General features: G+C 71.6%; 385 protein-coding genes, 1 tRNA gene, 3 rRNA genes, 1 other RNA gene and 2 pseudogenes (2 of these 392 cut by a window edge). 161 read left to right on the top strand and 231 right to left on the bottom strand.

What is annotated here, in order from left to right:
- Positions 1–3022, bottom strand: the 5' portion of a protein-coding gene (locus tag AC0VYL_RS11395) for a phosphodiester glycosidase family protein (RefSeq protein ID WP_475483093.1). Its footprint begins 404 nt before the window's first position; the window shows 3022 of its 3426 coding nt (coding positions 1–3022); the start codon lies at positions 3020–3022; its stop codon lies beyond the left edge, outside the window.
- 461 nt (positions 3023–3483) lie between these two features.
- On the opposite strand from AC0VYL_RS11395, the gene AC0VYL_RS11390 reads away from it, so the two are divergent.
- Positions 3484–4350: a metallophosphoesterase family protein gene (locus AC0VYL_RS11390; protein WP_475483092.1), complete on the top strand. Its 867-nt coding sequence runs from the start codon at positions 3484–3486 to the stop codon at positions 4348–4350.
- Between the two features lie 207 nt (positions 4351–4557).
- Here AC0VYL_RS11390 and AC0VYL_RS11385 read toward each other — a convergent pair whose 3' ends face one another.
- Positions 4558–4953, bottom strand: coding sequence for a Fur family transcriptional regulator (locus AC0VYL_RS11385; protein ID WP_475462607.1), 396 nt, complete (start codon positions 4951–4953; stop codon positions 4558–4560).
- Between the two features lie 251 nt (positions 4954–5204).
- Here AC0VYL_RS11385 and AC0VYL_RS11380 point away from each other — a divergent pair, with 251 nt between their 5' ends.
- The 8 genes from AC0VYL_RS11380 to rpmF all read left to right on the top strand — a co-directional run bounded on the left by AC0VYL_RS11380 (position 5205) and on the right by rpmF (position 9400).
- Positions 5205–6308: a CobW family GTP-binding protein gene (locus tag AC0VYL_RS11380; RefSeq protein ID WP_475483091.1), complete on the top strand. Its 1104-nt coding sequence runs from the start codon at positions 5205–5207 to the stop codon at positions 6306–6308.
- A gap of 2 nt (positions 6309–6310) precedes the next feature.
- On the top strand, positions 6311–6562 hold the full coding sequence (gene rpsR / locus AC0VYL_RS11375) for a 30S ribosomal protein S18 (protein WP_475462605.1): 252 nt from the start codon (positions 6311–6313) through the stop codon (positions 6560–6562).
- 96 nt (positions 6563–6658) lie between these two features.
- Positions 6659–6895 (top strand): 50S ribosomal protein L28, encoded by a 237-nt coding sequence (gene rpmB / locus AC0VYL_RS11370; RefSeq protein WP_475462604.1) that lies wholly within the window; start codon positions 6659–6661, stop codon positions 6893–6895.
- On the top strand, positions 6895–7200 hold the full coding sequence (rpsN, locus tag AC0VYL_RS11365; RefSeq protein WP_475462603.1) for a 30S ribosomal protein S14: 306 nt from the start codon (positions 6895–6897) through the stop codon (positions 7198–7200). The genes rpmB and rpsN overlap by 1 nt, the downstream gene beginning before the upstream one ends.
- 169 nt (positions 7201–7369) lie before the next feature.
- Positions 7370–8617, top strand: coding sequence for a GTP-binding protein (locus tag AC0VYL_RS11360; protein ID WP_475483090.1), 1248 nt, complete (start codon positions 7370–7372; stop codon positions 8615–8617).
- A gap of 127 nt (positions 8618–8744) precedes the next feature.
- Positions 8745–8909, top strand: coding sequence for a 50S ribosomal protein L33 (gene rpmG / locus AC0VYL_RS11355; RefSeq protein ID WP_014908751.1), 165 nt, complete (start codon positions 8745–8747; stop codon positions 8907–8909).
- A 28-nt stretch (positions 8910–8937) separates the two neighbouring features.
- The gene (locus AC0VYL_RS11350) at positions 8938–9180 is read left to right on the top strand and encodes a type B 50S ribosomal protein L31 (protein ID WP_475483089.1); all 243 of its coding nucleotides are present in this window, start codon (positions 8938–8940) and stop codon (positions 9178–9180) included.
- A gap of 49 nt (positions 9181–9229) precedes the next feature.
- Entirely contained in the window at positions 9230–9400 is a 171-nt protein-coding gene (gene rpmF / locus AC0VYL_RS11345; RefSeq protein ID WP_475483088.1) for a 50S ribosomal protein L32, read from the top strand.
- A 280-nt stretch (positions 9401–9680) separates the two neighbouring features.
- Here rpmF and AC0VYL_RS11340 read toward each other — a convergent pair whose 3' ends face one another.
- From AC0VYL_RS11340 to AC0VYL_RS11315, 6 genes are all read right to left on the bottom strand, one after another.
- Positions 9681–9833 (bottom strand): hypothetical protein, encoded by a 153-nt coding sequence (locus AC0VYL_RS11340; protein ID WP_475483087.1) that lies wholly within the window; start codon positions 9831–9833, stop codon positions 9681–9683.
- Complete coding sequence (locus AC0VYL_RS11335) at positions 9758–10231, bottom strand: pentapeptide repeat-containing protein (RefSeq protein WP_475483595.1); 474 nt, start codon at positions 10229–10231, stop codon at positions 9758–9760. The genes AC0VYL_RS11340 and AC0VYL_RS11335 overlap by 76 nt, the downstream gene beginning before the upstream one ends.
- 8 nt (positions 10232–10239) lie before the next feature.
- Positions 10240–10542: a multiple cyclophane-containing RiPP AmcA gene (gene amcA, locus AC0VYL_RS11330; protein WP_475483086.1), complete on the bottom strand. Its 303-nt coding sequence runs from the start codon at positions 10540–10542 to the stop codon at positions 10240–10242.
- Positions 10543–10667: 125 nt separating this feature from the next.
- Entirely contained in the window at positions 10668–12284 is a 1617-nt protein-coding gene (locus AC0VYL_RS11325) for a GMC family oxidoreductase (protein ID WP_475462597.1), read from the bottom strand.
- 21 nt (positions 12285–12305) lie between these two features.
- Positions 12306–12740 (bottom strand): HIT family protein, encoded by a 435-nt coding sequence (locus AC0VYL_RS11320; RefSeq protein ID WP_475483085.1) that lies wholly within the window; start codon positions 12738–12740, stop codon positions 12306–12308.
- 59 nt (positions 12741–12799) lie between these two features.
- Positions 12800–13537 carry a hypothetical protein gene (locus AC0VYL_RS11315; protein WP_475462595.1) on the bottom strand — a complete coding sequence of 246 codons (738 nt, stop codon included), beginning with the start codon at positions 13535–13537 and terminating at the stop codon, positions 12800–12802.
- Between the two features lie 258 nt (positions 13538–13795).
- Between AC0VYL_RS11315 and AC0VYL_RS11310 the strand changes: the two genes are divergently transcribed.
- Complete coding sequence (locus tag AC0VYL_RS11310; protein WP_475462594.1) at positions 13796–14674, top strand: MBL fold metallo-hydrolase; 879 nt, start codon at positions 13796–13798, stop codon at positions 14672–14674.
- 426 nt (positions 14675–15100) lie between these two features.
- Here AC0VYL_RS11310 and AC0VYL_RS11305 read toward each other — a convergent pair whose 3' ends face one another.
- Positions 15101–16066: a helix-turn-helix domain-containing protein gene (locus tag AC0VYL_RS11305; protein ID WP_475483084.1), complete on the bottom strand. Its 966-nt coding sequence runs from the start codon at positions 16064–16066 to the stop codon at positions 15101–15103.
- Between the two features lie 27 nt (positions 16067–16093).
- Here AC0VYL_RS11305 and budC point away from each other — a divergent pair, with 27 nt between their 5' ends.
- Positions 16094–16993, top strand: a complete 900-nt coding sequence (gene budC, locus AC0VYL_RS11300; protein WP_475483083.1) for a meso-2,3-butanediol dehydrogenase — start codon at positions 16094–16096, stop codon at positions 16991–16993.
- 622 nt (positions 16994–17615) lie between these two features.
- Positions 17616–17936 (top strand): hypothetical protein, encoded by a 321-nt coding sequence (locus tag AC0VYL_RS11295; protein ID WP_475483082.1) that lies wholly within the window; start codon positions 17616–17618, stop codon positions 17934–17936.
- A 357-nt stretch (positions 17937–18293) separates the two neighbouring features.
- On the opposite strand, the gene AC0VYL_RS11290 is transcribed toward AC0VYL_RS11295, so the two are convergent.
- Entirely contained in the window at positions 18294–19070 is a 777-nt protein-coding gene (locus AC0VYL_RS11290) for a sulfite exporter TauE/SafE family protein (RefSeq protein ID WP_475483081.1), read from the bottom strand.
- A 452-nt stretch (positions 19071–19522) separates the two neighbouring features.
- Here AC0VYL_RS11290 and AC0VYL_RS11285 point away from each other — a divergent pair, with 452 nt between their 5' ends.
- The gene (locus tag AC0VYL_RS11285) at positions 19523–20464 is read left to right on the top strand and encodes a LysR family transcriptional regulator (protein ID WP_475483080.1); all 942 of its coding nucleotides are present in this window, start codon (positions 19523–19525) and stop codon (positions 20462–20464) included.
- A gap of 397 nt (positions 20465–20861) precedes the next feature.
- On the opposite strand, the gene AC0VYL_RS11280 is transcribed toward AC0VYL_RS11285, so the two are convergent.
- The 5 genes from AC0VYL_RS11280 to AC0VYL_RS11260 all read right to left on the bottom strand — a co-directional run bounded on the left by AC0VYL_RS11280 (position 20862) and on the right by AC0VYL_RS11260 (position 25357).
- Complete coding sequence (locus tag AC0VYL_RS11280; protein ID WP_475462587.1) at positions 20862–21620, bottom strand: SDR family NAD(P)-dependent oxidoreductase; 759 nt, start codon at positions 21618–21620, stop codon at positions 20862–20864.
- A 104-nt stretch (positions 21621–21724) separates the two neighbouring features.
- Positions 21725–22489, bottom strand: coding sequence for an enoyl-ACP reductase FabI (fabI, locus tag AC0VYL_RS11275; RefSeq protein ID WP_378739683.1), 765 nt, complete (start codon positions 22487–22489; stop codon positions 21725–21727).
- Positions 22490–22514: 25 nt separating this feature from the next.
- On the bottom strand, positions 22515–23219 hold the full coding sequence (gene fabG / locus AC0VYL_RS11270; RefSeq protein ID WP_475462585.1) for a 3-oxoacyl-ACP reductase FabG: 705 nt from the start codon (positions 23217–23219) through the stop codon (positions 22515–22517).
- Positions 23220–23418: 199 nt separating this feature from the next.
- On the bottom strand, positions 23419–24078 hold the full coding sequence (locus AC0VYL_RS11265; protein WP_475462584.1) for a response regulator: 660 nt from the start codon (positions 24076–24078) through the stop codon (positions 23419–23421).
- The gene (locus AC0VYL_RS11260; RefSeq protein ID WP_475483079.1) at positions 24053–25357 is read right to left on the bottom strand and encodes a sensor histidine kinase; all 1305 of its coding nucleotides are present in this window, start codon (positions 25355–25357) and stop codon (positions 24053–24055) included. Before AC0VYL_RS11260 ends, AC0VYL_RS11265 begins: the two co-directional genes overlap by 26 nt.
- A 347-nt stretch (positions 25358–25704) precedes the next feature.
- Between AC0VYL_RS11260 and AC0VYL_RS11255 the strand changes: the two genes are divergently transcribed.
- From AC0VYL_RS11255 to AC0VYL_RS11245, 3 genes are all read left to right on the top strand, one after another.
- On the top strand, positions 25705–26469 hold the full coding sequence (locus AC0VYL_RS11255; protein WP_475462582.1) for an ABC transporter ATP-binding protein: 765 nt from the start codon (positions 25705–25707) through the stop codon (positions 26467–26469).
- A gap of 5 nt (positions 26470–26474) precedes the next feature.
- A complete protein-coding gene (locus AC0VYL_RS11250) occupies positions 26475–29270 on the top strand; it encodes an ABC transporter permease (RefSeq protein ID WP_475483078.1) in 2796 nt (931 codons plus the stop codon).
- Between the two features lie 104 nt (positions 29271–29374).
- The gene (locus AC0VYL_RS11245) at positions 29375–30967 is read left to right on the top strand and encodes an MFS transporter (protein ID WP_475483077.1); all 1593 of its coding nucleotides are present in this window, start codon (positions 29375–29377) and stop codon (positions 30965–30967) included.
- Between the two features lie 5 nt (positions 30968–30972).
- Here the strand turns inward: AC0VYL_RS11245 and AC0VYL_RS11240 are convergent, their stop codons facing one another.
- The 5 genes from AC0VYL_RS11240 to AC0VYL_RS11220 all read right to left on the bottom strand — a co-directional run bounded on the left by AC0VYL_RS11240 (position 30973) and on the right by AC0VYL_RS11220 (position 33747).
- Positions 30973–31269, bottom strand: a complete 297-nt coding sequence (locus AC0VYL_RS11240) for a hypothetical protein (protein ID WP_475462579.1) — start codon at positions 31267–31269, stop codon at positions 30973–30975.
- Positions 31270–31452: 183 nt separating this feature from the next.
- Positions 31453–31719 carry a hypothetical protein gene (locus AC0VYL_RS11235; protein ID WP_475462578.1) on the bottom strand — a complete coding sequence of 89 codons (267 nt, stop codon included), beginning with the start codon at positions 31717–31719 and terminating at the stop codon, positions 31453–31455.
- A gap of 77 nt (positions 31720–31796) precedes the next feature.
- The gene (locus AC0VYL_RS11230; RefSeq protein ID WP_475462577.1) at positions 31797–32615 is read right to left on the bottom strand and encodes a polyprenol monophosphomannose synthase; all 819 of its coding nucleotides are present in this window, start codon (positions 32613–32615) and stop codon (positions 31797–31799) included.
- Between the two features lie 133 nt (positions 32616–32748).
- On the bottom strand, positions 32749–33555 hold the full coding sequence (locus tag AC0VYL_RS11225; RefSeq protein WP_475462576.1) for a DeoR/GlpR family DNA-binding transcription regulator: 807 nt from the start codon (positions 33553–33555) through the stop codon (positions 32749–32751).
- A gap of 57 nt (positions 33556–33612) precedes the next feature.
- Positions 33613–33747, bottom strand: a complete 135-nt coding sequence (locus AC0VYL_RS11220) for a hypothetical protein (RefSeq protein ID WP_431872379.1) — start codon at positions 33745–33747, stop codon at positions 33613–33615.
- Positions 33748–33849: 102 nt separating this feature from the next.
- Here AC0VYL_RS11220 and AC0VYL_RS11215 point away from each other — a divergent pair, with 102 nt between their 5' ends.
- Complete coding sequence (locus tag AC0VYL_RS11215) at positions 33850–34629, top strand: 4'-phosphopantetheinyl transferase family protein (protein WP_475462575.1); 780 nt, start codon at positions 33850–33852, stop codon at positions 34627–34629.
- Positions 34630–34861: 232 nt separating this feature from the next.
- Entirely contained in the window at positions 34862–35080 is a 219-nt protein-coding gene (locus AC0VYL_RS11210) for a hypothetical protein (RefSeq protein ID WP_475483076.1), read from the top strand.
- A 131-nt stretch (positions 35081–35211) separates the two neighbouring features.
- Here the strand turns inward: AC0VYL_RS11210 and AC0VYL_RS11205 are convergent, their stop codons facing one another.
- Positions 35212–36366, bottom strand: a complete 1155-nt coding sequence (locus AC0VYL_RS11205) for an acyl-CoA dehydrogenase family protein (protein ID WP_475462574.1) — start codon at positions 36364–36366, stop codon at positions 35212–35214.
- Between the two features lie 268 nt (positions 36367–36634).
- On the opposite strand from AC0VYL_RS11205, the gene AC0VYL_RS11200 reads away from it, so the two are divergent.
- On the top strand, positions 36635–37567 hold the full coding sequence (locus AC0VYL_RS11200) for a LysR family transcriptional regulator (RefSeq protein WP_475483075.1): 933 nt from the start codon (positions 36635–36637) through the stop codon (positions 37565–37567).
- A gap of 21 nt (positions 37568–37588) precedes the next feature.
- Here the strand turns inward: AC0VYL_RS11200 and AC0VYL_RS11195 are convergent, their stop codons facing one another.
- From AC0VYL_RS11195 to AC0VYL_RS11180, 4 genes are read right to left on the bottom strand one after another with little or no spacing between them, the layout of a single operon-like run.
- Positions 37589–38059 carry a hypothetical protein gene (locus AC0VYL_RS11195; RefSeq protein WP_475483074.1) on the bottom strand — a complete coding sequence of 157 codons (471 nt, stop codon included), beginning with the start codon at positions 38057–38059 and terminating at the stop codon, positions 37589–37591.
- Positions 38056–38646, bottom strand: a complete 591-nt coding sequence (locus tag AC0VYL_RS11190) for a hypothetical protein (protein ID WP_475462571.1) — start codon at positions 38644–38646, stop codon at positions 38056–38058. The genes AC0VYL_RS11195 and AC0VYL_RS11190 overlap by 4 nt, the downstream gene beginning before the upstream one ends.
- Positions 38643–39683: an enediyne biosynthesis protein UnbU gene (locus tag AC0VYL_RS11185; protein ID WP_475483073.1), complete on the bottom strand. Its 1041-nt coding sequence runs from the start codon at positions 39681–39683 to the stop codon at positions 38643–38645. The genes AC0VYL_RS11190 and AC0VYL_RS11185 overlap by 4 nt, the downstream gene beginning before the upstream one ends.
- On the bottom strand, positions 39680–41584 hold the full coding sequence (locus tag AC0VYL_RS11180; protein WP_475483072.1) for an FG-GAP repeat domain-containing protein: 1905 nt from the start codon (positions 41582–41584) through the stop codon (positions 39680–39682). Before AC0VYL_RS11180 ends, AC0VYL_RS11185 begins: the two co-directional genes overlap by 4 nt.
- Before the next feature lie 222 nt (positions 41585–41806).
- Between AC0VYL_RS11180 and AC0VYL_RS11175 the strand changes: the two genes are divergently transcribed.
- Positions 41807–44248 carry an excinuclease ABC subunit UvrA gene (locus tag AC0VYL_RS11175; RefSeq protein ID WP_475483071.1) on the top strand — a complete coding sequence of 814 codons (2442 nt, stop codon included), beginning with the start codon at positions 41807–41809 and terminating at the stop codon, positions 44246–44248.
- A gap of 96 nt (positions 44249–44344) precedes the next feature.
- On the opposite strand, the gene AC0VYL_RS11170 is transcribed toward AC0VYL_RS11175, so the two are convergent.
- From AC0VYL_RS11170 to AC0VYL_RS11160, 3 genes are all read right to left on the bottom strand, one after another.
- Complete coding sequence (locus AC0VYL_RS11170) at positions 44345–45112, bottom strand: ABC transporter permease (RefSeq protein ID WP_475462567.1); 768 nt, start codon at positions 45110–45112, stop codon at positions 44345–44347.
- Between the two features lie 72 nt (positions 45113–45184).
- Positions 45185–46168: an ATP-binding cassette domain-containing protein gene (locus AC0VYL_RS11165; protein WP_475462566.1), complete on the bottom strand. Its 984-nt coding sequence runs from the start codon at positions 46166–46168 to the stop codon at positions 45185–45187.
- Positions 46169–46221: 53 nt separating this feature from the next.
- The gene (locus AC0VYL_RS11160) at positions 46222–46599 is read right to left on the bottom strand and encodes a DUF3052 family protein (RefSeq protein ID WP_475462565.1); all 378 of its coding nucleotides are present in this window, start codon (positions 46597–46599) and stop codon (positions 46222–46224) included.
- Between the two features lie 281 nt (positions 46600–46880).
- Between AC0VYL_RS11160 and AC0VYL_RS11155 the strand changes: the two genes are divergently transcribed.
- From AC0VYL_RS11155 to AC0VYL_RS11125, 7 genes are read left to right on the top strand one after another with little or no spacing between them, the layout of a single operon-like run.
- Positions 46881–48146, top strand: coding sequence for an ester cyclase (locus tag AC0VYL_RS11155; RefSeq protein WP_475483070.1), 1266 nt, complete (start codon positions 46881–46883; stop codon positions 48144–48146).
- Between the two features lie 13 nt (positions 48147–48159).
- Positions 48160–49668: a Dyp-type peroxidase gene (locus AC0VYL_RS11150; protein ID WP_475483069.1), complete on the top strand. Its 1509-nt coding sequence runs from the start codon at positions 48160–48162 to the stop codon at positions 49666–49668.
- Positions 49665–50108 carry an SRPBCC family protein gene (locus AC0VYL_RS11145; RefSeq protein ID WP_475483068.1) on the top strand — a complete coding sequence of 148 codons (444 nt, stop codon included), beginning with the start codon at positions 49665–49667 and terminating at the stop codon, positions 50106–50108. The genes AC0VYL_RS11150 and AC0VYL_RS11145 overlap by 4 nt, the downstream gene beginning before the upstream one ends.
- Entirely contained in the window at positions 50105–51325 is a 1221-nt protein-coding gene (locus AC0VYL_RS11140) for an AarF/UbiB family protein (RefSeq protein ID WP_475483067.1), read from the top strand. The genes AC0VYL_RS11145 and AC0VYL_RS11140 overlap by 4 nt, the downstream gene beginning before the upstream one ends.
- A 31-nt stretch (positions 51326–51356) precedes the next feature.
- Positions 51357–52748: a KR domain-containing protein gene (locus AC0VYL_RS11135; RefSeq protein ID WP_475483066.1), complete on the top strand. Its 1392-nt coding sequence runs from the start codon at positions 51357–51359 to the stop codon at positions 52746–52748.
- A 34-nt stretch (positions 52749–52782) separates the two neighbouring features.
- Positions 52783–53610 (top strand): SRPBCC domain-containing protein, encoded by an 828-nt coding sequence (locus AC0VYL_RS11130; RefSeq protein WP_475483065.1) that lies wholly within the window; start codon positions 52783–52785, stop codon positions 53608–53610.
- Entirely contained in the window at positions 53600–54430 is an 831-nt protein-coding gene (locus AC0VYL_RS11125) for a helix-turn-helix domain-containing protein (RefSeq protein WP_475483064.1), read from the top strand. The genes AC0VYL_RS11130 and AC0VYL_RS11125 overlap by 11 nt, the downstream gene beginning before the upstream one ends.
- Before the next feature lie 58 nt (positions 54431–54488).
- On the opposite strand, the gene AC0VYL_RS11120 is transcribed toward AC0VYL_RS11125, so the two are convergent.
- From AC0VYL_RS11120 to AC0VYL_RS11105, 4 genes are all read right to left on the bottom strand, one after another.
- Complete coding sequence (locus AC0VYL_RS11120; protein ID WP_475483063.1) at positions 54489–55793, bottom strand: AarF/UbiB family protein; 1305 nt, start codon at positions 55791–55793, stop codon at positions 54489–54491.
- The gene (locus AC0VYL_RS11115; RefSeq protein WP_475483062.1) at positions 55790–56914 is read right to left on the bottom strand and encodes an SRPBCC domain-containing protein; all 1125 of its coding nucleotides are present in this window, start codon (positions 56912–56914) and stop codon (positions 55790–55792) included. Before AC0VYL_RS11115 ends, AC0VYL_RS11120 begins: the two co-directional genes overlap by 4 nt.
- A gap of 84 nt (positions 56915–56998) precedes the next feature.
- Positions 56999–57634 (bottom strand): DUF6073 family protein, encoded by a 636-nt coding sequence (locus tag AC0VYL_RS11110; RefSeq protein ID WP_387518557.1) that lies wholly within the window; start codon positions 57632–57634, stop codon positions 56999–57001.
- A 56-nt stretch (positions 57635–57690) separates the two neighbouring features.
- Positions 57691–58998: a HEAT repeat domain-containing protein gene (locus AC0VYL_RS11105; protein ID WP_475462555.1), complete on the bottom strand. Its 1308-nt coding sequence runs from the start codon at positions 58996–58998 to the stop codon at positions 57691–57693.
- A gap of 586 nt (positions 58999–59584) precedes the next feature.
- On the opposite strand from AC0VYL_RS11105, the gene AC0VYL_RS11100 reads away from it, so the two are divergent.
- From AC0VYL_RS11100 to AC0VYL_RS11090, 3 genes are read left to right on the top strand one after another with little or no spacing between them, the layout of a single operon-like run.
- The gene (locus AC0VYL_RS11100; RefSeq protein WP_475462554.1) at positions 59585–60406 is read left to right on the top strand and encodes a helix-turn-helix domain-containing protein; all 822 of its coding nucleotides are present in this window, start codon (positions 59585–59587) and stop codon (positions 60404–60406) included.
- Positions 60403–61359 (top strand): DUF1702 family protein, encoded by a 957-nt coding sequence (locus AC0VYL_RS11095; protein WP_475483061.1) that lies wholly within the window; start codon positions 60403–60405, stop codon positions 61357–61359. Before AC0VYL_RS11100 ends, AC0VYL_RS11095 begins: the two co-directional genes overlap by 4 nt.
- Complete coding sequence (locus tag AC0VYL_RS11090; RefSeq protein WP_475483060.1) at positions 61356–62057, top strand: TetR/AcrR family transcriptional regulator; 702 nt, start codon at positions 61356–61358, stop codon at positions 62055–62057. Before AC0VYL_RS11095 ends, AC0VYL_RS11090 begins: the two co-directional genes overlap by 4 nt.
- A 41-nt stretch (positions 62058–62098) precedes the next feature.
- Here the strand turns inward: AC0VYL_RS11090 and AC0VYL_RS11085 are convergent.
- From AC0VYL_RS11085 to AC0VYL_RS11075, 3 genes and pseudogenes are all read right to left on the bottom strand, one after another.
- Positions 62099–62422 (bottom strand): annotated as a pseudogene (locus AC0VYL_RS11085) (flavin reductase family protein); the annotation flags it as partial.
- A gap of 80 nt (positions 62423–62502) precedes the next feature.
- Positions 62503–62961, bottom strand: coding sequence for an acyl-CoA thioesterase (locus tag AC0VYL_RS11080; RefSeq protein WP_475462551.1), 459 nt, complete (start codon positions 62959–62961; stop codon positions 62503–62505).
- The gene (locus tag AC0VYL_RS11075; protein WP_475483059.1) at positions 62958–68828 is read right to left on the bottom strand and encodes an SDR family NAD(P)-dependent oxidoreductase; all 5871 of its coding nucleotides are present in this window, start codon (positions 68826–68828) and stop codon (positions 62958–62960) included. The genes AC0VYL_RS11080 and AC0VYL_RS11075 overlap by 4 nt, the downstream gene beginning before the upstream one ends.
- A gap of 372 nt (positions 68829–69200) precedes the next feature.
- On the opposite strand from AC0VYL_RS11075, the gene AC0VYL_RS11070 reads away from it, so the two are divergent.
- Positions 69201–70508 (top strand): ABC transporter substrate-binding protein, encoded by a 1308-nt coding sequence (locus AC0VYL_RS11070; protein WP_475483058.1) that lies wholly within the window; start codon positions 69201–69203, stop codon positions 70506–70508.
- Between the two features lie 31 nt (positions 70509–70539).
- Here AC0VYL_RS11070 and AC0VYL_RS11065 read toward each other — a convergent pair whose 3' ends face one another.
- The 5 genes from AC0VYL_RS11065 to AC0VYL_RS11045 form a co-directional block, all read right to left on the bottom strand.
- Positions 70540–71202, bottom strand: coding sequence for a TVP38/TMEM64 family protein (locus AC0VYL_RS11065; protein ID WP_475483057.1), 663 nt, complete (start codon positions 71200–71202; stop codon positions 70540–70542).
- Between the two features lie 32 nt (positions 71203–71234).
- Complete coding sequence (locus AC0VYL_RS11060) at positions 71235–72272, bottom strand: AI-2E family transporter (protein WP_475483499.1); 1038 nt, start codon at positions 72270–72272, stop codon at positions 71235–71237.
- A 47-nt stretch (positions 72273–72319) separates the two neighbouring features.
- On the bottom strand, positions 72320–73738 hold the full coding sequence (locus AC0VYL_RS11055) for a sensor histidine kinase (protein WP_475462547.1): 1419 nt from the start codon (positions 73736–73738) through the stop codon (positions 72320–72322).
- Between the two features lie 153 nt (positions 73739–73891).
- Positions 73892–74707, bottom strand: coding sequence for a TIGR03943 family putative permease subunit (locus AC0VYL_RS11050; RefSeq protein ID WP_475462546.1), 816 nt, complete (start codon positions 74705–74707; stop codon positions 73892–73894).
- Entirely contained in the window at positions 74704–75780 is a 1077-nt protein-coding gene (locus AC0VYL_RS11045) for a permease (RefSeq protein ID WP_475462545.1), read from the bottom strand. The genes AC0VYL_RS11050 and AC0VYL_RS11045 overlap by 4 nt, the downstream gene beginning before the upstream one ends.
- 157 nt (positions 75781–75937) lie before the next feature.
- Between AC0VYL_RS11045 and AC0VYL_RS11040 the strand changes: the two genes are divergently transcribed.
- Positions 75938–77299: an MFS transporter gene (locus AC0VYL_RS11040; RefSeq protein WP_475483056.1), complete on the top strand. Its 1362-nt coding sequence runs from the start codon at positions 75938–75940 to the stop codon at positions 77297–77299.
- A 79-nt stretch (positions 77300–77378) separates the two neighbouring features.
- On the opposite strand, the gene AC0VYL_RS11035 is transcribed toward AC0VYL_RS11040, so the two are convergent.
- The 8 genes from AC0VYL_RS11035 to AC0VYL_RS11000 form a co-directional block, all read right to left on the bottom strand.
- Complete coding sequence (locus AC0VYL_RS11035) at positions 77379–77711, bottom strand: hypothetical protein (protein ID WP_475483055.1); 333 nt, start codon at positions 77709–77711, stop codon at positions 77379–77381.
- Between the two features lie 78 nt (positions 77712–77789).
- A complete protein-coding gene (locus AC0VYL_RS11030; RefSeq protein ID WP_475462542.1) occupies positions 77790–79397 on the bottom strand; it encodes an alanine/glycine:cation symporter family protein in 1608 nt (535 codons plus the stop codon).
- Between the two features lie 184 nt (positions 79398–79581).
- Positions 79582–81180, bottom strand: a complete 1599-nt coding sequence (locus AC0VYL_RS11025; RefSeq protein WP_475483054.1) for a DEAD/DEAH box helicase — start codon at positions 81178–81180, stop codon at positions 79582–79584.
- A gap of 346 nt (positions 81181–81526) precedes the next feature.
- Positions 81527–82369, bottom strand: a complete 843-nt coding sequence (locus AC0VYL_RS11020; protein ID WP_475462540.1) for an enoyl-CoA hydratase/isomerase family protein — start codon at positions 82367–82369, stop codon at positions 81527–81529.
- Positions 82370–82440: 71 nt separating this feature from the next.
- Positions 82441–82647, bottom strand: a complete 207-nt coding sequence (locus AC0VYL_RS11015) for a helix-turn-helix domain-containing protein (protein ID WP_475462539.1) — start codon at positions 82645–82647, stop codon at positions 82441–82443.
- A 278-nt stretch (positions 82648–82925) separates the two neighbouring features.
- Positions 82926–84524, bottom strand: a complete 1599-nt coding sequence (locus AC0VYL_RS11010; RefSeq protein WP_475462538.1) for an ABC-F family ATP-binding cassette domain-containing protein — start codon at positions 84522–84524, stop codon at positions 82926–82928.
- Between the two features lie 272 nt (positions 84525–84796).
- Positions 84797–86116, bottom strand: a complete 1320-nt coding sequence (locus AC0VYL_RS11005) for an AI-2E family transporter (protein ID WP_475483498.1) — start codon at positions 86114–86116, stop codon at positions 84797–84799.
- A gap of 228 nt (positions 86117–86344) precedes the next feature.
- Complete coding sequence (locus AC0VYL_RS11000) at positions 86345–86752, bottom strand: YccF domain-containing protein (RefSeq protein ID WP_475462537.1); 408 nt, start codon at positions 86750–86752, stop codon at positions 86345–86347.
- Between the two features lie 850 nt (positions 86753–87602).
- On the opposite strand from AC0VYL_RS11000, the gene AC0VYL_RS10995 reads away from it, so the two are divergent.
- Positions 87603–87902 carry a WhiB family transcriptional regulator gene (locus AC0VYL_RS10995; protein ID WP_017588640.1) on the top strand — a complete coding sequence of 100 codons (300 nt, stop codon included), beginning with the start codon at positions 87603–87605 and terminating at the stop codon, positions 87900–87902.
- 153 nt (positions 87903–88055) lie between these two features.
- Here AC0VYL_RS10995 and AC0VYL_RS10990 read toward each other — a convergent pair whose 3' ends face one another.
- The gene (locus AC0VYL_RS10990) at positions 88056–89375 is read right to left on the bottom strand and encodes a phosphoribosyltransferase family protein (protein WP_475462536.1); all 1320 of its coding nucleotides are present in this window, start codon (positions 89373–89375) and stop codon (positions 88056–88058) included.
- 155 nt (positions 89376–89530) lie between these two features.
- Entirely contained in the window at positions 89531–90091 is a 561-nt protein-coding gene (locus tag AC0VYL_RS10985; RefSeq protein ID WP_475462535.1) for a GNAT family N-acetyltransferase, read from the bottom strand.
- A gap of 310 nt (positions 90092–90401) precedes the next feature.
- Here AC0VYL_RS10985 and AC0VYL_RS10980 point away from each other — a divergent pair, with 310 nt between their 5' ends.
- The gene (locus AC0VYL_RS10980; protein ID WP_475462534.1) at positions 90402–91604 is read left to right on the top strand and encodes an MFS transporter; all 1203 of its coding nucleotides are present in this window, start codon (positions 90402–90404) and stop codon (positions 91602–91604) included.
- An 87-nt stretch (positions 91605–91691) separates the two neighbouring features.
- Here AC0VYL_RS10980 and AC0VYL_RS10975 read toward each other — a convergent pair whose 3' ends face one another.
- The 5 genes from AC0VYL_RS10975 to AC0VYL_RS10955 form a co-directional block, all read right to left on the bottom strand.
- Positions 91692–92456: a hypothetical protein gene (locus AC0VYL_RS10975; protein WP_475483053.1), complete on the bottom strand. Its 765-nt coding sequence runs from the start codon at positions 92454–92456 to the stop codon at positions 91692–91694.
- A gap of 30 nt (positions 92457–92486) precedes the next feature.
- A complete protein-coding gene (locus tag AC0VYL_RS10970) occupies positions 92487–93965 on the bottom strand; it encodes a hypothetical protein (RefSeq protein WP_475462532.1) in 1479 nt (492 codons plus the stop codon).
- A 373-nt stretch (positions 93966–94338) separates the two neighbouring features.
- On the bottom strand, positions 94339–95121 hold the full coding sequence (locus tag AC0VYL_RS10965; protein ID WP_475483052.1) for a hypothetical protein: 783 nt from the start codon (positions 95119–95121) through the stop codon (positions 94339–94341).
- Positions 95108–95932, bottom strand: a complete 825-nt coding sequence (locus AC0VYL_RS10960; protein WP_475483051.1) for a hypothetical protein — start codon at positions 95930–95932, stop codon at positions 95108–95110. The genes AC0VYL_RS10965 and AC0VYL_RS10960 overlap by 14 nt, the downstream gene beginning before the upstream one ends.
- Positions 95933–96048: 116 nt before the next feature.
- Positions 96049–97050, bottom strand: a complete 1002-nt coding sequence (locus AC0VYL_RS10955) for a YihY/virulence factor BrkB family protein (RefSeq protein WP_475483497.1) — start codon at positions 97048–97050, stop codon at positions 96049–96051.
- Positions 97051–97168: 118 nt separating this feature from the next.
- On the opposite strand from AC0VYL_RS10955, the gene AC0VYL_RS10950 reads away from it, so the two are divergent.
- The 5 genes from AC0VYL_RS10950 to AC0VYL_RS10930 all read left to right on the top strand — a co-directional run bounded on the left by AC0VYL_RS10950 (position 97169) and on the right by AC0VYL_RS10930 (position 100901).
- Positions 97169–97258, top strand: coding sequence for a putative leader peptide (locus AC0VYL_RS10950; protein WP_338042027.1), 90 nt, complete (start codon positions 97169–97171; stop codon positions 97256–97258).
- 183 nt (positions 97259–97441) lie between these two features.
- Positions 97442–99139 (top strand): nitrite/sulfite reductase, encoded by a 1698-nt coding sequence (locus tag AC0VYL_RS10945; RefSeq protein ID WP_475462529.1) that lies wholly within the window; start codon positions 97442–97444, stop codon positions 99137–99139.
- Positions 99140–99229: 90 nt separating this feature from the next.
- Complete coding sequence (locus tag AC0VYL_RS10940) at positions 99230–99436, top strand: hypothetical protein (protein WP_017545529.1); 207 nt, start codon at positions 99230–99232, stop codon at positions 99434–99436.
- Positions 99433–100134: a phosphoadenylyl-sulfate reductase gene (locus AC0VYL_RS10935; protein WP_475483050.1), complete on the top strand. Its 702-nt coding sequence runs from the start codon at positions 99433–99435 to the stop codon at positions 100132–100134. The genes AC0VYL_RS10940 and AC0VYL_RS10935 overlap by 4 nt, the downstream gene beginning before the upstream one ends.
- Positions 100131–100901 carry a sirohydrochlorin chelatase gene (locus AC0VYL_RS10930; RefSeq protein WP_475483049.1) on the top strand — a complete coding sequence of 257 codons (771 nt, stop codon included), beginning with the start codon at positions 100131–100133 and terminating at the stop codon, positions 100899–100901. Before AC0VYL_RS10935 ends, AC0VYL_RS10930 begins: the two co-directional genes overlap by 4 nt.
- 91 nt (positions 100902–100992) lie before the next feature.
- Here AC0VYL_RS10930 and AC0VYL_RS10925 read toward each other — a convergent pair whose 3' ends face one another.
- A complete protein-coding gene (locus AC0VYL_RS10925; protein WP_475462526.1) occupies positions 100993–102174 on the bottom strand; it encodes an MFS transporter in 1182 nt (393 codons plus the stop codon).
- Between the two features lie 346 nt (positions 102175–102520).
- On the opposite strand from AC0VYL_RS10925, the gene AC0VYL_RS10920 reads away from it, so the two are divergent.
- The 5 genes from AC0VYL_RS10920 (at position 102521) to AC0VYL_RS10900 (ending at position 109262) form a co-directional block, all read left to right on the top strand.
- The gene (locus tag AC0VYL_RS10920) at positions 102521–103189 is read left to right on the top strand and encodes a pyridoxine/pyridoxamine 5'-phosphate oxidase (protein ID WP_475483048.1); all 669 of its coding nucleotides are present in this window, start codon (positions 102521–102523) and stop codon (positions 103187–103189) included.
- A 113-nt stretch (positions 103190–103302) separates the two neighbouring features.
- On the top strand, positions 103303–104934 hold the full coding sequence (locus AC0VYL_RS10915; RefSeq protein ID WP_475483047.1) for an acyl-CoA dehydrogenase family protein: 1632 nt from the start codon (positions 103303–103305) through the stop codon (positions 104932–104934).
- A gap of 295 nt (positions 104935–105229) precedes the next feature.
- The gene (gene glgX / locus AC0VYL_RS10910; protein WP_475462523.1) at positions 105230–107374 is read left to right on the top strand and encodes a glycogen debranching protein GlgX; all 2145 of its coding nucleotides are present in this window, start codon (positions 105230–105232) and stop codon (positions 107372–107374) included.
- 130 nt (positions 107375–107504) lie between these two features.
- On the top strand, positions 107505–108308 hold the full coding sequence (locus AC0VYL_RS10905) for a pyrimidine reductase family protein (RefSeq protein ID WP_475483046.1): 804 nt from the start codon (positions 107505–107507) through the stop codon (positions 108306–108308).
- A 165-nt stretch (positions 108309–108473) separates the two neighbouring features.
- Complete coding sequence (locus AC0VYL_RS10900) at positions 108474–109262, top strand: GntR family transcriptional regulator (RefSeq protein WP_475463021.1); 789 nt, start codon at positions 108474–108476, stop codon at positions 109260–109262.
- A 313-nt stretch (positions 109263–109575) separates the two neighbouring features.
- Here AC0VYL_RS10900 and AC0VYL_RS10895 read toward each other — a convergent pair.
- Positions 109576–109950: pseudogene (locus AC0VYL_RS10895) on the bottom strand (hypothetical protein); the annotation flags it as partial.
- Positions 109951–110203: 253 nt separating this feature from the next.
- Between AC0VYL_RS10895 and msrB the strand changes: the two are divergent.
- From msrB to AC0VYL_RS10880, 3 genes are all read left to right on the top strand, one after another.
- On the top strand, positions 110204–110650 hold the full coding sequence (gene msrB, locus AC0VYL_RS10890) for a peptide-methionine (R)-S-oxide reductase MsrB (RefSeq protein WP_475462521.1): 447 nt from the start codon (positions 110204–110206) through the stop codon (positions 110648–110650).
- A gap of 256 nt (positions 110651–110906) precedes the next feature.
- Positions 110907–111575: a phosphatidylserine decarboxylase gene (locus tag AC0VYL_RS10885; protein ID WP_475462520.1), complete on the top strand. Its 669-nt coding sequence runs from the start codon at positions 110907–110909 to the stop codon at positions 111573–111575.
- Positions 111562–112371 carry a CDP-alcohol phosphatidyltransferase family protein gene (locus AC0VYL_RS10880; RefSeq protein WP_475483045.1) on the top strand — a complete coding sequence of 270 codons (810 nt, stop codon included), beginning with the start codon at positions 111562–111564 and terminating at the stop codon, positions 112369–112371. The genes AC0VYL_RS10885 and AC0VYL_RS10880 overlap by 14 nt, the downstream gene beginning before the upstream one ends.
- 76 nt (positions 112372–112447) lie before the next feature.
- Here the strand turns inward: AC0VYL_RS10880 and hemQ are convergent, their stop codons facing one another.
- A complete protein-coding gene (gene hemQ / locus AC0VYL_RS10875; protein WP_475483044.1) occupies positions 112448–113158 on the bottom strand; it encodes a hydrogen peroxide-dependent heme synthase in 711 nt (236 codons plus the stop codon).
- Positions 113155–114630 carry a protoporphyrinogen oxidase gene (hemG, locus tag AC0VYL_RS10870; protein ID WP_475483043.1) on the bottom strand — a complete coding sequence of 492 codons (1476 nt, stop codon included), beginning with the start codon at positions 114628–114630 and terminating at the stop codon, positions 113155–113157. Before hemG ends, hemQ begins: the two co-directional genes overlap by 4 nt.
- A gap of 116 nt (positions 114631–114746) precedes the next feature.
- Here hemG and AC0VYL_RS10865 point away from each other — a divergent pair, with 116 nt between their 5' ends.
- The gene (locus AC0VYL_RS10865; protein WP_475462515.1) at positions 114747–115805 is read left to right on the top strand and encodes a DUF4349 domain-containing protein; all 1059 of its coding nucleotides are present in this window, start codon (positions 114747–114749) and stop codon (positions 115803–115805) included.
- A 78-nt stretch (positions 115806–115883) separates the two neighbouring features.
- Here AC0VYL_RS10865 and hemE read toward each other — a convergent pair whose 3' ends face one another.
- Positions 115884–116852 carry a uroporphyrinogen decarboxylase gene (gene hemE / locus AC0VYL_RS10860; protein WP_475463020.1) on the bottom strand — a complete coding sequence of 323 codons (969 nt, stop codon included), beginning with the start codon at positions 116850–116852 and terminating at the stop codon, positions 115884–115886.
- A gap of 353 nt (positions 116853–117205) precedes the next feature.
- On the opposite strand from hemE, the gene AC0VYL_RS10855 reads away from it, so the two are divergent.
- From AC0VYL_RS10855 to AC0VYL_RS10840, 4 genes are all read left to right on the top strand, one after another.
- Positions 117206–117781 carry a DUF3000 domain-containing protein gene (locus tag AC0VYL_RS10855; protein ID WP_475462514.1) on the top strand — a complete coding sequence of 192 codons (576 nt, stop codon included), beginning with the start codon at positions 117206–117208 and terminating at the stop codon, positions 117779–117781.
- Positions 117782–117908: 127 nt separating this feature from the next.
- Positions 117909–119156 (top strand): HRDC domain-containing protein, encoded by a 1248-nt coding sequence (locus tag AC0VYL_RS10850; protein WP_475463019.1) that lies wholly within the window; start codon positions 117909–117911, stop codon positions 119154–119156.
- 208 nt (positions 119157–119364) lie between these two features.
- Positions 119365–120357, top strand: coding sequence for a tetratricopeptide repeat protein (locus AC0VYL_RS10845; protein ID WP_475462511.1), 993 nt, complete (start codon positions 119365–119367; stop codon positions 120355–120357).
- Between the two features lie 217 nt (positions 120358–120574).
- A complete protein-coding gene (locus AC0VYL_RS10840; RefSeq protein ID WP_475483042.1) occupies positions 120575–121081 on the top strand; it encodes an FBP domain-containing protein in 507 nt (168 codons plus the stop codon).
- Here the strand turns inward: AC0VYL_RS10840 and AC0VYL_RS10835 are convergent.
- Positions 121065–122894: an ABC transporter ATP-binding protein gene (locus tag AC0VYL_RS10835; RefSeq protein ID WP_475483041.1), complete on the bottom strand. Its 1830-nt coding sequence runs from the start codon at positions 122892–122894 to the stop codon at positions 121065–121067. The two genes, AC0VYL_RS10840 and AC0VYL_RS10835, sit on opposite strands and share 17 nt — an antisense overlap.
- Before the next feature lie 216 nt (positions 122895–123110).
- On the opposite strand from AC0VYL_RS10835, the gene AC0VYL_RS10830 reads away from it, so the two are divergent.
- The 3 genes from AC0VYL_RS10830 to AC0VYL_RS10820 all read left to right on the top strand — a co-directional run bounded on the left by AC0VYL_RS10830 (position 123111) and on the right by AC0VYL_RS10820 (position 127063).
- Positions 123111–124286: a thiolase family protein gene (locus AC0VYL_RS10830; protein WP_475483496.1), complete on the top strand. Its 1176-nt coding sequence runs from the start codon at positions 123111–123113 to the stop codon at positions 124284–124286.
- The gene (locus tag AC0VYL_RS10825; RefSeq protein ID WP_475483040.1) at positions 124283–126376 is read left to right on the top strand and encodes a 3-hydroxyacyl-CoA dehydrogenase NAD-binding domain-containing protein; all 2094 of its coding nucleotides are present in this window, start codon (positions 124283–124285) and stop codon (positions 126374–126376) included. Before AC0VYL_RS10830 ends, AC0VYL_RS10825 begins: the two co-directional genes overlap by 4 nt.
- Positions 126377–126601: 225 nt before the next feature.
- Entirely contained in the window at positions 126602–127063 is a 462-nt protein-coding gene (locus tag AC0VYL_RS10820; RefSeq protein ID WP_475462500.1) for a MarR family winged helix-turn-helix transcriptional regulator, read from the top strand.
- Here the strand turns inward: AC0VYL_RS10820 and AC0VYL_RS10815 are convergent, their stop codons facing one another.
- Together AC0VYL_RS10815 and AC0VYL_RS10810 are read right to left on the bottom strand one after the other, a co-directional pair.
- Entirely contained in the window at positions 127064–129247 is a 2184-nt protein-coding gene (locus AC0VYL_RS10815; RefSeq protein ID WP_475483039.1) for an MMPL family transporter, read from the bottom strand.
- Positions 129248–129413: 166 nt separating this feature from the next.
- Positions 129414–131624, bottom strand: a complete 2211-nt coding sequence (locus AC0VYL_RS10810) for an MMPL family transporter (RefSeq protein WP_475483038.1) — start codon at positions 131622–131624, stop codon at positions 129414–129416.
- 150 nt (positions 131625–131774) lie between these two features.
- On the opposite strand from AC0VYL_RS10810, the gene AC0VYL_RS10805 reads away from it, so the two are divergent.
- Positions 131775–132548 (top strand): TetR/AcrR family transcriptional regulator, encoded by a 774-nt coding sequence (locus tag AC0VYL_RS10805; protein ID WP_475462493.1) that lies wholly within the window; start codon positions 131775–131777, stop codon positions 132546–132548.
- Positions 132549–132563: 15 nt separating this feature from the next.
- Here AC0VYL_RS10805 and AC0VYL_RS10800 read toward each other — a convergent pair whose 3' ends face one another.
- Entirely contained in the window at positions 132564–133271 is a 708-nt protein-coding gene (locus AC0VYL_RS10800) for a hypothetical protein (protein ID WP_475483037.1), read from the bottom strand.
- Positions 133272–133715: 444 nt separating this feature from the next.
- Between AC0VYL_RS10800 and AC0VYL_RS10795 the strand changes: the two genes are divergently transcribed.
- Positions 133716–134561 carry a neutral zinc metallopeptidase gene (locus AC0VYL_RS10795; RefSeq protein WP_475483036.1) on the top strand — a complete coding sequence of 282 codons (846 nt, stop codon included), beginning with the start codon at positions 133716–133718 and terminating at the stop codon, positions 134559–134561.
- A 2-nt stretch (positions 134562–134563) separates the two neighbouring features.
- Here the strand turns inward: AC0VYL_RS10795 and AC0VYL_RS10790 are convergent, their stop codons facing one another.
- From AC0VYL_RS10790 to AC0VYL_RS10755, 8 genes are all read right to left on the bottom strand, one after another.
- The gene (locus tag AC0VYL_RS10790; protein ID WP_475483035.1) at positions 134564–135955 is read right to left on the bottom strand and encodes an FAD-dependent oxidoreductase; all 1392 of its coding nucleotides are present in this window, start codon (positions 135953–135955) and stop codon (positions 134564–134566) included.
- 54 nt (positions 135956–136009) lie between these two features.
- Positions 136010–137938, bottom strand: coding sequence for a 1-deoxy-D-xylulose-5-phosphate synthase (gene dxs, locus AC0VYL_RS10785; RefSeq protein WP_475462484.1), 1929 nt, complete (start codon positions 137936–137938; stop codon positions 136010–136012).
- A gap of 287 nt (positions 137939–138225) precedes the next feature.
- Positions 138226–138996, bottom strand: a complete 771-nt coding sequence (locus AC0VYL_RS10780; protein ID WP_475462481.1) for a sulfite exporter TauE/SafE family protein — start codon at positions 138994–138996, stop codon at positions 138226–138228.
- A gap of 39 nt (positions 138997–139035) precedes the next feature.
- Entirely contained in the window at positions 139036–140301 is a 1266-nt protein-coding gene (locus AC0VYL_RS10775; protein ID WP_475483034.1) for a styrene monooxygenase/indole monooxygenase family protein, read from the bottom strand.
- Between the two features lie 473 nt (positions 140302–140774).
- Positions 140775–142052: a sugar ABC transporter permease gene (locus AC0VYL_RS10770; RefSeq protein WP_475483033.1), complete on the bottom strand. Its 1278-nt coding sequence runs from the start codon at positions 142050–142052 to the stop codon at positions 140775–140777.
- Complete coding sequence (locus AC0VYL_RS10765) at positions 142049–142849, bottom strand: ATP-binding cassette domain-containing protein (RefSeq protein ID WP_475462472.1); 801 nt, start codon at positions 142847–142849, stop codon at positions 142049–142051. The genes AC0VYL_RS10770 and AC0VYL_RS10765 overlap by 4 nt, the downstream gene beginning before the upstream one ends.
- A 118-nt stretch (positions 142850–142967) precedes the next feature.
- Positions 142968–144113 (bottom strand): ABC transporter substrate-binding protein, encoded by a 1146-nt coding sequence (locus AC0VYL_RS10760; RefSeq protein WP_475483032.1) that lies wholly within the window; start codon positions 144111–144113, stop codon positions 142968–142970.
- Between the two features lie 259 nt (positions 144114–144372).
- Positions 144373–145548, bottom strand: coding sequence for an ROK family transcriptional regulator (locus AC0VYL_RS10755; protein ID WP_475463014.1), 1176 nt, complete (start codon positions 145546–145548; stop codon positions 144373–144375).
- A 128-nt stretch (positions 145549–145676) separates the two neighbouring features.
- On the opposite strand from AC0VYL_RS10755, the gene AC0VYL_RS10750 reads away from it, so the two are divergent.
- Entirely contained in the window at positions 145677–146282 is a 606-nt protein-coding gene (locus AC0VYL_RS10750; RefSeq protein ID WP_475483031.1) for a uridine kinase family protein, read from the top strand.
- Here the strand turns inward: AC0VYL_RS10750 and AC0VYL_RS10745 are convergent.
- From AC0VYL_RS10745 to AC0VYL_RS10720, 6 genes are all read right to left on the bottom strand, one after another.
- Complete coding sequence (locus AC0VYL_RS10745) at positions 146276–148399, bottom strand: serine/threonine protein kinase (protein ID WP_475462463.1); 2124 nt, start codon at positions 148397–148399, stop codon at positions 146276–146278. The genes AC0VYL_RS10750 and AC0VYL_RS10745 overlap by 7 nt on opposite strands.
- A 66-nt stretch (positions 148400–148465) precedes the next feature.
- The gene (locus AC0VYL_RS10740; protein WP_475483030.1) at positions 148466–150778 is read right to left on the bottom strand and encodes a serine/threonine protein kinase; all 2313 of its coding nucleotides are present in this window, start codon (positions 150776–150778) and stop codon (positions 148466–148468) included.
- 125 nt (positions 150779–150903) lie between these two features.
- Positions 150904–152199, bottom strand: a complete 1296-nt coding sequence (locus AC0VYL_RS10735; protein WP_475483029.1) for a hypothetical protein — start codon at positions 152197–152199, stop codon at positions 150904–150906.
- On the bottom strand, positions 152192–154222 hold the full coding sequence (locus tag AC0VYL_RS10730) for a hypothetical protein (RefSeq protein WP_475483028.1): 2031 nt from the start codon (positions 154220–154222) through the stop codon (positions 152192–152194). The genes AC0VYL_RS10735 and AC0VYL_RS10730 overlap by 8 nt, the downstream gene beginning before the upstream one ends.
- Before the next feature lie 165 nt (positions 154223–154387).
- On the bottom strand, positions 154388–157150 hold the full coding sequence (gene acnA / locus AC0VYL_RS10725) for an aconitate hydratase AcnA (protein WP_475462451.1): 2763 nt from the start codon (positions 157148–157150) through the stop codon (positions 154388–154390).
- Between the two features lie 339 nt (positions 157151–157489).
- Complete coding sequence (locus AC0VYL_RS10720; protein ID WP_475483027.1) at positions 157490–158425, bottom strand: LLM class F420-dependent oxidoreductase; 936 nt, start codon at positions 158423–158425, stop codon at positions 157490–157492.
- Positions 158426–158563: 138 nt separating this feature from the next.
- On the opposite strand from AC0VYL_RS10720, the gene AC0VYL_RS10715 reads away from it, so the two are divergent.
- The 7 genes from AC0VYL_RS10715 (at position 158564) to AC0VYL_RS10685 (ending at position 167359) form a co-directional block, all read left to right on the top strand.
- Positions 158564–159154 carry an RNA polymerase sigma factor gene (locus tag AC0VYL_RS10715; RefSeq protein ID WP_475462446.1) on the top strand — a complete coding sequence of 197 codons (591 nt, stop codon included), beginning with the start codon at positions 158564–158566 and terminating at the stop codon, positions 159152–159154.
- Entirely contained in the window at positions 159151–159951 is an 801-nt protein-coding gene (locus AC0VYL_RS10710; protein WP_475483026.1) for a zf-HC2 domain-containing protein, read from the top strand. The genes AC0VYL_RS10715 and AC0VYL_RS10710 overlap by 4 nt, the downstream gene beginning before the upstream one ends.
- Positions 159948–160838: an ATP-binding cassette domain-containing protein gene (locus AC0VYL_RS10705; RefSeq protein ID WP_475462440.1), complete on the top strand. Its 891-nt coding sequence runs from the start codon at positions 159948–159950 to the stop codon at positions 160836–160838. The genes AC0VYL_RS10710 and AC0VYL_RS10705 overlap by 4 nt, the downstream gene beginning before the upstream one ends.
- A complete protein-coding gene (locus tag AC0VYL_RS10700) occupies positions 160835–162367 on the top strand; it encodes a hypothetical protein (protein WP_475483025.1) in 1533 nt (510 codons plus the stop codon). The genes AC0VYL_RS10705 and AC0VYL_RS10700 overlap by 4 nt, the downstream gene beginning before the upstream one ends.
- Positions 162368–162556: 189 nt before the next feature.
- A complete protein-coding gene (locus AC0VYL_RS10695; protein WP_475483024.1) occupies positions 162557–163489 on the top strand; it encodes a DMT family transporter in 933 nt (310 codons plus the stop codon).
- A gap of 191 nt (positions 163490–163680) precedes the next feature.
- A complete protein-coding gene (locus AC0VYL_RS10690) occupies positions 163681–164844 on the top strand; it encodes a hypothetical protein (protein WP_475483023.1) in 1164 nt (387 codons plus the stop codon).
- A gap of 154 nt (positions 164845–164998) precedes the next feature.
- Complete coding sequence (locus AC0VYL_RS10685) at positions 164999–167359, top strand: M64 family metallopeptidase (RefSeq protein ID WP_475483022.1); 2361 nt, start codon at positions 164999–165001, stop codon at positions 167357–167359.
- 349 nt (positions 167360–167708) lie between these two features.
- Here AC0VYL_RS10685 and AC0VYL_RS10680 read toward each other — a convergent pair whose 3' ends face one another.
- The gene (locus AC0VYL_RS10680) at positions 167709–169004 is read right to left on the bottom strand and encodes a class I SAM-dependent RNA methyltransferase (RefSeq protein ID WP_475483021.1); all 1296 of its coding nucleotides are present in this window, start codon (positions 169002–169004) and stop codon (positions 167709–167711) included.
- 228 nt (positions 169005–169232) lie between these two features.
- Here AC0VYL_RS10680 and AC0VYL_RS10675 point away from each other — a divergent pair, with 228 nt between their 5' ends.
- The gene (locus AC0VYL_RS10675; RefSeq protein ID WP_475483020.1) at positions 169233–169919 is read left to right on the top strand and encodes a potassium channel family protein; all 687 of its coding nucleotides are present in this window, start codon (positions 169233–169235) and stop codon (positions 169917–169919) included.
- On the top strand, positions 169912–170619 hold the full coding sequence (locus AC0VYL_RS10670) for a potassium channel family protein (RefSeq protein ID WP_475462423.1): 708 nt from the start codon (positions 169912–169914) through the stop codon (positions 170617–170619). The genes AC0VYL_RS10675 and AC0VYL_RS10670 overlap by 8 nt, the downstream gene beginning before the upstream one ends.
- Positions 170620–170644: 25 nt before the next feature.
- On the opposite strand, the gene AC0VYL_RS10665 is transcribed toward AC0VYL_RS10670, so the two are convergent.
- Positions 170645–171391: a DUF3159 domain-containing protein gene (locus tag AC0VYL_RS10665; protein ID WP_475462421.1), complete on the bottom strand. Its 747-nt coding sequence runs from the start codon at positions 171389–171391 to the stop codon at positions 170645–170647.
- Positions 171392–171628: 237 nt separating this feature from the next.
- On the opposite strand from AC0VYL_RS10665, the gene AC0VYL_RS10660 reads away from it, so the two are divergent.
- Complete coding sequence (locus tag AC0VYL_RS10660; RefSeq protein ID WP_475483019.1) at positions 171629–172759, top strand: serpin family protein; 1131 nt, start codon at positions 171629–171631, stop codon at positions 172757–172759.
- 12 nt (positions 172760–172771) lie between these two features.
- Here AC0VYL_RS10660 and AC0VYL_RS10655 read toward each other — a convergent pair whose 3' ends face one another.
- The 5 genes from AC0VYL_RS10655 to valS all read right to left on the bottom strand — a co-directional run bounded on the left by AC0VYL_RS10655 (position 172772) and on the right by valS (position 178659).
- Positions 172772–173569 carry an alpha/beta hydrolase gene (locus tag AC0VYL_RS10655; protein WP_475483018.1) on the bottom strand — a complete coding sequence of 266 codons (798 nt, stop codon included), beginning with the start codon at positions 173567–173569 and terminating at the stop codon, positions 172772–172774.
- Positions 173570–173802: 233 nt separating this feature from the next.
- On the bottom strand, positions 173803–174543 hold the full coding sequence (locus tag AC0VYL_RS10650; RefSeq protein WP_475483017.1) for a PIG-L deacetylase family protein: 741 nt from the start codon (positions 174541–174543) through the stop codon (positions 173803–173805).
- 65 nt (positions 174544–174608) lie between these two features.
- Positions 174609–175433, bottom strand: a complete 825-nt coding sequence (locus AC0VYL_RS10645) for a DUF3710 domain-containing protein (protein WP_475483016.1) — start codon at positions 175431–175433, stop codon at positions 174609–174611.
- A 59-nt stretch (positions 175434–175492) separates the two neighbouring features.
- Positions 175493–175969: a dUTP diphosphatase gene (dut, locus tag AC0VYL_RS10640; RefSeq protein ID WP_475483015.1), complete on the bottom strand. Its 477-nt coding sequence runs from the start codon at positions 175967–175969 to the stop codon at positions 175493–175495.
- 116 nt (positions 175970–176085) lie between these two features.
- Positions 176086–178659: a valine--tRNA ligase gene (gene valS / locus AC0VYL_RS10635; protein WP_475483014.1), complete on the bottom strand. Its 2574-nt coding sequence runs from the start codon at positions 178657–178659 to the stop codon at positions 176086–176088.
- A gap of 186 nt (positions 178660–178845) precedes the next feature.
- Here valS and AC0VYL_RS10630 point away from each other — a divergent pair, with 186 nt between their 5' ends.
- The gene (locus AC0VYL_RS10630) at positions 178846–179121 is read left to right on the top strand and encodes a DUF4235 domain-containing protein (protein WP_475462406.1); all 276 of its coding nucleotides are present in this window, start codon (positions 178846–178848) and stop codon (positions 179119–179121) included.
- 187 nt (positions 179122–179308) lie between these two features.
- Here the strand turns inward: AC0VYL_RS10630 and AC0VYL_RS10625 are convergent, their stop codons facing one another.
- From AC0VYL_RS10625 to AC0VYL_RS10615, 3 genes are all read right to left on the bottom strand, one after another.
- Positions 179309–179605 carry a DUF4193 domain-containing protein gene (locus AC0VYL_RS10625; protein WP_013153901.1) on the bottom strand — a complete coding sequence of 99 codons (297 nt, stop codon included), beginning with the start codon at positions 179603–179605 and terminating at the stop codon, positions 179309–179311.
- Positions 179606–180063: 458 nt separating this feature from the next.
- Entirely contained in the window at positions 180064–181335 is a 1272-nt protein-coding gene (locus AC0VYL_RS10620) for a sensor histidine kinase (protein ID WP_475462404.1), read from the bottom strand.
- Positions 181332–181985 (bottom strand): response regulator transcription factor, encoded by a 654-nt coding sequence (locus AC0VYL_RS10615; protein WP_475462402.1) that lies wholly within the window; start codon positions 181983–181985, stop codon positions 181332–181334. The genes AC0VYL_RS10620 and AC0VYL_RS10615 overlap by 4 nt, the downstream gene beginning before the upstream one ends.
- Before the next feature lie 690 nt (positions 181986–182675).
- Between AC0VYL_RS10615 and AC0VYL_RS10610 the strand changes: the two genes are divergently transcribed.
- Positions 182676–182840, top strand: a complete 165-nt coding sequence (locus AC0VYL_RS10610; protein WP_378739480.1) for a hypothetical protein — start codon at positions 182676–182678, stop codon at positions 182838–182840.
- Positions 182841–182990: 150 nt separating this feature from the next.
- On the opposite strand, the gene AC0VYL_RS10605 is transcribed toward AC0VYL_RS10610, so the two are convergent.
- The 3 genes from AC0VYL_RS10605 to AC0VYL_RS10595 form a co-directional block, all read right to left on the bottom strand.
- Positions 182991–183803 carry an inositol monophosphatase family protein gene (locus AC0VYL_RS10605; protein ID WP_475462400.1) on the bottom strand — a complete coding sequence of 271 codons (813 nt, stop codon included), beginning with the start codon at positions 183801–183803 and terminating at the stop codon, positions 182991–182993.
- Positions 183804–184009: 206 nt separating this feature from the next.
- Positions 184010–186052 carry a S9 family peptidase gene (locus AC0VYL_RS10600; RefSeq protein ID WP_475483013.1) on the bottom strand — a complete coding sequence of 681 codons (2043 nt, stop codon included), beginning with the start codon at positions 186050–186052 and terminating at the stop codon, positions 184010–184012.
- Positions 186053–186177: 125 nt separating this feature from the next.
- Positions 186178–186837 (bottom strand): GntR family transcriptional regulator, encoded by a 660-nt coding sequence (locus tag AC0VYL_RS10595; RefSeq protein WP_475462396.1) that lies wholly within the window; start codon positions 186835–186837, stop codon positions 186178–186180.
- Positions 186838–187001: 164 nt separating this feature from the next.
- On the opposite strand from AC0VYL_RS10595, the gene AC0VYL_RS10590 reads away from it, so the two are divergent.
- Positions 187002–187850 (top strand): isocitrate lyase/PEP mutase family protein, encoded by an 849-nt coding sequence (locus AC0VYL_RS10590; protein WP_475483012.1) that lies wholly within the window; start codon positions 187002–187004, stop codon positions 187848–187850.
- 81 nt (positions 187851–187931) lie between these two features.
- Here the strand turns inward: AC0VYL_RS10590 and AC0VYL_RS10585 are convergent, their stop codons facing one another.
- Entirely contained in the window at positions 187932–188963 is a 1032-nt protein-coding gene (locus AC0VYL_RS10585) for a ferrochelatase (protein WP_475462391.1), read from the bottom strand.
- Between the two features lie 131 nt (positions 188964–189094).
- On the opposite strand from AC0VYL_RS10585, the gene AC0VYL_RS10580 reads away from it, so the two are divergent.
- Positions 189095–190393: a D-arabinono-1,4-lactone oxidase gene (locus AC0VYL_RS10580; RefSeq protein ID WP_475462389.1), complete on the top strand. Its 1299-nt coding sequence runs from the start codon at positions 189095–189097 to the stop codon at positions 190391–190393.
- A 27-nt stretch (positions 190394–190420) separates the two neighbouring features.
- Here AC0VYL_RS10580 and AC0VYL_RS10575 read toward each other — a convergent pair whose 3' ends face one another.
- On the bottom strand, positions 190421–191566 hold the full coding sequence (locus tag AC0VYL_RS10575; protein ID WP_475483010.1) for a hypothetical protein: 1146 nt from the start codon (positions 191564–191566) through the stop codon (positions 190421–190423).
- Positions 191567–192133: 567 nt separating this feature from the next.
- Between AC0VYL_RS10575 and sepH the strand changes: the two genes are divergently transcribed.
- A complete protein-coding gene (gene sepH, locus AC0VYL_RS10570; RefSeq protein ID WP_475483009.1) occupies positions 192134–193579 on the top strand; it encodes a septation protein SepH in 1446 nt (481 codons plus the stop codon).
- Positions 193580–193663: 84 nt separating this feature from the next.
- On the opposite strand, the gene AC0VYL_RS10565 is transcribed toward sepH, so the two are convergent.
- Together AC0VYL_RS10565 and AC0VYL_RS10560 are read right to left on the bottom strand one after the other, a co-directional pair.
- On the bottom strand, positions 193664–195868 hold the full coding sequence (locus tag AC0VYL_RS10565) for a PH domain-containing protein (RefSeq protein WP_475483008.1): 2205 nt from the start codon (positions 195866–195868) through the stop codon (positions 193664–193666).
- Positions 195868–196449, bottom strand: coding sequence for a PH domain-containing protein (locus tag AC0VYL_RS10560; RefSeq protein WP_475463012.1), 582 nt, complete (start codon positions 196447–196449; stop codon positions 195868–195870). The genes AC0VYL_RS10565 and AC0VYL_RS10560 overlap by 1 nt, the downstream gene beginning before the upstream one ends.
- A 135-nt stretch (positions 196450–196584) precedes the next feature.
- On the opposite strand from AC0VYL_RS10560, the gene AC0VYL_RS10555 reads away from it, so the two are divergent.
- Both AC0VYL_RS10555 and AC0VYL_RS10550 read left to right on the top strand, forming a co-directional pair.
- Complete coding sequence (locus AC0VYL_RS10555; protein WP_475462382.1) at positions 196585–197559, top strand: ATP-binding cassette domain-containing protein; 975 nt, start codon at positions 196585–196587, stop codon at positions 197557–197559.
- On the top strand, positions 197556–198383 hold the full coding sequence (locus AC0VYL_RS10550; RefSeq protein ID WP_475462380.1) for an ABC transporter permease: 828 nt from the start codon (positions 197556–197558) through the stop codon (positions 198381–198383). The genes AC0VYL_RS10555 and AC0VYL_RS10550 overlap by 4 nt, the downstream gene beginning before the upstream one ends.
- A gap of 38 nt (positions 198384–198421) precedes the next feature.
- Here the strand turns inward: AC0VYL_RS10550 and AC0VYL_RS10545 are convergent, their stop codons facing one another.
- A complete protein-coding gene (locus AC0VYL_RS10545; RefSeq protein ID WP_475483007.1) occupies positions 198422–201700 on the bottom strand; it encodes an AfsR/SARP family transcriptional regulator in 3279 nt (1092 codons plus the stop codon).
- Between the two features lie 268 nt (positions 201701–201968).
- Between AC0VYL_RS10545 and AC0VYL_RS10540 the strand changes: the two genes are divergently transcribed.
- The 3 genes from AC0VYL_RS10540 (at position 201969) to AC0VYL_RS10530 (ending at position 208013) form a co-directional block, all read left to right on the top strand.
- A complete protein-coding gene (locus tag AC0VYL_RS10540; protein WP_475483006.1) occupies positions 201969–202562 on the top strand; it encodes a YbhB/YbcL family Raf kinase inhibitor-like protein in 594 nt (197 codons plus the stop codon).
- A 360-nt stretch (positions 202563–202922) separates the two neighbouring features.
- On the top strand, positions 202923–205340 hold the full coding sequence (locus AC0VYL_RS10535; protein WP_475483005.1) for a hypothetical protein: 2418 nt from the start codon (positions 202923–202925) through the stop codon (positions 205338–205340).
- 315 nt (positions 205341–205655) lie between these two features.
- Complete coding sequence (locus AC0VYL_RS10530) at positions 205656–208013, top strand: SulP family inorganic anion transporter (RefSeq protein ID WP_475462372.1); 2358 nt, start codon at positions 205656–205658, stop codon at positions 208011–208013.
- Here the strand turns inward: AC0VYL_RS10530 and AC0VYL_RS10525 are convergent.
- On the bottom strand, positions 207962–208111 hold the full coding sequence (locus tag AC0VYL_RS10525) for a hypothetical protein (protein WP_378739439.1): 150 nt from the start codon (positions 208109–208111) through the stop codon (positions 207962–207964). The two genes, AC0VYL_RS10530 and AC0VYL_RS10525, sit on opposite strands and share 52 nt — an antisense overlap.
- A gap of 298 nt (positions 208112–208409) precedes the next feature.
- On the opposite strand from AC0VYL_RS10525, the gene AC0VYL_RS10520 reads away from it, so the two are divergent.
- Entirely contained in the window at positions 208410–209375 is a 966-nt protein-coding gene (locus AC0VYL_RS10520; protein WP_475483004.1) for a peptidoglycan-binding protein, read from the top strand.
- A 70-nt stretch (positions 209376–209445) separates the two neighbouring features.
- Here AC0VYL_RS10520 and rnpB read toward each other — a convergent pair.
- The 5 genes from rnpB to AC0VYL_RS10495 form a co-directional block, all read right to left on the bottom strand.
- An RNA gene (gene rnpB, locus AC0VYL_RS10515) (RNase P RNA component class A) lies at positions 209446–209828 on the bottom strand.
- A gap of 43 nt (positions 209829–209871) precedes the next feature.
- The gene (locus tag AC0VYL_RS10510) at positions 209872–210507 is read right to left on the bottom strand and encodes a histidine phosphatase family protein (RefSeq protein WP_475483003.1); all 636 of its coding nucleotides are present in this window, start codon (positions 210505–210507) and stop codon (positions 209872–209874) included.
- Positions 210504–211265: a zinc ribbon domain-containing protein gene (locus AC0VYL_RS10505; protein ID WP_475483002.1), complete on the bottom strand. Its 762-nt coding sequence runs from the start codon at positions 211263–211265 to the stop codon at positions 210504–210506. The genes AC0VYL_RS10510 and AC0VYL_RS10505 overlap by 4 nt, the downstream gene beginning before the upstream one ends.
- Before the next feature lie 79 nt (positions 211266–211344).
- Entirely contained in the window at positions 211345–212217 is an 873-nt protein-coding gene (locus AC0VYL_RS10500) for a Nif3-like dinuclear metal center hexameric protein (protein ID WP_475483001.1), read from the bottom strand.
- A gap of 47 nt (positions 212218–212264) precedes the next feature.
- The gene (locus tag AC0VYL_RS10495) at positions 212265–213233 is read right to left on the bottom strand and encodes a helix-turn-helix transcriptional regulator (protein WP_475483000.1); all 969 of its coding nucleotides are present in this window, start codon (positions 213231–213233) and stop codon (positions 212265–212267) included.
- 62 nt (positions 213234–213295) lie between these two features.
- Here AC0VYL_RS10495 and AC0VYL_RS10490 point away from each other — a divergent pair, with 62 nt between their 5' ends.
- The 3 genes from AC0VYL_RS10490 to AC0VYL_RS10480 all read left to right on the top strand — a co-directional run bounded on the left by AC0VYL_RS10490 (position 213296) and on the right by AC0VYL_RS10480 (position 216529).
- Positions 213296–214720 (top strand): FAD-binding oxidoreductase, encoded by a 1425-nt coding sequence (locus tag AC0VYL_RS10490; RefSeq protein WP_475482999.1) that lies wholly within the window; start codon positions 213296–213298, stop codon positions 214718–214720.
- A gap of 34 nt (positions 214721–214754) precedes the next feature.
- Complete coding sequence (locus tag AC0VYL_RS10485) at positions 214755–215576, top strand: alpha/beta fold hydrolase (RefSeq protein WP_475482998.1); 822 nt, start codon at positions 214755–214757, stop codon at positions 215574–215576.
- Between the two features lie 86 nt (positions 215577–215662).
- Positions 215663–216529: a deoxyribonuclease IV gene (locus tag AC0VYL_RS10480; RefSeq protein ID WP_475462352.1), complete on the top strand. Its 867-nt coding sequence runs from the start codon at positions 215663–215665 to the stop codon at positions 216527–216529.
- A gap of 44 nt (positions 216530–216573) precedes the next feature.
- Here AC0VYL_RS10480 and AC0VYL_RS10475 read toward each other — a convergent pair whose 3' ends face one another.
- Genes AC0VYL_RS10475 through AC0VYL_RS10465 form a run of 3 tightly spaced genes read right to left on the bottom strand, consistent with a single transcriptional unit; the run spans position 216574 to position 219890 of the window.
- A complete protein-coding gene (locus tag AC0VYL_RS10475; protein ID WP_475482997.1) occupies positions 216574–217881 on the bottom strand; it encodes an MFS transporter in 1308 nt (435 codons plus the stop codon).
- On the bottom strand, positions 217878–219176 hold the full coding sequence (locus AC0VYL_RS10470; protein WP_475482996.1) for an MFS transporter: 1299 nt from the start codon (positions 219174–219176) through the stop codon (positions 217878–217880). The genes AC0VYL_RS10475 and AC0VYL_RS10470 overlap by 4 nt, the downstream gene beginning before the upstream one ends.
- 45 nt (positions 219177–219221) lie before the next feature.
- On the bottom strand, positions 219222–219890 hold the full coding sequence (locus tag AC0VYL_RS10465; protein WP_475482995.1) for an ArsR/SmtB family transcription factor: 669 nt from the start codon (positions 219888–219890) through the stop codon (positions 219222–219224).
- A 182-nt stretch (positions 219891–220072) separates the two neighbouring features.
- On the opposite strand from AC0VYL_RS10465, the gene AC0VYL_RS10460 reads away from it, so the two are divergent.
- From AC0VYL_RS10460 to AC0VYL_RS10450, 3 genes are all read left to right on the top strand, one after another.
- Positions 220073–220420, top strand: coding sequence for a hypothetical protein (locus AC0VYL_RS10460; RefSeq protein WP_475462345.1), 348 nt, complete (start codon positions 220073–220075; stop codon positions 220418–220420).
- A gap of 232 nt (positions 220421–220652) precedes the next feature.
- The gene (locus AC0VYL_RS10455) at positions 220653–223064 is read left to right on the top strand and encodes a Tex family protein (protein ID WP_475482994.1); all 2412 of its coding nucleotides are present in this window, start codon (positions 220653–220655) and stop codon (positions 223062–223064) included.
- Between the two features lie 196 nt (positions 223065–223260).
- Positions 223261–223962: a hypothetical protein gene (locus tag AC0VYL_RS10450; RefSeq protein ID WP_475482993.1), complete on the top strand. Its 702-nt coding sequence runs from the start codon at positions 223261–223263 to the stop codon at positions 223960–223962.
- Between the two features lie 9 nt (positions 223963–223971).
- Here AC0VYL_RS10450 and AC0VYL_RS10445 read toward each other — a convergent pair whose 3' ends face one another.
- Both AC0VYL_RS10445 and AC0VYL_RS10440 read right to left on the bottom strand, forming a co-directional pair.
- On the bottom strand, positions 223972–224715 hold the full coding sequence (locus AC0VYL_RS10445; RefSeq protein ID WP_475462339.1) for a GTP pyrophosphokinase: 744 nt from the start codon (positions 224713–224715) through the stop codon (positions 223972–223974).
- 79 nt (positions 224716–224794) lie between these two features.
- Complete coding sequence (locus tag AC0VYL_RS10440) at positions 224795–226306, bottom strand: carboxylesterase/lipase family protein (RefSeq protein ID WP_475482992.1); 1512 nt, start codon at positions 226304–226306, stop codon at positions 224795–224797.
- A gap of 221 nt (positions 226307–226527) precedes the next feature.
- On the opposite strand from AC0VYL_RS10440, the gene AC0VYL_RS10435 reads away from it, so the two are divergent.
- Both AC0VYL_RS10435 and AC0VYL_RS10430 read left to right on the top strand, forming a co-directional pair.
- Positions 226528–227901 carry an LURP-one-related/scramblase family protein gene (locus AC0VYL_RS10435; protein WP_475482991.1) on the top strand — a complete coding sequence of 458 codons (1374 nt, stop codon included), beginning with the start codon at positions 226528–226530 and terminating at the stop codon, positions 227899–227901.
- A 164-nt stretch (positions 227902–228065) separates the two neighbouring features.
- Positions 228066–229025, top strand: a complete 960-nt coding sequence (locus AC0VYL_RS10430; protein WP_475462335.1) for a quinone oxidoreductase family protein — start codon at positions 228066–228068, stop codon at positions 229023–229025.
- A 106-nt stretch (positions 229026–229131) separates the two neighbouring features.
- On the opposite strand, the gene AC0VYL_RS10425 is transcribed toward AC0VYL_RS10430, so the two are convergent.
- Positions 229132–230046, bottom strand: a complete 915-nt coding sequence (locus AC0VYL_RS10425) for an LLM class flavin-dependent oxidoreductase (protein WP_475482990.1) — start codon at positions 230044–230046, stop codon at positions 229132–229134.
- 26 nt (positions 230047–230072) lie between these two features.
- Entirely contained in the window at positions 230073–230354 is a 282-nt protein-coding gene (locus AC0VYL_RS10420) for a GNAT family N-acetyltransferase (RefSeq protein ID WP_475462331.1), read from the bottom strand.
- 147 nt (positions 230355–230501) lie between these two features.
- Here AC0VYL_RS10420 and AC0VYL_RS10415 point away from each other — a divergent pair, with 147 nt between their 5' ends.
- The 4 genes from AC0VYL_RS10415 to AC0VYL_RS10400 are packed head-to-tail and all read left to right on the top strand — an operon-like array spanning position 230502 to position 234273.
- Entirely contained in the window at positions 230502–231257 is a 756-nt protein-coding gene (locus tag AC0VYL_RS10415) for an SDR family oxidoreductase (protein ID WP_475482989.1), read from the top strand.
- A gap of 5 nt (positions 231258–231262) precedes the next feature.
- Positions 231263–232045: an SDR family oxidoreductase gene (locus tag AC0VYL_RS10410; protein ID WP_475462327.1), complete on the top strand. Its 783-nt coding sequence runs from the start codon at positions 231263–231265 to the stop codon at positions 232043–232045.
- Positions 232042–233055, top strand: coding sequence for a phosphotransferase family protein (locus AC0VYL_RS10405; protein ID WP_475482988.1), 1014 nt, complete (start codon positions 232042–232044; stop codon positions 233053–233055). Before AC0VYL_RS10410 ends, AC0VYL_RS10405 begins: the two co-directional genes overlap by 4 nt.
- 6 nt (positions 233056–233061) lie before the next feature.
- Positions 233062–234273 carry an acyl-CoA dehydrogenase family protein gene (locus AC0VYL_RS10400; RefSeq protein WP_475462323.1) on the top strand — a complete coding sequence of 404 codons (1212 nt, stop codon included), beginning with the start codon at positions 233062–233064 and terminating at the stop codon, positions 234271–234273.
- Between the two features lie 106 nt (positions 234274–234379).
- On the opposite strand, the gene AC0VYL_RS10395 is transcribed toward AC0VYL_RS10400, so the two are convergent.
- Positions 234380–234994, bottom strand: a complete 615-nt coding sequence (locus AC0VYL_RS10395; RefSeq protein ID WP_475462322.1) for a TetR/AcrR family transcriptional regulator — start codon at positions 234992–234994, stop codon at positions 234380–234382.
- Between the two features lie 148 nt (positions 234995–235142).
- Complete coding sequence (locus tag AC0VYL_RS10390) at positions 235143–235559, bottom strand: VOC family protein (RefSeq protein ID WP_475482987.1); 417 nt, start codon at positions 235557–235559, stop codon at positions 235143–235145.
- A 75-nt stretch (positions 235560–235634) separates the two neighbouring features.
- Between AC0VYL_RS10390 and AC0VYL_RS10385 the strand changes: the two genes are divergently transcribed.
- Together AC0VYL_RS10385 and AC0VYL_RS10380 are read left to right on the top strand one after the other, a co-directional pair.
- A complete protein-coding gene (locus AC0VYL_RS10385) occupies positions 235635–236234 on the top strand; it encodes a TetR/AcrR family transcriptional regulator (protein ID WP_475482986.1) in 600 nt (199 codons plus the stop codon).
- 55 nt (positions 236235–236289) lie between these two features.
- Entirely contained in the window at positions 236290–236874 is a 585-nt protein-coding gene (locus tag AC0VYL_RS10380; RefSeq protein WP_475482985.1) for a GbsR/MarR family transcriptional regulator, read from the top strand.
- 2 nt (positions 236875–236876) lie between these two features.
- Here the strand turns inward: AC0VYL_RS10380 and AC0VYL_RS10375 are convergent, their stop codons facing one another.
- The 6 genes from AC0VYL_RS10375 to AC0VYL_RS10350 form a co-directional block, all read right to left on the bottom strand.
- The gene (locus AC0VYL_RS10375; protein ID WP_475482984.1) at positions 236877–237683 is read right to left on the bottom strand and encodes an ABC transporter ATP-binding protein; all 807 of its coding nucleotides are present in this window, start codon (positions 237681–237683) and stop codon (positions 236877–236879) included.
- Positions 237680–238792, bottom strand: a complete 1113-nt coding sequence (locus tag AC0VYL_RS10370; RefSeq protein ID WP_475482983.1) for a FecCD family ABC transporter permease — start codon at positions 238790–238792, stop codon at positions 237680–237682. The genes AC0VYL_RS10375 and AC0VYL_RS10370 overlap by 4 nt, the downstream gene beginning before the upstream one ends.
- Positions 238789–239811: a FecCD family ABC transporter permease gene (locus AC0VYL_RS10365; RefSeq protein WP_475462312.1), complete on the bottom strand. Its 1023-nt coding sequence runs from the start codon at positions 239809–239811 to the stop codon at positions 238789–238791. The genes AC0VYL_RS10370 and AC0VYL_RS10365 overlap by 4 nt, the downstream gene beginning before the upstream one ends.
- Before the next feature lie 14 nt (positions 239812–239825).
- A complete protein-coding gene (locus tag AC0VYL_RS10360) occupies positions 239826–240851 on the bottom strand; it encodes an iron-siderophore ABC transporter substrate-binding protein (protein ID WP_475462310.1) in 1026 nt (341 codons plus the stop codon).
- A gap of 228 nt (positions 240852–241079) precedes the next feature.
- Positions 241080–242231, bottom strand: coding sequence for an FAD-dependent oxidoreductase (locus tag AC0VYL_RS10355; RefSeq protein WP_475482982.1), 1152 nt, complete (start codon positions 242229–242231; stop codon positions 241080–241082).
- 81 nt (positions 242232–242312) lie between these two features.
- The gene (locus tag AC0VYL_RS10350; protein ID WP_475482981.1) at positions 242313–243986 is read right to left on the bottom strand and encodes a glycoside hydrolase family 13 protein; all 1674 of its coding nucleotides are present in this window, start codon (positions 243984–243986) and stop codon (positions 242313–242315) included.
- A gap of 183 nt (positions 243987–244169) precedes the next feature.
- Here AC0VYL_RS10350 and AC0VYL_RS10345 point away from each other — a divergent pair, with 183 nt between their 5' ends.
- Positions 244170–245444, top strand: coding sequence for an MFS transporter (locus AC0VYL_RS10345; protein ID WP_475482980.1), 1275 nt, complete (start codon positions 244170–244172; stop codon positions 245442–245444).
- A gap of 177 nt (positions 245445–245621) precedes the next feature.
- Entirely contained in the window at positions 245622–246422 is an 801-nt protein-coding gene (locus tag AC0VYL_RS10340) for a cyclase family protein (RefSeq protein ID WP_475462302.1), read from the top strand.
- Between the two features lie 12 nt (positions 246423–246434).
- Here the strand turns inward: AC0VYL_RS10340 and AC0VYL_RS10335 are convergent, their stop codons facing one another.
- Positions 246435–247655, bottom strand: a complete 1221-nt coding sequence (locus tag AC0VYL_RS10335) for a PP2C family protein-serine/threonine phosphatase (RefSeq protein ID WP_475462300.1) — start codon at positions 247653–247655, stop codon at positions 246435–246437.
- A 234-nt stretch (positions 247656–247889) separates the two neighbouring features.
- On the opposite strand from AC0VYL_RS10335, the gene AC0VYL_RS10330 reads away from it, so the two are divergent.
- Positions 247890–248636 carry a hypothetical protein gene (locus tag AC0VYL_RS10330; RefSeq protein WP_475482979.1) on the top strand — a complete coding sequence of 249 codons (747 nt, stop codon included), beginning with the start codon at positions 247890–247892 and terminating at the stop codon, positions 248634–248636.
- Positions 248637–248717: 81 nt separating this feature from the next.
- On the opposite strand, the gene AC0VYL_RS10325 is transcribed toward AC0VYL_RS10330, so the two are convergent.
- Entirely contained in the window at positions 248718–249818 is a 1101-nt protein-coding gene (locus AC0VYL_RS10325) for a TetR/AcrR family transcriptional regulator (protein ID WP_475462296.1), read from the bottom strand.
- Positions 249819–249930: 112 nt separating this feature from the next.
- Here AC0VYL_RS10325 and AC0VYL_RS10320 point away from each other — a divergent pair, with 112 nt between their 5' ends.
- The 15 genes from AC0VYL_RS10320 to AC0VYL_RS10250 all read left to right on the top strand — a co-directional run bounded on the left by AC0VYL_RS10320 (position 249931) and on the right by AC0VYL_RS10250 (position 265755).
- Positions 249931–250893, top strand: coding sequence for an ATP-binding cassette domain-containing protein (locus tag AC0VYL_RS10320; protein WP_475482978.1), 963 nt, complete (start codon positions 249931–249933; stop codon positions 250891–250893).
- A complete protein-coding gene (locus tag AC0VYL_RS10315; RefSeq protein ID WP_475462293.1) occupies positions 250890–251687 on the top strand; it encodes an ABC transporter permease in 798 nt (265 codons plus the stop codon). Before AC0VYL_RS10320 ends, AC0VYL_RS10315 begins: the two co-directional genes overlap by 4 nt.
- Positions 251688–251780: 93 nt before the next feature.
- The gene (locus AC0VYL_RS10310; protein WP_475482977.1) at positions 251781–252737 is read left to right on the top strand and encodes an alpha/beta fold hydrolase; all 957 of its coding nucleotides are present in this window, start codon (positions 251781–251783) and stop codon (positions 252735–252737) included.
- A 49-nt stretch (positions 252738–252786) separates the two neighbouring features.
- Positions 252787–253761 (top strand): arsenic resistance protein, encoded by a 975-nt coding sequence (locus tag AC0VYL_RS10305; protein WP_475462290.1) that lies wholly within the window; start codon positions 252787–252789, stop codon positions 253759–253761.
- 125 nt (positions 253762–253886) lie between these two features.
- Positions 253887–254732: a helix-turn-helix domain-containing protein gene (locus AC0VYL_RS10300; protein ID WP_475462288.1), complete on the top strand. Its 846-nt coding sequence runs from the start codon at positions 253887–253889 to the stop codon at positions 254730–254732.
- A 165-nt stretch (positions 254733–254897) separates the two neighbouring features.
- Positions 254898–255713 carry an ABC transporter ATP-binding protein gene (locus tag AC0VYL_RS10295; RefSeq protein ID WP_475482976.1) on the top strand — a complete coding sequence of 272 codons (816 nt, stop codon included), beginning with the start codon at positions 254898–254900 and terminating at the stop codon, positions 255711–255713.
- A 101-nt stretch (positions 255714–255814) separates the two neighbouring features.
- A complete protein-coding gene (locus AC0VYL_RS10290) occupies positions 255815–256870 on the top strand; it encodes an iron-siderophore ABC transporter substrate-binding protein (RefSeq protein ID WP_475462284.1) in 1056 nt (351 codons plus the stop codon).
- Entirely contained in the window at positions 256867–258969 is a 2103-nt protein-coding gene (locus AC0VYL_RS10285) for an iron ABC transporter permease (RefSeq protein ID WP_475462282.1), read from the top strand. The genes AC0VYL_RS10290 and AC0VYL_RS10285 overlap by 4 nt, the downstream gene beginning before the upstream one ends.
- A gap of 55 nt (positions 258970–259024) precedes the next feature.
- A complete protein-coding gene (locus AC0VYL_RS10280) occupies positions 259025–260125 on the top strand; it encodes a peptidase C39 family protein (protein ID WP_475482975.1) in 1101 nt (366 codons plus the stop codon).
- A 96-nt stretch (positions 260126–260221) separates the two neighbouring features.
- Positions 260222–261124, top strand: a complete 903-nt coding sequence (locus AC0VYL_RS10275) for an aminoglycoside phosphotransferase family protein (protein ID WP_475482974.1) — start codon at positions 260222–260224, stop codon at positions 261122–261124.
- Positions 261125–261463: 339 nt separating this feature from the next.
- Entirely contained in the window at positions 261464–262795 is a 1332-nt protein-coding gene (locus tag AC0VYL_RS10270; RefSeq protein WP_475462278.1) for a cytochrome P450 family protein, read from the top strand.
- Positions 262777–263877 carry a cytochrome P450 family protein gene (locus tag AC0VYL_RS10265; protein ID WP_475482973.1) on the top strand — a complete coding sequence of 367 codons (1101 nt, stop codon included), beginning with the start codon at positions 262777–262779 and terminating at the stop codon, positions 263875–263877. The genes AC0VYL_RS10270 and AC0VYL_RS10265 overlap by 19 nt, the downstream gene beginning before the upstream one ends.
- Before the next feature lie 113 nt (positions 263878–263990).
- The gene (locus AC0VYL_RS10260) at positions 263991–264326 is read left to right on the top strand and encodes an ArsR/SmtB family transcription factor (protein ID WP_475462275.1); all 336 of its coding nucleotides are present in this window, start codon (positions 263991–263993) and stop codon (positions 264324–264326) included.
- Between the two features lie 2 nt (positions 264327–264328).
- On the top strand, positions 264329–264991 hold the full coding sequence (locus AC0VYL_RS10255) for an SRPBCC family protein (RefSeq protein WP_475482972.1): 663 nt from the start codon (positions 264329–264331) through the stop codon (positions 264989–264991).
- Positions 264992–265191: 200 nt separating this feature from the next.
- On the top strand, positions 265192–265755 hold the full coding sequence (locus AC0VYL_RS10250; RefSeq protein WP_475462272.1) for a dihydrofolate reductase family protein: 564 nt from the start codon (positions 265192–265194) through the stop codon (positions 265753–265755).
- 57 nt (positions 265756–265812) lie between these two features.
- Here the strand turns inward: AC0VYL_RS10250 and AC0VYL_RS10245 are convergent, their stop codons facing one another.
- From AC0VYL_RS10245 to AC0VYL_RS10235, 3 genes are all read right to left on the bottom strand, one after another.
- Complete coding sequence (locus AC0VYL_RS10245; RefSeq protein ID WP_475482971.1) at positions 265813–268050, bottom strand: Atu4866 domain-containing protein; 2238 nt, start codon at positions 268048–268050, stop codon at positions 265813–265815.
- 151 nt (positions 268051–268201) lie between these two features.
- Positions 268202–269098, bottom strand: coding sequence for a helix-turn-helix domain-containing protein (locus tag AC0VYL_RS10240; protein ID WP_475482970.1), 897 nt, complete (start codon positions 269096–269098; stop codon positions 268202–268204).
- Between the two features lie 10 nt (positions 269099–269108).
- Positions 269109–270695: an aromatic amino acid lyase gene (locus tag AC0VYL_RS10235; protein ID WP_475482969.1), complete on the bottom strand. Its 1587-nt coding sequence runs from the start codon at positions 270693–270695 to the stop codon at positions 269109–269111.
- Between the two features lie 69 nt (positions 270696–270764).
- Between AC0VYL_RS10235 and AC0VYL_RS10230 the strand changes: the two genes are divergently transcribed.
- Complete coding sequence (locus tag AC0VYL_RS10230) at positions 270765–271415, top strand: IclR family transcriptional regulator (protein WP_475482968.1); 651 nt, start codon at positions 270765–270767, stop codon at positions 271413–271415.
- On the opposite strand, the gene AC0VYL_RS10225 is transcribed toward AC0VYL_RS10230, so the two are convergent.
- Both AC0VYL_RS10225 and AC0VYL_RS10220 read right to left on the bottom strand, forming a co-directional pair.
- A complete protein-coding gene (locus tag AC0VYL_RS10225; protein WP_475482967.1) occupies positions 271412–272326 on the bottom strand; it encodes an SRPBCC family protein in 915 nt (304 codons plus the stop codon). The genes AC0VYL_RS10230 and AC0VYL_RS10225 overlap by 4 nt on opposite strands.
- Positions 272323–272562, bottom strand: coding sequence for a hypothetical protein (locus AC0VYL_RS10220; protein WP_475462261.1), 240 nt, complete (start codon positions 272560–272562; stop codon positions 272323–272325). Before AC0VYL_RS10220 ends, AC0VYL_RS10225 begins: the two co-directional genes overlap by 4 nt.
- 146 nt (positions 272563–272708) lie before the next feature.
- On the opposite strand from AC0VYL_RS10220, the gene AC0VYL_RS10215 reads away from it, so the two are divergent.
- Genes AC0VYL_RS10215 through AC0VYL_RS10205 form a run of 3 tightly spaced genes read left to right on the top strand, consistent with a single transcriptional unit; the run spans position 272709 to position 275403 of the window.
- On the top strand, positions 272709–273644 hold the full coding sequence (locus AC0VYL_RS10215) for a lysostaphin resistance A-like protein (protein WP_475482966.1): 936 nt from the start codon (positions 272709–272711) through the stop codon (positions 273642–273644).
- Positions 273641–274801, top strand: a complete 1161-nt coding sequence (locus AC0VYL_RS10210) for a sensor histidine kinase (RefSeq protein WP_475482965.1) — start codon at positions 273641–273643, stop codon at positions 274799–274801. Before AC0VYL_RS10215 ends, AC0VYL_RS10210 begins: the two co-directional genes overlap by 4 nt.
- A complete protein-coding gene (locus AC0VYL_RS10205) occupies positions 274798–275403 on the top strand; it encodes a response regulator (RefSeq protein ID WP_475482964.1) in 606 nt (201 codons plus the stop codon). Before AC0VYL_RS10210 ends, AC0VYL_RS10205 begins: the two co-directional genes overlap by 4 nt.
- Positions 275404–275504: 101 nt before the next feature.
- On the opposite strand, the gene AC0VYL_RS10200 is transcribed toward AC0VYL_RS10205, so the two are convergent.
- The 5 genes from AC0VYL_RS10200 to AC0VYL_RS10180 form a co-directional block, all read right to left on the bottom strand.
- The gene (locus AC0VYL_RS10200; RefSeq protein ID WP_475482963.1) at positions 275505–275951 is read right to left on the bottom strand and encodes a Clp protease/crotonase-like domain-containing protein; all 447 of its coding nucleotides are present in this window, start codon (positions 275949–275951) and stop codon (positions 275505–275507) included.
- Positions 275952–276594: 643 nt separating this feature from the next.
- Complete coding sequence (locus AC0VYL_RS10195; protein WP_475482962.1) at positions 276595–282078, bottom strand: ATP-binding protein; 5484 nt, start codon at positions 282076–282078, stop codon at positions 276595–276597.
- Between the two features lie 523 nt (positions 282079–282601).
- Positions 282602–285961, bottom strand: coding sequence for an NACHT domain-containing protein (locus AC0VYL_RS10190; protein ID WP_475482961.1), 3360 nt, complete (start codon positions 285959–285961; stop codon positions 282602–282604).
- A 422-nt stretch (positions 285962–286383) separates the two neighbouring features.
- Entirely contained in the window at positions 286384–287757 is a 1374-nt protein-coding gene (locus tag AC0VYL_RS10185) for a sensor histidine kinase (protein ID WP_475482960.1), read from the bottom strand.
- Complete coding sequence (locus AC0VYL_RS10180; RefSeq protein ID WP_475463010.1) at positions 287754–288419, bottom strand: response regulator transcription factor; 666 nt, start codon at positions 288417–288419, stop codon at positions 287754–287756. Before AC0VYL_RS10180 ends, AC0VYL_RS10185 begins: the two co-directional genes overlap by 4 nt.
- Before the next feature lie 161 nt (positions 288420–288580).
- Here AC0VYL_RS10180 and AC0VYL_RS10175 point away from each other — a divergent pair, with 161 nt between their 5' ends.
- The 3 genes from AC0VYL_RS10175 (at position 288581) to AC0VYL_RS10165 (ending at position 291691) form a co-directional block, all read left to right on the top strand.
- Positions 288581–289279 carry a hypothetical protein gene (locus AC0VYL_RS10175; RefSeq protein ID WP_475482959.1) on the top strand — a complete coding sequence of 233 codons (699 nt, stop codon included), beginning with the start codon at positions 288581–288583 and terminating at the stop codon, positions 289277–289279.
- Positions 289280–289422: 143 nt separating this feature from the next.
- Positions 289423–290799 carry an LCP family protein gene (locus tag AC0VYL_RS10170; protein ID WP_475482958.1) on the top strand — a complete coding sequence of 459 codons (1377 nt, stop codon included), beginning with the start codon at positions 289423–289425 and terminating at the stop codon, positions 290797–290799.
- Positions 290800–290866: 67 nt separating this feature from the next.
- The gene (locus tag AC0VYL_RS10165; RefSeq protein WP_475482957.1) at positions 290867–291691 is read left to right on the top strand and encodes a universal stress protein; all 825 of its coding nucleotides are present in this window, start codon (positions 290867–290869) and stop codon (positions 291689–291691) included.
- 15 nt (positions 291692–291706) lie between these two features.
- Here the strand turns inward: AC0VYL_RS10165 and AC0VYL_RS10160 are convergent, their stop codons facing one another.
- The 5 genes from AC0VYL_RS10160 to AC0VYL_RS10140 form a co-directional block, all read right to left on the bottom strand.
- Positions 291707–292327 carry a GyrI-like domain-containing protein gene (locus tag AC0VYL_RS10160; RefSeq protein ID WP_475482956.1) on the bottom strand — a complete coding sequence of 207 codons (621 nt, stop codon included), beginning with the start codon at positions 292325–292327 and terminating at the stop codon, positions 291707–291709.
- A 62-nt stretch (positions 292328–292389) separates the two neighbouring features.
- A tRNA-Val gene (locus AC0VYL_RS10155) sits at positions 292390–292463 on the bottom strand.
- A gap of 53 nt (positions 292464–292516) precedes the next feature.
- Complete coding sequence (locus AC0VYL_RS10150) at positions 292517–292984, bottom strand: peroxiredoxin (RefSeq protein WP_475482955.1); 468 nt, start codon at positions 292982–292984, stop codon at positions 292517–292519.
- 134 nt (positions 292985–293118) lie between these two features.
- Complete coding sequence (locus AC0VYL_RS10145; protein ID WP_026129353.1) at positions 293119–293544, bottom strand: DUF3052 domain-containing protein; 426 nt, start codon at positions 293542–293544, stop codon at positions 293119–293121.
- A gap of 181 nt (positions 293545–293725) precedes the next feature.
- Positions 293726–294136, bottom strand: a complete 411-nt coding sequence (locus AC0VYL_RS10140; RefSeq protein ID WP_475462241.1) for a secondary thiamine-phosphate synthase enzyme YjbQ — start codon at positions 294134–294136, stop codon at positions 293726–293728.
- A 128-nt stretch (positions 294137–294264) separates the two neighbouring features.
- On the opposite strand from AC0VYL_RS10140, the gene AC0VYL_RS10135 reads away from it, so the two are divergent.
- A complete protein-coding gene (locus AC0VYL_RS10135) occupies positions 294265–295932 on the top strand; it encodes an alkaline phosphatase D family protein (RefSeq protein WP_475462239.1) in 1668 nt (555 codons plus the stop codon).
- 74 nt (positions 295933–296006) lie between these two features.
- Here AC0VYL_RS10135 and AC0VYL_RS10130 read toward each other — a convergent pair whose 3' ends face one another.
- Together AC0VYL_RS10130 and AC0VYL_RS10125 are read right to left on the bottom strand one after the other, a co-directional pair.
- Complete coding sequence (locus tag AC0VYL_RS10130) at positions 296007–296942, bottom strand: hypothetical protein (protein WP_475462237.1); 936 nt, start codon at positions 296940–296942, stop codon at positions 296007–296009.
- Between the two features lie 305 nt (positions 296943–297247).
- A complete protein-coding gene (locus tag AC0VYL_RS10125; RefSeq protein ID WP_475462236.1) occupies positions 297248–298486 on the bottom strand; it encodes a PucR family transcriptional regulator in 1239 nt (412 codons plus the stop codon).
- 328 nt (positions 298487–298814) lie between these two features.
- Between AC0VYL_RS10125 and AC0VYL_RS10120 the strand changes: the two genes are divergently transcribed.
- The 5 genes from AC0VYL_RS10120 (at position 298815) to AC0VYL_RS10100 (ending at position 303740) form a co-directional block, all read left to right on the top strand.
- Entirely contained in the window at positions 298815–299723 is a 909-nt protein-coding gene (locus AC0VYL_RS10120; RefSeq protein WP_475463009.1) for an ACP S-malonyltransferase, read from the top strand.
- Positions 299724–299725: 2 nt separating this feature from the next.
- Positions 299726–300682, top strand: coding sequence for a beta-ketoacyl-ACP synthase III (locus tag AC0VYL_RS10115; RefSeq protein ID WP_475462234.1), 957 nt, complete (start codon positions 299726–299728; stop codon positions 300680–300682).
- Between the two features lie 91 nt (positions 300683–300773).
- Entirely contained in the window at positions 300774–301016 is a 243-nt protein-coding gene (locus AC0VYL_RS10110) for an acyl carrier protein (RefSeq protein WP_017545094.1), read from the top strand.
- A gap of 135 nt (positions 301017–301151) precedes the next feature.
- Positions 301152–302390 (top strand): beta-ketoacyl-ACP synthase II, encoded by a 1239-nt coding sequence (fabF, locus tag AC0VYL_RS10105; protein WP_475462232.1) that lies wholly within the window; start codon positions 301152–301154, stop codon positions 302388–302390.
- A gap of 177 nt (positions 302391–302567) precedes the next feature.
- On the top strand, positions 302568–303740 hold the full coding sequence (locus AC0VYL_RS10100; protein ID WP_475462230.1) for an EAL domain-containing protein: 1173 nt from the start codon (positions 302568–302570) through the stop codon (positions 303738–303740).
- A gap of 76 nt (positions 303741–303816) precedes the next feature.
- On the opposite strand, the gene AC0VYL_RS10095 is transcribed toward AC0VYL_RS10100, so the two are convergent.
- A complete protein-coding gene (locus AC0VYL_RS10095; protein ID WP_475462228.1) occupies positions 303817–304758 on the bottom strand; it encodes an SGNH/GDSL hydrolase family protein in 942 nt (313 codons plus the stop codon).
- A 617-nt stretch (positions 304759–305375) separates the two neighbouring features.
- Here AC0VYL_RS10095 and AC0VYL_RS10090 point away from each other — a divergent pair.
- Both AC0VYL_RS10090 and AC0VYL_RS10085 read left to right on the top strand, forming a co-directional pair.
- A complete protein-coding gene (locus tag AC0VYL_RS10090; protein WP_475482954.1) occupies positions 305376–307709 on the top strand; it encodes a hypothetical protein in 2334 nt (777 codons plus the stop codon).
- A gap of 152 nt (positions 307710–307861) precedes the next feature.
- The gene (locus tag AC0VYL_RS10085; RefSeq protein ID WP_475482953.1) at positions 307862–308620 is read left to right on the top strand and encodes a DUF2470 domain-containing protein; all 759 of its coding nucleotides are present in this window, start codon (positions 307862–307864) and stop codon (positions 308618–308620) included.
- 62 nt (positions 308621–308682) lie between these two features.
- Here the strand turns inward: AC0VYL_RS10085 and AC0VYL_RS10080 are convergent, their stop codons facing one another.
- Genes AC0VYL_RS10080 through AC0VYL_RS10045 form a run of 8 tightly spaced genes read right to left on the bottom strand, consistent with a single transcriptional unit; the run spans position 308683 to position 315324 of the window.
- A complete protein-coding gene (locus tag AC0VYL_RS10080) occupies positions 308683–309060 on the bottom strand; it encodes a metal-sulfur cluster assembly factor (protein ID WP_378739282.1) in 378 nt (125 codons plus the stop codon).
- The gene (gene sufU / locus AC0VYL_RS10075) at positions 309061–309534 is read right to left on the bottom strand and encodes a Fe-S cluster assembly sulfur transfer protein SufU (protein WP_475461638.1); all 474 of its coding nucleotides are present in this window, start codon (positions 309532–309534) and stop codon (positions 309061–309063) included.
- A gap of 20 nt (positions 309535–309554) precedes the next feature.
- Positions 309555–310853, bottom strand: coding sequence for a cysteine desulfurase (locus AC0VYL_RS10070; protein WP_475482952.1), 1299 nt, complete (start codon positions 310851–310853; stop codon positions 309555–309557).
- Between the two features lie 2 nt (positions 310854–310855).
- On the bottom strand, positions 310856–311617 hold the full coding sequence (gene sufC / locus AC0VYL_RS10065; RefSeq protein ID WP_475461633.1) for a Fe-S cluster assembly ATPase SufC: 762 nt from the start codon (positions 311615–311617) through the stop codon (positions 310856–310858).
- Between the two features lie 8 nt (positions 311618–311625).
- A complete protein-coding gene (locus tag AC0VYL_RS10060) occupies positions 311626–311961 on the bottom strand; it encodes a non-heme iron oxygenase ferredoxin subunit (protein WP_475461630.1) in 336 nt (111 codons plus the stop codon).
- Positions 311954–313114, bottom strand: a complete 1161-nt coding sequence (gene sufD / locus AC0VYL_RS10055) for a Fe-S cluster assembly protein SufD (RefSeq protein WP_475461628.1) — start codon at positions 313112–313114, stop codon at positions 311954–311956. The genes AC0VYL_RS10060 and sufD overlap by 8 nt, the downstream gene beginning before the upstream one ends.
- 1 nt (position 313115) lies before the next feature.
- Positions 313116–314528 (bottom strand): Fe-S cluster assembly protein SufB, encoded by a 1413-nt coding sequence (sufB, locus tag AC0VYL_RS10050; RefSeq protein WP_475461625.1) that lies wholly within the window; start codon positions 314526–314528, stop codon positions 313116–313118.
- 19 nt (positions 314529–314547) lie between these two features.
- Positions 314548–315324: a helix-turn-helix transcriptional regulator gene (locus tag AC0VYL_RS10045; RefSeq protein ID WP_475461622.1), complete on the bottom strand. Its 777-nt coding sequence runs from the start codon at positions 315322–315324 to the stop codon at positions 314548–314550.
- A gap of 473 nt (positions 315325–315797) precedes the next feature.
- Between AC0VYL_RS10045 and AC0VYL_RS10040 the strand changes: the two genes are divergently transcribed.
- The 3 genes from AC0VYL_RS10040 to AC0VYL_RS10030 are packed head-to-tail and all read left to right on the top strand — an operon-like array spanning position 315798 to position 318427.
- A complete protein-coding gene (locus tag AC0VYL_RS10040) occupies positions 315798–316736 on the top strand; it encodes an ABC transporter ATP-binding protein (RefSeq protein WP_475461620.1) in 939 nt (312 codons plus the stop codon).
- On the top strand, positions 316736–317572 hold the full coding sequence (locus tag AC0VYL_RS10035) for an ABC transporter permease (RefSeq protein WP_475461617.1): 837 nt from the start codon (positions 316736–316738) through the stop codon (positions 317570–317572). The genes AC0VYL_RS10040 and AC0VYL_RS10035 overlap by 1 nt, the downstream gene beginning before the upstream one ends.
- Before the next feature lie 51 nt (positions 317573–317623).
- Positions 317624–318427 (top strand): inositol monophosphatase family protein, encoded by an 804-nt coding sequence (locus AC0VYL_RS10030; RefSeq protein WP_475482951.1) that lies wholly within the window; start codon positions 317624–317626, stop codon positions 318425–318427.
- Here AC0VYL_RS10030 and AC0VYL_RS10025 read toward each other — a convergent pair.
- Together AC0VYL_RS10025 and AC0VYL_RS10020 are read right to left on the bottom strand one after the other, a co-directional pair.
- Entirely contained in the window at positions 318369–319658 is a 1290-nt protein-coding gene (locus tag AC0VYL_RS10025) for an MFS transporter (protein WP_475482950.1), read from the bottom strand. The genes AC0VYL_RS10030 and AC0VYL_RS10025 overlap by 59 nt on opposite strands.
- Positions 319659–319829: 171 nt before the next feature.
- Positions 319830–320525 carry an RICIN domain-containing protein gene (locus AC0VYL_RS10020; RefSeq protein ID WP_475461608.1) on the bottom strand — a complete coding sequence of 232 codons (696 nt, stop codon included), beginning with the start codon at positions 320523–320525 and terminating at the stop codon, positions 319830–319832.
- Between the two features lie 169 nt (positions 320526–320694).
- Here AC0VYL_RS10020 and AC0VYL_RS10015 point away from each other — a divergent pair, with 169 nt between their 5' ends.
- The 3 genes from AC0VYL_RS10015 (at position 320695) to AC0VYL_RS10005 (ending at position 322369) form a co-directional block, all read left to right on the top strand.
- The gene (locus AC0VYL_RS10015) at positions 320695–321069 is read left to right on the top strand and encodes a hypothetical protein (protein ID WP_475482949.1); all 375 of its coding nucleotides are present in this window, start codon (positions 320695–320697) and stop codon (positions 321067–321069) included.
- Positions 321070–321075: 6 nt separating this feature from the next.
- A complete protein-coding gene (locus AC0VYL_RS10010; RefSeq protein ID WP_475461604.1) occupies positions 321076–322014 on the top strand; it encodes an EamA family transporter in 939 nt (312 codons plus the stop codon).
- Between the two features lie 160 nt (positions 322015–322174).
- Positions 322175–322369: a hypothetical protein gene (locus AC0VYL_RS10005; protein WP_017545115.1), complete on the top strand. Its 195-nt coding sequence runs from the start codon at positions 322175–322177 to the stop codon at positions 322367–322369.
- 243 nt (positions 322370–322612) lie between these two features.
- On the opposite strand, the gene AC0VYL_RS10000 is transcribed toward AC0VYL_RS10005, so the two are convergent.
- Positions 322613–323284, bottom strand: coding sequence for a flavin reductase family protein (locus AC0VYL_RS10000; protein ID WP_475482948.1), 672 nt, complete (start codon positions 323282–323284; stop codon positions 322613–322615).
- A gap of 65 nt (positions 323285–323349) precedes the next feature.
- Here AC0VYL_RS10000 and AC0VYL_RS09995 point away from each other — a divergent pair, with 65 nt between their 5' ends.
- Both AC0VYL_RS09995 and AC0VYL_RS09990 read left to right on the top strand, forming a co-directional pair.
- On the top strand, positions 323350–324060 hold the full coding sequence (locus AC0VYL_RS09995) for an ArsR/SmtB family transcription factor (protein ID WP_475482947.1): 711 nt from the start codon (positions 323350–323352) through the stop codon (positions 324058–324060).
- Between the two features lie 251 nt (positions 324061–324311).
- The gene (locus AC0VYL_RS09990; protein ID WP_475482946.1) at positions 324312–325418 is read left to right on the top strand and encodes a COX15/CtaA family protein; all 1107 of its coding nucleotides are present in this window, start codon (positions 324312–324314) and stop codon (positions 325416–325418) included.
- On the opposite strand, the gene AC0VYL_RS09985 is transcribed toward AC0VYL_RS09990, so the two are convergent.
- Complete coding sequence (locus tag AC0VYL_RS09985; protein ID WP_475461594.1) at positions 325363–326670, bottom strand: PrsW family intramembrane metalloprotease; 1308 nt, start codon at positions 326668–326670, stop codon at positions 325363–325365. The two genes, AC0VYL_RS09990 and AC0VYL_RS09985, sit on opposite strands and share 56 nt — an antisense overlap.
- A gap of 147 nt (positions 326671–326817) precedes the next feature.
- Here AC0VYL_RS09985 and AC0VYL_RS09980 point away from each other — a divergent pair, with 147 nt between their 5' ends.
- Complete coding sequence (locus tag AC0VYL_RS09980) at positions 326818–327234, top strand: hypothetical protein (protein ID WP_475482945.1); 417 nt, start codon at positions 326818–326820, stop codon at positions 327232–327234.
- 876 nt (positions 327235–328110) lie between these two features.
- Here the strand turns inward: AC0VYL_RS09980 and AC0VYL_RS09975 are convergent.
- Positions 328111–329085 (bottom strand): heme o synthase, encoded by a 975-nt coding sequence (locus AC0VYL_RS09975; protein WP_475461588.1) that lies wholly within the window; start codon positions 329083–329085, stop codon positions 328111–328113.
- 705 nt (positions 329086–329790) lie between these two features.
- Here AC0VYL_RS09975 and tkt point away from each other — a divergent pair.
- The 5 genes from tkt to pgl all read left to right on the top strand — a co-directional run bounded on the left by tkt (position 329791) and on the right by pgl (position 336412).
- Positions 329791–331884 carry a transketolase gene (tkt, locus tag AC0VYL_RS09970; RefSeq protein WP_475461585.1) on the top strand — a complete coding sequence of 698 codons (2094 nt, stop codon included), beginning with the start codon at positions 329791–329793 and terminating at the stop codon, positions 331882–331884.
- A gap of 72 nt (positions 331885–331956) precedes the next feature.
- Positions 331957–333063: a transaldolase gene (tal, locus tag AC0VYL_RS09965; RefSeq protein WP_475461583.1), complete on the top strand. Its 1107-nt coding sequence runs from the start codon at positions 331957–331959 to the stop codon at positions 333061–333063.
- A 112-nt stretch (positions 333064–333175) separates the two neighbouring features.
- On the top strand, positions 333176–334726 hold the full coding sequence (gene zwf, locus AC0VYL_RS09960) for a glucose-6-phosphate dehydrogenase (RefSeq protein ID WP_475462998.1): 1551 nt from the start codon (positions 333176–333178) through the stop codon (positions 334724–334726).
- A 16-nt stretch (positions 334727–334742) separates the two neighbouring features.
- Positions 334743–335663, top strand: coding sequence for a glucose-6-phosphate dehydrogenase assembly protein OpcA (locus AC0VYL_RS09955; RefSeq protein WP_475461581.1), 921 nt, complete (start codon positions 334743–334745; stop codon positions 335661–335663).
- A 2-nt stretch (positions 335664–335665) separates the two neighbouring features.
- A complete protein-coding gene (gene pgl, locus AC0VYL_RS09950; RefSeq protein WP_475462996.1) occupies positions 335666–336412 on the top strand; it encodes a 6-phosphogluconolactonase in 747 nt (248 codons plus the stop codon).
- Between the two features lie 49 nt (positions 336413–336461).
- On the opposite strand, the gene AC0VYL_RS09945 is transcribed toward pgl, so the two are convergent.
- The 6 genes from AC0VYL_RS09945 to AC0VYL_RS09920 all read right to left on the bottom strand — a co-directional run bounded on the left by AC0VYL_RS09945 (position 336462) and on the right by AC0VYL_RS09920 (position 351915).
- Positions 336462–337313: a MerR family transcriptional regulator gene (locus AC0VYL_RS09945; RefSeq protein ID WP_475482944.1), complete on the bottom strand. Its 852-nt coding sequence runs from the start codon at positions 337311–337313 to the stop codon at positions 336462–336464.
- Positions 337314–338206: 893 nt separating this feature from the next.
- Entirely contained in the window at positions 338207–345253 is a 7047-nt protein-coding gene (locus AC0VYL_RS09940) for an RHS repeat-associated core domain-containing protein (RefSeq protein ID WP_475482943.1), read from the bottom strand.
- An 80-nt stretch (positions 345254–345333) separates the two neighbouring features.
- The gene (locus tag AC0VYL_RS09935; RefSeq protein ID WP_475482942.1) at positions 345334–348813 is read right to left on the bottom strand and encodes a LamG-like jellyroll fold domain-containing protein; all 3480 of its coding nucleotides are present in this window, start codon (positions 348811–348813) and stop codon (positions 345334–345336) included.
- Positions 348814–349159: 346 nt separating this feature from the next.
- On the bottom strand, positions 349160–349870 hold the full coding sequence (locus AC0VYL_RS09930; protein ID WP_475482941.1) for a VOC family protein: 711 nt from the start codon (positions 349868–349870) through the stop codon (positions 349160–349162).
- Between the two features lie 55 nt (positions 349871–349925).
- A complete protein-coding gene (locus tag AC0VYL_RS09925) occupies positions 349926–351449 on the bottom strand; it encodes a UDP-N-acetylmuramoyl-L-alanyl-D-glutamate--2,6-diaminopimelate ligase (protein WP_475482940.1) in 1524 nt (507 codons plus the stop codon).
- Positions 351450–351483: 34 nt separating this feature from the next.
- A complete protein-coding gene (locus AC0VYL_RS09920; RefSeq protein ID WP_475482939.1) occupies positions 351484–351915 on the bottom strand; it encodes a DUF6069 family protein in 432 nt (143 codons plus the stop codon).
- Positions 351916–352032: 117 nt separating this feature from the next.
- On the opposite strand from AC0VYL_RS09920, the gene AC0VYL_RS09915 reads away from it, so the two are divergent.
- The gene (locus tag AC0VYL_RS09915) at positions 352033–353085 is read left to right on the top strand and encodes an AraC family transcriptional regulator (protein ID WP_475482938.1); all 1053 of its coding nucleotides are present in this window, start codon (positions 352033–352035) and stop codon (positions 353083–353085) included.
- On the opposite strand, the gene AC0VYL_RS09910 is transcribed toward AC0VYL_RS09915, so the two are convergent.
- The 5 genes from AC0VYL_RS09910 to AC0VYL_RS09890 form a co-directional block, all read right to left on the bottom strand.
- Positions 353045–353521, bottom strand: coding sequence for a hypothetical protein (locus AC0VYL_RS09910; protein WP_475482937.1), 477 nt, complete (start codon positions 353519–353521; stop codon positions 353045–353047). The two genes, AC0VYL_RS09915 and AC0VYL_RS09910, sit on opposite strands and share 41 nt — an antisense overlap.
- A 116-nt stretch (positions 353522–353637) precedes the next feature.
- On the bottom strand, positions 353638–355224 hold the full coding sequence (locus tag AC0VYL_RS09905; protein WP_475482936.1) for an alpha/beta hydrolase: 1587 nt from the start codon (positions 355222–355224) through the stop codon (positions 353638–353640).
- A 72-nt stretch (positions 355225–355296) separates the two neighbouring features.
- On the bottom strand, positions 355297–356898 hold the full coding sequence (locus AC0VYL_RS09900) for an alpha/beta hydrolase (RefSeq protein ID WP_475482935.1): 1602 nt from the start codon (positions 356896–356898) through the stop codon (positions 355297–355299).
- A 124-nt stretch (positions 356899–357022) separates the two neighbouring features.
- Complete coding sequence (locus AC0VYL_RS09895; RefSeq protein WP_475482934.1) at positions 357023–359197, bottom strand: PDDEXK family nuclease; 2175 nt, start codon at positions 359195–359197, stop codon at positions 357023–357025.
- Positions 359198–359280: 83 nt separating this feature from the next.
- On the bottom strand, positions 359281–359667 hold the full coding sequence (locus AC0VYL_RS09890; RefSeq protein WP_475461555.1) for a hypothetical protein: 387 nt from the start codon (positions 359665–359667) through the stop codon (positions 359281–359283).
- A gap of 360 nt (positions 359668–360027) precedes the next feature.
- Between AC0VYL_RS09890 and AC0VYL_RS09885 the strand changes: the two genes are divergently transcribed.
- Positions 360028–361299, top strand: a complete 1272-nt coding sequence (locus AC0VYL_RS09885; RefSeq protein ID WP_475461552.1) for a hypothetical protein — start codon at positions 360028–360030, stop codon at positions 361297–361299.
- A 219-nt stretch (positions 361300–361518) separates the two neighbouring features.
- Here AC0VYL_RS09885 and AC0VYL_RS09880 read toward each other — a convergent pair whose 3' ends face one another.
- From AC0VYL_RS09880 to AC0VYL_RS09855, 6 genes are read right to left on the bottom strand one after another with little or no spacing between them, the layout of a single operon-like run.
- The gene (locus tag AC0VYL_RS09880; RefSeq protein ID WP_475482933.1) at positions 361519–363657 is read right to left on the bottom strand and encodes a TIGR03986 family type III CRISPR-associated RAMP protein; all 2139 of its coding nucleotides are present in this window, start codon (positions 363655–363657) and stop codon (positions 361519–361521) included.
- Positions 363657–364397, bottom strand: a complete 741-nt coding sequence (locus AC0VYL_RS09875) for a hypothetical protein (protein WP_475482932.1) — start codon at positions 364395–364397, stop codon at positions 363657–363659. The genes AC0VYL_RS09880 and AC0VYL_RS09875 overlap by 1 nt, the downstream gene beginning before the upstream one ends.
- A complete protein-coding gene (locus AC0VYL_RS09870; protein WP_475482931.1) occupies positions 364394–366031 on the bottom strand; it encodes an RAMP superfamily CRISPR-associated protein in 1638 nt (545 codons plus the stop codon). Before AC0VYL_RS09870 ends, AC0VYL_RS09875 begins: the two co-directional genes overlap by 4 nt.
- A complete protein-coding gene (locus tag AC0VYL_RS09865) occupies positions 366028–367812 on the bottom strand; it encodes a hypothetical protein (RefSeq protein ID WP_475461542.1) in 1785 nt (594 codons plus the stop codon). The genes AC0VYL_RS09870 and AC0VYL_RS09865 overlap by 4 nt, the downstream gene beginning before the upstream one ends.
- Entirely contained in the window at positions 367809–368549 is a 741-nt protein-coding gene (locus tag AC0VYL_RS09860) for a hypothetical protein (RefSeq protein ID WP_475482930.1), read from the bottom strand. Before AC0VYL_RS09860 ends, AC0VYL_RS09865 begins: the two co-directional genes overlap by 4 nt.
- Positions 368542–370302, bottom strand: a complete 1761-nt coding sequence (locus AC0VYL_RS09855; RefSeq protein WP_475482929.1) for a hypothetical protein — start codon at positions 370300–370302, stop codon at positions 368542–368544. The genes AC0VYL_RS09860 and AC0VYL_RS09855 overlap by 8 nt, the downstream gene beginning before the upstream one ends.
- A gap of 258 nt (positions 370303–370560) precedes the next feature.
- Between AC0VYL_RS09855 and AC0VYL_RS09850 the strand changes: the two genes are divergently transcribed.
- Complete coding sequence (locus AC0VYL_RS09850) at positions 370561–370749, top strand: hypothetical protein (protein ID WP_475461534.1); 189 nt, start codon at positions 370561–370563, stop codon at positions 370747–370749.
- Between the two features lie 163 nt (positions 370750–370912).
- On the opposite strand, the gene AC0VYL_RS09845 is transcribed toward AC0VYL_RS09850, so the two are convergent.
- Complete coding sequence (locus AC0VYL_RS09845) at positions 370913–371860, bottom strand: CRISPR system precrRNA processing endoribonuclease RAMP protein Cas6 (RefSeq protein ID WP_475482928.1); 948 nt, start codon at positions 371858–371860, stop codon at positions 370913–370915.
- Positions 371861–371960: 100 nt separating this feature from the next.
- Complete coding sequence (locus AC0VYL_RS09840) at positions 371961–372503, bottom strand: DUF1697 domain-containing protein (RefSeq protein ID WP_475462994.1); 543 nt, start codon at positions 372501–372503, stop codon at positions 371961–371963.
- 98 nt (positions 372504–372601) lie between these two features.
- Here AC0VYL_RS09840 and AC0VYL_RS09835 point away from each other — a divergent pair, with 98 nt between their 5' ends.
- On the top strand, positions 372602–373663 hold the full coding sequence (locus AC0VYL_RS09835; RefSeq protein WP_475482927.1) for a hypothetical protein: 1062 nt from the start codon (positions 372602–372604) through the stop codon (positions 373661–373663).
- 23 nt (positions 373664–373686) lie between these two features.
- On the opposite strand, the gene AC0VYL_RS09830 is transcribed toward AC0VYL_RS09835, so the two are convergent.
- The gene (locus tag AC0VYL_RS09830) at positions 373687–375402 is read right to left on the bottom strand and encodes a solute symporter family protein (protein ID WP_475482926.1); all 1716 of its coding nucleotides are present in this window, start codon (positions 375400–375402) and stop codon (positions 373687–373689) included.
- Positions 375402–375839 (bottom strand): DUF485 domain-containing protein, encoded by a 438-nt coding sequence (locus tag AC0VYL_RS09825; protein WP_475462992.1) that lies wholly within the window; start codon positions 375837–375839, stop codon positions 375402–375404. Before AC0VYL_RS09825 ends, AC0VYL_RS09830 begins: the two co-directional genes overlap by 1 nt.
- A 527-nt stretch (positions 375840–376366) precedes the next feature.
- Here AC0VYL_RS09825 and AC0VYL_RS09820 point away from each other — a divergent pair.
- The gene (locus AC0VYL_RS09820; protein ID WP_475461527.1) at positions 376367–376648 is read left to right on the top strand and encodes a hypothetical protein; all 282 of its coding nucleotides are present in this window, start codon (positions 376367–376369) and stop codon (positions 376646–376648) included.
- Between the two features lie 152 nt (positions 376649–376800).
- Here the strand turns inward: AC0VYL_RS09820 and AC0VYL_RS09815 are convergent, their stop codons facing one another.
- The 6 genes from AC0VYL_RS09815 to AC0VYL_RS09790 all read right to left on the bottom strand — a co-directional run bounded on the left by AC0VYL_RS09815 (position 376801) and on the right by AC0VYL_RS09790 (position 383649).
- A complete protein-coding gene (locus AC0VYL_RS09815; protein ID WP_475461524.1) occupies positions 376801–378168 on the bottom strand; it encodes an NAD-dependent succinate-semialdehyde dehydrogenase in 1368 nt (455 codons plus the stop codon).
- Complete coding sequence (locus AC0VYL_RS09810; RefSeq protein ID WP_475482925.1) at positions 378165–379475, bottom strand: M20 family metallo-hydrolase; 1311 nt, start codon at positions 379473–379475, stop codon at positions 378165–378167. Before AC0VYL_RS09810 ends, AC0VYL_RS09815 begins: the two co-directional genes overlap by 4 nt.
- A 41-nt stretch (positions 379476–379516) precedes the next feature.
- On the bottom strand, positions 379517–381190 hold the full coding sequence (locus AC0VYL_RS09805) for a thiamine pyrophosphate-dependent enzyme (RefSeq protein ID WP_475482924.1): 1674 nt from the start codon (positions 381188–381190) through the stop codon (positions 379517–379519).
- Positions 381191–381252: 62 nt separating this feature from the next.
- Positions 381253–381885 (bottom strand): RraA family protein, encoded by a 633-nt coding sequence (locus AC0VYL_RS09800; RefSeq protein ID WP_475482923.1) that lies wholly within the window; start codon positions 381883–381885, stop codon positions 381253–381255.
- Positions 381878–382279 carry a RidA family protein gene (locus AC0VYL_RS09795; RefSeq protein ID WP_475462990.1) on the bottom strand — a complete coding sequence of 134 codons (402 nt, stop codon included), beginning with the start codon at positions 382277–382279 and terminating at the stop codon, positions 381878–381880. Before AC0VYL_RS09795 ends, AC0VYL_RS09800 begins: the two co-directional genes overlap by 8 nt.
- 2 nt (positions 382280–382281) lie before the next feature.
- Entirely contained in the window at positions 382282–383649 is a 1368-nt protein-coding gene (locus tag AC0VYL_RS09790; protein ID WP_475461515.1) for an MFS transporter, read from the bottom strand.
- A gap of 115 nt (positions 383650–383764) precedes the next feature.
- Here AC0VYL_RS09790 and AC0VYL_RS09785 point away from each other — a divergent pair, with 115 nt between their 5' ends.
- Positions 383765–385072, top strand: coding sequence for an RsbRD N-terminal domain-containing protein (locus tag AC0VYL_RS09785; RefSeq protein WP_475482922.1), 1308 nt, complete (start codon positions 383765–383767; stop codon positions 385070–385072).
- A gap of 293 nt (positions 385073–385365) precedes the next feature.
- On the opposite strand, the gene hutI is transcribed toward AC0VYL_RS09785, so the two are convergent.
- From hutI to AC0VYL_RS09750, 7 genes are all read right to left on the bottom strand, one after another.
- A complete protein-coding gene (gene hutI / locus AC0VYL_RS09780; protein WP_475482921.1) occupies positions 385366–386595 on the bottom strand; it encodes an imidazolonepropionase in 1230 nt (409 codons plus the stop codon).
- Entirely contained in the window at positions 386592–387953 is a 1362-nt protein-coding gene (locus AC0VYL_RS09775; RefSeq protein ID WP_475461508.1) for a formimidoylglutamate deiminase, read from the bottom strand. Before AC0VYL_RS09775 ends, hutI begins: the two co-directional genes overlap by 4 nt.
- Entirely contained in the window at positions 387950–389188 is a 1239-nt protein-coding gene (locus tag AC0VYL_RS09770; protein ID WP_475482920.1) for an allantoate amidohydrolase, read from the bottom strand. The genes AC0VYL_RS09775 and AC0VYL_RS09770 overlap by 4 nt, the downstream gene beginning before the upstream one ends.
- Entirely contained in the window at positions 389185–390843 is a 1659-nt protein-coding gene (gene hutU, locus AC0VYL_RS09765; RefSeq protein WP_475482919.1) for a urocanate hydratase, read from the bottom strand. Before hutU ends, AC0VYL_RS09770 begins: the two co-directional genes overlap by 4 nt.
- A gap of 17 nt (positions 390844–390860) precedes the next feature.
- Positions 390861–392408, bottom strand: coding sequence for a histidine ammonia-lyase (gene hutH, locus AC0VYL_RS09760; RefSeq protein ID WP_475482918.1), 1548 nt, complete (start codon positions 392406–392408; stop codon positions 390861–390863).
- 85 nt (positions 392409–392493) lie between these two features.
- Positions 392494–392895: a type II toxin-antitoxin system VapC family toxin gene (locus AC0VYL_RS09755; RefSeq protein ID WP_475461499.1), complete on the bottom strand. Its 402-nt coding sequence runs from the start codon at positions 392893–392895 to the stop codon at positions 392494–392496.
- Complete coding sequence (locus AC0VYL_RS09750; protein WP_475482917.1) at positions 392892–393146, bottom strand: FitA-like ribbon-helix-helix domain-containing protein; 255 nt, start codon at positions 393144–393146, stop codon at positions 392892–392894. Before AC0VYL_RS09750 ends, AC0VYL_RS09755 begins: the two co-directional genes overlap by 4 nt.
- A 112-nt stretch (positions 393147–393258) precedes the next feature.
- Here AC0VYL_RS09750 and AC0VYL_RS09745 point away from each other — a divergent pair, with 112 nt between their 5' ends.
- Positions 393259–394014: an IclR family transcriptional regulator gene (locus tag AC0VYL_RS09745; RefSeq protein WP_475461495.1), complete on the top strand. Its 756-nt coding sequence runs from the start codon at positions 393259–393261 to the stop codon at positions 394012–394014.
- Here AC0VYL_RS09745 and AC0VYL_RS09740 read toward each other — a convergent pair.
- A complete protein-coding gene (locus AC0VYL_RS09740; protein WP_475461492.1) occupies positions 394011–394703 on the bottom strand; it encodes a hypothetical protein in 693 nt (230 codons plus the stop codon). The genes AC0VYL_RS09745 and AC0VYL_RS09740 overlap by 4 nt on opposite strands.
- Before the next feature lie 115 nt (positions 394704–394818).
- Between AC0VYL_RS09740 and AC0VYL_RS09735 the strand changes: the two genes are divergently transcribed.
- A complete protein-coding gene (locus tag AC0VYL_RS09735) occupies positions 394819–395079 on the top strand; it encodes a hypothetical protein (RefSeq protein ID WP_475461489.1) in 261 nt (86 codons plus the stop codon).
- A 261-nt stretch (positions 395080–395340) separates the two neighbouring features.
- On the opposite strand, the gene AC0VYL_RS09730 is transcribed toward AC0VYL_RS09735, so the two are convergent.
- From AC0VYL_RS09730 to uvrC, 10 genes are all read right to left on the bottom strand, one after another.
- A complete protein-coding gene (locus AC0VYL_RS09730; protein WP_083926821.1) occupies positions 395341–395712 on the bottom strand; it encodes an RNA polymerase-binding protein RbpA in 372 nt (123 codons plus the stop codon).
- A gap of 78 nt (positions 395713–395790) precedes the next feature.
- Complete coding sequence (secG, locus tag AC0VYL_RS09725) at positions 395791–396027, bottom strand: preprotein translocase subunit SecG (RefSeq protein WP_352387973.1); 237 nt, start codon at positions 396025–396027, stop codon at positions 395791–395793.
- A 287-nt stretch (positions 396028–396314) separates the two neighbouring features.
- The gene (tpiA, locus tag AC0VYL_RS09720; protein ID WP_475461486.1) at positions 396315–397094 is read right to left on the bottom strand and encodes a triose-phosphate isomerase; all 780 of its coding nucleotides are present in this window, start codon (positions 397092–397094) and stop codon (positions 396315–396317) included.
- A gap of 120 nt (positions 397095–397214) precedes the next feature.
- Entirely contained in the window at positions 397215–398399 is a 1185-nt protein-coding gene (locus AC0VYL_RS09715) for a phosphoglycerate kinase (protein ID WP_475482916.1), read from the bottom strand.
- Between the two features lie 121 nt (positions 398400–398520).
- On the bottom strand, positions 398521–399525 hold the full coding sequence (gene gap, locus AC0VYL_RS09710; protein WP_475482915.1) for a type I glyceraldehyde-3-phosphate dehydrogenase: 1005 nt from the start codon (positions 399523–399525) through the stop codon (positions 398521–398523).
- Between the two features lie 328 nt (positions 399526–399853).
- Positions 399854–400834: a DNA-binding protein WhiA gene (whiA, locus tag AC0VYL_RS09705; protein WP_330094586.1), complete on the bottom strand. Its 981-nt coding sequence runs from the start codon at positions 400832–400834 to the stop codon at positions 399854–399856.
- Positions 400835–401035: 201 nt separating this feature from the next.
- A complete protein-coding gene (locus tag AC0VYL_RS09700) occupies positions 401036–401452 on the bottom strand; it encodes a DUF488 domain-containing protein (protein ID WP_475482914.1) in 417 nt (138 codons plus the stop codon).
- A 67-nt stretch (positions 401453–401519) separates the two neighbouring features.
- Positions 401520–402497 carry a gluconeogenesis factor YvcK family protein gene (locus AC0VYL_RS09695; protein ID WP_475482913.1) on the bottom strand — a complete coding sequence of 326 codons (978 nt, stop codon included), beginning with the start codon at positions 402495–402497 and terminating at the stop codon, positions 401520–401522.
- A 343-nt stretch (positions 402498–402840) separates the two neighbouring features.
- Positions 402841–403725 carry an RNase adapter RapZ gene (gene rapZ, locus AC0VYL_RS09690; protein WP_475461471.1) on the bottom strand — a complete coding sequence of 295 codons (885 nt, stop codon included), beginning with the start codon at positions 403723–403725 and terminating at the stop codon, positions 402841–402843.
- Positions 403722–405776: an excinuclease ABC subunit UvrC gene (uvrC, locus tag AC0VYL_RS09685; RefSeq protein ID WP_475461469.1), complete on the bottom strand. Its 2055-nt coding sequence runs from the start codon at positions 405774–405776 to the stop codon at positions 403722–403724. The genes rapZ and uvrC overlap by 4 nt, the downstream gene beginning before the upstream one ends.
- Positions 405777–405955: 179 nt before the next feature.
- Between uvrC and AC0VYL_RS09680 the strand changes: the two genes are divergently transcribed.
- Positions 405956–407113, top strand: coding sequence for a mechanosensitive ion channel family protein (locus AC0VYL_RS09680; protein WP_475482912.1), 1158 nt, complete (start codon positions 405956–405958; stop codon positions 407111–407113).
- A 66-nt stretch (positions 407114–407179) separates the two neighbouring features.
- On the opposite strand, the gene AC0VYL_RS09675 is transcribed toward AC0VYL_RS09680, so the two are convergent.
- The 6 genes from AC0VYL_RS09675 to AC0VYL_RS09650 all read right to left on the bottom strand — a co-directional run bounded on the left by AC0VYL_RS09675 (position 407180) and on the right by AC0VYL_RS09650 (position 411379).
- Entirely contained in the window at positions 407180–407566 is a 387-nt protein-coding gene (locus AC0VYL_RS09675) for a Rieske (2Fe-2S) protein (RefSeq protein ID WP_475482911.1), read from the bottom strand.
- A gap of 739 nt (positions 407567–408305) precedes the next feature.
- Complete coding sequence (locus AC0VYL_RS09670; RefSeq protein ID WP_475482910.1) at positions 408306–409139, bottom strand: aminoglycoside phosphotransferase; 834 nt, start codon at positions 409137–409139, stop codon at positions 408306–408308.
- Positions 409136–409876, bottom strand: a complete 741-nt coding sequence (locus AC0VYL_RS09665; protein ID WP_475482909.1) for an AAA family ATPase — start codon at positions 409874–409876, stop codon at positions 409136–409138. Before AC0VYL_RS09665 ends, AC0VYL_RS09670 begins: the two co-directional genes overlap by 4 nt.
- 10 nt (positions 409877–409886) lie before the next feature.
- A complete protein-coding gene (locus AC0VYL_RS09660) occupies positions 409887–410792 on the bottom strand; it encodes a radical SAM/SPASM domain-containing protein (RefSeq protein ID WP_475482908.1) in 906 nt (301 codons plus the stop codon).
- 238 nt (positions 410793–411030) lie between these two features.
- On the bottom strand, positions 411031–411231 hold the full coding sequence (locus tag AC0VYL_RS09655; protein ID WP_475482907.1) for a BldC family transcriptional regulator: 201 nt from the start codon (positions 411229–411231) through the stop codon (positions 411031–411033).
- Positions 411232–411241: 10 nt separating this feature from the next.
- Positions 411242–411379: a hypothetical protein gene (locus tag AC0VYL_RS09650; protein ID WP_475482906.1), complete on the bottom strand. Its 138-nt coding sequence runs from the start codon at positions 411377–411379 to the stop codon at positions 411242–411244.
- Between the two features lie 492 nt (positions 411380–411871).
- Between AC0VYL_RS09650 and AC0VYL_RS09645 the strand changes: the two genes are divergently transcribed.
- Together AC0VYL_RS09645 and AC0VYL_RS09640 are read left to right on the top strand one after the other, a co-directional pair.
- Positions 411872–413017, top strand: coding sequence for a helix-turn-helix domain-containing protein (locus AC0VYL_RS09645; protein ID WP_475482905.1), 1146 nt, complete (start codon positions 411872–411874; stop codon positions 413015–413017).
- A 13-nt stretch (positions 413018–413030) separates the two neighbouring features.
- Complete coding sequence (locus AC0VYL_RS09640) at positions 413031–413615, top strand: HD domain-containing protein (protein WP_475482904.1); 585 nt, start codon at positions 413031–413033, stop codon at positions 413613–413615.
- Between the two features lie 396 nt (positions 413616–414011).
- Here AC0VYL_RS09640 and AC0VYL_RS09635 read toward each other — a convergent pair whose 3' ends face one another.
- The 14 genes from AC0VYL_RS09635 to AC0VYL_RS09570 all read right to left on the bottom strand — a co-directional run bounded on the left by AC0VYL_RS09635 (position 414012) and on the right by AC0VYL_RS09570 (position 430464).
- Positions 414012–414380 (bottom strand): VOC family protein, encoded by a 369-nt coding sequence (locus AC0VYL_RS09635; RefSeq protein ID WP_475482903.1) that lies wholly within the window; start codon positions 414378–414380, stop codon positions 414012–414014.
- A gap of 23 nt (positions 414381–414403) precedes the next feature.
- Complete coding sequence (locus tag AC0VYL_RS09630; RefSeq protein WP_475482902.1) at positions 414404–415015, bottom strand: RDD family protein; 612 nt, start codon at positions 415013–415015, stop codon at positions 414404–414406.
- Positions 415016–415146: 131 nt separating this feature from the next.
- Entirely contained in the window at positions 415147–417981 is a 2835-nt protein-coding gene (gene uvrA / locus AC0VYL_RS09625) for an excinuclease ABC subunit UvrA (RefSeq protein WP_475461439.1), read from the bottom strand.
- A gap of 346 nt (positions 417982–418327) precedes the next feature.
- The gene (locus AC0VYL_RS09620) at positions 418328–419350 is read right to left on the bottom strand and encodes a TerC family protein (protein WP_475461437.1); all 1023 of its coding nucleotides are present in this window, start codon (positions 419348–419350) and stop codon (positions 418328–418330) included.
- Positions 419351–419742: 392 nt separating this feature from the next.
- The gene (locus AC0VYL_RS09615; RefSeq protein ID WP_475482901.1) at positions 419743–420825 is read right to left on the bottom strand and encodes a glycosyltransferase family 4 protein; all 1083 of its coding nucleotides are present in this window, start codon (positions 420823–420825) and stop codon (positions 419743–419745) included.
- A complete protein-coding gene (gene murJ / locus AC0VYL_RS09610; RefSeq protein WP_475482900.1) occupies positions 420822–422432 on the bottom strand; it encodes a murein biosynthesis integral membrane protein MurJ in 1611 nt (536 codons plus the stop codon). Before murJ ends, AC0VYL_RS09615 begins: the two co-directional genes overlap by 4 nt.
- On the bottom strand, positions 422429–423430 hold the full coding sequence (locus AC0VYL_RS09605; RefSeq protein ID WP_475482899.1) for a hypothetical protein: 1002 nt from the start codon (positions 423428–423430) through the stop codon (positions 422429–422431). Before AC0VYL_RS09605 ends, murJ begins: the two co-directional genes overlap by 4 nt.
- The gene (locus tag AC0VYL_RS09600) at positions 423427–424572 is read right to left on the bottom strand and encodes a copper transporter (RefSeq protein WP_475482898.1); all 1146 of its coding nucleotides are present in this window, start codon (positions 424570–424572) and stop codon (positions 423427–423429) included. The genes AC0VYL_RS09605 and AC0VYL_RS09600 overlap by 4 nt, the downstream gene beginning before the upstream one ends.
- Positions 424569–425741: a putative cytokinetic ring protein SteA gene (gene steA / locus AC0VYL_RS09595; protein WP_475461425.1), complete on the bottom strand. Its 1173-nt coding sequence runs from the start codon at positions 425739–425741 to the stop codon at positions 424569–424571. The genes AC0VYL_RS09600 and steA overlap by 4 nt, the downstream gene beginning before the upstream one ends.
- 177 nt (positions 425742–425918) lie before the next feature.
- Entirely contained in the window at positions 425919–427631 is a 1713-nt protein-coding gene (gene recN, locus AC0VYL_RS09590; RefSeq protein WP_475461422.1) for a DNA repair protein RecN, read from the bottom strand.
- 48 nt (positions 427632–427679) lie between these two features.
- Positions 427680–428606, bottom strand: a complete 927-nt coding sequence (locus AC0VYL_RS09585) for an NAD kinase (protein WP_475461419.1) — start codon at positions 428604–428606, stop codon at positions 427680–427682.
- Positions 428607–428715: 109 nt separating this feature from the next.
- Positions 428716–429516 carry a TlyA family RNA methyltransferase gene (locus AC0VYL_RS09580; protein WP_475482897.1) on the bottom strand — a complete coding sequence of 267 codons (801 nt, stop codon included), beginning with the start codon at positions 429514–429516 and terminating at the stop codon, positions 428716–428718.
- Between the two features lie 30 nt (positions 429517–429546).
- Positions 429547–429726 carry a hypothetical protein gene (locus AC0VYL_RS09575; protein WP_378739103.1) on the bottom strand — a complete coding sequence of 60 codons (180 nt, stop codon included), beginning with the start codon at positions 429724–429726 and terminating at the stop codon, positions 429547–429549.
- Between the two features lie 60 nt (positions 429727–429786).
- Complete coding sequence (locus tag AC0VYL_RS09570; RefSeq protein ID WP_475482896.1) at positions 429787–430464, bottom strand: coiled-coil domain-containing protein; 678 nt, start codon at positions 430462–430464, stop codon at positions 429787–429789.
- A 187-nt stretch (positions 430465–430651) separates the two neighbouring features.
- Here AC0VYL_RS09570 and AC0VYL_RS09565 point away from each other — a divergent pair, with 187 nt between their 5' ends.
- The 4 genes from AC0VYL_RS09565 to AC0VYL_RS09550 all read left to right on the top strand — a co-directional run bounded on the left by AC0VYL_RS09565 (position 430652) and on the right by AC0VYL_RS09550 (position 434512).
- The gene (locus AC0VYL_RS09565) at positions 430652–430999 is read left to right on the top strand and encodes an SCP2 sterol-binding domain-containing protein (protein WP_475461411.1); all 348 of its coding nucleotides are present in this window, start codon (positions 430652–430654) and stop codon (positions 430997–430999) included.
- A gap of 16 nt (positions 431000–431015) precedes the next feature.
- Positions 431016–432287: a DUF1015 domain-containing protein gene (locus tag AC0VYL_RS09560; RefSeq protein ID WP_475482895.1), complete on the top strand. Its 1272-nt coding sequence runs from the start codon at positions 431016–431018 to the stop codon at positions 432285–432287.
- A 362-nt stretch (positions 432288–432649) separates the two neighbouring features.
- Positions 432650–433462, top strand: coding sequence for an AAC(3) family N-acetyltransferase (locus AC0VYL_RS09555; RefSeq protein ID WP_475482894.1), 813 nt, complete (start codon positions 432650–432652; stop codon positions 433460–433462).
- A gap of 33 nt (positions 433463–433495) precedes the next feature.
- Complete coding sequence (locus tag AC0VYL_RS09550; RefSeq protein ID WP_475482893.1) at positions 433496–434512, top strand: HAD-IIA family hydrolase; 1017 nt, start codon at positions 433496–433498, stop codon at positions 434510–434512.
- A 5-nt stretch (positions 434513–434517) separates the two neighbouring features.
- Here the strand turns inward: AC0VYL_RS09550 and AC0VYL_RS09545 are convergent, their stop codons facing one another.
- Positions 434518–434910 carry a single-stranded DNA-binding protein gene (locus AC0VYL_RS09545; protein WP_475483495.1) on the bottom strand — a complete coding sequence of 131 codons (393 nt, stop codon included), beginning with the start codon at positions 434908–434910 and terminating at the stop codon, positions 434518–434520.
- 191 nt (positions 434911–435101) lie between these two features.
- Here AC0VYL_RS09545 and AC0VYL_RS09540 point away from each other — a divergent pair, with 191 nt between their 5' ends.
- Entirely contained in the window at positions 435102–436106 is a 1005-nt protein-coding gene (locus AC0VYL_RS09540) for an MBL fold metallo-hydrolase (RefSeq protein WP_475462988.1), read from the top strand.
- A gap of 84 nt (positions 436107–436190) precedes the next feature.
- Positions 436191–437126, top strand: a complete 936-nt coding sequence (locus AC0VYL_RS09535; RefSeq protein WP_475482892.1) for a GNAT family N-acetyltransferase — start codon at positions 436191–436193, stop codon at positions 437124–437126.
- 74 nt (positions 437127–437200) lie between these two features.
- On the opposite strand, the gene AC0VYL_RS09530 is transcribed toward AC0VYL_RS09535, so the two are convergent.
- Both AC0VYL_RS09530 and AC0VYL_RS09525 read right to left on the bottom strand, forming a co-directional pair.
- The gene (locus AC0VYL_RS09530) at positions 437201–437602 is read right to left on the bottom strand and encodes an NUDIX hydrolase (RefSeq protein ID WP_475461398.1); all 402 of its coding nucleotides are present in this window, start codon (positions 437600–437602) and stop codon (positions 437201–437203) included.
- A 62-nt stretch (positions 437603–437664) separates the two neighbouring features.
- Positions 437665–438399, bottom strand: a complete 735-nt coding sequence (locus AC0VYL_RS09525; RefSeq protein WP_475482891.1) for a tetratricopeptide repeat protein — start codon at positions 438397–438399, stop codon at positions 437665–437667.
- Positions 438400–438402: 3 nt separating this feature from the next.
- Between AC0VYL_RS09525 and AC0VYL_RS09520 the strand changes: the two genes are divergently transcribed.
- Positions 438403–439362 (top strand): hypothetical protein, encoded by a 960-nt coding sequence (locus AC0VYL_RS09520; protein WP_475482890.1) that lies wholly within the window; start codon positions 438403–438405, stop codon positions 439360–439362.
- Between the two features lie 243 nt (positions 439363–439605).
- On the opposite strand, the gene rrf is transcribed toward AC0VYL_RS09520, so the two are convergent.
- The 4 genes from rrf to tyrS all read right to left on the bottom strand — a co-directional run bounded on the left by rrf (position 439606) and on the right by tyrS (position 446829).
- A 5S ribosomal RNA gene (gene rrf / locus AC0VYL_RS09515) occupies positions 439606–439721 on the bottom strand.
- Between the two features lie 97 nt (positions 439722–439818).
- A 23S ribosomal RNA gene (locus AC0VYL_RS09510) occupies positions 439819–442908 on the bottom strand.
- Positions 442909–443214: 306 nt separating this feature from the next.
- Positions 443215–444747: ribosomal RNA gene (locus AC0VYL_RS09505) — 16S ribosomal RNA — on the bottom strand.
- Together the 16S, 23S and 5S rRNA genes form the textbook arrangement of a ribosomal RNA operon.
- A gap of 783 nt (positions 444748–445530) precedes the next feature.
- A complete protein-coding gene (gene tyrS / locus AC0VYL_RS09500) occupies positions 445531–446829 on the bottom strand; it encodes a tyrosine--tRNA ligase (RefSeq protein WP_475461391.1) in 1299 nt (432 codons plus the stop codon).
- Between the two features lie 267 nt (positions 446830–447096).
- Here tyrS and AC0VYL_RS09495 point away from each other — a divergent pair, with 267 nt between their 5' ends.
- The 3 genes from AC0VYL_RS09495 (at position 447097) to AC0VYL_RS09485 (ending at position 449402) form a co-directional block, all read left to right on the top strand.
- On the top strand, positions 447097–447906 hold the full coding sequence (locus tag AC0VYL_RS09495) for an alpha/beta fold hydrolase (protein WP_475461388.1): 810 nt from the start codon (positions 447097–447099) through the stop codon (positions 447904–447906).
- Positions 447899–448492: a TetR/AcrR family transcriptional regulator gene (locus tag AC0VYL_RS09490; RefSeq protein ID WP_475482889.1), complete on the top strand. Its 594-nt coding sequence runs from the start codon at positions 447899–447901 to the stop codon at positions 448490–448492. The genes AC0VYL_RS09495 and AC0VYL_RS09490 overlap by 8 nt, the downstream gene beginning before the upstream one ends.
- 184 nt (positions 448493–448676) lie before the next feature.
- Positions 448677–449402: an HNH endonuclease family protein gene (locus AC0VYL_RS09485; RefSeq protein WP_475461382.1), complete on the top strand. Its 726-nt coding sequence runs from the start codon at positions 448677–448679 to the stop codon at positions 449400–449402.
- A gap of 63 nt (positions 449403–449465) precedes the next feature.
- Here the strand turns inward: AC0VYL_RS09485 and AC0VYL_RS09480 are convergent, their stop codons facing one another.
- The 9 genes from AC0VYL_RS09480 to AC0VYL_RS09440 form a co-directional block, all read right to left on the bottom strand.
- Positions 449466–449975 (bottom strand): hypothetical protein, encoded by a 510-nt coding sequence (locus AC0VYL_RS09480; protein WP_475461379.1) that lies wholly within the window; start codon positions 449973–449975, stop codon positions 449466–449468.
- A gap of 167 nt (positions 449976–450142) precedes the next feature.
- Positions 450143–451363 (bottom strand): L-2-hydroxyglutarate oxidase, encoded by a 1221-nt coding sequence (lhgO, locus tag AC0VYL_RS09475; RefSeq protein WP_475461376.1) that lies wholly within the window; start codon positions 451361–451363, stop codon positions 450143–450145.
- A gap of 74 nt (positions 451364–451437) precedes the next feature.
- A complete protein-coding gene (locus tag AC0VYL_RS09470) occupies positions 451438–451890 on the bottom strand; it encodes a DUF742 domain-containing protein (RefSeq protein ID WP_475461373.1) in 453 nt (150 codons plus the stop codon).
- Positions 451880–454318: a sensor histidine kinase gene (locus AC0VYL_RS09465; RefSeq protein ID WP_475482888.1), complete on the bottom strand. Its 2439-nt coding sequence runs from the start codon at positions 454316–454318 to the stop codon at positions 451880–451882. The genes AC0VYL_RS09470 and AC0VYL_RS09465 overlap by 11 nt, the downstream gene beginning before the upstream one ends.
- 269 nt (positions 454319–454587) lie before the next feature.
- Entirely contained in the window at positions 454588–455505 is a 918-nt protein-coding gene (locus tag AC0VYL_RS09460; protein WP_475482887.1) for a sirohydrochlorin chelatase, read from the bottom strand.
- A gap of 147 nt (positions 455506–455652) precedes the next feature.
- The gene (locus tag AC0VYL_RS09455) at positions 455653–456273 is read right to left on the bottom strand and encodes a GTP-binding protein (protein ID WP_475461366.1); all 621 of its coding nucleotides are present in this window, start codon (positions 456271–456273) and stop codon (positions 455653–455655) included.
- Positions 456254–456766: a DUF742 domain-containing protein gene (locus AC0VYL_RS09450; protein ID WP_475482886.1), complete on the bottom strand. Its 513-nt coding sequence runs from the start codon at positions 456764–456766 to the stop codon at positions 456254–456256. The genes AC0VYL_RS09455 and AC0VYL_RS09450 overlap by 20 nt, the downstream gene beginning before the upstream one ends.
- Complete coding sequence (locus tag AC0VYL_RS09445) at positions 456763–457197, bottom strand: roadblock/LC7 domain-containing protein (RefSeq protein WP_378747117.1); 435 nt, start codon at positions 457195–457197, stop codon at positions 456763–456765. Before AC0VYL_RS09445 ends, AC0VYL_RS09450 begins: the two co-directional genes overlap by 4 nt.
- 1 nt (position 457198) lies before the next feature.
- Positions 457199–458669, bottom strand: partial view of a sensor histidine kinase gene (locus AC0VYL_RS09440; RefSeq protein WP_475482885.1) — the 3' portion only. The gene runs 1178 nt beyond the window's last position; the window shows 1471 of its 2649 coding nt (coding positions 1179–2649); its start codon lies off the right edge, out of view — the gene reads right to left on this strand; the stop codon is at positions 457199–457201.

The following is a 458669-nucleotide window of genomic DNA, read 5'->3' as shown; positions in this document are numbered from 1 at the left end:
CGACGTTGCCGTTCACGACGTAGGGCACCCCGTCCACGCGGTCCGCGTGGAACATCCCCACGTGCGCTCCGATGAAGGCCGCGCCCTTGCCGGTCTCGGCCTGGAAGCCGGACAACCAGCTCTCGACGGTGGCCGCCTCCTTGCGGTCCGCCAGCTCGCTCGCCTTGGTGGGCAGCGGGTCGCGGAGGGGTACGTGCTGGGCGACGACGACGGACGTCACCGAGGGGTCGTCGGCCGCCGCGTCCAGCTGATCCCGCAGCAGCCGCAGCTGGGACCAGTCGCTCGCCTGGTAGGAGAGCCGCGCCGTGTCCAGGAGGAGGAACCTCGTGCCGTGGTGGTCGACCACCTGGTGGGTGTCACCGAACGCCTCCCGGAAGTTGTCCAGGGTGCCCCCGGAGACCTCGTGGTTGCCCGGCACGTAGTAGTAGGGCAGCTCCCCCTCCAGCTCCTCGTCGAGGATCCTCCGGGCCAGCGCGAGGTCCTCCGGCGCGGCCTCGTCCACGAAGTCGCCGTTGATGATGAGGAACTCGGCGTCGCTGGCGCGGATCTCCCGGAGCGCCCGCCGCGTGTAGGCGACGATCTCGCTGTCCGGATCCCGGGCGACGAACTGCGCGTCCGACAGGACGGCGAACCGCCAGTCCTGCGCGGCCACCTTCGCGCCGGGGGCCACCACCGGGTCGACCACCGGGTCGGCGGGTGGCACGTCGACCGACGGCGGCACCATGGCGGTGAGTTCGTCGATGACCACGTCCCCCTCGTAGCTCGCGCCGGGTTCGGTCTCGGCGAAGTAGACGCGACGGAGCGACAGCGGGTACTGCGTGCCCGGCGGGACCTCGAAGACCAGCTGCCGCCACCCCGGTTCGTCGAGGTGGCCGGCCCGCAGCGCGGGCACCAGCTGCCCGGCTCCGTCCCAGACCTGGAGGCTGGCCCACTCCCCGTTGCCTTCGGAGTGCACCCAGGCGCGCAGCTCCTGCGGCTGACCGGGGATCTCCCGTTCCCCCGGGGGCAGGACACCGCCGGTGCGGGTTCCGGTCGAGGCCGTGAAGTCGTAGGTGAGCCGCACGCCCTTGCCCTGACGGCCCTCGGCCACGGCGACGTCGCCGTCGGCGCGCTCACCGAAGTACGACCAGTCGGCCGCGTCCTCGAAGTCCGCGACGACGACCTCCTCCAGCCCCACGGTGACCGCCATGGTCGTCTCGACGTCCCCGACCCGTACGGTGGCGAGCGTGGAACCGCTCTCGGTGGCGGCCCGGACCTCGAAGCGCCCGTCCTCGGTCACCGAGACCCGCGCGACGCTCTCGTCGATGGTCAGCTCGACGTCCTCCGGCTCGATCGGCGCCGCGAACCCGTCCGCGTCGTAGCCGGTCACCTGGAGCACGGCGGAGGCCTCCGCGTCGGCCAACCCCAGCCGTTCGGGCGTGGTCCGGATCCTCGCCAGCTCGCCCAGGACGGTCAGTTCGATCTCGCCCCGGGCGCGGAGCTTGCTGGCCGTGACGGTGGCGGTCCCGGCGGAACGGGCGGTGAACACGCCGTCGCGGTCCACCACGCCGACCCGGCCGTCGTCGGACCGCCAGTTCGGCACCGCCTCGGCGGGCCCGTAGGTCTCGTCGTGGCCCGCCGCCGTGAGCGTCCGTGTGAGTCCGGGGAACACCCGGTCCGTGCGCGCGGGTGCGACGTGGCCGGAGCCGTCGGCGCTTTCGGGGGTGGTCCTGGTCTCCACCCAGAATCCGTCGACCCGTCCGCTGCCCTCGGGGGCGAACAGGCCCAGGCCGTTGGGCACGAGGCGTTCCGCCCCGTCCGAGGGCCGGTTCTCCACCCGCACCCCGTCGGCGCCCGGGGTGCGCGCCACCATGGTGGCCGAGCCGCCGCCGTCCAGGTTGACCGCGGTGTGCGCACCGGCCTCGACCATCATCTCGCCCAGCTCGTCGAGGCCGACACCCGCCGCGAACGAGGGCTGCCGTCCGTCGACGCTGAGCAGGTACATCCGCGAGCCGTCCTCGGAGAAGCCGATCGCCATGCGCGGCGCGCCCGGGGTGTTGTCACCCTCCGAACCCCGCCGCACCTCGCCGTCGACGACGAGCATCTGGCGGCCGTTCAGGGCGGCGTGGATCTCCTGGTCACCGCTGGCGCGCGCGTCGTAGTCGACGGCGACCGGATCGCCCACCGCCAGGTCGGCCAGGGTCCGGGCACCGGCCTCACGACCGACCAGGACGAAGGCGTCCTCGGGGATGTCACCTCCGCGCGGTTCCTCCACGACCTCGGTGACCACCCCGTCGGTGACGACGACCTCCCGCGTGTCCGAGGTGTCCTCGACGACCCGGCACCGGCAGTAGGACCCCCACAGCGGGGTGAACGCGGCGATCTCGTCGGCGCCCAGCGCCGGTTTGTTGATCGCGTCCAACGACGCGGTGGTGTCGGGCAGCTCGATGGTGCCCTCGAAGAACACCTCACCGATCGAGCCGAGCCCGTCGGGGGTGAAGACGGCGGAGGACTCCCGGTAGTCGTTGGTCATGGGCGACTGGATCAGCTCACCGGACCTGACCCCCACGCCCTGCGGCGCTCCGGAGGCGTTGATGTCGAAGAAGTCGCCGTTCACCGCCGCGACCGCACCGGCCCGGTCGGCCTGGGCGCTCAGGGCCTCCCGACCGGTCACCTGGCCGGGGAAGAGGTAGTCGACGCTGACACCGCCGGTCAGGTCCGTGGTCAGCAGGTCGGCCTGGAGCCAGTTGGGCGTTCCCGTGTACCCGTCCGGCCCGTAGGCGTCGAACGAGGTCAGCGTGACCCCGGGGGCGACCGGGCGCTCGGAGTTGAACGTCTCCAACCGAGGATCCGGGTCGTCGGCCCTCGCGACCGAGCCGTCCGGCGGGATCTCGACGGTCTCGCTGAACCCGGTGTGCTTCTGGGGGTCGTCGCGGGTGTCGGCCGCACCCGCGACCGGGGTGAGGGTGAGGGTGAGGACCAGGACGGAACCCGCCGCCACGAGGGCACTCGCGCGTGAACGGATCGACCACCGGCGATTCATGGAAAGCCTCCGGGCGGCTGGGGGATCGAGGAAGCCCTGTGCGTGAACTTCCTATCAGCCAGCCGAACCGATGTGTAGGAGGTGAACCGGCGTCGTGGCCCGTTCGCCCACCTGGGAAACGGTCCCCGTTCAATGACGTGAACTGCGTGAAGGCACGTCCGCCATCGCCACCGAAGGAATCCCCGGGTGCCCAGATTTCACCTGGAAACAGCCGGTTCGTCACGAACAGGCCGACCGGTGGCGCCCTTTCCTTCGACCGATTCACCGCAGGGACCTGGGCGACGTGGACACGCGCCGGAAGCGGCCCGAGGTCGAGGGGAAATGGCGGGGACCATCATTCGCCGTCGCCCCCGGCGCGGAGCGGCCCGTCCGCACCGATCCCGGGTCCGATAGCGTTCCCCTGTTCCGCCGCCCCGGCGCGCCGTCTGACGAAAGGAAGGTGAGGATTCCCCGTGTCTTCCGTGCCAGCCCTTCCACCCCGGTCCTCCGACAGCCCCCGGTTGTTTGCCGTCAGCGACCTCCACGTGTCCCATCCCGAGAACCGGGACATCGTCGACCAGCTGACGCCGTCGACCGAGGGAGACTGGCTGATCGTGGCCGGAGACGTCGGTGAGGTCTTCGCCGACATCGAACGGACCCTCAGCACACTCGCCAGCCGTTTCGCCCGCGTGATCTGGGTACCGGGCAACCACGAGCTGTGGACCCACCCGTCCGACCCGAACCAGCTCCGAGGCGAGGCGAGGTACCGCGCCCTGGTCGACATGTGCCGCCGTCTCGGCGTGCTCACCCCGGAGGACCCCTACCCCGTCTGGACCGGTGACGGGGGCCCGGCCCAGGTGGTGCCGCTCTTCCTCCTCTACGACTACTCGTTCCTCGCGCCGGGCACCGATTCCAAGGAGAGCTCGCTGGCCCTGGCGAAGGAGAAGGGCGTGGTGTGCACGGACGAGTTCCTGCTGCACCCCGACCCGTATCCGAGCAGGGAGGCGTGGTGCGAGGCCCGCGTGCGCGAGTCCGAGCGCAGGCTCGCCCTGTGCGACACGGAGACCCCGAAGATCCTCGTCAACCACTACCCGCTGGTCGAGGACCCGACCCACGTCCTGCGCTACCCGGAGTTCGCCCAGTGGTGCGGCACCGTGCGGACCGCCAAGTGGCACCTGCGCCCCGACGTGACCGCGGTGGTCTACGGTCACCTGCACATCCCCCGGCAGACGGTCCACGACGGCGTCCCCTTCCGGGAGGTCTCCCTGGGCTATCCGAGGGAGTGGCGCCACTTCGGAGACCGCCGCAGGTGGCCCGTCCAGATCCTTCCGGTGCCGGAACAGGACTGACCGGACCGCACGCTGCCCGTGAGCTCGGCGCCCGGCCACGAGGCGCCGACGTGAGTGCGCGCGGAACCGTTCATCGCCCGAATCCGGGGGCATGCTCGGCGAGGCGTGGGCCACGGTCGAGCCCGAAGGAATCCTGGTTGACCGCCGGTTCTCCGACGGTGATGTGACCTGGTAGCACGATCTGACCGAGACGTGCCCAGCGCCGGTTCACCGGCAGCGCGGGCACACGCCGGTGAGTTCGAGGGTGTGGTTGATGTACTCGAAGCCACTCGTCCGCCCGACGCTCTTCACCGCGTCGGAGATCCCGTCGAGCCGGGTGATCTCCTCCACCACGCCGCAGAGACGGCAGAAGAGGTGGTAGTGGCGGACGGATGTGGCGCACCGTCGATAGAGGCGTTCCCCTTCCGGTGACCGGATCACGTCCAGCTCACCGTCCTGCGACATCCGGTGGACCGTGCGGTAGACGGTGGACAGGCTGGGCGGGGTGGAAGCCGGTGCCGTCTGCCGCTCGATGCCTCGGAGAATCTCACGACAGCTCAGGAACCTGCTGCCGCCGTCGAGAGCCCTGAGCACGGCCTTCCGGTACTTGGGTGTGTTGGCCATGTCAGTCGACCGCCCGGCCCGGTGCCTCCAGCGCCCGGGGAACTGCCCGGCGTTGACTTCGCACTACGTACACGAGATGGACTCCAGGGGAGCGCGAGCCGATCAGATGAAAATGATTATCAGCACCGTAGCACGCGCATGACCCCCCGATCCGACCCGCCCGCCGGGGCGGGCACCCTCCTGGTCTGTGTAGAGTATGGAAACGGTTTTCATTTTCATCACTGAGGCGACACCCAGGAGAGGAGCACCCGATGCGCATCGCACTGGTCACCGGCCTGCACGCAGAGGCGCGAACGAAGGCCGTGGACGAGTTGCTCAGGGCCGTCCCTCGATCGATCGCGGTGCACCATGACATGAGGGACATCGGTGACGGGGTGGTGCGCCGAGTGGTTCGGCACCCTGCGGGCACCAGCAGGAGCGAGCAGGTGGAACTCGACCACGCCTGTGCGTCGTGCACGGTGCGGGAGGACCTCATCCCCTTCCTCCTGCGCACCGCGGCCGACGGTCGACACGACCTGTGCGTCGTGGACTCCTGGGAGGGGCTGGAACCCCGATCGACCGCCGAGAGCATCGCCGCGCAGTCGGAACTCGCCCTGGCCACCGTCGCCACCGTGGTCGACCCCGAGCGACTCACCTCGGATGTGGGCAGCCCGGACGAACTGGGCGACCGCGAGATGGACATCGCCCAGGACGACACCCGCACGGTCGCCGAAGTCCTCAACCGGCAGGTGGAGTACCCCCACGTCCTGGTCCTCTCGGCGGAGGCGGGTCACACCCACGCCCGCGCGCTCCTCCACCAACTCAACCCCGCAGCGGCGATCGTCACCTCGGGAGCCGACCTCTCCGTTCTCCTGGACCAACGGTTCGACCCGGAGTCCGCCCACCGGCGCCTCAACCCGTCCTGGGCCCACTACATGGACCACGACGAGACCCAGGGGGTGAGCACCGTGACCTGGACGAGAAAGCGCCCGATGCACCCGGAGAGGCTCTCCGCCGCCCTGGAACAGATCGTCGCGATGTCCCTTCGTGGCCGAGGACGATTCTGGCTGGCCAGCCAGCCGGACACCCTCCTGGTGTGGGATTCCCACCAGGACCTGCTCATGGTCGAAAGTGGCGGACCGTGGCTGAGTGCCCTGCCCGAGGCAGCGATGGAACTGGTCTCCCCGGACCGGCGCGCCAGAGCCCTCATCGACTGGGACCCGATCGTGGGTGACCGTCGCCAACACCTGTCCTTCACCGGTGTCGGCATGGACACCGCGTCCCTCCTCTCACTCCTGGACTCGTGTCTGGCGACCGACACCGAAGTCGGCCAGGAGTTCCAGAACGACCCGTTCGCCGAGTTCTCAGAAGGGTGACCATGACCCCGAGCAAGCGCCGTACCGAAAGGACGCCAGGCAGGCGCTCCTTCACCAATCCGCTGGGCGAAGCGACCCACGTCGACTACAAGGACACCAACCTGCTGCGGAAGTTCATCTCGGAGAAGGGCAAGATCCGCAGCCGTCGCGTCACCCGGGTCACCGCACGACAACAGCGTCTGATCGCGGCGGCGGTCAAGAACGCCCGCGAGATGGCCCTTCTTCCCTACCCTTCCTCCGCACGTCAAAGCTGAACGTGTGAAACCCGAACCCACAGCCGTCGCGACCGTTCTCACGACAGCGGAGAAGCGAACAGAGCGCGACCCAGAGAAGGAACAGGAGAAAAGACCATGGCCCGAGTCTGCCAGGTGACCGGGAAGGCACCGAGCTTCGGTAATGCCGTCTCCCACTCGCATCGGCGCACCAAGCGTCGGTTCGACCCCAACATCCAGAACAAGCGTTACTGGCTGCCCAGCGAACAGCGCTTCGTGAGACTGCGGCTGAGCGTCAAGGGCATGCGCGTCATCGATGCCCGCGGTATCGAACGCGTGGTCGCCGACATCCGTGCCCGAGGGGAGAGGGTCTGATGGCCAAGAAGAGCAAGATCGCCCGCAACGAACAGCGTAAGGCCGTCGTCGCGCGCTACGCCGAGCGGCGGGCCGAGCTCAAGCGCCTGATCAGGAGTCCGCACACCAGCGAGGCCGAGCGCGTGGCGGCGGTCGCCGAACTGCGTCGCCAACCGCGGGACGCCAGCGCGACCCGGGTCCGCAACCGGGACGTGATCGACGGTCGTCCCCGCGCGCATCTGAGGAAGTTCGGAGTGTCGCGGATCCGGTTCCGGGAAATGGCGCACCGTGGTGAACTCCCCGGGGTCACCAAGTCCAGTTGGTAGTTCCGGACCCAGCCGGTTCAGTGCGACGCCATGGTTCCCGGAGCGGGCACTCCCTCCGGGAACCGATCCCCCTCACCGCACCAGTAAATGGAATGTCCGTCCCAACCGGAACAATGGTCTGTCCCCTTGGGTCTGGGCTCTTCACGGTCCACCGAAAGAAGAAGTAGCGATGGGCACCCCGAACGCTCCGACGACACTTCCTGTCACCGTTCTCTCCGGATTCCTGGGAGCGGGCAAAACCACTCTGCTCAACCACGTGCTGGGAAATCTGGACGGTGTGCGGGTCGCCGTGATCGTCAACGACATGAGCGAGATCAACATCGACGCCGACCTGGTCAGGGGCGAGGGTCACCTGTCCCGGACCGATGAGCGACTCGTGGAGATGACCAACGGCTGCATCTGCTGCACGCTGCGCGACGACCTGTTGGAGGAGGTCGCCGAACTCGCGGCGCGAGGTCGCTTCGACCATCTCCTCATCGAGTCGAGCGGTATCTCCGAGCCCATGCCGGTGGCGGCCACCTTCGCCGTCCCCGGGCCCGACGGCACCCCGCTCCTGGCAGGGGCGCGTCTGGACACCATGGTCTCGGTGGTCGACGCCGCACGGTTCCTTCACGAACTCGACGCCGGGGATGACCTGGTCGAGCGCGGCCTGGACGCCTACGAGGACGACGAACGAACCGTCAGCGATCTGCTGGTCGACCAGGTGGAGTTCGCCGACCTGATCCTGGTCAACAAGATCGACCTGGTGACCGAGGAACAGGTCGACCGCGTCGAAGCAGCCGTCAGACGACTCAACCCTCTGGCACGAGTCCTGCGGATCCACCATGGACAGGTGCCCCCGGCCGAGTTGGTCGGGGCTGGCCTGTTCGATCCGGAACGAGCTTCACGGGCACCGGGCTGGGTTTCCGAACTCAACGGCGACCACGTGCCCGAGACCGAGGAGTACGGCATCTCCAGCCTGGTGTTCCGGGCTGACCGGCCCTTCCACCCCGATCGCCTCTGGAGGATGATCACTTCCGGGTTCGAGGAGGCCGGGTACGGCAGGATCCTACGTACCAAGGGGTTCTTCTGGCTGGCGAGCCGCCCCCGGATGACGGGACTGTGGTCCCAGGCCGGGCCGGTCGCCCGCTTCGAGCCGACCGGAGTCTGGAACCCCGCCGACGGACCATCGTTGGGTTACTCCGCCGGGGACCTCGTGGACAGCGAACCGGTCACACCCCGCCAGGAGCTGGTCTTCATCGGTCAGGACCTGCGTCGAGACGCGCTGGACGCGGCTCTGCGCTCCTGCCTGTTGACCGAGGACGAGTTGCGTTCCTCCTGGGACCGGTTGCCCGACCCCTTCCCGGAGTGGGACGTGCGGGGCATGCACGACCACCATCAGTCTGGGCCCGTCGCCGACGGGCCCGGTTCGCAGTAGCAGGCCAGGTCGCGCTGGCACGTACACGACCCAGCGACCTCAGCGGGCGGTGCTGATCTTCGGGGGCGCAACTCGCGCTTCAAGAGAACGGTTGCCGCATGCAAGGTCTGGTCCCCGAAAGGAACCCATGGCACGCAACGACGTTCGACCCATCATCAAGCTCCGATCCACGGCGGGCACCGGAACCACCTACGTGACCCGCAAGAACCGCCGCAACACCCCGGATCGTCTGGTCCTACGCAAGTACGACCCCAAGATCCGCCGCCACGTCGAGTTCCGCGAGGAACGCTGACCGAACACCCGCACCCAACGGAGAACCCATGCAGAAGGACATCCACCCCAGGTACGAGCCCGTCGTCTTCCGTGACAAGGCGGCCGACTTCGCGATTCTCACCCGTTCCACTCGAAGCAGCGACGAGACCATCGAGTGGAACGGCGACACGTACCCGGTGATCGACGTCGAGATCTCCAGCGCCAGCCACCCCTTCTACACAGGCACCTCACGCGTGGTGGACACCGCTGGCCGGGTGGAGCGCTTCCAGCGCCGCTACCAGCGCAAGTAGTCGCGACCGATCACCCGGCCCTCATCCCGAACCGAAAGGAGCCACTCCCATGGCAGTACCCAAACGCAGGATGTCGCGGTCCAACACCCGGACGCGTCGATCCCAGTGGAAGGCCACGGCCCCCGAACTGGTGACTCTCCACATCCGAGGCCGCGAGTACCGGGTTCCCCGCAACCTCGTTCGCGCCTACCAGCGCGGTCTCGTTCCCCTCCCGGACTAGGTCGCGTTTCCTGGACCACATCTCCTGGCCTGGGGTGCAGACTCTCTCGGGTGAGGTGCCTCTGCCCCTACCCGTAGTGGTTCTGTCAGAGGCATGACCGACACCACTGAGGCCCTCTCCCGCGAAGTCCGTGCTCTCGCCCGCCTATGGGCGGGCGAGAGCACTCGCGGCCAGGTGCGTTACCTTCTCGGTGGCTTCCAGTATCAGCTTGAAGTGGTCCCTTGCTCAGGGGAAAGCCGCTGCATGTACGGAGGCCAGTCCTGGTTGAGCGCAGCCGCGCCTACAACGGGATCTCCGCGATCGTGAGGTCCAAATCGCGGATCATGACCTCGCTCAACTGCCGGAGCTGGATCTCGGTCACCTTCGCACCATGGAGCGAGGCCAGCCCGGACAGGTTCGACAGGTCGCTGCCGCGCAGGTCGGTGCCGGACATCTTGGTGTTCTTGATGTCCGCGGCGAAGGTGCAGTCGTCGAAGCATCACGAAGGTCGCTTCCGATGATCTCGGCTTCCTTGAAGGAGCAGCCGACGAACGCCACATCACCGGTGACCTTGACCTGCTCCCAGCTGGCGTAGTCGAACTGGCAGCCCTCGAAGAGCACGTCAGTCATCGAAACGCGCGCCAGTGACACCCCCATCAGCCGTGAGCCCGTGAACCGGCACCGGTTCAGGGCGGTGTCTACCAGGCGGTGTGAGGTCAGGTCGAGGGAGGTGAAGTGGGTGTTGGCGACCTTCTCCTCCTCCAGCGGGGTGGGGTAGGGCCAGGCGCGCACCGTCGGCTCGTCGTCGCTGGGCAGGAGCACTTTCGCGCCCCGGATCTCGGCGGTCTGCACAGGTTCCCCTACTTCTTCCAGTTGTCCCACGTCGAACGGTTGTCCCAGGGGCCTCCGCCGACGTTGTCCCAGGTGTCGCGGTTGTCGCGGTTGTCGAACAGCCCTACCGGGGTGGCCGGTTGGAGCCGGTCGATCAGGTCGGCGGCCCGCTCGATCGCGCGGGCGGCGTCGTAGCGCGTGTCGGTGACCGCCTCGGTTTCGGTTCCGGTCAGCTCGGTCAGTTCCAGGCGCAGGATGCGGGCCAGGCGGGCGATGACAGCTCCCGAACTTGAACATCGCGATGCTGGGTTCGCGCGCGTGGAGAACGGCACCGGAGATCGAGCGTCGGCCGGTCGACCCGCCTGCAGGACGACCTCCGGTTCGGCAGGACGAATCGCCCGCCACCGTCTACGACGGCACCGCCCGTTCGCCCTGCCCCTGAGGCCGGCCGTTCGTCTCAGCCCTGCTCGGTCGCGAGAATCTCCGCCGCCCGCTCGCCGATAACGATGGAAGGCGCCATGGTGTTGGCGACCGTCACGTGGGGCAGCACCGAGGCATCGGCGACGCGAAGGCCCTCGATGCCGTAGACCTTGAGGCTCGCGTCCACCACGGCCCCCTCATCCCGACCCATCCGGGAGGTGCCGCTCTGGTGCCAGTAGGTTTCCACGGCGTTCCGCACGAACATCTCCACCGTGTCAGCCGCAGAGGACGCCGGGGACACCTCCCGCTCGACGAACGGGCGGAGCGCCGCGGAATTGCCGATCTCCCGAGCCATGGCAACGGCGGACAGGGCCGAGCGCACGTCATCCGGATCGACGAGGAAGTTCGTCTCGATGCGCGGTCGGGCCATCGGGTCCGTGCTCACCAGACGGACCCGACCACGACTGCCACGGCGTGGGCGCATGGCGGGCATCAGGGTGAAGCACCGCTCCGGCGGCGGGTACTGCACCGCACTCTCGGGGGAGACGGACGGCGCCGGCGAGACGTACATGACGAACTCTGGTGCGCCCGGCCGTGTTTCGTCTTCCCAGAAACAGACGGCCTGGCTGCGTGTGGGCATCGGCAGCGGCACGTCCGTCGCCTCCCACATACAGGGGAGACGTATGTGGTCATCAAGGTTTCGCCCGACGCCGGGCAGGTGCTGGATCACCGGGATGCCCAGGGTCCGCAGTTCGCCCTCGTCCCCGATACCGGACCGCATGAGCACGGCCGGGGTACCGAGCGCGCCCAGCGACAGCACCACCTCTCGCGACGCGTGGGCGCGCACCACCTTGCCGTCGCGCACGAGCTCGACACCGTGGGCCCGCCCCGCGGAGAGCAGAACGCGGGAGACCGTCGTGCTCGGGAGCACCATGAGGTTCGGCCGCCCCACACGTTCGGCGACGTAGCGACGGAAGGGGGTCTCCCGCACGCCGTCGTGGATGTTCTCGTCCCGCACGGCGCATCCGGAGGCCTCCTCCATCAGGATCCCGTTGGCGCTGTCGAATCGAGGGACGCCGCCTTCCTCGGCGCCGTCGAGGAAGGCGGTGAACAGCGGATGCACGTCCTGCGACGGCCGTACCCGCATCGGCCCGCCGACCCCCCGACGCTCGGGGTCGGGCGAGCCCTGCCAATCCTCGATGTCACGGTAGTGCTCCAGCACGTGCGCGTATCCCCACGCGGAATCGCCTGCGGCATCGGCGTAGGAGTCCCAGTCGCTCCGGTGACCACGAGCCCACACACCCGCGTTGACGGCCCCTCCCCCGCCCAGCCCACGACCGGTGGCGTAAGCGAGTCGGCGCCCGTTCAGATGCCGGTTCGGCTCCGTGACGTGGCCCCAGGTCCGCTCAGTGCCGAGATTGGTCGGCCACAGGTCGGGATCGCGGACACGCTCGTCATCGTCGTCGCCGCCGCTCTCGACGAGCAGGACAGTGACGGCCGGGTCGGCCGCGAGTCTCCCAGCGAGAACGGAACCGGACGACCCGGCGCCGCACACGATGTAGTCGAACGCGGCACCGTCGTCCAGATGGTCGGCGAATACGAGCCGCGAGGTCGCGGTCGCCGCGGTATCGGCTTGTTCATGGGGGGTGCTCATGTTCGGCGTCTCCTCGAAGTATCAGCCGCGGTCGGTGTCCCGGGCCTGTTCATAACCGAGTTCGAGCAAGGCGGCGCGCAGTTTCTCCGCGGCGTCCTCCAGAGAGGACTGGTCCTCCTCCGGTTCGGCCTTGCTGAAATCGAAGTCGGACATGTCCCAGACGGGAGAGACATGTATATGCAGGTGTGGCACCTCGAAGCCCGCGATGACGAGGCCGACTCTCGGAGCGTCCCAAGCCCGCTGCACCCCTTTCCCGACGGCTTGGGCGACCTCCACGCACCGGCCCAGAAGCCCGCTGTCGGCGTCCGTCCACCGGTCGATTTCGCGCCGAGGAACGACGAGGGTGTGGCCGGGCCGCAAGGGCGCGATGGTGAGAAACGCGGTGACCTCGGGATCCCGCCAGACAAAGCGTCCGGGCAGTTCACCGGCGATGATGCGTGAGAACAGAGTGGGCACGGCCGAAGTACCTTTCACATGCGGTGAGCGGACCGTCCGCGGAGGGGCGCGAACGGGTTCTATCGGTGTCCCTGGTCCTGGGTGGGATCCGAGGGCCGGAAGGAAAGTTCCTCACGCGACCACCTGGTGTCCCGTTGAAAGGCTTCGTCGTCGAAGCCCTCGAGGGTGTCGCGGAGCTGACGGAGATTGCCTTGTGTGAAGTACAGGGCGCGCAAGGTGTACTGAGACACGGCCATGGTGTGCCTGCGGTCCTCGTGCGGGATCAACCCCATCTCGGCGGCGCGGCGGTGCCCCCACACCACATCTCGGATATCCTCGTCCACCTGTCGCAGGCGGGCGTCGACGAGGGCGAGCAGGCTCGACTGTGGTGCCCCGCGGCCGAGAAAGACCCGGAGCAGTAGGGGGTCTTTGACCGTCATGGTGTCCTCGTCGCCTTCGACGACCCAGAGTCGCAGCGCGCTCTCGCCCTCCTGGGTGATGCGGAACACCTGAGCACGGCGCGATCCGCCCAAGGACACCTCACTGTCCTGGACCAGGCCCAAGGCCAGTAGACGCCGCAATTCTCGGCGGATGTGGCTGACGGCCGGCGCCGAGTAGAAGAAGCGCAGGGCGAAGGCCGTCCGTTGCTTGATCTCGCCCGCCGAGAGCATCTCACCGTTGACGGACAGGATTCCGAGGACGGCGTACGCGGTAGCGGTCAGCTCCTCGGCCGCCTGGTGTGGCTCGTGTGACGCCTCGTACTCGGTGGCCGTGTCGCCGTCGACCCCCGTCCGGGGCGTGTCGCTGTTGTCCTTCATGCGCGAAGCATAGGCGGCAGGGGCGCCATCCATGTACGGGAAGTCACCATCACGTGCAACTATTAGTCCAACAGAAGGAGGTCGCTCCACGCGAGGCACACGCGCCCTCGACGCGAGCGATGCAGTGAAAAACAGGCCATGCAGACCACTTTGACCGACAAGTCCAGGCAAGCGATGACACACGAAGGCCACGCAACACCCCCTTCCCATGAGACTATTAGCCTCATGGAGAGTAGTCGATCGCCAAGAGGAGTAGCAATGGGGAACTCGGACACCGAGGACCGGCTGCGGCGACCGGCGCGCATCCGTTCGTTGCGGGTGGGTGAGCTGAGCGTGAGTTATGTGCCGGACGGAGCGGTCAAGATGGTTCCGCGCAGCCTCTTCCCGACGACGTCGGACGAGACCTGGGCACGGAACAGCCGGTACTTGGACCCGGCCGGTAGGTTGACGATCAGCGCGGGCGGCCTGCTGATCGAACATGGTGAACGAGCCATGCTGGTCGACGTCGGCTACGGCCCGTTCACCGAGCCGATCTCCATGATGGAACACGGCATGGCGTCGATGTACGGCGGTTCGCTTCTGGAGAGTCTCGCCGAGCTCGGACGCGACCCCCACGACATAGAGGCGGTCGCGATCACCCACCTCCACATGGAGCACCTGGGCTGGGCCGCGCACCCGGAGCCGGGCGGCACCCTCCCCGCCTTCGGACACGCGCCGTACCTCGTCTCGCGGCGGGAGTGGGAAGACCGCCACACGACGTTCGGAGTGACGGAGGAGATCGCGGACACCCTCGCTCGACGGGTGCGTGTCGTCTCGGACGGGGACGAGGTCTTTCCAGGGGTGCGCGCTGTCGCGTTGCCCGGCCACACGGCCGGGCAAATGGGATACGAACTCACGTCCGGTGACGACCGGCTGCTCGCGTTCGCCGACGTGCTGCACTCCCCAGCGCAGGTAGCGCACCCGGATTGGGTGACCGTGGGCGAACCGGCGCCCGACGCCTCGGCCGGGCTCCGGCGCCAGGTGCTCGGTCGGCTCGCCGACCAGGACATCATCGGGTTCGGTATCCACTTCGCCGACGTCCCCTTCGGCCGGGTACGCCGTACTGGAGACGTCTTCGACTGGGAGCCGCTGGCCTAGGTCGTGTTTTTTGGATCATTCCTCCCGCCCGTCGCCCGCCACCACCCTCAACGGACGCCTTCGGCGCTGTGTCCTCGCGTTACCACCAGGCTTCCTCTCGCCGCGCCGATGAAGCTCGGACAGCCAACCCCGGGCGGGCCTCCGCTGTGCGAGGCTGCAGAGCTTGCGTAGCAGCGCACAGTAGGGGCGACGGCCGCTCGCATCGATGGCGGCTCCGCCGCCACCGGCGAAAGCATCCACAAAACACTTCCTAGGCCGAAGTCGCGACTCGGCCGACGGCTCCGGGTAGCGGCCGACGCCGACCCCCGGACTCCGGCAGTACGGTGTCCGGCGGACATTCCGGTCGGGAAAGGGGCCCCGGGGAAGGATGCGCGCAGTCGCTCCAACCGTGGTTCGCCTTCGTGCCTCTGCCCGCCGACAGGCCCACTATCGGCCAGTCTGATCCTCTGACCGGTGGTTCTGCCGAGCGTGCTCGGTGGGTGTGAGTCCGTAGCGCTGTTTGAAAGCACGACTGAAGTGGCTGCTGTCGGAGAACTGCCAGTGCGCGGCGATTTCCGCGACGGTCAAGCGAGACGCCGAGAGCGCCCGCCCGGCCGACTCCAAGCGCTTCTCCCGGATATAGGCGGTCACCGATTCCCCGCAGGCCGCGAAGGCGCGCTGCAGGGTACGCACGGAGACGTTCAGTTCCCGGGCCAACATCGCCGACGAAAGGTCGGCGTCGGTGAGCCGCTGCTCCGCGAGGTCCTTGGCCGCCTGGACGAGGGTCGGAGCGAGGCGAGTGTCCACATCGTCGAAGCCGCGCTGCGCCACCGCGGTGGCCAACTCGACCAGCGTGTCCCGCGCGGCGCGGGCACCGGCCGGGCTCAGATCGGCCAGAACCTCTTCCACCATGGTGGCATGCGCGACTAGGAGGCGGACCTCGGCGGCGTCGGCGTGGCCGGTGACTCCGCGGCCGGGGAGTGACAGGGAGAAGGGGGCGGCGGGCAGCACGACGCACCGCGCTCGCGTGTGGGGCGGGAGCGCGAAGTGAGGCGTTCCCGCGGCATGCCGCAGCAGGAAACCTCCCGCCGCCACGGTATGTTCCACGCTGTTCCGCCTGCTGCCCAGAGCCCAGGCTCCGCTGTGCACCAGCCATAGGCGGACCTGATCGGTGTCCTGAACCGGTTCGTCCGCCGTCCGCGCCGCCGATGCTCCGTCCACAGTGGTGATGGCCACGTCATGCACCTTGGCGGCACGGAAGCGTACCCGGAAGTCGGCCGCTGTCGCCGCGCTGAACCTGGGGAGAGGGAACTCGTCTCCGACGTGGGCGCGCCAGTTCCGTTCGTAGTCGTCCCGACCGGTGGTGGCCGCATGACGTGAGTCGAGCGAGAAGGATGCGGTCTTGTCGTCCATGGTGCCACCAGTCTGCCGTCGGGATGTGTGTCGCCGATCTTCCAGTCGGTCGTCGCCCTGGTACAAGCCGAGGCTTCGACAATCTTCGTAGTGTGCGAAGCACCCACGTTTCAGGAGGACTCGATGAACGAACGGCACGACCACCGGCACGACAGGCGAGACCGGAACGGCCGCGTGGCCGTGATCACCGGCGCGGGAGGAGGCCTGGGTGTCCACATCGCGCACCGCTTCGCCGCCGACGGATACACCACCGTTCTGGTGGGGCGTACCGAATCGACCCTGCGCCGGGCCATCGAGAGCGGCCAGGGCGGAGGAGACATGCACGCGTGTGTCGGCGATGTCTCCGACCTGGCCGCCATCACCGCGCTCATGGACGGGGTCGCCGAGCGGTACGGGCATCTGGACGTCCTCGTCAACAATGCGGGGCTGGCTCGGCCGGGCACCGTGGAGAGCACGAGCGAGGACACCTATCGCGCCATGATGAGCGTGAACGTCGACGGTCTGTTCTTCGCTTCCCGCGCTGCCCTACCCCACCTGCGCGCGGTCGGTGGATGCATCGTCAACATCGGATCCGTCGGTGGCGTGGGTGGTGACTGGGCACAGGCCGCCTACAACGCGACCAAGGGAGCGGTGGTCAATCTGACCAACGCGATGGCTCTCGACCACGGCCGGGAGATCCGGGTCAACGCGGTCCATCCCGGCGTGACGACCAGCCACGAGGAGATCCGCGCGGCGCTCGCCGAAGGCACGTCACTACGCGACCGGTTCGACGACCGAGTGCCCATGGGCAGGCCCGGCGATCCCACCGAGGTGGCCGCTGTCGTAGCGTTCCTCTCCGGCTTCGGCGCTTCGTACGTCAACGGCGCGCACATCGCCGTCGACGGTGGCCTGACCGCGTCGAACGGCCAGACCGCTCTCTACCACTGACACACCACGACCGCGGCTGTCGACCCGGTCAGGGGAAGCTCGGTGTGGGCCGATGGCACGCCAGACCCATCAGCTGGCGGGCAGTGCGAGACACCTGCGTCGCGGGACTGCCGTGGGGTCTCTGACCAGCATCCTGGCCACGAACAAAAGTGACCGGTTTCGGTGGAATCCTGTCCGGATCGGCTGTGGACAGGGACCAATCGGTTCTATGAGACACAGCTGGATCTGGCCGGTGGTACTGGGCGTGATCGCGGCGGTGCTGGCAGGGGTCTGGATCCTGGCCCCGGGCGTTCCCCGGCCTGGGGTGGGGGTTGGATGGGCTGAACCAGACCTCAGGAATCGTCTCCCTGGAGGTGGCTGTGGCGACTCACGCGCGGCGGCTTGCACTCCCTGGCCGGCGCCCGCCACCTGGACCTGGACGTGTTGGACCCGGCGGACTCCCTGGCGCTGTTGGCCTTCGCCCTCAAGGCGGCCGACCCCCAGGACACGCGCGCTGACGACGTGGTGGAGCTGAGCAGGTTGTCCGAGTTGTGCGGGCACCTGCCGCTGGCGCTGGAGATCCGCCGGAGCCCAACTCGCCCGCAAGCCCCGCCTGTCCCCGAGCACACTCTCCGAGCGGCTGGTGAAGGCTGTCTCCCGGGTCGACAAACTCAAAGACCACGGTCCTCATGCCGAACCGACCCAGGTACTGCGGGCAGTTTTCGACACCTCCCGGGATCAGCTCACCCCCGAGGAGGTGCGGGTGTTCCTGCTCGTGACCGCCGCTCCGGGCCCGACCACCTCTACCGTCTCGGCCGCAGTACTCACCGGCTCGGTGGGCGACGAGGTTCAGGAGCTGTTGGAGGAGCTGCAGGCCGCGCACTTGCTCACCCAACCTGCCCACACCTGCCCACGACCTGCTTACCGACCACGCCACCACCTGCTTGGCTTCCAGGCGCTGTGAGAGCAGGTCAGCGACCATTGCGCCACCTGCTCTCAGCAGGGGTCGTCAGGCTGAAGGCCGCTTCGATGAATCCATCCATGCCCCCACTGTGGCCAGCCCAGAGGAGTCATCTCATGACCAGCCAGTCATGGATTCACCGATGTAGCGCACCGGCTCTGCCGTGAGTGACGGGAGGCGATCCCGGCATGCACCCACCACGTCCGGTCCGAATCCACTCACGCAAAGAACGCGCAACTCCAAAGGCCCGATTGAATCCGGCACCGCCGACCCGGCCGCCAGCCACAGCGAAGTCCAGGCCACCCGCACCACCACTCAGGCACACAGACACCACGGACAGCCGAACCCGCCACTCGCGTTTCACACCGTCAAGAAGTCCACGATGGCCACAGAACCAACGAACACGATGAGCCCGCGCAACAAAGAAGAAGGCAGCCTCCTCCCCACGTGCGCGCCCACCAGCCCTCCCCCGATCGAACCGGCAGCGAGCGACAACACCACCATCCACTCGATCGCCTCGGGCGCCACCACCACGAACGTGATCGCGGCAACAGCGTTCACCACCGCCACCAGAAGGTTTTTCAATCCGTTGAGAGACTGGAGCGACTCCTGGGCAAGCAATCCCATGGCCCCCATGATCAAAATGCCCTGCGCCGCACCGAAGTAGCCCCCGTAGGCGCCGAGCAGCAAGACCACCACACAGATCATCACGCGCCGAGGACCGCCGGTCTCGGCACCCGCCAAAGCGCGCGCGGCAACTCCTCGCTGAACCAAGGGCCCAACCACCACCATGACCAGGCCCAGAGCGATCAGGAAGGGCACCACAACCGTGAACGCCCGGGGCGGAAGGACCAGAAGCGCCAAGGCCCCGATCACACCTCCCACCAACGAAACGGGCAGGAGCAGTCGTGCGAAGGGTCCCTGCGCACGGAGTTCACGACGATAGCCATAGGTTCCGGCGAGACTGCCTCCGACAAGACCGACCGTGTTGGAGATGTTCGCGACCAACGGCGGGTACCCCAACAGGATCAGGACAGGAAACGTGATCAGCGTTCCTGAGCCGACCACGGCGTTGATCATCCCAGCGAGAAATCCAGCCCCGATGATGGCCGCCCAATGCATCCACACCAGTTCCATCTACCCTCCCCCAACGCTGGGAAGGAAAGACCCGTCTTCGCTGGTCCCTGCACTTTCTCCATGCCCGACGGTAGGAAGGTGCCCTTGTCCCGGCACGTGCCCAGGGCGCTCTCGTGTCATCGCCCTGCCTCGCGCGTCCAGGGTCCTTCGAGGGCCACACGGGTCGCCTCGTCCTTGTCACCGTCTTCCAGCAGCCACACGATGACATGGAGCTGCTGACGATAGGCACGTTCCAAAGACCGTCTCGTCCAGGGGTGCCACACTGCCCTTGGCCCGTGCCTTTCGAGCAAGCGATCCCACCTTCGCGACCACCACCGCACCCCCTCACCTATGATCACCACGATCGCACCCGCCCTTGGTTCGAAACTCTCCGTGTGGACAACTCACGGGCGATTCTCATCTGCGGGTAGTGCTCTGCGCATCGCGATCTGACGAAGGAGGCTTCCGGGAAGATGAAGGCGAGATCCACGGGGACGGTGGACCTGCGCGACCTCGCGCTGTTCGTGGACGTGGTCGACATGGGCTCCATCACAGCGGGTGCTCAGCGCCGCGATCTGTCGCTCTCCGCGGCCAGCGTCCGCATCAGCACGCTCGAACGCCACTTCGGCCTGCGATTGCTCGATCGCGGCGGAGGAGGTGTGTCACCGACACCAGCCGGAGAACTCCTGACCACCAGAGGGCGCAGCCTACTCGAGCAGGCCCGAGATCTGGAGTCGAGCATGAGTGCTCACGCCCATGGCCTGAAGAGCAAGGTCAGGCTGGCGACCAACAGTTCGGCCGCCGATGCCCTCACAGAGTTCGTCGCCTCAACCCTGAACCGGCTGCCCGGCGTCGCGGTCACCATGACCGAGCTGAGCAGCGAGGCCGCTTTCGAGCACGTCCGCGACGATCTCGCCGACATCGCCGTCATCTCCTTGTCCCCCCTGTCCGCATCGGCGTCCTACCGGACGCACCCGCTGTGGGACGACCACCTCGTGGTCATCGGTCCGCCCACGGCAGCTCCCCGTAGCCCGCTTCGATTGACCGACCTGTTGGAGGGCCCTCTCATCGGTCTCCTTGAGGGCAACCCCTTACAGGACCTCATCGACCGGCACGCGCGCGAACTAGGGATCGAACCGGCTTATCGGGTCCGTTTGCCCTCACTCGCCGCCGTGTGCGCCGTGGCCGGCACAGGTGCGGGGCGGGCAGTGGTTCCGCGCGGGGCCGTGCAACGCCACGCCGTACCGCTTGCGGCCGTGGACGTATTGGCGGAGCCCTGGGCTGAGCGACAGGCCACGCTGGTCACCAAGGACCTCGCTACCACTGACAAGAGCATAGGCGCGTTCGTCGATCTGCTGCTCGACCATCGCGTGGCCGTGAATGCCGAGGACCAGGATGAGCAGGCAGAATCATGAACCCTGGCCCACTGCTGAAAGTCCGTCCCCATGACCATCGGATGCTTCGCCCGCTTGCGTGCTCCGTTCGTGCTCCGCAGTTGTGGACCGGCACGTCAGCGAGCGGCACGACGTGGCACAGGACGGCATCCTGATTCGGATGGTGTGGGACGCAACGGCACGAAGTGACACGTGACGGCACGCAACCAGGGCACTTCTCATCCGATGGTCCTTGCGGCCAGAGGGCATGCCGCAGCGCAGGGGACGGCTGCTGTTCAGAGGCGGGCCCGACCGCTTCCCCAAAAGGCTCAGGGCATGGAGATGTGTAAGTCCCGTGGCGGTTTCTCTTCATGGCCCTCAGGTCATCGGACCACGGAGCGGGGTCGTGCTCCCGGGGCGCGGGAGCACGGCCCCCGGGTCAGACCTGGTCGAGGAAGCCGCCGTCGACGACCAGGTTCTGGCCGGTGACGTAGGTGGCGGCGGGGCTGGCCAGGAAGGCGACCGAGCGGGCCACCTCCTCCGGGCGGCCCAGGCGGCCGTAGGGGACGCGTTCGCGGACGCTCTCGTAGAAGTCCGGGTCGCTGCCTCGGCGCCGCTCCCAGCCGCCGCCGGGGAACTCGGTGGGGCCCGGCGAGACCGTGTTGACCCGTACGCCGTCGGGCGCCCACTCACGGGCGAGCGAGGACGCGTGGTGGTTCAGGGCCGCCTTGACGGCACCGTAGGAGCGGGCGCCGGCGGGAGTGGTGACGTGCAGCGCCGAGGTGGTGGAGACCAGGACGACCGAGCCGCGCTCGGAGCCGATCAGGTAGGGCCTCGCCGCCTCCGTGAGGCGCACGAACGGCATGAGGTCCGCGTTGAACCCCCGCTCCCACTGGTCCGGGGTGGGCGCGCTGCCACCGGACACGTTGGACACCAGGACGTCCAGGCCGCCGAGCTCGGAGGCGGCGTCGTTCACGAAGGACGGAAGCGCGATGTGGTCGGTGACGTCCAGGGAGCGCGTGAAGACCTTCGCCCCCGCGTCGGAGAGCTCCCTCGCGGTCTGGCCCAGCGCTTCGGCCCCGCGGGCGCAGATCGCCAGGTCGGCGCCCTCCTGGGCGAACACCTGGGCGATGGCGCGGCCGATCCCCCTGCTGGCACCGGTCACCACGACCCGCGCCCCCGACAGTCCCAGATCCATACCGTCCGCCTTCCGAAACGACACCGTGCCGCGGGGCAGATGGTACCGGTGCCGCGAACACACGTGTGGGCGGCGCCCCGGTCGGGGTGCCGCCCACACACGGATCAGGCTCCCGTGGAGTGGAACCCGCCGTCGACGTGCACGATCTCGCCGGTGGTCGCCGGGAACCAGTCCGACAGCAGGGCCACGACCGCCTTGGCGGCGGGCTCGGGGTCGCTGACGTCCCAACCCAGGGGCGCCCGCTCGGGCCAGTGCCTGGCCAGCTCCTCGAAGCCGGGGATGCTGCGGGCGGCCATGGTGCTCAGCGGACCGGCGGAGACCAGGTTGACCCGGATGTTCCGGTCGCCCACGTAGCGGGCCAGGTAGCGCGCGGTGGAGGTCAGCGCGGACTTGGCCACGCCCATCCAGTCGTAGATGGGGTAGGAGACGCTGTTGTCGAAGTCCAGGGCGACGACGGATCCGCCCCGGTCCATGAGGGGCAGGAGCGCGGTGGTGAGCGACTTCAGCGAGAACGTGGACGTGTGCATCGCCTGGGCGACGTCGTCCCACTCGGTGTTGAGGAAGTTGCCGCCCAGCGCACCCTGCGGGGTGAAGCCGATGGAGTGCACGATGCCGTCGAGGCCGTCAACGTGCTCCCCGACGCGTTCGGCCAGGCTCGCCAGGTGCTGGTCGTCGGTGACGTCCAGTTCCAGGACGGGCGGCGTCTCGGGCAGGCGCTTGGCGATGCGCTGCACCAGGCCCATCCGGCCGTAGCCGGTGAGCACGACCGTCGCGCCCTGTTCCTGGGCGAGTCGGGCGACGTGGAAGCCGATGGAGGAGTCGGTGAGCACACCGGTGACGAGGATGCGCTTGCCTTCGAGGATTCCCATGGTGGTCCGTCCTGTTCTTCGGGGATCAGTGGCCCATGCCGAGGCCGCCGTCGACGGGGATCACGGCGCCCGTGACGTAGCCGCCGCCGGGGCCGGTGAGGAATCCGACGGTCTTGGCGATGTCCTCCGAGGAGCCGAGGCGGCCCAACGGGACGTTCTTCTTGATCTCGGCCTGGCGGTCGTCGCTGAGGGCCGCGGTCATGTCGGTCTCGATGAAGCCGGGGGCGACGACGTTCACGGTGATGTTGCGCGAACCCAGTTCGCGGGCGAGGGAGCGCCCGAAGCCGACCAGCCCGGCCTTGGAGGCGGCGTAGTTGGCCTGCCCGCCGGAGCCCAGCAGGCCCACGACGGAGGAGATCAGGACGATGCGGCCGAAGCGCTTGCGCATCATGCCGCGCACCGCGCGCTTGGCCACCCGGAAGGAACCGGTGAGGTTGGTGTCCAGGACGGAGGAGAAGTCGTCCTCGCTCATGAGGGCGAGGAGCTGGTCCTTGGTGACCCCGGCGTTGGCGACGAGCACCTCGACGGGGCCCTGGGCGTCCTCGACCTCCTTGAAGGCGGCGTCGACCTGCGCGGAGTCGGTGATGTCGCAGCGCACGCCGAGCAGGCCCTCCGGGGGTTCACCGGAACGGTAGGTGACCGCCACGTTGTCCCCACCTGCCGCGAGCTCACGGGCGATGGCCAGACCGATCCCTCGGTTACCACCGGTGACCAGTACTGAGCGCGACATAGGGGCTCCTCTTCTCTGCGGCTTGTGGTGAACAGCCACGATGTGTTGTTCCGGGTGCGGATCGCCTTGCAGGTTACCGAGCTACCGGCCGGTAGACGCAACCGAGGCGGGGCAGGGGACCACTCCGGACGATCCGGACGATCCCGTACGGCGTGGAGTGCCCGGTGGCGGGGCGATGGAAGGGTCGGGGTGAACCCGGTCACGCCCATCCCGCGTCGTGCGCGAGGATGGCGGCCTGCACCCGGTTGGACATCTCCAGCTTGGCGAGGATGCGGCTCACGTGCGCCTTGACCGTGGTCTCCCGCATGTCCAGGGCACGGCCGACCTCGGCGTTGGACTTGCCCTCGGCCACCGCGACGAGTACCTGCCGCTCCCGTTCGCTGAGCACCGAGAGCCTGTCCAGGGCCTCGGTGCGGCCCGCCGCGGAGTCGGCGGGGGCGGGCGAGGCGAAGCGTTCGAGCATGCGCTTGGTGACGCTGGGCGCGAGCATCGCGTGGCCCTCGTACACGGTGCGCACGGCGTTGATCAGCTCACGGGGCGGGGTGTCCTTGAGCAGGAACCCGACCGCCCCGGCCCGGAGCGCGGCGTGCACGTACTCGTCGAGGTCGAAGGTGGTGAGCAGGACGACCCGGGGCGGCCGGGGCAGCGTGCTCAGCCGCGCGGCGGCGGCCAGACCGTCGGTGCCGGGCATACGGATGTCCAGCAGCACGACGTCCGGGCCGAGTTCCTCGGCCAGGCTGACGGCCTCCTCGCCGTCGCTTCCCTCACCGACCACCTCGATCCCGGGGTCGGCCTCCAGGATCATCCGCAGGCCGGACCTGACCAGGAGTTCGTCATCGACCAGGAGCGTGCGGATCACCGTCGGTGGCCTCTTCCTCGACTTCGGTGTTCGGATCGGGGGCCGTGTCCTCCCCCAGGGGCAAGATAGCGCGCAATCGCCATCCTCCGTCCGGGCACACCCCCGAGCTGAGCTCTCCCCCGGCCAGGACCACGCGCTCGCGGAGCCCGGTCAGGCCGAACCCGCTGCGCGGCGGGGCGTGGACGGGGGCGCCGACCGGGTCGTTGGCCACCTCCACCTCCAGCTGGCGCTCGCCGTGGTGCAGCCACACCTCGACGGGGGCACCGGTGGCGTGCTTGGCGGCGTTGGTCAGCCCCTCCTGGACGATCCGGAAGGCGGTGCGCTGGACCGCGACCGGCATCGGGCGGACCCGGCCGCTCTCCTCCCGGCTCACCCGCATCCCGGCCCCGCGCCACTCGGTGATCAGGCGGTCGAGGTCGCCCAGGACGGGTTGGGGGGCGGTGGGCGCGGTGTCGGTGTCCCCGTCACGCAGCACCCCGAGGATGCCGCGCAGCTCCGAGAGGGCCTCGCGCCCGGTGGTGCGGATGAGCCCGGCGGCCTCGACGGTGCGTTCGTCGGTGGCCGAGACCTCCAGCCCTCCCGCGTGCAGGACCATGAGGCTGACCCGGTGGGCGACGACGTCGTGCATCTCCCGGGCGATGCGGGTCCGTTCGGCGCCGATGGCCTGCTCCGCCATCATGTGCTGCTCGCGTTCGAGTCGTTCGGCCCGCTCGTGGAGGCGGTCGACCAGCTGCCGCCTCGTACCGATCCACAGCCCGGCGATGACCGGAACGACCAGGTAGAACACGGCCAGGATGACGTAGGCGACCGGGGTGGAGTAGTAGAGGACCCCGAGGGTCAGGAGGGAGAGCGCGAACCACATGGCGAGGGGCCGGCGGTCGCTGAAGTGCGCCGGGTAGGAGTACAGGCCCACCATGAGCGGGATCGGGTTCCCGTACAGGAACAGCATGAGCAGCCCGGTGACCAGCAGCCAGGAGGGCTTGCTGCGCCGCCAGAGCATCGTCACGGAGGCCAGCGTCCCGGGCAGGGCGTAGGCCAGGAGACCCACGGCGAAGACGGCCGCGGGGCTGTCGATCAGGACGATCCCCATCGCGAAGGGCGTGGTCAGCAGCCCCGGGCCGGTGGTGGTTCCGGCGAGCATCATCAGCCCGCTGAACGGCAGGGTGAAGACGGCGTAGCACCAGTCGGCCAGGCGCAGCCGTCGCTTCCACCACCAGTTCCAGTTGTGGCTCAACAGGGCACTGAAGTCCCGCAGGCGATCCCGCAACCACGTTTTCATCCGCCAGAGTCTACGGTGGCGCTCCCGGCGGGGGTCGTCCGTTCGACCGACCCGGAGCGTCGGGGGTCCCATAGTAGATTCACCGCCATATACGCAGCTCAGACCCGATTTCCGTTGAGGTGGGCCGTTCCTCCCCAGGACGGACCCCCTACGAAAGTCGGGGGTGGAACCTGACGAAGGAGTCGCGAACCCGCTCGGTGTCATGCCTTTGGCCGGTACGAGGTTCAGCCCCGAGACCGAGGTGTCGGGGGTCTTCCCGCACCTAGCGTGGAGACACACGCCGAGGAGCACGGTCCGTCCCGATCCGCCGGCATCCTCACCTTCCCGATCTCTGGAGTTGTTCTGTCGTGACCGAGTCCGCTGTGAAGCCCACGTCCCCGGTCCAAGCCCCGCCGGTGGTGGTGGCTCGGGGGCTCACCAAGATCTACGACACCGGCGGCAGCCAGGTGCACGCCCTCGCCGGTGTGGACGTGGAGTTCCACCGGGGCGCGTTCACCGCCATCATGGGCCCCTCCGGCTCGGGCAAGTCGACCCTGATGCACTGCCTGGCCGGGCTGGACGTGCCCACCTCCGGCACCGTGCACCTGGGCCGCACCCAGATCACCGGTATGCGCGACGGCGACCTCACCCTGCTGCGCCGCGACCGGATCGGCTTCATCTTCCAGTCGTTCAACCTGCTGCCGATGCTGACCGCCGAGCAGAACATCCTGCTCCCCTCGCAGATCGCCAAGCGCAAGGTCGACCAGGCCCGCTTCGACCACATCGTCGACGTCGTGGGGCTGCGCGACCGGCTGAACCACCTGCCCACCAAGCTCTCCGGCGGCCAGCAGCAGCGTGTGGCCGTGGCCCGAGCCCTGCTCAACGCCCCCGAGGTGGTCTACGCGGACGAGCCCACCGGCAACCTGGACTCCCGCTCGGGCGCCGAGGTCCTGGCGTTCCTGCGTGACTCGGCCAAGGACCTGAACCAGACCATCGTCATGGTGACCCACGACCCGGTCGCGGCCTCCTACGCCGACCGCGTGGTGTTCCTGCGAGACGGCAGCCTGGTGGACGAGGTGCACTCCCCGACCGCCGAGGTCGTCTCCGAGCGACTGCTGAAGCTGGAGGCCTGAGCTCCATGCTGCGCACCACACTCGCCGGGCTGAGACTCCACAAGTCCCGGTACGTCACCACCGTGCTGGCCATCCTGCTGGGTGTCATGTTCGTCTCGGGGACCCTGGTCTTCGCCGACACCCTCAAGGCCAGCTACGAGAAGTCCGTGATGGGGTCGGCCACCAGCGTCGACGCCATCGCCGTCCCCGAGGCGGAGGACGGCGTGGACGAGGACGGCTTCGCCCTGCAGCCGGTCCCCTTCGACGACGCGACGCTGGACGACATCCGCGCCCTCCCGCAGGTCTCCGAGGCGGACGGCCTGGTGAAGGGCGAGGCCGTACTCCTGGACGCCGAGGGCCGGGCGTTCGGCTTCGTGCCGCCCGCCGCCGTGGCGTTCGGTGAGACGACGCGGTTCTCCGCGAGCGAGGGAGAACTCCCCTCCGCCGACGACGAGATCGCCCTGGCCACGTCCACCGCGGACCAGACCGGTTTCGAGGTCGGTGACACCGTCACGGTGCTCGACCCCGAACAGGAGAAGCGCGAGTTCACCGTCACCGGCCTGGTCAACTTCGGTGTCGACCCCGGTTACAGCTTCGGCGGCGCGCTCGTCTTCCCGCCGGACACCATCCAGGAGATGACCGGTGCCACCGGTTACTCCGAGGTCAACGTGCGGGCCGCCGAGGACACGTCCCCGGGCGAGGCCGCCACGGCGGTCGCCGAGGTGACCGGTACCGACGTCCAGACCGGTGCCGAGTTCGGTGAGGAGATGGCCGAGAGCGCGGGCGCGCAGACCGAGATGCTGCGGATCGCGCTGCTGCTCTTCGGTGTCATCGCGATGTTCGTCGCCGGGATCGTCATCTACAACACCTTCGCGATCCTCATCGCGCAGCGTCAGCGCGAGCTCGCCCTGCTGCGCTGCGTGGGCGCCAAGCGCGGCCAGGTCTTCCGTTCCGTGCTGGGCGAGTCGTTCGTGGTCGGGCTCGTCGCCTCCGCGCTCGGCGTGCTCGCCGGTGTGGGCGTGGGCGCGCTCGGTGCCAGGTTCGGCGGCCAGCTGGTGGAATCCGACGTCACGGCCACCGTGGTCGTCAGCCCCACAGCGGTGATCGTGGGGCTGCTGGTCGGCACCCTGATGACCGTGTTCTCCGCGCTGGTCCCGGCCACCCGCGCCACCCGTGTGGCACCGCTGACGGCACTGCGCACCAGCGCCACCGCCTCGGGTCTGGAGAAGGGGACCGGCTGGGTGCGCGTGGTGTTCGGCCTGCTGGCCTTCGGCGCCTCCGCCGCCCTGGTGGTGCTGAGCCGGTCGATGAATCAGGACCCGAACAGCCTGTTCGTCGTGACCGGAGCGGCCCTGATCGCCTTCGTGGGCGTGGTCGTCCTCGGCCCGCTGCTGGTGCGCGGGATCGTGAAGGTGGTCGGTGTCCCGCTGCGCCGCGTGGGCGTGCCCAGCATGCTGGCGGTGGACAACTCCACCCGGAGCCCCCGCCGTGCCGCGACCGCGATGATCGCCCTCACGGTGGGCGCCACGCTCATCACCGGCTACTCGGTGATCAGCTCCTCGTTCGAGACCACCCTGACCGAGCAGCTGGACGAGCAGTTCCCGGTCGACTACCAGATCAGTGCCCAGTACGCGCCGGAGGGACCGAACACCGCCGCTCCGGAGGAGGGTGCCGAGGAGGGCGCTGCCGAGGAGGGTGAACTCTCGGAGGCCTCCCTGGAGGAGGGCGCCCCGGAGGAGGGTGCTCCCGAGGAGGGTGCTCCCGAGGAGGGTGCGCCCGAGGACGCCGCCCCGGAGGAGGGTGCGCCCGAGGACGCCGCCCCGGAGGAGGGTGCGCCCGAGGACGCCGCCGTCGAGGAGACCGTCGCGGAGGACGCGCCCGTCGACGAGGCGAGCGGTGACCCCCTCGTCCCGAGCGAGGTCCAGGAGGAGCTGGCCGCGAGCCCGCTGCTGGACAAGGTGATGTCCGAGCGCTCCACCTACCTGGAGGACGAGTCCTCTCCCGGGTCGATGGCTCTGCCGGTGACCGCGTTCTACGGCGCCGAGGTGGGCACCGACATCAAGGGCGAGGTGGTCGAGGGTGACCCGACCGACCTGGAGGCAGGCAGGGTGGTCCTGTCCCAGAACTACGCGGAGGGCGTGGATGCCGGTGACACCTTCACCGTCCCCGCGCCGAGTGGGGACCTCGACCTGGAGGTCGCCGCGGTCGTCGCGGACGACGCCTCCTTCTGGGGCGCGATCATCTCGCCCGAGGACTTCTCGGCGGCCTTCCCCGAGATCACGGAGAGCCGCTACCTGCACCTCCGTGCCGCTGACGGGGCCGACCCGGCCGAGGTGCGCGAGGCCGTCTACACGGCGGTCGACGAGTACCCGATGGTCCAGGTCATGTCGGTCGCGGAGATGAAGAACCAGTTCTCCGAGATGATGGACATCGCGTTCTACACGATCGCGGCGATGCTGGGCCTGGCGATCATCATCGCGGTGTTCGGCATCTCCAACACGATGGCGCTGTCGGTCCTGGAGCGCACCCGGGAGTCCGCGCTGCTGCGGGCGCTGGGTCTGGCCAAGGGCCAGCTGCGCCGGATGCTGAGCGTCGAGGCCGTGCTGCTGTGCCTGATCGGCGCGGGGATCGGCATCTCGCTGGGCGTGCTGTTCGGCTGGGCCGCCGGTGCCGCGGTCCTGCCGGGCCTGGTCTTCAGCATCCCGACCGTCCAGATCGCGGTCTTCATCGCGATCGCGGTCCTGGCCGGTCTGCTGGCCGCCGTGCTGCCCGCCCGCCGGGCCGCCGGGACCTCGATCACCGGAGCGCTCGCCAGCGAGTAGCCCCCGGTCAAAACCGAACAGGACGACGGAAAGTCGGCGCGGACCCCCACCCACGGGCGGGGGTCCGCTCCTATGGTGTCGGTAGTCCTCGGGAGGGGTGTCGTATGAGTGGTTCGGCCTCGGTGCCGGTCGCCGGGCAGGTCGTGTGGGGAACCCCGGCGGCGCGGTGGATGCTGACCGCCACGGTCCTGGGTTCGGGGATGGCCTTCCTGGACTCCACGGTGGTGACGGTGGCGCTGCCCGCCATCCAGGGCGACCTGGACACGGGTCTGGCCGGTCTCCAGTGGATCGTCAACGGCTACATGGTCACGCTGTCCGCGCTGATCCTGCTCAGCGGCTCCCTCTCCGACCGGTTCGGCCGGGTGCGGCTGTTCATGGTGGGCGTGGCGGTCTTCGCCCTGGCCTCGGCGCTGTGCACGTTCGCGCCGACCCTGGAGTGGCTGGTGGCCGGGCGGGTGATCCAGGGAGTGGGCGGAGCGCTGCTCACCCCGGGGAGCCTGGCCATCCTCCAGGCGGGGTTCCGCGAGCAGGACCGGGCACGGGCGATCGGCGCGTGGTCGGGGCTGACCGGTGTGGCCTCGGCGGTGGGCCCCTTCGTGGGCGGCTGGCTGGTGCAGATCGGTGACTGGCGGCTGATCTTCCTCATCAACCTGCCGATCGCGGTCGTGGTGCTGCTGATCGCCTGGTTCCGGGTGCCCGAGTCCCGGGACACCTCCGACGTGGGGCGCCTCGACTACGGCGGCGCGCTGCTGGGCGTGGTGGCGCTGGCCGGGATCACCTACGCGCTGATCCAGTGGGGCGCGGTGGGAGCCACCCCGGCGGTGTGGACCGGCGTGGCCGTGGGCGTGCTGGCGCTGGCCGCCTTCCTGTTCACGGAGGCACGCGGTACCTCCCCCATGCTGCCGTTGGGCATCTTCCGGTCGTTGCCGTTCAGCGTGACCAACGGGGCAACGGTGCTCATCTACGGGTCGCTGGGGCCACTGCTGTTCCTGATGGTGATCTATCTCCAGGAGGTGGCGGGCTACTCCCCGATCGCGGCCGGGGCCGCCTCCCTGCCGATCACCGTGCTGATGCTCCTGTTGTCCGCGCGCTCGGGGAAGCTCGCCGCCCGGATCGGCCCCCGGATCCAGCTGGTGCTCGGCCCCCTGCTGCTGGCCGCCGGGTTCGTGACACTGTCCCGGATGGACGGCGACGCCCCGTACCTGACCGGGGTGCTGCCGGGGGTCCTGCTGGTGGCGCTGGGTCTGTCGACGACCGTGGCACCGCTGACCGCGACGGTGCTCGCCTCGGTCCCGGAGCGGCACGCGGGTCTGGCCTCGGGGGTGAACAACACGTTCGCCCGGGGCGCGCAGCTGATCGGTGTGGCGGCGGTGCCGGTGCTGGCGGGGATCGGTGGTTCGGGCGGTGGGGGCTCGGCGGGCGGGCACTCGGCGTCCCTCGCTGAGGGGTTCGGTACGGCCATGCTGATCCTCGCGGGTCTGTGCGTCCTGGCTTCACTGTGCGCCCTGGTGCTGCCGCGCGGCCGGATGCCCGAGGCCTCCGAGGCCGCCGACCGGGGATCGCTCCCCGAGGAGACCAGTGCGGTCGAACCGCTCGGTGAGGAGCAGCCGATGCGGTTCTGTGGGGTGACCGGTCCCCCGCTGCGCTCCTGCCCGGGGTCGACCGCCGGGAGCGGGGCCGAACACGCGAGCGACTGAGGGGGTCAGCTCCCGTACCCCTCCGGGGGGTGGTCGTTGACGGCGTTGGGGTCCGAGACCACGCTCAGCGCCTGCTCCTCGGCGCTGGGGTCGTCGCCCCAGCGCTGTCTGGGAACGGCGCCGCCCAGCCGTTCGGCCCGCACGCCCTCGGAGATCCCGAGGCTGCCTCGGCTGTCGTCGTCCTCGAAGTCGTAGCTGAGGATGTTGTGGTCGGGGTCGAGGACCCGCTCTCGTTGGGCGACCTCGGTCGCCTGTGGGTCGTCTCCCAGGTCCAGGTCCACTTCGTAGGGCTGCTCGGTCACGGTGTCCGCCTCCTTACCTGAGTTCTTCCCCGCTTTGACCTTCGAGATCACTTCTCTCCCCCGTCCCTGTGGACGACTTCGCGTGGGCGCGCGCGAGCCCCGGGCGCACGACGGCGCCCGGGGCTCGGCGGATGTTCCACGGTCGGGCCTCGGAGAGCGCGTTCTCCGAGGACGTCGCTCCGGTCAGGTCTGGTCGGGCTCGTCCACCTCGTGGACGGCCTCGGACTCCGCTCCGGGGTCGTCGAGGTCGAAGTCCTCACGCGGGATGACGTCGTCGCGTTCCTCCCGGACCTCCTCGTCGATACCGCGTTCGGTGGCGGCGCTCTCGTCCTCGAAGGTGTAGCCGTAGACCGGTGCGTCCGGGTTCTGGCGGCTCTCGGCCTCGGCGATCTCGCTCTCCTGGGGGTCCTCCCCCATGTCGGCGTCCACGTCGTAGGGCTGTTCGGACATGTGTCCCCCTTGCTCACCGTCCAGTTACCCGCATGATCGCAGTTCGGGGGTGATCGGTGAAGGGGGACACGGCCCCGTCAGTGCCTGGCGTTCTCCGCGCGGCGCAGCCTCAGCGGACGCAGGGCCGCCTCCAGGGCGACCGCGCCGTCGAGCTTGCTCTGGCCGACCACCCGGTCCTCGAAGTGGATGGGGATCTCCATGATCTTCTGGCCGCGCCGGAAGGCCCGGTAGTGCATCTCGACCTGGAAGGCGTACCCGGTGCTCTCGATGCTGGCCAGGTCCAGGACCTCCAGCGCGGAGGCCCGCCAGACCTTGAACCCGGCGGTGACGTCCTGGACGGGGATGGACAGCACCCGCTTGACGTAGGTGTTGGCCCAGCCGCTGAGCAGGCGGCGGCGCAGGCCCCAGGCCTCGGAGAGGCTGCCGCCGGGCACGTAGCGGCTGCCGATCACCACCCCGGCGTTGGTGGAGTGCAGGGTGCCCAGGAGCTGGGGGACGTAGCCCACCGGGTGGCTGAGGTCGGCGTCCATCTGCACGACGTAGTCCGCGCCGTCCGCGAGCGCGCGGGTCATGCCCTCCACGTAGGCGCGGCCGAGGCCGTCCTTGCGGGTGCGGTGCACCACCGAGAGCCGTCCGCCGAGCTCCACCGCGAGCTTGTCCGCGACCTCCCCGGTTCCGTCCGGGGAGTTGTCGTCCACCACGACGACCCGCAGTCGGGGCAGGTCCAACGCCATGAGCTGCCTCACCAGGACGGGCAGGTTCCCGGCCTCGTCGTAGGTGGGCACGACCACGGTCAGGGCCGAACTCCGCCAGGGTTCGGGCAGCGCCACCGGTTCGGGGGTGATCCGCACCGGAGCGGTCGGTACGGGCTCCGGGTGCGACGGGTGGGTCGGCATGCTCGGCGGCTCCTGAGTGGGTGGACGTCGATACTGTCGGGGCGGGTGCGTCAAGGATCACGCATCGGGTGTTCACCACACAATAGGTGCGGGCGGTGGAGTACACGCCCCTTTCACCATCAAGCGGTCGGGCTCACTGGCCCCGCTCGTCGGCCACGACGGTGACGTGCACGAGGGCCCCGGTCTCCTCCAGTGTCATCAGCACCTCGGGGTCGGCGCTGCTGTCGGTGACCAGGTGGGCGATCTCCTCGGGGGCCACGGTGGTCACCATGGTGTCGGCGCCGACCTTGGTGTGGTCGGCCAGGACGATGGTCTCCTCCGCGCAGGCGGACAGGGCCCGGTCGACACTGGCCACGGCGGGGTTGGGGGTGCTCAGACCGCGGTCGGCGCTGACCCCGTTGCCGGACAGGAAGGCGCGGTTGACCCGCAGCCCGGCCAGCGACTCCTCGGCCGCCGCGCCGACCAGGGCCCGCATGGGCGCGTGCAGGGTGCCGCCGGTCATGACGACCTCGACCCCGGCGGCCACCGCGAGCACGTCCGCGACGCGGAGGGAGTTGGTGACCACGGTGAGGTCGCCGTGGCCCAGAAGCGCCCGGGCGAAGGCCTCGGCGGTGCTGCCGGGCCCGATGGTGATGGCGTCGCCGGGACGGACCAGGCGGGCGGCGACCGTGGCGATGGCGGCCTTCTCCGCGGCGCACTGGCCGCTCTTGCCGGTGTAGCTCTGTTCGTGTCCGATCCGGCCGGGCAGCGCGGCGCCGCCCCTGCGGCGGTCCAGCAGGCCCTCGGCCTCCATGGAGCGCACGTCACGCCGGACCGTGACCTCGGAGGCGCGCACCTTGGCGGCGATGTCGCGCAGGGACATGCTGCCGTTGGCCCGCACCAGTTCCAGGATGCGCTCCCGGCGCTCGGCGGCGAAGGCCGGTCGGCTCTCCTCGGTCATGGGTACGGTCCGCCCTTCCGTGCTGTCGGTGGCGCACGGTCGGGGAACCGCGCCTCCCTAGAGTACGGACCCGTCTCTGGTGGGCTGTGCCTCCTCCTCCGGCCTGTCGGACAGGAGGGTCACCAGGAAGAGCACGGTGAGGGCGACGAGGCCGACGAGGGCTCCGGCACCGAGCATCATGACGACAGACATCTGAGCCTCCAAGGGGGCGGGCTGACCTGCCACTTACCGGATGCCCCGTTTGGGTCGGCCTCACACCACCGATCGTCCGGAAGATCGGCGACAATGGGGGGCATGACCCTCAGCTCCGCGCCCCTCGACACCACGGTGTGGTGGGCCCACACCTCCGCCGCGAGCGAACGCCTGCTGCGACTGCTGGACCGCTCCGAACGCGAACGCCAGTCGCGGTTCCGCCTCCAGGCCGACCGTGACCGCCACCTGCTGGGCCGGGCCCTGTCCCGGCTCGTGCTGGCCGACAGGGCCGGTTGCGCTCCGGAGGAGGTGACCTTCGACCTGCACTGCCGCTCGTGCGAGGAGAAGTCGCGCACCGGCGCGGACGGGGGCCGGAGCGGCCCGGAGGGCCCGCACGGCAAGCCCGTTCCCTCGGGGACGGCGCGGGGGTGGGAGATCTCCGTCAGCCACTCCGGCGAGTGGGTGGCCCTGGCGCTGACCCGGGAGGTGCCGGTCGGCGTGGACGTGGAGCGCATCTCGGAGACCCGCGACCTGGCCGGGCTGGCCGGGTACACGCTGGCCGACGACGAGCAGCGGGCGTGGAACGCGCTGGCGGAGAAGGACCGGGCGGGGGCGTTCTTCGGTTACTGGGCGCGCAAGGAGGCGCTGCTCAAGGCGACCGGCCTGGGGCTGTCGGGCGGGTTGCGCAGGGTGGTGGTCAGTCGGCCGGACACGGGGGCGCGGTTGGTGTCCTGGGAGGGCGGCGGCGGCCCCGGGGCCGCCTGGCTGTCGGACCTGGACCGGGGCCCTGAATACCGGTCGGCGCTGGCCGTGCTGACCGATCGCGAGGTGGAGCTGACGGTGCACCCTGCCGAGCGCACCGCCGACCTCCTCCGGAGGTAGCCCCGGGGGTGCACCCCTGCCCGTGAGCGCCCACGGGTCCGGCGTCCGGACCCTGGGAGCACCCGTGACACGGCCCTGACCCGCCCCTCTCCTTCCCTCCAGGTGATCCGGTGCGACGGCTCGGCAAACCACTATGCATGAAGTACTTTAATCGAAGTACTTCAAACGCAGTGGTCAACAGGCCACGAGAGCACACCTGACGAGGAGACACACGCGCGACCCCGGCGACACCGTGCCGACCCTGGGACCGACCACACCCGGCGCACGGGGCGCCGCCGACGCGACGGCGACCGCCACCGGACCGCTGGTTCCCCCGAGCGCCTTCGGCGGGGACGCCGCCCCGAACCAGGGCCGTCGGCGGACCGGAACGGGCCCCGACCGCGCGGCCCGGCTCCGGGAGCAACCCCGCTCGGCGCGGGCCACGCAGCGGTACGTCCGCAGGCGGAGCTGATCACCCAGGAGCCGACACCCCACCCCCGGTACGACGTGATCCACGGAAGCGGGACCGACAGACTCCGGGGCGGCGCCGCGCGGACGCCGCCCCGGAGGGTTCACCCGGGTCCGCTCCGGGGGAGGGCGCGGCTACCCCTCCTTGGCGAGGTGCCGACTGATGACCAGGCGCTGCACCTGGTTGGTCCCCTCCACGATCTGGAGCACCTTGGCCTCGCGCATGTAGCGCTCGACCGGGAAGTCGCGGGTGTAGCCGTAGCCGCCGAAGACCTGGACGGCGTCGGTGGTGACCTTCATGGCGGTGTCGGTGGCCATCAGCTTGGCCATGGCGGCCCGTTGGCCGAACGGGCGCCCGGCGTCGCGCAGGCGGGCGGCGGACAGGTACAGCTCACGGGAGGCGGCTACCTGCGTGGCCATGTCGGCCAGCATGAAGCCGATCCCCTGGAAGTCACCGATGGCCCCGCCGAACTGGCGCCGCTCGCGGGAGTAGGCGACCGCGGCGTCCAGAGCGGCCTGGGCCAGGCCCACTGCGCACGCGGCGATGCCCAGGCGACCGGAGTCGAGGGCGGACAGGGCGATCCCGAAACCGCGGTCCTCCTCCCCCACCAGGGCCTCGGCCCCCAGCTCGACGTCGTCGAAGAGCACCCCCGCGGTCGGTGAGGAGCGCATGCCCATCTTGTGCTCGGGGGCGGCCGAGCCGAGACCGACGGTGTCCGCCGGGACGTGGAAGCAGCTGATCCCGCGCGCGCCGGAGTCCGGGGCCCCCGTGCGGGCGAAGAGCGCGTAGTAGTCGGCCCGTCCGCCGTGGGTGATCCACGCCTTCGCGCCGTTGACCCGGTAGCCGTCCGAGGTGCGCTCGGCGCGGGTGGCCAGGGCGGCGGCGTCGGAGCCGGAGGAGGTCTCGGACAGGCAGTAGGCGCCGAGGAGTTCCCCGCCGACCATGGCGGGCAGGTGCGCGGCCTTCTGCTCGTCGGTGCCGAAGGTGGCCAGCGGGTAGCAGGAGAGCGTGTGGACACTGACGCCGAGGCCGACCGCGAGCCAGCCGCGGGCGAGCTCCTCCACGACCTGGAGGTAGACCTCGTAGGGCTGTTCACCGCCGCCGTACTCCGCCGGGTACGGGAGTCCGAGCAGTCCCGTCCGGCCCAGGGTGGTGAAGACGTCGCGGGGGAAGACGGAGTTCTCCTCGTCCTCGGCCGCGCGCGGGGCGATCTCCTTGTCCACGAGTTCCCCGGTCAGCTCCAGGAGCTGTTCGGCCTCGGGTGTGTGCAGCGTGCGTTCGACCGCCATGAACTCTCCCACGGTTGGGCGCCCAGGTGCGCCTCGGACCGACCGGCTTCGCGGGGTTGACCACGAAGTAGTAGGCCATCCAACTATATGGTGACGCACGGCACCTTATCCCAACGAACCGCCCCGGAGGGGACCCGGGTCGGCCCGGACCGGTCGGCCTTGGACAGAAGGGGCGGAACGGGGCCGGAACACCGCACGGGATGTGCGACTCGTCCGTTCTGGCCGCGACGTCTGTACACGGAGCCCCCCGGCGGCCTAGATTCCACGCATGGACCTCGAACTCCGCCATCTGCGTACGATCTGCCTCCTGGCCGACACCGGCAGCGTCACGAAGGCGGCCGCCGCGCTGTCCACGTCGCAGCCCGCGCTGACGACCCAGTTGCAGCGGATCGAACGCGAGGTGGGCGGCCCCCTCTTCCACCGGGGGCGCGCGGGGGTACGGCCGACCGAGCTCGGTGAGTTCGTGCTGGTCCGGGCACGTGCGGTGCTGTTGTCGATGGACGACCTGCTGCACGACATCACGGCGCGCGGCGCCTCACCGAGCACGCTGCGCGTCGGCGGGGTCGGCCCCCTCACCGTGGAGCTGTCGGCACGGCTGCCGGAGGTGTTCCCCGACGTCCCGGTGCACGTGCGCACCGAGTACTCCCCCAAGCTGGTCACCGACCTGGTCCGCGCCGGGCGGCTGGACCTGGGGACCACCATCGACTACGTGGACCGCGACCTGCCGACCGACGGTCCGCTGGCCTGGGCGATGCTCGCGGTGGACCCCCTGCACGTGGCGCTGTGGGCGGAGCACCCGCTGGCCCGGGAGACCCACATCCGGTTGGAGGACCTGGCCGAGTGCCCGTGGGCGCTGACGCCCCCGGACGGCACGGGCTGGCCGGAGTGCTTCTACCTGGCCTGCCAGCGGGCGGGGTTCAGCCCCCAGGTGCCCTACCGGCTCTACGAGAGATCGGAGATCCGCGATCTCATCGCGGACCGCCGGGCGGTCGCCCCGTGCCAGGCGGACTTCGAGTCGGGCCGCGGCGTGGTGGTGCGGCAGTTGGAGGGCGCCCCCATACAGCTGCGGCACCTGCTGGTCTGGCGCCGCGACAGCCCGGTGGACCAGGCCTCGGACCGCATCGCCAGGCTCGCCCGCGAACTACTGGACCGGACGCCCGTGGACGGGGGCCGCGCGGCCGCGCGGCCCGTCCGCCCCTGACGGACGGGCCTCCGGACGTACTCAGGCTCCGGAGCGGTCCGGGGCCGGTCCGTTCCTCGCCCTTCCGGCGCGCGGCAGGTGCGTCAGCGCCCACGTTCCCATGGCGGCGCCCACCAGGATGAGCGCGGCGGTGGCGATCCACTCGTGGGAGCCGTCCGGGTGGTAGACCCGCGTGGTCGAGCCGATGTCCACGGCCGCCGACCGCGTGCCCGTCTCGCAGGCCAGGTCGCCGCCCGACATGAACACCCCGGCGAGCTCCACCGCGCCGTCGTCCGACCGGTAGTCGCCGTAGCAGGTGCAGGACTGGTGCCCCAGGTGGCTGACGCACTCCACGGCGGTGGCCGTGAAGCGGCCGGGGTCCCCGTCCGCACGGGCCGCCCGGACGGCGCGGTCGACGTTGGCCGCTCCGAGGTACACCACGAACACCGCCAGGGCGAGCACCACCAGGGGGAAGGCACGTCCCCCGGCGCCTCCGTGCCGGGAACCGCTCACCGCAGTGACCCTTCCGGGTCGTCCGCACCCGAGTCCCGGGCGCAGGAGCACACCATGCGGGCCCGTTCGGCGGGGCTGGGCCGCGTGTGCAGGTACATGGCGACGACCATCGGGGCGAAGACCACGGCGTTGTAGAACAGGTGCAGTTCCAGGCGCGGCGCCACGAGCTGGAGGAGGCTCGTGGGGGCCTCCCTGCCCGCGATGTTGGCCCCGGCCAGGGCCTGGACGAGGAGCAGGAGGTGTTCGAAGTGGTGCCACACCTGGATGCCGAGCGAGATCCCCCACCAGGTCCGGGAACGTCCGGTGAAGCCGGGCAGCAGCAGGATCAGGCCCACCAGCATCACCAGGGCGTAGCCGTAGTGCATCCACTCGGAGGTGACCAGCCAGGGGAAGGGGATGCCCAGCACCCCCCGCGCCTCCTCCAGGGGCCAGTCCAGGACGTACACCTGGACGGCCTGGACCAGGTGCTCGGCCCAGTGGGCGACGACGACCACCATGAACAGCCACAGGCAGGTCCGGTGTCGCTCCGTGTTCACGCTGTCGAGTCCTCTGCGGTAGCCCCTGGCCACACGCTCCTGAACGGTCATCGGTCACTCCTGGGCTCGGTCGGGCTGACGGGGGCGGCGCGGGTGACGAGGGGTGCGGCCAGCAGGACGACGCCGCGCAGCGCGCACACGATCACCAGGGCGAAGAAGAGGCCGAAGACGACGTGCCAGGTCACCAGCAGCCCGTAGACTGCGGCCACGGTCACCCCGAAGACGACCTGGTTGCGGGGCCTGTGCGGTGTCGTTCCGGGGTCCGTGATCATGTAGTTGGTGAACAGGATGAAGGCCAGTCCGGTCATCGGGAGCAGGGCCGCGACCAGGGCGTGGTCGAGGACCAGCCAGCGCACCACGGCCTGCGCCGCGAACCCGCCGACCCAGCCCAGGATGAGGGGCCACCGTCCGCTCAGGCGGACGTTGAGCATCGTCCCGGCCATGAGGACGCCCAACGGCAGCAGCCAGTCGAGGGTCCCGGTGATGTTGTTGGTGAAGTGGTACGGCGGGGCGATCCCGACCCAGGGGAAGAGCACCAGCGTGACCGCGATACCGAAGTTGGACGGGTTGAGGAAGTGGCGCCTGCGGCCCTTCACGGGGATGCGGATGAGGTGCTTGCCGACCACCGCGACGGTGATCGCGAACAGGTAGGGCCACAGGGACTCGTTGCCCCACAGCAGGATCGCGCAGGCCAGTCCGGCGATGTGGGTGGGCAGCAGGTAGGTGATCAGCGCGCCGATCCCGCCCGCGTAGCCGGGGGCGCGGCCCTCGGAGCGTGCGCCCAGGGTCTCCATGACCAGGTCGACCGCGTAGCCCATGAGAACGGCCGCGATCGGGGTGATCGGGGACTGCTCGAACCCCAGGAGCAGGTGGCCCAGGACCGTGAAGACGGTGATGCTGGTGGCGAACATGCGCAACGCCATGACCCGCTTGTCGGGCCCGGGGCGGCGACCCGTCCCGGGGCCCGTCGTCGGCGGTCCCGGAGGCGTGCCGGGCTCGGGGCTCCGTTCCCGCGGCGCGGAGGGGCCGCCGGACGCCGGGTCGGGAGCGGCGGTGGGGGCGGGCTCACCCGGTCGTGTCGCGGTCATGGGGCGGTCACCGTTCCGTCGTCGTCGAGGTGCAGTGTGTGGGACCCGGCTTCCAGGTCCGCGTCGGCGGTGCGCACCTCACCGCCGGTGCCCCGCCAGGAGACGCTGACGGGCAGGGTTCCGGCCTCGGGCGCGGCCAGGTGCAGGATGTCGGAGGACACCCCCGTGTGGCCGTTGGCGGGGAAGAGCTGACGCGTCTGGTCGGGCGCGCCGCCCTCGCGGACGGTCACCTTCGCGCCCAGCGCGGGACGCCACTCGCCCTCGGCCGCGCTCGCGGGTACGAGCAGGCGCAGGTTGATGCCGGGCGGGGCCTCGGGGGCGTCGTTGATCAGGACCCGGGAGTCCTCCCACTGGTTGGCGACCAGAGCGTCCAGGAGGCCGTCGCCGTTGACGTCCCCGAACGCGAAGGCCCGGGAGACGTCGGGGGTGTCCAGTCCGAGCTGGGCGGCGGCGTCCCCGTACCGGCCCCCTTCGTCACGGACCCAGAACGGGTTGTGCTCGTGGCCGGAGAGGTCGTCGCCAGGCTGGAAGTTGGGCCAGGCCCACGGGTGGCGGAGCAGTTCGTCGTTGGCCAGGGCCAGTTCCTGGAGCTGCGGCCACCGGTCGGTGTCCCCCTTGAGGAAACCGGTGGCCTGGAAGAGCTCGTCGGTTCCGTCGTTGTCGAAGTCCCCGGCCCTGACGTCCCAGGACCATCCGCTGCGCGAGAGCCCGAGTGCCTCGCTCTCCTGGCGGTAGGGGACCCGGCCCTCCAGCAGGTCGGCGCCCTCACCGGTCGGGACGAACGCGAAGTTGCTCTCGTGGAGGGCGTACTCGCTGGTGATGTTGCTGACCACCATCGTCGGCAGGTCGGCGCCCTCGTCGTAGGTGAAGGTGACGCCCATGCCCTTGAAGGAGCCGTTGCCCATGACGCTGGACTTCGGGGTGACCATGTCGCGTTCGCCCCGGACGAGCTCCAGCGACAGCTCACCCGGTTCGGACCGGTTGACCAGCAGGTGGTCGTTGCCGAAGTCGTTGGCCATGTAGACGTCGGGGAGCGAGTTGCCGCTGAGGTCCTGGAACCCGAAGGCCAGCGTCCACCCGGTGGTCGCCTCCTCGGGCAGCGCCGTGCTGGCGTCGGTCAGGGCGGGCGGGGTGTCGGGCTCCCCGGTGGGCTGGGTCAGCAGCACGCGGTTGCGCCCGGCGTTGGCGGCCAGACCCATGCTGTCCTGCATCTCCATGCGGGTCTCGTCGTCGGCGTCGGGGTCCAGCACGCGCGCGCCGTCGGGGAAGTAGTTGCCGACGATGACGTCCAGGCTGCCGGAACCGTCGAGGTCGGCGACGTTGAGGGCGGTGGTGTTCCACACCTGCATGGGCTCGACCAGTTCGTGGGACTCGAAGTCGTCCGCCGCGGGCGGGCCCTGGCCGTCACCGGTGTTGAGGAAGAGTACCGGGGAGCGCCCCCAGTAGTAGACGACCAGGTCGGTGTCGCCGTCCTCGTCGAGGTCCGCGGGGACGCAGCCCATGGGGGCCATCGTGTCGTCGTAGGGCAGGTCGGGCACCAGCTCCACCACCGGGTACTCGTCGGCGCCGCTGCCGGGCACCGACCGCAGCGTGACGCTGTCGTCGCGGGGGTCGACCAGACAGGCGTCGGCGGGCCGCCCGAGGCCGCGCAGGTCGGTCAGGGCCACCGCCGCTCCCACTGCGGAGATCCAGCCCCGGAAGTGCTCCAGGTCCGGGGCGACGTCGCGTTCGTACCGGGCGTTCTCGGGTGCGGAGTTCAGGTCGAGCGTCGTGAAGGAGAAGGGGGCGGCCAGCGCGGCGGCCTCCGCCTCGTCGTGGGTCGGGCGCACGGTCATGACGGCCAGCCCGACGACGAGCACGACGGCGAAGGCGACCCTGGCCAGGAGGAACATCAACCGCATCGGGTTCTCCTTCGGGGGTTGGGGACGACCTCGGTGGTCGGTGGGACTTCGCCCATCGTGTGTCGCGCGGGAGGTCGCGTCCTCTTCCGGATTGCTGTTCCGGGCAGTCCCGCACGGCGGAAGAAGAACGGGCCGCCGGAGCGGAGGTGAGCAACCCAGGAGAAGGGGTCGCGTTCTAGGCTGGACGATCGGTGTACACGGAGAGTGATCGGGAGGCCGCCGGTGGCGGAGACGACGGAGGACCACCGGGGCGGCGGCCCCGATCTGCTCCGGGTGCGCGGCGCGAGGGTGCACAACCTGCGCGGACTCGACGTGGACTTCCCCCATCGGGCGCTGGTGGCGGTGACGGGGGTGTCGGGTTCGGGCAAGAGCTCGCTGGCCTACGGGACCGTCTACGCGGAGGCGCAGCGACGCCACCTGCAACCGCTGTCCGCGTTCACGCGGCAGCTGGTGGGCGGTTCGCTCCGGCCCGAGGTGGACTCGGTGACGGGGGTGTGCGCGGCGGTGTCCGTGGCCCAGGCGCGGGGGGCGACCAACCCGCGCTCCACCGTCGGCACCGCGACGGACGTGCACGACTACCTGAGGTCACTGTTCGCGGCGACGGGCCGGTCCGACGGGTCGGCCGGTCCCGCCGAGATGACGGCCCGGGCGTTCTCCTTCAACTCCTCCGCGCACGCCTGCCCGGAGTGCGACGGGATGGGGACCGTGCCGCGCGGCGATCCGGGCCTGGTGGTGCACGACCCCGCCCGGTCGTTGGCCGAGGGGGTCCTGCGTCCCTGGCAGGACTCCCGGACCACGCTGGAGCACGAGCTGTCGCTGCGGTTCGCGGAGTCCCTGGGAGCCGATCCGTCCACCCCGTGGGGGCGGCTGGACCCGGACGTGCGGCACCGGCTGATGCACGAGGAGGGCGCGCCGCTGCGCGCCGAGCTGACCATTCGGGGCACGCCGACCGTGCGCGAGACCCGGTTCCTGGGGGTGGTGCCCTGGCTGTCGGCCTCGCTGCGCGACGCGTCCGGACAGGCGGCCCGGGACCGGGCGACCACGTTCATGTCCGACCTGGCCTGCGCGGCGTGCGGAGGCGGACGTCTGTCCCCCGCCCAGCTGTCGGTGCGCGTGGCCGGGCACACCATCGCGGACGTGTGCCGGATGGAGATCGCGGACGCGCTGGCGTACGTGGACTCGCTCGCCCGGGACCCGGCGGTGCCCGCCGAGGCGGCCCAGGGCGTGGCCGAGCTCCGTACCCGGGTGGACCACCTGGTGCGGGTGGGGCTGGGCTACCTGACGCTGGACCGCCCCGTCCCGACCCTGTCCGGCGGGGAGGCGCAGCGGGTCCGGCTCGCCACCCACCTGGGGATGGAGATGTTCGGGCTGATGTACGTGTTCGACGAACCCTCCGCCGGGCTGCACCCGCGCGACACCCGCCTGCTGTTGGACTCGCTGCGCCGGTTGCGGGACCAGGGGAACACGGTGCTGGTGGTCGAACACGACCTGGAGATCGTGGCCGCCGCCGACTGGGTGGTGGAGGTCGGCCCCGGCCCCGGGGCCGACGGCGGGCGCCTGGTGTACTCCGGCCCGGTGTCCGGTATCGGGACCGCTCCGGAGTCGGTGACCGCCCCGTTCCTGGCCCCGCGTCCGGCGGGGGCCTCCGTGCCCTGGCGCACGGCCGAGGATCCCGACTGGGGTTTCGCGGAGTTCACCGGGGCCGAGGCCCACAACCTGCGTTCGGTGTCGGTCCGCTTCCCCATGAACGCGCTCACCGCCGTGACCGGGGTGTCCGGGGCGGGCAAGAGCTCGCTGCTCACCCACGTGGTGGAGCCCGCGGTGGCCGCCGCCGCGGGCGAGACCACCCGCCCGGCGCCCCGGTGCGCCGAGGTCGCCGGTCTGGGCGACGTGCGCAGGCTGGTGACCGTGGACCAGTCGCCCATCGGGCGCTCGCCCCGGTCCAACGTCGCCACCTACGTGGGCGTGCTGGACCGGCTGCGGAGGATGTTCGCCGCCTCCCCCGGCGCACGCGAGGAGGGGCTGGGCGCGGGCGCGTTCTCCGCCAACAACCCCGGGGGCCGCTGCCCGGCCTGCGAGGGGGCGGGCGTGGTGCAGGTGGAGATGTTCTTCCTCCCCGACGTCCAGCTGGCCTGCGAGGTCTGCGGCGGTCGGCGGTTCGCCCCGGCCACCCTGCGGGCGACGGTGCGCGGGTACTCGATCGCGGACGTCATGGAGATGACGGTGGCGCGGGCGGTCGAGGTGTTCTCGGACGTGAAGGGTGTCGCGGGGCCGTTGCGTTCACTGGTCGACGTGGGTCTGGGCTACGTGCTGCTGGGGCAGTCCGCCACCACCTTCTCCGGGGGTGAGGCGCAGCGGGTGAAGCTGGCGAAGGAGTTCGCCGGCGGGACCGCGCCGGGGACCGTCTACCTGTTGGACGAACCGACCAACGGGCTGCACGCGGCGGACGTCGCCCGGCTGGTGTCGGTGCTTCGGGCCCTGGTGGAGGGGGGCGGGACGGTCGTGACCGTCACCCACGACGTCTCGGTGATGGCGGCCTCCGACTGGATCGTGGAGCTCGGTGACGGGGGCGGCGCGAGCGGCGGGAAGCTGCTCGCGCAGGACGTGCCGGGGGTGGTGGCCCGTCAGCGCACCCACACGGGTCTCGTGCTGGCCCGCCGCTGACCCCGGCGGCCGGGATCGCCCCGCGCCCCCTCACCGGGCGTGCCGCCGTCCTCCCCGTCGCACGACGCGTGGGGAGGACGGCGGCGCGCGGTCCGGTCAGACCGGCGAGTGGCGCATCGACCGGACCCCGACCAGGAGGCCGAGTCCGGCCACCACGAGGGCCGCCAGGGCGCCCCAGCCGACGTCGGCGGTCAGGATCTCGCCGGAGAACAGGGCGCGCTCGGCGGTGACCACGTAGGTCAGGGGGTTGAACGCGGCGACGGTCTCCAGCCACCCGGGGCCGATGTCGGTCGGCAGCAGGATGCCGGACAGGATGAGGACCGGGAAGAGCAGGGTCTGCTGGATGCCCCAGAAGGCCCAGTCCTGCCTGCGGACGGCGATCGCCAGGGCGTAGGAGAGAGCGCCGAGGCCGATGCCGAGCACCCCCAGGAGGAGCACGCCCAGGACGGTGCCGAGCAGGTGGGGCGAGAAGCCGAAGGGCGTGGCGACCAGGACGATCACCAGGGCCTGGAGCACGAGTGGCGCGAACTCCTTGAGCGCGCGGCCGACCAGCATGGAGCCGCGGGACATCGGGGTGACCATGAGGCGTTCGTGCGCGCCGGTCTGGATCTCGGTGAGCAGGTTGGACCCCATGGTGGAGGTGCCGACCAGGCTGATCATCACCATGATCCCGGGGACGAACCACTGGAGGGCGCTCTGCCCTCCGAAGACGCTCTCGTCCACCGCGCCGCCGAGCAGGGGGCCGAACAGCCCCAGGAACACCAGGGGTTGGATGAGGCTGACCACGAGGAAGAGGGGTCCGCGCAGGATCGGCCGGAGCTCGCGGCTCGTGACGGTCGCGATGTCGGTCAGTAGTTTGGGCATGGGTCGGTCCTTAATCTCCGAGGGCGACGGGGGCAGGGCGTGTGTCCGTCGAACACGCCCTGGGGCGGCGGTTCAGGCGCCGTCCTCGGACCGGTACCGCTGGTCGCCCTCCCGGAGGGAACGCCCGGTCAGTTCGAGGAACACGTCGTTGAGGGTCGGCTCCGCGAACGAGAGCCGGCGGGCCCGGATCCCGGCCTGGTCCAGGTTGCGCAGCAGGACCGGCACCGAGGTGTCGCCGCTGTCCGCGCGCAGCCGCACGTGCTGGCCGTCCGCGCGTACGTCCTTCGCGTCGGGAAGCTCCTCCGCGATCTTGGCCGCGCGCCGGGCCTCGTCGGGGCCGTCGAGCTCCACGGCGATCCGGTGGCCCACGCGGTCGCGTTTGAGCTGGGCGGAGCTGTCGTCCGCGATGACGCTGCCGTGATCGATGATCAGGACGCGTTCGGCGTGGCTGTCGGCCTCCTCCAGGTAGTGGGTGGTGAGCAGGATGGTGGTGTTGAAGGCCGAGCGCAGCCGGGCGACGTGCTCCCAGAGGTTGGCCCGGTGGTGCGGGTCCAGTCCGGTGGTGGGCTCGTCCAGGAACAGCAGCGGAGGCCGCGGGACGAGGCCGAGCGCGAGGTCGACGCGTCGGCGCTGGCCGCCGGACAGGGAGCGCACGGGGCGTTTGAGGAAGGGGCCGAGGTCGAGCATGTCGACCAGCTCCTCCGCGCGGCGGCGGATCTCGGCCCGGGGCAGGCCGTAGGCGCGGCCCTGCGCGTGGAGTTCGTCGTCCACGCGCTGTTCGTGGGCGGCACCGTTGCCCTGACCGACGAAGCCGATCCTGCGGCGTACGCCAGTGGGGTCGTCGACCACGCTCACACCGTCGATGGTGGCGGTGCCCGAGGTCGGCGGGACGAGGCCGGTCAGGACGCGCAGCGCCGTGGACTTGCCCGCGCCGTTGGGCCCCAGCAGTGCGACCATCTCCCCCTCCTCCACGGAGAAGGTGACGTCCCTGAGGGCGTCGACGTCCTTGTCCCGGCCGACGCGGAAGCTGCGGCTCAGTTTGCTGACACGAATCATGGTGCTCCTGGGTCGGGCGCACGGCACGGGTCCGCCGTGCGTGGGGTCGTCGGTCAGGCCCGCTTGATGCGGTTGGCCGACCAGCCGTCACTCAGGGAGACCCCGTAGACGGCCTTCCAGCCCGCGTTGACGGCCTCCTCCATGACGATGGTGCGGTTGAGCTCCCTCTTGCCGCCGCCCTTGGGGTAGGACAGCCAGACCACGGTGGTGTCCGGGACCCCGGGCAGGTGCTCGGTGAGGTTCTTGCGCAGTTCCTCCAGAGTTTCGGAGAACAGGTGCAGCAGGTCGGGCGCGGCACCCGGCTCCTCGGTGACCGCGGCCCCGGCGGGGAGTTCTCCGAGAAGGTCGGCGTAGTCGTCCGGCGCACCGTGCGCGACGACCAGGAACCCGGACCTGACACCCAGTTTCGCCGCTCCGCTTTTCTCTGCCATGAATTCCTCCTGGTGAATGCCCTGAACCCCTTTCGTTGCAGTCCGTGAAAGGAGCTGGCAGGGGTGGTCGGATTCTCACAGTACCGCTCTGGAACCCGCACGCACCGTGTTCGACTTCTCCTGGATTGCGCTCCTTGGAGGGGCCCTTCCGGTGCGACTTCGACCAGCTGTTATTCACTTCCCCGGCAGCCAGCAAGCCGCGAGAAGGAATGGAACTCGACCCGGTCGTAATGTCGAGAGGAATCCCATCCTGTCCCGAGTCGGACAGGGAAAGGAGAACCATGAGCGAGTCGACCAGACCGGAAGTGGTCAACGGCATCCGACGGTGGGTGCAGGAGGTCTTCAACGAGCACCGTGTGGACCAGGTCCAGACGTTGAAGGTGGCCGATTACGTCGACTGGAATCCCTATCCGGGCCAGGACGTCGCACTCCACGGATTCAAGAACGTCCTGGAGGAGTTCCTGGCGTCGTTCCCGGACTTCCGTTACGACGTGGACGAGGAACTGTTCGAGGGCGACAGCGTGGTGTGCGTCGGCAAGTGGTACGGCACCATGCGCAACGACTTCATGGGGCTGCCCGCCTCGGGTGAACGGATCACCGCGCGCCGAACGGACGCGGTGCGGTTCCACGGCGACAAGATGACCGAGCGCTGGGGGGTCGGCAACGAGCTGCGGATGCTGCGCTTCCTCGGGGTGGCCCGCACCGACGCGGAGGTGGAGGAGGCCGCGTCGTTCGAGGACGCGGTCCGGCTGTACCTGGACCGGGTCCTGGGCGGTTTCGACCTGGCCGCGCTGGACGCCCTCGTGGACGTGGACGCGGTGTCGGACGCGGCCGGGTCCCTGGTGCACCTGTGCGTGGTGGGCGCCCTGGACGACCTCGCGCTGACGGTGCACGAGACCGTCGTCGAGGAGGGTTCCGCCCGGGTCCGCGCCACGGTCACGGGCCGGTTCGCGCGCCCGCTGTGGCGGGCCGAGCCCACGGGTGACGAGGTCTCCTTCCCCCTCACGCTCGCGCTGTCGGGTGAGGGCGCGTGGATCACCTCGGTGTCCATGGACTACGACCTGGCCGAGATGGCGCGCGTCCTGGGTGTTCCGGCCGAGGCCTCCGAGGCGGAGGTGACGACGCCCACCGGGACGGCCGGAGACGGCAAGTTCGTCCTGCGGGCCTTCGTCCAGGAGGTCCTCAACGGTCGGGACGTGTCGGCGGTCGGCCGACTGGTCGCGCCGGGCGCGACCGACCTCCACCAGGAGACCGTGACGATGGCGGCGTTCCTGTACGCCTTCCCCGACTACAGGTTCAACATCGAACGCGTGATCACCGACGGTTCGCGGGTGTCGCTGCTGGCGGCCTTCGCGGGGACGCACCGGCGTCCGCTGTTGGGGCACGAGGCCACCGGGACGGGTGCGATCACCCGTTCCATCGACGTGTTCACCGTGAAGGAGGGGCGCCTGTCGGAGATCATCTACGGCTTCGACATCTACTCCCTGCTGACCCGGCTGGACATCTTCCCCGACGAGGGCCGCTACCCGGGCACCGCCGCGAACTGACCACGGGACACACGTGAACACGAACACCGTGGGTGACCGGACGGACCGGGAGCCGGTCCTGGACCTGCACCAGATCCAGGGCAACATCCTGGTTCCGTTCGGCACCCCGTTCCAGTCGTTTCTCCACCTGGCTCTGGACCGCGCCGACGCCGGGGCGTGGGTGGCGCGCGTGCTCCCCGAGATCACCTCGACCCGGTCCCTGATCGACGCGCGCCGGGCGGGCGGGCCCCGCACCGCTGTGGGCCTGTCCCTGTCCGCGCCGGGCCTGCGTGCCCTGGGCGCGCGCCCCGACACCCTGCTCGACGTCCCCTTCCAGGACGGTCTGGCGGCCCGCTCCACCCTGCTCGGGGACCCCCACGACCCCGACGACCCGGGGCACGCGCGGAACTGGCCGTCCGGCGGTCCGGGGACGACGGCGGACGCGCTCCTCGTCGTGGGCGCGGACACGGCCGAGGCCGTCGCCGCCCTGGCCGACCGGCTGCTGTCCGGGAGGGGGGCGCCACGGGTCCTGCACCACGACCGGTGCGCGGCCCTGCCCGGCCCGGACGGCGACCGCGAGCACTTCGGGTACCGGGACCCCGTCTCCCAGCCCGCCGTGCGCGGGGTGGCCGCCGACACGGGCGAGCCCCTGTGCCCGGTCACCGACCCGGGTCGGCCGGAGGAGGCGCTGCCCGGGCAGAAGCGGCTCTGGCCCGGCGAGTTCGTGTTCGGCCACCCCGGGCAGGACCCGGTGGCGTTCGCCCCGCCGGGAACCGTCGCCTCCGGCGGCCCCGCGTGGACGGACAACGGTTCGCTGCTGGTCGTACGCCGCTACCGCCAGGACGTGGCCGGGTTCCTGGGCTTCGCCGCGCGCACCAGCGCCGAGCTGGAGCGGCGGGGGCTGCCGGGATGGTCGCCGGACGCGGTGTCGGCCCGGCTCTTCGGGCGCTGGCGCGACGGCACCCCGCTCAGCCTGAGTCCGAAGGGACCGGACCCGGCGCTGAGCGGCTGCCCCCTGTCCGTGAACGACTTCGGGTTCACCGGGCTGCGCGGCCCCGTGGACGACACGGCGGGGCACCGCGTCCCGGTCGGCGCGCACATCCGCAAGGCCTACCCCCGTGACCACACGACCGACCTGGAGACGCTGGCCAGCATCGAGACCCACCGTCTGTTGCGCCGGGGCATGCCCTACACCGGCCCGGACGGGGAGACCGGCATGGTCTTCGCCTGCTACCAGACCTCCATCGAGCGCCAGTTCGAGTTCGTGGTGCGCTCCTGGCTCAACAACCCCTACCAGCAGCACGAGGGCGACAACCACGACCCGATCGTCGGCCGTCCCCACCGCCCCGTGGGCGACGCCGTCCCGCGCGAGTTCGTGTTCCGCGTCCCCTCCGACGACCCCGCCGGGGCGGAGGTCCGGGTGCCGCTCCCCCGGCACTTCACCGTTCCCCGGGGCGGCGGCTACTTCCTCACCCCCTCGCTGTCGGCCCTGGAGACCCTCGCGGGGCCGACCGCGCACCGACCCCTCGGAGGATCCCCATGACCGTGCCCTCGCCCACCGTCGAGGTGGAGGCCAGCCCGGACGCCCGCAGGATCGTTCTGACCCTCCCTCTGGAGGCCCCGAAGGCCCGCGTGTGGGCCGCCCTGACCGAGCACGCGTCCGTGAGCCGGTGGCTGACCCCGGTCGCACCCGACCCGGACTCGGCCCGGAGCCACCGGCTCACCTTCGAGTACGAGGGGACCACGCACACCAAGACCTTCGCCGTGACGACCTGCGCACGGGAGGAGTGCCTGGCGGGCACCCTGCACGACCCGGGCTTCCCCGACTCGTCCCTGGAGGCCAGGATCGACGGGACCCGGCTGGTGTTCACCCACTCCGAGGTGCCCGAGGAGCTGTTCGAGGGCTATCGGGCCGGTTGGACCCACTACCTGGGCGCCCTGCGCGGCGAGCTGGTCGGCGGCTTCGAGGGCGGGCGCCCGTGAGGCGCACGGGACTCCGCGTCGCGGTGATCACCGCGCGCACCGCGTACGCCGGGTGCCGGGCCCTGCCCCACCTGCTGCGCTGGTACCGCTCCCCCCGGGACCCCGGGCGCGCGCCCGAGCGGGTGGGCGGAGCCGTCGCCGACCTGTGCGCGGGGCTGGGCCCCGCGTTCGTGAAGCTGGGCCAGCTGGTCTCGACCCGTGAGGACCTCCTGCACCAGGACACGTGCCGGGTGATGCGCGAACGGCTCGCCCTGGGGCACGGGCTGGACCCCGACGGGGCGGGCGCCGGGGTCCACCGGCGGGCGGGCAGCATCGCGGTGGTGGAGCGGCGTTCCGGCCCCTCGGGGGACGTGGCGGTCAAGACCTGCCACCCGCGCGTGCGGGAACGGCTGGAGGCCGACCTGGCCGTCGTGGAGGCGGCGGCCCGGCTGGTCGCCCGTCTGCCCGTGTGCCGGGACGTGCCCGTGGTCGCGCTCGCGGACGACTTCTGCGCCGTGGTGCGCCGACAGACCGACCTCGCGGCCGAACGCACCGCCCTGGAACGGTTCGCCGTCCTGGAGGACCGCCACCCCGTGGTCTTCCCCCGCCCGCTGGGCGATCCCGCCGAACAGGACCGCGACACCCTGGTCATGGAGTGGCTGCCCGGTCAGGAGGACGCGCGGACCCACCATCCCGGGGCCCGGGGCGGCCGCCTGCTGCTCACCCTGGTGTTCGAGATGCTGTTCACTGCGGGCGAGGTCCACTGCGACCTGCACCCGGGCAACTGGTGGTTCCTCAGCGACGGCCGCCTGGCGGTCGTGGACGGCGGGTTCACCTACTCCCTCGACCGGGAGACGCAGGAGCACTTCACCGAGTTCTTCCTGGGGATGGCGGCGGGCAACTCCGAGGTGTGCGCCGACCACGCCCTGGCGGTGAGCATGAAACCGGTGTCGGCCGAGGACGAGAGGGGGTTCCGTCGCGAACTCGACCACCTCATCACCGAGGTGCACGGCCTGACGGCGGGTTCGTTCAGCCTCGCCGCGTTCATCGCGGACTTCTTCCTCATCCAGCGGCGCCACAACGCCTACTCCCGGACCTCCTTCGTGTTCCCGCTGGTGGCGCTCCTGGCCGTCGAGGGACAGGTCAAGCAGGTCTGCCCGGAACTGAACTTCCAGGCGGTCGCGCATCCGGTCATCCTCCGGGGGCTGCTGGCCCGCAACCGCAAGCCCACCTGGTGACACACGCCCGCACACCACGGAGTGATCCACAGTGCCCCCACCTGCCACCCCGGTGACCTCGGGAGGCGGCTCCCACCCCGCCGACCTGGTCTTCCACGACACCTGTGGGTCCCTCCCCGACACGGGTCCCCGTCCCGTGCGCACGGCCTTCGACACCGGTCCGGGCGGGGCGCGGGTGCGCACCGGCTCGCGGTGGTCTCCGGGGGACGGGGCCCGGCTGCTGGCGGCGATCGCCGCGGCGAAGCGGGACCGGCGCCCCCTGGAGGTCGTCGAGCACGGCCTCCGCCTCTCCGGGGTGCTGGCGGCGGCCGCCGCCGAGTCACCGCGTCTGCGCGTGCGCGTACGGACCGGGCGGGCCGCCCTCGGCACTTCCGCGTCCTCCCCCGCCTCCCGGGGCCCGGTGGACGCCGGTTCCTGGGTGCACGTCCCGGACCTGCGGTGGCGCCCGCTGCGGCCGGGGCCGGTGGTGGTCACCGGCGGGCTGGGCGGGATCGGCCTGCGCCTGGCGGCGGAGTTCGCGGCGCTGGGTCACCCCGTGGCCCTCGTCGACCGGACGGCCGAGCACGACCTGGGACCGGAATCCCGCCGGGCCCTGGAGCGGGTGCGGTCCACCGCGCCCACCACGGTGGTCCGCGCCGACCTGGACCGGGCCGACCCCACCGATCTCCTCCCCCTCCTGCCGGAACGTCCCGCCTACCTGGTGCACGCGGCCGGGGAGCTGTCGCTGGGGCGACTGGACCGCACCTCGGGCGCGGACCTGGACCGGGCGGCGCTGGGACGCCGGGGCCAGCTGGTGCGGCTGGTGGAGGCGCTGGGGCGGGGACCGCTGGAGGCGGTGCTGGTCCTGGGGTCGTCCGAGAGCCGCGCCAGCCACACCGGGTTCGGCGCGTACGGGCTCTCGCACACCTGTACCCGGGCCGCGGTGCGGGACCTGGCGCACCGCTTCCCCCGGACCCGGTTCACGGTGGCGGAGTGGACGCTGTGGAGCGAGGTCGGCATGGCGGCCGCGACGGCGGGTCCGGGGCTGAGGGCGGCCGGGTTCGCGACGGTGTCCCCGGCCTGGGGGGCGCGGGCCGCCGTCCGGTTGCTCGGCCAGCCCGGCACCGAGGACCGGCACGGCGCCGCCCGGGTGTTCGCGCTGGGCGGCCCCCGCCTGGACGCGAGGTTCGACGCCGTGGCGGTGGTCGGCGGTGTGGGCGGCGCGGCGATGGTGGGCGGCCGGGCCCCGGAGCGGTCCGTGTCCCGCCTGGTGCGGGGCTGCCTCCCGGGGCTGCGGGAGGTCGCGGTGGAGCCGCCCCGGCTGCGCTCCCGTACCCCGAGGGCGCTGCGCGCGCTGGTCGGCCCGCGGGGGCTGCGGCTCTGGTCCTCGGCGGTCGCGGACTGGCGGCCGGACGGGGAGTACGAGGCGCTGCTCCCGTTCTGAGGTACCGCACCCGTGAGGAGGCAGGAGGCAGAGGGTGGAACCGATCCGACGCGCGATACCGCTGCGAGCGGCGCCGGACCAGGTGTGGACGGCGCTCACGGCCCCGTCCCGGGTGGGCCGGTGGCTGGGCGGACTGGACGAGGACAGCACACCGGGCGTGCGGCACGCGTGGGTGCTGACGACCGACGCCGTGGAGTACGTGCGGCTGTGGGTGGAGCACGTGGACCCGGGGCGCGCGCTCACCCTGCGCTGGTCGGAGTTCGGGGTGGAGCCGCCCAGCCTGGTCCGCCTGTCGGTGGAGCCCGGTCCGGTCGGTGCGGTGCTGTGGGTGCGGGAGAGCTTCCCCTCGCCCCGGTCGGTGCCGCGCGTGAGCCGGGAGGTGTTCTGGGACGACTGCGCGGAGCGGCTGCGCCGCCACCTGGACCCGGAGACGCCCGACGCCGACGGGGTGCGCTCCATCGAAGTCGGTGTGCGGGTCCCGTCGGCGTCCTGGCTCCCGCTGCACCGGGGCAACGTGTTCCAGTGGCTGCCGGTGAGCGGGACGGGGTACCCGCCGACGGCCTTCTACGTGGTGGACGGGGCCGGACCGTGGCGGTTCCCGATCCGCAGGGTGGAGGACTACTTCGACGAACGCCTCACCCTCACCATCGATGTGGGCGCCGGACTGACCCGCGCGGTGGTGCGCACCCACCACGACGGCACGGGTGTGCTGCTGTCCGTGCGGCACACGGACTGGCCCACGGATCAAGGGATCCGAGGTAAAATGACCCGATTGCGCGACGTGTTCGAGATCACCTGGCGGGAGAGCTTGGCCAAGGCCGTGAGCGCGGCCGGTGGCGAGGGAGGACCGCGTGTCCGTTGACCAGACGACCGTCCCGACCACCGTGCCGGGTGTGTCGGCCCAGCGTGAGGCCGTGTTGCTCACGGTCGCCGCGATTCGTGAGGACCTGGCCTCGCCCCACCTGCTGGCCGACATGGCCGCCTCGGGTTTCTACAGCCAGTTCCACTTCCACCGCTTCTTCACGCGGCACACCGGGACGACCCCCGGCCGGTTCCTGACCGCCCTGCGCATGCAGGAGGCCAAACGGCTCCTGGCCCACACCTCCGCGACCGTCATGAGCGTCAGCGACGAGATCGGCTACCAGAGCATCGGGTCCTTCACCACCCAGTTCACCCGGCTGGTGGGCACCTCTCCGGGCCGGTTCCGCGAGCTGGTGGACTCCCTCGCCGGGCACCGGCTGACCGACCCCGACCTGGACCGCGCCCGGAACGCGGACCAGCGCCCGCTGGGCTGCTCCCTCTCCGTGGCCGACGGCGTCGGATCGGACCTGACGGACCGGATCTCCTTCGTCGGGCTCTTCGGGGCGGGTCTGCCCCAGGGCGGGCTCTCCGGGTTCGGCATCGTCCAGGGTTCCTCCGGCACGGTGGCCGCGGGGGCGCACTCCGGCCCCCGGCCGAGCCGGACCGAACTGTTCCTCATGTCGCTGCCCGGGAGCGCCGACCTCACCGACCTGGCGGTGGGCGGGGGCGACGGGCTGCTGGTGAGCCGGGGCCGCGTGGTCGGTACGAGCGACAGTGCGGACCTCGTCCTGCGTGAGACCGGTCCGCTGGACCCGCCGGTGGTCTCCGCCGCCCCCGCCCTCCACCTGCGCGCCTTCCTGGGCTCCGGTCGACGCGGCTGAGCCGCCGCCCCACCGGACGGAGGGCGACGGCTCCGAGGCGCGGGTCCCCGGTGCCGGGTCAGAACCCGTTCTGGATCTCCACCGACGGCATGAGGTCGCGCAGGGTCCCCTCCACCACCAGCAGGGCCGACAACGGGAACACGAACTCGGCCCGTGAGTGCACGCCGTGGCGCGTCTGGAGTTCGAAGACGCCGTTGCCGAACTCGGCCATCGTGAACACCCCGTCGCCCGAGGCGCGCCTGGCCACGTGGGCGGCCATCGCCGTGACGAACTCCTCCCGCCGCGCGGCTTCGACCGGTTCGAGGGCCGTGTCGGCCATGATCTCGCCGCAGGTCCGCCCGTCGCCGAGCGCCACCGCCCGGAAGAAGCGGTCCAGGTGGTCTCGGGTGGTGTCCGAGACGCGCACGGCGTACCCGGCGTCCAGCAGGACGACCGCGCCGTTGCCGTGCACGTACAGGTTGCCCGGGTGCAGGTCGCAGTGGACGAACCCGTCGTCGAAGACCATCCGCCGCACCGCCCGCAGGGCTCGGCGCGCGGCCACCGCCTGGGCCGTGGGAGAGAAGCCGCCGGGCGGTCCCTCCCCCAGTCCGGGCACGTAGTCGGTGACCAGGACGCTGGGGCCGCACAGCCGGGGGCGCAGGCCCGGGATCAGCACCCCCGGCATTCCGGACAGGTGGCGCTCCAGGGTGCGGTGGTGGTCGGCCTCGGCGGTGTAGTCGGTCTGCGCGAGGATCACCGCGCTGACGTGGTCGACCAGATCGGCCAGGGGGCGGCCGCCGGTGCCGTCGAAGCGCACGGCGAGTGCGGCGGCGGCGCGCAGCAGCCGCAGGTCCGCGGTCATCACCCGGTCGACCCCCGGGCGACGCAGCTTCACCGCCACCTCGTCCGGGCCGTGGCGTCCCAGGTAGACGCAGCCGACCGTGCCGGACCCGAGCAGGACCCCGGTGACCTCGACCTCGGCCAGGGCGGGCACCTCCGCCCTGGCCCGGGCCAGGGCCCTGGCCCGGTGCCGTTCGGACATGGGTCTGGACCGGTCGTGGAGCACGGACAGGGCGTCGGCCCACTCCGGGCCGATCATGTCGCGGCGGGCGCCGACGAGCTGCCCCGCCTTCGCCGCGGTGGGCCCGAGGGCCTGGAGGCCGCCCGTCACGGCGCGGGCAGCCCCGCGTCGCGCTCCTCGGCGGCCGCCGAGGACCAGCCCGACGGCGGCCCCGGCCAGGGCGGTGACGGCCGTACCGACCCCGACGAGGGCGATCGCGCCCAGGCGGCGGGCGAGGACCGCCCGGCCGAGGGGAGGCGCGGGAACGGCGGTCGGTCCCGGGTCGGCCACCCCGGCGGCCGACCGGCCACCCGGGGTGATCACCGGCTCCACGCGTGGGGCCCCGGGCCGTCACCGGGAGCCCCGTCGGGGCCACCGGGGCCACCGGGGCCACCGGGGCCACCGGGGCCACCGGGGCCACCGGGGCCACCGCCCAACATCATGGCCAACCGCTGGAAGGCCGAGGTCCAGAAGGTGACGAGCAGGCCCCGGTCCACGGGGGCGTGTTCGAGCTGCCCGAACTGCTCCCATCCGGAGTGGAAGACCTGGAGGACGCTGCGCCCGAGCCCGGCGGGTTCGATCCACAGGTGGCAGGAGAGCGGTCCGGGCCAGCTCGGACGGCTCAGCTCGAACTCCAGGCGCGGCTGGAAGGAGGGGAAGCTCTGGTTGGCCTCGACGTGCTCGACCACGGTGATGCGCGCGACGCCGCTGGCGTCACCGAGGGTGAAGTCCACCTGCCCGCCCGGGTCGAGGGTGCCGGAGCTGCGGCCCAGCCAGAACTGGAGGGCCGGCACGCTGGTCAGGGCGGACCACGCCTCGAAGGTGCTCACCGGCAGCTCGGTCTGCACATAGGGGCCCATACGGCGCCAGGTCCAGCGCTGACGCCGCCCGGTCCGCAGGTGTTCGGCCAGCTGGTCGAGGATGCCGGGCCAACCCATCCCGTTCCAGGACCGCCAGTCCGAGGGCGGGTTGGTGGCGCGTTCGACGACGCGCACGCGGACGACCGCGCCGGGCAGCTGGGACAGCTCCCAGCGGACGGTGGTGGCGGGTCCCACCCCGACCCAGCGCCACAGGTACTCCAGGAGCGCGGCGCCGTCGTTCGGGGGTTCGGTGACGGTGGTGCGGCACCAGAAGAACTCGCCGTCCTCGAAGTCCAGGGTGCTCTCCCGTCCCGGCGCCGCCCAGAACTCGTCGGCGTCGGCCAGCCACTGGGCGACGGTGTAGGGGTCGGTGAGGGCGCGCCACACGTCGTCGACGCTGTGACCGCGTACGTGGACGTCGCTGACCAGTTCCTCCCATCGGCGCTGGGAGACGGGGTGGGCGCCGGTGGAGCCCAGGGGTGGGAAGGGCAGGACCTCGTGGGGGAACTGCGGGCCGTCGGGGGGACCCGAGTCCAGGGGCGGCCGGGGGTCCCGGGTCTCGTCGGGGGCGGACTCCACGGACATGGGCGGTGTCTCCGTTCGGTGGGGGGCGGTGGACACGCGTCGGCGGGCGGACCGGCACGGGGCCGGTCCGCCCGCGGACGGGGATCAGGCGAAGCGCTCGGGGGGCAGGTAGCCGCCCATGTTGAACTTCAGGCTGGTCAGGTAGGCCAGCGGCTGGTCCCAGGGGGTCCTGACGTCGTAGAGCGGCAGCATCCGGTAGATCTGGCCCTTGCCGGGGGCACCCGCCGGGGGGATGGAGCGCACGTCGTCGATGGTGAGGATGACCGGTTCGCGGTTGAACAGGCGGGTGCCGAGCTTGGGGATGTCGAACATGCAGCCGACCGCCATCCGGCAGGCCTTGGCCGAGGGGCCCTCACCGGCGTAGGGGTCGAAGGGCGTCCGGATCTGACCGGCGGAGAGGTACTCCGGGTTGAGGGTCACCGTGATGGTGCCCAGCTCCTCGGAGGCACCGGTCATGTGCATCTCGATGAGGTTGGTGTAGACCTCGGCGCCGGACCACTCCTCGTCCGTGGCGGGGGAACGCACCACGCGGACCCAGCCGTCGAACTCCACGTCGAACTCTCCGACGCCGGGGATGGCGAAGGTGTCCCAGGAGTGCAGTCCCAGGTTGTCGATCCCCGGTTCGGGGGCCTTCCACTTGACGACGGGCGAGCCCTCGTACAGGTTCGGTACTCCGTCGGTGTCCACGGGGCGGCCGAGCAGGGTCTTCTTTTCGGACATGACTTTCGTGCCTTTCACGTGAGGGTGCTCGGGGAGAGGGGGACCCGTGGGGTGCCTCAGACGCGCCCGGGGCGGTGGTCGGAGCAGGTGCGCCCGGGCTCGTCGGGGATGCCGTCCTGGTCGCTGTCGAGCTCACCGTCGACGGTGCTGTACACGTCGCGGGAGTTGAGGTCGATCCGGCCGTCCCCGTCCCAGTCGTTGAGCTTGCCCTTGAAGGTGCCGAGGATGAAGACGTTGGTCTTCGGTCCCACCTCGGGGTCGTGCAGGGTCGACAGGATGCCGTTGCCGGGGGCGAGGATCTCGGTGATGTCCTTGTCCACCATGTTCGCGACGTCGGTGTAGCCCCAGCCCTGGAAGCGGCCCCGCACGTAGCGGATGGCGGACTCGCCGCGCACCTTGATGTCGGGGTCCAGGAACCACGTGCCGAAGCGCGCGAAGCCGATGTCGGTCTGCCGGGTGCCCTGGCTGGGGTCGGCGGCGCGACCGGAGTGGTAGAAGGTGCGCGGGACCTGGGACTCGAAGTAGAAGTTCCCCCGGTCCGCCCTGGTCCGGTCGGTGAAGCCCCGGAACAGGTAGTTGTCCATGTGCCGGGTGCCGTCCTCGTACAGGCCGTCGATGGTCTTGGCCATGAGGAGCTGGCGTTCGCGGGTGGCGACGTTGGGGCAGGCGTGGGCCTGGCCGTAGACGCGGGCCAGCCCGCGCGGGCCGAGGGAGAGCTTGCCCCAGTGCCGGTTGGTGTCGTCCAGGCGGACGTAGAGGTCGCAGTGGATGAGCAGGTAGATGGTCTCGTCGAAGGTACGGCCCTCGGTGAAGACCGCCTCGCGGGAGTCGAAGGCGGGGTCACCGGTCTGGAGCTCGCTGAGGAAGAGCTTGGACCACTCCGCGATCTCCGGGTCGGGGTCGTCGAGGAAGCGGGAGAGGGTGCTCATGGCGTGCGGTCCGCCGAGCTTCTCGATGGCCCACAGGGTGTCCCACCGGATCTCGCGGTCCTTCTCCGTGCGGACGACGCGCTCCAGCACCTCGAAGACGTCGGCCGGGTCGCGGTCGGCGTACTCGAACACGGCCTGTTCCCGCGCGACCGGGTCGGGGTGGTTGAGGGCGTCGCGCGCCAGTTCCTCGTCGGTCCTGGTGTCCAGGCGCACGGCGGCCTTGTTCAGCGCGTACCCGAAGTCGCTCTGCCAGGCGGCCGGGTCGCCGGCGACCAGGCGCGGGTCCATGCTGAGCGTCGTGCGATAGGAGAAGTTGAGCGCGTCGCGCTGTTCCGTGGCCAGTTCGGTCAGTGGGGGCTGACCGGCCAGGGCCGCGCGCGCCTCGGCGTCCTCGGGGTTCGGTGGCGGTTGTTTGTGCGCCAGGTCGATCGCCATCTGATCTCTCCTTAAGCGGGGTTAATCGGCACCGTGGATTATGTGTCCCAAGATAGGAGAGGAGCCTCCCGGATCCCTTCTCATGCATTGCGCCGAACCGCCGTGACACAGGAAATGTGAACTGACAACACCACCCCGCACACCACCCACCGAGCCGGGGAATATCCCACCCCGCCTCACTCTCCGCAAGAATGCATAACGCTCGGCACCCCTTGCGAAACCGAGTTCCAATGTGCGCGTTGTGTGCACACATGGACTCCAGTGAAAACAGGAGCCCCAACAGGGCGCCCCCAAACCTCGAAGACGGGTCGAACTCGCAGGGTAAGCGCGCGAACACGCGCGCCCGACCGTGGAAGCGCATTGCACTCCCCCGGCCTGGACCTCCGCAACTTCCGGAGTGTTCTTTCGCCCTTCCGAGGCCGAAGAAAGAGCAATACGGGAGATGCCGACCGCCACTTCGATAGCCAAGATTGAGCGACGGCCCCGGCCGTGAACGAACCCCCGACCGTCCTGTGCGCCCTGAACCCAGATTCCCCCGGCATCACGAGGAGTAGCATTGCGCGAATCAGTCCGTGAGGCAGTTTTGGTGATTCACAGGCGATTTTCGGAGCCCATCACTCTGAACGACGTCGCGGCGGAGGTATTCGTCAGCCCCTTCCACCTGTCGCGGGTCTTCTCCCAGGAGATCGGCGTCCCGCCGGGGCGGTACCTGTCGGCCGTTCGCATGTTCGAGGCCAAGAAGCTCCTCGTCGCCTCCCGCATGACCGTCTGTGACATCGTCTACAGCGTCGGGTACAACAGCGTCGGCACCTTCACCAGCCGGTTCAGCCGAGCCACGGGCATGACCCCCCGCCAGTACCGTCGGCCCGAGGTCGAGCGCCTGCTCGTGGCCGCCTCCGGCGGGTTCAGCCGGATGCCCCCGCTCAAGGAGTTGAACCGTCCGTCCCAGCAGCCCGGGGCGGCCCGCCCCGCCGAGCACACCGGCTCGCTCAGCGGCGTCGTCGAGCTCCCGTGGCACCGCCCCGGAACCAACCTGTTCATCGGCCTCTACCGCGATCCCATCCCCCAGCGGGCACCCGTCGCGCACCTGGCGCTGCCCGCCGACGCCAGCACCCGCTTCACCTTCCCCTCGGTCCCCGCCGGAGCGTGGACGGTGATGGCCGTCGCGATGCCGCCGGGCACCGCCGCCAACAGCGCCGACGTCCTCGTCGGCGCGCCCGCCGCCCGGGTCACCGTCCGCCCCGGCACCGGCACGCGGACGCGCTTCACGATGCGGCGGCTGACCAACACGGACGCCCCCATCGCGGTGACGCTGCGGACCCCTCCCTCGGCCGTCCCCCACCCCGAACGGCCCCTGCCCCGGCAGCGCACGTCCACCGACGCCACACTCTCCGGGAGCCCCAGATGATCACCGTCGTGCGGTCCCTGCGACGCCGCGTCCTCACCCCGAACACGGCCGAGACCCGCGTCAGCACGCGGGGGTTCCACCCGGGACGGCCGACCGAGCGCCACATGATCGAGACCGTGGGCGCGTACTTCCTCACCGGGTACGGCCACGCCGTGGAGACCGGCTCCACCGAGCGGGTCGGCCCGCTGCTGGAGGACGTGCCGGAGCGCTATCGCGGTTTCGCCCACGAGGGCGCCGCCATGGGCTTCGCCGTCATGGACGGCCTCACCCGGCGGGGCGGACGGCTGGGCGCCTTCCTCCGGGGCACCGGGGACCCCCACCTGTACATGGCCTACGTGGGTGCGGGCTGGGCCATGGCGCGCCTGCCCCGGCCGCTGTGGCCGGACCCCGCGGGTTTCGACCCCGTGCTGCGGTGGCTGGTCCTGGACGGCTACGGGTTCCACCAGGCCTACTTCCGCACGGACCGGTTCGTGCGGGCGCAGGGGTCCGATCCCCGGCCCGCCCGATGGTCCGGCGACCCGGCCTACGCGGCCCGGGCCGTGGACCAGGGGGTGGGGCGGGCGCTCTGGTTCGTGGCCTGCGCCGACCCCGGCCGCGCCGCCGACCTGGTGGAGTCCTTCCCCGACGAGCGCAGGGCCGACCTGTACGGCGGGCTCGGTCTGGCGGCCACCTACGCGGGCGGCGGCGCGGACGGGCTGGCCGAGCTGTGCGAGCGGGCGGGGGAGCACCGCCCCTGGCTGGCCCAGGGCAGCGCCTTCGCCGCCGAGGCCCGGGCCCGCGCGGGTCTGGTGGTCCCCCATGTGGGTGTCGCCACCGCGGCGCTGTGCCACAGCACGCCTGAGGAGGCGGCCGCCCTGGCCAGGGAGACCCGGCCCCGAGAGGAGCGGCCGGGCGACTCCGTGCCCGCCTACGAGACCTGGCGCGCGCGGTTGGCGGATCGGCTGACGCGGTGAGCCCCCGGCGGGTGGACCCCCGGGTGCGCCCCGCCCTCATCAGGGTGGCGGCCCGGCTTCTGTCCGCCGAGGGGCCCGGCGCCCTGACCACCCGCCGGGTGGCCCGCGAGGCGGGGTGTTCGACCATGGCCGTGTACACCCACTTCGACGGCATGCCCGGGCTGGTGCGGGCGATGGTCCATGAGGGGTTCTCCCGGCTGCACGCGCACTTCGCGCGGGTGGCTCCCAGCGCGGACCCGGTCGCCGACCTCGCCCTGTTCGGGCGCGCCTACCGCCTGAACGCGGTCTCCAACCCCCACCTGTACGCGGTGATGTTCGGCGCCGCGTCCCTGGGCGGGTTCACCCTGACCGAGGAGGACCGCCAGCACGGCCGGTACACGATGGTCGGGGTGATCGAGTGCGTGGGCCGGTGCGTCGGGTCCGGCCGGTTCCGCGACGCCGACAGCGCGATGGTCGCGCACCACATGTGGAGCGCCGTCCACGGGCTGGCCTCCCTGGAGCTGGGTGACTACCTGGTCGAGCCCTACGGGGCCGACTCCTGCTTCGAGACCCAGCTGTGCGCGCTGATGACGGGTGCGGGCGACCGCCCGGAGAGCGCGTCCCGCTCCGTCACCGCCTCGGGGGCGACCTTCCGGTCGGTCTTCGGCCCACCCGGCGCACGGGTTCCGCGCGGGGAGGCGGCGCGCAGCTCTCCGTGAACGAACAGGAGGGCCTCGGACCCCGTCCCCGGGAGGGCGGTGACCACCCGGCCCAGGAGGATCGCGTGGTCACCGCCCGGGTAGCACCGTTCCACCTCGCACTCCAGCCAGCCCAGGGAGCCGGACAGCAGGGGCGCTCCGGTCCGGGGGCCCGGCGCCCAGCCGAACCCGGAGAACTGGGCCGGTCCGTCGGGACGGGTCTTGTCCGCGAAGTGACGGGCCGCCCCCTCCTGTCCCGCCGCCAGCAGGGACACCCCGAAGGTCCCGGTTCCGGTCACGGCACCGTACAGGCGCGCGCTGAGCGAGACGCAGCACAGCACCAGCGGGGGGTCGAGCGAGACCGAGGTGAAGGCGTTCGCGGTCATGCCGTGGGGGGCGTCGCCGCCCACGGTCAGGACGGTGACGCCGGTGGCGAAGCGGGACATCACCCCGCGCAGCCCGGCCATCAGCCACCCGCCGGGTGCGGGGCCGCCGTCGAGAACGGCGCGAGCGCGCGGCGCAGTCCGTCGGGGACCCGGGCCGGAACGGTGGCGTTGTTGGGGCCGCGCATGCAGGCCACCCGCTGCCCGCCGCGGGCCACGAGGGTCTCCCCGGCGGCCTCCAGGCGGACGTAGTCGAAGGCGAACGCGATCTGGGTCTGGGTCAGCTCCTCCAGGCGCATGCGTACCGCGAGTTCGTCGAAGGCGGTCGTCTCCGTCAGGAAGTCGCAGTCCACGCGGAGCGTGAACAGCTTCAGGTCCTCGCGCAGCTCGCCGAGGATACCGGGGGCGTGCTCCCGGAGGAACATCTCGCGGCACCTCCCCTGCCAGCGCAGGTAGTGGGCGTAGTAGACGTTGCCGACGAGGTTGGTCTCCTCCAGGCCGACGACGTGGCGCATCTCGTAGTAGCCGTGGTGGACGTTCACGGTCGCGGTTCCTCTCGGGTCGGGTGGGTGGTGCCGGGCGCGCGGTCGGACACCGCGACGACCACGGGCGGGCCCTCGTTCGCCAGGCGGGTCGACCAGGTGGCGATCCTGACCTCCCCGCAGGTCAGGACGGTCCAGCCGTCGGGGTCGACCCGCTCCAGGGTGAGGGCCCTGGTGGCCGTGCCGGTCTTGCGCAGGCACTCCAGCGCTCCCCACACCCGTGTCCCGGTGACCGCGGGGTCCTCGCCGGTCTCTCGGGAGAGGAGGTCAGCGACGGCCAGGGCGGCGGGGCCGAGCAGGTCGGCCCAGACGGCCCGTGGGCGTTCGGTGGCGCTCTCGATGTCGCAGCCGAGCGGTTCCGGGCCGGTGACGGCCATCGTCACCCCGGCGCCGTGGGAGACCGAGACGTGCGCACCGGCCGCCTCGGGACGGCCGTCCGCCCGGTGCCGGAGTGCGGCGGGGCGGTCCAGGAGCCGGCTGACGGCCAGCTCGGACCGGGCGCGCCGCTCCTCGGTGGAGCGGGATCCGCCGGGAGTGGTGGCGGGCTCCGGTTCCACGGCGACCGCGATCCCTGGTCCCAGCACCCTCTCCAGCGAACGTTCGAGGTGGGGGCCGAGCAGCGCCGGGAGCCAGGGGCCCCGGCCTCCGCGTGAGCGCACCGCCCGCAGACGCAGTCCCTCCCAGCGTTCGACCACCCGGCCCGAGGGGTCGCGCACGTCCACGTCGTAGGTGAGGGAGTCGCCGTCCCGGGCGCGTTCCCGAGCGTCCACGACCAGGGGGCCGTCGTACCGGTCGCCGGGGTCGGCGGGGCGGAGGCGGTCCACGCGTTCGGGGAGCAGGACGGCGTCGGGTACGCCGGTCTGAAGCGCGTGCATGACGGTGTCCCGCGCGCCCGGGTCGGCCAGGACGAGGTCCTGGGGCAGGTAGGGGGCGAACCACGCGGCGGCGCCGGTGGCGTGCGCCTCGACCTCGGCCACCGTGTGACGCGCGCTCACCTTCCGGTAGGCCAGCAGGCGCTGGAACAGTTTGCCCTGGAAGAGCAGGCCTCCGTAGAGGTCGGTGGCGGGGTCCAGGGGTACGCGGGGCAGCGCGGGCCCGGTGCGGCGGCCGCCCCGCTCGGAGACCGTGTCCGGGGCGGGCCAGCGCAGGACGGCCCGGAAGTGGTCGGTGGCGTACCCGGTCTCCTCACTGCGCACCGCGACGTCCACCGTGCCGGGGTCCCGCAGCAGCGCGGCGACCCGGACGGTGGTGCTCCCCGTGGGCGAGACCGTGACGGGGCGCAGGAACTCGGCGTCCTCCAGCACGGGGACTCCCGTGTGGCCGCTGAGGGCGGCGGCGGTCTGGGCCATCGCCTCCATGCCCAGGACGGCGGGCAGGAGGGCGTCGCCGTCCAGCATGTGGTCGGCCAGGTAGGGGTCGCTCGCGGCCGACAGCTCCGTCTCCGTGATCAGCTCGACGCCGGGGTAGTGCACCACGGCGCGGTCCACGAACCGTCCCAGCGGAAGTTCCGCGGGCCGGTGGAGCGTGGGCGCGGGACCGGTGCGGCCGCTGACGACCACCACGGGTCCGGGGTCGGGGTGGGAGAGGAGTCGGCGCAGTTCCCGGACGCCCTCGTCCACGGAGATGGGCGTGACGCCCTCGCGGCCCAGCGCCTCGACCACGCCCATCCGCTCGCCCATGCCCGCTCCGGACCACACCGACCACTCCACCGCCAGGACGCGGGTGTGCGGGTGGCGTCGGCCGTACTCGGCGGTCAGGGCGCTCATGCGGTCGTTGGCCAGGGCGTAGTGGGCCTCGCCGCGCAGCCCCGCGCGTCCGATGACGCTGCCGAAGGTGACCAGAAGGCGGAGTCGGCCGGGGTCGACGGCGTCCAGCACCGCGCGCAGTCCGTCGGTCTTGGGGGCGAGCGTGGCGTGGACGGCGTCGGGGGTGAGTGCGCCGAGCGGCGCGGGTTCGTTGCGCCCGGCGCCGTGCAGCACCGCGGTGACCGGTCCCAGTCCGGCCGCGCGTTCGACGGCCTCCCGGACCTGGTCGGGCCGGGTGACGTCGGCGCGTTCGTAGCGGTGGCGCACCCCGGCGGCGGTGAGCCGTTCCAGGTTGGCCGCCAGCTCGGGGTCGGCGGCGGGGTCGGCGCGGCCCAGGAGGAGCAGGCTGAGGCCGTGCTCGTCGGCCAGGGCCCGGGCGCACTCCCCCGTGATGCCCTTGCCCCCGCCGGTGACCAGGAGGACGTCGTCCGGGCCGAGGACGGGGTCCCGCACGGGTTCGTCCCCCTGCGGGAGGACGGTCAGGACCGGGACGGCGCGGGACCCGTCGGCGCCGTGCCGGGACTCGGCGTAGGCGGTGGTGGCGGCGGTCTCGGCGACGACCGTCGTGATCAGGCCGCGGACCTCCTCGGAGCCGGTCGGGGCCGTGTCGGCCGCCTCCACGACGGTGACGGGTGTGTGGGGAGCCTCCAGGTGCAGGGTGCGCGCGAGCCCGGACACCAGGGGGCGGTCCTGGAGGACGACCAGCCGTACCCCGCGCCGTTCGGCCTCCTGGGCGGCGGTGAGCGCCGACGCGGTCTCCTCGCCGTCGGGGACGAGGAGGACGCCCGCACCGATCCCGGCGCCGGACAGCGCGGTACGCAGGGGTTCGGCCACGGGGTGACCCGGGGGCGCGTACACGGACCAGGGGGCGGACGCGGCCCGGACCGGGGCCGTCGGTGCCGCAGGGGGCGGGGACTGCCGGTGGCCGACCCGGAAGGAGCGTACCCAGGGCCCGATTCCGGCGGGTTCCCCAGCGGGCCCGGTCCCCGAACCGGCGGTACCGGCCAGGTCGTCGATGGTCGCGGCGAGGTCGGCCAGGCTGGAGGTGGCGTAGCCGCTGGTCGCCTCCAACGGCGGCAGGCCCTTGGCGCGCGTGGCCTCGTTGACGATCTGGCCGACGGTGATGGAGCTCAGGTGCAGTTCGTCGAGCGGCCGGGTGTGCTCGGTGACGGTGTCCACCGGCAGTTCGACCCGCGCGGCCACGAGTTCGCGCAGGAGCTGGAGGGTGTCCGTCCCCTCCGCGACGGTCGGTTCGGGTGCGGTGGCGGGTGTGTCCCCGGCGGCGGGCTCGGGCGCGGACCCGGTCGTGGCTGCGTCCCCCTCCCGGAGCGGCACCGGGGCGCTCTCACAGGGGTTCGCGAGGAAGGTGAACGTCTCCGGCAGTTCCCTGGTGAGGCGGCCCCGGAAGAGGCTTTCGGTGTCCAACGGCGCCCCCAGCGCGAAGGCGGCCCCCAGAGCGTTCAGGAGCGGTCGCAGGGAGGCGGAGTCGGTGTCGGTGGGCAGCACGCGGACGTCGGCGGCGGCGCGCGCGGTGAGGTCCGAGAGGACCCTGCCGGGCCCCACCTCCAGGAAGAGGTCGGTGTCGGTCGCCGCGCGGGTCACCGCTTCGTGGAAGAGGACCGGCCGCACCACCTGGTCGCGCAGCAGGTTCCGCAGCGGTGTGTCGTGCGCGAGGTCGGTGCCGGTGACGGTGGAGACGACCCTCCCGTTCAGGGGCGCGAAGGTGGTCTCGGAGAGGAGGCGGTCCAGCGCGGTGGCGGCCGGGGCCACCAGCGGCGAGTGGAAGGCGTGGGAGACGTTGATCCGCGCCGAGGAGACACCCCGCTCCTTCGCCAGGGACCGGAGGCGTTCGACCCCGGCGACCGGCCCGGAGACGACCGTCTGGTCCGGTCCGTTGTGGCCCGCGACGACCACCTCCTCTCCGGGTGCGGCGGCGAGCTCCCGAAGCAGGAGGGCGACCCGCTCGGGTCCGGCCGACAGTCCGGCCATGGCGCCGTTCCCCGTTCCGGTGGCCGCCATGGCGCGGCCCCGGCCGGAGGCCACCGACAGGAGGCGTTCGGCGTCCATGGCCCCGGCCCAGTGCAGCGCGGTGAGCTCACCGAGGCTGTGGCCGACGGCGGTCTCCGCCGACACCCCCAGTTCCTCCAGAACGGCCAGCGCCGCCAGGGAGCCCGCGACGATCCGGGGCTGGGCGACCTCGGTGGCCGCCGGGTCGGCTCCCTCGGGCAGGTCCGCGCGGGACAGGGCCGCCTCGGCACGGGCGAAGCGGCTGCGCACCGCGCCCCGCCGTCCGTGTCCCGACCCCTGCCCCGGGAACAGGAAGGTGATCCGGGGCGCCCGGTCGTGGCGAGCGAAGAAGGTCCCGGACGCCGCCGAGAACACCTCGGTCACACCCTTGTCCAGGCGGTCCGTCAGGGCCGTGGCCGCCCGGGCCGCCGAGCGCGGGTCGGCGGCGACCAGCGCGCAGCGCACGGGCCGACCCGCCAGGCGGCGCGCCAGGGACGCGGCCAGGTCGGTGAGTTCGGCGTAGGAGAGCCGGGGCAGCAGGTCGGCCAGACGGCCGAGCTCCCGCCGCAGGCCCTCGGCCGAGTCCGCGTCCAGGAGCAGGAGCTCGGCGTCCTGCCGCCCCGCGACCACGGCCCGGGCACGGGCGTCGGGACCGGTGGCGTGGCCGGGCGCGGCCTCCAGCGCGACGTGGGCGTTGATCCCCCCGAAGCCCATGGCCGACACCCCGGCGCGCACGGGGTGGTCCCCGGGCCAGGGCTCGGCCCGCTCGGGGACGCGGAGGACGGGCGAATCCCCCGTCAGGAGCGGGTGGGGGTCGTGGTGGGCGGTGCCCGGCGGGATGGTGCCGTGGTGGACGGCCAGGGTCGCCTTGATGAGCCCGGCCACCCCGGCGGCGGCCTTGGTGTGGCCGATGTTGGCCTTGACGGTTCCCAGTGCGGCGGGACGGGAGGGACGCGGCCCCCGGGCGTGGGACAGCGCGGCGATCTCGGTGGCGTCGCCCAGCGCGGTCCCGGTGCCGTGCCCCTCGAAGTAGCCGACGGTGTCGGCTCCGTACCCCGCCCGCTGGTAGGCGCGCCGGAGCGCGAGGCCGTGGCCGGTCTCCTCGGGCCTGGTCATACTGCCGCGTCCGTCGGAGGAGACCGCCCAGCCCGTGACCAGCGCGTAGACGCGGGCGCCGCGCGCGCGGGCGTCCTCCTCACGCATGAGGACGACGGCGCCCGAGCCCTCGCCGGGCCAGAAGCCGTTGGAGGAGCGGTCGTAGACGCGCATCTCGCCGGTGGCCAGGGCCCCGGTCCGCGCGAAGCCGACGAGTTCGAAGGGGTCGACGGACAGGTCCACTCCCCCGGCGAGCGCCACGTCCAGGTCCCCGTCGATCAACGCCCGCGCGGCGGTGGTGACCGCCAGCAAGGAGGAGGAGCAGGCGCCGTCGACGGTGTAGCCGCCGCCGTTGAGGTCGAAGTGGTTGCACAGGCGTCCGGCGATGGTGTTGGAGAGCCCACCGGCGAGCGTGTCCTCGTCCACCTCCGGGAAGGGGCGCTTGTAGGAGGTCTCCAGCTCTGCGAGGAAGGGCGCGGACTCCTCGGCGCCCCAGCCCCGCTCCCGGAGCGCGGCGGCCAGGGTGCGGCGGACGTAGGGCCAGCGCAGGCGCATCGCGTTCGCCCGGGAGAACTCGCCGGTGAGGCTGTTTCCCAGGACGACCCCGGTGGTGGCGCGGGGCAGCCCCTCGCCCCCGGGGTGGCCGGCGTCGGCCAGGGCCCGGTCCGCCGTCTCCAGGGCGAGCCAGTGCGTCATGTCCGTGGACCGGAAGGTGCTGCCGGCCACCCGGTGCTTCTTCCGGTCGAATGTGAATCCGCGGAGAAGTGCCGCCCGGTCAGAATAGAAACGGTCGGGCGCGTCCGGGTCGGGCGACCAGTAGTCGTCCAGACTGAGGCGTTCGGAGGGGAGCGCGCGGAAGGCCCTGCGGCCCGCCAACACGTTCTCCCACAGCTGTTCGGGCGTGTCGGCGTCCGGGTAGCAGAGGCCGATGCCCACGATCGCGATCCGCTCGCCGCCCATGGGGCACCTCCGGTCCGTGGGAACAACAGGAATGACTTCTGTTCGCGCGGTCCAGCATGAATCGGCGCCCCGTTGCTTTCTTCTTCGTTTTTGCGAAGGAGGGCCTTTTATGGGGTAACGCTGTTATATTCCTGAATTCGGGCCCCGGGTTCCGCGCGGCCCCCGGAGAGCGGGGCGAGGTGCCCGCGACCCCCGTGAGGGCTACCGCTGGTTGCAGGCGCGGGGCCCGTTCGTATGATGTTTACCAGCCGGTAACGTACTGGCGAGTAGGCACCGTCGCCTCACTCTCCTTCTCCCGAGCACGAAGCCGCTTTCCCCCAAAGGGCCGTCAGGCCCCCCGCAGCGAAGGCACAACGAGTTCAGGAAAACCACATGCGAACACTGGGAACAGCCGCCGCGGCACTCGCCGTCGCGGTACTCGCCGCCTCCTGCGGCGCCTCCGAGTCGTCCGACGAGGAGACCTCCCCCGGCGCCGCCACCACGGGGGTCACCGACGACAGCGTCGTCATCGGGACCCACCAACCGCTGACCGGACCGGCCTCCCCGGGGTTCGTGCACGTCTCCACCGGGGCCAGCGCCGTCTTCGACTACGTCAACGACAACGGCGGCATCCACGGCAGGCGGATCGACTACCGGGTCGAGGACGACGGTTTCGACCCCGCGCGGACCATGGACGCCACGCGCTCCCTGATCGACGACGAGATCTTCGCGCTCCTCGGCGGTCTGGGCACCCCCACCCACGAGTCGGTCATCGAGGAGCTGAACGACGAGGGCGTCCCCGACCTCTTCGTCTCCTCCGGCGCACTGGCGTGGGACCAGCCCGAGGAGTACCCCCACAGCTACGGCTTCCAGGTGGACTACTCCAAGGAGGCCAAGGTCCAGGGCGCCTACATCGCGGAGAACTTCCCCGGTGACGACGTCGGCCTCCTCTACCAGAACGACGACGTCGGCCCCGCCTCGCACGCGGGGATCGAGCAGTACCTCATGGACGACATCGTCGCCTGGGAGTCCTACGACCCCGGCGTCCCCGAGCTGGACGGCCAGGTGGCCGAGCTCAAGGCGGCCGACGCCGACGTCGCGGTCTGCTACTGCATCCCGGCCTTCCTCGGCCTGGCCATCCTCGAGGCCCGGTCGATCGGCTACGAACCGCAGTGGGTGGCGCCCAGCTTCGGCGGCGACGTGGAGATCGTCTCCCAGCTCATCGAGGAGTACGCCGAGGGCACACCGGCCGAGGACGTGCCACCGGAGGCCTTCACCGACGGACTCATCATCACCGCCTTCCTCCCGATGGCCGCCCAGAGCGACGACCCGTGGACCGCCTTCTACCGGGAGATCCACGAGGAGTACAACGAGGGCGCGCCCTTCACCGACACCACGGTGTACGGCATGGTGCAGGCGACCCTGTTCGCCCAGCTGCTCATGGAGGTCGGCCCCGACCTGGACCGCGAGCGGCTGCTGCGGACCCTCAACTCACGGGAGTGGACCGGCCCCGGCCTGGTGCCCTTCGTCGCCACCGAGAACGACCACAGCGGCTACTCCGGGGTGATGGTGGTGCGCAACCGCGCCGGTGAGGAGCCCGAGGTCCTCCAGGAACCCCGGGTCACCGACAGCGACGGCGGGGAGATCCTCCCCTTCGAGCTGGACCGGCCCGACCCGGACGAGGTTCCCCTGTTCGGCTGAGCCTGCGAACGGCGGGCCGGGCCGCACCGGATCAGGCCCGGAACCGCCGTTCCCGCTCCCGCACGCGGCGACGGCGCGAGCGCAGCCACCAGGCCAGCGCGAGGAGCGCGGCCGCCGCCCCCGTGGCCACCGCCACCGGGAACCCGAGGTCGATCCCGCCCGTACCGACCAGCACCATCGCGGCCGTGGCGGGCAGCGACCCGAGGGCGGTCCCCAGGGCGAAGGGCGCGGCCCCCAGCCCGGTCAGCCCGAAACCGTAGTTGACCATCTGGTAGGGAATCACCGGGACGAGTCGGAGCTGCACGACGGCCAGCAGTGCCCGTCGTCCCACCAGCCCCTCCAACCGGGCCCGAACCCGTTCGGGGAGACGCCGGGAGAGCGCGTCCCCGGCCACGTACCGGGCCACCGCGAACTGGACGACGGCGGCCAGCACCCCTCCGGCCAGAGCAAGGACCACCCCCGCGACCAGGCCGAACAGCAGACCTCCGGCGATGTTCAGGGCCGGGCGCGGCACCAGCGCCTGCACCGCCAGGACATAGGCCGCCAGGTAGACCACCGCGCCCCAGAACCCGGCGTCCGCCGTCCAGGCCCGCACCGCCTCCAGGTCCGGCCCGCGCAGGATCGCCCACGCCAGGACGGCGACCCACACCACGAGCAGCGCCACGCGCCACACCTGCCCCCACCTGTGCCCCATTCGTCCCAGGTTAGGGGCTGGTTCGGGGGTACTCAGCGCTGTTCCAGGCGGGGAAAGACCACCTTCTTCAGCACCAGGGTGAGCGCCGCCGCCGTCGGAATGGCCAGCAGGGCACCCACCAGGCCGAGCAGGGCGCCGCCCAGCAGCGCCGCCGTGATGTTGACCGTGGGCACCACGTCCACCGCGTGCCGCATCACCCTGGGCGCGATCACGTAGCTCTCGATCTGCTGGTAGATCAGGAAGAACACCAGGGTGACCAGGCCCATCAACGGGTCACCGACGGCCACCGCCAGCGACGCCACCACCGCGCCGATCGTGGTGCCGATCAGCGGGATCAGCGCCGTCACCGCGACCACCAGGGCCAGGGTGAGCGCGTACGCCGAGCCGGTCAGCCACAGGAAGAGGAAGGCCACCACTCCGCCGAGCCCCGCGACCAGCAGCTGACCGGCGATGAACGCCCCGATGCGCTGGACGATCTCGTCCCCGATCTCGCGGACCCCGGCCCGGCGCGAGCGGGGCACGAACCGGTAGGTGACGTCCATGATGCCCGGCAGCGAGGCCATGAAGAACAGGGTGAGGATGAGGACCGTGAAGGTGGCGAACAGGGAGTTGAACACCACCTGGCCCACGCCGACGAGTCCGCCGAAGACCTGCTGGCCGAAGTCGCCGCCCGAGACCACGCCCTCGATCCGGTCGAGCACGTCGTAGCGCCGGTCGAGGTCCCGGAAGAACGCCGAGTGCTGGAGCTGGTCCAGGGACGAGGGCAGGGACGACGCGAAGCTGCTGACCTGCTGGGTCAGGGGCGGAACGATCGCCCACACGAACACGACCAGGAAGGCCACCAGAGCGAGGCAGACCGAGAGGATCGCGGCCCAGCGGGGCAGCCGCAGCCGCCGCAGGGCCTCGATGGCGGGGTTGAGCCCGATCGCGAGGAAGAGCGCGACCAGGATGTAGACGAACACCGCCCGGGCACCCGTCAGGGCCTGCACCAACAGCCAGGCGCTGAGCACCCCCAGGGCCCCGACGAAGCCGAGCAGGAAGTAGTTGGGGCGCCGCGCCTCCTCGGTCACCGGTTGCCGTTCCGGTCGCCGCTCGGCGGGTTCGCGCTTCTTGGCTGTCACTGGCTCCGCTCCGGTGGGTCGGGGATGCGCAGGGTGAAGAGGGCACCGCCGAGCAGGTCGCTGTGCCCGGCTACCAGGGTGCCGCCGTAGGCGCCCGCGATCTCCCGGGAGATGGCCAGTCCCAGGCCGCTGCCGCCCGGGTCGCGCTCCTTGGACTCCGACAGCCGCGCGAACCGCTCGAAGACGCGTTCCCGGTCCTTGACCGGGATGCCCGACCCGTCGTCGTGCACCTCGACCACGGCCGCTCCCTCGTGGTGCTGCACGATGACGTCGATTCGGCCGTTGGCGTGGCGTGTGGCGTTGGCGACGAGGTTGGTGAGCACCCGAACGATGCGCAACCGGTTGACCAGCGCGTACACGGGTTCCGATGCGTGCAGGAACAGCTGGGGCGGACCGGGCTGGCCGGAGAACTCCTGCCGCGCGACTTCCGCGAGGTCGACCCGCTCGCGTGACACCGCCTGGTCGGTGTCCAGGCGGGCCATCTCCAGGAGGTCCCCGACGATGTTCTCCAACCGCTCGGTGTCGGAGAGCAGCCCCGTCAGCAGCCGTTCCCGGGCGCGCAGGTCGGGGTCGGGATCGGAGAGCTCGACCTCCAGCTTGGTGCGCATCCCCGCGATCGGGTTGCGCAGTTCGTGGGAGGCGTCGGAGACGAACCGGCGCTGCCGGGTGACCGCCTCCTCCAAACGGGCCAGACTGGAGTTCGCGGTGCGCGCCAGGTGGGCGATCTCGTCGTCGCTCTTGGGCAGCGGGAGTCTGCGGTGCAGGTCGCTGACGGAGATCTGCTCCATCTCGTCGCTGATCCGCCCCACCGGGCGCAGGGCCCGGCCGACGCCGTACCAGATGACGAAACCCGAGCCGAAGATCAGCAGGGCCGAGGCGCCCATCAGGACGAGCTCCAGGACCTTGTCGCCCAGGATGAGCGGGGTGCGGGTGGCGGCGAGCACCATGACGTTGTCGCCGTAGACGGAGCCGTTGACGACGTACCCCACCACCTGGAAGCAGTCCCCGGTGTCGTCCTCGGGGATGACGTCGCAGACGTAGTCGTCGACACGGAAGTCGTCGGGCGCGGGGTCCTGCTCGTTCAGGGGCGGCACCCCGCTCAGGGCCACACTGGACGCCAGGACCTCGTCGGTCTCCCAGTCCACCACCTGGAAGCGCAGGATGGGTTCGGAGGCCGGAATCGGACCGTCGTAACGCTCCGTCATGATGTGGTCGGCCACGTGCCGGGCTCCCTCGGCGGCCCGGTCCCGGAGCTCGGTCAGGGTGACTTCCCGGATCAGCAGGATGGAGGCGCTGAGGAGAACACAGATGACCAGGGCGAGGATGGCGACGGCACCGAGTGTGACCCGGGCTCGGATACTGCGCGGACGTAGTGCGCGCCAGGGTCTCCAGGATCGCTCGTACCGTTCTGCCACGCACCCATTGTTACTCAGGGCAATAAGAAACCCTTGAAGGGTCACCGGTGTGGCGACCGAAACGTACGAAGGTGTGCGAGATCCCGACACGGGTTCTTTCGCCCCCCGCGCCGCCCCGCGAGCGGGAGGACGCTCGCGGGGCGGGACTCCGGACTACTCGTAGGGGTCCGGCGGGTTGGTGACCTCCTCGACCGAGGTGGTCGCGATCTCGTGCTGGGAGACGTCGTACAGGTCCCCCTCCGGCTCCACCCAGGTGCCGCGCACCGTCCACCAGGTGTCGGCCTCCGGTGCCGGATGGTCGGTGATCAGCACCTTGTTGACCACCGCGTCGGCGGCGCAGCAGGCCATCTGCAACCTGGCCAGGTACCAGCCCTCCCCGTCCTGGGCGGGCACGGCGAACCCGGTGAGCTCGACCTCGCGACCGGAGAGTTCGCGTTCCTCGTCGATCCAGGCGCGCATCACGAACTGCTGGATGTCGAGCGGGACCACGTCTTCGGGGGCGGCCTGTGACAGTTCGTCGGTGAACCGGGAGGGCGCCCGCTCGTCACGGGGCGGCGGGCCGGAGGAGGCTCCGGTGCTCTCCACCGTGTAGGCACCGAGCGCGGGCGGCGCGATGACGAACACCGCGAACACGGGGAGCAGGAGCAGCCACGCCACCCCGGGCGCGACCGAGTGGTCGTGGCCGTGGTCCTTCCCTCCGCCTCCGTACTCGGCGGCGGCGTGGTCGAGTTCCGAACGCGCCGAGGCCTCCTCGGGGACCGCGTCCTCCTCGTCCAGGGCGTGGCTCTCACCGCGCAGCTCCGCGACGATGACCAGGACGCCGAGCAGCACCATGACCACTCCGGCGGCGATCAGGAACGGGCCGAAACCCGCCTTGACCCAGTTCAGGTACAGGTTGGTGGGGACCGTGCTGGTCAGCGCGGCGGCGCCGAGCAGGACGAGGGTGAGCCCCTGGGCGATCCGGTTCACAGGAGGACGGCTCCGATCAGGAACGTGCTGAGCAGACCGACCACAAGGCAGATCGGGACGAAGCGGGCGACGAAGCGCCAGCCGAACACCCCGGCCTGCATCGCGATCAGCTTGAGGTCCACGATGGGCCCGATGACCATGAACGCGAGCTTGGCGGTCGGAGAGAAGTCGGTGAGGCTGACCGCGACGAAGGCGTCGGCCTCCGAGCAGATCGAGAGCAGGATGGCCAGCAGGGCGAGCACCAGTACCGAGACGATGGGCCGCTCGGCCACGGCCAGCAGCCACTCACGGGGCACCATGACGTTCAGGGTCGCGGCCGCGAGCGCGCCGACCACCAGGTAACCGCCCGCGTGCATCATGTCGTGCAGCATCGACTCGCGGAAGACCTGCCACTTCGACGCCCCGGGCGCGTGGGTCCGCGAGGGCAGGCGCAGCCAGTCGGCCTTGCCGAAGCGCACCCAGATCCAGCCGATGACCACCGAGGCCAGCAGCGAGGCCACGAAGCGGGCCAGGATCATCTCCGGCTGCCCGGCGAATGCCACGGCGGTGGCGATCATGACGATGGGGTTGATGGACGGCGCCGCGAGCAGGAAGGTGAGCGCCGCCGCCGGAGCGACCCCGCGCTTGATGAGGCTCCCCGCGATGGGCACGGAGGCGCACTCGCACCCGGGCAGGAGCGCTCCGGAGGCACCGGCCACGGGCACCGCCCGTCCCGGCTTGCTCGGGATGAAACGCTGGTAGGCCGAGGTCGGCACGAAAGCGACGAGCGCCGCCGACAGGGCCACCCCGAAGACCAGGAAGGGCAGCGCCTGGAAGCTGATGGCGGTGAAGATGGTCGCCCAGGCCAGGAAGGCCTGACTGGTCAGTTCGTCGGTGAGCCAGGAGTGGGCCACCGCCATCGCGGTGATGAGGAGGGCGAACAGCCAGACCGTCCCGGTGCGGCGCGAGTCCGTGCGCCGCCCCCAGTCGGAGGGGGGCAGTTCGTCTCCCTGGTCGCCCCAGTCGCGGGCGATCGAGTCACCGAGTGAGGGATCGGGCGCGGAGTCGCGCTCCGATGTGGTCCGTTCGGACACGGGAGTACTCCGTCGGGTTCGGTTGGGGACTTCCCGAATGGTAACCGAAAATGATTTTCGTTTGTACATCCGTGGCGGCTCCACACATGGCGGAGCGGGCAAGTGTGCCGACAGCCCCCATAGTCAGGGGCTTCCCCGGTCCCTAGCGTGAGCGGGCATGGAACCGAGTACGACACCGTCCTCCGAGGTCGGAGACGCTCCGAAGACCCCCTTCCACCGCGTCGTCACGGCCAGTCTCATCGGCACCACCATCGAGTGGTACGACTTCTTCCTGTACGGGGCCGCCGCGGCCCTGGTGTTCAACCACGTCTTCTTCCCCGAGTCCGACCCCCTGGTCGGCACCATGCTGGCCTTCACCACCTACGCGGTCGGCTTCGTCGCCAGGCCCTTGGGCGGGTTGGTCTTCGGGCACTTCGGCGACCGGATCGGCCGCAAACAGCTGCTCGTCCTGAGTCTGCTCCTCATGGGCGGCGCCACCTTCGCCATCGGCCTGCTGCCCACCTACGCCGCCGTCGGCGCCGCCGCTCCCCTGCTGCTCACGCTGTTGCGCGTGATCCAGGGGTTCGCTCTGGGCGGCGAGTGGGGCGGGGCCGTCCTGCTCGTCGCGGAACACGGCGAGGCCCGCAACCGGGGCTTCTGGACCTCCTGGCCACAGGCCGGGGTGCCCTGCGGCAACCTCCTGGCCACCGCGGTACTGGCGGTCCTGGCAGTGGTGATGACCGACCAGGCCTTCCTCGACTGGGGCTGGCGCGTGCCGTTCCTGCTCTCCGGGGTCCTGGTGTTCATCGGCCTGTGGATCCGGCTGGCGGTGAGTGAGTCCCACGTCTTCAAGGAGGCCTCCCGCAAGGCCGCGAGCGACCGTGGGGCGGAGCGCGCGCCCATCCTGGACGTGCTCCGCCACCACTGGCGCGAGACCCTCGTGGCCATGGGCGTGCGCATGGCGGAGAACGTGTCGTACTACGTGGTCACCGCGTTCATCCTGGTCTACGCCACCCAACAGGCCGGGCTGGCCAACGACGCGGTGCTGAACGCCGTGCTCATCGCCTCGGCCGTCCACCTGGTGACGATCCCGATGTGGGGCGCCCTGTCCGACGTCGTCGGCCGCCGACCGGTGATCGCGGTCGGCGCGCTGGGGGTCTCCGCGTGGAGCTTCGCGTTCTTCCCCCTCATCGACGTCGGCACCTTCTGGTCGGTCACCCTGGCCGCCACCGTGGGCCTGCTGCTGCACGGCGCCATGTACGGCCCGCAGGCGGCGTTCTTCTCCGAGCTGTTCAGCACCCGCGTGCGGTACTCAGGGGCCTCCATCGGGTACCAGCTGGCGTCGATCCTGGCGGGCGGGCTGGCCCCGCTCATCGCCACGGCGCTGCTGGCGACCTTCGGGACCAGCGTGCCGATCTCCGCCTACGTGGCCGGGGTCGGGGTGGTCACCCTGGTCGCGGTGGTGTTCGCCCGGGAGACCCGGGGATCCGACCTGTCCTCCGTCCCCAAGGGCGGCGCCCCCGCCGAACCGAGCCCCTGACCTCCGGGCCCGTGTCAGCAGACGGGCCGGGGCCGAACCGGGCCGGCCCCGGCCGCGTTCACGGATGGGGGGATCTCACCTACTCGGGGCCGGGGATCGGGTTCCCCACGCGTCGGAGCGGCCCCTGGTCGATGATCGCGAGGCTCTCGGCTCGCAACCGGTCGGCCGTTCCGGCGTCCGCCGCGCGCAGTTCCCGGAGGGCCGTCGAGAGCCTGACCTGACGCTCGGAGACCGCCTCGATCCGCTTCTGATCGGGGGTGTCCTTCGACCGCTCCTCGTGCTTCGTCCTGGAGAGGACCCCGATGGCGTCCCTGACGAGCTCGGCGAGGATGTCGTGGTCGACCACCTCCTCGTCCCTGCTCTGGGACCTCAGGATGTCGGAGAGTGCGGGGGTGCTTTCGTCGGGTCGCATCCCCGCATCCCATCATCCGTCCCGGTGCGGCACCAAGCCCGCGGAGGGGGTTCCCGCATCGTCCCTGCTCCGTGGGCCCTAGTCGTCCCGGCCGGGCTCCCGGCCGTCCTCGGAAGCCCCGCCGTCGTCCGGGCGGTGGCCGTCGTGGTCCTGTTCGGGGCCGTGCGTGCCCTCGCCGCCGGGCATCGGCTCGTCCTGCGGCTCGGCGTCGCTCGGCGCGGAGCCCGCGGACCGCTCGACCTCGTCGGGCAACGGGCCGCCGGGGTCGCCCCAGCAGTGCACGTTCCGCAGGTCCGGCATCTTGGCGAGGTTGAACTGCGGGTCCAGCCCGTTGCGGAGCTGGCGGCTGTAGTCACCCAGCAGGCGGAAGGCGATCGTGGACAGCGGTGCGATGGCCAGCAGGTTGACGGTGGCCATGACCCCCATGGCGATGTCCGCGAGGTTCCACACCAGGGTCAGCGGCGCGATGCAGCCGATGAAGATGGAGGCCAGGACGGCGGCCCGGAAATAGGTCAGGTGCCTGTCGTCGGCGTCCAGGAACTGGAGGTTGGACTCACCGTAGTAGTAGTTACCCAGCAGCGAGGTCCAGGCCAGCAGGAACAGGATGACGGTGAGGGCGTGGATGGCCCAGCCGCCGAGCGAGCTCTGGAGCGCCATCTGGGCGACCACGATCGGCTCCTGACCGGGGACGAACTCGGTGCTGTACAGGAGCACGATGAACGCCGTCACCGAGCAGACCAGCCAGGTGTCGAAGTACACGCCCAGGGTCTGCACCAGGCCCTGCTTGGCCGGGTGGGAGACCGAGGCGGTGGCACCCGCGTTGGGCGCCGAGCCCAGACCCGCCTCGTTGGAGAACATGCCGCGCCGCATCCCCCACAGGATCGCGGTGCCCACGCCGCCCGCGGCCACCTCGCGCAGACCGAAGGCGTGGGCGAAGATGCTGTTGACCACCCCGGGGACGGCGTCGATGTTGACGATGACCACGGCGACGCCGAGGAGGATGTAGAGGATCGCCATCAGGGGGACCAGGCCCTGGGCGACGTTGGCGATGCGCCGCACCCCGCCGAAGATGACCGCTCCGGTCAGCGCGGCCAGCCCGAGGCCGATCACCGCGTCGAACCAGAAGCCGGTGGGGACCCCGAACTCCTCGACCGAGGTGCCGATCGCGCCGGTGATGCCGTTGGCCTGCACCGAGTTGAACACCAGGCTGAAGGTGATGGTGATGATGACCGCGAACAGGACGCCCATCCAGCGGCGCTCGAGTCCGTAGAGCATGTAGTAGGCCGGACCGCCCCGGAAGCCCGTGTCGGTCCGCACCTTGTACAGCTGGGCGAGGGTGGACTCCACGAACGACGCGGCGCCCAGGACCCCGGCCATCAGCCACATCCAGAACACCGCGCCGGGGCCGCCCAGCATGATCGCCAGCGTCACGCCGACGATGTTGCCGGTCCCCACCCGTGAGGCCGCCGAGAGGGCGAAGGCCTGGAAGGCCGAGATCTCCCTGCCGCCGTCGGGGGCCGTCCCCGGGCTGCTCCGCATGACCCGGAACATCTCGGGCAGGAGACGGATCTGGACGAACCCGGACCGCACGGTGAAGTAGATGGCCAGGATGACCAGCAGCGGGATGAGGAAGAAGGTCCAGAAGAAGTCGTTGAGGGCGACCAGAGCGTTGTTGAGGACGGTCACTCGTTCCCCTTCGAGCGGTGTGCGGCCCCGCTTTCGGTATCGGGGTTTTCCGACCAACTGTCCACTTGGGCGGGGGTTTCGGTCGCCTGGGACACGCGAAGGGGCGGTAAAGGACCGTAAACGATGACGAGGCGGGCCCGACCTGTGGTCGGACCCGCCTCGGGTGCCTCAGTGACGCTCGGCGCTAGTGCTGCGGAGCGGAGTCGTAGCGGTCGTTGCGACGCGGGCCGCCACGGTAACCCCCACGGGAGTCCCCGCCACGGGAGTCCCCGCCACGGTAGCCGCCACCGCCGCGACGGTCGCCGCCACGGTAGCCGCCGCCCTCGCCACCACGGTAGCCGCCGCCTTCGCCGCGGTAACCGCCGTCACCGCGGTAGCCGCCCTCGCCACGGGACTCGCCGCCACGGTAGCCACCGCCCTCACCGCGGTCGTTGCGGCGCTCGCCGCCACGGTAACCGCCCTCGCCACGGGACTCGCCGCCACGGTAGCCACCGCCGCCGCGGTAACCGCCGCCACCGCCACCGCGGTAGCCGCCACCGCCGCCGCCACGGTAACCACCGCGACGGGGGCCGCCACGGCCGCGACGCTCGCGGACGGGCTCCGGCGGCTCGATCCACGGCTCCCAGCTGGGCTCCTTGGCACCGGTCACCTCGGAGAGCAGTTCGTCACCGGGGTTGACCAGGTGCTGCTTGGCGTCGACGCCGGCGTCGCTGAGCAGACGTCGGGCCATGCGGCGCTGGTTGGGAGCGACCAGGGAGACCACGGCGCCCGAGGAACCGGCGCGGGCGGTCCGGCCGCCACGGTGCAGGTAGTCCTTGTGGCCGGTGGGCAGGTCGATGTTGACGACCAGGTCGATGCCGTCGACGTGGATGCCGCGGGCGGCGACGTCGGTGGCGACCAGGGCCTGGATCTTGCCCTCACGGAACTTGGCCAGGGTGCGCGTGCGCACGCTCTGGGTCTTGCCGCCGTGCAGGGAGGCGCAGGGCACACCGGCCTCGATCAGCTGCTCGCTGATGGTGTCGGCACGGTACTTGCTGCGCACGAACAGGATGGTGCGTCCGTCGCGCGCGGCGATCTGGGCGACGATCTTGTTCTTGTCGCGGGGCAGCACCTTGAGCAGGTGGTGCTCCATGGTGGTGACCTGGGAGACCGGCGGGTCCACGGAGTGGGTCTGCGGGTCCTTCATGTAGCGGCGGACCAGCTTGTCCACGTCACCGTCGAGGGTGGCGGAGAAGAGCAGGGTCTGGCCGTCGGGGCGCACCTGGTCGAGGAGCTCGCTGACCTGCGGCATGAAGCCCATGTCGCACATCTGGTCGGCCTCGTCCAGCACCGAGATCTCGACGTCGCCCAGGTCGCAGGCGCCCTGGTCGATGAGGTCGGTGAGACGGCCCGGGGTGGCGACCAGCAGGTCGACACCGCGCCGGAGCTCGTTGATCTGTCGGGTGTAGGAGCTGCCGCCGACGACGTCGCCGACCTTGACGCCCAGGACGCGGGCGTAGATGCGCAGGGCGTCGCGCACCTGGTGCGCGAGCTCGCGGGTGGGGACCAGGATCAGGGCCCGGGGGCGGTTGGCGGCGGCGCGCTGCTCGGCGCAGCGCATCAGGACCGGCAGGCCGAAGGCCAGGGTCTTGCCCGATCCGGTGCGCCCGCACCCGAGGACGTCACGGCCCTCGATGGCGTCGGGAATGGTCGCGGCCTGGATCGGGAACGGGTTGGTCACACCGTTCTTGGCCAGCTCGTCGACGATGTCCTTGGGAAGCCCCAGGCTGTCGAAAGCGGGCATTACGGCAGTGTCCGTCGTCAAGTGACGTGTACCTTCCTCATCGTTTGGCGGCGTTTCGAGGAAGGCTCCACACGGTCACAGCGGACCCAGCGAAGAAATCACACAAACGCGCCTGATCACACGCGGAAGCGGCCCTGGCTGTGTGGGCTCGTGTGCTCTTCGGGTCAAGAGTGATGTCGAACGTCGTCGACACGCTCTCCGCGTCTTGGCGGCCCGGCGCGCTCGGATGCGCGCGGCATTCATCGACCGCTTGCAGCAGCGTACTAGAGATCATTCGGAAGCGGGGACGGGATGGGGGTTTTTCACCGGTGATACCGGTCTCCCCCCACCCGTCCCCCCTGCTCCGTCAGGCTCCCGGCGCCATGGCCCCGGCCAGGGCGGTGAGGCGTCCCACCTGGGCACGGCGCTCGGCGGCGCACTGCTCTTCGAGGGTGTTGTCCCCGGCCTGCTGGAGGAGCGCCTTGGTCGCGACGGCGGCCTCGGGGTTGGTGGCCAGCAGTGCGGCGACGGCGTCGTCCACGGCGCCGTCGAGCTCGTCGACACCGACGACCAGGGTGGCCAGACCGAGCTCGCGGGCCTCCTCGGCGCCGACCTTGCGGGCGGTCAGGCAGATCTCGGTGGCGCGGTGCACGCCCACGATGTCCACCAGGGGCTTGGTGCCGGTGAGGTCCGGCACCAGCCCCAGTGCGGGCTCCTTCATGCAGAACCGCGCGTCGTCGGCGAGGATGCGCAGGTCACAGGAGAGCGCCAGCTGGAAACCGGCGCCGATGGCGTGGCCGCGCACCGCCGCGATGGTGACCAGGTCCGGTCGGCGCAGCCAGAGGAACCCCTGCTGGAGCTCGGAGATGTAGGCGTCCAGGTCGGCCTCGTCGGCGGAACCGTCCGCGAGCCCGGCGACGATCGAGCGCTCCCCGTCCACTCCCTCGGGGGTGAACATGTTGAGGTCGATCCCCGCGGAGAAGATGTCCCCCTCCCCGGCGATGACGACAATTCGGACATCGTCCGGGAGTGCCTGGCCGATGTGGGCCAGGGTGGTCCAGGTGCGTCCGGTCATCGCGTTGCGGCGCTCCGGGCGACTGATGGTGACGCGGGCGACCGCGCCCTCGACCGTGAGCCCCAGTCCGGCCCGGGTCAGCTCCTCCCCGGTGGGCAGTTCCTGTCTCCCGGACTCCCGCGGGTCCTGTGCCATGGGTTCCTCCGTCGCGTCGGTTGGCTACCCACTGACCCTACTCGCCGGTAACCCCGGGCTCACCGCCGGGATCAGGCCTTGCGTGTCGCCCCACCGCGCCCCCGGAGCTCCACTCCGGCCTCGCTCAGCAACCGGTGCACGAAACCGTAGGAGCGACCGGTCGCGGCCGCCAGACTGCGGATGCTCTCACCCTCGTCGTAGCGGCGCCTGAGCTGTGCGGCCAGCTCGGAACGGTCCGCTCCCGACACTCGGGTGCCCTTCCTCAACGCGTCACTCACAGTTCTCTTCCCTTCCACGGTGGTGGGGTCTCCCACCGTCCGGAACCACTGCCATGATCGGACATCCCTTTCACGCCCCGCCACATTCGCCCGGCGCCACGCCGATCGGGCCGGGTTTCGGAAGACCGCTAACCAGGCCCGAAATGTGGCCGAGTGAACCTCCCGGTGGTCTGGGCGTCGCCGCCGCCCAGGCACGGCCCGGCGCGCACCGTCCCCGGACACGCGGAGGACCCCGGCCCGCGAAGGGCCGGGGTCCTCCGGCGCGTGGGCCCGACGGATCAGGCCAGCGCGATGAGGTCCTCGAAGTCGGCGTTCCACACGTCCTCGACACCGTCGGGCAGCATGATGACGCGCTCGGGCTGGAGGGCCTCCACCGCGCCCTCGTCGTGTGTCACCAGGACGATCGCGCCCTTGTAGTTGCGCAGCGCCGCCAGGATCTCCTCGCGACTGGCCGGGTCCAGGTTGTTCGTGGGCTCGTCCAGCAGCAGCACGTTGGCGCTGGAGACCACCAGGGTGGCCAGGGCCAGCCGGGTCTTCTCCCCACCGGAGAGCACACCTGCGGGCTTGCTCACGTCGTCACCGGTGAACAGGAACGACCCCAGGGTCTTGCGCGCCTCGACCTCGGGCAGGTTCGGGGCCGCGCTCATCATGTTCTCCAGCACGCTCCGGTCCACGTCCAGGGTCTCGTGCTCCTGCGCGTAGTAGCCGAGCTTGAGCCCGTGCCCCGGGACGACCTCACCGGTGTCGGGTTCCTCGACACCGCCGAGCAGCCGCAGCAGGGTCGTCTTGCCCGCGCCGTTCAGGCCCAGGATGACGACGCGGCTGCCACGGTCGATGGCCAGGTCCACACCGGCGAAGATCTCCAGCGAACCGTAGGACTTGGACAACCCCTCGGCCGTCAGCGGCGTGCGACCGCTGGGCGCCGGGTCCGGGAAGCGCAGCTTGGCGACCTTGTCGGACTGGCGCACCCCCGCGACCCCGTCCAACAGCCTGTCGGCGCGGTTGAGCATCTGCTGAGCGGCGCGCGCCTTGGAGGCCTTGGCCCGGAACCGGTCCGCCTGCTTGCGCAGGGTGTCGGCCTGCTTCTCCGCGTTGGCCAGCTCCCGGCGGCGACGGCGCTCGTCGGCCTCCCGCTGGGACAGGTACAGCTTCCAGCCCATGTTGTAGATGTCGATGGTGCTGCGGTTGGCGTCCAGGTAGAACACCTTGTTGACCACGTGCTCGACCAGTTCCACGTCGTGGCTGATCACGATGAGCCCGCCCTGGTGGTGCTTGAGGAAGTCGCGCAGCCAGACGATGGAGTCGGCGTCCAGGTGGTTGGTGGGCTCGTCCAGCAGCAGCGTGTCCGCACCGCTGAACAGGATGCGGGCCAGCTCCACCCGGCGGCGCTGACCACCGGAGAGCGTGTGCAGCGGCTGGGACAGCACCTTGTCCGGCAGGCCCAGGCTGGAGGCGATGGCGGCGGCCTCGGACTCGGCGGCGTACCCGCCCAGCACGTGGAGGCGCTCCTCCCAGCGGGCGTACTGGCGCACTCCCTTGTTGCGGGTCTTCTCGTGGTCGCTGGCCATCTTCTTCTCGGCCTCGCGCAGACCGTTGAGGGCCTCGTCGATCCCGCGCGCGGACAGGACCCGGTCCTTGGCGATCACGTCGAGGTCGCCGGTGCGCGGATCCTGCGGCAGATAGCCGATACTGCCGGAGCTGGTGACCGTGCCGCCGGTGGGCAGCCCCTCCCCCGCGAGCACCTTGGTCATGGTGGTCTTGCCCGCACCGTTGCGGCCGACCAGTCCGATCCGGTCCCCCGCGGCGACGCGGAAGGTCGTCGGCTCCAGCAGGAGTCGAGGTCCGACGCGCAGTTCGAGGTCGGTGGCGATCAACATGGGTGGGGCATCCTCAAAGGTGGTGGTCCGGCGGGTTCGGGGCGGTCGGGACACGCGCGGCACCGGCCCCGGCGGGGGCTGGTTCGGCGGTGGCGCCGCGACGGGGCGACGGCGGACGTGTCCTCGGGACCGGCCGACCCAGCCTAACGGCATGGAGCGGGGACGGTGCGAGGGATTTTCCCCACGGTGCGGCCCGGACACGGGTGCGCCCCCGACCCCACAACGGGGCCGGGGGCGCGACGCATTCCCGCGGGAGGGGGTCGCGGGACGGGTCACTCCCTCCCGGGGGTGTCCTCGCGTGCCGTGGTGTCCGGTGCCGGGGCGACGACCACGACCGCCGTCTCCTTCTCCGGTGGAGCAGTCGAGGAGCCCTCCGGAACCTCCGCGCGGCCGCTGTCCTCCTGTTGCGCGGGCGGGCGGTTGCGCAGCAGGGCGGCGAGCACGGCCGCGACCGGGGTGGCCAGGAACATGCCCGGGATGTTGCCCAGGATGCCGCCCGCCGTGATGGCGATCAGCACGATGGGCGAGGGGAGCTCCAGGGCCTGGCCGTAGATCCGGGGCGCGAAGATGCTGCTCTCCGCCTGCTGGACCACGACGACCGCCGCCACGATGATCAGGGCGACCACCCAGCCCTCGGCGACCAGGGCCACCAGCGCGGCCAGGAGACCGGTGAGGAAGGCGCCGATGACCGGGAGGAACGCGCCCACGAAGGTGAGCACGATCAGCGGGATCGCGAGGTTCACGTCCAGGAAGATGAGCAGGACGATGCCGATGCCCACGGCGTCGATGAAGCCGACCATCGCCACTCCGCGCACGTAGCGGCCCATCACGCCGTAGGCCACACCGCTGGCGTGCCGCAGGCCCGGGCGGGACTTCGGCGGCAGCAGCGTGACGAACCAGTCGATCAGCTTGTCGCCCGAGTGCACGAAGTACACGGTGAGGGCGATGATCAGCACCAGGCTGATCAGGATCTGGAGGACTGCCGCACCGGCGGTCCAGGCGCCGTTGACCAGCTCCTGGGTGTTGTCGGTGATCATCCCCTGGATCTGGTCCCAGGCGTTGGTGAACGCGTTGGTGATGAAGGCCGGGTCCGCCTCCAGACCGAAGGGGAGTTCGATCTGGAGTTCCTGGAGCCCGGTGAGGGCGCTGGAGACGCTGGCGATCATCCCGTCGAAGCCCTGTATGGCCGGCTGGATGATCATCGTGATCACGCCGCCGAGGACGACCAGGGCGGTGAGGACGGAGACGGCGGTGGAGGAGCCGCGGCCCATCCCCTTGCTCCGCAGCCACTTGGCCAGCGGCATGAGCAGCGCGGTGACGAACACCGCGATGATGATCGGGAGGGTGACGACGGACAGGTAGATGACGGCGTAGACGAGCAGTCCCGCCACGACCCCGATGATGAGCATCCGCCAGGCGACGTCGCTGACCACCCTGAGCAGGTCGCCCGCGCCCACGTCCTCGGGTTCGGGGGCGGGTTCCTCGACCACCTCGGGTTCGGCTTCGGCGGCCTTCTCCTGCGCCTCGATCTGGGCGAGGCGCTCGGCTCGGGCTCGGCGGGCGACGAGCCACCTGTTCAGGAGCGCCCACACTCCCGGCCGCTGGGCTTGCACATGGACTCCGATCTATGGATTGCTGCGCGGTGACCGCTCCGGAGGCGACGGCCACGTGATGACACTGTTCCGGGGGATGTGGGAGGGGATGTCAGGGAGATGCACCGGCGGGCGTTCTGGTTCCGCCGGACGTCGTGGGAGGTCGGCCGGTCGCACGGAACCGCTCGACCCCCTCGGGGCCGAACGGTTCCGGTGGGGCCGGTCGTCTCAGAACTGCCAGGGTTCCCGGGGGTGGCCGGCGCGCACGATCTCGTTGCCGAACGGGGCCAGGGCCACCGGGATCATCTTGAGCGAGGCCCACGCCATCGGGATGCCGATGATGGTGATCGCCAGGGCGAGCGCGGTGGTGATGTGGCCGATGGTCAGCCACCAGCCGGCGACGATCAGCCAGATGACGTTCATGACGGTGGTGCCGCCGCCGGAACCGGGCCTGCGCACGAGGTCGCGCCCGAAGGGCCAGATGGCGTAGCTGGCCATACGGAAGGACGCGATACCGAAGGGGATCGTGACGATGAGGAGGCAGCAGATGAGGCCGGCGATGACGTAGCCGACTGCCAGCCAGAATCCGGCGACGAAGAGCCAGATGATGTTCAGGATGAGCCTCAAGAGGGCCACGGTGTTCGTCTCCTTGGTTCGGTCCCGTGCTTGTCCGGTCCCGTGGGCGGGTGGTGCGCGTTCCCTCGGGAAAGAACGGAGAACGAGCGCACCCTGTTTTCTATCGTCTGGGACGCGGACGCACCATGACCTGTTCCTCCCTGTTTCCCTGATCCTTCCCCTAAGGGGCGTCCTGGACCGGGGGACCCGGATCCTGGCGGGAGGGGCGACGCGGCGGCCGGGGGTCCGGGGGTGCCGCGGGCCCGCGCGCGGGTTGGGAGGGGGCTCGGGGGGACGGCGCGCCATGAGGCGCCACGCGATACACCGACCCTACTGGCAAGGCGGTTCGGCTCCCGGAGCCCGTCGCACTGTGTGAGGACATACGGTCACACCCAATCTCGCGAGCATGGGCAGACCACAATGTGATCGGCGCATCAGGAGGACCCCCTAGGCAGGAGGGACATCGCCCCATACGATGTGCTGTGTCCTTCGCAAGACGGTAGTTCTGGCGATTTGCGACAGAATCTGACAGACAACCAGAGACCGGACGCCAAGCATCAGGTTTCGGTAACGGTTGGATGAGCAATTTCTCCACCCCCCGTGCAGGATCGGGAGTGGGGATGGCATGATTACGTACCGGCACAGACGGAGACTGTCACCGCCTCCGCGGCCGTTCGCGTGAGAGCACCCCTTCATCGGTAGGCATCGCCTCCGTGATGGCGCTTCTCGTGGTCTCAGCCACACCGGGGAACAACGTCAACACCGCTCGACGTTTGCGTCGTGCGGGGTGCCTCACGCCGCATGACCAACTTTTGGTGACTGAAGCTTTTTCAGACAGCTTACTAGTGATTTCAGTAGAGGTGGTTCAAGCATGTCTCAGGTACGTCGGCAGGCCGCGCTGCGCCCCCGCCCGAGCTGGGGGTGGCAGGATGCCGCCGCGTGCCGGGGCGAGGACCTTGTGCTCTTCTTCGGCCCCGATGGCGAACGCCAGCCGGAGCGGGAGATTCGCGAGCGCAAGGCCAAGGAGATCTGTGCGGCCTGCCCGGTGCGGACCGACTGCCTGGACTATGCGATCTCGCGTCCGGAGAAGTACGGCACCTGGGGCGGACTGAACGAGGACGAGCGCGCCTCCGAGCGCCGTCGCCGCATGCGCCGCGCCAACGCCGCCTAGAGTTCCCGCCGAGCGGATCTCTCCCCGCTGGCCCCGGCCCCGATAACCCGCGGCGCCCCGACGTAGTACGTCGAGGGCGCCGCGGGTTTTCTCGTTTCCGCGTTCCTCCCGGGCGGACGCCACCGGCACCCGGCCCCGCGGCCGGAACGGGGCTCACCCCGGCCCGCGTGACAGGTACCGGTCGAACCAGTCCAGCGTCTCCACCGCCACCTGACGCCACCCGAGGTCTCCCCGCAGCAGCTGTTCGGCCCCGGACACCACCCTCAGCTCGGAGCTCCCGCCCAACCGGCCCCGGGTCCACTCACCCAGCTCGCGGACGAAGGAGTCCCCGCTCTCCAGCAGGACCAGGGTCGGCGCCCGCACCGACGACAGGTGCGGTTCCGCGCGGTCGACGCGTCCGCCGTGCACCACCACCGCGCCCACGTCCTCCGGCCGCTGCCCGGCCGTCACCAGGGCGGCCGGGGCGGCGGGCCCCGAACCCAGCAGGCCGAGGGGTTCGCTGGCCGCGTCGGTGGCGCGCCGCAGCCAGGTGACCGCCGCGCTCAGCCTCTCCCCCAGCACACCGGTGTCGGTCTCCCCGCCGCCCTCCGCGCCGTCGTCGGCCCGTTCCTCACCCGTGAGCAGATCCAGCAGCAGGGTCGCGTACCCCGCGCGGCGCAGGGACGAGGCGGTCGCCCTCCACCGGGGGTCGGCCTGGCCCTCTCCGAAGGCCATCACCACCGCGCCGCGCAGCGCCGTGGGCATCGTGAGGTCGCCGTCCAGGTAGACCTGGCCCGCGCGGATCCGCACCCCCCGCGAGACGTCGGGCCCCCGTGGGAGACGTTCGCGTTCGGAGAGGATCTGGATGACCCTGCCGTCGGACAGCTGGTCGAAGTCCCGGTACCACTCCCCCACGGCCTGGAAGTTCTCCGGCGCGGACAGCACGACCACGTCGTCGGCCTCCTCCTGGAGCGCCTCCAACGCCTCCGGCGCCGCCACCGGCACGGCCAGGACCAGACGCGACGGACCCGCCTGGCGCAGCATGCGCAGTGCCGCGCGGGCGGTGCCGCCGGTGGCGACCCCGTCGTCGACGACCACGCAGTCGCGGCCGGCGATCCTCGGCGACGGGCGGTCCCCCCGGTAGGCCTGGCGTCTGCGGTCGAGTTCGTCCCGCTCGGAGGCCACGGTGTCGGACAGCGCCTGACGGGGCACCCGCATCCGGGCCAGGGCGCGGTCGTCGTAGATGACCTGTCCGTCCTCGGCGATCGCGCCCACCCCGGTCTCGGGATGACCGGGCAGGCCGATCTTGCGGACCATGAGCACGTCGAAGTCGGCGTCCAGGCGTTCCGCGAGTTCCGCTCCGACCGGGACCCCGCCACGCGGCAGGGCCAGCACGATCGGGTCGTTGACGGCGTAGGGGCGCACCCTCTCCGCGAGGTGTCGTCCGGCCTCGGAACGGTCGGTGAAGGGCAGTGAGACGGGTACCGGGTTCATGTCCTCACCGGCGCCAGGGCCGCGGAGCCCGACGCCGCTCCTTCCGGCAGTGTGGAGTGGGCCGCGGAAAAGTGGTACCGGCATACCCCGCCTCATACGGGTCGCAACCCCGCGCAGGGGCAAAAACCACCCCGGCCCGGTGCCCCGGGGAGCGGTCAGCGCCCCCGGGACCCACCGCGCAGCACCGCCATCAGGAGGGCGTCGTGGCGGCGCCCCTCCCAGAGCAGGGCGTCGCGGAGCCGCCCCTCCACGTAGAAACCGCAGGAACGGTAGACGGCGATGGCGCGCATGTTGAAGGCGTAGACGTACAGCCAGACCCGGTGCAGCCCGATCTGCTCGAACGCGTACTCCAGGACCAGTTGGGTGGCCTCCCGTCCCAGTCCCTGGCCGGTGAACTCGATCGCGGACAGGGCGATGCGGTACCCGGCGGTCTCGTTCTCGGGTGAGACCGCGTAGATGGACAGCTCGCCCAGGTAGCGGCCGTCCCGGGGCGCGATGATGGCCAGGTCCAGCCGGTCGGTGCGGCCCGCGCGGCTCTCGCACCACTCGCGCGCCTGTTGGTAGGTGATGTGGCCGTGGGATCCGGTGAGCCGTCGGACCTCCTCGTCGAGGCCCGCCGCGAAATAGGCGTCCGTGTGCTCTGGCCCGAGGGGCACCAGTCGTACGCTCTTCCCGGTCAACGTGGGCGTCTCTCGCAGCGCGCTCGTTCTGATCATGTGATCTTCCGGTTCCGACCGGGACCGTCGGGGCACGGCGCGTCCCGGTGTGGGGGAGTCGGCGGGCAGGGGTCGCCTACGCGGGAGCGGGCCGCGGGGCGGGCCGGTGTCAGGGGCCTCTGGCGGGAGGAGGGGCGGGGGCGCGGGTGGGACCTCCGGGGTTCCACGTCGACGGGGACGGACCCCCTATGTAAATCGGCTCCGGGTCCCATGGCAAGCCCGGCCCCGCGGACACCGCGAAAATGTCTGTCCCCCGGGCCCGCGCGCCGGATAACATCCGCACGCACAGAATCGACCCTTGGAGCCCTCCTTGAGCGCGCAGACCGACAAGTCCACCGGACCCCCTCCCGAGGCCAGGCGCGCCCGGGTCGGGGTGTCCACCCTGTTCTTCGTCAACGGGTTCACCTACACGAACGCCGTTCCGTGGCTTCCGGTGATCAAGGTCCACCTGGGGTTGACCAACGCGGAGCTGGGGCTGGCGATCGCGGCGATGCCGTTCGGGGCGATCCTGACCGGGATGCTCGCGGGACCGCTGATCCACTGGTTCGGCAGCGGGCGGACCGCCGTGGGAACGAGTCTACTCTCGCTGGGAGCGCTTCCATTCATCGCGCTCGCGCAGAACTGGTGGATGCTCGCCGCCGCGCTCTTCGTCATGGGCTCCGCCGACGCCTGGACCGACTCGGCGCAGAACTCCCACGGCCTGCGCGTGCAACGCCGCTACCGGCGGAGCATCATCAACACGTTCCACGCGGTGTGGAGTCTGGCGGCGGTCTCCGGTGGTCTCCTCGGCGCGGCCATGGCCGGGTCCGGGGTGCCGATCCTCTGGCACCTGTCCGGGGTGACCGTCGTGCTCGTGGTGGTCAACCTCGCGATCAGCCGCATGCTGCTGCCCGGACCCGAGAACACCGAGCGCGGGGACGGGGTCAACGAGCACGACGGCGGCCGGTCCCGCATCCCCGCCAAGGGTCTCCTCCTGCTGGTGATGCTGGGCGTGCTGCTCATGATGGCCGGCGGCATCGAGGACTCCGCCGCCTCGTGGGGCGCGGTGTACATGAGCACCGAACTGGGTGCGCCGCTGTTCCTGGCCGCCATGCCGTTCGTGGCCTGTCAGGCGATGATGACGGTCGGCCGACTGCTGGGAGACCGGGTGACCGACCGGTTCGGTGCGGTCGCGGTGGGGCACGCCTGCGGTCTGCTGTCCGCCGGGGGGCTGGCCTTCGCCCTCCTCCTGCCGCACCCGGTGACCACCGTCATCGGCTTCGGCGTGATGGGGCTGGGCGTGTCCACCCTGTTCCCGCTGACGCTCGCCGCCGCCGGGAACATCCCCGGGGTGCGCACCGGCGACGGGGTGACGGTGGTGGGCTGGCTGGGCCGCGCCGGGTTCCTGGCCTTCCCGCCCCTTGTGGGCTTCCTCGCCGACTCGCTCACGCTCGGCAGCGCCCTCTGGGCGATCGCCGCGGCGGGGGTCGCGGCCTTCCTGCTCGCCTCCGCGCTGCGTCCTCGGTCCCAGTGACACGGGAGGGCCCCGTCCGCCGGATTCCTCCGGTGGACGGGGCCCTCCCCGCGTCAGACCCACGAGAACGCGGGAGCGGACGCGGTGTTACTCGGCCATGCCCGGACGGCGGCTGCCGACCCACAGGGCCAGAGCACCGATACCGGCCACGACGGCGCCGCCGAGCACGAAGCCCGACATGTCGACGCCCGTGGCGGCGAGCTCGCCGCCACCGGTGGTGTCACCGGCGGCCGGCGCCGGAGCGCTCGGAGCCTTGGCCCCGGGCGACTTGTCGCCGGGGGGCTGGCTGTTGTCACCCGGGTCGGTACCACCGTCCGGGTTCTCCGGCGGGTTCGTCGGGTCCGGGGGGTCCGTCGGGTCCGGGTCCGGAGGATCGGTCGGGTCCGGGTCCGGGGGGTCCGTCGGGTCCGGGGGGTCCGTCGGGTCCGGGTCCGGGGGGTCCGTCGGGTCCGGGTCCGGGTCCGGGGGGTCCGTCGGGTCCGGGTCCGGTCCCGGCGTCTCGCCGTCACCCGGGTCCGGCGGGTCGATCGGGTCCGGCGGGTCGATCGGGTCCGGGGGATCGATCGGGTCCGGTCCCGGCGTCTCGCCGTCACCCGGGTCCGGGTCAGGGCCGGGGAGGATCGGCAGGTCGATCAGCACCGGAGGTGCCGCGACCTCCTCGAACGCCTGCTCCACGACGGGGGTCGCTTCGAACAGGGGGGCAGGCTCCTGGACCGCCGCGGGGGCGGCCTCAGGGGCGACATCGGGGACGGTCTCTTCCGCGGTCTCGGCCGCGAAGGCCGGTGTCACCGAGAAGCCGGCCATGAACAGGCTGGCTGCCGTGACGGTGAATACCCGCTTCTTAAGGGACATCCCACTCCTTTCTTTCGCTTGCGTAGTGAACTATTCAGGGGGGATGGCATACAGGCGGCCCTCGTGGACCACCACCGCGCGGTCGCCGAGAAGGCCGCGCGGAGTCTGTGCGTCCTCGTGAACCTCGGAGGGCGTGCCGGTGGCGTCCAGCGCCACCCGGCTCCCGTCCAGTTCTCCGAAGACCTGTTCACCGACGGTGATCTCGGGTGTGAAGCCCGGAACCACGTTCGTCTCACCGGTGGCGGGGGAGAACAGCACCGGCCCGTAGGCGACCAGTTCGGTGCCGATCGGCCCGGAGAGGTGACTGACCCCCTCCAGGGCGTCCTCCGAGATCTCCGCCGCGCCGAGCACGGCGCCGTCCTCACGGTCGTGGAAGGCCAGGATCGAACCGTCGCCCCCCTGCGCCTCCCAGCGGACGATGACGTACTCGCGCAGGGCGGTGACGACGTTCTCCATGTCGCCGGCCCCGTGGGGGCTCTCGGCCTGGACCTCCTCGTCGTCCTCGCCGGGCTGGACCCACTGCCAGGGACCGTTGACCACGGCGGTCAGGGCGCGGCCGTTCGTCGCGAGCATCGGCTCCGAGTTCCCCGGGGCCTCGAACTCCTCCAGCTCGCCGTCGATGGGCAGGTACGAGGCGTCCTCGGTACGGACCAGGACGGAGTCGCCCGCGTACCGGGCGGAGCCGGACTCGGGGAGCGCGACGCTGACGGCTCCCTCACCCGAGGCGGGCCAGAACCACAGGGTGTCGGCGGTCTCCATCACGATGGCGTCCTCGCCGCCGTACTCGACGAAGCGGGGGGCTCCGAGCCCGGCGCCCGCCTCGAAGGGCAGGTCGACCGACCACTCACGGGTGCCCTCGGGCCCGAGGAGGTTGAGCTGCTCCCCCGGGTCGATGTAGGCCAGGTAGGCACCGTCACGGCTGATGCCGGGCTGGGTCTCCGGGGCCAGTTCCTCACTGAATTCGACCGTGCCCGCGTACCCCGGCGGGGGCGGGAACTCCAGGGGGACCCCGGAGGCGTCGGGCTCCTCGTCCTCCGCGGAGGGGGCGGAACCGCCCAGCATGACGTTGGTGACGACCACTCCGCCGCCCAGGACGAGCAGCAGGGCGAGCGCGACCGCTCCCCCGATGAGGGCCTTCCGGCCCGCACCGCCCTTCTTGTCCGCCGAGGGCGGTGACGCGTCCTGGCCCGTACCGTCGGGGGAACCCCCGGGGGCGGACTGCTGGGACCGGTCCGAGAGCGCCTGGTCCGCCGCCTGCACGACGCCCGAGGGGGTCGCGACCAGGCGCCAGTAGCCGTTGGCGTCGCGCGCGTCGACCAGCACCGGCTGCCCGATGTGGGCGGCGTAGCCGGTGGCGACGTCCAGCGCCGCGCGTCGGGTCTCCTTGGGGGCCAGGCCGGTCACGACCTGGCGCTGCCCTTCGATGACGATCTCCGCGCTGCGCTCGTCGGGCGCGATGACGATGACGGCGGTGGGCCGGGGGTGCTCCGGACGGGACGCCCGACTCATGGTGTCTCCGAAGGCATGGGGAACGTGAACCTGTTCGTGTACGGGAGCAGGGGGACGATCAGCGATGACGGTCGGTCGCGGCGTGACGGGGTCCGCCAGCGGGGGTCGAACGGCACACGAGTAGTCAATGCTGCACGTGATGATACTGACCGTCTCAGAGGATGTTCACTCCGTTTCGCCATCAAGGAACCGGACACCTGCCCCGCCCCACCTGCCCGCACTGGCCCCCTGACGCCACTGACCTGCTGTGACACGCGCAGGAGGGCGCTGGGGCCCGCTTGGGCAACCTACTCACGCTGGAGAGGACACCCAAAAAGGCAATCAGGTTCACGCCGAAATTGGCCGGATCCGGCCATGCGCGACCGCGGGGCTCTCACTGGCGCACCCGGACCACATCGGCGCCACCACCGTCATGACGCCTGAGCTGGAGGCGGTGGCCCCTGCCGAGCCCGCCGAACAACAGGTCCAGGACCGTGCCGCCGGATCCCAACACCAGATGCGCGACCTCCCCCTCGATCAGCACCAGCCGCACCGGCGGGCTGCTGAGCCCTCCGGCCCATCCCTGGACCACGTGGGAACCTGCCGCCAGGCCGATCATGAGGGCCTGTCCCCGCCCCAGGGCGCCCACCCGGGAACCGTCCACGTCGACCCGGTACTCCACCAACGCGTCGTGGTTCCGACCGGCGTCCCGGTGCACGTGGACGGGAACCCAACCGTGCGGGAGGCGGGCCCCCGGAGGCTGGCCGACCAGCTTCGGTGTGGGTTCGGGCGCCATCGGTGCGGGCCTCCCCCGCTCCCGGTACATCGCTGCCAGGGCGAGGGCGCACAACACCCCTCCGACCACGATCGGCGGGACCAGCGCCCACTCTCCGCGATACAGCACCAGTGCGAGGGTGAAGGGCAGGCCCGCCAGCGCGAAGAACAGACTGAACAGTCCGAAGCCCCGGGAGAACGCGTCCGGCAGGTCATGTGCGGGACGACCTTCCGGGCGCCCAATGAGGAGGCAGAGGACGGCGCCGGCCAGGAGCAGCACCGCCAGCCAGAGGCCGACGACCAACGGCACCCGGCCCTGGTGGACGTGAACGATCTGCACCGAGGTGAACGGCACCAGATGGGCGAGCAGGGCCCAGACAGCGACAAGGTCAACGCGTCTCACGGAGCTCCGCCCTTTCCAGGAAGTACCCGCGCGTGCTCAGGACGGCGAAGCCGAGGGCGCCCAGCGGGAACAGACCGAGGGGCCACAGCGAGGAGGGTCCGACCGGGTGGACCAGGTACGTCGCGATCGGCAGCGCCGCGACCGGAACCATGGGCCAGGCCAGCCAGACGAAGACGGCACCGTTGGCGGGGGGCTTCCCGGACCCGGCGATCCCAGGGGGCAGGGTCCGGGCGACTCCCTGGAGGATCTGCACGACCAACACGGCCACCAGGATGAACAGGGCGAAGGAGAAGGAGGGTCCGCTCTGGATCAGGGCCTCGTTGGTGAGGAGCATGTGCAACGTGAGGCTCACCAGGGCCGTGGTCAGGGCGGCGGTGCCGAACCTCTGTGCGGCGCGCGTCGGGTGTCCGCGGGGTGCGTCGGAGCCCGGGCGCCGACGGGCCCGGGCGGCGAGGAAGGCCAGGAGCAGCGCCGTCAGGGGCAGCAGCAGGAGCGGCCACAGCCACGGGAGGAATCGCGGTTCTGCGGACACCGACAGCAGGGGAAGCAGCGCGAACGGCCACGGCAACCAGGCGAAGGGCGCGGACCGTTCCGGTGTCGGGGGCACGCCGGGGCGCTGGGGCAGGGCCGCGGCGAACAGGACACCCAGGAGAAGGAGGACCAGGGCGCACAGGGAGAACGAGGAGCCCGTGAGGACGGGATGGCCCGCGGTGAGGGTGGACCACAGGACGGTGGTGAGAGCCGCGGCCGTGATCGAGCCGACCCAGAGGCGCGTGGACGCGTGGATCGGGGGCCCGGAGGGGGAGGGCACTGGGGGCCTTTCGGGGGGAGCGTCCAGGCTCGGTGCGGCGGGTTCGCGGCCTCCCGCTGGACACGGTACGAAAATACTGACAATCCCGGCTTAACGGGCACCCTGGCCGCTTGTGGTCAGCGCCCGTTGAGGGTGTCGATGACCGCCTGCTCCCGCCGCTGGGCGAGGCGGTCGGCCCTCTCGAAGTGGCGGTTGGCGAGCTCCGCGCGGGCGGCGGCGGTGCGCACCGTGGGCCACAGCGCGTCGATCTCAGAGTTGAGCGAGGACCCCACCAGCACGGCGATCGCCATGACGTACAGCCACGCCAGGATCGCGATGGGGGCGGACAGCGAACCGTAGATGCTCATCTGCCCGAAGGAGGCGTCCAGGTAGGCGCGCAGTCCCGCCGAACCGGCCAGGAGCACCAGAGTGGCCAGGAGCGCACCGGGAAGGTGTCGCCAGAGCGGGGTGCGGACGGGGACGCTCAGCGCGTAGAGCAGCGTGACCGCCGCGGTGACGAGCAGGCCCACGATCGGCCAGTAGAAGAGGTTGAGACGGCCCACGGTGAGCGGCAGCAGCTCGTGGACGATGTCGGGCCCGGCCACCATCACCGGCAGCACCAGGACCGCGAAGAGCAGCCCGCCCAGGTAGGCGAAGAAGGCGAGCACCCGCTGCCACAGCCAGCCGCGCAGCTCGTCCAGGCCGTAGGAGATCGTGATCGAGCGGATGAAGACGTTCATCGCCCGCGACCCCGACCACAGGGACACCAGGAAGGTCACCGAGAGGACGCCGCCCGGGACACCGCCGAGGAAGTCGTCGACCAGTGGCTCCACCACGCTCTCGACGGCGGCGGGGGTGAGGACGCGCGCCGCCAGGTCCAGTATCCACTCGCGGATCTCCACCACGAGGCCCTCCCCGAACACCATGGCCAGCGGGCCCAGGGCGCCCAGGAGGCAGAGCAGCAGCGCGGGGAGGGAGATCAGCGCGAAGAAGGCCGACTCGGCGGCCAGGCCGACCACCCGGTCACGGGAGAGGGCCCGGAGGGTGCGCAGCACGAGCAGCGTGCCGCTGTGGAAGACGGGATGGCGTCGCAGCCAGGCGTCGGCCATGCGCCACAGGCCCTCCCAGAATCCCACCACGGGGATCACGTTAGCGCTCCTCGGGGCGGTCGGCACCACGCGGGCATGACGTGACTCACATTCGGGCCCGTGGCGCACACCCTGGACAAGCACCGGAAGCCCGTGTCATTCTCGAAACATGAACGCTGTCCTCGACCCCATGCTCCGCGTGCGCCGCCACGTGGACTTCCTTCGGGTCAGCAGCGCCATCTGTTGCAGCGTCGGATAACTTCTCGCCGCCTTTTGACGCACCCTCAGGGGTGCGCGCGGCCCCGGCGCTCCCCCTCTTCCTCGAACTCCCACACACGGACTTCACCCGTGACACCGTCCACGACGACGTGCGGTGTCCACGGGCCAGTGGTGCGGGCGCCGGGACCGTGAGCACCCCGCGACCCCAACGGAGACACCCGCGATGCCTCCCTCTTCCGCGCAGCCCGGCAAGGCACCCACGGCAGCCCAACCCAAACGCCGCCGTGGTGAGGGCCAGTGGGCCCTCGGCTACCGCGAACCGCTGAACAAGAACGAGGAGAACAAGAAGAACGACGACGGGCTCAACGTCCGCGATCGGATCATCAACGTCTACGCGAAGGGCGGATTCGACTCGATCGACCCCGCCGACCTGCGCGGACGCTTCCGCTGGTTCGGCCTCTACACCCAGCGCGCCCCCGGCATCGACGGCGGCAAGACCGCCGTGCTGGAGCCCGAGGAGCTGGACGACCGCTACTTCATGCTGCGCGTGCGCATCGACGGCGGGCAGCTGTCGGCGGCCCAGCTGCGCGCGGTCGCGGAGATCTCCCGTGACTACGGGCGCGACACCGCCGACATCACCGACCGGCAGAACGTGCAGTACCACTGGATCCGGGTCGAGGACGTGCCCGCGATCTGGGAGAAGCTGGAGTCGGTCGGGCTGTCCACCACGGAGGCCTGCGGCGACACCCCCCGCGTGATCCTGGGCTGCCCCCTGGCCGGGGTGGCCGAGGACGAGGTCCTGGACCCCACCGAGCAGATCGAGCAGATCTACGAGGAGCACATCGGCAGTCCGCTGTACTCGAACCTCCCCCGCAAGTTCAAGTCGTCGCTGTCCGGGTGCACCGTGCACTGCGTGAACCACGAGATCAACGACGTGGCCTTCGTGGGCGTGCGCGACGCGGCGGGTGAGGCCGGGTACGACCTGTTCGTCGGCGGCGGTCTGTCCACCAACCCGATGTTCGCCCAACGGCTGGGCGCGTTCGTGCGCCCCGACCAGGTGAGCGAGGTGTGGGCCGGGGTCTGCGCGATCTTCCGCGACTACGGTTTCCGCCGCCTGCGCACCCGGGCCCGGATCAAGTTCCTCATCAAGGAGTGGGGCGCGGAGAGGTTCCGCGAGGTCCTGGAGCGGGAGTACCTCGGCTACGCGCTCCCCGACGGCCCGGCGCCCGTGCTGGACCCGGGGGTGCGCCGCGACCACGTGGGCGTGCACCGCCAGCGCGACGGCCGGTTCTACGTGGGATTCGCGCCCAAGGTGGGCCGGGTCTCGGGCACCTCGCTGCTGCGGGTCGCGGAGATCGCGGAGGAGCACGGGTCCGACCGCGTCCGCACCACCGCCGACCAGAAGCTGGTCATCCTCGACATCGAGGAGGAGCGGGTCCCGTCGATCACGGCCGCGCTGGAGTCCGAGGACTTCCAGGTCAACCCGAGCGTCTTCCGTCGGCAGACCATGGCCTGCACCGGGATCGAGTTCTGCAAGCTGGCCATCGTGGAGACCAAGGGCCGCGCCGCGACCCTCATCGACGAACTGGAGAAGCGGCTCCCGGACTTCGAGGAGCCGGTGACCATCAACGTCAACGGCTGCCCGAACTCGTGCGCGCGCATCCAGGTCGCCGACATCGGCCTCAAGGGGCAGCTCGTCATGAACGAGCGGGGCGAGCAGGTGGAGGGCTACCAGATCCACCTGGGCGGCGGCATGGGCCTGACCCAGTCCTTCGGCAAGAAGATCCGCGGGCTGAAGACCACCGCCGACGACCTCCCCGACTACGTCGAACGGGTGCTCCGGCGTTTCCAGGAGCAGCGGGAGGACGGCGAGAACTTCGCCGCATGGGCGGGCCGCGCCGACGACGCGGACCTGAAGTGACGACCTGACACCCAGGGCCCGGGCGCTGCTCGCCCGGGCCCGCCCGGCCCCCTGCCCCGGGCCGGGTCCACCGGAAGGAAGAGGTGTGCCGTGTCCGAAAGGGCCGCACCTTACTACTGCCCCTACTGCGGCGACGAGGACCTGATGCCCGAGGAGGGGGCGGCCGTCAAGGGCGAGGGCTACCCCTGGGCCTGCCTGTCCTGTGCCCGGGTGTTCCGGGTCAAGTACGTGGGCCTGCGCTCCGCCTCGTTCTCCGCGGGCGGAGCCCCCTCCAGACCGACGGAAGGCAACGAATGAACGCCACCATCGCCACGACCGGCGGACCGGAGCTGGCCGCGCGGGCCGCGCGTGAGCTGGAGGAGGCCTCGGCCCCGGAGATCATCGCCTGGGCCGCCGAGACCTTCGGCTCCGAACTCTGCATGACCTCCTCCATGGCGGACGCGCTCATGGTGGACCTGGCGTCCAGGGCCGCTCCGGGGATCGACGTGATCTTCCTGGACACCGGCTACCACTTCCCCGAGACCATCGGCACCCGTGACGCCGTGGCCTCCGTCTACGACATCACCCTGATCAACGTGGAACCGTCCCGGACCGTGACCGAGCAGGACCTGGTCCTGGGCCCCCGGTTGCACGGGCGCGACCCGGGCATCTGCTGCCACCTGCGCAAGGTGGAGCCCCTCCAGCGGGCGTTGGAGCCGTACTCGGCGTGGCTGACGGGGCTGCGCCGGGAGGACTCGGTCACCCGCCGGGACACCCCGGTGGTGCAGTGGGACCGGCGTCGGCGGATGACCAAGGTCAACCCGATCGCCCGGTGGACCCAGGAGGAGGTGGACGCCTACATGTCCGAGCACGGGGTGATGGTGAACCCGCTCCAGTACGACGGGTACCCCTCGATCGGCTGCGAGCCGTGCACCCGCCGTGTGGAGCCGGGCGAGGACCCCCGGAGCGGGCGGTGGTCCGGGACCGGCAAGACCGAGTGCGGGATCCACGTATGAGCGGCGGCGGGGGTACCGGGCCGCGCGCCCCGGTCCCGCTGCTGGCGGTGGCGCACGGGAGCCGGGACCCGAGGTCGGCGGAGGCCGTCTCGGCCGTCTTCGACCGGGTCCGGTGCCTGAGGCCGGAGCTGGACGTGCGCCTGTCGTTCCTGGACCACGTGGCGCCCGCCGCCGAGGAGGCCCTGGACGACCTGGCCTCCGGCGGCGCCGGTGAGGTCGTGGTCCTGCCCGCGCTGCTGACGGCCGCGTTCCACAGCAAGGTGGACCTGCCGTCGGTACTCGACCGGGCGCGCGAGCGCGGCCCGTGGGTGCGGATCCACTACGCCGACACGCTGGGCCCGCATCCGCTGCTGTTGGACGCGGTGGAGCGGCGTCTGGCGGAGGCGGGGGCGTACGCCGAGCCGGCGACGGCACTGGTGCTGGCCTCGGCCGGGTCGAGCGACGCGGCGGCCAACGAGGTGATCGGGGCGATGGCCCGGGAGCTGGCCGAGCGGGGCCCGTGGACGGAGGTCGTGGCGGCGTACGCCTCGGCGTCCGAACCGAGCCCCGGCCAGGCGGTGCGGGAGCTGCTGGCGCGCGGCCACGGCCGGGTGGCGGTCAGCGGCTACCTGTTGGCGCCCGGGTTCTTCTCCGACCGGGTCCGCGCGCAGTCGACGGAAGCGGGGGCCTCGGTGGTCGCCGACGCCCTCGGGGACGTGCCGGAGCTCGCGCGTGTGGTGTTGGAGCGCTACGACGCGGCGGTCGCGGCCCGGCACGCCACCGTGTGAGGACCCGGCCGGTGTGAACCGGCGTGAAGGGGGCGGGCGGCTCCGAGGGGCCGCCCGCCCCCGACGTGTGCCGGGACATGCCGGGAGCGGGTCAGACGGCGGCGACGGCCGCGCTGAGCAGGATCGCGGCGGAGAACAGCAGGGCGCCCGGGGCGCCCACCGCTCCCGCGACCCCCGCGGCCGCCGCCGGTACGGCCACCTGACCCAGGCGGTTACCCCAGATGCGCAGGGCCAGGGCCGCCCCACGGGCCCCCTCCGGTGCCAGGGTGGTGACCTGGGCCATCGTCAGGGGCTGCCCCAGGCCGAGCAGGAATCCGCCCACGACCAGCACACCCGCGAGGACGGCGAACCCGCCCAGCGGCAGCGCCACCAGGGTGAGCGCGACGGCCGCCACCGAGGTGCTGGTGACGACCAGCGCCCTGCGCGACCAGCGGCGCCGCATCCACGGCAGGGTCAGCCGGGAGAGCAGGGAGGCGCCGGCGCGCAGGCTCAGCAGGACACCGACGAGCATCGGGGACAGCCCCCGGCTCTCGGCGATGAGCGGCAGGTAGGCGGTGAGGATGTCCACGGCGGTGAGCAGCGCCAGGCTGGTGAACAGCGCCGAGGGCATCCGGCGGCGGCGCAGGAGGTCCCGTGTGGGGACCGGGGGCGCGGCCCTCTGCGCGTCGGTGCGCCGCATCGGGCTCAGCCGCGCCAGCGGGATCAGCGGAAGGAAGCCCAGGGCGGCGACGGCCCCGGCCACCAGCAGCGCGGTGGAGGTGGCGGTGAGCAGCTCCGGCCCGGTGGAGTCGGAGAGGATGACGCCGGAGATCAGCGGACCGACGAGTTGGCCGAGGGAGGCCGCGGCGGTGAACCAGCCGAAGTCGCGGTCCAGGTGTTCGGGGCGCGAGTAGCGGGCGATGAGGGCCTGGGCGGAGACCATGCACAGCAGGTGGCCCACGCCCACGACCGTGCTGGACAGGGCGAGTCCGAGCAGCCCCCCGGACCCGGCCAGGAGGAGGCTGCCGACGGCCAGGACGACCGAGCCGAGGCCCGCGAGCCACGCGATGCGGCCCGCGCGGTCGGTGAAGCGGCCGAGCGAGACCGCGATGACCAGTGGGAGCAGCGCGTAGGCGGCGGTGACCAGTCCGACCTCGACGGCGTCCCCGCCCACCGCGATGGTGCGGTAGGAGATGAGGGGTCGGACGAGGTTGAGCGCGGTGTGGGTGAGGACCACGCTGCCCAGTAGCCCCCAGAGCCATCGGGAGTGTGCCGTCTGTCCCGAGTCCGTCATGGTCCCCCTCGCGGCGTGCCCGGTGCGCGCCCCGCCGTTCCGTTCCCGTGACGGTCCGGACCGTCACGGCCCGCGCATCGTACCGGGGACGTTCGGTGCGAAACCGGGCGGGGTGCCCACCGGGTGCGCGCCGCCGCGACGACGGGCCCGTCGGACAGGATGCCGAGGTGGGGTCGGTACCGACCCCACCGTCGCCGCCGTCGCCGGACGGCGGCCCCGGGAGGCGACGGGCTCCCCGGATGGGGCCCCGGTTCCGTCCCACTGGGCGGTGACGGCGTCGCGGGGCCCCGGGCGGCCCGGGGTTGAGTAGGTTCGGGGTACTGGAGCCGAGTGGACGGGGTGTGTGATGGCGGGACGGGACGGAATCCGGGACCTCCTGCGCGGGCTGCGGGTGTTCGCGGGGCCGCTGGCGAGCTTCGACCCCTCCGAGGCACCGGACGACCCGGTGGACCTGTTCGTGGAGTGGCTGGGCGAGGCGATCGCGGCCGGGGTGCCCGAACCGCACGCCATGACCCTGGCGACGGCCGACGCCGACGGGGCTCCGTCGGCGCGCGTCCTCATCCTGAAGGACCTCACCGACGAGGGGTGGTCGTTCGCGACCACCACGACCTCGGCCAAGGGCCGGGAGCTCGCGAGCAACCCCCGGGCCGCGCTCCTCTTCTTCTGGGGACTCCAGGGCCGTCAGGTGCGGCTGCGCGGTCCCGTGGAACTGGCCGGGGCCGAGGAGCGCGCCGCCGACTTCACCGCACGCCCCCTGGAGGGGCGTGTGGCGGGGCTGCACGGACGCCAGAGCCAGCCCCTGGACAGTCTGGAGACCGTCCACGCGACCGCCGAGGAGAGCCGCGCCCGACTGGAGGCCGACCCCGGGCTGGCACCCGACGACTGGGGCCTGTACCGGCTCGCGCCCACCGAGATCGAGTTCTGGCAGGCGGACCCGGACCGGCGCCACACCCGTCTGCGGTACCGGCGCGCGGACTCCTCCGCGCCGTGGGAGCGGGGTCTCCTGTGGCCCTGAACGGGCCCGGGAAGCGCGAGGTGACGGCGTGACCGAACCAGGTTCGGTCGGGTGTTCCGGGCAGGGATAGGATTCCCGCACCCGTCCACCCCCGAACCAGGATCGGAGCCGGAATGCCCGACACACACGAAGTGTTCAACCAGGCCACTCCGCTCGGTGACTACAGCGCCGCCGACGACCCCGCCCTCCTGGAGGGCCTGCGCCGCGAGGGCGCGGGCTGGGCCGAGGCCGACGTGCGCGAGATCGGCGACGCGGCGGGATCCGAGCGGGTGCGTGCCTGGGGCGAGTCCGCCAACGCCTACCCCCCGGTCCTGCGCACCCACGACCGCTACGGCCACCGCGTGGACGAGGTCGACTACCAGCCCGCCTACCACGTGCTCATGGACCAGGCCGTGGAGCACGGCCTGCACGCCGCCCCCTGGGCGGACGCGCGCGAGGGGGCCCACGTGGCCCGCGCGGCCAAGTTCTTCCTGTGGTCGCAGGCGGAGAGCGGCCACGGCTGTCCGATCTCCATGACCTACGCGGCCGTCCCGGCGCTGCGCCACTCCCCCGAGCTGGCGGCGGCGTACGAACCGCTGCTCACCGCCCGCGCCTACGACTTCGGGCTGCGGGCGCCGCTGACCAAGCGCGGGCTCCTCGCGGGCATGTCGATGACCGAGAAGCAGGGCGGCTCGGACGTCCGCGCGAACACCACCCGTGCCGTGCCCACCCGTGAGGGCCACCACCTGCTCACCGGCCACAAGTGGTTCACCTCCGCCCCCATGAGCGACGTGTTCCTCACCCTGGCGCAGGCCCCCGAGGGGCTGACCTGCTTCCTGGTCCCGCGCGTGCTGCCCGACGGCTCCCGGAACCGGATGTTCGTCCAGCGGCTCAAGGACAAGCTGGGCAACAGGTCCAACGCCTCCGCCGAGCTGGAGTACGACGGCGCCGTGGCGTACCCGGTCGGGGAGCCGGGCCGGGGCGTGCCCACCATCATCGAGATGGTCAACAGCACCCGCCTGGACTGCGTGATCGGCTCCGCCTCGGGCATGCGCGCCGCGGTGGTGCAGGCCCTGCACCACGCCGAGACCCGGAGCGCCTTCGGTACTCCGCTCGTGGACCAGCCGCTCATGCGCAACGTCCTGGCCGACCTCGCCCTGGAGTCCGAGGCGGCCACGTCGCTCATGACGCGCCTGGCCGGATCGGTGGACCGCGCGGTGCGCGGCGACGAGGGTGAGGCCGCCTTCCGCCGCCTGGGCGTGGCCGTGGGCAAGTTCTGGGTGACCAAGCGCCAGCCGGTGCACGCGGCCGAGGCCCTGGAGTGCCTGGGCGGCAACGGGTACGTGGAGGAGTCGGGCATGCCCCGCCTGTTCCGCGACTCACCGCTCAACTCCATCTGGGAGGGCTCGGGCAACGTGGCCGCCCTGGACGTGCTGCGGGCGATGGCGAGGGCGCCGGAGTCGGTGGAGGCCTTCCTCGCGGAACTCGACACCGCGGCCGGTTCCGACGACCACTACGACGCCGCCCTCAAGCGGCTGGGGCAGGCCCTGGGCGATCTGGAGGAGGTCCAGTACCGGGCCCGTGCGGTGGTGGAGCTGATGGCGCTGACCCTCCAGGCGTCGGTACTGCTGCGCTACGCGCCCACCCCGGTGGCCGAGGCGTTCACCGCGTCCCGGCTGGGCGGCGAGTGGGGGCACGTGTTCGGGACGCTGCCCAGGGGCGTGGACACGGAGCTGATCCTGGACCGGGCCCGCCCCCGGGGCTGATCCGCCGGCCGGGCTCCGCGCCGGGACCCGCCGTGTCCCGGTGCCGACCTCCCCTCTCCCGGTGCCGACCCCCTTTCGCGGGGATCGGCGCCGGGAGCCCACGCGAGAAACCCCCGGAACTCCTTTCCTCCTCCCTTTCACCCCCGCTCACATAAGCCGCAGAAAGTGCAGAACGGGCAGCCGAGAACGAACATCGGCCCAGTTCGGCATACTTCCGCGGTCGAAGCGGAAGAAAGAAGTCGTCACCATCAAAATCGCCCTTACGGGCCCCGAAACCTAGAGACTGACGACGCCTATGGTGGAAGTCTGGCCAGGTAGTTCCTATCCGCTCGGTGCGACCTACGACGGTTCCGGCACCAATTTCTCCCTCTTCTCCGAGGCGGCCGAACAGGTGGACCTGTGCCTGTTCGACGACGACGGAGAGGAGACCCGCGTACCCCTGACCGAGTACGACGGTTTCGTCTGGCACGGGTACCTGCCCGGTGTCGGCCCGGGACAGCAGTACGGGTACCGCGTCCACGGTCCCTACGCACCCGACCAGGGGTTGCGCTGCAATCCGAACAAACTGCTCACCGACCCCTACGCGAAGGCGATCAACGGAGACCTCACCTGGCACGAATCGCTCTTCAGCTACCACTTCGCCGACCCGGCCCGCAGGAACACGGCCGACAGCGCGAGATACGTGCCCAAGTGCGTGGTGGTCAGCCCGTTCTTCGACTGGGGCAACGAGGCACGTCCCAACACCCCGTACCACCAGACGGTGATCTACGAGGCGCACGTACGCGGGCTGACCATGCGCCACCCGGCCATCCCCGAACACCAGCGGGGCACCTACTCGGGGCTGGCCCACCCCGAGGTCATCGACTACCTCACCTCCCTGGGGGTGACCGCCGTCGAACTCATGCCCGTGCACCACTTCGTGCCCGAGCACGCGATGGTGGCCCGGGGGCTGACCAACTACTGGGGCTACAACACCCTGGCCTTCCTGGCCCCGCACAGCGGATACGCCGCGCGCGGCTCGCGCGGGCAGCAGGTCCAGGAGTTCAAGGCGATGGTGAGGTCGCTGCACGAGGCGGGCATCGAGGTGCTGCTCGACGTGGTCTACAACCACACCGCCGAGGGCGACCACATGGGCCCCACGCTGTCCTGGCGGGGGATCGACAACCTCGGCTACTACCGGGTCAGCGACGAGGACCAGCGCTACTACCTCGACTACACGGGCTGCGGGAACAGCCTGAACGTGCGCCACCCGCACTCCCTGCAGCTCATCATGGACTCGCTGCGGTACTGGGTCCTGGAGATGCACGTGGACGGGTTCCGCTTCGACCTCGCCTCGGCGCTGGCCCGCGAGTTCCACGACGTGGACCGGCTGAGCACGTTCTTCGACATCGTCCAGCAGGACCCGGTGATCTCCCAGGTGAAGCTGATCGCCGAACCCTGGGACGTGGGTCCGGGCGGCTACCAGGTGGGCAACTTCCCGCCACTGTGGACGGAGTGGAACGGCAAGTACCGCGACACCGTCCGCGACTTCTGGCGCGGTGAGCCGGTCAAGGGGGAGCTCGCCTCACGGCTGGCCGGGTCCAGCGACCTGTACCAGGACGACGGGCGCCGCCCGGTGGCCTCGATCAACTTCATCACGTGCCACGACGGTTTCACGCTGGCCGACCTGGTCTCCTACAACGACAAGCACAACGAGGCCAACGGCGAGAACAACCGGGACGGCACCGACGACAACCGCTCCTGGAACCACGGCGTGGAGGGGCCCACCGAGGACCCCGCCATCCTGACCCTGCGCCGCAGGCAGGTCCGCAACCACCTCACCACCCTGTACCTGTCGCAGGGGGTGGTGATGCTCTCGCACGGGGACGAGATCGGGCGCACCCAGGGCGGCAACAACAACGCCTACTGCCAGGACAACGAGATCGCCTGGATCGACTGGGAGGGCGCGGGGCTCACCGGCGAGTACCCCGGCAACGACCTGCTCGCCTACGTCCGCGACCTGGCGCGGCTGCGGCGCGAGCACCCCGTCTTCCGGCGCCGCCGGTTCTTCCAGGGCAGCCCGGTGGAGGGTGCCAGGGCGGGGTCGGACGGGCTGCCGGACATCTCGTGGCTGCGCCCGGACGGGTCGACCATGGAAGGCGACGACTGGGACACCGGTGAGCGGGCGCTGGGGGTGTTCCTCAACGGGGACGCCATCACCGAACCGGACTCGCGCGGGCGCCCCATCCGCGACAGCTCCTTCGTACTGCTCCTCAACAGCGGTCCGGAGACGGTGGAGTTCAAGCTGCCCGGCACCGAGTACGGCATGGCCTGGGAGACCGTGCTGGACACCGCCGAGCCGGACGTGGAGGGGCGGCCGTTCGTGACGGCGGGCGGCCCGCTCCGGGTGATCGACCGCGCCCTGGTCCTGCTGCGGCGCGTCTCGCACCGCCACGGCTGACCGGGGCCGCGTCCGGTACGACTCCCCGGGGGTGGAGGGCCCCGGGGAGCGGCCGCGGAGGGGCCGGGAACCCGCGACGGGACCCGGCCCTACGCCGTCCGCGATCGCGACGCCCCTAACCTGGGTGACCATGTCGAGCACACACAGCGCGGGCCGTGCCCCGGAGCCCGCCCGCTTCCGCGAACTCCTGCCCGTCCCCGGCCAGACCGACGTGGACCTGGCCGAGGCCTACGCCTACCCGCTGGGCCTGGACCGGCCCTGGCTGCGCGCCAACATGGTGGCCAGCGCCGACGGCGGCGCGATCGGCCCCTCGGGGCGCAGCCGTGACCTGTCCTCGGACCCCGACCGCCGGGTCATGGGGGTGCTGCGCGGACTGTGCGACGTCGTCCTGGTCGGCGCCGCCACCGCACGCAAGGAGGGCTACCGGCCGGTGCGTCCGCGCGAGGTGTGGGCGCGGCTGCGTGAGGGCCGTCCCGCCACACCGCGCGTCGCGGTGGTGTCGCGCTCCCTCGAACTGGACGCCGAACTGCTCACCACGGCCCCGGACGACGCCCGCACCATCGTGTTCACCGTCGCGGACGCCCCCGCCGAGCTCCGGGCGTTCGTGGCCGAGCACGCCGACCTCGTGGTGGTCGACGGGGTCTCGGTGGGCCCCGAGCACATCGTGAACGCCCTGGCTGAACGCGGCCTGTACCGGGTCCTGACCGAGGGCGGCCCGCACCTGCTGGCGGAGTTCGTGGCGGCGGGCCTGCTGGACGAGCTCTGCCTGACAGTGAGCCCGCACCTGCTGGGCGCGGGGTCGCCCCGCATCGTCACCGGCGGCCCCGGGACTCCCGGCGCCCTGGAGCACACCTCGGCGAGGACCACCCCCTTGCGGATGGCCCGTCTGCTGGAGGCGGAGGGCCACCTGTTCACGCGTTACCTGAGGGAATAGGGGCCCGCGCGGGCCCTCCCCATAACCGCTCGGTTTCGGTCGCCCCACAATGACGCATGAACCATCCCGCAACCGGACATACCCGTGGTGTGCCTTCCACAGGAAGAGCCGCGAATGACACACCGCGCCGGCGGGGCTCACCGGTGCGGCCCCCTGGGCGAGAGGATGAACGTGGTGCCGACGTCCGAGAACGGGTCCCCTCCGGTGTACCGGGAGATAGCCGAGGAACTACGAGGACGGATCCGCTCCGGACAGTACTCCGACGGCGACCGTCTCCCCGGGGAGAACGCCCTCATGGAGCGGCACGGTGTCGCCCGGGCGACCGCCCGGCAGGCCCTGTCCGTGCTCATCAACGAGGGCCTGGCCGTGGCCGTGCGGGGATCGGGCATCTACGTGCGCGCCTTCCGGCCCCTGCGAAGACACGGCGCCCGGCGCCTGTCGAAGGACCTGTGGGGCGCCGGAAGGGCCATCTGGCAGACCGACAGCGACACACGCGGCTACGAGGTGGAGGGGCTCGTCGTCGACGAACTCGTCCCCGACGGGCACGTCCTGCGGGCACTGGACCTGGACGAGGGGGCCACGGTGGTGCGCCGCTCCCGGCGCTACCTGGTGGACGGCAGACCGGTGCAGAGCGCCGTCTCACACCTGTCGCCGCACCTGTGGTCGGGGCGGGAGGAGGTCCCCGCCGCGCGGCGGGTCCGGGCCCACGACAGCGGCCCCGGGGGCATCTACGCGCGCCTGGCGGAGCTCGGGCACGCCCCCGCCCACTTCACCGAGGAGATCCGGGTGCGCATGCCCACCCCCGAGGAGGCGGAGGAACTGACCCTGGCCGCGGGCACCCCCGTGCTGGAGGTGGCCCGCACCGCGCTGACCGCCGACCACCGGCCCGTGGAGTTCAACGAGATCACCATGGACGGCTCGGCGTACGTGCTGCAGTACGACTTCGACGCCTGACCCCGCGCCTCGGAACCACCCGGCCCCGGCCCCTCGGGCCACCGGGCCCCGCGGCACCTTTCCCGGGCCGACCCCGCCGCACGACGACGGGAGGGATGCCCCGCTCGGGGCACCCCTCCCACCCTCATGGCGGACCGGTCACGGCCGCCGTCCGTCGCTACCTCGTGACGCTCACACCCGGTCTCTCCGCGATGGGAACCCTCGCACTCGGAATCGTCGTGAGGAGGCTCTCCTCGCCCGGGTCCTGCCCGTTCGGGCCGCCCCCGTCACGCGACTCCCCCTCGCTCGGGTCCTCCGCCTCCTCGCTCCGGACCCGACCGCGTCGGGACGCGAAGACCAGGTAGGACAGCGGCAGGAGTGTGAGTCCCACCGCAACGGCCCCGGCCGCCGCGAAGAACATGGCGCTGGACGAGGTCATCGCCCACTGGGCCATGCCCATCCCCAGCACGACCGCCACCACCAGGGCGCCGACGGCGATCGCCGTCACCAACCCGAACAGCTTGCGGTCCCCCCAGGGCTCCGGCCGCGCGTACTCGATCCCGGCGACGGTCGAACGCAGGCTGAGCTCCGCGGCCCAGCGCAGCTCCCGCCCCACGGTGGCGGCGCCGTCCCCGACGACCCGCATCCGTGACCGGGCACCCGTGGTGGCCTGGTCGAGCCTCCACAGTCCGTACCGGATCCTGCCCACGCGCAGAGGCCGCCTGTTCACTCCGAGTGCCTGTTGAGCTGTAACAGCCATGCCACCTGCCTCAGTGCACCTCGATCACTGACCCCTGTCTGAGCCCGTACCCGCACCCACCGGCACCGAACGTCGCCAAAGGTGAAGTTAGGTGTATGTGGCTCTTAAGAATGATTTACCTGGAGTGCGTGGTTTGGACCCGATTTCTTCACACCGTGTCCCCTGTCGGCACCGGAGCGCGTTTGCGGGTAGCGTCGTCACCATGGCTGACGCAGCGGACCAGGCCCCGGACACCAACGGCGGGGCACCCAGGGACCTTCCCCGGACCGACCAGGAGTGGCGCGAGCGCCTCAACGAGCAGGAGTACACCGTGCTCCGCCAGGCGGGCACCGAGCGCCCCTGGACCGGGGAGTACGTGGACACCAGGACCACCGGTGTCTACCGTTGCCGGGGATGCGGGAGCGAACTCTTCCGCTCCGACGAGAAGTTCGACTCCCACTGCGGGTGGCCGAGCTTCTTCGACCCGGCCGACTCCGACGCCGTCACCCTGCACGAGGACGCCTCGCTCGGGATGGTGCGCACCGAGGTGCGATGCGCCACCTGCCACTCCCACCTGGGTCACGTCTTCCGCGGGGAGGGGTACGACACCCCCACGGACCTCCGGTACTGCATCAACTCCGTCGCCCTCGACCTGGAGCCCACCGAGTAGGCGGCATGGCATCCTGGTCCGGGGACCCGAACGCCCACCCGCACGGGCGTCTCCGGAACCAGTCCGATCCCCCTTCCCCCAGGATCAGCGATAATCTCACCAGCGCACCGACGTTCGGCCATAAGTCGACCGTGGGGCGCGCGCGGCGGGCCCCACCCGGAGACCGCGCACACGCGAACCAGGCCACAGCCGGGTTCACCCCTCACAGCGGTATCCGATGTGCGGGCGACCGACCGACCCGCGACGAAAGCGCTCGATGACCGACGACTCACCTTCCTCCTCCGCCTCCCCACGCCACCCGGCCAGACCACGCTTCGGCATGGCCCAGGGTTCCGCCCCGTGGCTGGTCCCGGCGCTCGGCGCGGCGGGTGCCGCCGCCCTGCTCGCCCGGCGTTCCCGGGTCGGCGCCGTGGCCGCCGCCCCGGTGATCGCCCTGGCGGCGGGGATGACCTGGTTCTTCCGCGACCCCAACCGGGGTCCGGCGACAGGTCGGGTGCTGTCCGCGGCCGACGGCGTCGTACAGAGCCTCGACCCCCAGCCCGACGGGCGGATCCGGGTCGCGGTGTTCATGAACCCCCTCAACGTGCACGTCAACCGTGCGCCCCTCGCCGGAGTCGTGACCGGCGTCGAGCACCGCCCCGGGGGTTTCCGCCCCGCCTTCGACAAGGACAGCGAGCGTAATGAGCGCGTCATCTGGACCCTTGAAACCGAGATCGGTGAGATCACGGTCGTTCAAATCGCCGGCGCGTTGGTCCGGCGTATCGTCCCGTATCTCGCTGCGGGGCAGAAGGTCGAGCAAGGCGAGAGGATCGGCCTCATCCGGTTCGGGTCACGCGTCGACGTCTACCTTCCGCCCGGGGTCACCCCGGCGGTGGAGGTCGGCCAGAAGGTCCGCGCCGGAGAAACCCGTCTTGACGCCGACTGAGGCCGTTCCCGCGGCGCGGGCCGCCACGGACCTCTCCGGGGAGGCGCCCCGGCTCCGCCTGGGCGTGGCCGACTACCTGACCCTGGGCAACGCCCTGTGCGGTTTCCTCGCGGTGTGGGCCCTGGCCACGGCGCAGGCCGCGCACATGGCGCTGGGAGCGGCGGGACCGTTGCCGAAGTCGGCGATGGCCACAGCCGTGGGCCTGATGATCGTCGCGGCCACCCTCGACGTGCTCGACGGCCGGGTCGCCCGCAAGCTGGGCGGCAGCGGCATGGGCGCGGAGCTGGACAACCTCGCCGACGTGATCAGCTTCGGGTTCGCGCCGGCGTTCTTCTTCGTGGTGTGGGGCACCATCACGGGCGGCGCCGGCGTGCTGCCCGTCCTGGCGGGCGGTGCCGTGCTGCTCGCGGTGATCGTCCGGCTGGCCAGGTTCTCCTGCCAGGCCCCCGACGCGAACTACTTCACCGGCCTTCCGTGCCCGTTCGGGGCGATGGCCGTGGTGACGATCGTGCTGTTGGACCCGCCGCTGCTGGCCGGGGTCGCGGCGGTGCTGCTCGTCTCCTGGCTGATGGTCAGCCGGATGGAGTACCCCAAGCCGCGCGGGAAGCGGATCTACGTGGTGTTGGGCATGCTCGCCACGGGCGTGGCCTTCATCGCCGCGTGGGGCCTGGGACTGCCCGCCGGGGAGGCGCTGATCTACCTCATGAGCGCTCTGGTGCTGCTCACGATCGTCTCGCTCCCCTTCTACGTGATCGCCACCCGCCGCGCACCGCACGTCGCACCCAGCGTCGAGTAGCGCGCCCGGACGCCGGAACGGCACGGGACGGCCCCCGCACCAACGGTGCGGGGGCCGTCCTCGTTCGCGGCGCCGGTTACGGCAGGGAGTCGACCAGCTCGGCCACGCTCTTGCGGCGCCCCGTGTAGAAGGGCAGCTCCTCACGGGTGTGCAGGCGGGCCTTGGCGCCGCGCAGGTGGCGCATGAGGTCCACGATGCGGTACAGCTCGTCGGCCTCGAAGGCCAGCAGCCACTCGTAGTCGTTCAGACCGAACGAGGAGACGGTGTTGGCCCGGACGTCCGGGTACGGGGCCGCCATGCGGCCGTGCTCCGCGAGCATGGCGCGGCGCTCGTCGTCGGGCAGCAGGTACCACTCGTAGGAGCGCACGAACGGGTACACGCAGATGTTGTCGCGCGGCTCCTCCCCGGCCAGGAAGGCGGGGACGTGGCCGCGGTTGAACTCGGCGGGGCGGTGCAGGCCCATGACCGACCACACCGGGGTGCTGGCGCGGCCGACCCGGGTGCGGCGGAACTCGGAGTAGACGCCCTGGAGCTGTTCCGGGGTGTCCGCGACCCACCAGAACATGATGTCGGCGTCGGCCCTGAAGCCCTGGACGTCGTAGCTGCCCCGCGTGGTGACGCCCTGTCCGGCGGCCTTGTCGAGGAGGCCCTGGAGCTCCTCGGCGGCCGCGGCGCGGTCCACGCCCTCCAGGCCGTCGACCCGGAAGACCGACCACATGGTGTAGCGGATGAGTTTGTTGAGGTCGGTGCCGTCCTGGGAGACGGCCTCGTTCTGCTGCCCCGTCACGGGTTGACTCCTTGCTGGTTCGGTCCGGCGGCGCTCTGGTCGCCGCCGCTGGTGCGGCTGTGGTCGGTGAGGGTGTCGGCCAGGCGTGCGGCCTCGTGTCCGGCGTCGGCGACGCAGGCGGGGACGCCCACGCCCCCGTAGGCGGCGCCGCACACCCCCAGGCCGGGGTGGCGTCGCACGCCCGACCGGATCCGCTCGACGCGGTCGGCGTGGCCGACCGTGTACTGCGGCAGTCCGTCGGTCCACCGGGTCACCCGGGTCTCCACCGGGGTCCCGCGCAGACCGGTCACGCGGGCGAGGTCGGCCAGGGCCGTCTCGGCCAGTTCCTCGTCGGAGCGGTCGAGCGAGCCGCCGTCCCCGAACCGGCCGATGGAGCAGCGCAGGAGCAGGAGGTCCTGCCCCGGGTTGACCCTATCCAGCTCCCGGGCCAGCCAGGGCCACTTGTTGCTGGAGAAGGTGGCGGCCTTGATCGTCAGCCCCTCCCCCGCCGGGACCAGGAAACCGGTGCCGGTGAGCGGGCGGGGGAAGGCGGAGGCGGGCAGGGCGAAGGTCACCAGCGCCATGCTGGCGTACTCGATCCGGCGCAGCTCGCGCGCGGCCTCGGGTTCGGTGTCGGTGAGCAGGCGGGCGGCCTCGGCGGCGGGGCAGGCGAGCAGCACCGCGTCGCAGTCCACCCGACCCCCGTCCGCGCCCTCCAGACGCACGCTCCAGCCCTCGGGGCGCCGCTCCAGGGAATGGGCCCGGGTGCCGGTACGCAGGTCCTCCTGTCGCGCCGCGAGCGCGTCCACGAGTGAGGCGACACCGCCGCGCAGGGAGGCGAAGACCGGCCCCGACCTGGTGGGTGCGGCGCCCCGGCCGCTCAGACTCGTGTGCACGGCCCTCATCAGGGAACGGTCCCGGCGGGCCATCGGCGCGATCTGCGGCAGGGTGGAGTCCAGGGAGAGCTCGTCGGCCCGTCCGGCGTAGACGCCCCCCAGGAGGGGTTCGACCAGCCGGTCCACCACCTGGCGGCCCATGCGGGTGCCGACGTAGGAGGCCACGGGCACGTCCGAACCCACCTGGGTGCGGGGCCACACCAGGTCGAGGGCGGCGCGCAGGGTTCCGGCCGGGGAGAGGACGCCGCTGCGGGCCAGGGCCCGCAGGTCCCCGGGGACGCCCATGAGCTGTCCCTTGGGCAGGGAACGGACGCGGCCCCGGCTGTAGATGGCCGCGCTCCCCGGGCCCGGGTGCACCACCCGGTCGTCCAGACCGAGCTCGGTGAAGAGGTCGAGGGCCTCGGGGCGGCGGGCGAGCACCGCCTCCGCACCGGCGTCGACCGGCACACCGGCCACGGGCGAGGCGCGGAGCTTGCCGCCCGGGACGTCGGCGGCCTCGATCACCGTGGTGGTGACCCCCCGGCCGTTGAGGCGGTGCGCGGCGGTGAGTCCGCAGACGCCGCCCCCGATCACGACGACATGCGGTGCTTCAGGCATGTCACCAGCTTCCCAGATGCCGCGGGTCACAGTGATCCGCCGTCCCCGTAGGCGGCCGTTGCGGTCCCGTTATGGTGCGGCGGAAACGGGGTCATCGCGGGGTGCGTCGAAGCGGCATGGACACTTCAGCGTTGACACCGTCCCGTGTCGGACGTGCCGTCGGACTGACCGCCGCCTCCGGCCTGGCCGTGCTGCTGCTCGCCTCGTGCGGGGCCTCCTCCGAGAGCGGCGGCGCCCCGGAACCCGCGAACCTGGCCGTCCCCGACCAGCGGGCCGACTCCGCGGCCGAGTTCTCGGCGGAGGGCGCCGTGGAGGAGGAGGCCGGAGCGGAGGCCGGTACGGGCACGGACGTGGAGGTCGCGGACCGGCGGCTGGTCCACACCGCCGACATGACCGTGCGCGTGGACGACGTGGCCGAGGCCGCGGAGCTGGCCAAGCGGCTGACCCTCGACTCCGACGGTTACGTGGAGTCCGAGAGCCTCTCCACGCCCCGGGACGGCCACCCCGAGGGCGTCCTGACCCTGCGCGTGCCGGACGGCGACTACGAGGGCGTGCTGGAGGAGCTGGCCGAACTGGGCGACCGCTCCATGTTGGAGCGGTCCGTGCAGGACGTCACCGAGGAGGTCGCGGACGTCGAGAGCAGGATCGAGTCCTCGGAGACCGCCCTGGAGACCCTGCGCGGCTACCTGGAGGAGGCCCGGGACGTCGACGACCTGCTGCGGGTGGAGGGCGAGATCCAGCGGCGCCAGGAGGACCTGGAGGCGCTCCAGGCCCGGCTGAAGGTGCTGGACGACCAGACCTCCTACTCGACGGTGCACCTGACCCTCCAGCCGCCCACGACCTACCTGGAGGAGCCGGTCCGGGACTCCGTCGGGTTCCTGGGCGGCCTCGAACGCGGTTGGCGCGCGCTCGTGGGCCTGGGCCAGGGCCTGGCCGTGGTCGCGGGCTGGCTGCTGCCCTTCGCCGTCGTGCTCGCGGCGGTCGGCGCCTGGCCGCTGTGGGTGTGGCTCGGGCGCCGCCGGGCCCGTCGCGCCCCCGCCCCCGCCCCCGACGCCGCCGTGGACGCGGGCGCGGGCGCGACCCGGGGTCGGGACGGCGACGCGCCGGACCCCGAGCCGGAGTCGGCCCGGTCCGAGGAGACCGGCCCGGCGAAGGACGACGAGGACGGGCGCTGACCCTGAGGGTCCGTGGAACGCGCCGAGGCCCGGCTCCCTCGCGGGGGCCGGGCCTCGGCGCGTGTGTCCGGGAGGAGCCTAGTTGGCGGTCTCCTCGTGCACGAAGGCGGTGAGCCGTTCGAGCATGTTCGGGTCGGTGCTGGGCAGCACGCCGTGACCGAGGTTGAAGATGTGGCCGTCGGCGGCCCGGCCCCGCGCGAGGATGTCGCGCGTCCGGTCGGCGACGACCTCCCAGGGAGCGAAAAGGGTGGCGGGGTCCAGGTTGCCCTGGAGCGCCGTACCCGGCTGGACCCGCTGGACGGCCTTGTCCAGCGGCACCCGCCAGTCCACGCCCACCACGTCGGCCCCGGCCTCGCTGAGCAGGCTCAGCAGCTCTCCGGTGCCCACACCGAAGTGGATGCGCGGCACCTCGTACTCGCTGAGCTGGCCGAAGATCCACGAGGTGTAGGGCAGCACCGAGGCGCGGTAGTCCTCGGCGCTGAGCGCCCCGACCCAGGAGTCGAAGAGCTGGACCGCGCTGGCCCCCGCCTCGATCTGGGTACGCAGGAAGCCCAGGGAGATGGTGGCCAGGCGCCGCATGAGCTCGTCCCACAGCTCGGGCTCGCCGTACATCAGCGCCTTGGTGTGCTCGTGGTTCTTCGACGGCCCGCCCTCGATGAGGTAGGAGGCCAGCGTGAACGGGGCACCCGCGAAGCCGATCAGCGGCTTGTCACCGAGCTCACCCACGAGCTGGCCGACCGCCTCGGTGACGTACGGGACGTCGTCGGGCTCGATCTCGCGCAGGCGCTTGATCCCGCCGGCGTCGCGGATCGGCTCGTCGACCACCGGGCCGACGCCCGGCTTGATGTCCAGTTCGATCCCGATGGCCTTGAGCGGCACCACGATGTCGCTGAAGAAGATCGCGGCGTCCACGTCGTAGCGGCGCACCGGCTGCATCGTGATCTCGGTGATCATGTCGGGCCGCGCACACGCCTCAAGCATAGGCACGTCGGCGCGGGCCCGTCGGTACTCGGGCAGGGAGCGCCCGGCCTGGCGCATGAACCACACCGGTGTGTGGGACACCGGGAGGCGCCGGCAGGCGCGAAGGAAGGGAGATTCTTGAAGCGTCACCCTTGAATCGTGCCATGCCCGCCCCGGTGGTCTCACTCGGATCGCCGGAGTCGGTGGTCACGCTCGGGGGAACGATCCGGTCCGGCGGGGGGACGAACCGGGGCGGACGGGTGCCCGGGCGGTCCCAAGATCATCACAAAACACCGACACGCCGGAGGAACTGCGGCCCGGCGCGGGTCTGTCGTGCCACGGTCGAGTCCGTGCCCACCATCACACCGTCGGCGGGGCACGTCCCGACTACCCCCGCCAGGACGCGTGATCACCACCTAATGAAGGCTGACGTTTCCACCATGCCCGATGTCGGTAGCGCCGAGAACGCTCAAGAGACGTTCCGGCGAGCGGTCGAGGCCCTGCGCTCTCCCCTCATCCGCCCCGAGATCACCGTTCGGGAGATCCCCTCACCCCAGAGGCTGGCGCCCCACTCCGCCGCCGTGTCCGCCGAGGTCACGGTCCAGGGCGAGGAGATCGCCTGGGGGCGGCTGATCGTCCTGTACGACCCCGAGGGCACCCGCGACTGGCCCGGCCCCTTCCGCGTGGTCTGCCAGGCCAACTCCGAGCTGGAGTCGGAGATCGCGACCGACCCCCTGCTGGGCCCGGTCGCCTGGAGCTGGCTCACCGACGCGCTGGAGGCCCACGGCGCGGCGCACCACACGCTGAGCGGCACGGTCACCCGGGCCACCACCGAGGGGTTCGGCACCAAGGCCCACGAGGGCGCCACCACCGAGGTCGAGATGCGCGCCTCGTGGACACCCGAGTCCGACGACCTGACCGGACACATGAACGCCTGGCTGGCGTTGCTGGCGTCCGCGTCGGGGCTTCCGCCGCTCGACGTCACCGACATCGCGCGCCAGCGGTCCCGACCCTGACCTGCGCCCGGACGCGCCCCCGACCCCGGCGCGCGAAGAGGGCGGCCGGTATCGCCCGACGATCCCGAATCGGCCCGTATCTGCGTTCGGTGGCGACAGCGCATACCGTAGTGGTGTGGCGAACGCGTTGAACTCCAAGACAGACCCCCGCGAACCCGACGACGACGCGGAGAGGGCGCCCCTCCTGCGGGAGCCGCGCGAGGGCCTGCCCGAGGTGACCTCCGACGCCGACTCGCTCGCCGGAGTCATAGCCGCCCTGGACTCGGGTTCGGGGCCCGTGGCGGTGGACGCCGAGCGCGCCTCGGGGTACCGGTACGGCCAGCGCGCGTACCTGGTGCAGCTGCGCCGGGAGGGCTCCGGTTCGGCGCTCATCGATCCGATCGCGTGCCCCGACCTGAGTGAGCTGAACTCCGCGATGGGCGGCGCCGAGGTGGTGCTGCACGCGGCGCACCAGGACCTGCCGTGCCTGACGGAGATCAACCTGCGCCCGGAGCGGCTGTTCGACACCGAGCTGGCCGGACGGCTGCTGGGCTACCAGCGGGTCGGGCTCGGGTTCATGGTGGAGCGCCTGCTGCACGTCCGCCTGGCCAAGGAGCACTCGGCGGTGGACTGGTCCCAGCGCCCGCTGCCCGAGGACTGGCTGCGCTACGCGGCTCTGGACGTGGAGATCCTCATCGAGCTGCGGAACGCGCTGGAGACGGAGCTGGAGGAGAGCGGCAAGCTGGGATGGGCCCGCGAGGAGTTCGACTCCGTGCTGGCCGCCCCGCCCAAGGAACCGCGCGCCGATCCCTGGCGGCGCACCTCGGGCATCCACAAGGTCCGCAACCAGCGTTCCCTGGCCGCGGTGCGCGAGCTCTGGTACGAACGCGACCGCATCGCGCAGGAGCGCGACATCTCCCCCGGGCGGGTGCTGCCGGACGCGGCGATCGTGGAGGCGGCGACGGCGATGCCTCGCGGCACGACGGACCTCACCAGGATCCGGCAGTTCGGGATCAAGCTGGCCCGCCGCTACGTGACCACGTGGATGAAGGCGGTGAACCGGGCCCGGGAGATGCCCCAGGCTGAGCTGCCGCGTCCCAACGCCCCCGGTGACGGTCCGCCGCCGGTGAACCGCTGGGCCGACCGCGCCCCCGAGGCCGCGCGTCGTCTGGAGGCCGCGCGGGCCACCGTGACGGGGATCGCGGAGGACGTCGTGATGCCGACCGAGAACCTTCTGCTGCCGGACACCGTCAGAAGGTTGGCCTGGGCGCCGCCGAAGGCCGTGGACGCGGACTCCGTGGGCGAGTTCCTGCGCACACGGGGCGCCAGGAACTGGCAGATCGGGCTCACCGCGGAACCGCTGGCCACAGCGTTGCTCGGTGCGGAAAAAGGCTGATCACTACCCTCTTCAACCACTTTGAACCCAGACGTGACTGAACTCACCCCCACACAGGGGCGGTTCACGCCTGTTCCATAGCCCGCTGTCCGATTAAGTTATAGAAACGTGCTCTGAAAACTCAGGGCGGTTCCTCAACGGGTGTGTACCGATCCGTGGGCCCACAAGGCTCCCGGTTCGTGTGATCAGGGAAATGTGGTGAGTCTGCTTGTCGTTCTGGCGTGCGCTGCTACGCGAGGCGGGGTTGACGCGTTCTGCCAAGGTCGAGTCGACCGAGGCCGCCATGCCCGCTTCTGACGATCAGTTCGAGCCCGCCGCCGTGCCTGAGCAGGTACCGGCCCCGGCGGGCAGGGTGGCCGGCGATGCCGGGCACCGGCCGCTGCCGCAACGGACGGGTTCGTCCGCCCCGGTGACCAAGGGCCCCACGGCCGGGATGCGCGCGGCCTCGCTCGAACGCACCCTCCAGTCCCTGGTGGAGCGTCTGGGCACCGAGCACCCGGACACCATCACCGCCCGGAACAACCTGGCCACCAAGTACGCCCAGATGGGTCGGCGCCAGGCCGCCGTGCAGCAGTTCGAGCTGGCCCTGGGCGAGGCCGTCGCGGTCTACGGCGAGGACCACCCCCGGACCGAGATCATCCGGGAGAACCTCGCCTGGGCGCTGGAGGACGTGGGCTGCCCCGCCGACGCCGCCGCCCAGTGGGAGATCCTGCTCGGCCAGCGGGAGAGCCAGTTCGGTCCGGCCGACGAGGACACGGTGGAGGCGCGCATGCGCCTGGCCGTGTGCTACCGGCGCAGCGGGCGGGTGGACGCCGCGGTGGCCCACTACGCGCGGGCCATCGAGGACGTGGCCTCCACCGAGCGCCGTGAGGAGCTGCGGCTGGGCATGAGCGCGGCGCAGAGCATGGCCGGCCGGTACGAGGAGGCCGTCTCCCAGCTGCGCATGGTGCTGGCCGGGCGCCGCCGCCGCCTGGGCAAGGGCCACCTGGACACCCTCACGGTGCACCACCGGTTGGGCCGCGCCTACACGCAGGCGGGCCGGGCGGACGAGGCGGTCGAGGTGCTGCGCGAGGCCTACCGGGTGGCGCTCAACTCCTCGGGCGACCCGGAGGTCAGACGGTTGATCATGCGGCTGCGCCGCGACCTGGCGGGCGCCTACAACTCCGCCGGTCGCCACCGTGAGGCCAACGCGCTCCTCTGACACGAGCGACACACCCGTGCTCACCGGGGCCGGGAACTCCCTGGGAGTTCCCGGCCCCTTCCCGTGGGCGGGTGCGTGTGCGGGGTCCGGGGAGCGCGGGGGCTTCTCTCGGGGAAGTGGCCCGTCACGTGCGAAAAGCACTCGCGTGTGCCCGGTGGCGACTGGCAGTATCCCTCCTTTGAGACCCGTGATTCCCGCCGATCAACCGGAGAGCGCCATGCGCGAACTGAGCCACGAGGAGATCCGCTCCTCGTTCGTCAACTGTCCCAAGGGGGAGGCCAAACGGATGCACTTCCCGCCGGTCATGCCGCTCCTGGCCTGGGAGGACACGGACTTCCTCGGTTGGACCGACCCCAAGGCGCCGGGCCGCGCCTACCTGGTGATCGAGTCCGGGGAGGATCCGCTCGGGATCGCCCTGCGGCTGCCGACGGGGAACCGCAAGGGCAACTTCTTCAAGTCGATGACGTGCTCGTTCTGCCTGACCGTGCACCCCGCTGGCGGCGTCCGGCTGTTCAGCGCACCCAAGCCCGGCAAGGCCGGACGCCAGGGCGACACGGTGGGCCTGTACGTGTGCGCGGACCTGGCCTGCCCGCTGTACGTGCGGGGCAAGCGGGAGTCCGCGCTGATCCAACCGGCGGAGACCATCACCCGCGAGGAGCGCGTCCAGCGGCTGAACCTCAACGTCGACCGCTTCGCCTCCTCCTTCCTCACTCCCCCGGGCTGACCCCCGCGGGCTCCTGGGAAGATGCGGGCCACTGGGGCCCGGCGGGCTCCGGCGCCAGGAGCTGCCCGGCGGCCAGGTCCCGGTAGAGGGAGTCGCGTTCGACCAGTTCGGCGTGGGTGCCCACCGCGCGGACCCGCCCCGTCTCCAGGACCACGATCCGGTCCGCGCTGGTGACCGTGGAGAGCCGGTGGGCGACGACGATCACGGTGGTGTCGCGTGCCGCCGCCAGCATGACCGCCTTGAGCGCGCCCTCGTTGGCGGCGTCCAGCTGGGAGGTGGCCTCGTCCATCAGGAGCAGGCGCGGGCGGCGGAGCAGGGCGCGGGCGATGGCCACCCGCTGGCGTTCGCCGCCGGAGATGGTCACGCCCCGGTGGCCGATCGGGTTCTCCAGCCCGTCGGGCAGGCGTTCGACCAGGTCGGTGAGGCGGGCGGTACGGATCACCTCCCGGATCTGCTCCTCGGTGGCGTGCGGCGCGGCCATGGTGAGGTTGCCGCGCAGGGTGCCGTCGAGGACCGGGGCGTCCTGTTCCACGTAGCCGATCTGGGAGCGCAGCTCCTCCAGGGGCCAGTCGCGGACGTCGGTGCCGTCCAGGCGCACGGTGCCGGTGGTGGCGTCGTAGAAGCGTTCGACCAGGGAGAAGACGGTGGTCTTCCCCGATCCCGAGGGCCCGACCAGGGCGGTCAGCCCGGGCCCCGAGGCCTCGAAGGTCACTCCGTGGTGCACCAGGGGCAGGTCGGGGTGGTACCGGAAGGTGACGTCGGTGAGGGAGACCTCGGCCGGTCGGGGTGAGGCGGGTTCGGTGCGGGCCCGTCCGGGGTCCTCCTGGTCGAGGTCGGTGACCTCGTCGATCCGGCGGACGGCGGCCAGGCCGGTCTGGAGCTCGGTGGCCGACTGCACGAGGGTGCTGATGGGTTCCATCAGGTAGAAGAGCAGCAGCAGGAAGGCGATGAGCGTGGACACGCTCATGGTCCCCGCCGCCACCATGCCGCCGCCGAGGCCCAGCACCACGAGGAAGCTGGTGTTGACCGCGAGCATGGACAGCGTGCCGGACAGCGCGGTCCATCCGGCCACGGAGACACCCCGCCGCCAGGACTCCACCGCGGACTCGTCGAGGCGGGCGATCTCGGCCCGTTCGGCGGAGGAGGCCTTGACCGTGCGGAAGGCGCCGAAGATCCGTTCCAGGAGGGAGCCCATCTCACCGAGCGAGGCCTGCGCCGCCTGGGTGGCGCGGCCGATCCTGGGCAGGACGACCCCCATGAGGACGCCGACCAGCACGATCATGCCCAGGGTGACGAGGAGCAGGAGCGGACTGAGCACCCCCATGACGACGATCCCGCCCACCAGCAGGACCGTACTGGTGAAGAGGTTGGTGATGCCGCTGGTGGCGACCGATCTGAGCAGGGTGGTGTCGGCGGTGAGCCGGGAGACGAGGTCCCCCGGTTTGAGCCGGTCGAGTTCGCCCACGCGCAGTCGGACGAGTCGGCCCACCAGGGTGCGGCGCACGCCGAGCACGACGCTCTGGCCGGTGCGTTCGAGGACGAAGGCGCCCAGGGCCCCGATGACGGCTCCGGCGAGCACCACGCCCAGCAGGACGAGGATCGGCCCGGAGATGGGAGCGCCGCCGCCCAGGGCGTCGATCACGTACTTGGCCATGAGCGGCTGGATCAGGCCGGTCATCCCGCCGAGGAAGGTGAGGACGCCTCCGGCGACCAGCGCCCGCCAGTGCGGTCGGGCGTACTCCCACAGGCGCCGCAGCGGCGCTTTGGGCGCCTGTCTGAGCAGTTCCTGGTGTTCCGTGTCCGGTCGTGGCATCGTCGTCCCCGTGTCCCCCTCGTTCGGAATCCACCCTCAGGGAACCGTGTTGGCCGGGGCGGCCACAAGCGCCGAAAGTAGGGGGTCCACCCGACTTCGGAAGTGAAGGGCCCCGCCGCTCGCACTATTTGTTACTGGCGAGTAGCATGGACCCATACAGTCCACCCAACGCTTGGAGAAGGAGGGGCCATCGTGTCGCGAACTGCCCGCGATGTCGTGTTTGTCGATGGGGTCCGCACCCCGTTCGGCAAGTCAGGCAAGGGCCTCTACGCCGAGACGCGCGCCGACGACCTGATCGTCCGCGTCATCCGCGAACTGATGCGCCGCAACCCGGGCCTGCCCCCGGAGCGCGTCGACGAGGTCGCCATCGCCGCCACCACCCAGATCGGCGACCAGGGCCTGACCCTCGGGCGCACCGCCGCGATCCTCGCCGGGCTGCCGCGCAGCGTCCCCGGTTACTCCATCGACCGCATGTGCGCCGGCGCGCTCACCGCCGCCACCACCGCGGGCGCGGGCATCTCCTTCGGTGCCTACGACGTCGTGATCGCCGGTGGCGTCGAGCACATGGGCCGCCACCCCATGGGTGAGGGCGTCGACCCCAACCCCCGCATCATCTCCGAGAAGCTGGTCGACCCGTCCGCGCTGGTCATGGGCAACACCGCCGAGAACCTGCACGACCGGTACCCGACCATCACCAAGGAGCGCGCCGACGCCTACGCGGTGCGCAGCCAGGAGAAGGTCGCCAAGGCCTACGCCGACGGCAAGATCCAGCCCGACCTGGTCGAGACCCTGGTCCGTTCGGCGGAGAAGGGCTTCGGCCTGGCCACGCAGGACGAGCCGCCGCGCCCCGGCACCACCATGGAGTCGCTCGCCGGCCTCAAGACCCCGTTCCGCGCGCACGGCAACGTGACGCCCGGCAACGCCGCCGGTCTCAACGACGGCGCCACCGGCACCCTGCTCATGGCCGAGGAGGTCGCTGAGGAGCTGGGCCTGGACGCCAGGATGCGTCTGGTCGACTTCTCGTTCACCGGTGTCGAGCCCGAGGTCATGGGTGTGGGCCCGGTCCCGGCCACCGAGAAGCTGTTCGCCCGCCAGGGCATCACGATCGACGACGTCGGTCTGATCGAGATCAACGAGGCCTTCGCCGTCCAGGTGCTCGCCTTCCTGGAGCACTTCGGCATCGCCGACGACGACGCCCGCGTCAACCCGTGGGGCGGCGCCATCGCGGTCGGCCACCCGCTGGCCTCCTCCGGCGGCCGCCTGATGATGCAGCTCGCGCGCCAGTTCGCCGAGCGCCCCGACGTCCGCTACGGCCTCACCACCATGTGCGTGGGCCTGGGCATGGGCGGGACCATCCTGTGGGAGAACACCAACTACGAGGGGGGCAAGTGAGCACCGCCATCGAAGAAGCCCGCGAGCTTTTCAAGGACGAGGTCGTCACCAACGCGATCTCCCGCGATGTCGAGCTCCCCTACGGCGCGGGCACCGCTGTCCTGATCACCCTGGACAACGGGCACGACCACACCAAGCCGAACACCTTCGGCCCCGGCGGCCTGCTGAGCCTGGACGCCGCGATCGAGGCCGCCAAGGCGCGCACCGACATCGTGGCCGTGGCCGTCACCGGCAAGCCGTTCATCTTCGCGGTCGGCGCCGACCTCACGGGCGTCCCCGCGCTCCAGAACCGCGAGCAGGCCGAGGCCATCGGCAAGCTGGGGCACGACGTGTTCCGCAAGCTCGGTGAGCTGGACGTGCCGACGTTCGCGCTGGTCAACGGCGCGGCCATGGGCGGCGGCGTCGAGGTGGCGCTGCACTGCTCGTACCGCACCGTGTCCTCGGGCGTCCCGGCGTTCGCGCTCCCCGAGGCCTTCCTCGGCCTGGTCCCCGGCTGGGGCGGCACCTACCTGCTGCCCAACCTGATCGGCGCCGAGAAGGCCCTGAAGCTGATCGTCGACAACCCGCTCGCCCAGAACAAGATGATCAAGGGCAAGCAGGTCTTCGAGATGGGGATCGCCGACGCGATCTTCGAGCCCGCCGACTTCGTCGAGGAGTCCCTGCGCTGGGCCGCGAAGGTCGTCAAGGGCGACGTCACCGTGGAGCGCCCCGAGGTCGACAGGGGCGAGGCCTGGGACAACGCGGTCAACATGGCCCGTTTCGTGGTCGAGGGCAAGCTGCACGGCGCCGCCCCGGCCCCGGCCCGTGCCGTCGAGCTGGTCGCCGCCGCCAAGACCGCCACCCGTGACGAGGGCTTCGACGCCGAGGACCAGGCGCTCGCGGACCTCATCATGAGCGACGAGCTCAAGGCCGGTCTGTACGCCTTCGACCTCGTGCAGAAGCGCGCCAAGCGCCCGGCGGGCGCGCCGGACAAGTCGCTGGCCCGCAAGGTCACCAAGGTCGGCGTCGTCGGCGCCGGTCTGATGGCCGGGCAGCTGGCCCTGCTGTTCGCGCGCCGCCTGGACGTGCCGGTCGTCATGACCGACCTGGACCAGGACCGCCTGAACAAGGGCGTGGACTACGTCCACGGTGAGGTCGACAAGCTCCTCAAGAAGGGGCGCGTCAACCAGGACAAGGCCAACCACCTCAAGGCCCTCGTCACCGGTTCGCTCACCAAGGACGCCTTCTCGGACGCCGACTTCGTCATCGAGGCCGTCTTCGAGAAGATGGAGGTCAAGCAGCAGGTGTTCGCCGAGGTGGAGGCCGTGGTCTCCCCCGAGGCGATCCTCGCCACCAACACCTCCTCGCTGTCCATCACCGAGATGGCGTCGAAGCTCCGGCACCCCGAGCGGGTCGTGGGCTTCCACTTCTTCAACCCCGTCGCCGTCCTGCCGCTGCTGGAGATCGTCCGCGGCGACCGGACCGACGACGCCTCGCTGGCCACGGCGTTCGCCACGGCCAGGAAGCTGAAGAAGACCTCGGTCCTGTGCAAGGACGCCCCGGCGTTCGTCGTCAACCGCCTGCTCACCCTGTTCATGGGTGAGGTCCTGGGCGCCGTGGGCGAGGGCACGGAGCCGGAGGTCGCCGACCGCGCGGTCGCTCCGCTGGGTCTGCCGATGTCGCCGCTCATGCTGCTCCAGCTGGTCGGCCCGGCGGTCGGTCTGCACGTCGCGGAGACCCTGAACGGGGCCTTCCCGGAGCGCTTCGCGGTCTCCCCGCAGCTGGAGGCCGTGGTCAAGGCGGGCAAGACCGCGATCTTCGCCCCGGACCTGACCATCGACCCCGAGGTGAAGGAGCTCCTCAAGGGCGGGGACTCCCCGTCGGAGGAGAAGGAGATCCTGGACCGGGCCCTGCGCGCCCTGGCCAAGGAGATCCAGATCATGCTGGACGAGGGCGTGGTGGCCGAGGCCGCCGACATCGACCTGTGCCTGATCACGGGCGCCGGCTGGCCCTTCCACACCGGTGGCATCACCCCGTACCTGGACAAGGTCGGCGTGTCCACCGAGGTGAACGGCAAGCCGTTCCACGAGGGCGCCCCGAAGGCCTTCTAGGCCCCCGGTCGCCCAGGGCCCGGTCTCCCCCCAGGGAGACCGGGCCCTTTCGCGTCTCACGGCCCTGCCACGGGCGCAGGTAACTCACCCCCGCCGTCCAGTGGCCCTCTGTAACGTGTGACGTGAGTGTTGCCCCCACACACGGCCAGCGGGCCTTTTCGAGGACTGAGGGCCGGTTCGGCCGACCGGCCGGGGTGGGCGGTCGGCCGAAAGTAGAATGCGGCCATGAACGAGGCGAGTGGGTGGGTCTCCCCCCTGTGGCGACTGACCGGGTTCCGACTGATCAAACTCGGAGAGCTCCTCCAGGCGACCACCGCGTCCGCCTTCGAGGACCTGGAGGTCAGCCCGCGCCAGTTCCACGTGCTCGCGGCGACGGCGTCCATGTCCGAACCCTCACAGCGGGAGCTGAGCCGGGCCCTGGGGATCGACCCCAACGTCATGGTCGGGATCGTGGACGAACTGGAACGGCTCGGTATGGCCGAGCGGGTACGCAACCCCCGTGACCGCAGGCGCTACATCGTGACCCCCACCGCACGGGCCCTGGAGGTCCTGGAGCGGGCCCGCGCGGAGGCCGAGCGGCTGGAGCGCGCCTTCTTCTCCGAACTGAACGAGGAGGAGCGCGCCGCCCTGCACGACCTGTCCGGTCGGTTGGTGACGGCGCACCCCCGGGTCACCAAGACCGAGTAGTCAGTGGTTCAGCCCCAGCCTGGCGTGCACACGGCGCAGGGGCGCGGGGGCCCACCAGTTGGCGCGCCCGGCCAGGCGCATGGTCACCGGGACCAGCACACCCCGGATCAGTGTGGCGTCGACCAGGATCACGGCGGCCATCCCCACCGCGAGCATGATCAGGTAGAACACGCTGGAACTCGCGTAGACCGCGAAGGAGGCCGCCAGCACCAGGGCCGCCGCCGTCACCAGCGGGCCGCTGCGCTGGAGCCCGGCCGCGACCGCCGACGCGGTGTCGCCGGTCAGGTCGTACTCCTCCTTGATCCTGGCCAGCATGAACACCTCGTAGTCCATGGACAGCCCGAAGGCCACGCAGAACATCAGGATCGGGAAGGTCACCTCCAGGGTCCCGTTGGCGGTGAAGCCCAACACCCCGGACAGGTGGCCCTCCTGGAACACCCAGACGATCACGCCGAACATCACGGCCAGGCTGAGCACGTTGAGCAGGATCGCCTTGAGCGGCAGCAGCAGGCTTCCGGTCATCAGGAACAGCAGCACGAAGGTGACCGCCAGGATCATCCCCACCACCAGGGGCACCCGTTCCAGGAGGGCGTCGCCGAAGTCGGTGAGGTCGGCCGGGTAGCCGCCGATCGCGGTGTCGGCCGGGGCGGGCACGTCGCGGACGCGGTCGATGAAGCCGGAGGCGTCCTCCAGCGCCGTCATGTCGGGAACGACCGAGAACCACGTCGCCCCCTCGGAGCCGAAGCGTTCGGTGGCCGAGCCGGGTGTGCCCGTGAGCCCCCCGTCCTGGTAGGTACCGGTACGCGCGTCGACCTGGGACACCCCGGAGACCCGGGACAGGGCGGCGGCGTAGGCGTCGACCTCCTCCGTGGTGGTGTCGGAGTCGACCCAGACGTGCACGGCGTCCATCTCCTCCTGGGCGAAGCCCGCCTCGACCTGTTCCTGGACGTCCCGGCTGGAGTGGCCCTCGGGCAGGACGCGCGCGTCGGGCAGGCCGAAGTTGATCCCGAGCACGGGCAGCGCCAGCAGCAGGACCAGACCGAGGGCGGGCAGCCCGTAGAGCAGGGGACGGCGCGTGATCCGGAGTGCGTTGGCGTGCCACCATCCGCCGTCGGCGCGCGGCTCACCACGGGGGCGGACCCGGTGCCCCACCCGGGCGAGTGCGGCGGGCAGGACCACCAGGGCGGCGACCACGGAGGTCAGGACCACGCCCACCCCGGCGTAGGCGAACGACTGGAGGAACGGGAAGGGGAAGAGGAGCAGGCAGGACAGCGCGATGGCGACGGTGAGGCCGCTGAACACCACCGTGCGCCCGGCGCGGGCCACGGCCAGTTCCACGGCCGCGGGGACGTCGTGGCCCCGGGCCAGCTCCTCGCGGAACCGGGTGATCACGAACAGGCCGTAGTCCACGCCGAGCCCGATCCCCATGACCAGCGTGAGGTTGGCGGCGAAGGTCGACACCTCGGTGAGCGCGGCCGCCCCGCGCAGCAGGGCGAGGGTGGTGACCACCGAGTACACCCCCATGGCCAGGGTGAGCCCGGCCACCGAGACCCTCCGGTAGAGCAGCAGGAGGAGGGCGAACACCAGCGGCAGGATGATGATCTCGGCGCGCACGAAGTCGCTCTGGGCCTGGGCCGCCGCCTGACGGAAGATCTCGTCCCCACCCCCGACCTCCACACGGATCACGTCGTCGGAGCGCGCGAAGTCGGGTGAGATGTCGGCGAGCGCGGTGCGGGCCTCGGTGACCGTTCCCGACATGCGCGCGGTGACCAGGGCCTGGGCGGCGTCGGTGGAGCGCATCGCCGGTGAACCGTCGCGCGACCAGTAGGAGGCGGTCTCGGCCACGCCGTCGCGGGAGGCCAGCTCCTGTTCCAGTGCGGTCGCGGCCTCCCGGACCTCGGGAGCGTCGACGGTGCCCCGCTGGGCGGTGACCAGCAGCAGGACGTGGTGTTTGCCCGTACCGAACTCCTCCTCCAGGGCCTGTTCCACCTGGTGGGACTCGGATCCGGGGCTCTCGAACCGGCTGAGTTGGAGTCGGTCGAGGGTTCCCGCGGCCAGGACGAGGGCGGCGAGGCCGACGGCCGTGGCCAGCAGGAGGACGCGGCCGGAGCGGCGGGCGACCGTCCGGCCGAGCCTGGCCAGGGGTGAGGGGCGGGGTGGGGTCGTGAGGGGTGGGGCGGCCAAGGCTTCTCCTGGAGCGTGCGTGGCGCCGGGTCAGGTGCACCGATCCCTTATTGGTAAAGCAAACATATCGTATGCACTCCATATGATTAAGGGGCTCCTCCCCCGGGACAGGCGGAACCCCGCCCGGCACACGGCCGAGCGGGGTTCCGGGGTTCCGGGGTTCGGTTCAGACGCCCGCGGGGATCCTCTCCCGCCGTTCGCCGGCCTCGGAGGCCTCCTCGTCGCCGCCCTCGGAGATGCCGATCCGGTCGTGCAGCCACCGCAGCGGGCGCGGCAGCCACCAGTTCCAGTCACCGAGCAGGCGCATGGTGGCGGGCACCATGACCGCCCGCACCAGGGTGGCGTCCACCAGCACGGCGAGCGCGAGCCCGATGCCGATGATCTTCAGGAAGAGCAGCCCCGAGGTGCCCATCGCCACGAGCACCACCCCCAGCAGCAGGGCCGCGCTCGTGATGATCCGGCCGGTGCGCTGGAGCCCCAGGGCCACCGACCGGGTGTTGTCGCCGCTGCGCAGGTACTCCTCCCGGACCCGGCTCAACAGGAACAGTTCGTAGTCCATCGCCAGGCCGAAGGAGACGATCATGATGAGCACCAGGTACGTGGGATCGATGGTGCCGACCGCGTCGAAGCCGAGCAGCCCGGCGAAGAACCCCTCCTGGAAGCCCCAGATCACCACACCGAGTGAGGCGCCCAGCGACAGCGCGCCCATGAGGACCGCCTTGACCGGCAGGACCACGGAGCCGAAGGCGAGGAAGAGCAGCACCAGCGTGGAACCGATGATGAAGGCGACCGTCTTCGGGGCCTCCTGGACGATCGCGTCCAGGTTGTCCAACTGCATGGCGGCCACACCGCCGACCAGGGTCTCCTCGGCGCCGTCGGGACCGGGCTCGGCACGCACGTCGCGCACCAACCGCTGGACCTCGGGGTCGTCCGTGGCGCCCTGGTAGGCGACCTCCACGTGCGCGACGCCCTCGTCCGTTCGGGCGACGCTCGTACGGACCGAGCCGGGCAGGGCGTCGAGGCGCTCCACGTACTCGTCGATCGCCTCCTCCCCGGTGTCACCCAGCACCGCCACGTGCAGCCTGCCGACCTGTCCGGCGGGGAAGTCCTCCGCCATGGCCTCGGTGCCGATCCGGCTGGAGGCGTCGGCGGGCAGGTAGCGCTGGTCGGTGGCGCCGAACTGGGTCGAGGCGAGACCGGAGCTGAAGGCCACCAGCACACAGCCGACGGCGACCAGGGACACGGCGGGGCCGCGCATCACGGTGCGGGCGAACCTCGCCCAGGCGCCCGCGTTCTCGTCGATCACACCGGTCACGGTCCGGCGCGGCAGCGGCAGTCTGAGCCGGTCGATCCGGCGGCCCACCACCGCCATCAGGGCGGGCAGGAAGACCAGGGCGGCGATCAGGTCGAAGGCCACCACGGCGATGCCGCCGAACCCGATGGACTTGAGGATGGGCTGGGGGAAGAACAGCAGGCCCGCGAAGGCGATACCCACCGTCACGCCGGAGAAGGCGACGGTGCGTCCGGCCGTGTCCACCGTGCGGCGGACCGCGTCGGGGACGGTGCGCCCACGGCCCAGCTCTTCACGGAAGCGGCTGACCATGAACAGTCCGTAGTCGATCGCCAGCCCCAGGCCCAGGAGGGTGGCGACGTTGATGGCGAAGACCGACACCTCGGTGACAGAGGTCAGCGCGCGCAGGACGGTGAGGGAGCCGAGGATGGCCAGACCGCCGACGGCGAGCGGCACCAGACCGGCGACCAGGCCGCCGAAGATCAGCACCAGCAGTAGGAGCAGGACCGGGAGCGTGATGAGCTCGGCGCGGATGATGTCGCTCTCCGCCGTCTCGGAGAGTTCGTGCTCGACCGCGACGGGGCCGCCCAGGTGGGTCTCCAGCGGGCCGGACTCCAGGGCCCGCGCCGCCGCCTCGAACTGGTGCAGGCGTTCCTCGTGCGTCTCGCCCGAGAGGGTGACCGGCACGTAGGTCGCGTGCATGTCCTCGGACACGAGCATGCCGCGCTCGACCTCCGAGAGGTCCTCGTCCAGGTACAGGTCATAGCCGGAGACCTCGTCGGGCAGGTCGTCGGTGATCCGCTGCACGGCCTGGGCGAAGGTCGGGTTGTCCACCCGCATCTCGTCGCTGCGGTAGATGGCGATGACGTCGATGTCGTCGTGGCCGAGCTCCTCCTGGAGCACGTCCATGGCCCGCGAGGACTCCGAGTCCGGGTCCTCGAACCCGCTCTGGCTGACGTCGGAGAAGACGCCGAGGCCCCACACCACGGAGAAGGCCGCGAAGAGTCCGGTGAGGGCCAGGATCCACCACCGGCCCCGGTGGGCGCCGAGCCCCAGTCGGCCGAAGAACCCCGTGTGTGTCGGCATGGGCCGCCCTTTCAAGCGAACGCTCGTCATGTTCGTGAACCCCGTTTGCTAACGGTGTTCACTTAAGCGTGCAGGCATTACGATGTCAACATCACCGAGACAACCAATGCGCCTCGACCCTGGCGCGTGAGACGGGGTGTACCGCAGCACATGACGAAACCGCCGGTCACAAGCGACCATCGGACCGGGGGCACGCTGAGCCGCCGCGAGCGTGTGCGCGAGGCCACACTCTCCGAGATCAAGGAGATCGCCCGCAGACACCTCGTGGAGTTCGGGGTCGTCGGGGTGTCCCTGCGCGCGATCGCCCGCGAGATGGGCATGACCGCTCCCGGCCTGTACCGCTACGTGCCCGGGATCGACGCCCTGCTCGTGATGATCACGGCGGAGATGTACGAGGAGCTGGCCGACGTGGTGGCCGACGCCGACGCGAGCATGCCCGTGGACGACACCGACGGCCGCATCCTCGTCTCGCTGCGCGCGTTCCGGAACTGGGCCATCACCCACCAGGCCGAGTTCTCGGTGATGTTCGGGCCGAGGACCCGGCTGGACCCCGAGGCCGACATCACCCGCGCCCTGGAGGCGGGCCGCCGTTTCGGTTCCACGTTCTTCACCCTCTTCGACCGACTGGTCTCGGAGGAGCGCTTTCCGTTGCCGACGGACGAGGAGATCCCGAACGCGCTCCGCCCCGAACTGCGATCCTTCGCCGACTCCGTCGGATTCACCTCACCCGACATCTCCGAGGGCGCCGTCATGGTCCTCACGGCCTGCTGGGTGCGCCTCTATGGCGTGGTCTGCATGGAAGTGTTCCAACATCTGAGTTTCGTGGTGGGGGACATGGAACCATTCTTCGAGTCCGAGCTTCAGAACATGGCGAAGGACCTCGGGGTTCGCTATTCCCCGCCCCGTATGGCGGGGGGTGCCTGACCGGGACTCGTCCGTTCAAGCCCCATACTGGAGGTCTGCGGCTATTGCCGGATTCGTGGGTACGAATCCGGCATGCCGTTCCCGTGTAGGCGCGACGACGAGGACGATCCCGTGGAGAACCGAACCGGAGCTGAACAGCCCGGGGAGAACCCTCCCCACCCGGACCGGACCGGCGCCCAGCAGCGACCGCCCGAACATCCGGGCACGTCCCGCCACGACGCCCCGAGCCCGGCCGAGGCCCAGCCCCCACGGGGCCCGGAGCCGGAACCGTCGGCTGCCCAGACCGCCCCGAGCCCAGCCGAGGACTCCGTCGATCCTGCGGAGTCCCCACAGGCTCCCGGCACGCCGCACGAATCCCAGGCCGCCCGGACGCCACCCCCCGCGCAGGTCCAGCCAGGGCAGCCGCAGAGCGCGCCAGTGTCCCCGCAGGCGAACCCTCAGTTCCAGAGACCCCAGCCGCCGCGCAGCCCGCACGGGCACCAGGGGTCCGCGCAGGGTGCACAGCAGCCCCAGGGCCGACCAGACGCCTCTCCCCCACCTCCGCACGGTCAGCAGACCGCCCACGGCCCTCAGGCGCCGCACGCCCCACAGGCACCACACATGGCACAGGGGCCGCAACCCGGACAGCCACAGGCTGGGCCCGCACACGCTCAGCAGGTGAACGCGCCGCAGGACCCGCCGCGTCAACAGGTTCCGGGGGCTCAGCCGCCGCAAGCGTCTCAAGCAACCAATCTGATCCAGGGCCCCCAGGCGCCACAGGCCGCGCAGGGGCACTCAAACGAGCAGACCCCGAGGGCCCAAGCCCCACAGGGGCCACACGACCCGCAGGCCACCTACGGGCCTCAAGCGCCGCTCGCCCCACCCCCAAAGGGCCAGCAGGGGCCGCAGGGGCACCAGTTCGGCTCTCAGGCTCCGCGTGCGGCGCACGGACAGCAGCCGGGTCACCACCAGCCCGCACCTGGGACGAACGTCGCGTGGGGGCAGCCCCGGCCGCCGTACGCCGCGCAGGCGCCGCAGGGGTACCGGCCACCCACGGGGGCTCCCCAGTGGACGCAGGGCCACCCCCCGGCACACGTACCGCCGTTCCACCCGCCGACGGGGGCCGGGTACCACCCGCACCCGCAGTGGGGGACGTACCCGCCGCCGCGCCGGAACCGGGGCAGAGCCGTGCTGGTAGCGGCGTTCTCGGCGGCCTCGGTCGCTCTGGTGGCGCTGATCGCCAGCGTGGTCATCGTGGTGAACACCCCGCAGGAGGAGGTCTCCACGGGCGGGACCGACCTGTCGGCGTTCTACGACACCTCCCTGTACGCCCGGCCGAACCCGGCGGAGGTCGACATCGTCGACCACCCGCTCTACGGCGTCGCCATGCCCGAGTCCGTCGACTGCGCCCTGCCGGAGCTGCGAACCGACTCGGACGACTCCTGGGAGGCGTTCGCCAACGAGGCCGGGACCTGCCTGAACGAGCTGTGGGCGCCGGTCATGGACGAACTCGGCCTGGACCCCGAGCTACCCGAGATCACCGTCACCGACGAGTCCCTGGAGACGGACAGCGAGGACTCCTTCACCCTGGCGTACTACGAGAGCGACCGGGGCCTGATCACCGTGGTCCTGCCGAACGTGCGCCAGGTCGGTGAGCAGATCCCCGACACCCACCAGGCGGACGTGTGGCTCGCGCTGATGGGCCACGAGTACGCCCACCACGTGCAGTACGCCACCGGCATCCTGAGCATCTCCCACGACCTGCGCCTCAGAGCGGGCAGCGAGGCCGACGAACTGGACACCCTGCGCCGCACCGAGCTCCAGGCCGAGTGCATGGCGGGTGTCGGGCTGCGCGGCCTCACCGACCCGGAGGGCGACTCCCTGGACGTGGTCAACCTGCACTTCAACGGCGGCGGCGACCTGGACACCCACGGAAGCGCGGCCAACCGCGCGTACTGGCTGGAGTCGGGGTACACCAGCCCGACCGTGGGCGGGTGCAACACCTACGACGCGGCCGCCGGGGACGTCACCTGACCTCAGCCCTGTCCGAGGATCCTCCGGTAGGCCTCCCAGTCCCGGTACTTCACGCGTTCCCCCCGGTCCAGGTCGGCGGCGTGCCCCGCCTCGGCGGTGTCGATACGCAGCCAGCCCTCGTAGTCGCTGTGCCGCAGCCCCCGGTCGTCCAGCACCCGTTCCAGGGCGACGGGCTCGGGGACCGAGTCGCGCAGGCGGGGGGCGTCCTCCAGCAGTGCGCGGACGGTCCCGGCGGCGTCGGACTTGTTCGTGCCGATCACCCCGCTGGCTCCCCGCTTGATCCACCCGGCCACGTAGTCGCCCGGCACCGGTGTCCCCTCGGAGTCCAGCACCCGGCCCTCCTCGTGCGGCACGGTCCTCGCACCCGGGTCGAAGGGCACCCCTTCGAGGGGCACCCCGGCGTACCCCACCGAGCGCATCACCATGCCGACGTCCAGGACCTCGTGCTCGCCGGTTCCCTCCAGACGCCCCTCCGGGGTGAGCCGGGTGCGCTCGACGCGTAGGCCCTTCACACGGTCCTCGCCCAGGATCTCCTCGGGCCGGGACCAGAAGTGCAGTTCGACGCGGCGCGGGCGCCCCTCGGGGACGCGCTCGGCCTGTTCACGCAACAGCCTGAGGTTGGTGCGCGCCGCCCGGGACACGTCACGCAGCTCCGGGCGGTCGTCCCCGATCTCGGTGAGGTCGATGTCCACCTGTTCGGGGCGCACCACGATGTCCGCCCCGGGGAGGTCCAGCAGGTCGCGGAGTTCGGGCGCCGTGAACTTGGCCTGGAGCGGTCCCCGGCGGGCCAGCAGGTGGATCGTGCGCACACGGCTGGCGGCGAACACGTCCAGCACGGCCTCGGGGACGTCCGTGTGCCGGAGCTCGTCGGCGGTCTTGGCCAGGACGCGGACCACGTCGAGGGCGACGTTGCCCGCCCCAACCACGGCGACCTCCTCGGCGTCGAGGGCGAAGTCGTCCCACGTGTTGTCGGGGTGCCCGCAGTACCAGTTGACGAAGTCGGTGGCGGCGACGCTGCCGGGCAGGTCCTCACCGGCCACACCCATGCGCCGGTCCACGCTGGCGCCGGTCGCGTAGACGACGGCGTGGTGGGAGCGGGCCAGGTCGGCCCGCGTGAGGTCGGTGCCGAACTCGACCCCGCCGACGAACCGCACGTGCGGGTGCTCCAGGACCCTGCGCAGGGTCTGGGCCACGCCCTTGATCTTGGTGTGGTCGGGGGCCACGCCGTAGCGGACCAGGCCGTAGGGGGTGGGCAGCCGGTCCACGATGTCCACCCGGACCGGCACGCGGCGCTGGCGGGTGAGGGCGTCGGCGGCGTAGACCCCGGCCGGGCCGGAGCCGATCACGGCCACCCTGAGCGGAGTTTCGTCCTGGGCGCTGGGCTGGTCGGTCATGACCCCATTCTGGCAGCACCGGAGGCGGTTCCGGCGCTGCCAGAGGGGTGTGGGTCAGGCCTTCTCGTCGGCCAGTTCGGGCTGCTGGCCGCCGCGCTCACTGTGCCGGGAGACGGTCTCGGTGAGCTTGCGGGACAGCTCCTGCGGGGTCAGGCCCTGCTGCTGGAGGATGCGGTCGCGCTTGGCGTGGTCGAGGAACTCCTGCTCGATACCAAAGGTCCGCACGGGCACGTCCACGTCGTGGTCGCGCAGCAGGCGGGCCACGGCGTCCCCGACGGCGCCGGTGCGGCCGTTGTCCTCCACGACCGCCACCACGGAGTGCTCGGCGGCCTCGTCCACCAGGGCCTCGTCCAGCGGCTTGACCCATCTCGGGTCGATCACCGTGACGCCGATGCCCTGGTCGGCCATGCGGTCGGCCACCTCACAGGCGACCTGGGCCATGGTGCCCACGCCGACGATGAGCAGGTCCTTGCCGTGTCCGCCGTCGGTGGCGCGGCGCAGCAGGTCCATGCCGCCGACCTTGCCGATCTCGGGGAGCTCCTCGGCGACGGCACCCTTGGGGTAGCGCACGACCGTGGGGGCGTCCTCGACGGCCACGGCCTCGCGCAGCAGGGCGCGCAGCCGCGCGGCGTCACGCGGGGCGGCCAGGCGGAGTCCGGGGACCACCTGGAGGATGGACATGTCCCACATGCCGTTGTGGCTGGCCCCGTCGTTGCCGGTGACGCCCGCGCGGTCCAGGCAGAAGGTGACGCCCTGGCGGTGCAGGGCGGCGTCCATGAGCACCTGGTCGAAACAGCGGTTGAGGAAGGTCGCGTAGACGGCGACCACCGGGTGCAGGCCGTTCATCGCCATGCCGGTGGCGGCGGTGGCGGCGTGCTGCTCGGCGATCCCGACGTCGAAGACGCGGTCGGGGTAGGCGTCCGCGAACTTGTTGAGGCCGGTCGGGTGGAGCATCGCGGCGGTGATGCCGACGATGTCCTCGCGCTCGCCGCCCAACTCCACCATGGTGTTCGCGAAGACCGACGTCCACTTCTCGACCTTGGGGCCGGGTTTGGCCTCACCGGTGTCGATGTCGAAGGGGCCGGGGGCGTGGAACTGGTCCTCGTCGTGGTTCTCGGCCGGGGCGTAGCCCTTGCCCTTCTGGGTGATGACGTGGACGATCACCGGTCCGCCGAAGTCGCGGGCCCGGCGCAGGGCCTTCTCCACGGCGGGCTCGTCGTGGCCGTCGATGGGGCCCAGGTACTTCAGCCCCAGGTCCTCGAACATCATCTGCGGCTGGATGGTGTCCTTGAGGCCCTTCTTGAGGCCGTGCAGGGCCTCGTAGAGGGGCTGTCCGACCACCGGGGTGCGGTTGAGGGTGTTCTTGGCCAGGTCCAGCGCCTGCTCGTAGCCGGGGGTCATGCGCAGCGAGGAGAGGTGGTCGGCCAGACCGCCCATGGTGGGCGAGTAGGAGCGGCCGTTGTCGTTGACGACGATGACCAGGCGCCGGTTCCGCTTCTCCGCGATGTTGTTCAGGGCCTCCCAGGCCATGCCGCCGGTGAGGGCGCCGTCACCGATGACGGCGACCACGGTCCGGTCGGTACGGCCCTGGACCTCGTTGGCCTTGGCCATGCCGTCGGCGTAGGACAGCGAGGTGGAGGCGTGGGAGTTCTCGATGAAGTCGTGCTCCGACTCCGCGCGGGACGGGTAGCCGGACAGGCCGCCCTCGGACTTCAGGTCGCTGAAGTCGTGGCGGCCGGTGAGGACCTTGTGCGCGTAGGCCTGGTGGCCGGTGTCGAAGAGGATGGGGTCCTTCGGTGAGTCGAAGACCCGGTGCAGCGCGATGCTCAGCTCGACGACGCCGAGGCTGGGACCGAGGTGCCCCCCTGTCTGGGAGCAGGAGTCGACCAGGAAGTCCCTGATCTCCCGGGCCAGCGCAGGGAGCTGGTCGGCCGGGAGCTTCTTCAGCGCTTCCGGATTGTGTATCGACTCGAACAGTGTCACTGTCTCGTCAGTCCCCTCGTCCAGCGTGTCCACGTTACGTTTGCCCGCTCCAGCCCCTGACGTGGGCCGGACATGGCTACCGACAGGTATACGTACCCGAGTTTATGGGCCTTCGCCCGCGGGTCACACCCGGCGGCCCTCCGAGGCTACGGATTCGACGGTACCCACGGCATAAGGGTCTGCCCCTTCCGGAGGACACCGCCGGGCCCGCACCCGCCTCGGAGGTTTCGGCGTAGATTACTCCCTCTTGGGAGCGGGTTTACCTGAGACGGCCCGAGTGGCCGAGGTTAGCCGAGAGCGGCCTGTGTGAGGAGGCCGATCGCGGAGACGGTCACCACACACAGCAGGGCCTTCCTCATGAGCTTCGGATCGACCCACCGGCGGACCCGGTTGCCGACGAGGAAGCCCAGGCCCACGCAGGGGATGGCGGCGATCCCGGCGGCGGCGGTGCGGCCGTCCAGCTGCCCGCCGATCCCGAGGGACAGCAGGGAGAGGGCGCCCCCGAGCAGGAAGAACGCGGCCAGGGTGGCGCGCACGCGCTCCGGCGGTTCGTGCTGGTAGAGCAGGGCCATGGGCGGTCCGCCCACCGAGGTGGCGGTCCCCGCGAACCCCGAGAGGGTGCCCGCCGCGACCAGGGAGACGGGGGTAATGCGCACCCGGAAGGACCGCACGGTCAGGGCGACGGCAACGAGCACCATGACGCCGACCACCGCCGCGAGGGCGCGGGGTTCGAGGACCGCCACGACCCACACCGCCAGCACGGTTCCCGGCACGCGGGCGGGAAGCCCCCAGGCGAGGCCGCGCCAGTCCACGTGGCGCCACTCCTGGACGAGGGTGAGCATCGGCAGGACGATCACGGCGATCAGGAGGGACCCGGGCATGAGCGTGGGGTCGAGGAAGGAGATCACCGGGGCGGCGACCAGTCCGAGGCCGAGCCCGACCATGCTCTGGACGGCGGCGCCGGCGAGGACGGCGGTGGCCGCCACCAGGAGGAAGATCCAGGCGTCGATCTGCCCGAACAGGGCGTGGGACGTGGGTGTGAGGAGATCAGCGAACATGAGGGGGCCGACGCTATATCCCCCTCTGGCCGATCGGGATTAGGAGATAGGGACATGGGACGACGGCGTCTCCGCGGATCGTCGCACCTGGTCCGCGTAGGCCGTCGCCCGCTCGGGGTGCAGGAACCAGTCGATCAGGCCGGTGGGGTCCCCGAAGGAGTTGGCGAACCGGTCGGCGGTGGGCTGGTGCCCCTCCGCCAGCCGGTACAGCTCCCACACGTGCTGCGGCCCGGCCAGCATCACTCTGCTCCACGCGGTGACCTGCCGCGCGTGGCGCCAGTAGGCCGTGAAGGCCGCGCGCATGAAGCGTTCGTCGAAGGGACGCGTCCCGTGGTCGACGATGGCGCGGCGGTAGACGTCGGCACACAGGGAGGCCATGTTGGCGCCCTGCGAGGTGACGGGGTCGTTGCTGACCACGGTGTCGGCCATGCCCAGGACGGGGGTGCCGTCGGCCAACCGGGCGACGGGCTCGCGCACCACCGGGGTGTGGGCGCCGTGGAGGGCGGCGAGGGGGTCGGCCAGCCGGGCCCCGGCGAAGCGCTCGTGTTCCCAGGGGGCGTGGCGGCGGAGGACGTCCAGCAGGCCTTCGAGCACGTCCTCGCTGGTGGCGCCGGGGCGCAACGGCCGGTCGAGTGGCCCGCCGGGCACGGCCTCGACCATCAGGGCCTGGCAGAGGCCGTTCACGGAGAGGGTGGGCAGGGTGAGCAGTTCGCCCGCTCCCGGGAAGGCCGTCCGCCCCAGGACACCGCCGTGCGGATGCGGGTCGGCCCCGGTGACGTAGGCCAGGGAGAGCACGCGCTGGGGCTCGGTGAAGGGTGAACGGCGTTCGTCGCGCGGGAAGAGCCCGGCGAGTCCGCCCCGGCCCGCCGCGACGACGACCAGGTCGTGTTCGGCGTTCAGGGCCTCCAGGTCGTCGGGGGTGACCCGGCTCCGGACAACGCGGCCGCGGCCCCGGGCGAACAGCTCCGCCCACGCGGCCAGTTTGAGCCGTTGGTCCACCGACCGGGCGGGCTCGTCCAGGTGTCCCACCCAGTCGGTCTCGGGTGCGGTTCCCCCCTCCGCGGCGGCCACGCGCATCCCCACTCCGGTGACGTCGGGCGCCCGGTCGCCCCAGAGGTCCAGTCCGTGGCGGCGTTCACGGCGCAGGGCCGGTCCGAAGAGGCACTGGGTGGACATCACCCGCCCGGCCCGGATCTCCTCCGGCCCCCGGGGGTCGATCAGGGTGACGTCGTAGTCCTCCGCGAGCAGCCCGAGGGCGAGCTGGAGCCCGGACGGTCCGGCACCGACGACGAGGATCTTGCGCATGGTTCTCCTGGCTGGGTCCCGGGAGCGGCGCGGGCGCGACGCCGGACGCCCGGGGCTGGGTCGAGGGACGCGGCGAACCTAACAGCGCTCCGAAGGACGCTGATTCCGCCCCTGACCTCGGGACCTTCGACCCCGCGCCCGTCGGGACCAACGCCCCGGAGACCGGGAGTGGCCCGGGTCACGGCGGCCGTCGGCCCCTCCGGACGGCGCTTCGGGAGCGTGTCCGTGTCAGCGCAGGTCACACCGGGTATCGGCGGTCCGACCCGGCGGGCCCGGCCACTCGACCCCCTCCCCCGCCGCCGGGGCGGTCCGCGCCCCCGTCCACGGGGAACGCGCCGTCGCGCGCGGAGGCCGGAAAGGGACACACCTCACACGCCCCGTGCACACGGGAGAGGCCCGGACCGGTGGGAGTGGAACCGGCCCGGGCCCCGCGGCGGCCCCGGGGAGGGACGACCGCCGCACTGGGGGTGGCCCTAGGCGCCGCCCCTGGCGTGGGTCTTGCGTCCACGACGGGAGAGCGCGTCGAGCACGACCGCGATCAGCAGGACCGCCGCCGTGATCATGAAGCGCACCGACGTGTCCATCTGGAGCAGCAGCAGACCCGAGGTGATGGCGCCCAGTACCAGGCCGCCCAGCAGGGCCGAGTAGGCGTTGCCGCGCCCGCCGAACAGGCTCGTGCCACCGATCACCGCGGCCGCGATGGCCATCATGAGTTCGGCGCCGCCGCCCGTGGAGACGCTGGCCGCGAAGTTGCGGGAGACCAGCATGACGCCGCCGAGCGCGGCCAGGGTGGAGGCGATCCCGAAGACGGAGATCCGGATCAGGTCCACGTTGATCCCGGCCCGGCGGGCCGCCTCGGAGCTGCCGCCCACCGCGTAGACCATGCGGCCGTAGCGGGTCTTGCGCAGCACCAGGTCCAGCACCACCACGAAGCCCACGAAGATGAGGAAGGCGAGCGGTACACCCTTGTACTGGTTGAGCACCCACACACCGCCCGCCAGCGGCAGGGCGAGCAGGAGGGTACGGAACAGCACCTCGGTCAGCGGCTTGTAGGGCAGGCCCGCCGAGCGGCGTCGGCCCTCGACCACCAGCACCGACAGCAGGTAGAGGCCGAGTGCCAGCAGGACCAGGAACCAGCCCACGACCGGGACGAAGTAGGTCTGGGTGAGCATCGCGATGGCGCCGCTGGAGCTGGTGTTGATGCTCCCGTCGCCGCCCATGAGGTAGAGGTGCACGCCCTGCCAGCCGAGCAGACCGGCGAGGGTGACCACGAAGGCCGGTACGCCCATCTTCGCGAAGACGAAACCGTGGAGCAGGCCCACGAGGAGGCCCACGCCCACGGCGGCGCCGACGGCCGCCCACTCGGACCAGCCGTGCCGGACCGCGAGGACCGCCAGGACCCCGGCTGAGAGTCCCGCCACCGAGCCGATGGACAGGTCGATCTCACCGAGCAGCAGGACCATGATGACGCCGGTGGTCATGAGGCCGATCGCGGCGATCTGCACGGTGAGGTTCGACAGGTTCTGCGGGGACAGGAACCGGTCGTTCATCGACTGGAAGACGACGGCGATCAGCAGCAGGCCGACGATGACCGGCGCCGCGCCGAGCTCCCCTCCCCTGAGGTTGCGGCGCAGGGCCCTGAGCCATCCGCCGGGTGAGGCGACGGTGGCCAGCAGTCGGGGGTCGCGCCGGGGTCCGCTCGCCGGTACGGACGTGTCGCCGTCCTGGGAGGCGTGTGTCTGCTGGCTCATTCCTTGTCCTTCGTGGCCGTGGCCGATGAGCCGGTACGGGTGGATCGACGGGTCACCGGGTTGTCGGAGGCGCCGGTGATGGCGGCCACGATCTCCTCGTAGCTGGTCGAGGCGATGGGGAAGTCGCCCGCGTTGCGGCCGAGGCGGAGCACGACGGCGCGGTCCGCGACGGCCCGGACGTCGGCCATGTTGTGGCTGATCAGGACCACCCCCAGCCCCTGGTCGCGCAGGCGCTCGATGAGGTCGAGGACCTGGGCGGTCTGGGCGACGCCCAGCGCGGCGGTGGGTTCGTCGAGCATCACCACGCGGGGCTGGCCCAGCAGGGACCGGGCGATGGCGATGATCTGCCGCTGCCCGCCGGAGAGGGCGGCGACGGGGACGCGCAGGTCGGGGATGCTCACCGACAGGGAGTCGAGGAGCTCCACGGCCCGACGCTCCATCTCGACCTCGTCGAGGGTGCCGGGGAAGTGGAGGCGTTCGTTGCCCAGGAAGAGGTTGCCGACGATGTCCAGGTTGTCGCAGAGAGCGAGATCCTGGTAGATGGTGGCGATCCCGAGGCGTTGGGCGTCCGCGGGCGCCCCGATGGTGACCGGTGTGCCGTCCCAGAGGACGGTGCCGCCGTTGTCGGCGGGGTGGGCTCCGGCGATGACCTTGACGAGGGTCGACTTGCCCGCGCCGTTGTCCCCGAGGAGGGCGACCACCTCCCCGGGGTCGACCTGGAAGTCGACCTCGGAGAGGGCCTTGACGGCCCCGAAGGTCTTGGAGATCCCGGACAGTTCCAGGACGGGTGTGCTCATGTGCCTGTTTCTCTCTCTCGCCCCGGCGGGACGGGGCCGGTCGCTCCACGCGGCCCGGCCTCGCGGGGCTTCGCGTCCGGGCCGCCTCCGGTGGGGGACGGCCCGGACGTCGGGATGGCTAGAGGGCTTCCTTGCAGAAGTCGAAGTCGGCGTAGTCGTCGGTGCAGATCTGCTCGATCGTGTAGAAGCCGTCGGAGACGACCGTGTCCGCGATGTCGTCGACGGTGACCGCGACCGGGTCGAGCAGGACCGAGCTGACCTTCTCGCCGTCGGCGTCCTCGACCTCGGTGACGGAGTGCTCACCCGCGTCGAGTTCGTCGCCGGTGGCCAGGGAGACGGCCATGGCGGCGGCGATCTCGGCCTCGGGGCGGATGGCCTTGTAGACGGTCATGTACTGCTCACCGGAGACGATCCGCTGGATGCCGTGCAGCTCGGCGTCCTGTCCGGTGACGGGCGGAAGGTCCGCCACGGAGACCCCGGCGCTGCGCAGGGCGGAGATGATGCCCGCCGCCATGCCGTCGTTGGCCGAGTAGACGCCGACGATCTCGTCCAGGCCGAGGGAGGTGATGGCGCCCTCCATCTGGCTGTTGGCCTCGTCCGGCGACCAGTCGGGGGTGTCGAACTCCTGGCCGATCTCGACCTGGCCCTCGAAGATCTCGTGGGCGCCCGCCTTGAAGTCGCCCGCGTTGGGGTCGGTCGGTGAGCCGTTGATCATGACGATCTGGCCGTCACCGGCGGTTCCCTCCTGGTCGAGGGCGCCCAGGAGGGCCTCGGCCTGGACCTGGCCGACCCGGAAGTTGTCGAAGGAGACGTACATGTCGACGCCGCCCTGGGCCAGTCGGTCGTAGGCGACGACGGGGACTCCCTGGCCGCGTGCCTCGTTCACGGTTCCGGCGGCGGCCTCGGAGTCGACGGCGCCGAGCACGAGGACGTCGACCCCGGCGGTCAGCATCGCCTGGGCCTGGGTCTGCTGTTCGTCGACGTCCTGGTCGGCGTTGGCGTACGAGAGCTCGCAGTTGGGACAGAGGTCCGTCAGCGCCTCCTCGAAGTAGGGCTTGTCGAAGGCCTCGTAACGGGCGGTCTGGAGCTCGGGGAGCAGCAGTCCGACGTGGAAGCCCTCCTCCAGGCTGTGTGTCTGGGTCTCACCGGCCGAGTCGTCCGTGGTGAGTGAGCCGCAGGCGGTGGCGAACAGGGCCAGCGCGGCACCGGCGGCGGCGATACCGAGGGGGAGGGGACGGTGGTGGTGGGGGCGTGTCGTGGTCAACGCGGGGGGCCTCTCTTGCGGAACCTGCGCGGACGAGAATGCGCGATCGATGGTGTGAAGTAGATCCCCGAGTCCACCTTGCCGTCAACTGTTGAACACATAACCGAAACATTACGAGTCTTGAGTTCACAAGCTAAATTCAGTATCCGGGCAGGCCACGACGCTTGCACACAAGGCGGACACCGCGCGGAAGGGGTGCGAACCTCAGGCGGGCGCCTCAGAGAGACCCCGCCGAGTGGCTGAGCCGAGGTGCCCGCGTTCAGCGCAGGCTGTGCGCGGCCGTGAGCAGCGCGCCACGGATCGGCGCGTCCTCGCCCAGGGCGCTGGTCTCCACTTCGAGCTGGGCGAGGGCCCCACCCAGGGTTCCGAGCTCCATCGACCTGCGCATGGGGACCAGCAGCAGATCGCCCGCCTCGGCCAGGTCGCCGCCGACCACCACGCGGTCCGGGTTGAACAGGTTGGCCATGATCGCCACCCCCTGCCCCAGGGCGCTCCCGGCCTCCGCGACGACGCGGCGGCTGCCGGGGTCCTCGTCCAGAGCGGAGGCGACCAACTCCCGCAGCAGATCCCGGTCCGTACCGGCCGCGAGATCGTGGGTCCTGGGCAGCATGTTCAACAGGTACCCGGTGCCCACGAAGGTCTCCAGGCAGCCGCGGTTGCCACAGCGGCACACCTGGCCGCGCGGGTCCAGGCCGATGTGCCCGATCTCGCCCGCCGTGCCGCCCGCGCCCCGGAAGAGCCGACCGGACATGACGATGCCCGCGCCCACGCCCTCCCCGAGGACCAGCTGGATGACGTGGTCGGCCCCCTGGGCGGCGCCCAGCTCACGTTCGGCCACCACCGCGAGGTTGGCGTCGTTCTCCGCCCGCACGGGCAGGCCGAGCCGCTCCCCCAGCACCTCGGCGGGGCGGAACCCCGCCCACCGGGGCAAACAGGAGATGGCACCGACCTCGCCGGTGTCGGGGGCGATCGGCCCCGGAACGGAGGCCACCACGGAGGCGACCGTGCCCAGGTCGATCCGGGCGCCCAGCAGGGTGGTCTCGGTCAGCCAGGCGGCCCGGCGGACCGCCCGCCCGGCGTCCGCGGCGACCTCGTAGGCGATGGACTCGCGGGCCAGCATGTTGCCTTCGCTGTCACCGACCGCCACGCGGATCCGGTCGTTGCCGAAGTCCACGGCCACGACCGTGCCCGGCGGGCGGAGGAGGGTGACGGCCCGGGCCCGGCGGCCGTTGGAGGAGGTGTCGCGCACCGACACCGTCCCGGCGGCGCGCAGGCCCCGGACGATGTTGGAGACGCTGGCCGCCGAGAGCCCTGTGGCGCGGGCCAGCTCGGCCTGGGTGCGGGTGCCGTCGCGGCGCAGCACGTCCACGACGCGCCGTTGGTTGGCCTCCCGCAGAGCGGACTGGGACCCGGGGGTCGTGCCGGTCTCGGTCACCACGTACCCCTTCTCGGTCCGCTCGCTCTGGCGTTGTTCCGTCGAATGTTACAAGCATTGAACGGGGAACCGGACCTCAGAGTCGCGGCCCGGACGGCCGACCCCGGCCATGCCCTAGGTTCGTGGGCATGGAGAGGGTGAGCACCGACCGGCCCGGGTGGGCGGAACACGTGGCCGGGGCCGTTCTGGACGCCGACCGGCGGGGCCCGCTCGTACGGGTCGTGGCGGTGGAGGGGCGTTCGGGGTCGGGCAAGAGCACGGTGGCCGCCCGGGTGTGCCGTGCCCTGGCCGACCGGGGTGAACCGGTGGCCCTCCTGACGATGGAGGACCTCTACCCCGGCTGGGAGGGTCTGGCCGAGGCCTCCGCCCTGCTCAGGTCATGGGTGCTGCTGCCGCTCGCCGAGGGGCGCGCACCCGCCTGGCACCGGTACGACTGGGAGCGCGGGGCGTTCGGCGCCGACCGGGTCACCCTCCCCGCCGACGTCGTCGAACACGGGGGCACCCTCGTCGTGGAGGGGTGCGGTTCCGGGGCCGCCGCCGTGCGCGACCTCCCGGACCTGCTGCTGTGGGTGGAGGCCGACGCGCCGACGCGGGCCCGCAGGCTCGACGCCCGGGAGGACGCGGAGGCGTACGCCCCCCACCGTGCCTCGTGGGCCCGTCAGGAGGACGCCCTGTACGCCTGCGACCCGCCTCGTGAACGCGCCGACCTGCTGGTCGGGAACGGCCCTCAGTAGTCCTTGGCGGGCGGCCGCGAGCAGAGTTCGCGGGCGCGCCGGACGTCGGCGTCCATCGTCCGCAGACCCGCCGCCAGCGCCTGACCCTGGAGGGGGATGTTGCGCAGGCGCAGGTCACGCGCCTCCCGGGCGGAGGACCCCCCGAAGCTCCCGTTCTCCCTGAACCTCATGATCAGCGCGACGCTCCCCGCCGCGAGCGACGACAGGAAAAAGAGCATCCCCAGGCCCGACCCGTTGAGCCCCGCCCCGAGGACCAGGGACAGGAACAGGAAGACGACGGCCGCCACCACGAACGCCGTCCTGATCCTGGAGATCTGCCCCGACTCCGAGACCGCCGCGGTCAGCGAACTGTGTTCACGGCGCAGGGACTCCCGCTGCTCCGCCCACACCCGGCGCTGCCGGATCAGGGTCACGACGGCGGACAGCGAACCGTAGACAGCCGCCGCGTACCCCGCCCGTCGGGCTCCCGAGGAGAGCTCGACGCGTGACCAGAGCGCGCTCGTCCAGTTCAGGGCGCCGGGCATGTCCCCCGGGTCCGGGGGCACCATGAGCTCCGGGTTGAGCAGGAAGGTGAGCGCCAGAGCCGGGTCCATCCGTCCCTCGAACCCGCGCCAGCCGTTGAGGTTCTGGGCCAGTTCCCGGTGGAAGGCCATCCCGGTCCGCTCGGCCTCCTCGACGTCCCGGGCCAGTCGGCGCAGTTCCGGGCCGTCCGCGTGCCGGTGCTCCGCCATCTGCCGCAGCAGCTGGGGGCGGGCCAGCAGCATGAGTTCGTTGGCCTCGTGCCCTCCGGTGATGAGCGGACGCGGGTCGTGGAAGAGCTCCCGCAGCCCGGCGAGGGTGAGCTCGTGCCCCCGGAAGAGGGGTGGCAGCTCCGGGCAGACCTGGGCGACGAAGGAGGCCACGGCCATGTTCGCGTCCCGGACCTCGCGGCGGAACAGGGAGCGGTCCACCTTGGTGTCGTTGATGTCGTTCATGACCCAGGACCCGAGCATGGCCCGCTCGGCCGGGTCCCCGAGGATCATGACCGCCTCCGACCAGTGCTCCTGCATGGCGGCGGCCAGCGGCTCGATCCGGGTGAAGCGCACCCCCGCGAACCGGTAGGGCGGGACCTCCCCGTCGGCGTCGGCGTCGGGTGCGGGAGGGCCGTAGGAGTTCTGGAGCCGGACCAGGGACGGCGGCGGGGTGAGGTACGCGGGTCTGCCCGAGGGCGGTGCGGCCGCGTGGTGGGGCGGGGGGTCCTGGGACGGCGTCCGGGGGGCGTCCCCTCCCGGGGCGGGGGACGGCCCCGAGGACTGACCGGCGGGACCGGGAGCGGTCCCCGCGACCAGGTGGTGCAGGAGGGCGGGCGCGTCCGGGCGCCGCCTCGGGTCCTTGTCCAGGCAGGCCAGGATGGTGTCCAGCAGGGGCCCGGACAGGTCCCCGGTGTCGGGTTCCCCGGAGAGCACCCTGGCGATGCGCGCGGCCTGGGTGGGGCCGTGGAAGGCGTCCCTGCCGGTGGCGGCGAACACCATCACCGAGGCCCAGGAGAAGACGTCCACGGCCGCGGTGAGGCGCATGCCCTCCAGCTGCTCGGGCGCCATGTACCCGACCGTGCCGACGATGCCGCTGGCGGTCACGGAGGTGGACTCCACCGCGCGGGCGATCCCGAAGTCGATCACCCGGGGCCCGTCCGACGCGAGCATGATGTTGTCCGGCTTCAGGTCCCGGTGCACCACCCCCGCCGCGTGGATGGCCGCGAGGGCGGTGGCCGTGGCGACGGCGAGGCGCTGGAGCTCGGCGCCGGTGCGGGGGCCCTCGACGGTCACGGCCCGGTGCAGGGTGGGCCCGTCGATGAACTCCGTGGCGATCCAGGGCTGCTCCGCGTCGGGGTCGGCGTCCAGGATCGTCGCGATACAGAACCCGCTCACCCGCCGGGCCTGATCCACCTCGGCGGCGAAGCGGCGCCGCATGTCGGCGTCGCCTGACCAGTTGGCGTGCAGGAGCTTGACGGCGGCCCGGGTGCCGTCCCCGGCCTCACCGAGGAACACCTCCCCGAAACCGCCCCTGCCCAGCGATCGCGTCAGGGTGTACGGACCGACCGCGCGGGGGGCGGGCGTCAAGTCCGTGGTCTCGTCCACGAGCGCGTCCTTCCTTCTTCTCTTGTCCTGTCGTCCGAACGGCGGGGCCCGGGCCCGCCGGAGGGCTCAGCCGGAGGTGATTCTGCGCGCCTGGGCCAGGTCGGTGCGGATGCGCTCCACGCCGCTGGTCAGCTGGGGCAGCTGGTGGTTGGAGTTGTGCAGGTCCATGAGCCGCTGCCGACGGCGGTCGGCGGGTCCGCACAGCACCAGACGTGTCATGAAGGCGCCGACCAGGCCGACGAGGCCGAGCAGCGCGACCCACATCATGAGGTCGGCGACCACGTCCCACACGGGCATCACGGCGAGGAAGAGGCCGAGGGGGAGGCCGATGAGGGAGATCCGGCACCAGTGGATGATCCGACCGGTCCGGGTCTGGAGCTCCACCTTGCCCACGAGCTCCTCGTGGGTGGTGGACACCTCGGCGTAGCGGCTCTCCCAGTAGCGGCGCTGCCTGGCCAGGGCCTGGAGGGTGCCCAGGGAGCCGTAGACCGCCGCCGCGTACCCGGCGCTCTCGGGAGTGCCGGTGTTCGACACGCGCTGCCACAGGATGTCCACCCACTCGGCGACACCGGAGTCACCGTTGTCGTCGGGCGGGACCATCAGGCGCGGGTTCAGGAGGAAGGCCAGGACCAGTGCCGGGTTGACGTTGGGCTGGCTCGACCGCCATCCCACGAGCTGCTGGGAGAGCTGTCCGTGCAGGAGGGTGCCGGCGTTCTCGCCGCGGTCGAGGTGTTCGGCGAGCCGCTGGTACTCGACGCTCTCGGGGCCCTGGTGGGCGCTCATGATCCGCAGGAGCTCGGGACGGGCCAGCAGGACCATCTCGTTGCTGAGCGGGGCGCCGGTCAGGAGCGGACCGGGGTCGGAGAACAGCGCCCGGAGCTCGGCCAGGGACACGCCCCGGCCACGGAAGACGGGCGGCAGGTCGGGGCGGACCTGGGCGACGAACGAGGCGACCGCGAGGTTGGCGTCCCGGACCTCGCGCCGGAACAGGGAGCGGTCGACACTGGTGTCGCCCAGGTCGTCCATGAGCCAGGCGCCCAGGGCAGCGCGCTCACCGGGTTCGCTGAAGACCTTGACCGCGGCGCCCCAGTTCTGCTGCATGGCCTCGGCCAGGTGGGCGGGGTCGTGGAACCGGAGGCTGACGAAATGGTAGGGCGGCGCCCCGAAGTGGCCGCTGTTCGAGGCGTGGTACCCGCTGGGAGAGGGGTGGGCGCCCGAGGCGCCCGAGGGGTACGCGCCGCTCGGGGGCGGGGTGTACGCCCCGCCGGGGGCCGACGGATACGGCCCGGACGGCTGGGCGCGGACCTGCCCCTCCGGCGCGTCCGAGGGAGCCATGTGTGTGTAGGTGCGGGTGGGTGCGGCATGGGCGGCCCCGCCCACCCTGGTGGGGTCGACGGGGGGCCCGCCGGAGTGCGGTGGACCGGCGACCCTGGTGCGGTCGACGCCGACGCGGGTGCGGGCTTCCGACGAGGGCGCCACCTCGGTGTGCGTGCGGTCGGAGTCCGTACCGGGGGCGACCGTCGTGGGCGCGTGGTTCCCACCGGTTCCGGCGGCGCGGACCGGACCGGGACCGGCCGGAGCGGAGATGATCCACCGCATGAGGGTCTCGGCGTCGGGCCGAGCTGAGGGCTCCTTGTCCAGGCAGACCCGGAGGATGTCGGCGAACGCGCCCTCCAGGCCCGCGAGGTCGGGTTCCCCGCCCAGGATGCGGGCGATGCGCGAGGCCTGGGTGGGACCGGAGAAGGCCTCGCGGCCGGTGGCGGCGAACACCATCACCGAGGCCCAGGCGAACACGTCCACGGCGGCGGTCAGCCGGGCGCCCTCCAGCTGCTCGGGCGCCATGTACCCGATGGTGCCGACCACCCCGCTGGCCGTCACCGAGGTCGACTCCACCGCGCGGGCGATCCCGAAGTCGATCACCCGGGGCCCGTCCGAGGCGAGCATGATGTTGTCCGGTTTCAGGTCCCGGTGCACCACCCCCGCCGCGTGGATGGCGGCCAGGGCCGTCGCGGTGCCCACGGACAGGCGTTGGAGCTCCACTCCCGTGCGCGGGCCGTCCGCCTCGACGGAGGCCTGGAGGGTGGGGCCGTCGATGAACTCGGTGGCGATCCACGGCTGGGCCGCGTCGGGGTCGGCGTCCAGGATCGTGGCGACGCAGAACCCGCTCACCCGCCGGGCCTGATCCACCTCGGCGGCGAAGCGGCGCCGCATGTCGGCGTCGCCGGACCAGCTGGCGTGCAGGAGCTTCACCGCGGCGAGGGTGCCGTCCCCGGCCTCACCGAGGAACACCTCCCCGAAACCGCCACGCCCCAGGGAACGCAGAAGCCGGAAGCCTCCGACCTCCTCCACTCGCATGGCCTGGTCCTGAGGGTCGTCCACAGCCCGCCCCGTCTCTCGTACGTCGTTCTCGGGCCCCGAGCGGGGCGCCATGTCAGGGTGCCACAGGGAACTGACCGCCCGTACACGGTCCCGGTTCCGGTCTCCTCCCATCCGATGCCCGGCCGTTACCTCCGGGCCCCGGTGTGGTCGCCGCGCAGGACCCGATCGACCAGGTCGTCGCGCAGGGCCCCGTAGCCGGTGGCCGACCAGACGCTCTCGTCGGCCGGCACCTCGTAGTAGGGCACCTCACTCCCCCGGTGGTGGTCGGGGAGCACCCGGGGACGGCGCCGCTCCCGGACCGCCTTGGCGCACTCCGCGCACAGCGGGACGCGGACGGTCCGGGTGCCGCCGAACTCGCGCCAGTCCGTCTGCTTGGTGGCGGTGCCGTGCAGCGGGTTGGCGTAGCAGTGCACCCGGGGCTTGCGGGACCGGGACCGGCTGCGCAGGATGGCGTCCTCCGCCATGTCGAGCAGGACGAGGACCCCGACCGCGTCGGGCAGCGCGGGTTCGGTGGCGAGCATGCGGTCGTGGACCTTGGCGGCGGCGGAACGGGCGTCCAGAGCGTGCTGGAGAAGCCGGGTGGCCTCCTCGCTCTGGGAGCGCGAACGCAGCTGGCCCAGCCGCTCCCCCAGTTCGACGAGGTCGGTGGCGCCCCGCTCGACCAGCCGGTCCAGAGCGGCGCGGTCGGCGTTGTCGAACCCGGCGTGCTGGGTGACGGCCAGGGCCGGCAGCGAGGGCACCCTGGCCCGGCGGGACCGCCAGACCGCGCCGACGGCCAGGACGAGCGCCAGGGCGGCGACGGACGGCCACAGCCAGCCGGGCGCCCCCGTGCCGTCGCCCCGCCAGAACCCGGACAGCGGCCCGGCGGCGTCGTCCCGCTGCTCGTCGTAGGCCTCGCTGGCGGCGGTGTAGGCGGCCTCGGGGTCCTCGGACAGGGCCGACTCCACCGAGACCTCGACCAGCTCGGCGAGGTTGCCGTCGAACTCCGTGGCATAGGCGGAGGTGAGGGCCCCGTAGTGGGCGCGCAGGTCCGATCCGCCCCCGTAGTCCCACCCGTGCATGCGGTCGTTGGCGAACACCAGGATGTGGGCCCGGCCCCCGCCCATGCGGTCGTGGACCAGGACGGCCAGGTTCTCGGGGTCGCCGTCCCAGGTGTCCCCTGCGACCATCGGCACCGCGATCACGTACAGGGGCAGGTCGGAGTCCTCGATGAGTTCGACGGTCTCCTGGCGGACCTCCTCGGGCAGGGCACCGGAGTAGGCGGGGTCGACGTGGACCGGCGACTCGGCCAGGGCGGAGGTGATCGCCTCGGAGGCGTTCTCCCGCACGGTGTCGTCCGGCGCGGCGGCGACGGGCGCCGCCCCCATGAGGGTGAGGGCCAGGACCGCGCCCAGGACGGTGGGCACCTCGAACCTACGCATCGCTCTCCTCCAGAATCCCGTCGACGAGGCCGCGCTGCGTCGATCCGTAGTTGGTGTGCACCCAGACGCGGTCCAGGCTCAGGTGCGGGACCCAGGCCCCGCCGATCCGCAGCTCCAGCACGCGTGCGGTACGGGCGTCGTTCTGGAGTTCCAGGCAGGCGTCGCACAGCGGGCGGCGCCCCTGGACGACCGCGACCCTGCCGACCCGGTCCGCCCGGCCGTGCAGGGGGTTGGCCGAGCAGACCGGCCGCCGTCCGGCCCCGGGGTCGCCGGAGATGCCCGCGCGGGCGCGCCGGGCCAGGACCGTGGCCCCGAGGAGGTCGAGGGAGTCCGTGGGGCGCCGGAGCACGACCAGTGCGGCGTCGGCGTCGCGCATGGCCGACGCGGGGACCTCGCCGTTCCCGGCCTCCTCCAGCTCCCGGACCATGGCCCGGGTCTCCGACAACGCGAGTCGGCGCAGTGTGCGTGCCCTCATCCGCGTCCGACCGCCGACCGTGCCCCCGCGCACGGCGCGCACGGTGGCCACCAGGAGGAGCAGCAGGCCGAAGGCGATCCCGGAGAGCAGGGGTCCGACCACGAGGAGGCAGGGCAGGAAGCCGTCACCGAGGAAGCGCTCGGACCTGGGCCCGGGGTCCTCGTCGTAGGAGTACGCGAAGAGGGGTTCGGTGTCGGGCTGGCCGGGGTCGGTGGACAGCGCGGTGAGGGCGGGCAGCGCGGCCTCGACGGCCTCGGCCGGAGTGTCGCCCGTCACGTCCCGGACCGCCGTGCTCAGTTCGTAGGAGTCGACACCCAGGCCCGCGGTCCCGGCGGCGATCTGGACCCGCCCCTCGAAGTCCGCGGTGGCGACCAGGTACACGGAGGGTTCCTCGGTGAGCGCGGCCAGGGAGTACGCCAGCACCTCGGGGTCGCCCTCCGACTCGTCGGTCGGGCTCATCGACATCACCAGGGCGCGGACCGGGATACCGGTGTCCTCCAGCGTGTCCTCCAACCGCTCGGCGGTGGCGGCCAGGCCGGTGCGGTCCATCGTGACCAGCGGCGCCACGTACAGCGGCGCGGATCCGGTCTCGGAGACCAGGCGTTCGACCCGCTCGGTGTTGGCGACGTAGGGCGGGACGGACTGGACGTCCGGGGTCTGCCAGGCGGTCTCCACTCCCCCTTCGGGCACGCTCATCATGTAGGCGTGGGGACCGGCGACGGCGGCACCGGCCAGGGCCAGGGTGAGCACGGCCACGACGGTCACCTCGTGGCGCCGCCGACGGCCGCGCACGGAGCGCCACCACACCCAGATCACGCCCGTGCCGAGCAGGAATCCGGCGGAGAGCCCGGAGAGGGTGCCGAGGTTCTCGGCGCCGACCGAACGGGTGGGGTCGACGTCGTCGAGGAACTCCTGCCAGAAGACCGTCAGCGCGCCGGGGTCGCTCCTCCCCTCGTGGCCGTGTGCGGGCGCGGGGGCCTCGCCCCGGAGGTGTTCCACGAGGACGGCGGCGACCTCGTCGGGGGCGGAGTCGTACTCCAGCCTGGGGTCGCCGCTCAGCGAGCGCGCGCTCTCCTCGGCAGGGAGGTCGTAGCCGCGGACCAGCACCTCCTGCATGAGGGTGTCGGGCCGCAGGTGCACGTAGACGCCGTCGCGGTCGAGCCGGTCCACCACCACGGGCAGGACCGTACCGGTGCCCCAGTCCGACCCGGTGCCGGGGAAGGGGCTGGCGATCACGTAGTAGGGGACGTCGAGGGTGGAGAAGAGGGCGTGCAGCTCCCCCTCCAGCTCGGCCGTGTCCACGAGGCCCGCCATGGCGTCGTCCACGATCACGGCGGCGCCCTCGGGGCGCTCCGCGAGCTCGTCCGCGTAGTACTCGGCGGGGGTCCTGGTGTCCTCGTGGGCCTCGACCGCCTCGGGCGGGGGTTCGGCCCGGGCGGCGGGCGCGGTGGCGAGCACCGCGAACAGTGACGCGGCGCAGAGCGCCAGGGCGCGTCGGAGCAGGTCCGCGCGCCGAGGGAGGGGACCTGGTCCGGGGGGCGAGGGCATGCACAGAGCATATCGGGAGCTTTCGGCCAGCCCGGAACTCGGAAGGGTCTGAACGCGGAAGGCCCGGAACACGAGAAGGGCCGCCACCGTCGGTCGGACGGTGACGGCCCTCGAAGCACCGTTCGCGCCTGTTGGGCGCGGGCGGCGGTCTCGGAACGCCTCTCGCTACTTGGCGATCAGCTGACGCAGCACGAACTGGAGGATGCCGCCGTTGCGGTAGTAGTCCGCCTCGCCCGGGGTGTCGATCCGCACCACGGCGTCGAACTCGACGCCGGTGTCGGTGGTGACCTTCACCGTGCTGGGGATACGGCCCTCGTTCAGCTCGGTCACGCCGGTGACGGAGAAGGTCTCCTCGCCGGTCAGCCCGAGGGAGTCCGCGGAGTGGCCCTCCGGGAACTGGAGCGGCAGGACGCCCATACCGATCAGGTTGGAGCGGTGGATGCGCTCGTAGGACTCGGTGATGACCGCGCGCACGCCCAGCAGGCTGGTGCCCTTGGCCGCCCAGTCACGCGAGGAACCGGAGCCGTACTCCTTGCCGCCCAGGACCACCAGCGGGGTGCCCTGCTCGGCGTAGTTCTGCGCGGCGTCGTAGATGAACGACACCGGCGCGTCGGCCTGGGTGAAGTCGCGGGTGTAGCCGCCCTCGGTGCCCGGCGCGATCTGGTTGCGCAGGCGGATGTTGGCGAACGTGCCGCGGATCATCACCTCGTGGTTGCCGCGACGGGAACCGTAGGAGTTGAAGTCGCGACGCTCCACACCGTGGGCCTTGAGGTACTCGGCCGCCGGGGTGCCCGGCTTGATGGCGCCGGCCGGGGAGATGTGGTCGGTGGTGACCGAGTCGCCCAGCTTGGCCAGGACGCGGGCACCGGAGATGTCGGTGACCGGAGCCGGGGTCTGGCCCATGCCCTCGAAGTACGGGGGCTTGCGGACGTAGGTCGACTCGCCCTCCCACTCGAAGGTGTTGCCGGTGGGCGTGGGCAGCTCGCGCCAGCGGTCGTCACCGGCGAACACGTCCGAGTACGCGCTGGCGTACATGTCCGACGCGATCGCGGAGTCCATGACCTCCTGGATCTCCTCGGCGGTGGGCCACACGTCGGCCAGGTAGACGGGCTGACCGTCCTTGCCGATACCCAGGGGCTCGGTGGTGATGTCGACGTCCATCGACCCGACCAGCGCGTAGGCGACCACCAGCGGCGGCGAGGCCAGGTAGTTCATCTTCACGTCCGGGTTGATCCGGCCCTCGAAGTTACGGTTGCCGGACAGGACCGCCGAGACGGCGAGGTCGTTGTCCTGGACCGCCTGCGAGATCTCCTCGGGCAGCGGGCCCGAGTTGCCGATGCAGGTGGTGCAGCCGTAGCCGACCAGGTTGAAGCCCAGCTTGTCCAGGTACGGGGTCAGGCCGGAGCGCTCGTAGTAGTCGGTGACGACCTTGGAGCCCGGGGCCATGGAGGTCTTGACCCACGGCTTGCGGGACAGACCCTTCTCGACCGCCTTCTTGGCCAGCAGGGCGGCGCCCAGCATGACCGAGGGGTTCGAGGTGTTGGTGCACGAGGTGATCGCGGCGATCACGACGGCGCCGTGGTCGACCTCGGTCTCCGTGCCGTCGGCCATGGTGACCTTGACGGCCTTGTGCGGACGCTCGCCGTTCGGGGCCTGGGCCGGGGCGTCGGAGGCCGGGAAGGACTCCTCGCCCGCCTCGTCGGCGTCGTCGGAGACGTAGTTGCGGACGTCGCGGCGCCAGGTCGGCTTGGCCTCGGACAGCGCGATGCGGTCCTGGGGACGCTTGGGACCGGCGATGGAGGGGACGACCTCGGCGAGGTCGAGCTCCAGGTACTCGGAGAACTCGGGCTCGTTGGCCGGGTCGTGCCAGAAGCCGTTGGCCTTGGCGTAGGCCTCGGTCAGGGCGACCTGCTGCTCGGAGCGGCCGGTCAGGCGCATGTACCGGATGGTCTCGTCGTCGACCGGGAAGATCGCGGCGGTGGAACCGAACTCCGGGCTCATGTTGCCGATGGTGGCGCGGTTGGCCAGCGGGACCGCGCCGACGCCCTCACCGTAGAACTCGACGAACTTGCCGACGACGCCGTGGTCGCGCAGCTTCTCGGTGATGGTGAGCACGAGGTCCGTGGCCGTGGTGCCGGGCTTGAGCTCACCGGTGAGCTTGAAGCCGACCACGCGCGGGATGAGCATGGAGATCGGCTGGCCGAGCATGGCGGCCTCGGCCTCGATGCCACCGACGCCCCAGCCCAGGATGCCCAGGCCGTTCTGCATGGTGGTGTGCGAGTCGGTGCCGACGCAGGTGTCGGGGTAGGCCTGGCCCTTGCGGTCCATGGTGACGCGCGCGAGGTGCTCGATGTTGGCCTGGTGCACGATGCCGGTGCCGGGCGGGACGACCTTGAACTCGTCGAAGGCGGTCTGGCCCCAGCGCAGGAACTTGTAGCGCTCGTAGTTGCGCTCGTACTCGATCTCGACGTTGCGCTCGAACGCGTCGGGGCGACCGAAGAGGTCGACGACGACGGAGTGGTCGATCACGAGCTCGGCGGGGGCGAGCGGGTTGATCTTGTCCGGGTCACCGCCCATGTCGCGGACGGCCTCGCGCATGGTGGCGAGGTCGACGACGCACGGGACGCCGGTGAAGTCCTGCATGATCACCCGGGCCGGGGTGAACTGGATCTCCTGGCTGGGCTGGGCCTTGGCGTCCCAGTTGCCGAGAGCCGTGATGTGCTCGGCGGTGACGTTCGCGCCGTCCTCGGTGCGGAGGAGGTTCTCCAGCAGCACCTTCAGGCTGTAGGGAAGTCGGTTGTAGCCCTTGACGGCGTCCAACCGGAAGATCTCATACGACTCGTCGCCAACGCGCAACGTGTCACGGGCGCCGAAGCTGTTCGCGGACACGGTGTCTGCCTCCTGATCTCGCCACTTTGTCCCCAGCATCCTGCCCCATGGAGCGGATGCGGGACCTACTGAGGCCGCCCTAACCGGATCACCGGGGCACGGGGGTCGCGGATGAGCACCCCCATCGCCTCCGTGATCCATCAGGGCCGCTTTGACCTGCGACGACGCCACATCGTCACCGGTCGCGGCCGACTGGCCGCACCACCTCACGGGCCCGGGACGCGCTGCCGAAAAGCGGTCGACCTCACAGGCCCGAGCCGGGAGCGGGTGGGGGGATCCCCGCTGTTATCTTGATGTCAAGGTATCCAACTTGTATCTCGATATCAAGTTATCGGGTGGGGCGCCGTCCCCCTCGGGCACCCCCGCGCACGACCCCCCTCAGTCCAACTGCGGCGCCACCGCCGAGGCGACCAGCTCCAGGTGGTCCAGGTCAGACAGGTCCAGGAGCTGCAAGTACATTCTCTCCGCCCCGGCGGCCGCGAACCGGCCGATCCGCTCCACGATCTCGTCCGGGGTCCCGGCCAGACCGTTCTGGCGCAGTTCCGACACGTCGCGACCGATCCGGGCGGCCCGCCTGGACACCTCGGCCTCGTCACGCCCCGCGCACAGCACCTGGGCCGCCGAGTACACGATCGGAGCGGTGCGCCCCGACGCCTTCACGGCGTCGGCGGTGCGCCCGAAGGCCGCCTCGGTGTCCTCCAGCGAGCAGAACGGAACGTTGTACTCGTCCGCGAACTTGGCCGCCAGCCTCGGCGTGCGCTTCGGACCGGTCCCGCCGATCAGCACCGGCGGGTGCGGGCCCTGCTGCGACTTGGGCAGGGCCGGGCCCTCCGCCAAGCGGAAGTGCCGACCCTCGTACCGGAAGGTGTCCCCCACCGGGGTGGACCACAACCCCGTGATGATGTCGAGCTGCTCCTCGTAGCGGTCGAACCGCTCCCGCGCGGAGTCGGGGAAGGGGATCCCGTAGACCGCGTGCTCCTCCTCGAACCAGCCCGCCCCGAAGCCGAACTCGACCCGGCCGCCGCTCATCCGGTCGACCTGCGCGACGGAGATGGCCAACGGACCGGGGTGGCGGAAGGTCGCCGCGGTCATCAGCGTGCCCAGGCGGATCCGGGAGGTCTCCCTGGCCAGACCGGCCAGGGTGATCCACGCGTCGGTCGGGCCGGGGAGCCCGCTGACATGGTCGCCCATGGACAGATAGTGATCAGACCGGAACAGAGCGTCAAATCCGAGATCCTCGACGGCTCGGGCGACGGCGAGTTGGTCCTCGTAGGTGGCCCCCTGCTGGGGTTCAAGGAAGATCCTCAGGCGCATACGCCCCATTTTCTCCCACCACACCGACCGTTCGGAAACCGGCGCGCGGGTACTGTGGAAAAGCCGAGGTCAGGGCCGACCGAACTCGGCCGCCCCCCGTCAGAACCGTTCCGTCCCCGACCCGCGATAGCCCTCCACGTGAAGCTTCTCCGCCGCGCACGACGACGCGCACCCGCCTACGGACCCGACAGCGGCGACCCCGTGCTGCTGTCCGCCGTCGCAGCAGGGGAGACCGACGCCCTGGAGATCCTGCACCGGAGGCACGCCCCCTGGCTGCGGGCCCGGCTGCGCTACCGCTGCTCCGACAACGACCAACTCGACGCCGCGCTCCAGGAGACCTTCCTGGCGGTGTGGCGCAACGCCGGTTCCTTCACCCCCCGCCCGGGTGACACCGACGCCGGAGCCTGGCTGTGGACCATCGCGATCCGTCAGCTCATCTCCCAGCTGCGCAAACGCGCCAACCGGTGGATCGCCGAGAACGATCCCGAACCGTACGAGACGATCGGCGACGCGTCCGCCGAGGACACCGTGCTGCTCAACATCGAGCACGGCCCCCTGGGCGCCGCCCTGCACGAGCTCTCCCCCGAACTGCGCTCGGCGATCAAGGCCACCGTGCTCGACGGCCTGACCGTGCGGGAGGCGGCGGAGATCCTCCAGATACCCGAGGGAACCGTGAAGACACGGGTCATGCGCGCCAAGGCGCGGCTACGGGAGGCACTGACCACATGAGCTGGCACCTGACCCACGACCAACTCCACCAGTACGCGGCCCACACGGCCGACGACGTCACCGCCATGTCCGCCGAGGCCCACCTGACCCACTGCGCCCACTGCCGCGCCCTGCTGCCCTCCGACCAGGACTGGCTGAACCGCAGCTGGGCCGATCTGCGCGACATCGTGGACCAGCCCCGACGCGGCCTGGTCGAGCGCCTGCTGGCCGCGGTCGGCCTGCGCGAGAACACCGCCAAACTCCTGGCCGCCACCCCGCAGCTCTACCGCGCCTGGCTGGGCGCGACCGTACTCGTCCTGGCCATGGCCCTGGTCGTCGCGCACGAGGTGCCGCGCGGCTCCCTGCTCTTCTCCTTCACCGCTCCGATCGTGCCCCTGATCGGGGTGGCCCTCGCCTACGGCCGGGGGGTGGACCCGGCGCACAGCCTCACGTCCGTCACCCCCCTGGCCGGGTACCGGCTCCTGTTCCTGCGCACGGCGGCGGTCCTGGTACCCGCCCTGGTCCTGTGCACCACGGCGGCGTTCCTGATGCCCTCGGTCTCCACCCTGGCGGAGGCGGTCTTCTGGCTGCTGCCCGCGCTGGCCATGGTGGCCGGGTGCCTGGCGCTCAGCCGGTGGGTGGCGCTGAGCCTGGCCGGAGGGATCGTCGGCGTCGCGTGGCTGCTCACCCTGGTCATGCTCGGCACGGCCGAGGGACTGGACCCGCTGCTGCTGTTCACGCCCACCGCGCAGGCCAGCTGGGCGACGGCCCTCGCCCTGCTCGTCGGCGTCGTGCTGTGGAGGGTCAGGACGGCGTGACCACGAGTACCGAGACCACGAACCGGGTCAGCGTGAGCGGGCTGGTCCGCAGCTACGGCACCCGCCGGGCCCTGGACGGGATCGACCTCGAACTGGGACCGGGGGTGACCGGGCTGCTGGGGCGCAACGGCGCGGGCAAGACCACGCTGATGCGCTGCCTGGCCACCGACCTGGAGGCCACCGGCGGCCGCATGCGGGTGCTGGGCCGCGACCCCGACCGCGCCGCCGACCGCACCGAGATCCGGCGCCGGATGGGCTACCTGCCGCAGTTCCCCTCGTTCTACCCGCACTTCACCGTCTTCGGACTGCTGGACTACGTGGCGGTCCTCAAGGAGCTGGGCGGACGCCGCGCACGGCACGACGAGGTGCGCCGCGCCATGCGCCGGGTGGACCTGTACGACCGCAGGCACAGCCGGGTGCGCCGTCTGTCCGGCGGGATGCGGCAGCGCCTGGGACTGGCGGCGGCTCTGCTCGGTGACCCCGAGCTCCTGCTGCTCGACGAACCCACCATCGGGCTCGACCCCGAGCAGCGCATCCGCTTCCGCGACCTCGTCTCCGAACTGGCGGTGCGCAGCACGGTCGTGCTGTCCACACACCAGATCGAGGACGTGTCCGCGCTGTGCCGCCGTGTACTGTGCCTGGACGAGGGCCGCGTGATCTTCGACGGCACCCCCGGCGAGCTGGTGACCCGGGCGCGCGGGCGGGTGTGGGAGCAGGGTTCGCGCCCCGAGGAGGGAGTGACCTCGTGGCGGCTGGCCGACGGCCGGTACCGGGTGCTCGTCCCCGAGGGCGTCGGCGACCCGGACCCGGCGGCGGGCGTGCCGGTGGAGCCGTCGCTGGAGGACGCCTACCTGCTGCTCACCGGAGCGCGGGGCAGTACACGGTGATCGGCGTCCCGACCTTCTGGGCCCTGACCCGGTTCAACCTGCGCCACCTGCTGGTGAGCCCGGTGTTCCTGGCCCTGGTGCCCGCGACCCTGGTCGGGCTGGCGTACTCGTCGTACCAACCCGTGTTGCCCGACTGGTCGGACCTGATCGACCAGGTGAAGCTCCAGACCCTCGGGCTCGCAGCGGTGATGTTCGCGGTCACGACCTTCCCCGCCCTCCGCGAGGCGCGCCATTCGGAGGGGTTCGCGCTGCCGTTGTCGGCCCGTGCCCGCCTGGTCTCCCTGGCCCTGGCGTCCGTGCTGGTCACATCGGTGTGCGTGGGCGTCCTGATCGTCTCCTTCCTGGTGATCGGCCCGTATCCGATCGCGGGGACGGCCAGCCCTCCCGCGGTGCTGGCCCTGTTCGTGCTGGGCTGGTGCGGGCCGCTCGGAGCCGTGGCCTGCGCCGTGTGGACCCGTTCCTACACCCCGCTCGTGGTGTTGCTGCTGCTCGTCCCGGCGTACCTGCTGTACACGGTCACCTCCATGGGGGCCCGGGCGGACGAGATCCTGCGGCGGCTGAACGGTGTGGCCCGCTGGGTGCTGGACCCCCTGCCCGTCAACGAGCCCGCGGTGACCCAGCTCGGCGTGGTGTCCCTGCTGCACGTCTCGCTCCTGGCGGCCCTGATCCTGGCGGTCGCGCTCGCGCGCCGGAGCGGGAGGCGGCTCCTGCGCCCGGTCTCCCTGGGTGCGGTGGCGCTCCTGTTGGCCGGGGTGGCGTTCGTCAACGTGTACGCGCAGAAGACCTACTCCTACTACACGCCCTTCACCGACCGGGACCTGTACGGCGCCGAGGCCGACCCCTGCCGGGTCCGGGAGGGCGTGACCTACTGTCCGCTCCCCGGCTACGAGTCGTGGGTGGACTACTGGCACGCCGCGCTCTCCCCCACGGTGGAACGGATCCCGGAGCGCGCACGGGACCGCCTGCCGATGGTGTGGCAGGGCACCTCGCTCCTGCGCCGGGACGTCCGCGAGTTCCAGACCGGCGGGCTGGTGTTCGGGCACTCCACCCGGCCGTTCCCGCCGCCGGGCACGGTCATGGTGTACGACGAGTGGGACCCCGAGATCAGCTACTACCGCGACGGCCTGACCATCGAGGCCACCATGAACGTGCTCGGCCTCCCCAGGCACCTCGACTACTCGTGCTCGGGCGCGGGACAGGCCAGGATCGTGCTGGGCGCGTGGCTGGTGTCGGCGGACGAGCACTCCACCCGGACCGAGGGCACCGAGGCGGCGGAGGAGTTCCTCTCCTACTACGGCCCCTCAGCGCTCGACGTGAGCCTGACGCACGCGATGCTCGGACTGCCGCCGCAGACCGTCTCCCAGGTGGTGGAGGAGCACTGGGAGTCCCTGCTGTCCCCCGGCACCACCACAGAGGAGCTGGCGGAGCTGCTGGAGCTCCCGGTGACCGACGACACCGTCCCCGACCCGGCCTGGGCGACGAACCGGTGGAGCGAACACCCCGAACCGGCCGACCCCGTCTGCCCCTGACTTCCGGCGCACGCTACCGTGGGGGCGTGAACTACTACTGGCACAAGGTCCTTCCGCCGCTGTGCGCCTGACCGGGCGCACCCGCTGACCTTCCCGGACCCCGAGGCCCCACCGACCCGGTGAGCGGCCCCGTCCGTCGTGCGCCCGTCAACGCACCCTTCCCAGGCGTCCAAGACGGAAAGTACGAACGTGCCAGACCACACCTCCTCCATCGCCACGCCGCGATCGACCCCGCACCGACTCACCGGTGGCGCGCTGCCCATCCTCGGCGCCGCCGTCCTGTGGGGCACCACCGGAACCGCCAGCTCCTTCGCGCCCGACGGGGCGCACCCGGCCGCGATCGGCTCCGCCGGGCTGGTCCTCGGCGGGCTCCTGCTCTTCCTCGTCGGCCGGGGCTCCACCGCCCTGGTCACCGGTTCCGACGCCCGGACCCGGTGGACGCTCCTGTTGGGAGCGGTCGCCGTCGCCGGGTACCCGCTGTCCTTCTACCCCGCCGTCGCCAACGCCGGGGTGGCGGTGGGCACCGTGATCACTCTGGGCAGCGCCCCGGTCTTCTCCGGTCTGCTGGCCTGGTGCGTGGACCGGACGAGGCCCACCGCCCGCTGGGTGGCGGCCACCGTGGCGGCGGTGATCGGCTGCGCGGTGCTCGTCCTGGGCCCCGAACTCACCGGCGCCGCCAGCTCCACCAACGCCCTGGGCGTGTTCCTCGCCCTGGTCGCGGGGTTCTCGTACGCGCTGTACGCGATCATCGCCGAGAAGATGATCCGGCGGGGGCACACCTCCGGCGCGGTCATGGGGACGATGTTCGCCGGGGGCGGCGTCCTCGTGCTGCCCGTGGTGCTGGCCACCGGAACCGCGTGGCTGGCCACGGTGAGCGGCGCGCTGGTCGCCCTGCACCTGGCCCTGTTCACGGTGTTCCTCGCCTACTGGCTGTTCGGCCACGGCCTGCGGCACACGTCGGCCTCCACCGCGACCACGCTGAGCCTGGCCGAACCCGCCGTGGCCGCGATGCTGGGCGTGGCCCTGGTGGGTGAACGCCTGCCCGTGGTCTCGTGGTCCGGCCTGGTCGTCCTCGCCCTGGGCCTGGCCGTCCTGAAGGTGCCCGCGCCCCGTCGTCGCTAGGCCCCAGGGGTGGGGCCCCGAGGCTGGGGCGCCACCCCTGTCCGCCCCCTGTGACGGCGGTGACCTGCGGGTATAGTTCGCGCCACAAATAGGAAGGTTTGTTAACTTTCACTCTTCGGGGGCGGTTAGATTCCCTCTGTCAACAATGTCCGGACCGGGCATCCGTCCCAGCCGCCACAGAGGGCTCAGCCTTGACACACACCACCACCTTCGGCCGGGCCCTCGGGGTCACCGCCGCCGCGGCCCTGGCCCTCGGCCTGGCCTCACCCGCGCACGCCGACGGCTTCCCCGTGAGCGCCAGCAGCGAACTGGTCGGGCTCACCGTGCCCGGCTCGTCCGTCCGGGGCGACTGGGGTTCCATCAGCGTCAACGAGGACATCGGGGGCCAGTACCCCTCCGCCGACCTCGGCTCCGACCCCGGCGGCGTCCGGGACCACTTCACCATCGGGGGGCCGACCGAGTCCCGCGTGAACAGCACCGCCTCGGGCAACGGCCGGGGCGAGGCCAAGTCCGCCATCAACGGCGGCTTCACCCTGAACCTGCCGGGCTTCGACGGCCCCGCGGTCGAGTTCGCCACGCTCCAGAACTCCATCAAGTGCGACTTCTCCGGCAACCTCGTCTGGGAGAACCGGATCAACGGCGGCTCCGGCCAGAACGACCGCGTGGTCACGGTCTTCGGCAACCCGATCACCGCTGACGCCCCCGAGGTGACGGCCACGGTCGACGTGCCGGGCCACGGCCCCGCCGACGTCACCATCCGCAGCGTGGAGCCGACCGACCCCACCGCCGGGCGCGGCCGGGTGTACACCTCCGTCACGGCCGTGGCGGACGGCGCGACCCTGTTCGACCTCACCCTGGGCTCGGTCGCCGTGGACTGCCTCGGTGAGGGCGAGGAGGAGGTCCCGGTCGATCCAGAGGAGCCTGTGGACCCGGAGGAACCGGTCGACCCCGAGGTCCCCGTGGACCCCGAAGAGCCCGTGGAGCCCGAAGAGCCGATCGAGCCTGAGGTCCCGGTCGACCCCGAGGAGCCCGTCGAGCCTGAGGAGCCGGTGGACCCCGAGGTCCCCGTCGACCCCGAAGAGCCCGTGGACCCGGAGGAACCGGTGGACCCCGAGACTGCCGAGGAGGAGACCCCGAAGGCAGAGCCCGAGGTCAGCCCCGGGGAGACCGAGACCCCCGCGCCCGGGACCGGGGGGACGTCCGACGCCGGATCCGGCCGCTCCGGCCAGCGTCTGCCGGTGACCGGCGGCGCCCTGGCGGGTCTCGTCGCCGCCGGAGCCCTCGCTCTGGGTGGCGGCGGGGCCGCCGTCTACTTCGGCCGCCGCAGGCACACCTCGGACGACACCGAGGTCTGACCGACCCGTGACGGGCCCGCACCCAGGGGGTGCGGGCCCGTCGGCGTGCGGGGGGTTATCGAAGTGCTTATGGTCCTTTCCCTGGTAGACGGCGTGCGAACGTCAGTACGCTTCCCGGCAAACATCCCCCTCATCCCCTGACTAAGGAATCCCCTTGCGCAGATCCGCGGCGGCCCTGGCCGCCCTGTCCCTGCTGGCCACGGCCGCCGTGCTCGACGGCACCGCCACCCCCGCCGAGGCCGCTCCCCTGGACGGAGCCTCCGTGGTACCCCTCCAGGTCACCGGAGACCCCTCGGAACGCTTCAACCTGGTCCTGCTCGGCGACGGCTACACCGAGGAGGAGATGCCCCTCTTCCGCGAACAGGTGGACCAGCACCTCAACGTGCAGTGGAGCATCGAGCCGTTCCGCTCGTACCGGAACTACTTCAACGTCTACCTCGTGGAGACCCCCTCGGCGGAGTCCGGTGTGGACTGCGACCCCGCCCACGGGTGGGAGCAGCGCGACACCGCTCTGGGCATGGGCTTCTTCAACGGCTGCGACGAGTCGGCCCTGGAGCGTCTGCTCACCGTCGACTCGTCGGCGGCCAACGCCGCCGCCGACATGGTCCCCGGGGTGTCCGCGAACAACCGGCAGATCCTGGCCCTGGCCAACAGCGGAACGTACGGAGGCGCGGGCGGACGCCTGGCCACCGCCTCGTCCGGCAACGCCCTCTCCGCGCTGATCAGCCCGCACGAGCTGGCGCACTCGCTGGGGGCGCTCCAGGACGAGTACCCGTACTACTTCCGGGACACCAGCCTGGGCCGCTACACCGGCGGCGAACCCACCTCCGCCCACCACTCCCTGATGACCTCCGAGCAGATGCTCGAGGAGGAGGCCAAGTGGTGGCGCTGGCTCGGTGAGGAGAGCGAGTCCGGCGGCACCATCGGCGCGGCCGACCCCGACGGGCACGAGGGCGGCCTCTACCACTCCGAGGGCGTCTGGCGCCCCAGCAACCACTCCATGCTCAAGACCCTGGGCTACTACTTCGACCAGGTCGGGCGAGAGGTGATGACCCACCGGATCTCGGGGCTGCGGGACCGCGCGACCCTGCCGGTCTCGTCCACCCCCGAGGGTGAGGTGGGTGCCGAGGACGCCGTGTGGGTCGAGGGTCCGCACCCCGTCCACCACGAGCTGGACTACACCTGGACGGTCGACGGCGAGGAGCTGACCAACGCCTCCGGCGCACGCGGGCTGGAGCTGGCCGGGCTCGACCTGGCCCCCGGGACCGAGGTCAGCGTCCGGGTCCAGGACCCCACCGAGTTCGTCCGCGACCCCGCCATCCGCGACTCCGCGGCCCTGACCCAGACGCGCACGTGGACCGTGGGCGAGCCCCTGGAGGACGTCGCGGCCGAGGCCGGGTTCACCCGGTACCGCGACACCGAGCGCGCCGTCGGCGCCACCGAGGTCGTCTACGCGGAGACCACCCGCCCCACCGACCGGCTCATGGAGGTCGCCTGGGAGCTCGACGGGTCCGCCGTGTCCACCTCCGCCGACGGGCGCACCCTTGACCTGGGCGCGTTCGACCTCGGCACCGGTGACCACGTGCTGACGGCGACGGTGACCGACCCCGAGGGGCCGGGTTCCCAGACCCTCACCTGGTCCGTGGACGCCACCGACCCGAACGCTCCGCGCGAGCTCTCCGAGGCCGCCGCCACGGTCGCGGGCGGCGAACACCACCTGTACCTCAACGAGTTCTCCATGCGCCTGTCCCCCGAGGACGACGGCGAGGGCCACGTCGTCGGTGAGTTCCGGGTCGACGGTGACGGCTGGCACCACTACTACGGCTGGCCGGAGGACTCCGAGGCACCGTTCCGGTTCACCCCGGACGGGACCAACGTCGACGACCTGGTCTACGGGAGCCTCGGCAGCGGCGGCCTCTCCATGGCCGTGTTCGAGGTCGACTCCCACGAGCCCGGCTGGGGCACCCACACCGTGGAGCACCGGGCGATCGACTCGGCGGGCAACATCGGCTCCCCGGAGTCCTTCACCGCGACGGTCGTCCCCGGCGCGGAGCTGGAGTGCACCGAGACCGTGAGCGGCGCGGTCAACGGCGGCCTGCGGGTCGACGAGGGCGTGGTCTGCCTCGACGGCGCCGAGGTGCGCGGCAGGGTCACCGTGGCCGACGGCGCCTCGCTGGTGGTCGAGGGCGGTTCCCTGAGGGGCGGCCTGTCCGCCTCCGGCGCCGACACCGTCCGGCTCTCCGGCACCCAGGTGAGCGGTGCGGTGTCGATCACCGGGACCACCTCCGAGGTGACGCTCCTGGGCTCCACCCTGTCGGGCGCGCTGGCGCTGAACGACAACACCCAGGTGCCCGCCGACACCTGGTCCGGTGACGCGGGCGGCTACGGACCGGTCCTGGCCGGGAACACCGTGCGCGGCTCCGTGGCCTGTTCCGGCAACAACCCGGCCGTGACCGACTTCGGTGCGGCCAACGACGTCACGGGCTCCGTCGCGGGGCAGTGCTCCGACCTGTGACACCACCGCCCGCGCGCCCCGTCCGGCGCGCGGGCGGCCTTCGCACGACGAGGGCCCGGGACCTCAGTGGTCCCGGGCCCTTCGTGCGGCTCCGGTCCGGCTCCCCGCCGGACGACGTCAGCCGGGGCGCGCCCCGGTCCGGGGTCCTAGGTCGTGTTTTTTGGATCATTCCGCGCTCGCGACCACCAGGCTGCCTCTCGCTGCGCCGATGAAGCTCGGACAGCCAACCCCGGGCGGGCCCCCGCTGTGCGACACTGCGGAGCTTGCGTAGCAGTGCACAGTAGGGGCGACGGCCGCTCGCATCGATGGCGGCTCCGCCGCCACCAGCGAAAGCATCCAAAAAAACGGCCTAGTCCTGCTCGGCCTCACGGTGGCGGCGGGCCAGCTTGACGGGCTCCAGCACGGCCAGGCACTCCACGTGGTGGGTCATGGGGAAGGCGTCGAAGGCGCGCAGCCCCACCAGGCGGTAGCCGGAGCGGTCGAACTCCGCGAGGTCGCGGGCCAGGGTCGCCGGGTCGCAGGAGACGTAGGCGATCCGGCGCGGCTTCATGCCCGCCACCTTGCGGACCACCTCGACACCGGCGCCCGCGCGCGGCGGGTCCAGCGCCACGACGTCGGCGCGCACGTCGGCCCACTCGCGCATCTGCTTGGCCACGTCGGCGCGCTCGATCCGCACCTGCGGGAGGTCCTTGAGGTTGTACTGGGCGTCGCGCACGGCGTGCTCGCCGTTCTCCACGCCCATCACACGCCCCTCGGCGCCGACCGCGTCGGCGAGGGCACCGGTGAACAGGCCCGCGCCGCAGTACAGGTCCAGGGCGGTCTCGCCCTCGCGGGGCTCCAGACCGCCCAGGACGGCGGCGCTCAGGGTCTCCGCGGCGGCGGGGTGGACCTGCCAGAAGCCGCCCGCGCCCACCCGGTACTCGCGCCCGGCCACGTCCTCGCGCACGCCCTTGCGGCCGCGCACCGACTGCACGCGACCGCCCTTGAACCGGCGGAGCACGGCGCTGGAGGCCTGGAGCTCGGGCAGCACGCCGAGCTTGGCGGTGGTCGGGGTGACCACGATGGCGCGGTCGGCGCGGGTGGCGGAGGCGACCGCCTCGACGTCCTTGACGCCCTCCCACTTGACCTCGGTCACGCCGAGCTCGCTGACGCCGGGGTGGGCGATCAGGCACTGGTCGACCGGCTCGATGTCGTGGGAGCGGTGGCGGCGCAGACCGGCCTGGCCGTCCTCGTCCACCGAGAACCGCACACGGGTGCGCCAGCCGAGGCCGTCCGGGGTGCCCGGGAGCTCCTCGACCTCCACGTCGAGGTCGATCCCGGCGATCCGGCTCAGCTGGTCGGAGACGACCTTGGCCTTCATCCGGCGCTGGGACTCCAGGGTGGCGTGCTGCCAGTCGCAGCCGCCGCACATGCCGGGGCCGGAGAACCTGCACGGCGCCTCGACCCGGTCCGGGGAGGCGGTGAGGACCTCGACGGCCTCGCCGCGCAGGAAGCGGGTGGTCTGCTCGGTGACACGCACCCGGACGCGCTCGCCCGGCAGGGCGTGGCGGACGAAGACGACCTGGTCGTCCAGGCGGCCCACACACCATCCACCGTGGGCGACGTCGTCCACTGTCAGTTCGATCTCGTTGCCCACACGGGTCATGGCTGTGTCCTTCGCTGGTCGGGTCGTGTTACGGGTGACCCTGCGCGCACAGCCACCAACCGACCCCAATCTACCGGCCCCGGGGCACCACCCGCGCTGGTACGGACACGGCGGGGGCGGGGTGGACACGCGGACGGGGCCGTCGTGTGCCAAGGTGGAACCGCCGGGGCACGTGGGTCTGTCCGTGTCCCGGGGGGTGGACGGCTATCCGACGGGAGTGCGGACGAGGTGCACATCGTGATCATGGGGTGCGGCCGCGTGGGTTCCACGCTGGCGCACACCCTGGTGGATCTGGGCCATTCGGTGGCGGTGATCGACCAGGACCCCGAGGCGTTCCGCCGACTCCGTACCTCCGTGGCCAAACACGCGGTGCGCGGTGCGGGCCACGACCGGGAGGTCCTGCTCAGCGCCGGTGTCGACCGGGCCGCGGCCTTCGCCGCCGTCAGCAACGGCGACAACTCCAACATCATCGCGGCCCGGGTGGCCCGCGAGGCCTTCGGGGTCCGCAACGTCGTGGCCCGGATCTACGACCCCCGCCGCGCGGAGGTCTACCAGCGCCTGGGCATCCCGACCGTGGCGACGGTCCGCTGGACGGCCGACGCCATCCTGCGCCGCGTGGTGCCGGGGGACGACCGGATCGGCGCCGCGCCCGAGTGGCAGGACGCCTCGGGCAGCCTGACCATGAACGAACTCACCCCGCCGGAGCACTGGGTGGGGCGGACCGTCACCGAGCTGGAGGACGACTTCCGTCTGCGCGTGGTCTACCTGGTCCGTCAGGGGCGCATCGCGCTGGCCCGTTCCGAGGAGACCATCGCGGACGGCGACGTGCTGCACGTGGTGGGGCACAGCCGGGACATGGCCGACCTGACCCGGCGGCTGGACGGTCGGCACGAGGACGAGACGGGGCGTGGGTGAGATGCGGATCGCCATCGCGGGAGCCGGGAGCGTGGGCCGCTCCATCGCCACGGAACTGGCGGGCAACGGCCACGACGTCCTGCTGATCGACCGGGACACCCGGGCGATCGGGGTGGACGACCTCCCCCAGGTCGAGTGGCTGTTGGCCGACGCCTGTGAACTGGCCACCCTGGAGGACGCCCGGCTGGGCGACTTCGACGTGGTCATCGCGGCCAGCAGCGACGACAAGGTGAACCTGGTCGTCTCCCTGTTGGCCAAGACCGAGTTCGCCGTCGACCAGGTGATCGCCCGGATCAACGACCCGGCCAACGAGTGGCTGTTCGACGACTCCTGGGGTGTGGACCTGGCGGTCTCCCCGCCGCGCCTGATCGCGGACCTGGTCGAGGGCGTGACCGACGAGGAGGACTACGCGGAGGAGGGCACCCTGCCCCCGCTGCCCGGCGCCGAGATCGCGGAGTCGGTGCTGCACGCGGCGAGCCCCTTCGCGGACCGGCCCGAGAGCGACCTCACGGCCGAGCTGCCCGAGGGTGTGGCCCTGGTCGCGGTGGTGGGTCCGGGCGGGGTGCGCCCGCCCTCACCGGAGCGGACCCTGTCCGTGGGCAACACCGTGGTGTTCCTGGCCGAGCCGGAGGCGCTGGGCTCCCTGGAGGAGCTGCTGGACCGGGTGGAGGACGGCGAGGAGGCCGCGCCCCAGGCCTGAGGCCAGGTCGCGGCCCGTGGGTCCCTCAGCGGTCCTCGGGGGTGTCGGCGGCCTCGGCCCGCGCCAGGGGGGTGCGCCCGCGTGCCAGCACCCACACCATGCCGGCGAAGGCCGCCACCTGGAGCGGCCAGCCCATGGCGACCTTGGACAGCCCCAACAGGGCGAAGGTGTTGGCCCAGTCGTTGGTCTCGGCGAGCCAGAGCGGGTACTGGACCAGCACCCGGATGACGCAGGGCAGCACGAGCAGCCAGGTCAGCCGGGAGGCGAGCGTGACCACGGCCGGGTCCCTGCGCCAAGAGGTGAAGTCCTCCCTGTTCCCGATGAACGGGCCGATCATGAGGCCGATCACCGGCCAGCGGACGAGGACCGACAGACTCAGCACCACCGCGTAGACCGCGTTGTAGATGATCCCGGGCAGGAAGGCGTCCTCGGCGTTGCCGCTGCGCATCGCGAAGACCGCCGCCAGGCCGATGCCGAAGAGGCTGGTGAACACGTACTGCAGCGAGGAGCGCCGCACGAGCCGGAGCACGCCCAGGAGCAGGGCCGCCCCGACCCCCAGCACGATCGACAGCCGCAGGTCCTCACTCACGATGTAGGAGATCGTGAAGGTCAGGGTGGGGATGGCGGTCTCGACCATGCCCCGCTTGCCGCCCAGGGCCTCGGCGAGCTTGGTCCGGACCAGCGCCTCGACCGTTCCCTCGGTGACGGCGGGCTTCTCCGTCGGCTCGTCGGTCTGGGCCGCCTCGTCGGAGGCCCGCTGCTGCTCAGTCATCCCGCTCCCGCTCCGGTGTCGCCGTGCGGCCTGTACGGCCGCCAGCCATGATGCACCACCCTATGCGACCCGTCACAGCCGGGGAGTGGCGTTCCGGTCAACCCGTGACCGCCCCGGTAGGGGCTTGCCCTCCTTTGTCAGGTGATGCGGCGTGCCCCTTCTCACCACGGTGGCTGGCCCGGGGCCGCGTCCTTCCGTACGCTGGCGGCCCACCCGCTCTCGTGAGGAGTCATCCCGATGACCACCCGGCAGGAAGCACCCGACGAGGAGCACCTCCGCTTCGCCCTCGCGCTCGACCCCGAGCTGGTCGAGGAGGGGAGCTCGCACGTGTGGTCCCCGTACTCGGTCGGCGCCGTGCTCGGTCTGCTGGCCACCGGCGCGGGCGGCGACACCCTCAAGGAACTGGTGGACCTCGTCGCCCCGGACAGCGGCGACCCCCGGGGGCACCTGGAGACGCTCAACGCCGCGGTCGAGGCCGCCGAGGGGCTGGACCTGGCCACGCTCAACGGCCTGTACGTCCCCGCCGACCTCCCGCTGCGCGCGGAGTTCGAGGAGCGGGTCGCGGGCCAGTCCGACGCCGAGGTGGACCGGGTCGACTTCCGCGGGGACGCCGAGGGGGTGCGCCGACGGGTCAACGGCCGGGTCTCGGAGGTCACGCGCGGGCTGGTGCCCGAACTGCTCGCCCCCGGCACCGTCCACCCCGACGTCCGCATGCTCCTGGTCAACGCCCTGTGGGTGAGGCTGCTGTGGGCGGAGCCCTTCGAGCCCTCCCGGACACGCGACCGCGACTTCCACGCCCCGGACCGCACCCACCGGGTTCCCACCATGCGGCGCACCGGGTCACTGGCCCACGCCGCGCACGAGGGACTGCGGATGGTCACCCTGGAGGGCGAGCACGGTCTGGCCCTGGACGTGATCGTGCCGGACTCCCCCGGGGCTGAACGCGCACCGATCCCGCCGCTCACCCCGCGGACCCTGCGCGGGCTGTACCTGGCGCGTCGGCGGGAGCAGGTGAGCCTGGCGCTGCCGCGTTTCGAGGTCCAGACGGACACCGCCCTGCTCGACCCCCTGGCCGCCACCCCCGCTCACGTGCGCACCCTGGCCACGGACGGCGCCGACTTCGGCGGGATCAGCGAAGAGCCCCTGAAGGTCGACGCCATCGTGCACCAGGCGGTGCTGCGCGTGGACGAGAAGGGAGCCGAGGGCGCCGCCGCCACCGCCGCCGTCATGCTGATGTCGGCCGCGGTCCCGCCGCCCCCCAAGGAGTTCGTCGTGGACCAGCCCTTCCTCTTCGTGCTGCGCCGTCGGGGCGCGGTCCTGTTCACCGGCCGGATCACCGACCCCGTGGACCCGGGACCGGCCGGGTGAACGCCGCCGGGCTCAGTCCCTCTGGAGGAAGGCGGCGGTGACCTCGGCCAGGGCCTCGTGCGCTTCCGCGTCGGTCAGCTCCGGTTCGGCGTCTCCGGACTGCGCCCCGTAGGCGCCGAACTGGGCGTGGTTCATGCCCTCGACCACGTTCACGTCGGCGTCGCCCGGCAGGTGGGGTCTCCGCTCCGAGACCTCCGACGGGGGCAGGACCCCGTCCCGTCCGCCGGCCACCGACAGCACGGCGAGGTCGTCGCGGTCGGCCAGCCCGGCGCTCTCGGTGGCGTAGGAGGCCCACAGGACCAGCCCCGCCCACTCGACGCCGCCGTCGTCGGAGCCCAGGTGCTGCGCGGCGAAGGCCCCGCCCATGGAGTGCCCGCCCAGGTACCACTCGGAGACCTCCGGGGCGGCGCCGACCGCGCTCTCCCCTCGGGCGGAGTCCAGCACGGCCAGGTTGAGGCGCAGGTCGGGGACGACCACCGTGACCCCGGTCCTGGCCACCACCGGCGCCCAGGAGGCCGTGTAGGCGCCGGCCTCCACCCGGGCGCCGGGGTAGAAGACGACCCCCGTCCCCGAGGGGTTCTCGGCGGGGGTGATCAGCACGCCGTCGGAGCCGCGCTCCACGACGACGGCCGGGTCCCGTTCGGCCCGGGCCAGCGGTTCCGGCTCGGCCCGGTAGGGATCGAGCGCCCAGACCACGAAGGCCGTGGCGGCCACCAGCACCAGAGCGGTGCACACGGCCAGCGTCCACACCAGGACGCGTACGGCCCTGCGTCCCCGCACGCGTTCGCCGCCGACACCGTCACTGTCCATGTCCGCCTCTTCTCGATTCCGGGCGCCGGGCCTCGGAGCTGTACGGAGCACTGGCGGTGCGCGAACCGTGGTCGGGCACACGCGGGCACGACGAACCGAACACGCGACCCACCGACTCCGTAAGCGCCCTCGGCCCGGGCGACTCCACGTCCTTTCGCACCGTATCGCCCTGTTTGCACCGTCTCGCGTCGGGTGCTCCCCGGCCGGAACCCCACCGCGCGAGAGGCGGTGGGTCAGGTCTCGAAGACCTCGAAGGAGGTGGCCAGCGGCACCCCGGCCCACTCCCCCGAGCGCACGGCGCCCTCTCTCAGGAAGGTTCGCTGGTCGAAGCCGTCCAGGTTGGCCAGGTACACCTCGTGCGCGTCCAGGGAGGCGACACCGGCGGCCAGGTCGTCCTCGCCCAGTTCGACGAAGTGGGTCGGTTCCGGGGCCGCGCCGAAGGCCACGAACCGCACGCCCCGCCAGGGCTCCAGTCCCTCCGCGAGCTGCTCGGTGAACACCCACCGGTTGTCGGCGTCGCGGACCGCGTCCAGCAGGGCGGGACCCAGCACCCGGTGGTCGGCGTGGTTGAACCCGCTTCCCCCGGCGAAGTACTCACGGAAGTTGATGGAGACGATCACGTCGGGTCGGTGTCTGCGGATCGCCCCGGCCAGGGCCGCGCGCAGCGGCAGACCGTACTCCAGGGTGCCGTCGGGGAAGTCCAGGAACTCGACGGTGGACGCGCCGACGGCCGCCGCCGAGGCGCGCTGCTCGGCCATCCGCAGGGGCGCGCAGGCCGCCGGGTCCAGGGAGTCGATCCCGGCCTCGCCCTGGGTCACCAGGAGCTCGACGACCTCCTTGCCCTGAGCGGTCCACCGGTGGATCGCGGAGGAGGCACCGAACTCCAGGTCGTCCGGGTGGGCCACCACCGCCAGCGCCCGTCCCCAGTCCTCGGGAAGCGGCCGGGGAGCGCTGTTCTTCGTTGTCTGAGCCATGTGGCCCACACTACGGAACGGCGCACCCCCGGGCACGGTTGTCCACAGGCCGGATACGCGAGGACTCAGGAACCGGTGGGCGGTCCGGCCGCCGAACCGTTGGGGGAGGCGCCCACGTTGCCGTGCTGGGCCGCCTGCTGGGCGGAGCGCTGCTGCGCGGCCGCCGCCATCTGCTCCTGGATCTTCTTGGGCACCGTGATCTGCAGCAGCTCGTTGGGCGGCACCGGCTGCTCGCCGCGCACCACCACGATGTTGGCGAAGACCTGCTCGATCTCCGACATCACCTCGGGCTTGCTGGCGCCCTCGCCGCGGATCACGCCGCGCAGCACCCAGCGGGGACCGTCCACGCCGATGAAGCGCACCCGCTGGCCCAGCTGCCTGCCGTCCTCGGTCTTCTTCCCCTTGATGGGGATGACCGCCTGGAGCTCGGGACCGAAGGTGCCGTCGTGGTCCTCGGCCTTGCCGCCCTGCTGGGTGACCTGCTCGCGCAGTTCCTCGCGCATCTCGTCCCAGAGCCCGGACGACTTCGGCGCGGCGAAGGGCTGCACCTGGAGCGCGGTCTTGCCGCGGACCAGGGTGACCCCGATGATCTTCTGCTTGTTCTGCTTGTCCTGGGCGACGTTCACCTGGATCTCGGTGCCCTGCTCCATCGGCAGGAGCATGCTGCCCAGGTCCATCCGCTCGGCCTCGGGGGCGTCCTCGGTGGAGTCCCACGGTCCGGTCCGCCGGTACTGGTCGGCGTCCTTGGCGGGCTGTTCGGAGGCGCGCTCCGGCTCGATCTCGTTGTCGAAGGAAACCGCGCCCGCGGCGCCCCGCCGCTGCGGCTGGGCCTCCGTCTCCGTGGCTCTCTCGGTCTCTTTGTCCCGCTTCTTGCGGCGGCGTCCAAACACGCCTTCACCTCTCCGCTTCTTCCGTAGGTCCCGGGATCACACCGGGGAGTGAGGGGACGTCACCGCTGCGCGGCGTGGCCCCCGGTCGAACCGAAACCACCCGCACCGCGCACCGAGTCGGGGAGCGCGTCCGCCTCGACGAACTCCGCCCGCTCCACGCGCTGGATCACCATCTGCGCGATCCGGTCGCCGCGCGCGATCGTGACCGGGGTGTCGGTGTCGGTGTTGAGCAGGGTCACCCTGATCTCCCCGCGGTACCCGGCGTCGACGGTTCCCGGGGCGTTGACGACCGTGACCCCGTGCCGGGCCGCCAGCCCGGACCGGGGGTGCACGAAGGCCGCGAAGCCGTCGGGCAGGGCGATGGCCAGACCGGTGGGGACGGTGGCGCGTTGTCCGGGGTCGAGCCGGACGTCGACGGCGGCGTACAGGTCCGCGCCCGCGTCACCCGGGTGGGCGTACGCGGGCAGCGGGAGGCCGGGGTCCAGGCGACGGACCGCGATGGTCAACCGGTCGGCTTCCAGGGATGAGGTACTCACATTCGCCGAGCCTATCGCTCCCGGGGCTCTGCCTTGGTGTCCAGCGTGCCGGAACGACGGGGGCGGGTCCGCATCGTGTTCGGACCCGCCCCCGGGGGTGTCTTCGCCCGTGTCGGCTACTCGGCGGCCTCGGCCAGGGTCACCTCGACGCTGAGATCACCGTCGTCGGTGGTCGCGAAGTCGATCCCCGCGGCGCGACCGGCGGCGGCGATGTCGCCGGAGGCCGCGCGGGCGGACTCGGCCTGCTTGCCGGAGACGCGGACGAGGTCGACCTCGGCGCGCATCGACAGCTTGGCCTCCGACTTGGCCTTGCGGACCGCGCGCAGCACCTCGGCGGTGGCGGCCAGGACGGCCGGGTCGCCACCGGCGGCCGCGGCGCGGTACTCGGCGGCGTCGGGCCAGCTCTGGGCGTGAACCGAGCCGTCCTGCCACCAGCTCCAGACCTCGTCGGTGACGAAGGGGACGAAGGGGGCGAACAGCTTGTGCAGGGCACCCAGGGCGATGAGCAGCGCGGCGCGGGCGGAGGCGCCCTCGGCGGACTCGGTGTCGTAGGCGCGGGTCTTGACGAGCTCCAGGTAGTCGTCACAGAAGTCCCAGAAGAAGCGCTCGGTGCGCTCCAGGGCCCGGGTGTGGTCGTAGGAGCGGAAGGCCGTCGTGGCCTCCTCGACCACGTCGGCGAGCGCGGCCAGCATGGCCCGGTCCAGGGGTTCGGTGACCTGGGCCGGGTCGGTGGTGGCGTTCTCACCGGCGACCGACATGACGAACTTGCTGGCGTTGAGGATCTTGATGGAGAGTCGGCGGCCGACCTTCATCTGGCCCTCGTCCAGGGCGGTGTCGGTGCCCAGGCGGCCGCTGGCGGCCCAGTACCGGACCGCGTCGGAGCTGTACTTCTCCAGCAGGGCCACCGGGGTGACGACGTTGCCCTTGGACTTGGACATCTTCTTGCGGTCCGGGTCCAGGATCCAGCCGGAGATGCCGGTGGTGTTCCAGGGCAGGCTGCCGTTCTCGAAGTGGGCGCGGACCACGGTGGAGAACAGCCAGGTGCGGATGATGTCCTGGCCCTGCGGGCGGAAGTCCATCGGGAAGACCCGCTCGAACAGGTCCTGGTCGCGTTCCCAGCCGGAGGCGATCTGCGGGGAGAGCGAGGAGGTCGCCCAGGTGTCCATGACGTCCGGGTCGCCCATGAACCCGTTGGCCCGGCCGCGCTGCTCCTCGGTGTACCCGGCGGGCACCTGGGAGCTGGGGTCGATCGGCAGCTGGTCCTCGGAGGGCAGCAGCGGAGCGTCGTAGTCCGGGTTGCCGTCCGCGTCCAGCGGATACCAGACCGGGAACGGGACGCCGAAGAAGCGCTGGCGGCTGATCAGCCAGTCGCCGTTGAGGCCCTCGACCCAGTTCTCGTAGCGCTGGCGCATGTGCTCGGGGTGCCAGGTGAGCTCACGGCCGCGCTCGATGAGCTGGGCGCGCACGTCCTCGTCCCGGCCGCCGTTGCGGATGTACCACTGGCGGGTGGTGACGATCTCGAGGGGCTTGTCGCCCTTCTCGTAGAACTTCACCGGGTGGGTGATGGGCTTGGGGTCTCCGACGAGGTCGCCGCTCTCCTTGAGGAGTTCGACGGTGCGCTCGCGCGCGGTGTGGACCGTGGCCCCGGCCAGCCTGGCGTAGGCCTCGCGGGCGGCGTCGGAGTCGACCCCCCTGGGCGGGTCCGCGATGACGCGGCCGTCCCAGCCGATGATGGGGCGGGTCTCCAGCTGGAGCTCGCGCCACCAGGTGACGTCGGTGGTGTCACCGAAGGTGCAGATCATCGCGATGCCGGACCCCTTCTCGGGGTCGGCGAGGTGGTGCGCCCGCACCGGGACCTCGACACCGAAGACCGGGGTGGTCACCGTGGTGCCGAACAGGTCCTTGTACCGCTCGTCGTCGGGGTGGGCGACCAGGGCGACGCAGGCGGCCAGCAGCTCGGGGCGGGTGGTCTCGATGTGGACCGGGGTGCCGTCCGGCTTGTGGAAGGCGACCTTGTGGTAGGCGCTGGGACGCTCGCGGTCCTCCAGCTCGGCCTGGGCGACGGCGGTGCGGAAGGTGACGTCCCACAGGGTGGGCGCCTCCGACATGTAGGCCTCGCCCCGGGCCAGGTTGCGCAGGAAGGCGCGCTGGGCGGCGGCGCGGGAGATGCCGTCGATGGTGGCGTAGGTGTGCCGCCAGTCGACGCTCAGCCCCAGACGGCGCCAGATGGACTCGAAGACCTTCTCGTCCTCGACCGTGAGGATGTCGCACAGCTCGATGAAGTTGCGGCGGGAGACGGGGATCTGCCGCTTGGGGTCGGGCTTCTGCGGCGGCTGGAAGTCCGGGTCGTAGGGGACCGAGGGGTCGCAGCGGACGCCGTAGTAGTTCTGGACGCGGCGTTCGGTGGGCAGGCCGTTGTCGTCCCAGCCCATCGGGTAGAAGACGGCCTTGCCGTTCATCCGCTGGAAGCGCGCGACGGTGTCGGTGTGCGTGTAGGAGAACACGTGACCGATGTGCAGCGAGCCCGAGACCGTGGGCGGCGGCGTGTCGATCGAGTAGACGTCCTCGCGGCTGCGGGTCCGGTCGAAGTGGTAGACGCCGGACTCATCCCATACGTCCACCCACTTCGCCTCGATACCGTCCAGCGAAGGCTTGTCGGGCATGCGGAAGGAATGAGAGCGGTTGGTCATGCGGGCAATATTAGCCCTCCGCGCACCCTGGTCGTCCCGCTTTTCCACCCCTGGCAGGGACGACGGGGCGGGCCGTGACGGCGGCCACCGCTGCGGGCGTGAGGGCCAGCGTGAAAGGATTCCCCCAGCGGACGTCGCGCGTCCGCGCGCACCATCGTACGCACTAGGGAACGGTGAACGATTCACATGGCAAAGAAGGACGGTGAGGTCGCACCGGTCATCATCGGCATGGTCGCGGGTTTCGCGGCCGAGTTCGTCACACGCAAGGCCCTGACCTTCGCGTGGACGCGCGCCACCGGTGAGGAACCGCCCACGGACCTGGAGTCCCCGGACGTCAGCCTCGGGCGTGCCCTCGGCTGGGCCGTGGTGGCGGGTGTGGGCGTCGAGGTGGCCAGAGTGCTGGCCGTCCGCGCCGCCCGCAAGCAGCTGGTCGGCTCCGGCGGGCGGGACCTGGAGGTCTGAGCCCCGCCCGGCCGGGCATCTCGCGACGACGGTGGACGGCCCACCACATGGGTCCAACCCACGTGCGGTCGGCCGTCCACCGTCGTTCTGCGAGCCACCGTCCGACGGTCGATCGGGTCCTGGGCCCGTACTCCTCAGCGTCCTCGGATACCGTGGAGTGTCGGTCTAGGAACCGTCGCCGCCAGTGTCAGGCGCACTCCTTGCAGACCAGCTGACCGGCGCGCTGCTCAGCGAGCTGACTGCGGTGGTGCACCAGGAAGCAGCGCGAGCAGGTGAACTCGTCGGCCTGGCGGGGAAGCACGCGCACGGCGAGCTCCTCACCGGACAGGTCGGCACCGGGCAGTTCCATGCCCTCCGCCACCTCGTCGGGGTCGACGTCGATGGTGCCGGTGCCCTTGTCCACGCGCCGCGCCTGCAGCTCCTGGAGGCTGTCCTCGTTGATGTCCTCGTCAGTCTTGCGCGGGCTGTCGTAGTCGGTCGCCATCTCTGCTAACTCCATCCCCCTCGTTTAGTGCCTCGTCGCGCGGGTGTAACGCTTGAGAGACCTTAGTTGTGCCCGAATCGGCCGACGAGTTTTCCGGTGTCGTCCGACCGTGCCCCCTCCCGGGTCACAGTCCACAGGTCAGCAGCACTTCGACGGGATCGTGACCGGAGGCGGCCAAGGTTGGGTGGCCCCTCACGGGTCGTTCCCTGCGGTACTACCCGACACCGGGTGTCTCGTAGACCCGAAAACACGCTTGCGCCCACATGCCGGACCAGCCTGGAGCACTCCCCCGAGTACGGGCGAAAACCCAGACATGCCCACGTCAGGAGGGATTCCCTCCGTGTCCACGCCCGGGGAAGCATACCCACCGCAGGTCGACACTCGTGACAGGGGTGGGCGTGTCTTCGGACACGTATAGATACCACGAAGCGGAGCGGTACGCAGCTCGGCCCCCACCTCTAGCGACGTTCGGCGTTCTCCGTCCCGTTACCCGAAGGCACGGGCAGGCACACCGTGACGACCAGACCGCCGCCCGCGCGCGGCCACGCGGTCACCACGCCCGCGTGGGCGCGTACCACCGAACGCACGATGGACAGGCCCAGACCGGCGCTGCGCCCCGATCCCACGCGGTCGCCGGAACCGCGCCGGAAGGGTTCGAACAGGCCCTCGATCTCGTAGGCGGGGATGACCTTGCCCGAGTTCTCCACCTGGACGGCGGGCATCCCCTCGTACATGCCGCTGCGGACGGTGATCTCGCCTTCGTCGACGTTGTACTTGAGGGCGTTCTCGACCAGGTTGGCCACGAGGCGTTCCAGCAGCACGGGGTCACCGACCACCGGGGCGGGCCGCAGGTCCTGGCGCAGGGAGAGCCCCGACTCGTCGATGGAGCCGGAGAGCTGGCTGAGGACGGTCCCGGCGACCTCGCTCAGGTCGACCCTGGCCTTGGACTCCAGCTCGCGGTCGCTCTTGGCCAGGAACAGCAGGCCGTCGATGAGGCGTTCGTGGCGGGCGTTGGTCTCCAGGAGGGTCTGACCGACGGTCTTGAGGTCCGGTGAGACGTCCGGGGCGCTCAGGGCCACCTCCAGGAGGGTGCGGTTGATCGCCAGGGGCGTACGCAGCTCGTGGGAGGCGTTGGCGACGAACCGCCGCTGCCCGTCGAAGGCCCGGTCGAGGCGTTCGAGCATGCCGTCGAAGGTGTCCGCGAGCTCGCGGATCTCGTCGTCGGGCCCGGACAGGGCGATGCGCTCGTGCAGGGAGCGTTCGGAGAGCCTTCGGGCGATGCGGGTGATCTTCTGGAGCGGCGACAGCGCGCGGCCCGCCACGGCGTATCCCAGGGCCACGGCGAGCAGGCCCACGAGGAACAGGGCGAGCAGGGAGAACCGGGTGACGTGGGTGAGGACCTGCTCGATGTAGTGGCTGTTCTCGATCAGCTCCGCCGGGCTCTCCTCGGCCAGGAGCGCGTTGAGCAGGACCGCGACGACCAGGTAGTTGACCAGGACCAGCAGGGAGCCCGCCGCGAAGAACAGCATCCCGTAGATGAGCGTCAGGCGGGCGCGCAGGCTGAGGTTGTCGGTGAAGCGGTGGACCGTGGCGTGCACGGTCGTGTGCGCGGAGGAGCGTTCGGCACCGTCCCCGCTCGGGGCGACGGAGTTCAGGCTGCGCCAGGTCCCGGTGTCGCCGGGACGCGTGGGTTCGACCTGTCCCGGTTCCGGTCGCTCCCCCGGTCTCACAAGCGGTACCCCGCCCCCGGAACGGTCTGGATGACCGGTGGGTCACCGAGTTTCTTGCGCAGGGTCATGACGGTGACCCGCACGACGTTGGTGAACGGGTCGGCATTCTCGTCCCAGGCCTTCTCCAGCAGCCCCTCCGCGCTGACCACGGTCCCCTGGGCGCGCATGAGCACCTGGAGGACGGCGAACTCCTTGGGGGTGAGCGAGACCTCGCGGCCGTCGCGGTGCACCTGGTGGTTGGCCGGGTCCAGGGTGATGCCGCCCCGCTCCAGCACCGGCGGCAGCGGGGGCGCGGAGCGCCGTCCCAGGGCGTGCACGCGGGCGATGAGCTCGGCGAAGGCGAAGGGTTTGGCCAGGTAGTCGTCGGCCCCGAGGGTGAGCCCCTCGACCTTGTCCTCGACACCGTCGGAGGCGGTGAGCATCAGGATCCGGCCGTTGTAGCTGTCGGTGACCAGGGAGCGGGCGACGTCGTCGCCGTGCGTACCGGGGAGGTCGCGGTCCAGGACGACGACGTCGTAGTCGTTGACCGAGGTGTACTCCAGGGCGGTGTCGCCGTCGTAGACGACGTCCACGGCCATGGACTCCCTCCGCAGACCGACCGCGACGGCGTCGGCCAGGACCCGTTCGTCTTCGACCACGAGTACGCGCAAGGTAGTCCTTCTGGAGCTTCGGTGTCTGGAAACAAAAAGGGGGCCGCTGCCGGCGCATCCCCCAACACACCGGCAGCGGCGTTCTTGGTCCCGGCCGCGTCAACCGTTCTTTCACAGTGGAGGTAAGGAGACGGTAAACCCTCGGGTTTCCTCTGTCCCCTCGCCCCCGTGTGCCACGGGCGCTGGGCCGGGAGCCTCGCGGCTCCCCCTACTGTGCACGGGGCGGCCGCCGCCGGCGAATCCCCCAACCGTCGGCGACGGCTCAACCCCGCACATCTCAAATCTGACACATCAAGAATAAGAAACAAGTAAGCACAAGGCCTGTTCGGAAAATGTGTCTTGCGACACTCTTTACCGTCACTTGACCGGAAGGCCACGCGGGCGCGGCCGCCTTCGGAGCGCCGACCGCCCGCGCCCCACTGAGGGGCGCTTTTTCATCTTACGGAAGCGCCCCCTCGCCCGCCGGGGAATCACGGATCCGTCACACGCGGGGGGCGGGGGTTTGACCTGGATCACAGTGCGGTAGAGGTAGGAGACGCACGCGTGGACACCGGGCACCGCCCCGGACCGCGACGGGCACGCATGTCACAGGGTCGTGACGTCTTCGATTCGTGCGCACGCGCAGGCGTGCGCATACGGATTGCGCCGGGGCGCCACCATGCCCCGGTGCCTACCCCTGGAAGAGGTGCAATGGGCGAGTTCATGGCGGAGATCAAGGTCCGTATCAACGAGACCTACCGGTCGCTCGAATCGGCGAGGGACGCCGGGGACGAGTTCCTCGCCGACACCCACGCGTCGGAGCTGGAGGATCTCTACCGCATCGCGGCCCGCAACGGCGTCGACGCCCACTCCTGAACGGAGCGGCGGACGCCGTCCCCCGCCCCCCTGAGGGGTCCGGGGCAGGCTACGTCGGGGCGGGGCGCGCCACCTCCTCGTGAGGGGTCGCGACCCCGTCTCCCCCGCGCCCCGGGTGCCACCGGCACCCGGGGCGTTCCCGTGTCCGGGTCAGCCGTCGGTGTCGGCGCCGAGCGGCGCGAGGAGGGCGTCGAGCCGCTCGTAGAGGCCGGTGCGGGCGACGATCACCAGGTCGTTGCTGGGCGGTCCCCCGTGCGGTCCCCCCACGCGCAGGCCGGCCTCGCTGGCGACCAGCCCGGGCGCGGCCCAGTCCCACAGGTGGAGTCCGCGTTCGTAGTAGGCGTTGTAGCGCCCGGTGGCCAGGCCGGTGATGTCGACCGCCGCCGAGCCGACCCGGCGGATGTCGCGGATGTGCGGGATCACCTCGGTGAGCACCCTGGCCTGCTGGAGGCGGCGTTCGGGGAAGTACCCGAAGCCGGTCGCGACCAGCGCCCTGTCGAGCGGGACCGTCTCGGGGGCGCACAGGTCCCGCCCGTCGAGCCGGGACCCGCCGCCCAGGACGGCGTCGAACATCTGCCCGTGCGCGGGGAGGTGCACGGCGGCCGCCACGACCACGCCGTCGATCTCCGCCGCGACGGCGACGCCCCAGTCGGGGCTCCCGTAGAGGTAGTTGACGGTGCCGTCGATGGGGTCGACGACCCAGCGCACCCCGCTGGTCCCCTCGACCCCTCCGCCCTCCTCACCGAGGACCGCGTCGTGCGGTCGGGCCGCGAGCAGCCGGTCCCGGACGAGGTCCTCGGTGGCGCGGTCCATCTCGGTGACGACGTCGGTGGGGCTGGACTTGGTGTCCAGGACGGTGATGCCCTCCTGCCCCTTGGCCGCGAGCTCTCCGGCCTCGGCCGCGACAGCGACGGCGAGGTCCCGCAGCTTCTCCGGATCGTGGGGGGACTGGATGGTGGTCACGGGTGCCCTTCCGCTCGTGGCCCCCGGGTCCGTCGTGCCCGGAGCGTCCGCACCCGAACTCTATGCGGCGCCCGCGCTCCCGCCGGAGGCGGCGGACGGCGGCCGCCGTGAACGGCGGAGGAGGGCCCCGGCGTGTGCCGGGACCCTCCCAGGGGCGCGTCCGCGTGTGTCGCGGGCGGGAGCCGGGGCGGGCGTCCGCCGACGGCCTAGAGCAGCTCGGGCCTGATCCACTCCTTGCCGTGGACGTGGTGGTCCAGGAAGGCGAAGATCGTCTCGTACCAGACCTGCGCGTTGCCCGGGGTGAGGATCCAGTGGTTCTCGTCCGGGAAGTACAGGAACTTGGCGTCGACCTCGTGCAGGAGGAGGTCGCGCCACAGGCGCAGCCCCTCCCCGATCGGCACCCGGTAGTCCTTGTCACCGTGGATGACCAGCATCGGCGTACGGATCCTGTCCGCGTGCAGGTGCGGCGAGTTCAGCTGGTAGCGCTCCGGCTGGGCCAGGGGCGTGCCGAACTCGCTCTCCCAGACCGGCGGGTAGTCGGTGGTGCCGCTGAACCCGTCCAGCTGCCACAGGGAGGCGTGCGAGACGATGGCCTTGAAACGGTCGGTGTGCCCGGCGATCCAGTTGGCCATGTACCCGCCGAACGAGCCGCCCATCATGGCGGTGTGCTCTGCGTCGATGTCCTCACGGGCCTCGGCGGCGTCGGTGATGGCCATGACGTCGGCGTGCGTGCGCGGGCCCCACTGGCCCCAGGCGCGGCGGAGCATGTCCTGGCCGTATCCGGTGGACAGCGCGGGGTCCGGGAGCAGGACCGCGTAGCCGCGGGCCGCGAGGATCCACGGGTTCCAGCGCCAGGACCAGCCGTTGAAGCTCATGTAGGGGCCGCCGTGCACCCACAGCATGAGCGGGGCGGGCGACTCGGCGGAGGCCTCCTCGGGCAGCACCAGCCAGGAGCGGACGCGGGTGCCGTCGTCGGCGGTGGTCTCGATCTCGGTGAGGGTGCCCGGCATGGTCAGCTCGGAGCCGGGGGTGCGCAGGTACGCGGGCTGGCCGTCGGTGGCGTCGGCGTCCAGGCGGACCGGGGTGGGCGGGGCGTCCCAGGCGTCGCGGAGGGCGAAGACGTGGCGGCCGTCCGGGGACGGGTTCAGGGCGCTGTAGGCGCCGTGGTCGCCGGTGATCCGGGTGAGTTCGCCGGTGGCCACGTCCAGGCGGAAGACCGGGCGGCGACCGTTCTGGTCCGCGATGAGGAAGACCGTGCCGGAGTCGGCCGACCACGCGTAGTCCCGGGGCCACAGCTCGTGCTCGGGCAGCAGGTCGCGGCCCTCACCGGTGGCCAGGTCGGTGATCCACAGCGTGGCGTCGCGGGGCTCGCCGTCGTAGCTGCCCTCGGTGCTGGCCTGCGTGAGGACCCTGGTGCCGTCCGGCGAGACCAGGGGGCCGCCGAACTCGTACACGGTGTCGGGGCCGCCGACGACGGTGCGGCGCTCGCCGGAGGCCGTGTCGATGGCGACGACCTCGTCCCGGCGGGCCCCGCCCGAGGTGGGCACGGACCAGCCGGTGAGCAGGGTGGAGCCGTCCGGGGTCAGTTCGGGGGCGGAGCCGAGCAGGGACAGGCCCGCGTCGGAGGTGAGGTCGCGGGGCTCACCGAGGCGGGCGTCGTCGTCCTCCGGCGGGGTGGCCGTGAAGACGCGGGGGTGGTCGGGGCCGATGTCGCTGTCCCAGGAGCGGACCGGGAGCGCCTCGTGGAGGATCGCGGTGATCCCGGCCTCCTCGCGGGCCTTCCTGGCCTCGGCGTCGGCTTCGGCGTCCTCGGAGCGGGGCAGGAGGTTGCTGGTGAAGGCGACCAGTCCGGAGTCACGGGCGACCGTGAAGGCGCCGACGCCGCCGGGCCGGGAGGCGACCTGGCGGGCCTCGCCGCCGTTGGCGGGCAGCAGCCACAGGGCGGACCTGGGCTTGTCCTCGCCCTTGGCCTCGGGGTCGACCCGGCCGGTGGTGAAGAGCACCGAGCCGTCGGGGAGGAACTCGACGTTGGACTCGCCCTTGGTGGAGCGGGTCAGGCGTCGGGGGGCGCTCCCGCCCTCGGACTCCGGGGCCACGTCGATCTCCCACAGCGCGCTGCGGAAGGACTTGGCGTCAGGGGCGATGTCGCTGACGGGCGCGACGAGGCGGGTGCCGTCCGGGGACAGGCGCAGCCCGTTCACGCGACGCAGACGGACGTATTCTGGAAGTTCATACCAGGAACGAACCAAGACAGTTACTCCCGAAAAGGTCGACTTGTGGTCTGAGCCGACCCTACCGTTCCCGGTGACCTGAATCACCCCACCTCAGAGGCGGTCAACATTGTTGACAGGGGGGCGCCCGGGAGACGGGATCCTCAGGAGGCGGCCTCCGTTCCACCGCCCATGACGCCCAGGATGTGGCGCAGGCTGTTGTTCACGTGGTCGGACGCGGCCCGCGCCGCCCTCTCCTCGGCACCCTCGCTCACGGCGGCGCAGATCAGGGCGTGCTCGCGGGCGCTCAGCGCCATGCGGGCGGGAGTGCGGCGCGCGACGCGGCGCAGCCGCCGCAGGTGCTGGCGGACGGAGGTGAGGGAGTCCGCCAGGTAGGGGTTGGCCGCGCCCTCGGAGACCTCGGCGTCCAGGCGCTCGGTCAGGGCGTAGTAGTCGGCGTCGTCGACCCCCGAACCGTCCTCGAACCGGGAGCACCACTCCAGGAACCGCCGCTCCAGCTCCGCGAACACGGCGCGCTCCTCGGCGCGGGCGCACAGCCGGACCGCGTAGGCCTCCAGGGCCTCGCGCATCTGGAACTGGTGCACGACGTCCCGGAGGGCGATCTCCGTGACGAAGGCACCCCGGCCGGGGCTGATCCGCACGAGGCCGTCCCGGGTGAGCCGGTGCAGCGCCTCGCGCAGGGGTGTCCTGGACACGCCGAGGCGTTCCGCGAGGCGGGTCTCGTTCAGGTGGGTGCCCGGGGGCAGCTCCCACTCCACGATCTCCTCGCGCAGCCGCCCGTACACCAGATCGCCCTGTCCCACCCGTGCTCCTCCCGGGTCCGCGCCGGAGGCCCGGCGCCGTCCGACCACGCCGCTTGACATCGTCCATCCTGCCGGTCCAAGCTCTGACCAGATTGTATACAAGCGGTATCCAGGGCGTGCGCCGACCGGACCACGCCCTGGAGACGAGGAGAGGGGCCCGGGAAATGAGGGCGACCACACGGCTGCGCGCACTGGTCGAGGGGGACGGCACCCACGTCGCCCCGGGGGTGTTCGACGGGCTCACCGCCCGCCTGGCCGAACGGAGCGGCGCCGAGCTGGTCTACGCCAGCGGCGGCGCGATCGCGCGGGGCCACGGGGTGCCGGACATCGGCCTGCTGGGGGTGACGGAGGTCGCTGACCGGCTGGCGCAGATCACGGCGGTGACGTCGCTCCCGGTCATCGCGGACGCCGACACCGGGTTCGGCAACGCCGTGAACGCGGTACGCACGGTGGGGCTCTTCGAGCGGGCGGGCGTGGCCGGGCTGCACCTGGAGGACCAGACCTTCCCCAAGCGCTGCGGTCACCTGGACGACAAGTCGTTGGTGCCCACCGGCGAGATGGTGGGCAAGCTCCGCGCGGTGCTGGACGCGCGGACCGACCCGGACCTGGTCGTGATCGCCCGCACGGACGCCATCGCCTCGGAGGGGGTGGACGCCGCGTTGGAGCGTGCGCGCGCCTACCGGGACGCCGGGGCCGACGTCATCTTCGTCGAGGCCCCCGAGAGCGTGGAGCAGATCGAGCTGATCGCCCGGGAGGTCCCCGGGCCCAAGCTGATCAACATGTTCCACGGCGGGAAGACCCCGGTCGTGCCCCGGGAACGCCTGGCCGAGCTGGGGTACCGCCTCGTCATCATCCCCTCCGACCTCCAGCGGGCGGTGATCAGGGCCTGCGAGGACGTGCTGGCGGCGATCGTCCGCGACGGAGACAGCTCGGCCGTCGCGGACTCGCTCGCGTCGTTCGCCGAGCGTGAGGAGATCGTCCGGACCACGGACTACCTCGCGCTCGGAACCTGAGACCGGTCCCCCGCCGGCGCGAACCGCGCCGGTGCGGGGGTGACCGGTCCGGGAGCGCGGTCCCGGGCTACCGGGTGGGGGTCAGCGCTGCGCGCAGCACTGGCCGCCGCCCTCGGCACAGGGCGGCAGGGAGGTCAGCCGCCGCTCCTCGGTGCGGCCGGTGTACTCGCGCACCAGCTCGGTCACCATCGACACGAACGCGGGGTGCGTGCCGGGGCTGAGCGCCCGCTCGTAGCCGATCCCCAGCTTCGCGGCGGTGTCGCGGGCCTCCACGTCGAGGTCGAACTTGACCTCCATGTGGTCGGAGACGAACCCGTGCGGGACGACCACCACGGCGGGGACGCCCTCGGCGGCCAGCTCCTCCATCCGGTCGTTGACGTCCGGCTCCAGCCAGGGCTGGCTGGGCGGGCCGCTGCGGCTCTGGTAGACGAGCTCGTAGGGGTAGGCGCGGTCCAGGCGCTCCACCACCAGGCGCGCCACCTCGGCCAGCTGGGCCCCGTAGGCGCCCGCCTCCCCGTAGCCCTGGCCCGGACCTCCGCTGGCCTCGGCCATCGCGGTGGGGATGGAGTGCGCGGAGAACAGCAGGCGCACCCCCTCGCGCTGCTCCTCGGGGAGTCGCTCCAGGCACTCCTGGGTGTACTGCGCCAGGGGACCGACGAAACCGGGGTGGTCGTAGAACGGGCGGATCAGGTCGACCTCGGGGGCGTCCTCACCGAGCGCGGCGAGGGCGCGCTCGATGTCCTCGTGGTAGGCGGTCCGGCTGGACCAGTTGCAGTAGGCGGAGGTGGGCAGCGCCAGCACACGGCGCACACCGTCCTTGCGCATCTGCTCCAGAGTGTCGGTGAGCATCGGCTCCCAGAACCGGTTGCCCCAGTAGATCGGCAGGTCGATGCCGTGGGATTCGAAGTCGGCGGTGACCGCGGCGAGCAGGTCCCGGCACTGCTGGTTGATCGGGCTCACTCCACCGAAGAGGAAGTAGTGCTCACCGACCTCCGCCAACCGTTCGCGGGGGATGTTGCGCCCGCGGGTGACGTTCTCCAGGAACGGGATGACCTCATCCTCGCCCTCCGGGCCACCGAAGGAGATCAGCAGAAACGCGTCGTAAGGCCTCATGCACCTCATGAAACCAGCTCCCCGCGACCTCCTCGATCCGCCCCGGCCCGAGTGACGGGACTTTCGTACCTTCCGTGACCAGCGACACTCCTGGTCTGTTCACGGAAGTGACCGATGGGTAATGTCGCCGCATGACTGATGTGTTGTGGCACACCTGGGCCGACACCCACCAGGCCCGCCCGCGCCGAACGGCGACCCCCGACAGCACCCAGGACGTCGTCTCCGCCGTCACCTCGGCGGCCGCGGAGGGCCTGCGCGTGCGCATGGTCGGCTCCGGGCACTCCTTCACGGACGTGGCCGTCACCGACGGTCTGCTCCTGGCTCCCACCTCACTGAACCGCGTACGGTCGATCGACGTCGGGGCCGGGACCGCCACCGTCGAGGCGGGAACGCCCCTGTGCGACTTCAACGACGCGCTGGCCGCCGCGGGTGTGGCCCTGTCCAACATGGGTGACATCGCGGTGCAGACCGTCGCCGGTGCCGTGCAGACCGGAACGCACGGCACGGGCCGAGACGCGGGCGGCCTCGCCAGTCAGGTCGTGGGACTGGAGATGGTCCTCGCCGACGGATCCGTGGTCGAGTGCTCGGCCGAACGCGACCCCGACCTCTTCCACGCGGCCAGGGTCGGCCTGGGCGCGTTCGGCGTGGTGACGGCGCTGACCTTCGCGGTGCGTCCGGCCTTCCTGCTGCACGCCCGGGAGGCGCCCATGCCCCTGGACGAGGTACTGGAACGGCTCCCGGAGCTGCGCGCGGAGAACGACCACTTCGAGTTCTTCTGGTTCCCGCACACCGGGAACACCAACACCAAGCGCAACAACGTCTCCGAGGGACCGGCCGCGCCGCTGTCCGCCTTCAAGGGCTGGCTGGACGACGCCTTCCTGTCCAACACCGTCTTCGACCGGATCAACCGGGTGTGCCGTCGCTTCCCGTCGACGGTCCCCACGGTGAACCAGATCAGCTCGCGCGCCCTGTCCGCGCGGACCTACACCGACGTCTCGCACAAGGTGTTCGCCTCGGTGCGCGACGTGCGCTTCGTGGAGATGGAGTACGCCGTCCCGGCGGAGCACCTGGTGGACGTGCTGCGGGAGGCCAGGTCCATCGTGGACCGGGGCGACCACAGGGTGAGCTTCCCGGTGGAGGTGCGCTTCGCCCCGGCCGACGACGTGTGGCTGTCCACCGCCCACGAGCGCGAGACCGCCTACGTGGCGGTGCACATGTACAAGGGAACGCCCTACGAGGCGTACTTCTCCGACATGGAGGCGGTGTTCACCTCCGTGGGCGGGCGTCCGCACTGGGGCAAGATGCACACCCGCGACCGCGCCTACCTGGAGGGCGTGTACCCGCGTCTGGGCGACGCGCTGGCGGTGCGGGACCGGGTGGACCCGCACCGCCGGTTCGGCAACGCCTACCTGGACAAGGTGTTCGGGTAGGCGTTGCCGGGTCGGGACGGTGTCCGGCTAGCCGACGGGGGTCGTGGCGGGCTCCGGGGCGGGGTCGCCCTCGGGCTGGGGCCGGGTCCCGGGGTCGGGTGCCTCTCCGCCGCCCGGGTCCACCGGCTCTTCCCCGTCCACGGGAGGTGCGGTCGGGTCGGTCTGCCCGCCGCCGGGCGTCTCCGGGTCGGTCTCGACCGGGGGCGTCCCGGTCTCGGGGCCGACCGGCTGCTGCTCGGTCTCCGGACGCTGGGTGCCGGTGTCGCCCTCGTCGGCGGGCTGGTCCCCGCCGCCGTCGGTCTCGGGCGTCTCGACGGGCTCCTCCTCGTCCTGCACGGGCGCGGAGTGGCCGCCGAGCAGCGAGGGCGAGGTGTGTTCGTCCTGCCCCTGGGTCCAGGCCGTGAGCGACCGTCCGGTGGCCAGCTCGAAGGCCAGGATCACCAGCATGACCAGGGTGAACACCGCTGCGGCCGAGATGACCACGGTGCGCCAGCCGCGCTTGGGGCGCTCGTCGTCGGCCTCGTCGTCCGTGTCGGGGCCGGACGGGTCGGAGGGGTGTCCGGTGCCACGTCCGACCGCGGGGAGGAGTTCGGTGGCGTCCGCTCCGGCGGGTCCGCCGACGAGGGTGAGGTCCTCGGGGTTGCCGAAACCGTGCGCGACGGTCTGGCCCGGCAGGTCGCGCCCGACGGTCGGCATGGCCATCGTCCGGGTGGCGTCGTCGTCCTCGGGGAGGTCGAACGGCTCGGCGGTCCCGGTGCCGGTGTCGAACCCCGTGCTCACGAACCCGGCCTGCTCGAACGCGGCCGTCCGGGTCGCGGACAGGTGTTCGTCGGCGCGGGCCTCGGCCTCGGTGTCGACCAGGGAGCGCACCGCGGTGTGGTGGGCGGCCTTCTTCTCCGCCTTCTCCGCGAGCCCCTTGGCCTGCTCACCGCTGCGGGTGATCCAGTGCTGGATCACCGGTGCGGCGCTGGTGCTCAGCACGGCCATGACGCCCGTGCCGATGACGGTCCCGTAGACGTTCAGGTAGGAGGCGGCGGTGGCGGCGGTCAGCGTCGCGACCCCGGCTCCGGCGACCTGGGCCAGGCTCAGGTCGATCCGCCGCTTCCTGACCCTCTCCTCCTCCGGGCCCTCCCCTCGTGCCTCGAACTCGTCCTCGTGATCGGGTCTTGGCATCGTGCCCTCCCCCCTCTGTCGGCCGCGGTCGGCGCGGCGGGGCACTTGGTCGTGGGATGGGTGTGTGGTGGGGCAGACACACCCGAAGACCCCAAACTTCGCAAACAGCCCATAAGTGGAAACTTCACCTTACGGGCGACTAGCCGCTGATAACGCCATGAAATTGGAATGATCACTGTGTGGCATCCAACGGCGTGTCGAGTTGCGAATGAGGGGTCGCATCATGTTGGGACCTGGTCCGAGATCTGAGTTTTCCCCAGGCCTGGGGGGATTCGAGGCGCCCGGGATACCATCACGGCGGAGCCTTCGTGCGGGATCCGCGACATTCCCCCACGATCGCTCCCGGTCACGGAAGGTTCACCGTGTCAAGATTGGCACCGGAAGTGACCATAAGAGCCCCGAACCCGGGGCGGCTCCCACCGTGGTGTCCACCACGGGCCGGGAGGCGGGCACAGTTCGGACATGCCGGGCGCGGTACTGGCCGAACCGTTGTCGGCCGACCAGACTTGGAGAACGTGGGGGAAGGTCCACCGGACCGACCCTCGACGGGACGCGAAAGGGAGGGCGATGCACGAGCTTCGCCTCGTGGCCGTGAGCGAGGACGGCACCTACCTGGTGCTCGCCAGCACCGGCCGTGGCACCCGATTCATGCTGCCCGTCGACGACCGCCTCCGGGCCGCGGTACGCGGCCAGTTCTCCCGGCTCGGCCAGTACGAGATCGAAGTGGAGAATCCGTTGCGCCCCAAGGAAATCCAGGCCCGCATCCGGTCCGGCGAGACCGCGGAGGCCATCTCCGAGATCTCCGGGATCCCCATCGAACGGGTGCGCTGGTTCGAGGGACCCGTCCTCCAGGAGCGCGGGTACATCGCACAGCAGGCCCAGCGCGCCACCGTGCGCTCCCATGGCGAGACCGGCCCGGGCCCCTCCCTTGAGGAGGTGGTCACCAAGCGGATCGGCGCCCACCAGCTGGAGACCGGCGACGCCGAGTGGGACTCGTGGAAGCGGGAGGACCGCTCCTGGCAGCTCAAGCTGGTCTTCCTGCACGGTGGCGACGAGCGGGTCGCCCACTGGCTGTACGAGCCCAGACACAACAGTGTGACCCCCGCCGACGAGGAGGCCGCCCGGTTCTCCTCCAACGAACCCCTGGAGGCCCTCTCACCGCCGCCCGGGGCCAACGTCACACCCTTCACGCCGCGACGCGGTGAGACCACCGACCTGCCCCGCCTGGACGCGCAGTCCGCCGCTGAGCGACGCCCCGACCACGTCGCCCCGCGCCGCCTGTCACCCGCGCAGGACACGCCGTTGGACGACCCGCTGCGCCCCGTGGCCCGCCAGACCGAGACCGACCAGTTCGGGGTCCCGATCCGTGAGGAGCGCCGCCGTCCGGCGCCGTCGCGGCAGGAGCCCGAGCCCCGACGCGCCTTCGAGGCCCCCGGTGACAGGTTCGCCGGCCAGCGGAACGAGATGCCGCCCGCCGCGCCGCTGCCCGAGGCCCCGAGGCACGCCGCGCACCGCGCCGAACCGGCCGCGCGGCGGTACGCCGAGCCGGCCGACCCGCCGCCCGCGCGCCCCGAACCCCAGTGGTACGAACAGCAGCGCCCCGAGCCCAGGGGACCGGTCTTCGAGGAGAGCGCCTCCGCCGTCCACGAGGCCCCGGCCCGCCCCGAACCGCTCAGGCACGAGGCGCCCCACGAGCACCGTCAGCGTCCGGAGCCTCCCGCGGCGCCGGACTGGCTGGACGCCCGGCCCGCCCCGGCGCCCCAGCCCGAGCCCGCCGAGGCCCCGGCCGAGGACGCGCAGCAGCGGCCGCGCCGCCGCCGGGCCACCATCGACCTCAACGACAAGGGCACGCCGCGCCGCGCCGCCGACCAGGGGCCGCCCACGGCCCCGGCGGTCCCGGCCGCGTCCAGCGGTTCTCCGGCCGGTGGAGCGGCGAAACGCAAGGGTCGGGGCCGTCGGGCCTCGGTGCCCTCATGGGACGAGATCATGTTCGGCTCCAAGAAGAACGAGTGAGCACACCCGGCCCAGGAGCCGGGACCCCGACGGTGAGGGGCGGTCGCACGACGCGACCGCCCCTCACTGTCGTGTTCGGCCCCGTCACGCGTTCCCGGTTCCGGTTCCGGGCTCCTCCTCGACCAGGAAGGGGCGCACCATCTCGGGGGTGATCCGCGCCGCGAACGCCACGGACTCGTCGATCGAGGCGTCCTGGGCGGTGTAGCCGCCCGTGCCCGCGCCCACGGTGACCTGGAGACTGGCCAGAGACGCACGGCGCTGGAAGAGCGTCTGGGTCCAGGACCAGCCGATCACCGCCGTCCGCTCCACCGTGGCCTGGGAGCGGGACAGGGAGCCCGACCGCACGCTCACCCGTTCGCCGTCGTAGCCGTGCCCCAGCGAGCGGTAGCGGTCGATCCCGAGGGGCACCCCGAGCACGGCCAGGACCCCGGCGGCCACGGCCAACCAGGTGACGTCGAAGTAGACGGCCACCCCGGCCACGACCGCGAAGGGCAGGACCGCGCGGGTCAGGCGCCGGAAGAGCGCGGCGCGGGGGTGTCGGACCAACCGCCCGCGGAACAGGGTCAGCGCCCGGTCCACCACCGGCTCCACCGTCGACCGCGGACCGAGCGGCAACAGCACGGCACGGGTGGCGGCGTCGCCCAGGCCGGTGACGATGGCGCGCAGACCCACCACCCCGCGGGTGCGTTCTAGGGGATTGTCCTGGAGCTCGTACCCCCGGATCCGCCGCTTCTCCAGGGTGACGCTGCGCCGGGTGAACAGGCCGCGCTCGGCCACCAGCGAGCCGTCCCGGTCCCGCAGGGAGAAGCCCCAGTGGGTGAGGGCGTAGGAGACGACCGCGAACACCGGCATCAGCAGCACCAGCACGCCCACGAACACCGCCGCGAAGAGCACCAGGAAGGCACGGTCCGCCGTGGTCACCCAGTCGATGAAGAAGTCGGTGACCATCTGGCCCGCCGACTGCTGCACCATGCCGAACAGGGTCGCCACGACCACGAAGGGGGTGACCAGGTAGCCCAGGCTGAGCGCCCCGTACAGGTACCAGCTCCGGGGCATGGTGAAGTACGTGACGGTGTCCTCGGGCCCCGGGCTCGTGCCGCCCGTGCTCGCGGTGCCGTCGGCCCCGGTCACCTGTGGACCGCTCCCCTGTTCGGTGAGCACCGCCTTGCGGTGCAGCAGGACCCGGCGCAGCCGCTCAGCCTCCTCGGCGGAGACGGCGTCGAGTTTGCCGTCCTCGGTCGCCCCGGCCGAACCGGCGGCGGCCTCGATCCGGACCACGGCCACGCCCAGCACGCGGTGCAGCAGGGTGCTGGTGACGTCCACCCCCCGCACGCGTTCCAACGGGATCGTGCGGCGCGAGCGCCGGATCAGGCCCCTGCTGATCTCGACCCGGTCCTCACCCACCTCGTAGCGGAAGGTCCTCCAGGTCACGAACCCGCCGATGAGCAGCACGACGATGCCCATGCCGGTCGCGGCCAGCAGCCAGGGGTTGAACCCGCCCAGCACCAGACCGACGAGGACCGGCAGGAGGAGGCTCCTGAGCTGGTTGATGGGTCCGACCACCATGCTGCGCGGACTGAGCCGCTGCGCGGTCTCCGCACCGAAGCCCGTCGAGGGAGCGCCCTCGGGGGGCTCGCCCCACCAGGACCGCGCGGCCCCGTCCGGCCCCGGAGGCACGGGGTGCCACGGAGCGCCCTGCGGGTACGGCGGGTTCGTCGGGTTCCAGGGCGCGGACGGTCCACCGGGGCCCCAGCCCGCGTGGCCGGGTCCGCCGCCGTGGCCGCCCTGGTGGGGGCCGGGGCCGTAGCCGCCCTGGTGGGGGCCGGGTGCGGGTGCGGGCCTCGGCCCGGGGTACCCGGTGGGTCCGGGATCCCCGCCGGACCAGGTGTTCGGCCCGGGGCGTCGAGCGGGTCCCTGGTCGGGCCGGTGGCCCGACCAGGGACCGGACTGTCCGGGCGTCCCCGGCTGAGGGCCGTGGCCGGACCAGGTGCTCGGCCCGGACGCGGGACCGGACCTCGGGTCAGGGCCGCGACCGGGGTGACCGGTGGGCCCGTAGTGGTTGCCGGACCAGGTGTTCGGGCCGGGGCCTGGTGGGGTCCCAGGGCCGGGGTGGTCGCCGGACCAGGTGCGGGAACCGGGGACGGGCGGGGTCCCGGGGCCCGGCGGGGTCGGCCCGGAGGGCGTGCTGCCCGGGGCGACCCAGGGCCGCGCCTCCCCGGCGGTGTCGGAGTCGGTGGGGTCGGTGCCGGGCTCGTCCGGCTCCTCGTGGCGTCCGTGCTGTTCGTCCATCAGGTCGCGTCGTCCCGCAGGGTTCCGGCGCGCACGGCCAGCTCCTCGCTGAGCCTGCGGGCCTCGTCGGCGTCCAGCCCCTCGATGGTCGAGGAACCGGCGAAGGAGGCGGTCTGCACTTGCAGTGTGGCCACCCCGAAGATCCGTTCGAGCCACCCCTGTGTGTGGTCCACGGTCTGGAGCCGGTTGACCGGGACCAGCTGCCAGGCTCGGCTGATCCACCCCTCACGGGTGTAGATGACGTCGTCGGTGACCTCCCAGCGGTGCACCCGGTACCGCCAGGACGGGACGATCGCGATCTTGGCCACGGCGTACGCGGAGTAGGCCACCGGCAGCGCCCAGGCGTTCCGCGAGGCCCACTCCGGGATCCAGCTCCAGGGCGCCGCGCTCGCGGCCCAGGCGACCAGGCTCAACAGGACCAGGTTGAAGACCGCACCGAAGAGCAGCCGGAGCGTCCACACTCCGATCGCACGCCCGCTCACCCTGCGCGACGGCGGCCGCAGCCGTGCGGTCCCGGCCGGTCCGGGTGGATCGGGGAACTGTCCCGAGGGGGGAATGGCGTCGTGGGGCGGGGTGTTCATCACGTGCACGAGTCTAGGACGTCCCACCCGGACCGGGACGGACGCCAATGATGTCAGGGCGGGGCGAACCATGCTGTCAGCGTTCTGTCAGTGCAGGTCGGCACACTTGGGGACAGACGTTGAAACGGAGGACCAATGACTGACGCCATCCGCGCGGAGGGTCTGGTCAAGCACTTCAAGGGCAAGACCGCCCTTGGCGGAGTGGACCTGACTGCGAGATCGGGGGCCGTGCTGGGCGTCCTGGGACCCAACGGGTCCGGGAAGACGACGACCGTCCGCATCCTCTCCACCCTGCTCAGGCCGGACGCCGGACACGCCGTCGTGGGCGGCCACGACGTGGTGCGCGAACCGCACGAGGTCCGCCGCCAGATCGGCCTCACCGGTCAGTACGCGGCGGTCGACGCCGAGCTGACCGGCACCCAGAACCTCGTGCTCATCGCCCGCCTGCTCGGCTTCGGGCGCGCCGACGCCCGGGCACGCTCCAGGGAACTGCTGGAGCGGTTCGGCCTCTCCGACGCCGCCGACCGCCCCGCCAAGACCTACTCGGGCGGGATGCGCCGCCGTCTGGACCTGGCGGCGAGCCTGGTGGGCCGCCCCGCACTCCTGTACCTGGACGAGCCGACCACCGGTCTGGACCCGCACAGCCGCAACGGCCTGTGGGACGTCGTGCGCGACCTCGTGGCCGACGGCGTGACCGTGCTGCTCACCACCCAGTACCTGGAGGAGGCCGACCAGCTCGCCGACGACATCATCGTGCTGGACCACGGCAAGGTGATCAGCCGGGGCACGCCCGAGGAGCTGAAGAACCACGCGGGCAACCAGGTGCTGCAACTGCGCACCGTGGACCCCGCGCAGCTGCCGCTGGCCACCCGGATCGTCGAGGCCGTCACCAGCTCACCGGTGACCACGGACGGGCTGCTCGCCAGCGTCCCGGTCACCGACGTGGGCGTGCTGCCCGAGACGGTGCGCCGCCTGGACGAACAGGGTGTGTCCGTCGCGGAGCTCTCCCTGCGCAAGCCGAGCCTGGACGAGGTGTTCCTCGCCCTGACCGGCCACACCGCCGAAGACGAGACCGCGGGGCAGCCCGCGAACGAAGGGACCCCAGCATGAGTGCCGTGACGACCCGGCCGAGGTCGGCACAGGAGGGCGCGCCGGTGGCGCCCCCGCGTATCTCCCCCCTGACCACCGTCCAGCACGGGCTCCAGCTCACCTGGCGCAGCGTCCTGAAGATCAGGGCCAACCCCGAAGAGGTCTTCGGGCTGATGCTCCAGCCGGTCATGTTCGTGACCCTGTTCGTCTTCGTCTTCGGGCAGGCGATGATGGGCGACTGGCAGACCTACCGCGACTTCCTGATGCCCGGCATCATCGCGCAGTCGGTCATCTTCGCCACGATGGGCACGGGCTTCAGCCTCAGCCAGGACGTGGAGAAGGGCATCTTCGACCGGTTCCGGTCGCTGCCCATCGCGCGTTCGGGCCCGTTGATCGGCGCCATCCTGGGCGACCTGGTCCGCTATGCGATCACCGTGGTCATGGTGATGGTCGTCGGCCTGGCGATCGGCTTCCGGCCGGACGGCGGGTTCTTCGGTGTCCTGGCCGCCAGCGCCCTGGTGCTGCTGTTCGCGTTCGCCCTGTGCTGGATGTCGGCCTTCGTGGGCATGCTCGCCCGCACACCGATGGCGGTGCAGTCGTTCGCGATGATCCTGCTGTTCCCGCTGACCTTCGGCAGCTCGGCGTTCGTCGCTCCCGACGACATGCCGGGCTGGTTGGCCCCGATCGCGGCGAACAACCCGGTCACGCACGTGGTGGACGCCATGCGCGGGCTCATGCTCGGCGGTGACGCCGCCGCTCCCGTGGCCTGGACGCTGGTCTGGACCCTGGTGATCACGGCGGTCTTCTTCCCGCTGGCCGTCTGGGCCTACCGCCGCCGCACCTGATCCCGTGCGTCGGGCGCCGCCGTGTGCGGCGCCCGACGTCACTGTGCCCAGTCCCCGAGGTCGACGTCGTCCGGAACGATCGGGGCGAGCCACGCCTCCACGCGTTCCCGCCCGGCCTCGCGTTCACTGGCCTCGCCCTCCGCCAGCAGACGCGCGAACCCCTCCGCGCCCAGACTCTCCCTGAGCAGTCCGCGGACCCGGCGCCCCCTGGGCGAGGCGGTGTCGGGGACGCCGCGCAGCCGAGCCGCGTAGCCGAGCATGAACGCGGCCCACTCCGGGTCCGCTCCCGCCACCATGGACGCCATGGTGTCCAGGACGTCGGCACTGATCGGCCCCAACCCGAACCGGGACAGCCACCAGGCACGGCCCACCTCGCGCCAGGCCAGGCCCGTGTCGCCCTCGTCCCAGGCGAGGTCGGCCGCCTGCACCCGCCACGCGGGTTCGACGTAGGCCGGGGCGAACCCGCCCAGGGCGGCCACGGCCGGTTCGGTCTCCTCCAGGAGCCGCCGGGCCTCGACCGTGCGTCCGGCGGCGCACAGCCACTGGATGTGGGTGAGCCGGAGGGAGATCAGGTGCTCGTCCTCGGCCGAGCTCCCCAGCAGCCGTTTGAGGTCCCGCTCGGCCTCCTCCACCTCGCCGAGGTCGACCAGGACCTGGGTCCGCCGGGCCCGGAACATGGTCACGACGCCGTCCAGCCCGCCCTCGCGCGCCAGGGCGATCCCCTCGTCGAGCAGACGGCGGCAGCGTCCGAGGTCCGTGTAGCGGACCACGTCCACCAGGTGCACGATGGCGTTGCACTGCCCCCACACGTCCCCGACCTCGCGCATGGACTCCAGTGCGGTCGTGGCCCGGTCCACGGCCCGGTCGGCCTCGCCGTGGACCGCGTCCAGCAGCGAGAGCATCAGGTACGTCATCGCCCGGGCCCAGGGGTCCCGCTGTTCCCGGACGCTCTCCTCCAGCCGGGCGCGGGACCGGCCCCCGGGGTGGCGGTCGGCCATCGAGCGGTACACCAGGCACAGGATGAGCACGGGGTGGTCCTCGGCCCGGAGCCCGGCCCCCGTCAGCACCTCGTCCACCCGGTCGAGGCGTTCCATCACGGCGGCCCGCCCCAGGTCCATGTCTCCCGAACGGTGGAAGAGGCAGCTCGCGTAGGCCACCTCGTGCCCCTCGGGAGGTGTGTCGCCCACCAGCTCCAGGACCTGACGGGACCACCGCTCGGTCTGCTGCCAGTGTTCGTCCAGGGCCCAGTACCACTGGGAGTGCTCCACCAGCTCCAGGGCGAGGGCGGCGTCGCGCCGCTCCACCGCCCAGTGGAAGGCGGCCGCGCAGTTGTCCGCCTCCGCCGAGAGCCGGGCCAGCCAGGCCCGCTGGCCCGGTCCGCGCAGCTCGGGGTCGCCCCGGCGCCACAGGTCGCGCGCGTGGCGGGCCTGCGTGTCCCGGACGCGCTCCTCCTCGCCGCTGGCGGTCAGGCGCTCGGCCGCGTAGGCACGGACCGTCTCCAGCTGCCGGTAGCGGGCGGGGGCGTCCTCGCCTTCGGGGTCCGCCACCACGAGCGACTTGTCGACGAGGGCGAACAGGACCGTCCAGACGTCGTCACCGGCCACGGTCCCGTCCGGCCCGTCCGGATCGGAGCCGACCGCCTCGACCGCCTCCAGGGTGGCACCGCCCGGGAGGACGGCCAGGCGGCGGAGCAGGCGGCGTTCGGGTTCGTCGAGCAGTTCCCAGCTCCAGTCGACCACCGCGCGCAGGGTGCGGTGGCGGGGCAGCGCCGAGCGGCTGCCGTTGGTGAGCAGGCGGAACCGGTCGCAGAGGCGCTCCGCGAGCTGAGCGGGCGACATCGCGCGCAGACGGGCGGCGGCCAGTTCGAGCGCGAGCGGCATACCGTCCAGTTCACGGATGATCCGCACGACGTGGCCGACGTTGTCGGTGTTCACGGTGAAGCCGGGGAGGACCGCCCGCGCGCGTTCGGAGAACAGGGTCACGGCGGGGTAGGTTCCGGCCTCCTCCGCTCCGGCGCCCTCGGGCGGCGGCTCCAGGGAGGGCACCGGCAACAGGACCTCTCCCCCGACTCCCAGGGGTTCGCGGGAGGTGACGAGCACGCGCAGGTCCGGGCAGCGCGACAGCAGGGTCTCGACCAGCCGGGCGGCGTCGGCCACCACGTGCTCGCAGTTGTCCAGCACGACCAGCGCGGAACGCTCACTCAGGAAGGAGACGATCCGTTCGAGCGGGGACTGCGGCAGGACGGCCGTACGCGCCTGGAAGACGGCCTGCCCGCGCAGGTCCAGGGCGGTGGCGAGCGCGTCGGGGAGGTCCGCGCCCTGGCGCACGGGGGCGAGACCGACGAACCACACCCCCTCGGACGCGAGCTCGGGTGCCCGTTCGACCAGGGTTGCGGCGGCTTCCACGGCCAGCCGGGTCTTGCCCGAACCGCCCGGGCCGGTGAGGGTGACCAGCCGGGCTGCGGAGAGGCGGTCCACGGCGGCGCACACCTCCGTCTCGCGGGGAACGAAGCTGGTCAGGGGCCGGGGCAGGCGGACCACGGCGGGTGGCCGGGGTTCCTTCGACACGGGACCGTCGGGGGCGAGCTCACCGCGCAGCAGCCGGAGGTGGACCCCCCGGAGGTGTTCGGAGGGGTCGAGCCCCAGCTCGTCCGCGAGCCGTGCCCTGAAGGCGTCGTAGGCGGCGAGGGCGTCGGCGGTCCGCCCGTTGCCCGCCAGCGCGCGCATGAGGAGTTCGACGGGGCGTTCGCGCTGCGGTTCCCGGGAGGCCAGCGCCTCCGCCTCGGGCAGGGTCTCCACGAAGCGGCCGAGGTCGAGCCGGGCGCTGAGGTGGTCCTCGCGGGCGGTTCGGCGGGCCTCGGACAGGCGCAGGGCCACGTCCTCGCCCACGCCGCGCGCGGTGAGGTCGGGCAGGGCCGGTCCGCGCCACAGGGCCAGGGCCGCCGACAGGGCGCGTTCGGCCTCCCTCGCCCGGCCGGCCAGGAGCCGTTCCCGCCCGCGCCCGGCCAGTTCCTCGAACTCGTACAGGTCCACCTGGCCGGAGGCGACCTCCAGTCGGTAGCCGGTGGCGTCGCCGTGGAGGCGGACGTCACCGCCCAGGGCGCGGCGCAGGCGCGAGGCCAGGGCCTGGAGCGCGTTGCCCGTGGCGGCGGGGGCGTCGTCCCCCCAGATCGCGTCGGTGAGCCGTTCGGTGGACACCTGTCGGCCGGGGCTGAGCAGGAGGAGTGTCAGGAGGGCGCGCAGACGGGCGCCGCCGATGGTGAGGGGCTCTCCGGAGGCGTCGTGTACCTGGAGGGACCCCAGAATGGAGAACCGCACCGAACCATCATCACCGATTTCGGGGACGTCCGGGCGTGACCGCCGCTCCGGAACGCCGGTGGCGGCACCGCCGCGACGCCGGTCCGCGAACGGCGCGGAATGCGGTGGTCGCGGCCGATCACAGTAGGGTTCGGACAGGGCCGTGTCGCGCCAACCGTCCAGGTGCCGGTGCGCACGGTTCCCCCGTGACCGGCCCGGGTCCCTCCCGCGCCTGGTCCGACGTACCGCGAGTCTCGCCTTATGGCCCGAAAGTCCAGCTGGAGCCCCATTGTTCCCGGTCTTGTCTTCCCTCCGGACCACCGCAGCGCACGGTGTGCCCCGAACGTCCCCCGGCACCCGTGCGGGCGCCGTGGCGGTGGGCGCCGCCCTGCTCGCGTCAACCGGTTGCGGGGTCCCCTCGGAGCTGCGTGGTGAGATGCCGACCGACATCAACGTGACCAGCCCGATGATGCAGGAGGGCCAGCCGCTTCCCGCCGCGTACTCGTGCGAGGCCGACGGCGAGCCGGTGTCGCCGCCGCTGAGCTGGTCGGGGCTGCCCGACGACGTGGGCTCGATCGCGCTGGTGGTGGACGACCCGAGCGCCGCCGTCGTGTTCTGGATGGTCTACGACCTGGACCCGCAGCTGGTCGAGCTGCGGCAGAACACCGTTCCGGGCGACGCGAGGCAGGGGCAGAACACCGCGGGGGACTCCGCCTACGGGGCCCCCTGCCCGAAGGAGGGGGACATGCACGAGTTCCGCTTCACCGTGTACGCGCTGGAGGGCAACCTGGACCTGCCCGAGGGCGCGTCGCTCGACCTGACCCTGGACGCCATCGCGGAACAGGCCGTGGCCCGGGGGACGCTGCTCACCAGCAGCGAGTGAAATAGGTCATAATAGGCAACTCCCTGCGCCCGGAAGCCGGACGGACCCGCCCGACCGACGACTCGGGGATCACCTGAGGAAGCACCCGTCGCCCTCTGCACACAGCGCGCGACAGCGCATACAGTGGGTCCGTGCCCCTCACCCCATTTCAGTTGACCGATACCCGTTCACCCGCCCCGCGGCACCCTGACCCGAGACCGCGTCGGATCACCGGCGGTCGCGCCCTGCCCACCACTCGGTCCCGGCACGCCGGGTCGACGCGGAACCGGGCCGCCGCCTTCCCACCTCGACCGGTACTCGTCAGGCCGGTCCCAGGCGCTCCCCGGGCGCGGCCGACCTCCCCAAGGTAGTGCGTACACCATGACCGTCACCGTCATCATCATCACCGCCGTCATCGTCGTGCTCGCCGTGCTCGTGCTCCTCCTCCTGGGGATGCGCGCGCTCAGCATCGGCTCGCGTGAGGACGACTACGACGACGAGTACGAGTACGACGACGTCGAGGACACCGACCGCGACGACCGGCGCGACCGGCGGGAGCGGGACGAGGCCCCCGAGGACGACGGGGCCGCCCCGAGGGGCCGGTCCCGCAGATCGCGCCAGGACTCCGGGGGCAGGGCGGAGCGGCGGCCCAAGGGTCGGCGCCAGCGCGGGGTGGACTGGGAGGACGACTCCGACGGGCTCTCCGACAACGACTTCTGGTCCAGTCTGAGCGACGAGGACGCGGCTCCGACCCGTTCCGGTGGGCACGGGGGCGCCACCGGACCCGGTGACGACGACGGTTACGCGGACGACTACGACGACTTCGACGACCACGGTGTGCCCGAGCGGCAGGACACCGTCATCCAGGCCCCGATCAGCGGCGCCAACGCCCTTCCGCCCGCCCCGGCGGAGCGCGGGCCCACCGGCCCCTCCGACCTCGCGATGCTGGCGAGCCTGGGGCAGAGCGACACGCCCCCCGAGCCCGCCCCCCGCCACCAGGAGCAGCGCCCGCCCGAGCAGACTCCGGCGCAGGGTCTGACCGCGCTGCCGCCGAGCCAGGGCCTGCCTCCCACGCAGGGGCTCCCCCCCGCCCGGGCCGCGGCCTCGCCTTCCACTCCGGACGACGACCCTCTGGGCGCGGGTTCCTGGACCCCGCGTCCCCCCTCGACCGGGGACCCCTTCGAGGGGCGTGAGCCGCTCCGGCCCGCCGAGCGGCGTGACCCGATCGCCCAGGACCCGCTGGGCGGGCCCCTCGGCGGCGGACCGCTGGGGGGAGGCGGCCCGGGCCCCGGTTCGCCGGGCGGTGGACCCCTGGACGGCGTGCCGCTGGCCGGTGGATCCCTGGACGGCGGTGCGCGTTCGTCCTACGACAGCGGGGCGATGCACCGCTCCGACTACCCGCCCCTGGGCGGCACCACGGGTTCCGGCGGTGTCGGCGGGACGACGCCGACCTCGTCCGATCCGTTGGACCCCGGGTTCCGGCCGAGCTCTTCCAGCGGTGACGACCTGAGCTCACCGATCTGGTCGAGCATGGACACCGGCGCCCACCAGCGCCCCGATCTCTCCTCGCTGGGCGGGTTCGGAGCGGGCCACGGGGGGCCGACCGGTGGTCACGCGGCCCCCGGACCGGGCGCCCAGCCCGCACCGGGCCAGCCGATGGGCGGCCCGACCGTGCCCGGACACCAGTTCCCCGGTTCCACCGATCCCCTCACCGGCGGGTACCCGGCGGGTTCGTTCACGTCCGGCGCGTCCTACGACAGCGGGACCTACGACAGCGGGTCCTTCTCGCGTTCCGAGTATGACACCGGCACCCACCGGCGCGGCCCCTACGACACCGGCGCCCACACCCGCGACTACCAGTCCGGAATGCCCGGCCAAGGCGCACTCGGCGGACCGGAGTACGACACCGGAACCCACCACCGCCCCGCCTACGACACCGACTCCTTCACCCGCTCCGAATACGACACCGGCACCCACCAGCGCAGCCCCTACGACACCGGCGCCCACACCCGCGACTACCAGTCCGGAATGCCCGGCCAAGGCGCACTCGGCGGACCGGAGTACGACACCGGAACCCACCACCGCCCCGCCTACGACACCGACTCCTTCACCCGCTCCGAATACGACACCGGCACCCACCAGCGCAGCCCCTACGACACCGGCGCCCACACCCGCGACTACCAGTCCGGAATGCCCGGCCAAGGCGCACTCGGCGGTCAGAGCGGTCCGGGGCCGAACGCGCCCGGCGGCGTCGGCGGCAACGCTCCGCTCTGGGGCGGACAGGACGACACGGGCGGCTTCGGCCAGCCGGGCCAGCCGACGATCCCGGGCGGCCAGCCGGGGCAGCCCTCCCCGTACGGGCAGGGCCCCGCCGTTCCTCCGGGGCCGGGCAGCCCGGCCAGTGGTCCCGGATACCCCGGCACCGGCTACGCGACCGGCGCCTACTCGGCCGAGCAGCTGCGCGGTGAGCTCCCGACCACCTTCCCGGGCCACACCCAGCAGAGCGACCCCTACGGCCAGCAGCCCCACTCCGGCGGGCAGGGCGGCTACGGCGGCCCTGGTGACTACGCCGACCCCCTCAGGAGCGGATACGCCCCGCAGCGGCCGGAGCCCGACTACGGGTACCCGCCGGTCGAGGGCTGGCAGCCGCCGTTCCCGGAGGGCGGCGACGGCCAGGGCGGGCCCGGACAGCAGCCGGGCCCCGGCCCCTTCGGGCAGCAGCCCTACGGTCGCCGCGCCCAGGGTGAGCACTACGAGGGCGGCTACGAGGGCGGTTACGAGGACGGCCGCTTCCGCTAGGCCACGACCTCCGGCGCCACCGCGCGCCACCATCACCACTTCACACCACCGAGGTGGCGGGGAACCCCCGCCACCTCGGTTTTCTTCTGTCCCGGTTTGTCCGCGCGGACATGTGAAGTCCGGAAAAAGGTCACCGGGAGCACAACAGCGCGTAACACAGAGTCACCCGAATTGACTACAGTTGGTTATTGACGATGCACCCTTCGCGGTCACATCGTCGTCACGCGTTCAGCCACGTGCCCCCCGTTGCGGACTCTGCCGTCCCCGTGCGCCTACGCATACGCCTTTGCCTGGTCCAACCCGAACGGAGTAACCATGCGCAACGACGCCCAGGGAGCACCACCCGGCCGCCCGGAGAACACCTCCGAACGGCCCGGGACCCACACGGATCGCAAGGGGGTCGCCGCCGACGTCGGCGCCTCCCTCGTGGTCTTCCTGGTCGCCGTCCCCCTGTCCCTGGGGATCGCCGTAGCCTCCGGCGCGCCCCTGATCGCCGGGATCATCGCCGCCGTCGTCGGCGGTATCGTCGCCGGTCTCGTCGGCGGATCGGTGGTACAGGTCAGCGGCCCGGCCGCCGGACTGACCATCATCGTCGCCGACCTGATCCTGACGTACGGCTGGCGGGTCACCTGCCTGATCACCCTGCTGGCCGGTCTGGTCCAACTCGCACTGGGGGCGTTCCGCATCGCGCGGGCCGCCCTCGCCGTCTCCCCCGCCGTCGTGCACGGCATGCTCGCGGGGGTCGGCGTCACCATCGCGCTGGCCCAGCTGCACGTGGTCCTGGGCGGGGCCCCGCAGAGCTCGGCCCTGGCCAACATCGCGGACCTGCCGCACCAGATCGCGAACAACCACACCGCCGCCGTCGCGGTCGGCGTCATCACCATCGCGATCATGTTCGGCTGGAACCGGCTCCCCGCCATCGGCAGGGTGCGGCCGGGGATGATCCCCGCCGCGCTGGTCGCGGTGGGCACCGCCACCGTCATCGCCACCCTGGGGCGCTGGGAGGTGGAGACCGTGGCCCTGCCCGGCTCCCTGGCCGACGCCTGGAACGGGCCCATGCTGCCCGAGGCCGGGCAGTGGCACGGGATCGCCCTGGCCGTGGCGGCCGTCGCCATGGTCGCCAGCGTGGAGTCGCTGCTGGCCGCCATCGCGGTGGACCGCCTGCACAGCGGCCGCAGGGTCCAGCTCAACCGCGAGCTCTGCGGTCAGGGCGCGGCCAACACCGTCAGCGGCGCCCTGGGCGGCCTGCCCATCGCCGGTGTCATCGTGCGCAGCACCGCCAACGTGCGCGCCGGGGCCCGCAGCCCGCTCTCCACGATCCTGCACGGCGTGTGGATCCTGCTGTTCGTCGCGTTCTTCGCGCACGTGGTCGAGCTGATCCCGATGGCGGCCCTGGCCGCGCTGCTCGTCTTCATCGGCGTGCAGATGGTGTCCCTGGCCCACCTGCGCGACCTGCGCAAGCACCACGAGGCCAGCGTCTACCTGGTGACCCTGCTCGGTGTGGTGTTCATCGGGCTGCTGGAGGGGGTGTTCATCGGCTTCGCGCTGGCGATGATCGTGTCGCTGCGCCGCCTGACCAAGCTCACCGTGGTCACCGAGGAGCGCGCCGGACGGGTGCACGTGACCGTGCACGGGTCACTCACCTTCCTGGGCGTGCCCCGGCTGGCGCACGTGCTGCGGACCATCCCCGAGGGGGCCAGCGTCGACCTCGACCTGCACGTGGACTTCATGGACCACGCCGCCTTCGAGGCGATCCACGCCTGGCGGGTGGACCACGAGCGCACCGGCGGCAGCGTCGATATCGACGAGGTCCACGAGAACTGGTACGCGCGCAGCTCCACGAGGTCGGCTCCGGCGGCCAAGACCATCCCCAAGGGCCGCTGGTGGGCACCGTGGGACATGCGCCGTGAGTCCGGCGCCGACCTCGCGGTGAACCCGCTGGGCATGCTCACCGCCGGGGCGCGCGAGTACCACGCCAGCACGGCGGACCAGATGCGCTCGGTGATGAGCCGCCTCTCGCACCACCACAACCCGACCACCCTGTTCATCACCTGCGCGGACTCACGGGTGGTGCCGAACCTGATCACCGCCAGCGGTCCGGGTGACCTGTTCACCCTGCGCAACGTGGGGAACCTGGTGCCGCCCCACGGGAACGCCGACGGTTCCGCCGGCGCCGCCGTCGAGTACGCGGTCAACGTCCTGCGGGTGCCCTCGATCGTGGTCTGCGGGCACTCCCACTGCGGAGCGATGCGGGCCCTGGCCGAGGGGGCGCACCAGGGGCCGGTCGAGGCGGAGAGCACCCACATCCGCCGGTGGCTGGCCAACGGCGAGGGGAGCCTGCGCCGGGCCGGGGCGGACCACGGTGAGCTGGCGGGGCTGCCCGCCTCGGAGGCTCTGCGGCGCCTGGCCCAGGCCAACGTGGTCGAGCAGCTCGGCAACCTGATGGGGTACCCGGTCGTGCGGGAGCGCGTGGAGTCGGGGGAACTCACGCTGTCCGGGATGTACTACGACCTGGAGACCGCCAAGGTGCACCTGCTGGACGCCGGGACCGGGGAGTTCTCGCCCGTTCGTGGCGTCCAGGACGTGCCCGAGCCCGTGCCGCACCCCCGCCCGGAGGTGGTTCAGCCGTCGGACGGGTCGTCGTCGGGCGCGTCGTCCCGTCCGTCCTGCTGAACACCTGAGGCCTGGTAGGTGGCGAGCAGGATGATCGCCACGATCGCCAGGATCGGCAGGGCGAAGAGCAGCACCCAGAAGGCGGTGGAGTCGAACAAGAGTCACCCATTCCCGTGAACGCGGATGCCCGTCGGGCCGTCGACCCCGGTCGGCCCACGGGCGTTCGCGCTCCGGAGCTCCCGGGGTACGGAACGCACGGGCCAATCTACCGTCCCACAAGGCGATCCGGCCATCACCGTGACGATTCAGGAATGTGTCCCCGAAGCAGTTCCGTCCGTCCGAAAGCACCCGGAACCCCCCTGTACGAATCGGAGCGGGCACCCTACTCTCCAGGGGACCGAAGGAAACCATCCATACGAACCCCCTCCTTCGGCATATTCCTTCACAGGAGACAAGATGTGCGAGTCCTGCACGGCGCCCGTCTCTGACCCCCGCGCCTGTGAACCCTCCGCCCCCTGGTCACGCCGCATGCTGTTCGGCACCGGGCTGGGAGCCGCCGTGGCCCTGACCGGCCTGGGCGGCACCGCGCACGCGGCGTCCGCGATGAACGCCTCCTGGTGCAACCCGGCCCTGGGCTACTTCCCCTCCGGCGGGCACTTCGGTGCGCCCCGGGGCGGCAGCACCCACGCCGGTCAGGACGTCACCAACAGCACGGGCACCGCCGTGTACGCCGCGGCCGCCGGAACCGTGGTCGGCCGCTCCTGGGGAGGCGGCCTCCCCGGCCGGACCGGCGAGGCCGTCGTCATCTCCCATGGCGGCAACGTGTACACCTACTACGGACACCTGAGCGCCTACCGGGTCGCCCTCAACGCCCGGGTCAGCGCGGGCCAGCGCATCGCCGACATGGGCGCCACCGGCAACGTGACCGGCCCCCACCTGCACTTCGAGACCCACACGGGGCGCCTTGGAGGGATCACCAACCCGGTGCCCTTCCTGCGCTCCCGGGGTGTGGACCTGGGCGGTGGCTGGCCGAGCATCGACCCCGAGGCCAACGGGGTGACGGTCTCCGTCATCCAGCACCTGATGACCCAGCGCGGCACGTCCCTCGTGACCGACGGCTACTACGGCCCCACGTCGGTCAACGCGGTGAAGGCGTTCCAACGGTCCAAGGGGCTGGTCGCGGACGGCCAGGTCGGCCCGAAGACCTGGCCCCACCTGGTGTACGAGCTCAAGCAGGGGGTCCGCGACGGCTCCCACGTGCGCGGGCTCCAGACCGCGATGAACAGGCGCAGCGCGGGCCTGGCGGTGGACGGCAACTTCGGGCCGGTCGTGAACACGGCCGTCCGCGAGTTCCAGCGCGTCAATCGGCTGGTCGTCGACGGCGAGGCCGGCCCCCTCACCTGGCGGGCCCTGGTGGGCTGAGTGCACCGCTCGGCCCCGCCCCCGGACCCGGGGCCGAGCACCACGGCCGCAGAGGCCGAGAAGAGGAAGGAGAGGGAGTCGGCCGGTAAGCCGGATTCTGTCGGTCCTGGGACCGGACGGTCATCCATCTGGGGCCGCCGTTGCCGACGACCTCGGTGCGGTCTACCCGCGGACTCGGGCGGGCCGCCCTCGAACATCCGCGCGGGAACCCGGAGGTTCCCTTTTTGACCTTGCTCCGGGTGGGGTTTACCTAGCCAGCCGGATCGCTCCGGCCGCTGGTGGTCTCTTACACCACCGTTTCACCCTTACCACCGCGAGCGGTGGCGGTCTGTTTTCTGTGGCACTGTCCCGCGGGTCACCCCGGGTCGGCGTTACCGACCACCCTGCCCTGTGGAGTCCGGACTTTCCTCGAACCCGCGCCGGGCGCGGGTCCGCGACCGTCTGGCCGACTCCCCCTCTGACCCCAGTCTAGCCGCCTCGGAAGGGTCCGGATCCCCTACCGGTCCAGGTGTGCGGTGTCGTTGAGGGAACGCACCACCTGGGGTCCGTCCGCGTAGCAGTCCACCTCGGTCAGGCACGCGGTGTCCAGGTGCATCCGGTACAGCGCGGCGATCGGCGCGAGCATCGCCTGCTGGACGGTGACCTTGATCGGGGTGACGTGGGTGACCACCAGGACCCTGCGGCCCCGGCGGCGTTCCAGCAGGGCGTCCCGGGCCGCGCCCACACGGCGGGCCACCTCGGTGAAGCTCTCCCCGCCGGGCGGGCCCGTCTCCGGGTCCGCCAGCCACCGGGCCACCCCCTCGGGGTCGCGCTGGTGCGCCTCGGCGAAGGTCAGCCCCTCCCAGGCACCGAAGTCGGTCTCCACGAACCCCTCGTCGGTCTCCACCGGGAGTCCGAGGAGCTCCGCCGCGTACCCGGCGGTCTGCCGGGCACGCGACAGCGGGGAGGAGACCACCGCGTCGATCCCCCACCCGGACAGGCGCCGCGCGGCCGCCCCGGCCTGGGCGTGCCCCTCCTCCGTCAGGGGGACGTCCCCGCGTCCGGCGAAACGGCGCTCGACGGAGAGCGGCGTCTGCCCGTGCCGGAGCAGCACCAGACGGGTCGGCTCGGTGTCCGGCGCGCCCCAGCTCATTCGGCGGCGGGGGCGTTGAGCCCCGACTCCTCGGTGCGCACCAGGATGCGGCGGCAGTCCTCACAGCGGACGACCTCGTCGGCTGCGGTCGCGCGGATCTCGTTGAGTTCCACGGTGCTCAGCGCCAGCTTGCAGCCGTTGCAGCGGCCGTACCGCAGCGGGGCGGCGGCCACACCGTCGTACTGGGAGCGCAGCTTGTCGTAGAGCGCCAGCAGGTCGGCGGGGATGTCCGCGCTGACCCGCTGGCGGTCCTGGGTGACGCGGGTGCGGTCCCACTGGATCTCGGCGGCGGCGGTGTCCCGGCGGGCGGTGACCTCCGTGAACTTGGCCACGGCCTCCTCGCGCTCCGCGGTCAGGCGCGTGACGTCGGTGTTGACGGACTCGGCCTCCTCCATGACCTCCAGGACGACCTCCTCCAGCTCGGCCTGGCGGCGGCCCAGCGAGGCGATCTCCGACTGGAGGTTCTGGAGCTCCTTGGCGTTGGTGATCCGCCCCGACTCCAGACGCTGGGTGTCCCGCTCGGCTCGGGAACGCACCTGGTCGACGTCGCTCTCGGCCTTGCGCTGGTGGCGTTCGATGTCGGAGGCACGGGTCTGGGCCGTGATGAGCTCGGCGTCGATCGCGTCGACGCGCTCCTTGAGCCGGGCCGCCTCGGCGATCTCGGTCAGGCTCCGGAGACGGTGGTCCAGGCGCTGGAGCGCGGTGTCGAGCTCCTGGAGGTCGAGCAGTCTGGCCTGAGCGGCGGGTTCGGCTTTCACTTGGGGTCTCCTGGGAATCGCGGTTGGGAGGCCGGGGAGGCCGCCCGCGCCCTGTGCAGTTGTGGTCGTCGAGGGGGTGTCACGCGTGTGGGAAGGTCCGTGACCAGGCATCCGTCACGGTGGTCGACACGCGGGTCTCCACGTTAGCCCCATTCGGGCCACCCGTGCGCCGGAGCGCGTCGGCCAGGTGGGCGGCGCCGTCGGCCAGCCACGGCCACTCGCTGGCGAAGTGCGCGGTGTCGACGAGCGCGGGGCCGCCCGGTTCCTCGACGAACTCCGAGGCCGGGTGGTGGCGCAGGTCGGAGGTGACGTAGGCGTCGACCCCGGCTGCGCGGGCGGCGCCGAGCAGGGAGTCCCCCGCCCCTCCCGAGACGGCGACGGTGGTGACGAGACGGTCCAGGTCACCGGCCACCCGGACGCCTCCGGCGGTGGCGGGCAGCCCCTGGGCGACCCGGGTCGCGAAGTCGCGCAGGACCATCGGCTCGTCCAGCTCCCCGACACGGCCGATGCCGCGCCGTCCCTCGGGGTCGGTGGCGTCGGGGTCCAGCGGTCGCAGCGCACCGGTGAGGCCCACGGCGCGGGCCAGGGCGTCGGAGACACCGGGCGCGGCCGTGTCGGCGTTGGTGTGCGCGGTGTACAGGGCCACCCCGGAGCGGATCAGCCGGTGCACGATCCGGCCCTTGGGGGTGTTCGCGGCGACGCTGGTGACGCCGCGCAGCATCAGCGGGTGGTGCGTGATGACCAGGTCCGCGCCCCAGGTCACGGCCTCGTCGACCACCGCGTCCACGGGGTCGACCGCGAACAGGACGCGCTCCACCGGCTGCGCGGGGTCCCCGCAGACCAGGCCGACCGCGTCCCAGGAGGCGGCCCACTGGGGTGGGTAGACCTCCTCGAAGGCGGCGGTGACGTCGGACAGGGTGACGGGCTGCGCGGTCGAGGTGCTCACGGCCACGAGACTAACGCCCCGCCCGACCGGGGCGCGCAAACGCGCGTCCGGCCTCAGGGCAGCCGTGCGGCCATGGTGCGCAGCCGTGCCGTGACCTCGGGTGGCGCGTCGGTCTCGGAGTCCGCCCCCAGGGACAGGACCGTGGCCGTGTACTGGCAGACGAGGTCCAGGGACTCCGCGCTGATCCGGACCCGGCAGCGGCCGGGGCCGAGCGGTTCGACCCCTCCGGGCAGCGGCCCGTACAGGCGGCGCCGCAGTTCCTCCGCGTCCAGGCCCACCGTGAGGGTGACGGTGTACCGGTAGGAGCCCCGGGCGAACGACCGTGTGAGGAAGGTCGCGGGGTCGGGCGCGGGCAGGTCACGCGGCTCGAACCGCCGGTGGGTGGGGCGGGGTCCGCTCAGCCGGTCCACCCGGAAGGTGCGCCACGCGTCGCGGTCGGTGTCGTGCGCGACCAGGTACCAGTGCCCGCCGTGCAGGACCAGGTGGTGCGGTTCGACCCGCCGTTCGGTGGCGGTGCCGGACCGGTCCCGGTAGGTGAAGTCGGTGACCGCGCGTTCGCGCCGGCAGGAGGCCAGCGCCCCGAGCACGGCCGGGTCCACCGACGGGGTGTCGGGGTCGGGCACGGCCGAGGCGGATCCGGACACCGCCGCGAGCCGGGGCCGCAGGCGCCGGGGCAGGACCCGTTCGAGTTTGGCCAGGGCCCGCAGGGCGCTGTCCTGGACCCCGGTCGCGGTGGTCAGGGCCAGGGCGACCGCCACCGCCTCCTCGTCGTCCAGCAACAGGGGCGGCAGGTCGCGGCCCGAGACCAGCCGGTAGCCCCCGGCGGCCCCGGGGGTGCCCTCCACCTGGTAATCGAGGTCGCGCAGGCGCTCCACGTCGCGGCGCAGGGTGCGGGCGCTGACCCCGAGTCGGTCCGTGAGCTCGGCGCCGCTCCACTCGCGGCGGACCTGGAGCAGCGACAGCAGGCGCAACAGGCGTTGGGGCAGGGTCGCACGCGCCGAACCCTCCGGTCGATCGTTCATGGTGGCCATACTGCCGGTCATCGCGGCCACGATGTGACCGCATCGGTTCCTACGGTGACGTCATGAGCGACACGAGAACGCACCCCACAGGCCAGGAATCAGAGCGAACCCAGCTGCTGGAGGCGCTGGGCGCACGGGTGGGCGGGACGGTGCACGCCCCCGGCAGCCCCGGGCACGAACGGGGGAGATCGGGCATCCAGCAGGTGGACCGCCACGCGCCCGACGCGGTCGTGACGGCCGCGCACACCGAGGACGTCCGCGCGGCGGTGGAGGTCGCCGCCGAACGGGGGCTCACCGTGGCCGCCCAGCGCACCGGGCACGGACACGGCTCCGGCATGCGCGGCGGTGTCCTGGTGGACACCCGGAACCTGGACGGGGTACGGGTCGATCCCGAGCGCCGCCGGGCCGTCATCGGTGCCGGTGCCACCTGGCAGGACGTGATCGACGCGGCCGCCCCGCACGGGCTGGCCCCGCTCTCGGGCAGCCTGCCGGGGGTGGGCGCGGTCTCCTACACGCTCGGGGGCGGGCTGGGGCTGCTGGGCCGCCGCCACGGCTACGCCGCCGACCACGTCCGTTCCCTCGACCTCGTCACCGCCGACGCCCGACCACTGCGTGTGGACGCCCTCAGCGACCCGGACCTGTTCTGGGCGTTGCGCGGCGGAGGAAGTTCGTTCGGCCTGGTCACGGGGATGGAGTTCGACCTCTTCCCGGTCGCGCGCCTGTACGGCGGCAGCCTGTACCTGGACGCGACCGACGCACCGGGGGTCCTGGACACCTGGCGCCGCTGGGCGGAGGACTCCCCCGAGGAACTGACCTCCGGGGTGACCGTGCTGGTCCACCCCGACTTCGAGGGGGTGCCCGCCCCCATGCGCGGCCGACTCGTCGCGCAGGTCTCCCTCGCCTGGTCCGGGCCCGTGGAGAAGGGTCCGGCGCTGGCGGAGCCGTTGCGCTCGGCCGCGCCGGTCCTGCTGGACACCCTGCGCGAGCTCCCCTACGCGGAGTCCGGGAGCGTGTTCGCCGACCACGACGGCCCCGCCGGGTTCCGCGGTGAGGGGCTCATGGTGGGCGCCCTGGAACCGGAGGCCCTGGACGGGCTCCTGCGGCTGGCCGTCGCCGAACGCCCGTACATGAGCGTGTTCGGCCTCCGTCACCTGGGCGGGGCCCTGGCCCGGCCGCCCGAGGTCCCCAACGCGGTCGGCCACCGCGACGCCGCCCACCTGGTGAGCGTGCTGACCCTCACCGGCTCCGGCGCGGACGACCCCGGCGCCGACCTGCGCGCGGAGGCGGCCGGGCTCTTCTCCGGGCACACGTCGGGGCGCTCGTCCAACCTGAGCTTCGGGGCGGTCACCGAGGCCGAGGTCCGCGCGATGTACACCCCCGGCGACCTGCCTCGGCTGGCCCGGACCAGGGACCGCGTCGACCCCCTTCGGCGTGTCCACTCCCACCGTCCGATCCCCTCCTTGCGCGCCTCGACGGACAACGTCTAGCGTGCGGTGCAACCGAGGGAAGCGGGTACGGGCGATGCGGGACACCACGGTCGAACTCCACGGGCGCACCGTCGCCCACACCGACCTGGGGGACCCGGCGGGCACCCCGGTCCTGTACTCGCACGGCGCCCCGATGAGCCGACGGAACCTGGGTGACCAGCACGAGGAGTTCGCCGCCGCCGGGCTGCGGGTGGTCACCGCCGACCGCCCCGGCTACGGCGGTTCCGCCCCCGCCCCCGGCCGGACGCTCACGGACTGGGCCGACGACATGGCCGCGCTCGCGGACTCCCTCGGTATCGACCGGTTCCTGGTCGCGGCGCACTCCTCCGGCGGGCCCTACGGGGTGGCCGTCGCCGCCCTGCTGCCCGAACGCGTGCTCGGCGCCGTGGTCCTGGGCGGAGTCACCGACTTCTCATGGGAACCGAGCTGGGAGGGGTACTCCGAGGACGAGCGGGCCATGATGCGCCTGCCGGACGAACGGGCCGCCCTGGAGTGGGGCGAGCGCCACCTGGGTGACTCGCCCACCGAGTGGCCCGCCCCCGACCGGGAGCTGTTCGCGACCCGGCACGTCCCGCACCTGGCCGCGGCGGCCAAGGAGGCGTTCGCCCAGGGGGTGGGCGGATACACCCAGGACTCCTGGGTGCAGGGACGCCCCTGGGCCTTCGACCCGGGGGCCGTCCGCGCCCCCTTCCTGGTGGTGCACGGCGACCGGGACACCGTCGTACCGATCGCCCACTCCCGGCACACCGCCGACCTGGTCCCCGGGGCCGAACTGCGCGTGCTGCCCGGCCACGGACACGTCACCGTGCTCTGGGAGCTCCCCGCCCTGCTCACCGAGGTGCGCGACCGGACCTGACCGGCCGGGCCGACACGGCGACGCCGCGCCGGGTGGGGCGTCGCACACCCCGCCCACCGGCCGGTCGGCCCTAGAGTTGGTTGGCGATGAACGACACTGAGCAGAAGCGGCCCCAGTCCCCGATCGGGGCACACGTGCCCGTGGCGGGCGGCATGGCGACCAAGGGCCTGGCGTACGCCCGGCAGATCGGCGCGGAGACCGTCCAGGTCTTCGTCTCCAACCCGCGAGGCTGGGCGACCAACGCGGGAGACCCCGCACAGGACGCGATGATGCGCGAGCGCACGGACCTGCCGCTGTTCGTGCACTCCCCGTACCTGATCAACCCGGGCACGCCCAACGAGGAGACCGGCGAGAAGTCGATGGTCTCCCTGGAGCACGCCCTGCGCCGGGGCGCGGAGATCAACGCCCTCGGGGTGGTGATGCACACCGGTTCGGCCGTGTCCGGCGGGCGCGAGGCGGGACTGGAGCGGGTCCGTTCCCGGGTGCTCCCGCTCATGGAGCGGCTCGGGGACGACGTCCCGCCGATGCTGCTGGAACCGATGGCCGGTCAGGGCCAGGTCCTGTGCGCCACCGTCGACGACCTCGTCACCTACCTGGAGGCCCTGGACTGGCACCCGAACGTGGGCGTGTGCCTGGACACCGCGCACCTGTTCGCGGCCGGTCACGACATCTCGACGGTCGAGGGCATGCGCGAGACCATGGACCGTTTCGGTGAGGTGGTCGGGGCCGACCGCCTCAAGCTGATCCACGGCAACGACTCCAAGGTGCCCTGCGGCAGCAACAGGGACCGGCACGAGAACATCGGTCTGGGCCACATCGGCGCCGAGCCGTTCGCGGAGCTCTTCCGCCACCCGGTGACCGCCGGTGTCCCCATCACCCTGGAGACGCCGGGCCCGGAGGGTCCGCACGCCGAGGACGTGGCCACCCTCAAGAGGCTCCGCGCCGAGGCCTGATCCGTCGGCCCCGCCCGCGTGGCCGGGCGGGGCCGGGGCGGCGGTCAGTCCCGTTCCGGCGCGGCCTCCTGCTCACCCACGGCACGGTCGCACAGGTCGGCTGTCTCGAACATGGTGCGCACGTTGAACAGCACGACGACGCCGACGACCGCCCCGCCCACCAGGTAGGGCAGCCCCAGGTCCAACCGGCCCAGCACGCCGCCGAGGAGCGCCCCCACGGGGGTGGCGCCCCAGCCGACCGCGCGGTGCACGTTGCCCGCCCTGGCCCGGATACGGTCGGGCACCACGCTCTGGAAGAACACCGAACCGGCGATGTTGGACACGCTCATGCACAGGCCCATCCCGACCAGGAGCAGGCCCGCCACGGCGGGGTGTGTGGTCAGCCCCATCCCCAACAGGACCGCGGACGCGCCGAGGTAGCCCCCGAGGAACGCGCTGCGCCGTCCCAGACGGCGCAGCGTCCAACCGACCGCGAAGGTGCCCAGCACTCCCCCGACCGCCAGTCCCGCGACGAGGAAACCGTACAGGGACGCGGGCAGCTCCAGTCGTTGCCCGGCGTACAGGACCAGCACGGCCAGGCCCGTGTTCAGCCCGATCATGGTCCCGGCGTTGCACACCGCCAGGCGGCGCAGCAGCCGGTCACCGAAGACGTAGCGCAGGCCCTCGGCCAGATCGCGCAACGGGCCCTGGGAGGGGTCCTCCCGGGGCTCCACCGGCGGGTGCTCCTCCGGGCGCCGACGCAGGATCAGGACGACCGTGCCGACCAGCACCGCGCAGAGGGCGTAGGAAAGCGCCGCACCGGCCACGGGGATCACCGCGGCGACGGCGAAGAGCACCGCGGCCACCGGGGCCGCGCCGAAGTCCTGGGCGACCAGTCGGCCGCCCTCCACCCGGCTGTTGGCCCGGTCCAGCTGCCCTCTGGGGACGAGCCGGACGAGGCCGAGCCTGCTCGCCGGGTCGCTGACGGTCTCACAGCACATCACCACGAACATCGCCGCGTACAGGACCCACACGGTGGCGTGGCCGGTGACCAGGGCGACGGCGAGCAGGGCCACGGTGGCGGCGGCGACGGTGTTGGACACCACGAGCGCCCGCATGCGGTCCACCCGGTCCAACAGCACCCCGCTGAAGGGGGCGACGAGCAGCCAAGGCAGGAAGCGGGCCACGGTGAGCCCCGCCACCAGGAGCGGGTCCCCGGTGAGGGTGGCGGCGACGAGTGGGAGGGCGACCGCCAGGAGCCCGTCCCCGAGGTTGGTGGACACTCCGGCCGCCCAGAAGCGGTGGAAGGTACCGCCCAACCGTTCCCGGTCCGGGGCCCCGGGGGACCTCGGGGTCGACGGGGTGGTGGTCATCGGTTCTCCTTCTCGGTCACGGGCCGTGCGGCGGCCTCGATCAGGGCAAGGTCCGCGCGGCGGGCGGTCTCGGAGATCACCCGCCGAGCGAGGATGACGGTGACCGTCATGATCACGGCGCCCACCAGGAAGGGCAGCGCGAGGTCGAGGCGGCCGAGGAGTCCGCCCGCCAGGGCGCCGATCGGCGTGACGCCCCAGCCGATCATCCGGCTGACGCCCGCGACGCGGCCGCGCACGGCGTCGGGGACCACGGTCTGGTAGTACGGGCTCGCGGCGATGTTGGACACGACCATGCAGAAGCCGGACACCGTGAGCAGGACGAAGGCCACGTGGGGGTCGCCGGTGAGGGCCACGCCCAGATACGCGGCGGCGATCCCCAGGTAGCCCCAGGTCACGACCGCGCTCCGCCCGCACCGGGTGATCACCCGGTCGGCGGTCAGGCTGGCGAGGACGCCGCCGACCGCGGCGGAGGTCATGAACACCCCGAAGAACGCGGCGGGGACACCGAGGCCGTCCTGCGCGTGGAGGACCAGCACGGCGCCGCCCATGTTCCCGCCGACCATCATCCCGGCGTTGCAGAGTGTGTTGCCGCGCAGGATCGGGTCACCGAGGACCTGCCGGAACCCCCCACCGGTGGCGCGCAGGAACCCCTCGGGCTCCGTGGGTGACCCCTCCCCCGGGACGGAGCGGCGCCACACCAGGGGGACGGTGCACAGCAGCACCGCGCACAGGGCGTAGGACCCGGCGATGCCCGCCAGCGGCGCGACCGCTCCGGCGGCGAAGAGGAACCCGGCGACCGGGCGGCCGAGGCAGTCCTGGGCGACCAGCCTCCCGCCCTCCACCCGGCTGTTGGCGCGGTCGAGGAGCCGGGCGGGGACCAGTTGGACCACCGCGATCCGGCTCGCCGGGTCGGTCACCGTCTCACAGCTGATCAGCGCGAACATCGCCGCGTACAGAGCCCAGACGGACAGGTTCCCGGTGACCGGGGTCAGGATCAGTCCGAGCACGACCAGCACGGCCACGGTGTTGGACACGAGCATGGCGCGTACGCGGTGTACCCGGTCGATGAGGACGCCCGACAGCGGCGCGAGCAGCAGCCAGGGGAGGAAGCGCACGGCGGTGAGCCCGGCGACGAGGAGCGGGTCCTGGGTGAGGGTGACGGCGATCAGCGGCAGCGCCACCATCAGCGTGCCGTCCGCCAGGTTGGTGAGGACCCCGGCGCCCCAGAAGCGGTGGAAGTCCGCGCTGAGGCGTTCGGATCGGGGTGAGGTCGGGGTGGGGGGTGCGGTGGTCATGCGGCTCCTGAAGGGGGGTGGTGTTCAGGCGGCACTGCGAGGGGGTCAGGTGGACGTGGTTCCGGAGCCGTCCTCCTCGCTCGCGTCCGCTGGCGCGAGGTGGGGGAACAGGTCGGTGTGCAGTTCCACCGACTCGGTGTCGGGGTGGCTCCGGGCGGTGCGTCCCTCGTACCGGCGGGTCCGGGAGCGGATGAACTCCTGGAGCTCACCGGCGAACTCCTCGGTCTCCTCCGGGGTCATCCGCGCGTGGGACAGGGAGTCCTGTGCGGCCGACTGCCAACGGCGGACCACCGGGTCGTCGGGGCTGGTCCTGACCAGGGCCCGCCACTGGTCGAGCCGTTCCCGGCGGCCGCCGTAGTAGCGGTCCAGGACGACCTCGGCGGCCGCCCGCGTGGCCGGGTCGCGCAGGTGGTCGATCCCGCTCATGTGCCAGCCGCCGGGGCGGACGCGCCACCACCGGTCCCGGCGGCCGGTGTGGCCGGGGTCGGCCTCGACGAACCCGTATCGGGAGAGTTGGCGCAGGTGGTAGCTGGTGGATCCGCTGCTCTCGCCCAGCCGTTCGGCCAGGATGGTCGCGGTCGCGGCGCCCTGGACGGTGAGTTCGTCCAGGATGCGTGCGCGCAGGGGGTGGGCCAGGCCGCGCAGGGCCTCGGCACCGACCTCCAGGGACGGCTGATCCGGTTCCGTCGCCTCCGTGGGCTCTTCCTCGTTCATACCCGAACCGTACTCCAAAGACTTCTTTGCAAAAATACTTTTGCAGAGTTTTCTTTGCGGAATTTCCGCGCCCGGGGCCGACCTACCGGGGCACCCCACCCCCCGAAAAGCACGCGCATGGGCGACAATGGGCGAAGGCCCGTGGCGGGACGGGTCCCGGGAACCGAGGAGGCTGTCACCTCATGGAACCGTTCTTCATGGTCATCGGCGCGGCGATCGCGGCCGCCGGCTACCTCGCGGGGCGGCGCACCGCCCGCCGAGACGCCCGGCGCGAACTCCAGCGGCACCACGGCACCCCGCAGATCCCGGACCGCGGCCAGCGCACCCCCCAGCCGGTCTGCGGCTGCGGCCACAACCTGGTCTTCCACGACCACGAGACCAAGCGCTGCCAGACCCAGGTGGTCATCCCCGGCCGCTGGACCGGCCAGGCCAACTCCACCTACCGGCAGTGCATGTGCCAGGGCTACCGGGGCCCGCTCCCCGTGGACGAGTACTACGCCCCCGACTACCTCGACGGCACCGGACCCTGACCCCGCCGCTGGCACGGAGCCTCCGTCCCACCGCCAGCCCCAGAAGACCCGAACCGCACCGAACCGCCCGATCCCGCCCGCACCGCCGCACTCCCCCGCGCGACCCCGGGTCAGGGCAGGGGTGTTCGTGCGGGAACCTGGGAGTGCGGACGGCGACGCGCCGGGATGACAACAGCCCCGCGCACCGCGAGAATGTCCGCGCACCGAACAGCCAGAGAGTGGACGTTTACTCGTGACGACCCCTGTGACACCCACGATCGACCAGCGCATCGCCGAGGAACTCGGCGTGGGCACGCACCAGGTCAGTGCCGCCGTCGACATGCTCGACGCCGGGTCGACCGTGCCCTTCATCGCCCGGTACCGCAAGGAGGCGACCGGAGCGCTGGACGACGCCCAGTTGCGCGCGCTGGAGGAGCGCCTGCGCTACCTGCGTGAGCTGGCCGAACGCCGGAGCGCGATCCTGGAGTCGATCCGTTCCCAGGGCAAGTTGGACGACGCGCTGGCGGCCCGGATCAACGAGGCCGACTCCAAGGCCCGTCTGGAGGACATCTACCTCCCCTACAAGCCCAAGCGCCGCACCAAGGCCCAGATCGCCCGCGAGGCCGGTCTCGAACCGCTCGCCGAGGGTCTGATCGGTGACCCGAACCAGGACCCGCAGGAGGTCGCCGCCGCCTACGTGGACTCCGACAAGGGCGTGGCCGACGTCAAGGCCGCCCTGGACGGGGCCCGTTCGATCCTGGTGGAGCGGTTCGCGGAGGACGCCGACCTCACCGGCACGCTGCGCGAACGCCTGTGGGAGAAGGGCCGCCTGGGTTCCGCGGTCCGCGAGGGCAAGGAGGAGGCCGGGGCCAAGTTCGCGGACTACTTCGACTTCTCCGAACCGCTCACCGCGCTCCCCTCCCACCGCGTCCTGGCGATGTACCGGGGCGAGAAGGAGGAGGTCCTCACGCTCAACCTGGAGCCGGAGGAGACCCCCGAGGCGGGCCCGGACGGCACCGTCCCCCGCAGCTCCTACGAGAACGCCATCGCCTCCCACTTCGAGATCGTGGACCGGGGCCGCCCCGCCGACCGCTGGCTCCAGGACACCGTGCGCTGGGCCTGGCGCACCCGGATCCTGGTCCGCCTCGACATCGACGTGCGCATGCGCCTGTGGCAGCGGGCCGAGGACGACGGCGTCAACGTGTTCGCCGCCAACCTGCGCGACCTGCTGCTGGCCGCGCCCGCCGGAAGCCGCTCCACCCTGGGCCTGGACCCGGGCCTGCGCACCGGCGTCAAGGTCGCCGTCACCGACCCCACCGGCAAGGTCGTGGCCACCGACACGGTCTTCCCGCACGCGCCGCGCCGCGACTGGGACGGCTCGATCGACCGCCTGGCCAAGCTGTGCTCCGCCCACGACGTGGAGCTGGTCGCGATCGGCAACGGCACCGCCTCACGGGAGACGGACAAGCTGGCGGGCGACCTGATCAAGCGCCACCCGGAGCTGAAGCTCACCAAGGTGATGGTGTCGGAGGCGGGCGCCTCGGTGTACTCGGCCTCCGCCTACGCCTCCGAGGAGCTGCCCGATCTGGACGTGTCCCTGCGCGGGGCCGCCTCGATCGCCCGACGACTCCAGGACCCCCTGGCCGAGCTGGTCAAGATCGACCCGAAGTCCATCGGTGTGGGCCAGTACCAGCACGACCTCGCGGAGGCGAAGCTCTCCCGCTCCCTGGACGCCGTGGTCGAGGACTGCGTGAACGGCGTGGGCGTGGACGTGAACACCGCCTCCGTCCCGCTGCTGACCCGGGTGTCGGGCGTGACCTCCACCCTGGCCCGCAACATCGTGTCGCACCGTGACGCCAACGGCCCGTTCCGGACCCGCGACGCCCTGCGTTCGGTGCCCCGGCTGGGCCCCAAGGCCTTCGAGCAGTGCGCGGGCTTCCTGCGTGTGCCGGGCGGCGACGACCCCCTGGACGCGTCGGCGGTGCACCCCGAGGCCTACCCGGTGGTGCGCCGCATCCTGGACCGGGCCGGCACCGACCTGCCGTCGCTGATCGGAGACAGGAAGGCGCTGTCGGGGGTCCGCCCCGAGGACTTCGTCGACGACACCTTCGGTCTGCCGACCGTCACCGACATCCTCAGTGAGCTGGAGAAGCCCGGCCGCGACCCGCGTCCCGCCTTCACCACCGCCACCTTCAAGGAGGGCGTGGAGAAGCTGGACGACCTGGAGCCGGGGATGCTCTTGGAGGGCGTGGTCACCAACGTGGCCGCCTTCGGCGCGTTCGTGGACGTGGGCGTGCACCAGGACGGTCTGGTCCACGTCTCCGCGCTCTCCAACAAGTTCGTGGAGGACCCGCGCGAGATCGTCAAGCCCGGCGACATCGTCAAGGTCAAGGTGCGCGAGGTCGACATCCCCCGCAAGCGCATCTCGCTGACCATGCGGCTGGACGACGAGGCCCCGGCCTCCGGTGGCCAGGGCGGCGGTCGCGGTGAGCGCGGCAACCGCGGTGGCAACGGCGGCGGCCAGCCCCGCGGTGGTGGCCGGGGCGGTGAGCAGCGGCGTGGCGGCGGCCGTCAGAACGGTGGCGGTCGCGGCGGTCGGGACGCCGCCCCGGCGCCCTCGGGCGCCATGGCCGAAGCGCTCCGCCGCGCGGGCCTGGGCAAGTAGCGGTCGCCCCCGCCCTGCGGGGATCAGTGGATCGTGGTGAGGGGTTCCCGCTGGTCGGGGACCCCTCCTCCGTGCTTCGGGCACCCGTTGCCGTCTCCCCGGTGCGCCGTCCGCGCCGCCGTGCGGTCGGCCGCTAGCGTGGCGCCGGGGGCGCCCTCCGCCGGGCGCCGATCCGACCGACGAACCCCCGGGGCCCATGGACGACACGACCGAGACGAGCACCGGCGCCGACGCGGATTCCGCACCACGGCGGAACGACACGCGCCTGTGGTCCACGGGGACGACGGCCGCCGGGGCCGCCTTCGTGTTCATCCTCCTGCGCCTCATGGCCGTCACCCACTACGACTGGGAGACCGCGTTCGGGCTGGCAGACGCCATCGACTTCGGTGACGCGGTCACCATCGTGGTCGGCACCTTCCTCGGCGCGGGAAGCATCACCCTGTGGCTCCTGGCCTTCTTCGTACCGCTGGCGGCCGCCGGGCACCTGCGCCACCTCCGCGAGGGCAACCACTCCACCGGATCCCTGCTGGTCGTGGTGGCCATGGCGGTCGTGTTCGCGGCGGCGGTGCTCTCCTTCTCGGCGTGGGCGGCCCTGCTGGCGGCCCTGGCCTGGTTCACGCTGCTGGCCGTCGTCGACCTGCGCGGCGGCCCCGTCCGCGACTTCTTCCACCGGCTCGTCGCCCGCGCCGGAATCCTCGCCCTGGCCGCGGTCCTCATCGGAGCGGCCGTCGTCGACGAGGTCTGGGTGCCCGAGGAACGCATCGAGCTCCAGGACGAGGTGGTGCACGCCTACGTCGTCCAGAACGGCAGCCAGTTCCTCACCGTGCTCACCGCCGACACCCGGGAGAAGCGGATCCTGCTCTCCGGTGAGGTCGTCTCCCGCACCGAGGCGGGCTGACCGCTCCGTTCAGTCGGAGCGCTCGGAGTTGACCCGCTCGGCCAGCGCCCGCAGCAGTTCGTCGGCCAGGGGCAGCTTGCGCAGCTCCTCCGGTCCGGGCAGCGGTCCCCTGGCCCGGTCCCCCTGCTCCCGGACCTCGCCGTGCAGGCGCTCCATGGTCTCGTCGAGCCGGTGGGCGGTCTCGGCCGCCTCCCGGATCTCGTCCAGCAGCCCGTCCGGAACCGACTTGCCGTACTTGTAGTAGATCTTGTGTTCCAGGCTGGCCCAGAAGTCCATCGCGATGGTGCGGATCTGGATCTCCACCGGCACGTCCTCGGTCCGGTCCGACATCCGCACCGACGTCTCCACCAGCAGGTGCAGGCTCCGGTACCCGTTGGGCTTGGGGGAACGGATGTAGTCGCGCTCCTCCATCACCCGGATGTCCTCGTGCCCGGCCAGCATGTCCCGGATCGTGTAGGTGTCCGAGACGAAACTGCACGTCACGCGGATCCCGGCGATGTCGAGTATGGACCCGCGAATCTCGTTGAGGTCGTAGGGCACCCCGCGCCGCCGTGCCTTCTCCATGATGCTGGCCGGGGTCTTGAGCCGGGAGCTCACGTGCTCGATGGGATTGTGGTCGTGGGTGTAGCGGAACTCCTCGTTGAGGATGTTGACCTTCGCCATCACGGTGTCGATGGCGAACTTGTACGACAGGAGGAAGCGCGCGACGTCGTCGCGAGCGGCCAGCAGCGCCTCCGGTACGTCTTCCACCACGAATCGACCCCCGTCACACCAGTACCAAACCCCGTGGCCAAATGTTATCGACCGTCGGAGCCCCCCGGGGTGGGGGGCGCTACCTCGGTGCGAAGGTCACACCGGACCACAGGGCGCGCAACGGTGAGTCGTCACCCTCCCGCTGGGCGTCCTCCAGATCCCAGACCCGGACCACGGTCGTTTCCGGACGAACCGGGTCCCACCCCGGGTCGCCGCCGGACACGAAGGCGCTCCAGGCCGCCCTCATCCGCTCGGACAACGCCAGGTACGCGGCGTCCGGCGGACCGTCGCAGAGGAACCGTGCCAGGTCGCAGTCCATGTTGCCGAAGGCGAAGGGAAGGTCGAAGGCGTGGCAGGCCCCCAGCGTCCCCTCCAGGACACGGCTGCGCGCGGCGAACCGGAAGAAGTGCGCGCTGCCGCCCGCCGCCGCCTGCGCCTCCGCCAGCCGGGTGGAGTACTCGCAGAACATGGCGTCGCCGCGGATCTCGCCGTAGAGGTCCGTGAGGGAGGCTCCGGGGTGCGCCGCGCGGTAGACCTCCACCGCCTCCTCCCCCAGACCGAGACGGCCCGCGGTGACCGCGAGGGCCGACGCGTCCTCGATCTCCACCTTCTGGCCGAGCCCGGTGAAGAGCGTGAACTCGTCGGTGTTGTGGCCCACCAGCAGCGCCACGTCGGCGGCGGCGCCCCGCGCGATGGCCGCCAACGGCGGCTCGGGGAGTTCGGGGCCGCCCACCACGGGCGCGTAGCAGGTGAACGCCCTGGACCGCGCCCCTCCGCTGGACCCCCCGGTACCCGAGAGGATCGCGTCGGTGGCGGCCAGCAGCTTCTCCGGCGCCACCTCGGCCAGGGCACCGGCCTCCAACGGCACACCGACCTCCGTGGCCACGTTCTCGGCGACCAGGCGCGCGGTGTCGGCGGTGACCATGTCGCCAGGGACGCTGTGCGCGACGGCGCGGTGGAAGAGACCGCGTGCCTGGGGCGAGGCCATGAGGCAGACCACGGCACCGGCACCGGCGGACTCCCCCGCCACGGTGACGTCGTCGGGGTCGCCGCCGAACGCGGCGATGTTGTCGCGGACCCAGCGCAGGGCGGCGATCTGGTCGAGCAGCCCCCGGTTGTCGGGGCGGCCGGGGACGTGGCCGAAGCCCTCGAAACCCAGCCGGTAGTTGACGCTCACCACGACGATCCCGGTCTCGGCCAGGCGGGTGCCGTCGTAGGTGGCCTCCGAGCCGGAGCCGACGATGTAGGCGCCGCCGTGGATCCACACCATGACCGGGGCGGCGGCGCCCGGCCCGCTCCCGTTCCGCGGGGACCACACGTTGAGGACGAGGCAGTCCAGGGAGGTGTCCGCGTCCCACGGCTCGGTACCGATGAACTGGGCGCTCTGCGGCGCGGGCGGGCCCGGTTCGGTACAGTCGCGGACCCCGTCCCAGGCCGGGGGCGGCGCGGGGGCCGCGAAGCGGTGTTCCCCGAAGGGCGCGGCGGCGAAGGGGATGCCCCGGTACAGGGTGGTCCGCCCGTCCAGGGACCGGGGGGAGACGGTGCCGCGCACCCGTCCGTTCACGGTCTCCACGATGTGCTCGGCGTCCACGGGTGCCTCCTGGGGGTCGGTGCCGTTTCCACCTAACAACGTTAGGTTTGCTCGCGCAAGGCCCGCGGGACCGTGCGGAACCCGGGAGGGCGCGTGTCCGTCGAAGCCGGACAGGAGGTTCCGCTGGATTCTCCCGAGTCCGCCCGACGCGGATCCAGCGCCCCCGCACCCCACCGACCCGCCGCCCCGCAGGGCGACAGCGCCGGAAAGGCCCCCACCCCATGCACGCACCCCTGTTCACCGCGCCCGTGTTGCTGGTCGAGCAACCCCGCCGCCTGTTCGCCGCCGAAGGACACTACGAGGTCCTCGACGGCGGAGGCCACCCGCTCGCGTACGTGAACGAACACATGACCGCGTGGACGCACACGCACCGGCGCGACTCCCGGCTGCCACACAGGTTCACGATCTACGCCCCCGACGGTCATCCACTCATCACCCTGGACAAGCCCTGGGACCGCGGGCGCCCCTACATCCACGTGAGCGGCCCGCACCGCGAGCCCTACGGCACCATCGTCCAGGACCGTTCCTTCATGGGCTCGCGGTTCCGGCTCAACGACCCCCGGGGCCACACCGTCGCCGAGATCCGGGGCGACTGGAGAGGCTGGGACTTCACCGTCCTGGACCACGCCGGGATCGAGATCGCCCGGATCGGCAAGGAGCACCCAGGGTTGGGCGGACGATTCTTCACCACGGAGGACCGCTACGCGCTGGAGTTCGCCTACGACCTGCCCTGGCCACTGCGACGCCTGGTGATCGGAGCCGCGATCACCATCGACGTGCTGTTGCACGAGCGCGAGCCGGAGTTCTACCACTCGCACTACGCGGACTTCCGCCGCCACCCCGAGTACGGCTACGAGCCGCGCCACCACTGGCACCACCCCCGGCGCGGGTACATGGTCACCCGGCGCCGACGTCGGCCCCTGGTGGTCCACACCTTCCAGCCGGTGCGCCGCCGGTCCCGTGTGGTCTCCGGCGGGCACGCGGGGGTCTCCCGGCGCGACCACCGCCCGGTCTCGGGCCGGTCCGAGGCCCCTGCTCCGAGGGCCGTCCGTGCCCCGCGTGTGGAGCGCCGGGGCGGGGCGGGGTTCGCCTCGCGCTCGGAGACCCCCACCAGCGGCTGGACCTCGCGCCGCGAACGCCGGGGGCGCGCCCAGGGCGGCGGCGGGACCTCGCGGGCCGCCCGGATCAAGCGCGACGTGTCAGGGAGCAGGACCGCCGGTCGCGCCTCGGACGGGACGGCCGGGAGCTCCGGGCGTTCCTCGTCGGGTCTGGGGTTCGACCGTTCCTCGGGTACCCCCGCCCGTAAGGCGTCCACCTCACGCGGGACCTCGTCGTCCCGGAGCGCCTCCTCCGCCCGCGGGACCTCGTCGCGCGGCACCGCCTCGCGGAGCGGATCGAGCCGTGTCTCCGGCGGTGGCCGTGGTTTCGGGAAGGCCGCCTCCAGCAGGGTCGGCCGTTCGGGCGCGGGCCGTTCGAGCACCGGCCGATCGAGCACCGGCCGATCGAGCTCCAGCCGATCGGGGTCGGGCCGCAGGTCCGGCGGGAGCCGCTCCGGGGGCGGCCGTTCCAGCGGCGGCTCCTCCCGCCGCAGGTAGCACCGGCACCCGTGCCCGGGCCCCTCGCCACGGTGAACCACCGAGGGCCGAGGGGCCCGTCCGCGTCCGACGCCACACGCCCGTGAGCGGCCCACCCCACGAGACATACCATCTGGTCGGTATGATGTCCGCCGAGACCGCTCCACCATCAGGAAGGGCCCAGCATGCGCGCCATCCAGATCACCGAGTTCGGCGGACCCGAGGTCCTCGTTCCCACGGAGCTGCCGGACCCGGAGCCGGGCCCCGGTCAGCTCCTGGTCGACGTCGCCCTCAGCGGGGTGAACTTCGCCGACACCCACCAGGCGGAGAACACCTATCTGTCCCCCTCCGACCTGCCCATGGTCCCCGGCAGCGAGGTCGCCGGGCGCACCGCCGACGGCCGCCGGGTGGTGGGCCTGCTCAACGGCGGCGGCGGGTACGCCCAGCGGGCGGTGGTCGACCCCAACCTGGCGTACGACATCCCCGACGACGTGACCGACGCGGCCGCGCTCGCCCTGGTCGTGCAGGGCGCCTCGGCCTGGCTGCTGCTGCGCCGCACCACCCGGATCGAACCCGGGGAGTCGGTCGTGGTGCACGCGGCCGGCGGCGGCGTGGGCACCCTCGCCGTACAGCTGGCCAAGCGGTTCGGCGCCGGTCGGGTGATCGCCGTGGCCAGCACCGGGGACAAGCGCGACCTCGCCCTGGAGCTGGGCGCCGACGCGGTGGTGGACTCCTCCGCCCCGGACATGACCACCGCGCTGATCGACGCCAACGAGGGCAGGCGGGTGGACATCGTCCTGGACATGGTGGGCGGCCGGATCACCGACGAGAGCATCCGGGCCCTGGCCCCGTTCGGGCGCCTGGGCTTCTACGGGATGGCCTCGCGTGAACAGCCCTCCCCCGTGAAGCTGCCCAACCTGATGCGCCACTCGGCCACGGTGGGCGGCATGTGGCTGCCGCACGCCTACCTGCTTCCGGGCGACGTGGTCGGCCAGGCCATGCGCGAGCTCTTCGCCCTGGTGTCGGAGGGCGCCCTCCGGCCGGTGCTCGGGACCATCTATCCCCTGACCGAGGCCCGGCGCGCGCACCAGGACCTGCGGGCGCGCGGCACCGTGGGCAAGCTGACGCTCGACCCCTCCGCGTAGCGGCTCTCCACCCCTCAGAACGCCCACCTTTACGATGTAGATTCACCATCGTCCGCTTTCCCCCGTTCCGGGTGGCCGCCCGGAACGGGGGGGACGGACCTCGGCCTCAGGACCGGGCCGCGCGTACCGCCTCCCGGACCGCGGGCGCCACCTCGGCGGCGAACAGTTCCACCTGCGCGGCCGAGTTCTCCGCCGGGCCGAGCACGAACGTGTCCATGCCGTGCTCCAGGACGAACCCGGTGACCGCCTCCACCCACGCCTCCACCGGACCGCGCAGCGGGTCCCCCGGGGCGCCCTCGGCACCACGACCGGTGATCGTGCCCCACAGGTTGTACACGCGGCGCACGGACGCCGGGTCCCGGCCGGCCTCGGCCGCCCCCGCGTCGATCCGGGCGTGCGCCTCGGCCAACCGCTCCGGCCCCAGGTTCGCGTGGGAGACCACCCACCCGTCGGCGCTCCGCCCCACGGCCCGCAGCATCCGTGGACCGCCCACACCGAGCCAGATCCCCATGTCGTGCGCGGGGGCGGGCCCCGGCTTGACCCCTGCGAGCCGGTGGTACTCCCCCTCGAAGCGAACCGACCTCTGGCCGGACCACATCAGCCGGATCACCTCCATCGCCTCCAGCAGGGAGTCGGCGGCCTCGCGCGGGGTCCGGCGCTCGCCGCCCATCGCCTCGATCGCCTCCCAGAACGCCCCGGCGCCCAGGCCGAGCTCGAACCGCCCGCCGGAGAGCACGTCCAGGGAGGCCGCGTTCTTGGCCATGACGGCCGGGGGCCGCAGCGGCAGGTTGGCGACGTCGGGAAAGACCCGCAGCCGTTCGGTGCGGGCCAGCACCGTGGCCATCAGGCTCCAGGTGTCCAGGTGCCGCCGCTGGTAGGGATGGTCCTGGAACCCGGCGAACTCGAGACCGCCGCGCTCGGCCGCCTCGATCACCGACCAGGTCCGCCGCAGGGTGTCCGGGTCCGCGTCCGGGGAGGGGAAGACCCCGAAGGCGATCTCGCGCCCGTAGTCAGTACTCACGCTCGTGGCTCCTTTCCTCGGATCCCTCACCGGTACACGAGGTCGGCGTACTCGCGGTGGCGCCCGATCCACTCCTTGACGAAGGGGCACAGCGGGAGCACGGCCAGCCCTCGGGAGCGCACGTCGTCCAGGGCCGCGCGGACCAGGGCGCCGCCCAACCCCCGCCCCTCGAAGGCGGGGTCGATCTCGGTGTGGGTGAAGGTGATGAGTTCGTCGGTGAGGATGTACTCCGCGTGTCCCGCGACCTCGCCGTCGGCGGTGACCTCGTAGCGGCGCCGCTCAGGGACGTCGGTGACCTCGGTGGCCATGGTGGAACCTCCTGTGTGCCCGGCACGGGCGATCGCGCCCGCGTCCGCGTCATTGTCCCCCGGCCTGCCCACGGACCCCTTGCGGCACGCGCCCCCACCGACATAGAGTCTCCGTGACATACCGACCAGTCGGTCTAGGGAGTACGCATGACATCGCGGTTCGGCGGGCGCACCGCCATCATCACCGGTGCCAGTCGCGGCATCGGCCTGGCCGTCGCCCAGCGGCTCGTCTCCGAGGGCGCCCGCGTGTGCGTCACGGCGCGCAGGCCCGAACCCCTCAAGGAGGCGGTCGAGGCCCTCGGCGGCCCCGAGCACGCCATCGGGATCCCCGGCCGGGCCCACGACCCCGAGCACCAGGACGCCGCGATCGCCGCCACGCTCGACGCCTTCGGCGGAGTCGACCTCCTCGTCAACAACACCGGCATCAACCCGGTCTACGGCCGCATGGTCGACCTCGACCTCGACGCCGCCCGCAAGATCTTCGAGGTCAACGTCCTCTCCGCGATCTCCTGGGTCCAGAAGGTGTACCGCGCCGGGCTGGCCGAGCACGGCGGCGCCATCGTCAACGTCTCCTCCGTGGCCGGGACCAAACCCGCCCCCGGCATCGGCTTCTACGGCGCCACCAAGGCCATGCTCACCCACGTCACCGAGGAGCTCGCGGTCGAACTCGGCCCCGGCGTCCGCGTGAACGGGGTCGCCCCCGCGGTGGTCAAGACCCGCTTCGCGGAGGCCCTGTACGAGGGGCGTGAGGAGGAGGTGGCCGCCCAGTACCCGCTGGGCCGCCTCGGCGTGCCCGAGGACGTCGCGGGCGCCGTCGCCTTCCTGCTCTCCGACGACGCCGCGTGGGTCACCGGCCGCACCCTGGTGCTGGACGGCGGCGTCACCCTGACCGGAGGGGTGTGAACGGCATGGATCCGAACGGCATCGGAGCCGTGGTCACCGGCGGTGGGAACGGGATCGGCGCGGCCCTCGCCCGCCGCCTGGCCGGATCCGGGGCGCGCGTCGTGGTCAACGACCTGGACGCGGACGCCGCCCGGGCCGTGGCCGAGGAGATCGGCGGGACCGCCGTACCCGGGGACGCCGCGAGCGAGGAGGGCGTGGCCGCCCTGGTCGGCGAGGCCGGGGAGCGTCTGGGCGGGATCGACCTGTACGTGGCCAACGCCGGGGTCGCGGTCCACGGCGGGCCCGAGGCCCTGGAGTCCGACTGGGAACTCTCCTGGCAGGTCAACGTGATGGCGCACGTCCGCGCGGCCCGCGCGCTGGTGCCGGGGTGGCTGGAGCGCGGCCGCGGCCACCTGCTCACCACCGTGTCCGCCGCCGGGCTGCTCAGCATGCTGGGCAGCGCCCCGTACTCGGTGACCAAGCACGCGGCGCTGGCCTTCGGTGAGTGGATGTCGGCCACCTACGGGGACCGGGGCGTCACCACCCAGTGCCTGTGCCCCCTCGGTGTGCGCACCGGCATGCTCGACTCCACCGGGCCGGAGGGCCGCGCCATCCTGGCGGGTGAGGCCATCAGCGCCGAGGAGGTGGCCGAGGCCGTGATGGCCGGGCTGGCGGACGGGCGCTTCCTGATCCTGCCCCACCCCCGGGTCGCCGACTACTACGCGGCCCGGGCCACCGACACCGACGCCTGGCTGGCCGGGATGCGCCGCCTCCAGGCGCGGGTGTTCACCACCGAGGAGCGAACATGAGCGAGGCACTGCCCGGCCTGGACCTGGAACGGCTGCGCGCGCACCTGGACCGCGAGGTGCCCGGACTGGTCGCGGGGCCGCTCGCCGGGCGGGTGGTCGCCGGCGGGAAGTCCAACCTGACCTACACGGTCTCGGACGGCACCGGTTCGTGGGTGGTACGCCGCCCGCCGCTGGGACACGTGCTCGCCACCGCGCACGACATGCCCCGCGAGTACCGGGTGATGAGCGCGCTGAGCGGGACCGCCGTGCCGGTCCCGCGCACCCACCTCCTGTGCGAGGACACCGAGGTGCTGGGCGCGCCGTTCTACGTCATGGAGCACGTGGCGGGCACCCCGCTGCGCACCCTGGACGAGATCGCCCCGTTCGGCGCCACGGGGGTGCGCGCGCTCGCGGACGCGCTGGTCACCACGCTGGGCGAGCTGCACGCGGTGGACCCCGAGGAGGTGGGCCTGGCCGACTTCGGCCGCCCGGCGGGCTTCCTGGAACGCCAGGTGCGCCGGTGGAGCAGGCAGTTGGAGGCCTCGCGCAGCCGCGACCTCCCCGGGATCGACGAGCTCCGGGAGCGCCTCGCCGCCACCCTTCCCGAACAGGGCGCGCCCGCGATCGTGCACGGTGACTACCGGCTCGACAACGTGCTGGTCACCGAGGACGGGCGGCTCACCGCCGTCCTCGACTGGGAGATGGCCACCCTCGGGGACCCCCTCGTCGACCTGGGTCTGATGCTGGTCTACCGGGAGCAGCCCGTCACCGGCGGCCCGAGCCCGGCCACCTCCGCCAAGGGGTTCCCCTCCTCCCCCGAACTCGCCCGGATGTACGCGGCCGCGACCGGCCGGGACGTGTCCCGGCTCGGCTGGTACGTGGCCTTCGGCTGCTTCAAGCTCGCGGTGATCGCCGAGGGCATCCACTACCGGCACGCGCGGGGCCTGACCGTGGGGGCGGGATTCGACGGGATCGGGGACGTGGTCGTCCCCCTGGTCCAGCGCGCCCACTCCGTACTCAAGGAGGACTGAGGACCGATGGACTTCGCTTTCGACGCCAGGACCGAGGAGCTGCGCGCCCGGCTGCTGGCCTTCATGGACGAACACGTCCACCCCGCCGAGCCCGTGTTCGCCGCCCAGCTGGCCGAGCGCGCGGACCCCTGGTCCGCGCCGCCCGTGGTCGAGGAGCTCAAGGCCGAGGCCCGCCGACGCGGGCTGTGGAACCTCTTCCTGGCCGGGCACCCCGAACACGGGGGGCTGCCCAACCTCCAGTACGCCCCGTTGGCCGAGATCACCGGGCGCAGCCCCCAGCTGGCCCCGGTGGCGCTCAACTGCGCGGCCCCGGACACCGGGAACATGGAGGTGCTGACGATGTTCGGCACCCCGGAGCAGAGGGAGCGGTGGCTGGAGCCCCTGCTGGACGGGCGGATCCGCTCCGCCTTCGCGATGACGGAGCCGGAGGTGGCCTCCTCCGACGCCACCAACATCACCACCAGGATCGTCCGCGAGGGCGACGAGTACGTGGTGAACGGCCACAAGTGGTTCATCACCGGAGCGCTCAACCCGGCCTGCGAGGTCCTCATCGTGATGGGCCGGACCGACCCCGACGCGGAGCGGCACCGGCAGCAGAGCATGGTGCTGGTGCCTCGCGACACCCCGGGGCTGCGGATCGAGCGCGGCATGAGTGTGTTCGGCTACGACGACAACGACCACGGCGGTCACGCGGAGGTGTTCTTCGAGGACGTCCGCGTGCCGGTCGGGAACCTGGTGGGGGGCGAGGGCGAGGGGTTCGCGATCGCCCAGGCCCGGCTGGGCCCGGGGCGCATCCACCACTGCATGAGGTCGATCGGCATCGCTGAGCGCGCCCTGGAACTGACCTGCAGACGGGTGGTGGAGCGGGTCGCGTTCGGTCGTCCGCTGGCCGAGCAGGGTGTGGTCCGCGAGTGGATCGCGGAGGCCCGGGTCGCGATCGAGCAGCTGCGCCTGCTGGTGCTCAAAACCGCCTATCTGATGGACACCGTGGGCAACAAGGGGGCGCACACCGAGATCCAGGCGATCAAGATCGCCACCCCGCGCACGGTGGAGCGGATCCTGGACCGGTGCGTGCAGGCGCACGGCGCGGCCGGGGTCAGTCAGGACACGCCGCTGGCCGGGTGGCAGGCGGGGGTGCGCTCGCTGCGGCTGGCCGACGGCCCGGACGAGGTGCACCTGCGTTCGCTGGCCCGGGCGGAGCTGCGCAAGTACGCCTGACGGAGCGGAGTTCCCGGTGGCCGTGTGGGCGGCGCCGGTGAGGGCCGGGGGCGGCGCGCGCCCCGGCCCTCGTCGTGTCCGTGTCGTCCGCGGTGCCCGCCGACGCTCAGGTCGGCGGGCGCAGACCCGCGACGAGCAGGTCCGCGAAGTGGCGGCCGACGTCGTCGCCGGTGAGTTCGCCGTCACGCCGGTACCAGGTGCCCAGGTGGTGTACGGAACCGAAGAAGTAGTCCACGACCAGGTCGGCGGGGACGTCGGAGCGGAAGACGCCCTCGCTCTGGCCCTGCTCGATCATCGCGCGGAAGATCTCGTGGTAGGCGCGGCGTTCGGCCCGCACGCTGCGCTGCTTCTCCGGGGTGAGCTGGTGCATGGACCGGAAGAAGATCTTGGTGTCGTCCATGTTGGCGACGCTGGTGACGATGACGTCGGCGGCGGCCGCGTGGACCCGTTCGGCCACGGGTGCCTCGCGGGCGGAGATCTCCACCAGGTGTTCGGTCTGCATCCGCAGCACGCGGGCGTAGACCTCGTGGAGCAGGTCGTCCTTGGAGCCGAAGTAGTGGTACATGGCCCCCTTGGTGACGCCCGCCGCCGCCACGACCTCCTGTACGGAGGTGCTCTCGAACCCCCGCTCCGCGAAGAGCCTGGTGGCCGCCTCCAGCAGGCGTTCGGGCACGGTCCCGCGCCCGGCTCCGACCTCGGCCGTCCGCCGTCCTCGCGCCATGTCCCGCCTCACCTCGTGCCCCCGCGGTTCCCCCGGTGGGGGTGTCGACCACCGACCCCGCCAGCATACCGACCGGATGGTACCCCGTGCGTCGCGCACGGAGCGGGCCCGGGAACGCGGACGGGGCTCAAGGCGGCGGCCGGGCGCCTCAGTTGAGGAACCGCCCCGCGTACTCGTCGGAGGGGTCGATCGGGGTGATGACGTCGACCAGGACCCCTGCGGGGTCGGCCACGATGAAGTGCCGCTGACCGAACGCCTCGCTGCGGAGGGTGAGCACCGGCTCCAGTCCGCCCTCGACCACCAGGCGACGCCACTCGGCGTCCACGTCGGCCACCTCGAGGTTGAGCAGCACGCCCTGGGCGGCGGGCGCCCGGTGGCCCTCGGGCAGGGTCGGGTGGCCGGCCGCGAGCAGTGCGAGTTCGTGGTCGGGCGGGCCGGGGCGGCGCAGGCTCACGTACCAGTCCGCCACGAAGGTGTCCTCGAAGCCGAACCAGCGCGTGTAGAAGGCGTGGCTCTCCTGGAGGCGGGGTGTGCACAGCACGGGATAGAAGCCGCTGAGGCGCATGGGCGCTCCTTTCACATACCAACGGTATGTCGAGTACGCTATTCACGTACCGTCGGTATGTCAACAGGAGGACCAGTGACCAGGGACACCGGGGCCAGGGCCGAACAGCGGGAGCGGACCAGGCGGGCCCTGGTCCGCGAGGGACGCCGCCTGTTCACCGAGCACGGGTACGGCGGCGTGGGGCTGGCCGAGATCGTGGCGGCCGCCCAGGTCACCAAGGGCGCGCTCTACCACCACTTCTCGGGCAAGACCGCCCTGTTCCGCGCGGTCCTGGAACAGACCCAGGCGGAGGTGGGGGCCGCCGTGGCCGAGGCCGCCGACGCCCACGAGGACCCATGGGAGCGGCTGACCGCCGGGTGCCGCGCCTTCCTCACCGCCAGCACCGCCCCCGACGTCCGCCGCGTGATGCTGGTGGACGGCCCCGCCGTCCTGGGGTGGAGCGAGTGGCGCGCCCTCGACGAGGCCACCTCCGCGCGCCACCTGGCCGAGGCGCTCACCTCACTGGCCGAGGCGGGCGTCATCGCGCCGCGACCGGTCGCCCCGCTCTCCCACCTGCTGTCCGGGGCCATGAACGAGGCCGCGCTGTGGCTGGCCGACACGGGCACCGAACGCGACCTGGAGGACGTGTGGTCGGCCCTCGCGCACCTGTTGGAGTCGTTGCGCGCCACCCCCTGAACGGCCCTCCCGCAACCGGCGGAGAGCCGACCGCATGGGCGATATCGTGGCCCCCATGACGCAGGGGGCACAGGAGGAACGGGCGTTGGACGCGGGTGCGGTGGAGGAGGACGGGGACGGCGCGGAGGAGTTCCGCGACGACTTCGTCGGGCGCTTCGCCGCCTACTGGCAGTCCCAGGGGCGCCCCAAGGCCGAGGGCCGCATCGTGGGCTACCTGCTGGTGGCCGACCGGGACGCGGTCAGCGCCGAGGCCGTCGCCGAGGGCGCGGGGGTGAGCCGGGGCTCGGTCTCCCAGTCGGTGCGCCGCCTGCGCGAGCTGGGGTTCGTGACCCTCGTGGACGCCCCCGACAGCCGCTCACGGCTGATCAGCATGGACGAGGACGTCTGGGGCGGGTTCCTGCGCAACGAGCGCTCCTACCTGCGCCAGCAGCGCGACCTCGCCGCCTCGGCGCTGGAGCGGCTCCCCGATCTGGGCGAGTCCTCCCGCACCCGGCTGCACAACATGTACGACTACATGACCTGGCTGGACGGCTACCACGACGTGCTGCTGGAACGCTGGGAGGAGTACAAGGCCGCCCGCGGTCGGCGGACCCCGCCGGGTCCGGGGACCACGGCCCCGGCGCCACGGCCGCACCCCTGAGGTCAGGGGGCCGCGGGCACCCGCTCGTGCGGGATGACCAGCGGCGTCCCGGTCCGGGGGTCCGGCACCACGTCGCAGGCCAACCCGAATACCGACGCCACGCGTTCGGCCGTGACGACCTCCTCCGGGGTGCCGTCCGCGACCACCGCTCCCCCGTCCATCATCACCACGCGCGTGGCGAACCGGGCCGCCTGGGCCAGGTCGTGCAGGACGGCGACCACCGTGCGGCCGCCACGGTGCAGATCGGCGAAGAGCTCCAGCAGGTCGTACTGGTGCGCGATGTCCAGGTAGGTGGTGGGCTCGTCCAGCAGCAGCGTGCCGCTGTCCTGGGCCAGGACCATCGCCACCCAGGCGCGCTGGCGCTGGCCGCCCGAGAGCGACCCCACCTGGACGTGCGCGAGGTCGGTGAGCCCGGCCAGTTCCAGGGCGCGCGACACGGCGGTCTCGTCCTCGGGGCTCCACTGCCGCAACAGGGTGTGGTGGGGGAACCGTCCGCGCGCCGCCAGCGCGCGGACGGTGATGCCCTCGGGCGCCAGAGGGCTCTGCGGCAGCAGCGCCAGCTGGCGGGCGACCGCCTTGGGGCGCTGCGAACGCACGTCGCGACCGTGCAGCAGCACCCGTCCGGAGCCCGGCTTGTTGACCCGCCCCAACGCCTTGAGCAGGGTGGACTTGCCACAGCCGTTGGGGCCGACGATCACGGTGAACTCACCCTGGGCGATGGTCAGGTCCAGGTCGCGCACGACCGGGTCCGCGCCGTAGCCCAGGGTGAGGCCCTCGGCGGCCAGGACCGGGACGGTCTCTCGGCTCACAGTCTTCCCTTTCGCCATTCACGGATGAGCAGGTAGCCCAGGTACACGCCGCCGAACGCCAGGGTGAGGACGCCGACCGGCAGGCCCTCGGCGATCGGCGCGTGCTGGACGGCCAGATCGGCCGTGACCAGGAGGAACGCCCCCACCAGGCCGGAGAGCGCCAGGTTGGGGCCGGGCGCGCCGCTGAGCCTGCGCGCGATCTGCGGCGCGGTGAGGGACACGAAAGCGATCGGCCCGGCCACGCTCACGGCCGCCGCCGACAGCACCACGGAGAGGACGACCGCGGCGGTGCGGCTGCTGGCGGCCCGGGCCCCCAGGGAGTCCGCGAGTTCGTCGCCCATCTCGTTGACGGTGATGGGTCCGGCCAGGGCCACGACCACCGGGACCGCGAGCGCCAGGGTCAGCCAGATGGTGGTGGAGTGCTCCCAGGAGCGGGCTCCGAGGCTGCCGTTGACGTAGGCGGCCAGGACGCTGGCCTTGTCGCGGGCCATCACCGAGACCACGAAGTGGGTGAAGGCCTGGGCCATCGCGGCCACGCCGATGCCCGCGACGATCAGCCGCCCGGGGTCGCGCAGCCCCGTTCCGGTCACGGCGGCCACGACCGCCACCGCCAGGGCCGCTCCGGCCAGCGCTCCCAGGGGGACGGGCACGATCCCCGGCAGCATGAGCGCGGCGAAGGCCGCGCCCGCCCCGGCCCCCGCACCCAGCCCGATCACGTCGGGGCTGCCCAGCGGGTTGCGGGTCACGGACTGGAAGAGCGCGCCGGCCAGGCCCAGGGCGACGCCCGTGCCCACGGCCACGGACAGCCGGGGGCCGCGCAGCCGTTCGAGGGCGAAGAGGTGGGTGGCCTCTCCCTGGCCGGACAGGACGGCGGGCAGCTGTGTGAGGGGCACGCCCAGTCGGCCCAGGCTCAGGGTGGCGGCGGCCGCCGCGAGGAGGAGCGCCGACAGCAGGAGTCCCATCACCAGGGAGCGCCGGTGCAGAGGCAACGCGACATGGCGGCCCAGGCTCAGGACCGGGAACGGCGGTCGCGGGGCGGGGGCGGGGGCGGGTCCGCGCGCCGTTCCGGGGAGCGGCCGGTCCGCCGTGGTTCGGATCTGGTGGTTCACGTCCCCGTCCTCGACTTCCGGACCACGTACAGCAGCACCGGCGCGCCCACGAAGGCCGTGACCACGCCCACCATGAGCTCCATGGGACGCACCAGGGTGCGGCCCACGACGTCGGCCACCAACAGCAGGGAGGGGCCGACCAACAGGGCGAAGGGCACCTGGAGGCGGAAGTCCACCCCGACCAGGCCGCGCACCACGTGCGGGACGGCCAGGCCGACGAAGGCGATGGGCCCGGCCGCGGCGGTGGCACCCGCCGCGAGCACGGTGCCCGCGAGCAGCCCTCCCGAGCGCGCCAGGAACACGTTGGCGCCGGTGGCCACGGCCGCCTCCTCCCCCAGGGCCAGGGCGTTGAGCGAGCCCATGACCAGCAGCGCGAGCAGCATTCCCGCGCCGACCACCGGCAGCACGGCGAGGACCACGTCGTAGCCGCGCCCCGCCAGGGAGCCGACGACCCAGTAGCGGTAGCTGTCGAACACGTCCGGCATGTTCAGGGAGATCGCCTGGACGTAGGCCATGAGCACCGCGGAGACCACCGCCCCAGCCAGGACGAGGCGCACCATGCCGCCGTCTCCGCCACGGGTGCCCACCGTGTGGGCGGCCAGCCCGGCCAGCAGGGCACCGGGCAGCGCCCACCACACGGTGGCCGAGGTGGAGGCGGGCCCGAGCAGTGCCGTGGCGGTGACCACGGCGGCGGCGGCGCCCGCGTTGACTCCCAGGAGACCGGGGTCGGCCAACGGGTTACGGGTCACCCCCTGCATGAGGGTGCCGGACAGGGCCAGCGCCGCCCCGGCCACGATCCCGAGCAGGGTGCGCGGGTAGCGGCTCTCGACCACCACGGTGACGTGGGGGTCGCCCTCTCCGAGGAGCACCTGCCACACCTCCAGGGGCGAGGTGGGTCTGCTGCCCGCCACCAGGCTGAGCAGGACCGCGCCGACCAGGACCGCCCCGGCCGCGACCAGGACGAGCGCGGCGCGGGCGGGCCCGGTGCGGGGCGGCGCCGCGGGTGTCTTCACGATCACGTCGCCGGTCCGCCTCAGTCGTCCAGGGTCTGGGCGGCCTCTTCGATGAGGGGGACGTACCGTTCGATGACCCAGGGCACGGTGAGCGGGTTGATCAGGGAGGAGGCGGTGACGAAGGAGTTGTCGTCGCTGGTGACCACGGAGCCGCGTTCGATGGCGGGGATGGAGCCGTACAGGTCCTGGGACTCGATCTCGGCGCGCGTCTCGGCGTCGGTGTAGAAGGTGAAGACGAGGTCGCTGTCACCGAACTGGTCGGCGTTCTCCAGTCCGACCAGGGCGGAGTCGGTGCCCTCGGTCTCGGGGAAGGTCTCCACGACCGGGTCGACCTGGAGTCCCAGGCCGCGGACCATGGCCACGCGCTGCTCGTCGGGGAGGAAGACGCCGAGCGTGCCGGGGCCGTCGGTGTAGACGTACGAGAAGGTGAGGTCGGCGAACTCGGGGTTCGCGGCGGCCGCCTCCTCGAACCGGCCCTCGATCTCGGTGACGAGTTCCCCGGCCTCCTCGGGCTGGCCGAGGGCCTGGCCGATGATCTCGATCTGCTCGTCCCAGTCGGTGCTCCAGGCGAGGTCGGGGTAGGCGACCGTGGGGGCGATGTCGGTGAGGATGTCGTATTGCTCCTGGGTCACCCCGGACCAGGGGGCGAGGATGACGTCGGGGGCGAGTTCGATGATCGCCTCGAAGTCGATGTCGTCGGCCCCGGCGAACTGCTCGGGCAGCTCCTCGCCGGACTCGGTGACGGCCTCGTGGATCCAGGGCAGGTACCCGGTGTCGTCGCTGCCCCACTCGTAGCTCTCGATACCGACCGGCACGGTGCCCAGGGCGATGGCGGTCTCGGCGGAGCCCTGGCCGAGGGTGACGACGCGTTCGGGGCGTTCGGGGATCTCGGCGGTGCCGAGGGCGCTCTCGATGGTGACGGGGAAGGTGCCGTCCCCGCCGCCGCCCGAGGAGGTGTCCTCGCCGTCGGTTCCGCAGGCGGCGAGGCCGAGGGCGAGGGCCGAGGTGAGTGCGATACCGCCGACTCGGCGCAGGGTGGAGTTCATGCTCACTGCTTTCTTCGTCACGGGGAGCGGCCGCGTCGCTCTGGGCGGGCCGGATACGCGCAGGGGGAAGCCCCTCGAAGGAGGGCAGCGCGAAGAAGCCAACAAAACGGGAGAACCCCGACATCAAGCAAGGTTAGTCTAACCTCACTTGATGCCAATTCAAAAAATCTGAACCGGGAGGGGTCTCCCCTCCCGGTTCGGATGCGGCCGGTCACCCCGGGGACGGACTCAGGGGCGGCGGTCGGTGAGGACGTTGCTCACCCCGCCCAGGTATCCGATGAACTGACGGGTGGCCAGGGAGCCGAGCCGTTCGCGACCCAGGAACCGGGGCGGGGAGAACCGCGTGATCGCCTCCGCGCCCGAGGCCAGCGACGCAACGTGCACCGGCCCCCGCCGCACCGACTCGTACCGGCGCAGCGCGGCGGCGGGATCGGCCTCGGCGGCCTCGTCGGACAGGGCCAGGGTCAGCGCCCACGCGTCCTCCAGGGCCTGGTTGGCCCCCTGCGCGGTGGAGGACGCGAAGGCGTGGGCGGCGTCGCCCAGCAGCGTCGCCCCGCCCTCGCCCCAGACCCGGCGCACCCGGTGGCGCACGTGCTCGACCAGCCCGAGGTCGTCGTCCTCCGCGTGCTCCAGGACCGCGCGCACGTCGGGGTCGGTCCAGCCCTCGAACAGGCGGCGCAGCACGCCCACCGGGGACGCGGGCGCGGAGATGTCCGGCCGCCAGCGCACGTCGAACCACCACTGCACGAGACCGTCACCGGCGGGCATCATGCCGCACACGCCCTGACGCCCCTGGACCACGGCCGCGACCGTGCCCGACGCCAGGTCCGTGGGCACCCGGGTGAGCCCCCGCCAGCTGGCCCAGCCGGTCGGGCGGGCCGGGTCGCCCTCCCACAGCTCACGACGGGCGGCGGAGCGCACACCGTCCGCGCCGACGACCACGTCGCCGGTGGCGCTGGAACCGTCCCCGAAGAGCGCGCTGACTGTGCCGTCGGTGTTGACCCGCACCCGGGTGCACACGCGCCCGTACCGCACGGTGCCCTCGGGCAGTCCGTCCGCGAGGAGGGCGAGGAGCGCGCGCCGGGGCACGGTGCGGGACCCGAACCCGTAGTGCTCGCCCACCGCGTCCACGTCGAGCGTGTAGCGCGGGCGCCCGGACGGGTCACGGTTCTCCAGGCCGTCGAGGCGACGGCCGATGCCCCCGGCCTCCACTCCCAGGGCCCGCAGGGCCGCGGTCCCGTTGGGGTAGAGGGCGAGCCCGGCGCCACCGGAGCGCGGTTCGGGCGCGCGCTCGTGGACCTCGACCGCGTGTCCGCTCCCGACGAGCCCCCGGGCCAGGGCGAGCCCTCCCACACCGGCTCCGACGATGACCACTCTCATGAAGGCCCCACTCCCGCTCGATCGGCTGACCCACACAGTACTCACGGATCGGGCGCGGGAGCAGGGCCCCTGTCCGGTGGATCAGGCGGTCAGGTGGACGCGGGCCTCCCAGGGGCGCAGCGGGGCCCGGGCCGGTCCGGGGTCGGGGAGGTTGCCGATCAGCGTCGCGGCGTCGGGGCCCGCCACGTCCTCGGGCAGGTCCACCTCCACCGTCCGGTCGCTCCAGTTGGCCAGCACGAGCAGCACCTGGCCGTTGTGCGCGCGGGTGTAGGCGTAGACCCGGGGGTCCTCCTCCAGCAGCGGCGCGAAGCGCCCGTGCGCGATGACCGGGTGCTTCTTGCGGAGCGCGATCAGACGCCGGTAGTGGTGGAAGACCGACCCCTGGTCCGCGACGGCGGCCTCGGCGTTGATCCCCACGTGGTTCGGGTTGACCCCGATCCACGGTGTCCCGGTGGTGAACCCGGCGTTCTCCCCGGCGGTCCACTGCATGGGGGTACGCGCGTTGTCCCGGCTCATCCCGGCGATCCCGGCCATGGCGGTCGCGGCGTCCACCCGGCCGGTCTCCACCATGGTCCGGTGGTAGTTGAGGGTCTCCAGGTCGCGGTAGTCCGCGATGTCGTCCAGGTGGGCGTTGGTCATGCCCAGTTCCTCGCCCTGGTAGACGTACGGCGTGCCCTGCATCATGTGCAGCGTGGTGGCGATCGCCGTCGCGGACTCGACCCGGTACCGGCCGTCGTCACCGAACCGCGAGACCACGCGCGGCTGGTCGTGGTTGTTCCAGTACAGGCTGTTCCAGCCCCGGTCGTTGAGCCCCGTCTGCCAGCGGTTGAGCGAGGCCTTGAGCCGGACCAGGTCCAGCGGGCGGGGGTCGAACTTGCCGCCGGGACCGTGGTCCAGGTCCACGTGCTCGAACTGGAACACCATGTCCAGCTCGCGGTTGACCGGGTTGGTGTGGATGCGCGCCTGCTCCACGCTCACCCCGGGCATCTCCCCCACGGTGAGCACGTCGCGCCCGGCGAACACGGTCTCGTGCATCTCGTGCAGGAACTCGTGCATACGCGGCCCGTTGATCGCGTGCTCGGCGAAGTCACCGTAGTCGCCGGTCAGCGGCCCGTCGGGGAGTTTGGGGTTCTTGGACACGAAGTTGATGACGTCCATCCGGAACCCGTCCGCGCCCCGGGCCAGCCACCACAGGGCGACCTCGTGCACGGCCGCGCGCACCTTCGGGTTCTCCCAGTCCAGGTCGGGTTGCGACGGGCTGAACAGGTGGAGGTAGTACTCGCCGCGCCCCTCGTCGTAGGTCCAGGCGGGGCCGGAGAAGACCGATCCCCAGTTGTTGGGGGGTCCGCCGTCGCGTCCGGGCCGCCAGACGTAGAAGTCGCGCCGGTCCGGGTCGCCCTCGCGGGAGGCGGTGAACCAGGGGTGGCGGTCGCTGGTGTGGTTGACGACCAGGTCCATCACCAGGCGCATGCCGCGCTCGTGCAGCCCGTCCCGGAGGCGGTCCCAGTCGTCCAGGGTGCCGAACCGGGGGTCGATGCCGGTGTAGTCGCTGATGTCGTAGCCGTTGTCGTCCCACGGCGAGGGGTAGACGGGTGACAGCCACACCACGTCCACGCCGAGCAGCTTCAGGTAGTCGAGTTTCTCGATGATCCCCGGCAGGTCTCCGACGCCGTCGCCGTCGCTGTCCTTGAAGCTGCTCGGATAGATCTGGTAGACGACGCTGGACTTCCACCAGTCGGCGCTGGATTCGGGCATGTGTTCCTTCTCCGCTCGTGGTCCGGCCCACCATTCAATCGTTCCGGGCCCCCGTTGTGGAGGGGAATCGCGGCGCCTTCGCGCAGCCGATCCCAAGGCGGGAAGCCTCTGGAGGTAACTGGTCTGGACCGGTAGTGTGCACACGCCCTCACGACCGGCGCGGGGGTGACGGAGGGGTGCCCCATGGAGCGCGGTGGACCGACGGACGAGCTCGACCGGACGCCGCGGAGGCCGGTGCCGCGTGGGGCGTCCGGGCCCCGGCTGTGGTCACGGGACTTCGCCCTCTTCTTCGCCGCGCGGGCGGTGGCGAAGACCGGTGACGGGATGCTCCCGGTCGCCCTGGCGGCCGGGCTGCTCGCCCATGGGCTGGGCGCGGGCGGTGTCGGACTGGCGATGGCCGCGTTCTCCGCGTTCTTCGTGGGGTTCGTGATCTTCGGCGGGGTGTTGTCCGACCGCTGGGGTGCCCGGCGCATGATGGTCGCCGCCGACCTGGTGCGCGTGGTCACCCAGAGCACGGCGGCCCTGCTGTTCCTGACGGGGCACGTGGTGCTGTGGCAGATCTGTGTGATCGGCGCCGTCAACGGGATCGCGGCCGGGGCGTTCCAGCCGGGGGTGGCCTCGGTGGTGCCGAGGGTGGCCCGGGACGTGCAGGGTGCCAACGGGGTCGTCCGCACGGCGGAGGCACTCGCGATGCTGATCGGTCCGGCGGTGGCGGGACTGCTGGTCGCGGCGGTCTCCGCGGCCGGTGTCTTCGCCGTGCACGCCGGAACCTACGCGGTGGCAGCGCTGCTGCTCGCGATGATCCGGCTCCCCGAGTCGACCCGTGGACGGGGCGAGGGGCCGGGGTACGTCGCGGACCTCGTCGAGGGGTGGCGCGAGTTCCGCTCGCGGACCTGGATGTGGTCGGTGATCCTGCTGTGGATGGTGCTGATGGTGACCATGTGGGGCCCGAAGATTCCCCTGACCTCGACGGAGATCATCCTCGGACACGGCGCCAAGGCGTTCGGACTGGTGAGTTCCGCGCTGGGTGGGGGGACCGCTCTGGGCGGGGTGCTCGCCATGCGGGTACGTCCGCGCTTCCCCCTCCGAGCGGGGGCGGTCGCGCTGTTCGGGGCGGGCGCGTACTCGATGGCCGTCGGTCTGGGGCTGGGGGTTCCGGCGCTGGCGCTGGGCGCGGCGGTGAGCGGCGCCGCCGTGGGGTTCTGGGGCGTGATGTGGATGACCAGTGTGCAGACCCAGGTGCCGGGGCCCGTGCTGGGTCGCATCCACGCCTACGAGGTGGCCGGGTCGTTGGCCATGCTGCCGGTGGGGCAGGCCCTGGCCGGTCCGGTCGCCGGTCTTCTCGGAGCGCGGACCGTGTTGCTGGTCGGCGGAGTGGCGACGCTCGCCGTGGGAGTGGTCCTGCTGTTCCTGCGGCCGGTCCGGAACCTCACCGCGGTCCCCCCGTCACACCACTGAACGGAACGCGGCCCCGTGCGGGCTCCGAGGCGGGCGCGCCCTTCGTCCCGACCCGTGGCCGCCCGCGTCCCTGATCGGAGCGGCCGCGCGCTGGCCTCGCCGCCCCGGTCCTGGGAGGGTTGACCCGACACACCCCCGGGGTACGTCCCCGGGGGTTCGCACGACGAAGGGGACGCCATGTGCTTGCACGGAACCGGTGAGACCGTGAGGGCCCGGACGGAGCACGCCGCGCCCGCCGGGCCGCCGACCCCTCCGCTCACCCCACGCCCCTGGCCGAAGGGCTTCCGACGGGTGGTCGACCTCAGCCACACCATCTCCCCCACCATGCCGTCCTGGGACGAGGAGAAGCCGGTCCGGGAGACGGTCGTCCCGTCCGCCGCACCGGGGGAGTTCGGGCTCTACCTGCAACGGTGGAGCATGACCGAGCACACCGGCACGCACCTGGACGCTCCGGGCCACGTGATCGGCGGGGGCCGCCTCGTGCCCGACATCGACCCGTCCGAGCTGGTCGCCCCGGCGGCCGTGATCGACATCCGCGCCCGGGCCGCCGAGGACCCCGACACGACCGTGACGGTGGACGACGTCCACGCCTTCGAGCGCGTGTACGGGCGCATCCCCGCAGGGGCGGCGGTCCTGATGTGCTCGGGGTGGAGCTCGCGCTGGGCCGAGGGGGACGACCGGGTCCGCGGCGTCGCGGAGGACGGTTCCTGGCACTTTCCCGGCTTCTCCCCCGAGGCCTGCGACTTCCTGTTCTCCCAGCGGGCCGTCGCCGGAACCGGGGTGGACACGCTCAGCACGGACCCCGGTTGCTCCACGGACTTCGCGGCACACGAGGTGGTGGGGCGCGCCGACCGCTGGGGGCTGGAGTCCCTGACCGGTCTGGAGCAGCTGCCGCCGAGCGGGGCGATGATCACGGTGGGCGTGCTGCCCGGTCTGGACGCCTCCGGCGGCCCCAGCCGGGTCCTCGCCCTCTGGTGATCCGGTCCGGGGTCAGAGGTGGCCCCGGACCGCTCCTCCGGGGGTCCACTCCAGCAGCATGATGGTGGCGTCGTCGGTGAAGCCGCCGCGCTGGTGGTCGAGGATGTCGTGGATCAGGCGCCGCAGTGTCTCGGGGGCGGGCTCGTCGGCGGAGGCGGCCCGGATGACGAAGTCGGCGAAGCGTTCCAGCCCGAACATCCTCCCTTCGCTGTCGTGGGCCTCCGTGACACCGTCCGTGTAGAGGAGCACCTGGTCGCCGGGTTCCAGGGCGACCCGGTGGACGGTGCGCGGGGTGGTCTCGGAGACCACCCCGTCGAGGCCGAGCGGGAGTTCGGGGGTGCGTTCCAGGGCCCCCTCCACCAGGCTCTGGCGGCGGATGAGCAGGGGTGCGGGGTGGGCGCAGTTGGCCCAGGAGAACAGGCCGCTGGACAGGTCCAGGGTGGCGAAGATGGCGGTGCAGAAGCGTTCGGGGAGCCAGGTGACCAGGGCGCGTTCCACGTTCTCGGTGAGTTCCGCGAGGTCGGCTCCGTTGCGGCGGGCGCTCCGCGCCCCGGCCATGGCGACCGACGCCGTCAGCCCGGAGGCGAGGTCGTGGCCCATGGCGTCCAGGATGACGGCGTGCAGGGTGTCGCGGGTGAGGGAGTGGTCGAAGGCGTCGCCGCCGAGCTCGTAGGCGGGTTCGAGGACCGCGGTGGAGACCCCGCGCCGGGTTCCGAGAGTGCGGGGAGGGAGGAAGGCGCGCAGCATCTCGGTGCGTAGCTGCACGTCGCGGGCACGGGTGCGGCGGACGTAGGTGTCGCTGTAGGCGCGTTTGGACGTGATCACCAGGGCCAGCAGCGCGGCGAGGGTCTGGCAGCGGCGGAGTGTGGGTTCGTCGATGGCGGGGGTGCGGATGTGCACGACCCCGATGCGGTCGGCGCCGTCCTTGAGCGGGAGCCACAGGCTGAGCGCGTCGGCGCCACCCTCGACCAGCCGCAGGGTGTCCGAGCGGTAGGCCTCTCCGGCGATGGTGGACTCGACGTCGAGGATGGCCCCGCCGGTGAGCGGGACCAGCAGGCGTTGTTGCAGGTCCACGAGGTGGACGGTGATCTCGCCGAGGCCGATCGCCGCGCCGTAGCGGTCGGCGGCCTCCAGGACCTCGATGGGGCCGCTGTTGTGCACGGATCTGACGAGGTTCTGGAACAGGAGTTCGCTCTGGCCGAGCGCTCCCGCCTCGTCGCGTTCCTCTTCCATTCCCACCCCCACCGTTCGCGGCCGGTCGGGGGTCCCCGGCGTCGGTCACCAGTGTCGCACCGGCGTCGCCGCTCACCCAGTCTTCGGCTGGCGTGTCCCGTAGCAGGTCAAATCGGTGGATTCGGTCGCACGACCCCACCGAAGTCAACTTTGATTGACTTTTCCGGGCGGTCAACCTAGATTGACTTTCAGGGGACGACATCCACGGCCCCGTCCACCATCCGGGGAGGAACCATGACCCTCACCTTCGACGACCCCGCGCCCGACCCCGAGGACCCGCGCGCCTGGACGGCACGCGGCTTCACCGTGAACGAGGCGCGCGGATGGATCGACGCGGGCTTCCCGCCGGAGACCGCCGAGCGCTGGCGGGCGCGCGGGGTGTACCGCCCCGCCCCGGCCCGCACCTGGCGGGCCGCCGGGCTGACCCCGCACACGGTGGAGCCGGTCCTGCGCGCCGGGATGGGCCCGGCCGAGGCCGTGCGCTGGCACGAGCTGGGTTACTCCCCCGCCGAGGCGGCCGAACGGCACCTGGCCGGGGAGCGCCCCCACCGTCGACGCCCGCTCGCCCGGCTGTTCCGGCGCCGCCGCGACCGCGACCCGGCCCTGGACGGCGCCCAGGCGGAGACGATGCGCGCCCTCCTACGTGCCGGTGTCACCCCGGGACTCGCCCGCGCCTACCTGGACGCGGGCTGGCGGCGCCGCGAGCCGGTCCCCTGGGCGCGGGCCGGGGTCAACGCCACCCAGGCGGTCCTGTACCGGTCACTGGGATGGACGCCCGAGCGGGCCGCGCGGGCCGCCGAGGCCGGTCGGAACGCCGAGGACATGCTCCGGGACTGGTGGGACGCGGGGATTCCCCGCACGGACGTGGCCGCCTGGACGGCCGCCGGGTTCGGCCCCGAGGAGGCCGCCCGCGCCGTCGCGAAGGGCCGCACCGCCGCACGGGCGACGCGGCCCGGAGACGGCCGGGAACCGGACCCCTGAGGAACACGGACACCGCCGCGCGTCCCTCCGTGGCGGGGGCCCGCGCGGGCACGTACCGCGGTTTCCACGCGGAGCCCCGGCTCAGCGGGCGGTCCGAGCCCCGTTCGCGCCGTTCCTCGAACCCCTCGGAGGCACGAAGGCGCCCACCGCGTGGGCCGCGCCGCGTTCCTCGGAGCGGGCGACGACCCGGCCTCCGTGCAGGCGGAGCGCGGTCTCGGTGTCGTCGTCCGGATCGACGGCGCCGGCGGCCGCGGCCAGACCCGGGTCGAGCGCGATCCTCGGTCGCGCCCAGGCCCCGGCGGGGAAGGACGGGGACAGACAGGAGCGGAGTTCGGCCAGGGCCAGTCGGACCAACGGGAGGAGTTCGGCGGGCTCGGCGGTGACGGGCACGATCGTCACCGGCACCCCCTCCGGAGCGGCGCGCAGGGCCTCCTCCACCGCCTCCAGCCGGTGCAGCCCGAGCACCGCCACGATCCCGTCCCCGACCGGGAAGGGCTCGCCGCGCAGGGTGTCGTGGGCGGTGGGCGCGGACCAGGGTTCGTCCACGGGGCGGGCGTGCTGGACGTGGGCGATGTGCGGGAGCGGCCAGGCGTCGTCCAGGTCCACTCCGGCCAGGCGTTCGCAGGAGCGGATGACCGTGAAGGGGTCGGCGAAGCCGGGCGCGGCGGCGGCCAGCTGTCCGGCACCGTGCAGGGTGGTCAGGACGCTCTCCGCGACCCTGACCCGACGCCGACCGGGGTCGGGTTCGGTGTCGAGGCTCTCCAGGGCGCACCCGAGCAGGATCGCCTGGACCGCCGTGAGCTGGGCGAACACCCGACCCACCCGTGGGTCGGCGGCCACCTCGGCCATGAGTTCGGCCCCGACCCGCTCGTCGGCGCCGGTGAGGGGCAGGCGGGCCACCCACGCGCGGGCGAAGGCGCCCAGGGCCCGGGCGGCGTCGTCTGCGGGGCTGGCCGCCCCCGCCGGGGGTTCGCGCTCGGCCGCCTCGGCCAGCACCGCGAAGTACAGGGCGCGTTTGCCCGGGAAGTTGGAGTAGACGGCGCCCCGGGTGAGGTCGGCGCGGTCCGCGATGCGGTCGATCTTGGCGTCGCGGAAGCCGCGTTCGGCGAACTCCTCGCGTGCCGCGGTGAGCACCCGCGCCCGGTTGCGTTCCTGCTGCTGTGCCCTGCTGAGCCGGACCATCTTCCTCCTCGTCTCGGTCCCCCCATCCTACGTTGAGATACCAGCAGCACTCAGATACTGTCATCATTCAAATGTCAACATCATTTGAAACCCTCGGAGGGTGGAGTGAACCATGACTGAGTACGCGTTCCAGGCCCGGGGCCTGGTCAAACGGTTCGGCCGGACGACAGCGCTGTCCGGCGTCGACCTGGCCGCCCGCCCCGGGTCGGTACTCGCCGTCCTCGGGCCCAACGGCGCCGGGAAGACCACGGCCGTCCGCGTCCTGGCCACCCTCGCCCGCCCGGACGAGGGCACCGCCTCGGTCGGCGGCTTCGACGTCGTGCGCGAGGCCCCTCGGGCGCGTCGGCTGATCGGCCTGACCGGTCAGGGCTCGATGGTCGACGACGAACTCAGCGGCCGGGCCAACCTGGTGCTCCTCGGCCAACTGCTGGACCTGCGCCGGGGCGAGGCCCGCGCCCGCGCCGACCACCTCCTGTCCCGCTTCGGCCTCACCGACGCGGCCCACCGCCCCCTCGCCACCTACTCCGGAGGTATGCGGCGCCGTCTGGACCTGGCGGCCAGCCTCGTGGGTCGGCCCAGCGTGGTCTTCCTCGACGAGCCGTCCGTGGGGCTGGACCCCGGACGGCGCGAGGACCTGTGGCGGATGGTCCGCGAACTCACCGCCGAGGGCACCACCGTGCTGCTCACCACGCAGTACCTGGAGGAGGCCGACGCCCTCGCCGACGGGATCACGGTGATCGACCAGGGCCGCGTGATCGCGGACGGCACGCCCGCCGAGCTCAAGCGCCGGGCGGGCGGGCAGGCCGTGTCCCTGCGGACCGCCGACCCCGCCCGGACCGATGAGGCCGCCGAGGTCATGCGACGGGTGACGGGCCGCGAGCCCGAGCACACCCGCCACACCCTGTCCGTACCGGTCGGGGGCGACACCCCGGCCTGGGACATGGCCCGGGACCTACGCGACCGGGGGATCTCGGTGACCGAGTTCTCCCTGCACCTGCCCAGCCTGGACGAGGTGTTCTTCGCGCTCACCGGAGCGCAGCGGGACACCGGCACCGAGAAGGAGACCGCCGCATGAGCACCACCGAGGCCCGCACCGCCGCCCCGCGCCCGGCCCCCCTCGTCCGACACAGCCTCGTCCTGGCCCGGCGCGGCCTCGCCAAGTCCCTGCGCAACCCGGGTTCGCTGGTGAACGGCGTGATGACCCCGGCCCTGTTCATGGTCCTGTTCGTGTACCTCTTCGGAGGGTCGGTGTCCGGCTCCACCGGCGCCTACCTCCAGTACCTCTTCCCCGGCGTCCTCGTCATGGGCGCGAGCATCGCCGGGATGCTCTCCTCGGGGCTGACCATCAACATCGACATGAAGAAGGGGGTGTACGACCGCTTCCGGAGCCTGCCCATCGCACGCTCCGCCCCGCTGCTCGGATCGGTCCTGGCCGACCTGGCCCGGTACCTGGTCACGGTGGTGGTCCTGTTTGCGATCGGATACCTCATGGGCTTCCGGGTCGAGACCGACCCCGGCTCCGCGCTCGCCGCCTGCGCGCTGGCCGTCGGCTTCGGGTTCGGCCTGAGCTGGGTGATGGTGTTCCTGGGCGTGCTGCTGCGCGACGAGGGAGCCGTCATGGCCGTCACCTTCGTGGCGATCCTGCCGCTGCTGCTGGGCACCAGCATGGCCGCGCCGGTCGGGACCCTGCCCGGCTGGCTGCGGGCGTGGGCCGAGACCAACCCGGTCACCCACGCCATGGACGCCGCCCGCGCCCTGCTCACCGGCACCCCTGCGGGTGACTCGATCACCCTCACCCTCGCCTGGTCCGCTGGGCTGGTGGCGGTCTTCGCCCCACTGTCGGTCCGGGTGTTCAACCGCGAGCGCTGACGGGGACTCCCCCGGCGCACCCCGCTCCCCTAGGCTGGCCCCTCCGGTCCGGTTCCCCGTCGGGCTCCCCGGCGGGGCGCGAGAGGAGTCGCGTTGAGCGTCCAGCACCACCACGTCGAGGTGAACGGCCTCCGCCTGCACGTCGCGGAACAGGGGGAGGGCCCACTCGTCCTGCTGCTGCACGGGTTCCCGGAGAGCTGGTACTCGTGGCGGCACCAGTTCGCCGCCCTCGCCGACGCCGGGTACCGGGTGGTCGCCCCCGACCAGCGCGGATACGCCCGCAGCGACCGCGCTCCCAGCTCCGACGAGTACAGCCTCCCCCACCTGGTCGGCGACGTCACCGCACTGATCGGCGCGCTGGACGCCGAGGACGCCGTGCTGGTCGGGCACGACTGGGGCGCGGTGGTCGCCTGGACCACGGCGCTGGTCCGCCCCGACCTCGTCCGCGCCGTGGCGGGGCTGAGCGTGCCACCGGTGCCTCCGGCGGGGATGCCGTCCGTCACGTCGTCCCGGCGTACCTACGGTGACGGCTACTACCAGGCCTACTTCCAGGAGCCCGGCCGGGCCGACGCCGAGTTGGCGGCGGACCCGGCCGCGACGGTCAGGCGGATCCTGGTGGGTGCCTCCGGCGCCAACCTTCCGCGTCCCTGGGTCGTCCCCGAGGGCGCCCGACTGCTGGACGCCCTGCCCGAGCCCGAGGAGCTGCCCGCATGGCTCACCGCCGAGGACGTCGAGGTGTTCGCGGCGGACCACGCGGCCCCGGACGCCTTCACGGGACCGCTCGACTGGTACCGCAACATCGACCGCAACCAGGGACTGATGGCGGCCTTCCAGGGGCTGCGCGTCGAGGTCCCGGCGCTGTACGTGGTGGGCGACCGGGACATGGTCACCACCCTGGAGGGCGTCCCCGAGCTCCGCGCGGCGCTGACCGGAATCGCGCCGAAGCTGCACGCTGACGTCACCCTGCCCGGCTGCGGCCACTGGACCCAGCAGGAGCGGCCCGAGGAGGTCAACCGGGCCCTCCTGGACTTCCTCGCCGCCGTACAGTGAACGGGTCCGCGGCCCCCTGAGCCGTCCCGCGCCCGAGGAGATCCGACCGTTGTCGACCGCCGAACGCCTCCAGAGCCTGTTCGTGGCCCTGGCCGCCGCTGCCGGACTGGTGGCGGGCCTGCTGGTGCCGATCGGCCCCGCGGCCGAGCACGCGGTGCTGCCCGCCCTGCTCGTCATGCTCGCCGCCGTGTTCGTCCGGATGGACGCCGCCCACGTGGGTGAGGTCCGCCGCGCCAGGACACTGGTGGCGCTGAGCCTGGTCCTGAACTTCGCGTTCACCCCGGCGCTGGCCTGGGCCCTGGGAGCGGGCCTGCTCGGCGGGCAGCCGGACCTGCGCGTCGGACTGCTGTTGCTGCTGGTCACCCCCTGCACGGACTGGTACCTGGTCTTCACCGCCATGGCGCGGGGGCACACCGGGATCGCCGCCGCTCTGCTGCCGGTCAACCTGGTCCTCCAGCTGGCCCTGTTGCCGGTGTACGTGCTGCTGCTGGGCGGGCGGGCCGCCATGGTCGACGCGGGCACCCTCGCGGAGGCGGTGCTGCTCGTCCTGGTGGTACCGCTGGCCGTGGCGATGCTGGTGCGGTGGGGTTCGGCCCGGTTCCGGGACGCCGACTGGCGTGAGCGCCACGTGACCGGACCGGCCGGGCGCCTGGTGCTGCCGCTGCTGTACACGGCCGTGTTCGCGATGTTCGCCTGGCAGGCGCGCACGGTCCTGGAGCACCTCGGTGACCTGGCGGCGCTGTTGGTGCCCCTGGCGGTCTTCTTCGCGGTTCTGCCGTTGGTCGCACTGGGCCTGTCCCGGACGTTCCGGCTGCCCGCCGACCAGAGGGTGACCCTGGCCATGGTCACCACCGCCCGCAACTCCCCCATCGCGCTGGCGATCGCGGTGGCCGCGTTCCCCGACCGGCCGCTGATCGCGGTCGCCCTCGTGGTCGGCCCGCTGGTGGAACTGCCCGTGCTGGCCCTGCTCGCCCAGGTGGTGCGCGTGCGTCGTCCCGCCGAGCCGGGGACCACCACGGCCTGACCCCGTGCGCGCCCGCCCCCGAAGCAAGAGCAGCCCCCCCATGTGATGACCTGGGCGAATTCGGATATTTTGGGGTGTCGGCACAGGTCGTCGTCGGTGGCGGGAGTCGAGGGGGTGGGGCGCCAGTGGCTGCGGCCGAGATCGCGGTGGCCTTCGAGGGCGCCGGGCTGGGCGCCTGGCGGCGCGAGCCCAGGACCCGTCTGCGTCGGGCCTCCGCGCTGCCCGAGGGCGCGTCCTCCCCCTTCGTGATCGTCTCCGAGTCCCACCCGCCGGGAGGCCCCACCGAGTGGGAGCCGCACGCGCACCCCGCGCACGAGCTGGTGTGGGTGAGCCACGGGGCGCTGACCGCCCGGGTGGGTGACCGCCTGTTCACGGTCTCGGCGGGGTGCGGCCTGTGGGTGCCCGAGGGCGAGGTGCACGCCGGGCGGCTGACGGCCGGGGCCGGGCTGCACAACGCCTTCTTCTCCCCGGACCGCACGCCCCTGGCGTTCGGGGGGCCGACGGCCGTCACGATGACCCCCGCGTTGGAGTCGCTGCTGATCCACCTGGCCCGCACGGACATCGACGCCGGGGCGCGCGCACGCGCGGAGGCGGTCGTGTTCGACCTGCTGGAGCCGACCGCCCCCCGGCTGGCGCTGCGGCTGCCCGGCGACGCCCGGGCCGACACCATCGCGGAGGCGCTGATGGCGGACCCCGCGGACGACCGTTCCCTGGAGGAGTGGGCCCGGGACCTGGGCACCAGCCCGCGCACGATCAGTCGCGTGTTCCGCGCGTCCACGGGGTTGTCCTTCGCGCAGTGGCGACAGTCACTGCGCGTCCACCGGGCCCTGGCACTGCTCGGTGAGGGTCTTGAGGTCCAGGAGGTGTCCGAACTGCTCGGATACGCCCAGACCAGCACGTTCATCGACGCCTTCCGACGCGTGATGGGCACGACGCCGGGCGCGTTCACGGGCGGCCCGCACGGGCGCTGACCGGTTCTCCGTATCGGCTGTCCGGAAGTCCTGATTGCAGCCAGGACGCGGCCGAACCTATTCTGAGTGAGTGAAGGCTAACCTAACTTCCCCTGGCGTCCGCCCTGCTCACGGCGGACGCGTCGCACCCACCGGGCGGGTGGCGCGCCGAGCGCCGCACCGCCCGTGAGCGCCCTGAGCGGTGACCGGCTCGTCCTCGGCCACGGCGGGACCACCGTGGTCCACGGAACCTCGCTGACGATGACCGCCGGTCAGGTCACCGCTCTGGTGGGTCCGAACGGCAGCGGCAAGTCCACCCTCCTGCGCGCCCTCGCCCGACTCCACCGGGTCGACGGCGGCCAGGTGACGCTCGGCGGCCGCGACGGCGCTCCGGACCGCCCGGCGTCCCTGCTCAGCGCGCGCCGGTTCGCCCGCGAGGTCACGCTGTTCGCCCAGTCCCGGCCCGCCCCGGAGGGGCTGACCGTGAGCGAGGTCGTCGCCTTCGGCCGCCACCCCTACCGTCGCGGGTTCTCCGGTCTGACCGCCGAGGACCGGGACGCGATCGAACGCGCGATGCGCGTCACCGGGGTTCGGGACATGGCCGACCGCGCCGCCGGACGGCTTTCCGGCGGGGAGATGCAGCGCGTCTGGCTGGCCGCCTGCCTGTCCCAGGACACCGGCGTGGTGCTGCTCGACGAACCCACCAACCACCTGGACCTGCGCTACCAGGTCGAGACCCTCGACCTGATCCGCGACCTGGTCGAGGACCACGGAGTCGCGGTCGGGGTCGTGCTGCACGACCTGGACCACGCCGCGCGCGTCGCGGACCGGGTCCTGCTGTTGAGCTCCGGCCGGGCGCACGCCGAGGGACCGCCGTCCGAGGTGCTCACCACCGACAACCTCAGCGAGGTCTACGGCATCCGGATCGAGGTCACGGAGGACCCGGCCACCGGTCGGCTCCGCATGGACCCGGTGGGCCGCCACCCGGCCCACCACCGGTAGGCCCCCGGGCGGCCCCACCCGGGCCCACACCCTCCTCCCCACCCTTCTTCCCCGCCCCTCGGCGAAGTCCCCAGAGCAGTACAGAGCAGAGAGAACCCATCATGACCAGTGCCCGCAGACTCGCGACCCTCACCGCCGTGGCCGTCGCCCTGATCGCGTCGGGGTGCGGCACCACGAGTGTCGACGAGACCGAGTCCGAGGCCGTCGCCGCGCCCCCTTCACAGGCCTGCGCCGCGGACACCACGGCCACCTCGACCGACCCGGTGACGCTGACCGACGGGGTCGGCCGGGAGGTGGAACTCGACCGGCCCGCCGAACGCGTCGCGGTCCTGGAGTGGCAGCAGGTCGAGGACGCCCTCACGCTGTGCGTCACCCCGGTGGCCGTCGCGGACCCCGAGGGCTACAGCACGTGGGTGAGCGCGGAGGAACTGCCCGAGGGCGTGGCGGACGTCGGCAACCGCGAGGAGCCCGACCTCGACACCCTGTACGCGCAGGACCCCGACCTGGTCATCGTGGAGGCCGCCGGACCCGACGACGAGATCATCGCCCGGCTGGAGGAGCGCGGCGTACCCGTCCTCGTCACCCGGGGAGCCGATCCGGCCGACCCCATCGGCAACATGCTGAACGTCTTCGAGCTGATCGGCGAGGCGACCGGGCGCACCGAACGGGCCGACCAGGTGGTGCGGGAGTTCGAGGACCACCTGGCCGAGTCCCGCGAGCTGGTGGCCGACGTCGACCTCCCCACCACCGACTTCCTCTTCTTCGACGGTTGGCTCCAGGGCGGCAACCTCACCATCCGCCCCTACGGCCAGGGTGCCCTGTTCACCGCGCTCGGTGAGGAGCTCGGGATGACCTCCGCCTGGACCGACGACATCAACGACGCCTATGGCGACGGCGGCGTCGACCCCTCCTACGGTCTCGCTCAGACCGACGTCGAGGGCCTGACCGCCGTGGGCGAGGCCAACCTCTTCTACGCCAACGACGAGGGTGTCGGCGGCTACGTCGAGGAGCTGGAGAAGAACCCGATCTGGACCTCCCTCCCGGCCGTCAAGGAGGAGCGGGCGCACGCCTTCCCGCCGCGCGTCTGGGGCGCGGGCGGCCCGCGATCGACCGCGCAGGCGATCGACGCCTTCGTCGACTCCCTCACCCAGGAATGAGCGGTCTCCGTACCGCCGGGTCCCGTCCGGCTCCGCCGGCGGGCCCCGGCCCTCGCGGCGCGGCCGCCGGGGCGGCGGTGGTCGCGGGCCTGGCCGCCGCGATCTGCGCGCTGGGCCTGTGGCACCTCACGCAGGGCACGTCCGGCGTGGGGTGGTGGGACCTCGTCCGGTTCCTCGCGGGTGACCGGGAGGAGGTCAGCGGGGTGCCGGTCGGCCACGTGCTGGAGGGTTCGCGGCTCCCCCGCCTGTTCGCCGGCGTGGCCGTGGGCTTCGCCCTGGGCGTGGCCGGGGCGCTCCTCCAGTCGGTCACTCGCAACCCGCTCGCCTCCCCCGACACGCTCGCCGTCACGGCGGGTTCCTACTTCTCGCTCACCCTGGTCGCCGCGTTCGGCCTCGCCGTCCCGCTCTGGGCCTCGGGGCTGGTGGCCTTCGGCGGCGGGCTGCTGGCGGCCGCGCTCGTGTTGGCGCTCGCCGGAAGCGCCGGAGGGACCGCCACCACGCGGCTGGTACTGGCCGGTTCGGCGTTGGCGATGGCCCTGGACGCGGCCACCGGCATGCTGCTGATCCTGTTCAAGGACAACACCACCGGTCTCTTCGCCTGGGGCAGCGGGTCCCTCGCCCAGCTCAACATCGACGCGTCGCTGCGCGCGATGCCGCTGATCGCGGCGGTACTCGTGGTGGCCCTGCTGCTGAGCCGCCGTCTGGACGTGCTCAGCCTGGGCGAGGACACCGCGTCCTCACTCGGTGTCCCGGTACGCTCCACCCGGATCACGGCGGTGCTCTGTGCCGTGCTCCTCACGGGGGTGTCCGTGACGCTCGCCGGGCCGATCGCCTTCATCGGGCTGGCCGCCCCCGTGCTGGCGAGGCTGGTCGCAGCCCGTGTCCCCGCCCTGCACCGGCACCTGTTCCTGGTGACCGTCTCCGGACTGCTCGGCGCGGCCCTGATCCTGGTCGCGGACGCGTCCCTGCGCGCCGTGCTCGGTGCCGAGGGCGCCGCGTCCATCCCCACGGGCGTGCCCACGGCGCTGCTGGGTGGCCTCCTCATCGTCGTGCTGGCCCTGCGTCTGCGTGACGCGGGTCCGCTCCGCCACCCGCCGGGGGCCGGGGCCGGTCCGCGCTCGCCCCGGAGGTTCCTCGGCGTCCTGCTCGTGACCGCCGCGCTGCTGGCCGCGGCGGCGCTGGTCGGCGTGCTCGCGGGCAGTCTGTGGCTGCGGACCGGAGACCTGGCGCTCTGGTTCCAGGGGACCGCTCCGGACCTGGTCGGACGGGCCCTCGACGACCGCGTTCCCCGTGTGGCCGCGGCCGTCCTCGCGGGAGCGGCGCTCGCCCTGGCCGGGAGCGTCGTCCAGGGCACCGTGCGCAATCCCCTCGCGGAGCCGGGCCTGCTGGGCATCACGGCCGGCGCGGGCCTGGGCGCGGTGATCGTCGTGACCTCGAACCCGGCCGGAGGGGCCGGCTCCCTCACCACCATGGCGGTGCTCGGGGGGCTGGCCACCTTCGCGCTGATCTGCGCCCTGGCCTGGCGGGGAGGGCTGCGTCCGGACCGTTTCGTCCTGATCGGCATCGGGTGCGGGTACGCCCTGAGCGCGGTCACGACGTTCCTCCTGCTGCGCGCCGACCCCTGGCAGACACCGCGTATCTTCACGTGGCTGTCCGGGACGACCTACGGCCGGACCCTGCCCGACGTGCTGCCCGTCGCCGTGGCCCTCCTCGTGGCGGCGCCCCTGGTCCTCGGGCTGAGCCGCCACCTGGACCTGCTGGCCGTGGACGAGGACACCCCGCGCATCCTGGGTATGCGGGTGGGCCCGACCCGGTTGGCGCTGCTGGCGCTCGCCGCCGTCCTGGCCGCCGTCAGCGTGGTCGCGGTGGGGGTGGTGGGCTTCGTCGGGCTCGTGGCGCCCCACCTGGCCCGTTCCCTGGTCGGCGCCAGGCACGCCCGGAGCGTTCCGGTCGCGATGCTCTCCGGCGGCCTTCTGGTGTGCGTCGCCGACACCCTGGGCCGCACCCTGATCGCGCCCGCGCAGGTCCCGGCCGGGCTGATGATCGCCCTGGTCGGCGGCCCCTACCTGATCTGGATCCTGCGCCGCTCGCGCGCATGAACGGCGACGGCGCCGCACCGGCGCCGTCCACCCCCGCGAACTCCCGGAGCACCGCATGCACTCCCACCGCGAGGTCCCGTCCGAGGACCGTGTCGTCGTCCCGTTCGACCCCGCCGCGCCGCCACCGGAGCTGGTGCCGGTCGTCCCGGCCGGGGTACGTGAACGCTGGGGGGCTCCCGACCGCTCGACCCACTCCCCCGTGATCGTGGCCGTCACCGACGGGGCGTCGGGCGCCTGGACCGGGGCGGCCCTGGTGACGTCCCGGCCCGGTTCGGCGTACGCGAAGATCGTCGACGCGGTGGGGGACGGGCCCCGCACCGTCGGGGCGGTCGTCGCGTTCGCGCGCGAGCGAGGGCTCTCCCAGGTCAAGTGGGAGGGGTGGACCGTGAGTCCCGGGCAGGCGGGCGCCCTCGGTTTCACCCCGCTGGAAGGCCCGCGCGGTCAGGTGGACGACCCCGGCCAGCCATCCTCCGGCCACGTGCGCTGGCTGGTGGACTCCGAGGTGGCCGAGCCCCCGTACTACCGGCAGACCACCAACTTCACCTGCGGGGCCGTCACCGCGCTCACCGCCGGGGTCCGGGCGGGGGCGCTGTCAGCCGGGTCCCTCGACCGCGCGGCGGAGTTGGCCCTGTGGCGTGAGGCCACCAACTTCCCCGCCTGCGAACCCGTCGGCCTGGGCCTCGCCGTCCACCGCGCTCGGCCGGACGCGACCGTCACGGTGCGTCTCGACACCGACGCCCCCGTGTTGCTCGACTCCTACTCCGGGGACGAGCGGGAGTGGCGCGCCGTCCTCCAGCGCGGTTCCCGGGCCGACGCGGCCCGGGCCGGGCTGCCGGTCGACCCCCGCCGCCTGTCCCCGGAGGAGCTGCGCGCGACCGTCACCGGGGGCGGACAGGTCCTCCTGCTGCTCTCGCTGGCCACGATGCAGGGGTTCGACGTACCCCACTGGGTGCTCTGCCACGGCGCCGTGCCGGGGGCCGTGGTGGTCGAGGACCCCTGGACCAACGCCGCGACGGGCGACACCTGGGTGGACGCGCACCTGCTGCCCGTTCCGGACGCGTCGCTCGACGCGATGTCCACGCTGGGGCCGGACGGCTACCGCGGGGCCGTGCTCCTGGAGCGCACCGGACGTACCGGGGGGCGAAGCGCGGGCTGACCGCCTCCGCAGCGGAAAAAGCGGTGGACACCCGGAGGCTCCCGAGGATGGGATGGGGCAGGACCGCCCCGCCCCACCACGGAGGACAGCGACCCGATGACGGAGACCGCCGCACCCGAGCTCCCCGCGATCGACACCCGGCTGGTCCGGCGACTGGTGGACGACCGGTTCCCGCAGTGGGCGGGGCTGCCGCTGCGGCCGGTCCGCCCCGGCGGCCTCGACCACGTGATCCACCGGCTGGGCGACGACCTGTCCGTCCGGCTCCCCCGCCACGCGGGCGCGGCCGGGCAGGCGGCGAAGGAGTCGCGGTGGCTGCCGGTCCTGGCGCCGCACCTCCCCCTGGCCGTACCGGAACCCGTGGCCGTGGGCGAACCGGGGTTCGGGTACCCGTGGTTCTGGTCGGTGTCGCGCTGGCTGCCCGGGGAGACGGCGACGGTCGAAGGGCTCGCGGACAGCGCCGCCGACGCCCGCCTGCTCGCCCGTTTCCTGGCCGCCCTCCAGCGGAGCACACCCCGCGACGCACCGGAGCGCCTGGCGGGGGAACCGCTGGTCCTTCGTGATCCGGACACCCGGGCGGCCATCGAACGACTCTCCGACACCTTCGACCCCCGGGCCCTGACCTCGGTCTGGGAGGCCGCGCTCGACGCCCCGGTATGGAACCGCCCGCCGGTCTGGTTCCACGGCGACTTCCACACCGGCAACCTGCTGACCGGCGCCGGAGGGGTGAGCGCCGTGATCGACTTCGGCACCCTGGGCCTGGGAGACCCCGCGCGCGACCTGATGATGGCCTACACCCTGATGTCACCCGCGTCCCGGACGGAGTTCCGGGCGGAGCTCCGATCGGAGCTCGGGCTGGAGCCCGGGGAGGACGACGCGCTGTGGGCCCGCGGCCGGGGCTGGGCCCTGGCCACCGGCCTGAACGGGCACGCCCACGCCGCCGCGCACCCGGTCGTCGCCGCGCAGACCACCCGCCAGATCGAACAGGCGCTCCTGGGGTAGGGAGGGTCGGCTCCGGTGTCCGACGGGGGCACGCGCGGCGGCGCGTGGTGGTCCTGGTCACCGGCGCCGCGCGGGGCTGCCCCGCACCGGCCGCACGCGGAACGACCACGGCACGACGCCACCGCCGCTCATGGACCGTGTGCGGGCACGGCCGCGCTGGTCAGCACACCCGCGCCCGGTTTCGACCCCGATGTCCGAACCCGGGGCCCGGTCCGTCCTGAGCAGCGCTCTCACCGGAACGCCCGATGGGGCAAGAGATTCAGGAGTGACGCAAGATGTAAAAAGTACCCAAAGTTTCATTAGACTGGGCGCTTCGTCGCCTCCCAGGACAGGATGCCCGTGGCCCCCCGATGCCCGTACGCCGAGCTGCACTCCGCTGAATTCGCCGCCGACCCGCACACGGTCAACCGGCGCATGGTCAAGGAACACGGCCCCGTGTTCCCCGCCGAGATCTTCCCCGGGATCAAGGCCTGGGTCGTCGCCGACTACGCGCTGATCACCGCGTGGTGCCGGGACACCCGCACCTTCCGCCGCGACTCACGCCTGTGGCTCGACTGGCGCGAGGGCCGTATCCCCGACGACGCCCCGGTCGTGGCGATGATGATGCACCGCCCCAACCTCCTGTTCTCCGACGGCGACGAGCACGCCCGTCTGAAGCGCTCGGTGATCGACTCCCTGGGCCGCGTCCCGGAGAGCCGGATCGGGGAGATCACCCGCAAGCACGCGGACATCCTCATCGACGCCTTCTGCCAGCGCGGTGAGGCCGAACTCGTCTCCGAGTACGCGCGCCTGCTCCCCCTCCTCGTCCTGTGCGAGATCTTCGGCTTCTCCCGTGACATCGGTGAGCGGGTGCTGAACTCCCTCAGCGCCCTGTGGGACGGCATCGACGTCGTCAGGTCCAACGGCGAGTACGAGCGGGCGCTGTCCGACGCGATCTCGGCCAAGCACGCCCAGCCCGGCGAGGACGTCACCTCCTGGCTGCTCCAGCACCGCTCCGGGCTCAGCGACGAGGAGCTCCTGCACCAGCTGGTGGTGACCATCGGCGCAGGGGCCGAACCCACCGCCAACCTCATCTCCGGGACCACCCACACGATCCTGGCCGACGACGAGGTCCGGCAGGCGTTCCGGGGCGCCCGCGTGGGCGTCAGCGAGGCGATCGACCAGCTGCTCTGGGTCGACCCCCCGGTCAACAACTACCCCGTCCTGTACCCGGTGAAGGACGTGCGGGTCAGCACCGGCACGGTGATCAGGGCCGGTGAGCCGATCCTGCTCGGGTACGCGGCCGCGCACGCCACCATGGCCGGGGAGGGCCCGGACATCGAGTCGGGCAACCGCGCGCACCTCGCCTTCGGGGTCGGCCCGCACCGGTGCCCCGCGCAGGGGTTCGCGTACGCTATCGCCCAGGTCGGGGTGGAGAGCCTCACCAAGCGCCTCCCCGACCTGAGGACGAGCAAGGAGGAGGTCCTGCGACGACCCGCCCCCTTCGCTCTGGCGCTCTCCCAGCTGCCGGTCACGTTCACCCCCGCCTCCCCGAAAGGCACGACACCTCCATGGCAACAGACATCCCCGTCCTCCACCCCTACGACCTCCACCGACAGACCGCAGAACTCCGCTCCCGAGGCCCCGTCGTCGAAGTTGAGATCGTTGGTGGCGTGGTTGTTCGGGCGCTGACCGGACACGAGGTGCTCATGGAGGCCCTCGCCCACCCCGGGGTCCGCAAGGAGGTGCGCCACTGGCGCCCCTGGACCGAGGGCGAGATCCCCATGGACTGGCCGCTCATCTCCTGGGTGGCCCCGGACAACATGCTCACCGCGGACGGGGACAGGCACCGGCGGCTCCGCGCCCTGGTGTCCCAGGCGTTCACCCCCCGCCGGGTCGAGGCCCTGCGCCCGCGCGTCGAGGCGATCACCGCGCGGCTGCTCGACGACGTCGAGGCCGGCGGTCCGGGGCCGGTCGACCTCCGTGCGGGCCTCGCGCTGCCCCTGCCGATGACGGTGATCTCCGAGCTCTTCGGGGTGGGCGAGGAGTACCGGGACACCCTGCACACGCTGATCCACCGGGTCTTCGACGCCACCATCACCCCGGAGATGGCCGCGCAGACCAACACGGACCTCCAGAGTTTCCTGAGCGGCCTGGCCGAGGCGAAGGCGAAGAACCCGGGCGACGACATGACCAGCGCCCTGCTCGACGCGCGCGCCGAGGGTGACGAGCGCCTGTCGCAGAGCGAGCTCGTGTGGACCCTGATCCTCATGATCGGCGCGGGCTACGAGACCACGATGAACCTCATCGGCAACGCGGTCCACGCCCTGCTCACCCACCCGGACCAGCTCGCCCTGATCCGCGACGGCGAGGCGACCTGGGCCGACGCCGTGGAGGAGACCCTGCGCTGGGACGCGAGCGTCCAGTACCTGCCGCTGCGCTACACGGCCGAGGACGTCACCCTGAGCGGGGTGCCCGTGCCCAAGGGCGAGGCCCTGCTGATGGGCTTCGGCGCCTCCGGTCGGGACCGGGCACAGCACGGGGAGGACGCGGACGTCTTCGACCTGCGCCGCGCCCAGAACTCCCACCTGGCCTTCTCGCACGGCCCCCACTTCTGCCTGGGCGCGGGGCTGGCCCGACTGGAGGGGATCACGGCGCTGGAGCAGCTGTTCACCCGGTTCCCGAACCTCCGTCTGGCCGAGGGCGAGGAGATCCCCGAGTCGGCGTCGATCGTCTCCAACGGACTGGACCGCCTGCCCGTCGTCCTGGGCTGATCCGGACGCACACGACGAGGCCCCGCGCGCCCTGGCGGCGCGCGGGGCCTCGTCGTTCCCGCGACTTTACCTCAGCATCCACTTATATAAGCGAAGATTGATATACTCTGGCCATGCATGCCTTCGACGTACTCGGAGACCCGGTCAGACGGCGGCTCCTCGAGCTGCTCTCCGACGGGGAGCTGAGCTCCGGCGAACTCACCACGGTGGTCCGCGAGGAGTTCGGGATCAGCCAGCCCGCCGTCTCCCAGCACCTGCGGGTCCTGCGGGACCACGGCTTCGCGACCGTGCGCGCCGAAGGCACCCGGCGGCTGTACTCGGTCGACGCCGAGGCGCTGCGCCCCGTGGACGACTGGCTGGATCCGTTCCGCCGGTTCTGGGCGCCGCGACTCGCGGCCCTGGAGACCGAGATCGCCCGGGGAAAGCGACAACGACGCATCCAGGAGTGACCATGAGTGAGCGCACACCCGTCGACGTGGACGGACAGATCGAGGCCGTCTCCCGCAGGCTGGACACCGGGGAACGCGACCGGCAGCCGACCCTGGTGTCCACCATCAGCCAGCGGTACGCGACCACGGTCGAGGACCTGTGGGACGCGTGCACCTCCACCGAACGGCTCCCCCGCTGGTTCGCCCCGGTCACGGGCGACCTGCGCCAGGGCGGCCACTACCAGGTGGAGGGCAACGCCAACGGCACCATCGAGACCTGTGAGGCGCCGCGCTCCTTCACCGCCACCTGGGAGTTCGGCGGGGGCGTCAGCTGGATCGCGGTCCGGGTGGACCCCGACGGCGACGGGGCCCGGCTGACCCTCGAACACAGCGCGTACGCGGACATGGAGGCGCAGTTCTGGCAGCGGTTCGGTCCGGGCGCCACCGGCGTGGGCTGGGACATGGCCCTGCTCGGACTCGCCCTGTACCTGGGCACGGGAGCGAACATGCCCGAGGAGGCCGAGGGCTGGGAGGCCACGGACGAGGGCCGTCGCTTCGTCACGGCGAGCAGCGCCCGCTGGGCGGAGTGCAGTGTGGCCATCGGGACGCCTCGACCCGACGCCGAGGCGGCTCGGGACCGCACCACCTCCTTCTTCCTCGGTGAGGAGCCGCCCGCCGAGGGCTGAGCGGAGAGGAGGGGGCCGCCGCGACGCCGTTGTCGTGGCGGCCTCCTCGTCCAGGAGCCTGTCACCCGCCGACACCCGGATCAACCCACGTCGGCGCTCGGCGTGTTCGGCGCGCCAGCCGCGCGCGGGTTTCCCCGGATTGTCCGGAGCCGGTGATACACATCTCGGGACAGCAGCACCCCAGCCGTGAGGAACCCGCCATGCGCAGCCTGATCGTCACCGCCTTCGTGTCCGTCGACGGGGTCATGGAGGCCCCGGGCGGGGAGTCCGGGTACCGCAACTCGGGCTGGACCATGAGCTCCGTGGAGATGGACGAGGCGGCCTTCGAGATCAAGGGCCGTGAGCAGGAGGAGGCGGGCGCCCTGCTCCTGGGACGGCGCAGCTACGAGGCGTTCGCCCCGGTGTGGCCCCGCATGGAGGAGTTCGCCGGATACAACTCCAAGCCCCGCTACGTCGTCTCCACCACGCTCACCGAGGAGGACCCGCGCTGGCCCGCCACGATCCTGCGGACCGTCGAGGACGTCGCGGAGCTCAAGCGGACCGAGGGCGGCCCGCTCTCCGTCCAGGGCAGTGCCACGCTGGGCCACGCCCTGGCCGACGCCGGGCTGGTCGACCGCTACCACCTGCTGGTCTTCCCGGTGCTCCTCGGAGCGGGCAGGCGCCTGTTCAGCGACACCGACCAGGACCTCACCCGGCTCAGCCTCGTCGAGCACGAGGTGTACGCGAACGGCGTGCAGAAGCAGGTCTTCGACGTCGTGCGCTGAGCCCCGGGCGGCACCGTTCACGTCCGCCCGGGACGGTTCGCCTTCGTCCGCGAGACCTCAGCGCCTGGTGAAGCGATATCCCGCATGGTGCAGCACGTCTCCGTCGAACTCCCCGAAAGCCCAGAAACCCAGGTCGTCGAGGTAGTCGATCCGGGATCCGTCGACCCAGTACCGGCCGGTATAGGCGCTCTCCCTGTCTCCGCGCGCCTCGTCGTAGCGACCGTTCGGCAGCAGCTCCTGGCGGACGAACCCGTTCTCCTCCACCCACAGCCCCGTGTGGGGGTGGAGCGGGTCATGGACGGGCTCCTTCACCCGCCCCGGGGCGGCGCCCGGCTCCCGAACCGGCTGTCCGCCCCAGACCCGGACCCGCCCGCCGGTGATCTGCACGTCGAGGCGGCCGTTCCCGGCCGGGGCGGTTCCCTCGGGGGCGCCGGGCTCGTCGGCGAACCGGAACACGGCGACATCCGCGGGGCCGCCCGGGGTCAGGGTGCCCCCCACGTGGTCCCGGGTGAGATCGAGGGTGGCGGGCAGGACCACGGTTCCCGAGCAGTCGACCACGATCATGCCGTCGTCGTCGGCCGCCGTCAGCAGGCCCGGACCGACCCCGACGATCACCTCTCCTCCGATGAGGACGTCCGCCCGCTGCCAGTCGCCCATCAGCGGGTTGTTCGTGATGACGACGCCGCCCGTCAGCAGCAGCGGGCGTCCGCCCGGGTCGCCCAGCTGGGCCAGTGTCGCCTCGTCGCGCCTCGGCTGGATCGCGGACCTCGGGCCGCTCGACGCGGAGGTGGTCTTCTGGGTGTCGTTCATGGTGCTCCGTGTGTCCTGTTCCCGCCTGGTGGCGTTCACGCGTCGGGTGTTCGTTCGGTGTCGCTCGTGCGGTCGTCTCCCGGCCCCCGCCTGACCGAGGAGCCGGTCCCGTGAGTCGCGGACCTCTCCCCTCAGGGCGTCCAGGTCGACGTCCAGCACCCTTCCGCCCCACTTGCGGGGCTCGCCGTTGACCAGGACGCCGATGATGTTGCGGGCGTCCGCGCCCAGGACCACGGTGCCGACCGGGTCGTTCAGCGGCATGTTGTTCAGGTCCTCGGCAGCGATGACCAGGAGGTCGGCGCGTTTGCCGGGGGTGAGCGACCCGGTCACCCCGGCCAGGCCGTTGGTCCGTGCGCCTTGGAGGGTGGCGAAGTCCAGCACGTCGTGCACGCCGATCCGGACCGGTTCGGTGTCGACGCCGTAGGCGGCGTTGACCGCGCGCATCCGCTGCACGGTGTGCAGGGCCCGCATCTGGGTGAACATGTCCCCGGCCAGGGCCACCTCCACGTCGATGCTGAGCCCGGGGCGCACTCCCGCGGCGAGTGCCTCGTCGACGGCGGGGATCGCCGTCTCCAGACCGATCTGGGCGTCGGAGGTCGGCGCCAGGGAGACCGTGGTCCCGGTCTCCCCGATCAGCCTCCACGCCTCGTCGGTCAGGCCGGTGGCGTGGATCAGGGTGACGTGCGGGCCGAGGAGCCCCTGCCGGGCCCAGTCCCGCACCGAGCGGGAGGACGAGGTGCCGAAGACGGCGTCAACGCTGACCCCGACGTCCAGTTCCCTGGCGACGCGCGCCAGTTCCGGCCCGTAGGCCAGGGACGGTCCCGCGATCTCGTCTGTGGCCAGCGCTCCGACCCGCAGGGTCAGCATCCGGTCCGACCCGCCCGCGTACTCCTCACGGAGCCGGGCGAGGTCCCCGGGCCACTGCTGATCCCAGGCGCCGAAGTGCGGCCCCATCGCGGCGTGGACCCCGCGGACGCCGCTGTCCGCCAGGGCCCGGACCGCGGCGTCGGAGTGCTCGCGCGACCTGGAGTTGTGCGAGAAGTCGAGCATGCAGGTGATGCCGCTGTCGATCGCCGACAGTGCGGCCAGCCGGGTGCCGACGTACATGTCCCGGGGCTCGTAGAGAGGCGCGTAACCGGCCAGGGTGGTGGTCACGTAGTCCACGAGATCGTCCACGTCCGGCATGATCCTGCGCAGCTGGGACTGCCAGGCGTGCCGGTGGGTGTCCACGAAGCCCGGAGTGATGATCGTGCCCGTGGCGTCGACCACCACCGCGTCCCCCGCCTCCGGGACGGAGCCCACCCGGGCGATCGAGTCTCCCTCGATCAGGACGTCCGAACGTTCCAGCGTCCCGATTTCCGGGTCCATGGTGACCACGGTCGCGTTGGTGAAGAGGACACGCCGCCCGGGGTCGTCGGCCCGACGCCGGATCTCCTCCAGCGCGAGGGGGCTCCCCGGATCGTGTGTGTGGGTCTCGGAGCTCATGGAGTGCTTCCTCCTTCGGGTGCAGCGCGGTGGAGGGGCTTCCACCGCCTTCACCCGAAGTCTCGTCCCGCCACGCCGAGGCGACCAGGTCGCCGTCATCCCTGGTGCGCGACTCCCAGTGACGGAGCCGCGCCGCCCGGGGCCCCAGGTCTCACTCGAACCGCCGACGACCGCTCGGCTCCCGGTCCGCCGGGTCGCCCCGATCGTGGGGATCGGCGTGCAGGGAGCCGAGCAGGCCCAGCGCGCCCTCCGAGGGGCTTCCCCGTTCCGCCTGGTAGACGATCAGCTGCTGCCCGGGGGCGCCGTTGACCGTGAAGCTGTCGTAGCGCAGGTCCAGGTCGCCCGCCTCGGAGTGGTGCAGCGGTTTGGCGTCGCCCGTCTTGCCCCGCACGTCGTGCCGCGCCCACAGGGAACGGAACTCCTCGCTCTTGAGCGCGAGCTCACCGACGACCTCGTTCAGCCGGGGATCATCCGGGGTCAGGCCCGCCGCACGGTGGAGTTCGGCGACGGTCGACGAGGCGGTCCCGCGCCACTCGCGGTGGAAGCGACGCGCCGCCGGGTCGAGGAAGACCATACGCGCCAGGTTGTCGTCCAGGGCGAAGTCGGAGTGCAGGGCCTCGGCGAGGCGGTTGCGGGCCAGGATGTCCAGGGGGTGGTCCAACACGAAGGCCGGAGTGTCACTCCAGCGTTCGAGGAGACGGGCCAGGTGCGGGGAGACCCGTGTGTCCCGGCGGGCCTGACCGCGCGGGCGTCCCTGGGCGCGCGCCAGGCGACGCAGGTGGTCCGCGGCGTCCCCGTCCAGGTCCAGCGCCCTGGCCAGCGCCTCGACCACCTGGGCGGAGGGATGGCGTTCGCGGCCCTGTTCCAGGCGCATGTAGTAGTCGGTGCTGACCCCGGCCAGGAGCGCCACCTCCTCACGGCGGAGGCCGGGAACCCTGCGGCGGCCGTACGTGACCAGCCCGAGGTCCTCGGGACGCAGCCGTGAACGCCTGGCGCTCAGGAACTCTCCCAGGTGGAACCGGGGATCGGAGCTTCGGTCGTTGCCCATGGCCCCCAGGCTAGGCCGGGGGAGGTTCGGCCGGAAGCGGTGTGGGTGGGTGGGCCGCACCCACCCGACACCTCGTCGGCCCGCTCCCGTCGTCCGTTCGGAACCCGCTCGCCTCCGCCCGCTCCGGCACCGTGTCCGATCGCGGTGTCGGCGGAGCCCCGAGCTGCGGGAGTGCGCGCTCGGCGGCGTCCAGGTCCTCCTGGAGGTCGCGGTCGTCGGTGTCCGCGTTCGCGCCGCCCTGCGCCCGGAAGGCGTGCCAGGCCCGGTGGAAGACCGCCGTGTCACTCCCCCGCATCGCCAGGGCGCGCAGCGCCGTGAGGAGTTCGCAGGCCACAAGGGTGCGCAGGGCCACGGTGGCGGTCTCCGACTGCCGCACCGCCAACGGCGCGAAGCTCGCGTCCTCCTCCGCTCCCCGGGAGAGGACCACGGTCTCCAGGGACGCCGGAGCGGCCGCCGCGCGCAGGACGCCGTAGGCGGAGGCGGCCGTGTACTCGACGATCATGGTGCCCGAGGAGCCCGCCGGTCCCGTGGCGAGGAAGGCGGGCAGCCGAGTGACCGCCGGATCGGACAGGGCCCGCAACCGTCCCAGCGACGCCGGTGCCGCCTGGGCCACGGCCAGCCTGAGGGTGTCCAGGCGCAGGGTCAGGGCGGCCATGTGGAACCCGCCGTGGTGCACGACCCCGTCGCCCACCACCAGCGGGTTCTCCTGCGCGGTGCCGGCCAGCGCGCTGACGAACCCCGCGAGGTCGGCCAGCGCGTCGACGACGACCCCCTGGACCTGGGGCGCCGCGCGGAACCCGAAGGAGTCCTGGACCCTCGCCGGTCGCGCGGGGCCCATGAGCTCACGCAGTCCCCGTGCCACGGTGGCCGCGCCCGGTACGACGGCCGCGCGGGCGGCCTCGGCCGAGAACGCCTCCGGATTGGCCTGGCCGGCCAGCGCGGACAACGCCGTGGTCACCGTGGCCGCCCTCAGCAGCGGTTCCAGGTCCGCGACCACGAGCGCGGCCCTGCCGAGGGTCAGGGCGTTGCTGCTGACCAACGCCAGCGCGTCCGATTCGGGGAACCGTGCCATCGGCGCCCAGGGGACGCTCGCGGGGCGTTCCCCCAGCAGCGTCAGCCCCGTCCCGGCGAGCGCCGCGAGGTCGCCCGTGCCCACGGTGCCGTGCTCGCGGACCCGCGGGATGGCGCCGGTGTTCAGCATCCTCAGCAGCGCCCGGGTCGTGCGCGGGGAGACCCCGGAGCCGCCCACCGCGATCTGGTTGATCCGCACGACGAGCATCGCGCGGACCGCCTCGTCGGGCAGTGGGGCCCCGCCCGCCGCCGCGTGGCTCCGCAGCAGACGGTGGCCGTGCCCGTCGGCCCCGGCGGCGACGTCCCGGTTGGCCCCCACCCCGGTGTTCCGTCCGTACACGGGCCCCCGTTCGGCGGCCCGCTCCGCCTCGCGGTGCGCGGCCGACACCCGGGCCCAGGCTTCGGTGGTCATCGAGACGGGTTCCTCGAACCGGGCCGCGCGCGCGATCCGGCCACAGTCCAGAGGCGATCCGTCCAGGCTCAGCATGCTCGCCTCCCTCCAGGTTCTGCCATCAGATGGCAGCATGGTTCCATTGTATGGAACCAACCCGAAGTTCGCCCGTGTCCCGGGCGGATTTCTCACCGGAGGAAGCCCGTGGCTGAACAGTCGACCCGGACCGTCGAGAGGGCCCTGGAACTCCTGGCCGTCGTCGCCGAACAGGGAGAGGCCTCGCTCACCGAGTGCGCGCGCCGGACCGACCTGGCGCCCAGCACCGCTCTGCGCCTGCTGCGCACCCTGGAGGCCACGGGGTTCGCCCTCCGAGGGGAGGACGGCGCGTTCCGCCCGGGCCACCGGTTGATCGGCATCGGCGCCAAGGCCCTGAGCCACGACTCACTGGTCACGTTCGCGCAGCCGTCCCTGGCGGAGCTGGCCCGGGCGACCGGTGAGTCCAGCTACCTCTGCGTGGGCACCCCGGACCAGGGGGTCCTGTACATCGCCCAGGCCGAGGGCAGCCACACGATCCGCCACGTCAGCTGGGTGGGGCACCGCTTCCCCCAGGACGGGTCCGCGGTCGGACTGGTTCTGCGCGACGCCCTCCCGCCCGAGGGGTTCACCGCCGCGACCTCCACCGTGGAACCCGAGGTCATGGCCATCGCCGCCCCGGTACACGCGGCCACGGGGGTCGTCGCCGTCCTCAGCGTGGTGGGCCCGGCCTACCGCCTGGACCAGGCCCGCGTCGCGGAACTGGGCGCCCTCCTGACCGCCGAGGCCGAGCGGGTGTCCACCCTCCTGAGCGGACGCTAGGCGGCGGCCTGGGCGATGGCCTGGACGCGCATCCGCACCTGGCCGCGGATGATCCAGTGCAGCAGGCGGTTGGCGATCCGCCGGTGGCGCAGGGCGCTCGGCCAGCTCCTGCGCACACGCAACCGGGCGCGCTCCCCGACCGGCTCGACGGCGATCCGGAGCGTCTGACCGGCCTCCTCGTCGACCCGGGCCCAGGTGATCTCCCGTCCCTCGACCCGGTGTGCGACCGTCTCCCTCCGCACCGGCCCGTTCGCGGGCACGAGCTCCACCACGCCGTCCCCGACGACCCGCGCCTCGGCCTCACCCGGCTCCCACTCCGCCCGCCGTCGCGGATCCGAGACCAGGGCCCACAGGCGCTCCGCCGACACCGGGACCTCCCGCTCGTAGGTGAGGCCGTCCCACCCCTCCGGATCGGCACCCGGGTCGGAGGGGTCGACCTGCTCCGTCGGGGAGAGCTCGCCAAGGCCGGCGCGCACGAGGTCGGGATCGACCCCCGAACGCTCCAGCAGGCGCCGGACCCGCCCTCCCCCGTCGTCGATGAGCGCGGCGATCAGCGCGACATCGCCCCCGGACCAGGCGCACTCGACCAGGAGTTCACTCACGCGCTCGGACTGGGGGATCAGGACCGGTTCCTCCCCGCCAGCCGAGAGACCGGGGGTGTCGATGTCCAACAGGGCGAGGTCCTCGCGCAACAGCGCGCCGACGGTGGCGCGCGCCTCCGTCAGGTCCAGTCCGGCGTCCATCAGGAACCGGGCTCCGGGACCACCGCTGACAAGGGCGCCCAGCAGGAGGTGCTCGAACCCCACCTCGGCGTGCCCGGCGAGGGAGGCCTCCCGGCCCGCCGCGATCTCGATGGCGGCACGGTCGCCGCCCAGGCTCAGCAGGCTCCGTCTCGCGGACTGGTTGGTCATGCCCGACCTCTCTCCGTGATGTGGCGCAGTCTCTTCCCGTACTTCTTGTGGACGGCCTGCCGGGTCACCCCGAGGGCCGCCGCGATGGAGGTCCATGACTCTCCGGATCGCAGCGCCTCCTCCACCTGCCTCAGCTCCAGGGCGTCCACCAGTGTGCGCAGTGAGGCGACCGCGCGCAGCCCCTCGACGGGGGTGGAGGTGTCCGAGGCGGTGGCCGCCAGTTCCATCGCGTCCATGGGTGTCAACCTAGGTTGCGCGACCGACCCCTGTCAACCCAGGTTGCGCCCCATGACATCTGTCATGCCCGACCCATACGGAACACCGGAGGAGATCCTGACTGGTGACACTGTGTGACGGGAGCCCGGCTCCGTAGGTTCGAAGCATGAACAGAACCCCTCGCACTCCGTCCGGAGTGGAGTACCACCGTGTCCTCTCCTCAGGGAAGCGGCGCATCGGACGCGGCGTCCTCGCGATCGTGCTCCTGATCCTCGGGATGTTCGTCTTCAGCTTCGCCGCCTCCCAGGCGGCCGGCTACGTCGACCTGCGCATGGGCAGGGTGAACCCGGCGTTGGGCGGCACCGACTACACACCCCTCTACCACGGCGCGACGATGTTCTCCCTCGCCCTGCTGATCCCGTGGAGCATGTTCGTCCAGCGATGGCTGTACGGGGTTCGGGGCGCCTCACTGCACTCGGTGACCTCCCAGTTCAGGTTCGACCTCCTCGGCCGCGCACTCGTGTTCGTCGGCCCCGTCTGGCTCCTCGCGGTACTCGTCCTGAACCTGGGCTCCCCCGTCGAGCAGACCCACTGGTCGGCTGTCTCCCTGATGAGCCTGGTCGTGCTCACCCTCGTGCTGACCCCCCTGCAAACAGCCGGGGAGGAGTACGGACTGCGCGGCCTGGTCTTCCGGATCGCGGGCAGCTGGGGCCGTGGACCGCGCACGTCGCTGATCACCGGGATCCTCGTGTCCAGCCTGTTGTTCACGCTGATCCACGGGGCCGGCGACCCCTGGATCAACCTCTGGTACTTCACGCTCGCGGCCAGCCTGGCCGTCATCACCTGGCGCACCGGTGGCCTGGAGGTCGCCGTCGTCATCCACGCGCTGCTCAACACGGTCACCTTCCTCGTCGCCACGGCTCTGCACACGGACATCGGCGAAGCCGTCACGGACCGGTCCGCCGGTGTGGGATCACCCGTCCTCCTGGTGCCCACCCTCACCGTCGCCGCCATCGCGGGCGTGGTGTGGTGGCGCTCACGGAGGACCGGACCGGCCCTGACGCCCTCCGAGCCGCGCCCGGCGGCACAATGGCGGTCATGAGTCCCCCGCTCGGAGCTCGCAGGTTCCAGATCCACGTACGTTGGTCCAGCTACGGCGTCGTGACGGCACCGGCCGCATCCCTCATCGTCGGCGCGACGTGGTCCGACCGGTTCGAGGGAACCCACCCCACGGTGCTGCTCTCGACGGTGGCCCTGACCCTCGGCCTGGCCGTCGGGAACGTCCTCGTCACCAGGTGGAGCATCGACACCGTCGTCGGGCGCTCCCACCGGTTCCCCGCCGTGGGCGGCGCCGTCTGGGTGCTGGCTCTCTGCGCCCTCGTCACCGTCGCGTTCCTGTTTCCGGACCCCGCGATCGGACCGACGGTGGCGGCGGCGGTCGCGTCGGTCGCCGCGAGCGTCGTTCCCGTACTCGGCGTGAACCGGACGCTGGTACTGAACGCGCTGGTCGTCGTGCTGGCCGTCCCGCTCGTGGGGGTCGCGGACGTCGCGCGGCTGCTCGTCGGGGCGGCCATGATCACCGTCGTCCTGTGGGCCTGCTGGTCGAGCGCGTGGATGCTGCGCGTGCTCCTGGACCTTCAGGCGGCGCACGAGGACCGGGCCGCGCTCGCCCTCGCGAACGAACGCCTGCGGATCTCCCGCGACCTCCACGACGTCTTCGGGCGGACCCTGGCGACCATCGCGGTCAAGAGTTCCCTGGCCTCCGAGCTCGTCCGACGAGGCCGCAACGGACCGGCCTCGGAGGAGATCACCGAGGTCCGACGACTGGCCGAGGTGGCGGGCAGCGAGGTTCGCCGGGTCGTACGCGGCGAACACCGGACGACCTGGAAAGACGAACTGTCGGGGGCGAGGTCGCTGCTGGCGTCCGCTGGCATCGACTGTACGGTGACCGGGGACGCCGTGCCCGAGGAGCACGCCGAGGCGCTGGCCTGGGTCGTACGCGAGGGCGTGACCAACCTGCTGCGCCACTCCGCGGCGACCCGGGTCTCGCTCACCACGAGGCAGGAGGACGGTGCGTTGCACCTGACCATCGCCAACGACGGGGCCGGTCCCGCCGACCCCGCGCGAATCGCCGAGGGAACCGGGCTGAGCACGATGTCCGAACGCGTACACGCGCGCGGCGGCCGGGTCACGTCCCGCCACGAGGGCGACTGGTTCCGGCTCGACGCCAGGGTCCCGCTTCACGGAGGCTCGACATGATCAGGCTGCTCGTCGCTGACGACGAACACCTCATCCGGGACGCCATCGCGGGGCTACTCGCCCTGGAGGAGGACTTCGAGGTGGTCGGCCAGGCCGCGTCGGGCGACGAGGCCCTGGCCACGGCCCTGCGGGTCCGTCCGGACGTGGCCCTGCTCGACCTGCAACTGCCCGGCCCCGACGGTATCGAGGTCACCCGCCGCCTCGCGGGCGAGCTGCCCGACTGCCGCTGCGTCATCGTGACCTCGCACGGGCGCCCCGGCTACCTGAAATCAGCACTCGCCGCAGGTGCCCGGGGGTTCCTCCCGAAGACCGTTTCCTCGCGGACCTTCGCGGAGGTCGTGCGCAGGGTCGCGGACGGAGGTCGGTACGTCGACCCGGACCTGGCCGCCGAGGCGATCAGCGCGGGCGACTCCCCGCTCAGTCCGCGTGAGTCCGACGTCCTGGCCCTGGCACGCGACGGCGCACCGGTCGAGGAGATCGCGCGGCGCGTCTCACTCACCCGAGGGACCGTACGCAACCACCTCGCCTCGGTGATCTCCAAACTCGGCGCCGCCAATCGCCACGAAGCTGCTCGTATCGCGGCAGAACACGGCTGGATCTGACCCCGTACGGGTGCCGACGGCGCACGTGGGCGCGCCTGGCTCGGGCTGGGCCGTCGCGGACGCAGGGCCGGTGCCGGGACCGACGGGGGCCGTCACGCCCGTCAGCTGACAGCCGCCAACAGCTCCTCCACCATCAGAAGCGCCCCGGGCATCATCTCTTCCTTGTCGCCGCCCATGGCCGTGTAGCTGGCGTGGACGTAGACCTGCCCCTCCACCACCGTCACGCCCGCCCCTTTGTCACCCAGGCCATCGTCCGTGACCGCGAAGTCGCCCAGGTCGATGTCAGGGTCGGCGTCCGCCTCGGTGAGATCGGGATAGTCGGTGTCGACGTAGGGCTCCTCGTAGATCTCCATGTCGAAGCTCAACGTGTGAGAATTCGCGGAGACCAGCAGGCAGCTCATCCGCAACCGGTCCAGTTTGGCCAGATCCTCCGGGTCGGGGACCCCTGTCGTGCTCTGCGGATCACTGCGAAGGTCCTCCTCGCCAAGGAGCTCGTCCAGAGTTTCGTCGGACAGGACCTGACACAGGTCGTCGGGGGCCAAATCCATGGGGTCCACCGTCTCCTGAGGCGTTGTTGTCTCCTGAGCCGCGTCAGCGTCCGCAGCGGCGGAGTCCGGCTCTCGCTCGGTCTCCTCAGCTCCGCCGCACGCGCTCAGCAGGAGAGCCAGCGCCAAGCCTCCGGAAGTGAACAGGGCTCGGTTTGACACGGTGGATCCTTCCTCCAAGACGTCTGGGACAGCGGACACGATAGCGGCCACGAACAGACACCCTGCACGCGAGACGGACCTGCCTCTCAGGACACGGGCGAGCCCAAAGCCGATCACCGCCGGACGCCGCAACTCCCCGAGCGAGATCAGGATCGTGCGCGGGGTTCACGAACCCGCTTCGCTTCGATCTCGACCAAGCCCGGCCCATCCCCGCGTGTGCGGGGCTCACGGGCCCGCCATCATGGAGGAGTGGCGGGCCCGCGGTCCATCCCCGCGTGTGCGGGGCTCACGCGGTCTTGCCCGTGGGCAGTGGCAAGTCCAACGGTCCATCCCCGCGTGTGCGGGGCTCACAGTTCGTGAACTGCGACGATGTGGGCCGTTATCTCCGCTTGATCTTCGACTCGGAGCGGTCTTCGATCATCATTCCACGTGGAAACGCAGGAACGGCCAGCCCCTCTCTGGGGGCTGGCCGTTCCCGTGCCTTCTAGCGCTTCATGCCCTTGGCGATGGCGTCGATGATGCTCGGGCGCAGCTCGGCGGCGCTGATGATGGCGTCGACCGAACCCACCTCGACCGCGCGCTGGATGCTGTGCACGCCGTCGAACTCCGTGGCGACCTCGCTCAGCTTCTCGGCGCGGACCGAGGCCTGTACCTCGGACAGCTCCGCGTTGAGCTCGGCGCGTTCGGCGGCGCTGGCCTCCGACACCCGGGTCTGCAACTCGGTCACGCGCGGATCCGTCGCGGTGCGCTTGTTCACCTCACCGGCGAACACCACCGCCGCCGCCGGGGCGCCGCCCAGGACCGACGCGAACGACCCCTCCAGGGCCAGCACCGTCATGTTCGGGTTCAGCGCCTTGGAGAACACCACGAACGCGCCACCGTGGTAGCGGGAGATCACGCAGAACACGATCGGGCCGTCGAAGTTGACGATCGCCCGGCCGATCTCCGCGCCGTACTCCAGCTGGAGCTTGCGCATCGACTCCGGCGAACCGTCGAATCCGGACAGGTTGGCCAGCACCACGAGCGGCCGGTTGCCCGAGGCGGCGTTGATCGCGCGCGCCGTCTTCTTGGACGAGCGCGGGAACAACGTGCCCGCCGTGTAGGTGTCGGGACCGTCGGTGGGCGGGAACCCGCGCCGCGCCACCGAGCGGGACTCGATGCCCACCAGGCAGACCGGCCAACCGCCGATGTGCGCGTCCTGCACCGCCGAGGTGTCGGCGTCGGCCATCCCTGCCCAGCGCTCCAGCACCGGGTGGTCCTGGTCGGCCAGGGCCCGCATCACCGTGCGGATGTCGAACGGCTTCTTGCGGTCCGGGTTGTGCTCGGCGGAGAAGATCTCCCCCACCGTGGTGAAGTCGCTGCCCTCCACGGAGTGCGGGAAGTCGGAGACGTCCCGGTGGTCGGGGTCGCTGGTGACGGCCCGGCGCGGCCCCTCCTCGCCCGGCAGCACGTAGGTGTGGTCGTAGTGCGCCATCAGCACGTCGCGGGCGGCGGGCAGGTTCGGCGCCCAGTACTGCGCCTGGCCGTTGGGGCCCATCACCCGGTCGTAGCCGCCGATACCGAAGTTGTCCTCGGCCGACACACCTCCGGAGAAGTCCAGCGACTGCTTGCCGGTGAGCACCATCGCGGAGTCCGGCGTCATCACCAGGATGCCCTTGGTGTGCATGAGCATCGTCGCCTCGGCGTTCCAGTACGGCTGGGCGCCGACGGTGATCCCGGCGACCACGATGTTGATCTCGCCGCCGTCCTGGGTGAACTCCACGATCCGCTTGAGCGCGGCCGCGACCCAGTCCATGTTCTCGGTACCGGAGGTCATCGAGATGCGCGCCCCGGCGGAGAGGGCGAACCACTCCAGGGGCACCCGCATGTTCTCGGCCAGGTCGATCGCGGCGATGACCCGCGAGCACTCCGGCTCGGACAGCGCGCCCAGCGCCTTGGTCGGGTCACCGAGCAGCACCACACGGGTGACGCCCTCGGGGTGGCGTTCGGTGGGCGTGGTGACCACACCGGCCACGATCGCCGCCGAGTTACGGCCCCGGGGACGGTCCACCGGGACCAGCAGGCCGTTCTCGTCGAGGTCGTGTTCGACGAAGGTGCCCTCGGTCCCGGTGAGCATGTCGGTCAGCTCGTAGGGGTAGACGGTTCCGCGTCGGGCGGCGCGCAGGACCTTCTGTCGGTAGTCGTCCAGCGGAAGCACCGGCTCGGTGGACGGTTCCCCGACGTGGACGCGGGCGTCGCTGCCCGGGTCCAGGGCCACCCGCACGGCCATCTCGGTGAGCTCGCCCTCGTCGGTGCGCTGGCGGGCCACGAACTGGACCTCCTCCAGCCCGGCGCCGTCGGTGGTCGGCAGGATGCGCTCCACCAGGGCGTTGAGCTCGTCGATGCTCAGCTCGGTGGGCGGCCACACGTACATCAGGATGCGGTTGGTGTCGAAGCGCTTGTTGTGCGGGCGCTGCGCCTGGATGTTGCGGATGGCGTCCAGGCAGGCGGCGAGCGTGCCCTCCACGGCGGGGAGCGCGACCAGGCGGCCGTCGGCGTCTCGGAGCGGGGTGAGGTCGCGGACCTGGCCCAGGGCGATCAGCCGCTCGTCGGACGGGTTGCTGCGCGCCACGGCCTTGACGAGGTAGACCTCCTCGTCGGCGGACGGCAGACGGGTGAGGTCGAACTCCCGGAGCCGCTGGAGCTGGAGCCGCTGCGCGATCTGCGGGTGCAGACCCCGGATGAGGCGGTCCTCGACCAGTTCTCCGCCTTCGGGGCGGAAGGTGAAGTGGTGGTGCATGACCGCGCCGCTGGTCCCGGCGACGGTGGCGGTGACCCGGCGCACGCCCTTGGGCAGCGTGTGGTCGGCCAGGATCCCGGCGAGCCGCACCGCCATGGCGTCGGCGTCCGGCTGGTCCTCCCAGGTCACGTACAGGTCAGCGACGAGTCCGTGCTCGGGGGCGTCCGCCGCCAGCTCGGCGACGGCCCCGAGGGCGTCGGGCAGGTCGGCCAGGTCCACGGCGGTGGCGACCACACGGGTCACCCCGTGGGAGTTGGTGTGCTCGGTGGTGACGAGCTGGCAACCACCGCTCTGGCTCGCGGTGACCTCGGACAGGCCCCGGTTGCCGTAGTAGCGCCGGGTCAGGACCTCGAGCAGCGGAGCGTGGTCCTTGCCGGGACGACCGATCCGCTGACCGATCAGGCGCACCAGCGGTTCGGAGCTGGCGACCATGGTCTGGATCCGGTCGGCGCGGTCCGGGGAGTCCGGTTCGCGGTCCAGGTGGCGCAGCTCGTCGCGGACGGCCGCGTAGACCTTGGCGCGGTTGCGGCGGAGCAGCGGCTGCGTGAACCAGCGGAACACCACGCCCCGGGCGAGGTCGGACACGGCCGGGAAGCGGACCTGCGTGGCCTCGATCAGGTGTTCCAGGGCGAGCCCCGCGCGTTCGCCCAGCGGCTCCTGCGGCGGGGCGTCGGCCAGCCAGTGGCGCAGCAGCTCCGTCACGAGCGTGACGTAGCCGCCCATGCGCTGCTGGGCGAGGAAGATCCGGAAGACCGCGTCCTCCAGCTCCGGGGTGCGGTCGAGGTCGGTGACCCCGTAGTGGGCGAGGACCCGGGTCAGCCTGTTCTGGTAGCCCTCGATCACCCCGGCGCGCTCGACGTCGAGGCTCTGGAGGTAGCTGTGGAAGTACTCGCGGGGGCTGTGCACCCGGTGGTCCTGCTCGGCGTCGACGGCGCCGCCCGGCTTGTTGCGGCTCAGCTCCGACAGGTCCGCGAACACGGTGAGCAGGTCGAGCTCGCCCTCGATCGGCTCCGCGCCGAGCTCCTCACGCGCGGTGAGGTAGTCGGCCAGCACCCGCGTGCGCTCCTCCGGGGAGAAGTCGAAGCCCAGCAGCAGGCCGCGCAGGTCGCTGAGGCCCCGCTCGGCGCGCTCACCGGCGGAGGCGGCCGGAACCGGTGCGGGCAGGTCGATCTCGACGACCTCGTCCTGGGCGTCGGTGTCCTCGGCGTCGTCGTCGCCCAGGGGCTCCAGACGCATCAGCGGGGCGCCGGTCTCGACCTGGCCGCCCACCGCCACGGGGCACTCGCGCACCCGGGCGCGGAACGGCGCGCGCAGCACCGTCTCCATCTTCATGCTCTCCAGGACGAGGATCGGTGCGCCCGACTCGACCTCGTCACCGACGGCCAGCGGGGTCGCGACCACCAGGGCGGGGGCGGGCGAGCGGACGACGCCGCCCTCGTCGCGGCTGACCCGGTGGGTGACACCGTCGATCTCGACCAGGTGGACCGGGCCGTGCGTGGCTGACACGAGCCGGAACCGGCGGCCGTTGACGGTGATGTGACCGCTGTGGGCGTCGAAGCGCTCCACCTCGACGTCGGCGGGGTGGACGTCACCGCCGCCGGAGACGCCGACGCGGAACCTGTTGTGCCCGATCCGGGCGACACTCACCCGGTAGCTCACGCCACGGAGCTTGAGGTCCAGGGGTCGGCCGGTGTCGTGCTGCACCTGCGGACGGCCGCCGTGGGCGGTGGACAGCAGCTGCTGGCGGCTGGCCTCCTCCTCGTCGCGGTAGGCCTCGATGGCCGCCGCGGCGAGGGCCACGCCGGAGTGCCGGTGGGCGACCAGGCGGCCCTCGGCACGGACGCGGTCGATCCAACCGGTGTCGGCGCTGCCGTCGATGACCTCGGGCTGGTCGAGCAGGTCGAGGACGAAGCTCTTGTTGGTCGCGCCGCCCTCGATGATGACGGTGGTCTCGGACATGGCGCGGCGGAGGCGGCCCAGCGCCTGGTCGCGGTCGCGTCCGTAGGCGATGATCTTCGCGATCATCGAGTCGAAGTCGGCGGGGATGCTGTCGCCCTCGCGCACACCGGTGTCGACGCGGATGCCGGGACCGGAGGGCATGTCCAGGCGGGTGATGCGGCCCGGGGAGGGCGCGAAGTCGCGGTCGGGGTCCTCGGCGTTGAGCCGGGCCTCCACCGCGTGCCCGACCTCCTCGGGCTGGGTGCCCTCCAGCTTCCCGCCGGAGGCCACGAACAGCTGCATGCGGACCAGGTCGGTACCGGTGGTGATCTCGGTGATGGGGTGCTCGACCTGGAGGCGGGTGTTGACCTCGAGGAAGGCGAACAGCCGCTCACCGGGGTGGTAGAGGAACTCGACGGTACAGGCGCCCCGGTAGCCGACGGCCACGGCGAGGCGTTCGGCGGAGGCCCTGAGCTCGGCGGCCTGCTCGGGTTCCAGGACCGGGGAGGCGGACTCCTCGATGATCTTCTGGTTGCGGCGCTGCACGGAGCAGTCGCGCACGCCCAGCGCCCACGCGGTGCCCTGGCCGTCGGAGATGACCTGCACCTCGACGTGTCGGGCGCCGGTGACCAGGCGCTCCAGGAAGACCACGCCGGAGCCGAAGGCGCGCAGCGCCTCCTGGCTGGTGCGCTCGTAGGCGTCGGTCAGGTCCTCGGCGGAGGCGACCATGCGGATACCGCGACCGCCGCCGCCCGCCGTGGCCTTGAGCATCAGCGGGTAGCCGATCTCGTCGCCGGCGCGCAGGGCCTCCTCCAGGGTGGCCACCTCGCCCCGGCTCCAAGGAGCGACAGGGACGCCGACCTCCTCGGCGATCAGCTTCGAGCCGATCTTGTCACCGAGTTTGCGCATCGCCTCGGGGCTGGGGCCGACGAAGGTGACGCCGATCCGCTCGCACAGTTCCGCGAAGTTGGGGTCCTCGGCGACGAAGCCCCAGCCGACCCATGCGGCGTCGGCCCTGGTCTCCAGCAGGGCGCGTTCGAGGACGGCGAGGTCGAGGTAGGGGCGGGCCGAGGCCGGGCCCAGGTCGTAGGCGACGTCGGCCTCACGCACGAAGGTCGAGTTGCGGTCCGCGTCGGTGTAGAGGGCGACCGTCTCGATCCGTGCCCCGGTTTCCGCCGAGAGGTCCCGGACGGCGTGGATGAGCCGCATCGCGGCCTCTCCACGGTTGACGATGGCGACACGACTGAACACCGAATGCCCCTCCCAAGTACTGCAACGCAGAAGGCGACGTCCGGATCTCGGAGCGCCGCCTGCACCTGCTTCTAGCTTGGTGGATCAGCTGGAGTACACCAATGTCCCGAATTGCTCATGCCGGGGCCGTGGCTTTGTGGGATCTCCACAAAAACCGTCTCGCCAGGGCCCGCTGGGGGTCGCCAGACGCGAGGTTTGCCACAACCGCACGGATCTGGAGTGCTGTCGGCGGGTGCGCGAGGGAGGTGACCGAATCTCCCAGGAGCGGCGGTGGGGTCGGAGGGGGTGAGGGCCCTCACCCCCTCCGACCCCACCCGCGTCTGTCGACCGACCCGCGAAGTCCCCGAGTTCGCCATGCCCCACCGGGCCACAAAACGGGGGACGTCTGGCGGCAGAGGGGGCCGCGTCGGCTCCAACCCACGGAGGCCGGGTCGTCCCGCGTGGGAGGCAGCGAGTGGAGCGGTGGAGGCCTCAACCATCTCGCCGATGCCCTTCTCAATTCAGCCACCCGATCCGCCCCAAGTCAGCCCTGCTCTTCAATCTTCCCGGAAAAGGCCTGACGGTTGCGCACTCGCTGACCAGCTCGGATATAGATCGTTAGGTCCTTACACCCAGCGAGTGGCTCCAGGTCGATCTCAGGCCTGGCATCCAACAATCTGAGGTGTCGAAGTTCACCAAGCGTAGCCAGCGGCTCCAGGCTTGTAATATTCGAACATCTTTCAAACGATATATCACTAATTCCAGCCAAGCTGGACACAGGACTGAGATCAGACAAGGGAGACCCATCCACCCTGAGGTGAACCAGACCTTCCAGGCCTTCCAGGAAATCCAGGTCCACAACCGCATCCACGTCAATCAGATAGAGGGTCCGCAGACTCAGTCGAGACAACGATGCCAGATCTCTCACCCAGGAGCAGTTACTCAGATTCAATGAGCTCAGACCGGGAGCCCTGGAGATCACTTCGGGCAGGTCACAACGTAGCCTGGACCCGACTAGCCCGAGTTGGAACACTCGGGGAGTGAGCGGAAGAGAGTCCACCTCAGTCAGGCGCACACAGGATTGGAGCCACAGTGACTCGAGTTCAACCTGACTCAGAAGCGGAGAATAGTCTCTCACGTTGGCCAGGGACAGGAGGTGCATCCACTTCAACTGCGGAAGATCTGATACGAACCCGATGTCCGCACGTCCCCCAATACGCAGAAACAGCTCACGCAAGGCGGGCATCAGGGCCAGAACAGCCGGGTCGGCTTCGCCCCCGAGCGACACGGAGAGACTTCTGATCATCGCTCTCAGGCCACCGATGCGATCGAGATCATTCAGTTCACTCTCGAAAATCTCAAGAATCTCAAGATTCCGCAGGTCATCCAGAAACGACAGATCTTCCAACCCGGGAGACCTGCACTGGAGATTTCGCAGATGCGGAAAGAGCCTCAGGGTATCCACCTGCCGCTGAGTCTTGACGTGAAGCTTTCCGCTGACCAACGGCGCCCTGGCGAGAACTCTTCGTGCGTACAAGTCAGGGGAAAAGTGAGACCACACTTCCTGCAATTCACGTTGGACCACCTCCCGAGGGTCCTGCCGGTATCCGTCTCCCGCCAGCAGTTCCAGTGCCCGGTCTCCGTTGACCAACGCCACCGCCCGAACGGTCGCCCTCGCCTGCGCGTCCGACAGCCCCTCCAGGCTCTCCGGCAGGCGATCCAGGACCAGCTCCCCCGCCGTGGCCAGCGACCGGGCCGTGGCCATGTCCCTCGGCGGGACCAGGTCGTCCACGCACGCGTCGATCGCTTCGCGGAGTGCCACCGGCACCGATGCCGCCGTCTCCAGGCACGCGGCCACCAGCAGCTTCAGCTTCCGGGCGTGCTGAGGCTCGGCGCCGATCCGCGCCAGCACTCCGCCGAGCAGTTCCTCCAGTTGGGGACGGTTGGCGTGCCCGGCGGCCATGACCACGGTCTCCCGCCACCCCGGCAGGTGGGCCTTCTCCACCAGCAGCTCGACGTCGTGGTCGTAGATCGCCTGCTTGGCGGTCAGGTACTCCTGCACGGTCCGGTGCACGAAGTCGACCCGGCCCTCCACCGGTTCCCGCAGCGCACCCGTCCGTTGCAGTAGGAACTCGGTGACCGGTTCAGGCTCGCCTCTGACGCCGGGCATCGTCGACAGCCGCTCCTCCACCTGCCGCAACACCACAGCCGTGGGCAGTTCGGAACGCTGCGACAACGACAGCCGCCAGGCGAGGTCCTGGAGCAGGCGCAGCTTCTGTCCGTAGTCCAGCTCCACGTCGCGGAAGGAGGGGATGTCTCGCTCATCGTCACGCCGGTCCAGCAGCATCTCCAGCGTGGCCGCGTACAACCCCATGCGGTCACGGGGCAGCCTGGTCCTGTGGTCCAGGTTCAGCGCGCACAGCATCGCCGCCAGCAGCGGGGTCGAGGCCAGGGATCGCAGGTGCGGTGCCCCCTCCAACCGGGCCAGGAGCGCCGACTCGTAGCCGGGCAGGTCCTCAACCGCGCACGGCAACTGGGGCACCTCGGCCATGGCCCGGTGCCACTGCCGGATGAGTTCGCGCAGGTCCGACGGGCCCATGGGTTCGAGGTGCGCGGTGCCGAACCCCTCCCCCGACAACCAGCGGGCGCTGGCCGCCGCCGGACGGCTGGTGACGATCACCCGTATTCCGGGGTAGGCCGCCAGCAGGTCGCGAAGCCAGTTCGGCACCTTCCTGCGCTGGGCCGTGGAGAGTTCGTCCACCCCGTCCACCAGGAGCAACGCCCGACCTGACCTGAGCTGCCGGTGGACCCATCCCCGGGGCATGAGGTCGGCCAGGGGGTCGGCGGTGCCCTCCAGGAAGCGCTCGGGCCCCGGCAGGTCCCCCCGTGCGTGGCTGCGCAGCTTCACGAGGAAGGGTGTGCAGCCGTTCCACTCCTCCAGGTCGCCATCGAAGCCCTCACGGACAGCGGTGATCGCCAGCCAGCGCAGCAGCGTGCTCTTGCCGGATCCGGCTTCACCCCGGATCAGCGTGCGTCGAGCACCACCGAGGGCGCTCTCCACCCGCATGGTGGCGTTCGCGGGCTCTGCGAGCCCGGCGCCCTCCTCCCCCGTCAGCGACAGGTGCCCCCGCCCCTCACCGTCACGGCCCCGGCCCCGCGTCCGGGTCGACACGGACAGGCTGATGTACGCCACGCTCAGGGAGGTACGGGGCCGGTACCGCTTGACCTGGACCCCGAACAGCTCCACGTTGTCGAGCACCTGGCTGATGTGCCGTGTGTACCTACGGCCGAAGTCCTCGTCGTCGTCCTCACCGTCGGGGGCGTCCAGGGTACGCCGGGGTATCCGTGCAAGGGCGGCGGCGACCTGGTCGGAGACCCCCGTCAGCCGCGACAGCGTCTCGGCGGTGGCGCGGGGCGTGAACTGCGGCAGTGTCACCACGATCTGGAGCAGGTCCTCGCAGCACTCCTCCAGGAGGATGTCGAACATCCGCGCCCCGGCCTCGCCCAGCTCCAGCACCAACCGTCCGCGCGGCACCTGGGCGCGTATCCGCCGGACCAGCTCGGTCGGGTCGGCGTCCGCACCAAGCACCGCGTCGTCGGACAGGTCGGCGCGTTCCAGGGTGTCGGCCAGTTCGGCCAGCACCGAGGCCCGGTCCGCGTCGTCCAGCCCCCGGAATTCCTGTTCGCACAGGGGTTGGAGCCTTTCCATCACCGCCAGGGCGATGCCGTCCAGCTGGTGCTCGACCTTCCTGCGCGCCACTGTGTCGCGGAAGGTGCTCCGAATGAGCTCGCTGAGGTCCTTGTCCCGGTCCGCGGCGGCCGACCTCTGCGTGAGCCAGGCCCGTCCCGCCTTGCTACCGACCGTGCCCGCGGCCTTCAGCGCCGCTGCCTCCCATGCCACCATGCGTGTCCCTGGGTCTCTCCGTTGGGGGGTACGCCGGACCGAGACCACGATTCCCTGAGGGACGGCGGTCCGGCCGACGGAACCGACGATAGGGGTTCGGGCCCGGCCCCGGCAGCCCCAACCGAGAGGAGCGTCGAATCGACCCGGACCATGTTGTGCCGACTCCGTCCCGGTCTCCCAAGGGTGGCGGTCCCGGCCTGCCAGCGCGGACCCGCCAAGACCTCACCGCAGCTCGACCGTCCCGACTGGCGACGGCCGAAGGACCTGCCCTCCGAGACGCGCGGCGTCAGCCTCCCGCCCTCCTTCCGCTACGGTCTCGGCACCACCTTCGCGAGGCTCGTCAACCGCTCTCCGGGGGCGGGTGCGCGAGGGAGGTGACCGAATCTCCCAGGAGCGGTGGCCCGCCCCGTCCGGGGGCCCGGTCAGGCCTTGGCCACGGGCAGGAGGATCCGGACCGTGGTCCCCCCGGGGCCGCTCTCGATCTCCACGCTTCCCCCCTGCGCCGTCACCAGGGACCGGACGATCGACAATCCCAGGCCGACGAGTCCGCCCTGCTGGTCGGGGCGTGTCGTCACGAACGGCTCGAACACCAGGGGGAGCACGTCCGGGTCGATCCCGTCCCCGTCGTCCGTCACGGTCAGGGCCACCGTGTCCCCTTCGACTCCGGTGGCCACGTCCACGACGACGTGCGGCGGGTTGTGGTCGATCGCGTTGGAGACCAGGTTCATCAGGCACTGCTCCAGCCGGGCCTCGTCTCCGAGCACGACCTGGGGGGAGGCCTCGTGGAAGACCACGGACCGCGCGTGGGACAGGGAGGCCACCCTGGCCCGGACCGCGTCGAACAGGTCGGGCAGGAACACGGGGCCGAGGTGGGCGTCGACCCCGTCGCCGCCGCGCGCCACCGCCATGAGGTCCTCCAGCACGCGCCGCAGCCGTTCGAGCTCGGCGTGCACGATCTCCGCCTCCGGGCCGCCCAGCAGTTCCAGGTGTCCCTCCGCGACCGCGAGGGGCGTGCGGACCTCATGGGAGATCGCCGCCAGGTAGCGGCGCCGTCCCGTGTCCGCCTGCTCGATGCGGGTGAGCATGCGGTTGATCTCGGTGGCCAGTTCCGCGATCTCGTCCCCGGTGTCCGGGACGGGCACGCGGGTGGCCAGGTCGGTCGGTGAGATCCGCTGGGCGGCCGCCGACACCTTCCGCACCGGCGCCAGGGTGCGTCGCACCACCAGCCACAGCGCGACCCCTCCCCCGCCGATGCCGATGCCCCCAGCCACCGCGGTGAACAGCAGGACCGTGGCGGCCGTGTCCTGGACCGTGTCCAACGGCGCGGCGACGGTGATGACGGCGATCTTCTCGTCGGCCGCGTCGGTGACCGGGGTGTCCAGGACCCGGACCCGACCGACGTCGGTGTCCACGGTCCGCGCGACCCCGGGCGCCGAGGCGGGCGCGTCGTCACCGCGCATCAACCCCGCGACCTCGGCGGGGCCACCGGTGCTCTGCAGACGGACCCCGTCGACGTGCACCAGTGACACGTGCCGGGGGCCGCTGGGGCGAATCGCCAGGGCACGGTGCGCGGCGCGCTCGGCCTCGGGCCCCGACACCATGCCGTCCAGCCCCGCCGCGGCGGGCAGCTGGTCGCCCAACGTGTCGGTCAGCAGCGCGGACTCCTGCCGCAGCAGGTCGTCGACGTCGTTGCGGCCGGAGACGAGGACCAGTTCGTAGGTGAGGGCGGTGACACCACCGACGACCAGCACCATCACCATGAGCGCCCGAAGGACCAGGCGCCTGGTGAGGCTCACCCCTCGCCGCCGCTCAGGCGGTAGCCGACGCCCCGCACGGTCTGGATGCGTTCCGCCCCGAGCTTGCGACGCAGTTGGCTGACGTAGACCTCGACGACGTTGGACGCTCCGTCGAAGTCGTAGCCCCACACCAGGTCGAGCAGCCGGGACTGGGAGAAGACCTGGCTGGGATGGTGGAGCAGGACCGACAGCAGGGCGAACTCCCGCGCGGACAGGGGGACGACGGCTCCGTCCACGAAGGCCGTGTGCCTCCCCAGGTCCAGGGTGACGCCCCGGGCGGTCACGGCGTCGGCACGGTCCGACCCGCTGGTGCGCAGCCTGGCACGGACCCGGGCGAGCAGTTCGTTCACGCTGAACGGTTTGACCACGTAGTCGTCGGCGCCGGCGTCGAGGTTGACGATCCGATCGCTGACCGCGTCCTTGGCGGTGAGCACGATCACCGGCACCGTGGGACGGCGCAGGCGGAGTCGGCGCAGGACCTCCTCGCCCGCCAGGCCCGGCAGTCCCAGGTCGAGGATGACCAGCTCGACGTCGGTCGACAGCGCCATGACCAGACCGTCGATACCGTCCGAGGCGGTCACCACCGTGTGCCCGGCGTTCTCCAGAGCGCGCCGGACGAAGGAGACGATGCCCTCCTCGTCCTCCACCACCAGAATCGCCACCGCGCCGAACCCTCCCGTTCCCTTGGACCAGCCCAGCATGCCGTTCGATGCTGAGGCCATGATGAAGGCAACCTGAAAGCCGTCTTCAGGTTGGTTTCAGGTTCCCATCATCGACCTGGGGGACAATGGAGTCCTCTCGACACCCGCGGTTGGAGGGACCGATGACGCGACGCCGCACGACGGTCCTGGTCTCGTGCGCGGCGGTGGCCCTGTCGGTCCTGGGTGTGGGCGGATACGCCGTGCTCAAGGACCCGGAGCTGGCGGTGGAGACGATCCGCCTCGACGGTTTCACCGGTGCCCCCACGCTGCGCCATCCGGTCGGGGAGGGCACGTCGCGCCCGGTCGACGGCTTCGAGCAGCTGATCGGCGAACTGCGTTCCGGCGGCACCGCCGAGGACTGGTACGTCGCCGGGGTGGGGGTGGACTTCGGCCCCTGTGCGTGGCTGCTCACCGATCCGGTGGTGGAGGACTTCGACGGCGACGGCACGGCGGGCACGATTCTGGAGGAGTTGCGCTCCCTGGAGGGGACCGAGGTCACTCTGGGGGTCCGCTACGGCTCCGAGGGGGACGGTGCCCCCGACGGCGCGGTCGTCTTCACCGTCAACGGAGTGCAGTTCCGGGACACCGACGGCGGGCCCGCGCCGTGGGAGGACACCGGGGCCCGGCACGAGGCCGACCGGGAGGAGGTCTCCGCCACCGCCGAGGAGGCGGTCGGAGAGGGGGCCCGCGCCACCGGTGTCGAGCGGATCGACGAGAGCGGCCCGGGCTGGGCGGTCCGGGTCCTGGGTGCGGACGGACAGGACTACGAGGTGATCCTCGACCTCTCCGGCGGGGTCGAGGACGTCCGCGCGCGCGACTGACGTCCGACGCCCGTACCGCCGCGACGGTCTCCGACACGTCCCCGCCCCAACCTGAAGGGCGTCTTCAGGTTGACCTCAGGAAGCGCTCAGAAACCACTGACACGCTGTTCCGGCTGGGTCGAAACGAGAGAGGAGACGGGGATTTGTCGGGTCCGTCATCCCTGCGGCTTTCCACTGGGAAGTGGGTGGCCTGCGCCGCGACGGCGTTGGTCGTCATCGCGAGTCTGCTGAGTTACGGCTGGTACCAGGGGCTGGTCGGCAACATCACCACCACCCAGGTGGACACCGACGAGTGGGACCGGCCCACGAGCGTCGAGGGCGTCATGAACATCCTCGTCATCGGCTCGGACGTACGTTCCGGCGAGAACGCCGACTACGGCGCCGCCGAGGGCGAGCGTCCGGACACGATGCTCATCGCGAGCGTCAACGTGGACAACGGCGCGGCCACCCTGGTGAACCTGCCCCGCGACCTCATGGTCGACCTGCCCGGCTGTGACCCTGTGGAGGGGTACGAGGGCATGCGGCCGCAGGAGGGCATGATCAGCTCCGTGATGACCTTCGGCGGTGTGGGCTGCCAGTGGCAGGTCGTCGAGCAGGTCACGGGTGTGCACCTGGACCACTTCCTGATGATGGACTTCGTCGGCTTCAAGGACATGGTGGACGCCATCGGCGGGGTGGAGATGTGCATCCCCGAGCCGGTGGACGACCCCAAGGCGCACCTGGTGCTGGACGCCGGGCTCCAGACCCTGGACGGTGAGGACTCCCTGGGCTTCGTGCGCTCCCGCTACTCGCAGGGCGACGGCAGCGACCTGTCCCGGATCGACCGCCAGCAGGAGTTCATGGGCGCCATGCTGCGCCAGGTCCTGAGCAGCGAGGTGATGACCAGTCCCGTCACCATCACGCGCTTCCTCGGCGCGGTCACGGACTCGATCACCACCGACGAGGAGCTCACCGTGGACACCATGGCCGACATCGCCATCTCCATGCGCGAGGTCAACCTGGACCGCGTCCAGTTCGTCACGGTCCCCAACGGCGCCCACCCGGCCGACGAGAACCGCATCATCATGAGCGACGCGGCCCCGGCCCTGTTCGAGGCCATCAACAACGGCCAGGACCTGGGCGGAGGGGACGACGGCGGCGAGGCACAGGAGAGCTCCGTGGAACCCGGCGACGTCACCGTGGAGGTGGTGAACAACACCGGGATCGAGGGGCTCGCCCTGGAGATCCAGGCGGTCCTGGTCGACGACGGGTTCGTGGTCACCGGCACGGGCAACCCCGAGCAGCGTGCCCCCGAGACGACCACGGTCTACCACGGCCCGGGCGACGAGGACGCGGCCGAGTTGCTCGCGAACAGCCTCACCAACGCGCAGACCGAGGAGGTCGAGGGCCTGGAGCAGACCCTCGAACTGGTCGCCGGATCGGACTGGGAGGGCTTCGGAAGCTCCTCCTCCGACAGCGACCTGTCCATCACCGACGACCTCGGCGGCGTCACCGCCGAGGAACAGGAGAGCGCGTGCTGACGGAGCGACGACCACGTCGGGCGAGCGACGCCCGGCCCGTGGGGGCCGAGTTCCGATGCGAGGAAACGTGAACGCCCGATCGACCGTGACCGTGGGCGGTGACGGCTCCCGAGCCAGTCTCGACGCCGTCGAGTGGGCGAGCGCCTACGCGCGCCTCTGGGAGGCCTCGCTCCGGATCGTGACCGTGGGGTCGTCCGGACCGGCCAACAGGAGCCCGATCTCGGACTCCAGGAGGCAGATCTCCCGCGAGGAGTTCCAGAGCGACCAGCGGCTCCGGCGCAGGGCGGAGGCGGCCTTCTCCCGCGCCGTGGGGGCCGTACCGGAGGACCGCATCGAGGTGCTGGTCGTCGCCGGGGACCCCGTCGACGCACTGCTCACCTCAGCGGACGGGGGCCCGTTGGTGGTCGGCACACGCCGACTGGGGTTCCTGTCCGGAACCATCGCCGGGTCCGTCAGCCGAAGGCTGATCGGCCGCTCCCCCGGCCCCGTGACCGTCGTCTCCGGGGCCGCCACACAGGGACGGGGACGCGTCGTCGCGGGCGTCGACGGTGGTCCCTCCACCCGCGCGGTGGTGTCCTACGCCCTTGAGGAGGCCCGGATCCGCGGGGCGGAGCTCCTGGTCTTCCGAGCGCTCGGAGACTCCTCCCCGAACGAGCGCTCCGGGACGGCGGCGGTGATCGACGCAGCGAGGAAGCCGGACCGGCACGTGCCCGTCCGTGAGGAGGACGAGCGGGGCGATCCGGTCGACCTCCTCGTGGAGCGCTCGGCCGACGCCGACCTGATCGTCATCGGGACCCGGAGCCTTGGGCTGACCGCCGGGCTCCTGCGCGGGTCGGTCGGACAGAGGCTGACCGTGCGGGCCCGGTGCCCGGTCGTGGTCATCCCCGGCTGAGGGCCGAGGCTCCGCTCAGCGGTCCGTGACGGGCTGCCTGAGGATGGTGCGCAGCCTCTCGGGGGCGCTCCTGCGGGGATCGCTGAGGTAGATCTCGTGGTGCCTGCCGGTCATCCGCAGGCCGTGCTCCGGGATGAACCCGTCGTGCATCCGCGCGAGCACCTCGGCCTCCTCGTCGAAGGGGCCCACGTGCAGCGTCTGCACGCAGCGGCCCTCGGAGAGGGATTCCAGGCGGACGTCGTCCAGGCGGGTCGGCCGCTTCCTCCCACGGACCTCCTCGACGGCGGCCGGGACCAGGCCCGGCCCGATCCAGTCGGGGACCATGAGCATCAGCGTCCACTCCCACCGCGACTTGTCCCGGGAGACCGTGAAGGAGTCCATGTCCCGGGCCCACCACAGCCCCTCCAGGGGCGGGACGACGTAGTCCCGGCCGAGCTCGCGCCTACTGGCGAACTTCAGCGTGTAGGCGACCGGGTAGAGCGCCTCGACCCCCTCGGTGAAGAGCGGGGAGGAGTTGGGGTCGCCGTGTCCGTCCACCATGAGGTAGCGGAGGTCCGGCACGTCCAGGACGCGGAACCGACCGCGTCGGGCCCGGTAGGAGTCGAGACTCCGTCTGAAGTCGGTCCTGTCCGTCATCGGCGGTACCCGCCTCGTCGTGCGGCTCCGGAGAACCGGAACGGACACCGGTCCGTTCCACGTGGGCGCGAAGGGACTCGAACCCCTGGCCTATTGCTTGTAAGGCAATTGCTCTAACCAACTGAGCTACGCGCCCGTGTGTGCGTCGCGAGAGATCATACCGCTTCGCGGTGGTTCCCCGCGCCCGGATCATCCCGCCAGGTGGCGGGCCTGGGCCACGTACTCGCCGACGTCCCGGGGACGGTCGACGGGCGTGTGCGCGGTCCAGCGGACGGTGCCCCCGGCGTCGATGAGGAAGGTGCCCCGCCGGGCCACTCCGCGCCCGTCGTCGAAGACCCCGTAGTCCCGGGCGACCCCGCCGTGCGGCCAGAAGTCCGAGAGCAGCGCGAAGGGGAACCCCTCCCGGTCGGACCAGGTGCGCAGGGCGAAGGTCGAGTCCACCGACACCGCCAGCACCGTGACCCCGAGACCTCGGAGCACGTCATGGTGTTCGCGCAAGTCCGCGAGCTCTCCGGAGCACACCCCCGAGAAGGCCAGCGGGTAGAACACGACGAGCACGGGGCCGCCCCGCAGGGCGCTCAGGACGGTGTCCTGGCCGTACTGGTCCCGGAGGCTGAACTCGGGCGCGCGGGCGCCCACGGAGACGGTGTCGGTCATGCTCGCGTTCGTGTCGGCCGACCGCACGGGCCGGTACCGGCGCCCGCCGGTCGGCGGGCGCCCCTCAGCGCCGCGCGTCCGTGCTTCCTGGGACGCGCGGCGCCGGACGACTCACCCGGTACGGGTGGTGTCCGTCACCGCTTGGGAACGACCAGGCGGGTGCCCGACCAGTCGGCGCCGATGCTGACCGCGCTGGTCTGGGACAGGCCCGAGGTGGTGGCGGCCTCGGCCACGTCGTTGGGGGACACGTGCAGCTCACGACCGGCCTTCGGGGTCAGGACCAGGATGGTCCCGCCGTCGGCGATGGTCGTCACCGTGTCCATCAGAGCGTCGGTGAGGTCGCCTTCCTCGTCGGACCGCCACCACAGCAGTGCCGCGTCGACGTCGCCGTCGAAGTCCTCGTCGACCAGTGCCTCGCCCGTGAGTTCGGCGATGGAAGCGCGCAGTCCCTCGTCGACGTCATCGTCGAACCCGAATTCCTGCACCACCTGACCCGGCTTGAATCCGAGTCGGTCAGCCAAGCCGCGTTCGCTTTGTGCCTGGCCCGCGGTCGCGCTCACGAAAGTTCTCCTCCACAGATGGTTTTTCTCAATCTTGCCTGCACGAAGCAGTTGTCACAACGATGCCGGGCATTTTTTGTCGCCCGTCACGTGGGTCCGTAACCATCGCTGATGGCCTAGTTCACACGCTAGTGGCATATCCCGTCAACGCGCGTCCGAACCCGGCTCGCGTCGAATCAGCTCATCCGGACTCCAGGAAGGACAACCGGACCTGCCGATCCGGGTTGTCCACGTTCAGGTCCACGATCGCGATGGACTGCCACGTGCCCAGTTCGAGTCTGCCGGATAGTACTGGCACTGTGGTCTGCGGTGCGACGAACGCCGGCATGACGTGTGAGCGTCCGTGTCCTCGGGACCCGTGCCGGTGACGCCACCGGTCGTCGGCTGGTAGCAGGTCGTCGAGGGAGGCCAGGAGGTCGTCGTCGGACCCCGCGCCCAGCTCGATGATGGCCACACCCGCCGTCGCGTGCGGGACGAAGACGTTGAGCAGGCCGTCGCCGCCGCTTCGGGCGACGAACTCTCGGCACTGCTCGGTGATGTCGGTGACGCTCTCCGATCCGCCGGTGTGCAGCTCAAGGATCAGTGTCCGCATAGCGACACCTTCGCGCAGCCTGGCCCCCGGTGCAACCATCACCTGTGCGTCCGCGGGTGACCGAACCCCTCTGAAGGGGCCATACTCCTCCCCGACGTGTGTGAAACTGGACGAAAGAAGGGATAAGGGTGACTGTCTCGTTACTTTTGGGGCCCGTGCTTCGCCACGTGGGCCCCGCCACGGCGACGGTGTGGGTGGAGACGGACGCCCCCTGTGACGTCCGGGTTCGCGTGGACGGCGGGCCGGTCTCGGCCAGCCGCACCTTCACGGTCCACGGCCACCACTACGCCGTGTGCGAAATCGAGGGCCTGACGCCGGGTTCCGTCCTTCCCTACGAGGTCTTCCTCGGTGAGGACCGGGTGTGGCCCGAACCCGACAGCCCGTTGCCGCCGAGCGTCCTGCGCACCCTGTCCCCGGACGCGCCGACGCGGCTGCTGTACGGCTCCTGCCACACCCCCACCGGTGACACTCCCGAGGGCCTGGTCCGCTACGGCCCCGACATGCTCCGCGCCACCGCCCGCCGTCTGGCCCGTGAGGACCCGACGGAGGACAACCTGGTCCTGCTGCTGATCGGTGACCAGGTCTACGCCGACGAGGTCCAGGAACCCATGCGGGCCTTCCTCCAGGAGCGGCGCGGCGCGGACGACCCGGACGGCGCGCCCGAGGGCGAGGTCGTCCGCTTCGACGAGTACGCCGAGCTCTACCGCCAGGCCTGGTCCGATCCCCAGGTGCGGTGGCTGCTGTCGACCGTGCCCACGCTGATGGTCTTCGACGACCACGACATCCGCGACGACTGGAACACCTCGGCCGCCTGGCGCGGCGCGATGGACGGCCACCCGTGGTGGCGCACCCGGGTGACCAGCGGTGTCGGCGCCTACTGGGTGTACCAGCACGTGGGGAACCTCTCCCCCGACGCGCGCGCCAAGGACCCGCTGTGGGCTGCCGTGCGCGACCACCGCGATCGCGGCACCGACGCAGGGGACACGGTGGACTCGTTCGCCTGGCGGGCGCACGACGACCCCTCCTCCTACCGGTGGAGCCACCACCACGACGTGGGCGGCGTGCGGGTCCTGGTGACCGACACCCGCTGCGGCCGGGCCCTGGACGAGGACGACCTCTCCGGCGGTTCCAGGTCCATCCTGGGCCCCGACGGGCACGACTGGCTGGACGAGCACCTCACCGGCGGCCCCGACCACCTCGTGGTGGCCTCCACCGTCCCGGTCCTGCTGCCGCCCTCCGTGCACCACCTGGAGGCGTGGAACGAGGCGGTGTGCGCGGGTGCCTGGGGTTCGGCGGCCAGGGGCCCCGCCGAGCGGCTGCGCCAGGCCCTGGACCTGGAGCACTGGGGCGCCTTCCAGTACTCCTTCCACCGCCTCGCGGACGCCGTGCTCGACGTCGCCCGTGGCGGCCGGGGTCCGGCTCCCGCCACGGTCCTCCTGCTCAGCGGAGACGTTCACTTCTCCTACCTGGCGCGCGCCCGGGCGCGCGCGGGACGGACGACCTCGCGGGTCGCCCAGCTGGTCTCCTCCGCGCTCTGCAACCAGCTCTCCCCGAACCTGCGCCGTGCGGCCACGGTGTCCGCGAGCTGGCCCCTCCAGCTGGCCGGGGGCGTCCTGACGCGGCTGGCCGGGGTGCGCCGCAGCCCGCTGTCCTGGCGTCTGGCGGAACGGCCCTACTTCGGCAACACCATCGGTGAGGTGGTCTTCGACGGCCGCGAGGCCGAGGCGCGCTGGTACCACTGCCCGCAGGGCGGGGACGACGCCCTGCCCGAGATCCGTCGACGGGTCCGTGTCTGACGCTCGGAACAGCTCCGGCGGCGCCCGTGTGGGCGCCGCCGGAGGTGCTTTCGGAGTTCCGTGCCGGAGTGCGGCTAGGGCTTGTGCGAGGGCGGGCGCCGACTGGCGTGCCCCCGGCGCCGGTTGCGCACGCTCAGACCGAGCGCGCCACCCTCCTCCAGGAGCTGCCGGGCGGCCCGGTTGACGGTGCCGCGCGACCCGGTGGCCGCCGCGGGGGTGTCCTCGGTCTCGACCAGGTCGGGCTTGGGCAGGAGCGTGGTGGGCTCGTTGTCCTGGTCGTCGAGTTCCTCGGGAAGCGCGTGCAGCTTGCGGGTGCGCTGGAGCCGGGGCCCCTCCGCCTCGGGCCGGTCCTCGACGGGGGCCTGCGCCTCGGTGGGGTTGCGCTTCTCCTCGTCGACGGCCTCCTGCCACGCCTGGTCCTGCTGCTGGTCCTCCTGCTTCTGGCGGTCCAGACGGCGGGCGCGGTCGGTGCGCCACGCCCGGTAGGAGCGGACCAGCGTCGTCACGACCGGCCAGGTGACCCTGGCGGGCCGGGAGAGGGCGTGCCAGAGGTAGGCGGTGGTACCCCAGGCCTCCATGGCGCGGCGGGCCCTGGTGATGGTGAAGAACGTGGGCATGGCCAGCAGCAGCTGCGGCCAGGCCAGGGCCAGCGCGGCGAACAGCGGGTACATACCGCCGCCCGCGATGGCGGCCGCGGCGCCGATGACCATGGGCACCAGGGCCAGCGCCACCCTCAGCTGGGTGAACTGCCGGAAGCGGTGCAGGGAGCGGCGGGCCGAGACCGGCGGCGCCAGACCCTCGGGAAGCGGGGTGGGCTGCACGATCACGGCGAGCAACAGCGTTCCCACGCCCACGCTCGCGGCCAGCAGGATGGTCCATCCGGCGGCGGACATCGCGCCGCCCACCAGCAGGTACACCAGACCCAGGACCGGAATCGGCGCGGGGAGCCAGAACAGGACACGCCTGCGCAGCTCACCCTCCTGTGTGGGTTGGAGTACGAAATCGATCACCGGGCGTAGTATCCGGAACCTCTTCCTCGGTCGCTCGACCACAGCGTTGGACCCCCCAAGAACGTCGTGACGGAGCGGTGCGGGGAGCGACGCCCGAGGGTTTTCGTCGTCTCTGGCTCCACCTGCAACCTGCCCGTATCAAAGCTATCTCTTTTCGCGTAGTCCCCGGGCGCACACGGTCAGTTACACACATACCCGACGCTGGTGAAACTTCCATAAACCAGACGAAAAGGGAGGCAACGATCAGATTACGACGTGGCGGAGGTCACGCCCCTGAGCGTGGCCGACACCGGCCACGGCGTCGATCAGTCCCGGGTTTCGGACAATCGGCCGAGGGCCACCGCCACCCGGAGCACGAAGGAGCCCCGCCCGTCCGAGGGGATGTGCCCCGTGAGCTCGGAGATCCGGCTCAACCGGTAGCGCACCGTGTTCGGGTGCACGAAGAGCATGCGCGCCGTGGCCTCCAGTGACGAGGCGTGTTCGAGGTACACCGACAGCGTGTCCAGCAGCGGGGAACCGGCTCCCTGGAGGGGCAGGTACACCTCCGTCACCAGTTGCTGGCGGGCCTCCGCGTCGCCCTCCAGCGCCCGCTCGGGCAGCAGGTCGTCGGCGAGCACGGGCCGGGGGGCGTCGGGCCACGCGACGGCGGCCCGCAGGCCGTTCACCGCGGACCGCACCGAGGAGCCCGCCGCGTGCAGGTCGGCCACGGCCGGGCCCACCACCACGGGCCCGTCCCCGAACAGCCCCGCCAGGGGCTCCACGGGCTCGATCGGGAGGTCGTCGACCGGGTGCCGGTCACCCACCCCGACCACCACGACCACACGGCGCCCCTGCATGCCCGCCAGCACGTCGTAGCCCAGGCGGCGCGCGGCCGAGCGCAGGTCGTCCATGACCTTGCCGCCGTCCTCGTCACCGATGTCCCCGGCCACCGCGATCACCGGCGTGTGCGACCAGCCCAGCGCGGACCCCCAGGTCTGGAGCCCCTCCACCTGGTCCCCGTGCAGGAGCGCGTCGACGATCAGCGCCTCCAGCCGCGCGTCCCAGGCGCCACGGGCCTCGGCCGCGCGTGCGTAGACCTTGGCGGAGCTGAAGGCCACCTCACGCGTGTAGCGGAGCATGGCCTCGCGCAGCTGCTGTTCGCCGCCCGGGGCGGCCAGGTCGTCGACCTGGTTCTCGACCACCTCGATGACCACCCGGATCATGTCGACGGTCTGCTGGAGGGAGACCGACCGGGTGAGTTCGCGCGGGGCGGTGCCGAACACCTCCACCGTGATCGCGGGACGGCCGCGGGCCGGGTCGCGGAACCAGTCCACGAAGGCGGCCACTCCGGACTGCGCCACGAGGCCGATCCAGGACCGGTCCTGGGCCGACATCCGGCGGAACCAGCCGAGCCGCTCCTCCATGCGGCTGACGGCGGCGGTGCCCAGCGCGCCCATGGAGCGTTCCAGGCGTCGGACGGTCTCGGCGCGGATCTGGTCCTGAGGGGCGCCGCTCCCGGTCGGCGCGCTCGCGCCGTCCTCGGTCGGTCGGGGTTCGGTGTTCACTCGTCTAGGTTCGCATCCTCTCCGCACCCGATCCGGAGTTCGCCCCCGTGTCGGCCGTCACCCCCCGGATCCACCGGTTCGGGAGCGGCGCGCGAGGGGCCCGCGTACCGTCGGAAAGTGATCTCCTCCACCCGTTTCGGGTTTGTGGGCACATGACCGGTGGCTTTTTGTGGATTACCTACAAACGGACTTCGGTGAACTTCGTGTCTCCCACCATCCAGCTGGTGATCTCCTACAGGGCAAGGTTGATGTCGTGCTTGTAATCGTTGCTCCAGGCCAAGGCGCCCAGGTTCCCGGTTTCCTCTCCCCGTGGCTCGAACTCCCCGGCATGGCCGAGACGTTCTCCTCGTGGTCCGAGGTGACCGGTCTCGACCTCGTGCGTTACGGCACCACGGCGGACGCGGACGAGATCCGCGACACCGCCGTCGCCCAACCGCTCCTGGTGAGCGCCGGACTGGCCGCGGCCACCGCGCTGCTCGGGCCGCTGGCCGCCCCCGGCGCCCCGCTGCCCGCCTCGCCCTCCCTCGTGGACGCCACGGCCGGGCACAGCGTCGGTGAGTTCACCGCCGCCGCGCTGGCCGGTGTGCTCTCCCCCAAGGACGCGCTGGCCCTGGTGGCCGAGCGCGGACGCGGGATGGCCGACGCCGCCGCCCGCACGGAGACCGGGATGACCGCGGTCCTGGGCGGTGAGCGCGAGGCGGTCCTGGCCGCGATCGAGGCGGCCGGGCTCACCCCGGCCAACGACAACGGCTCCGGCCAGATCGTGGCCGCCGGAACCACCGCCCAGCTGGCGGCGTTCGCCGAGAACCCGCCCGAGCGGGCCCGACTGCGCCCCCTGTCCGTGGCCGGTGCCTTCCACACCGAGCACATGGCCCCGGCCGTGGATCGGGTGCGGGACGCCGCCCGGAACCTGCCCACCGCCGACCCCAGCGTCCGTCTGCTCTCCAACGCCGACGGGGCCGTGGTCGAGAGCGGCGCCGAGTACCTGGACCGCCTCGTCTCGCAGATCTCCTCACCGGTCCGCTGGGACGCCTGCACCGACACCCTCTCCGGCCTCGGAGTGACCGCGTTCATCGAGCTGACCCCGGCGGGCACGCTCAGCGGCCTCGCCAAGCGCGCGCTGCGCGGTATCGAGATCCTCGCGGTGAAGACCCCCGACGACCTCGAACGCGCCGGCGCCCTCATCAAGGAGCACGCGGGGACCCCCTCCCCCGCGAGCAGCCAGCAGGAAGGCTGAGCATGTTCAACGTCCCCAGTGCGCCCGGCGGCGCCGCGATCCGTTCCTTCGGCGGGTACCAGCCGTCGCGGGTCGTGACCAACGCCGACCTGGAGGCCCGCGTCGACACCAACGACGAGTGGATCCAGAGCCGTGTGGGCATCAGGGAGCGTCGCGTCGCCGGTCCCGAGGACTCCGTGGCGAGCATGGCCGTGGCCGCCGGAGGCAAGGCGCTCGCCGCGGGCGGGATCTCCCCCGAGGACATCGACCTGGTGATCGTGGCCACCTGCACCGTGCAGGACCAGATCCCGAACACCGCGGCGACCGTCGCCGCCCGGCTCGGCATCACCGCCCCGGGCGCCTTCGACGTCAACGCGGCCTGCGCGGGCTTCGTCTACGCGCTCGGACTGGCCTCGGACTCGGTCCGGGCCGGAAGCTCCCGCAACGTCCTGGTGATCGGCTCGGAGAAGCTCAGCGACTGGGTGGACTGGCAGGACCGGTCCACCTGTGTGATCTTCGCCGACGGCGCCGGGGCGGCCGTGGTCTCGGCCTCCGAGGAGCACGCCGTCGGTCCGGTCGTCTGGGGTTCCTCGGGCGAGCGCGCCGACACCATCCACCTGCGTGAGGGCAAGTACCTCCACCAGGAGGGCCAGGCCGTCTTCCGGTGGACCACCACCGAGCTGTACAAGGTGGCACTGGAGGCCATGGAGCGCGCCGGGGTGGAGCCGACCGAGCTCACCGCCTTCGTGCCCCATCAGGCCAACCTGCGGATCGTCGAGTCCATCGCGCGCAAGCTGGGGGCGCCCCAGGCACTCGTGGCGCGCGATATCGTCACCGCGGGCAACACCTCCTCCGCCTCGATCCCTCTCGCGCTCTCGCGCATGGTCGAGCGCGGGGAACTTCCGTCGGGGAGCACCGTGCTCACTCTGGGATTCGGTGCGGGCCTGGTCTACGCCGCACAGGTGATCCGCATCCCCTGATCCGATGATCCGGTCCCGGCGGACGCGGGCCAGCCCGCCCCGCTCGGGAACGTCACCCGGCACCACTTTCGTCAAGCAAGGAGAACACGACATGGCCGACCACAGCGAGCAGGACATCCTCAAGGGCCTCGGCGAGATCGTCGAGGAGATCGTCGGCACCGACCCCGCCGAGGTCACCCCGGAGAAGACGTTCGTGGACGACCTGGACATCGACTCGCTGTCCATGGTGGAGATCGCCGTCGCCGCGCAGGACAAGTTCGGCGTGGAGATCCCCGACGACCAGCTCAAGGACCTGAAGACGGTCCAGGACGTCATCAACTTCATTCAGAAGTAGCGCGTCCGGGCCGCCGGTCCGCACCCCGGCCCGGCGGCCCGACCCGTCCCCACCAAGGACACCCCAGACCCACTCATTCGCCACGCCTCCCGGCACACCGAGCCGGGATCGACCCACGAGAAGGGCGATCGGATCATGTCCAAGACCGATGTCGTCGTCACCGGCCTCGGCGCCACCACCCCCCTCGGGGGTGACGTCGCGACCACATGGTCCGCGCTCCTTGACGGCCGCTCCGGGATCAGCATGCTGCCGGAGGACTGGCACGAGAAGCTTCCGGTGCACTTCGCCGGGCGGATCGCGCAGGAACCCTCGGAGAAGCTGCCGCGCCCCCGGCTGCGCCGCCTCGACCGGACCCAGCAGTTCGCCCTCATCGCCGCGCAGGAGGCCTGGGAGCACGCGGGTACTCCCGACGTCGACCCCCTCCGTCTCGGTGTGGTGGTCTCCAGCGGGATCGGTGGCATCCTCACCATCCTGGAGCAGTACGACACCTTCCGTGAGAAGGGCTGGAAGCGGGTCTCCCCGTTCACCGTTCCCATGCTCATGCCCAACAGCCCGGCCGCCGCCGTGGCCCTGGAGTTCACCGCTCGCGCGGGCGCCCACGCCCCCGTCAGCGCCTGTGCCTCCAGCGCCGAGGCCATCGCCAACGGTGTGGACATGATCCGCGCGGGCCGTGCCGACGTGGTGATCGCGGGCGGCACCGAAGCCGCGATCCACCCCCTGAACATCGCCTCCTTCGCCTCCATGCGCGCGCTGTCCACGCGCAACGACGACCCGCAGACCGCGTCCCGTCCCTGGGACAAGGACCGCGACGGCTTCGTCATGGGCGAGGGCGCGGGCATCCTCGTCCTGGAGTCCGCGGAGCACGCCGCCAGGCGCGGCGCGCACGTGTACGCCCACGCCTCCGGTGTCGGCTACACCGACGACGCCCACGACATCGTCATGCCCGACCCCGAGGGCGCCGGGCAGGCCCGCGCCATCACCCAGGCGCTGGCCGACGCCGACCTCAAGCCGAGCGACATCGTGCACGTCAACGCGCACGCCACGTCGACCCCGGCCGGGGACGTCGGCGAGACCCGCGCGATCCGCACGGCGCTGGGTGACTCCGCCGCCGACCGCGTCGCGGTGACCTCCACCAAGTCCATGACCGGCCACCTCCTGGGCGGTGCGGGGGCCGTGGAGTCGATCGCGACGATCCTGGCGCTGCACGACGGCCAGATCCCGCCGACCATCAACATCTCCGAGCTCGACCCCGAGGTGGCCGTGGACATCGTCCGCGACAAGCCCCGGGAGATGCCGAGCGGAGACGTCGCCGCCATCAACGAGTCGTTCGGCTTCGGCGGCCACAACATCGCCGTGGCCTTCCGCCGCGCCTGATCCGACCGGCCGCGCACCGCGCGGCACAGGGTCCTCCAGTGGGCGTCACCGCACGGTGACGCCCACTGTCGTGTCCGTGACCTCCGTCGACCGTTCGTGAACGCCCGGCGGCCCGTGTCCCAAGAACGGACGAACTCCGCCGCGCGGGTCTTCATGCGGGCGCGCCCGCGCGCGACCATGGCAGACGTGTCCACCCTGCCCCGTCCCCACGCCCGCCCGGCCACCGGCGCCGACGACCGGCCCGGGCGCCGCCGTCGCGGCCCGGCCTTCCGACCCGTCGTGGACCTGGACTCCGGTGCCGTGGTGGCCGTGGAGGTCGTCGCCGCCGTTCCTGCGGGGCTCGGCCGCCCGGACGGACGGGGCGGCGGGTCCGCCCCGGTGGCCGAGTGGTTGGCGTCCCTGGTGCGCGCCGGTGTCGGGGTCGAGAGCCTGCTACCGCTGGTCCTGCCGCTGCCCTCGGCCGCCCTGGTCGACGGCACCGACCTGCCAGGGCTGGTCGAGGGCGCGCTGCGCCGGGCCGGGCGCCGACCGCGCGACGTGACCCTGATGCTCACCCCGGACCTCGTGGAGCTGCCCCGGGCCTCCGTCCTGACGGCGGTCTCGGGACTGCGCTCGCTGGGGTTCCGCTGCGGCTTCGGGACCGCGATGACCAGGCCGGACCTGGTCGTGGAGGCCACCCCGTTCCTGATCCGGTTGGATCCGGTCCTGGTGTCCGGGATCGACGGCGACCAGCGCAACGGGGGGATCGTGGACGGGCTGGCCCGGATCGGTCGGAGCAGCGGCGTGTACGCGATGGCCGACGGCGTGGACCGGAGCGAGGAGATCGTGCGCCTGCGCGCGTGCGGGGTGCGGCTGGGCTGCGGCGCGTTCTTCGCGGACCCCGGTTGGCGGCCCGGTGAGAAGGTGACGCCGGTGCCGGAACCGGCGGCCACGGCCCTGGACGACACCGACGCGGGCCCCCGGGTCACCGAGTTCATGGTGCCGCCGCTGGACTTCGACTCCGAGTCCACAGGTGAGCACGTCCTGGAGGCGTTCACCGGGGACACCGCGCTCAACAGCGTGGTGCTCATCGACCACCGGGAGCGGCCGACGGGGGTCATCGACCGGACCCGCTTCCTGCTGTCGGTGACGGGGCGGTACGGGCACGCCCTGCACGCGAAGCGTCCGGCGCTGCGGCTGGCGGAGTCACCCCGGACCGTGCCCGCCTGGATGTCCGCGATCTCGGCGCTGCGGGTGGCGGGGCGGGACCGCGAGCGGGTCTACGACGACCTGATCGTGACCAACCCCTACGGCCAGTGCGTGGGGGTCGTACACGTCAGCGACCTCATCCAGTCGCTGTCCCGCCAGTGACCCCGGACAGCACGGAGGCCGCGCTCCCCCGAAGGACGGGGGGCGCGGCCACGATGAGGGTTCGGGCCCGGCGCGGTCAGCGCAGGGGCTCGGGGCCCTTGGTGCCCGAGGGGCTGCTGGTCGGGGGCGTGTCGTCCGCCGAGTAGTCGTTGTAGTGCGTGTCCGCCCCGGACCTGCGCAGTTCCTCCCGCAGCTGTTCGCGGGTCTGCTCGTCGTGCAGGAAGTCCAGCTCGGGTCGGCGCGGCAGCAGGCCGTCACCGGAGGAGCGGCCCATCGCGCGGCGGCGCAGCCACGGCACGAGGTACTGGCGGGCCCAGCGGCGGCCCTCCCTGCGACGCAGGATGCGGGGCAGCTGCTGGGGCGGGGTGGCCCACGGGTCGGTCCAGGACTCGGGCGGCCCCATGGGGTGTCCGAGCAGGTCGGCGACGCGCGCCGCGACGATCTGGTGTCCGGCGCCGTTGGGGTGCAGCCGGTCGTCGCTCCAGGCCCGGGGGTCGTTGAGGGCGTTGAGGGCCCACAGGTCGACGATCTCGGTTCCGGTGCGCTCGGCCACGGCCCGCATGTGCATGCTGAACACCGCGATCCGGCCCCGGTAGAGGCGCAGGACGGGGATCCATCCGGTGTCGTGGCCCGCCAGGATGACCACGCGGATGCCCGCGTCACGCAGCTGGCGCACGCCCCACTCGAACTTCTCGGCCAGCTCGTCGAGGTCGCCGCCGGGGCGGAGAACGTCGTTGCCGCCCGCGAGCACGGTGACCAGGTCGGGCTTCCACGCGAGGGTCTGTTCGAGCTGTTCGCCGAAGATGTGTTTCATCCGACGTCCTCGGACGCCGAGGTTGGCATAGCGGAAGTCCGGGGAGAGCGTGCCCAGGTGTTCCGCGAGGCGGTCCGCGAACCCCCGGTACTCACCGCCGGGACCGCTGTCGTCCAGCATCCCCTCTGTGATGCTGTCACCGATCGCCACGTAGGACCGGATGAGCTCCGGTCTGTCCGCGGGCGCAGCAGTGGGGGGATTCATCTCAAGGTCTGTCACGTCAACCAATCATCCGGATCGACCGTTCCTCGCCTGCCATGCGCCGGGGTGCGTGGGAACGGAAGTCTTGGCGGGTCGCGGTCTGCCGCTGGCCCGAATGTCCGAGCACCGTCGGCCCCGAGGTGAGCCGCGTCGCGGACACCCGGCCGAGGGGCGCTCGGGAGAGGACAGTGCCCGTCCAGCATACCCGCGACCGACGTCAGCGTGCCGGGCTCGCGCGTGGTGCTGGGGCACCTTGGGGACAACGCCCGGAGGGACCGAGAAGAGCCAGAAGTCCCTTATGAGGTAGATCACAACCCCTGGTGCCCTCTGGGGGCGAATCTCCTTGGTCACGGTGATCACACGCGGAGGTCACCTCCGGGTATCGGCCGCCCCGCTCCCCCCGGGACTACCCATGTGGGCCCGGGGCACGTACGATTCCGGGGAAGTGCTCACGGCACCCCTGTCCCTCGGCCCGCCGTGCCCCCACGCGGACGACCGAGTCGGTTCAAGATCCGTCCTCTCCCGGGTCAAGGGCGCGTACTGTGGTGCATCGAACCGAAGGCCCGTGCGGTTCCTCCCCAATTCACGTGCAGACACCAGGAGGTCGAGGTCCCCAGCGGATGAACGCCGTCTCTCCGATCTGCCTCGTCGACCTCGCGCCCGCCCTGCGGTGGTCGAGATCGCCGGACGTGGCACCCCTGCTCCACCACGACCGTCTCATCGACGGCTGGTGGCACTCGCTGCCCGTCACCCGTGTCCTGGACATCGCCGGTCCGCCCTGGCTGGCGAACGGCCTGGCGCGTCTCGCGGTCGAACACTGGGGGCACATCGCCCTCTCGGAGTTCCTGCCGAGCCTGCGCACCCAGCCGGTGGACTGCTCCGACCTGGCCGAACCGGTCCGGGGCGCGGTGTTCGAGACCGCCGGTGACTGGGACCGCCTCATCGCCTCGAGCCCCCAGGAGATGCACGAGTGGCGCCTGACGGGCTGCGGTGTCCTGGACATCGTGAGCACCGTCGCCTGGCGCGCCCTCCAGCCCTGCTGCGAGCTCCCCGGCGGACCCACCCCCTCCCCCGCGCTGATGACGGAGGCCGTGCGGACCATCGCGCACTGGCTCCCCGACTCCGCCCCCGAACACGTGCGCAGCGCGCTCGACTACCTGGAGAGCGCCACCGGAGCCGGTGGCGCGCCCGACCCGACCGACGGTTCCGGGGACTCCGCGAACCCACCGCAGACACCCGCCACCCGTGCGATCCGGACCCTGCGGGCCCTGCGCGCCCAGCGGGACCAGGAGCAACCCGTCGTCGAACAGCCCGCCGAACAGCGGCCCGCGCCCGTGGCGGAGGCCCCTGCGGCGGTCGGCGGCATGGTCAGCTCGGCGGCCATGATCCCGGGCTCGGCCCTGAGCACCGAGTCGGTGAGCGGCGAGGCGGCGGACACGGCGGCCAGCAGCGGTGTCGGGGACCTGCGTTCGCAGTTCCGCAGTTCGCTCCTGGGCCCCGGCCGGACGCTGCGCCGACCCAGCTTCAGCCGGACCAAGGCACCCGCACCCGAACGCGTCGAGGAGCCCCCGGCGCCCGTCCTGGGCCAGCACCCGTTGGTGGACCAGGTTGAGGAGATGTTCCGCTCCTGGCCCGAGCTGGAGCGGACGGTGGCCGCCGAACGGCTCTTCGCCACCGACCCGATCAGCATCCGGGTGCTCTCGGAGCAGATCTCGGTGGACGTGACCGAGATACGCGGAGCACAGCGCAAGGTGGAGGAACGCCTCCTGCGGTGGCTGGGCTCCCCCGAGGGCGCCGCCATCACCAGGCACCTGCGCGAACTCTCCGACCAGCTCGGTTCCGCGACCACCATCGACCGTCTCATCAACGCGCACCCGGACCACCCGGTGGACGTGCCCACGCTGCACACGCCGTTGTGGCGCGTGATCATCACGCTGTTCACCGACCGGCGCATGCACAACGGCTGGCTCATCGCGGACGACCCCAACAAACTGCGCTGGCAGACCCGTGAGCTGCTGGGCGACGGCCCCAACCTGACCGAGGCGGGCATCCGGCTGGGCCGGATCGGCATCCGTCCGCAGGAGCTCCGCGCCTGGCTGCTGAGCACCCCCGGAGTGAGCCTGCGCGACGGAAGCGTGTACGTGGACACCTCCGTCCCGATGGAGGCTCCCGGCGACGGCCACGCCACCGAGGAGTCCGGCGCCACCACCGAGAACGGCCTGCCGATCCGGCGCCGCCCCGACGGCCAGCCCGGCCCCGCCGAGCCCGCCGCCCACGGCACCGAACCGCTCCACCAGCACAGGCACGAACCCGAGCAGGGCGGGTTCGCGCCCGTCCCGCCGCCCGTACCGTTGGCCCCGCCACCGGTCCCGCCGGTCGCCCACCCGGCGCACCACGGCCCGGTCCGACCGGGGGCGAGCGACCCGGCCGCCTCGGCGCGCTGCTTCCGCGCCCCGGACGGTCGCTGGTGGCACCGCATCGACATCACGGCGGACCACCTCAACGGCGCTCCCGTGGCGGTGCCCACCGGCTACGCCACCCATCTGGGGTTGCAGCCCGGCCGTCTGCTGTGTCTCACGGCTCCCGGTGCGGACCTGCTGGTGCTGGTCTGGCGCGACCAGCCCGCCTTCGACTCCCTGCGTCCGCTGCTGCGCCGCCAGGCCGCCCAGCCGGGCGACCGCATGTTCATCACCGTCTCCGGTGACCGGCTGGACGCGCGCAAGCTGCCCGCAGGGGACCTCAGCGGGCATCCTCCGGCCGCACGCGCGCTGCACCTGATCGGCTACACCGCCCCGGCCGCCACGGAGGAGGCGCTCAGGATCCTGTCGCGCCGGATCACCGACCACGGCGACGAGTCGCTGGCCGACCCCCAGTCGCTGCTGGAGGCGCTGTCGCTGCGCGGCGACGAGGACATCGCGGGAGAGCTGCGCTCGGCCATGTTCGCCACGCACTAGGCACCGCACCAGGCGCCCGACCACTCGGAGGGGGCCGCACCGGACACGTTCCGGTGCGGCCCCCTCTTCCGTGCGCCCGGGGTTCGTTCCCGGGGGCGGGGTTCCGCATTGGATCGGAACGATGTAGGTTAGCCTTACCTAATTGATTTGAGGTGGTCCTCCTGCTGCCGTACCCGAACTCCCTCACGCCCTCCCCCGCCGAACACGCGCGCTCCGTCCTGTCCAGGCCCAACCCGGCCACGGTGACCAGTACCGACGTCTCCCTGCACCTGACCGGAGCCGTCTGCCACACCACCTTCCAGGGCGAGGTCACCCTGCTCGTCCCCGACCAGCACCGCGTGCTGGCCGAGATCGGTGAGGGCGTCCTGGAGGCCACCGTCGAGTTCACCGACACCGCCCCGGTGGACCTGCGCGACCCGACCCGCTCCCTGCTGTGGATCAGCGGCGAACTGCGCCTCCCCTCCCCTCGCGAGGCCCGCGACCGCGCGCTCGCCGCCCTGACCGACGACCCCGACGAGCGCCTGCTGGACCTGGGCCACGGGCGCACCCTGATCGTCATGGCCCCCCACCTGATCATCCACTCCGACCACGAGGGCTGCCACCTGCTGAACCCCGAGGAGTTCACCGACGCGGCGGCGGACCCCTTCGGCCGTTGGGAGGGCCCCTGGCTGCGCCACCTGGAGGACGACCACCCGGACGTGCTCTGGGCCCTGGTCAGCCGCTGCGGCGCCCCGCTCCCGCCGGGACGCCCCCGACCGCTCGGCGTGGACCGGCACGGCCTGCGGCTGCGGCTGGAGGGCCCGGACGGCGACCACGACGTCCGCATCCCCTTCAGAAGACCCGCCCGCACCCCGCACGACGTCGCCCACGAGGTCCAGGAGATGGCCGGATTCGACCGGCACCAGTGCTGACCCCGGACACACGAAGGGCCGGAACCCCGAAGGGTCCCGGCCCGTGCTCCGACGGAGTCGGATCAGACGTTGAAGCCCAGCATGCGCAGCTGGTCCCGCCCGTCGTCGGTGATCTTGTCCGGACCCCACGGCGGCATCCAGACCCAGTTGATCTTCACTTCGCGCTCGAACTCGTCCAGGGCGCTGTTGGCCTGGTCCTCGATCACGTCGGTGAGCGGGCAGGCCGCACTCGTCAGGGTCATGTCCAGGGTGATCGACTCGTCGTCGTGGTTCACCCCGTAGACCAGCCCCAGGTCGACGATGTTCACGCCGAGCTCGGGGTCGATCACGTCCTTGAGCGCCTCACCGATCTCCTCGGCCAGCGCCTCCTGCTCCGGGGAGCGCGGAGCGGCCTCGGGCTTCTCGGCGGTCTCGGTGTTCGTGGTCTCGTTGTCGCTCATTCAGGCGCCTTCCTTCTCCAAGGACTGCGACACCGCGTCCTTCCAGGCCATCCACCCCAGCAGGGCGCACTTGATCCGAGCCGGGTACTTGGACACGCCGACGAACGCCACGGCGTCCTCCAGCACGTCCTCGTCCGGCTCACCCTTGCCCTTGGACTGCATCAGCTCGGTGAACGCGTCCAGGGTCCGCATCCCCTCGGCGACGGTCCGGCCGATGAGCAGGTCGGTCAGCACCGAGGTGCTGGCCTGGCTGATCGAGCAGCCCATCCCCTCGTAGGAGACGTCGCTGACGACGGCCTCCTCGTCCAGTCCGGCACCGGAGGCAGGGGTCAGCGTCACCCGGAGCGTCACCTCGTCCCCACACGTGGGGTTGATGTGATGCGCCTCGGCGTTGTACGGATCGCGCAGCCCCTTGTGGTGCGGGTTCCGGTAGTGGTCCAGGATGATTTCCTGGTACATCGCGTCCAACTGCATGGTCAGGCAGAATCCTCGTACTAGTCCCGGGTTCCGAAGAACCTCTGGGCGGCCCCGATGGCCTCCACCAGCGCGTCCACGTCCTCCAGCGTGTTGTAGAGGTAGAAGGACGCGCGCGTGGTCGCGACGATACCGAGCTTGCGGTGCAGAGGCCAGGCACAGTGGTGACCGACCCTGACCTCGACGCCGCGGTCGTCCAGGACCTGGCCGAGGTCGTGCGGGTGGATGTCGTCCACCACGAACGACACGGCGCCGCCCCGGTCGACCGCCTCGGTCGGGCCCACGATCCGCACGCCCTCGATCGCGCCCACCCGCTTCAGCGCGTACGCGGTGAGCTCGTGCTCGTGCGCGGCGACCCGGTCCATGCCCACCTCGGAGAGGTAGTCACAGGCCGCGGCCAGGCCGACGGCCTGCGGGGCCATCGGCACACCGGCCTCGAAGCGCTGCGGCGGGTCCGCCCAGGTCGAGTGGCTCATGTGCACGACGCCGATCATCGAGCCGCCGCTGATGAAGGGCGGCATGGCCGCGAGCAGCTCCCGGCGTCCCCAGAGCACGCCGATCCCGTTGGGACCGAGCATCTTGTGCCCCGAGAAGGCCAGGAAGTCCACGTCGAGTTCGCGGACGTCCACCGGCATGTGCGGTACCGACTGGCAGGCGTCCAGCAGCACCAGCGCGCCGACCTCACGGGCCCGCGCGGTGATCGGGGCCACCGGGTTGACGGTCCCGAGCACGTTGGACTGGTGCGCGAACGCCACCAGCCTCGTGCGCTCGTTCACCAGTTCGTTCAGGTCCGACAGGTCCAGCCGGCCCTCGTCGGTCACCGGGAACCAGCGCAGCGTCGCGCCGGTGCGCTGGCAGAGCTGCTGCCAGGGCACCAGGTTGGCGTGGTGCTCCATCTCGGTCACGACGATCTCGTCGCCGGGGCCGACCTGGAAACGTCGCAGGTCCTCGTCGGCCGTGGCCGCGTTGCTCATCGCGTACGCGACCAGGTTCACCGCCTCGGTGGCGTTCTTGGTGAAGACCACCTCGTCGGCGTCGGCGCCGACGAACCTGGCGATCGTCTCCCGCGCCGACTCGTAGGCGTCGGTGGCCTCCTCCGCGAGCTGGTGCGCCCCACGGTGCACCGCCGCGTTGTGGCGTTCGTAGAACCCGCGCTCGGCGTCGAGCACCTGGCGCGGTTTCTGCGAGGTCGCCCCGGAGTCGAGGTACACCAGCGGACGCTCGTCACGGACGGTCCGGGAGAGGATCGGGAAGTCCTCCCGGATCGCCTTCGTGTCGAGCGGAGCCGTGTCGGGCTGACCGGGCTCGCGGAGGGTCATGGTTACGCGCCCGCCTTCACGAACCGCTCGTAGCCCTCGGCCTCGAGGACGTCGGCCAGCTCGGAACCGCCGGACTCGGCGATGCGGCCGCCGGAGAAGACGTGCACGAAGTCGGGCTGCACGTACTTCAGGATGCGGGTGTAGTGGGTGATCAGCATGACGCCGAGGTCGTTGCTCGCCTGGGCGCGGTTGATGCCCTCGGAGACGATCTTGAGCGCGTCGACGTCCAGGCCGGAGTCGGTCTCGTCCAGGATCGCGACCTTGGGCTTGAGCAGCTCCAGCTGGAGGATCTCGTGGCGCTTCTTCTCACCGCCGGAGAAGCCCTCGTTCACGCCGCGGGCGGCGAAGGACGAGTCGATGGACAGGTCCTTCATCGCGCCCTGGAGCTCCTTGGAGAACTGGCGGAGCTTGGGAGCCTCGCCGCGCACCGCGCTGACGGAGCTGCGCAGGAAGTTGGACATGGACACGCCCGGAACCTCGACCGGGTACTGCATGGCGAGGAAGACGCCGGCGCGGGCCCGCTCGTCCACCTCCATCTCGAGGATGTTCTCGCCGTCGAGGAGGACCTCGCCCTCGGTGATCTCGTAACGCGGGTGGCCCGCGATCGCGTAGGCGAGGGTGGACTTGCCGGAGCCGTTGGGGCCCATGATGGCGTGGGTCTCACCGGAGTTGATGGTGAGGTCAACGCCCTTGAGGATCTCCTGCCGCTCGTCCTCGTTGATGAGGACGTCGGCGCGCAGACCGCGGATTTCGAACTTCGTCATTTCAGGCCTCAGGAATTCTTGTCATCCAGCGACACGAGCACGTCGTCGCCGTCGATCTTCACGTCGTAGGTGGGGACCGGCTGGGTGGCGGGCGGGTTGACCGGCGCCCCCGAGCGCAGGTCGAAGCAGGAGCCGTGGAGCCAGCACTCGATGGTGCCGTCCTCGACCTCGCCCTCCGAGAGGCGGACCTCGGCGTGCGAGCACACGTCCCGCAGCGCGTAGACCTCACCCTCGGTGCGCACCAGCGCGATGGGGGTCTCGTCGTCGGTCTCGATCCCCAGGACACCTTCCTCGGGGATCTCGTCGAGTTCCGCGACCTTGACCCAACCGCCCTGCTCACTCATGTGCGGCAAGCTTTCGCTCAACCTTCTCCATGACGTGGTCGCGCAGGTCCTGGTCGTCGATGCGGTTGACGATGTCCAGGAAGTAGCCGCGGATGATGAGGCGGCGGGCCTCCTCCTCCGGGATACCGCGCGAACGCAGGTAGAAGAGGTGGATGTCGTCGAGCCGCCCGCTGGCGCTGGCGTGCCCGGCGCCCGCGACCTCACCGGTGAAGATCTCCAGGTTCGGCACGGAGTCCACACGGGTGTCGTCGGTGAGCTGGAGGTTCCGGTTGTTCTCGTACGAGTCCGTACCGGTGGTCCCCTCACCGATGATCACGTCACCGATCCAGACCGCGTGGGCGTCCTTGCCGCTCAGCGCGCCCTTGTAGTCCACCCGCGAGCGGGTGTTGGAGACGTTGTGGTCGATCAGCGAGCGGTGCTCGTGGTGCTGACCGTCACCGGCGAAGTAGAGCCCGTAGAGCTCGGCGTTGCCGCCGCGGTCGTCGTAGGACACGCGCGGGGACAGGCGGACCAGGTTCCCGCCGAGGGTGATGACGATCGACCGGAAGCTGGCGTCCTTGCCGACGCGCGCGTTGTGCTGGCTGACCTCGACGGCGTCGTCGTCCCACTCCTGGAGGGTGACCAGCGTGAGCTTGGCGCCCTCACCGACGTGGACGTCGAGGCTGCCCGCGCGGACACCGGTACCGGTGTTCGTGATGATCACGGTGGCCTCGGCCAGCGGCTTGACGTCGATCAGCAGCTGCTCGAAGGCGGTGCCGCCCAGACCCTTGCGGTCGATGGTGATCGCCTTGTCGGCGGCCAGCGACTGCGGAACGGTGACGACGGTGGCCTTCTCGAACGAGGTATAGGCCTGCGCGATCACGCGGTTGACGGGCAGACCCGCCTTGCCCAGACGCTCGTCGTCACGGCCGACCGTCTCGACGGTGACGCCCTCGGGGGCGTCCACGGAGACCTCGTCGGCCCCGTCGGCGGAACCCTTCCAGTCGTGCAGCCCCTTGAGGCGGCGCAGCGGGGTGAACCGCCACTCCTCCTCACGCCCGTTCGGGACGGGGAAGGCCTCCACGTCCTTGGAGCCGTGCGTGTCGAGCTTGGAGACAGGGATCTGTCCCAGCCCGTGGCTGTGCGCCTTGGGCTCAGTGTTCGCGGTCGTCAACTTATCCCACCGATCCTTCCATCTGGAGCTCGATCAGACGGTTGAGCTCCAGTGCGTACTCCATCGGGAGCTCCCGTGCGATGGGCTCCACGAAACCTCGGACGACCATGGCCATGGCCTCCTCCTCGCCCATCCCCCGGCTCATCAGGTAGAAGAGCTGGTCCTCGCTGACCTTGGAGACGGTGGCCTCGTGCGCGAGCTCGGTGTCGTCCTCGCGCAGGTCGTTGTAGGGGTAGGTGTCGGAACGGCTGATGGTGTCGATCAGCAGCGCGTCGCACTCCACCGAGGACTTGGCGAGGTGGGCGCCCTCCTGGACCTGGATCAGGCCTCGGTAGGAGGAGCGGCCGCCGCCGCGCGCCACCGACTTGGAGACGACCTTGGAGGAGGTGTTGGGCGCGCAGTGCACCATCTTGGCGCCGGTGTCCTGGTGCTGGCCCTCACCCGCGAAGGCGATCGAGAGGGTCTCACCCTTGGCGTGCTCGCCCATCAGGTAGACGGCCGGGTACTTCATGGTGACCTGGGAGCCGATGTTGCCGTCGACCCACTCCATGGTCGCGCCCTCTTCGGCGATGGCGCGCTTGGTCACCAGGTTGAAGACGTTGTTCGACCAGTTCTGGATGGTCGTGTAACGGCAGCGGGCGTTCTTCTTGACGATGATCTCGACGACCGCGGAGTGCAGCGAGTCCGACTTGTAGATCGGCGCGGTGCAGCCCTCGACGTAGTGGACGTAGGCGCCCTCGTCGACGATGATCAGCGTCCGCTCGAACTGGCCCATGTTCTCGGTGTTGATCCGGAAGTAGGCCTGGAGCGGGATCTCCACGTGCACGTTCTTGGGCACGTAGATGAACGACCCGCCGCTCCACACGGCGGTGTTCAGCGCGGCGAACTTGTTGTCACCGGCCGGGATGACGGAGCCGAAGTACTCCTCGAAGATCTCCGGGTGCTCCTTGAGGGCGGTGTCGGTGTCCAGGAAGACGACACCCTGCTCCTCCAGGTCCTCGCGGATCTGGTGGTAGACGACCTCGGACTCGTACTGGGCGGCGACACCGGCGACCAGGCGCTGCTTCTCGGCCTCGGGGATGCCCAGCCTGTCGTACGTGTTCTTGATGTCCTCGGGCAGGTCCTCCCAGGAGGTGGCCTGCTTCTCCGTGGACCGCACGAAGTACTTGATGTTGTCGAAGTCGATCTTGGACAGGTCCGCGCCCCAGTCGGGCATGGGCTTCTTGTCGAAGAGCTTCAGCGACTTGAGGCGGAGCTTGGTCATCCACTCCGGCTCGCTCTTCTTGTCCGAGATGTCCCGGACGACCTCTTCGTTCAGGCCACGACGGGCCGAGGCTCCGGCCACGTCGGAGTCGGCCCAGCCGTACTCATATGTTCCGAGCCCTTCGAGCTCGGGGTGCGCGACAGAAGTCATGCGCGGACTCCTCCTGGACTCAGACGTCCCTCTGGTGAACTGAGCCGCCCGCCCGCTGGCGGATGGCCTTCTTGGACGCGGGGGTGCCGTCCTCCCCGCTCGCCCCGTCCCCCCGTGGGGTGACGTGCGTGGTGCACACACCGTCGCCGTGGGCGATGGTGGCCAACCTGCGCACCGGGGTGCCCAGTAGCCGCGCGAAGGCCTCGATCTCGGCCTCACAGAGCTGCGGGAACTCGGCGGCCACGTGCGCGACGGGGCAGTGGTGTTGGCACAGTTGGTCGCCGCCACCCGGCGCGGGCGCCTGGCCCGAGGTGGCGGCGTAGCCGTCGTTGGAGAGCGCTTCGGCCAGCAGCCGGACCCTTTGTTCCTGGGGAACGGCGTCCAACAGGGGCTTGTAGCGCTGCTCCAGGTCAGCGACCTGACTCCGGGCGAACTCGCCCACCGCCTCGGGACCGGAGGTCCGCGCCAGGAAGCGCAGGGCGTTGGAGGCGAGGTCGTCGTAGGCGTGGACGAAGGCGTCACGCCCGGCTTCGGTGATGGCGAAGACGCGGGCGGGACGGCCCCGGCGACGACGGCCGTGTGTGGGCCGCGCGTCACGGGCCTCGACCATGCCCTCGACGGTCAGGTTGTCGAGGTGGCGGCGGATGGCCGCCGGGGTGAGCCCGAGCCGTTCCCCCAGTGCGGAGGCGGTGATCGGACCCTTCTCCAGGATGAGCCGGGCGACACGGGCGCGGGTCCCGTGGTCGGGGCCGCTCAGGGGTCGGGGCGCACCGGGTGTACCGGACAGGTCCGACACAGTGTTCCCCTCCCGCTCGTCGCTCGGCTCTCGGTTTAGACAACATCAGTGTGGCTTAAATAAGTCCACCTAGGCAAACCCGGCTTCATGCGCTTGATCACGAAGGTCAGGCTTGCCTAATCTGCGAGTTCACGCGGTGGTCACACACGGACACCCTTTTCGGGCGCCTCACAGCCGAGCCGATTTCCCAATCCGCGAGACCGCAGTATCACCATCCGACCATTCACATGGTCGGAACGGTGAGGGAGCCTGGCGAGAGACCCGCGCCAGCGGACGCCCGCCTCCTCTGGCGACACGACCGCCACCCGGGCACAACCAGGAACCACGCGTCATTCTTCCACCACCCGCACCAAAAACACCTCCGTGTTCCGGCTGTCCGAAGTGGGACGTTCGGTCCGCTCCCGAACTCGGTCAGCTCTCCGAAAGGCGGGGTGGTGAAGCGCGGAGCCCCGACGCACGTAAACTCAGGCCCCATGGACACACCCGCCGTCGAGGTCGTCGACCTGGTCAAGCGCTACGGCGCCACCACGGCCGTCACCGGCCTCACGTTCACCGCGCGCCGCGGCGCGGTGACCGCCCTGCTCGGCCCCAACGGCGCGGGCAAGACCAGCACCATCGAGATCTGCGAGGGCTTCCGCCACGCGGACGGCGGGAAGGTGCGGGTCCTGGGGCTCGACCCGGTCGCCGACGCGACGGCCCTCAAGCCCCGCGTGGGCGTGATGCCCCAGTCCGGCGGGGTGCCCACCGGGGCCCGCGCCGCCGAGTGGCTGCGGCTGATGGCCTCCTTCCACGCCAGCCCGGTCGACCCCGACCTCCTCCTGGAGCGCCTGGGGCTGACCTCCGTCTCCGGTACTCCCTTCCGCCGCCTGTCCGGCGGCCAGCAGCAGCGCCTCTCCCTGGCGTGCGCCGTGGTCGGCCGTCCGGAGCTGGTCTTCCTGGACGAGCCCACCGCCGGGCTCGACCCGCAGGCGCGCATGGCCACCTGGGACCTGGTCTCGGCGCTGCGCGAGGCCGGCGTCGCGGTGATCCTGACCACGCACTACATGGAGGAGGCCGAGCGGCTGGCCGACCATGTGGTCATCATCGACCGGGGCTCGGTGGTCACCGAGGGCACCCCGGCCGAGCTGACCCAGGGACGGCGCGAGGTGCGTTTCTCCACCTCCGAGCCGGTGGACGCGGGGGCGCTGGAGGCGGCCCTGCCCCCCGGCGGCCGTGTGAGCGCCACCGACACCGGCGGTCGGCAGGAGTACTCCGTGGCCACCGACGACCCCGACGACCTGGGCCCGGAGTTCCTGGCCGCGGTCACCGCCTGGTGCGCCTCCTCCGGTGTCCTCGCGGAGGACCTGCGCGTTCGTCGGCGTACCCTCGAAGACGTCTTCCTCGAAACCACAGGCCGGGAACTGCGCGACTGATGACCGAGCACACCTCCGGGACGGCCGCGTCGGCCGTCACCGACGCCCCGAAGCCCGCCCTCGACGCGAGCCTGTTCACCCCGGCTCCCGGCGCCGCCCCGATGTGGCGGATGATCGCCGCCCAGGCCGGGATGGAACTGCGGGTCATGCTGCGCCACGGCGAGCAGTTCCTGCTGACCATGGTCATCCCCGTGCTGCTGTTGGTGGGGTTCAGCCTGGTCGACGTCCTCGACGTGGGCGAGGGGGCGCGCGTGGACGCGCTGACCCCCGGGGTCCTGGCCCTGGCGATCATGTCCACGTCCTTCACCGGCCTGGCCATCGGAACCGGGTTCGAGCGCCGCTACGGGGTGCTCAAACGCCTGGGCGCCACCCCGCTGTCGCGGTTCGGGCTGCTGGCCGCCAAGACCATCGCCGTGCTCGGCGTGCAGGCCATCCAGATCACCGTCCTCTGCGTGGTGGCGCTGTTCCTGGGCTGGTCGCCGTCGCTGGAGCCCGTGGGCGTGCTGGCCGTGCTCGCGCTGGTGCTGCTGGCCACGGCCGCCTTCAGCTCCCTGGCCCTGCTGATGGCGGGCACGCTGCGCGCGGAGGCGACGCTGGCCGGGGCCAACCTGGTGTACGTGCTGATGCTGGGTCTGGGCGGGGTCCTGTTCCCCACGAGCAGCTTCCCCGGCCCGATGGAACAGGCCGTGTCGGTCCTGCCGATCACCGCGCTCGGCTCCGGTCTGCGCGCCGTGCTCACCGACGGTTCCCTTCCCGGGCTGGGCGCCTTCGCCGTGCTGGCCGCGTGGACGCTGGTCGCCGGCTTCCTGGCGTCCCGGCTGTTCCGCTGGGAGTAGTGTGCCGGTCCGGTCCCCGTCACGGAGGGTCGGCGCCCTAGGGTGTCGGTCATGACCTTCGACATCGACGCGGTGACCGCGATCCTCCGCGAGACCGCGGCGTCCACGATCCTGCCCCGCTTCGGGGCGCTGTCCGAGGACGAGGTGTCGGAGAAGTCGCCCGGCGAGCTCGTCACCGTGGCCGACCGTGAGGCCGAGGTGCTGATCGGTCGCAGGCTCCGCGATCTGGTCGACGCGCCGGTCGTGGGCGAGGAGGCGACCTCCGCCGACCCCGCGCTGGTCGCCGCGCTGAGCAAGGAGCCCTCCGCCTGGGTCGTCGATCCGGTCGACGGCACCCGCAACTTCGCCAAGGGGGACGACAGGTTCGCCGTGATGGCCGCGCTGGTCCGGGAGGGACGGGCCGTGGCCTCCTGGATCCTGCGACCGACCGAGGACACCGTCCACGCGGCCGAACTCGGCTCGGGGGCCTGGCGCGACGGGACACGGCTGCACCGCACGCCCTCCCCCGCCGACCCGGCCGACCTGCGTGGCATGGTCCAACGCCGCTTCCTCGCCCCGGAGGAGCGCGAGCGCGTGGACGCGGCGGCACCGGGGTTCGCCCGCGTGGGCGGCGGCTCCGGCTGCGCGGGGGTGGACTACCCGCGTCTTCTGGCGGGTGAGCTGGACTTCATGATGTTCGCCGACCCCCAGCCCTGGGACCACACGCCCGGGGGCCTGATCCTCGCGGAGGCGGGCGGGGTGAGCCTCCGTCCGGAGGGCACCCCGTACCGCCCCGACGAGGAAGGACGGTTCCTGCTCACCGCCGCCGACGAGCGGACGTGGCGGACCGCCCGGTCACTCCTCCTGGCTCCCTGATCCGGGCCCGCCCCGCGAACCCGGCGAGCAGCACGGCACCGGACACGGTGACCAGTACGGCGCCGACCAGCGGATAGCCCGCTCCCGGCGGGGCCACGGCGAGGAACAGGCCCACGGTCGCCGCCCCCGCCGAGGCACCCGCGTTGTGGGCGGTGTTCACCCAGTTCCCGGCACGGGTGCGGTACCCGGCCGCGACCGACTCGTCAGCGAGCAGGTACGCGGTGGTGATGATCGGCGCGCAGCACACGCCGACCACGAACAGCAGCGCCACCAGCGCGGGAACCCCCGGCACCAGCGCGGCCGCCGCGACACCGCCGCCCAGGGCCAGGCCGAGCAGGGCCAGCCGGGTCCGGGTCCCGGCACGCCAGGAGAGGGCTCCGTAGGCCAGACCTCCGAGCGCGCTCCCGGCGGCCTGGGCGGACTCCACCAGGACGACGGCTCCGACCACTCCCCGCTGCTCCGCGAACGCGACGTTGAGCAGGGCGGCCGCGCCCAGGGTGAGCCCGGTGGCGGCGGAGACCGCGACGGCGGAGAGGAAGCCTCCGCGCGCCGTGAGGTGCGGTGTGGCCGGTGCGGGCCGGTCGGTATCGCTCCCTCCCGCCACCGTGGGCCGGGCGGCGTGCCGGGCGCGGGCGACCGGCGAGGTCACCAGGCCCGCGGTCCCCACCACGATCAGGGCCGCGCCCAGAGTAAGACCGGCCGAGGGCGGTCCGACCCACATCAGGGCGCCCAGGAGCAGCGGACCGGCGATGAAGATCAGCTCCTCGGCGACGGTGTCGAGGCTGTAGGCCCGTTGGAGCAGCGCCCTGTCGGAGACCAGGTGGCTCCAGAGGGCGCGGGTGACCGGGCCGAGCGGGGGCGCGCAGGCCCCGGCGACCGAGGTCAGCGCGGCGAGGAGCCCGAGGTGCCCGCCCGGGCTCCAGGAGGCGGCGGCCAGTCCCAGCAGGGCCGACCCGTGGAGCGCGGCCATCGGGAGGAGGGCGCGCAGCGGCCCGTGCCGGTCGACGAGTGAGGCCCGCAGCGGCGACAGGACGGTGGCGGTGAGGCCGAACAGGGCGCCGACCAGCCCGACGTCGGTGTGGGACCCGGTGGTGTGGACGACGGACAGGACCAGGGACAGCGAGACCAGCCCGTACGACAGGCGACCCAGGAGGGCGGGGACGAGGAAGCGGGAGACCCCCGTGACGCGCAGAACGGCACGGTAGGTCGGCGCCCGGTGGGGCGGGGTCATGGATGTTCTCCGTCAGGGACGGGCGGCGCGCCGGGCGCCGCGAGGTGCGTGGACGCCGAGGGACCACGGGGCTCGGCCGTGGTCGGGGCGTCGGTCTACGCACGGGGGGAGAACATGCTCACGAGGGTAGCAAGCGGGGGCCGGTCGTCGTTCCGGCGGGCGCCCGCCCCGTCATCCCTCGATCGGGAGGAGGCGCCACTTCTGGTGGGCGTGGCCGCCGTCCTCGCCCTGGGCGACCAGGGTGCCGTTGTCCGGGGCGCCGCCCTGCCCCTCCAGCGCCTGGCCGGTGGCGCGGTTGAGCAGACGGATCTCCCCCTCGCCGCTCTCGACCACACGCCACTGCTGGTTGTGCTCACCGGTCCGTGTGAGCAGCGCCGAACCGGGCTGGGCCGCCTCGTCGGCGGGGATCTCCAGCAGCTTGCCGCTGCCCACGCCGACGATCTCGTAGAAGTCGTCCTCCACGTGCGTGAACCGCCACTGCTGGTGGGGCTGGTCGTGGCGGTCCCACAGGTGGACGGGGGCACCGTTCTCCGCGGATCCGCCCGCCACGTCCATGACGCGGTCCCCGTGCACGCTCTGGAGGACGTAGACCAGTTCGGGGTCGAGGCCCGCCGGATGGGTGACCTCTTCCTCCTCTTCCTCCTCCTCGGGCTCCTCCTCGTCCTCGGGGGCGTCCGAGGGCTCGACGAGGATGCCCGAGGCCACGGACATCTCCTCGGGCTCGTCGCCCTCGGCGACGTACATCCCCGCGACGTAGCCGCCGAGCCCGACCGCCAGGACCAGGGCCAGGGCACCGGCGACGACCGGCCACCGGGGTACGTACGACTCCTGGGGGACGGCTCGCTGGGCACTGCGTCGGGAGGACATGGCGGGGACTCTCCTGCGGGAACGGGGCCACCCGTGGTCTCCACGGGCTCGGACCATTTCACACCACTGGGGCACTCGACGCACGTTCGGGCCACCTGGGCACTCTCGCCCCTTTCCTCCTGGTCCGAGACGGCGGCGGGCGCGGGGGCCCTCGATAGGGTGACCGACCATGGAAGCCATCGGAATCCCCTGGTTCATCATGGTCCGCCACCTGGGACCGCCCCTGTTCCTGCTCGTGGTGGGTGGCGCGCTCCTCGTGTGGCGGCGGCCCGCCCGTGCCGGGTTGGTCTGGGCCGCGCTCACCGTGAACCTGGTGGCGGCCGCGCTTCCGTTCCTGTGGATCGGGGTCCAGATCCTCACCGGGCGGGGCGACCTCACGGTGATCGGGCTGGTGATGACGCTGCTGCAACCGGGCACGGTGGTCGTGGCCTGGTTGCTGCTCCTGCTGGCGCTGGTGGGCCGCCCCGGGGCCGGAGGCTCGGCCGTTGTCCGTGGGAACGGGGGGAGCCGTGCGGCGGAGAGGGCGCCGCAAAACGTAGGATGACTCAACATGAGTTCCCGGAGCGGCTCCACGAGCCTCCTCTCCCCCAGCGCCGCGCTGGGGTCCCTGCCCCCGGTGTGGCTGGTCATGGTCAGCATCGTCTCGGTGCAGACCGGCGCGGGCGTGGCCAAAAACCTGTTCGAGGTCCTTCCGCCCGCCGCCGTGGTGTGGCTGCGGCTGCTCACCTCGGCGGTACTCCTGTGCCTGCTGGTCCGGCCCGCCCTGAAGGCGCGCAGCCGCACCGACTGGATGGTGGTGATCGGCTACGGCGTCGCCCTGGCCTCGATGAACTACTTCATCTACCAGGCCTTCGCGCGCATCCCGCTGGGCATCGCGGTCACCATCGAGTACCTGGGCCCGCTGGCCATCGCCATCCTGGGCTCACGCCGCCGCGTGGACCTGCTGTGGGCGGGCCTGGCCGGGTTGGGCGTGGCCGCGCTAGGCGTCGAGTTCCGTGAGCTCGACCCGGTGGGTGTGCTGTTCGCGGTGCTGGCCGCCTTCGCGTGGGCGGGCTACATCCTGCTGAGCGCCGCCACGGGGCAGCGGTTCAGCGGCGCCTCGGGACTGGCCATCGCCAGCGTGGTGGGCGTGATCGTGCTGGCGCCGGTCGGGATCGTCGAGGGCGGCGCGGCCCTGCTGGACTGGCGCCTGCTGCTGATCGGTCTGGCCGTGGGCGTGCTCTCGTCCGTGGTGCCCTACACGCTGGAGCTGAACGCGCTGCGCCGCATGCCGCCGAGGGTGTTCGGGGTGCTGATGAGCCTCCAGCCCGCGGCCGCGGCCCTGGTGGGGCTCGTGCTGCTAGGCGAGCTGCTGACCGTCTGGCAGTGGCTGGCGGTGGGTTGCGTGATCGCCGCGAGCGCGGGCGCGACCCGGACCTCGGCCAATCGCGAGGCGCGGGAGCGGACGGAGCGTGACCAGACCAACACGGATACGAGCGGGGACAACTAGAGGCCAAGGCCGTGCGCCCGCGTCCATGGGACGGAAGATCACTGCCACGGATCAGGCAAACCTCGCCCTGTCGGGAGTTTCCGCCGGGGTGCGACCGGCAATTCTTGCCTCTGGGACGGCCGACCCATTCCTGAGCACTCGCACTCAAAAGGGGACACCTATGCGTATCGCCGCCAAGCTCGCCCTGACCGCGTTCTTCTCCGCCAGCCTCCTCGGGCTGGGCGCCGGGGCCGCTTCCGCGGAGTCTTCCTCGGTCTACCACCAGTGTGTCCAGGAGCAGCAGCAGCTCGGTCTGCTGAACCTCAACCTGGACCTGCTGAACCAGTGCATCGCCCAGAACAGCCACAACAAGTAGTGGATCAACAGGCCTGACCCACGATCCCGACGGCGGGGGTCCCGGAGCACGCTCCGGGACCCCCGTCCGCGTGCGGACCGCCGCACGGGCACCGCCGATCCGAGGGTGCCCCGAAGCGCGGAGCGCGAACCCCGCGTTCCCCACTGGGCACCCGGCGCAGCGCGTCGCGGCCCAGCGGGAGGGAGGGCCACTCATCGTGACGGCGGCTCCGACACCGCCGCCGAAGCGTCCCCGAAACAGCACCTAGGGACGGACCACTCGGCTGGCCGACTCCGGTGGCGGGGTCTGCGAGCGGTGGGAGCGTCCCAGTTCGGTTCCCAGACCGAAGTAGTGCCGGAAGTTGTAGACCAGCGGGTTCCAGCGGGCGGGATCGATGTGATGGGTTCCGGGCAGCACGATGTCCTCCTCCGCGTGGACGCGGACCACCTCGGCCTCGACGATGACATGGTCGCCGGAGTCGTCCGAGCGCGCGTGACGGACCCTCGCCTCCAGTTGCAGGGGGCACTGCGCCACACGCGGCGGGCCGACCAGGTCCGCCTCCATGGGAGTCAGCCCGGCCGCGCCGAACTTGTCCGCCTCGAAGCGGCAGCCCGGCGGCTTCCCCTCAGGGACGGGATCGCGACCGGTCAGGGGCGCCAGCCGTTCCACGTGCTCCCACAGGTCGGCGGAGGGCAGGTTCACGACCAGTTCCGGGCGCTCCCCGAGGTTTCGGGCGGTCTGCCCGGTGGAGCCGAGGCCCAGGGCGAGCAGCATGCCCAGGGCCCACACGGAGGAGACGGGAGCCAGGTTGGCCGATCCGTCGTCGTTGAGGGTGGACACGAGGGCCACGGGAGTACCGAAGTACAGGATGCTGGGTTCGATCCTCAGGTGGGTCCCGGAGGTGTCCGACGGGTTCTCGACGGTGTCAGTGGTCATGTGCCGTGACACTAGTAACCGATCACTTCGGTGCTGGCCGAAACGTCAGAGGGGACAATGGACCCATGGAAACCGAGCGGGTCGCCCCAGGATTGGCGAAGGTCGCGGGCCTACTGGCCGACCCGACCAGGGCCGGGTTCTGTCTGGCCCTGCTGGACGGGCGGGCCTGGACCGCCGGGGAACTGGCCCGCCACGCCGGGGTCGCGGCCTCCACGTCGACCGAGCACCTCAACGCCCTCGTGGCGGGTGGACTCCTGGTCCAGGAACGGCAGGGGCGCCATCGCTACGTGCGTATGGCCTCTGCCGAGGTCGCCGAACTGGTCGAACGCCTGGCCGTGCTGGGGCCGCGACCGGCTCCTCCCGCGCCCTCCCTGAGGGCGCGTTCCCGCCAGCGGCGCCTGGCGCTCGCACGCACCTGCTACGACCACCTGGCTGGTCGGCTGGGCGTACTGGTCACCGAGGCGATGGTCGAGCGCGGCCTGCTGACTGAGCGCGGCGGCCTGGCGCTGACCCCGGCCGGAGAGCGCTGGAGCACGGAACTGGGGCTCGTGATCGCCCCGAGCACCCGGCGTCCAGCCGTGCGAGCCTGCCTGGACTGGACGGAGCGCCGCTCCCATCTCGCGGGCGCCCTGGGCGCCGCGTTCTGCTCCCACGCGTTCACCTGCGGATGGATCGTTCGCACAGGAACACCCCGCGCCGTCGAGGTGACTGGGGAGGGCATGGAGGCGTTCGGGTCACTGCTCGGTGCCAGGACCGATGAGCTGCGCGTCCCCTGAGGCCCTCGGCCACTCGAACCGGTGGGCGAGGCCGGATCCGGGCCGCTCGGAGCCGGGCCGGTGTGCAGTGGGCCTCGCGGGCTGGAGGGTCGTCCCCCGCCTGAGCGTCGCCACGGACGTGACCGAGCACACGCGGCCGCACGAGCCGACGCACACAGCCCGGAAGGCCTCGACGCACCGGGTTTTCGCAGGCCAACACACAGACGGAGGGCGCCTCACTCCCCTCCGAGGGATGTACTACAGTCTGTCGTATGTTTGCATCCCCGGCCTCCGCGGCGACGGCCCTCAACACGATCCCCCCGCTCGCGGCGGACGGACTGGAGGACATCGTCCTCCTCGGAGTCCCCCTCTGGGGCTGGCAGATCGCCGTGGCCGCCCTCGGCGTCCTCGCGCTGGTCCTGCTGGCCCGGACCATCTGGAACCCCACCCAGAAGTCGCTCCGCGCCTGGGCCTTGGGCAACATCGTCGTCAACGCCGGGATCGCCGTCACCGGTGCGACGGTGCGGGTGACGTCCTCGGGCCTGGGATGCTCCGAGTGGCCCAAGTGCACGCCCGACAGCTTCGTGCCCATCGACACCGGGCACGCCGCCCTCAACGCCGCCATCGAGTTCGGCAACCGGACCCTCACCTTCGTGGTGCTGGCGGTCGCCGTGATCACCCTCGTCGCGGTGCTGCGCATGGCCCCGCGCCGCCGCGACCTGGTCCGGCTGGCCGCGATCATCCCGTTCGGTGTCCTGGGACAGGGCGTGGTCGGCGGCATCACCGTCTGGACCGACCTGCACCCGGCCGCGGTGGCCACCCACTTCCTGCTGTCCATGGTGATGGTCTTCGTCACGGTGGCGCTGTACGTGCGCTGCCAGGAGCCCGAGGGGCGCCCCCGGCTGGCCGTGGGCCCGATGCTGCACACGGTGAGCATAGGCCTGGTCGTGGTCGGGTTCCTGCTGCTGATCGCCGGAACCGTGGTCACCGGCACCGGCCCGCACGGCGGCGACGCCGTGGCCCCGCGCTGGGACCTGGACCTGCCCGCCGTCACCCGGGTGCACTCGGTGCTGGGCTGGCTGACCCTCATGGGCAGCGTTCTGGCCACCGTGATCGCCTTCCGCAGCGGCGCCTCCCGCATCGCCCGGACGAGCAGCGTGGGCCTGCTGGTGATCGTGCTGCTCCAGGGGGTCCTGGGCTACACCCAGTACGCCCTGGAGCTGCCCGAGGGACTGGTGGTGCTGCACGTGCTGGGCTCCGCGCTCACCTGGGTGGCCGTCTCCCGCCTGTACTTCGCCACCACGCGCCTGGTCCCCGAGGAGGTCACCGCGGAGGCTGACCGTGCCGGGGAACGTAGTTCCGCTGTGTCTGCGGGGTAGTCGGCTGCTGGGTCCGCGCCTGGGCGATGACGTGTGCGAAGTCCGCCCGGCGGAGGAACCCCGAGTCGGTGGGGTTCTCCGCCCAGCCGGGGGTCACCGGCTGGGGGACGCGCCCGAGGAAGGTGTCGCGGGCCACGTGCATCAGCGCGAGGAACGAGTCCCGGTTGACCTTCCAGTCGTCACGGGGCAGTCCCGCGTCGAGCTTCTGGTGCAGCAGGGCCAGCTCGGTGGCGGCCAGCTGGTAGTCCTTCATCGCGGCGCGGCCCCGGGTTCCCGCGTTGCGCGCGGCCCACTCGCGGGCCCGGCGTCTGGCGGTCATCGAACTGAGCATCGTGATGTCGGCCGGGGTGACCAGGCCCGTGGAGATGTAGGGCGGCAGGTAGCGGTCGATCGCCGCGACCTGGCCGCGCCGGTCGTGGGCGGCGATCGCGAGGATGCCGAGCAGGAACACGAAGAGCACCAGGTAGGCCACGCCCAGACCGGTCCAGCCGAAGTAGGTCGAACCGTTCCACATTCCGTGCAGCAGCACCGCCGTCACCCATCCGCCGATCGGCGCGAGGAACCGGAACCGGCCGGTGCGCATGGCCGCGTAGGCCACGCCCAGACCGATCATCGCGGTGTAGACGGGGTGCCCGAACGGCGCGATGAGGCCCCGGATGGCGAAGGTGGCGACGAGGGTGTCGTCGAAGAAGGCACTGAGGAAGTACAGGATGTTCTCGGTGAAGGCGAACCCCGTCGCCACCATCCCGGCGTAGACCACGCCGTCCGTGAAGGTGTCGATCTCGTTGCGGCGCCGCCACAGAAGGATGAGCAGGACCATGCCCTTGGCGCTCTCCTCCACCACGGGGGCCACCAGTGACGTGCTGAGGAAGTCGGCCACACCCTCACCGAACACCGGCGTGGTGAGGTAGGTCAGCCCCCAGCTGTTGAGCAGGAAGGACGCCACGACCGCGACTCCGGCGCCCCACGCGAACGCGAAGAACAGCACCCAGCCGGGTTCGGGTTCGAGCCGGTCGAGCATGAGGATGAGCGGCACGAGGATGGTCACCGGGATGATCGCGGCGACCAGGCTGACCAGGAACCCGGTGGCACCGTCGATCCCCGCCGCGGCTCCCCCGGCCATCGCCAGCAACCACAGGTACGTGAGCATGCCGATCATGCACACCACGCTGACGGTGGTGCCCAGGATGAGGGTCATCGAGTACCGGGAGCGGCGTCCTTGCAGGATCGCCCTGCTGTCGAGTCGGGGCATGGGCACAGATCGTAGCGGGTCAGCGGCCATGAGGCGGGGTCGGAGCCACGACGGTCGCGACCCGCGGGCCGCCCCCGATCCCGTGCCCGGGAGCGGCTGGGTACGAGAGGATCGGAGCATTCGTCCGACACGGAGATGAGGCACGGCATGGACCCGAAGACCGAGCGCACCGGAAGCTCACCCTGGCTCCTGCTCCTGCGCGTCGCGGTGGGCGCCAGCCTGGTCGCGATCCTGTGGGAGTTCCTCACGGCGGGGCAGCTGATCACGTTCAACACCGCCGCGCTGCCGCTGCACTGGGGAGGAGCCTTCGCGGTGCACGTGACCGCCGGCGTGCAGCTGTTGGCCGCCGTCCTGGTGTGGCGCCTCCCCCGTGCCGGATCGCACGCCGGACCCGCGCACGACCGGCTGGTGGCGCTGGTGAGCCTGCTGGCGTTCGTGCTGGGCTTCCCGCAGGCAGCCCTGGGCACCTACGGGCCGCTCCAGGCCCACGTACCGATGGCCCTGCTGCTGGCCTCCACCGTGGTGTGGTCGGCGGTCCTGGTGTTGCGCCGCTCCGGCCGCTGAGCCCTCAGAGGGTGTCCTCCCACCCAGGGCGTTGTGGTGAGGCGCGGACGTCGGTCACACGGGTGGTCGCCGCCAGCGAGGCCCCGGACAGGGCGTCGGGCGGGGGCGGCACCGGCTCCCTCGTGGGGGTCCGCCCGCGTTCCCGTGCGGCGGTCACACCGGTCGGGAGTCAGGTCAGATGGACCGACACCACCAGACACACGAGGCGCTGCATCACTCCGGAGTGCCCCGGTTCACGCCCCTGTCGCTGCCTGCGTCGGGACTCCGGCATCGGCCGGGGGTCTGGTCACCGTGCGGCCTGCCACCGGTCTGCGCCTGACCGCCCATGAGGAACTCCTCGTGGGTATTCGCCTGCGCCCGGACCACCGGAAGTGACGGCTGGGGCTGCTGGGCCTGACGGGACCGGTGGTGCGAAGCCCCGCGAAATCGACCCTGTGGACAACCCGTCGGGCCCGGCCCCGGCCGGGGAGACTGGAAGGGCCGGAAACCCCGATCGGACGGGAGTACCGGTGTCGGTGAGGCGGGGAGGTCCGCGGGGTGTCGGTGCTCTGGGTGGTGGGGTTGTTGTGCGAGTGGAGGGCGTGGGGCAGGAGGCTTTCCACGGCGGCGCGGGCACGGGTGTCGGCCATCGCCAGAGCTGGGGCCGGGCCCTGGCGGGACAGCAGGGTCGGTGTCCTCGACCGCCAGGAGACACCCGTCAGGTCCTTCCATCCAGACCGGCTCCGCGACGGAGACGGTGGGAGGGATGGTCGTTGCCACACGGAGGCTGTCGCGCCCACCCGTGACAGGACGGTCGGTACCCATACGCAACGGCGCCCCTCCGTGGGGAGGAGCGCCGTGCGTGAAGGGTTCGCGGGTATCCCCGCGGATCCGTGTCTAGGAGAGGAAGCGCGCGATGAGCGGGTCGACGGTGACCGCCACGAACAGCAGCGCCAGGTAGGCGTTGGTGAGGTGGAAGAAGTTCATCGTCTTGAGCTGGGCTCCGGTGACCCCCGCCTTGGAGCGGCTGAGCAGGCGGTGGGCCTGGACGACCAGCAGGGCGCCCAGCACGAGGGCGACCACGCCGTAGAACCAGGTGGTCCCGGCCACCGGCCAGAAGATCAGGGAGACGATCACGGTCGCCCAGGTGTAGAGCACCGACTCCAGCAGTACCCGGCGGTCGCTGGCGACCACGGGCAGCATGGGGACCTGGGCGGCCGCGTAGTCCTCCCGGTAGCGCATGGCCAGCGTCCAGGTGTGCGGCGGCGTCCAGAAGAACACCACCAGGAAGAGCACGAACGGCGCCCAGTCGAGGCTGTTGGTGACGGCGGCCCAGCCGATCAGCACCGGCATACAGCCCGCGATGCCGCCCCACACGACGTTCTGCGCGGTGCGCCGCTTGAGCAGCATCGTGTAGACGAAGATGTAGAAGGCGATCGCGAAGACCGACAGCACGGCCGACAACACGTTCACGAGTACGAGGAAGCCGACCGTGGAGCCGATCGCCAGGATCAGACCGTAGGTGAGGGCACCTCGCGGGGTCACCAGGTCCATCGCGCCGGGACGCTGCCGGGTGCGACGCATCTCACGGTCGATGTCGCGGTCGATGTAGCAGTTCATCGCGTTCGCGCTCGCGGCGGACATCGTGCCGAACACCAGAGTGGCGACGGCGGTCCACAGCGGGGGCACGCCCCCGGCGGCGACGAACATCACCGGGATGGTGGTGATGAGCAGGAGCTCGATGACACGGGGCTTGGAGAGGGCGACGTAGGCACGGGCGTGGTCGCCGAAGGAGGCCTTGCGGGGGGCCTCGGCGGCGGACGCCCGGGTGTCGGACTCACCGGTGTGGGGTGCGCGGTTGGTGAGGGCCATCAGATCGGCGCCCTCACGTCCGGAGGCACTCGTGTCCCCTGGGGGGCCGGCTCGGTTTCAGACACGCGGATACCTCGACAACTCTTGGGATTCGACACTGCTCGCCACGCGGGGTCGATCGGACCGACAAAGCGGCAGGATCAGCGAAAACCCCGTCAACGACAAAGTGTAGTACTTACCTGTCCGGATCGGTGACCAGCCCCCTCCGTACGGGCGACCTCCGGCCCTGAGGGCCGACCGACCCGGGCGCCGGACTCCCGCTCGGGTGTACAGAAGGTTCGCACAGGCCACTTCGAGCTTCCAACGTGCCACGCGTCCCCGGCCACCGCACCGCGCACCCCGGAGGGCCCGAAGGCCGGAGGCGAAGCGGTGCACGCGGGCCCCTACCCGCCGGTAACGGGAGGTGTCGGGAAACGACATCTCCGGCCACGGACGATAGGCTCGCAGTCGGCCCTGTTCTCGCCCCCGTCACCACGGGGACCGAGCTCCGGACACCGTGACCCAGACGCTGTCGCACCGGCTCAGCGGCCCGAGCCCCGCGCCACGGGGACGTGCCGCACGAACCGTCGAAGCCGGTCCCGCCCTCCCCCGCGAGCCGCCGACCCGGCGGACCGCCGACGGGGTGCCCGGCGTACAGCCCGCACACACAACCCACGCCCGCCCCGGAACCGGGTGCCCGGGTGCCGAGAAGGAGCAGACAAGTCCGTGAACGCCCACACCCCGAAGAACCTGGACTGGTCGGACCTCGACCTCCGCGCCGTCAACACGGTTCGGGCGCTGGCCATGGACGCGGTAGAGAAGTCGGGTAACGGTCACCCCGGCACCGCGATGAGCCTCGCGCCCGCCGCCTACCTCCTCTTCCAGAAGGTGATGCGGCACGACCCGGCCGCGCCCGACTGGGTGGGCCGGGACCGCTTCGTGCTGTCGATCGGTCACTCCAGCCTCACCCTGTACATCCAGCTCTACCTCGCCGGGTACGGCCTCACCCTCGACGACCTCCGCAGCCTGCGCCAGTGGGACAGCCTGACCCCGGGCCACCCGGAGGTCGGCCACACCGCCGGTGTGGAGACCACCACCGGCCCGCTCGGCCAGGGCGTCGGCAACGCCGTCGGCATGGCCATGGCGGCCCGCCGCGAGCGCGGCCTGTTCAACCCCGAGGCCGGTCCGGGCGCCAGCCCCTTCGACCACCACGTCTACGCGTTCTGCTCCGACGGTGACGTCCAGGAAGGCGTGAGCCACGAGGCCAGCGCCCTGGCCGGAACCCAGAACCTGGGCAACCTCATCATGATCTGGGACGACAACCAGATCTCCATCGAGGACGACACCCGCATCGCGCACAGCGAGGACGTCGTGGCCCGCTACGCCGCCTACGGCTGGCACGTCGAGGAGGTCGACTGGACCGCCACCGGCGAGTACGTCGAGGACGTCGACGCCCTCTACCAGGCGATCCTGCGCGGCAAGGCCGAGACCGAGCGCCCCACCTTCATCCGTCTGCGCACCGTCATCGGCTGGCCCGCGCCCAACAAGCAGAACACCGGCGCCATCCACGGCGCGGCGATCGGCTCCGCCGAGATCTCCGCCACCAAGGAGATCCTGGGCCTGCCCGACGCCCCGTTCGCGGTCGAGGACGCCGTGATCGAGCACACCCGCAAGGCGCTGGACCGCGGCCGCGAGGAGCACACCGCGTGGGACCAGGCCCTGGACGCCTGGCACCGCGGCGCCGGTGAGCACGGCGAGCTCTTCGACCGCCTCCAGTCGGGCAAGCTGCCCGAGGGCTGGGAGGAGTCCCTGCCCTCCTTCGAGGCCAGTGAGAAGGGTGTCGCCACCCGCAAGGCCAGCGGTGAGGTGCTCAGCGCCATCGCCCCGGTGCTGCCCGAGCTGTGGGGCGGCTCCGCCGACCTCGCCGGATCGAACAACACCACCCCCAAGGGCGAGCCGTCCTTCCTGCCCTTCGACCGCGCCAGCACCATGTTCCCGGGCAACCCGCACGGGCGCGTGCTGCACTTCGGCATCCGCGAGCACGGCATGGGCTCGATCCTCAACGGCATCGCCCTGCACGGCCCGACCCGCCCCTACGGCGGCACCTTCCTGGTGTTCAGCGACTACATGCGCCCGGCCGTGCGCCTGGCCGCCCTGATGAAGCTGCCGGTCACCTACGTGTGGACGCACGACTCCATCGGCCTGGGCGAGGACGGCCCCACCCACCAGCCGGTCGAGCACCTGTGGGCGCTGCGCGCCATCCCGGGCCTGGACGTGATCCGCCCGGCCGACGCCAACGAGACCGTCGTCGTCTGGCGCGAGGTCGTGGCCAACGCCGACCGGCCCTCCGCCCTGGCCCTCACCCGCCAGAACGTGCCCACCCTGGACCGGGACGAGTACGCGTCCGCCGAGGGCGCCGCCCAGGGCGGTTACGTCCTGGCCGAGGCCTCCGGGGGCAGCCCCGAGGCCATCGTCATCGCCACCGGCAGCGAGGTGCAGCTGGCCCTGGCCGCCCGCACCGAGCTGGAGGCGGCCGGTACGCCCACCCGCGTGGTCTCCATGCCGTGTGTCGAGTGGTTCGAGGCCCAGAGCCAGGAGTACCGCGAGCGGGTCCTGCCGCCCTCGGTCCGTGCCCGCGTCTCCGTGGAGGCCGGCATCGCCATGGGTTGGCGCTCCTACGTCGGCGACGCCGGCGTCTCGGTGAGCCTGGAGCACTTCGGCGCCTCCGCCCCCTACGAGACGCTCTACGAGAAGTTCGGCATCACCTCCGAGGCCGTCGTCGCGGCGGTCCGCGACAGCCTGGCCAAGGCCGGTAGCTGACGACGCGGGCCGCCGGGACGACCCCCGGCGGCCCGCACTCCGTGTGTGAATTCAGGAAGGCGTGAGACCCACATGAGCACCGCTCTCAAGGACCTGGCCCAGGCCGGTCAGTCCGTATGGTTGGACGACATCAGCCGTGACCGGCTGCGCACCGGCAACCTGGCCGAACTACTGTCGACCCGCCACGTCACCGGCGTGACCTCGAACCCGTCCATCTTCGACAAGGCGCTGGCCGAGGGCGACGCCTACGACGTCCAGGTGCACGAGATGGGCGTGCGCGGGCTCTCGGTGGACGAGGCGGTCCGGCTGCTGACCGCCTATGACATCCGCTGGGCGGCGGACACCCTGCGCCCGGTGTACGACTCCACCGACCGCGTGGACGGCCGGGTCTCCCTGGAGGTGGACCCGCGGCTGGCGCGCGAGACCGAGCGCACCGTGGCCGAGGCCAAGTCGCTGTGGTGGCTGGTCGACCGGCCCAACCTCATGATCAAGATCCCGGCGACCGTCGAGGGCCTGCCCGCGATCACCAAGGTGCTCGGGCACGGCATCAGCGTCAACGTCACCCTGATCTTCTCCCTGGACCGCTACCGCGCGGTCATGGAGGCGTTCCTGGAGGGCCTGGAGCTGGCCCGCGAGAACGGCCACGACCTGTCCCGGATCCAGTCCGTGGCGTCGTTCTTCGTCAGCCGCGTCGACGCCGAGGTGGACAAGCGCCTCCGGGCGGTCGGCACCCCGCGCGCCGAGGAGCTGCTCGGCCGCGCCGCCATCGCCAACGCGCGCCTGGCCTACCGTGACTACGAGGAGGTCTTCTCCTCCGAGCGCTGGAAGGCCCTGGCCGCCGCGGGCGCCACACCGCAGCGGCCGCTGTGGGCGTCCACCGGTGTGAAGGACCCCGCGTACGCGGACACCCGCTACGTCACCGAACTGGTCGCGCCCGGCACCGTCAACACGATGCCGCAGGCCACCCTGGACGCCACCGCCGACCACGGCGAGGTCACCGGGGACACCGTCCGAGGCACCTACGAGGCCGCCCAGGCCGACCTGTCCGGGCTGGCCGAGGTCGGCGTGGACCTGGCCGACGTGACGCGTCACCTGGAGGAGGACGGCGTGGTCAAGTTCGTCGACTCCTGGGAGAGCCTGCTCGGCCAGCTCACCATGAAGCTCGACGAGCTCTCCTGACCCGGACCGTTCCCGGTCACCGACCCGCGTCCGCGCACCGCGCGGACGCGGGTTCCACCAGCCACCAGGCCGTTCCTGACAGGAAGAGACGGAGCCCGTGAAAGAACCGGTGATGCCGGGAGCGGTACCCAACCCGCTCCGCAACGCCCTGGACCGAAGGCTTCCCCGTATCGCCGGGCCCAGCGTGCTGGTGCTCTTCGGCGTCACGGGGGACCTGGCCCGGAAGAAGCTCCTGCCCGCCATCTACGACCTGGCCAACCGCGGGATGCTGCCGCCGGGCTTCGGGCTGGTCGGGTTCGCCCGCCGCGACTGGGAGGACCAGGACTTCGCGGCCGAGGCGTACGAGGCGGTGCGCAAGTACGCGCGGACCCCGTTCCACGAGGACGTGTGGCGCCAGCTCAGCGAGGGCGTGCGGTTCGTGCAGGGCAACCTGGACGACGACGAGGCCTTCGACGAGCTGGCTCGGACCGTCCGTGAGCTGGACGCCCACCGGGGCACCGGCGGCAACTACGCGTTCTACCTGTCACTGCCGCCCAAGCTGTTCCCGACCGTGGTCACCCAGCTCAAGCGCAGTGGCCTGGCCACCCCCGAAGAGGGGGAGGGCGCCGGTGGCACCACGCCGTGGCGCCGGGTGGTGATCGAGAAGCCGTTCGGCCACGACCTGGAGAGCGCCCAGGAGCTCAACGCGGTGGTGGACGACGTGTTCCCGCCGTCGGCGGTGTTCCGCATCGACCACTACCTGGGCAAGGAGACGGTCCAGAACATCCTGGCCCTGCGCTTCGCCAACACGCTGTTCGAGCCGTTGTGGAACCGCAGCTACGTCGACCACGTGCAGATCACCATGGCCGAGGACATCGGTGTGGGCGGGCGCGCGGGTTACTACGACGGCATCGGCGCGGCCCGCGACGTCATGCAGAACCACCTGCTCCAGCTGCTGGCGCTCGTCGCGATGGAGGAGCCGGTCGCCTACAGCGCGGACGCGATCCGCGCGGAGAAGGAGAAGGTCCTCTCCGCGGTGACGCTCCCCGACGACCTGGGCAAGGGCACGGCGCGCGGCCAGTACGCGGCCGGGTGGCAGGGCGGCGCGGCGGTCCGGGGCTACCTGGAGGAGGACGGCATCCCGTCCGACTCGGTGACCGAGACCTACGCGGCGCTCCGCCTGGACGTGGGCACACGACGCTGGTCGGGCGTGCCGTTCTACCTGCGCACCGGAAAGCGGCTCGGGCGACGGGTGACCGAGGTGGCGCTGGTGTTCCAGGCCGCCCCGCAGCAACTGTTCGCCCGGGGCGACGTGAGCGAGCTCGGGCAGAACGCTCTCGTGCTGCGTATCCAGCCCGACGAGGGGGTCACCCTGAGGTTCGGGTCCAAGGTGCCGGGCGCCTCCATGGAGGTCCGTGACGTGAGCATGGACTTCACGTACGGGCAGTCCTTCACCGAGGCCAGCCCCGAGGCCTACGAGCGGCTCATCCTGGACGTGCTCATCGGTGACCCGCCGCTGTTCCCGCGCCAGGAGGAGGTGGAGCTGTCGTGGCGGATCCTCGACCCGGTCGAGGAGTACTGGGCCGAGGCGGGCCAGCCCGAACAGTACGGTTCGGGCACCTGGGGTCCGGAGTCGGCCGAGGAACTGCTCGCCAGGGACGGACGCCAGTGGCGCCGCCCGTGAACGCCGGGAGGAACAGATGACGCTCTATCTGCCGCGCACCACGACCTCGCAGATCACCGAGGCGCTCATGGCCGAGCGCCTCAGTGTCGGCGGGGGCGCCATGAACATGGTGCTCACCCTGGTCATCGTCACCGACGAGGCCGACCACTACGACGCCGTCCGCGCGGCCACCGAGGCCGGCCGCGAGCACCCCTCGCGGGTGGTGGCGCTGATCCGCCGCGACCCGGGGGCCGAACCGGCCATCGACGCGGAGATCCGCCGCCCGGGCACCTCCGGTCCCGGCGAGGCGGTGCTGCTGCGCCTGTACGGTCCGCTGGGTGAGCACCCCGACTCGGTGCTGACCCCCCTGCTGGTCCCGGACGCGCCCGTGGTCGTGTGGTGGCCGGGGCAGGGTCCCGCCGACCCGGCCGCCGACCCGGTGGGCAGGCTGGCCCAACGGCGGATCACCGACGCGCTGCGCGCCGAGGACCCGGTAGCCGACCTCCTGGAGCGGGTGGCCCACTACCGTCCGGGTGACACGGACCTGACCTGGACGCGGCTGACCCCGTGGCGTTCGCTGCTGGCCAGCGCCATGGACCAGCCGTGCGGCTGGGTGAACTCGGCCAAGGTGACGGCGGAGCCGCACTACCCGAGCGCCGAGCTGCTGGCCGCGTGGTTGTCCGAGCGGCTGGAGGTGCAGGTGGAACGCGGCACCTCGCACGGCCCCGGCCTGACCGAGGTCCGGCTGACCACCGACGAGGGGGACATCACCGTCTCCCGGGTGGACGGCCGGGTGGCCACGCTGTCCAGGACGGGTCAACCGGACCAGACGGTGGCGCTGGCCCGGCGCGGCGCCTCCCAGGCGCTGGCCGAGGAACTGCGCCGCCTGGACGCCGACGAGACGTACGCGAGCGCGGCCCGTCACCTGGGTCCGCTGCTCGCTGGAAGCGGAGCATGAGGATGACCGAACCGGAGATCGTCCGCACCACCGACGCCCGGCAGCTCGCCGAGAGCGTGGTGTCGCGGCTGGTCAAGCTGATCGTGAGCGCTGAGGCCGAGGGGCGCGAGTTCCACCTGGTGCTCACCGGCGGCGGCGTGGGCATCCAGACGCTGGGTGTCCTGCGGGACGAGGCCCTGGCCAGCGGGATGAGCTGGGGGCACGTCCACCTGTGGTGGGGTGACGAGCGGTTCCTGCCCGACGGGGACCCCGAGCGGAACCAGACGCAGGCCTGCGACGCGCTGATCAACGACATCGACATCCCGTCGCACCAGGTGCACCCGATGCCGTCGTCGGACGGGACCGACCACGGGGAGGCGGAGCGGGCGGCCACCCACTACTCGCAGGCGCTCTCCGTGGCGGCGCGCGGTCGGGGCCCGGTGCCGGAGTTCGACGTGTGCCTGCTGGGCCTGGGCCCGGACAACCACGTGGCGTCGCTGTTCCCGGGGCTGCCGGGGGTGCACGAGAACGAGGCCTCGGCCGTGGCCGTGCACGACTCCCCCAAGCCGCCGCCCACGCGGATCAGCCTGACCCTGCCGTCCATCCGGAGCTCCCGCCAGGTGTGGGTGCTGGCCTCCGGCGCGGCCAAGGCCGACGCGGTCCGCCTGGGTGTGGCCGGTGGCAGCGTGGACGAGGCCCCGGTGGCCGGTGCGCGCGGTAGTGAGAGGACCGTGTTCTGGGTGGACGAGGCCGCCGCCTCGAAGCTGTAGCGGTACGCACGAACGCCCCGGCCGTTTCCGGTCGGGGCGTCGTCGTGTCTCAGGAGTGGCGGCAGAGGGCGCTCAGGCGCACGGCGGTCTCGGTCCCGTCGTCGTGCAGGATGTGGCGCTGTGTGGAGGCGTCAGGGAAGAGGCCTTCGGGGACCTGGGTCACCAGCCGGAGCTGGGCCACGGCGTGCGTGGGCATGGTGATCCTGCCCGGCAGGTGGATGGCGAGTTCCTCACGGGCCTCGAAGGTCTGCACATCGACCTTCTCGGCCAGCGCCGCCAACCGCTCCGCATCCGCTGAGACCGGGACCTTGGCCAGCCAGTGCGGCCCCTCCGGAGTGTGTGCCGCCTCCCGCTGTTCGTGGGTCTCACCGGCCCACGTGAACCAGGGAGTCCCCGCGACCGTGGCTCCGTGTTCCTCGGCCAGTGCTCGCAGCTCCGTCACCACTGCCCGCACCGCCGAGGTGACCTCGTCCCAGTCGTACTGGTCCGGCTGGCCCCGCCGTTTCTCCACGGGGACCGCCCTGACCTCCGCCGAGAGCACCGTCATCTCCGGCACCTTCCGGCGCCGCACCTCGGGCCAGGAGGTGAGGAGGCTGCGGGCGGTCGTGATCGCCTCGTCCTCGGTTTCGCGCTGGCGGCGCAACCCCTCGGTGTGTTCGTCGAGCAACCCGGCCGCCGTGTCGGGCGCCTCCACCGCCCGACGCACGTCCCTGACACTCATCCCGGTCCCGCGCAGCGCGCTGACCAGCAGGGCCTCCTGGACCTGCTCGAAGTCGTAGTACCGGTACCCGGTGTCGTCGTCGACCACCGCGGGGACCAGCAGCCCCTCGGAGTGGTAGAAGCGCAGCGTCTGGGGAGAGAGCTCGCTCATCTCGCTGAAGTCCTTGATGGAAAGGCTCATGATGCCAGTCTCAGGCTTGCGGTTACCAGAGGGTCAAGCGGTTGGTAGAGCCGGGGTGTTGTCACCAGCCCTGGGTGAATCGATCCGGGCGCAAACCGACAAGAAGCCAGAGTCAAACAACAAGCCTGCGCGGCTGGTACGCCGGATCAATCCTGGACGATACGGGGTTCGGTGACCTGGCCCTTCCTCCACTCAAGCCGAACCGGTTCACCCACGAAACGAACTCCACCCTGCCACCCCACCGCCCCTACAAGGCCGATCGGCATATCGATGTCGGCCGCAATGTTTCTCGACCGAACCCTACCGGGAAACACATCCAACCCCGGAGAGAATGGATAGCTTTAACATGAACCAAAACAGGATCTAGACAAGAGCTATCAGATTAATGCCACCCCCTTCAATCTTGTGCAGTCGCGCGACTCCGCCGGCCTGACCGTGCTGGACCCCATGGACCCACAAACCTAAAATCAGCGAAAGCCCGGCCGAACACCCATCCGACCGAGCTTTCTTTAGCAGATGTTTTAGAGAGAACCTAGATTCAATTGCCTCACACTCGGAAGTGCAGTAGGCGGCTCATCGCCATACCAAGAATATTCAATTCCAGACAACGCCCCCGATGTGACCCACAGGAGAATCTCCCCGACGAGTTCTCCATCGTCACCAGTTACCACACAGGAAACCGGAACGACCCCGGAGGAAAAAGATGACCTAGGCGCATCACTCGCAACCTCTAGATCAACACTAACAGACCCAATACCCCAGGAAGATACCACACGAGTCTTATCAAGCTGACGCCGCAGAACCTCCGACCCAGGAAACCCCTCTCGAAGAATATACTCGACCAGACATCGCTCTTTTTCACCGAGAGGCCTTGAATTCGAAGAAGCGCTCATCTATTTCCCTCCAGGGAACTTTTCTGGAATGAAGGCAGTTCCGATTCTCGGAACCCCCCTGACAACCGCACCACGAATAGTCACATTATCATTATCGATGGTTCGATTCACTTCAAATCTTCCAGCCGACGGGAGGTCATTCACATCACCCAAGCTGTCCACAATCCTCCGCATGGCCTGTTCTCGCCCTCCGGAGCGATCAACAAGACCGTCAAAACCATGCTTCTTAGGATCAATAACATGTTCCAGCTTTGCTGGTGTGTTCGCTGACTTGTAGGTCTCGTCCAGCGTTCTGGAACAAGGTCCACCTGAATTACTGACGAGGACCGGTGTCTCATCTGCGAGTACATGGTACGTGTGGATCCCTTGAACCGTCAGGTTGTGAACGGTGGAGGACTGAGTCCATGCCTTGACCTCAGTGATCTGAACCAAGGTGCCTTCAGAGGAAAGCAACCACATCCCTGCGACCAGGTCGACCGCGTCGACCCATGCTTCCATTTCCGGAGACCAGAAGGGGTGCCCATCAGTAGCAATGATGGTATCGCCCAACACCATCGGCCCTGGACGACCGAGCGCCTCATCGATCACACCGTGTCCGGCGTCGGTGACCTTCAGCTGAACAGCGGTGTCCACGGTGACCTCAACGAGGGTCTTGGTGCCCGACCCCACGATCGTGGCCAGGACTTCACGCGCACCTTCTTCGCCGGTTTCAGGGGCGGTGGCCAGCACCTGGTCACCGACCTGAATCTCCTCGATCGGCTTGGTGGTTCCGTCAGCCATCACCACCAGGGTCCCTGCAGCGAAACTGTTGCAGTTCCCGCCCCTGCGGAACCGGGAGAAGACATCCTTGAGTTTGTCACCGTTGCGCAGGGCCCGCATCGCACTGCCCGCGGGAATGGGACCTGTTGCCAATTCGATACCCGCATCAAAGGCGAGTTCGACACTCCGGAATGACCTAGAGTTCTTGTCTCCCCCGAACCTCTCGAACGTCTCCATTTGCGTTGGAAGTCCAATTGTCCTGGCTATTCCGTCGGCAACCCACATGCCCGAATTAATTCTCTGGGTGGCAGCAGTCAGCCCATACATAGCGTTCCACGCCTGCCGCCGGAAGGGAACCCTCCGGGTCGCACGCTCGACTCGGTTGAAGGTACGGCGTTGAATCCTGAAGGTCGTACGTCGAATAGACTGTCGAATGGCCCGGGCTCGGGAGTTGTTCCATCTCGTGCGCACGGATGTCCGTACTCGGTTTTTGACTCGACTTGCCACACGACGCACCTTGTTCCAGGTCTTGCGAAGGAAAAGACCGTCCGGGTCGGTGAAGCTCACCGGATTACTATTGGCGTAGGTATATCCGTGCATTTGCTGCGAGTCGGTCAGGTCAACGATCGGATCTGGCGAGAGGAAGCGACCAAGAGCTGCGTCGTACGCCCGGGCCCCGATCTGTGTCAACCCGGTGGAGTCGTCGATGACACCGCCCACGAACCCACGCTCGCTGGGCCATTCGCCTCCGGTGCCACGATCAGCACCGAACGCCGTGAACCGGCGCTGGGTCACCTGTCCACCAACCGATTCCACCGCAAGTTGCCCGGTGCCGTGATGGTCAACAAAGGTCCAGGAAACATTGTTGTCGACATCTCGAACAGCAATGGGATCTCCATTGTGTTCGTAGAACCTCAGGGCCTGGGTGACGAGAGACGATCGCTCGAAGTGGATCTCCATGCCAGGCAGATAGAGAGTTGACACGCTGGCGTCGCGGCGAATGAGACGATCGCCACTGGCATCGTAAGTGAACGTGGTCACCCCTGCCGCCGCGTCTTCGACGCGAACCAGGAGCCCTTCGGCGTCCCACTCCAAGCCCTGTTCGTGGACTGGGGTGGTGCGAGAGATCATGTTGCCGGACTCGTCGTATCCGTACTGCTCCAGCCGATCGCCCGCAGGACCGCTCTCGTGGACCTGCGTGAGCGTGTGTGGTTGGCCCTGTCCCGCGCCGGGATGCGTGTAGGTGCGCTCGGTTGTGCCGCCGACGCCCCCGTGCCGGGTCTCCGTGACACGGTTGCCGATTGTGTCGTAGGCATAGGAGTGCCAGTAGGGTGCTGGCCCACCAAGATCACTCACAGCGGGATTCGCTTCGCAGGCCTGCGGACCGGTGGCGTCAGGAGTCCACGCCTCGGTGAGCTGACGCATGTGATCATAGGTGTAGCACTGCACATCCGCCGGTCGCGTGCTGTCACTGGGCTCGTCCCTCAGCGACAGAATGTTTCCGGCGTCGTCATAGGAGTAGTGGAGGTGCTGCAGCGATCCCTCGCCGAACCGCGGAACGACCCGGCTCTCGTTCAGGCGGTTGGTCGCCTCGCTGTAGTCCCAGGCCTGCCAATAGCGAGTAGCGCTGTTATTGGTTCTCGCCAGTGTCCGCATCACCAGGTTGCCGACTTTGGAGTACTCAGCAGCCGTTACGTACGAACCGTCACCAGTGACAGCAGTGACATTTCCAAGACCGTCGTAGGTGTAGTTGATATTTTCCTGGAATAGGCCACCCGCAGCTGGGGACACGTGGTTCCGGATACTTCCGTCGGGGTTGTATCTAGTGATAAACCGGTAGGTTCCACTCAATCCACGCTCCTCTTCCGGGATGGTGACGGAAGTCGCCATAGCACGGTAGAGGTCGTCGTAGGAAAGCACACTGTTGCTGTACGCAAGATCGCCATCGTGGCGAATGGTCGAAGTGATCTGTCCCTTGACCAGGGTGTCGTATACCCACTCGATTCGCAGCGGCCCCTCAGTGGACTCTTCGTGAAGGGCCACCTGACGTCCGAGCACGTCGTAAGTGGTTACCAGCGTCTGATCCCGGGCGTCCGTGCTGGAGATCAGACGGTCCAACGAGTCGAAGCTGTACGTGGTGGTACCCGTGTCCGGATCACTACTGGACGTGCGACGGCCGTTGATGTCGTAGGTGTAACGCCATTCGTTACCCGCGCTGTCGGTAACAGTCTCCAGCTCTTGACTGGGGGTGTATGTGTAGTGGATCGCGTCGTAGTCACCAGTGGGCTGACGTCCGTGGTGATGACGCAACTCCACCGTGTTCCCCCGCTGATCGGTGACCGTGGTGGTGCCCGTTCCCCCCTCTGGAGGAGTCATCCGCTTCTGTTCGCCCACATACTCGGTCGACGTCCGGTATTGCTCCTGCCCTCGTGACATGTGGATCTGCTCGAGGGACCGTTCCGCTCCGTCGTAGACGGCGAGCGTGTATCGCGGGATCTCGTCGGTGTTGTTGACACCGAAGAGATTTCCACTGGGTGCCCCCTCGTTGGGATAGGCGGCACGAGTCTGCACCGCGAGTCCACGTGAGTCGTGCAGTAGGTCACTGATCAGGCGCCCGCCACCGGCGGAAGGGCTCTGAGTTTGGCGCTGTCGAAGCCAACCATCGTGAATCTGGTAGCTCGTGACATAGTCACCTGCGGCGTTGAGCGTGCTCGTGGTGACATAGGTCGGAACCTCCTTGGACAGGTGGTATCCGAACTTCATGCTGGGGGAGACACGGTCCTTGGCTCGGTCTGCCAGCCAGACGTCCTTGACCCGTCCAAGGGGGTCATAGGCCAGATCGGTACGTTTGCCGTTGGCATCGACTTCGGCGACCGCGAGTGCCCTCGCTGGATCCACATGGACGGTCTGAGTGTGGCCCAACGGATTGGTGGTGCTGATCTTGGTGGCACCACCACCGACCACGACATCGGTGTGTTCGGTAGTGGTGGTGTTACCCTCCGTGTCAGTCTGCGAGAGTTGGCGGCCATACCGATCGAAGGTTGACGTCTCGGTGGTCTGATACCGAGGGACGGATCCGTCGTAGCCGACCAGACGCTGGGAGGCGGTCTCCACTCCCTTGACAGGGATCGTTCCGAATCCCTTCCCGTCGAAGTGGGTCCGGATATCTCCGATCACGTCCTTGGGGCGCTCGGGAGACGTGTCGCACCCTACGGACACGAGCTCCTCCCGGGACGACAAGTCCAGTAGATGGAGATCGGTGTTTCGGTTGTAGGTTGTGCGAGCGCATACCTCGTCTCCCTTCGCTGATACGTCACCGCGATCGAAGACCTCGATCGGCAGGCCGAATTCATCGAAGGTGGTGTCGACACGATGCTGGCGCCATCCACCGCTGGCCAAGGGCTCGTAGCTACGGACCGACGCTGAGTCGACCATGTGGGACTCCACGGTGCCCCAGGAGTAGGTGCGGGAACCGGTCTTCCGACTCCAGGGCAGCGTGATCTCCTTCTCAACCACCTCCCCACCAGGACCGTTACGCGTCAGCGTCTCCAGAGTCTGACCGTTGAAGCGATCGTGGTCGGTGTGTTCGCCGCCCTCGGTGTCGGTGACCTTCGCGCTACGCATGCCGCTGGGCAGGTGATCACCATGCATCCCTCGGAAGAACCGGTGCTCCTCCTCGGACTGCGTCTCGCCCCCGAGTCCGGAGATCACCCGAACGATTTCGTACCCGCGCCACTGGGACCACGTACGCCTGTCGTCCTTGGTGAACCCGTCCGCTTCCATGTATCGCCAACCAGCACCACCCCTGTAGTCATAGGTGGTGATCACGTCGGGTTGGTCGGTGACCAGGTCCACTTCCGCCACCTGCGTGACGACGTACTTGTGGAACCAGTCAGTGATGTCGTCATCACCGCGCCCACTCGGCACCCAGCGGACCGGATAGCAGCGTTTGGTGTTGGCGTGTGGTGTGGGTGTGGCCCCCGCAGTGCAGTCGGGTGCGGAGTAGGAGACATCGAGCTGCCCACCGGTTTCGGTGTAGACGGCGGTGATACGCCACTTGTTGAGCGGGGCGACCCCGTCACTGGTGGAGTCGACTCGGTTGGGCATAGGAGTGCCGGAGAACGTCATGGAGGGCTGGATCAGCGTGCCCCCCACGTGTCCCGTATGGGTGATGGAGTCCAACCAGAGCGTGGGGTCAGTTCCGTCCCCCGGTGCCGGGAAGAGGTGCTCGAACTTCCAGGAGTCGACCGTGGAGTAGGACGATCCGTCATGGAACTGAGTGGAGACCTTCTCCAGACGCTTGGTGGTGAACATGGCCGGTGAGAACTTGTCAGCGCACTTCGCCCCGGACTTGCAGTCCAGGTCGAGTGGGACGTCGGGCCAGTGCTTGGCGTTGGCTTTCTCCCGCTTGTCGGGTGCGCAGTCGAAGGAACTTGTGCTCAGACACCGCTCGGCGACAGTGAAGTTCACCCGTGCCGGAGCCGTGGCGAAGACATCGTCGGTGGTCAGGCCGTACTCGATCCGACGCAGGTGGCCGCCCCGGTCGTAGGGGGTGGCGTCATCCGCCTTCATGTTGCGGCCGTAGTGGTTTCCCTCCTTGGTGTAGTGCAGGGTCATGACGTTGCCGTGCACGTCGACGACGTAGTCGAGGTTCCATCGCCAGGCCTGCTGACACCAGGAGTCCGAGAAAGACGATTTGTTACAGGGTTCGCCGGAATCGTTTCCGTATACGGGCATGGTCCAGGCGGAGTTGGTCTCGGGCCTACCCGAGGACCATCCGGGAAGGCGGTTACGACCGAAGAAGTACTGCGTGCCGTCAGTGACGGTGACCTTCCAGTACTCACCATCGTTGTCGCCGTTGGTCGCACCGTTCAGGCGTTCGACCTTGGAGCCGTCATCATTGCGCAGTCGCCAGGTTCCGTCGGAGTCCTGAAGGAGTTCGCTGGACATGCCATTCAGGGACAGAGTGGCGTTCTGTCTCTTCCAGCACATGTCCCCGGTCTTGTTCGGGGTCTTCTGCCCGTCTTCGGCGCAGGGGATGTAGGCGCGTTCGATGAAGCCGGGATGGTAGTCGAATCCCTCACCGATCCAGGAGGCCTGGTTGTTGGTGGAGACGGTACGCCCGTCGACGGAACCGGAGGAGTAGGACAGGGCGATGTCGGGCGCCATGTCAGCGGCGACGTCCGGAACCTCGAGTGGATAGGTCCAGGCGAAGTCCCCGGTCTGGAGGCTCACGTCCCAGGAGGCCGAAGGCGAGAGGTCACTGGCCTTGTAGTCTCCGTTACCGCTGTCCCCTCCGGACGCGGCCATGAGCTTCACTCCGGAGGACGTGGCCGGTACGACGGCGCTGAGGGTCCGCGTCGTCGGATCGTTGACCGATCCCAGGTCATAAGCCTGGGTGCACTCCTCTTCCTGTTCATTCTCGCAACCGGCGAGGGCCAGGAGCCGGAGCCTTGATCCGTAGTCTCCGCCGAAGGCCGAGCCGAACCCCGAGTAGTCGAGCACGATCTCGACGGGGCCAGGGGCTTCGATGCCGTCCGTACGCGTCACCTCAAGGAGAAGCCCGTCGTCTACCCCCACCTCCGAGGCTTCTTCCTGGCTGAGGAGATCAACCCGCGCTGCTTCCACAGGTTGAGGTGTCTGATCTTCGGCGGGCTCGGATTCCTCTGCCTCGTCGTCGGACACCTCGTCCTCGTCTGGTTCCTCAGGAGGGGGGACTTGCTCGGTCTCGGTGTCCTCGCCCGGCTCGGATACCTGCCCAGACGACTCCTCATCGCTGTCGTCTGTTGAAGCGTCACCTCCGGGTTCCTTGGGTAGACGACGTTCCTCCTGAGAGGCCGTTTCCTCCGTACGCTCTTCAAAGGGAAGAGGCATCTCCCATGAATCCGTGACTTCGGTTGGCAGCGCGCCGACCGCCACCACGGCATCGTCGGGAATAGCGGACAAGAGGTCGGCCTGCTCGCCTGGATCCCCTCCCTCCACCAGCTCAAAGGTCTGGGGTGCGGGCCAGGTCACCTCCGCGAGCGTGGCGATCGAAGCCTCGTCCGCCGCGTTGTCCACCTCGGTGGTCGCGGCAACGAACTCGCTGCCCTCGATCCAGGGTTCGTCCTCGACCTCTGGCGCCGAGTTCTGGGGTGTTGCCTGGGAGGAAGGAGCAGCCAGAAGGGTGGCCGCCACCGACAGGACGACAGTGTTGGAGATGCCTCGCCTGAGTACGCGACCGATACGAATGCCCTTGGGCACGGGTTCGTCAACGTTGTCTTGGCTGGTGGAAGGATGTTTGGACACAGGAGTCCTCCGTCCCGGCGGTCGTCGTTGCCGCCGGGTTCGTTAGCCGGGGATGGGGGTGAGCGGGGTACGGGCCTCGTTCAGGGAGAACTCGTCGGGATCATGCCCTCGTAGACGTTCTGGATGTCGTCCTGGGACAGCACGCCCTGGTACAGGTGGACGTCGCTGATGTCTCCGGCCCAGGCACCGGAGAACCTCTTCTCGAACTGGGAGCCGCCGATCATGACGGGACCGCTCGCGTGCCAGGCACTCGGAACCTTCACGGGTTCCTGGGCCACACCGTCCACGTAGAGGGTGGCCTCGCCCCGGGTGTGGTCGTAGGTGGCCGCCAGGTGGGTCCAACGACCGAACTCGGGAGCGTGCTCGGACAGGGATCGGTGCCAGCCGGTGGCCCCGGTCCGGTCCTGGGGCGGAAGCTTCATCACCCAGTTGTCCCAGTCGTAGGTGTGCTGGTAGCTGAGGTAGAAGGCACTGTGGTCCGTGCCGTTCTGGGCCACCGCAGCCGCGTTGTATCCGACCTCGTCCAGGCGCACCCAGGCCGCGACACTGTAGCTGCGGTCGGTCCGCACCGAGGGGGTTCCGGTGTGGAGGTGTTCCCGGGTCGACGGGTTCAGGCTCACGCCGGGGGCGAAGGTGACGTCGTTCATGGCCTGGTTCCAGGCGGTGAGCGGGTCACCCTCCAGGGTGGCGTTCAGACCGTGGTCGGAGGAGTCGGCCGCTACGGTGCCCGAGGTCTCGTCAAGCTGCCAGCGCCCTTCAAGCGCGGCTGGTCGGTTGGCGAGCTCCCAGATCTCCGACCTGGCTTCCTCGTCCTCGCCCACGGTTTCGTCGACCAGGACCCGGTCCCACACGCGCACGTCGTCGATGGATCCGGGCCAGAAGTCGTTGTACGTGCCCCGGTACTTGGCCCCGCCAATGATCAGCGGCCCCTCAGCGTTCCAGGGGGTCTTCTGAATGTGCGACCCCTGGTTGACACCGTCCACGTACAGGGTGAGCGCTCCGGTCTCGGGGTCGTGAATCCCCAGCAAGTGCGTCCACACCCCGACCTGGGCGGGTTCGATGGACCGCACCGCTTCCGAGATCGCTGTGGCGTCCCCGTCGTAGGGTGCCTGCTTGAAGATCCACCGACCGCCCTGCGTGTGCTGGTAGCCCAGGTAGAAACCGCTGTGTCGCTCACCGTCCTGACCCACTGCCGTGTAGGGGCGGCTCGGGTTGGACTCGTCCAGCCGCACCCAGGCGGAGACCGAGAACGCGTCGCCGGTGTCGACGACCGGACCCTGTGTGCTGAGGCGTTCACCGCTGGACGTGTCCAGGCCGGTACCTTCCAGACGGTAGCTCCCGCCGGTCCGTTCCCCCACTCGGCCTCGCGCCCACGCGACGTCACCGGAGGCCGTGGCCGAACGGCTCGCGTCCGCCGTGTCCGTCGCGGTGCCGCCCTGCCCCTCGTCCAACGTGAAGTGCGCGACCGACTCAGCGGGTGGGGCGACGGTGAACGTGTACGCCAGTCCGCATTCCGAGGAGTTTCCGTAGGCGTCGGTGATGCGGGCGTGGATGAGGTTGGGGCCGTCCCTGCGCGGGGTGATCGGCAGGGTCACGGACGCGCCCTGTTCGTCGAGGTCGACCTTGGTCGAACAGCTGGCGTCGTTGACGCTGTAGTGGTACGCGGTGGCCGCGTCCACGCCGTTGTTGGCGAACGTGAACTCGCCCGTGCGCCCCACGGAACCATGGGGCTCGTCACCCGCCGGGTAGTCGGTGGAGGTCACCTTGGGACCGGAGTCGGGTTTGGTGGTGTCGACCTCGATGAAGCACCAGGACGACCACGGGCCCCAGTTGGATCGGTCGTGGCCGCGCACCCGGTAGGCGATCAACTCTCGCTCTGGCAGGTCCTTCGCGGTCACCGGCCGGTAGCTGCCTCCGGACCACTTGCCCACGGTCACATAGGCCGAGTCAGCGGCACCAACGCGACCGTCCACACCGGCGAGTTTCCACTCGAACTGCGACTTGACCTGCTGGCCCACCCAGTAGGAGTCACGGTCCCGGATCTGGGCGTTGAACCTGACCTCGGTGTTGTTGATCATCCGGGGCGCGGATCGGTCGGTCTGGCAGGTGCCTCCCAGGGAGTCGGAGATGGTGGAGGTGACCGGCTTCTCTGGCGGGTGGTTGTAGTTCACCACGAGCACCGGGGGCTTCTTCTTGGTGTTGACGCGCCGCCAGGCGGTCGTGCCCCTCTCGTCGCGTTCCTTGAGTCTGAGCCGGATGTGGGAGGCGTTGTTGTTGACTCCCCACCGGTAGGCGTTGGTGGCGTCGAACTCCACTCCGCTGCTCTTGGGACAGGTCGCCCAGCCGCCCTTGACGTTCTGGGTGTCCTGGAGGGTGCGGGTGGTGGGCTGGTTGTTCCAGGTGGTCTTGTTGGTGAAAGCGTCGGTGCGGTGCAGTTGGATGTGGGCGTTGCTGGTGCAGTCCCACCCCCACTCGATCTCGGTGCGTAGCGTGGCCGAGTTGATGATGGTGTTGGGGTGGTTCGTCCTGCCCATCACTGTGAACTGGAAGAACGCGCGTCGGGTGTAGGGCCGGTCCCATTCGACCCTGCCGATGCCCACGTCGTCGACCTTGGGGTTGTAGTAGGCCTGCGTGGGGAAGGCGGAGTCGACGTAGGCCCAGTTGGGGCGGCTGGCGCTCACGGAGGGGTCGATGTAGACGGGGAACTCGGTGGCCTCGTCCACGAACATGCCCTGGTCAGGCACGAGCCGGATGGAGTCGACCTCGACCGAGGTCGGGACCGTCAGCACACGCGCTCCGGAGGGCGCCGACACCGTGGGGTCTTCGCTCTCGTGTCCCTCCCCCGTGGAGTCCCACATGGCCGGGGCCTGGGCGGAGAACACGCTCTGGCCGCCGGCGTCGCCCGTGGCGTCGAGGTTGCCGTGCTCGTCCGCCGTCATGGTCACACCGGTGGTGCGCAACGGGAGTGCGATCTCGGTGAGTTCGGGGAGTCGGGCGGCCTCCGGAGTGTGGACGACCAGGACCTGGCTGAAGCCCTCGACACCGGCGGTCAGGACGAGGTCCACGTCCGCAAGTACGTCGGTGTAGGTGGCCTGGTCGCCTTCCAGGACGGGTTCGGGGAGGTCGTCGATCCAGCCCAGGGCGACGTTGTTGGAGCCGATGCCGATGTGGGCCATCGCGTCGTCGCCGCCGCCGGAGAAGGCGATGTCCATGCCCGCGGCCCGTGGCCGCACGGTGCCGTCATCGGCCTTGACCAGGGTCGTGTCGACGTCCACCCACCCGTCTTCGGAGCGCACCCGCTGGGGGATCGTGGAGATCTCCGCGGTGAGGGATCCGTCCGGGTTGGCGAAGTGCTGGGTCTTCTCGTCGGTCAGCCCGGGGATCTCGACCGGTTCACCGGTCTGCTCCGCGAGCGCGAGGGCGTCGAGCTCCTGCTGTTCCTCGGAGCTGGCGGGGTCCGGTGATGTCGGCTGTGCCGCCACAGGAGGAGCGGTGGTCAGGGTCAGGAGCAGAGCAGTGGCGGTCGAGACCGCGGTCGCACGGGTCCAGGGGCGACGCATGGGATGGCCGTTCGTGTCAAGGGGATGTGAGAACCCGGGGACAACCCTCGCACCTGGGATCAAGGCAGGACTTTAACCAGCACCTACATCGACCCACAATCGTTCGGAGCCCCGACCACGCGAATATGGAACCGGGAACCATCCTTGACATGCGGCAATCAGATCTGGCCGCATCCGGCCACGAAGCCGGGTAAACCACACCCGAGAACGCTGCGCGCTCCGAGCTTCACGGGGTCCGCACATGCCGCGACCTCGCCTGCATCACACCTGGTCAGAGCTTCCCAACGGAACGTAGGAGACGGAAGGGTCTCGACGCCGCCCCGGCGGTGGAGGCGGCGTGCGCGTGTCAGAGGCTGCGGAAGTCCAGGCCCTCGATCTCGGTTTCCGGGCCCGTGGTGACGAGGGCGACGATGCGGTCCTCGGGGCCCTCCTCGAAGAGGACGGAGCCTCCGGGGAGGGGCACCTCGGTGCCCTGGGTCGGGAGGCCCAGAAGGGTGCCCAACCAGCGGGCCGAGAACTCGGGGTCGGCGGTCTGGATGACGATCGCCCGGAGGTCGTGGGGCCCCGGGGTGAAGCGACCCCGGACGTAATCGGTGAAGAGCTGCTCGCGGGGCGGGTCGTAGGTGATGAGGAAGGGCGCCCAGAAGGGGGCGTCGGGGAGGAAGACCTCGCGGAAGCTCACGTCGCGGCCCTCGGGGGCGGCGACGACCTCCTCCACGCGGTGTCCCCGCAGGCGGAGGCGCTGGGCGGAGGCGGCGGCGTCGGTGACGTTGACCGCGAAGGTCATGGCCCCGCGCCCCCGAGCGGCGACGTCCTCGATGGCGGGGCGCAAGACCTTCAGGGCCCGACTGAAGACCCCGGTGTCATAGGCGGACTCGTCGAGGACGGTGACGATCTCGACGTAGCGCTCGTCCAACCGCCAGGCCCCGTTGCGGAACCCGTCGAAGGGCTCGTTGGTGTGGGCGGGGAACCCCGCCTCGGTGTATTGGCGCACCGCTTCGGGCACGTCGGGCACCCAGTGCAGGAGATGGTCGAACTCGGGTCGCTCAGCGGTCACACCAGACCTCCTTTGATTAGGCCAGGCTAACCTAACCAAAGGAGAGGGTCGTGCGTCAATGCGCGGCGACGAGTTCGCGCACCGCGGTCATGTCGTCGAAGGGCAGCAGCTCGTCGCCGACGATCTGGTGGGACTCGCTCCCCTTGCCCGCGACGAGCACCACGTCACCGGAGCGGGCCACGGAGAGGGCGCGGTCGATGGCGGCGCGGCGGTCGGCGATGCGGGTGAACGGGGTCCCGGTCGACTCGATCCCCTCGGCGACCTGGTCCATGATCGCCTCCGGGTCCTCATGGCGCGGGTTGTCCCAGGTCAGCACACACCGGTCGGAGTGGGTGCCTGCGATTTCCCCCATCCGGGCGCGCTTGGTGGTGTCCCGGTCCCCGCCGCAGCCGAAGACCGTGAACACCCGTCCCTGGGCGAAGCTGCGGATGGTGCCCAGGACCTGGTCCAGGGAGTCGGGCGAGTGAGCGTAGTCGACGATCACCGAGACCCCGCGCGGCGCCGCGAAGTGCTCGAAGCGCCCCGGGATCTGGGGCATCCGCTCCCACGCGGCCACCAGCCCGGTGAGTTCGTGCCCCTGGACGTGACAGGCGGCCAGCGCGGCGAGCGCGTTGGACACCGAGAAGCGTCCCGGCACGGGGATCGCCGCCGGGTACTTGCGGCCCTCGTGGTGTAGGACGAACCGGGTGCCGAAGGCGTCCACCTCCAGGTCGGTCGCCCGGTAGTCGGCCGGGACCTCGACGGAGTAGGTGACCGTCGCGCCCGGCATCAGCTCCGGGATCGTGGCACCCACCGCATCGTCCACGTTGACCACGGCCCGACGGCACAGCCCCCGGAACAGCCGCAGTTTGGCGTCCCGGTAGTGCTCCATGGTGCCGTGGTCGTCCAGGTGGTCCTGGGTCAGGTTGGTGAAGATCCCGACGTCGATGTGTGAGCCGTCCACGCGGTGCTGGAGCAGGCCCATGGAGGTCGCCTCCAGCACGACGCTGAGCGTGCCCCGGGCGCGCATGCGGGACAGGAGGTACTGGAGATCCGGGGCCTCGGGGGTGCTGAGCAGGGTCCTGGGCATGGGGATCGGGTCGCCGCCGGTCCGGGCCCCGGAGGTGCCGATGACCCCCACCCGGGCCCCGTTGGCGGCACTCAGCAGGGACTCGTACATGGACGACACGGAGGTCTTGCCGTTGGTGCCGGTGACCGCGACGACGTCCATCGCGTCTCCTGGCTCACCGTGGTACCGGGCGCAGACCAGAGCCGCCGCGACCCGGGCGTCGGCGACCCGGACCAGGCAGGTACCGGGTGGAGCGGACAGGTCGTCCCCGTTGGGGGGCTCCTCCACGAGGGCGGCGACAGCGCCCCGGGCGAACGCGGTGGCGACCCCCTCCGGGCCGCCCTCGCGGTGCCCTGGGAGTGCGAGGTAGAGCGAGCCCGGCGCCACCCGGTCGAGGTCGACGCAGGGCGCCGAGGCGATGGGGATATCGGGGTCCCCGTAGATGACCTGGTGGGCATGGCCGTTGAGCAGTGCGCTCAGTTGCAGGGGGTGTCCCTTCCAAGGCGGTGCGGCTGCGGGCGCGGCCGACACCGGTGTACCCGGAGTGTACGCGCCCGCAGCGGCCTCAGGCGGTCCGGGAGGTCCGGGAGGTCCGCCAGTACACCGGGATGACGGCGGCGACCACCAGGTGCGTGAGTTGCAGGACGACGACGGTCGCGGCGGTCGCCCCCACGGTGAGCGGCGGCAGGAACATCGCCACGGTGACGAGCACCGCGACGACCGTCCACACGATGAGGCCCCGTCGGCCCAGGAAGCGCTCGCCCAGGGCGAGCACGCCCCATCCGAGCAGGGCGAACACGGCGGTGAAGAGTGTGAGGGCGGGCCACGCGACGGCTCCGGGCTCCTGTCCCTCGGGGGCGACCACCAGGTCCGCGCCCAGCAGCGGCGCCGCGAGGGCGAGGAGGGTGTTGACGACGGTGACCGCGAGCACCGCGGCCAGGCGCGGCTTCCAGGTCGGACGGACGGCGGTCGGGGTTTCGGTGAGGCTTTGGGTCATGGCTCATTCCCTGTTGCGATGGGGTTCGACACGAACCTAAGCGGGGAGGCCGAGACTTCCTATGCGTGATCCGCTCTGATCTATGCGCGATCGTCCACAGGTGAGTACGATGACGGCATGGATGTGCTGAGCGACGTCATCTCGACCGTGCGCACGGGCCAGCCCCGGTCGGCGCGGATCGAATGGCAGGCCCCCTACGCCACACGGTTCCCGGAGGTCCCCGGCGCCAAGTTCATGGTGGTCCTTCAGGGGTCCACGTGGCTCCTCACGGAGGGTGCGGAACCCCTGCAGCTGGGCCTGGGCGACGTCCTCTTCCTGCCGCGCGGCCGCGAACACCTGCTGAGCAGCTCCCCCGACGTGTCCGACGGCGGCGTGGACTGCTCCGGTGTGCTGCGCGCCGCGGCGACGGGCGGGGACCCCGTGCCCACGCTGGTGTGTTCGCGGGGGTGGGCGCGCCCCAAGGAGATGCCTCCCGTGCCCGCGTTCGGCGCCGCCACGATCGGGGACGGTGACGGCGAGCCCAGCTGTGTCACGGTGGGCGGCTCCTACGACGCCAGCGCGTCGACCCCGCATCCGCTGTTGGCCGAGTTCCCCTCCGTGGTGCACCTGCCCGCGAAGGTCGGGCGCAGGTCCGAGCTCCCGCTGGCCGTGGGGCTGCTCGGCCGGGAGCTGGGCACGAACCGGCCCGGTGGGGACACGCTCGTCCCTCACCTGTTGGACATGCTGGTCGTGTACATCCTGCGCACCTATCTGGAGGAGCTGCGGGAGGGGGACGAGAGCGCGGGCCGCGGCTTCGCCGGGGCACTGCGCGACCCCGGGGTGCACGCCGCGATCCAGGCCGTGCACCGCGACCCGGCGCACCCCTGGAGCGTGGCGGAGCTGGGTGAACGGGCCGGGCTCTCGCGTGCCGCCTTCTCCCGCCGGTTCACGGCCCTGGTGCAGCAGTCCCCGCTGGCCTACGTGACGTGGTGGCGGCTGACCACGGCCGCGCGTTTGCTGCGCGAGGAGGACGCCACCATCAGCTCGGTGGCGACGCGGGTGGGGTACTCCTCGCAGTTCGCCTTCGCCAACGCGTTCAAACGCGAGTTCGGCCGGCCCCCCGGCCGGTACCGTGAGGCGGCGCGCGACCTCACGGAGCCGCGGGCGCCCGCCGCGCCGCCCGTGAGCTGAGGGTGAGGGCGGTGAAGAGCACCGTGCCGGGGAGCGCGTACGGACCGGGCCCCAGGAAGAGGGAGGCCGCGCTCGCACCGAAGGCCAGGGACGCGAACCCGAGCAGGGTGAGCAGGGCGAGGAGCACCGCCGCCGTTCCGGTGACCCAGCCCGGCCAGCGCGGGGCTCCGGGACGCACGAGGGCCAGCGCCGCGACGGCCGTGCCCAGCGTGGCCACCAGCGGCCCGACCATCCAGACCAGGTAACCGGGTCCGATCCCCTGGTCGGCGTCGGCCGCCAGCCACCCGGTGACCATCAGGTGCGCGACCCCCAGCAGCAGGCCAGCGCCGGCGGCCGCACGGCCGAGCCACGCTGGTGCGGTCCGTGCCGGAACGTGTCCGGCCCCCGTCGACCCGTGCCGGGCTCGTGCCGACCCGTTCTCCGCCCGCTTCACCATGACCGCTCCGCCTTCCCTCGCCGACGTCCTCGTGACACGAGTCTGTTCGGCGCGGGCGCGGCCCCGCCTCCCCCGTGCGGGGGAGGCTGATCCTCCCCGGGAGGGAGCGGGGTCGCTCAGAGTTCTCCGGGGCAGGAGGCGCCGACGGCGGGGACCACACCGTCCAGGAGGTAGGCGTCCACGGCGCCGTCCACGCAGCCGCGTCCGCCCGCGTAGGCGGTGTGGCCGCCGCCCTCGTAGGTGAACAGGGTGGCGGTGGTCAGCTGGTCGGCCAGTTCCTCGGCCCACGCGTACGGGGTCGCGGGGTCGTCGCGGGTGCCGACGACCAGGATCGGTGGCGCCATGGGGGCGCTGAGGTCGCTCGGGGCGAGTTCGGTGTCGGGCCAGGACGCGCAGGGCAGGAACGACCAGATCTCGTCGCCGCCGAAGAACGGGGACACCTTCTCCGCGCGCCGGGCGCCCTCCAGGAACGCGTGGACGTCGCCGGGTCGTGTGTGGTCGGCGCACTGCACCGCCGTGAACGCGGACGCCGTCGCGCCCTGGTCGTCCCTCGGGGCGGCGTAGCGCCCCAGGTAGGCCTGGACGAAGGGGTCCCGCTCGTCGCGCGCGATCCGGGCCAGCAGGCGCGCGTCGCCCTCCCACTGCCGTTCGGCGTTCAGGGAGTCCCTGAGCAGCGCCAGCATCTCGTGGCGGCCGACACTGCGGTCCCCGACGACGATCGGGTCGGTGTCGAGCCCGGCCAGCAGTGCCTCGGCCTCGGACGGGGCCTCCTCCGCGCTGGTGAACGGGCACTCGGGTGCCCTCTCCAGGCAGTAGGAGACGAAGGACTCCCAGGCGGACTGCGCCCCCTGGCTCTGCTCCACGCCGTCCGCGATCACGCCGCGCTGGGTCTGGAGGGCCCCGTCCAGCACCAGGGCACGGGTGTTCTCCGGGAACATCTCCGCGTACAGGGCCCCGAGGTAGGTGCCGTAGGAGTAACCCACGTAGCTGAGCTTCTCGTCGCCCAGCGCGTCACGGAGCAGGTCGAGGTCGCGGACCACGTTCACACTGCCCATGTTGGCGAGGAAGTCCGTCCCGACCTCCTCCTCGCAGCTCCACGTGAACCTCTGGGCGGTCCGTTCGAGGTCCCGGAGCCGGTCGTCGCCCACCTCGTCGGGGTCGACGCCCGCCACCTCCTCCAGCGGCCGCTCCATGGCGTCCCACGCGGGGCAGGTGAACCCGGCGCTCTCCCCCACGCCGCGCGGGTCGAAGGAGACGAGGTCGAAGGAGTCGCGGACCCGCCTGCTCAGCGCGAGGGGTCCGGCCTCGAACCGGGCCACCCCCGCGCGGCCGGGGCCGCCGAAGTTGAACACCAGGGATCCCCGGTACTGGTCGGCCGTGCCCTGGGCCGGGTGCCGCACCACGGCGGTCTCGATGGTCCGGCCGCCGGGGTCGCCGTGGTCGACGGGAACGGTGACGGTGCCGCACTCCAGCCGCGCCCTCCAGTCGGGATCGCCCTCGACCGGTTCGGCCCCGGCCAGTTCCTCCGGGGACAGGCAGGGCCGCCAGTCGACGTGTTGACCGTAGAAGGAGCGCGCCTGGTCCTGCTCGTCGAGGGGGACGAAGCCCGCCGTCACGACCAGCGCCAACGCCGCTCCCGCGACCCCCAGAGCCCGCACCCGAACACCCGCCCCCGCACAGAGTCCTCCGCCGCCGGATCCCATCCTCCGAGCGATCGGGGGCGGAACCGCGCAGAACATCCCGGAGGGCGGGTAAACAGTCCGTCGTGTCGGGTTTTACCAGGCGGGGCAGGACAGACCGGCCTCCGGGACCGCCCCGTCCAGGAGGTAGGCGTCCACCGGGCCGTCCACGCACTCCATCCCGTAGCCGTAGGCGGTGTGGCCCGCTCCCTCGTAGGTGACCAGGGTGGCGGTGTCCAGCTGTTCGGTGAGCTCCTCGGCCCAGGTGTAGGGGGTGGCCGGGTCACCGAGCGTGCCGACCACGACGATCGGCGGGGCGTCCGGGGCGGAGAAGCCGGTGGGCGCCTCCTCGGTGTCGACCCAGTAGGCGCACGGCAGCTGCTCCCAGACCAGGTCGGCGCCGAAGTACGGGGAGTCCGCCGCCGCGCGCTGTGCCGCCTCCCGGTAGACGTCGGGGTCGGTCGGGTCGGCGCGGTCGGCGCAGTTGACGGCGGTCAGGGCCGCTTCGGTGTCCTCGTGGACACCCGGATCCTCGGAGGATTCCGGCTCGTCGGACGCCTCGGGCTCGTCGGACTCCTCCTCTTCCTGGCCGAAGGTGTCGTCATAGAGGCGTTCCAGCTGGGGTCCGGCGCCGTCGACGTCCTCGTCGAGCGCGGCGAGGACCTCCGCCAGCTCGGGCCAGGTGCCCTCGTCGTAGAGCTGGAGGCTCACCATGGTCAGCAGTGTGTCGCCGTCCACGGACCAGCCCCGGACCGTGGGCGGGTCCGCGTCGAGCCGGTCCAGAAGCTCCCCCATGCGGGCGTCGGCGGTGGCCGTGCCGTCGAACGGACAGCGGGAGGCGTACGCGCACTCGTCCACGAACAGGTCCCAGGCTGCCTGGAAGGCCCCGGCCTGGTCGGTGGCGACCTCCACGTTGGGACGCTCGGTCTCGACGGCGCCGTCCAGCACGAGGGCGCGGGTGTTCTCCGGGAACATCTCCGCGTACAGCGCGCCGATGTAGGTGCCGTAGGAGAAGCCCACGTAGGTCAGCTTCTCGTCGCCCAGGGCGCCGCGGAGCAGGTCGAGGTCGCGGACCACGTTCACGGTGCCCATGTTGGCGAGGAAGTCCTCCCCCACGGTCTCCGCGCAGGACTCGGCGTAGGCGCGGGCGGACTCCTCCAGGTCGGACAGGTCGGCGTCGGCGACGTTCCCGGAGTCGGCCACGGCCTGGCGGGCGCCGTCCATCGCGAACCAGTCACCGCAGGCGAAGCCCTCGCTGTCGCCCACCCCGCGCGGGTCGAAGCCGACCAGGTCGAAGGCGTCCTGGACCGACGCGTCGAAGAGGGGGTGGTCGAGCATCGCGACCCCGGACTCGCCGGGGCCGCCGGGGTTGACCACCAGGGAGCCGATCCGCTCGTCGGCGCCGCCGCTGGCGGGCCGCCGGGCCAGGGCGAGGTCCACGGTGTCGCCGTCGGGGTCGGCGTGGTCGAGCGGCACGGTGAGGGTGCCGCACTCCAGGGTCTCCAGCCAGTCCGGGTCACCGTCCCACTCGGGCGCCTCCTCCAGCTCCTGCTCGCTCAGGCAGGGCGCCCAGTCGACCTCCTGCGGCTCGGGCGCCGCCGCGCCGCCGTCGTCGTCCGGCGCCGCGCACCCGGCGAGAAGGAGCACGAGCACGCCTCCCAGCGCAGCCCCTCGAAACCGACCACTCGTGATCCCCATGCCTCGTACGCCCCGCCGTTCCGGTCCACGTGCGGCCGGACGGCCGCGACCCCATCCTGGGGCACCGGATGGGACACCGCGAACGGGACGACGGTTCCGGAAAGGGACGGGGATCACTCCGGGTTCAGAGCCTGCTCGCGTCCGTGGTGAGGGTTCCGGACGGGTCGGCACCGCTCTCCGGGTCCACCTCGACGACCAGCGGGTACAGCGGTTCCCCGAACCGCAGGCCCGGGGCCCGGCCCGGTGCGGGCTGGGCGATCCAGTCCACCAGCTCACCTGCGCGGCTCACGTCCCGTCCGGGCCGGGTCAGGGCCACCACGGTGCCCGCGACGTCGCAGCGCACGTTCAGGTGGGTGGTGGCCGCGAACACGCTCTGGGCCCACGCCCCCGGGCTCACGTCCCGCAGGGGTCCGTCCGCCGTGCGCCGCCGTCGGCGCGCCGGTGCGGCCAGCCCCACGGCGCGGTCGTCGAAGGTGAGGACCAGCCCGGGCCGTTCCTGCGCGGTCAGGAACCCCTCCGCGTCGGCGAGGGAGACGTCCCACCACACACCGGTCGCGCCCGAGGCCGCCGTCCGGAGCGCCGCCCCCGCCAGGTCGAGCAGTTCCACGTCCACCTGGTCGCGGGCGGGTCCGGTGACCACCTCCTCCAGGGACGCGGCGAGGGGTGCGTACCCGGACAGCACCAGCGACCAGTCGATCCGGGCGCGTCCCTCCAGCTCGCGGCGGCCGTGGGTCAGGCACACGACGGCCCGGTCCCGGGGCAGCTGGTAGGTGGCGCAGGCTCCGCAGTGCCGGGCGGCCCTGGCCAGTCCGAGGCTCATCGCCTTGGTCCCCGTGGTGATGTCGACGACCACCGGCTGGTCGCCCTCCCTTTCCTGCTCGATCCAGCCCTGGACGGCCCGCTGGACCGCGCCGGAGTCGTAGCCGTCCACCGGGTCGGCGGGCAGTCTCACCCGGTCCCGGTAGCCCTCGGAGCGCAGCGCGGCCGCGTCGGCCGGGGGCGCGTCCGGGTGTTCGGCGGCACGCAGAGCCCCGGCTGCCGCCTCACGTACGCGCGCCCGCAGGCTCTGCCGTGAGGGCAGGACCAGCGCGCGGGAGGGGCGGTGGGCGTGCAGCGCGGCGAGGGCGCCCAGTCGACTGCCGCCCAGGGGTGTGACCAGAAGCGGCCCGTCCTGCGGACCGGGGTGCCGGGCGGGTGGTGCGGGCAGCTGGCCGTCCGACCCGTCGCTGCCGGAGGTGGCGGCCTCCGGGGCTCCCTGGGGGAGCACGGCCGGGACCGCGGGCGGCGTGGGCCCGTCGGCCAGGCTCGGGAAGAAGGCGTCCCGCACGGCAGCGAAGGTGGTGACGCGTTCGGTCAGGGCGTCCAGGTTCCAGACGTGGACGTTGCGGCCGGTGAGCGCCGGGTTGTACGCGGTCACCTGTTCGCGCAGGTCCTCGACGACGGGGCCGGAGTAGACGAACAGGACGAGGGTGGCCCCGCCGAAGACCCGGCGGGCCTTGGCCACGGTCCAGCCCGCGCGGGCCACCACGTCCTCGGCCCGGGTCTTGGCCTCCACGCACAGCACCCGGTGGCGGTGGCGCACCAGGATGTCGAAGTCCGCGACGGATCCGCCCGGGCGGTAGGGGTCGGCCACGCGCCGGGAGCCGAGGACCTCGGTGTCGGGCCGTCCGCCCAGCAGGCCGCGCAGGTGGGAGAGGACGCGCGCCTCCGCCGCGATCCCGTTGCGTTCGCTCTCGGGCAGGTTCGGGTAGGCGTCGGCGAGGGCGGCGTCCCCGCCGTGCAGGAAGCGGCGCAGCGGCGCGGGGTCGCGGTCGCTCACCCACTGGGCGCCGTGCACCCCGGCGAGGGTGCGCAGGTCGATCCCCTGACAGCCCACCGGCTGGTCGGGGCGCGCGGTGTCGGCGCTGCGGAGCAGGTCGCTGTGGGAGTCCAGGTAGAACCGCCAGGCGCGTGCGTGCGGCGGCAGCACCCGTTCGTGGTGCAGCGCGGCGGCCACGCTCATCACCTTGGTGCCGCCGGTGTAGTCGAGGTACCAGGGATGATGGCCGAGCGCGCGGCAGACCGTCTCCAGGAGACCGGTGACGGAGGCGGGGTCGTGCGGGTCCGCGCCCACGCTGAGGACGCGCACGGAGCGCCCCCGGGCGATGCGGCCGACCGCCTCGGCGACGCGGCGGGCCACGGGCAGGGTGCCGTCGCTGCAGACCAGGAGCAGTTGGTCGACCGGGAGGGTCAGCGAGGAGAGGAGGGCGGGGGTGGGGTTCTGGCCCACGAGGACGACGGCGATTCGGGGTGCGTCCACGGTTTCCCTTCCGGACGCACCGATCTCGGCCGTCCCCCGACTACAGGAACGGGACCACAGTACTCACCCGTTCCAGGAATGGTTCAGGTAAGCGGGTTTCCCACCCTGCACGCGGGCCCGCACTGGTATCCGTGCGAACGCACCGGAACCGAGGTGAGCACGAAGGAACGGCACCCGGTGACCACCCCTTTGTCGTCGCGCACGAGGTCGGAGGGGACCAGCAGGTCGTCCCGTTCCGGATGGGCGGAACTCACCACGGAGGAGACGATGAACCAGACCCCCTCGGCCGGTGCGGGCAGTCGCGCGCGGGTGCGTTCCTCCGCCAGCAGCGGCACTCCCTCCACCTCGCTCAGGGGAACCCGGATCGCCTCGACCCGCGCCGGTTCGCTCGATCCCCGCCAGGTGCGGATCACGCGCGCGTGCTCGTCGACAACCGTCACCTCGTGCGGCGTCAGATTGACCACGGACATCCAGCGACCTCCCGTAACACTCGTTCCTGTCGGCCGCCCGCTTCACCGGGACGGGCGCGACGCACCCCGTTCCGAGGCCCTCACCGCCATCTCTCGGACACCTTCCGACCGCCCGGTGAACAGGGCCCCGGTGAATTCTGAGACCACTGTTAACTCGTGACCGGTTTATAAATGGCTCCGAAGCACTTTCGTATTCGGAACCCCGACCAACAATTGACAGTGCGCGCCCGAAGGCAATATTTTGTTGTACGACCTCCCGTTCACGCAGGAGTGTCACCAGCAGGCTCACGACTCACCACGCGTTTCCCCGGAAGGGCTGGGGGAGCGTCCCGGCCCCGGCACACCCGGGGAGAAGAGTTCGTGAGCAAGCATCACTGCTCCGCCGTGGAACTGTTCGGTTCGGCCGCCTTCCTGCGCGTGTTCACGCGCGTGTTGGGGTGTGGGCCCTGCTCCTCGGACGGAACAGCGCAGGGCTGCGCCGGTCACTCCGAGCAGTTCTTCGACTACGTCGACCTGTGCTTCGAGCACTGCCCGTGCGCGAGGCACCGGGGAGAGCCGACCAGCGTCATCGCCACGCGCATGGCCACCGTCATGGGCGGCGCGGCCACGAGTGGCCGGAGCGTCCTTCCGGACGCGGACGCGGTCGGTGCCAAGGCCGTGCCCGAGAGCGGGCGGACGGCCAGGGAGGCCTCAGGCGTGCGCGCGTCCGTGGACCGCACCGCCGCGCACCGGCTGCGCGACGCCCTGGACGACGTCCGACGGGACCGCTCGTACAAGAACCTGCGGCGCGTCTACCCGCAGCCCGCCCCCAACGGCAAGGTCCGCTGCGCCTTCTCCGAACGCCCCCGGCGCTGGGCCCAGCGCCGCGACGTCGCGCGGGTCGCCACCGACGTGGTGGAACAGGAGGCGCTGGCCCTGCTGGTGCTCACCGCGGGGTGGGGCAACCCCGCCGCCGACCTGCCGGAGGACGTCCACCCCGGGGAGTCGGTGTCCTTCACCGAGGACGGCAGCGCGGTGCCCGTCGCGGACCTGCACGGGCGCCCCCTCACGGCCGTCCGGGAACCCCCGATGGTCTCCACCGCCACCGGGGACTACCTGCTGCGCAAGCTCTCCGAACTGGCCGGGGGCCGGGACGCCGACCCGGGCCGCACCCCGGACCAGCGCCGCCGCCTGCACCTGCGCGAGCTCCTGCCGGGCCTCAGCGGTGAGGACGTGGCCCGGCGCCTCACCGGGGTGCTGGGGCGGATGGCCGTGGCCATGCCCGGCCACTTCGAGCTGGTGCAGCGCGCCCGTGGGCGGGCCCGCAGCGCCCCCTACACACCCATCCCCGACCTGCCGGACGAGGAGGACGGTGACTCCTACGGAGACGGGGAACCGGACCCGTACGGGCCCCGGCGCGAGGTGCTCCGCCAGACCGAGCGGGCGTGGCTGGTCTGGCTCGCCCGCGAGCTGGCCGCCGAGGCGCAGGCCCACCGGGCGGCCTTCGACGCCGACCCGCGCGGCTCCCTGGACGCCCTGCTGTGCCGACTGTTGGACGAGGGCCCCCAGGCGCCAACGCTGTGGCGCGGTGCCCAGGACGACCCCGACCGCCGCGCCGACCTGCTGGAGGCCCTGGCCGACGTCAGCGGCTGACACGAGCGGAACCGGCCCGGACTCCTGGGCCGGAGACGGCGGGGGGCTCCCGGGGCACCCGGGCCGCACGGTCGAGCCCGTCGCGGACGGACCGGCCTCCGGTGGCGTCGCGGCCGCACGCGTTCCAGGCGTGCCCAGGGCGTCACGGCCTCGCGGCGGGCCCCGGGGACGTTACGGCCTCGCGGCCTCGCGGCGTCCCGTCACCGGCGGCGCTTCCGCTCAACGCGTGCCGTCTGGCCGGAAGCGCTCGGTGAGCGGTGGGAGCACCGGGTACTCCGCGAACTGGCGCAGGGACATCACCGCCGTCTCCCCGAACGGCAGCCGCTCCCGCCAACGGCTGGCCAGCAGCACGTCCACCACCTGGTCCACCTCGCGCCAGTCGTCGGCCGATCGGTCGCGGGCGAGGGCCGTGGAGAAGGCGTCCAGGAACGCGCCGACCCGACCGGGACCGGCGGGGGCCACCCCGGCCGCCGGGGCCAGGGAGAGATCGGCGGCACGGGCGCGGCGGTCCACCAGGTGGAGTTCGGGGCGCAGGTGCACGCTGCCCATGCCGAGGGACTTGCCCATACCGACCTTGTGCGCGTGCTCGGGGTCGCGCGGGTCGCCGCCGTCCACGGGGTTGCCCAGGAGCAGGGCGCGCAGGAGGGCGCCGAGTTCGGCGTCGGTCAGGTTGGTGAAGGTGACGCGTGAGCGCAGGATGAGGCCGTCGCGCAGGGGGACGATGTCGCGCTGGGTGTCCTGGGGCGGCTCCGCGCCGGAGCCCCGGGGCAGCACCGTGATCCCGAGGTCGGTCTGGGCGCGTGCGTCGTAGCGGACCGGTGAGCCCAGGCGGGGGTCGTGCCGGTGCAGGTAGGTCTTGTACCCGCCCAGGCGGATACGGCCCTCGTGGGACCACGTGATGACGTCGGGCCGCTCCCCCGACGTCTCGGGGCCCTGGACCAGGTAGTTGGCGAAGCATCCGCGCTGCGGGGAGAGGAGCCGCACGCGCAGGGCGGCGCCGTCGGGGTAGTCGGGGTCGGGATCGTCGCCCAGGGCGTCACCGAAGGACACCCGGCCCTTGAGCGCGCCGGCCTCCCCCGCGAAGACGTCGGTGTCACCGAACAGCGCCCGGCACACGTCCACGGTGCGCCCGGCCCGGTCCGGCCGGTCGGGGTCCCCGTGCTGCGGGCCGAGCACCGCGGCGGGGACGGCACGGCGGATCGGGTCGTCGTCGCTGACCGCGACCCGGTAGCCGCCGGACCGGCCGAAGGAGACCACCCGGCCGGAGGGGTCGAGGTCGAACCAGACGGGTTCCAGGCCCCTCCGAGGCAGCCCGCCGCCCCCGGCTCCGGCGACCGGCGGCCGGTCGGGCCGGTCACCGGTCGTGCCCAGGGTGTCGGGGAAGGCGGCTCGTTGGTACCCGGTGACCTGCGCCGCCGACTCGAACAGCTCCACCAGCGACTCCGGGACCGGGAGGCGTCCGGCGCGCGGGTCGCGGGGGCGGGGGAACAGGTAGGCGTTGCGCCGCTCCTGCGCCGCGCTCCCCGTGAGCACCAGCAGGGCCGGGATCACCCCGCCGGAACCGCCGTGAGCGGCGAGGTGGGCGCGCGCCCCGGGTTCGTCGGGGGCCACCGCGGCGATCCCGCGCCGTCCCCGCAGGTGCACCGCGTACACCCAGCGGTGCTGGAGGCGGCCGTGCTGTTCGTGGGCGGTGGGGACGTAGGTGCCGTCCCGGGGCGGGTCGGGGAACTCGGCCACGCCGAAGTCCCAGGTGCGCAGGCTCTCCCGGAGCACGTCGAAGGTCACCTTGAGGGCGCGGCCGGGCTCGGGTTCCAGAGCGGTGGCGGGAACCTCCACGGCGTACCAGCCCCCGTCGTCGGGGTCGCGGTACAGGAAGCCCTGCCGGGTGCGGTGCCCCGCGCGGCGCCTGCGGTAGTGGTCGTGCCGCCTGGCCATGACCTGGCGGGCGCGGGTCGACGGGGAGCCGTCGGCGGCGCCGGAGTCCACGCGCACCGGCGCGCGGAAGAACAGCATGGGCGTGTTGACCGGGCCGCTCTCACCGCCGGTGAGCATGCGCAGCGTGTTGCGGACCAGGCCGCGCAGGGTGGAGCCGGGGATCAGGGGAAGGGAACGGTCCCCGTGCGGGAGGCGGGCGGAGGAGCCCGCGCGTCCTCGGCCGGGAGCCTGACCGACGAAGGTGGGGGTGAGCGTGGTCAGGGTGAGGTCGATCCAGCCCGAGTGGGTCCCCTCGACCGTGCGGTCGTGCGAGCGGAGCAGGGACACGGTGTCGTGGTCGGGGTGCAGGGCGGCGGCGGGAACCGGGGTCTCGGCCAACCGGACCAGACCGTAGGGGGCCGTGGCGCGGTGGGGGCCCGCCATCAGCGCTCCCCACCCGGAGGGTCGACCGGGGCCCCGGTGCCGACGTCGAACTCCGGGCCGGTGGGTTTGGGACCCGACACCAGTCCGGTCAGCCGGTGGAAGGCCACCCCGACCGCGCCGGTCACGGGGTCGGCGGCCCAGTACTCCCGGACCGTCAGCCAGGTACCGGTGCTCTCCAACGCCCCGTGCGGCCGGATCCGCCCCGAGAAGTCGGTCCAGGCGACCGGGAGCACCGCCTCGGTCCCGGAGGGCTCCCGCGTGACGGTGAGCGGCACCCGCCCCTCCAGGGTGCGGGTGGACCCGGGACCGCCCCAGCCCTGGAGCAGGAAGGAGCGGTCGCGGGGGCGCATCCACTCGGGGGGCCGTTCCGGAGCGTCGGTGCTGACCCAGCCCGACTCCGCGCCCTCCCCCAGACGGATCTGCGCGTGCGGGCCGAACACCAGCACCTCCAGCACACGCCACCGGTCCGTGTCGGGGTCGAGCGACGGCGCCGACAGCTCCTCGGTGGGCGGGGCGTCCGACCTCCGCCACCGGGAGTCGGGGCAGGAGCCGGTGATCCGCCCGTCTCCGAGCTCGGCCAGCAGCCACTGCGGCCCGCCCGGCGGACCCGCCGCGTCGAGGGCCCGGCAGCGCCGACCCCGCACGAGGACGTCGTCGAGAACCGTGTCGACCTCCTCCCCGGAGAGCGGGCGCACGTCGACGCCGACCGGCGACGGGGGTTCGTGGGGGTGCGGGTTCATGAGGGGTCCCCCTCGTCGTCGGGCCCGGGTTCTGGGGCACGGGTGATCTGTCGGTGCAGTTCGGGGAGCCATCCGCGGGCGGTGGCGGCGTCCGGGCCGTCCGGCTCGGTGAGGGCGCGGATCAGGTCCACCTCGTGGGGTGGCGACCCGTCCCCCTCGTGGGTGGTCAGGACCGCCCGGGTGGCGACCAGTCGGCCGCTGCCGCTGCCCGCGCCCGCGCCGAGGGTGTCCAGGGGGACCGTGGCCAGCTCGCGCACGACCAGGGCGAGCAGGCCCCGTACGGCGTCGTCGGGTTCGGTGACGTCGAGGACGACCGGGGCCGAACCGCCGCTGTGGAGTTCGGTGGTGAACAGGTGCCCGTCCACGGCGTCCCCGAAGAGGGAGTCGACGGTCAGGCGTGTGGTGGTCACCGGGGCGCCGCCGCTGAGGGTAGGGGTGGCCCGCAGACGGATCCGTGAGGGTGCGGGCCGGGAGTCGGGCCAGCGGCCGGTGTCGCCGCCCCACCAGTGCCCGTGCCACTCCGGCCAACGGGTCCCCTCCCCCGCCAGGTGTTCGGCCGCGTCCCGGACCAGCCGTTCCCCGATCCGCTTGAACAGGGCGAACAGGGCGGTGTCGCCGAGGACGGGGCGCGGCTCCACCTCGCCGCCCCCGGTGACCGCCGGGCGCCGCCGGTGGACGCGGTCGGCCGGGGTCGGCCGGTCGCCCGCGGGGGTGTCCCCGACGAGCAGGGTCGCGGGGCGTGTCGCCCGCCCCGAGGGGACGGGGTCGGGGCGTTCGGCCACGCGCAGTTCCAGGCGCAGCTCGGACCGTCGCCTCCGGTCCGCGCCCGCCGCCGCGTCCGGCAGGAGGGCGGCGGTGGCCCGCTGCCCGTCCTCGTTCAGGACCGCGCCGAGGGCCCTTGCCAGGTCCGCGTCGGGCTCGGCGGTCTCCAGGGCCCGTTCGGCCTCCCGCCAGCGGGTCGACCAGTCGCGCGCGTGGTAGGCGAACCACCCGTCCTCGTCGGTGAGGTCGTGTCGGCGGGCGGTCCAGCGGACGGCCCGGACCGCACCGAGTCCGCGTCCCGTGCGCCCACCGAGCCGGATGCCCGGCCCCTCGTCCGCCAGCCCCCGCGCGGCCAGGGCCAGCAGGACGAGCAGGCGGGCCTCCTCCGTGGGGTCGGCCGCCCTCAGCCTGAGGTGCGCGGTGAACACGGTGCCGGCGGGCAGCACCTCCCACTGCCACATACGGCCGGGGTGCACGCTGCCGGTGGCCGGGTCCACGCGGGTTCCCACCCGGACCGTCACCGCCTCGTCCTCGGGAAGGACCGCGTACGCGTCGTCCAGGTCCAGGGCGCTGGAGCGGGCACCCGCCTCCGGGTGGTCCCCCGAACCCAGCAGCGCGGCGGCGCTCTCCGGGTCGGCCGTGCGGGCCAGGAGTTCGTGGCGGAGCAGCCCGGCGAGGGTGGTGGCCCGCAGCCGGGGCGCCCCGCCCCGCGGGTCCCGGTCCAGCCTCAGGTCCACGTCGCTCTCCGCGGCCTGCCCGGCCCCGGCCCGGGCCGCGCCGACGTGGGTGTCGGTGAGCAGGCGGAGCCGGACCGCGCACTCCCAGACCAGGCCGGTGGGTCCGGGGCCGTGCGGGTCGTCCTCGGCGGTCACGTCCGGTCCTGTTCCGCGCGCAGCGTCCGGGCCGCCTCGGCCAGCCAGGAAGACACCAGCAGCAGGGACAGCCGTGCCGAGGCGCGGCGCTCCCAGTGCTCGGCCCGGGTCGAGAGCCCGCTCTCCCGGTTGTCGGACGGCAGTCCGTCCGGGGCGGCCAGGTCCACGGAGGCCAGCGCCCGGGCGTAGGCGGGGTCGTGGGAGAACCGGGGCCGGTTCGCCCGCCACCAGGCCGCCGGCCCGGCGGAGAGCCCGGTCAGCCACGTGTGGACGGTGAGCGGGCGGCCCCGGCCGCCCGGGCGGACCACCCGGGCGCGCTGGAGGGCGCGCACGGCCCTCTCCCTCAGCACCTTGTGGACCGTGTCGCTCTCCTCGTCCGGGCCCTCCAGTGTGTGGCCGAGCGCGGCCAGCGCCTCGTCGGGGGTGTCGTGGGGGCGGACGAGGACCTCACGCAGCCTCCCGAGGAGGCTGGGGGTGAGCGGGGACAGCGTGCCCGCCGAGGCGAGGGCGCGGGCGTGGTCGCGGATGGCGGAGGCGGCGGCGTTCCACATGAGCTCGTCGTACAGGGCGTCCAGCTCCGTGTCCTGCCCGGGGTCGAGGGGGGTGGGGTCGGGCAGGACCCGACCGTCGGACAGGGTGACGGTGCCCTCACGGCGCGCGGGGAGCGGGGTGGAGGCCGGTACGAGCGGGACGGGGCGCGGCGGGGGCGGCTCCAGCAGGGCGAACTGGCCGTGGCCGTCCACCAGGCGCTCACCCAGGGGGTGGGCCTCCAGGTCGCGGACGTGTGCGGTGGTCAGTCCCCCGCCCAGACGCAGCCGCACCACCGACCCCGGGGCCGCCGCCCAGCGCTCGGTCATCGGCCCCCGGTAGGCCCGGTGGTAGGCGCCGACCAGGACGGGTTCGACGTGTGCGGCGACCACCGTGACCGGGGTGTACGGCAGGCGTCGTTCGAGGAGTTCGCGTACGGCCGGAACCAGGGCGTGCGGACGGTCCTGCCCCTGCGCGCCCACCAGGAGCGCCGTGGAGAGCAGGACCAGGTCCACGTCCTGGCCCGCACGCCGGGACCGGTCGGGACCGGTCCACTCCACCCGGTCCGGGGACAGCGGGCGGTCCGGGCGCACCGGTTCCACCGCGACCCCGCCGTGGGCGCGCGTCCCGCCCGAGCCCAGGGTCAGCGTGCCCTCGGCGTCGGAGAGGACCTCGACGACGCGCGCCGCCAGTCCGCGCAGGAAGGCGTGGTCGGGGCCGCGCAGTTGCCATCGGGCCTCGAAGACCTGGCCCGGGTCCATGCTGGTGGTGAAGAAGGGGGCGCCCCGGCCCAGGTAGCGCTCGGCCGTGGTGCGCACGGACGCGCGCAGGGAGCGGTCGGGGGTGAGCGGGTCGCGGACGGCGCGGTGCGGCACCCCCGGCTGGTCGGTTCCCTCGGCGAACAGGTCCACGAGGGTGTCGCCGTCCTTGCCCGGCGAGTACAGGTACGCGGGCGGCGGGTGGGCGACCACCGGGACACCGGGGCGCGCGTGCTGCTCCAACCGGGGGTGGGCGGGGGCGAAGCGGATCAGCTCGCCGCGGGCGACCCACGTGCGCAGTTCGTCCCACAGGCCCGCACGCTGGAGCGCGGCCGCGAGCATCCCCCGCTGGGCGCGCCCGCTCACCGTGGTCTCGGTGTCGACGCGCAGGGGGTCGAAGCCGGTCCGCACCGCGAGGGAGTCGGTGAGCACGTACCGCAGTGGCAGGTAGGCGCTGACGGGTTCGGCGGGGTCCCGGTAGGGGTCGGGGTTCACGTCCTCGCCCCCCGTACGGCCCCGGACGCCCGTGCCGCCCCGCCGCCGAACGCCGTCTCCGCCGGGGCCTCCAGGTGGGGAGGCCGTCCGCAGGGCCGTGCCAGGGAGAGCGTGGTGGCGCGGGGGTCGGGGTCGTCGGGGCGGGACAGGTACACGTCGACCCGGCCCCGGCCCCGTGTGGAGCGCAAGCCGATCTGGTCCGTGGCCAGGCAGGCGCGCGCCAGACAGCGCCAGTCCACCGCCCGTGGGGGTACCGACCAGGTCAGGGGCGCGGTGAGCACCAGGCCGGGCAGGAGCACCCGGTGGGTGCGCAGCCGACCGGGTTCGGGGGCGCCGTCCGGACCGATCTCCACCCCCGACTCCAGGGTGGTGTGCGCGTCGGTGACGGCCCTGCGGAGCGCGGCGCGCGCGGGTGCGGCACGGCCCGCGAGGGCGTGGGCGACGGCGGCGCGGACCGCGTCCCCGGGGCGCCCGTGTCCCACGCGCAGCGCGCGGTCGGCGTCGTGTGAGCCCTCCCGGCCGAACACCCTCTCCACCGCCTCGGCCAGGTCGGGCGTGACCGTCGCGGCGCTGACCGCCGCCACGCGCAGGCGGGCGGCGAGCCGGTGCCGGGGCAGACACGGCAGCCCGTGCGCGTCCGTGACGACGTCGGTGTCGGCGCCGGTGCCGTCCGCGCTGGCCCCCGCGAAGAGCGCCGGGGACACCAGGCGCACCACGATCCGGTCCGGTTCACTCATGGGTTCCCTCCGTCAGTCCCGGATCCAGGTACAGGTCCCGCACGTTGACCGCGTCCAGCAGCTCACCGTGGGTCCACCCCTCGGGCAGCGCCACGGGGTGCCCGGTCGCGCGGGCGCGGCGGTCCAGTTCCGGCCCGGGGTCTGCGCCGGACTCCAGCAGGGGGACCAGCGCCGAGACCAGCCAGCCCCGGTGGTGGGAGTCCCCGTCCGCGAACAGGCCGCCGCGCGGGGAGAGGTAGCGGTCCAGGAAGCGGGTGAAGGCGGACCCGGTCATCGGCAGGGCGGTGCGCGCGGGCACGGCCGCCTGGGCGGCCTCCGTGCGGTCCAGGACCCGGTCGACCCCGTCGAAGCGGGTGGTCCAGGCCACCGCGTGCTCCTCGGCGGCTGCGGGATCGGTGGCGGCCGCCGAACGCCGCCCCGCCTTGGCCAGGGAACACATGGCCTCGCACAGGTCGTAGCCGAGCGCGAGCGGGGCGCCCACCGGCTGGACCGCGATCCCCGCACCAACGGTGGGCACGCACGTGAGATGGGTGCGCGCGTCGGCGCCCACCACGGTGCGGCCCGGGAGGCGGACCCGGGCCAGCGCGCGGTGCAGCGCCACACGGGGGTCCCCGGGGTCGCGGATCCGCTCCGGATCGGCGTCCAGCCACTCCAGGGCGTACCGCACCAGGCTCAGCGCCAGACGGGCGTCGCAGAGGACCGTGAGGTCGTCCCCGGCGACCACGATCGGCCGCACCGGCAACAGGATCGGGCCGGGAGGCTGGTGGTCCAGGGTGAGCTCCGCGCCCGTCCCGTTCCCGGGAACCACGGGCGGCCGCCCCGGTTCGGTCCGGACCGCGGCGGCCACCGCGCGCACCAGGGCCCGGGCCAGCCCCTCCGTGAGTCCGGCGACGTGGGTGGACAGCTCCCGCTGGGCCAGCGCCCCGGATCCGGGCGCACCGGGGACTCCCGCCCGTTCGCGGTACTCCCCGAGGAGCTCCCCCAGGCCGTTGACGTCCACGTGCACCACCGCGACCCGGCTCACCTCGCCGTGGTCGCGGCCGAGCCGGTCCACCTCCATGGGCAGGGCCAGGTCCGCGTCGAGTCCGGCGAGCCAGGAGTCGCTGTGGGCGCGGTGCCAGCGACGGCCGATCCCCCGCGCCCGGGCGACGTCGGCCGCCACCCGCTCGTGCACGCGCCGCCCCGTCCCGCCGGGATCCTCCAGGGGCCTGCTGCCGTCCACGGACTCGGCCGGGGCCCCGCTGACCGAGCACACGGCCGTGATCCCGTACCCCGAGGCGGGGGTGTGCAGCGCGGACATGTGACGGCGGGCGCGGCGCAGCCGGACGGGGAGCTCGGCCAGCGCCGCGTCCAGGTCCGGTGCGACCGGCTCCCCGGGGACGGGCACGGCCCCGGGCCCGTAGGGGACGAACGCGACCACCGGGGTCAGGCCCCCGGCCCGGTCCCGGAGCCTGCGCGTGTAGCGCCCGGTGAGGAGGCGGGCCGCCGCGAGGTCGGGCAGCACCAGGGTCAGGGCCCCGCCGGCGTCCCGCAGGACCAGACACCCCTCGGGAACGAGGTCACCCACCCCGTGGACGGGGTCGGAGGTGTCGGTGAGTTCGGCGACGAGCGCCGCGCGGCCCACGGCGTCCAGGATGCGTCGCCCGCTGTAGACGAAGGCCTGGATTCCGCGCAGGTCGACGCCGACGAGCACCCCGGTGACCGGGGTATCGTCGTGGGCTTCGGTCGGTCGGCGCTCGGGGGCCTGGGTCACCGCGACGGACTCCTCGTGACCGGGGGACGGCGGGAACGGCGCGGGCGCCGCACGGGAACGGGTGTCCTGCTGACCTCTCTCGGACGGTGACGCCGTCGTCACCACGGATACCAGGAGTCGCCGCCCCGCGTCACCCCGTTGGCCCCTTCCGGTCACTCCTTCCCCCGCACGCACTCCGGTCCGACGGGGCACCGTTCCCTGTCCGAGAGAGCACAGTGCATGGACCGTCCCCCGCCCGACAGCAGAGAGGCCCCTCCCATGGCGACCCCGAGCAGACACGACCGGCTCTCCCGATCCGAACGCGACCGCCCCTCGGCGGGCAAGCGCACCGGCCCCGCCCTGACCCCGGAGGACCTCGTACCGCACCTGCTCGGGCTGGCCCGGACGCTCCGGGAGGGCGACGGACGGACCCCGCCGGGCCCCATGCCCCACGAACACACGTCCTGACGCCCCGACCCGGGTGACCATCCGGGTCGGGGCGCGGGCGGGGACGAGAAGGGGCTCCCACCCCGTCCACCGGGTGGGAGCCGCGAAGGGCGGCCGGGGGGCCGCCGGGGTGGGGCACCGGTCCCCGCCCGCCGTCCTCGGGCGGGAACCGGCGGTCTGTGGGTCAGTCGAACAGCGTTCCCCCGAACTCCTCCGTCTCCGCCGCCGCGCGCGCACGGCTGTCGAGCGGCCGGGGGCGGCCGTGCCGGATCCGGTGCGCGACGCGTCGGCCCGAACGCGGGGCGGGGACCTGCCCGGCGGAACCGCTCCAGGTGACCGTGTCCACTCGCACCGCCCCGAAGCCCTGCGCGGTGTACTTGCCGATCCCGGCCAGCTCCAGGAGCTCCAGCAGGACGGCGAAGGTGGCGCCCCCGAGCTGGCCGTCGACGGTGTCCAGGCGCAGGCCGCCCCGCCAGCCCAGCACGGTGCGGTTCTCGGTGTGCTGGTGCTCGGTCAGCCCCACCTCCTCGCCCGGCAGCGTCGAGCGCCTGACCCGGTCCAGCCCGGTCAGGGCCTCCTCCAGCCAGGGGGTGGCGAGTTCGGGCGGCGCGAAACGGGCCACCGCGCCCACCGCGCCGCTGCCGCCGACGATCCCGCCGCCCGAGCGGTGCACGGCCCCGAAGAGCCGCCGGGGGTTGGGGCGCACGTGCGGGACGCGTTCCCCCGTGGTGTCGCGGGTGGTCGTCACCACCGGGGTGACGGTGCGCACCTCGGCCGCGCGCACGGCGGCGGGCCGGTGCGCGTCGGTGAGCATCTCGGTGTAGGGGGTGTCGAAGGTCCGTGTCACCGAGAGGGGTTCGAGGAGGTGGTCACCGACACCCTGGACCCGACCGATCAGCTCCCCCGGGTCCACGGGCGCCGGGACGTCGTCGTCCAGCCAGGTCAGCGTCCAGTGGTACAGCCGGTCGCCCAGGGGGGTCGGCCAGCCGTTCATCGCCCAGCGCTTGGCCGCCGCGTGCTCGGACTCCGGCTGCGGCCACCAGCGGTTCAGCAGTCCGTGGCAGTCCTCGGGCCGGATCGGCCGCGCCGCGTCGGCCCTCTCCCCCAGGATCACGGTCCACCGTCTGGGCACCGGACACCACCCCTCGCCTGTTCGTGACGGCGCGGTCCGCCGTCCTCTTCCTCCCACGACTACTCTCGGACAGTCCCCGCGCCCCGGGGATCCGGGGGGCTCAGGCGTCCTCGGCCATCTCCACCAGACGCAGGACGGTACGCCAGTTGCGGGCGGTGATCTCCCCCGGGCAGTTCCGGGCGACCACGGCGGGCAGCCGGGCCTCGCGCACTCCGAGTTCGTGGTGGGTGAACACCTCGGTGGGGGTGACGGCGAGGCGCTCGCGCGGGTGGGTGGCGGGGTCGATCGCGGCGAGCGCTGCGGTGTCCACCGGTTCCGAGCAGAACAGCACCATGAACTTGGCGGGGTCCTCCACCGGCAGGGGGTTGGCCGCCACCGCCGCGCGGAGCTGTTCGAGCGTGCGCGCCATCACCGGTACGTCCAGACCGAGCCGGTCACGCAGCGCCGCGCGCACCGCCGCCTCCACCACCTCGGGGTCGGACTCCTCGGAGGTCAGGACGGCGTTGCCGCTCTGGATGTAGGTGGCCACGCCCGTGTACCCGAGCCCGGTGAGCAGGGCGCGCAGGTCGGCCATGGCCACTTTGCGGTGTCCGCCGACGTTGATGCCGCGCAGCAGCACGATGTGTCTGGTCATACCGGCCATGGTGCCCCAGCCCGACGACGGTTCCACGGTTGTCCGGCCCCACACGCGGGGACCACAATGGGCTGGCCACAGTTGACCCACGACGAAGCGGAGGGCCCATGCCCCGTCTGAGCCACAGCCTCACCCTGACCCCCCTGGGTCGTGAGGACCTCGCGCGGACGGTGTCCTCGGCGTACGGGGTCCTGCGCGGCGCGCACTTCGGGGAGGACGGCCTGCTGGTCCTGCCGTCGGAGAAGGAGTTGCGGCGCCTGGAGCAGCGGGCCGAGGAGCTGGGCATCGCGCTCGCCCCGGAGGAGAGGGCCGCGTACGAGCGCGGGGTGGAGGACCCGCTGGAGGGGACCGGGGAGGCCGAGGAGGCGGTCGGTTCCACCGAACGGGAGCTGGCCGCCCAGGATCTGGCGGACGAGGCCGCGGTGGAGGCCGCCGAACTCTCCCTGCGCCTGCTCTCCGGGGAGCACCTCGCCCCCGGCAGCACCTACCTGGCCACCGAGGTCGATCCCGCGGGACGACCGGTCTTCGCGGCGGACGGCGAGGGCTGGGTGGGCACCGACCTGACCGTGGCCTCCTGGGACGAGACCGGCGTGTGCGCGGTCGACTTCGCCATGCGTGAGGAGGCCGGGAGCGGCGGGGGCTCCACCGGGAAGGGCGGTGAGGCCCCGTCCACCACCGGCTCGGTGGTGCACGACCGGGCCCGGCAGACCCTGGCCGTCGACGCGGACCTGCGCTTCCCCGTGGAGAGTGCCCTGGCGCGCTGGGGTTCGCACCTGCTGCGCGCCCGCGTACGCGTCCGGGTGGACCTGCCCGGCTGGTTCGCGGCCGCCACCGGCGCGGAGCCCCCTGCCCCGGTGACCCTGGAGGTGGAGCACCCGCTGGTCCGGGCGCGCGGTGAGGCCTCCCCCGCGCCCGGACCCGACGGGACGTGGACGGTCTCGGGTCGACTGGACGTGCGCGGTGTCGGGTTGTCGCGCCCGATCGTGGCGGTGGCCGGGTGGGCTCTGGGCCGGTCCCTGCGCCGGTCCGACCAGTGGTCCGTGGAGTCGGGCGGCGCGTGGTTCCAGGAGGGCTGGGACGACGTCGCGCGGGCCCTGCCCGGTCTCCCGGACCTCCTGGACGACGTGGCCGGGACCTTCGCCGACGCCCGCCCCGGCGACCACGGCTGAACCCGCCGCCCCGGACCCGTCGGTCAGTCGCGGTCGGCGCCCCACCCGGTGAGCGAGCGCACCCGCAGCTCGGTGTAGCGGGCGCTGTTGCGCTCCCGTGAGAGCAGGCTGCCGAGGATCGCGCAGGCGAAACCGATCGGTACGGCCACCAGGGCCGGGTTCTCCATGGGGAAGACCTGGATGTCGACCCAGGCGGGCAGGACCGACAGGTTCCCGCCGGTCACGGGGTCGGTCCTCCCGGACACCACCGGGGAGAACAGCATCAGCAGCAGGGTCGCGGACAGCCCGCCGTAGATCCCCCACTCCACGCCCCGGGTGTTGAAGCGGCGCCAGAACATGGTGAGGACGATCACGGGCAGGTTGGCGGCGGCCGCGATGGCGAAGGCCAGCCCCACCAGGAAGGCGACGTTCTGGCCCTGTGCCCGCACCGCCAGGGCGATGGAGACCGCGCCGATCACGCACGCGGAGAACCGGGCCACCGCCACCTCCTGGGACTCACGCGGGCGCCCCCACATCAGGATGTGGCCGAACAGGTCGTGCGCGATCGAGGAGGACGAGGCCAGGGTGAGGCTGGCGATCACGGCGAGGATGGTGGCCAGCGCCACGGCGGAGATCAGCGCCAGCAGCACGGCGGCACCCGCCGGTCCGGCGGTCCGGAGCCCGACCTCCTCGGCGAGCAGCGGGACGGCGGAGTTGCCCGAGGGGTCCAGGGCCGTGATGCGTTCGGACCCCACGAGGGCGGCGGCGCCGAACCCCAGGGCGAGGGTCATCAGGTAGAAGGCTCCCACCATGGCGATGGTGCGGTTGACCGAGGAGCGCGCGGCCCGGCCGTCGGTCACCGTGTAGAAGCGGATGAGGATGTGCGGCAGGGCCACGGTGCCCAGGACCAGCGCCAGCCCCAGGCTGATCAGGTCCATCTTGTTGAAGAGGGTCTGGACCGCGTCTCCGGGGACCTCGACGCCGAACCGCAGCCCGGGTTCGAGGAAGGCCTGTCCGTGGCCGCTGGCCTCGGCCGCCCCGCTGAGCAGGGCGCGCGGGTCGAAGGAGAACAGGGCCAGGACCAGGACGGTGAGCAGTCCGGTGGCGGTGAGCAACACCACGGCCTTGATGATCTGGAGCCAGGTGGCCGCCTTCATCCCGCCGTACATGACGTAGACGATCATCAGCACGCCCACGAGCACGATGGCCCCGGTGCGGGCCTGGCCCGCGTCCAGTCCCAGGAAGGTGCCGCCGTCGTGCAGGCCGAGCAGGACCGAGACCAGGGCCCCCGCCCCCACCATCTGCGCCACCAGGTAGAACACGCACACGGTGACCGTGGACACCGTGCAGGCCAGCCGTACCCGCATCCGGCGCATACGGAAGGCGGGGAGGTCGGCCATGGTGAAGCGGCCGGTGTTGCGTGTGAGCTGGGCCATGGGCAGCACCAGCAGCCAGGCCACAAGGAAGCCGATGGAGTACAGGAAACCGTCGTAGCCCTGGAGGGCGATCATCCCGGCGATGCCCAGGAAGGACGCGGCGGAGAGGTAGTCACCGGTCAGGGCGAGGCCGTTCTGGGTACTGGAGAAGCCGCGCCCCCCGGCGTAGAAGTCGACGGCGCCCCTGGTGGTGCGCCGGGCGCGGATCGTGATGGCCAGCGTGACCAGGACGAACACCGCGCACAGGCCGATGGTCCAGGCGTGCGCGGCCTCGACGCGGACGTCGAGCGCGGTGGTGAACGGGAACAGGGCCGTGGCGTCCATCAACCGACCACCCGTCCGTCGAGGGTGTCCTCGGCTCGGGCGTGGTCGCGGATCTCCTCCGCGAGGGGGTCGATGGAGCGGGCGGAGAAACGGCCGAACGCCCAGGCGAGCGCGAAGGTGAGCGCGAACTGGCCGAGCCCCGCTGCCAAGGCGACGTTGACGGAGTCGGTGATCCGCACGCTCATGAAATCGCGCGCGTAGGCGGAAAGGAGGAGATAGGAAAGGTAACTCAGCAGGAAGGTGCCGACCACCGCTCCGGCCAGAAGTGCGAATCTCCTTCGGAGTTTCACGAATCTCGGGTCGACGGACATGCGCTCACAGGCGTGCGCCATATCCGCCTCAGCCCACCCGCGCGCCGATCCGCCGCCGCTGAGGCGCGACGATTCCCCAGCGCCGCCACCACGCCCTCCGGACGTGCCTTCCATGTACTCGACCACGGCCATCCCCCCGAACACGGAAAATCCTCCCCGCGCACGCGGGGGCCTTGTGTGTGACGCCGAATCCGCTCCCCCACGGACTTCGGCCCTTCCCTCGGCGCGCGCCGCACTGGGCGCGTCGGCCGGATTCCCGGGGCGGCCCGTCTCCGTCACCGGACGTCCCCGCACCCCTGAGTGGAACTCACACTAACCACAGCCCCCGCGCCGTGTTCACCAAATACACAAATCGGCCGGGACGAATACGGGGACCGGAACACGAAAGGCGGGAAGGGCATTGTGTAACGGCGTCGGGAACGCGCCCGCTCCGCGACGGAGACCGGGATCACGGACCATCACCCGAATGGACCGCCTGGTCATCCGGGCCACACGCGCCGCCGGACGGCGCGATGACCCCTCCGACTTCGCTAGGCTTCGGGGCGACCCCGACCCATCACGGAAACCGGTCTCATCACCCGTTTCCGCGTTCGTACACGTGTATGATTACAGGGTCCGCACAGTTCACGCGATACCGAAGGGAAATCCCCGCCGTGGTCACCGAGGTCTTCACGCGCAAGTACTGCGATCCCCACGCCGTCCGCGAGGAGAAGGTCGAGGCGACTGAGGTCATCCAGTTCGCCTGGGAGGGCGCCGTCCGTGAGGTCGACGCCTGCGAGGAGTGCTTCAAGGAGCACGAGACCCGCTACGAGCCCCTCGTCGACTACTCGCGTCCGGTGAAGAAGCGCCGCGTCACCAAGAAGGCCGCCGCTTCCACCACCGAGAAGCCCGAGGGCTCCGACAGCGACGCGGACGGCGACGACGACGACAACTAGGTCGTCGGGCGCACCGGGGGGTCACCCCCGGGCCACTCCCTAGGTTCACCGGGCGGTCCCACGGGAACGCCCGGACCGGCCTCATCGCGTCAACCGCGAAACGGGGGCCGGCGGGCACGGTGTGCCCGCCGGCCCCCGTTCGCGTGTGCGCCCTACGGCACGCGCAGGAGCTTGCGGTTCACGAACTCCGCCATGCCGTACTCCCCCAGCTCGCGGCCGATCCCGGAGGCCTTCACCCCGCCGAACGGCAGGTCGGCTTGGGTTCGTGAGGGGGCGTTCACCGACACCATGCCCACGTCGAGCCGGTCGGCGACGGCCAGCGCCGCCTCCTCGTCCGTGCCGAAGACCACGCTGCCCAGGCCGTACGGGGTGTCGTTGGCCAGCTCGACGGCCTCGTCGACGGAGCCGACCCGGTGCACCACGGCGACCGGGCCGAAGATCTCCTCCCGGTAGGCGCGCGTTCCGGGAGCCACCCCGGTGAGCACCGTGGGCCGCACGAACGCCCCTTCGCGGTCCGGCCGGTCGCCGCCGGTCAGCACGGTGGCGCCGTGGGCCACGGCGTCCTCCACCTGTCCGATCACCTGACGGGCGGCGGTCTCCGAGGAGAGCGGCCCGAGGTCGGTCCCCTCCTCGGTGGGGTCCCCGACCCGCAGGGCGGCGACCCGTTCCACGAAGGCCGCCACGAAGGCGTCGTGGACCTCGTCCAGCACGATGATCCGTTTGGCGGCCGTGCAGGCCTGTCCGGCGTTGCCCATGCGACCGGCCACGGCGGCGTCCACCGCCCGGTCGAGATCGGCGTCGGCCAGCACGATGAAGGGGTCGGACCCGCCCAGTTCCAGAACGGTCCGCTTCATCGCGCGCCCGGCGAGCGCGCCGACGGCACGGCCCGCCCGCTCCGAGCCGGTGAGCGAGACCCCCTGCACCGCCGGGTGCTCGATGATCCGCGCCACCTGTTCCTCGGTGGCGTACAGGTTGGTGTACACGCCCTCGGGCAGTCCGGCGTCGGCGTACAGTCCGACGATCGCCGCCGCCGACTCGGGGCAGCTCGGCGCGTGCTTGAGCAGCACGGTGTTGCCGAGCGCGATGTTGGGCGCCGCGAACCTCGCCACCTGGTAGTAGGGGTAGTTCCAGGGCATGATGCCGAGCAGGACGCCGATCGGCTCGGTCCGCACGGTCGCGGAGCCCTCCGCCACGGCCAGGGCGCGGTCCGCGGTGAACGCGGCGGCGTTGCGCGCGTAGTAGTCGTGGATGTCGGCGCACAGGTCGACCTCGCCCAGCGCCTCGGCGGTGGTCTTGCCCATCTCCCGGGTGATGATCGCCGCGAGGTGGTCGCGCCGCTCGCGGTGGAGCCGCGCCGCGGCCGCCAGGAAGCGGGCGCGTTCGGCCACCGGGCGGCGGCGCCAGTCCCGGAAGGACTCGGCGGCCCCGGCGACGGCGGCGTCGACCTCGGCCTCCGTGGCGGTGGGGAAGCGTCGGACCACGAGGCCGGTGGTCGGGTCGGTGACGGCGTAGTCGGTCACGAGCGGTCCTCTCCGGGGACGTAGGCGGTGGCGGGGCCGAGCTCGCCCGCTCCCAGGCGGCGGGTCACGTCGGTGAACAGTTCCAGCCCGGCGAGCAGGTCGGCGTCCTCGGTGAACTCCCCGACGTTGTGCGAGACTCCGCTGACGGAGGGCACGAAGAGCATCACGGTGGGAACGTGCTCCTTCATGTTGATGGAGTCGTGCCCGGCCACGGTCATGATGGGCTCGCTGCTCAGCCCGAGGCGTTCGGCACTGGTACGGGCGAGCTCCACCCCGGAGGGCTGGTAGGGGTTGACGCCCCAGGAGTGGGACAGGTGCCGCTCCACGGTCACCCCGGTCTCCGCCTCGATCCCGGCCACGCGCTCCAGCAGCTGCGCGTTGGCCCGCCCCAGCACGTCCTCGTCGGGCGAGCGCAGGTCCAGCAGGAGCGTGACCCGGGAGGCCACCACGACCGGTGAGTTCGGGTAGACGTCCAGCTTCCCGACGGCGGTGTGCAGGGTGCCGGGGAACGCGTCCGCGAGTTCCCGCGCGGCGACGACCAGCCGGGAGGCGCCCAGCAGCGCGTCACGGCGGTCCGCCATGACGGTCGCCCCCGAGTGCGACTGCTCCCCGTGGACGGTGATCTCGTACTTGCTGGCCGCCCAGGAGGCGCTGACCAGACCGATCGTGGAACCGGAGTCCTCCAGGACCCGGCCCTGCTCGATGTGGATCTCGGCGCAGAAGACGGCCGGGGGGCCGTCGCCGTCACCCAGGAACCCCGTGGGCTCCAGCGCCTCCGCCACGGTGGTCCCGGCGCGGTCGCGGGTGGCCAGCGCGGTCTCCAGGCCGAGCCTGCCCGTGTAGACGGCGCTGCCCATCATGGAGGGCTCGAACCGGGAGCCCTCCTCGTTGAACCAGTTGACCACCGCCAGGTTGTGCACCGGCGGGGCGGCCGGGTCGGTCTCCTCGGCCGCGACGCGGAACACGGCGTGCGCCGCCGCGAGCACCCCGTAGGCCCCGTCGAAGCGTCCGGCGGTGGGCTGGGAGTCCATGTGGGAGCCGACGACGACGTAGGGGGCGCCGGGAACGCGTTCCAGCAGCCCGAACTGGTTGCCGATCCGGTCGTAGACCACGCGCAGGCCGTTCTCCTCCATGAGGGAGGCGAACCACCGGCGCTGGGCGTTGTCGGGTTCGGTGGCGGCCTGGCGGTCCACTCCTCCCTCGGGGGTGGCCCCGAAGGTGCTCATGGTCGCGAAGTCGTCGAGGAAGCGCTGGTCGGCCTCGTCCCGGGCCGGGGTCGGCTCGGTGGTCGGTCGGCTGGTGGGCATGGGTCGTCCCCTGTTCGTACGGTGGTGTCGGCTGCGGGCGGTCAGGACGCGGAGGGAGACCGGACCGCCGGATCCTGCCGCAGGTGCAGGACGGCGGGGCCGCCGCTCTCACGCGCGCGGAGCAGGGCCTTGCGGAAGTCGGCGGTGGTGGACACCGTCTCTCCGTACCCGCCGAAGGAACGGGCCAACGCGGCGAAGTCGGGGTTGGTGAGGTGGGTGCCGGAGGGGCGCCCCGGGTAGTGCCGTTCCTGGTGTTCGCGGATGGTGGCGTAGACGCCGTTGTCCACGACGATCACGACGAAGGACGCGCCGTAGCCGACCGCCGTGGCGATCTCCTGACCGTTCATGAGGAAGCAGCCGTCCCCGGCCACGGAGACCACCTGGCGCCCGGGGTGGACGAGGGAGGCGGCCACGGCGGCCGGGACGCCCATGCCCATGGCGCCGTTGCGCGGGGCGAGCAGGGAGCCGCTGGAGCGGTGCTCCAGGTACCGGGCTGGCCAGAGCGCGTGGTTGCCCGCGCCGTAGGTGACGACGGCGTCCTCGTCGAGCTCCTCGCGCAGCACCGCCATGACGGCGGTGAGGTCGACGAAACCGTCCTCCGTGCCGGTGGTCCCCTCTGGATCGGGGGTGGAGAAGGCCTCGTGTGCGGCGCGGGCCCGGTCCAGCCGGTCGGGGTCGTGCCGGACGGCCTCGCCGCCGTGCCCGGTGAGGGCGGCGACGAACCCGGCGGGGGCGGCGGCCACGTGCTGGTCGACGCGTCCGCTGTGGCCGAGCGGGTCGCCGGGGAGCACGAGGACGGTCTCGGCGTCGCCGCCCAGGGTGTAGCCGTCACTGAGCACGTCGGTGCGGGCCGTGCCCACGAACAGGGCCAGGTCGGCGCCGTCGAACAGGGCGGCCGCCGCGTCGGAGCGCCCGTAGCCGAGCGAGCCCGCGTAGGGGCTCGGCTCCCCCGGCACCCGGTGGGGCACCGCGTCGTAGGCGCGGAAGTCCGCGAGGACCGGGATCCGGCGCTCCCGGGCCCAGGCCGTGAGTGCGGCGCCGGTCCCGTCGGTCCAGGACTCGCCGCCCACCAAGATGACGGGCCGCTCCGCGCGGTCGACCCGCGCGACGACCTCGGCCACGGCCTCGGCGGAGGGTCGGCCGGTCGTGGCGGTGCGCGGCTCCACCACGGTCCCACCGGGTACCCGGACCCGGATGACGTCCTCGGGCAGCCCGACCACGACGGGTCCGGGGCGGCCGGAGCGCGCCGTGTGGACGGCTTCGGACACCACCCGCGCGGCGGAGGCCGGGTCGTCCAGCGTGACCACCTTCTTGGCGGTACTGCCGAACCACCCGGTCAGGTCGAACTCCTGGAACGCCTCCCGGCCCCGGTCCGCGACGGGGATCAGCCCGACGAACAGCACCAGCGGGGTGGCGTCCTGGTACGCGGTGTGCACCGCGACGAAGGCGTTGGCCGCCCCCGGCCCGCGGGTGACCATGGCCACGCCCGGCAGTCCGGTGAGCCTCCCCTCCGCCAGCGCCATGAACCCGGCGCCGCCCTCGTGGCGGGTGACCACGGTGGTGATGGCGGAGTCGTGCAGCCCGTCGAGGACGTCGAGGTAGGACTCTCCGGGTACCCCGTAGACGCGTTCGACTCCCTCGTGTTCGAGCTGGGCGACGATGAGGTGGCCGGCCGAGCGGGCGGCGTCCGTCGGCGCGGGGGCGGTGGTGGACATCGTGGGTGGGGCCTTCCTGGTGGTGTCGGGGCGGCGGGGGTGGTGGTGCCGGTGTCGGCGGGTCAGAGGGCGAGGAGGCCTTCGAGCGGTTCCCCGGCGCGGATGCGGGCGAGGAGTTCCGGTTCGGCCCGGTCCGAACGGCGGGCGTCCTCGGCCGGGGCGGGGACGAAGGTGTGCGGGTCCAGGACGAGGAGACCGTTCTCGTCCCCGAGGACGACGTCCCCGGTGCGCACCCGGGCGCCGCCCACGGTGACGGGCGCGCCGACCCCGTCGAGGGCGGTGCCCAGGCGCTTGGTGGTGCGGCAGGTGGTGCCCCGGGCGTAGACGGCCAGCCCGCTCTCCACCAGGGCGGTGTGGTCGGTGACGGGTCCGTCCACGACCACGCCCGCGCCCGCGCGGGCGGCCACGGCGGCGGCGGTGACCGCCCCGACGGGGGCGTGCGCCCCGCCGACCACCTCGACCACCAGGATGCCGCCCGGGGCGAGGCCGACCAGGGCCCGGTTGACAGCGAGGGCGTCGGGTGTGGTCAGGCGGACGGTGTGCGCCACCCCGGCCATCCTGGGCACCGGGGTCAGACGGCGGATCCCGGGGTCGCAGAACCCCTCCTCCAGCACGTGGCCGAGGGTGGGGATCTCGACGTCGGTGAGGGTGGCCAGGAGCGCGGCCGTCCGCGTGTCGGAGCCGGGTTCAGTCACGGGGCTCCCCCTCCCCGCGGTCCGCCAGGACCGCCACGCAGTCGATCTCCAGGGCCACTCCCCACAGGGAGACGCACACCGTGGTGCGGGCTGGCAGGGTGTCGCCGAACACCTCGCGGTAGACCCGGTTGTAGGTGTCGAGGTGGTCGGGGTCGGTGAGGTAGCCGTTGACCTTGACCACGTGGTCGAGCGAGCTGCCCGCCGCCTCCAGGACGGCGCGGAGGTTGCCGAGGGTGCGGGTGAGCTGCTCCGCGAAGGTGTCCGGGGCGGCGCCGCTGGCGTCCACCGGCAGCTGTCCGGACGTGTACACGAAGCCGTTGGCGACCACCGCGTGGGAGAACGCGCCCACGGGCGCGGCCATGCCGTCGACCGCCTCGATACGGACGGGGTCCATCGTCACACCGCCTTCCGGGCGTCGGGGTCCACCTCGGCCTCGTCGAACCGGCTGCCTCCCGCGAGGGAGCGCAGCAGGAGCAGCGCGCCGAGCGAGAGCAGCGACGCGGCGACGATGTACCAGGCGATCGAGGAGCTCTGCCCGGACACGGACAGCAGCCACACCGTGGCGGCGGGGGTGGCGGCGGAGCCCAGGAGGCCGGAGAGCATGTAGGCCACGGACAGCCCGGAGTAGCGGATCTTGGAGCCGAACTGCTCAGCGAGGAAGGTGGCAATGGGGCCGTAGTTCGCGGAGAAGGCCAGCATCATCATCGAGTAGGCGGCGAAGAGCAGCGGCACCGACCCGGAGTCGAGCATCCAGAAGAACGGGAAGGCCAGCAGTGCCTCTGCGGCCACCCCGGCGAGGATGACGGGCCTGCGGCCCAGGCGGTCGGAGAGGCGGCCGAAGAAGGGGATGGCCACGAACGCCAGGGAACAGGCGACGAGCACGGCCCACAGCATGAGGTTCTCGGAGTGCCCCAGCTCGGTGGTCCCGTAGTTGACCCCGGAGGTGACCAGGAGCGTGAACGTCGACCCGGTGGACAGGGTGGCGACGCCGCCGAGCAGGACCTGCTTCCAGTAGTGCCGCATCAGGTGGGCGAACGGGAGCTTGGCCTTGGCGCCCTGGTCCTTGACCTGCTGGAAGCTGGGGGTCTCCTCGATGTGCAGGCGGATGTAGATGCCCACGCCCACGAGCAGCGCGGACATCAGGAACGGAACGCGCCAGCCCCAGTTCAGGAAGGCCTCGTGGTCGACGGAGGCCAGGACTCCGAGGAAGGCGAGGTTGGCGAGGAGCGTGCCGACGGGCACACCGACCTGTACCAGTGAGCCGTACCAGCCGCGCCGCTGGACCGGGGCGTGCTCCACGGTCATGAGGACCGCGCCGCCCCACTCGCCGCCCAGGGCCAGGCCCTGGATGAGCCGCAGGGTGAGCAGCAGGAGCGGGGCCGCGACGCCGATCGCCCGGTAGTCGGGGACCAGGCCGATGGCGACGGTGGCCACGCCCATGGTGATGAGGGAGATGAGCAGCATCGACTTGCGGCCCAGGCGGTCGCCGAAGTGCCCGAACAGGACCGCGCCCGCGGTACGTGCCACGTAGGCCGAAGCGAAGGTCAGGAAGGCCAGGATGGTGCCGACGGCGCCGTCGAGGTCGGGGAAGAAGACCTGGTTGAAGACGAGGGCGGAGGCGGTGCCGACGAGGAAGAGGTCGTACCACTCGACGGTGGTGCCGATGACGCTGGCGGTGGCGATCTTCCGCATCTTCGCCGGTTCGAGTCGGGCCGGGCCCGAGGAGGGGTCGACACCGGTGGGGGTGCTGGGGCTTGCGGTCATGAGGGTCTCCGTTTGAGCTGTGGAAACAGCGCGTTTGTCTCGCCTTCATGGTGCTGGTGTGATGGATGGGGATCAATCGGCATTCACCCACGCTCTGCGCCGCTAGCCTGTGCGAATGCACAGTGCCATGTCACCGGGGGAACCCGACCGGGACCCCAAACACCCCTGGAACCCCCTGGTGGAGGCGGATTCCGACACCGAGGCCGCCCCACGCCCGAACCCGGAGACTGGTGTTTCCGCCATGTCGCCGGGGCGTAACGTTTCCGGGCGCGAGGCCGTGCCCGACGGAGCCGACGCCCGGGCCTGGGCCCGCACGCTCGAACTGCTGGCCGCCGACCGTGAGGCCCTGGTGGACGACTTCCTGCGGCGGCTGGACGACCTCGGCGGGTACCGGGAGCGGACGGTCCCCGACACCGACCTGCGCGCGACCGCGAGCGACACCCTCGACATGCTCATCCGCCAGATCGCGGGCCAGCCGCTCCCCGCCCACCTGGTCGGGCTGCCCGTACGCCTCGGCAGGCGCCGCGCACGTCAGGGGGTCGCGCGCGAACGGCTGCTGGAGGCGGTCCGGCTCGACTTCCGCGTGCTCTGGGCCGGGCTGGCGCGCGCCGGAGGGGCGGGCTCGGCGGACGTCCTCGTGCAGCACGCCGAGGAGATCCTCACCATCGTGGAGCGCTACATCGGTGACGTGCAGGTGGCCTTCCTGGAGGAACAGGCCGTGCTGTTGCGGGACTCCCGCGCGCTGACCGCGCAGGCCCTCTCCCGTCTGCTGAACGCCGGGGACCGGGCCGCCGAGGTGGCCTCGGAGGTGGCGGGCACACTCGGCCTGCCCGAGCGCGGCCGCTTCGAGGTGGCCTTCGTCTCCGTCCTGCCCAGGGACGAGGCCTGGCGGCGCCTGGTCCGGGACCGCGAGCACGACCCGTGCCTGACCTGGGAGTTCGACGAGGGCACCGCGCTGGTCCGGGAGGGCGGCGGAACCGGGTGGCCGCCCCTGCCCCCGGAGGTGAGCGGTGGGCGGGTGTCCGGGGCGGACGGCCTGGCGTCGGTCCCGGCGGCCGTGGAGGCCGCCCGGGTGCTGGCCCGCTACTCCCGCCCGGGCGAGCTGGTCCAGGAGGAACGCGCGTGGTCGGCCCTGGCGCGCGACCGGCTCCGTGAGGCGCTGCCCGGCTTCGGCCAGGAGCACCTGCGCGGCGTGGAACGGCTCGGCCCCGAGCACCGCGCGCGACTCATGGAGACGCTGACCCACTACGCGGCGACGGGATCGGTCAAGGAGACGGCGGCCTCCCTGTACTGCCACCGCAACACGGTGGTCAACCGGCTCCAGGCCTTCCGGGAGGCGACCGGCCTGGATCTGACCGTTCCCCGGGAGGCCGCGCTGGCCCTGGTCCTGTTCTCCGCTCCCGACGGCGTCGCGGAACCCTGACGGGGGTCGCGTCCGGCGGGCGTTCGCGCCCTCCCGTAGGGGGTGGCCCCTCCGCCGCGCCACGACACTGTGCCGCGACGGAGGGACGCGCACCGACACCCCCCACTGTGGGGGTCGCCGGTTTCACCGGGATGAGGGCCCCGTTGAGTTCCGGGTACGGTCCGGTTACCCGGGTTACCCGGGTTACCCGGGTTACCCGGGTTACCCGGGTTACCCGGGTTACCCGGGTTACCCCGGAAGCCCCGAAGCCCCGGGGGCACCGCGGGTGGCCCGCCCCCGACGCGGCTCGGAGGTCAGGGCCGGCCGGAGACCAGGGCGCCGTCCTTCCACACCGCCGCCACCTGGGGCACACCGGGGCGGTAGGCCAGGTAGAGGTGGTTCGGGGCGTCGAGCAGGGTGAGGTCGGCGCGGGCCCCCGGGGAGAGGCGCCCCACGTCGTCGCGGCGCAGCGCCAGCGCCCCGCCCCTGGTGGCCGCCCACACGGCCTCGTCCGGGGTCATCCCCATGTCCCGCACGCCCACCGCGATACAGAAGGCGAGGCTGGACGTGAAGCACGAACCCGGGTTGCAGTCGCTGGCCAGGGCCACGACCGCGCCCGCGTCGATGAGGGCGCGGGCGTCCGGGTAGGGCTGACGGGTGGAGAAGTCCACCCCGGGCAGCAGCGTGGCCACCGTGGGCTCCGGCCGTCTGGCGGCCTGGGCCAGGGCGTCCACGTCCTCACCGGACAGGTAGGTGCAGTGGTCGACCGAGGCGGCCCCCAGCTCGACCGCCAGGCGGACCCCGGGCCCCTCGCCCAGCTGGTTGCCGTGCACCCGGGGCAGCAGGCCCCGGTCCATCCCGGCGGTGAGCACCCGGCGGGAGGCCTCCTCGTCGAAGGCCCCGCGCTCACAGAACACGTCCACCCAGCGGGCGTGCGGGGCGCAGGCGTCCAGCATGGGACCGGTGACCAGGTCCACGTAGGCGGCCGGGTCGTCGGCGTACTCGGGGGCGACCACGTGCGCGCCGAGGAAGGTGACCTCGTCGGTGACCCGGCCCGCCACCTCCAGGGAGCGGCGCTCGTCCTCCACGGTGAGCCCGTACCCGGACTTGACCTCCAGGGTGGTGGTGCCCTGGGCGTGCGCCTCGCGGACGAACCGGCGGGCCCCCGCCAGGAGTTCGGCGTCCGTCGCGGCGCGGGTGGCCGCCACCGTGGTGCGGATACCGCCCGCCGAGTACGGCGTACCGCTCATCCGGGCGGCGAACTCGCGGCTGCGGTCACCGGCGAACACGATGTGGGAGTGGCTGTCCACGAACCCCGGGAGCACGCAGCGCCCGGCGGCGTCCACCCGGGCGTCGGCGGCGGGCGCCTGGGCGCGCGGTCCCGCCCAGGCCACACGGCCGTCCTCGATCACCAGGGCGGCGTCGCTGATCTCACCGAGCGGCCCCGCCCCCGTCTCGGGGTCGTTGGTGACCAGGGTGCCGATGGCGTCGACCAGGATCGTGCCGGGTGTCGCGGGTTCGGTGTCGGGGCCGGTCGGGGTCACAGCAGCTCCTTGATGGCGGCGTCGAGTTCTCGGGCGGTGTCGGGAAGGCGGACGTGCACACCGTCGCGGACGGTCCACTCCCCGTCCACCATCACGTGCCGCACGTCGGCGGCGGTGGCGGCGAAGACCACGGCGTCGGTGGCGCGCGCGGGGTCGGCCCCGGCCAGGCGCACGTGGTCCAGGGACACGTTGACCAGGTCGGCGCGGGCGCCGGGGACGAGCGTCCCGGCGTCGTGCCAGCCGAGCCCGGCGTGACCGTCGGCGGTGGCGGCGCGCAACAGCTCCCCGCTGCCCAGAGTGCCCCGCCGGTGAGTGCGCAGGCGTTCGTGCAGCTCCACGGCGCGGGCCTCCTCGAACAGGTCGAGCTGGGCGTGCTGGTCGGTGCCCAGGCTGAGCGGGACCCGGGTCGGGGCGGCCACGAGGTCACCGGTGCGCGGCAGGCCGTCGGCGAGGTCGCGCTCGGTGGTCGGGCACAGGCACACGGCGGAACCGTGGGCGCGGACGGTGTCCACGTCGGCGTCGGTGAGGTGGGTGGCGTGCACCAGGGTGGTGCGTTCGGTGAGCGCCCCCGCCTCGGCCAGGACACGGACGGGGGTGGCCCCGTGTGCGGCCAGGCAGGCGGCGTTCTCCGCGGGCTGCTCGGAGACGTGGACGTGCAGGGGCAGCCCGCCCGCGTCCGCGAACCCGGCGACGGTGGGCAGGTCGGCGGCGGGGACCGCCCGGACCGAGTGCGCGGCGGCACCCACCCGGGCGTGCTTCCCCGAGGGGGCGAAGGCGCCGACCCGCGCGGCCCAGGCCTCGGCGGTGCCGTCACCGAAGCGCAGCTGCGGGCCGGTCAGGGACAGGTGGGTGCCGTCCTGCCCGAACCCTCCGGACAGGTAGCACACGTCCAGCAGGGTGATCCGCACCCCGGCGTCGGCGGCGGCCTCGACCAGCGCCTCCCCCATGGCGTTGGGGTCGGCGTAGGGCTGGCCGCCCGGGCCGTGGTGCAGGTAGTGGAACTCGCCCACACAGGCCACCCCGGCCAGGGCCATCTCGGCGTAGGCGGCCCGGGCCAGGCGGAGGTAGGAGTCCGGGTCGAGGCGCGCCGCCGCCCGGTACATCACCTCGCGCCAGGTCCAGAAGGAGCCCCCGCCCGTGTGGGTACGGCCGCGCAGCGCCCGGTGGAAGGCGTGCGAGTGGGCGTTGGCCAGGCCGGGCAGGGTGAGCCCGGGCAGGCGTTCGGCGCCGTCCGGGGCGGCGCCCGCAACGACCGAGGTCAGCCGTCCGGCGCCGTCCACGGTGAGGAGCACCCCGGGTTCGGGGGCCGCACCGCCGAGCCACGCCCACTCACACCAGTACCGGCGCGGCCCGGTCACGGCTTCCCTCCGGGCACCGCGAGCAGGTCGGCCAGGACGTCCGCCAGGGCGAGGACCCCGGCGTGGCGGTCCCCGGGGCGGGCCCACTCCTGCGGGGAGTGGGAGATCCCGGTCGGGTTGCGCACGTACAGCATCGCCGTGGGCACGTGCGCGGAGAGCACCCCGGCGTCGTGCCCGGCCCCGGTGGGCAGGACGGGGACCGGACCGGCGGACTCGGCGGCGCGAGCGCCCACGATCCCGGCGAGCCGGTCGCGGAGGTCGTGGGAGAACTCCACGAGCGGCGTGGTGGACTCGGCCGACATCGCGAGGGTGACCCCGTGGTCGAGGGCGGCCCGGTCGGCGGCCTCGCGCACGCCCTCCACCACCGACTCCAGGGTGCCGCTGTCGGCGGCCCGGGCGTCCAGCCAGGCGCTGACCAGCGAGGGGATCGCGTTGGTGCCGTTGGGGGTGATCAGGCCCTTGGCCACGGTGGCGCGGGCGCCGTGCCGCTCGGCCAGGGCGCGGGCGGCCAGGATCGTGTGGGCGAACGGGAGCATGGGGTCCTCGCGGTCCTCCAGGCGGGTGGTGCCCGCGTGGTCGGCCCGGCCCCGGAAGTCCATCCGCCACCGGCCGTGCGGCCAGATCGCGCTGGCCACGCCGACGGCGTGGTCGGTGTCCTCCAGGGCCCGCCCCTGTTCCACGTGCAGCTCGACGAACACGTCCAGCCAGGAGAGGAGTTCGGGGTCCGGTCCGATCCCGTCGGGGTCCAGCCCCGCCCCCGCCATGGCCCGCTCCCAGGTGACACCGGAGGCGTCGGTGAGGGAGCGGGCGCGGGCGGGGTCGATCTCCCCGGTGCTCAGGCGGCTGCCCAGGCAGGGCACGCCGAACCGGCCGCCCTCCTCCTCGACGAACACACCCAGGGCCAGCGGCCGGGCGGGGACGAACCCCCGGGCGCGCAGCTCGTCCACGGCGGCCAGGGCGCTGGCCACCCCGAGGGGGCCGTCGAAGGCCCCGCCGTCGGGCACCGAGTCCAGGTGCGAGCCGGTGGCCACGGCGCCCGGACCGGGCGTGCCCCACCAGGCCCACAGGTTGCCGTTGCGGTCGGTGCGCACGTCCAGGCCCCGGGCGGCGGCCGCCTCGGTGAACCAGGCGCGGGCGTCGGTGTCGGCGCCCGCCCAGGTGTACCGGTGGTAGCCGCCGCTGTCAGCGGAGCGCCCGACCGGAGCCAGGTCGGCCCAGAGCTGGTCGAAGCTCACTCGCCCTCCTTCATGGGCACGCGGATGCCGTGCGTCTCCGCGACGCGCTCCGCCTCCTCGTAACCGGCGTCCACGTGGCGGATGACGCCCATGGCGGGGTCGTTGGTGAGCACCCGCTGGAGCTTGGCGGCGGCCAGCTCGGTGCCGTCCGCGACGCTCACCTGACCGGCGTGGATGGAACGGCCCATGCCGACCCCGCCGCCGTGGTGGATGGACACCCAGGAGGCACCGGAGGAGGTGTTGACCAGGGCGTTGAGCAGCGGCCAGTCCGCGATGGCGTCCGAGCCGTCCTTCATGCCCTCGGTCTCGCGGTAGGGCGAGGCCACCGAGCCGGTGTCCAGGTGGTCGCGGCCGATGGCCAGCGGAGCGGTGATCTCCCCGGAGGCCACCAGCTCGTTGAAACGCTGACCGGCGGCGGCCCGCTCACCCTGGCCCAGCCAGCAGATCCGGGCGGGCAGACCCTGGAAGGCGACCCGCTCGCGGGCCATGCGGATCCACCGGGCCAGGTGCTCGTTGTCGGGGAACAGGTCGAGGACGGCGTCGTCGGTGCGGGCGATGTCGGCGGGGTCGCCGGACAGCGCGGCCCAGCGGAACGGGCCCTTGCCCTCGCAGAACAGGGGGCGGATGTAGGCGGGCACGAACCCGGGGAAGTCGAAGGCGCGGGTGAACCCGCCCTCGCGTGCCTCGTCGCGGATCGAGTTCCCGTAGTCGAAGACCTCGGACCCCGCGTCGAGGAAGCCGACCATGGCCTCCACGTGCGCGGCCATGGACTCGCGGGCCCGGACGGTGAACTCCTCGGGCTTGGCCGCCGCCAGGGCCTTCCAGTCCTCGAAGGAGACACCCACCGGCAGGTAGGCGAGCGGGTCGTGGGCCGAGGTCTGGTCAGTGACGATGTCGATCGGCGCGCCACGGGACAGGAGTTCGGGGAAGACCTCGGCGGCGTTGCCGAGGACGCCGATGGACAGCGGTCGGCGCTCGTCGCGGGCGCGCACGGCCAGGTCCAGCGCCTCGTCCAGGCTGCCCGCGCGCACGTCCAGGTAGCGGTGCTCGATGCGGCGGTCGATCCTGCTGCCGTCGCACTCGACCACGATCGCCACGCCGTCGTTCATCGTGACGGCCAGGGGCTGGGCGCCGCCCATGCCGCCGAGCCCGGCGGTCAGCGTGATGGTCCCGGCCAGGGTGCCGCCGAACTTCTTCGCGGCCACGGCGGCGAAGGTCTCGTAGGTGCCCTGGAGGATGCCCTGCGTGCCGATGTAGATCCAGGAACCGGCGGTCATCTGGCCGTACATGGTCAGGCCCTCGGCCTCCAGGCGGCGGAACTCGGGCCAGTTGGCCCAGTCCCCCACCAGGTTGCTGTTGGCCAGCAGCACGCGCGGCGCCCACTCGTGGGTGCGCATGATCCCCACGGGGCGGCCGGACTGCACGAGCAGCGTCTCGTCACCCTCCAGGTCGCGCAGGGAGGCGGTGATGCGGTCGAAGCTGCGCCAGTCCCGCGCGGCCTTGCCGGTGCCGCCGTAGACCACCAGGTCCTCGGGGTGTTCGGCCACCTCGGGGTCGAGGTTGTTGTGGAACATGCGCAGGGCCGCCTCCTGCTGCCAGCCCTTGGCCGACAGGGTGAGGCCGCGGGCCGCGCGGACGGTGCGTGGGTTGCTCATCGTGGTCTCCTCGGGGGCTAGGCGAGCGGGGTGACGGTCTCGGCGGCCTCGACGACCGCGCCGTCCGCGACCAGGGCGGCCACGGCGGCGATCTCGGGGGCCAGGTAGCGGTCGGGGCCGGGGCCGGCGACCCGCTCGCGCACGGTGCGCAGGACGGCGCCGGTGGCGGGGCCGGGCTCCAGCGGTGAGCGCAGGTCCAGGGCGCGGGCGGCGGTCAGCAGCTCGACGGCCAGCACGGTGGTGAGCCCGTCCACCGCGCGGCGCAGTTTGCGGGCGGCGGCCCAGCCCATGGAGACGTGGTCCTCCTGCATGGCCGAGCTCGGGATGGAGTCGACGCTGGCGGGCACGGCCAGGCGCTTGAGCTCGGAGACGATGGCGGCCTGGGTGTACTGGGCGATCATGTGGCCCGAGTCCACTCCGGGGTCGTCCGCGAGGAAGGCCGGGAGGCCGTGCGAACGGGCGACGTCCAGCATGCGGTCCGTGCGGCGTTCGGCGATCGAGGCCGTGTCGGCGACGGCCACGGCCAGGAAGTCGAGCACGTAGGCGACCGGCGCACCGTGGAAGTTGCCGTTGGACTCCACGCGGCCGTCGTCGAGCACCACCGGGTTGTCGATGACGCTGTCCAGCTCGCGCCCGGCCACGAGCAGGGCGTGGGCGAGGGTGTCACGGGCGGCACCGGCCACCTGCGGGGCGCAGCGCAGCGAGTAGGCGTCCTGGACCCGGTTGCAGTCCGGCCCCCGGTGGGAGGCGACGATCGGTGAGTCCGCGAGCATCGCGCGCAGGTTCGACGCCGAGGCGGCCTGGCCCGGGTGCGGGCGCAGCCTCTGGAGCTCCTCCGCGAAGACCCGGTCGGTGCCGAGCAGGGCCTCGACGCTCATCGCGGCGGTGATGTCCGCGACCTTGAGCAGGCGCTCCAGGTCCATGCAGGCGATGGCGAGCATGCCGAGCATGCCGTCCGTGCCGTTGATGAGGGCCAGGCCCTCCTTGGCGCCGAGCTCCACGGGGGCGATGCCCGCCGAGGCCAGGGCGTCCCCGGCCTCCCTGGGCTCACCGTCGGCGTCACGGACCCGCCCCTCGCCCATCAGGGCCAGGGCGACGTGGGACAGCGGCGCCAGGTCACCCGAGCAGCCCAGGCTGCCGTACTCGTGGACGACGGGGGTGATCCCGGCGTTGAGCAAGGCGGCCAGGGTCTCGACGGTGACGACCTGGACGCCGGTGTTGCCCGAGGCCAGCGTGCGCAGGCGCAGCAGCATCAGGGCGCGCACGACCTCGCGCTCCACCTCGGGACCGGCCCCGGCGGCGTGCGAGCGGATGAGGGAGCGCTGGAGGCGGGCGCGCAGGTCGGGGGCGATGTGCCGGATGGCCAGCGCGCCGAACCCGGTGCTGACGCCGTAGGCGGGCACCTCGCCCCGGGCGAGCGCCTCGACCTGCTCGCGGCCGTGGCGTACGGCCTTGCGGGTGTCCTCGCTGAGGACGACGTGGGCGCCCTCACGGGCGACGGAGAGGACCTGGGCCGGGGTGAGCGGAGCACCGCCGACGGCTACGGAAGGAACTGCTGTGGACATGACCCCATTCGACCCTGCCCGCGAGCCCGCCGGAAGAGCCAACACGGCAGTACCGTCCGAGATCCCAGACACCCGCGCCGGGGGCCTAGCGGATCACCCGCACCTCGCACCTGAGGCCCGGGGCGGCGGCCAGCCGCGCGTCACCGGTGACCAGGGAACAGTCCAGAGCCTCCGCCACGGCCACGTAGGCCGCGTCGTACGCGGTGAGGTTGTGCCGCAGCTCCCACACCCGGTCCGCGACGGATCCCGTCACATCGACGTGGGTGATCGCTTGCAGGCCGTACAGCTTGCGAGCGGTCTCGGCGTCACCAGGAGCGACCTTGCCTCCAAGGACCAGCCCGCGCAGGGAGTTGAGGAACTCCAACGGCTGATGGCTCGGCACGTACCATTCGCTGTCCGCTCCCACCACTCTGCGAGCGACGGTGGAAGTATGGCCCGGGGACCCCAGGTAGAGGTCGATCAGCACCGAGGTGTCTACGACGATCACGCTGCTCCGCTTCCCGTCTGGGCCGGGCCGTCCCCCCGAGCCTCGCGCACCGCGGCCACGATCTCGTCCATGCTGAGGTTGGCTCCGGGCAGGGGCGTCTGTTCCACGATCTCCCTGTTTCGTGCGAACCGCGCCTCCTTCTCCAGAACACTGAGCAGGTAGGACTGGAGCGACTTCCCCGCCCTCTTGGCCTCCGCCGCGAGGATGTCTCTGACCTCGTCCGGCACGTCCTTGATCTGAATAGCAGCCACAGCGCACTCCTTCGAATCGGGCTGACGCCATTACCTCCACATATTAGCAATGCATAGCGGCGCCACTGTGGCGCCACAATCGCACGCGCCGAGTCCATGACACCCTTGGTGCATGAGTGTTGTTCCGGCGGCCACACGCGCGCTGCGGCTGTTGCGCTTCCTGGCCTCGCGGCCGGGGCCGGTCTCGGCCTCGGCCATCGCCAACGGGCTCGGCCTGCCCCGGTCCAGCGTCTACCAGCTGTTGGAGGCGATGGCCGAGGAGGGGTTCGTGACCCACCTGCCCGAGGAGCGGCGGTGGGGACTGGGGGTCGCGGCCTTCGAGATCGGCTCGGCCTACCTGCGCCACGACGGGGTCGAGCGGCTGGCCCGCCCCCTGTTGCACCAGCTCACCGAGACCACCGGGGCCACCGCGCACCTGGGGGTGCTGCACGGCGCGGACACGCTGTACCTGCTCAAGGAACAGCCGCCGCACGCACCCACCCTGATCACCGGGGTGGGCGTGCGCCTGCCCGCGCACCTGACCGCGTCCGGGCGGGCCATGCTGGCCCAGCTGCCCCGCGCCCAGGTGCGCGCGCTGTACCCGGACACGGGCGCCTTCACCGACCGCACCGGCCGCGGGCCCACCACACCGGGGGAACTGCGGGAGCTGCTGACCGAGGAGCGCCAGCAGGGGTGGTCGATCGAGAGCGGCCAGGTCACCGAGGGCTTCCTCTCGGTGGCGGCGGCCGCCTCGGACCACAACGGTCGCCCGGCGGCGGCGATCAGCCTGACCGTCCCGGTCGCGCGGCCGGTCACCCCCCGGGCCCTGGCCGGGCGGGTGCGGGACGCCGCCGGTGAACTCACGCGCAGGCTCAGCGGCCGGTCCTAGCGGCGCTGGCGCAGCGGCGGGGTCCGCTCGACGATCGAGGGCAGGGGCGCGGTGCGCTCCACCATCTTCAGGATGTGCTCCTTGATGTCGCGCGGCACCTGCACGTAGAACTGCGTGGCGGCCTCGGGGTCGACCTCCAGGTCGAGGCTCTCCGGGGTCTCCGCCCAGCTGGGCAGTTCGGGGTCGGTGCGGTGGGTGTCCAGCGCGAACTCGATGAAGTACGTGATCCTGCGGTCACCGGTGTGCACCTCGCGGATGCGGCGGATCTCGGGCCAGGCGATGAAGGTGCCCTCGCCTGGGAACCACCACTTGCGTTCCTGGAGCACGGTGACGCCGTCGCTGTCGGCGCTGATGCCCTGGCGGGTGATGCGCTGGGGCAGCCCGCGCACGAGGAAGACGTTGCTGCCCGGGCCGATGAAGAACATGACCAGCGCCGCGAACGCCCACAGCGACACGGAGCCGACCGTGGTCTCCTCGCGCATGACGTGCCAGAGCATGGAGCCCACCACCACCAGGAACCCCAGGGTGAGGCCGCCGGAGAAGTAGGCCGCCGTCATCCACATGCGTGTGTTGGGGCCGCGCAGACTGACGTAGCGGCGCAGGTGGGACACGCTCGCGGGTCGTTCGGTCAGGTCCGAGGGGACACCCCGTGTGTCAGGGGGGACGTCCGATGCTTCGGGGGAGGCCATACCCCCCATTCTTCCAAGCTTCCGAGGTGCTTGGTGCCCCTCCTTCCCGGCCATGTGCGGTCAATCCCGGCGAACGCCTGATGTCCGCCCCTCTCCGGCGCTACAGTCCTTTCACATGAGGCGCAGCACGCGAGAGTACGAGACCGCACTGCTGGTGGACGGGGAGGTCCTGGTCATCGAGGGGATCGTCTACCGGGGGCGGACCATGCTCGACGAGGAGGGGGCGGAGCGGTTCGCGCCCCTGGAGCGTTGGGCCACGACCGTGGCCGAGAGCCTGGGCAGGCCGGTGACCTGGAGGGCGGAGGCCAAGAACGAGCCCGAGGCCCGGGGCACCGCGCGACCCGGAGAGGTGTTTCAGAACCGCCTGGCGCTCTGAGCACCGCACTTGGCGCACTGGAACTTGCGGTCGTCGCCGAGAATCCAGTCGTGGTCTCCGCCGGTGGGGCACGCTGACATCGACACCAACTCCTCAGGAAGGGGGCTTCGGGGGTGTGTGTCGGTCATCGTAATTCCCACCAGCCACAGCAGTCTCGGGAATGAGAAGATACCTCCATCCCTCATGTCTGACGTGGTGTTCCCGGGCACGCGAAGGGGCCCGCCACCGGTCCTGTGACCGGTGGCGGGCCCCTTCGAAGTCCTAGTTCTGGGAGGCCCTCATGTGGGCCTCGACCGCGGCGCGGTCGGCGCGGAGCTTGGCCAGCGCCTCGTCGAGGATGAGCTTGCCCTCCTCCTCGCTGCGCCGCTCCTTCACGTACGCCAGGTGGGTCTTGTACGGCTCGGTGCGCGGAGGCGACGGGGGGTTGGCCTTGTCCTTGCCCGCGGGGAAGCCGCAGCGCGGGCAGTCCCACTCGTCGGGAACGGCGGCCTCGCTGGCGAAACTGGGAATGACCTCGTGCAGGTTCGCACAGTAGAACGGGACCCGGACGCGGGGAGCGGCCTCGCCCCGCTCCGCCTCGCCCATAGGGCCAGCTCCGACTCGGCTGCCACGGATGGCGCTGCCACTACCCACGAAAAACTCCTTCAGCGAACTCGCTGCCTGACTCGGGCGAGATTGTCTTGGACGAGGGGTCTGCGGCCGGTCGGCGCGCTACATTCCCCGGTTGATCAGCAGACCGAGGATGACGATCGTCACGATCCACGTGATCGCGATCCCGATGGTCATCCGGTCGAGGTTGCGCTCGACCACGGAGGAGCCGCCGAGCGAGGAGGTGACACCGCCGCCGAACATGTCGGACAGGCCACCGCCCTTGCCCTTGTGCATCAGCACGAGGAGGACCAACAGCACACTGAGAAGCATCACGAAGATGGACAGACCGAGGATCACACGCTCACCCGTAGCTCGACCCCGCAGCAGGGGGGAATGGACACCTCGATCCCCCTTTTCCCGCCCGTACCAGGGCCGACGGGAGGCGTCGGTCCGGAGCGGGTCGCGGAAGGAGGAGACCGGGGACGTTTTCGGATTTTACCGTGCCGGTGAAGGCATGGGCGGGGAAACCCCAAGGCAGGGGAATCCCCACAGCGAAGTCTAGCCCGAACGGGGCACCTGTCGGGCACCCGGGCCGTCACCCCTGGACGTCAGAGAGTGACGGGCCCGGTCCGCGAGACGATTGGTCAGCCGTTCTCGCCGAAACGGATCACCTTGGTGAACTCGTCGGCCTTCAGGCAGGCACCGCCGACCAGGGCGCCGTCGACGTCCTCCTTCGCCATGATGCCGGGGGCGTTGTCGCCCTTGACCGAGCCGCCGTAGAGCACGCGGACGGCGTCGGCCACCTCGGCGGAGTACAGCTCGGCCAGGCGGACGCGGATCGCCGCGCACACCTCCTGGGCGTCCTCGGGGGTGGCGACCTCACCGGTGCCGATGGCCCACACGGGCTCGTAGGCGATGACGATCCGCTCGGCCTGCTCGGCCGGGATCTCCTTGAGGGCGCCGTCCAGCTGGGCCAGGACGTGCTCGACCTGCTGGCCGGCCTTGCGCACCTCAAGCCCCTCGCCCACGCACAGCAGCGGGACGATGTCGTTCTTGTAGGCGGCCTTGACCTTGGCGTTCACCAGGGCGTCGTCCTCGTTGTGGTACTCGCGGCGCTCGGAGTGGCCCACCAGGACGTAGGAGCACTCCAGCTTGGCGAGCATCGCACCGGAGACCTCGCCGGTGTAGGCGCCCTTGTCGTGGGCGGAGATGTCCTGCGCGCCGAAGCGGATGCGCAGCTTGTCCCCGTCCACCAGGGTCTGCACGCTGCGGAGGTCGGTGAACGGCGGCAGGACGACGACCTCGGCGTTGTCGTAGTCCTTGTCGTTCAGGGCGAAGGCCAGCTTCTGGACGAGCGCGATCGCCTCGAAGTGGTTGTTGTTCATCTTCCAGTTGCCCGCGATGAGCGGCTGGCGCTTGGTCATCCTTGACTCACTTCACAATCGTCGGAGAGGGCTTGCGTGTGCGCCGCCGCGGCCGGGCGGAGGCGCGGGGAGTGTGCGTTCGGGCCCGGAGCGCCGCGAGGCGCGGGGCGAACACTCCGCTCAGGCCAGGGCGTCGATGCCGGGGAGGTCCTTGCCCTCCAGGTACTCCAGGCTGGCGCCGCCGCCGGTGGAGATGTGGCCGAAGGCCGCCTCGTCGAAGCCCAGGGATCGCACGGCGGCGGCGGAGTCGCCTCCGCCGACGACGGTGAAGGCGTCGGAGTCGATGAGGGCCTGGGCCAGGGCGCGCGTGCCGCCCGCGTAGGGAGCCATCTCGAACACGCCCATCGGGCCGTTCCAGAACACGGTCCGGGCGTCGGCCAGCTTCTCGGCGAACAGCTCCTGGCTCTTCGGGCCGATGTCCAGGCCCATGCGGTCGGCCGGGATGGCGTCGACGCCCACGGCGGCGTGCGGGGCGTCGGCGGCGAACTTCTCGGCGGCCACGACGTCCACGGGAAGGACGATCTCCACGCCCTCGCGCTCGGCGCGCTCCAGGTAGCCGCGCACGGTGTCGAGCTGGTCGCTCTCCAGGAGGCTGGAGCCGACCTCGTAGCCCTTGGCCTTGAGGAAGGTGAACACCATGCCGCCGCCGATGAGCAGGCGGTCGGCGGTGCCCAGGAGGTTGTCGATCACGGCGAGCTTGTCGGAGACCTTGGAGCCGCCCAGCGCCACCACGTAGGGGCGCTCGGGGTCCTCGGTGAGCCGCTTGAGCACCTCGACCTCGGTCAGCACCAGGCCGCCGACGGCGTGCGGGAGCTTGCCGGGCAGGTCGTAGACGCTGGCGTGCCTGCGGTGCACGGCGCCGAAGGCGTCGCCCACGTACAGGTCCGCGAGCTGCGCGAAGCGGTCCGCGAGCTCGCCGCGCTCGGCCTCGTCCTTGCTGGTCTCGCCGGGCTCGAAGCGCACGTTCTCCAGCAGCGCGACCTCTCCGTCCCCGAGGGCGGCGGAGGTGGCGCGGGCGGACTCCCCGGCGGTGTCGGCGGCGAAGGCGACCTCGGTGCCGAGCAGCTCACCGAGGCGGGCGGCGACGGGGCGCAGGGAGTACTGGGGGTCCGGGGCGCCCTTGGGGCGGCCCAGGTGGGCGGCGACGATGACGCGCGCGCCGCGCTCACGGAGCTTCTCGATGGTCGGCAGGGCCGCGCGGATGCGCCCGTCGTCGGTGATGCGGTCACCGTCCAGGGGCACGTTCAGGTCGGCCCGGACGAACACGCGCTTGCCGGAGACGTCAAGGTCGTCGATCGTCCGCATGCTGGTCTCCTCGTTGGGGTGTCGAAGTCTGGGAGGGCGCGCACGCGACGGCACCCCCACCGCGCGGGGGCGGAAGGGGTGCCGGGTCAGGCGTGCGCCGCCACGGGTCGGGACCCGTCGGTCACAGGTTGGAGCCGACCAGCTTGGCCAGGTCGACCAGGCGGTTGGAGTAGCCCCACTCGTTGTCGTACCAGCCCAGGATCTTGACCTGGTTGCCGGAGACCATGGTCATCCCGGCGTCCAGGGTGCAGGAGGGCGAGGTGCCGACGATGTCGGAGGAGACGATCTCGTCCTCGGTGTAGACCAGGACGTCCTTGAGCGGGCCCTCGGCCGCGGCCTTGAACGCGGCGTTGACCTCGTCCTTGGTGACCTCACGGTCCACGGTGACGACCAGGTCGGTGGCGGAGCCGTCCGGCACGGGGACGCGCATGGCCATGCCGTCCAGCTTGCCCGCGAGCTCGGGGATGACCAGGGCCGTGGCCTTGGCCGCACCCGTGCTGGTCGGGATGATGTTCTGCGCGGCAGCGCGGGCGCGACGCAGGTCCTTGTGCGGGAAGTCCAGGATGACCTGGTCGTTCGTGTACGCGTGGACCGTGGTCATGAAGCCCTGCTGGATGCCGAAGGCGTCCTTGAGGACCTTCGCCATGGGCGCCACGCAGTTCGTGGTGCAGGAGGCGTTGGAGATGATGTCGTGGTTGGCGGCGTCGTACTTGTCGTCGTTGACGCCCATCACGATGGTGATGTCCTCGCCCTTGGCCGGGGCGGAGATGATGACCTTCTTGGCGCCGGCGCTGATGTGCTTCCGGGCGTCCTCGGCCTTGGTGAAGATACCGGTGGACTCGACGACGACGTCGACGTTGAGCTCGCCCCAGGGCAGCTGGGCGGGGTCGCGCTGGGCGAGGACCTTGATGGTCTTGTCGCCGACGCGGATGAAGTCGTCACCGACCTCGACGTCGCCGTCGAGGGTGCCGAGCACCGTGTCGTACTTGAGCAGGTGCGCGAGCGTCTTGGTGTCGGTGAGGTCGTTGACCGCGACGATTTCGATGTCGCTGCCGCCAGCGGCGACCGCGCGCCAGAAGTTGCGGCCGATCCGACCGAAGCCGTTGACGCCTACACGGATGGTCACGGAACCAATCTCCTCATATGTCGCACAGCAGTTTCACCCGAGCGTGTGGGCTGTTCCCGGAGCACCGGACTGGTACGGCCGGCACGACCGTGTTGAACAGCGTGAACGCGTAACAGGTGTTCACAAAGAGCCTAGCGGAGTGTCGGCGGGGAGCCGTTCTCACCCCCGTCCAGCCACCCGTCGCGCCCTCGCGGATTCGCGACCATCCTGACACCGTGAAGCGGAGAGGTCTATACCATTTTCGGAAGTTATCCGGGAGTTTTCCCAGTTAACAAAGCCGAACATCGGTGTCACGGCCGCGTTCCGGCGCGATTGCGCCCCAGACCGGTCAGGGGACGAGCATGTCGGGAGTGAGGTTCGCCTCGGTTCCCTCGATGCCCAGGTCACTGGCCCGCTTGTCGGCCATGGCCAGCAGCCTGCGGATGCGCCCGGCGATGGCGTCCTTGGTCAGCGGCGGGACCGAGAGCTGTCCCAGCTCCTCCAGGGACGCCTGCTTGTGGGCCAGGCGCAGCTGCCCGGCGGCCACCAGGTGCTTGGGGGCTTCCTCCCCCAGGATCTCCAGGGCCCGCTCGACCCGCGCGCCCGCCGCGACCGCCGCCCGGGCGCTGCGCCGCAGGTTGGCGTCGTCGAAGTTGGCGAGCCGGTTCGCGGTGGCCCGCACCTCCCGGCGCATCCGGCGCTCCTCCCAGGCCAGGACGCTCTGGTGGGCGCCCAGCAGGGTCAGCAGCGCGCCGATGGAGTCGCCGTCGCGCACCACCACCCGGTCCACGCCGCGCACCTCGCGGGCCTTGGCGTGCACCTTGAGGCGTCGGGCCGCACCGACCAGGGCCAGCGCGGCCTCCGGACCGGGGCAGGTGACCTCGAGGGACATGGAACGACCCGGCTCGGTCAGGGAGCCGTGCGCGATGAAGGCGCCGCGCCAGGCGGACTCGGAGTCGCAGGCACCGCCCGCCACCACGTGGCGGGGCAGGCCGCGCACGGGACGCCCGTTGTTGTCGACCAGCCCGGTCTGGCGGGCCAGGGACTCACCGTCCTTGATCACCCGCACCACGTACCGGTTGCCCTTGCGCAGTCCGCTCGGGGAGAGCACGACGACCTCGGACTCGTGCCCGAAGACCTCCGAGATGTCCTTGCGCAGCCGCCGCGCGGCCGCGCCCGTGTCGAGTTCGGCCTCGATCACGATCCGGCCGCCCACGAGGTGCAGGCCACCGGTGAACCGCAGGATGGTGGACACCTCCGCCTTGCGGCAGCATGGCTTGAGGATCGCCAGTCGGCTCAGCTCATCCTTCACCACGCCGGTCATCGCCATCGCCGCGATCCTCCCCTTGAACTGGCAGAACACCGGCACCGCACACCCGGGCGCCGGGTGCCGCCACGGGCTGTTCCCTGGGCGGCTGTCTCTCGGTGCAGACTACGTGACGCGCGCCTTTACGCCGACCCCCGCACGGCGTGTCGCGCTTCCTCAAGCCCAGCTCACAGGCGGCGTGTCGCCCTTCGTGACGGTGTGCGGTCAATTGCTCCCGGACTCCTGGGAGGAGTTCAGGAGCGACTCCAGGTGGTCCCTCAGCACGACGGCGTGGTTGTGCTCGGTGTCCCTGGCCGCGTACAGGAGCGTGACGGGCCCCGTCCGGGCCGCGTCGAGGATCGGGGCCAGGACCTCCGGGTGGGCCTCCAGCTCGGCCCGGTAGCGGCGGGAGAACTCCTCGAAACGGCCCGGGTCGTGCCCGAACCAGGTACGCAGATGCGGACTGGGCGCGACGTCCTTGACCCACTCGTCCCCGTCGACCGCGCTCTTGCTCACCCCTCGGGGCCAGAGCCGGTCCACCAGGAACCGGGGCCCGGGCGGGGGCTCCTCCCCCTGCCCGGGGTGCTTCTCGGCACGAACCTCGTCGTAGACGCGTTCCAGGTGGATGCGGTGATCAGCCATGCGCCCACCCTTCCCCGCCCCCGGTCACGGGCACCCCAGCCCGGTACCAACATCGGGAGACTCGGGGTCAGTCCTCCAGGACGTGCTCCAGGGCGGCGGCCAGCTTGTCGGCGTCGTGGCGCGGGGTGCCGTCCCCCCGGCTCAGGTCGGCCAGTTCGAGCCGCCCGCCGAGCTGGTGGGCGGCGGACAGGAGCGGGCCGACCTCCTCCACCGTGCCGGAGTCGGCCAGCACCACGTCCACGCCCAGCTTGGGCGCGTGCTCGTGGAGCACCTCGAGGTAGGTCTCGGGGCGGAAGTCGTCGGTCTCCCCCTGCTGGGGTGACAGGTTCAGCACCACCAGCCGCCGGGCGCGCGTGGTGACCAGGGCGTGGGCCAGCTCCGGAACCAGCAGGTGCGGCAGCACGCTGGTGAACCACGATCCCGGACCGAAGACCACCCAGTCGGCCTCCCGCACGGCCTTGACCGCCTGCGGACTCGCCGGGGGGTCCTCGGGGATCAGCGAGATGGAGCGCACCCGGCCGCTGGTGCTGGCGCACGCCACCTGCCCGCGCACCGTGGTGAGCGCGTCGGGTTCACCGGGGTCGATCCCGGCCACCTCCGCCGAGATCTCCAGCGGCACGGACGACATCGGCAGGACCCGGCCGTGGGCGCCCAGCAGCTGGCCCACCCAGTCCAGCCCCGCCACCGAGTCGCCGAGCAGTTCCCACAGGGCGACGATCAGCAGGTTGCCGACCGCGTGGCCGTGCAGGTCCCCCTCCGAGCGGAACCGGTGCTGGAGCACCTGGCTCCAGGTGTGCCCCCACTCGTCGTCCCCGCACAGCGCGGCCAGGGCCATCCTCAGGTCACCGGGCGGAAGCACGCCCAGTTCCTCGCGCAGGCGGCCGCTGGAGCCGCCGTCGTCGGCGACGGTCACGATCGCGGTGACGTCCGTGGTCACCCTGCGCAGCGCAGACAGGGAGGCGTGCAGGCCGTGCCCGCCCCCCAGCGCGACCACCCGGGGCGGCCGTGAGGCGTCGTCCCCGTCCGGATCGGTGCTGTTCGACATGCCTTTGGCCTGCCCCCTCGTCCCGTGTCCGGCGGTCGCGTCGGCCCGCCCCGGAAGGGGGCGTGCGAACGGCCGACCCACGCCCCCGGCCCGCCGTGTCCCGATCCCTTGGCGGACCGGCACCAACAATGACCGGGCCAATGTAAGGGAAGACGCCATTATTGGCGATTCGGTTCACCTGAGGGCCTGGCGTGTCCACGGGCACCAGGATGTCAGAGGGAGGCGTGACCGGCCGTGAGCGGCTCGGACACGATCACGCCAGTGGCGCGGGTCACCTCGGTGGCCCGGGGGCGCGAGCCCCCGGGTGCCGCCGCCGACGCTTCCGTGCCCGCCGGAGCGCGTGTCACTCCCGGCCCACGTCCCGGTGGACCACGTGCACGTCGACGCCCTGCGCCCGCAGCCGTTCACCGAACTGCTCCGCCATGGCCACGCTGCGGTGCTTGCCGCCGGTACAGCCCACCGCCAGGGTCATGTAGTGCTTGCCCTCGCGCTGGTACCCGGCGATGGTCAGCTTCAGGACCTCCGAGTACGCCTCCAGCATCTCCTGCGCGCCGTCCTGGGAGAGCACGTAGTCCCGGACCGGCTCGTCCCGGCCGTTCATGGGCCGCAGGTCCGGCACCCAGTGCGGGTTGGGCAGGAACCGGCAGTCCAGGACCAGGTCGGCGTCGACCGGCAGACCGTGCTTGAACCCGAAGGAGACCACGTTGGCGCGCGGACGCACCTCGTCGCTCTCCCCGAAGAAGCCGATCACCCGCGCCTTGAGCTGGTGCACGTTGAGCTGGGAGGTGTCGATGACCAGGTCGGCCTCGCCGCGGATCGCGCGCAGGGTCTCGCGCTCGCGGTCGATGCCGTCGGTCAGGCGCCCGTCGCCCTGGAGGGGGTGCGGGCGGCGGACCCCCTCGAAGCGGCGCACCAGGGCGTCGTCACCGGCCTCCAGGTACAGCACCCGCGCGGTGATGTCGCGCTTGCGCAGCTCCTCCACCGTGGACAGCAGGTCCTCCGTGAACGCGAGCGAACGCACGTCCACCACCACCGCGACCCGGGGCACCGCCCCGTGCGTGCGGCCCGCGAGCTCGATCATCGTCGGCAGCAGCCCCGGTGGCAGGTTGTCCACCACGAACCAGTCCAGGTCCTCCAGGGCCCTGGCCGCCGTGCTTCGACCCGCACCGGACATCCCGGTGACGATGACCACGTCGGGCGGTAGCTCCCCGCCCAGTTCGACCGTCATGTGTCTCCTCCCCCGTCTGTGCCTTGCCTTGCCGTCGCCCCGTCACCCTCCGCATCCCTCCGGCCGGGGCCACCGGACAGATGTGCGTGTACGGACTCGGCCAGCTTGGGGCCGATCCCCGGTACCGCCGCGATCTCCTCGACACTCGCCGAAGCGAGTCTGCGCACCGAACCGAACTCCTTGATGAGGGCGGTCCTGCGCGCCGGGCCCAGGCCCGGAAGTTCGTCCAGACTGCTCCCGGTGAGCGCCTTGGCGCGCTTCTGCCGGTGGTACTGGATGGCGAATCGGTGGGCCTCGTCGCGGACGCGCTGGAGCAGGTAGAGGCCCTCACCCGCGCGCGGGAGGATCACCGGGTCCTCGTCGTCGGGCAGCCACACCTCCTCCAGGCGCTTGGCCAGACCGCAGACGGCCACGTCCTCGATGCCGAGTTCGTCCAACGCCCGCCGCGCCGCCTCCGCCTGCGGGCGGGCACCGTCCACCACCACCAGGTTAGGCGGATAGGCGAATTTGCCGGGCGCGGGCTCCTCGGAGGTGCCGCTCCCGCCCGTGACCCCGTGGCCGTCGGTGTCCGCGTGGTCGTCGGTACCGCCCATCCGGGCCACCTCGCCGGCGCGGGCGCTCTCCTCCAGGTAGCGGCGGAACCGTCGCCTGACCACCTCGTACATGGCGGCCACGTCGTGCTGTTCCGCTCCCCCGGCCCCGCTGCCGCGCACGGAGAACCGCCGGTACTCGGACTTGCGGGCCAGACCGTCCTCGAAGACCACCATCGAGGCCACCACGTGCTCGCCCTGGAGGTTGGAGATGTCGAAGCACTCGATGCGCAGCGGCGCCTCGGGCAGGTCCAGCGCCTCCTGGATCTCGTTGAGGGCGCGGCCCCGGGTGCTCAGGTCTCCGGCGCGGTGGGTCTTGTGCCGGGCCAGCGCCTCGCGGGCGTTCTTGTCCACGGTCTCCATGAGGGACTTCTTGTCGCCGCGCCGGGGCACACGCAGGTCCACCGCCGCGCCCCGGTGCTCGGCCAGCCAGCTCGCCACGGCGTCGGGGTCGTCCGGCTCGTGGGAGACCAGGACCTCACGCGGGATCGACGTGCCGGTGCCCTCGGTCTCCTCGGCCCCGTCCAGCGAGCCGTAGAGCTGGCGGAGGAAGTTCTGCATGAGCTCCCCGGGACTGGCGTCGGTCACCTTGTCCACCACGTAGCCGCGCTGGCCGCGGATCCGGCCGCCCCGCACGTGGAAGATCTGGACCGCCGCCTCCAGGGGGTCGTCGGACATGGCGATGACGTCGCAGTCGGTGGAGTCGGGCAGGACCACGGCCTGCTTCTCCAGGGCGGCGCGCAGGGCCTCGATGTCGTCGCGGATGCGCGCGGCCCGCTCGTACTCCATCTCCTGGGCCGCCTCGGTCATCCGGGTCTCCAGCTGACGGATGAAGCGCCCGGTGTCCCCGGCCAGGAAGGAGCAGAAGTCCTCTGCCAGTTCGCGGTGCTCCTCGGGGCTGGCGCGGCCCACGCAGGGCGCCACGCACTTGCCGATGTAGCCGAGGAGGCAGGGGCGGCCGCTGTTGCGGGCGCCCCGGAACACCCCGGGCGAGCAGGTGCGCACGGGGAAGACCCGCAGCAGCAGGTCGACGGTCTCGCGGATGGCCCAGGCGTGGGAGTAGGGGCCGAAGTAGCGCACGCCACGGCGCTTGGCGCCCCGCATCACCTGGACCCGGGGGAACTCCTCGTTGAGGGTCACCGCCAGGTAGGGGTAGCTCTTGTCGTCGCGGTACTTGACGTTGAAGCGCGGATCGTACTGCTTGATCCAGGAGTACTCCAGCTGGAGGGCCTCGACCTCGGTGCCGACGATCGTCCAGTCGACGTCGGCGGCGGTGGAGACCATCTGCTGGGTGCGGGGGTGCAGTCCGGCGAAGTCCCGGAAGTAGGAGGACAGCCTCGACCGCAGGTTCTTGGCCTTGCCCACGTAGATGACCCGGCCGGAGGCGTCCCGGAATCGGTAGACGCCCGGCTCGGTCGGGATGGAGCCGGGGGCGGGGCGCAGGTGAGGAGTCGCAGCCATACCCCCATTCTGGTCGCTCCCGGGGACAGACGGCCACCGGTCCGTGCGATGCGCCCCCGTGGAGCGGGTCACTCCGGAGGAATCAGTCCAAGCAAACGTCACGATTGGATATCTGCATGGTCTAGGTTGGGCGGGTACAGCTGAACTTCCCGACATGAACGACAAGGGGGCGCTTCGACGTGTCCGTCTCCCAATGGATCGCGATCGGCATCGCCGTCTCGGTCTCGATGGCCCTGGTCTTCATCCTCCAGTGGCTGCTCAACCACAAGTTGGGCAAGGTCTGGCCGATGGCCCGCTACGTGGTCTCGCGCTCGGCGGTCACCGCGTACACCGCCGCGGCGGTCGCCGGTGCCAACCTGGCGCTCCCCAGTCGGGGAGACGTGGCCTGGAGCACCTTCCAGACCATCGACCACGCGATGACGATCCTGATGATCGGTACCCTGACCGCCCTCGGGATCAGTCTGGCCTACGCGGCCACCGACATGGTGCTGGAGCGCCTCTCCGCGCGCAACGGCGACGCCGACCGCCGGGCCCGCCGGCTCCAGACCCAGGTACGCCTGCTGCGCAGGGTCATCACCTCGATCATCGTGGTCCTGGCGATCGCGTCGATCCTCTTCACCTTCGACGAGGTCCGCGCACTCGGCGCCGGGCTCCTGGCCTCGGCCGGTGTCATCGGTATCGTCGCCGGTGTCGCCGCCCAGTCGACCCTGGGCAACCTCTTCGCCGGACTCCAGCTGGCCTTCAGTGACGCCCTGCGCATCGGGGACGTCGTGGTGGTCGAGGGCGAGTGGGGCCGCGTCGAGGAGCTCAGCCTCGTCAACGTCACCATCAAGATCTGGGACGAGCGCCGCCTGGTGGTCCCGGTCGCCAACTTCACCACCACCAGCTTCGAGAACTGGACCAAGGCCGGGACCAACATCACCGCCAAGGTCCAGCTCCCCCTCGACTGGGAGGTGCCCATCGGGGACCTGCGCGAGGAGACCGGCCGCCTGATCACGTCCAGCAGGTTCTGGGACGGGCGCAGCTGGTCCTGCCAGGTCGTGGACATCACCGACACCGGTGAGGTCATGGTCCGGGTGGTGGCCACCGCCTCCGACACCGGCAACCAGTGGAACATCGCGTGCGAGATCCGCGAGCACCTGGTCACCTGGTTGGCCACCAACTACCCCGAGTCCCTGCCGCGCAACCGCACGGAGTTCATCAGCGGCGCGGAGGAGTCCGACTACGCGGCGCAGTTCCCGACCTCGGCGTTCCGCCGGGCGGCCCCCGCCTCCTCGGACACGGCCCATGACGACGGCAACGGTTCGGCGCAGTCGGGCAACCCCGAAGAGGTCTGACCGACCGCACACACGACGGAGCCCCACCGAACTCTCGGTGGGGCTCCGTCGTGTGTGGCCCCGGGGTCAGTCGAGGATGATGTCGGTCCCGTCAATGGTGACGGTGAACTCCTCCAGGGGGTCCTCCGCCGGGCCGGTCACGACCTCGCCGGAGACGATGTCGAACTCGCTCCCGTGGCACAGGCAGCGGATGACCTCGTCCTCCACCTCCTGGACCGTGCAGCCGCCGTGGGTGCAGGCGGCGCTGAAGGCCTTGTACTCACCCTCCTCGGGCTGGGTCACCACCAGCTTGCTGTGGCTGAACACCGCTCCGCCGCCCTCGGGCACGTCCGTGGTCTGACCGACCACGTGACCCCGGCGCACCTCCTGGGGGTTGGGAGGCTGACCACAGGCGCTCACGGCGGTCACGGCGGCCGCCGCCCCCGCCGTTCCGAGCAGACGACGCCTGCTCACCCCGCACCCGCATGTCCTCGTTCCAGCCACGACCGAACGCTCCTCACCTGCGCCTGAATTCCACTACGAACTGTAGTACAGCGCGCCTGTAAGTCTTACGCGGGTCCTGAACTGCGACTTCGTGAGCTTCGAGGCGACGCGGTCGTGAGCACGACCGTTGTTGGCGGCACTATCGCCGTATGTCGACCGCCTCGGCCACGGGAGTGGCAGATACCGAAAACCGATGGGACCAGCCCCCTCACGAACCTTGGCAAACTGGGTCAGAGCCCTCCGTGCCGGGATCGCCACTGAGAAGCAGGGCAGAAGACCCGCCAGCGAGTACACGATCCCAACTACCAGCCTGCGCCGGGTCGATGGCCACCTGGCCGTGCAAGGCCTCCCTCAGACCCTCGACAGCGTCTCCGCCGAAGTCCTGAGCGACCTGCTCGACGACATCACCTCAGCAACGTCATCTGGGACCGCACTCCACCACCACAGGAATCTCAAGGCGCTCGCCGTGACCACGCTCGTCGGCGCCGCCACTTCGGTCTCTGCTCTGGTAATCGACGGCGGGGTGCTCACCCTCGCCACCGTCGGCACCGCCGCTGGGAGCGGCGCCCTCATGGCCGTGGCCGCCCAACGTCCACCACCGCGTGGAGAAGTAGTAGGTCAACGTCCAGAATCGCACTTGCGTTCGGCGAGCCCCTCACGCGACGTCGCCCCGCTCCACCGTGAAGGTGGAGCGGGGCGACGTGGTCGTTCATCCGCCCAGCAGCTCGCGTGCCCGCCGGTGCAGCAGGGTTGCGACCGCCGGGTCGTCTCCGTGCTCGATCCGCAGAAGGAGGCGGGCGATGACGAAGAGCTGGGCGCGCACTCCGTCCGGAGTGTCGAGTTGGTCAGCGAACACCTGGTGTACCTGCTCGGCGGTCTCAGGGTGGGCGAGACTGTGGCAGTACAGGGTGGCCGTGTCGAGTCCGGCCGGGGCGCCTCCCCAGAGTTCCCAGTCCAAGACGCCCAGGCTGGGGCCAAGCAGGTTGTTCCAGTGCAGGTCAGCGTGCGCGGTTGTCCAGTGCGTGACGGTCGGGTCGATGGCGTCACCGAAGAACACGGCCAGGCGCCGCGTGACAGTGTCCTGGTCGACCGCGACCCGGGTCGTGTCATGCTCCGCCAGCCGGTCGAGGGCAGCACGCAGGTCAGACCACCAGCCATCTCCCACTTCGGGGAGGTCCTGGAGGAAGGGCGTTGGCGAGCAGACGTCCCCGGGGAGCATGGTCGCGGCCTCGGCGCGGACCCGTCGAGGTGGGTCGTCCCACTCGGTGACCTCGACGACCTCGGGGCGGGGAATCCCGGTGAGTGCGTTGGCGTCAGCGTTGCCGGTCCAGGACTCCCCCTGGGCCCACCGAGGGAATTCGGTGGTGACCCGTACCCACAGGTATCCGTGCGGGCCCCGCGCGGGGGCGCCGACCGTGCGGTCTCGCCACCCGAACACCGGTTCCCCGGTCGGGGTGAGCCCGAACTCCTCGGTGGCCTGGGCGAGCAGGGTTCGCATGTGGTCGCGGTGGCGTTGGTCGGCCAGGTCCTGGGCGGTGGTCATGGGTCGACGATATGACGCAGGTACCGGCCGGGGTCGGACATATAGCGGCGCCAGTGGTCGACCATCTCCAGATCAGCCCAGGTGGTGCGGCGTGAGCCGTGGTCTCCGACCTCGATCACGTCCGTGCCTGGTAGGGCGGACAGGATCGGGCTGTGCGTGGCGCAGATGATCTGTGATCCGGACTGCGCGAGGTCGTGCATGAGTCCGACCAGGCGCAGGCACGACATGAAGCTGAGAGCGGCCTCGGGTTCGTCCATGAGGTACAGGCCGGGCTTGTCGAACATGGTCTGGAGGATGATCAGGAACCCTTCACCGTGGGAGTGTTCGGCCAGGTTCTCGTCCCAGTATCCGTGCATCCCCGACACCGCCTCGGCAAATCCGAAGGTGGTTTCGGCACGCAGGAAGTAGCCGGTCTGGGCGCGACGCCCGGCCTGTTTCTGCCGGGCGCCGCGTTGCGTCAGGTCCAGGCGCAAACGCTCCCCCAAGACGCCCTTGGGGCGGTTGTTGGCGTACTTGCGTCCGGCCCTTCCGCCGCGCGCGTCCAGTCCGTAAGCTTCGGCGATTCCTTCCACGAGCGTGGACTTACCGGACCCGTTCTCACCGACGAGAAAGGTCACCGGCTCTCGGAACTCCATCGGTTCGGAGAGCAGGCCGCCCACGGCCGGGACCGAGTAGGGCCACTCGGCCGGGTCCGGTGTGTCGAGCCCGGTCGGGAGGTCGATGCCTTGGACGAACACGCGTGATTCCTTACCTGTAGTCCGGTGCGCACCCACCAGTCGGAGTGCAACCGGTCGGCGTACATGCCGGGCTGCACGAGGGACCGCACTGGGGGTCGCACATGTCCGGCACGCACGGACCAGCGGCGAAGTCGGCCCGCAGCTGGCCGACCACGGTCGCCATCCGCTCACTGGTCATGATCTCGTTCAAGGACTGTTCCCGCACGTTGCCCACCGACAACCAGCGGGTGAACACGCACGGCCACACCTCACCGTTCGGGGCCACGGCCAGGTTGCCGTGGGCGCACCGGCCGCACAGAACCGAGGTGTCGGGTTCGGCGTCGGTCGAGGCGCCCCGGCCGACACCGCGCAGGTCGTCGTATCGCACTTCCCCCAGGTCGAGGGTGTCGAGCTGGGCGCGCGCCTGGTCGCTGCGCTGGGATTCCAGAACACCGATGACCCCGGCCCGCAGGGGGATGTGGCGGCGTCGGGCTTCGGTGATGTTGGCCAGCGTGCGCGCGTGGGTCGGCCGCTTGGTGATCTTCTCGTGCTCGGCCGGGTCGTCGGAATACCAGGACGTGGCCAGCCGCACCCCGGGGCGCGCGAACACCTCCCACAACGCGGTGGGAACGTGCACGAGGTTGCTGAACACCTCGACCTCCAGCCCACGGCTGAGGGCGTGGCCGATCAGGTCGGACAGGTCCGGATGCAAGGTGGGTTCGCCACCGATGAACTGAACCAGTCCGGCCCCGGCGTCGGCGACGTCGTCGATCACGCGCCGCCAGTCTGCGGTGTACATGGTGCCGTGGTCGCCATTGGGGCCGCTGTCGGCGTAGCAGTGCGTACACGCGAGTTGGCACTTACCGGTGATCTCCAACCAGACGAACCGCAACGGGGGAGCGGCCTCGGGGATATGGATCTCTCGGGTGATCGTCACGGGGGTGCCTCCTGATGCAGTGATCTCACGAAGTCATCACGGGGTGTCGCCACTTCGGCGGGAACTCGGCCGAGTGCCAACTACTTCGGGGCCTTGCAGTCACCGCAGAGCCTGCCCTTGCAGGGCTCACCGCACTTCTCGCAGCGGTCCATGTCGTCTCACCTCCTTTCCCTGTTACAGGGGTGTGGGACCCGCGGCCCAGGAGAGGGCACCTGACACGCGGGAGTCGGACTGACTCTTAGCCGGCGAAGCCGCCCAGAAGGGCCTTGACCTGGTCGCTGCGGTAGCGCCGATGTCCACCCAGGGCGCAAATGGATTGGAGTTTTCCCGCTTTGGCCCACCGGGTCACGGTCTTGGGGTCGACCCGAAACATGGTGGCGACCTCGGCCGGAGTCAACAGCTCCACGGGCGCTAGGGGGTCGGGAGTTCGCGTGCTCACTCGGGTGCTCCTACGCGGGCGTCATCTCGCGCCGCCATTCCGGCGGGGACACAACGGCCACCATCTCCTCCTCCGGCTGGGCGGCCAGGAGGGGCTGCCTCTCCATGACCTCCAAGACCTCCGGGAAGTCGCCCATGTCAATGTCCATGTCGGGTCCTCTCTCTGTGCTGTGGGTGCCATGTGGTGAGGGTGGGAACTATGGGCGGGACGGCGTGGGCTCACCGTGGTGGGCGCGGAGGGACTCCTCCAGGAGCTCAGGGGTCGGCGCGGACTCGCCACGGGTCCGGCCAGGTGCTGGCGTCCCCTCCCACGGTGGTCGCCCTCGTGCCCGATCGTCAGGGTGCACGAGCGCGGCGTGCCGCTGGCGTCGAGGGCAGTGGAGGTGCAGCGCGATCCCTCCATCACGCCACCACCAGGCCCAGGCCGTCGAGGACCGTCAGGAGCACGGATAGCTCGGGGTGCCGGGGCGGGGCGCGGGTGGTTCGCTGCGATCCGCTCGTACGCGGACCCCGTATCGTCTGCGCTCACCGTCATCGCCTCACCTGGAATCGGCTGCTCTGTACTGTGGCTATGACGCTACGGACCGCCGTGCGACCGGACCACGGACCGGGAGTACGAGTCACCCCCTCGGAGAAGCCCCATGGCCAAGCGCACCGCGTCTTCGACCCTGACTGCCGGTCAGAGTTCGCTCCCACGGCCTGACGCGGAGCGGGAAGGGAGGGTGTCGGGGTACGTCCTGAAGACGATCCGGCAGACAGTCGGCCTCACCCAGGAACAGTTGGCCGAGAAGGCCCGGGTGGACGTGTCCACGCTCCAAGGATGGGAGTCGGGGCGCCGCCCGCTCATGGCCATTTCCGCAGGCGCGTATCTGAAGCTGAGGCACCTGCTACTACGGCTGGGGTCGTCACCGAAGCTCCTCGGGCAGCTGGACACCGGGATGGAGGCCGACCGTTTCCTCGGGTACGTGATGACCGCGGACAGGTCGATCGACCTGGAGAACCACCCACTCGCCACGTGGGTGATCACCCGCCCGTTCACGGAACTGGTGGCGTGGCCGTTCACGGGGGACGTCCCGAACCAGATGAAGGAAGTCGCACCACTGCGGAGGCGTGGCCCATCGGGGTCTGGCCCGGACATGAGCGCGGACGAACGCCGCCACATGGTGTCCCACCTCCAGGCTGCTGCGGAGCAGGCCGCGAAGGGCTCCGTAAAGGGGGCTCTCCTTCGCCGCCAGGCCCACTACGTCGCCGGGTTCGACAAGAGCTCGGAAACCGTGGAGTGGCTGGCGGTGATGCAGCGCGCCGAACAGCGCCGCCTCGGTTCGGAGGTGGAATGGACCCCGTCGTGGGCGGTGGTGCGCTCTGGGGCGCACACGCTCGCGCGCACGGGCGACGAGGAGGCGCCTCCGTCGTTCATCGACGTCCACATTTCGACGGACGCCTGCGAGATCGCGAACCTCAACTACTGGGCGTACTGGCTCGGGGAGATCAGCGATCCCCAGCTGGCAGACACGTTCATGGTCGAGCTCGACATCGACTCGTGGCACGGCGACCGCCTGCTTAAACACCTCGCCGCCCGGTTGACCCCGGACAACGTCTACGTCGACGTCGTCTGCCACACCCTGTGGGCATTGATCATCCGCAAGTCGGGGCTGCTGACAAAGAAGATCGCGGACGACCTCATCGAGTCGGTTGGCCGGATGCTGTCAGAGGCCACGATCTCGCCCCAGTCGAAGCGCGAACTGGAGGAAGTGTCCTACGCTCTTCGGACGGTTCAACGGCGTTAGAAGGGTCCCCTGAATGGGTCAGCAGCAGGACGTGCGGGCACTGGACTTCCTGTACGAGGCGGGTCTCCTCAAACGCTACAAGCGGACCGGGTGGGTGGTGGCCGGTGTCCCGGAGCCGGAGTCGATAGCGGACCACTCGCACCGCACCGCCCTCACAGCGGCCGTCATCGCGGAGCTCGAAGGCGCGAACCCGGAGCGCGCCGCCTTCTTGGCCCTGTTCCACGACACGCAGGAGACGCGGCTGACGGACATCCCGTACATCGGGAAGCGGTATCTGAAGGCGTCCTCGAACGCCGAGGTGACGGCGGACCAGGTGTCGGGGATGCCAGAGGGGCTGGCCCGGCTCATTGGTGGCGCGGAGGCGGAGTACGAGGCGAAGGAGTCTGCTGAGGCGCGGTGCGCGAAGGATGCCGACAAGCTCGAATGCTTGTTGCAGGCGGTGGAGTACCGGGAGCAAGGCACGGACACACAGGCGTGGATCGACACTTCCCTCGCCGCACTGAGGACTGACAGCGCGCAGCGGCTCGCGAAGTTGGCCCTTGACCGGTCGCCGCTGTCGTGGATGCACGAAGCGCGGGACTCCAAGCCTCCGAAGTAGGCCGCGTGTGAGAACGACCTCAACATACAGGGCCCGCCCTCATGTCGTCTGGGCGGTTGTTACGCCGCCACGCCCTCCTGCATCGCCAGTAGGCCACGGAAGCGCTGGAGGGTGCCGCGGCATGTCCGGTCGGACAACTCGTGGCCAGCAGCGACCAAGACCGCGGCAATGTGTTCGCCGGAATCATTTCTGGTCCTAGCACGGCGTGGATCTCAAGCCCTCGGCGTGGTGTTGGTAGCACCGCCCCCGCCCAGGGGCGGTGTGTCTCTTTGGGGGGTGCCGTGCGTCGATCGGGGGTGCGCGGCTGAGGGCAGGGCGTAGCCGCTGGAAGGTGGAACCGCTACTCATGCAGCGAAGACCAGAACGGGCCACGCGCCTCCGCTGGCCGTCGGGTGGTCACGCCGTGAACTCCAGGCAGAACGGGTGACCGGCCGGGTCGGCGTAGACCCGGTACAGGTTGTCGGGCCGCTCCTCGGAGACGGCCAGCAGGCGCGCGCCAAGCTCCAGCACTCGCTCGTGGGCGGCGTCGATGTCCTCGACCACGATCTCGAAGTGCATCTGTTGGGGCCTCTCGGGGTCCGGCCAGGCGGGGGCCGGGTGATCGTCCACCCGCTGGAAGTCGATCACCGGCCGGGTCCCGTCACCGATCCCCGCCCAGTCACGGTCACGTCTGGTGACCGGAAGCCCCAGGAGTTCGGAGTAGAAGTCGGCCAGGGCCCCGGGGTCGGGGCAGTCAACGGTCACCGCACGCAGTCGTCCAAGCATGGGGACAGCCTGCCTGGCCGGGCTCACCGCGACCGCACGTTGAGGACCACCGTTCCGGCGATCCTGTCGTGCAGGCCCTGCCGGTTCGGCCGGTTCCAGGCGGCCATGCCGCCGATCAGCAGCGCCATCACGGCGATCAGCACGATCCAGAGGCCCCGGGTGAAGAACAGCAGGATCGGGAAGCCGTACAGGGCCGCTCGTACGGTCACGGCGGAGAGGCGGATCGGGCCGAGCCCGCCCTCGGCGGACAGTGGGGCCACCTTGATCCCCATCCGGCGCTTGCCGTACGTCTGTTGCCAGCGGTGGACCGCGTAGGTCTCGTAGGCGGTGTGGAGCACGAACATGACCGGCCAGAGGATGAACCAGAAGCGGTGTTCGATGTCCTGGGTCGAGCCGCCGAACACGAGTTGGGATCCGGCCCAGGTGAGGGTGAGGACCACGCTGACCAGGAGCGCGGGCAGCGCGATCACGACCGCGTCGATGCAGCGGGCGGCGGCCCGGGACGACCACGACGCCAGCGGGTGGACACCCCCGTCCACCGGAACGCCCTGGGGCGCGTACGCCCCGCCCGGTCCCGGAGCGGGCGGACCCTCCTGCGGCCAGGGGTGTCCGTTCGGGGGCGGTGAGGCGTTCATGGGAGAGGTCGACCTCCGAGGGTGGCGGGGAGCGGGGCACCTCCGACTGTACCGATCACGGCGCCCGCCCAGGGAGGAGCCGCCCATGACACGGCGCCCGCACGGAGACCGTGCGGGCGCCGGAATGTGGGTCAGAGCATCTTGGCGAGGAACTGCCCGGTGTAGGACTCCGCGACCGCGGCGACCTCCTCCGGGGTGCCCTCGGCCACGAGCGTGCCACCGCCGGAACCACCCTCGGGACCCATGTCGATGACGTGGTCGGCGGTCTTGATCACGTCGAGGTTGTGCTCGATGACGATCACCGTGTTCCCGGTGTCGGCCAGCCGGTTGAGGACCCCCAGCAGCTTGCGGATGTCCTCGAAGTGCAGACCGGTGGTGGGCTCGTCGAGCACGTACACGGTCCGGCCGGTGGAGCGGCGCTGGAGCTCGGCGGCGAGCTTCACGCGCTGGGCCTCACCACCGGAGAGCGTCGTAGCGGGCTGGCCCAGGCGCACGTAGCCCAGACCGACGTCGGCCAGCGTCTGGAGGTGGCGGCGGATCGCGTTGACCGGCTCGAAGAACTCCAGGGCCTCCGAGATCGGCATGTCCAGCACCTCGGCGATGTTCTTGCCCTTGTACTTCACCTGGAGGGTCTCGCGGTTGTACCGCGCGCCGTGGCAGACCTCGCAGGGCACGTACACGTCCGGCAGGAACTGCATCTCGATCCTGAGCGTGCCGTCACCGGAACAGGCCTCGCAGCGGCCGCCCTTGACGTTGAACGAGAACCGGCCGGGCTGGTAGCCGCGCGTCTTGGCGTCGGTGGTCTGCGCGAACAGCTTGCGCACGTGGTCGAAGACCCCGGAGTAGGTGGCCGGGTTGGAGCGCGGGGTGCGGCCGATCGGGCTCTGGTCGACGTGCACCACCTTGTCGACCTTGTTCATCCCGTTCACCCGCAGGTGGCGGCCGGGCACGTCGCGCGCCCCGTTGAGCTCCTTGGCCAGGGCCTTGTACAGGATCTCGTTGACCAGGGTGGACTTGCCCGAGCCGGACACACCGGTGACCGCGGTGAACACGCCCAGCGGGAACGCCACGTCGATGCCGTGCAGGTTGTTCTCCCGGGCGCCCCGGACCACCAGCTCGTGGCCCTTGGTCAGCGCACGCCGCTCGGCGGGCAGCTCGATCGCGCGCCGCCCGGCCAGGTAGTCGCCGGTCAGCGAGTCGGCCGAGGTGAGCAGTTCGTCCACGATGCCCGTGACCACGACGTGCCCGCCGTGCTCTCCCGCGCCCGGGCCGATGTCCACGACCCAGTCGGCGGCGCGGATGGTGTCCTCGTCGTGCTCGACCACGATGAGCGTGTTGCCGATGTCGCGCAGCCTCTGGAGGGTCTCCAGCAGCCGGGCGTTGTCGCGCTGGTGCAGGCCGATGGAGGGTTCGTCCAGGACGTACAGCACGCCCACCAGGCCGGAGCCGATCTGGGTGGCCAGCCGGATGCGCTGGGCCTCGCCGCCGGAGAGCGACCCGGAGGAGCGGGCCAGGCTCAGGTAGTCCAGACCCACGTCCAGCAGGAATCCGAGCCGGGCGTTGATCTCCTTGAGCACCTGCGCGGCGATGACCATGTCGCGGTCGGAGAGCCGGAGCCCGGCCAGGAAGGCGGCGCTCTCACCGAGCGCCATGGAGGCCACGTCCGCGATGGATTTGCCGCCCACCGTCACCGCGAGGACGACCGGCTTGAGCCGGGTGCCGTCACAGGTGGGGCAGGGCACCGAGCGCATGTAACCCTCCAGGCGCTCGCGGGTGTGGTCGCTCTCCACCTCGGAGTGGCGGCGCTTCACCCAGGGGATCACGCCCTCGAACTCGGTGTAGTACGAGCGGTTGCGCCCGTACCGGTTGCGGTAGCTGACGTGGACCTGGGTGTCGTGGCCCTCCAGGATCGCCTTGCGCGCGCGGCGCGGCAGCCGCTCCCAGGAGGTGTCGGTGTCGAACCCCACGGCCTCGCCCAGCGCCTTGAGGATGCGTTCCCAGTAGCCGCCGTTGGGCCCGCCCGACCAGGGGGCGATGGCGCCCTCGGCCAGGGTCTTCTCCGGGTCCGGGACCAGCAGGTCCGCGTCGACCTCCATGCGGGTGCCCAGGCCGGAGCAGTCGGGGCAGGCGCCGTAGGGCGCGTTGAAGGAGAAGGAGCGCGGTTCGAGCTGCTCGAAGGAGAGGTCGTCGTAGGGGCAGTAGAGGTGTTCGGAGAACACCTTCTCCCGCTCGGGGTCGTCGGCCTCCAGGTCCACGAAGTCGAGGACGATGGTGCCGCCGGCCAGCTTGAGCGCGGTCTCGACCGAGTCGGTGAGCCTCCCGTTGGCGCCGGGCTTGACGCTGAGGCGGTCCACGACGACGGCGATGTCGTGCTTGTCGTAGCGGCCGAGCTTGGGCGCCTCGTCCAGTCGTACCGCCTGGCCGTCGACAACGGCGCGCGTGTAGCCCTTGGACTGGAGGTCCTTGAAGAGCTCGACGTACTCGCCCTTGCGCCCGCGCACGACCGGGGCGAGCACCTGGAAGCGGGTGCCCTCGGTCATCTCCATGACCCGGTCGACGATCTGCTGCGGCGTCTGCCGGGCGATCTCGCGGTGGCACTCCGGACAGTGCGGAACGCCCACGCGGGCCCAGAGCAGGCGCAGGTAGTCGTAGACCTCGGTGATGGTGCCCACCGTGGACCGCGGGTTGCGGCTGGTCGACTTCTGGTCGATCGAGACCGCCGGGGACAGGCCCTCGATGAAGTCCACGTCGGGCTTGTCCATCTGACCAAGGAACTGGCGGGCGTACGCGGAGAGGGACTCGACGTAGCGGCGCTGGCCCTCGGCGAAGATCGTGTCGAAGGCGAGCGAGGACTTGCCCGAACCGGACAGGCCGGTGAACACGATCATGGAGTCGCGCGGCAGGTCCAGCGACACGTCCTTGAGGTTGTGCTCCCGTGCTCCACGGACCACGAGTTGTTCGACCATCGAGTGAGACATCCTTCGGCTCTGACGCACAGGACGCGGACCACGTCGAATGACGTCGGTGGACCCGTGTATGGCTTCGCGTTGAGGCGGTCGCGGACCCCCGCGGGCCGCCGCGGCTCCGGAGACGGGCCGCTCAGGGGATGTCGGGGAGTGGTGACACGACACCCCGTCCGACCACACTAACGATCACCCGGGGCGGTTTCTTCCGCCACGCGAAAATGGTGGTGCCCCGGCGCGTGAGCGTCGGGACACCACCACTATAAACGAACAACCGTTCGAACGAGGCGGGTTTCCACAGTTGCCCGGAGCGGACTCCGGGAACGTCCGGAAACGGGGTGGTTCGGGGTCAGGAGCGGTCGGCCGTGGCGTCCTGGTCCTTGCCCTCGACCTCGGCCTGGCGGCGCTGGTCGATGCCGGACTTCACCAGGCTGCCGATGATGGTGACGGTCATGATGCCGAGGATCACGGTCAGCGAGGTGCCGATGCCGATGTCGATGACGTGCACGCCGTTCTCGTGGAGCGCGTGCAGGATCATCTTCACGCCGATGAACACCATGATCGCGGACAGGCCCCAGCTGATGTAGGCCAGGCGGTCCATCAGTCCGGCCAGCAGGAAGTACAGCTGGCGCAGGCCCATGAGGGCGAAGGCGTTGGCGGTGAAGACGATGTAGGCGTCCTGCGTCAGGCCGAAGATGGCCGGGATCGAGTCGACGGCGAAGACGAGGTCGATGACGCCGATCGCGACGATGACCAGCAGCATCGGGGTCACGTGGCGGCGGCCGTCGAGCTTCACGGTCAGCTTGGCGCCGTGGTAGTCGTCGGTCACCGGCCAGAAGCGCTTCACCATGCGCACGACGGGCGTCTGCGTGAAGTCCTTGTCGTCCTCGTCGCCCTTGACGTGGTCGCGGACGATCTTGTAGCCGGTGTAGATGAGGAAGACGCCGAAGAGGTAGAAGACCTCACTCCAGGCGTTGATGACCTGCGCGCCCAGCACGATGAAGAAGCCGCGCATGACGATCGCGATGACGATGCCGACGAGCAGGACCTCGTGCTGGTACTTCTTCGGAACCGCGAACGCGGTCATCAGAAGGTAGAACACGAAGAGGTTGTCGATGCTCAGGCTCTTCTCGGTGACGAACCCGGCGAAGTACTCGGCGCCCGCCGTCGGGTTGCCGAAGTACATGACCCCGAAGCCGAACACGATGGCGATGCCGATGTAGAAGACGGCCCACCAGGAGGCCTGCTTGATCCCGAACTCCTTGGGACCCTTGGTCTTACTCCACGGGTGGTCGACGATCACCAGGTCCAGGGCGAGGATCAGCACCATGGCCGCGATGGTGGCGGCCCAGACCCACAAAGGAACGTTCACTGACGGATTCTCCTCCGGTCGGTGCGCGCGAGCAGTTTGCACGCACAGCAGATAACCGGAGGTCTCTCCCGCTCACGTCCGAGGACGTGAACCGACGGAACCGGGAGCACGCCGTTGTACTCCGTGATGACGGCACCGCCGCGACAGGGATACTCCCCTCACGTGGTGAAGCAGGCGCCGAGGGCGCACCAGAACAGGTTACGCCATCCGCACCAGTACTCAGCATCTCATCGAAGTCCTCTCTGGGGAAGTCACCCGCGCGGCGGTACCCATCCATCCCCGGAGACACGTCTTCCGCACCCGTCGGACATCCCGCGCGGCGGCCGTCCGGACCCCGGGCGCGCCGTGTCGGGGCCGCGTGCCCGGCCGCGTGCCGGGGCGGGGCCCCGCGCTCACCGGTGCGCCACCGACTTGTACACCGAGCACGCCGCCTCCACCGCCTCCTCCTCCGAGGGCAGCCTCCGGGCGGCCTCCCGGGAGCGGGACCGCAGGTCGGCGGCGAGGTCGGGGTCGTCCAGCACCCGGCCGACCGCCGACGCGAACGCCGCCGGATCACCGGGCGGCACCATCAGGACCGTCCCCGAGTAGAGGTCGGGGATGCCGCCCACACGGGTGGAGACCACCGGCAGGCCGGCCCGCAGCGCCTCCATGATGACCAGCGAGGGCCCCTCCCACTGGCTCGTGAGACAGAACACGTCGGCCGCCGCGAGCAGGTCCGCCACGTCGGCCCGGTGCCCGAGCATGCGCACGTCGCCCCGTATCCCGGCGGCGGTGTCGTGTAGTTCACCCCAGAGCGGCCCGTCCCCCGCGATGGCCACCACGGGCTCGGGGCTCCGGTCCGCGATCGCCGGTGTCGCCGCCAGCAGGGTGTCCAGCCCCTTCTGTTCGGCGAGCCGGGCCACCGTCAGCAGCAGCGGTCGGTCGGACTCCACCGCCAGGTCGGCGCGGGTCTCCGCCCGCCCCTTCAGGGGCCTGCCCGTCTCCGGGGCCGCCACCACCGCCATCCGGGCGTCCTTCGCCCCCGCCTCCGAGAGTCTGCGGACGAGGTCGCCGGAGACCCCCAGAACCACCTGCGCGCGGTGGGCCACGATCCGCTCCAATACCGGGTAGACCGTGCCCAGGACCCCGCCGACCACGGGCGGGGCGTTGTGCGCGGTGACCACCAGCGGCCGCGCCCCCGCCAGGGCGCACAGGGCCCCGGCCCGGAGGCCGTGCGCGTGCACCACGTCCGCACCGCGCAGCGACGCGTTCAGCCGCAGCACCACCCCGGGGTCGCCCAGGGAGGGCGAGGGCCCGATCGGGACCGGGGAGAAGCGCATGCCCAGTGACGTGAACCCGAACTCGCGGTCGGCCGAGGGCGGCCCGAGCACCGCCACGCGGTACCCCCGGGCCACCAGCCCCTCACCCAGTGAGCGCACGTGGCGACCCACCCCGCCGCTGACCGTCCCCACGACCAACGCGATCCTGCCGTTCACCGTGTTCCCCTCCCTCGTTCGCGAATGTTCCGAGCACGGTCCGCCACCGTGCGCAGCGCGGAGCGGTCCACCAGGACCGCCACCCCGCCGAAGACCGCCATCGCCGCGCACCCCGCCGCGACGGCGACGAGCACCGTCCAGCCGATCCCGTCCCCCAGGACCCGGACCAGCTCCGTGGCCGTCCCCCGACCGGCCAGCCACCCCGCGCCGCCCGCGACCAGTGCCGCGCACAGGGACCGGCGCAGCCCGGTCAGCGCGCCGCTTCCGTGGACCCGCACGACCCCGGCGCACAGCAGGGCGGCGGCCAGGCTGAGCCCCGTGGTGCTCGCCGCGCCCAGCCCGGCGATGGACCACCCCGGCGGCAGCGACCACACCAGCCCCACGGCACAAGCCATCACCACCAGCCAGCCCACGATCTGCGCGGTGGCGGCGGAGCGCCCGTGGTGGGAGGCGTACAGCGCCCGGCTGAACAGTGCCACCAGACCGAACCCCACCACCCCCGGGGCGTACGTCAGCAGCGCGCGTTCCAGCGGGGCCGGTTCCACCTGCGCGAAGACCGCCGCCAGTGGTCCGGCCGCCGCAGCCAGGGCCGTCCCCACCCCCGCCGTGATCACCACGCAGGCCCGCGCGCTGCCCGACAGCAGCCGGTCGAACCCGGCCCGGTCCCCCTCGGCGTCGGCCACCGCCAGAGCGGTGAACGCGCTGGTCGCGATGGGAACGGCGATCACCCCGTAGGGCAGGGTGAACAGCGCCCACGCGTAGCTGTAGAGCACGGAGGCGCCCGCTCCCCCGCCCCAGTTGGCCAGGGCCACCGAGAGCAGCAGGCTCACCTGCATCGCCACCAGCGGCAGCAGGGAGGCCAGGGCCAGGGCGCGCACCCGCTCCCCCACGCCCGGGGGGAAGGTCAGGCGGGGGCGCAGGCGCAGCCTGAGCCCCCAGGCCGGGCCCAGCACCGTGAGGAAGAGGGCCACCACCCCGGCGGTCGTGCCCAGGGAGAGCACCAGTTCGGCGGAGACCGGCAGGGCGTCGAGGTCCTGCCGGTGGTCGGTGCCCAGGGGCACGAACACGAGGTAGGCGGCGATGACCACGAGGCTGGACACCAGGGGCGCCAGCGCCGGGGCCAGGAACCGGCGATGGGACTGGAGCACGCCGTAGAGCACCGCCGCGAGCCCGTAGAAGACGATCTGCGGCGCGAACACCACCAGCATGCGGGCGGCCAGGCCGACCAGGGCCAGGCGGTCGCAGCCGACCCCGGCACCCAGCAGCAGGGTCATCGCCGGGACCGAGACCAGGGCCAGCAGCGCGGCCAACGGCAGGGAGAGCAGCAGCACCCAGGTGACCAGCGCCGAGGCGGTGTGCCGGACCTGCTCGTGGTCGCCGCGCCGCACCGAGGCGGCCAGGACCGGGACGACCATGGCGGTCAGGGCGCCGCCGATGACGATCTCGAACAGCACGGCGGGGAGCTGGTTGGCAGTGACGTAGGCGGTGCCCAGACAGGTGTCGCCCACGGTCTGGGAGAAGACGACGGTGCGGCCGAACCCGGCCAGGCGGGCGCCCACGGTGACCACCGCGATGAGCGCCGCCGCCGTGGCGACCCCGCGTGTCACCCCGGAGCGGGTGAGGCGGTGGAGCGCCGCGCGCGCGGCACGGGCTCCGATCCGTCTCGGGCCGTGCTCCCCCGCCCGGTTCCGTTCGGCACGGGGGCTCCGGTCGGGTGGTCGGCGGTGGGGTGACCGGTCCCGTGGGCTCCGGAGTCCGCGCGTCCCCACCGGTCCAGCCGGTTCAGCAGGGGCACGCGCTCGATCACCTGGGAGAAGCTGGTGCGCTCGCTGGCGAGGGTCAGGCCGACCACGGCGCCGAGCAGGGCCAGGCGGACCGGTCGCGGCGCGCGGGCGGCGGCGGCCACGCCCAGGGCGGCACCGAGGGCGTTCGCCCCGGCGTCACCGAGCATCGAGCGTTCGGCCAGGTCGTCGGGGAGCAGCGCGGCCGAGGCGCCCAGCACCGGGCCCACCAGGGGCGCGGCCGGGGAGGCCAGCGCGGGCGCCGAGGCGAGCAGCGCGAACTTCACGGCCCGTCCGGGGCGGAGGTCGAAGAGGTTGACCAGGTTGGCGCTGGCCGCGATCAGGGCGCCGTCCACCAGGGTGTCCAACGGTCCGCGGCGCAGCAGGTACGCGGCGGCCAGCCCCGTGACGCCGATCCCGGCCATCTTGACCGCCCCGGTGGTGACCTCCCCGTGTGCCAGCGCGCCCAGGTGTCCGCGCAGTCCCTTGGCGCGCGCGTTCCCGGCCAGGTCGTCGTAGGCGCCGAAGGCCGCCGAGGACGCGGCGGCCAGGGAGGCGGCGGCGCGCACGCGCGGGGTGAGGCCGGGGGCGAGCACGCAGGCGACGCAGACGCCCGAGGCGAGGGCGGGGCCCTCCTGGAGGGTGACGGTACGACCCCGGAAGTTGACGCGTTCCCAGGCCGGGGAACGGTCGCCGTCCCGGTTGAGCAGCGTGTAGGCGGAGCGGGCGGCGAGAGCACCGAGGGCGGCGCCGGTCAGCCCCCGGACCACCTGGGAGACCGCGGAGGTCCGGGGTGCCGCCGGGGCGGTGCGCGCGGGCCTCACTCTCCGCTCCGGGGCGCCCTGCGACGGGCCTCGTCGTTGCCGGACTCGGCGGCCGCCTCGGCGTCGGCCTCCGCTTCGGCCCCCGTCTCGGCGGTCTCGACCGGCCCGGGCAGCGGGTCGGGCAGGAAGCCGACCACGCCCTCACCGATGCCGTACGCGGAGCCGGAACCGCCGAGGGAGTCGGCCAGGGCGAGGACGGCGACCACGTCGCCGGTGGGACGCCCGACCACGTCCACGGTGGCGTGGGTCCGTTCCTGCGCCCGTGCCTGGGCGATCAGACCGCCCGGACGGCCGGAGTCGGCTCCCCCGGCGAGGACCGTGGGGCCGACCTGCTGGTGGAGGGCGGCGGTGAGGCTGGTCAGGGCGGTGTTGACGCGTTCCTGGTCCTCTTCGGGGGCGTTGGCGGCCGGGGCCACCACCATCACGGTGTCGGCCGACTCCGCAGGGGAACCCTCGACCGTGAGGAGTCCGCCCTCGGAGAAGGCGGACAGGACGGCGGCCGCGTCGTGGCCGGTGCCCCGGTCACCGTCACCCTCGCTTCGGCCCTCGCTCTCGGCGTCACCCTCGGTGTCGTCGGTCCGATCCTCGTCCCCGTCCTCGGACTCCTCGGCGTCCTCGGTGTTCTCGGTCCCGGACTCGGACTCTGACGGGACCGCCAGCGCGTGTCCCAGCGCGGTTCCGGCCTTGTCGTAGGGGTTGCCGGAGAGGTCGCCGGGGTCGGCCGCGACCTGGAGGGCGAGTTCGTCGACGAAGGTGGCGCTCCCGCTGTCCAGGAAGGCGTCCTCGAACAGGAGTCGGCCGACGACCGCTCCGCCCGCCTCCTCGACGCGGCCGCCCAGGGACTGCACGACCTCCTCGTCGGCGCCGGGCGCCGCGACCAGGACCACCTCGCGGTCGAGCAGCCGGTCCTCCAGGACGTCGGCGGCGACGGCGTCGGTGAACTGGTCCGCCCCGCTGTTGAGCTGTTCGGAGTCGTCGCGCTCGGCGCGCAGCTCCTCGCTCTGCCCGCGCAGGTCGGCGGTCTCGGACTGAAGGGTGTTGAGCAGGGGGTCCTGGAGCATCGTGGTGCCCAGGACCAGGCCGACGGTGAGCGCGAGGAACACCGCGACGATGGAAACGAGGTGATAGCGGAAGTCGATCACGTGAACAGCCCCGTCATCCAGTAGACGAACGCGTCCCAGCGCGCCGCGAGAAAGGTGAGATAGACCTGCCCGGCCGGTGAGCTGTAGGCGGCGACCAGGATGGTGAGCAGGCACGCGGCCACCAGGCCGAGCAGTGCCCACGGAGAGATGCGGGAGCGGTAGAGGCGGCTCACGCCCTTGGCGTCCACCAGCTTCCCGCCCACCCGCAGGCGGGTGAGGAAGGTGCTCGCCATGCCCGAACGCCCCTTGTCGAGGAACTCCTCCAGGGTGGCGTGGGTGCCCACGGCGACGATGAGGCTGGCACCCGAGCCGTCGGCGAGCATCATCGCCACGTCCTCGCTGGTGCCGGTCGCGGGGAAGACCACCGCCTCGTGGCCGAGGTCGGTCAGGCGCTGGAGTCCGGGGGCGCGACCGTCGCGGTAGGCGTGCACCACGAGTTCGGCGCCGCTGGTCAGGGCCTGGTCGGAGACGGAGTCGAAGTCCCCGACGATGATGTCGGGCCGGTACCCGGCCTCCATCACCGCGTCGGCTCCCCCGTCCACGGCGATGATGACCGGCCGGAACTCGCGGATGTAGGGCCGCAGGGCGACGATGTCCTCGCGGTAGTGGTAGCCGCGCACGACGATCAGGACGTGGCGCCCCTCCATGGAGGTGCCGATCACGGGGATGCCGATGCCGTCCAGCAGGAGGTCGCGTTCGCGCTGGAGGTAGGCCATGGTGTTGGCCGCGAAGGCCTCCAGCTGTGTGGCGAGCCCGGCGCGGGCCTCGGCCATGGCGGCGGCCACGCCCTCCTTGTCCTGGCGGGTGCCCCGGGCGACCACCTCGTCGCCCCGGTAGAGGGTGGCGCCCTCCAGCCGTAGGCGTTCCCCGTCGCGGACCCGCGTCAGGATCTCGGGGTCGACGTCGTCCACCAGGGGGATACCGGCGGCCACGATCATCTCGGGCCCCTGGTTGGGGTAGCGTCCGCTGATACTGCGCGCGACGTTGAGCACCGCCGAGACCCCGCAGCCCACCAGGGCCTCGGCACTGACCCGGTCCAGGTCGACGTGGTCGATCACGGCGATGTCGCCGGGTCGCAGCCGTTTGGTCAGGTTCTTGGTGCGGCGGTCCGAACGGACGGGCGCGACCAGCCCGAAGGGGGCTTCCGCCCGCGAACGGCGGAATCGCATTGTGGCTCTGAGCGCATCCGATACCTTCATCGGTGGCATACTGTCAGAACTCGATCACCGTAAGTTACTACAGGCGGCCGGTCGGCGTTTTCTGGGCAAATCGACCCATGGTGTAACGCGGACGGTGCCCGCACCCCTCAGGTACGGGCACCGCGAGGGCTCGTCACCGAGTCCGGGTCAGCCAGCCGGGTAGGCGCGGTCCGGATCGGCGTTGTCCATCAGTTCCTCCGCGTGCGCCCGGCCCAGCTCGGAGTCCTCCAGACCGGCGAGCATCCGCGAGAGCTCACGCACGCGCCCGTCCCGGTCCAGCCGGACCACGCCGCTCTCCGTCACCAGGCCCTCGGTGGACTTCTCCACCACCAGGTGCGCGTCCGCGAAGGCCGCCACCTGCGGGAGGTGGGTGACCACGATCACCTGGGCCAATCTGGCCAGACGGGCCAGCCGTCGGCCGATCTCCACGGCGGCCTTGCCGCCGACACCGGCGTCCACCTCGTCGAACACGAACGTCGGCACCGGGTCCGCCCCGGCGAAGACCACCTCGATCGCCAGCATCACCCGGGACAGCTCACCACCCGAGGCGCCCTTGTGCAGGGCCAGCGGCGGCGAACTCGGGTGCGGGGCCAGCAGGAGCTCGACCTCGTCGCGCCCGTGCTGCCCGAACTCCTCGCCCGTGGTGATGCGCACGCTCACCCGCGCGTGCGGCATGGCCAGCGCGGTCAGCTCCTCGGTGACCGCAGCGCCGAACCGCTCAGCGGCCCCGGTCCGGATCTCGGTCAGCTCGGCGGCGGCCTCGTCCATCCGCGCGTACAGTTCCTCGGCCTCGGCGCGCAGACCGTCGATCCGGTCGTCGTCGCCCTCCAACTCGCCCAGGCGCTTGGCGGCCGTCTCCGCCCAGGCCAGGACCTGGTCCGTGGTCTCGCCGTACTTGCGGGAGAGCTGGGTCAGCAGGGCCCGGCGCTCCTGGATCACGGCCAGCCGACCCGGGTCCGCGTCCACCGACTCCGCGTAGGAGGCCAGCTCGGTGGCGGCGTCCGTGAGGATGTAGGACGCCTCGTCCAACCGGTCCCCGATGGCGGCCAGCTCCGAGTCGTGCTCGCGCACGGCGCCCACCGCCTGGCGGGCCGCCGACAGCAGCCCCACCACGTCGGCCTGGACCTCGGCCGCGGCCGGGTCGCCGGTCAACGCCTCGTGGGCGGTGGTCGAGGCCACCCGCAGGCCGTCGGCGTGCGCCAGCCGCGTCTCCTCCGCGAGCAGCTCGGCGTCCTCACCGGGCTGGGGTTCGGCGGCCGCGATCTCCTCCACGCCGAACCGCAGGAGGTCGGCCTCCTGGGCGCGCTCACGGGCCCGCTCCACCAGCTCGTCGAGCTCGGCGGAGACCTCACGGTGGCGCCGGTAGGCGGTGGTGTACCGCTTGATGGCCCTGGCGAGGTCGTCTCCGGCGAACCGGTCCAGCGACGAGCGCTGACGGTCCGCCCGCAGCAGACGCTGCTGGTCGGACTGGCCGTGCACGGCCACGAGGTCGTCGGCCAGGTAGGCGAGCAGGCTGACCGGGGCCGAACGGCCACCCATGGTCGCCCGCGACCTTCCCTCGGCCGAGACCGCGCGGGTGAGGATCAGGACGTCGTCGTCGATGTCGCCGCCGGCCTCCAGCACCCGGTCGGCCACCCGGCCGCCCCGGGGCACGGTCAACCGGCCCTCGACGACCGCGCGCTCGGCGCCCGGACGGACCCGCTGGGGATCGGCGCGCCCACCGAAGAGCAGTCCCAGCCCGGTGACGACCATGGTCTTGCCCGCGCCGGTCTCACCGGTGACGACGGTCAGACCCGGTGACAGTTCCAACACGGCGTCGTCGATGACACCGAGGCCTTGGATTCGGACTTCTTCGAGCACCGATCCCTCTCCTGATAGTTGACGCCCTTTGCTTGCGACGGCGCTGGATCAGCGTCCGTGCGCGGCCCGTCCCCGCCATCCCGTGACCGGGAGGCCGAACTTGGCCACCAGCCGGTCGGTGAACGGCGCACGGTGCAACCGGGCCAGCCGGACCGGCGTATCGGCACGGGTGATCTCGATTCGTGCTCCCACGGGCAATTCGACCATACGCCGTCCGTCACACCAGAGCACGCCCGGTGTGGTGTCCGGCAGCACCTCCAGGGCCACCGTGGCCTCGGGCCCGACCACCAGGGGCCGGGCGAACAGGGCGTGCGCGCTGATCGGCACGACCAGCAGCGCCTCCACGTCCGGCCACACGACCGGCCCCCCGGCGGAGAAGGCGTGGGCGGTGGAACCGGTGGGGGTCGCGCACACCACGCCGTCACAGCCCCAACTGGACAGGGGACGCCCGTCCACCTCCAGGACCATCTCCAGCATGCGGCGCGAGTCGGCCTTCTCCAGGGTCGCCTCGTTGAGCGCCCAGGAACGCACGGGGGGCGCGCCGTCGCCCCGGCCGCCGTTGAAGACGGCCACGTCGAGGGTCATCCGTTCCTCGACCACGTAGTCGCGGTTGACGACGCTGTTCACCGTAGCGCCCAGGTCCTCGCGTTCGGCCTCGGCCAGGAAGCCCACGTGCCCGAGGTTGACCCCCAGCAGCGGCGCACCGGCCGGGCGGGCGAGCTCGGCGGCGCGCAGCAGGGTTCCGTCCCCGCCGAGCACCATGACCAGCTCCACGCCCTGGGCGGCCTCCTCCGCCTCGACCGGCTCCACCGGAGACAGGACGCAGCCCGAGGCCGCCAGTTCCTCGACCTCGCTCTTGAGCATCCGGACGGTCAGCCCCGCCGCGCTCAGACGCGCGTGGACCAACTGGGCACTGCGCACGGCCGCCGGCCGGCCGGTGTGGGCCAGCAGGAGAACGCTGCGTCCGCTGGTCATCGCCGTCCCCTTACGTTCGCCTCCCCGTGGGGAGCCTGGTGCTGACCGGGTGCTCGACCGCACCCGGCCGGGTCACGTTACCGGACTCCTGCGACAGGAGGCCACGCCCTCAGGAGGGCCCCTCCTGGATCGCGCGCTCCAACGCGGCCGGGTCCAGCGGGGAGGCCCCGGCCCGCATCCAGAGGAAGTACTCGACGTTCCCCGAGGGGCCCGGCAGGGGGCTCGCGGTCACGTCGACGACGCCCAGTCCCCACGTGAGGGCGTGCGCGGCCACGTCGGAGACGGCCTCGGCGCGCAGCTCGGGTTCGCGGACCACACCACCGGCGCCCACGCGGTCCTTGCCCACCTCGAACTGGGGCTTGACCATCATCGAGAAGTCGGCGTCGGGCGCCACGGACTCACGCAGGGCACCGAGCACCAGCTTGAGGGAGATGAAGGACAGGTCCCCGACGACCAGGTCGGGGCGGGGCTCACCGACCATCTCGGGCGTGAGCTCGCGGACGTTGACCCGCTCCATCACCCGCACCCGGTCGTCGCTCCGCAGCGACCAGGCCAACTGTCCGTAACCGACGTCGACCGCCGTGACGTGCGCCACCCCGCGCCGCAGAAGGACGTCGGTGAAACCACCGGTGGACGCCCCGGCGTCCAGGGCCCGGCGTCCCTTCACGTCCAGCTCGAAGGCGTCCAGCGCCCCGATGAGCTTGTGCGCGCCCCGGGACACGTAGGCGGGTTCCTCCGAGGGTGTGCGCACCACGACGGGCTGGTCGGTGCCGATCTGGGTCGCCGCCTTGGACGCCACCATGCCGGAGACCAGGACGTACCCGTCCTCGATCAACTCGGCGGCGTGACCTCGGGAGCGTGCGTGACCTCGGCGGACCAGTTCCGCGTCGAGCCGACTACGTTTTGCCATGGTCACCTAGGGTACCGGCCGTTCCGGCCACTATCGGGAACCCCGGGCGTTCTGTCCCAGCGCGCCCAGGACACCCGACAGCTCCTGCTGGAGCGTGTCGAAGACCGCCACGTGCTCGTGGGTGGGCAGTTCGTCCAGCGCGGCCAACCGTTCCCTGGTCGCACCGAGTGTCCGCTCCGCCAGTGCCTCGGCCTGCTCGCTCGGGTCCATCGCTCCCCGTCCCTTCGACCACCCGCGCGGGCGCCGGTGCTCCGGCGCCCGGAACGGACTCTACTTCTTGGCGCCCTTGCCCTTGGTGGTGCGCTTGGCGGTCGAACGTGACCGCGTCGTCCTGGGTTTGGTCTTCGCCGCGCCGTCGGAGGTCTGGTTCCCGGCGTCGTCGCCCTTCGCACCGTCACCGTCCTCCGTGGCGGCGGTCTCCCGCGCCTCGCCGTCGCCCTTGTCGGCCTCCGGGGCTGCCTCCGGAACCTCGGGCTCCGAAGCTACGGGCTCCGGAACCACGGACTCCGGAGCCTCCGCCACGGCCTCGGGCTCCACGGGGGCCTTCTCCTCCACGGGCAGCTCCGAGGAGGCTCCGCCCCGGGGCTCCAGGACCCGCTCCACCGCGTGCCGGGCCGCCATCCGGCGCTCCAGCTCGGCCACCCGGCGGACCATCCGCTCGTGCTCCGCCCGCGGCACCATGTCCATCTGCTCCAGCGCGCTACGGACCTCGGAGCGGACCAGCTCGGCGACGGCCGCGCGGTTGGCCTGGCTGGTCTCGATCAGCTCGCCCGCCAGGGTCTGGATGCTCTGCCCCACCCTCGGCGGCGTCTCCCCGTCCGGGACCGCGGAGGGCGTGGCCCCGTTGGCGCGCAGCAGGGTCTTGGCGGCGGCCACCGCCTGCTTGCGCGAGAGTTCGGTGAGGCCATTGGCGGCGTCCAGATAGGTGCGTACCGCGTCGACGACCATGATGACGTGCTCCTTGAAGGGACCGCAGGAGGAAAGGGAAGGAGGGCGCGGGGAGGGAGGGGCCTCGTGCTCCAGGGGGTTCGACGCCAACGCTACCGGGAGCCGGGCGCGTGTGGCACGCAAACCACGGAGCCCGCACGGGACGGGGACACCGGACGACGTCCCACCGATAGGGCATCATGAGCCCATGAGCAGCATCGACGCGTGCCTCGACGGCATCGCCCGGGCGAACGAGCGCATTCTCGCCCAACCCCTGGACCGGCGCCGTGAACACATCCGCGAACGCACGGTGCGCGTGGTCGTCCCCGACCTGGAGACCGCCTTCGACATGCGCCTGACCGTGGACGGGCTCACCGACGTCACCCCCGGCCCGCTGGAGGCCTCCTCGGGCGCGCAGGTCCGGGTGACCGTGACCAGCGACGACCTCGTGGCCCTGGCCGAGGACCGCCTGGATCCGGCCGTGGCGCTGATCACCCGGCGGCTCAAGGTGGACGCCACCCTGGGCGACATGCTCCGCCTGCGACGCGTGCTCTGACGGGTACCTTGCTGTGATGCCTCGCCAACCACTCGTCCTGGCCCCCTTCCGCGGACTGCGCTACTCGGCCCCCGATGTCGACCGCTTCATCGACGGCGTCTTCGACATCTCACGCCTGCTGGCCCCGCCCTACGACATCCCCGACGCGGACGAGGCCCGCGAACTGCAACGCTCCGACCCCCACAACGCGGCGAGGGTCACACTGCCGTTCGAGCTCTCCCGGCAGGCGCCCGAGGACGCAGCCTCCCGGCGCTACCGGGCCGCCGCCGACCTCCTGCGGAGCTGGATCACCGACGGGGTCCTGGCCCGGGACGAGGAACCGGCCCTCTACGTCTACGAGCAGGTCACCGCCGACGGCCGGACCCAACGGGGACTGGTGGGCGCGCTGGGGCTGCCCGACGAGGGCCCCGACCCCGCCGTGCGCCCGCACGAGGACGTGGCCGAGCCCCCGGTACGCGACCGCTTCCGCCTCATGGAGGTGGCCCGCGCCAACCTCGAACCCATCTTCCTGGTGTACCGGGGCGCGGACGGCGCGGCCTCAGCGGCCACCGAAGCCACCACCACACGTGAGCCCCTGGTCTCCACGCGGACCCGTGACGGCTCCGAACACCGGCTGTGGGCGGTCACCGACCCCCGGGTCCAACGGGAGATCACCGACGACCTGGCCGGTCGCTCCGCGCTGATCGCTGACGGTCACCACCGCTACGCCGCCTACCGCCAACTGCGCCAGGAGAAGGCCGACCCCGGCTGGGGCCACGGTCTGGCCCTGCTCGTGGACAGCGACGCGCACCCGCCCCAGCTGGGCGCGATCCACCGCGTGCTGCCCGGCCTGGACACCGCCGCGGCCCTGGCCGCCGCCGCGACCGTGGCCACGGTGGAACCGGTCACCGAGGCCGACCCCGCACTCCTGGAGCGAAGAGAGGCCCCGGCCCTGCTCCTGGTGTCGGCCGAGGGAGACGCCCACCTGGTGAGCGGGTTCGACGAAACCGTGCTCCAGGAGGCGATGCCCGACCACTCCCCCGACTGGCGCCACCTGGCCACGGCCGCCCTGCACGAGGTGCTCCTGCCGCTGTGGCACTTCCCCGAGGAGCACGTGCGGATGGTCCACGACGACCCGGCCGAGGCCGCGGCCGCCGCCCGCGACGAGAAGGGCACGGCGGTGATCGTCCCCCCGCTCCGCGTGGAGGAGGTCTACGCTGTGGCCGACCGGGGCGAACTCACCCCCCGCAAGTCCACGTCCTTCGGCCCCAAACCCCGCACGGGCCTGGTCATGCGAGTCCTCGACTAGCCCCGCCCATCGGAGGCTCACGGGGAAACGGTGGAAGGGAGTTTGGTCCGGCTCGGTCCGTCCCCGCGTGCGCGGGGCTCACAGACCGGCGCGGGCGGCGGTGGCGCCCGACTGCGGTCCATCCCCGCGTGCGCGGGGCTCACAGTTAATGACCTGCATCAACGCGGGCCGTTATCTCCGCTTGATATTCGGGATGGCTCAGGTTCACGGTGATCGTATCTGGCACAGCCGAAACTGGCTGGCCTCGTGGCGGAACGCGCTGGAAAATGGCGGGAGTCCCCCGTGTCCACCAGCACAGGAGCGCTCTCGTGTCCACACCCCCTTCTCTGTCGGACGGGCCGCGTACGGCGGCCTCCCTCTCAATGCACCTCGCGCACCTGGGGGTGAGGCACGGTGACACCCTTCTGGTCCACAGTTCCCTGCGCTCTCTGGGGTGGGTGTGCGGGGCCGAACAGGCGGTGGTCCGGGCGCTTCTGGACGCGGTGGGGCCCACGGGGAACCTGGTGGTGCCCACACAGACCATGGGGAACACGGATCCCGCCAGCTGGGTGAATCCTCCGGTACCGAAGGCCTGGTGGGAGACGATCCGCGCCGAGGCACCCGCCTTCGACCCCGCCATCACGCCCAGTTCCTATATGGGCCGTATCCCCGAACGGGTCCGGACCTGGCCCGGCGCGGTGCGCAGCGACCATCCGCAGACCTCCTTCGCCGGTCTCGGCCCGCGAGCGGCACATCTGATGCGTCCGCACCCGATCACATCAGCGCTTGGAGAGGGTTCGCCCCTGGCCAGGATGGAGCGGGCCGACGCGCGAGTGCTGTTGCTGGGTACCGGCTACGACTCCTGCACCTGCTTCCACCTGGCGGAGTACCGGATCCCTCGACCGAGGACGGAAGCCTCTTCATGCGCGATCCGGAACTCCGAGGGGCGACGGGAGTGGATCACCTACACCGGTGTGGCCCTGGACGAGAGCGACTTCCCCCGGTTGGGCGCCGAGTTCGAGGCCACCGGCGCGGTCACCGTCGGGCGTGTGGGATCGGCGACCGCCAGGCTGTTCTCCCTGCGGGAAGCGGTCGCCTTCGCCGTCGGCTGGCTCACCGAGCACCGCCCGGCTGCGACGGAACCCACATCCGCGGGCAGGCGGCGGGAACGCCCCGGCGGCCTAGCCTGGAGATGACCTCTCCCACCACACGGAATCGGACCACACACCATGTTGCAGGCCGCTGACCGCCCGCTCAACGAGCTCCACGACGCGATGCTCCTCGACCTGGACGGTGTGGTCTACATCGGCCCCACTGCCGTGCCCGCCGCGCCCGAGGCCGTCGGCAAGGCGCGTGCCGCCGGAGCCCGGGTCGCCTTCGTGACCAACAACGCCGGACGCACCCCCGCTCGGATCGCGGAGCACCTGACCCAGCTGGGCGTGCCCGCCGCCCCCGAGGACGTGGTGACCTCCGCCGAGGCGGCGGCGCGCCTGGTCGCCGCCCGGTTCCCCGAGGGTTCCGAGGTACTGGTGGTCGGTGACACCGGGCTGCGCCAGGCCGTGCGCCGGATGGGACTTCGCCCCGTCACGGTCACCTCGGACTCAGTGGTGGCAGTCGTGCAGGGCTACTCGCGGTCGATGACCCGGGACCTCCTCGACCAGGGCACACTCGCCGTCTCGCGGGGCGCGTTCTACGTGGCCAGCAACTCCGACGCCACAGCCCCCACCGAGTGGGGGGTCACCCCCGCCAACGGTTCCTTCGTGCGCGTGATCGCGCACGCCACCGGGGTGGAGCCCGTGGTCGCGGGCAAGCCGATGCGCCCCCTCCACGAGGAGGGCATGATGCGCACCGGAGCGAGCAACCCCCTGATCGTGGGCGACCGGCTGGACACCGACATCGAAGGTGCCACCGTGCACGGCGCCGCCGGACTCCTGGTGCTGTCCGGGGTGGCCACCCCGCGCGACGTCCTCGCCGCCCCCGTCCACCAGCGCCCCCGCTACCTGTCGTGGGACGTGTCCGGGATGAACGAGCCCCACCCGGGCCCGGTGCGCCGTGTCGACGGGGACACCGCACGCACCGAGTGCGGGGGATGGACCGCCACCTCTGTGCGGGGAACGGTCCGCCTGACCGGGGAGGGCGACCGGCTGGACGGCCTGCGCGCGCTGTGCGCGGCGGTCTGGGCCGACGAGTCGATCGACCCCCCCGGGTCTTCGGCGGCCGAGGCCCTGGGCGTACTGGGCTGGTGACCGTTTCACCGACCCGCCTCGCGTATCCGCGAGGCGGAGTCCGCCTCCACCTCCAGCACGCTGTGGATCCCGTTCCAGCCGCGCCAGGTCCGGCGGCGTAGTTCACCGGTCACCCGGACCACGTCACCGACCCGCCATCCCTCCACCGCCGCACACAGGCGTGGGTCGAAGGAGACGAGGGTCATCGAGTCGGCCCGGGCACGCCTTCGCCCGGGCACCTCGGGGCGGGCCACGCAGATCCGCCAGGTGACCAGTCGGTCGCCGCTGGGGAGCTCGCGTTCCGAGGGGGCGGCGGTGACCCGGCCGACGACGAAGACGTCGTTCCGGTGTCCGTCGGGGCGTTCGGTGAGTTCGGGCTCGGGGGTGGAGGGGTGGGTGGTCTTCGACGGGGTGGGTATCAGCACGAGGGCGCCTTTCTGTCCTGGTGTGCTGGTTCCAGGATCACCTGGGCGGGGTGGAGAGGGAAGAGCGTTTCCGGGGCTGTGGACAACGGTGCGACCCCACCGTCAACTGCCGTGACATCCTTGTCCTAGAGTCGGGTTCGGTCCGTGGCGGACCGAAGGACGCTTGAGGAAGAGGGGTGCCCGCCGTGCACGATGACGTGGACGTCAGCGGTCTGCCCGAGGGGATCACTCCGCTCGGTGACGAGATCTACGCGATCGACACGATGCTCGCCGGTTATCCCGGGGTCGTCTCCGCCTATCTCATCCGCACCGAACGCCCCTGCATCATCGAGGTCGGTACCGCCGGCTCGGCCCCGGTCCTGCGTGACGCCGTCATCAGGCTCGGGCTGGCCCCCGAGGACCTCGCCACCATCGTGGTCACCCACATCCACCTGGACCACGCGGGCGGCACCGGGGACATGGCGGCCCTGTTCCCCAACGCCGAGATCGTCGTGCACGAGCGCGGTGCCCGCCACCTGGCCGACCCCAGCCGTCTGATGGCCAGCGCGAAGATGGTGTGGGGCGAACGGCTGGACACCCTGTTCGGCCAGATGCACCCCACCGACGCCGCCCGGATCCGGTCCGTGGGCGAGACCGGGGAGATCGACCTCGGCGCCGGCCGTAGGCTCGTGTCCCACTACGCGCCCGGCCACGCCAAGCACCACATGGGGCTGGTGGACACCGGGACCGGTGACCTGTACGTCGGTGACGCCCTCGGCGTGTACAACCCCCTGACCGGGGACCTGCGCCCGGCCACCCCGCCGCCGGACTTCGACATGGAGGCCTGCCTGCGCACCCTGCGCCTGTTCGGTGACATCGGTGCTCAGCGGCTCATGTTCTCCCACTTCGGCGCGCACGACGCCGTCACCGAGACCATCGACCGCGCCGAGAGCGAGCTCCGGCTGTGGGTGGAGACCGTGCGCGACTCCCGGGACACCGGCGGAGACCTCGACCACGCCATCGCGATGGTGCGCGACAAGGTGATCAGCCGGTACAGGCCGCTCCCGCCGGGGGCGTCGAGCGGGTCCGCCGCCGTCCTGGACACGCTCAGCGGCCCGGAGGCCAACGTGAGCGGGATCGTGCACTGGCTGGACCGCCTCGCCCAGGAACAGGCCGAGGCGAAGCGGAAGTCGGAGGAGGAGCGGGCCTGAGCCCCCTTCCCTGAGGGGCGGAGCGCACGGGAGTACGCCGTAATTCGCGTGCGCGTCCGGATCCTGTCGGCATAGCCTCCCGGCATGAACCCCCAGATTCGTGACCTCCGCCCGGAGGACGCCCCTCAGGCCCACGCGCTCATCCGCGCCTCCCTCCCCTGCCTGGTCCTCACAGAACAGCACATGCGGTGGCGGATGGCCCATCCGCTACCGGGGATGGACGACACCCGCCTGGTCGCGGTGGAGGGCGAGACCGTGGTCGGGCACCTGCTGAGTCGTCTGCAGACCAACGAGGACGGGACCCGCACGGGCCGCAGCTACATCGGGGCCCTGGCCGAGGGGCACCGGAACGCGGACCTCGTCGAACGGCTCCTCGCGGCCTCGGAGGCCGTCCTGATCGAGAAGGGGGCGACCACCCTGCGCGTGAACAGTGCGCAGGAGGGGATCCAGGCCGGTGGCGAGCTCTTCCGTCAGGCGGCCCGGGAACGCGGGTACGAGGTGCGGGAGGAGCACCACGTCCTCGGCCTGGACCTCAGCGGACTGCCGGACCGGCCAGAGACGCCGGAGGGCTTCCAGCTGCGCCCGATGACCGACTTCGCCGATCCGCGACCGATCTACGAGCTCGACAGGGCCTGTGACGAGGACGAACCCGGTGACTCGGAGGACGACTTCGTCCCCTACGAGTTCTGGCTGCAGTCGGTCTGGGAGAACCCGCTGATCGATCTGGAGATCAGCCTGGTGATGCTCCACGAGGGGAACCCGGTCGCCTTCTCCGCCTACATGTCCGACCGGGACACCCGTGTGGGGTCCTCGATGACAGCCACCCAGCGCGAGTACCGCGGGCGGGGGTTGGCGCGGTGCGCCAAGGTCTCCGCTCTGCGCCGGGCCCGGGAGCGGGGCATCACGCACGCCTACACGGAGAACCACGTGGACAACCAGCCGATGCTCGCCATCAACGACCGGCTCGGGTACGAGGCGGTCGGCGTCGAGAGGGTCCACGTCAGGCGTGTGGGGGCCTGAGGTCGACCCCGGATGTACGGGGGGGTCGGGCGCGAGGGCGGGTCTCGCCGTGCGTGTGTGACGGCCGGGACGCCCTAGCGGGCGCCGGGCAGTCCGAGCACGCGCAGGAGGTGCGCGTACAGACCGTCCGCCCAGGACAGTTCGTGCTCCTGAGGAAGCTGGTCGAAGGCCCGCACCTCGACGGTCTCGTACTCACCGCTGAGGGGTTCCAGCTCACTGACGTGGGCGTGCGTGACCACGGTGGTGTGCCCGCCCGACAGCACGTAGTACCCCAGGGGCCGGAGGTCAGCGAGGGTGGCCCCGGCCTCCTCGAAGGCCTCACGCCGGGCGGTGGCGAACAGGTCCTCACCGCTCTCGCGGTGGCCTCCGGGGAACTCCCAGGCCCGCCGTCGATGGCGGACCATGAGGGGGCGCTTCCCCAGGTAGGTCAGGCACACCACCGAGTCGTACCGCTCAGGGACCGTTCCCAGGTACACGACGGCGCCGCCGAGTGGCTCCCGGCCACTCGACGGCGCTCCGTCACGGTGTTCCGAGGGGGTCAGCCCCGGTCCTCACGGCCGCCTCGGCGGTCGTCACGACGATCGTCGCGGCGGTGGTCCCGGCCCTTCTCCTCGCGACGCTCGCGGGAGGCGGTGGCTTCGGCCTCGGCCGCGGCCTCGTCCGCCTCCTCCTCGACGTCGGTCCAGACGACCCCGTCCTCGACGTCGCTGTCGACCAGCTCGACACCCTCGATCGCGGCCAGACGCTCGTCCGCGTCGGTGACGCCCTCGCGGTCCACGGAGGAGGCGCGCGCGAAGTACTCGCGGGCGTCCTCCTTGCGGCCCAGCTCCTCCAGGACGTCGGCGTAGGCGTAGAAGAGTCGGGCCACGTACGGACGGGCCCGGCGCTCCTTGAGCTCCGGAACCTGGAGCTCCGCCAGGGCCGCCTTCACGTCACCCATGTCACGGCGGGCACCGGCGGCGACGATCCGCAGCTCGATGCGCTCGTCGGCGTCCAGGTCCTTGGCGGCCGGGTCGTTGGTGATCTCCAGGGCGCGCTCGGGGCGGCCCAGGCCGCGCTCACAGTCGGCCATGATCGCGAGGAAGGTGTCCCGACCACTCATCCGGCGGGCCGCACGCAGGTCGGACAGGGCCTCCTGCCACTTGCCCACCGTGTAGGCGGCGATACCCGAGGCCTCGCGGACCGTGGGCAGACGGGAGGCCTTGCGACGGGCGTACGCGGCGTGCTTGTAGGCGCGCTCCGGGTCCTCGTCCACCATGATTCCGGCAGCCACGATGTGCTTGCCGACCAGCTCGGCCAGGGTCTTGGGCAGCGAGTGCAGGTCGCGCTTGGTGTCCTTGTCCAGCTGGTCGTAGGTGGCCTCGTCCGGCAGCGGCGGAGCGATGTCGGCCGGGTCGCGGTCGTCACGACGATCGTCGCGACGGTCGTCACGGCGGTTGTCCCGCTGCGGTCGCCGGTCGTCCCGCTGGAAGTCGCGGCCCCGGTTGTTCCGGTTGCCGCCACGGTCGTCCCGTCCGTCGCGGCCGCGGAAGTCACGCCCGCCGCCCTGACGGTCGTCGCGCCCACGGTAGCCCCCGCGGTCGTCCCTACGGTCGTCGCGGCGGCCGTCCTGACGGTCCCGGTCACCGCGGTAACCACCGCGGTCGTCACGACGTTCCCCGCTGGGGCCGCCACGGTAACCACCGCGCTGGCCTTCGCCGCCACGGTAACCACCACGGTCGTCACGGCGATCCCCGCCGGGGCCGCCACGGTAACCACCACGGTCGTCACGGCGATCCCCGCCGGGGCCGCCACGGTGACCACCACGGCGGTCGTCGCCGCCACGGAAGTCACGGCCACCACCACGACGGTCGTCGTCGCGCCTGCCGCCACGGTCGTCCCTGCGGTCGTCGCGGCCACGGAAACCTCCGCGGTCGTCACGACGCTCGCCGCCGGATCCGCCTCGGTCGCCTCCGCGGTCATCACGGCGGAAGCCGCCACGGCGGTCGTCGCCGCCACGGAAGTTGCGGCGTTCACCGCCGCCGGAACCGCCTCTGTTGTCGTCCCGGGAGCCCCTGTAGCCAGACCGGGGACGGGAATCGTCACCGCGCCCGCGACCGCCAGGCTCACCGGAGCGGCTACCGCTGTGGTCGTTTGCTCCGGAGTCCTCGCGGTCTCCCGATCGGCTGTCCTCAGTCATCCAACCCGTCCGTCAACACTCAAAAGCGCTGCCACCTTGAGCAGTAGCAGCGCGTAGTAGTACTCGTATCCTCCAGCTTACGACATGGCGTAGGCGCACATCACCAAAGCCGCAGCACACGACGATGTGACCCGTGTGTGTGGTTGTCCACAGGCTTCACAGCCCGCCATGGCCAACCCCCACCCACACAGACCCGCCCACCACCATTTTCACAAACGCACAAACCAGGACAACAAAAAAGAGAAGGAGAAGAACCCACACCCCAAGGCGTGAACCCTTCCCCTCCCCTTCCAAGAAAAACCGTGGCGGCGACCTACTCTCCCACCCCATCACAGGGCAGTACCATCAGCGCAAGGAGACTTAACGACCGGGTTCGGAATGAGACCGAGTGTGACCCTCCTGCCAAAACCACCACGGAAACCAACACCCACAACCACCACTCAACCCCGAAAGGGAATGACAGCCACGAGCAAGCTTCGTGAACAAAGTGTGCGCGAACATCCAATTATCTGCAGCGGACAAGCCCTCGACCTATTAGTACCGGTCAGCTCCACCCCTCACAAGGCTTCCACACCCGGCCTATCAACCCTGTCGTCTACAGGGAGTCTTACCCTCTCAAGGAGGCAGGAGACCTCATCTCGAAGCAAGCTTCCCGCTTAGATGCTTTCAGCGGTTATCTCTCCCGAACGTAGCCAACCAGCCATGCCCTTGGCAGGACAACTGGCACACCAGAGGTTCGTCCGTCCCGGTCCTCTCGTACTAGGGACAGCCCTTCTCAAGTCTCCAACGCGCACAGCGGATAGGGACCGAACTGTCTCACGACGTTCTAAACCCAGCTCGCGTGCCGCTTTAATGGGCGAACAGCCCAACCCTTGGGACCAACTCCAGCCCCAGGATGCGACGAGCCGACATCGAGGTGCCAAACCATCCCGTCGATATGGACTCTTGGGGAAGATCAGCCTGTTATCCCCGGGGTACCTTTTAGCCGTTGAGCGACACCGCTTCCACACGCCGGTGCCGGATCACTAGTCCCAGCTTTCGCTCCTGCTCGACACGTCCGTCTCACAGTCAAGCTCCCTTGTGCACTTACACTCAACACCTGATTACCAACCAGGCTGAGGGAACCTTTGGGCGCCTCCGTTACTCTTTGGGAGGCAACCGCCCCAGTTAAACTACCCACCAGACACTGTCCCCGAACCGGATCACGGTCCAAAGTTAGATGCCCGAAACAGTCAGAGTGGTATTTCACCAACGCCTCCACCGCCACTAGCGTGACAGTCTCACAGGCTCCCACCTATCCTACACAAACCATCCCAAACACCAATGTCAAGCTATAGTGAAGGTCCCGGGGTCTTTCCGTCCTGCTGCGCGAAACGAGCATCTTTACTCGTAGTGCAATTTCACCGGGCCCATGGTTGAGACAGTGGGGAAGTCGTTACGCCATTCGTGCAGGTCGGAACTTACCCGACAAGGAATTTCGCTACCTTAGGATGGTTATAGTTACCACCGCCGTTTACTGGCGCTTAGATTCCTAGCTTCGCGGGCCGAAACCCACTAACCAGTCCTCTTAACGTTCCAGCACCGGGCAGGCGTCAGTCCGTATACAGCGTCTTACGACTTCGCACGGACCTGTGTTTTTAATAAACAGTCGCTTCCCCCCGCTATCTGCGACCCCACCCAGCTCCGAAGGCATGCTTCTTCACCGGACAGGGCTCCCCTTCTCCCAAAGTTACGGGGACAATTTGCCGAGTTCCTTAACCATGGTTCACCCGAACGCCTCGGTATTCTCTACCTGACCACCTGCGTCGGTTTAGGGTACTGGCCACACACGAACTCGCTAGAGGCTTTTCTCGACAGCATGGGATCACTCACTTCGCCAAAAACGGCTCGGCATCACGTCTCAACCTTCATGAGAGGCGGATTTACCTACCCCTCGGCCTACACGCTTACCCCCGGACAACCACCGCCGGGTAGAGCTACCCTCCTGCGTCACCCCATCACTTACCTACTACAAGCTCGGGTCCCAGACCAGTTCAGAGGCACTCCCCGAAGGGACCACCAAGAACCAGCGTGGTTAGCATCACCTGATTCGATACTGGACGCTCGTGCACGGGTACGGGAATATCAACCCGTTATCCATCGACTACGCCTGTCGGCCTCGCCTTAGGTCCAGACTCACCCTGGGCGGATTAACCTGCCCCAGGAACCCTTAGTCAATCGGCGGCAACGTTTCTCACGTTGCTTTCGCTACTCATGCCTGCATTCTCACTCGCACACCCTCCACCACTCGATCACTCGGCAGCTTCACTGGATGCACGACGCTCCCCTACCAACCCAAGAATAAACTTGGACTTCACAGCTTCGGCGGTGTACTTAAGCCCCGCTACATTATCGGCGCAGAACCACTTGACCAGTGAGCTATTACGCACTCTTTAAAGGATGGCTGCTTCTAAGCCAACCTCCTGGTTGTCTGGGCAACTCCACAACCTTTCCCACTTAGCACACGCTTAGGGGCCTTAGCTGATGATCTGGGCTGTTTCCCTCTCGACTACGAAGCTTATCCCCCGCAGTCTCACTGCCACGCTTCACTTAACCGGCATTCGGAGTTTGTCTGACGTCAGTAACCTTGTAGGGCCCATCAGCCAAACAGTAGCTCTACCTCCAGCAAGAAACACGCGACGCTGCACCTAAATGCATTTCGGGGAGAACCAGCTATCACGGAGTTTGATTGGCCTTTCACCCCTACCCACACCTCATCCCCCAGATTTTCAACTCTGGTGGGTTCGGGCCTCCACGAGGTCTTACCCCCGCTTCACCCTGGACATGGGTAGATCACTCCGCTTCGGGTCCACAGCATGCGACTCAAACGCCCTATTCAGACTCGGTTTCCCTACGGCTACCCCACCCGGGTTAACCTCGCCACACACCATGACTCGCAGGCTCATTCTTCAAAAGGCACGCCATCACAACCCCGAAGGACTGCTCTGACGGCTTGACAGCACACGGTTTCAGGTACTATTTCACGACCCCTCACCGGGGCACTTTTCACCTTTCCCTCACGGTACTAGTGCACTATCGGTCATCAGGACGTATTTTGGCTTAGCAGGTGGTCCTGCCAGATTCACACGGAATTTCTCGGGCTCCGCGCTACTCGGGAGAACATCAACACCTAGACTCTTCCTTCACCTACGGGACTCTCACCCACTCCGGTACCGCTTCCCAACGGATTCAGCTAGAAAAATCATCAGCGCTCCAGGCCGACAGACCTGAAAAGATGCATCCCACAACCCCGCACACGCAACGACTGTCGTCTATCACACGCGCACGGTTTAGCCTCTTCCCCGTTCGCTCACCACTACTAGGAGAATCACTGTTGTTTACTCTTCCTACGGGTACTGAGATGTTTCACTTCCCCGCGTCACCACCAACTACCCTATACATTCAGGTAGCGGCAACCCGACACAACTCGGGCTAGGTTTCCCCATTCGGACACCCGCGGATCAAAGCTCGGTTGACAGCTCCCCGCGGCCTATCGTGGCCTCCCACGTCCTTCATCGGCGCCTGATGCCAAGGCATCCACCGTGTGCCACTATCACTTGGCCACTACAGATAATAAGATGCTCGCGCACACTATTCACAAATCAAAACACCAACCACAAACTCCCCTACCTCAAACCACAAACCCAACCCGCAAGGGCCAGGATCGTGGGAGTTGCTGGAGGTGGTAGCGGGAACCAACCACAAGGATTGCTTCCTCAGATACCCAACAGCGCGCCCCCCGACGCTTCTAGTCGCCAGGGGTTAAGTTCGATTTCACTTCAGCCACTCCCCATCACCCCGAAGGATGTGAGGTCCACTTTCGAGTCCGACCAACGATAGAAAGGTGTTGGTCTTCAAAAGACTCCTTAGAAAGGAGGTGATCCAGCCGCACCTTCCGGTACGGCTACCTTGTTACGACTTCGTCCCAATCGCCAGCCCCACCTTCACTCATTCCCTCCCCGAAGGGTTAGGCCACAAGTTTCGGGTGTTGCCGACTTTCATGACGTGACGGGCGGTGTGTACAAGGCCCGGGAACGTATTCACCGCGGCGTTGCTGATCCGCGATTACTAGCGACTCCACCTTCATGGGGTCGAGTTGCAGACCCCAATCCGAACTGAGACCGGCTTTAAGGGATTCGCTCCACCTTACGGTATCGCACGCCCATTGTACCGGCCATTGTAGCATGTTTGCAGCCCAAGACATAAGGGGCATGATGACTTGACGTCGTCCCCACCTTCCTCCGAGTTGACCCCGGCAGTCTCCCATGAGTCCCCACCATTACGTGCTGGCAACATGGAACAAGGGTTGCGCTCGTTGCGGGACTTAACCCAACATCTCACGACACGAGCTGACGACAGCCATGCACCACCTGTCACCCACCAACTAAATGACCCTGTATCTCTACAGGTCCACGGGTGATGTCAAACCTTGGTAAGGTTCTTCGCGTTGCGTCGAATTAAGCAACATGCTCCGCCGCTTGTGCGGGCCCCCGTCAATTCCTTTGAGTTTTAGCCTTGCGGCCGTACTCCCCAGGCGGGGCGCTTAATGCGTTAGCTACGGCGCGGAAACCGTGGAAAGTCCCCACACCTAGCGCCCAACGTTTACGGCATGGACTACCAGGGTATCTAATCCTGTTCGCTCCCCATGCTTTCGCTCCTCAGCGTCAGGTAAGGCCCAGAGACCCGCCTTCGCCACCGGTGTTCCTCCTGATATCTGCGCATTTCACCGCTACACCAGGAATTCCAGTCTCCCCTACCTACCTCTAGCATGCCCGTATCCACTGCAGAACCGGAGTTAAGCCCCGGTCTTTCACAGCAGACGCGACATGCCGCCTACGAGCTCTTTACGCCCAATAATTCCGGACAACGCTCGGACCCTACGTATTACCGCGGCTGCTGGCACGTAGTTAGCCGGTCCTTATTCCCCACCTACCGTCAACCCCACGAGAACGTGGAGCCTGCGTTGGTGGTAAAAGAGGTTTACAACCCGAAGGCCGTCATCCCCCACGCGGCGTCGCTGCATCAGGCTTTCGCCCATTGTGCAATATTCCCCACTGCTGCCTCCCGCAGGAGTCTGGGCCGTGTCTCAGTCCCAGTGTGGCCGGTCGCCCTCTCAGGCCGGCTACCCGTAATCGCCTTGGTAGGCCGTTACCCCACCAACAAGCTGATAGGCCGCGAGCCCATCCCTGACCGATAAAACTTTCCACCCTCCACCATGAGGTGGCGGGTCGTATCCGGTATTAGACGGCGTTTCCACCGCTTATCCCGGAGTCAGGGGCAGGTTGCTCACGTGTTACTCACCCGTTCGCCGCTCGTGTACCCCGAAGGGCCTTACCGCTCGACTTGCATGTGTTAAGCACGCCGCCAGCGTTCGTCCTGAGCCAGGATCAAACTCTCCATAAAGGTCAAACAACCCGTCCCGGCGACCAGAGGTCAGCCTGGGGCGAGTAAACCTAGAAGAAATCCTGACCAACCAACTCGCGTTGGTTAATCAAAGGAACCCTACGCACCGAAGTGCGTCGGGGCCAAAACAAACATGGCTTAAAGAAAATCAAACACGCGCTGTTGAGTTCTCAAGAAACAATCGCTCTTCCCGTACAAGCGCCAGAACCTCAAGGTTCCGTCTGCTCTTCCGGAGAAGGCCTCTGCGTTTCCACCGCTTTAGCGGCTTCTACGCTGTGTTGTGTCTTTACTTTATCAGGTGTTCCGCGCCCCGCCAAATCGGCGTTTTCGCTTTCAAACCTGATCCGGAGAAAGAATTCCCGGTGCCTCGTCCGCTCTGCGTTTCCGCCGGGCTTTTGAGGCAACTCCCCGAGCCTACATGCTCCGAGCGACTGCTCGAACCACTCTGCTTCGGGAGGATGTCTGTGATCGCGGCCCGGTTCCGAGTCGAAACCATAAAGGTCCCGCTCGCCGTCCCGCAGCGACTCGTTCGAGTGTAGGGGGATCGTGTGCGGACGTCAAACCGGGACCCGGAACGGGCGCCCTCACGGCGATCCGGGCCTCTGGCACCTCGGCGCGCGGTCCTCACACCAGGCACGCGCCGGTACGTCGGCTCTGGTCAGACATGGACTGTCGTGCCCGGATCATCCCGGAGTCAAACTTCCGCCTCGTTCCGCCCACGGACGGAGGAACGGGGAAGGGCCGGTCCCCCACCTGGGAGACCGGCCCTCGTTCACCGGTGGGTCAGCCCTGAAGGACGACGCCACCGATGTTGCGCTTGCCCTTGCGGAGCACGACGAAGCGATCGGCGAGCACGTCCTCAGCGCTGAGCCTGGCCTCGACGTCGGTGACCTTCACGTTGTTCACGTAGGCGCCGCCCTCCTGGATGGCGCGTCGGGCCGCCGACTTGCTGGGCGTCAGCCCGCTCTGCGCGAAGAGGTCGGTGACCAGCAGTTCGGCGACCGGACCGTCGACCTCGGCCTTGGGCACCTCGGCCAGGGCGGCCTCCAGGGTGCGGCCGTCGAGCTCCGTCAGGTCCGCGCGGCCGAACAGCGCGAGGCTGGCGTCCTTGACCTTGCGGGTCTCCTCCTCGCCGTGGACCAGCGTGGTCAGCGCCTCAGCGAGGGTGCGCTGGGCCGCGCGGGCCTGCGGGCGCTCCTCCGTCTGGCGCTCCAGGTCCTCGATCTCCTCACGCGAGAGGAAGCTGAACACCTTGAGGTAGCGGATGACGTCGCGGTCGTCCGCGTTGAACCAGAACTGGTAGAAGGCGTACGGCGAGGTCAGCTCGGGGTCGAGCCAGACCGTCCCGGTCTCGGTCTTGCCGAACTTGGTGCCGTCGGCCTTCGTGAGCAGGTTCGTGGTCAGGCCGTGCGCCTGGCCGTGCGGCTCGTTGCCCTCGATCCGGCGGACCAGGTCCAGGCCCGCGGTGATGTTGCCCCACTGGTCGGAGCCGCCGGTCTGGAGCGTGCAGCCGTAGCGCCGGTAGAGCTCGACGAAGTCGTAGGACTGGAGGAGGACGTAGCTGAACTCGGTGTAGCTCATGCCCTCTCCGTCGAGGCGGCTCTTCACCGTCTCGCGGGCCAGCATCTGGTTGATGCTGAAGTGCTTGCCCACGTCACGGAGCAGCTCGATCGCGTTGATCTCCCCCAGCCAGTCGCCGTTGTTGGCGAGGACCGCGTCGGTCGGGCCGGCCTGCTCGCCCTCCGGGGCGAAGCGCAGGAACGCGGAGAGCTGCCCGGCCAGGTTCCCGACCCAGCCCCGCACCGTCTCCACCGAGTTCATCTGACGCTCGGCGTTGGGCTTGGGGTCACCGATGAGGCCCGTGCCACCGCCGACGAGGGCGATGGGCCGGTGCCCGGCCTGCTGGAAGCGGGCCAGGGTGAGCGCCTGGGTGAGGTGTCCTACGTGCAGGCTGCCCGCGGTGGGGTCGAATCCGCAATAGAGGGTGATCGGACCATCGGCCAGCGCCTTGCGGAGTGCGTCAAGGTCGGTCGTCTGCGCGATCAGGCCGCGCCACTGGAGTTCGTCGATGATGTCGATCACTGTGTGGCTCTCTGTTGTGTAGGCGGGCCCTTCGGCCCGATCTGCCTAGCAGTGTAAGGGCGGGTGCGTGTGTGGAGCACCCCGATATCCCTCACACGGCCACGCTACCGGCCGGGCGTCGGTCCAGTTCACGCGTGCGAAGGGGTCCGGTCAGACGTGTGGGAGCGGTGCCCTGACGCGGCCCCTTGACGCCGTTGGCTAATGCCATTAGCTTTATGGCTATGGGCATGAGCCACTGGGTTCGGGCCATGGACGAAGGAGACCGTCATGCACCACCTGCGCCGCCCCGAGGGTCGGATCGCCTACGACCTGTACGGAGCCGGGAACACCGGAGGCCTCGTGATCTGCGTGCCCGGCATGTTCGACCACCGCTCCTCCTTCCGGTTCGTCGCCGCCGCGCTGGCCCGGTCCGGACACCGCGTGGCCGTCATGGACCTGCGCGGCCACGGTGACAGCGACGCCGCCTTCGACCGGTACGACAGTCGCGCGACCGCCGGTGACGTCGTCGCCCTGGCCGAGGAGCTCGGCGGACGAAGGGTGGTGATCGCGGGCAACTCCATGGGAGCCGCCGCCGCGACCATCGCGGCGCTGGACCGGCCCGACCTCGTCGGCGGGATCGCCCTGCTCGGCCCCTTCCTGCGCCCGGCGGCCACGAGCCGACTGACACGGGCCGCGCTGAAGGTCCTCGTCTCCGGGCCTTGGACGGCCAGGGCCCTGACGATGTTCTACGACTCCCTGCACAAGGGACGCGTTCCGGAGGGCCACGCGGAGCAGAAGGCCCGGGTCCACGCGATGCTCCGCCCCGTCGAGCGGCGTCGGGCCGTGGCCAGGACCATCGAGGCGCCCAACGAGACGGTCGACGACGCGGGCGGGCTGACGGCCCCGGCCGTGGTGATCATGGGCGAGCTGGACCCCGACTGGAAGGATCCCCGTGCCGAGGCCGACTGGGTGGCCTCCGTGGTGGGCGGCCGCGTGGTCATGGTCCCCGAGTGCGGGCACTACGCGCAGTCTCAGCGGCCCGACGTGGTCGTCCCCGCGCTGGAGGAGCTGATCGAGAGGGTGGAAGCCGTTGCCTAGGGCAGGGCTGACCCCCGGAGTGGTCACCGCGGAGGCGGCCTCGCTCATCGACGAACGCGGGTTCGACGCCCTGTCCCTGGCCGCGCTGGCCAAGCGGTTGGGCGTGGCGACACCGAGTCTGTACAAGCACGTCGACGGGTTGGACGGGCTGCTCCGGGAGGTGTCCCTGCTCGCGGTGTCCGAACTCGCGGAGCGACTCCGGTCCGCCGCGGTCGGCCGGTCGGGGCCGGGGGCCGTCCGGGCGCTGTTCGACGCCTACCGCCGGTACGCGCTGGAGCACCCGGGCCGCTACGCGTCGATCCAACGGGCCCCGGCGCCGTCGGACACCGAGGCCCAGGCGGGGTTCGCGCGTCCCGTGGAGGTGATCGCCGCGGTGCTGCGCGGGTTCTCGATCCCCGAGGCGCGGATGGTGCACACCATCCGCGCCCTGCGCAGCGCCGTACACGGATTCGTCGACTTGGAGACCCGCGGCGGCTTCGGGCTCCCGGAGGACGTCGACGAGAGCTTCGCCGTGCTGGTGGAGGGCTTCGTCCGTGCGCTGGAGGGGTGGTCCGGGCGCGGGGCCGGAGCGGAGGCAGGGGGCTGACGGCGGCGGAACGCTTCGGGCGGCGGTGATCCGAAGGAGGGACCGGTGTCCCTCCGGCACCGCCCCGCCAGGGAATACTGACCCCGGGTGCTGTTACGGTCCGGCCCCGTGATGGGCCAAGCTGGAGGGACCCGGATCGGACGACCGCCCGTCCCGGGAGGCAAGACAGTGTTGGAGTTCCCTGATGGCCCAGAAATCCTCCCCCCGAACCCCCGCCAAGGGTGGGAAGCCCACCTCCCGGCTGACCGCGATCATCAGTACCGTCGTCGGCGTCCTCGTGCTCGCCGCATTCGTCCTGCAACAGCTGGGCGTGATCGACCTGGAGTCGGGCGAACCCGCCACCGAGCAGCAGAGCGCCCCCGAGACGAGCTCTTCCGACGTCGACCAGGCCAGGGAGCGGTTGGAGGAGATCCGGATCGAGGAGGAGAACGACCCGCCCGGATACGACCGCGCCCTCTTCCCGCACTGGGACTCCGGGGTCCAGGACAACTGCTCCACCCGCCAGGTCGTGCTGCTCCGTGACGGTGAGGACGTCCTGACCAACGACAACTGCCAGCCGACCTCCGGTTCCTGGTACAGCCCCTACGACGGCGAGACCTACACCGACGCGCAGGACATCGACATCGACCACATGGTGGCGCTCAAGGAGGGGTGGCGGTCGGGTGCCCACGCCTGGTCGACCGAGGAGCGTCAGAAGTTCGCCAACGACCTCGACTCCTCACAGCTGTGGGCGGTGAGCGCCTCGACCAACCGGGCCAAGGGTGACGCGGACCCGGCGAACTGGATGCCGCCGCTGGAGTCCTCGCACTGCGACTACGTGGTGTCCTGGATCGAGGTCAAGCACAAGTGGGACCTGACCGCGGACCCCGACGAGGAGACCGCGCTGCGTGAGGTCCTCGCCGGCTGCTGACCCGGGCCGCCCGCCCGGGGCCGGGGTCTCCGTGACGCTGGCCCGGGGCTCCGGGCCAGCGGCCTAGGCGGGGTTCTCCTGAACCTCCACGCCCCGTGCGGTGGCCAGGACCTCCTCCTCCCCGATGAGGCCGAAGGGGTCCCTGACCTCGACGGCGACCCCCGGTGCGGGGGTCCAGAAGGCCTCGGCGCCGCCGTACAGTCCTCCGGTGCCGTTGTTGTCGAACTCCCCGAGCTCCCAGGTGTCCGCGTCGCGCTCGTGGTAGCGGGTGAGGAAGGTACGGACCGCGTCCAGGTCGGTGAACTCCTCGCTCCTCAGGACCAGCACCTGGAGCAGCACCTCGAACCCTCCGCCCTCCTTGGCCTGTTCCCAGGCCCGTTGGGTGAAGGAGACCTCCCCCCACTCGTAGCTGAAGTCCGAGGCCGAGGCCTGGGGGCCGACCTTCGCGGGCAGGTGGCCGATGGTGAATCCGTCCAAGGGTCCTCCTCGGGGGCCGACGGCGGACACGGCCGCCGTGAGAACGAGTGCGAGCACGGTGGCGAGGGCCACCGGGGCCCACCTGGTCAGTCGCATGGTCACCTCCACCGGTTGGTCTCGGGACCGTCCCGAGTGACCGGTGATTCCATGCTCCGCCGGGCGGGCGGCCAGTACCAGAGTGTCCTCGAACCTGTGGATAACTCCGCTCCGACACACCCGCCGGAGTGCCTCCCGGGGGTTCTCGTCCCCGGGAGGCCCGGGGCCTAGCGCGCCCCGTCGACGTGGTGGTCGTACAGGAACTCCGCGATCGCCAGGGACGAGGTCGCCGCCGGGGACGGGGCGTTGCGCACACACACGACCCGGCCGTGGGTGTCCACATGGAAGTCGTCCAGGAGGCCGCCGTCCCGGCCCAGGGCCTGGGCCCGCACCCCGGCGGGCGCCGGGCGCAGGTCGGCGGCGGTGAGCTCGGGGAGCAGGCGGCGGGCCTGCCCGGCGAACACGGCCTTGGAGGCCGAGACCAGGGTCTCCCGCGCGCCCACGGTCCAGTGCTGGCGGGCCAGACGCCAGAAGCCGGGCCAGGCGAGTGTCTGCGCGAACTCACGGGCGTGCAGGTCGCGGGCGCGGTACCCCTCCCGGGCCAGGGCCAGGATGGCGTTGGGTCCGGCCATGACCTCGCCGTGCACGTGACGGGTCAGGTGCACGCCGAGGAACGGGTACCGGGGGTCGGGTACCGGGTAGAGCAGCCCCCGCACGAGGTCGCGGCGTTCCGGGACGAGCTCGTGGTAGTGGCCCCGGAAGGGGACGACCCGCGGGTCGGTACCGCCTCCGGCCATCCGGGCGAGCTGGTCGCTCTGGAGTCCGCCGCACAGGACCATCCGGTCGAACCGGTGGATGACCCGCTCCCCCTTGGGGTCACCGGTGAGGGCCTCGGTGCCGTCGAGATCCTGGCGGAGGTCGATGACCGGCGTGTTGAGCAGGACCCGGCCCCCGGAACGGCGCACGTCGTCCGCGAGCTGCTCCGCGACCGCGACGAAGTCCGTGATGGCGGTGGTGGGCGAGTGCAGCGCCCCGACCCCGACCGCGTGGGGTTCGACCTCGCGCAGTCCGTCGGGGCCGAGGCGGGTGACGCCGGGGACCCCGTTCTCCTTCGCCTTCGCCTCGATGTCGTCCAGGCGCGCCTCCTCCTCGGAGTTCACCGCGACGAGGAGCTTGCCCGCCTCCTCGTAGGGCAGGTCGTTCTCCGCGCAGTAGTCCCTGAGCAGGCCGACCCCCCTCCGGCAGAGGGTCGCCTTGAGCGACCCGGGGCGGTAGTAGAGCCCCGCGTGGACGACGCCGCTGTTGTGGCCGGTCTGGTGCGCGGCGACCCGGTTCTCCTTCTCGAGGACGGTGACCCGGGTGCCGGGGCGGTGGAGGGTGATGTGGCGGGCCAGGGCCAGTCCGACGATCCCCGCTCCGATGATGCCGATGTGTTCGGTGCTGCGCATGGGCGCACGCTAGCAACCCGGTGTCGGGAGCGGTGGCACCGGGTGACGTCGAACACGGGCCGCGCGGCCGAGGGTCACAGGGAGCGCAGTCCGACGAGCACGGCGTGCAGGATGTCCTCGCGGCCCAGCGGCCGGGAGGGGCCGCAGCACTGGAGCGATCCCTCGGAGACCATGCCGGTGACCATCGAACGCACCTGCCCCATGGGGAGCCCGACCTCGGCGGCCAGCTCCGCCACGGTCCGCGCCCGCCTGGCGTGGTTGAGGATGGCCTCCCGTTCGGGACGCAGCCACTCGTGGTGCCCGGGGGTGCGGGCGGCCACCACGAGGGTGAGCAGGTCCAGTTCGGTGGCGGCCGTCGTGGGCGGCGCGGCGAGCTCCGTGGTTCCGACGTCGACGGCGTAGGGCCGCAGGAACCTCTCGTTCTCCGCGTCCTCTCCCCCGTCCACGGGTCTTGGGCCGTTCCCGTCGGTGCGGTCGGCCGCGCCGCGCTCCGTCAGGCGACGGGCGTGGCGGCCCTCAGCGCTCACTGTGTCCTCCTGGAGGTGTCGGGAAGGGCGGGGCGTCGGACGGCGCGGGGTCGAAGGGCTCCTGTTCCCCGGAGTCACCGAACCGGACGGACGGCCCCGTGGAGGCGTCCCGGTCGCGCCGCCCCGATCGACGGTGCGGGAGCTGTCCCCCGGAGGCGCCGTACGGACCCCGCGGGTCCGAGGCACCGACCCGGTACTGCGCGCCGCTGGGCGGCCGGGTCACGGCCTGGGGCTGGGAACCGCTGTGCGGCTGCGGACCGGTGTGCGGGGGGAGGCCGGTCCGCGCCTGGGGGCCGGTGCGGGAACGCGGGTCGTGGTGGTCGGGGACCCCCTGGGGCCCGGACTGGCCGAACGGTCCCTGGGGCCCCGTCGGCTGGGTCGGCCCGTGGTTGGTCAGGTGGCTGAGCACGCCCGGGAAGGCCGGTGCTCCGGCCGGGGCACCGGTGACCGGGACCGGGTTGTCGACGGGCTCCAGCAGGCTGTCCGGGATGAGCGCGGTGGCCAGGGTGCCGCCGTAGGGCGAGGGGTGCAGCCACACGCGGATGCCGTGCCGTTCGGCGAGGCGGGCCACGACGAACAGGCCCAGTCGCGGGTCGTCGGGCAGGGCCATGACGTCGAACTCCGGCGGCCGGGTGAGCGTGCGCTCGGCCGCCGCGTAGCCCTGCTCGGACATGCCCAGTCCGCGGTCCTCGATCTCCACGATCAGTCCGCCCCCGACCGGGGAGCAGCCGACGTCCACGGTGGTCCCGGCGGGCGAGAACTGGGTGGCGTTCTCCACCAGCTCGGCCAGGAGGTGCACGACGTCCGCCACGACCTGGCCGTGCATGAGCACCCGGGGCGCGGACGTGAGCCGCACGCGGTCGAAGTCCTCGGTCTCCGCGATGGAGGCGCGCAGCACGTCCACGAGGGGGCGGGGCTGACGCCAGCGCCGGGCGGACTGGCCGCCGCCCAGGATGATGAGGTTGTCCGCGTAGCGGCGGGCACGGGTGGCCAGGTGGTCCAGGCGGAAGAGTCGGCGCAGCGCCTCGGGGTCCTGCTCCCTGTACTCGATCTCGTCGAGCAGGCGCAGCTGGCGTTGGACCAGGGTCTGGTTGCGGAAGGCGATCCCCAGGAAGGCCCGGTTGGCGCCCCGGCGGATCTCGGCCTGGCGGACGGCGGCCTCCACGGCGGTGATCTGGGCGCTGTCGAAGGCGTCGGCCACCTGGCCGATCTCGTCGTCGCCCTCCTCGTCCAGGGCCGGGAGCTCGTCCACCACGTCGACCTTGTCGCCGCGCTGGGCCCGCTCGATGATGTCCGGCAGGTCGGCGTCCCGCTCCAGGATCTGTTCGCGCAGACAGGTGAGGCGTTCGGTGAGGCGGCGCGAGGAGCGGCCCACGAGCGCGATGGCCACCGCGCCGCCGAGCAGGGTGACGGCGGCCGCGGCGACGCCCAGGGTGACCCTGAGCAGGGCGGCGCTCCAGGCCAGGTCCACGGTGCGTTCGATCTGGGTCCGGGAGATGTCGTCCAGGGAGCCCGCCGCGACGGCCGAGGAGGTGTCCCAGTCGTTGGCCTCGATGTCGATGGCGGAGTTCCACTCGGTGAGCGGTTCCTGGCCGGGGAGGGCGTCGTCGTTCTGGGCGACCGGCGGACGGGTCACGACCCTGCGGCTGAACCCCTCGGCCCTGGTCCACACGTCGTCCTGGATCAGGGCCTCGTGAGCCGCGCGGACGCTGGGGTGCATGGCGTGGCTGACAGTGTCGAGGGTGGCGCGGTAGGAGGCGGTGAGGAAGGTGAAGTGCGCCGTCTCCTCGTAGGTCATCCGCTCCGCCGCGATGACCCCGGCGAGCAGGGCGTCGGCGGTCGCGTACTCCTCGCGCGCGGCCAGGAGTTCCCTGGTGAGGACGGCGTCGGTGAGGTTCTCTCCGCCGTCGGTGGTGTGCAGCAGCGCGATGACCGTGTCGGTGAGGGTCCCCAGGAGGTCGCCGTAGCCGCTGAGGGCCTCCTCCCGGTTGGCGGTCCGGGCGTCGACCGTGGATCGCAGGGCCTCCAAACGGTCCGGGGCGCCGGTCACCAGGGCGGAGTTGCGGTTCACCTCGACGTCCCGGCCGTCCTCCAGCCTCTCCGCGAGGGAGACGGCCTCGGTGAGGGCGCCGTCGGTGGTGTCGCGCTGCTCCTCCAGGTCGTCCTGGAGGGTCGCCTCCCCACCGCCGTCCTGGACTCCCAGGTGGACCATGGACAGGCGGCGTTCGGCGCGCAGCTCGGTCGCGGCCCGGGACAGGACCTCGGTGCCCTCCCGGGCCTGGCTCACGGCGCTCATCAGCTGTGCGGCCTGGGCGGTGCCGAGCGTGGCCACGATGAGCCAGAGCGCGAGGAAGCACAGGCTCGGGATGAGCACGATCCGGTTGAGCTGCCCGCGGATCGTCCGGGTGGACGCGTGTGTTCTTCGCATGGCCCCCTCCAGCCCGTGCGGGTGCCGGGGCGTCCCTGGAGGGGTGCCGCGGCGGCTTTCGGTCCTGCCGAGGCTATCGAAAAACCATTGCCGTACGTTGTCAAACAATCACGACTAGTTATACGAGCTTGTGGGGAGGGTCGCCGCGCGCGGGTGGAGGCGGTCCGAATCCGCCGTGAAGGAGCAGGTCACCCCGATCAACGCGACAGGGCCACCCGGTGGTCCGGGCGGCCCTGTTCGACGGGGTCCTGGCGGGGCGTGTCGCGGAATCAGGACTCCGGACGGTGGCGGGAACCCACCGGGGCGGGCAGCTCCTCGGCGGTGGGCGGCTGCTCCACACCGAGCGAGTTGAGCACCTCGGCGTAGCGCAGCGCGGCGATCTTGCCCAGGAGGCTGTCCGCCCCCAGGGGAGCACCGGGCCGGGCGCCGTGGCGCTCGGCGAGGTCGGCCAGGTACTGGGCCGGGATCTCCGGGCCCAGGGCGCTCGGCGCGATGACCGGGCGCTGGCAGCCGCCCTGGCGCAGCTGGGCCACGACCTGCTCGATCGAGGCCTCGTTCTCCAGGTCCGCGGGGAGCACCGTCAGCCCCAGCCGCGCCGCGAGCAGGACGGCGGTGACGCCGGCGGCGCCCACGGCCCCCTCACCGCCCACGGCCCCGACGACGACGCCGTCGGCCATGGTGGTGTTGCGGGCGGTCACACTGATCAGGCGCATACGGTCGGCGCGCACGAACCCGGCCTCGGCCAGGCGCAGGTGCAGCACCTCGGCCAGCATGGGGTGCGGGCCCAGGCCCTCGGTGACGCGGACGTCCGCGCCGGTCTGGGCCACGGCCGTCTCGATCGCGGCGTTGGTGCCCCCGTGCGGAGCCGTGACCAGGGGGACCACGACACCGGCGAGCGGTCGGCCCTCGGACTCCTCCAGACCGGCCAGGGCCTCACCGATACCCAGTTCGTGGCCCTCGGTGTGCCCGAACCTGATCGTCACCTCGGGGCGGTAGGCCCGGACGAGATCGGCCATTCGGGCACCGATCAACTCACCGTCGGCGTCCCTGGCCTGTTCGGCCGTGCCCGGGACCGCCATGATCAGGGTGGGGGTACCGAACCAGTTGTCGAAGGACAGCGGGTTGCGGTGGCGTCCGGAACGCCGCTTGGGCAGTTCGCGTGGGGGAAGTCGGTCAGAGTTTCGCATACCAGGATTCAGACGAGAAGTGGATGGGGCGCGCTGTCAAAGCGGGTGGTCACTGCCGCGACATTGTAGCGTTCAACACCACATTCACGGGCGTTTCTCCCGAACGTACAACGGACCGACCCGGCTCGGACTGGCGGGGTCGCCCGGTCAACCGCTGAGCACCGGGCGGCGGCTGTTGATGACGTGGGTCACCAACTGGACGAGGACCTCCTTGGACGACTCCCGCTCCCTGGCGTCCGCCATCAGCAGCGGCACGTCCGCCGGAATGTCCAGCGCCTCCCGCACCTCCTCCGCCTCGTAGTGGGCCGCGCCGTCGAACTGGTTGACCGCGACCACGAACGGCACGCCCCGGCGTTCGAAGAAGTCCACCGCGTGGAAACAGGTGTCCAGACGACGGGTGTCGGCCAGCACGACGGCGCCCAGGGCGCCCTCCACCAGCTCGTCCCACATGAACCAGAAGCGGTCCTGTCCCGGCGTACCGAACAGGTACAGCACGATGTCCTCGTTGATGGTGATGCGTCCGAAGTCCAGCGCGACCGTCGTGGTGGTCTTGTTCTCCACTCCCCCGAGGTCGTCGACCCCCTGACTGGCCTCGGTCATCACCTCCTCGGTACTGAGCGGGGTGATCTCGCTGACGGAGGCCACCATCGTCGTCTTTCCTGCGCCGAACCCTCCGGCGATGATGATCTTGACCGCTTGGGGTATCGCCTCCGGCGCCTCACGCGCTTCCTGCGCCCCCGGTCGGTTCTCAGAGTCTGCGGATGCCATCGAGTACCGCCTGAAGTACTTTCTTCTCGGGAAGCTGGGTCACGGGCATCGCTGCCCGGGTGTGGACGTCCCCCTCGGCCACCAGGTCTCCGAGGAGCACCTTGACCACTGTCAGGGGGATGTCCAGGCGCGCGGAGATCTCCGCGACCGAGATGGGCCTCCGGCACAGGGTCAGGATCGCCTGGAGCTCGGGGTCCCGGACGCGGTCGTCAAGGTCGCGGGCGGCCATCACGATCGTGATCAGGTCCAGTCCGCGCCCCGCGCTGCCGGGCCGGGTCCGCCCCCGGGTCATCGTGTAGGGGCGGACCAGCGGCCCGGCGGGGGCGTCCCCCGGAGTGATCCCGGCGGAGGGACCCTCGGAGGTGGGGTGGCCCCGACCTCGGTGCCAGGTGGGGTGTGTGCGCCGTGCGGGGCCGCCCACACCCTCCCGGTCCCCCGGCACAGGCGCCACGCTCGACAGCGGACCGCCGCGCTGTTCGCCTGGGGTGTTCACGAACTCCCGCCTCCCATGGCCGTCAGGTGGCCCGGGCGCCGTGGTGGCGCGGTGAGGAACTGACCCACCCTCTTGACTCGGAGGTTCATCTCGTAGGCGACCAGTCCGACGTCGGCGTCCTCGGTCGCCAGGACGGCCAGACAGGCCCCGGTGCCCGCCGCGGTGACGAACAGGTACGAGTGCTCCATCTCCACCACGGTCTGACGGACGTCGCCGCCGCCGAAGTGGCGCCCGGTGCCCCGGGCCAGGCTCTGGAACGCGGAGGCCACCGCGGAAAGGTGCTCGGCGTCGTCCGAGATCAGTCCCCGGGAGCGTCCGAGCAGCAGTCCGTCGGCCGACAGCACGATCGCGTGGCTGGCGCCCACGACGCGGTCGACCAGGTCGTCCAGGAGCCAGTCCAGGTTGTCCGCGGCCTTGCTCATGCCCACCATCTCAGTCGCTCTCTCCTGTGTGGTCGTCGGCGGCTGCACCGACCTGGTCATCACTGCTGTGCCCGGGTCCGTCGCGGCCGATCTCCTCGGCTCGACCGCGTCGGGTTCCGGCGCTGAAGGCGTCCATCATGCGGCGTGCCTGTTCGGGGCTGCGCTGCGACACCGGTTCGGAGTCGTACGGACCCGAGCCGGTCGAGGGGTCGTCGCGGAGCTGGGGTGCGAGGTTGGCCTGTCGCCTGCGTCGGGGCAGTCCGGCCCGGTCCGGTCTGGACCCGGCTCCCGTCTCGTCTCCTCCTCTTCGGGGCAGGGGCGCGTGGCCCGTGGTTCCGGGCCGCTGACCGGACGCGGGTGTGGGCGTGGGCCCGGACGCGGGCTCGGGCTCGGGTGTCAGGTCCGGGACCTGGCGCAGCAGCGGTCCGCCGGGGACGTGGTCACCGGTCTCGTCCGCTGGCCGGTCGTCGTGTTCGGGGACCGACCGCAGGACCGGGCGGGCGTGCCGGGGGCCCGCCTCGGCGGCGAGCAGGTCGGCGGGGTCGTCGTGCTCGGCTCCCGCGTGGGGTTCCGGGCGGACCGAGTTGGAGCGGGCGAGCACCGCCGCCCGGGGACGCTCCACCGGCGCACCGCCGCTGGAGACCACCAGGGCGCCGGGGACGAGGACCACGGCACGGGTGCCTCCGTAGGGCGAGTGCCGCAGCTGCACCCCGATCTCGTGCTTGAGCGCGAGCCTGGCCACGACGAACAGGCCGAGGCGGCCGTCCGTCCCGGGGGTCATGACGTCGAACTCCGGGGCCTCCGCGAGCGTCGCGTTGTTCTCGTCCAGCACCTCCTCCGTCATGCCCAGGCCGCGGTCCTCGATCTCGATCACCACGCCCTTGGGGACGTTGTCGGTGGCGATCGTGACGTTGGTGTGGGGCGGCGAGTAGGCGGTCGCGTTCTCGACCAGTTCGGCCAGCAGGTGGATGACGTCGGCGACGACCGCTCCCACCAGGGACAGGTCCGGCACGGAGGTGAGTTCGACCCGGGCGTACTCGTCGGTCTCGGAGATCGCTCCGCGCAGGATGTCCACGAGGGGGACGGGGTGGCGCCAGCGCCGTCCGGGCTGGGCGCCGCCGAGGATGATGAGGTTCTCCGCGTGGCGGCGGCCCCGGGTCGCGAGGTGGTCGAGCTGGAAGAGGCTCTCCAGCAGGTCCGGGTCCTCCTCTTCGCGCTCCACACGGTCCAGGAGCTGGAGCTGCCGCTGCACGAGGGACTGGTTGCGGTGGGCGATGCCGAGGAAGACCCGGCTGACGCCCGCCCGGATGTCGGACTGCTTGACGGCGGCGCCGACGGCGGTGCGCTGGGCGATGTTGAAGGCGTCCGCCACCTGTCCGACCTCGTCGGTGCCGTGGTCGAGCTGCTTCATCTCGGTGTCGAGGTCCACGCTCTCGCCCGCCTCCAGACGGCGCACGATCCGGGGGAGGTCGCTGCGGGCG

This window comes from Nocardiopsis sp. iso_238, from assembly GCF_056173325.1.
Note: the sequence above shows the minus strand (reverse complement) of the source record. Positions and strands in the feature narration are given on the sequence as shown.

What these genes read in the sequence shown, in the direction of transcription:
- AC0VYL_RS11385 (WP_475462607.1), bottom strand. Translation starts at nt 4,953, where the DNA reads ATGGCCAACACACCCAAGTACCGGAAGGCCGTGCTCAGGGCTCTCGAC.
- AC0VYL_RS11380 (WP_475483091.1), top strand. Translation starts at nt 5,205, where the DNA reads ATGCGCATCGCACTGGTCACCGGCCTGCACGCAGAGGCGCGAACGAAG.
- rpsR (WP_475462605.1), top strand. Translation starts at nt 6,311, where the DNA reads ATGACCCCGAGCAAGCGCCGTACCGAAAGGACGCCAGGCAGGCGCTCC.
- rpmB (WP_475462604.1), top strand. Translation starts at nt 6,659, where the DNA reads ATGGCCCGAGTCTGCCAGGTGACCGGGAAGGCACCGAGCTTCGGTAAT.
- rpsN (WP_475462603.1), top strand. Translation starts at nt 6,895, where the DNA reads ATGGCCAAGAAGAGCAAGATCGCCCGCAACGAACAGCGTAAGGCCGTC.
- AC0VYL_RS11360 (WP_475483090.1), top strand. Translation starts at nt 7,370, where the DNA reads ATGGGCACCCCGAACGCTCCGACGACACTTCCTGTCACCGTTCTCTCC.
- rpmG (WP_014908751.1), top strand. Translation starts at nt 8,745, where the DNA reads ATGGCACGCAACGACGTTCGACCCATCATCAAGCTCCGATCCACGGCG.
- AC0VYL_RS11350 (WP_475483089.1), top strand. Translation starts at nt 8,938, where the DNA reads ATGCAGAAGGACATCCACCCCAGGTACGAGCCCGTCGTCTTCCGTGAC.
- rpmF (WP_475483088.1), top strand. Translation starts at nt 9,230, where the DNA reads ATGGCAGTACCCAAACGCAGGATGTCGCGGTCCAACACCCGGACGCGT.
- AC0VYL_RS11340 (WP_475483087.1), bottom strand. Translation starts at nt 9,833, where the DNA reads ATGTCCGGCACCGACCTGCGCGGCAGCGACCTGTCGAACCTGTCCGGG.
- AC0VYL_RS11325 (WP_475462597.1), bottom strand. Translation starts at nt 12,284, where the DNA reads ATGAGCACCCCCCATGAACAAGCCGATACCGCGGCGACCGCGACCTCG.
- AC0VYL_RS11315 (WP_475462595.1), bottom strand. Translation starts at nt 13,537, where the DNA reads ATGAAGGACAACAGCGACACGCCCCGGACGGGGGTCGACGGCGACACG.
- AC0VYL_RS11310 (WP_475462594.1), top strand. Translation starts at nt 13,796, where the DNA reads ATGGGGAACTCGGACACCGAGGACCGGCTGCGGCGACCGGCGCGCATC.
- AC0VYL_RS11305 (WP_475483084.1), bottom strand. Translation starts at nt 16,066, where the DNA reads ATGGACGACAAGACCGCATCCTTCTCGCTCGACTCACGTCATGCGGCC.
- AC0VYL_RS11290 (WP_475483081.1), bottom strand. Translation starts at nt 19,070, where the DNA reads ATGGAACTGGTGTGGATGCATTGGGCGGCCATCATCGGGGCTGGATTT.
- AC0VYL_RS11285 (WP_475483080.1), top strand. Translation starts at nt 19,523, where the DNA reads ATGAAGGCGAGATCCACGGGGACGGTGGACCTGCGCGACCTCGCGCTG.
- AC0VYL_RS11280 (WP_475462587.1), bottom strand. Translation starts at nt 21,620, where the DNA reads ATGGATCTGGGACTGTCGGGGGCGCGGGTCGTGGTGACCGGTGCCAGC.
- fabI (WP_378739683.1), bottom strand. Translation starts at nt 22,489, where the DNA reads ATGGGAATCCTCGAAGGCAAGCGCATCCTCGTCACCGGTGTGCTCACC.
- fabG (WP_475462585.1), bottom strand. Translation starts at nt 23,219, where the DNA reads ATGTCGCGCTCAGTACTGGTCACCGGTGGTAACCGAGGGATCGGTCTG.
- AC0VYL_RS11260 (WP_475483079.1), bottom strand. Translation starts at nt 25,357, where the DNA reads ATGAAAACGTGGTTGCGGGATCGCCTGCGGGACTTCAGTGCCCTGTTG.
- AC0VYL_RS11250 (WP_475483078.1), top strand. Translation starts at nt 26,475, where the DNA reads ATGCTGCGCACCACACTCGCCGGGCTGAGACTCCACAAGTCCCGGTAC.
- AC0VYL_RS11245 (WP_475483077.1), top strand. Translation starts at nt 29,375, where the DNA reads ATGAGTGGTTCGGCCTCGGTGCCGGTCGCCGGGCAGGTCGTGTGGGGA.
- AC0VYL_RS11235 (WP_475462578.1), bottom strand. Translation starts at nt 31,719, where the DNA reads ATGTCCGAACAGCCCTACGACGTGGACGCCGACATGGGGGAGGACCCC.
- AC0VYL_RS11230 (WP_475462577.1), bottom strand. Translation starts at nt 32,615, where the DNA reads ATGCCGACCCACCCGTCGCACCCGGAGCCCGTACCGACCGCTCCGGTG.
- AC0VYL_RS11225 (WP_475462576.1), bottom strand. Translation starts at nt 33,555, where the DNA reads ATGACCGAGGAGAGCCGACCGGCCTTCGCCGCCGAGCGCCGGGAGCGC.
- AC0VYL_RS11220 (WP_431872379.1), bottom strand. Translation starts at nt 33,747, where the DNA reads ATGTCTGTCGTCATGATGCTCGGTGCCGGAGCCCTCGTCGGCCTCGTC.
- AC0VYL_RS11215 (WP_475462575.1), top strand. Translation starts at nt 33,850, where the DNA reads ATGACCCTCAGCTCCGCGCCCCTCGACACCACGGTGTGGTGGGCCCAC.
- AC0VYL_RS11205 (WP_475462574.1), bottom strand. Translation starts at nt 36,366, where the DNA reads ATGGCGGTCGAACGCACGCTGCACACACCCGAGGCCGAACAGCTCCTG.
- AC0VYL_RS11200 (WP_475483075.1), top strand. Translation starts at nt 36,635, where the DNA reads ATGGACCTCGAACTCCGCCATCTGCGTACGATCTGCCTCCTGGCCGAC.
- AC0VYL_RS11190 (WP_475462571.1), bottom strand. Translation starts at nt 38,646, where the DNA reads ATGACCGTTCAGGAGCGTGTGGCCAGGGGCTACCGCAGAGGACTCGAC.
- AC0VYL_RS11185 (WP_475483073.1), bottom strand. Translation starts at nt 39,683, where the DNA reads ATGACCGCGACACGACCGGGTGAGCCCGCCCCCACCGCCGCTCCCGAC.
- AC0VYL_RS11180 (WP_475483072.1), bottom strand. Translation starts at nt 41,584, where the DNA reads ATGCGGTTGATGTTCCTCCTGGCCAGGGTCGCCTTCGCCGTCGTGCTC.
- AC0VYL_RS11170 (WP_475462567.1), bottom strand. Translation starts at nt 45,112, where the DNA reads ATGCCCAAACTACTGACCGACATCGCGACCGTCACGAGCCGCGAGCTC.
- AC0VYL_RS11165 (WP_475462566.1), bottom strand. Translation starts at nt 46,168, where the DNA reads ATGATTCGTGTCAGCAAACTGAGCCGCAGCTTCCGCGTCGGCCGGGAC.
- AC0VYL_RS11160 (WP_475462565.1), bottom strand. Translation starts at nt 46,599, where the DNA reads ATGGCAGAGAAAAGCGGAGCGGCGAAACTGGGTGTCAGGTCCGGGTTC.
- AC0VYL_RS11155 (WP_475483070.1), top strand. Translation starts at nt 46,881, where the DNA reads ATGAGCGAGTCGACCAGACCGGAAGTGGTCAACGGCATCCGACGGTGG.
- AC0VYL_RS11145 (WP_475483068.1), top strand. Translation starts at nt 49,665, where the DNA reads ATGACCGTGCCCTCGCCCACCGTCGAGGTGGAGGCCAGCCCGGACGCC.
- AC0VYL_RS11115 (WP_475483062.1), bottom strand. Translation starts at nt 56,914, where the DNA reads ATGTCCGTGGAGTCCGCCCCCGACGAGACCCGGGACCCCCGGCCGCCC.
- AC0VYL_RS11110 (WP_387518557.1), bottom strand. Translation starts at nt 57,634, where the DNA reads ATGTCCGAAAAGAAGACCCTGCTCGGCCGCCCCGTGGACACCGACGGA.
- AC0VYL_RS11105 (WP_475462555.1), bottom strand. Translation starts at nt 58,998, where the DNA reads ATGGCGATCGACCTGGCGCACAAACAACCGCCACCGAACCCCGAGGAC.
- AC0VYL_RS11095 (WP_475483061.1), top strand. Translation starts at nt 60,403, where the DNA reads ATGATCACCGTCGTGCGGTCCCTGCGACGCCGCGTCCTCACCCCGAAC.
- AC0VYL_RS11075 (WP_475483059.1), bottom strand. Translation starts at nt 68,828, where the DNA reads ATGGGCGGCGAGCGGATCGCGATCGTGGGCATCGGCCTCTGCTACCCG.
- AC0VYL_RS11070 (WP_475483058.1), top strand. Translation starts at nt 69,201, where the DNA reads ATGCGAACACTGGGAACAGCCGCCGCGGCACTCGCCGTCGCGGTACTC.
- AC0VYL_RS11065 (WP_475483057.1), bottom strand. Translation starts at nt 71,202, where the DNA reads ATGGGGCACAGGTGGGGGCAGGTGTGGCGCGTGGCGCTGCTCGTGGTG.
- AC0VYL_RS11040 (WP_475483056.1), top strand. Translation starts at nt 75,938, where the DNA reads ATGGAACCGAGTACGACACCGTCCTCCGAGGTCGGAGACGCTCCGAAG.
- AC0VYL_RS11035 (WP_475483055.1), bottom strand. Translation starts at nt 77,711, where the DNA reads ATGCGACCCGACGAAAGCACCCCCGCACTCTCCGACATCCTGAGGTCC.
- AC0VYL_RS11025 (WP_475483054.1), bottom strand. Translation starts at nt 81,180, where the DNA reads ATGCCCGCTTTCGACAGCCTGGGGCTTCCCAAGGACATCGTCGACGAG.
- AC0VYL_RS11020 (WP_475462540.1), bottom strand. Translation starts at nt 82,369, where the DNA reads ATGGCACAGGACCCGCGGGAGTCCGGGAGACAGGAACTGCCCACCGGG.
- AC0VYL_RS11010 (WP_475462538.1), bottom strand. Translation starts at nt 84,524, where the DNA reads ATGTTGATCGCCACCGACCTCGAACTGCGCGTCGGACCTCGACTCCTG.
- AC0VYL_RS10995 (WP_017588640.1), top strand. Translation starts at nt 87,603, where the DNA reads ATGTCTCAGGTACGTCGGCAGGCCGCGCTGCGCCCCCGCCCGAGCTGG.
- AC0VYL_RS10990 (WP_475462536.1), bottom strand. Translation starts at nt 89,375, where the DNA reads ATGAACCCGGTACCCGTCTCACTGCCCTTCACCGACCGTTCCGAGGCC.
- AC0VYL_RS10985 (WP_475462535.1), bottom strand. Translation starts at nt 90,091, where the DNA reads ATGATCAGAACGAGCGCGCTGCGAGAGACGCCCACGTTGACCGGGAAG.
- AC0VYL_RS10975 (WP_475483053.1), bottom strand. Translation starts at nt 92,456, where the DNA reads ATGTCCCTTAAGAAGCGGGTATTCACCGTCACGGCAGCCAGCCTGTTC.
- AC0VYL_RS10970 (WP_475462532.1), bottom strand. Translation starts at nt 93,965, where the DNA reads ATGAGTCGGGCGTCCCGTCCGGAGCACCCCCGGCCCACCGCCGTCATC.
- AC0VYL_RS10950 (WP_338042027.1), top strand. Translation starts at nt 97,169, where the DNA reads ATGAACGCTGTCCTCGACCCCATGCTCCGCGTGCGCCGCCACGTGGAC.
- AC0VYL_RS10945 (WP_475462529.1), top strand. Translation starts at nt 97,442, where the DNA reads ATGCCTCCCTCTTCCGCGCAGCCCGGCAAGGCACCCACGGCAGCCCAA.
- AC0VYL_RS10935 (WP_475483050.1), top strand. Translation starts at nt 99,433, where the DNA reads ATGAACGCCACCATCGCCACGACCGGCGGACCGGAGCTGGCCGCGCGG.
- AC0VYL_RS10930 (WP_475483049.1), top strand. Translation starts at nt 100,131, where the DNA reads ATGAGCGGCGGCGGGGGTACCGGGCCGCGCGCCCCGGTCCCGCTGCTG.
- AC0VYL_RS10925 (WP_475462526.1), bottom strand. Translation starts at nt 102,174, where the DNA reads ATGACGGACTCGGGACAGACGGCACACTCCCGATGGCTCTGGGGGCTA.
- AC0VYL_RS10920 (WP_475483048.1), top strand. Translation starts at nt 102,521, where the DNA reads ATGGCGGGACGGGACGGAATCCGGGACCTCCTGCGCGGGCTGCGGGTG.
- AC0VYL_RS10915 (WP_475483047.1), top strand. Translation starts at nt 103,303, where the DNA reads ATGCCCGACACACACGAAGTGTTCAACCAGGCCACTCCGCTCGGTGAC.
- glgX (WP_475462523.1), top strand. Translation starts at nt 105,230, where the DNA reads ATGGTGGAAGTCTGGCCAGGTAGTTCCTATCCGCTCGGTGCGACCTAC.
- AC0VYL_RS10905 (WP_475483046.1), top strand. Translation starts at nt 107,505, where the DNA reads ATGTCGAGCACACACAGCGCGGGCCGTGCCCCGGAGCCCGCCCGCTTC.
- AC0VYL_RS10900 (WP_475463021.1), top strand. Translation starts at nt 108,474, where the DNA reads ATGAACGTGGTGCCGACGTCCGAGAACGGGTCCCCTCCGGTGTACCGG.
- msrB (WP_475462521.1), top strand. Translation starts at nt 110,204, where the DNA reads ATGGCTGACGCAGCGGACCAGGCCCCGGACACCAACGGCGGGGCACCC.
- AC0VYL_RS10885 (WP_475462520.1), top strand. Translation starts at nt 110,907, where the DNA reads ATGACCGACGACTCACCTTCCTCCTCCGCCTCCCCACGCCACCCGGCC.
- hemG (WP_475483043.1), bottom strand. Translation starts at nt 114,630, where the DNA reads ATGCCTGAAGCACCGCATGTCGTCGTGATCGGGGGCGGCGTCTGCGGA.
- AC0VYL_RS10865 (WP_475462515.1), top strand. Translation starts at nt 114,747, where the DNA reads ATGGACACTTCAGCGTTGACACCGTCCCGTGTCGGACGTGCCGTCGGA.
- AC0VYL_RS10855 (WP_475462514.1), top strand. Translation starts at nt 117,206, where the DNA reads ATGCCCGATGTCGGTAGCGCCGAGAACGCTCAAGAGACGTTCCGGCGA.
- AC0VYL_RS10840 (WP_475483042.1), top strand. Translation starts at nt 120,575, where the DNA reads ATGCGCGAACTGAGCCACGAGGAGATCCGCTCCTCGTTCGTCAACTGT.
- AC0VYL_RS10835 (WP_475483041.1), bottom strand. Translation starts at nt 122,894, where the DNA reads ATGCCACGACCGGACACGGAACACCAGGAACTGCTCAGACAGGCGCCC.
- AC0VYL_RS10820 (WP_475462500.1), top strand. Translation starts at nt 126,602, where the DNA reads ATGAACGAGGCGAGTGGGTGGGTCTCCCCCCTGTGGCGACTGACCGGG.
- AC0VYL_RS10810 (WP_475483038.1), bottom strand. Translation starts at nt 131,624, where the DNA reads ATGCCGACACACACGGGGTTCTTCGGCCGACTGGGGCTCGGCGCCCAC.
- AC0VYL_RS10805 (WP_475462493.1), top strand. Translation starts at nt 131,775, where the DNA reads ATGACGAAACCGCCGGTCACAAGCGACCATCGGACCGGGGGCACGCTG.
- AC0VYL_RS10790 (WP_475483035.1), bottom strand. Translation starts at nt 135,955, where the DNA reads ATGACCGACCAGCCCAGCGCCCAGGACGAAACTCCGCTCAGGGTGGCC.
- AC0VYL_RS10780 (WP_475462481.1), bottom strand. Translation starts at nt 138,996, where the DNA reads ATGTTCGCTGATCTCCTCACACCCACGTCCCACGCCCTGTTCGGGCAG.
- AC0VYL_RS10775 (WP_475483034.1), bottom strand. Translation starts at nt 140,301, where the DNA reads ATGCGCAAGATCCTCGTCGTCGGTGCCGGACCGTCCGGGCTCCAGCTC.
- AC0VYL_RS10770 (WP_475483033.1), bottom strand. Translation starts at nt 142,052, where the DNA reads ATGAGCCAGCAGACACACGCCTCCCAGGACGGCGACACGTCCGTACCG.
- AC0VYL_RS10765 (WP_475462472.1), bottom strand. Translation starts at nt 142,849, where the DNA reads ATGAGCACACCCGTCCTGGAACTGTCCGGGATCTCCAAGACCTTCGGG.
- AC0VYL_RS10750 (WP_475483031.1), top strand. Translation starts at nt 145,677, where the DNA reads ATGGAGAGGGTGAGCACCGACCGGCCCGGGTGGGCGGAACACGTGGCC.
- AC0VYL_RS10735 (WP_475483029.1), bottom strand. Translation starts at nt 152,199, where the DNA reads ATGCGTAGGTTCGAGGTGCCCACCGTCCTGGGCGCGGTCCTGGCCCTC.
- AC0VYL_RS10730 (WP_475483028.1), bottom strand. Translation starts at nt 154,222, where the DNA reads ATGCCCTCGCCCCCCGGACCAGGTCCCCTCCCTCGGCGCGCGGACCTG.
- acnA (WP_475462451.1), bottom strand. Translation starts at nt 157,150, where the DNA reads ATGCTGGGGACAAAGTGGCGAGATCAGGAGGCAGACACCGTGTCCGCG.
- AC0VYL_RS10720 (WP_475483027.1), bottom strand. Translation starts at nt 158,425, where the DNA reads ATGCGCCTGAGGATCTTCCTTGAACCCCAGCAGGGGGCCACCTACGAG.
- AC0VYL_RS10710 (WP_475483026.1), top strand. Translation starts at nt 159,151, where the DNA reads ATGAGCTGGCACCTGACCCACGACCAACTCCACCAGTACGCGGCCCAC.
- AC0VYL_RS10680 (WP_475483021.1), bottom strand. Translation starts at nt 169,004, where the DNA reads ATGACCCGTGTGGGCAACGAGATCGAACTGACAGTGGACGACGTCGCC.
- AC0VYL_RS10665 (WP_475462421.1), bottom strand. Translation starts at nt 171,391, where the DNA reads ATGACTGAGCAGCAGCGGGCCTCCGACGAGGCGGCCCAGACCGACGAG.
- AC0VYL_RS10660 (WP_475483019.1), top strand. Translation starts at nt 171,629, where the DNA reads ATGACCACCCGGCAGGAAGCACCCGACGAGGAGCACCTCCGCTTCGCC.
- AC0VYL_RS10655 (WP_475483018.1), bottom strand. Translation starts at nt 173,569, where the DNA reads ATGGACAGTGACGGTGTCGGCGGCGAACGCGTGCGGGGACGCAGGGCC.
- AC0VYL_RS10650 (WP_475483017.1), bottom strand. Translation starts at nt 174,543, where the DNA reads ATGGCTCAGACAACGAAGAACAGCGCTCCCCGGCCGCTTCCCGAGGAC.
- valS (WP_475483014.1), bottom strand. Translation starts at nt 178,659, where the DNA reads ATGACCAACCGCTCTCATTCCTTCCGCATGCCCGACAAGCCTTCGCTG.
- AC0VYL_RS10630 (WP_475462406.1), top strand. Translation starts at nt 178,846, where the DNA reads ATGGCAAAGAAGGACGGTGAGGTCGCACCGGTCATCATCGGCATGGTC.
- AC0VYL_RS10625 (WP_013153901.1), bottom strand. Translation starts at nt 179,605, where the DNA reads ATGGCGACCGACTACGACAGCCCGCGCAAGACTGACGAGGACATCAAC.
- AC0VYL_RS10610 (WP_378739480.1), top strand. Translation starts at nt 182,676, where the DNA reads ATGGGCGAGTTCATGGCGGAGATCAAGGTCCGTATCAACGAGACCTAC.
- AC0VYL_RS10590 (WP_475483012.1), top strand. Translation starts at nt 187,002, where the DNA reads ATGAGGGCGACCACACGGCTGCGCGCACTGGTCGAGGGGGACGGCACC.
- AC0VYL_RS10585 (WP_475462391.1), bottom strand. Translation starts at nt 188,963, where the DNA reads ATGAGGCCTTACGACGCGTTTCTGCTGATCTCCTTCGGTGGCCCGGAG.
- AC0VYL_RS10580 (WP_475462389.1), top strand. Translation starts at nt 189,095, where the DNA reads ATGACTGATGTGTTGTGGCACACCTGGGCCGACACCCACCAGGCCCGC.
- AC0VYL_RS10575 (WP_475483010.1), bottom strand. Translation starts at nt 191,566, where the DNA reads ATGCCAAGACCCGATCACGAGGACGAGTTCGAGGCACGAGGGGAGGGC.
- sepH (WP_475483009.1), top strand. Translation starts at nt 192,134, where the DNA reads ATGCACGAGCTTCGCCTCGTGGCCGTGAGCGAGGACGGCACCTACCTG.
- AC0VYL_RS10565 (WP_475483008.1), bottom strand. Translation starts at nt 195,868, where the DNA reads ATGGACGAACAGCACGGACGCCACGAGGAGCCGGACGAGCCCGGCACC.
- AC0VYL_RS10560 (WP_475463012.1), bottom strand. Translation starts at nt 196,449, where the DNA reads ATGAACACCCCGCCCCACGACGCCATTCCCCCCTCGGGACAGTTCCCC.
- AC0VYL_RS10555 (WP_475462382.1), top strand. Translation starts at nt 196,585, where the DNA reads ATGACTGACGCCATCCGCGCGGAGGGTCTGGTCAAGCACTTCAAGGGC.
- AC0VYL_RS10550 (WP_475462380.1), top strand. Translation starts at nt 197,556, where the DNA reads ATGAGTGCCGTGACGACCCGGCCGAGGTCGGCACAGGAGGGCGCGCCG.
- AC0VYL_RS10535 (WP_475483005.1), top strand. Translation starts at nt 202,923, where the DNA reads ATGACCGTCACCGTCATCATCATCACCGCCGTCATCGTCGTGCTCGCC.
- AC0VYL_RS10530 (WP_475462372.1), top strand. Translation starts at nt 205,656, where the DNA reads ATGCGCAACGACGCCCAGGGAGCACCACCCGGCCGCCCGGAGAACACC.
- AC0VYL_RS10520 (WP_475483004.1), top strand. Translation starts at nt 208,410, where the DNA reads ATGTGCGAGTCCTGCACGGCGCCCGTCTCTGACCCCCGCGCCTGTGAA.
- AC0VYL_RS10510 (WP_475483003.1), bottom strand. Translation starts at nt 210,507, where the DNA reads ATGAGCTGGGGCGCGCCGGACACCGAGCCGACCCGTCTGGTGCTGCTC.
- AC0VYL_RS10495 (WP_475483000.1), bottom strand. Translation starts at nt 213,233, where the DNA reads ATGAACGATCGACCGGAGGGTTCGGCGCGTGCGACCCTGCCCCAACGC.
- AC0VYL_RS10490 (WP_475482999.1), top strand. Translation starts at nt 213,296, where the DNA reads ATGAGCGACACGAGAACGCACCCCACAGGCCAGGAATCAGAGCGAACC.
- AC0VYL_RS10485 (WP_475482998.1), top strand. Translation starts at nt 214,755, where the DNA reads ATGCGGGACACCACGGTCGAACTCCACGGGCGCACCGTCGCCCACACC.
- AC0VYL_RS10480 (WP_475462352.1), top strand. Translation starts at nt 215,663, where the DNA reads ATGAACGACACTGAGCAGAAGCGGCCCCAGTCCCCGATCGGGGCACAC.
- AC0VYL_RS10475 (WP_475482997.1), bottom strand. Translation starts at nt 217,881, where the DNA reads ATGACCACCACCCCGTCGACCCCGAGGTCCCCCGGGGCCCCGGACCGG.
- AC0VYL_RS10470 (WP_475482996.1), bottom strand. Translation starts at nt 219,176, where the DNA reads ATGACCACCGCACCCCCCACCCCGACCTCACCCCGATCCGAACGCCTC.
- AC0VYL_RS10465 (WP_475482995.1), bottom strand. Translation starts at nt 219,890, where the DNA reads ATGAACGAGGAAGAGCCCACGGAGGCGACGGAACCGGATCAGCCGTCC.
- AC0VYL_RS10460 (WP_475462345.1), top strand. Translation starts at nt 220,073, where the DNA reads ATGGAACCGTTCTTCATGGTCATCGGCGCGGCGATCGCGGCCGCCGGC.
- AC0VYL_RS10450 (WP_475482993.1), top strand. Translation starts at nt 223,261, where the DNA reads ATGGACGACACGACCGAGACGAGCACCGGCGCCGACGCGGATTCCGCA.
- AC0VYL_RS10435 (WP_475482991.1), top strand. Translation starts at nt 226,528, where the DNA reads ATGCACGCACCCCTGTTCACCGCGCCCGTGTTGCTGGTCGAGCAACCC.
- AC0VYL_RS10430 (WP_475462335.1), top strand. Translation starts at nt 228,066, where the DNA reads ATGCGCGCCATCCAGATCACCGAGTTCGGCGGACCCGAGGTCCTCGTT.
- AC0VYL_RS10420 (WP_475462331.1), bottom strand. Translation starts at nt 230,354, where the DNA reads ATGGCCACCGAGGTCACCGACGTCCCTGAGCGGCGCCGCTACGAGGTC.
- AC0VYL_RS10415 (WP_475482989.1), top strand. Translation starts at nt 230,502, where the DNA reads ATGACATCGCGGTTCGGCGGGCGCACCGCCATCATCACCGGTGCCAGT.
- AC0VYL_RS10410 (WP_475462327.1), top strand. Translation starts at nt 231,263, where the DNA reads ATGGATCCGAACGGCATCGGAGCCGTGGTCACCGGCGGTGGGAACGGG.
- AC0VYL_RS10405 (WP_475482988.1), top strand. Translation starts at nt 232,042, where the DNA reads ATGAGCGAGGCACTGCCCGGCCTGGACCTGGAACGGCTGCGCGCGCAC.
- AC0VYL_RS10400 (WP_475462323.1), top strand. Translation starts at nt 233,062, where the DNA reads ATGGACTTCGCTTTCGACGCCAGGACCGAGGAGCTGCGCGCCCGGCTG.
- AC0VYL_RS10395 (WP_475462322.1), bottom strand. Translation starts at nt 234,994, where the DNA reads ATGGCGCGAGGACGGCGGACGGCCGAGGTCGGAGCCGGGCGCGGGACC.
- AC0VYL_RS10390 (WP_475482987.1), bottom strand. Translation starts at nt 235,559, where the DNA reads ATGCGCCTCAGCGGCTTCTATCCCGTGCTGTGCACACCCCGCCTCCAG.
- AC0VYL_RS10380 (WP_475482985.1), top strand. Translation starts at nt 236,290, where the DNA reads ATGACGCAGGGGGCACAGGAGGAACGGGCGTTGGACGCGGGTGCGGTG.
- AC0VYL_RS10360 (WP_475462310.1), bottom strand. Translation starts at nt 240,851, where the DNA reads ATGAACTCCACCCTGCGCCGAGTCGGCGGTATCGCACTCACCTCGGCC.
- AC0VYL_RS10355 (WP_475482982.1), bottom strand. Translation starts at nt 242,231, where the DNA reads ATGAGAGTGGTCATCGTCGGAGCCGGTGTGGGAGGGCTCGCCCTGGCC.
- AC0VYL_RS10350 (WP_475482981.1), bottom strand. Translation starts at nt 243,986, where the DNA reads ATGCCCGAATCCAGCGCCGACTGGTGGAAGTCCAGCGTCGTCTACCAG.
- AC0VYL_RS10345 (WP_475482980.1), top strand. Translation starts at nt 244,170, where the DNA reads ATGGAGCGCGGTGGACCGACGGACGAGCTCGACCGGACGCCGCGGAGG.
- AC0VYL_RS10340 (WP_475462302.1), top strand. Translation starts at nt 245,622, where the DNA reads ATGTGCTTGCACGGAACCGGTGAGACCGTGAGGGCCCGGACGGAGCAC.
- AC0VYL_RS10335 (WP_475462300.1), bottom strand. Translation starts at nt 247,655, where the DNA reads ATGGAAGAGGAACGCGACGAGGCGGGAGCGCTCGGCCAGAGCGAACTC.
- AC0VYL_RS10330 (WP_475482979.1), top strand. Translation starts at nt 247,890, where the DNA reads ATGACCCTCACCTTCGACGACCCCGCGCCCGACCCCGAGGACCCGCGC.
- AC0VYL_RS10325 (WP_475462296.1), bottom strand. Translation starts at nt 249,818, where the DNA reads ATGGTCCGGCTCAGCAGGGCACAGCAGCAGGAACGCAACCGGGCGCGG.
- AC0VYL_RS10320 (WP_475482978.1), top strand. Translation starts at nt 249,931, where the DNA reads ATGACTGAGTACGCGTTCCAGGCCCGGGGCCTGGTCAAACGGTTCGGC.
- AC0VYL_RS10315 (WP_475462293.1), top strand. Translation starts at nt 250,890, where the DNA reads ATGAGCACCACCGAGGCCCGCACCGCCGCCCCGCGCCCGGCCCCCCTC.
- AC0VYL_RS10290 (WP_475462284.1), top strand. Translation starts at nt 255,815, where the DNA reads ATGACCAGTGCCCGCAGACTCGCGACCCTCACCGCCGTGGCCGTCGCC.
- AC0VYL_RS10285 (WP_475462282.1), top strand. Translation starts at nt 256,867, where the DNA reads ATGAGCGGTCTCCGTACCGCCGGGTCCCGTCCGGCTCCGCCGGCGGGC.
- AC0VYL_RS10280 (WP_475482975.1), top strand. Translation starts at nt 259,025, where the DNA reads ATGCACTCCCACCGCGAGGTCCCGTCCGAGGACCGTGTCGTCGTCCCG.
- AC0VYL_RS10275 (WP_475482974.1), top strand. Translation starts at nt 260,222, where the DNA reads ATGACGGAGACCGCCGCACCCGAGCTCCCCGCGATCGACACCCGGCTG.
- AC0VYL_RS10260 (WP_475462275.1), top strand. Translation starts at nt 263,991, where the DNA reads ATGCATGCCTTCGACGTACTCGGAGACCCGGTCAGACGGCGGCTCCTC.
- AC0VYL_RS10255 (WP_475482972.1), top strand. Translation starts at nt 264,329, where the DNA reads ATGAGTGAGCGCACACCCGTCGACGTGGACGGACAGATCGAGGCCGTC.
- AC0VYL_RS10250 (WP_475462272.1), top strand. Translation starts at nt 265,192, where the DNA reads ATGCGCAGCCTGATCGTCACCGCCTTCGTGTCCGTCGACGGGGTCATG.
- AC0VYL_RS10245 (WP_475482971.1), bottom strand. Translation starts at nt 268,050, where the DNA reads ATGAGCTCCGAGACCCACACACACGATCCGGGGAGCCCCCTCGCGCTG.
- AC0VYL_RS10240 (WP_475482970.1), bottom strand. Translation starts at nt 269,098, where the DNA reads ATGGGCAACGACCGAAGCTCCGATCCCCGGTTCCACCTGGGAGAGTTC.
- AC0VYL_RS10235 (WP_475482969.1), bottom strand. Translation starts at nt 270,695, where the DNA reads ATGCTGCCATCTGATGGCAGAACCTGGAGGGAGGCGAGCATGCTGAGC.
- AC0VYL_RS10225 (WP_475482967.1), bottom strand. Translation starts at nt 272,326, where the DNA reads ATGACCAACCAGTCCGCGAGACGGAGCCTGCTGAGCCTGGGCGGCGAC.
- AC0VYL_RS10220 (WP_475462261.1), bottom strand. Translation starts at nt 272,562, where the DNA reads ATGGACGCGATGGAACTGGCGGCCACCGCCTCGGACACCTCCACCCCC.
- AC0VYL_RS10215 (WP_475482966.1), top strand. Translation starts at nt 272,709, where the DNA reads ATGAACAGAACCCCTCGCACTCCGTCCGGAGTGGAGTACCACCGTGTC.
- AC0VYL_RS10210 (WP_475482965.1), top strand. Translation starts at nt 273,641, where the DNA reads ATGAGTCCCCCGCTCGGAGCTCGCAGGTTCCAGATCCACGTACGTTGG.
- AC0VYL_RS10205 (WP_475482964.1), top strand. Translation starts at nt 274,798, where the DNA reads ATGATCAGGCTGCTCGTCGCTGACGACGAACACCTCATCCGGGACGCC.
- AC0VYL_RS10200 (WP_475482963.1), bottom strand. Translation starts at nt 275,951, where the DNA reads ATGGATTTGGCCCCCGACGACCTGTGTCAGGTCCTGTCCGACGAAACT.
- AC0VYL_RS10190 (WP_475482961.1), bottom strand. Translation starts at nt 285,961, where the DNA reads ATGGTGGCATGGGAGGCAGCGGCGCTGAAGGCCGCGGGCACGGTCGGT.
- AC0VYL_RS10175 (WP_475482959.1), top strand. Translation starts at nt 288,581, where the DNA reads ATGACGCGACGCCGCACGACGGTCCTGGTCTCGTGCGCGGCGGTGGCC.
- AC0VYL_RS10160 (WP_475482956.1), bottom strand. Translation starts at nt 292,327, where the DNA reads ATGACGGACAGGACCGACTTCAGACGGAGTCTCGACTCCTACCGGGCC.
- AC0VYL_RS10150 (WP_475482955.1), bottom strand. Translation starts at nt 292,984, where the DNA reads ATGACCGACACCGTCTCCGTGGGCGCCCGCGCGCCCGAGTTCAGCCTC.
- AC0VYL_RS10140 (WP_475462241.1), bottom strand. Translation starts at nt 294,136, where the DNA reads ATGCGGACACTGATCCTTGAGCTGCACACCGGCGGATCGGAGAGCGTC.
- AC0VYL_RS10120 (WP_475463009.1), top strand. Translation starts at nt 298,815, where the DNA reads ATGGCCGAGACGTTCTCCTCGTGGTCCGAGGTGACCGGTCTCGACCTC.
- AC0VYL_RS10115 (WP_475462234.1), top strand. Translation starts at nt 299,726, where the DNA reads ATGTTCAACGTCCCCAGTGCGCCCGGCGGCGCCGCGATCCGTTCCTTC.
- AC0VYL_RS10110 (WP_017545094.1), top strand. Translation starts at nt 300,774, where the DNA reads ATGGCCGACCACAGCGAGCAGGACATCCTCAAGGGCCTCGGCGAGATC.
- fabF (WP_475462232.1), top strand. Translation starts at nt 301,152, where the DNA reads ATGTCCAAGACCGATGTCGTCGTCACCGGCCTCGGCGCCACCACCCCC.
- AC0VYL_RS10100 (WP_475462230.1), top strand. Translation starts at nt 302,568, where the DNA reads ATGGCAGACGTGTCCACCCTGCCCCGTCCCCACGCCCGCCCGGCCACC.
- AC0VYL_RS10095 (WP_475462228.1), bottom strand. Translation starts at nt 304,758, where the DNA reads ATGAATCCCCCCACTGCTGCGCCCGCGGACAGACCGGAGCTCATCCGG.
- AC0VYL_RS10090 (WP_475482954.1), top strand. Translation starts at nt 305,376, where the DNA reads ATGAACGCCGTCTCTCCGATCTGCCTCGTCGACCTCGCGCCCGCCCTG.
- AC0VYL_RS10080 (WP_378739282.1), bottom strand. Translation starts at nt 309,060, where the DNA reads ATGAGCGACAACGAGACCACGAACACCGAGACCGCCGAGAAGCCCGAG.
- sufU (WP_475461638.1), bottom strand. Translation starts at nt 309,534, where the DNA reads ATGCAGTTGGACGCGATGTACCAGGAAATCATCCTGGACCACTACCGG.
- AC0VYL_RS10070 (WP_475482952.1), bottom strand. Translation starts at nt 310,853, where the DNA reads ATGACCCTCCGCGAGCCCGGTCAGCCCGACACGGCTCCGCTCGACACG.
- sufC (WP_475461633.1), bottom strand. Translation starts at nt 311,617, where the DNA reads ATGACGAAGTTCGAAATCCGCGGTCTGCGCGCCGACGTCCTCATCAAC.
- AC0VYL_RS10060 (WP_475461630.1), bottom strand. Translation starts at nt 311,961, where the DNA reads ATGAGTGAGCAGGGCGGTTGGGTCAAGGTCGCGGAACTCGACGAGATC.
- sufB (WP_475461625.1), bottom strand. Translation starts at nt 314,528, where the DNA reads ATGACTTCTGTCGCGCACCCCGAGCTCGAAGGGCTCGGAACATATGAG.
- AC0VYL_RS10040 (WP_475461620.1), top strand. Translation starts at nt 315,798, where the DNA reads ATGGACACACCCGCCGTCGAGGTCGTCGACCTGGTCAAGCGCTACGGC.
- AC0VYL_RS10035 (WP_475461617.1), top strand. Translation starts at nt 316,736, where the DNA reads ATGACCGAGCACACCTCCGGGACGGCCGCGTCGGCCGTCACCGACGCC.
- AC0VYL_RS10030 (WP_475482951.1), top strand. Translation starts at nt 317,624, where the DNA reads ATGACCTTCGACATCGACGCGGTGACCGCGATCCTCCGCGAGACCGCG.
- AC0VYL_RS10025 (WP_475482950.1), bottom strand. Translation starts at nt 319,658, where the DNA reads ATGACCCCGCCCCACCGGGCGCCGACCTACCGTGCCGTTCTGCGCGTC.
- AC0VYL_RS10020 (WP_475461608.1), bottom strand. Translation starts at nt 320,525, where the DNA reads ATGTCCTCCCGACGCAGTGCCCAGCGAGCCGTCCCCCAGGAGTCGTAC.
- AC0VYL_RS10015 (WP_475482949.1), top strand. Translation starts at nt 320,695, where the DNA reads ATGGAAGCCATCGGAATCCCCTGGTTCATCATGGTCCGCCACCTGGGA.
- AC0VYL_RS10010 (WP_475461604.1), top strand. Translation starts at nt 321,076, where the DNA reads ATGAGTTCCCGGAGCGGCTCCACGAGCCTCCTCTCCCCCAGCGCCGCG.
- AC0VYL_RS10005 (WP_017545115.1), top strand. Translation starts at nt 322,175, where the DNA reads ATGCGTATCGCCGCCAAGCTCGCCCTGACCGCGTTCTTCTCCGCCAGC.
- AC0VYL_RS10000 (WP_475482948.1), bottom strand. Translation starts at nt 323,284, where the DNA reads ATGACCACTGACACCGTCGAGAACCCGTCGGACACCTCCGGGACCCAC.
- AC0VYL_RS09995 (WP_475482947.1), top strand. Translation starts at nt 323,350, where the DNA reads ATGGAAACCGAGCGGGTCGCCCCAGGATTGGCGAAGGTCGCGGGCCTA.
- AC0VYL_RS09990 (WP_475482946.1), top strand. Translation starts at nt 324,312, where the DNA reads ATGTTTGCATCCCCGGCCTCCGCGGCGACGGCCCTCAACACGATCCCC.
- AC0VYL_RS09985 (WP_475461594.1), bottom strand. Translation starts at nt 326,670, where the DNA reads ATGCCCCGACTCGACAGCAGGGCGATCCTGCAAGGACGCCGCTCCCGG.
- AC0VYL_RS09980 (WP_475482945.1), top strand. Translation starts at nt 326,818, where the DNA reads ATGGACCCGAAGACCGAGCGCACCGGAAGCTCACCCTGGCTCCTGCTC.
- AC0VYL_RS09975 (WP_475461588.1), bottom strand. Translation starts at nt 329,085, where the DNA reads ATGGCCCTCACCAACCGCGCACCCCACACCGGTGAGTCCGACACCCGG.
- tal (WP_475461583.1), top strand. Translation starts at nt 331,957, where the DNA reads ATGAGCACCGCTCTCAAGGACCTGGCCCAGGCCGGTCAGTCCGTATGG.
- zwf (WP_475462998.1), top strand. Translation starts at nt 333,176, where the DNA reads ATGCCGGGAGCGGTACCCAACCCGCTCCGCAACGCCCTGGACCGAAGG.
- AC0VYL_RS09955 (WP_475461581.1), top strand. Translation starts at nt 334,743, where the DNA reads ATGACGCTCTATCTGCCGCGCACCACGACCTCGCAGATCACCGAGGCG.
- pgl (WP_475462996.1), top strand. Translation starts at nt 335,666, where the DNA reads ATGACCGAACCGGAGATCGTCCGCACCACCGACGCCCGGCAGCTCGCC.
- AC0VYL_RS09945 (WP_475482944.1), bottom strand. Translation starts at nt 337,313, where the DNA reads ATGAGCCTTTCCATCAAGGACTTCAGCGAGATGAGCGAGCTCTCTCCC.
- AC0VYL_RS09935 (WP_475482942.1), bottom strand. Translation starts at nt 348,813, where the DNA reads ATGCGTCGCCCCTGGACCCGTGCGACCGCGGTCTCGACCGCCACTGCT.
- AC0VYL_RS09920 (WP_475482939.1), bottom strand. Translation starts at nt 351,915, where the DNA reads ATGACCCAAAGCCTCACCGAAACCCCGACCGCCGTCCGTCCGACCTGG.
- AC0VYL_RS09915 (WP_475482938.1), top strand. Translation starts at nt 352,033, where the DNA reads ATGGATGTGCTGAGCGACGTCATCTCGACCGTGCGCACGGGCCAGCCC.
- AC0VYL_RS09910 (WP_475482937.1), bottom strand. Translation starts at nt 353,521, where the DNA reads ATGGTGAAGCGGGCGGAGAACGGGTCGGCACGAGCCCGGCACGGGTCG.
- AC0VYL_RS09905 (WP_475482936.1), bottom strand. Translation starts at nt 355,224, where the DNA reads ATGGGATCCGGCGGCGGAGGACTCTGTGCGGGGGCGGGTGTTCGGGTG.
- AC0VYL_RS09900 (WP_475482935.1), bottom strand. Translation starts at nt 356,898, where the DNA reads ATGGGGATCACGAGTGGTCGGTTTCGAGGGGCTGCGCTGGGAGGCGTG.
- AC0VYL_RS09890 (WP_475461555.1), bottom strand. Translation starts at nt 359,667, where the DNA reads ATGTCCGTGGTCAATCTGACGCCGCACGAGGTGACGGTTGTCGACGAG.
- AC0VYL_RS09880 (WP_475482933.1), bottom strand. Translation starts at nt 363,657, where the DNA reads ATGGCGGGCCCCCACCGCGCCACGGCCCCCTACGGTCTGGTCCGGTTG.
- AC0VYL_RS09875 (WP_475482932.1), bottom strand. Translation starts at nt 364,397, where the DNA reads ATGAACCCGCACCCCCACGAACCCCCGTCGCCGGTCGGCGTCGACGTG.
- AC0VYL_RS09860 (WP_475482930.1), bottom strand. Translation starts at nt 368,549, where the DNA reads ATGAGTGAACCGGACCGGATCGTGGTGCGCCTGGTGTCCCCGGCGCTC.
- AC0VYL_RS09850 (WP_475461534.1), top strand. Translation starts at nt 370,561, where the DNA reads ATGGCGACCCCGAGCAGACACGACCGGCTCTCCCGATCCGAACGCGAC.
- AC0VYL_RS09840 (WP_475462994.1), bottom strand. Translation starts at nt 372,503, where the DNA reads ATGGCCGGTATGACCAGACACATCGTGCTGCTGCGCGGCATCAACGTC.
- AC0VYL_RS09835 (WP_475482927.1), top strand. Translation starts at nt 372,602, where the DNA reads ATGCCCCGTCTGAGCCACAGCCTCACCCTGACCCCCCTGGGTCGTGAG.
- AC0VYL_RS09830 (WP_475482926.1), bottom strand. Translation starts at nt 375,402, where the DNA reads ATGGACGCCACGGCCCTGTTCCCGTTCACCACCGCGCTCGACGTCCGC.
- AC0VYL_RS09810 (WP_475482925.1), bottom strand. Translation starts at nt 379,475, where the DNA reads ATGCCCACCAGCCGACCGACCACCGAGCCGACCCCGGCCCGGGACGAG.
- AC0VYL_RS09805 (WP_475482924.1), bottom strand. Translation starts at nt 381,190, where the DNA reads ATGTCCACCACCGCCCCCGCGCCGACGGACGCCGCCCGCTCGGCCGGC.
- AC0VYL_RS09795 (WP_475462990.1), bottom strand. Translation starts at nt 382,279, where the DNA reads ATGGACCCCGTCCGTATCGAGGCGGTCGACGGCATGGCCGCGCCCGTG.
- AC0VYL_RS09790 (WP_475461515.1), bottom strand. Translation starts at nt 383,649, where the DNA reads ATGACCGCAAGCCCCAGCACCCCCACCGGTGTCGACCCCTCCTCGGGC.
- AC0VYL_RS09785 (WP_475482922.1), top strand. Translation starts at nt 383,765, where the DNA reads ATGCACAGTGCCATGTCACCGGGGGAACCCGACCGGGACCCCAAACAC.
- hutU (WP_475482919.1), bottom strand. Translation starts at nt 390,843, where the DNA reads ATGAGCAACCCACGCACCGTCCGCGCGGCCCGCGGCCTCACCCTGTCG.
- hutH (WP_475482918.1), bottom strand. Translation starts at nt 392,408, where the DNA reads ATGTCCACAGCAGTTCCTTCCGTAGCCGTCGGCGGTGCTCCGCTCACC.
- AC0VYL_RS09745 (WP_475461495.1), top strand. Translation starts at nt 393,259, where the DNA reads ATGAGTGTTGTTCCGGCGGCCACACGCGCGCTGCGGCTGTTGCGCTTC.
- AC0VYL_RS09740 (WP_475461492.1), bottom strand. Translation starts at nt 394,703, where the DNA reads ATGGCCTCCCCCGAAGCATCGGACGTCCCCCCTGACACACGGGGTGTC.
- AC0VYL_RS09735 (WP_475461489.1), top strand. Translation starts at nt 394,819, where the DNA reads ATGAGGCGCAGCACGCGAGAGTACGAGACCGCACTGCTGGTGGACGGG.
- tpiA (WP_475461486.1), bottom strand. Translation starts at nt 397,094, where the DNA reads ATGACCAAGCGCCAGCCGCTCATCGCGGGCAACTGGAAGATGAACAAC.
- AC0VYL_RS09715 (WP_475482916.1), bottom strand. Translation starts at nt 398,399, where the DNA reads ATGCGGACGATCGACGACCTTGACGTCTCCGGCAAGCGCGTGTTCGTC.
- whiA (WP_330094586.1), bottom strand. Translation starts at nt 400,834, where the DNA reads ATGGCGATGACCGGCGTGGTGAAGGATGAGCTGAGCCGACTGGCGATC.
- AC0VYL_RS09700 (WP_475482914.1), bottom strand. Translation starts at nt 401,452, where the DNA reads ATGGCTGATCACCGCATCCACCTGGAACGCGTCTACGACGAGGTTCGT.
- AC0VYL_RS09695 (WP_475482913.1), bottom strand. Translation starts at nt 402,497, where the DNA reads ATGTCGAACAGCACCGATCCGGACGGGGACGACGCCTCACGGCCGCCC.
- rapZ (WP_475461471.1), bottom strand. Translation starts at nt 403,725, where the DNA reads ATGACGGTCGAACTGGGCGGGGAGCTACCGCCCGACGTGGTCATCGTC.
- uvrC (WP_475461469.1), bottom strand. Translation starts at nt 405,776, where the DNA reads ATGGCTGCGACTCCTCACCTGCGCCCCGCCCCCGGCTCCATCCCGACC.
- AC0VYL_RS09670 (WP_475482910.1), bottom strand. Translation starts at nt 409,139, where the DNA reads ATGACCACCGCCCAGGACCTGGCCGACCAACGCCACCGCGACCACATG.
- AC0VYL_RS09650 (WP_475482906.1), bottom strand. Translation starts at nt 411,379, where the DNA reads ATGGACATTGACATGGGCGACTTCCCGGAGGTCTTGGAGGTCATGGAG.
- AC0VYL_RS09645 (WP_475482905.1), top strand. Translation starts at nt 411,872, where the DNA reads ATGGCCAAGCGCACCGCGTCTTCGACCCTGACTGCCGGTCAGAGTTCG.
- AC0VYL_RS09640 (WP_475482904.1), top strand. Translation starts at nt 413,031, where the DNA reads ATGGGTCAGCAGCAGGACGTGCGGGCACTGGACTTCCTGTACGAGGCG.
- AC0VYL_RS09635 (WP_475482903.1), bottom strand. Translation starts at nt 414,380, where the DNA reads ATGCTTGGACGACTGCGTGCGGTGACCGTTGACTGCCCCGACCCCGGG.
- AC0VYL_RS09630 (WP_475482902.1), bottom strand. Translation starts at nt 415,015, where the DNA reads ATGAACGCCTCACCGCCCCCGAACGGACACCCCTGGCCGCAGGAGGGT.
- uvrA (WP_475461439.1), bottom strand. Translation starts at nt 417,981, where the DNA reads ATGGTCGAACAACTCGTGGTCCGTGGAGCACGGGAGCACAACCTCAAG.
- steA (WP_475461425.1), bottom strand. Translation starts at nt 425,741, where the DNA reads ATGCGATTCCGCCGTTCGCGGGCGGAAGCCCCCTTCGGGCTGGTCGCG.
- AC0VYL_RS09585 (WP_475461419.1), bottom strand. Translation starts at nt 428,606, where the DNA reads ATGACCAGCGGACGCAGCGTTCTCCTGCTGGCCCACACCGGCCGGCCG.
- AC0VYL_RS09580 (WP_475482897.1), bottom strand. Translation starts at nt 429,516, where the DNA reads ATGGCAAAACGTAGTCGGCTCGACGCGGAACTGGTCCGCCGAGGTCAC.
- AC0VYL_RS09575 (WP_378739103.1), bottom strand. Translation starts at nt 429,726, where the DNA reads ATGGACCCGAGCGAGCAGGCCGAGGCACTGGCGGAGCGGACACTCGGT.
- AC0VYL_RS09570 (WP_475482896.1), bottom strand. Translation starts at nt 430,464, where the DNA reads ATGGTCGTCGACGCGGTACGCACCTATCTGGACGCCGCCAATGGCCTC.
- AC0VYL_RS09565 (WP_475461411.1), top strand. Translation starts at nt 430,652, where the DNA reads ATGAGCAGCATCGACGCGTGCCTCGACGGCATCGCCCGGGCGAACGAG.
- AC0VYL_RS09560 (WP_475482895.1), top strand. Translation starts at nt 431,016, where the DNA reads ATGCCTCGCCAACCACTCGTCCTGGCCCCCTTCCGCGGACTGCGCTAC.
- AC0VYL_RS09555 (WP_475482894.1), top strand. Translation starts at nt 432,650, where the DNA reads ATGCACCTCGCGCACCTGGGGGTGAGGCACGGTGACACCCTTCTGGTC.
- AC0VYL_RS09550 (WP_475482893.1), top strand. Translation starts at nt 433,496, where the DNA reads ATGTTGCAGGCCGCTGACCGCCCGCTCAACGAGCTCCACGACGCGATG.
- AC0VYL_RS09535 (WP_475482892.1), top strand. Translation starts at nt 436,191, where the DNA reads ATGAACCCCCAGATTCGTGACCTCCGCCCGGAGGACGCCCCTCAGGCC.
- AC0VYL_RS09495 (WP_475461388.1), top strand. Translation starts at nt 447,097, where the DNA reads ATGCACCACCTGCGCCGCCCCGAGGGTCGGATCGCCTACGACCTGTAC.
- AC0VYL_RS09485 (WP_475461382.1), top strand. Translation starts at nt 448,677, where the DNA reads ATGGCCCAGAAATCCTCCCCCCGAACCCCCGCCAAGGGTGGGAAGCCC.
- AC0VYL_RS09480 (WP_475461379.1), bottom strand. Translation starts at nt 449,975, where the DNA reads ATGCGACTGACCAGGTGGGCCCCGGTGGCCCTCGCCACCGTGCTCGCA.
- lhgO (WP_475461376.1), bottom strand. Translation starts at nt 451,363, where the DNA reads ATGCGCAGCACCGAACACATCGGCATCATCGGAGCGGGGATCGTCGGA.
- AC0VYL_RS09465 (WP_475482888.1), bottom strand. Translation starts at nt 454,318, where the DNA reads ATGCGAAGAACACACGCGTCCACCCGGACGATCCGCGGGCAGCTCAAC.
- AC0VYL_RS09460 (WP_475482887.1), bottom strand. Translation starts at nt 455,505, where the DNA reads ATGCGAAACTCTGACCGACTTCCCCCACGCGAACTGCCCAAGCGGCGT.
- AC0VYL_RS09455 (WP_475461366.1), bottom strand. Translation starts at nt 456,273, where the DNA reads ATGGCATCCGCAGACTCTGAGAACCGACCGGGGGCGCAGGAAGCGCGT.
- AC0VYL_RS09445 (WP_378747117.1), bottom strand. Translation starts at nt 457,197, where the DNA reads ATGGTGGGCATGAGCAAGGCCGCGGACAACCTGGACTGGCTCCTGGAC.